This is a genomic window from Serratia sp. HRI (assembly GCF_010119335.3).
In the GTDB taxonomy this organism is placed as follows: domain Bacteria; phylum Pseudomonadota; class Gammaproteobacteria; order Enterobacterales; family Enterobacteriaceae; genus Serratia; species Serratia nevei.
Window position 1 is genome coordinate 911,199 of the sequence record NZ_CP083690.1, and the last position, 461,373, is coordinate 1,372,571.

At 59.2% G+C, this 461,373-nt stretch carries 430 protein-coding genes, 12 tRNA genes, 2 other RNA genes, 2 pseudogenes and 1 riboswitch (2 of these 447 running past the window's edge); of the genes and pseudogenes, 198 read left to right on the plus strand and 248 right to left on the minus strand.

Going from position 1 to position 461,373, the window contains the following annotated elements:
* The 7 genes in view from hisD to hisIE are tightly spaced (at most 5 nt apart) and all read left to right on the plus strand, a layout consistent with a single transcriptional unit that may run on beyond the window.
* Positions 1-539: the 3' portion of a histidinol dehydrogenase gene (hisD, locus tag GF111_RS04475; RefSeq protein ID WP_147191499.1), read on the plus strand. Its footprint begins 769 nt before the window's first position; 539 of the gene's 1,308 nt are visible here — the last part of the coding sequence; its start codon lies off the left edge, out of view; it ends in the stop codon at positions 537-539.
* Positions 536-1,624 (plus strand): histidinol-phosphate transaminase, encoded by a 1,089-nt coding sequence (hisC, locus tag GF111_RS04480; RefSeq protein ID WP_147191497.1) that lies wholly within the window; start codon positions 536-538, stop codon positions 1,622-1,624. The genes hisD and hisC overlap by 4 nt, the downstream gene beginning before the upstream one ends.
* A complete protein-coding gene (hisB, locus tag GF111_RS04485; protein ID WP_033637767.1) occupies positions 1,621-2,688 on the plus strand; it encodes a bifunctional histidinol-phosphatase/imidazoleglycerol-phosphate dehydratase HisB in 1,068 nt (355 codons plus the stop codon). The genes hisC and hisB overlap by 4 nt, the downstream gene beginning before the upstream one ends.
* Positions 2,688-3,278, plus strand: a complete 591-nt coding sequence (gene hisH / locus GF111_RS04490; RefSeq protein ID WP_033637766.1) for an imidazole glycerol phosphate synthase subunit HisH — start codon at positions 2,688-2,690, stop codon at positions 3,276-3,278. Before hisB ends, hisH begins: the two co-directional genes overlap by 1 nt.
* 5 nt (positions 3,279-3,283) lie before the next feature.
* Positions 3,284-4,021 carry a 1-(5-phosphoribosyl)-5-[(5-phosphoribosylamino)methylideneamino]imidazole-4-carboxamide isomerase gene (hisA, locus tag GF111_RS04495; RefSeq protein WP_047728071.1) on the plus strand — a complete coding sequence of 246 codons (738 nt, stop codon included), beginning with the start codon at positions 3,284-3,286 and terminating at the stop codon, positions 4,019-4,021.
* Entirely contained in the window at positions 4,003-4,779 is a 777-nt protein-coding gene (hisF, locus tag GF111_RS04500) for an imidazole glycerol phosphate synthase subunit HisF (protein ID WP_033637764.1), read from the plus strand. The genes hisA and hisF overlap by 19 nt, the downstream gene beginning before the upstream one ends.
* Positions 4,773-5,387 carry a bifunctional phosphoribosyl-AMP cyclohydrolase/phosphoribosyl-ATP diphosphatase HisIE gene (hisIE, locus tag GF111_RS04505; RefSeq protein ID WP_038881080.1) on the plus strand — a complete coding sequence of 205 codons (615 nt, stop codon included), beginning with the start codon at positions 4,773-4,775 and terminating at the stop codon, positions 5,385-5,387. The genes hisF and hisIE overlap by 7 nt, the downstream gene beginning before the upstream one ends.
* A gap of 31 nt (positions 5,388-5,418) precedes the next feature.
* Here the strand turns inward: hisIE and GF111_RS04510 are convergent, their stop codons facing one another.
* From GF111_RS04510 to gndA, 3 genes are all read right to left on the minus strand, one after another.
* The gene (locus GF111_RS04510; RefSeq protein ID WP_047728075.1) at positions 5,419-6,792 is read right to left on the minus strand and encodes a phosphomannomutase/phosphoglucomutase; all 1,374 of its coding nucleotides are present in this window, start codon (positions 6,790-6,792) and stop codon (positions 5,419-5,421) included.
* A 161-nt stretch (positions 6,793-6,953) separates the two neighbouring features.
* Positions 6,954-8,030: a mannose-1-phosphate guanylyltransferase/mannose-6-phosphate isomerase gene (locus GF111_RS04515; protein ID WP_053056823.1), complete on the minus strand. Its 1,077-nt coding sequence runs from the start codon at positions 8,028-8,030 to the stop codon at positions 6,954-6,956.
* A gap of 526 nt (positions 8,031-8,556) precedes the next feature.
* On the minus strand, positions 8,557-9,963 hold the full coding sequence (gene gndA / locus GF111_RS04520) for an NADP-dependent phosphogluconate dehydrogenase (RefSeq protein ID WP_004938815.1): 1,407 nt from the start codon (positions 9,961-9,963) through the stop codon (positions 8,557-8,559).
* Positions 9,964-10,343: 380 nt separating this feature from the next.
* On the opposite strand from gndA, the gene GF111_RS04525 reads away from it, so the two are divergent.
* Genes GF111_RS04525 through GF111_RS04540 form a run of 4 tightly spaced genes read left to right on the plus strand, consistent with a single transcriptional unit; the run spans position 10,344 to position 14,835 of the window.
* The gene (locus GF111_RS04525; RefSeq protein ID WP_049193286.1) at positions 10,344-11,276 is read left to right on the plus strand and encodes a glycosyltransferase family 2 protein; all 933 of its coding nucleotides are present in this window, start codon (positions 10,344-10,346) and stop codon (positions 11,274-11,276) included.
* On the plus strand, positions 11,273-12,127 hold the full coding sequence (locus GF111_RS04530; RefSeq protein ID WP_047728082.1) for a glycosyltransferase: 855 nt from the start codon (positions 11,273-11,275) through the stop codon (positions 12,125-12,127). Before GF111_RS04525 ends, GF111_RS04530 begins: the two co-directional genes overlap by 4 nt.
* Positions 12,120-13,586, plus strand: a complete 1,467-nt coding sequence (locus tag GF111_RS04535; RefSeq protein WP_047728083.1) for an O-antigen polymerase — start codon at positions 12,120-12,122, stop codon at positions 13,584-13,586. The genes GF111_RS04530 and GF111_RS04535 overlap by 8 nt, the downstream gene beginning before the upstream one ends.
* Positions 13,579-14,835, plus strand: coding sequence for an oligosaccharide flippase family protein (locus tag GF111_RS04540; RefSeq protein WP_047728086.1), 1,257 nt, complete (start codon positions 13,579-13,581; stop codon positions 14,833-14,835). The genes GF111_RS04535 and GF111_RS04540 overlap by 8 nt, the downstream gene beginning before the upstream one ends.
* Before the next feature lie 70 nt (positions 14,836-14,905).
* On the opposite strand, the gene rfbD is transcribed toward GF111_RS04540, so the two are convergent.
* The 28 genes from rfbD to galU all read right to left on the minus strand — a co-directional run bounded on the left by rfbD (position 14,906) and on the right by galU (position 53,570).
* Complete coding sequence (gene rfbD, locus GF111_RS04545) at positions 14,906-15,769, minus strand: dTDP-4-dehydrorhamnose reductase (RefSeq protein ID WP_038881066.1); 864 nt, start codon at positions 15,767-15,769, stop codon at positions 14,906-14,908.
* A complete protein-coding gene (gene rfbC, locus GF111_RS04550) occupies positions 15,766-16,302 on the minus strand; it encodes a dTDP-4-dehydrorhamnose 3,5-epimerase (RefSeq protein ID WP_038881063.1) in 537 nt (178 codons plus the stop codon). The genes rfbD and rfbC overlap by 4 nt, the downstream gene beginning before the upstream one ends.
* A gap of 2 nt (positions 16,303-16,304) precedes the next feature.
* Positions 16,305-17,174, minus strand: a complete 870-nt coding sequence (gene rfbA / locus GF111_RS04555) for a glucose-1-phosphate thymidylyltransferase RfbA (protein ID WP_038881061.1) — start codon at positions 17,172-17,174, stop codon at positions 16,305-16,307.
* Between the two features lie 19 nt (positions 17,175-17,193).
* Entirely contained in the window at positions 17,194-18,258 is a 1,065-nt protein-coding gene (rffG, locus tag GF111_RS04560) for a dTDP-glucose 4,6-dehydratase (protein ID WP_038881058.1), read from the minus strand.
* Positions 18,259-18,816: 558 nt separating this feature from the next.
* A complete protein-coding gene (galE, locus tag GF111_RS04565; protein WP_038881055.1) occupies positions 18,817-19,830 on the minus strand; it encodes a UDP-glucose 4-epimerase GalE in 1,014 nt (337 codons plus the stop codon).
* Positions 19,831-20,681: 851 nt separating this feature from the next.
* Positions 20,682-22,058: a TolC family outer membrane protein gene (locus tag GF111_RS04570; RefSeq protein ID WP_224217816.1), complete on the minus strand. Its 1,377-nt coding sequence runs from the start codon at positions 22,056-22,058 to the stop codon at positions 20,682-20,684.
* 2 nt (positions 22,059-22,060) lie between these two features.
* Positions 22,061-23,392 (minus strand): HlyD family type I secretion periplasmic adaptor subunit, encoded by a 1,332-nt coding sequence (locus tag GF111_RS04575; RefSeq protein WP_038881050.1) that lies wholly within the window; start codon positions 23,390-23,392, stop codon positions 22,061-22,063.
* Positions 23,393-23,446: 54 nt separating this feature from the next.
* Positions 23,447-25,213: a type I secretion system permease/ATPase gene (locus GF111_RS04580; protein WP_047728091.1), complete on the minus strand. Its 1,767-nt coding sequence runs from the start codon at positions 25,211-25,213 to the stop codon at positions 23,447-23,449.
* Between the two features lie 390 nt (positions 25,214-25,603).
* Positions 25,604-28,609, minus strand: coding sequence for a DUF4214 domain-containing protein (locus GF111_RS04585; RefSeq protein WP_162420162.1), 3,006 nt, complete (start codon positions 28,607-28,609; stop codon positions 25,604-25,606).
* 651 nt (positions 28,610-29,260) lie between these two features.
* Complete coding sequence (locus GF111_RS04590; RefSeq protein WP_047728095.1) at positions 29,261-30,154, minus strand: glycosyltransferase family 2 protein; 894 nt, start codon at positions 30,152-30,154, stop codon at positions 29,261-29,263.
* A 557-nt stretch (positions 30,155-30,711) separates the two neighbouring features.
* On the minus strand, positions 30,712-32,145 hold the full coding sequence (wbaP, locus tag GF111_RS04595; RefSeq protein WP_047728097.1) for an undecaprenyl-phosphate galactose phosphotransferase WbaP: 1,434 nt from the start codon (positions 32,143-32,145) through the stop codon (positions 30,712-30,714).
* Between the two features lie 154 nt (positions 32,146-32,299).
* The gene (locus GF111_RS04600) at positions 32,300-33,457 is read right to left on the minus strand and encodes a glycosyltransferase family 4 protein (RefSeq protein ID WP_038881037.1); all 1,158 of its coding nucleotides are present in this window, start codon (positions 33,455-33,457) and stop codon (positions 32,300-32,302) included.
* A 74-nt stretch (positions 33,458-33,531) separates the two neighbouring features.
* Positions 33,532-34,575 (minus strand): glycosyltransferase family 1 protein, encoded by a 1,044-nt coding sequence (locus GF111_RS04605; RefSeq protein WP_071845281.1) that lies wholly within the window; start codon positions 34,573-34,575, stop codon positions 33,532-33,534.
* A 46-nt stretch (positions 34,576-34,621) separates the two neighbouring features.
* Positions 34,622-35,530 carry an ATP-grasp fold amidoligase family protein gene (locus tag GF111_RS04610; RefSeq protein ID WP_053056824.1) on the minus strand — a complete coding sequence of 303 codons (909 nt, stop codon included), beginning with the start codon at positions 35,528-35,530 and terminating at the stop codon, positions 34,622-34,624.
* Positions 35,520-36,980, minus strand: coding sequence for a hypothetical protein (locus tag GF111_RS04615; RefSeq protein ID WP_047728098.1), 1,461 nt, complete (start codon positions 36,978-36,980; stop codon positions 35,520-35,522). Before GF111_RS04615 ends, GF111_RS04610 begins: the two co-directional genes overlap by 11 nt.
* A complete protein-coding gene (locus GF111_RS04620) occupies positions 36,946-38,097 on the minus strand; it encodes a glycosyltransferase (protein ID WP_224217845.1) in 1,152 nt (383 codons plus the stop codon). The genes GF111_RS04615 and GF111_RS04620 overlap by 35 nt, the downstream gene beginning before the upstream one ends.
* Positions 38,098-38,186: 89 nt before the next feature.
* The gene (gene wzc / locus GF111_RS04625; RefSeq protein ID WP_047728101.1) at positions 38,187-40,358 is read right to left on the minus strand and encodes a tyrosine-protein kinase Wzc; all 2,172 of its coding nucleotides are present in this window, start codon (positions 40,356-40,358) and stop codon (positions 38,187-38,189) included.
* Between the two features lie 11 nt (positions 40,359-40,369).
* Entirely contained in the window at positions 40,370-40,804 is a 435-nt protein-coding gene (locus GF111_RS04630) for a protein-tyrosine-phosphatase (protein ID WP_055313701.1), read from the minus strand.
* Between the two features lie 378 nt (positions 40,805-41,182).
* Positions 41,183-42,334 carry a UDP-galactopyranose mutase gene (gene glf, locus GF111_RS04635; RefSeq protein WP_047728102.1) on the minus strand — a complete coding sequence of 384 codons (1,152 nt, stop codon included), beginning with the start codon at positions 42,332-42,334 and terminating at the stop codon, positions 41,183-41,185.
* Positions 42,335-42,388: 54 nt separating this feature from the next.
* The gene (locus GF111_RS04640; protein ID WP_047728103.1) at positions 42,389-43,528 is read right to left on the minus strand and encodes a hypothetical protein; all 1,140 of its coding nucleotides are present in this window, start codon (positions 43,526-43,528) and stop codon (positions 42,389-42,391) included.
* A gap of 23 nt (positions 43,529-43,551) precedes the next feature.
* Positions 43,552-44,640 (minus strand): glycosyltransferase, encoded by a 1,089-nt coding sequence (locus GF111_RS04645; RefSeq protein ID WP_162420243.1) that lies wholly within the window; start codon positions 44,638-44,640, stop codon positions 43,552-43,554.
* 195 nt (positions 44,641-44,835) lie between these two features.
* On the minus strand, positions 44,836-45,585 hold the full coding sequence (locus GF111_RS04650; RefSeq protein ID WP_047728105.1) for a DUF4422 domain-containing protein: 750 nt from the start codon (positions 45,583-45,585) through the stop codon (positions 44,836-44,838).
* A gap of 18 nt (positions 45,586-45,603) precedes the next feature.
* Positions 45,604-46,611 (minus strand): glycosyltransferase family 2 protein, encoded by a 1,008-nt coding sequence (locus GF111_RS04655; RefSeq protein ID WP_053056826.1) that lies wholly within the window; start codon positions 46,609-46,611, stop codon positions 45,604-45,606.
* 25 nt (positions 46,612-46,636) lie between these two features.
* Positions 46,637-47,875 carry an EpsG family protein gene (locus tag GF111_RS04660; RefSeq protein ID WP_047728107.1) on the minus strand — a complete coding sequence of 413 codons (1,239 nt, stop codon included), beginning with the start codon at positions 47,873-47,875 and terminating at the stop codon, positions 46,637-46,639.
* 40 nt (positions 47,876-47,915) lie between these two features.
* Positions 47,916-50,078, minus strand: coding sequence for a polysaccharide biosynthesis tyrosine autokinase (locus GF111_RS04665; RefSeq protein WP_047728110.1), 2,163 nt, complete (start codon positions 50,076-50,078; stop codon positions 47,916-47,918).
* A gap of 258 nt (positions 50,079-50,336) precedes the next feature.
* Positions 50,337-51,473 carry a polysaccharide export protein gene (locus GF111_RS04670; protein ID WP_047728112.1) on the minus strand — a complete coding sequence of 379 codons (1,137 nt, stop codon included), beginning with the start codon at positions 51,471-51,473 and terminating at the stop codon, positions 50,337-50,339.
* Between the two features lie 264 nt (positions 51,474-51,737).
* Positions 51,738-52,631 carry a sugar phosphate nucleotidyltransferase gene (locus tag GF111_RS04675; RefSeq protein ID WP_055312448.1) on the minus strand — a complete coding sequence of 298 codons (894 nt, stop codon included), beginning with the start codon at positions 52,629-52,631 and terminating at the stop codon, positions 51,738-51,740.
* Positions 52,632-52,670: 39 nt separating this feature from the next.
* Positions 52,671-53,570 (minus strand): UTP--glucose-1-phosphate uridylyltransferase GalU, encoded by a 900-nt coding sequence (gene galU / locus GF111_RS04680; RefSeq protein ID WP_038881014.1) that lies wholly within the window; start codon positions 53,568-53,570, stop codon positions 52,671-52,673.
* A gap of 631 nt (positions 53,571-54,201) precedes the next feature.
* Between galU and GF111_RS04685 the strand changes: the two genes are divergently transcribed.
* Positions 54,202-55,785: a TerC family protein gene (locus GF111_RS04685; protein WP_038881010.1), complete on the plus strand. Its 1,584-nt coding sequence runs from the start codon at positions 54,202-54,204 to the stop codon at positions 55,783-55,785.
* A 31-nt stretch (positions 55,786-55,816) separates the two neighbouring features.
* On the opposite strand, the gene dcuC is transcribed toward GF111_RS04685, so the two are convergent.
* The 4 genes from dcuC to udk form a co-directional block, all read right to left on the minus strand.
* Positions 55,817-57,169 carry an anaerobic C4-dicarboxylate transporter DcuC gene (gene dcuC, locus GF111_RS04690; protein ID WP_038881007.1) on the minus strand — a complete coding sequence of 451 codons (1,353 nt, stop codon included), beginning with the start codon at positions 57,167-57,169 and terminating at the stop codon, positions 55,817-55,819.
* Between the two features lie 175 nt (positions 57,170-57,344).
* The gene (asmA, locus tag GF111_RS04695; protein ID WP_047728121.1) at positions 57,345-59,177 is read right to left on the minus strand and encodes an outer membrane assembly protein AsmA; all 1,833 of its coding nucleotides are present in this window, start codon (positions 59,175-59,177) and stop codon (positions 57,345-57,347) included.
* Positions 59,178-59,221: 44 nt separating this feature from the next.
* On the minus strand, positions 59,222-59,803 hold the full coding sequence (dcd, locus tag GF111_RS04700; RefSeq protein WP_019454407.1) for a dCTP deaminase: 582 nt from the start codon (positions 59,801-59,803) through the stop codon (positions 59,222-59,224).
* 125 nt (positions 59,804-59,928) lie between these two features.
* On the minus strand, positions 59,929-60,570 hold the full coding sequence (gene udk / locus GF111_RS04705) for a uridine kinase (protein WP_004938922.1): 642 nt from the start codon (positions 60,568-60,570) through the stop codon (positions 59,929-59,931).
* 292 nt (positions 60,571-60,862) lie between these two features.
* On the opposite strand from udk, the gene GF111_RS04710 reads away from it, so the two are divergent.
* Entirely contained in the window at positions 60,863-61,519 is a 657-nt protein-coding gene (locus tag GF111_RS04710; RefSeq protein WP_038881001.1) for a phosphatase PAP2 family protein, read from the plus strand.
* Between the two features lie 44 nt (positions 61,520-61,563).
* Here the strand turns inward: GF111_RS04710 and apbC are convergent, their stop codons facing one another.
* Complete coding sequence (gene apbC, locus GF111_RS04715) at positions 61,564-62,676, minus strand: iron-sulfur cluster carrier protein ApbC (RefSeq protein ID WP_038880999.1); 1,113 nt, start codon at positions 62,674-62,676, stop codon at positions 61,564-61,566.
* A gap of 159 nt (positions 62,677-62,835) precedes the next feature.
* Here apbC and metG point away from each other — a divergent pair, with 159 nt between their 5' ends.
* The 8 genes from metG (at position 62,836) to sanA (ending at position 72,587) form a co-directional block, all read left to right on the plus strand.
* Positions 62,836-64,863 (plus strand): methionine--tRNA ligase, encoded by a 2,028-nt coding sequence (gene metG / locus GF111_RS04720; RefSeq protein WP_033637732.1) that lies wholly within the window; start codon positions 62,836-62,838, stop codon positions 64,861-64,863.
* 221 nt (positions 64,864-65,084) lie between these two features.
* Positions 65,085-66,152, plus strand: a complete 1,068-nt coding sequence (locus GF111_RS04725) for a sugar ABC transporter substrate-binding protein (RefSeq protein ID WP_048233149.1) — start codon at positions 65,085-65,087, stop codon at positions 66,150-66,152.
* Between the two features lie 131 nt (positions 66,153-66,283).
* Entirely contained in the window at positions 66,284-67,495 is a 1,212-nt protein-coding gene (locus GF111_RS04730) for an MFS transporter (RefSeq protein WP_147191250.1), read from the plus strand.
* Positions 67,496-67,633: 138 nt separating this feature from the next.
* Positions 67,634-68,041, plus strand: a complete 408-nt coding sequence (locus GF111_RS04735; protein ID WP_038880991.1) for a CidA/LrgA family protein — start codon at positions 67,634-67,636, stop codon at positions 68,039-68,041.
* Complete coding sequence (locus tag GF111_RS04740) at positions 68,038-68,733, plus strand: CidB/LrgB family autolysis modulator (protein WP_019454415.1); 696 nt, start codon at positions 68,038-68,040, stop codon at positions 68,731-68,733. Before GF111_RS04735 ends, GF111_RS04740 begins: the two co-directional genes overlap by 4 nt.
* A 137-nt stretch (positions 68,734-68,870) precedes the next feature.
* The gene (gene cdd, locus GF111_RS04745) at positions 68,871-69,755 is read left to right on the plus strand and encodes a cytidine deaminase (RefSeq protein WP_038880984.1); all 885 of its coding nucleotides are present in this window, start codon (positions 68,871-68,873) and stop codon (positions 69,753-69,755) included.
* A gap of 221 nt (positions 69,756-69,976) precedes the next feature.
* Positions 69,977-71,674 carry an NAD-dependent malic enzyme gene (locus GF111_RS04750; RefSeq protein ID WP_055313557.1) on the plus strand — a complete coding sequence of 566 codons (1,698 nt, stop codon included), beginning with the start codon at positions 69,977-69,979 and terminating at the stop codon, positions 71,672-71,674.
* 169 nt (positions 71,675-71,843) lie between these two features.
* A complete protein-coding gene (gene sanA / locus GF111_RS04755) occupies positions 71,844-72,587 on the plus strand; it encodes an outer membrane permeability protein SanA (RefSeq protein WP_004938948.1) in 744 nt (247 codons plus the stop codon).
* A 64-nt stretch (positions 72,588-72,651) separates the two neighbouring features.
* Here sanA and mglC read toward each other — a convergent pair whose 3' ends face one another.
* The 7 genes from mglC to GF111_RS04790 form a co-directional block, all read right to left on the minus strand.
* Positions 72,652-73,662 (minus strand): galactose/methyl galactoside ABC transporter permease MglC, encoded by a 1,011-nt coding sequence (gene mglC / locus GF111_RS04760; protein ID WP_004938953.1) that lies wholly within the window; start codon positions 73,660-73,662, stop codon positions 72,652-72,654.
* Between the two features lie 11 nt (positions 73,663-73,673).
* On the minus strand, positions 73,674-75,182 hold the full coding sequence (gene mglA, locus GF111_RS04765; protein ID WP_033637724.1) for a galactose/methyl galactoside ABC transporter ATP-binding protein MglA: 1,509 nt from the start codon (positions 75,180-75,182) through the stop codon (positions 73,674-73,676).
* 99 nt (positions 75,183-75,281) lie between these two features.
* Entirely contained in the window at positions 75,282-76,274 is a 993-nt protein-coding gene (gene mglB, locus GF111_RS04770; protein ID WP_038880978.1) for a galactose/glucose ABC transporter substrate-binding protein MglB, read from the minus strand.
* 264 nt (positions 76,275-76,538) lie between these two features.
* Positions 76,539-77,576 carry an HTH-type transcriptional regulator GalS gene (gene galS / locus GF111_RS04775; protein ID WP_047728135.1) on the minus strand — a complete coding sequence of 346 codons (1,038 nt, stop codon included), beginning with the start codon at positions 77,574-77,576 and terminating at the stop codon, positions 76,539-76,541.
* Positions 77,577-77,702: 126 nt separating this feature from the next.
* Entirely contained in the window at positions 77,703-78,875 is a 1,173-nt protein-coding gene (yeiB, locus tag GF111_RS04780; protein ID WP_055312406.1) for a DUF418 domain-containing protein YeiB, read from the minus strand.
* Positions 78,876-78,954: 79 nt separating this feature from the next.
* Positions 78,955-79,620, minus strand: coding sequence for a GTP cyclohydrolase I FolE (gene folE / locus GF111_RS04785; RefSeq protein ID WP_004938969.1), 666 nt, complete (start codon positions 79,618-79,620; stop codon positions 78,955-78,957).
* Between the two features lie 244 nt (positions 79,621-79,864).
* Positions 79,865-81,022 carry a YbfB/YjiJ family MFS transporter gene (locus tag GF111_RS04790; RefSeq protein ID WP_047728141.1) on the minus strand — a complete coding sequence of 386 codons (1,158 nt, stop codon included), beginning with the start codon at positions 81,020-81,022 and terminating at the stop codon, positions 79,865-79,867.
* A gap of 105 nt (positions 81,023-81,127) precedes the next feature.
* On the opposite strand from GF111_RS04790, the gene GF111_RS04795 reads away from it, so the two are divergent.
* The 3 genes from GF111_RS04795 to fghA are packed head-to-tail and all read left to right on the plus strand — an operon-like array spanning position 81,128 to position 84,060.
* Entirely contained in the window at positions 81,128-82,048 is a 921-nt protein-coding gene (locus GF111_RS04795) for a LysR family transcriptional regulator (protein WP_038880964.1), read from the plus strand.
* A gap of 30 nt (positions 82,049-82,078) precedes the next feature.
* Positions 82,079-83,203 carry an S-(hydroxymethyl)glutathione dehydrogenase/class III alcohol dehydrogenase gene (locus GF111_RS04800; protein ID WP_038880962.1) on the plus strand — a complete coding sequence of 375 codons (1,125 nt, stop codon included), beginning with the start codon at positions 82,079-82,081 and terminating at the stop codon, positions 83,201-83,203.
* A gap of 14 nt (positions 83,204-83,217) precedes the next feature.
* The gene (gene fghA, locus GF111_RS04805) at positions 83,218-84,060 is read left to right on the plus strand and encodes an S-formylglutathione hydrolase (protein WP_047728144.1); all 843 of its coding nucleotides are present in this window, start codon (positions 83,218-83,220) and stop codon (positions 84,058-84,060) included.
* A 36-nt stretch (positions 84,061-84,096) separates the two neighbouring features.
* On the opposite strand, the gene GF111_RS04810 is transcribed toward fghA, so the two are convergent.
* The 8 genes from GF111_RS04810 to GF111_RS04845 all read right to left on the minus strand — a co-directional run bounded on the left by GF111_RS04810 (position 84,097) and on the right by GF111_RS04845 (position 91,926).
* Positions 84,097-84,405 carry a CcdB family protein gene (locus GF111_RS04810; protein WP_047728145.1) on the minus strand — a complete coding sequence of 103 codons (309 nt, stop codon included), beginning with the start codon at positions 84,403-84,405 and terminating at the stop codon, positions 84,097-84,099.
* 2 nt (positions 84,406-84,407) lie between these two features.
* Positions 84,408-84,650: a type II toxin-antitoxin system CcdA family antitoxin gene (locus GF111_RS04815; protein WP_078061989.1), complete on the minus strand. Its 243-nt coding sequence runs from the start codon at positions 84,648-84,650 to the stop codon at positions 84,408-84,410.
* 81 nt (positions 84,651-84,731) lie between these two features.
* On the minus strand, positions 84,732-85,640 hold the full coding sequence (gene gsiD, locus GF111_RS04820; protein ID WP_171887866.1) for a glutathione ABC transporter permease GsiD: 909 nt from the start codon (positions 85,638-85,640) through the stop codon (positions 84,732-84,734).
* 9 nt (positions 85,641-85,649) lie between these two features.
* A complete protein-coding gene (gene gsiC / locus GF111_RS04825; protein ID WP_038880960.1) occupies positions 85,650-86,570 on the minus strand; it encodes a glutathione ABC transporter permease GsiC in 921 nt (306 codons plus the stop codon).
* Positions 86,571-86,622: 52 nt separating this feature from the next.
* Positions 86,623-88,158 carry a glutathione ABC transporter substrate-binding protein GsiB gene (gsiB, locus tag GF111_RS04830; protein WP_055312408.1) on the minus strand — a complete coding sequence of 512 codons (1,536 nt, stop codon included), beginning with the start codon at positions 88,156-88,158 and terminating at the stop codon, positions 86,623-86,625.
* A gap of 23 nt (positions 88,159-88,181) precedes the next feature.
* On the minus strand, positions 88,182-90,056 hold the full coding sequence (locus tag GF111_RS04835) for a dipeptide ABC transporter ATP-binding protein (protein WP_055317577.1): 1,875 nt from the start codon (positions 90,054-90,056) through the stop codon (positions 88,182-88,184).
* Between the two features lie 19 nt (positions 90,057-90,075).
* Positions 90,076-91,032, minus strand: coding sequence for an isoaspartyl peptidase/L-asparaginase family protein (locus GF111_RS04840; protein WP_047728152.1), 957 nt, complete (start codon positions 91,030-91,032; stop codon positions 90,076-90,078).
* A gap of 357 nt (positions 91,033-91,389) precedes the next feature.
* Positions 91,390-91,926: a DUF924 family protein gene (locus GF111_RS04845; protein WP_055312409.1), complete on the minus strand. Its 537-nt coding sequence runs from the start codon at positions 91,924-91,926 to the stop codon at positions 91,390-91,392.
* Positions 91,927-92,083: 157 nt separating this feature from the next.
* Here GF111_RS04845 and moeA point away from each other — a divergent pair, with 157 nt between their 5' ends.
* Together moeA and moeB are read left to right on the plus strand one after the other, a co-directional pair.
* Complete coding sequence (gene moeA / locus GF111_RS04850; RefSeq protein ID WP_048233132.1) at positions 92,084-93,322, plus strand: molybdopterin molybdotransferase MoeA; 1,239 nt, start codon at positions 92,084-92,086, stop codon at positions 93,320-93,322.
* A gap of 2 nt (positions 93,323-93,324) precedes the next feature.
* The gene (moeB, locus tag GF111_RS04855) at positions 93,325-94,080 is read left to right on the plus strand and encodes a molybdopterin-synthase adenylyltransferase MoeB (protein ID WP_047728158.1); all 756 of its coding nucleotides are present in this window, start codon (positions 93,325-93,327) and stop codon (positions 94,078-94,080) included.
* 51 nt (positions 94,081-94,131) lie between these two features.
* On the opposite strand, the gene GF111_RS04860 is transcribed toward moeB, so the two are convergent.
* On the minus strand, positions 94,132-95,724 hold the full coding sequence (locus tag GF111_RS04860) for an ABC-F family ATPase (RefSeq protein ID WP_033637709.1): 1,593 nt from the start codon (positions 95,722-95,724) through the stop codon (positions 94,132-94,134).
* Positions 95,725-95,904: 180 nt separating this feature from the next.
* Between GF111_RS04860 and GF111_RS04865 the strand changes: the two genes are divergently transcribed.
* Positions 95,905-96,549, plus strand: coding sequence for a hypothetical protein (locus GF111_RS04865; RefSeq protein WP_073969881.1), 645 nt, complete (start codon positions 95,905-95,907; stop codon positions 96,547-96,549).
* A gap of 1,329 nt (positions 96,550-97,878) precedes the next feature.
* Positions 97,879-99,183, plus strand: a complete 1,305-nt coding sequence (locus GF111_RS04870; protein ID WP_061872160.1) for an MFS transporter — start codon at positions 97,879-97,881, stop codon at positions 99,181-99,183.
* Positions 99,184-99,272: 89 nt separating this feature from the next.
* On the opposite strand, the gene GF111_RS04875 is transcribed toward GF111_RS04870, so the two are convergent.
* Positions 99,273-99,512 (minus strand): 4-oxalocrotonate tautomerase family protein, encoded by a 240-nt coding sequence (locus GF111_RS04875; protein WP_038880946.1) that lies wholly within the window; start codon positions 99,510-99,512, stop codon positions 99,273-99,275.
* Between the two features lie 63 nt (positions 99,513-99,575).
* Between GF111_RS04875 and GF111_RS04880 the strand changes: the two genes are divergently transcribed.
* Positions 99,576-100,043 carry a helix-turn-helix domain-containing protein gene (locus tag GF111_RS04880; protein ID WP_038880943.1) on the plus strand — a complete coding sequence of 156 codons (468 nt, stop codon included), beginning with the start codon at positions 99,576-99,578 and terminating at the stop codon, positions 100,041-100,043.
* Positions 100,044-100,101: 58 nt separating this feature from the next.
* Entirely contained in the window at positions 100,102-100,533 is a 432-nt protein-coding gene (locus GF111_RS04885; RefSeq protein WP_033637706.1) for a hypothetical protein, read from the plus strand.
* On the opposite strand, the gene cynR is transcribed toward GF111_RS04885, so the two are convergent.
* Positions 100,457-101,407: a transcriptional regulator CynR gene (cynR, locus tag GF111_RS04890; RefSeq protein WP_038880940.1), complete on the minus strand. Its 951-nt coding sequence runs from the start codon at positions 101,405-101,407 to the stop codon at positions 100,457-100,459. The two genes, GF111_RS04885 and cynR, sit on opposite strands and share 77 nt — an antisense overlap.
* A 114-nt stretch (positions 101,408-101,521) precedes the next feature.
* Here cynR and GF111_RS04895 point away from each other — a divergent pair, with 114 nt between their 5' ends.
* The 4 genes from GF111_RS04895 to GF111_RS04910 all read left to right on the plus strand — a co-directional run bounded on the left by GF111_RS04895 (position 101,522) and on the right by GF111_RS04910 (position 103,725).
* Complete coding sequence (locus tag GF111_RS04895) at positions 101,522-102,175, plus strand: carbonic anhydrase (RefSeq protein WP_048233124.1); 654 nt, start codon at positions 101,522-101,524, stop codon at positions 102,173-102,175.
* Between the two features lie 19 nt (positions 102,176-102,194).
* Positions 102,195-102,665: a cyanase gene (gene cynS, locus GF111_RS04900; RefSeq protein ID WP_038880935.1), complete on the plus strand. Its 471-nt coding sequence runs from the start codon at positions 102,195-102,197 to the stop codon at positions 102,663-102,665.
* Positions 102,666-102,898: 233 nt separating this feature from the next.
* The gene (locus GF111_RS04905) at positions 102,899-103,156 is read left to right on the plus strand and encodes a YjhX family toxin (protein WP_004939031.1); all 258 of its coding nucleotides are present in this window, start codon (positions 102,899-102,901) and stop codon (positions 103,154-103,156) included.
* 62 nt (positions 103,157-103,218) lie between these two features.
* On the plus strand, positions 103,219-103,725 hold the full coding sequence (locus GF111_RS04910; protein WP_147191354.1) for a GNAT family N-acetyltransferase: 507 nt from the start codon (positions 103,219-103,221) through the stop codon (positions 103,723-103,725).
* Between the two features lie 32 nt (positions 103,726-103,757).
* On the opposite strand, the gene GF111_RS04915 is transcribed toward GF111_RS04910, so the two are convergent.
* Positions 103,758-104,255: an ATP-binding protein gene (locus GF111_RS04915; RefSeq protein WP_110593351.1), complete on the minus strand. Its 498-nt coding sequence runs from the start codon at positions 104,253-104,255 to the stop codon at positions 103,758-103,760.
* 170 nt (positions 104,256-104,425) lie between these two features.
* Positions 104,426-105,322: a LysR family transcriptional regulator gene (locus GF111_RS04920; RefSeq protein WP_038880925.1), complete on the minus strand. Its 897-nt coding sequence runs from the start codon at positions 105,320-105,322 to the stop codon at positions 104,426-104,428.
* A gap of 132 nt (positions 105,323-105,454) precedes the next feature.
* Between GF111_RS04920 and GF111_RS04925 the strand changes: the two genes are divergently transcribed.
* A complete protein-coding gene (locus GF111_RS04925; RefSeq protein ID WP_038880922.1) occupies positions 105,455-106,186 on the plus strand; it encodes an isochorismatase family protein in 732 nt (243 codons plus the stop codon).
* A 34-nt stretch (positions 106,187-106,220) separates the two neighbouring features.
* On the opposite strand, the gene GF111_RS04930 is transcribed toward GF111_RS04925, so the two are convergent.
* Together GF111_RS04930 and GF111_RS04935 are read right to left on the minus strand one after the other, a co-directional pair.
* Complete coding sequence (locus GF111_RS04930) at positions 106,221-106,568, minus strand: antibiotic biosynthesis monooxygenase (protein WP_033646818.1); 348 nt, start codon at positions 106,566-106,568, stop codon at positions 106,221-106,223.
* A 12-nt stretch (positions 106,569-106,580) separates the two neighbouring features.
* Positions 106,581-107,600, minus strand: coding sequence for a cytochrome P450 (locus tag GF111_RS04935; RefSeq protein ID WP_055317659.1), 1,020 nt, complete (start codon positions 107,598-107,600; stop codon positions 106,581-106,583).
* An 80-nt stretch (positions 107,601-107,680) separates the two neighbouring features.
* Here GF111_RS04935 and GF111_RS04940 point away from each other — a divergent pair, with 80 nt between their 5' ends.
* From GF111_RS04940 to GF111_RS04960, 5 genes are all read left to right on the plus strand, one after another.
* Positions 107,681-108,364, plus strand: coding sequence for a helix-turn-helix transcriptional regulator (locus tag GF111_RS04940; protein WP_147191356.1), 684 nt, complete (start codon positions 107,681-107,683; stop codon positions 108,362-108,364).
* A 74-nt stretch (positions 108,365-108,438) separates the two neighbouring features.
* Positions 108,439-109,146 carry a glutathione S-transferase N-terminal domain-containing protein gene (locus GF111_RS04945; RefSeq protein ID WP_004939065.1) on the plus strand — a complete coding sequence of 236 codons (708 nt, stop codon included), beginning with the start codon at positions 108,439-108,441 and terminating at the stop codon, positions 109,144-109,146.
* 130 nt (positions 109,147-109,276) lie between these two features.
* Complete coding sequence (gene phoA / locus GF111_RS04950; RefSeq protein ID WP_060442906.1) at positions 109,277-110,704, plus strand: alkaline phosphatase; 1,428 nt, start codon at positions 109,277-109,279, stop codon at positions 110,702-110,704.
* Positions 110,705-111,165: 461 nt separating this feature from the next.
* Positions 111,166-112,746 (plus strand): malate:quinone oxidoreductase, encoded by a 1,581-nt coding sequence (locus GF111_RS04955; RefSeq protein WP_038880911.1) that lies wholly within the window; start codon positions 111,166-111,168, stop codon positions 112,744-112,746.
* Positions 112,747-112,952: 206 nt separating this feature from the next.
* On the plus strand, positions 112,953-113,411 hold the full coding sequence (locus GF111_RS04960; RefSeq protein ID WP_047728191.1) for a helix-turn-helix domain-containing protein: 459 nt from the start codon (positions 112,953-112,955) through the stop codon (positions 113,409-113,411).
* Positions 113,412-113,485: 74 nt separating this feature from the next.
* On the opposite strand, the gene GF111_RS04965 is transcribed toward GF111_RS04960, so the two are convergent.
* The 4 genes from GF111_RS04965 to GF111_RS04980 are packed head-to-tail and all read right to left on the minus strand — an operon-like array spanning position 113,486 to position 118,449.
* A complete protein-coding gene (locus GF111_RS04965) occupies positions 113,486-114,553 on the minus strand; it encodes a fimbrial protein (RefSeq protein WP_038881187.1) in 1,068 nt (355 codons plus the stop codon).
* Between the two features lie 14 nt (positions 114,554-114,567).
* Positions 114,568-117,162 carry a fimbria/pilus outer membrane usher protein gene (locus GF111_RS04970; RefSeq protein ID WP_038880906.1) on the minus strand — a complete coding sequence of 865 codons (2,595 nt, stop codon included), beginning with the start codon at positions 117,160-117,162 and terminating at the stop codon, positions 114,568-114,570.
* 12 nt (positions 117,163-117,174) lie between these two features.
* Complete coding sequence (locus GF111_RS04975) at positions 117,175-117,861, minus strand: molecular chaperone (protein ID WP_038880905.1); 687 nt, start codon at positions 117,859-117,861, stop codon at positions 117,175-117,177.
* A gap of 48 nt (positions 117,862-117,909) precedes the next feature.
* A complete protein-coding gene (locus GF111_RS04980; protein WP_038880902.1) occupies positions 117,910-118,449 on the minus strand; it encodes a fimbrial protein in 540 nt (179 codons plus the stop codon).
* Between the two features lie 514 nt (positions 118,450-118,963).
* On the opposite strand from GF111_RS04980, the gene GF111_RS04985 reads away from it, so the two are divergent.
* The 3 genes from GF111_RS04985 to GF111_RS04995 all read left to right on the plus strand — a co-directional run bounded on the left by GF111_RS04985 (position 118,964) and on the right by GF111_RS04995 (position 122,103).
* Positions 118,964-119,680, plus strand: a complete 717-nt coding sequence (locus tag GF111_RS04985) for an EAL domain-containing protein (protein ID WP_033637688.1) — start codon at positions 118,964-118,966, stop codon at positions 119,678-119,680.
* Positions 119,681-119,701: 21 nt separating this feature from the next.
* Positions 119,702-120,292, plus strand: a complete 591-nt coding sequence (locus GF111_RS04990) for a LuxR family transcriptional regulator (protein WP_004939094.1) — start codon at positions 119,702-119,704, stop codon at positions 120,290-120,292.
* Positions 120,293-120,477: 185 nt separating this feature from the next.
* Positions 120,478-122,103 carry an FMN-binding glutamate synthase family protein gene (locus GF111_RS04995; RefSeq protein WP_049198958.1) on the plus strand — a complete coding sequence of 542 codons (1,626 nt, stop codon included), beginning with the start codon at positions 120,478-120,480 and terminating at the stop codon, positions 122,101-122,103.
* Positions 122,104-122,211: 108 nt separating this feature from the next.
* Here the strand turns inward: GF111_RS04995 and betA are convergent, their stop codons facing one another.
* The 3 genes from betA to betI form a co-directional block, all read right to left on the minus strand.
* Positions 122,212-123,879, minus strand: coding sequence for a choline dehydrogenase (betA, locus tag GF111_RS05000; RefSeq protein WP_038880900.1), 1,668 nt, complete (start codon positions 123,877-123,879; stop codon positions 122,212-122,214).
* A 137-nt stretch (positions 123,880-124,016) separates the two neighbouring features.
* Positions 124,017-125,489: a betaine-aldehyde dehydrogenase gene (gene betB / locus GF111_RS05005; protein WP_038880899.1), complete on the minus strand. Its 1,473-nt coding sequence runs from the start codon at positions 125,487-125,489 to the stop codon at positions 124,017-124,019.
* 14 nt (positions 125,490-125,503) lie between these two features.
* Positions 125,504-126,106: a transcriptional regulator BetI gene (betI, locus tag GF111_RS05010; protein ID WP_038880897.1), complete on the minus strand. Its 603-nt coding sequence runs from the start codon at positions 126,104-126,106 to the stop codon at positions 125,504-125,506.
* Positions 126,107-126,504: 398 nt separating this feature from the next.
* On the opposite strand from betI, the gene GF111_RS05015 reads away from it, so the two are divergent.
* The gene (locus tag GF111_RS05015) at positions 126,505-128,544 is read left to right on the plus strand and encodes a choline transporter (RefSeq protein ID WP_038881184.1); all 2,040 of its coding nucleotides are present in this window, start codon (positions 126,505-126,507) and stop codon (positions 128,542-128,544) included.
* A gap of 78 nt (positions 128,545-128,622) precedes the next feature.
* Here GF111_RS05015 and tnpA read toward each other — a convergent pair whose 3' ends face one another.
* From tnpA to GF111_RS05040, 5 genes are all read right to left on the minus strand, one after another.
* Positions 128,623-129,060 (minus strand): IS200/IS605 family transposase, encoded by a 438-nt coding sequence (gene tnpA / locus GF111_RS05020; protein WP_038874510.1) that lies wholly within the window; start codon positions 129,058-129,060, stop codon positions 128,623-128,625.
* A gap of 151 nt (positions 129,061-129,211) precedes the next feature.
* Positions 129,212-129,682 (minus strand): YkgB family protein, encoded by a 471-nt coding sequence (locus GF111_RS05025; RefSeq protein WP_033637683.1) that lies wholly within the window; start codon positions 129,680-129,682, stop codon positions 129,212-129,214.
* Positions 129,683-129,747: 65 nt separating this feature from the next.
* On the minus strand, positions 129,748-130,038 hold the full coding sequence (locus GF111_RS05030) for a pentapeptide MXKDX repeat protein (protein WP_038880896.1): 291 nt from the start codon (positions 130,036-130,038) through the stop codon (positions 129,748-129,750).
* Positions 130,039-130,097: 59 nt separating this feature from the next.
* Complete coding sequence (locus GF111_RS05035; RefSeq protein ID WP_038880894.1) at positions 130,098-130,874, minus strand: molybdopterin-dependent oxidoreductase; 777 nt, start codon at positions 130,872-130,874, stop codon at positions 130,098-130,100.
* Positions 130,875-130,884: 10 nt separating this feature from the next.
* A complete protein-coding gene (locus tag GF111_RS05040) occupies positions 130,885-131,496 on the minus strand; it encodes a cytochrome b/b6 domain-containing protein (protein ID WP_038880891.1) in 612 nt (203 codons plus the stop codon).
* Between the two features lie 150 nt (positions 131,497-131,646).
* On the opposite strand from GF111_RS05040, the gene GF111_RS05045 reads away from it, so the two are divergent.
* Positions 131,647-132,360: a response regulator transcription factor gene (locus GF111_RS05045; RefSeq protein WP_047728196.1), complete on the plus strand. Its 714-nt coding sequence runs from the start codon at positions 131,647-131,649 to the stop codon at positions 132,358-132,360.
* A 3-nt stretch (positions 132,361-132,363) separates the two neighbouring features.
* Positions 132,364-133,830 carry an ATP-binding protein gene (locus GF111_RS05050; protein ID WP_048233085.1) on the plus strand — a complete coding sequence of 489 codons (1,467 nt, stop codon included), beginning with the start codon at positions 132,364-132,366 and terminating at the stop codon, positions 133,828-133,830.
* Here GF111_RS05050 and GF111_RS05055 read toward each other — a convergent pair.
* From GF111_RS05055 to GF111_RS05090, 8 genes and pseudogenes are all read right to left on the minus strand, one after another.
* Positions 133,827-134,486, minus strand: coding sequence for a fimbria/pilus periplasmic chaperone (locus GF111_RS05055; protein WP_094300710.1), 660 nt, complete (start codon positions 134,484-134,486; stop codon positions 133,827-133,829). The genes GF111_RS05050 and GF111_RS05055 overlap by 4 nt on opposite strands.
* An 18-nt stretch (positions 134,487-134,504) precedes the next feature.
* On the minus strand, positions 134,505-136,145 hold the full coding sequence (locus tag GF111_RS05060) for a hypothetical protein (RefSeq protein ID WP_047728198.1): 1,641 nt from the start codon (positions 136,143-136,145) through the stop codon (positions 134,505-134,507).
* Positions 136,135-138,600 carry a CS1-pili formation C-terminal domain-containing protein gene (locus GF111_RS05065; protein WP_224217846.1) on the minus strand — a complete coding sequence of 822 codons (2,466 nt, stop codon included), beginning with the start codon at positions 138,598-138,600 and terminating at the stop codon, positions 136,135-136,137. Before GF111_RS05065 ends, GF111_RS05060 begins: the two co-directional genes overlap by 11 nt.
* Positions 138,601-138,704: 104 nt before the next feature.
* A complete protein-coding gene (locus GF111_RS05070; RefSeq protein WP_038880871.1) occupies positions 138,705-139,373 on the minus strand; it encodes a hypothetical protein in 669 nt (222 codons plus the stop codon).
* A gap of 77 nt (positions 139,374-139,450) precedes the next feature.
* Positions 139,451-140,038, minus strand: coding sequence for a common pilus major fimbrillin subunit EcpA (locus GF111_RS05075; protein ID WP_004939148.1), 588 nt, complete (start codon positions 140,036-140,038; stop codon positions 139,451-139,453).
* Positions 140,039-140,465: 427 nt separating this feature from the next.
* Positions 140,466-141,095 carry a LuxR C-terminal-related transcriptional regulator gene (locus tag GF111_RS05080; protein WP_080490853.1) on the minus strand — a complete coding sequence of 210 codons (630 nt, stop codon included), beginning with the start codon at positions 141,093-141,095 and terminating at the stop codon, positions 140,466-140,468.
* A 165-nt stretch (positions 141,096-141,260) separates the two neighbouring features.
* A complete protein-coding gene (locus tag GF111_RS05085; RefSeq protein WP_080490852.1) occupies positions 141,261-142,100 on the minus strand; it encodes a winged helix-turn-helix domain-containing protein in 840 nt (279 codons plus the stop codon).
* A 528-nt stretch (positions 142,101-142,628) separates the two neighbouring features.
* Positions 142,629-143,105: pseudogene (locus GF111_RS05090) on the minus strand (ATP-binding protein); the annotation flags it as partial.
* 59 nt (positions 143,106-143,164) lie between these two features.
* On the opposite strand from GF111_RS05090, the gene GF111_RS05095 reads away from it, so the two are divergent.
* Positions 143,165-143,554 (plus strand): hypothetical protein, encoded by a 390-nt coding sequence (locus GF111_RS05095; RefSeq protein WP_224217817.1) that lies wholly within the window; start codon positions 143,165-143,167, stop codon positions 143,552-143,554.
* A 101-nt stretch (positions 143,555-143,655) separates the two neighbouring features.
* Here GF111_RS05095 and ygbI read toward each other — a convergent pair whose 3' ends face one another.
* Entirely contained in the window at positions 143,656-144,426 is a 771-nt protein-coding gene (gene ygbI / locus GF111_RS05100) for a DNA-binding transcriptional repressor YgbI (protein WP_038880856.1), read from the minus strand.
* A 284-nt stretch (positions 144,427-144,710) separates the two neighbouring features.
* Here ygbI and ltnD point away from each other — a divergent pair, with 284 nt between their 5' ends.
* From ltnD to GF111_RS05130, 6 genes are all read left to right on the plus strand, one after another.
* Positions 144,711-145,625: an L-threonate dehydrogenase gene (gene ltnD, locus GF111_RS05105; protein ID WP_038880852.1), complete on the plus strand. Its 915-nt coding sequence runs from the start codon at positions 144,711-144,713 to the stop codon at positions 145,623-145,625.
* Positions 145,625-146,884, plus strand: a complete 1,260-nt coding sequence (gene otnK, locus GF111_RS05110; protein WP_080346877.1) for a 3-oxo-tetronate kinase — start codon at positions 145,625-145,627, stop codon at positions 146,882-146,884. The genes ltnD and otnK overlap by 1 nt, the downstream gene beginning before the upstream one ends.
* Positions 146,881-147,513, plus strand: a complete 633-nt coding sequence (locus GF111_RS05115) for an aldolase (RefSeq protein ID WP_370633539.1) — start codon at positions 146,881-146,883, stop codon at positions 147,511-147,513. Before otnK ends, GF111_RS05115 begins: the two co-directional genes overlap by 4 nt.
* 3 nt (positions 147,514-147,516) lie before the next feature.
* Positions 147,517-148,293: a 2-oxo-tetronate isomerase gene (otnI, locus tag GF111_RS05120; RefSeq protein WP_047728208.1), complete on the plus strand. Its 777-nt coding sequence runs from the start codon at positions 147,517-147,519 to the stop codon at positions 148,291-148,293.
* A gap of 105 nt (positions 148,294-148,398) precedes the next feature.
* A complete protein-coding gene (locus GF111_RS05125; RefSeq protein WP_038880843.1) occupies positions 148,399-149,769 on the plus strand; it encodes a GntP family transporter in 1,371 nt (456 codons plus the stop codon).
* Positions 149,770-149,832: 63 nt separating this feature from the next.
* The gene (locus GF111_RS05130) at positions 149,833-150,363 is read left to right on the plus strand and encodes a GNAT family N-acetyltransferase (RefSeq protein ID WP_055316054.1); all 531 of its coding nucleotides are present in this window, start codon (positions 149,833-149,835) and stop codon (positions 150,361-150,363) included.
* Between the two features lie 4 nt (positions 150,364-150,367).
* On the opposite strand, the gene GF111_RS05135 is transcribed toward GF111_RS05130, so the two are convergent.
* On the minus strand, positions 150,368-151,240 hold the full coding sequence (locus GF111_RS05135; RefSeq protein ID WP_147191360.1) for a LysR family transcriptional regulator: 873 nt from the start codon (positions 151,238-151,240) through the stop codon (positions 150,368-150,370).
* Between the two features lie 91 nt (positions 151,241-151,331).
* Here GF111_RS05135 and GF111_RS05140 point away from each other — a divergent pair, with 91 nt between their 5' ends.
* On the plus strand, positions 151,332-152,315 hold the full coding sequence (locus tag GF111_RS05140) for a nitrilase family protein (RefSeq protein ID WP_047728214.1): 984 nt from the start codon (positions 151,332-151,334) through the stop codon (positions 152,313-152,315).
* An 87-nt stretch (positions 152,316-152,402) separates the two neighbouring features.
* Here GF111_RS05140 and ompX read toward each other — a convergent pair whose 3' ends face one another.
* The gene (gene ompX, locus GF111_RS05145; RefSeq protein WP_038880485.1) at positions 152,403-152,921 is read right to left on the minus strand and encodes an outer membrane protein OmpX; all 519 of its coding nucleotides are present in this window, start codon (positions 152,919-152,921) and stop codon (positions 152,403-152,405) included.
* A gap of 399 nt (positions 152,922-153,320) precedes the next feature.
* Here ompX and rhtA point away from each other — a divergent pair, with 399 nt between their 5' ends.
* A complete protein-coding gene (gene rhtA, locus GF111_RS05150; protein ID WP_147191362.1) occupies positions 153,321-154,208 on the plus strand; it encodes a threonine/homoserine exporter RhtA in 888 nt (295 codons plus the stop codon).
* 131 nt (positions 154,209-154,339) lie between these two features.
* The gene (gene nanQ / locus GF111_RS05155; RefSeq protein WP_047728217.1) at positions 154,340-154,807 is read left to right on the plus strand and encodes an N-acetylneuraminate anomerase; all 468 of its coding nucleotides are present in this window, start codon (positions 154,340-154,342) and stop codon (positions 154,805-154,807) included.
* Here the strand turns inward: nanQ and GF111_RS05160 are convergent.
* A complete protein-coding gene (locus GF111_RS05160; protein ID WP_038880492.1) occupies positions 154,789-155,334 on the minus strand; it encodes a shikimate kinase in 546 nt (181 codons plus the stop codon). The two genes, nanQ and GF111_RS05160, sit on opposite strands and share 19 nt — an antisense overlap.
* 367 nt (positions 155,335-155,701) lie before the next feature.
* Here GF111_RS05160 and dps point away from each other — a divergent pair, with 367 nt between their 5' ends.
* From dps to ybiO, 6 genes are all read left to right on the plus strand, one after another.
* The gene (gene dps, locus GF111_RS05165) at positions 155,702-156,205 is read left to right on the plus strand and encodes a DNA starvation/stationary phase protection protein Dps (protein ID WP_004939215.1); all 504 of its coding nucleotides are present in this window, start codon (positions 155,702-155,704) and stop codon (positions 156,203-156,205) included.
* 139 nt (positions 156,206-156,344) lie between these two features.
* A complete protein-coding gene (locus tag GF111_RS05170) occupies positions 156,345-156,611 on the plus strand; it encodes a DksA/TraR family C4-type zinc finger protein (RefSeq protein ID WP_038880495.1) in 267 nt (88 codons plus the stop codon).
* 338 nt (positions 156,612-156,949) lie between these two features.
* Positions 156,950-157,693, plus strand: a complete 744-nt coding sequence (gene glnH / locus GF111_RS05175; protein ID WP_038880498.1) for a glutamine ABC transporter substrate-binding protein GlnH — start codon at positions 156,950-156,952, stop codon at positions 157,691-157,693.
* A 103-nt stretch (positions 157,694-157,796) separates the two neighbouring features.
* On the plus strand, positions 157,797-158,456 hold the full coding sequence (glnP, locus tag GF111_RS05180) for a glutamine ABC transporter permease GlnP (protein WP_019454487.1): 660 nt from the start codon (positions 157,797-157,799) through the stop codon (positions 158,454-158,456).
* The gene (gene glnQ, locus GF111_RS05185; protein ID WP_004939230.1) at positions 158,453-159,175 is read left to right on the plus strand and encodes a glutamine ABC transporter ATP-binding protein GlnQ; all 723 of its coding nucleotides are present in this window, start codon (positions 158,453-158,455) and stop codon (positions 159,173-159,175) included. The genes glnP and glnQ overlap by 4 nt, the downstream gene beginning before the upstream one ends.
* A 154-nt stretch (positions 159,176-159,329) precedes the next feature.
* Positions 159,330-161,555, plus strand: coding sequence for a mechanosensitive channel protein (gene ybiO, locus GF111_RS05190; protein WP_147191305.1), 2,226 nt, complete (start codon positions 159,330-159,332; stop codon positions 161,553-161,555).
* On the opposite strand, the gene GF111_RS05195 is transcribed toward ybiO, so the two are convergent.
* The 5 genes from GF111_RS05195 to rlmF form a co-directional block, all read right to left on the minus strand.
* The gene (locus GF111_RS05195) at positions 161,552-162,562 is read right to left on the minus strand and encodes a S9 family peptidase (protein ID WP_055312676.1); all 1,011 of its coding nucleotides are present in this window, start codon (positions 162,560-162,562) and stop codon (positions 161,552-161,554) included. The genes ybiO and GF111_RS05195 overlap by 4 nt on opposite strands.
* Positions 162,550-163,188 (minus strand): GNAT family N-acetyltransferase, encoded by a 639-nt coding sequence (locus tag GF111_RS05200; protein WP_147191303.1) that lies wholly within the window; start codon positions 163,186-163,188, stop codon positions 162,550-162,552. The genes GF111_RS05195 and GF111_RS05200 overlap by 13 nt, the downstream gene beginning before the upstream one ends.
* 11 nt (positions 163,189-163,199) lie before the next feature.
* A complete protein-coding gene (locus GF111_RS05205) occupies positions 163,200-163,769 on the minus strand; it encodes a TetR/AcrR family transcriptional regulator (protein WP_038880511.1) in 570 nt (189 codons plus the stop codon).
* Positions 163,770-163,957: 188 nt separating this feature from the next.
* Positions 163,958-165,262, minus strand: coding sequence for a PAS domain-containing methyl-accepting chemotaxis protein (locus GF111_RS05210; protein WP_047728222.1), 1,305 nt, complete (start codon positions 165,260-165,262; stop codon positions 163,958-163,960).
* A gap of 295 nt (positions 165,263-165,557) precedes the next feature.
* Entirely contained in the window at positions 165,558-166,523 is a 966-nt protein-coding gene (gene rlmF / locus GF111_RS05215; RefSeq protein ID WP_168653910.1) for a 23S rRNA (adenine(1618)-N(6))-methyltransferase RlmF, read from the minus strand.
* 118 nt (positions 166,524-166,641) lie between these two features.
* Between rlmF and GF111_RS05220 the strand changes: the two genes are divergently transcribed.
* Together GF111_RS05220 and GF111_RS05225 are read left to right on the plus strand one after the other, a co-directional pair.
* Complete coding sequence (locus GF111_RS05220; RefSeq protein ID WP_038880516.1) at positions 166,642-167,271, plus strand: flavin reductase family protein; 630 nt, start codon at positions 166,642-166,644, stop codon at positions 167,269-167,271.
* Positions 167,272-167,438: 167 nt separating this feature from the next.
* A complete protein-coding gene (locus tag GF111_RS05225; protein ID WP_015377148.1) occupies positions 167,439-167,699 on the plus strand; it encodes a YdgH/BhsA/McbA-like domain containing protein in 261 nt (86 codons plus the stop codon).
* A gap of 72 nt (positions 167,700-167,771) precedes the next feature.
* Here GF111_RS05225 and GF111_RS05230 read toward each other — a convergent pair whose 3' ends face one another.
* Positions 167,772-168,272 carry a hypothetical protein gene (locus GF111_RS05230; protein ID WP_224217818.1) on the minus strand — a complete coding sequence of 167 codons (501 nt, stop codon included), beginning with the start codon at positions 168,270-168,272 and terminating at the stop codon, positions 167,772-167,774.
* Between the two features lie 220 nt (positions 168,273-168,492).
* On the opposite strand from GF111_RS05230, the gene GF111_RS05235 reads away from it, so the two are divergent.
* Complete coding sequence (locus GF111_RS05235) at positions 168,493-169,128, plus strand: carbonic anhydrase (RefSeq protein ID WP_004939270.1); 636 nt, start codon at positions 168,493-168,495, stop codon at positions 169,126-169,128.
* Between the two features lie 63 nt (positions 169,129-169,191).
* Here GF111_RS05235 and GF111_RS05240 read toward each other — a convergent pair whose 3' ends face one another.
* The 4 genes from GF111_RS05240 to GF111_RS05255 are packed head-to-tail and all read right to left on the minus strand — an operon-like array spanning position 169,192 to position 174,203.
* Positions 169,192-171,048, minus strand: coding sequence for a M3 family metallopeptidase (locus GF111_RS05240; protein WP_147191301.1), 1,857 nt, complete (start codon positions 171,046-171,048; stop codon positions 169,192-169,194).
* A gap of 46 nt (positions 171,049-171,094) precedes the next feature.
* Positions 171,095-172,054: a DNA-binding protein YbiB gene (ybiB, locus tag GF111_RS05245; protein WP_047728231.1), complete on the minus strand. Its 960-nt coding sequence runs from the start codon at positions 172,052-172,054 to the stop codon at positions 171,095-171,097.
* A gap of 38 nt (positions 172,055-172,092) precedes the next feature.
* Entirely contained in the window at positions 172,093-172,722 is a 630-nt protein-coding gene (locus GF111_RS05250; protein WP_048233070.1) for an FMN-binding negative transcriptional regulator, read from the minus strand.
* A gap of 56 nt (positions 172,723-172,778) precedes the next feature.
* Complete coding sequence (locus tag GF111_RS05255) at positions 172,779-174,203, minus strand: MFS transporter (protein ID WP_038880530.1); 1,425 nt, start codon at positions 174,201-174,203, stop codon at positions 172,779-172,781.
* 99 nt (positions 174,204-174,302) lie between these two features.
* On the opposite strand from GF111_RS05255, the gene GF111_RS05260 reads away from it, so the two are divergent.
* A complete protein-coding gene (locus GF111_RS05260) occupies positions 174,303-175,142 on the plus strand; it encodes a helix-turn-helix transcriptional regulator (RefSeq protein ID WP_055316062.1) in 840 nt (279 codons plus the stop codon).
* On the opposite strand, the gene GF111_RS05265 is transcribed toward GF111_RS05260, so the two are convergent.
* From GF111_RS05265 to prpB, 4 genes are all read right to left on the minus strand, one after another.
* A complete protein-coding gene (locus tag GF111_RS05265) occupies positions 175,139-175,768 on the minus strand; it encodes a LysE family translocator (protein WP_147191634.1) in 630 nt (209 codons plus the stop codon). The two genes, GF111_RS05260 and GF111_RS05265, sit on opposite strands and share 4 nt — an antisense overlap.
* Before the next feature lie 79 nt (positions 175,769-175,847).
* Complete coding sequence (locus tag GF111_RS05270; RefSeq protein ID WP_147191638.1) at positions 175,848-177,299, minus strand: bifunctional 2-methylcitrate dehydratase/aconitate hydratase; 1,452 nt, start codon at positions 177,297-177,299, stop codon at positions 175,848-175,850.
* A 50-nt stretch (positions 177,300-177,349) separates the two neighbouring features.
* Complete coding sequence (gene prpC / locus GF111_RS05275; protein ID WP_038880540.1) at positions 177,350-178,513, minus strand: 2-methylcitrate synthase; 1,164 nt, start codon at positions 178,511-178,513, stop codon at positions 177,350-177,352.
* A gap of 33 nt (positions 178,514-178,546) precedes the next feature.
* Positions 178,547-179,437, minus strand: coding sequence for a methylisocitrate lyase (gene prpB, locus GF111_RS05280; RefSeq protein ID WP_016928535.1), 891 nt, complete (start codon positions 179,435-179,437; stop codon positions 178,547-178,549).
* A 370-nt stretch (positions 179,438-179,807) separates the two neighbouring features.
* On the opposite strand from prpB, the gene prpR reads away from it, so the two are divergent.
* Positions 179,808-181,409, plus strand: a complete 1,602-nt coding sequence (gene prpR, locus GF111_RS05285) for a propionate catabolism operon regulatory protein PrpR (RefSeq protein ID WP_080491359.1) — start codon at positions 179,808-179,810, stop codon at positions 181,407-181,409.
* A gap of 3 nt (positions 181,410-181,412) precedes the next feature.
* On the opposite strand, the gene GF111_RS05290 is transcribed toward prpR, so the two are convergent.
* Positions 181,413-182,321 (minus strand): DMT family transporter, encoded by a 909-nt coding sequence (locus GF111_RS05290; RefSeq protein ID WP_094460440.1) that lies wholly within the window; start codon positions 182,319-182,321, stop codon positions 181,413-181,415.
* Positions 182,322-182,457: 136 nt separating this feature from the next.
* Between GF111_RS05290 and GF111_RS05295 the strand changes: the two genes are divergently transcribed.
* Positions 182,458-182,892, plus strand: coding sequence for an Lrp/AsnC family transcriptional regulator (locus GF111_RS05295; protein WP_038880548.1), 435 nt, complete (start codon positions 182,458-182,460; stop codon positions 182,890-182,892).
* On the opposite strand, the gene dinG is transcribed toward GF111_RS05295, so the two are convergent.
* The 4 genes from dinG to GF111_RS05315 form a co-directional block, all read right to left on the minus strand.
* Positions 182,893-185,091, minus strand: coding sequence for an ATP-dependent DNA helicase DinG (dinG, locus tag GF111_RS05300; RefSeq protein WP_048233054.1), 2,199 nt, complete (start codon positions 185,089-185,091; stop codon positions 182,893-182,895). It abuts the gene before it with no gap.
* A 66-nt stretch (positions 185,092-185,157) separates the two neighbouring features.
* Positions 185,158-185,550 (minus strand): tautomerase family protein, encoded by a 393-nt coding sequence (locus GF111_RS05305; protein ID WP_102779346.1) that lies wholly within the window; start codon positions 185,548-185,550, stop codon positions 185,158-185,160.
* Positions 185,540-185,872: a carboxymuconolactone decarboxylase family protein gene (locus GF111_RS05310; protein WP_038880557.1), complete on the minus strand. Its 333-nt coding sequence runs from the start codon at positions 185,870-185,872 to the stop codon at positions 185,540-185,542. Before GF111_RS05310 ends, GF111_RS05305 begins: the two co-directional genes overlap by 11 nt.
* Positions 185,873-185,996: 124 nt before the next feature.
* Complete coding sequence (locus GF111_RS05315) at positions 185,997-186,653, minus strand: glutathione S-transferase family protein (protein WP_038880560.1); 657 nt, start codon at positions 186,651-186,653, stop codon at positions 185,997-185,999.
* Positions 186,654-186,894: 241 nt separating this feature from the next.
* Between GF111_RS05315 and ompC the strand changes: the two genes are divergently transcribed.
* The 3 genes from ompC to GF111_RS05330 all read left to right on the plus strand — a co-directional run bounded on the left by ompC (position 186,895) and on the right by GF111_RS05330 (position 189,872).
* Entirely contained in the window at positions 186,895-187,992 is a 1,098-nt protein-coding gene (gene ompC / locus GF111_RS05320) for a porin OmpC (protein ID WP_110593370.1), read from the plus strand.
* A gap of 179 nt (positions 187,993-188,171) precedes the next feature.
* A complete protein-coding gene (locus GF111_RS05325) occupies positions 188,172-189,026 on the plus strand; it encodes a GNAT family N-acetyltransferase (RefSeq protein WP_055313096.1) in 855 nt (284 codons plus the stop codon).
* Between the two features lie 15 nt (positions 189,027-189,041).
* Positions 189,042-189,872: a 5'-nucleotidase, lipoprotein e(P4) family gene (locus tag GF111_RS05330; protein ID WP_147190509.1), complete on the plus strand. Its 831-nt coding sequence runs from the start codon at positions 189,042-189,044 to the stop codon at positions 189,870-189,872.
* Between the two features lie 3 nt (positions 189,873-189,875).
* Here GF111_RS05330 and GF111_RS05335 read toward each other — a convergent pair whose 3' ends face one another.
* The 6 genes from GF111_RS05335 to GF111_RS05360 all read right to left on the minus strand — a co-directional run bounded on the left by GF111_RS05335 (position 189,876) and on the right by GF111_RS05360 (position 194,459).
* Complete coding sequence (locus GF111_RS05335) at positions 189,876-190,394, minus strand: GNAT family N-acetyltransferase (RefSeq protein ID WP_038880570.1); 519 nt, start codon at positions 190,392-190,394, stop codon at positions 189,876-189,878.
* Between the two features lie 2 nt (positions 190,395-190,396).
* A complete protein-coding gene (locus GF111_RS05340; RefSeq protein ID WP_147190507.1) occupies positions 190,397-190,966 on the minus strand; it encodes a helix-turn-helix domain-containing protein in 570 nt (189 codons plus the stop codon).
* A gap of 69 nt (positions 190,967-191,035) precedes the next feature.
* Positions 191,036-191,347 (minus strand): AzlD domain-containing protein, encoded by a 312-nt coding sequence (locus GF111_RS05345; protein WP_038880577.1) that lies wholly within the window; start codon positions 191,345-191,347, stop codon positions 191,036-191,038.
* Positions 191,344-192,054 carry an AzlC family ABC transporter permease gene (locus tag GF111_RS05350; RefSeq protein WP_047728251.1) on the minus strand — a complete coding sequence of 237 codons (711 nt, stop codon included), beginning with the start codon at positions 192,052-192,054 and terminating at the stop codon, positions 191,344-191,346. Before GF111_RS05350 ends, GF111_RS05345 begins: the two co-directional genes overlap by 4 nt.
* A 71-nt stretch (positions 192,055-192,125) precedes the next feature.
* Positions 192,126-192,974: an AraC family transcriptional regulator gene (locus tag GF111_RS05355; protein ID WP_094460435.1), complete on the minus strand. Its 849-nt coding sequence runs from the start codon at positions 192,972-192,974 to the stop codon at positions 192,126-192,128.
* A 30-nt stretch (positions 192,975-193,004) separates the two neighbouring features.
* Positions 193,005-194,459: an MFS transporter gene (locus GF111_RS05360; protein WP_047728255.1), complete on the minus strand. Its 1,455-nt coding sequence runs from the start codon at positions 194,457-194,459 to the stop codon at positions 193,005-193,007.
* Positions 194,460-194,562: 103 nt separating this feature from the next.
* On the opposite strand from GF111_RS05360, the gene GF111_RS05365 reads away from it, so the two are divergent.
* The 4 genes from GF111_RS05365 (at position 194,563) to GF111_RS05380 (ending at position 197,202) form a co-directional block, all read left to right on the plus strand.
* Positions 194,563-195,216 (plus strand): metalloregulator ArsR/SmtB family transcription factor, encoded by a 654-nt coding sequence (locus GF111_RS05365; RefSeq protein WP_047728257.1) that lies wholly within the window; start codon positions 194,563-194,565, stop codon positions 195,214-195,216.
* A gap of 178 nt (positions 195,217-195,394) precedes the next feature.
* Positions 195,395-195,889 (plus strand): DUF2878 domain-containing protein, encoded by a 495-nt coding sequence (locus tag GF111_RS05370; protein WP_055312506.1) that lies wholly within the window; start codon positions 195,395-195,397, stop codon positions 195,887-195,889.
* Between the two features lie 109 nt (positions 195,890-195,998).
* Entirely contained in the window at positions 195,999-196,919 is a 921-nt protein-coding gene (yedA, locus tag GF111_RS05375) for a drug/metabolite exporter YedA (RefSeq protein ID WP_147190505.1), read from the plus strand.
* 106 nt (positions 196,920-197,025) lie between these two features.
* Complete coding sequence (locus GF111_RS05380; protein WP_168166337.1) at positions 197,026-197,202, plus strand: hypothetical protein; 177 nt, start codon at positions 197,026-197,028, stop codon at positions 197,200-197,202.
* Here GF111_RS05380 and GF111_RS05385 read toward each other — a convergent pair.
* Positions 197,190-198,014: a LysR family transcriptional regulator gene (locus GF111_RS05385; RefSeq protein WP_147190503.1), complete on the minus strand. Its 825-nt coding sequence runs from the start codon at positions 198,012-198,014 to the stop codon at positions 197,190-197,192. The genes GF111_RS05380 and GF111_RS05385 overlap by 13 nt on opposite strands.
* Before the next feature lie 98 nt (positions 198,015-198,112).
* Between GF111_RS05385 and GF111_RS05390 the strand changes: the two genes are divergently transcribed.
* From GF111_RS05390 to GF111_RS05400, 3 genes are all read left to right on the plus strand, one after another.
* Positions 198,113-198,478 carry a hypothetical protein gene (locus GF111_RS05390; protein WP_110593372.1) on the plus strand — a complete coding sequence of 122 codons (366 nt, stop codon included), beginning with the start codon at positions 198,113-198,115 and terminating at the stop codon, positions 198,476-198,478.
* Positions 198,478-198,858 (plus strand): MarR family transcriptional regulator, encoded by a 381-nt coding sequence (locus GF111_RS05395; RefSeq protein ID WP_110593373.1) that lies wholly within the window; start codon positions 198,478-198,480, stop codon positions 198,856-198,858. The genes GF111_RS05390 and GF111_RS05395 overlap by 1 nt, the downstream gene beginning before the upstream one ends.
* A gap of 106 nt (positions 198,859-198,964) precedes the next feature.
* Complete coding sequence (locus tag GF111_RS05400; RefSeq protein WP_055316043.1) at positions 198,965-199,684, plus strand: SDR family oxidoreductase; 720 nt, start codon at positions 198,965-198,967, stop codon at positions 199,682-199,684.
* Positions 199,685-199,690: 6 nt separating this feature from the next.
* Here the strand turns inward: GF111_RS05400 and GF111_RS05405 are convergent, their stop codons facing one another.
* From GF111_RS05405 to GF111_RS05440, 8 genes are all read right to left on the minus strand, one after another.
* On the minus strand, positions 199,691-200,452 hold the full coding sequence (locus GF111_RS05405; protein WP_077791553.1) for a phosphate/phosphite/phosphonate ABC transporter substrate-binding protein: 762 nt from the start codon (positions 200,450-200,452) through the stop codon (positions 199,691-199,693).
* A gap of 28 nt (positions 200,453-200,480) precedes the next feature.
* Complete coding sequence (locus GF111_RS05410; protein ID WP_033637624.1) at positions 200,481-201,254, minus strand: ABC transporter permease; 774 nt, start codon at positions 201,252-201,254, stop codon at positions 200,481-200,483.
* A complete protein-coding gene (locus tag GF111_RS05415) occupies positions 201,251-202,186 on the minus strand; it encodes an ABC transporter ATP-binding protein (RefSeq protein ID WP_033637623.1) in 936 nt (311 codons plus the stop codon). The genes GF111_RS05410 and GF111_RS05415 overlap by 4 nt, the downstream gene beginning before the upstream one ends.
* Positions 202,183-203,337 carry an ABC transporter permease gene (locus tag GF111_RS05420; protein ID WP_277313162.1) on the minus strand — a complete coding sequence of 385 codons (1,155 nt, stop codon included), beginning with the start codon at positions 203,335-203,337 and terminating at the stop codon, positions 202,183-202,185. Before GF111_RS05420 ends, GF111_RS05415 begins: the two co-directional genes overlap by 4 nt.
* Positions 203,338-203,404: 67 nt before the next feature.
* Positions 203,405-204,334 carry an ABC transporter substrate-binding protein gene (locus GF111_RS05425; protein ID WP_047728273.1) on the minus strand — a complete coding sequence of 310 codons (930 nt, stop codon included), beginning with the start codon at positions 204,332-204,334 and terminating at the stop codon, positions 203,405-203,407.
* A gap of 40 nt (positions 204,335-204,374) precedes the next feature.
* Positions 204,375-205,406 (minus strand): fatty acid desaturase, encoded by a 1,032-nt coding sequence (locus tag GF111_RS05430; RefSeq protein ID WP_147190499.1) that lies wholly within the window; start codon positions 205,404-205,406, stop codon positions 204,375-204,377.
* Positions 205,407-206,346: 940 nt separating this feature from the next.
* Positions 206,347-206,715: a cell envelope integrity TolA C-terminal domain-containing protein gene (locus GF111_RS05435; RefSeq protein WP_110611125.1), complete on the minus strand. Its 369-nt coding sequence runs from the start codon at positions 206,713-206,715 to the stop codon at positions 206,347-206,349.
* A gap of 44 nt (positions 206,716-206,759) precedes the next feature.
* Positions 206,760-207,671: a LysR substrate-binding domain-containing protein gene (locus GF111_RS05440; protein WP_033646934.1), complete on the minus strand. Its 912-nt coding sequence runs from the start codon at positions 207,669-207,671 to the stop codon at positions 206,760-206,762.
* Between the two features lie 140 nt (positions 207,672-207,811).
* On the opposite strand from GF111_RS05440, the gene GF111_RS05445 reads away from it, so the two are divergent.
* Genes GF111_RS05445 through GF111_RS05455 form a run of 3 tightly spaced genes read left to right on the plus strand, consistent with a single transcriptional unit; the run spans position 207,812 to position 210,942 of the window.
* Complete coding sequence (locus GF111_RS05445) at positions 207,812-208,456, plus strand: hydrolase (protein ID WP_004939390.1); 645 nt, start codon at positions 207,812-207,814, stop codon at positions 208,454-208,456.
* A gap of 47 nt (positions 208,457-208,503) precedes the next feature.
* The gene (locus GF111_RS05450) at positions 208,504-209,049 is read left to right on the plus strand and encodes an antibiotic biosynthesis monooxygenase (protein WP_147190497.1); all 546 of its coding nucleotides are present in this window, start codon (positions 208,504-208,506) and stop codon (positions 209,047-209,049) included.
* A 21-nt stretch (positions 209,050-209,070) separates the two neighbouring features.
* On the plus strand, positions 209,071-210,942 hold the full coding sequence (locus GF111_RS05455; RefSeq protein ID WP_147190495.1) for an amidohydrolase: 1,872 nt from the start codon (positions 209,071-209,073) through the stop codon (positions 210,940-210,942).
* 102 nt (positions 210,943-211,044) lie between these two features.
* On the opposite strand, the gene GF111_RS05460 is transcribed toward GF111_RS05455, so the two are convergent.
* The 3 genes from GF111_RS05460 to GF111_RS05470 all read right to left on the minus strand — a co-directional run bounded on the left by GF111_RS05460 (position 211,045) and on the right by GF111_RS05470 (position 213,218).
* Positions 211,045-212,175, minus strand: coding sequence for a Gfo/Idh/MocA family protein (locus tag GF111_RS05460; protein ID WP_047728281.1), 1,131 nt, complete (start codon positions 212,173-212,175; stop codon positions 211,045-211,047).
* Between the two features lie 227 nt (positions 212,176-212,402).
* Positions 212,403-213,026 (minus strand): glutathione S-transferase family protein, encoded by a 624-nt coding sequence (locus GF111_RS05465; protein WP_055316041.1) that lies wholly within the window; start codon positions 213,024-213,026, stop codon positions 212,403-212,405.
* 9 nt (positions 213,027-213,035) lie between these two features.
* A complete protein-coding gene (locus tag GF111_RS05470; protein WP_038880126.1) occupies positions 213,036-213,218 on the minus strand; it encodes a DUF1127 domain-containing protein in 183 nt (60 codons plus the stop codon).
* A gap of 180 nt (positions 213,219-213,398) precedes the next feature.
* On the opposite strand from GF111_RS05470, the gene GF111_RS05475 reads away from it, so the two are divergent.
* Positions 213,399-214,838: a PLP-dependent aminotransferase family protein gene (locus tag GF111_RS05475; RefSeq protein WP_055316040.1), complete on the plus strand. Its 1,440-nt coding sequence runs from the start codon at positions 213,399-213,401 to the stop codon at positions 214,836-214,838.
* On the opposite strand, the gene GF111_RS05480 is transcribed toward GF111_RS05475, so the two are convergent.
* Positions 214,826-215,248: an NUDIX hydrolase gene (locus GF111_RS05480; protein ID WP_060434429.1), complete on the minus strand. Its 423-nt coding sequence runs from the start codon at positions 215,246-215,248 to the stop codon at positions 214,826-214,828. The genes GF111_RS05475 and GF111_RS05480 overlap by 13 nt on opposite strands.
* A 106-nt stretch (positions 215,249-215,354) precedes the next feature.
* Here GF111_RS05480 and sseA point away from each other — a divergent pair, with 106 nt between their 5' ends.
* Positions 215,355-216,200 carry a 3-mercaptopyruvate sulfurtransferase gene (gene sseA / locus GF111_RS05485; RefSeq protein WP_038880118.1) on the plus strand — a complete coding sequence of 282 codons (846 nt, stop codon included), beginning with the start codon at positions 215,355-215,357 and terminating at the stop codon, positions 216,198-216,200.
* On the opposite strand, the gene GF111_RS05490 is transcribed toward sseA, so the two are convergent.
* Positions 216,190-217,065 (minus strand): LysR substrate-binding domain-containing protein, encoded by an 876-nt coding sequence (locus GF111_RS05490; RefSeq protein WP_038880116.1) that lies wholly within the window; start codon positions 217,063-217,065, stop codon positions 216,190-216,192. The genes sseA and GF111_RS05490 overlap by 11 nt on opposite strands.
* Positions 217,066-217,170: 105 nt before the next feature.
* On the opposite strand from GF111_RS05490, the gene GF111_RS05495 reads away from it, so the two are divergent.
* From GF111_RS05495 to GF111_RS05505, 3 genes are all read left to right on the plus strand, one after another.
* Complete coding sequence (locus GF111_RS05495) at positions 217,171-217,740, plus strand: DUF4865 family protein (protein ID WP_038880113.1); 570 nt, start codon at positions 217,171-217,173, stop codon at positions 217,738-217,740.
* Positions 217,741-217,816: 76 nt separating this feature from the next.
* Positions 217,817-219,034 carry an FAD-dependent oxidoreductase gene (locus GF111_RS05500; protein WP_047728286.1) on the plus strand — a complete coding sequence of 406 codons (1,218 nt, stop codon included), beginning with the start codon at positions 217,817-217,819 and terminating at the stop codon, positions 219,032-219,034.
* Between the two features lie 41 nt (positions 219,035-219,075).
* Positions 219,076-219,588 (plus strand): GNAT family N-acetyltransferase, encoded by a 513-nt coding sequence (locus GF111_RS05505; protein WP_038880108.1) that lies wholly within the window; start codon positions 219,076-219,078, stop codon positions 219,586-219,588.
* A gap of 22 nt (positions 219,589-219,610) precedes the next feature.
* On the opposite strand, the gene GF111_RS05510 is transcribed toward GF111_RS05505, so the two are convergent.
* The 16 genes from GF111_RS05510 to trpS all read right to left on the minus strand — a co-directional run bounded on the left by GF111_RS05510 (position 219,611) and on the right by trpS (position 241,000).
* A complete protein-coding gene (locus GF111_RS05510; protein ID WP_038880105.1) occupies positions 219,611-220,123 on the minus strand; it encodes a DUF2165 family protein in 513 nt (170 codons plus the stop codon).
* A 118-nt stretch (positions 220,124-220,241) separates the two neighbouring features.
* Entirely contained in the window at positions 220,242-220,940 is a 699-nt protein-coding gene (gene urtE / locus GF111_RS05515) for an urea ABC transporter ATP-binding subunit UrtE (protein WP_038880102.1), read from the minus strand.
* Between the two features lie 12 nt (positions 220,941-220,952).
* The gene (gene urtD / locus GF111_RS05520; protein ID WP_033637599.1) at positions 220,953-221,759 is read right to left on the minus strand and encodes an urea ABC transporter ATP-binding protein UrtD; all 807 of its coding nucleotides are present in this window, start codon (positions 221,757-221,759) and stop codon (positions 220,953-220,955) included.
* Entirely contained in the window at positions 221,756-222,832 is a 1,077-nt protein-coding gene (urtC, locus tag GF111_RS05525; protein ID WP_147191328.1) for an urea ABC transporter permease subunit UrtC, read from the minus strand. Before urtC ends, urtD begins: the two co-directional genes overlap by 4 nt.
* Positions 222,832-224,412: an urea ABC transporter permease subunit UrtB gene (urtB, locus tag GF111_RS05530; protein WP_038880099.1), complete on the minus strand. Its 1,581-nt coding sequence runs from the start codon at positions 224,410-224,412 to the stop codon at positions 222,832-222,834. Before urtB ends, urtC begins: the two co-directional genes overlap by 1 nt.
* A gap of 56 nt (positions 224,413-224,468) precedes the next feature.
* Positions 224,469-225,737 carry an urea ABC transporter substrate-binding protein gene (gene urtA / locus GF111_RS05535; RefSeq protein WP_147191330.1) on the minus strand — a complete coding sequence of 423 codons (1,269 nt, stop codon included), beginning with the start codon at positions 225,735-225,737 and terminating at the stop codon, positions 224,469-224,471.
* 26 nt (positions 225,738-225,763) lie between these two features.
* Positions 225,764-226,483 carry a GntR family transcriptional regulator gene (locus tag GF111_RS05540; protein WP_038880441.1) on the minus strand — a complete coding sequence of 240 codons (720 nt, stop codon included), beginning with the start codon at positions 226,481-226,483 and terminating at the stop codon, positions 225,764-225,766.
* Positions 226,484-226,497: 14 nt separating this feature from the next.
* A complete protein-coding gene (gene uca, locus GF111_RS05545) occupies positions 226,498-230,118 on the minus strand; it encodes an urea carboxylase (protein WP_147191332.1) in 3,621 nt (1,206 codons plus the stop codon).
* The gene (atzF, locus tag GF111_RS05550) at positions 230,111-231,949 is read right to left on the minus strand and encodes an allophanate hydrolase (RefSeq protein ID WP_147191334.1); all 1,839 of its coding nucleotides are present in this window, start codon (positions 231,947-231,949) and stop codon (positions 230,111-230,113) included. The genes uca and atzF overlap by 8 nt, the downstream gene beginning before the upstream one ends.
* Positions 231,950-232,202: 253 nt before the next feature.
* A complete protein-coding gene (locus tag GF111_RS05555; protein WP_038880090.1) occupies positions 232,203-235,346 on the minus strand; it encodes a right-handed parallel beta-helix repeat-containing protein in 3,144 nt (1,047 codons plus the stop codon).
* Positions 235,347-235,533: 187 nt separating this feature from the next.
* On the minus strand, positions 235,534-235,998 hold the full coding sequence (locus GF111_RS05560) for a DUF1456 family protein (RefSeq protein ID WP_004939471.1): 465 nt from the start codon (positions 235,996-235,998) through the stop codon (positions 235,534-235,536).
* Positions 235,999-236,229: 231 nt separating this feature from the next.
* Positions 236,230-237,129, minus strand: a complete 900-nt coding sequence (gene phnE, locus GF111_RS05565; RefSeq protein WP_038880087.1) for a phosphonate ABC transporter, permease protein PhnE — start codon at positions 237,127-237,129, stop codon at positions 236,230-236,232.
* Entirely contained in the window at positions 237,126-237,989 is an 864-nt protein-coding gene (gene phnE / locus GF111_RS05570; RefSeq protein WP_047728296.1) for a phosphonate ABC transporter, permease protein PhnE, read from the minus strand. Before phnE (GF111_RS05570) ends, phnE (GF111_RS05565) begins: the two co-directional genes overlap by 4 nt.
* 78 nt (positions 237,990-238,067) lie before the next feature.
* On the minus strand, positions 238,068-239,000 hold the full coding sequence (gene phnD / locus GF111_RS05575; RefSeq protein ID WP_019454696.1) for a phosphonate ABC transporter substrate-binding protein: 933 nt from the start codon (positions 238,998-239,000) through the stop codon (positions 238,068-238,070).
* Positions 239,001-239,041: 41 nt separating this feature from the next.
* Complete coding sequence (gene phnC, locus GF111_RS05580) at positions 239,042-239,875, minus strand: phosphonate ABC transporter ATP-binding protein (RefSeq protein ID WP_038880081.1); 834 nt, start codon at positions 239,873-239,875, stop codon at positions 239,042-239,044.
* A 117-nt stretch (positions 239,876-239,992) separates the two neighbouring features.
* Positions 239,993-241,000 carry a tryptophan--tRNA ligase gene (gene trpS, locus GF111_RS05585; protein ID WP_148940265.1) on the minus strand — a complete coding sequence of 336 codons (1,008 nt, stop codon included), beginning with the start codon at positions 240,998-241,000 and terminating at the stop codon, positions 239,993-239,995.
* A gap of 290 nt (positions 241,001-241,290) precedes the next feature.
* Here trpS and GF111_RS05590 point away from each other — a divergent pair, with 290 nt between their 5' ends.
* Complete coding sequence (locus tag GF111_RS05590) at positions 241,291-242,166, plus strand: NAD(P)-dependent oxidoreductase (RefSeq protein WP_038880075.1); 876 nt, start codon at positions 241,291-241,293, stop codon at positions 242,164-242,166.
* A gap of 137 nt (positions 242,167-242,303) precedes the next feature.
* Here GF111_RS05590 and GF111_RS05595 read toward each other — a convergent pair whose 3' ends face one another.
* Together GF111_RS05595 and GF111_RS05600 are read right to left on the minus strand one after the other, a co-directional pair.
* A complete protein-coding gene (locus tag GF111_RS05595) occupies positions 242,304-243,407 on the minus strand; it encodes a suppressor of fused domain protein (RefSeq protein WP_055315534.1) in 1,104 nt (367 codons plus the stop codon).
* A gap of 168 nt (positions 243,408-243,575) precedes the next feature.
* Positions 243,576-244,448: an oxygenase MpaB family protein gene (locus tag GF111_RS05600; protein ID WP_038880069.1), complete on the minus strand. Its 873-nt coding sequence runs from the start codon at positions 244,446-244,448 to the stop codon at positions 243,576-243,578.
* A 241-nt stretch (positions 244,449-244,689) separates the two neighbouring features.
* On the opposite strand from GF111_RS05600, the gene GF111_RS05605 reads away from it, so the two are divergent.
* The 4 genes from GF111_RS05605 to GF111_RS05620 all read left to right on the plus strand — a co-directional run bounded on the left by GF111_RS05605 (position 244,690) and on the right by GF111_RS05620 (position 247,922).
* Positions 244,690-245,133, plus strand: a complete 444-nt coding sequence (locus GF111_RS05605; RefSeq protein WP_094460423.1) for an acetyltransferase — start codon at positions 244,690-244,692, stop codon at positions 245,131-245,133.
* Between the two features lie 264 nt (positions 245,134-245,397).
* Positions 245,398-246,423: a methionine ABC transporter ATP-binding protein gene (locus tag GF111_RS05610; protein WP_147191210.1), complete on the plus strand. Its 1,026-nt coding sequence runs from the start codon at positions 245,398-245,400 to the stop codon at positions 246,421-246,423.
* A complete protein-coding gene (locus tag GF111_RS05615) occupies positions 246,416-247,084 on the plus strand; it encodes a methionine ABC transporter permease (RefSeq protein WP_147191208.1) in 669 nt (222 codons plus the stop codon). The genes GF111_RS05610 and GF111_RS05615 overlap by 8 nt, the downstream gene beginning before the upstream one ends.
* A gap of 19 nt (positions 247,085-247,103) precedes the next feature.
* Positions 247,104-247,922, plus strand: coding sequence for a MetQ/NlpA family ABC transporter substrate-binding protein (locus GF111_RS05620; protein ID WP_047728309.1), 819 nt, complete (start codon positions 247,104-247,106; stop codon positions 247,920-247,922).
* Positions 247,923-248,204: 282 nt separating this feature from the next.
* Here GF111_RS05620 and GF111_RS05625 read toward each other — a convergent pair whose 3' ends face one another.
* On the minus strand, positions 248,205-248,849 hold the full coding sequence (locus GF111_RS05625; protein WP_038880012.1) for a TetR/AcrR family transcriptional regulator: 645 nt from the start codon (positions 248,847-248,849) through the stop codon (positions 248,205-248,207).
* A gap of 175 nt (positions 248,850-249,024) precedes the next feature.
* Here GF111_RS05625 and GF111_RS05630 point away from each other — a divergent pair, with 175 nt between their 5' ends.
* Together GF111_RS05630 and GF111_RS05635 are read left to right on the plus strand one after the other, a co-directional pair.
* Positions 249,025-249,282: a DUF1471 domain-containing protein gene (locus GF111_RS05630; RefSeq protein WP_094460419.1), complete on the plus strand. Its 258-nt coding sequence runs from the start codon at positions 249,025-249,027 to the stop codon at positions 249,280-249,282.
* A 190-nt stretch (positions 249,283-249,472) separates the two neighbouring features.
* On the plus strand, positions 249,473-249,730 hold the full coding sequence (locus tag GF111_RS05635; RefSeq protein ID WP_004939517.1) for a YdgH/BhsA/McbA-like domain containing protein: 258 nt from the start codon (positions 249,473-249,475) through the stop codon (positions 249,728-249,730).
* 77 nt (positions 249,731-249,807) lie between these two features.
* On the opposite strand, the gene GF111_RS05640 is transcribed toward GF111_RS05635, so the two are convergent.
* Entirely contained in the window at positions 249,808-251,106 is a 1,299-nt protein-coding gene (locus GF111_RS05640) for an SLC13 family permease (protein WP_038880007.1), read from the minus strand.
* 84 nt (positions 251,107-251,190) lie between these two features.
* Positions 251,191-252,096 (minus strand): helix-turn-helix domain-containing GNAT family N-acetyltransferase, encoded by a 906-nt coding sequence (locus GF111_RS05645; RefSeq protein WP_038880004.1) that lies wholly within the window; start codon positions 252,094-252,096, stop codon positions 251,191-251,193.
* Positions 252,097-252,596: 500 nt separating this feature from the next.
* On the opposite strand from GF111_RS05645, the gene amyA reads away from it, so the two are divergent.
* Positions 252,597-254,087 carry an alpha-amylase gene (amyA, locus tag GF111_RS05650; RefSeq protein ID WP_038879997.1) on the plus strand — a complete coding sequence of 497 codons (1,491 nt, stop codon included), beginning with the start codon at positions 252,597-252,599 and terminating at the stop codon, positions 254,085-254,087.
* Between the two features lie 120 nt (positions 254,088-254,207).
* Complete coding sequence (locus GF111_RS05655; protein WP_033637570.1) at positions 254,208-255,056, plus strand: PA4780 family RIO1-like protein kinase; 849 nt, start codon at positions 254,208-254,210, stop codon at positions 255,054-255,056.
* Between the two features lie 9 nt (positions 255,057-255,065).
* Here GF111_RS05655 and GF111_RS05660 read toward each other — a convergent pair whose 3' ends face one another.
* Positions 255,066-255,284: a hypothetical protein gene (locus tag GF111_RS05660; RefSeq protein ID WP_038879994.1), complete on the minus strand. Its 219-nt coding sequence runs from the start codon at positions 255,282-255,284 to the stop codon at positions 255,066-255,068.
* Between the two features lie 69 nt (positions 255,285-255,353).
* Here GF111_RS05660 and GF111_RS05665 point away from each other — a divergent pair, with 69 nt between their 5' ends.
* Positions 255,354-256,181: an AraC family transcriptional regulator gene (locus tag GF111_RS05665; RefSeq protein WP_055313785.1), complete on the plus strand. Its 828-nt coding sequence runs from the start codon at positions 255,354-255,356 to the stop codon at positions 256,179-256,181.
* On the opposite strand, the gene GF111_RS05670 is transcribed toward GF111_RS05665, so the two are convergent.
* From GF111_RS05670 to lsrG, 3 genes are all read right to left on the minus strand, one after another.
* The gene (locus GF111_RS05670) at positions 256,157-256,747 is read right to left on the minus strand and encodes a LysE family translocator (RefSeq protein ID WP_147190082.1); all 591 of its coding nucleotides are present in this window, start codon (positions 256,745-256,747) and stop codon (positions 256,157-256,159) included. The genes GF111_RS05665 and GF111_RS05670 overlap by 25 nt on opposite strands.
* An 83-nt stretch (positions 256,748-256,830) precedes the next feature.
* Positions 256,831-257,736, minus strand: coding sequence for an EamA family transporter (locus tag GF111_RS05675; protein WP_147190084.1), 906 nt, complete (start codon positions 257,734-257,736; stop codon positions 256,831-256,833).
* An 87-nt stretch (positions 257,737-257,823) separates the two neighbouring features.
* Positions 257,824-258,117 carry a (4S)-4-hydroxy-5-phosphonooxypentane-2,3-dione isomerase gene (gene lsrG, locus GF111_RS05680; RefSeq protein ID WP_004939559.1) on the minus strand — a complete coding sequence of 98 codons (294 nt, stop codon included), beginning with the start codon at positions 258,115-258,117 and terminating at the stop codon, positions 257,824-257,826.
* 192 nt (positions 258,118-258,309) lie between these two features.
* Here lsrG and lsrK point away from each other — a divergent pair, with 192 nt between their 5' ends.
* From lsrK to GF111_RS05710, 6 genes are all read left to right on the plus strand, one after another.
* Positions 258,310-259,875 (plus strand): autoinducer-2 kinase, encoded by a 1,566-nt coding sequence (lsrK, locus tag GF111_RS05685; protein ID WP_055316033.1) that lies wholly within the window; start codon positions 258,310-258,312, stop codon positions 259,873-259,875.
* Between the two features lie 221 nt (positions 259,876-260,096).
* The gene (locus GF111_RS05690; RefSeq protein ID WP_147190086.1) at positions 260,097-261,281 is read left to right on the plus strand and encodes an MFS transporter; all 1,185 of its coding nucleotides are present in this window, start codon (positions 260,097-260,099) and stop codon (positions 261,279-261,281) included.
* Positions 261,282-261,340: 59 nt separating this feature from the next.
* Positions 261,341-262,234, plus strand: coding sequence for a LysR family transcriptional regulator (locus GF111_RS05695; protein WP_055316032.1), 894 nt, complete (start codon positions 261,341-261,343; stop codon positions 262,232-262,234).
* Positions 262,235-262,313: 79 nt separating this feature from the next.
* Positions 262,314-262,655 carry an HNH nuclease YajD gene (gene yajD / locus GF111_RS05700; protein WP_016928619.1) on the plus strand — a complete coding sequence of 114 codons (342 nt, stop codon included), beginning with the start codon at positions 262,314-262,316 and terminating at the stop codon, positions 262,653-262,655.
* A gap of 271 nt (positions 262,656-262,926) precedes the next feature.
* Entirely contained in the window at positions 262,927-263,562 is a 636-nt protein-coding gene (locus GF111_RS05705) for an AAA family ATPase (protein ID WP_038879975.1), read from the plus strand.
* Positions 263,559-263,861 (plus strand): hypothetical protein, encoded by a 303-nt coding sequence (locus GF111_RS05710; RefSeq protein WP_038879971.1) that lies wholly within the window; start codon positions 263,559-263,561, stop codon positions 263,859-263,861. Before GF111_RS05705 ends, GF111_RS05710 begins: the two co-directional genes overlap by 4 nt.
* 47 nt (positions 263,862-263,908) lie before the next feature.
* Here the strand turns inward: GF111_RS05710 and GF111_RS05715 are convergent, their stop codons facing one another.
* Positions 263,909-264,664 (minus strand): CDP-diacylglycerol diphosphatase, encoded by a 756-nt coding sequence (locus GF111_RS05715; protein WP_038879967.1) that lies wholly within the window; start codon positions 264,662-264,664, stop codon positions 263,909-263,911.
* A gap of 236 nt (positions 264,665-264,900) precedes the next feature.
* Here GF111_RS05715 and GF111_RS05720 point away from each other — a divergent pair, with 236 nt between their 5' ends.
* Positions 264,901-265,701, plus strand: coding sequence for an alpha/beta fold hydrolase (locus GF111_RS05720; protein ID WP_047728330.1), 801 nt, complete (start codon positions 264,901-264,903; stop codon positions 265,699-265,701).
* 43 nt (positions 265,702-265,744) lie between these two features.
* On the opposite strand, the gene GF111_RS05725 is transcribed toward GF111_RS05720, so the two are convergent.
* Entirely contained in the window at positions 265,745-266,137 is a 393-nt protein-coding gene (locus GF111_RS05725) for a hypothetical protein (RefSeq protein ID WP_038879962.1), read from the minus strand.
* 355 nt (positions 266,138-266,492) lie between these two features.
* Here GF111_RS05725 and GF111_RS05730 point away from each other — a divergent pair, with 355 nt between their 5' ends.
* A complete protein-coding gene (locus GF111_RS05730; RefSeq protein WP_047728332.1) occupies positions 266,493-267,521 on the plus strand; it encodes a methyltransferase in 1,029 nt (342 codons plus the stop codon).
* Here the strand turns inward: GF111_RS05730 and GF111_RS05735 are convergent.
* The 3 genes from GF111_RS05735 to GF111_RS05745 all read right to left on the minus strand — a co-directional run bounded on the left by GF111_RS05735 (position 267,518) and on the right by GF111_RS05745 (position 271,843).
* Positions 267,518-268,441: a PEP phosphonomutase gene (locus GF111_RS05735; RefSeq protein WP_038879955.1), complete on the minus strand. Its 924-nt coding sequence runs from the start codon at positions 268,439-268,441 to the stop codon at positions 267,518-267,520. The genes GF111_RS05730 and GF111_RS05735 overlap by 4 nt on opposite strands.
* A gap of 71 nt (positions 268,442-268,512) precedes the next feature.
* Positions 268,513-270,810, minus strand: a complete 2,298-nt coding sequence (gene bglX, locus GF111_RS05740; RefSeq protein WP_057523640.1) for a beta-glucosidase BglX — start codon at positions 270,808-270,810, stop codon at positions 268,513-268,515.
* A gap of 112 nt (positions 270,811-270,922) precedes the next feature.
* A complete protein-coding gene (locus tag GF111_RS05745) occupies positions 270,923-271,843 on the minus strand; it encodes a LysR substrate-binding domain-containing protein (protein ID WP_080490875.1) in 921 nt (306 codons plus the stop codon).
* 118 nt (positions 271,844-271,961) lie between these two features.
* Between GF111_RS05745 and GF111_RS05750 the strand changes: the two genes are divergently transcribed.
* Entirely contained in the window at positions 271,962-273,116 is a 1,155-nt protein-coding gene (locus GF111_RS05750; RefSeq protein WP_038879947.1) for a pyridoxal phosphate-dependent aminotransferase, read from the plus strand.
* A 34-nt stretch (positions 273,117-273,150) separates the two neighbouring features.
* Positions 273,151-273,930 carry an ABC transporter substrate-binding protein gene (locus GF111_RS05755; RefSeq protein ID WP_147190088.1) on the plus strand — a complete coding sequence of 260 codons (780 nt, stop codon included), beginning with the start codon at positions 273,151-273,153 and terminating at the stop codon, positions 273,928-273,930.
* Positions 273,931-273,964: 34 nt separating this feature from the next.
* Here GF111_RS05755 and ddlA read toward each other — a convergent pair whose 3' ends face one another.
* Positions 273,965-275,068 carry a D-alanine--D-alanine ligase gene (ddlA, locus tag GF111_RS05760; protein ID WP_147190090.1) on the minus strand — a complete coding sequence of 368 codons (1,104 nt, stop codon included), beginning with the start codon at positions 275,066-275,068 and terminating at the stop codon, positions 273,965-273,967.
* 168 nt (positions 275,069-275,236) lie between these two features.
* Here ddlA and GF111_RS05765 point away from each other — a divergent pair, with 168 nt between their 5' ends.
* From GF111_RS05765 to dld, 3 genes are all read left to right on the plus strand, one after another.
* The gene (locus GF111_RS05765; protein ID WP_006324220.1) at positions 275,237-275,440 is read left to right on the plus strand and encodes a ParD-like family protein; all 204 of its coding nucleotides are present in this window, start codon (positions 275,237-275,239) and stop codon (positions 275,438-275,440) included.
* On the plus strand, positions 275,437-276,231 hold the full coding sequence (map, locus tag GF111_RS05770; RefSeq protein ID WP_038879936.1) for a type I methionyl aminopeptidase: 795 nt from the start codon (positions 275,437-275,439) through the stop codon (positions 276,229-276,231). Before GF111_RS05765 ends, map begins: the two co-directional genes overlap by 4 nt.
* A gap of 125 nt (positions 276,232-276,356) precedes the next feature.
* Positions 276,357-278,063 (plus strand): D-lactate dehydrogenase, encoded by a 1,707-nt coding sequence (gene dld / locus GF111_RS05775; RefSeq protein ID WP_147190091.1) that lies wholly within the window; start codon positions 276,357-276,359, stop codon positions 278,061-278,063.
* Positions 278,064-278,137: 74 nt separating this feature from the next.
* Here the strand turns inward: dld and GF111_RS05780 are convergent, their stop codons facing one another.
* The 3 genes from GF111_RS05780 to GF111_RS05790 are packed head-to-tail and all read right to left on the minus strand — an operon-like array spanning position 278,138 to position 280,831.
* A complete protein-coding gene (locus tag GF111_RS05780; RefSeq protein WP_147190093.1) occupies positions 278,138-279,145 on the minus strand; it encodes an iron ABC transporter permease in 1,008 nt (335 codons plus the stop codon).
* Entirely contained in the window at positions 279,142-280,098 is a 957-nt protein-coding gene (locus tag GF111_RS05785) for an ABC transporter substrate-binding protein (protein ID WP_038879927.1), read from the minus strand. Before GF111_RS05785 ends, GF111_RS05780 begins: the two co-directional genes overlap by 4 nt.
* Positions 280,099-280,114: 16 nt before the next feature.
* Positions 280,115-280,831: an ABC transporter ATP-binding protein gene (locus GF111_RS05790; RefSeq protein WP_060442266.1), complete on the minus strand. Its 717-nt coding sequence runs from the start codon at positions 280,829-280,831 to the stop codon at positions 280,115-280,117.
* Positions 280,832-281,428: 597 nt separating this feature from the next.
* On the opposite strand from GF111_RS05790, the gene GF111_RS05795 reads away from it, so the two are divergent.
* Complete coding sequence (locus GF111_RS05795; RefSeq protein ID WP_038879922.1) at positions 281,429-282,280, plus strand: DMT family transporter; 852 nt, start codon at positions 281,429-281,431, stop codon at positions 282,278-282,280.
* A gap of 56 nt (positions 282,281-282,336) precedes the next feature.
* On the opposite strand, the gene GF111_RS05800 is transcribed toward GF111_RS05795, so the two are convergent.
* A complete protein-coding gene (locus GF111_RS05800) occupies positions 282,337-282,927 on the minus strand; it encodes a Yip1 family protein (RefSeq protein WP_004939641.1) in 591 nt (196 codons plus the stop codon).
* 203 nt (positions 282,928-283,130) lie between these two features.
* On the opposite strand from GF111_RS05800, the gene GF111_RS05805 reads away from it, so the two are divergent.
* The 7 genes from GF111_RS05805 to GF111_RS05835 all read left to right on the plus strand — a co-directional run bounded on the left by GF111_RS05805 (position 283,131) and on the right by GF111_RS05835 (position 287,688).
* Complete coding sequence (locus GF111_RS05805; protein ID WP_047728343.1) at positions 283,131-283,598, plus strand: acyltransferase; 468 nt, start codon at positions 283,131-283,133, stop codon at positions 283,596-283,598.
* Positions 283,598-284,140 (plus strand): GNAT family N-acetyltransferase, encoded by a 543-nt coding sequence (locus GF111_RS05810; RefSeq protein ID WP_033652386.1) that lies wholly within the window; start codon positions 283,598-283,600, stop codon positions 284,138-284,140. Before GF111_RS05805 ends, GF111_RS05810 begins: the two co-directional genes overlap by 1 nt.
* A gap of 104 nt (positions 284,141-284,244) precedes the next feature.
* Entirely contained in the window at positions 284,245-285,096 is an 852-nt protein-coding gene (locus tag GF111_RS05815) for a DUF1460 domain-containing protein (RefSeq protein WP_147190095.1), read from the plus strand.
* Between the two features lie 130 nt (positions 285,097-285,226).
* The gene (locus GF111_RS05820) at positions 285,227-286,039 is read left to right on the plus strand and encodes a MetQ/NlpA family lipoprotein (RefSeq protein ID WP_038879912.1); all 813 of its coding nucleotides are present in this window, start codon (positions 285,227-285,229) and stop codon (positions 286,037-286,039) included.
* Positions 286,040-286,191: 152 nt separating this feature from the next.
* The gene (locus tag GF111_RS05825; RefSeq protein WP_047728349.1) at positions 286,192-286,641 is read left to right on the plus strand and encodes a type II toxin-antitoxin system PemK/MazF family toxin; all 450 of its coding nucleotides are present in this window, start codon (positions 286,192-286,194) and stop codon (positions 286,639-286,641) included.
* 239 nt (positions 286,642-286,880) lie between these two features.
* The gene (locus GF111_RS05830; RefSeq protein ID WP_224217819.1) at positions 286,881-287,036 is read left to right on the plus strand and encodes a hypothetical protein; all 156 of its coding nucleotides are present in this window, start codon (positions 286,881-286,883) and stop codon (positions 287,034-287,036) included.
* A gap of 112 nt (positions 287,037-287,148) precedes the next feature.
* Positions 287,149-287,688 (plus strand): GNAT family N-acetyltransferase, encoded by a 540-nt coding sequence (locus tag GF111_RS05835; protein ID WP_038879907.1) that lies wholly within the window; start codon positions 287,149-287,151, stop codon positions 287,686-287,688.
* A gap of 229 nt (positions 287,689-287,917) precedes the next feature.
* Here the strand turns inward: GF111_RS05835 and GF111_RS05840 are convergent, their stop codons facing one another.
* From GF111_RS05840 to GF111_RS05860, 5 genes are all read right to left on the minus strand, one after another.
* Positions 287,918-288,838, minus strand: coding sequence for a DUF808 domain-containing protein (locus GF111_RS05840; protein ID WP_033647067.1), 921 nt, complete (start codon positions 288,836-288,838; stop codon positions 287,918-287,920).
* A gap of 122 nt (positions 288,839-288,960) precedes the next feature.
* Positions 288,961-289,878, minus strand: coding sequence for an AEC family transporter (locus GF111_RS05845; protein ID WP_025301959.1), 918 nt, complete (start codon positions 289,876-289,878; stop codon positions 288,961-288,963).
* Between the two features lie 11 nt (positions 289,879-289,889).
* Complete coding sequence (locus tag GF111_RS05850) at positions 289,890-290,675, minus strand: TauD/TfdA family dioxygenase (RefSeq protein ID WP_204275824.1); 786 nt, start codon at positions 290,673-290,675, stop codon at positions 289,890-289,892.
* 373 nt (positions 290,676-291,048) lie between these two features.
* Positions 291,049-292,074, minus strand: coding sequence for an alpha/beta fold hydrolase (locus GF111_RS05855; protein WP_224217820.1), 1,026 nt, complete (start codon positions 292,072-292,074; stop codon positions 291,049-291,051).
* A gap of 25 nt (positions 292,075-292,099) precedes the next feature.
* The gene (locus GF111_RS05860) at positions 292,100-292,504 is read right to left on the minus strand and encodes a VOC family protein (protein WP_047728359.1); all 405 of its coding nucleotides are present in this window, start codon (positions 292,502-292,504) and stop codon (positions 292,100-292,102) included.
* A gap of 76 nt (positions 292,505-292,580) precedes the next feature.
* Between GF111_RS05860 and GF111_RS05865 the strand changes: the two genes are divergently transcribed.
* Complete coding sequence (locus GF111_RS05865) at positions 292,581-293,036, plus strand: GNAT family N-acetyltransferase (protein WP_047728360.1); 456 nt, start codon at positions 292,581-292,583, stop codon at positions 293,034-293,036.
* A 34-nt stretch (positions 293,037-293,070) separates the two neighbouring features.
* Here the strand turns inward: GF111_RS05865 and pbpG are convergent, their stop codons facing one another.
* The 3 genes from pbpG to GF111_RS05880 form a co-directional block, all read right to left on the minus strand.
* A complete protein-coding gene (pbpG, locus tag GF111_RS05870; protein WP_038879897.1) occupies positions 293,071-294,000 on the minus strand; it encodes a D-alanyl-D-alanine endopeptidase in 930 nt (309 codons plus the stop codon).
* Positions 294,001-294,151: 151 nt separating this feature from the next.
* Complete coding sequence (locus tag GF111_RS05875; RefSeq protein ID WP_147190097.1) at positions 294,152-295,255, minus strand: adenosylhomocysteinase; 1,104 nt, start codon at positions 295,253-295,255, stop codon at positions 294,152-294,154.
* Positions 295,256-295,300: 45 nt separating this feature from the next.
* Positions 295,301-296,245: a GlxA family transcriptional regulator gene (locus GF111_RS05880; RefSeq protein ID WP_038879891.1), complete on the minus strand. Its 945-nt coding sequence runs from the start codon at positions 296,243-296,245 to the stop codon at positions 295,301-295,303.
* A 91-nt stretch (positions 296,246-296,336) separates the two neighbouring features.
* Between GF111_RS05880 and GF111_RS05885 the strand changes: the two genes are divergently transcribed.
* Complete coding sequence (locus GF111_RS05885; protein WP_038879888.1) at positions 296,337-297,014, plus strand: DJ-1/PfpI family protein; 678 nt, start codon at positions 296,337-296,339, stop codon at positions 297,012-297,014.
* 50 nt (positions 297,015-297,064) lie between these two features.
* Positions 297,065-297,583, plus strand: a complete 519-nt coding sequence (locus GF111_RS05890) for a DedA family protein (protein WP_224217821.1) — start codon at positions 297,065-297,067, stop codon at positions 297,581-297,583.
* Here the strand turns inward: GF111_RS05890 and GF111_RS05895 are convergent.
* Positions 297,573-298,199 (minus strand): LysE family translocator, encoded by a 627-nt coding sequence (locus tag GF111_RS05895; RefSeq protein WP_147190099.1) that lies wholly within the window; start codon positions 298,197-298,199, stop codon positions 297,573-297,575. The two genes, GF111_RS05890 and GF111_RS05895, sit on opposite strands and share 11 nt — an antisense overlap.
* Positions 298,200-298,268: 69 nt before the next feature.
* Positions 298,269-299,162: a LysR family transcriptional regulator gene (locus tag GF111_RS05900; RefSeq protein ID WP_048232992.1), complete on the minus strand. Its 894-nt coding sequence runs from the start codon at positions 299,160-299,162 to the stop codon at positions 298,269-298,271.
* A gap of 112 nt (positions 299,163-299,274) precedes the next feature.
* Between GF111_RS05900 and GF111_RS05905 the strand changes: the two genes are divergently transcribed.
* Positions 299,275-299,712, plus strand: coding sequence for a PACE efflux transporter (locus tag GF111_RS05905; RefSeq protein WP_047728368.1), 438 nt, complete (start codon positions 299,275-299,277; stop codon positions 299,710-299,712).
* Positions 299,713-300,147: 435 nt separating this feature from the next.
* The gene (gene ansP, locus GF111_RS05910) at positions 300,148-301,614 is read left to right on the plus strand and encodes an L-asparagine permease (RefSeq protein WP_038879875.1); all 1,467 of its coding nucleotides are present in this window, start codon (positions 300,148-300,150) and stop codon (positions 301,612-301,614) included.
* 37 nt (positions 301,615-301,651) lie between these two features.
* Here ansP and GF111_RS05915 read toward each other — a convergent pair whose 3' ends face one another.
* Positions 301,652-302,431 (minus strand): 2OG-Fe(II) oxygenase, encoded by a 780-nt coding sequence (locus GF111_RS05915; RefSeq protein ID WP_048232990.1) that lies wholly within the window; start codon positions 302,429-302,431, stop codon positions 301,652-301,654.
* Positions 302,432-302,547: 116 nt separating this feature from the next.
* Here GF111_RS05915 and GF111_RS05920 point away from each other — a divergent pair, with 116 nt between their 5' ends.
* Together GF111_RS05920 and GF111_RS05925 are read left to right on the plus strand one after the other, a co-directional pair.
* Positions 302,548-303,447, plus strand: coding sequence for a LysR substrate-binding domain-containing protein (locus GF111_RS05920; protein WP_055312101.1), 900 nt, complete (start codon positions 302,548-302,550; stop codon positions 303,445-303,447).
* Positions 303,448-303,644: 197 nt separating this feature from the next.
* On the plus strand, positions 303,645-305,465 hold the full coding sequence (locus GF111_RS05925; RefSeq protein WP_048232987.1) for a hypothetical protein: 1,821 nt from the start codon (positions 303,645-303,647) through the stop codon (positions 305,463-305,465).
* A 32-nt stretch (positions 305,466-305,497) separates the two neighbouring features.
* Here the strand turns inward: GF111_RS05925 and GF111_RS05930 are convergent, their stop codons facing one another.
* A complete protein-coding gene (locus GF111_RS05930; protein WP_055312102.1) occupies positions 305,498-306,250 on the minus strand; it encodes an SDR family NAD(P)-dependent oxidoreductase in 753 nt (250 codons plus the stop codon).
* Positions 306,251-306,401: 151 nt separating this feature from the next.
* On the opposite strand from GF111_RS05930, the gene GF111_RS05935 reads away from it, so the two are divergent.
* The 8 genes from GF111_RS05935 (at position 306,402) to GF111_RS05970 (ending at position 315,592) form a co-directional block, all read left to right on the plus strand.
* Entirely contained in the window at positions 306,402-307,166 is a 765-nt protein-coding gene (locus tag GF111_RS05935) for an arylamine N-acetyltransferase (RefSeq protein ID WP_038879863.1), read from the plus strand.
* 123 nt (positions 307,167-307,289) lie between these two features.
* Positions 307,290-307,919, plus strand: a complete 630-nt coding sequence (locus GF111_RS05940; RefSeq protein ID WP_038879860.1) for a response regulator transcription factor — start codon at positions 307,290-307,292, stop codon at positions 307,917-307,919.
* A complete protein-coding gene (locus GF111_RS05945; RefSeq protein ID WP_047728377.1) occupies positions 307,919-309,460 on the plus strand; it encodes an MASE1 domain-containing protein in 1,542 nt (513 codons plus the stop codon). Before GF111_RS05940 ends, GF111_RS05945 begins: the two co-directional genes overlap by 1 nt.
* Positions 309,461-309,520: 60 nt before the next feature.
* Positions 309,521-310,849: an MFS transporter family glucose-6-phosphate receptor UhpC gene (gene uhpC / locus GF111_RS05950; protein WP_224217847.1), complete on the plus strand. Its 1,329-nt coding sequence runs from the start codon at positions 309,521-309,523 to the stop codon at positions 310,847-310,849.
* Positions 310,846-311,877 carry an ABC transporter substrate-binding protein gene (locus tag GF111_RS05955; RefSeq protein ID WP_038879851.1) on the plus strand — a complete coding sequence of 344 codons (1,032 nt, stop codon included), beginning with the start codon at positions 310,846-310,848 and terminating at the stop codon, positions 311,875-311,877. Before uhpC ends, GF111_RS05955 begins: the two co-directional genes overlap by 4 nt.
* A 67-nt stretch (positions 311,878-311,944) precedes the next feature.
* Positions 311,945-314,023 (plus strand): iron ABC transporter permease, encoded by a 2,079-nt coding sequence (locus GF111_RS05960; protein WP_060434255.1) that lies wholly within the window; start codon positions 311,945-311,947, stop codon positions 314,021-314,023.
* A gap of 11 nt (positions 314,024-314,034) precedes the next feature.
* Positions 314,035-315,081, plus strand: a complete 1,047-nt coding sequence (gene fbpC / locus GF111_RS05965) for a ferric ABC transporter ATP-binding protein (protein WP_038879845.1) — start codon at positions 314,035-314,037, stop codon at positions 315,079-315,081.
* Between the two features lie 244 nt (positions 315,082-315,325).
* Positions 315,326-315,592 carry a hypothetical protein gene (locus GF111_RS05970; protein WP_049201133.1) on the plus strand — a complete coding sequence of 89 codons (267 nt, stop codon included), beginning with the start codon at positions 315,326-315,328 and terminating at the stop codon, positions 315,590-315,592.
* A 41-nt stretch (positions 315,593-315,633) separates the two neighbouring features.
* On the opposite strand, the gene dusC is transcribed toward GF111_RS05970, so the two are convergent.
* The 4 genes from dusC to rhlE all read right to left on the minus strand — a co-directional run bounded on the left by dusC (position 315,634) and on the right by rhlE (position 320,410).
* A complete protein-coding gene (gene dusC, locus GF111_RS05975) occupies positions 315,634-316,566 on the minus strand; it encodes a tRNA dihydrouridine(16) synthase DusC (RefSeq protein WP_162420084.1) in 933 nt (310 codons plus the stop codon).
* Between the two features lie 84 nt (positions 316,567-316,650).
* Positions 316,651-317,610, minus strand: a complete 960-nt coding sequence (locus GF111_RS05980) for a D-2-hydroxyacid dehydrogenase family protein (RefSeq protein WP_147191890.1) — start codon at positions 317,608-317,610, stop codon at positions 316,651-316,653.
* A 78-nt stretch (positions 317,611-317,688) separates the two neighbouring features.
* A complete protein-coding gene (locus GF111_RS05985; protein WP_151523149.1) occupies positions 317,689-318,894 on the minus strand; it encodes an ISL3 family transposase in 1,206 nt (401 codons plus the stop codon).
* Between the two features lie 148 nt (positions 318,895-319,042).
* Positions 319,043-320,410: an ATP-dependent RNA helicase RhlE gene (gene rhlE / locus GF111_RS05990; RefSeq protein ID WP_102779937.1), complete on the minus strand. Its 1,368-nt coding sequence runs from the start codon at positions 320,408-320,410 to the stop codon at positions 319,043-319,045.
* Between the two features lie 297 nt (positions 320,411-320,707).
* Here rhlE and cecR point away from each other — a divergent pair, with 297 nt between their 5' ends.
* From cecR to GF111_RS06015, 5 genes are read left to right on the plus strand one after another with little or no spacing between them, the layout of a single operon-like run.
* Complete coding sequence (gene cecR, locus GF111_RS05995; protein WP_110593403.1) at positions 320,708-321,406, plus strand: transcriptional regulator CecR; 699 nt, start codon at positions 320,708-320,710, stop codon at positions 321,404-321,406.
* Between the two features lie 18 nt (positions 321,407-321,424).
* Entirely contained in the window at positions 321,425-322,411 is a 987-nt protein-coding gene (gene hlyD, locus GF111_RS06000) for a secretion protein HlyD (RefSeq protein ID WP_055312576.1), read from the plus strand.
* An 8-nt stretch (positions 322,412-322,419) separates the two neighbouring features.
* Positions 322,420-324,156, plus strand: a complete 1,737-nt coding sequence (locus GF111_RS06005) for an ATP-binding cassette domain-containing protein (RefSeq protein ID WP_147191264.1) — start codon at positions 322,420-322,422, stop codon at positions 324,154-324,156.
* Positions 324,153-325,307, plus strand: coding sequence for an ABC transporter permease (locus tag GF111_RS06010; RefSeq protein WP_048232980.1), 1,155 nt, complete (start codon positions 324,153-324,155; stop codon positions 325,305-325,307). Before GF111_RS06005 ends, GF111_RS06010 begins: the two co-directional genes overlap by 4 nt.
* Positions 325,308-325,319: 12 nt before the next feature.
* Complete coding sequence (locus GF111_RS06015; protein ID WP_047568816.1) at positions 325,320-326,426, plus strand: ABC transporter permease; 1,107 nt, start codon at positions 325,320-325,322, stop codon at positions 326,424-326,426.
* Between the two features lie 75 nt (positions 326,427-326,501).
* Here the strand turns inward: GF111_RS06015 and GF111_RS06020 are convergent, their stop codons facing one another.
* The 6 genes from GF111_RS06020 to moaA all read right to left on the minus strand — a co-directional run bounded on the left by GF111_RS06020 (position 326,502) and on the right by moaA (position 330,187).
* Positions 326,502-327,212 (minus strand): Bax inhibitor-1/YccA family protein, encoded by a 711-nt coding sequence (locus GF111_RS06020; protein WP_033637508.1) that lies wholly within the window; start codon positions 327,210-327,212, stop codon positions 326,502-326,504.
* Positions 327,213-327,342: 130 nt separating this feature from the next.
* Positions 327,343-327,810 (minus strand): molybdopterin synthase catalytic subunit MoaE, encoded by a 468-nt coding sequence (gene moaE, locus GF111_RS06025; RefSeq protein ID WP_048232979.1) that lies wholly within the window; start codon positions 327,808-327,810, stop codon positions 327,343-327,345.
* A 2-nt stretch (positions 327,811-327,812) separates the two neighbouring features.
* A complete protein-coding gene (gene moaD / locus GF111_RS06030; protein ID WP_019453985.1) occupies positions 327,813-328,058 on the minus strand; it encodes a molybdopterin synthase sulfur carrier subunit in 246 nt (81 codons plus the stop codon).
* Positions 328,055-328,534, minus strand: a complete 480-nt coding sequence (gene moaC / locus GF111_RS06035) for a cyclic pyranopterin monophosphate synthase MoaC (protein WP_038870915.1) — start codon at positions 328,532-328,534, stop codon at positions 328,055-328,057. Before moaC ends, moaD begins: the two co-directional genes overlap by 4 nt.
* 3 nt (positions 328,535-328,537) lie before the next feature.
* Complete coding sequence (gene moaB, locus GF111_RS06040) at positions 328,538-329,053, minus strand: molybdenum cofactor biosynthesis protein B (protein WP_047728404.1); 516 nt, start codon at positions 329,051-329,053, stop codon at positions 328,538-328,540.
* Positions 329,054-329,200: 147 nt separating this feature from the next.
* On the minus strand, positions 329,201-330,187 hold the full coding sequence (moaA, locus tag GF111_RS06045; RefSeq protein ID WP_047728407.1) for a GTP 3',8-cyclase MoaA: 987 nt from the start codon (positions 330,185-330,187) through the stop codon (positions 329,201-329,203).
* A riboswitch (molybdenum cofactor riboswitch) is annotated at positions 330,174-330,318 on the minus strand. (Overlaps the previous gene by 14 nt.)
* 259 nt (positions 330,319-330,577) lie before the next feature.
* Here moaA and yvcK point away from each other — a divergent pair.
* The gene (gene yvcK, locus GF111_RS06050) at positions 330,578-331,495 is read left to right on the plus strand and encodes a uridine diphosphate-N-acetylglucosamine-binding protein YvcK (RefSeq protein ID WP_110597301.1); all 918 of its coding nucleotides are present in this window, start codon (positions 330,578-330,580) and stop codon (positions 331,493-331,495) included.
* 6 nt (positions 331,496-331,501) lie between these two features.
* Here the strand turns inward: yvcK and GF111_RS06055 are convergent, their stop codons facing one another.
* Positions 331,502-331,768 carry a VF530 family DNA-binding protein gene (locus GF111_RS06055; RefSeq protein ID WP_004939783.1) on the minus strand — a complete coding sequence of 89 codons (267 nt, stop codon included), beginning with the start codon at positions 331,766-331,768 and terminating at the stop codon, positions 331,502-331,504.
* A gap of 100 nt (positions 331,769-331,868) precedes the next feature.
* Positions 331,869-333,875 (minus strand): excinuclease ABC subunit UvrB, encoded by a 2,007-nt coding sequence (uvrB, locus tag GF111_RS06060; RefSeq protein ID WP_080490949.1) that lies wholly within the window; start codon positions 333,873-333,875, stop codon positions 331,869-331,871.
* Positions 333,876-334,982: 1,107 nt separating this feature from the next.
* On the opposite strand from uvrB, the gene GF111_RS06065 reads away from it, so the two are divergent.
* Together GF111_RS06065 and GF111_RS06070 are read left to right on the plus strand one after the other, a co-directional pair.
* Positions 334,983-335,693, plus strand: coding sequence for an ATP-binding cassette domain-containing protein (locus tag GF111_RS06065; RefSeq protein WP_041033958.1), 711 nt, complete (start codon positions 334,983-334,985; stop codon positions 335,691-335,693).
* Positions 335,694-335,822: 129 nt separating this feature from the next.
* Positions 335,823-337,457, plus strand: coding sequence for a hypothetical protein (locus GF111_RS06070; protein ID WP_055316121.1), 1,635 nt, complete (start codon positions 335,823-335,825; stop codon positions 337,455-337,457).
* A 53-nt stretch (positions 337,458-337,510) separates the two neighbouring features.
* On the opposite strand, the gene bioD is transcribed toward GF111_RS06070, so the two are convergent.
* The 4 genes from bioD to bioB are packed head-to-tail and all read right to left on the minus strand — an operon-like array spanning position 337,511 to position 341,123.
* Positions 337,511-338,191: a dethiobiotin synthase gene (gene bioD, locus GF111_RS06075; RefSeq protein ID WP_080490948.1), complete on the minus strand. Its 681-nt coding sequence runs from the start codon at positions 338,189-338,191 to the stop codon at positions 337,511-337,513.
* The gene (gene bioC / locus GF111_RS06080) at positions 338,184-338,951 is read right to left on the minus strand and encodes a malonyl-ACP O-methyltransferase BioC (protein WP_055313601.1); all 768 of its coding nucleotides are present in this window, start codon (positions 338,949-338,951) and stop codon (positions 338,184-338,186) included. The genes bioD and bioC overlap by 8 nt, the downstream gene beginning before the upstream one ends.
* Positions 338,935-340,086 (minus strand): 8-amino-7-oxononanoate synthase, encoded by a 1,152-nt coding sequence (bioF, locus tag GF111_RS06085; RefSeq protein ID WP_048232974.1) that lies wholly within the window; start codon positions 340,084-340,086, stop codon positions 338,935-338,937. Before bioF ends, bioC begins: the two co-directional genes overlap by 17 nt.
* Complete coding sequence (bioB, locus tag GF111_RS06090) at positions 340,086-341,123, minus strand: biotin synthase BioB (protein WP_038870977.1); 1,038 nt, start codon at positions 341,121-341,123, stop codon at positions 340,086-340,088. Before bioB ends, bioF begins: the two co-directional genes overlap by 1 nt.
* 88 nt (positions 341,124-341,211) lie before the next feature.
* On the opposite strand from bioB, the gene bioA reads away from it, so the two are divergent.
* Complete coding sequence (gene bioA, locus GF111_RS06095) at positions 341,212-342,486, plus strand: adenosylmethionine--8-amino-7-oxononanoate transaminase (protein WP_047728422.1); 1,275 nt, start codon at positions 341,212-341,214, stop codon at positions 342,484-342,486.
* Positions 342,487-342,490: 4 nt separating this feature from the next.
* On the opposite strand, the gene GF111_RS06100 is transcribed toward bioA, so the two are convergent.
* Together GF111_RS06100 and GF111_RS06105 are read right to left on the minus strand one after the other, a co-directional pair.
* Entirely contained in the window at positions 342,491-342,892 is a 402-nt protein-coding gene (locus GF111_RS06100) for a YkvA family protein (protein WP_038870940.1), read from the minus strand.
* Between the two features lie 2 nt (positions 342,893-342,894).
* On the minus strand, positions 342,895-343,170 hold the full coding sequence (locus GF111_RS06105) for a metal/formaldehyde-sensitive transcriptional repressor (protein ID WP_047728423.1): 276 nt from the start codon (positions 343,168-343,170) through the stop codon (positions 342,895-342,897).
* A 78-nt stretch (positions 343,171-343,248) separates the two neighbouring features.
* Here GF111_RS06105 and dmeF point away from each other — a divergent pair, with 78 nt between their 5' ends.
* From dmeF to GF111_RS06120, 3 genes are all read left to right on the plus strand, one after another.
* A complete protein-coding gene (gene dmeF / locus GF111_RS06110; RefSeq protein ID WP_071890428.1) occupies positions 343,249-344,217 on the plus strand; it encodes a CDF family Co(II)/Ni(II) efflux transporter DmeF in 969 nt (322 codons plus the stop codon).
* 32 nt (positions 344,218-344,249) lie between these two features.
* A complete protein-coding gene (locus GF111_RS06115; protein ID WP_047728429.1) occupies positions 344,250-344,732 on the plus strand; it encodes a kinase inhibitor in 483 nt (160 codons plus the stop codon).
* A gap of 119 nt (positions 344,733-344,851) precedes the next feature.
* The gene (locus GF111_RS06120) at positions 344,852-346,057 is read left to right on the plus strand and encodes an ISL3 family transposase (RefSeq protein ID WP_047728432.1); all 1,206 of its coding nucleotides are present in this window, start codon (positions 344,852-344,854) and stop codon (positions 346,055-346,057) included.
* A gap of 60 nt (positions 346,058-346,117) precedes the next feature.
* On the opposite strand, the gene pgl is transcribed toward GF111_RS06120, so the two are convergent.
* Positions 346,118-347,113 carry a 6-phosphogluconolactonase gene (gene pgl / locus GF111_RS06125; protein ID WP_038870945.1) on the minus strand — a complete coding sequence of 332 codons (996 nt, stop codon included), beginning with the start codon at positions 347,111-347,113 and terminating at the stop codon, positions 346,118-346,120.
* 178 nt (positions 347,114-347,291) lie between these two features.
* On the opposite strand from pgl, the gene GF111_RS06130 reads away from it, so the two are divergent.
* Positions 347,292-348,110 carry a pyridoxal phosphatase gene (locus GF111_RS06130; protein WP_038870947.1) on the plus strand — a complete coding sequence of 273 codons (819 nt, stop codon included), beginning with the start codon at positions 347,292-347,294 and terminating at the stop codon, positions 348,108-348,110.
* 31 nt (positions 348,111-348,141) lie between these two features.
* Here GF111_RS06130 and modC read toward each other — a convergent pair whose 3' ends face one another.
* From modC to GF111_RS06150, 4 genes are all read right to left on the minus strand, one after another.
* Positions 348,142-349,209 carry a molybdenum ABC transporter ATP-binding protein ModC gene (gene modC, locus GF111_RS06135; RefSeq protein WP_047728437.1) on the minus strand — a complete coding sequence of 356 codons (1,068 nt, stop codon included), beginning with the start codon at positions 349,207-349,209 and terminating at the stop codon, positions 348,142-348,144.
* Positions 349,210-349,899 (minus strand): molybdate ABC transporter permease subunit, encoded by a 690-nt coding sequence (modB, locus tag GF111_RS06140; RefSeq protein WP_015377003.1) that lies wholly within the window; start codon positions 349,897-349,899, stop codon positions 349,210-349,212. It abuts the gene before it with no gap.
* Complete coding sequence (gene modA, locus GF111_RS06145) at positions 349,896-350,669, minus strand: molybdate ABC transporter substrate-binding protein (protein ID WP_048232964.1); 774 nt, start codon at positions 350,667-350,669, stop codon at positions 349,896-349,898. The genes modB and modA overlap by 4 nt, the downstream gene beginning before the upstream one ends.
* 158 nt (positions 350,670-350,827) lie before the next feature.
* A complete protein-coding gene (locus GF111_RS06150; RefSeq protein WP_004939813.1) occupies positions 350,828-350,977 on the minus strand; it encodes an AcrZ family multidrug efflux pump-associated protein in 150 nt (49 codons plus the stop codon).
* 193 nt (positions 350,978-351,170) lie between these two features.
* Here GF111_RS06150 and modE point away from each other — a divergent pair, with 193 nt between their 5' ends.
* From modE to GF111_RS06200, 10 genes are all read left to right on the plus strand, one after another.
* On the plus strand, positions 351,171-351,962 hold the full coding sequence (gene modE, locus GF111_RS06155; protein WP_038870958.1) for a molybdenum-dependent transcriptional regulator: 792 nt from the start codon (positions 351,171-351,173) through the stop codon (positions 351,960-351,962).
* 90 nt (positions 351,963-352,052) lie between these two features.
* Complete coding sequence (gene modF, locus GF111_RS06160) at positions 352,053-353,540, plus strand: molybdate ABC transporter ATP-binding protein ModF (protein ID WP_060434284.1); 1,488 nt, start codon at positions 352,053-352,055, stop codon at positions 353,538-353,540.
* A gap of 95 nt (positions 353,541-353,635) precedes the next feature.
* The gene (locus GF111_RS06165; protein ID WP_038870961.1) at positions 353,636-354,208 is read left to right on the plus strand and encodes a cysteine hydrolase family protein; all 573 of its coding nucleotides are present in this window, start codon (positions 353,636-353,638) and stop codon (positions 354,206-354,208) included.
* A 167-nt stretch (positions 354,209-354,375) separates the two neighbouring features.
* A complete protein-coding gene (locus tag GF111_RS06170; protein ID WP_038870964.1) occupies positions 354,376-355,197 on the plus strand; it encodes a CPBP family intramembrane glutamic endopeptidase in 822 nt (273 codons plus the stop codon).
* A gap of 284 nt (positions 355,198-355,481) precedes the next feature.
* Positions 355,482-356,534 carry a galactose-1-phosphate uridylyltransferase gene (gene galT / locus GF111_RS06175; RefSeq protein WP_038870967.1) on the plus strand — a complete coding sequence of 351 codons (1,053 nt, stop codon included), beginning with the start codon at positions 355,482-355,484 and terminating at the stop codon, positions 356,532-356,534.
* Complete coding sequence (gene galK / locus GF111_RS06180; protein ID WP_047728448.1) at positions 356,531-357,682, plus strand: galactokinase; 1,152 nt, start codon at positions 356,531-356,533, stop codon at positions 357,680-357,682. Before galT ends, galK begins: the two co-directional genes overlap by 4 nt.
* A complete protein-coding gene (gene galM, locus GF111_RS06185; RefSeq protein WP_055317478.1) occupies positions 357,676-358,719 on the plus strand; it encodes a galactose-1-epimerase in 1,044 nt (347 codons plus the stop codon). Before galK ends, galM begins: the two co-directional genes overlap by 7 nt.
* A gap of 197 nt (positions 358,720-358,916) precedes the next feature.
* Complete coding sequence (locus GF111_RS06190; protein ID WP_033642211.1) at positions 358,917-359,264, plus strand: PsiF family protein; 348 nt, start codon at positions 358,917-358,919, stop codon at positions 359,262-359,264.
* Positions 359,265-359,479: 215 nt separating this feature from the next.
* On the plus strand, positions 359,480-360,232 hold the full coding sequence (gene gpmA, locus GF111_RS06195) for a 2,3-diphosphoglycerate-dependent phosphoglycerate mutase (RefSeq protein WP_004939834.1): 753 nt from the start codon (positions 359,480-359,482) through the stop codon (positions 360,230-360,232).
* Between the two features lie 151 nt (positions 360,233-360,383).
* Positions 360,384-361,589 carry an ISL3 family transposase gene (locus tag GF111_RS06200; RefSeq protein ID WP_047730547.1) on the plus strand — a complete coding sequence of 402 codons (1,206 nt, stop codon included), beginning with the start codon at positions 360,384-360,386 and terminating at the stop codon, positions 361,587-361,589.
* Positions 361,590-361,611: 22 nt separating this feature from the next.
* Here the strand turns inward: GF111_RS06200 and GF111_RS06205 are convergent, their stop codons facing one another.
* The 4 genes from GF111_RS06205 to aroG all read right to left on the minus strand — a co-directional run bounded on the left by GF111_RS06205 (position 361,612) and on the right by aroG (position 366,459).
* Positions 361,612-362,643 carry a M48 family metallopeptidase gene (locus GF111_RS06205; protein ID WP_224217822.1) on the minus strand — a complete coding sequence of 344 codons (1,032 nt, stop codon included), beginning with the start codon at positions 362,641-362,643 and terminating at the stop codon, positions 361,612-361,614.
* 7 nt (positions 362,644-362,650) lie between these two features.
* Positions 362,651-363,841 (minus strand): YjgN family protein, encoded by a 1,191-nt coding sequence (locus GF111_RS06210; RefSeq protein WP_055317483.1) that lies wholly within the window; start codon positions 363,839-363,841, stop codon positions 362,651-362,653.
* Between the two features lie 248 nt (positions 363,842-364,089).
* Positions 364,090-365,309 (minus strand): IS3 family transposase gene (locus GF111_RS06215; protein ID WP_370633540.1). Its coding sequence is split into 2 segments (ribosomal slippage): positions 364,090-364,967 and positions 364,967-365,309, totalling 1,221 coding nucleotides; the frame shifts between segments, so codons are not numbered across the junction.
* A 97-nt stretch (positions 365,310-365,406) separates the two neighbouring features.
* Positions 365,407-366,459: a 3-deoxy-7-phosphoheptulonate synthase AroG gene (gene aroG / locus GF111_RS06220; RefSeq protein WP_047728463.1), complete on the minus strand. Its 1,053-nt coding sequence runs from the start codon at positions 366,457-366,459 to the stop codon at positions 365,407-365,409.
* 212 nt (positions 366,460-366,671) lie between these two features.
* On the opposite strand from aroG, the gene GF111_RS06225 reads away from it, so the two are divergent.
* From GF111_RS06225 to zitB, 3 genes are read left to right on the plus strand one after another with little or no spacing between them, the layout of a single operon-like run.
* Positions 366,672-367,277, plus strand: a complete 606-nt coding sequence (locus tag GF111_RS06225; RefSeq protein ID WP_038877570.1) for a response regulator transcription factor — start codon at positions 366,672-366,674, stop codon at positions 367,275-367,277.
* Positions 367,274-370,474, plus strand: coding sequence for a transporter substrate-binding domain-containing protein (locus tag GF111_RS06230; RefSeq protein WP_147190590.1), 3,201 nt, complete (start codon positions 367,274-367,276; stop codon positions 370,472-370,474). Before GF111_RS06225 ends, GF111_RS06230 begins: the two co-directional genes overlap by 4 nt.
* Complete coding sequence (zitB, locus tag GF111_RS06235) at positions 370,474-371,436, plus strand: CDF family zinc transporter ZitB (protein ID WP_055317475.1); 963 nt, start codon at positions 370,474-370,476, stop codon at positions 371,434-371,436. Before GF111_RS06230 ends, zitB begins: the two co-directional genes overlap by 1 nt.
* Positions 371,437-371,472: 36 nt before the next feature.
* Here zitB and pnuC read toward each other — a convergent pair whose 3' ends face one another.
* The 21 genes from pnuC to cydA all read right to left on the minus strand — a co-directional run bounded on the left by pnuC (position 371,473) and on the right by cydA (position 383,672).
* Positions 371,473-372,198 (minus strand): nicotinamide riboside transporter PnuC, encoded by a 726-nt coding sequence (gene pnuC, locus GF111_RS06240; RefSeq protein WP_038877544.1) that lies wholly within the window; start codon positions 372,196-372,198, stop codon positions 371,473-371,475.
* A gap of 20 nt (positions 372,199-372,218) precedes the next feature.
* Complete coding sequence (gene nadA, locus GF111_RS06245) at positions 372,219-373,280, minus strand: quinolinate synthase NadA (protein WP_015376982.1); 1,062 nt, start codon at positions 373,278-373,280, stop codon at positions 372,219-372,221.
* Between the two features lie 352 nt (positions 373,281-373,632).
* A tRNA-Lys gene (locus GF111_RS06250) sits at positions 373,633-373,708 on the minus strand.
* Positions 373,709-373,714: 6 nt separating this feature from the next.
* Positions 373,715-373,790: transfer RNA gene (locus GF111_RS06255), tRNA-Val, on the minus strand.
* A 36-nt stretch (positions 373,791-373,826) separates the two neighbouring features.
* Positions 373,827-373,949: non-coding RNA, RtT sRNA (locus tag GF111_RS06260), on the minus strand.
* A gap of 13 nt (positions 373,950-373,962) precedes the next feature.
* A tRNA-Lys gene (locus tag GF111_RS06265) sits at positions 373,963-374,038 on the minus strand.
* 152 nt (positions 374,039-374,190) lie between these two features.
* Positions 374,191-374,315: non-coding RNA, RtT sRNA (locus GF111_RS06270), on the minus strand.
* A 15-nt stretch (positions 374,316-374,330) separates the two neighbouring features.
* A tRNA-Lys gene (locus GF111_RS06275) sits at positions 374,331-374,406 on the minus strand.
* A 7-nt stretch (positions 374,407-374,413) separates the two neighbouring features.
* Positions 374,414-374,489: transfer RNA gene (locus GF111_RS06280), tRNA-Val, on the minus strand.
* A gap of 29 nt (positions 374,490-374,518) precedes the next feature.
* Positions 374,519-374,594: transfer RNA gene (locus tag GF111_RS06285), tRNA-Lys, on the minus strand.
* A 178-nt stretch (positions 374,595-374,772) separates the two neighbouring features.
* Complete coding sequence (cpoB, locus tag GF111_RS06290; protein WP_033647153.1) at positions 374,773-375,567, minus strand: cell division protein CpoB; 795 nt, start codon at positions 375,565-375,567, stop codon at positions 374,773-374,775.
* Positions 375,568-375,576: 9 nt separating this feature from the next.
* Complete coding sequence (pal, locus tag GF111_RS06295) at positions 375,577-376,086, minus strand: peptidoglycan-associated lipoprotein Pal (RefSeq protein WP_025160033.1); 510 nt, start codon at positions 376,084-376,086, stop codon at positions 375,577-375,579.
* 44 nt (positions 376,087-376,130) lie between these two features.
* Positions 376,131-377,423 carry a Tol-Pal system beta propeller repeat protein TolB gene (gene tolB, locus GF111_RS06300; RefSeq protein ID WP_004939856.1) on the minus strand — a complete coding sequence of 431 codons (1,293 nt, stop codon included), beginning with the start codon at positions 377,421-377,423 and terminating at the stop codon, positions 376,131-376,133.
* A gap of 132 nt (positions 377,424-377,555) precedes the next feature.
* On the minus strand, positions 377,556-378,785 hold the full coding sequence (gene tolA, locus GF111_RS06305) for a cell envelope integrity protein TolA (RefSeq protein WP_049273956.1): 1,230 nt from the start codon (positions 378,783-378,785) through the stop codon (positions 377,556-377,558).
* Between the two features lie 81 nt (positions 378,786-378,866).
* Entirely contained in the window at positions 378,867-379,295 is a 429-nt protein-coding gene (gene tolR / locus GF111_RS06310) for a colicin uptake protein TolR (protein ID WP_147190588.1), read from the minus strand.
* Between the two features lie 12 nt (positions 379,296-379,307).
* Complete coding sequence (gene tolQ, locus GF111_RS06315) at positions 379,308-379,991, minus strand: Tol-Pal system protein TolQ (protein WP_004939862.1); 684 nt, start codon at positions 379,989-379,991, stop codon at positions 379,308-379,310.
* A complete protein-coding gene (ybgC, locus tag GF111_RS06320) occupies positions 379,988-380,392 on the minus strand; it encodes a tol-pal system-associated acyl-CoA thioesterase (RefSeq protein WP_025160034.1) in 405 nt (134 codons plus the stop codon). The genes tolQ and ybgC overlap by 4 nt, the downstream gene beginning before the upstream one ends.
* Before the next feature lie 130 nt (positions 380,393-380,522).
* Positions 380,523-380,819, minus strand: coding sequence for a cyd operon protein YbgE (gene ybgE, locus GF111_RS06325; protein WP_038877538.1), 297 nt, complete (start codon positions 380,817-380,819; stop codon positions 380,523-380,525).
* On the minus strand, positions 380,819-380,932 hold the full coding sequence (gene cydX / locus GF111_RS06330) for a cytochrome bd-I oxidase subunit CydX (RefSeq protein WP_004939868.1): 114 nt from the start codon (positions 380,930-380,932) through the stop codon (positions 380,819-380,821). The genes ybgE and cydX overlap by 1 nt, the downstream gene beginning before the upstream one ends.
* Positions 380,933-380,949: 17 nt before the next feature.
* Positions 380,950-382,089, minus strand: a complete 1,140-nt coding sequence (cydB, locus tag GF111_RS06335; RefSeq protein ID WP_019454033.1) for a cytochrome d ubiquinol oxidase subunit II — start codon at positions 382,087-382,089, stop codon at positions 380,950-380,952.
* A 14-nt stretch (positions 382,090-382,103) separates the two neighbouring features.
* On the minus strand, positions 382,104-383,672 hold the full coding sequence (gene cydA, locus GF111_RS06340; RefSeq protein WP_019454034.1) for a cytochrome ubiquinol oxidase subunit I: 1,569 nt from the start codon (positions 383,670-383,672) through the stop codon (positions 382,104-382,106).
* A 683-nt stretch (positions 383,673-384,355) separates the two neighbouring features.
* On the opposite strand from cydA, the gene GF111_RS06345 reads away from it, so the two are divergent.
* On the plus strand, positions 384,356-386,254 hold the full coding sequence (locus tag GF111_RS06345; RefSeq protein WP_147190586.1) for a bifunctional UDP-sugar hydrolase/5'-nucleotidase: 1,899 nt from the start codon (positions 384,356-384,358) through the stop codon (positions 386,252-386,254).
* Positions 386,255-386,372: 118 nt separating this feature from the next.
* Entirely contained in the window at positions 386,373-387,578 is a 1,206-nt protein-coding gene (locus GF111_RS06350; RefSeq protein ID WP_047729874.1) for an ISL3 family transposase, read from the plus strand.
* 66 nt (positions 387,579-387,644) lie between these two features.
* Here the strand turns inward: GF111_RS06350 and sucD are convergent, their stop codons facing one another.
* The 8 genes from sucD to sdhC all read right to left on the minus strand — a co-directional run bounded on the left by sucD (position 387,645) and on the right by sdhC (position 397,401).
* Positions 387,645-388,517, minus strand: a complete 873-nt coding sequence (sucD, locus tag GF111_RS06355; protein WP_004939878.1) for a succinate--CoA ligase subunit alpha — start codon at positions 388,515-388,517, stop codon at positions 387,645-387,647.
* Positions 388,517-389,683, minus strand: coding sequence for an ADP-forming succinate--CoA ligase subunit beta (gene sucC, locus GF111_RS06360; protein ID WP_025301883.1), 1,167 nt, complete (start codon positions 389,681-389,683; stop codon positions 388,517-388,519). The genes sucD and sucC overlap by 1 nt, the downstream gene beginning before the upstream one ends.
* A gap of 122 nt (positions 389,684-389,805) precedes the next feature.
* The gene (odhB, locus tag GF111_RS06365) at positions 389,806-391,023 is read right to left on the minus strand and encodes a 2-oxoglutarate dehydrogenase complex dihydrolipoyllysine-residue succinyltransferase (protein ID WP_033637469.1); all 1,218 of its coding nucleotides are present in this window, start codon (positions 391,021-391,023) and stop codon (positions 389,806-389,808) included.
* Positions 391,024-391,087: 64 nt separating this feature from the next.
* A complete protein-coding gene (sucA, locus tag GF111_RS06370) occupies positions 391,088-393,895 on the minus strand; it encodes a 2-oxoglutarate dehydrogenase E1 component (protein ID WP_004939884.1) in 2,808 nt (935 codons plus the stop codon).
* Between the two features lie 275 nt (positions 393,896-394,170).
* Positions 394,171-394,887, minus strand: coding sequence for a succinate dehydrogenase iron-sulfur subunit (locus tag GF111_RS06375; RefSeq protein ID WP_004939885.1), 717 nt, complete (start codon positions 394,885-394,887; stop codon positions 394,171-394,173).
* Positions 394,888-394,903: 16 nt separating this feature from the next.
* Positions 394,904-396,670, minus strand: a complete 1,767-nt coding sequence (gene sdhA, locus GF111_RS06380; RefSeq protein ID WP_015376974.1) for a succinate dehydrogenase flavoprotein subunit — start codon at positions 396,668-396,670, stop codon at positions 394,904-394,906.
* Complete coding sequence (gene sdhD, locus GF111_RS06385; protein ID WP_004939891.1) at positions 396,671-397,018, minus strand: succinate dehydrogenase membrane anchor subunit; 348 nt, start codon at positions 397,016-397,018, stop codon at positions 396,671-396,673.
* Entirely contained in the window at positions 397,012-397,401 is a 390-nt protein-coding gene (sdhC, locus tag GF111_RS06390; protein ID WP_004939893.1) for a succinate dehydrogenase cytochrome b556 subunit, read from the minus strand. The genes sdhD and sdhC overlap by 7 nt, the downstream gene beginning before the upstream one ends.
* A 730-nt stretch (positions 397,402-398,131) precedes the next feature.
* Between sdhC and GF111_RS06395 the strand changes: the two genes are divergently transcribed.
* Positions 398,132-399,424, plus strand: a complete 1,293-nt coding sequence (locus GF111_RS06395) for a citrate synthase (protein WP_016928730.1) — start codon at positions 398,132-398,134, stop codon at positions 399,422-399,424.
* Positions 399,425-399,481: 57 nt separating this feature from the next.
* Here GF111_RS06395 and nei read toward each other — a convergent pair whose 3' ends face one another.
* From nei to GF111_RS06455, 12 genes and pseudogenes are all read right to left on the minus strand, one after another.
* On the minus strand, positions 399,482-400,273 hold the full coding sequence (gene nei, locus GF111_RS06400; RefSeq protein WP_038877530.1) for an endonuclease VIII: 792 nt from the start codon (positions 400,271-400,273) through the stop codon (positions 399,482-399,484).
* 53 nt (positions 400,274-400,326) lie between these two features.
* Positions 400,327-400,971, minus strand: coding sequence for a pyroglutamyl-peptidase I (gene pcp / locus GF111_RS06405; RefSeq protein WP_047728481.1), 645 nt, complete (start codon positions 400,969-400,971; stop codon positions 400,327-400,329).
* An 8-nt stretch (positions 400,972-400,979) separates the two neighbouring features.
* Positions 400,980-402,000: pseudogene (locus tag GF111_RS06410) on the minus strand (DUF979 domain-containing protein).
* A complete protein-coding gene (locus tag GF111_RS06415; RefSeq protein WP_038877524.1) occupies positions 401,997-402,728 on the minus strand; it encodes a DUF969 domain-containing protein in 732 nt (243 codons plus the stop codon). Before GF111_RS06415 ends, GF111_RS06410 begins: the two are co-directional and overlap by 4 nt.
* A gap of 94 nt (positions 402,729-402,822) precedes the next feature.
* Positions 402,823-403,563 (minus strand): 5-oxoprolinase subunit PxpA, encoded by a 741-nt coding sequence (pxpA, locus tag GF111_RS06420; RefSeq protein WP_038877521.1) that lies wholly within the window; start codon positions 403,561-403,563, stop codon positions 402,823-402,825.
* Entirely contained in the window at positions 403,553-404,485 is a 933-nt protein-coding gene (pxpC, locus tag GF111_RS06425) for a 5-oxoprolinase subunit PxpC (protein ID WP_038877519.1), read from the minus strand. Before pxpC ends, pxpA begins: the two co-directional genes overlap by 11 nt.
* Complete coding sequence (pxpB, locus tag GF111_RS06430) at positions 404,479-405,135, minus strand: 5-oxoprolinase subunit PxpB (protein WP_147191174.1); 657 nt, start codon at positions 405,133-405,135, stop codon at positions 404,479-404,481. The genes pxpC and pxpB overlap by 7 nt, the downstream gene beginning before the upstream one ends.
* A 159-nt stretch (positions 405,136-405,294) precedes the next feature.
* Entirely contained in the window at positions 405,295-406,038 is a 744-nt protein-coding gene (locus tag GF111_RS06435; protein WP_038877518.1) for a type 2 GTP cyclohydrolase I, read from the minus strand.
* Between the two features lie 18 nt (positions 406,039-406,056).
* Positions 406,057-407,037 (minus strand): MBL fold metallo-hydrolase, encoded by a 981-nt coding sequence (locus GF111_RS06440; RefSeq protein WP_038877517.1) that lies wholly within the window; start codon positions 407,035-407,037, stop codon positions 406,057-406,059.
* A 22-nt stretch (positions 407,038-407,059) separates the two neighbouring features.
* Positions 407,060-408,490 carry a deoxyribodipyrimidine photo-lyase gene (gene phrB, locus GF111_RS06445; protein ID WP_147191176.1) on the minus strand — a complete coding sequence of 477 codons (1,431 nt, stop codon included), beginning with the start codon at positions 408,488-408,490 and terminating at the stop codon, positions 407,060-407,062.
* 15 nt (positions 408,491-408,505) lie between these two features.
* Positions 408,506-409,462, minus strand: a complete 957-nt coding sequence (locus tag GF111_RS06450) for a DUF523 and DUF1722 domain-containing protein (RefSeq protein WP_147191178.1) — start codon at positions 409,460-409,462, stop codon at positions 408,506-408,508.
* Positions 409,463-409,603: 141 nt separating this feature from the next.
* Positions 409,604-409,813 carry a YbfA family protein gene (locus GF111_RS06455; protein WP_004939916.1) on the minus strand — a complete coding sequence of 70 codons (210 nt, stop codon included), beginning with the start codon at positions 409,811-409,813 and terminating at the stop codon, positions 409,604-409,606.
* A 441-nt stretch (positions 409,814-410,254) separates the two neighbouring features.
* On the opposite strand from GF111_RS06455, the gene GF111_RS06460 reads away from it, so the two are divergent.
* The 6 genes from GF111_RS06460 (at position 410,255) to kdpE (ending at position 418,192) form a co-directional block, all read left to right on the plus strand.
* Positions 410,255-410,344 carry a K(+)-transporting ATPase subunit F gene (locus GF111_RS06460; RefSeq protein ID WP_016928742.1) on the plus strand — a complete coding sequence of 30 codons (90 nt, stop codon included), beginning with the start codon at positions 410,255-410,257 and terminating at the stop codon, positions 410,342-410,344.
* Positions 410,344-412,032, plus strand: a complete 1,689-nt coding sequence (gene kdpA, locus GF111_RS06465; protein ID WP_038877511.1) for a potassium-transporting ATPase subunit KdpA — start codon at positions 410,344-410,346, stop codon at positions 412,030-412,032. Before GF111_RS06460 ends, kdpA begins: the two co-directional genes overlap by 1 nt.
* 26 nt (positions 412,033-412,058) lie before the next feature.
* A complete protein-coding gene (gene kdpB / locus GF111_RS06470; protein ID WP_047728494.1) occupies positions 412,059-414,128 on the plus strand; it encodes a potassium-transporting ATPase subunit KdpB in 2,070 nt (689 codons plus the stop codon).
* A gap of 18 nt (positions 414,129-414,146) precedes the next feature.
* Entirely contained in the window at positions 414,147-414,716 is a 570-nt protein-coding gene (gene kdpC / locus GF111_RS06475; protein WP_055311935.1) for a potassium-transporting ATPase subunit KdpC, read from the plus strand.
* A gap of 73 nt (positions 414,717-414,789) precedes the next feature.
* Positions 414,790-417,486 carry a two-component system sensor histidine kinase KdpD gene (kdpD, locus tag GF111_RS06480; protein ID WP_047728496.1) on the plus strand — a complete coding sequence of 899 codons (2,697 nt, stop codon included), beginning with the start codon at positions 414,790-414,792 and terminating at the stop codon, positions 417,484-417,486.
* A gap of 16 nt (positions 417,487-417,502) precedes the next feature.
* Positions 417,503-418,192: a two-component system response regulator KdpE gene (gene kdpE, locus GF111_RS06485; RefSeq protein ID WP_047728498.1), complete on the plus strand. Its 690-nt coding sequence runs from the start codon at positions 417,503-417,505 to the stop codon at positions 418,190-418,192.
* 27 nt (positions 418,193-418,219) lie between these two features.
* Here kdpE and GF111_RS06490 read toward each other — a convergent pair whose 3' ends face one another.
* The 4 genes from GF111_RS06490 to seqA form a co-directional block, all read right to left on the minus strand.
* Positions 418,220-418,519, minus strand: coding sequence for a DUF3861 domain-containing protein (locus GF111_RS06490; protein WP_047728501.1), 300 nt, complete (start codon positions 418,517-418,519; stop codon positions 418,220-418,222).
* Positions 418,519-419,160 carry a PadR family transcriptional regulator gene (locus GF111_RS06495; RefSeq protein WP_047728503.1) on the minus strand — a complete coding sequence of 214 codons (642 nt, stop codon included), beginning with the start codon at positions 419,158-419,160 and terminating at the stop codon, positions 418,519-418,521. The genes GF111_RS06490 and GF111_RS06495 overlap by 1 nt, the downstream gene beginning before the upstream one ends.
* 191 nt (positions 419,161-419,351) lie before the next feature.
* Entirely contained in the window at positions 419,352-420,995 is a 1,644-nt protein-coding gene (pgm, locus tag GF111_RS06500) for a phosphoglucomutase (alpha-D-glucose-1,6-bisphosphate-dependent) (protein WP_060442703.1), read from the minus strand.
* Between the two features lie 77 nt (positions 420,996-421,072).
* Positions 421,073-421,615, minus strand: a complete 543-nt coding sequence (gene seqA, locus GF111_RS06505; RefSeq protein WP_047728505.1) for a replication initiation negative regulator SeqA — start codon at positions 421,613-421,615, stop codon at positions 421,073-421,075.
* A gap of 224 nt (positions 421,616-421,839) precedes the next feature.
* On the opposite strand from seqA, the gene ybfF reads away from it, so the two are divergent.
* The 4 genes from ybfF (at position 421,840) to fur (ending at position 424,737) form a co-directional block, all read left to right on the plus strand.
* A complete protein-coding gene (gene ybfF / locus GF111_RS06510; protein WP_080346880.1) occupies positions 421,840-422,613 on the plus strand; it encodes an esterase in 774 nt (257 codons plus the stop codon).
* Positions 422,614-422,869: 256 nt separating this feature from the next.
* Positions 422,870-423,157: a LexA regulated protein gene (gene ybfE, locus GF111_RS06515; protein WP_004939936.1), complete on the plus strand. Its 288-nt coding sequence runs from the start codon at positions 422,870-422,872 to the stop codon at positions 423,155-423,157.
* A gap of 264 nt (positions 423,158-423,421) precedes the next feature.
* Positions 423,422-423,961, plus strand: coding sequence for a flavodoxin FldA (gene fldA, locus GF111_RS06520; protein ID WP_004939938.1), 540 nt, complete (start codon positions 423,422-423,424; stop codon positions 423,959-423,961).
* Positions 423,962-424,290: 329 nt separating this feature from the next.
* The gene (gene fur / locus GF111_RS06525; protein ID WP_019454058.1) at positions 424,291-424,737 is read left to right on the plus strand and encodes a ferric iron uptake transcriptional regulator; all 447 of its coding nucleotides are present in this window, start codon (positions 424,291-424,293) and stop codon (positions 424,735-424,737) included.
* 244 nt (positions 424,738-424,981) lie between these two features.
* Here fur and GF111_RS06530 read toward each other — a convergent pair whose 3' ends face one another.
* The 6 genes from GF111_RS06530 to nagE form a co-directional block, all read right to left on the minus strand.
* On the minus strand, positions 424,982-427,639 hold the full coding sequence (locus GF111_RS06530) for a beta-N-acetylhexosaminidase (RefSeq protein WP_055311934.1): 2,658 nt from the start codon (positions 427,637-427,639) through the stop codon (positions 424,982-424,984).
* Between the two features lie 13 nt (positions 427,640-427,652).
* Entirely contained in the window at positions 427,653-427,979 is a 327-nt protein-coding gene (gene chiQ / locus GF111_RS06535) for a ChiQ/YbfN family lipoprotein (RefSeq protein WP_038877493.1), read from the minus strand.
* Positions 427,980-428,025: 46 nt separating this feature from the next.
* Positions 428,026-429,429: an OprD family outer membrane porin gene (locus tag GF111_RS06540; protein ID WP_038877490.1), complete on the minus strand. Its 1,404-nt coding sequence runs from the start codon at positions 429,427-429,429 to the stop codon at positions 428,026-428,028.
* A gap of 578 nt (positions 429,430-430,007) precedes the next feature.
* Positions 430,008-431,672 carry a glutamine--tRNA ligase gene (gene glnS, locus GF111_RS06545; protein ID WP_038877487.1) on the minus strand — a complete coding sequence of 555 codons (1,665 nt, stop codon included), beginning with the start codon at positions 431,670-431,672 and terminating at the stop codon, positions 430,008-430,010.
* Between the two features lies 1 nt (position 431,673).
* Complete coding sequence (locus GF111_RS06550; protein ID WP_224217823.1) at positions 431,674-432,693, minus strand: ISL3 family transposase; 1,020 nt, start codon at positions 432,691-432,693, stop codon at positions 431,674-431,676.
* Between the two features lie 200 nt (positions 432,694-432,893).
* Complete coding sequence (gene nagE, locus GF111_RS06555; RefSeq protein WP_047728512.1) at positions 432,894-434,930, minus strand: N-acetylglucosamine-specific PTS transporter subunit IIBC; 2,037 nt, start codon at positions 434,928-434,930, stop codon at positions 432,894-432,896.
* Positions 434,931-435,264: 334 nt separating this feature from the next.
* Between nagE and nagB the strand changes: the two genes are divergently transcribed.
* From nagB to GF111_RS06615, 12 genes are all read left to right on the plus strand, one after another.
* Entirely contained in the window at positions 435,265-436,065 is an 801-nt protein-coding gene (nagB, locus tag GF111_RS06560; RefSeq protein ID WP_038877482.1) for a glucosamine-6-phosphate deaminase, read from the plus strand.
* 18 nt (positions 436,066-436,083) lie between these two features.
* Positions 436,084-437,223, plus strand: a complete 1,140-nt coding sequence (gene nagA, locus GF111_RS06565; RefSeq protein WP_038877480.1) for an N-acetylglucosamine-6-phosphate deacetylase — start codon at positions 436,084-436,086, stop codon at positions 437,221-437,223.
* A 27-nt stretch (positions 437,224-437,250) separates the two neighbouring features.
* Positions 437,251-438,471 (plus strand): N-acetylglucosamine repressor, encoded by a 1,221-nt coding sequence (locus GF111_RS06570; RefSeq protein WP_004939956.1) that lies wholly within the window; start codon positions 437,251-437,253, stop codon positions 438,469-438,471.
* Between the two features lie 67 nt (positions 438,472-438,538).
* Positions 438,539-439,291 (plus strand): HAD-IIA family hydrolase, encoded by a 753-nt coding sequence (locus GF111_RS06575; RefSeq protein WP_004939957.1) that lies wholly within the window; start codon positions 438,539-438,541, stop codon positions 439,289-439,291.
* A 189-nt stretch (positions 439,292-439,480) separates the two neighbouring features.
* A complete protein-coding gene (locus GF111_RS06580) occupies positions 439,481-440,920 on the plus strand; it encodes a glycosyl hydrolase family 18 protein (protein WP_094460396.1) in 1,440 nt (479 codons plus the stop codon).
* Positions 440,921-441,204: 284 nt separating this feature from the next.
* Positions 441,205-442,869, plus strand: a complete 1,665-nt coding sequence (gene asnB, locus GF111_RS06585; protein WP_004939961.1) for an asparagine synthase B — start codon at positions 441,205-441,207, stop codon at positions 442,867-442,869.
* 218 nt (positions 442,870-443,087) lie between these two features.
* Positions 443,088-443,164 (plus strand) — tRNA-Met (locus tag GF111_RS06590).
* Positions 443,165-443,179: 15 nt separating this feature from the next.
* A tRNA-Leu gene (locus tag GF111_RS06595) sits at positions 443,180-443,264 on the plus strand.
* Positions 443,265-443,294: 30 nt separating this feature from the next.
* A tRNA-Gln gene (locus tag GF111_RS06600) sits at positions 443,295-443,369 on the plus strand.
* 44 nt (positions 443,370-443,413) lie between these two features.
* Positions 443,414-443,488, plus strand: a tRNA-Gln gene (locus tag GF111_RS06605).
* A gap of 41 nt (positions 443,489-443,529) precedes the next feature.
* Positions 443,530-443,606: transfer RNA gene (locus GF111_RS06610), tRNA-Met, on the plus strand.
* 4 nt (positions 443,607-443,610) lie between these two features.
* A tRNA-Gln gene (locus GF111_RS06615) sits at positions 443,611-443,685 on the plus strand.
* Positions 443,686-443,772: 87 nt separating this feature from the next.
* Here the strand turns inward: GF111_RS06615 and ubiF are convergent.
* Complete coding sequence (ubiF, locus tag GF111_RS06620; RefSeq protein WP_055316092.1) at positions 443,773-444,954, minus strand: 3-demethoxyubiquinol 3-hydroxylase; 1,182 nt, start codon at positions 444,952-444,954, stop codon at positions 443,773-443,775.
* Positions 444,955-445,151: 197 nt separating this feature from the next.
* On the opposite strand from ubiF, the gene miaB reads away from it, so the two are divergent.
* From miaB to GF111_RS06685, 13 genes are all read left to right on the plus strand, one after another.
* Positions 445,152-446,576, plus strand: coding sequence for a tRNA (N6-isopentenyl adenosine(37)-C2)-methylthiotransferase MiaB (miaB, locus tag GF111_RS06625; protein ID WP_038877474.1), 1,425 nt, complete (start codon positions 445,152-445,154; stop codon positions 446,574-446,576).
* Positions 446,577-446,694: 118 nt separating this feature from the next.
* Positions 446,695-447,030 carry a zinc ribbon domain-containing protein YjdM gene (locus GF111_RS06630; protein WP_038877472.1) on the plus strand — a complete coding sequence of 112 codons (336 nt, stop codon included), beginning with the start codon at positions 446,695-446,697 and terminating at the stop codon, positions 447,028-447,030.
* A 234-nt stretch (positions 447,031-447,264) separates the two neighbouring features.
* Positions 447,265-448,320: a PhoH family protein gene (locus GF111_RS06635; RefSeq protein WP_025301852.1), complete on the plus strand. Its 1,056-nt coding sequence runs from the start codon at positions 447,265-447,267 to the stop codon at positions 448,318-448,320.
* On the plus strand, positions 448,317-448,790 hold the full coding sequence (ybeY, locus tag GF111_RS06640; RefSeq protein WP_033637441.1) for an rRNA maturation RNase YbeY: 474 nt from the start codon (positions 448,317-448,319) through the stop codon (positions 448,788-448,790). The genes GF111_RS06635 and ybeY overlap by 4 nt, the downstream gene beginning before the upstream one ends.
* Before the next feature lie 84 nt (positions 448,791-448,874).
* Positions 448,875-449,753, plus strand: coding sequence for a CNNM family magnesium/cobalt transport protein CorC (gene corC / locus GF111_RS06645; RefSeq protein WP_004939973.1), 879 nt, complete (start codon positions 448,875-448,877; stop codon positions 449,751-449,753).
* A gap of 7 nt (positions 449,754-449,760) precedes the next feature.
* A complete protein-coding gene (gene lnt / locus GF111_RS06650; RefSeq protein WP_147190417.1) occupies positions 449,761-451,290 on the plus strand; it encodes an apolipoprotein N-acyltransferase in 1,530 nt (509 codons plus the stop codon).
* 392 nt (positions 451,291-451,682) lie between these two features.
* Complete coding sequence (locus tag GF111_RS06655) at positions 451,683-452,579, plus strand: amino acid ABC transporter substrate-binding protein (protein ID WP_038877465.1); 897 nt, start codon at positions 451,683-451,685, stop codon at positions 452,577-452,579.
* A 212-nt stretch (positions 452,580-452,791) separates the two neighbouring features.
* Positions 452,792-453,532 carry an amino acid ABC transporter permease gene (locus GF111_RS06660; protein WP_038877462.1) on the plus strand — a complete coding sequence of 247 codons (741 nt, stop codon included), beginning with the start codon at positions 452,792-452,794 and terminating at the stop codon, positions 453,530-453,532.
* Complete coding sequence (gene gltK / locus GF111_RS06665; RefSeq protein WP_004939982.1) at positions 453,532-454,206, plus strand: glutamate/aspartate ABC transporter permease GltK; 675 nt, start codon at positions 453,532-453,534, stop codon at positions 454,204-454,206. Before GF111_RS06660 ends, gltK begins: the two co-directional genes overlap by 1 nt.
* The gene (locus GF111_RS06670; protein WP_162420110.1) at positions 454,206-454,931 is read left to right on the plus strand and encodes an amino acid ABC transporter ATP-binding protein; all 726 of its coding nucleotides are present in this window, start codon (positions 454,206-454,208) and stop codon (positions 454,929-454,931) included. Before gltK ends, GF111_RS06670 begins: the two co-directional genes overlap by 1 nt.
* 194 nt (positions 454,932-455,125) lie before the next feature.
* Positions 455,126-455,587 (plus strand): hypothetical protein, encoded by a 462-nt coding sequence (locus GF111_RS06675; RefSeq protein ID WP_038877460.1) that lies wholly within the window; start codon positions 455,126-455,128, stop codon positions 455,585-455,587.
* A gap of 99 nt (positions 455,588-455,686) precedes the next feature.
* Positions 455,687-456,619 carry a pyrimidine-specific ribonucleoside hydrolase RihA gene (gene rihA / locus GF111_RS06680; RefSeq protein ID WP_038877458.1) on the plus strand — a complete coding sequence of 311 codons (933 nt, stop codon included), beginning with the start codon at positions 455,687-455,689 and terminating at the stop codon, positions 456,617-456,619.
* A 146-nt stretch (positions 456,620-456,765) separates the two neighbouring features.
* Complete coding sequence (locus GF111_RS06685; protein ID WP_047728532.1) at positions 456,766-457,470, plus strand: FMN-dependent NADH-azoreductase; 705 nt, start codon at positions 456,766-456,768, stop codon at positions 457,468-457,470.
* A 40-nt stretch (positions 457,471-457,510) separates the two neighbouring features.
* On the opposite strand, the gene GF111_RS06690 is transcribed toward GF111_RS06685, so the two are convergent.
* Positions 457,511-457,993, minus strand: coding sequence for a zinc ribbon-containing protein (locus tag GF111_RS06690; RefSeq protein ID WP_025301844.1), 483 nt, complete (start codon positions 457,991-457,993; stop codon positions 457,511-457,513).
* Positions 457,994-458,278: 285 nt separating this feature from the next.
* Between GF111_RS06690 and leuS the strand changes: the two genes are divergently transcribed.
* Both leuS and lptE read left to right on the plus strand, forming a co-directional pair.
* The gene (leuS, locus tag GF111_RS06695) at positions 458,279-460,861 is read left to right on the plus strand and encodes a leucine--tRNA ligase (RefSeq protein WP_038877455.1); all 2,583 of its coding nucleotides are present in this window, start codon (positions 458,279-458,281) and stop codon (positions 460,859-460,861) included.
* Between the two features lie 14 nt (positions 460,862-460,875).
* Positions 460,876-461,373: the 5' portion of an LPS assembly lipoprotein LptE gene (gene lptE, locus GF111_RS06700; RefSeq protein WP_038877452.1), read on the plus strand. 63 nt of this gene lie beyond the right edge of the window; the window shows 498 of its 561 coding nt (coding positions 1-498); the start codon lies at positions 460,876-460,878; its stop codon lies beyond the right edge, outside the window.

A 461,373-nucleotide genomic window follows, 5' to 3' on the forward strand; every position in this document is an offset into this window, starting at 1 on the left:
TGCTGTCGCAGGCCGAACACGGCCCGGATTCGCAGGTGATCCTGCTGACGCCGGACGCGGCAATGGCGCAGGCAGTGGCCGAAGCGGTGGAAAGCCAGCTGGCCGAGCTGCCGCGCGCCGAGACCGCCCGCCAGGCGCTGGCGAGCAGCCGCCTGATCGTAGCGCGCGATCTGCCTGAGTGCATGGCCATCAGCAACCGCTACGGCCCGGAGCACCTGATCATTCAGACCCGCAATGCGCGCGAGCTGGTAGACGGCATCACCAGCGCCGGTTCGGTGTTCCTCGGCGACTGGTCGCCGGAGTCCGCCGGCGATTACGCCTCCGGCACCAACCACGTGCTGCCGACCTACGGCTACACCGCCACCTGCTCCAGCCTGGGGCTGGCCGATTTCCAAAAACGCATGACGGTGCAGGAGCTGACGCCGCAGGGCTTCAGCAACCTGGCCGCCACCATCGAGACCCTGGCTGCCGCCGAGCAGCTGATCGCCCACAAGAACGCCGTGACCCTGCGCGTCGCCGCCCTGAAGGAGCAAGCATGAGCATCGAAAAACTGGCGCGCGCCAACGTTCGCGAGCTGACCCCTTATCAATCGGCGCGCCGCCTCGGCGGTAAGGGCGACGTGTGGCTCAACGCCAACGAATACCCGATCGCGCCCGAGTTCCAGCTGACCGCGCAGACCTTCAACCGCTATCCGGAGTGCCAGCCGGCGTTGGTGATCGAACGCTACGCCGCCTACGCCGGGGTGAAGAAAGAGCAGGTGTTGGTCAGCCGCGGCGCCGATGAAGGCATCGAGCTGCTGCTCCGCGCCTTCTGCGAGCCGGGCAAAGACGCCATTCTGTTCTGCCCGCCGACCTACGGCATGTACGCCGTCAGCGCCGAAACCTTCGGCGTGGAGCGCCGCACCGTAGCCGCCAAAGAGGACTGGCAGCTGGATCTGCCGGCCATCGCAGACAGCATGGACAACGTGAAGCTGATCTACGTCTGCAGCCCGAACAACCCGACCGGCAACCTGATCGATCCGGACTCTCTGCGCAGCCTGCTGGAGCTTGCCAAAGGCAAGGCGATCGTCGCGGTGGACGAAGCCTATATCGAGTTTTGCCCGCAGGCCTCCGTGGCCGGGTGGCTGAGCGACTATCCGCACCTGGCTATCCTGCGCACGCTGTCGAAGGCCTTCGCGCTGGCCGGCCTGCGCTGCGGCTTTACGCTCGCCAATGAAGATCTGATCGCCCTGCTGCTGAAAGTGATCGCGCCTTACCCGCTTTCGACGCCGGTGGCGGATATCGCCGCACAGGCGCTGAGCGAAGAAGGTATCCGCACCATGCGCCAGCGCGTCACCGACATTGCCGCCACCCGCAGCTGGCTGCAGCAACAGCTGGAAAAATGCGCCTGCGTCGAGCAGGTTTTCGCCAGCGACAGCAATTACCTGCTGGCCCGCTTCACCGCCTCAAGTAATGTGTTTAAAAGCTTGTGGGATCAGGGCATTATCTTACGAGACCAAAACAAACAGCCCGGGTTGTCCGGCTGCCTGCGCATCACCATAGGCACCCGCGACGAATGTCAACGCGTGGTGGACGCCTTGTCCGCCCTGCCCGGCGCCAACCAGACTCGCCAGGAGCCAATGTGAGCCAAAAAATCCTCTTTATCGATCGTGACGGCACGCTGATCGCCGAGCCACCGGAAGATTTCCAGGTTGACCGCCTGGACAAGCTGGCGCTCGAGCCGGACGTGATCCCTTCCCTGCTGGCGCTGCAACAGGCGGGGTATCAGCTGGTGATGATCACCAATCAGGATGGGCTCGGCACCGCCAGTTTCCCGCAGGAAACCTTCGATCCGCCGCACAACCTGATGATGCAGATCCTCAGCTCGCAGGGCATTCAGTTCGCCGATGTGCTGATCTGCCCGCACCTGCCGGCGGACAACTGCGACTGCCGCAAGCCGAAAACCGCGCTGGTGAAGGGTTACCTCGAACCCGGCGTGCTGAATGCCGCCCACAGCTACGTGATCGGCGATCGGCCGACCGACGTGCAGCTGGCAGAAAACATGGGCATCCAGGGGCTGCGCTACCAGCGCGGCGTGCTGGGCTGGAAAGAGATCGTGCGCCAGCTGACCCTGCGCGATCGCCACGCGCGGGTTAATCGCGTGACCAAAGAGACGCAGATCGACGTCAACGTCTGGCTGGATCGAGAAGGCGGCAGCAAGATCAAAACCGGCGTCGGCTTCTTCGATCACATGCTGGATCAGATCGCCACCCACGGCGGCTTCCGCATGGAGATCGACGTCAAAGGCGATCTGTATATCGACGATCACCACACGGTGGAAGACACCGGCCTGGCGCTGGGTGAAGCGCTGAACAAGGCGCTGGGCGACAAGCGCGGCATCGCCCGCTTCGGCTTCGTGTTGCCGATGGACGAATGCCTGGCGCGCTGCGCGCTGGATATCTCCGGCCGCCCGCACCTGGAGTACAAGGCCGAGTTCAACTATCAGCGCGTCGGCGATCTCAGCACCGAAATGGTCGAGCACTTCTTCCGTTCGCTCTCCTATACCATGGGCTGCACGCTGCACCTGAAGACCAAGGGCAAAAACGACCACCACCGGGTCGAGAGCCTGTTCAAAGTGTTTGGCCGCACGCTGCGCCAGGCGATCCGCGTCGAGGGCAATACCCTGCCGAGCTCGAAAGGAGTGCTGTGATGAACGTGGTGATTTTGGATACCGGCTGCGCCAACCTGGCCTCCGTCACCTACGCGGTGCGGCGCCTGGGCTATCAGCCGGAGGTGAGCCGCGATCCGGAGATCGTGCTGCGCGCCGACAAGCTGTTCCTGCCGGGCGTCGGCACCGCACAGGCGGCGATGGATCAACTGCGCGAGCGCGATCTGATCGAACTGATCAAGGCCTGCACGCAGCCGGTGCTGGGCATCTGCCTCGGCATGCAGCTGCTGGCGGCCAGCAGCGAAGAGAACGGCGGCGTGACCACGCTCGGCCTCATCGATACGCCGGTCAAGCAGATGACCGACTTCGGCCTGCCGCTGCCGCACATGGGCTGGAACCAGGTGTCCGCGCAGGCGGGCCACCATCTGTTCCGCGGCATCGATGACGGCGCCTACTTCTATTTCGTTCACAGCTATGCGATGCCGATATGCCCCAGCACCATCGCCCAGGCGAACTACGGCGAGCCCTTCACCGCCGCCGTGCAAAAAGACAACTTCTTCGGCGTGCAGTTTCATCCAGAACGTTCTGGAGCGGCCGGCGCGCAACTGTTGAAAAACTTTCTGGAGATGTAGGCAGCATGATTATTCCGGCTTTGGATTTGATCGACGGCAACGTGGTGCGTTTGCATCAGGGCGATTACGGCCAACAGCGCGACTACGGCAACGATCCGCTGTTACGCCTGCAGGATTATCAACGGCAAGGTGCACAGGTGCTGCACCTGGTCGATTTGACCGGCGCCAAGGATCCGGCGGCGCGCCAGATCCCGCTGCTGCGCAAGCTGCTGGCGGGGGTTGACGTGCCGGTGCAGGTCGGCGGCGGCATCCGCAACGAGCAGGACGTCAGCGCCCTGCTGGAGGCCGGCGCCACGCGCGTGGTGATCGGCTCCACCGCGGTGAAACAGCCGCAGTTGGTGCAGAGCTGGTTCGAGCGCTACGGCGCCGACGCGCTGGTGCTGGCGCTGGACGTGCGCATCGACGCGCAGGGCGTGAAACGCGTGGCCATCAGCGGCTGGCAGGAGGATTCCGACGCCACGCTGGAACAGGTGGTGGAGCAGTTCCTGCCCTACGGGCTGAAGCACGTGCTGTGCACCGACATTTCGCGCGACGGTACGCTGGCCGGGTCCAACGTGGCGCTGTATCAGGCGATCGGCCGCCGTTATCCGCAGGTGGCCTTTCAGGCCTCGGGCGGCATCGGCAATCTGGACGACATCGCCCAGCTGCGCGGCAGCGGCGTTGCCGGCGTGATCGTGGGGCGCGCCCTGCTGGAAGGTAAATTTAGCGTTGAGGAGGCGATCGCATGCTGGCAAAACGGATAATCCCGTGCCTGGATGTTAAAGACGGGCAAGTGGTAAAAGGCGTGCAGTTCCGCAACCACGAAATCATCGGCGACATCGTGCCGCTAGCGCAGCGCTATGCGCAAGAAGGTGCGGACGAGCTGGTGTTTTACGATATCACCGCCTCGAGCGACGGCCGGGTGGTGGACAAAAGCTGGGTATCGCGCGTGGCGGAGGTGATTGATATTCCGTTCTGCGTCGCCGGCGGCATTAAAAGCGCCGAGGACGCCAGCCAGATCCTGTCTTTCGGCGCCGACAAGATTTCAATCAACTCGCCGGCGCTGGCCGATCCTGAGCTGATTAGCCGCCTGGCGGAGCGCTTTGGCGTGCAGTGCATCGTGGTAGGCATCGACACCTGGTTCGACAGTGAAACCGGCAAGTATCACGTCAACCAATATACCGGCGATGAAAGCCGCACCCGCATCACCCAGTGGGAAACCCTCGACTGGGTACAGGAAGTGCAGCGCCGCGGCGCCGGTGAGATCGTGCTGAACATGATGAACCAGGACGGCGTGCGCAACGGTTACGATCTGCAGCAGCTGCGCCGGGTGCGCGAGGCCTGCAAGGTGCCGCTGATCGCCTCCGGCGGCGCGGGCACCATGGAGCACTTCCTGGAAGCGTTCCGCGATGCGGACGTCGACGGCGCGCTGGCGGCGTCAGTGTTCCACAAACAAATCATCAATATCGGCGAACTGAAAAGGTTCCTGGTTGAACAAGGCGTGGAGATTCGCGTGTGCTGACAGAACAACAGAGCAACCAGCTGGACTGGGAAAAAACCGACGGCCTGATGCCGGCCATCGTGCAGCACGCCGTTTCCGGCGAAGTGCTGATGCTGGGTTACATGACGCCGGAAGCGCTGGCTACCACCGAGCAGAGCGGTAACGTCACCTTTTTCTCACGCACCAAGCAGCGCCTGTGGACCAAGGGTGAAAGCTCCGGCCACTTCCTCAAAGTGGTCAGCATCACGCCGGACTGCGATAACGACACGCTGCTGGTATTGGCCAACCCGATCGGCCCGACCTGCCACCTCGGCAACAGCAGTTGCTTCCACCCGGCCGCCAGCGACTGGACGTTCCTCTATCAGCTGGAGCAGCTGTTGGCGGAGCGCAAGCACGCCAGCCCGGACAGCTCGTACACCGCCAGCCTGTACGCCAGCGGCACCAAGCGCATCGCGCAGAAGGTCGGGGAGGAAGGCGTGGAAACCGCGCTGGCCGCCACGGTCAACGATCGCGAAGAGCTGACCAACGAAGCTTCTGACCTGATCTATCACCTGCTGGTGCTGCTGCAGGACCAGGAGCTGGATCTGAGCGCGGTGATCGGCCGGCTGCGCGAGCGGCATCAGAAATAATGCACACAGGCTTCCCTGATAATGGGAAGCCTTATATTCGGCTGTTTACTAGCGCGAGAATTTCCTCTGTTTTTCGCTCCATTAAGTCGCGGTTACCCCGCGATTCAACGTTGAGACGGAGCAAAGGTTCCGTGTTTGACGCTCGCAAATTGAACCGCCAGTCGGTAAAGATCATGCTGATCCCATCCGTCTTATCAACCTCTAAGGCCTGATCTCGATAATGGCGCTCGATCATATCGAGTGCGGGTGTCGCAGGAACTCGGACGATGTTAATCTCACCGGAAGAAGGATAGGCGCGGATACGTTCCGCAACCAACTGTTCCAACGAGCGATCTTTCAGAGACATGATCTCGGCGACCATTAACCAGGGGATCATACCGCTATCACAGTAATAGAAGTCGCGGAAATAGTGGTGGGCACTCATCTCGCCACCATAGATCGCATCTTCAGCTCGCATTCGTTCTTTGATGAAAGCGTGCCCGGTTTTCGACATCACAGGAATACCGCCAGCTTTCTCAACGATCTCAACGGTATTCCAACTCAATCGCGGATCGTGAACGACCTTCTCTCCTGTCCGCTTGGCTAGAAACGCCTCAGCCAACAAACCGACTATATAGTAGCCTTCGATAAAATGGCCTTTACTATCAAACAGAAAACAGCGATCAGCATCGCCATCGAAGGCGATCCCCATATCCGCGCCATGGTGCAATATCGCCTCCATCGTGTCTTGACGGCGCTCGGGTAAAAGCGGATTAGGAACCCCTCGCGGAAAATTGCCATCGGGCTCATGTTGAATCTTGATGAATTCCAACGGTACCTTATGCTGCTGAAAACGGAGTTCAATAGCGTCTATGACCCGCCCGGCAGTACCATGCCCCGAGTTCACCAACAGCTTCAGCGGTTTGAAATGCGCCAAGTCAACAAAAGATAAAATATGGTCGACATAACTGTCCAGAGTATCGGTTTGTCGATAGCTACCGCGAGAATGCTCAACGTGCGTAAACGTTTCTTTTTCCGCTAACGCCTTGATTTCCTTAAGCCCTGAATCACTGCTGATCGGCCGTGCATCTTTGCACACCAATTTCATACCGTTATAATCTTCAGGATTATGGCTGCCCGTGACTTCTATACCACCATCGGCGGCCAAAAAAGCGGTAGCAAAATAGAGTTCCTCAGCCCCACTCACTCCGATGTCAATCACGTTGGCTCCAGCGTCCCGCAAGCCTTTAGCCAAGGATTGTTTGAGGCTTTCACTGCTCAAACGGGCATCATTGCCCAAAACTACGGCTTTAGGATGCAAATATTCACCAAAGGCCCTGCCAATTCGATAAGCGATTTCATCATTCAGCTCATCCCCCAATTGGCCACGAATGTCGTAAGCCTTAAAACAAGTCAACTCAGTCATGTCACATTCTTCTGTTATTTGTACCTTTACACTCTGTTGTCTTCCTAGAGCTTAATGCGATGGGGTCGCAATTACTGGTACGGCCTTCCTTACATTTATCACTATCTCGCTTATGTGGGAATCTTTGGTATGGGTTCGTGCCCGAAATTTTTACACACGTATCAAAACGGCAGTTTTCGCGCCTTCAGCTCACCTACCAGCTGTTTGACGTCTTGCACTGCTTCACGAGCAGCAACCAATAGCGCATCGTCAGTTTGTATTATAACCAGGTTGTTTATTCCTAGCGTGGCGACCAGTTTATTACCTGAGGAAACATAGTTATTCAATGAGTTAATCGCGATAACATTGCCACGATGGACATTACCTTGAGCATCTTTTTCGGTCAAATCCCATAGAGTTCCCCAAGAGCCAACATCACTCCAACCTATATCAACCGGCATCACAACTGCATCAGCAGTATTCTCCATCACTGCATAATCGATAGACTCACAGGGGCAACGGAGAAACGTTTCTTCGTCAATGTGGATGAAGTTGAGTTCAAGTCGACTGGTTTGCATCGCAAAAAGTGACTTTTGAAAAATATCCGGACGAAATCGGTTCAGTTCACACAAATACTTCTTAGCTGTAAACATAAACATGCCGCTATTCCAGCAGTAATCGCCACTTTCTAGGTATGCTTGCGCTTTCTGATAGCCCGGTTTCTCGACAAAACGCTCGACGTTAAAACAGTAAGAGGAGAGCGGCGTTCCACGCTTGATGTATCCGTAGCCCGTTTCGGGGTGCTGGGGAATGATACCAAAAGTCACCAGACGGTCGCACAGTGAAAACTCGATAGCCTTGTTCAATGCATCATGAAAAGCGCCCAATTGGGTAATCAGGTGATCGGCAGCCAACACCAACAACATACCATCCGGTTCGTTTTGTAGAACATGCTGAGCAGCCAAAGCGACCGCGGGTGCCGTATTACGCCCGGCTGGCTCCAAAATGATGCGCGAGTCCAAACAATCGATCTCTTGCAGTTGTTCCGCCACCAAAAAACGGTGCTCTTCATTGCAAATGACAATCGGTGCCGCGATCTTAACCCCTTGTAACCCATCTAAGCGCAACAGCGTTTGCTGCAGCAGGCTATGCTTGCTACCGTCAAGCGTAAGAAATTGCTTGGGGAATGCTTCTCTTGATAAAGGCCATAGGCGGCTGCCGTTCCCACCGGCCAGAATGACAGGGATTAAGTTCACCATAAACCAGGATTACCCCAGAAACAGATGCATTGCGCATAGTAATCAGGCTAAGCACCCCAATACCTATTGCTAGCTGATTGCCGAAAATTAAGATTTTCCTTATCCTTTACAATGAAAATCAGACCCCATTATGGACTTAATAGCCCATAAAAATTTAGCGACCTATGTTTAAAACACCACCCCGAGCCTCCCATATTTACAAACAATCAAAAAGACAAAAAACCAAATAAATCAAAGCAAAGCGATTAGCAAAAGCACGGCTGAAATGGGTTAAAAAAGTGAGAAAACATGACTAGGAATTATATTAGCAAAGATAAGTATTTCGGCAAGCTCAATCAAAAAAAACACCTTCACCAACTCAAATAATACGATACAGCTCTTATTATGAAAAAATAAAAATTAAGAATAGTGCCAGATTAGGGGTAAGGGATCGTGCATACCAGCGTAGAGAAGGCGTTATGCATATTTTTCGATGTTTTGGCAAAAAAAAGCCGCCTGGCGGCGGCTTTTCAGAAACGAGAAGGGATTACTCCATCCATTCGGTATGGAACACGCCTTCCTTGTCGATACGTTTATAGGTGTGCGCACCGAAGTAATCGCGCTGCGCCTGGATCAGGTTCGCCGGCAGCACCGCGGAGCGGTAGCTGTCGTAGTAGGCGATCGCAGCAGAGAAGGTCGGCGTTGGGATACCGTTCTGCACGGCATAAGCCACCACGTCACGCAGCGCCTGCTGGTATTCGTCGGCGATTTGCTTGAAGTACGGCGCCAGCAGCAGGTTGGCGATATCGGCGTCCGCCGCATACGCGTCGGTGATCTTCTGCAGGAACTGGGCGCGGATGATGCAGCCGGCGCGGAAGATCTTGGCGATTTCGCCATAGTGCAGATCCCAGTTATTTTCTTTAGACGCAGCTTTCAGCTGAGAGAAGCCCTGCGCGTAGGACACGATCTTGCCCAGATACAGCGCGCGACGCACTTTCTCGATGAATTCGGCTTTGTCGCCGGTGAACGGCGCCACTTTCGGGCCGGTCAGCACTTTAGAGGCGGCAACGCGCTGATCTTTCAGCGAGGACAGGTAGCGTGCAAACACCGATTCGGTGATCAGCGACAGCGGTTCGCCCAGATCCAGCGAGCTCTGGCTGGTCCACTTGCCGGTGCCTTTGTTGGCGGCTTCGTCCAGGATCACATCGACCAGGTATTTACCCTCTTCGTCTTTCTTGGTGAAGATGTCTTTGGTGATGTCGATCAGGTAGCTGTTCAGCTCACCCTTGTTCCACTCGGCGAAGGTTTCGGCCAGCTGCTCGTTGCTCAGGTTCAGCGCCTGCTTCAGCAGAGAATAGGCTTCGGCAATCAGCTGCATGTCGCCGTATTCGATGCCGTTGTGCACCATCTTCACATAGTGGCCGGCACCGTCAGCGCCGATGTAGGTCACGCAAGGCTCACCCTCCGCAACCGCAGCGATTTTCTCCAGGATCGGCGCCACCAGCTCGTAAGCTTCTTTCTGGCCGCCAGGCATGATGGAAGGCCCTTTCAGCGCGCCCTCTTCACCGCCGGAAACGCCGGTGCCGATGAAGTTGAAGCCCTGGTCGGACAGTTCGCGGTTACGACGGATGGTGTCCTGATAGTAGGTGTTGCCGCCGTCGATCAGGATATCGCCCTTGTCCAGGTGCGGAGTCAGCGAGGCAATGGTTTTATCCGTCGCTTCGCCCGCTTTCACCATCAGCAGGATGCGGCGCGGTTTTTCCAGCGATTCAACAAACTCTTCAACGGTGTAATACGGCGCCAGATTTTTGCCCGGGTTCTCAGCGATCACTTCGTCAGTCTTGTCGCCAGAACGGTTGAAAATGGAAACGGTGTAACCACGGCTCTCGATGTTAAGCGCGAGGTTGCGGCCCATTACCGCCATGCCGACAACGCCGATTTGTTGCTTGGACATTTAGGAACTCCTGTCTGAGGATGACCCTGTTGGCAACGTGGACCAACAGGTTTTGTGATGTGGCACACATGTTAACTCAGGATTGAGCCGGGTGGGTAGTGATTGGTGCGATAGACAAACCGCGGGAACGCTTCTTCACCACTTTATGAGAGAATCCCCCCCAACTCCTCTCTGGATTATCCAATAAAATTCAGTTAACCCTTTTATTTCAATGTATTAATACCTTACACCATAAAAGTAAGATTTATCGACAATTTAGGTTTTCCTGATTGCGCGATTTCCCATGACTGCTAAAATTGACGGCTTAATTAATGCAATGCGCTTCTGTCCAAGGGGCGAGGACATGCCAGCATTGATATTGTATTGAATTGGAGAATGTAGTGTCCGAGCATCAAGCCATTAACCATACTCCTGCGACCGTCGATGAGCATGTTAACAGTCAGAAAATCGCAGCAGTAATAGTCTCTTATCATCCGGAATTGGGTAACCTCACTACCTTAATCAAAGAACTTAAGCGTCAACAGGTTTCCAGCGTTCTCGTTGATAATGGTTCACTAGAAGCATCCGCCGTCGAATCGCTTTCCGAGCTCGCCACCGTCGTGCGTTTGCCGGAAAACGTCGGTATCGCCAAAGCGCAGAATATCGGCATTGAGTACGCTCGCGAGAAACATTGTGCCCAACTGATCGTTTTTTTCGATCAAGACAGCCACATTGACGAACACTTTATGACCGGGTTGCTCAAAGATTATGCCCAGATCTCAGCCACCGAGAGGCTCGCGGCTATAGGTCCGATCTTTACCGATTCGCGCTACGGTTTCCACTATCCATTGATCCGCGTGAACAAACTAGGCTGGCGCAGCAAAGTACGCCCGCAATTCCAAGACGCGCCTTTTGAAGTCAGCATGATCATCTCTTCTGGCTCATTGATCCCCGTCGCGGTCTTGAGTGATGTGGGGGATATGGATGAGTCGTTGTTCATTGACTACGTGGATACCGAATGGTGCCTGCGCGCCATCGCCAAAGGTTACAAAGTTTATGCGGCGACCTCGGCCAAGATGTCGCACGCTATCGGTGACAAGGCAATCAAAGTACTGGCTTGGCATGTGCCGGTGCACTCGGCTTTCCGCAGATACTACCGATTGCGCAACGGGCTGTTGCTGGCAAGGATGAAACACATCCCACCATTGATAAAAGTACGTGAAAACGTTTTTAATGCCATCCATCAAGTATTGTTGATTGCTACGCAACCGAATAAAAAAACGCATCTGGCAACCTGGTGCCGTGCGGTTAAAGACGGAATTAGCTCAAAATGAGTGCAGTTGAACATAAAGTGCCCGTTGTCGCGTCCATAGTACTGTACCAACACAAGCAAGAGGACATTCAACCCACTATCGACTCTCTGTTAGCCGAGCCGCTGGTAGAAACCATCGTGTTAGTTGACAATGCAGGTAGCGAATGGGCGAGCCAGTTAAACAATCCGAGAATTGCTTATATCAAGTCGGATTTCAATGGCGGTTATGGCCATGGACACAATCAAGCCATGAGTAAGTATCTGAGCAAATGCAAATATTTTATTATCTGCAATCCAGATATCGAGTTTAGTGCAGGCACGGTGAAAAATTTGTATAACTTTGCGGAAAGCGGCAATCACCGATTCATCGCGCCCAAGATTGTTTACCCGAACGGCGAAGCTCAGCGCGTCTGCCGTTTATTGCCGACTCCCGCTCATCTGTTCTTGCGCAGATTCATGCCTTTTTTATCCAAGTATCTCGATGAGAACTATGAGTTGCAAGATGCCGATTACAACAAGAACTTCTTTGCACCGACAATTTCCGGCTGCTTTATGTTCGTAGAGTCGCGTTTGTTGCAGCAATTACAGGGTTTTGATTCACGTTACTTTATGTATCTTGAAGATGTCGACCTCTGCCGTAAAGTGCTTCAATATGAAAAACCTATGTTTTGTTCCGAAGCGACGGTGACACATGCCTTTGCCAAAGGCTCATACAAGAACCTGAAGTTAATGGGCTACCACATTCGATCGGCAATTACGTATTTCAATAAATGGGGTTGGTTTTTTGACGCAGAACGCAGAGGCGTAAATAAAACATGCATGAAACAACTGCCACGGCTGGGAAAACAGGTGAGGGAGAATAAAAATGGGTAATAATGGAATACTGAGGCACTTACCACTCGCCGGTTTCGGTATTGTTTGCCTGATATGCATTATTTTGCTTCCCGTGAATGGGGTAAGTAAAAGCTTTGCCATTGCTGCGGTTGCAAACTTTGTCTTCTTCACCTATTTCTTCAAAAATATTTACAATCCGGCTTCGATCTTCATGAGTATGTTCTTATTCATGATTGGTTGCAGCCAGGCGAAATTGACACTGATTGAGCAAGACGATTTCAGTCACTCAACATGGATGGCTTTGTTCGCCGTTATCGCCTGTTTTTACATGGTGGTTGCCACCTTTGTGCTGCGACGAGGACGCATCACGCTTAATCGTGAAACAAACGTTCGCTCTGGAATCGCCGCGCGTACCCTCTTCTGGTCCAATGTCATCTGCATCGTGACCGAAGTGTTTATTTATTGGTATGCTATCCATAAAATTGGCGGCATTCCTTTATTTGACGACAATATTCGCGCGAACATTATGCCCAAAGTAATCAGCAATTATTTGATGACGCTGATGGTCCTTCCCACTTTCTTTATCATTTTCAATACCATTTACGTTACTGAATCGAGAAAATACGGATATCTTATTTTCAGTTGCGCATACTTAAGCCTACTGATGTTGTTAGGGGGAAGAATAAATATCTTCATCCCTGTCATTACCAGTTTATTCTATGTACTCATTCAATATTATGTTGCAAAAGAAAATAAATCAGCGCTATTGATTACCGGCATAGTCACGTTGTTCTCCGTCGTTCTGTTGATGGTGAGTATGCCATTGGTTCGCACCCAAATATATGTACAGAACCATCAGTCGTCGACAGAGGAAAAGGCACAGACCGGCACGCATTATTATGAGGCCATTTATAACAGCCCAAATACAAACACTCAGGAACATAGAGAGGAAAAAGATTTTAAACCTACGATGAAGCTGCCTCCGCAGATGATGTCAATCTGGATTAACCTGAGTACCGAGATGCATGCATTCAACAAAATGGTCATTTATTTGGATAAAACCCATGACTTCAGAGATGGGCGCATGTTGATGACCGGGACTTTCCGTTTCGCGACCAAAAGTTTCATGCCGGATGAAACGCTGGATTTGGTAAAAATGGGAGGATATGACTGGATAAACATCATGACATTTATGCAGAAACCATACATGGACTTTGGCGTCTATGGCATTGGTGGTTTTATTCTGATATTCACCTGGATCGGGATGACACTGTATCAACGGGTGCAGCAGAGAAAAACCCTCATTAATACCCTGCTCTACAGTTACTTCTGCATGGCCATGCTATTCATGATTTTTGATAACCATTTCTATTATTCAACCGTTATCGTCAACATTATCCTGTTGTTATTGTTCAAAGCCTTTATGAGCCGGGATTGGTTGGCAAAACTCAAACTAACTAAACAATCTACTGAGCTAAAGGCCGCGGTTCATGATTAAATATCTGAACCAACCGTTAGTTAAAAACTATGTTTCACTGCTGTTAGTACAGGGGGGGAATTTTATATTCCCTCTACTGGTATTTCCTCTTGTGGGTCGGAACATCGGTGTCAGTGAGTTTGGCAACATTCTATTCTGCTATATGGTTGCCTTCTATTTTTCCATTTTTGTCGATTACGGCTTTAACTTTTCGGCGGTCCGAAGAGTCTCAAAAATGGAAGATCACCACGGCATAGGTGAAAGCTTCTATAGCATTACGTGCTCCAAAATTATGCTGGCCACCTGCTCACTCGTCGTGATGACGTTGATGACTCTAAGCTGGGATAAACTGAATCCTCTCAGCGACTATATGCTACTTTCGTCTTTGTTAATCGTAGCATCTATGTTGTCCCCTTATTGGCTATTGCAGGGTGTAGGGAAAACGGCCGCGGGCGCGCTGATCACCTTATTCGCCCGAATTTTCACTTTGGTGGTCTTCCTCTGCTTCCCCATCACGCCCTATAGCGCCGTTCTGCTATTAGTACTGCCCAACTGTCTAGCTGCGCTTATTATGTTGCTTTGGGTTTTCTCACGGTATCACATTGGCCAACCGCGATTTTCTTTGCCCAATGTTACAGCGAATCTAAAAGAAGGCTGGCCGGTATTTGTCGCCAACTCAATCACCATGGTGTATTCAGCCAGTAATACGATTCTTTTAGGCATCATTTCCGGGCCGCTAGCCGCCGGGCTATATGGCGCAGCGGAGAGGTTGGTTCGCTCCGGTCTGGCCGTCATGGCGCCACTATGTCAGGCTGCCTACCCTATCATTTGCAGCTGTCGTGCTGAGCAAACAGCTAAACGAAATAAGATCATTAAGCTAGTTTTAGCCGCCAGCTTCGTACTCGGTATTAGCGCCTTCTCGATACTGAATCTGTTTTCTACATCGATTATCACCTTGCTTTTTGGTGAAAAATTCGTTTCCGCTGCCCCCATACTGGCGGTGTTGTCCATTATGTTATTGGTCATTCCACCTGCCATCGTATTGGCTCAACTGTACTTGTTGGCGAACAACCACGATAAAGTATTGCAGAGAATTTATATTTTCTGTTCAGCAACCCACTGCTTGCATATCTATTTCACGACAACGCTGTTTGGTGCACTGGGCGCTTCTTACTCATTAGTCTTCACCGAGCTCTTGGCCACGCTCTTGATTCTTTATATGAGCATGAGAATATTCAAAAGAGAAAATTTGATCGGCTGCGTTTCTTGATAGACAAGCTAGAAAAAAGGCGAACATTCTTTAGATGCTCGCCTTTTTCTTTATCCAGTAGGGAAAAAAACTACCTTTCCCCTAGCACCGGCATAATATTTTTCAACGCTTGTTGCCAATCTGAAGGCTGGATGCCCAAGCTTTCAATTTTCCCGCAGTCCAAACTCGAGTATGCAGGACGCTTAGCCGGCGTAGGGTACTGATCGGTTGTGATGTCGTTCACCTGCGGCAACCTCGTCAACGTACCCTGCCCTAGCGCCGCCGCAAAAATCGCCCCGGCGAACTCGCTCCAACTCACTTCTTTGTTACCGCAGAAGTGATACACCCCCCCCGCCGCCTCACGTTTCAGCAGCTCAATGATCGCCTGCGCAATATCGCCCGCGTACGTCGGGCAGCCCCGCTGATCCCCGACAATGCCCAGTACGTCACGCTCTTTCGCAAGACGCAGCATGGTTTTCACAAAATTATTCCCATACTCACTGAACACCCAGGCGGTGCGCAGGACTATCGCTCCCGGAAGCACCCCGGCCACCGCACGCTCCCCATCGAGCTTGGTGCTGCCGTAAACCCCCAGCGGGTTGGTCGCGTCATCCTCACGGTAGGGCCGGCTCGCCCGACCATCAAAAACATAATCGGTTGAGACGTGGATCAGCCGACAGCCGTGCGCCGCCGCTGCCAATGCCAGATAGCTCGGCCCCTGTTCATTGATCCGCGCCGCCAGCTCCCCGTCGCTTTCCGCCTTGTCCACCGCCGTATACGCCGCTGCGTTCACTATCACATCCGGACGGTAATCCGCGACGACCTGCTTCACTCTGGCCAGATCGCTGATGTCCAGGCTTTCACTGTCCGTCGCCAATAGGTCCCACCCGGATGGCAAACGATCACGAAAACAACTGCCCAGCTGCCCTTTAGAACCGGTTAACAACACTTTCATCCTGCCAGCTCCCCAAGCAGTTTACCCACCTTGTCTTTCTCAGACAGCTGCGGGTTGGCTATCGGCCAATCAATCCCGATCGCAGGATCGTTCCATAGCAGGCATCCCTCATGGGCCGGGTTATAATAATCCGTGCACTTGTATTCGAAATCGGCGACCTCCGACAGCACCACAAAACCGTGGGCCAACCCCGGCGGCACCCAAAACTGCGTCTTGTTTTCTTCCGACAGGATAACCCCTTCCCATGCGCCGTAGGTCGGCGAGTCCGGCCGAATGTCGACAGCAACATCGAAGACTTCACCACGCACCACCCGCACCAGCTTGCCCTGCGGATTGATCTTCTGAAAATGCAAACCGCGCAACACCCCACGCGATGAACGCGAATGGTTGTCCTGAACGAAGTTCAAATCGATGCCCAGCATTTCCCGGTAGCGCTTCTCCTCAAAGGTTTCCAGGAAAAAACCGCGGGCGTCCCCAAACACCTTCGGTTGAATAATTTTCACGCCCGCAATTTTGGTATCCGTTACCTGCATGCTTATTTCTCCACGATCAGTTGCGACAGATACTGGCCATACAGCGTCTTGCCGAGCAGCCGCGCTTCTTCAGCCACCTGTTCTCGACTCAGCCACCCCTTGCGGTACGCGATTTCCTCCAGGCAGGCCACCTTGAAGCCCTGGCGCTTTTCAATCGTATGAATGAACTGCGAAGCCTCAATCAGGCTGTCGTGCGTACCAGTATCCAGCCAGGCGAAACCCCGGCCGAGCAGCTCAACATTGAGCGCGCCCTTGTCCAAGTACATCTGGTTCAGTGTGGTGATTTCCAGCTCGCCGCGCGCCGACGGTTTCACTTGCTTCGCCATCTCGACCACGTCGCGGTCATAGAAGTACAGCCCGGTTACCGCCCAGTTCGACTTAGGAGCTGCAGGCTTCTCTTCCAGCGACAGCGCGCGGAAATTATCGTCGAACTCCACCACCCCGAATCGCTCCGGATCCATCACCTGGTAACCAAAGACCGTCGCACCCTGATTACGCTCAACCACGGATTCCAGTTTTTTACCGAAGCTCTGGCCAAAGTAGATATTATCTCCCAGCACCAGCGCGCAGCTGTCGCCGTTGATGAACTCTTCGCCGATAATGAACGCCTGTGCAAGACCGTCCGGACTCGGCTGAACCGCGTAGCTCAGCGATACGCCGAAACGGCTGCCGTCCCCCAGTAGCCGCTGGAAAGACGGCAAGTCTTCCGGTGTGCTGATGATCAAAATGTCACGGATACCAGCCAGCATCAGCACCGATAGCGGGTAATACACCATCGGTTTGTCGTAAATCGGCAACAGCTGCTTGGATACGCCACGGGTGATCGGGTACAGGCGTGTGCCTGAACCACCGGCTAAAACAATACCTTTCATTTTTATACCTTAGAAATAATTAACGTGTCAGACCCAGACGTTCGCCGGCATAAGAGCCGTCCTTCACGCGGCTCCACCAGGCTTCGTTGGCCAGGTACCACTCAACGGTCTTGCGGATACCGCTTTCGAACGTTTCCTGCGGCTTCCAGCCCAGTTCCGCGTCAATTTTTGAGGCGTCGATCGCATAGCGCATATCATGGCCCGGCCGATCAGTCACGAACGTGATCAGCTCTTCGTACCGGCTCAGCTTACCTGGCTTGTTCGGCACCAACTCATCCAACAGGCGGCAAATGGTACGCACCACGTCGATATTTTTGCGTTCGTTATGGCCGCCGATATTGTAGGTTTCCCCTACTGCCCCTTCGGTCACGACCTTATACAGCGCACGAGCATGATCTTCGACATACAGCCAGTCACGCACCTGCGCGCCGTTACCGTATACCGGCAGCGCCTTGCCATCCAGCGCATTCAGAATAGTCAGCGGGATCAGCTTCTCCGGGAAGTGGTAAGGGCCGTAGTTGTTCGAGCAGTTGGTGACGAGAGTCGGCAGACCGTAGGTACGCAGCCAGGCGCGCACCAGATGATCGCTGGAGGCCTTGGAGGCGGAGTACGGGCTGCTTGGTGCGTAGGGAGTCGTTTCTGTGAACAGATCGTCAGTGCCGTGCAGGTCGCCGTAGACTTCATCGGTCGAAATATGGTGGAAGCGGAACGTCTGTTTTTTCGTTTCATCCAGGGTCTGCCAATAGTGGCGAGCCGCTTCCAGCAACGTATAGGTGCCAACAATGTTGGTCTCGATAAAGGCTGCAGGGCCGTCAATGGAGCGATCGACGTGGCTCTCCGCTGCCAGGTGCATCACGGCGTCCGGTTTAAACGCGGCGAACACACGATCCAGCGCCGGGCGCTCGCAAATGTCGACCAGCTCAAACGCGTAGCGGTCGCTGTCGGCGATCGGCGCCAACGACTCCAGATTACCTGCGTAGGTCAGGCTGTCCAGCACCAGAACGTGGTCGCTGGTATCATTAATGATATGTCGGGCAACCGCCGACCCAATGAAGCCTGCACCACCGGTAACGATAATTTTCATAAAATCCTCTAAAACAATGCCTAACTTTGTGGGAAAATTTTCGCATCAATTATGACTTGCCTGCAGAGTAATCTGTGGCCGAATGCAATAACGCACAAACCGGCAAGATAATAGTCTTTTCCACAGTGAATGGTCAGTGCCGCACATCATACTAGGGATGAGCATCCCTCGCTACATCCCCCTTTCCCCCGCGAAAATGCACATCGTTTCTTACACGAAAACCTTTATCGCAGCGCCGTAAGCCCCCCCTAAACCGCACACCTTAACCACCACCAGCCGCCGCTAGCGTTGGGATAAAACAGGAAAAACGGGCTAGTGTGACCAACACGGAAAGAGAGACATCGAATTCGCTAAAAAGCGTCTGGCTTTATGGGATAACTCCCCTAGCAATCATGCTCAAACCAACATAAAAATTTGCCGTTTATCACGAAACCACATCTTTAATGAAAATAGTAGCAACGCGCCCAGCGAACCTGCCGGGGCATAGCAGCGCTTTCTTATTCAATCCTCTTTCTTCATTAACGGGCCCAGCTACAACGAGCCCAGCTACATTGGCGATCAGCGGTATCCTTGCGGGTTCTTTTGCTGCCAGTTCCAGGTATCGCGCATCATTGCATCAATGCCGCGCTGAACCTCCCAACCCAGCTCTTGCTTAGCCAAACGCGCATCTGCCCAGAACGCGGGAAGGTCGCCATCGCGACGCGGTAAAATTTGGTAAGGAACGGCGACGCCAGAGGCTTTTTCAAAGGCCTGCACCATCTCTAAGACGGAATACCCGACGCCGGCTCCCAAATTGTAAGCCTTGAACCCTTCGATGTTTCCCAAGTGTGCCATCGCCATCAGGTGGCCTTCCGCCAGATCCATCACATGGATATAATCGCGTACGCCAGTACCGTCTTTTGTCGGATAGTCTCCGCCGAACACGCCCAGCTTCTCCAGTTTACCGATCGCCACCTGAGAGATATAAGGCAAAAGATTATTGGGGATCCCATTCGGATCTTCACCAATCATGCCGGATTCATGCGCGCCAACCGGGTTGAAATAGCGTAAGGCGATAATGGAAAATTGCGGCTCCGCTCTGGCGAAATCCTGCAACACTTGCTCAACCATCAGCTTGGACGTGCCGTATGGGCTCGTCGTGCCGCCAATCGGCGTCGTTTCAACATAAGGAACCGGTGAGTGGGCGCCGTAAACCGTCGCCGATGAACTGAAGATAAATTGGTGCACGCCGGCGCGACGCATCTCTTCCAGCAGCACGAGGGTGCCGGCGACATTATTTTGATAATACTCAAGCGGTTTGCGGGTAGACTCCCCTACGGCTTTCAATCCCGCAAAATGGATAACGGCGTTAATCTGCTGCTCCTCAAAAATACGCCCGAGGCATTCCCGATCCAGAATGTCCCCGCGATAAAATACCGCAGCTTTGCCGGTCAACTGCTCAACGCGATGCAATGACTCTTCGGAAGCGTTGCAAAGGTTGTCCAACACGACCACCTCCTCCCCGCGCTCTAACAAGGTCAGAACTGTATGTGACCCGATATAACCCGCACCGCCCGTAACCAAAATAGCCATAACCACTCCTCTGATGCTTCGCGTTATACATTAGACATGCCCGCATCGCCCCGCATCTGCTGTTGTACTGTCTATTTGAAGCAAACGAGTTGGCTAAAAAACGGCCTTTCAGCCACCAGGCCGAGCTCAGGCGGGCAGTTTGGAGGCATACGATAACGCATCTGAAGCAACAATTCAGAAGTTAAGCCACATTTCAGAATTATTCTTAAGGCAGCGACAGCATGCTCTCGCCACAGCCGCGCATTTCGTCTGGCGACAGGAAAAAAATCCATAGAAAATAAATGGCTTTTGTCTAACTATGGGCGAGGCACGATATAATACGACGAGGTTCCCGGCACCGATCGGTACGGCCTCCTTGCCAATCAATAATGTGGTTTCCACTCTACTTTGGTTGGGGCGATTTGAATCGCAACCCATCGTATTTGACACTGAAGATAGAAACCCTCAGCTCCTATCCTCAGCCAAAGGTTCCTGCGTCTTCATCGCGGGGAATACCAAGGTCTTTATAGAAATTCCATTACCACCCAATACTGAAGAGCTGCAGAATGCCTTGATCATTGACGCTTTGTTCAAAAATACTGACTCCAACCATGAGTTCTGCTCCACCTGGCCAACTTTGCATGGAATAAATGCGACGCTAAAAAACGCCCCCCTCCCCCCAATAATGACAGCAGCGCTCGATGCGGATCGCATAACGTTGAGTTACACGCAAAATGCATGAGTCAATAAGAAAGTGAAGACCCATGATCTGCGTCCCTGTGCCTTGAATATGACACCAACTGACACATGTAATAACGATGTCGGGGTGAGCATTAACAGTCCCCCCGACATCCTCAGCAGTATTTCTACGCCTAACGCTGCCTTGCGAAATACTGCGCCACGCGCAGCACATCCTTCTCGTCCAACGTGCCGGAGTCGCTCAGCAGGGTAATCCAGGACTTAATGTAGTTGTACTTGGCAGAGGCCAGATCGCGCTGGGCGCTATAGAGCTGCTGTTCGGCGTTGAGCACATCGACGTTGACGCGCTGCCCCGCCAAAACACTCTGCCGGGTCGCCGTCACCTGCGTAGTCGCCGACTTCACCGCCAGCTCGTAGGCCGCCAGCTTGGCGCGGCTGCTGATGCACAGATTGAACTGTTTGCGCAGATCGTTCAGCGTCGTGCCAACCTGCGTGTCCATCTCGGCCATCGCCTGGCCGTAGCGTGCCGCCGCCTGCCGCGTTGAGGCCGCCACGCCGCCGCCGGAGTAAATCGGCAAACTCACCTGCACCCCGATACTGTCGGTGCGATATTTCTGGTTAACCGTGTTGTCGCTGCTGGAATCGTTCTCCGAATGCGAAGCATAGAGTTGCACACTCGGCATAAAGCCGGCGCGGTTTCTCTCTACCTCGTATTTTGCCGCATCGACGCCGTGGCGCGAGGCGGCCAGCACCGGGTTATTCTCCAGGGCGATCTTTTGCCACTCTTCGAACTTCGACGGGATCAGCGGTGCCACCTGGAACTTGCCTGGCCGTAAGACCTGCAGCTCATCCAGTTGATTTAACGGCACGCCGATGATCACCTCTAGCTCGCGCTGCGCGGCATCCAGCGCGTCGCGCGCCTCGATCACCTGCGCCTCGGCCAGGCTGTAGCGCGCCTGTGTTTCGGAAACGTCGGTCAACGTTCCCTCCCCCGCGCTCATCAGCCGATCGTTCAACGCCAGCTGCTCTTTATAGGCCGCTTTTTGCGCCTCTGCCAGGGCGATTTGATCTTTGGAATAGGCCACTTCGACATAGGCGCTGATCACCCTCACCGCCAGATCGAGCAGTTTGCCGCGGTAGCGTTCATCCGACATCATCGTCTGCGCCACGCCGCCTTTGTAACGCGCATAGGCCTCATAATCGAACAGCGGCTGCGTCAACGTCACCGAGCTGGAGTAGCTGCGGTACTGCTGACGACGCGTCGCTTCCGTAATGTTGCCAGAGAAATCGCTTTGCGGGTACTTCTGCGTTTGCCAGTTGCGCGGCGAATTCTGGTAGTTCAGCGATACCTTCGGCAGCAGCCCCGCCCTGCCGATATTTTCGTTCTCATCTCCCGCTTCTTTTTCTTTTATAGCCGCCCGGAAGGTCGGGTCCTTTTCTAATGCCAGCGAATATGCGTCTAAAATCCCTATCGAATAAACCGGCGCAGACATCGCAAACAAAAGGGTGCCGATAACCAGACCGGCAGCCTGTCGTTTTGAATGAATCAAAATTATTCCTCGGTTAATGAAGTATGAGCGCGATCCAAAATAGGTTTAAACAGATAGCTCAGCAGCGAGCGTGACCCCGTTTTCACGAACACTTCCACCGGCATCCCCGGCTTGATGTCCTCGCCACTGAGCATTTTCATGCCCTCCGGCGAGACCGTGACCTGCATCTGGTAGTAAGGTTCGCCATTGGTTTTGTCGACCAAACGATCGGCGGAAACCAGCGTGACCGTTCCCGGAATTTTCGGGGTTTTGTTTTGGTTGAAGGCGGTAAACATCAGATCCACCGGCAACCCGTTGTACACCTTATCGATCAAGTCGACTTTGAGGCGAGAATCCACCACCAATGTCGCCTGGCTGGGTACCACGTCCATCAGGTGGTCACCCGCTCCCACGACGCCCCCCTGAGTGAAGATATTCAATCCGACCACGGTGCCGTCCACCGGTGAGGTGATAGCGGTGTTGCCCAGATCGAAATCGGCCATTTGCAGCTTGTTGCGGAACTCGCTGGCGTCCATTTGGGTTTGCGCCAGCTGCGTTCTGACCTCGCGCTGATAGTCGGCAAAGCGCTGATCGATGCGTTGCTGAGATTCCTGCAGCTGCTTTTGCAGTTGGCCAATCCGCCCGACGGTTTCATCGATGCTGCTGTTCACCTCGGCGAACTGGCGCTGAATTTCCAGATAGCGGTTGCGCGGCAGGTAACCGTCCGCCGCCAGCTGTTTCATGCTGTTCATCTGCTCACGCAGGCTGGAGAGTTGGATCTGTTTGTTGGCGCGTGAGTCCTGCAGGCCTTTCAATTGGAAACGGATCCCGTCCATCGACTGCTTATAACCGTCAATTTCACTTTGCAACCCTTGGCGGCGGGAGGCGAACAGCTGCGTCTGCAGCGCAATGATCTCCGCGACACGCGGCTGATCCTTAACCTGAGCGAAAACAGGGGAAAAAGTGACCTTGCTCAGACCGTCCCGTTCAGCCAGCAAGCGCCCTTCGGTCGCCAGCGTGGTGTAATACTGATCGCGCAGCGAATCGACCTGCGCCTGTGCCTGCACCTGGCTCAGCTGTACCAGGACTTCGCCGGCTTTCACCTTGTCGCCGTCTTTCACCACGATATTTTTGATGATGCCGCTGGCCGGTGCCTGCACCGTTTTACGGTTGCCGGAAACGGTTACCGATCCCGGAGACGCGACCCCTTTGTCCAAAGGTGCAAACGCCGCCCAGGCCAAGAAACCGAACACGCCCACACCCAGCGCCAACCACCCGAGACGGGTATAACGGCGCTCATCCAGCGGGATCTGTTCTGAGTACGAGTCATTCGGCTCGCCAATATGCGTAGACATACCAACTCCTTTGACTGCCGGCGACGCAACGGCGCCGCCAGGCCAGTTCACGGCTTAATTAATTTGAGTTTTAGGAACATCGCCTTCATCCGGCTCGGAGTTCACCGCACGCACCGCCTGCGTAGGCACCTGCGCTTTTTGCGCATTCGCCAAGGCCTGCAGCACCTGCTGCGTTGGGCCAAACGCATTGACGTTCCCGTTAACCAGCAGCAGCAGCTTGTTGGTCATCGCCAGCAGATTGGTGCGGTGCGTAATCAGGATCACCGTCTTATTTCGCTGTTTAAGGAACGTAATGGCCTGGTTCAACGCCCGCTCGCCGGCATCGTCCAGATTGGAGTTGGGTTCATCCAGCACGATAAGAGAGGGATCGCCATACAGCGCGCGCGCCAAACCGATACGCTGTTTCTGTCCGCCGGAAAGCCCGGCGCCTCCGCTGCCAATAACCGAATCATAGCCATTGGGGAAGCGCAGAATCAGCTCATGTACCCCGGCCAACTTGGCGGCCTCGATCACTTTCTCCGAGTCCAGCTCGTTGAAGCGGGCAATGTTCTCCGCGATGCTGCCGGCGAACAGCTCAATATCCTGCGGCAGATAGCCGATGTAAGGCCCCAGCTCGTCCTTGTTCCACTGGTAGATGTCGGCGTTGTCCAGCCGCACGATGCCTTCGCTGACTGGCCAGATGCCGACCAGCAGGCGCGCCAACGTCGACTTGCCGGACGCACTTGGCCCGATAATCCCCAGCACGTCTCCCGGCTGAATGGCGAAGCTGACGTTATGCAACACCGCGCTCCCCTTCGAGCCGGGCGGCGTCGCGGTCACCCCTTCAACGGAAATCACCCCTTCCGGGCGCGGCAGCGACATGGCGGTACCGCGCGGCGGATGCTGCTCCAACAAACGCACCAGGCGCTGGTAAGCCAGCTTGGCGGAGCTCCAGCTTTTCCAAACGTTGATCACCTGCTCGATAGGCGCCAACGTGCGCCCCATCAAAATGGAACCGGCGATCATCATGCCCGGCGTGATGTGCCCATCGATCGCCAGCCAGCCCCCCAGGCCCAAAACCAGCGACTGGAGCGACAGACGCACAAATTTCGTGATCGACGTGACCCGTGATGCCCGCTCGCTGGCGATACGTTGGCTGTTCAGGAAGCGCTGATGCAAACTGAACCAGCGCCCCTTCAGGTTGGGTAACATCCCCAACGCTTCAATCACTTCGGCATTACGCAAGTTGGTGCTGGCCAGATTGCCCGACATGATTGAAAGCCGGCTGGCATCCGCCAACGGTTTCTTCGACACCACTTCGTTGATCACCGCCAGGGCGATCAACAGCAAGGAGCCCACCAGTGCGAACAACCCCAGCCAAGGGTTAAACAGGAAAATCACCAGCAGATAAATAGGGAACCACGGCGCATCGAAGAAGGCGAACAGCGCACTGCCGGTCAGGAATTGACGCACGTTGGTCAGATCGCTCAGCATCTGGCCGGCATCGGAAGAGCCGTTTTTTAAATTCGCCTCGTAAGCCGCAGTATAAATGCGCGTATTGAGCCGCATATCCAGCTGGCTGCCGATACGGATCACCACCATGCTGCGCACGTATTCCAGCAAGGACATCATGCCGAACATACCCAGCATGATCAGCGTCAGCATTAACAGCGTGATTTCATTGCGCGAAGGCAGCACCCGGTCGTAAACCTGGAGCATATAGATAGAAGGAACTAGCATTAATAAATTAATAAATGCGGTAAATATGCCAACGGTCCAGAAAACCTTGCTGCGAGTCCGTATAACATCCGCAATTTCGTTGCGCGGGATAAATTGATTCACGTTCTACCCTTACATCATGTGCACTGTCAGTCAAAATCCGCATTGGACTCTTATAAGGAAAATCCTAAAAAGGGAAAAATAAAATAAATCCTAAAGAACCCCCACCCCAGACATGCTCGAGACTGCAGATACTTTTTCTAACTATAGGTAGAGAAAGTGGATATCAGCAAGGCCGTAAGCAAAAAAAATCGCCTCACGAACCACAGAAAAAAACAAATAAAAACAGCGGGGTAAATAACAGACAGGGCAAAGCGAGCTTAGTGCGAAAGGGAATAAATTAGAGATAATGACGTAGTTCACAATTTTCAAAGAATACGGGGTGTTTACACACCCCGTATTCTTTATTGACTAACAGTTTCAATGGGAATTATACCCCACAGGAACGCATACTTAGGCGTAGTGCAGAGTATCCACCAATTGCTGGTGGTTTTGCCCAGTCAGGTATACCACGGTATCGTTGAGGTCCAGCGTGTGGTTATCGTTGTTGTCGATAATCACATAGGAGCTGGCGGTATTGCCGCCACCGCTGAATACAACGGATGCCACACCCACTTTCGCCGTCAGGGAGTTGCTGCTATTCAGACCGAGAATGCCGCCCAGCAGGCCGATAACGCCATTGGTCAAACCGCCGACCAGTGTCCCCAACAACGCATCCAACGTGTCGGCAGAGCGCGTACCGTAGTTCGCTACCGCGGTGCCGCTGGCGTTATCGGAGATAGTCAGGCCGCCATGGTTGACGTCGACAATCGAGTCCTTGAGGCTATTAAAGTCCTTGATGGTCACACCCGACTGCGTGTTACTCGCCTTGATGTTATAGGTGTTGGCACCTGCGCCACCGGTCAGCGTGGTGTTGCCAATAACGCCCAGGGTATCGGCAGCACTGGAGCCTTCTACGGTCATCTGGTAACCGTTCAGGCCCAACGCCGTCAACACCGGTGCCAACAGGTTGGTGGTAATGACGCTCAGCGGCAGAATGTTCAGCAATTGAACGATGATACCATCACCGGTACCGCCATGGCTGGAGTCGAGATTCAGACCCGCGGTGTTGGTGGACGCATTGATATCACGAACGTTGCTGAAGCCGCTGCCCAACGTCAAGTTCAGCGCATGGTCACCGGTCACGTTGACGGTCTGAACCTGTGCATTGGTGCCAGCCAGGGACAGAATGTTGTTGAACGTGCCGGTACCGCCGGAAGCCACGTTCACCGTCGTCAGCGCGGTGCCCAGCAGCGCACTGCTGCTGCTGTTCAGGCTGATGGCGCCGGCATTCACGTTCGCCGAGCTTACCGCGTCGAAGTTGATGTTGAAGTGGTCGGTGGCGTTTTGGACGAAGGTGAAGTTCAGCGTACTGGCGGAGGTCGCGTCCCCTTTCACTTCCAGCTGTGCGGCGTTACCGCCGGCAGCGTTGATGACGTTGACGTTAGCCAGGCCGGAGATCACGAACCCTTGCGCCCCCAGGTTGGTCGCCGCTGCGTTCTGGGTGACCGTACCGCCCGTAGTCCCTTCTACCGTAGACGTGCCGTTGGTCAGGCCAAAGTCGAAGGTGTGGGTTGGCGTAGTGACGCTGGTGGTGGTCGGTGAACCAATCAGCGGTGTCGTAATCAGCGTACCGACAGACTTACCGATATAGCCGGTCAGGTCGATCTTCTCGAAGTTCGAGAAGTTGTTGGCGTTGCTGGTCACGGTGCTGGTGCGAATGCCCAGGGCGTTCTGGTTGGTCACGACGGTTTTGGTGATGAAGTTGGCAGAGATGGAGTCCGTGCCGGTACCGCCGTCAGCCTTGACGGTATTGGCAACGGTATTCGCACCGCCGGAAACCGCGTTACCCGCCCAGTGCAGGCTGTCGTTGCCGGCGCCGAGGTTAAACTGTGCGGTACCGGTCGCGATGTTAGCCGTCGAAGTCACGACCACGTTGTCTGAACCGGAGCTGGCGTTCAGAATGACGTTGCCGTTGTTGACAGTCACCGCCACGCCAGGGTTGACGCCGTCAGTCGACAGCGAAACTACTGAAGCCGCCGTACCATTAATCGTCAAATTGGCCAAGTGATCGGCAAACGCCAAGTTCACCGTAGCTGCTGCGTTAGCATTAAGTTGCACATTGGTCAGAACGGCCGTTTCAGCATTGCTTAACACATGGCTGCTGTTGGTATTCACAGTACCTGTTGCGTTACCGCCAGCCGCAGTTGTTGTCAAGCTGGCAGCCGTTTTATAAACCAAACTGGAACCGATGTCATATTCAAACGCGTGCTGTTGAGCAACAGTTGTGTTGTCCGTAGCAGTTGAATTACGCAGGTCGTTAATAATGGCTGTCGTGATCGCGGCCTTATCGGTTAAGCCGCTGTACAGGGCGATTTGCGCCGGTGTAGCAGCAACACCATGAACGCCAGTATATACATGCTGAATGAAATCCGTTCCGGTCAATTGAGCGCCTTTCTTCTGGAACTCCACAGAGGTCAGTAGTTTTGTGGTCAGCGAAGTGAAAGTGTTCCCGTGCTTGCCCAGATAATTACTCCAATCATCCAGGCCTTGCGCATCTACATCACGCAGAGGCACAGCAAGATAGATTGAGGCAACCTGTTCACGGGCAGCCAAACCGGCCAGTTGACCTGCACTGTCAGGCTGAGTCTCATTCAAGAAGAATTGTTGCGCTGCAGTATCACCGGAACCTACAGTACCGCGCAATCCATTAATGATATTGATCAATACATCGCCTTTAGTGCCACCGCCGCTGAGAATTGCATTCAGAGCAGAGAACTCACTACTGCTTGGCGCACGTTCGTAGGCTTCATTAAACACCTTGTTAATAAAATCGGTGTTTGAAAGCGAATTCAGCGCAGCGCGATCGGTCACAAATTTATTGGCAACTTGTGAGAAGGTCTGCGCTGAGGTATTGATCTGCGTCCCCAGCGTGATAACCGTGCTGGTAACCGGATCGATACCAGCCAGGTAATAGAGCGCCAATGCATCCGACACACCAGGACCAGAGCCAGCGGCGCTGGTACCCGGGAATAACACGTTGTTGAGTTGCGCATCGAAATTGCTCTGAGATGTCAGCGTACCTGTATCAAAACCGCTGTGGTTCAGCAAAGAATTAACGGCACTAGATATGGCATCATTCAAGGTGCTGCCGGCCAGAATCGCCTGCAGTTGTGCTGTAGTCGGAGAGCTGCCATAGACTGATGTATAGATACTCTGCAGTATTTCAACGTCTGTTTTTGATGCATAAAGCGCTTGCCCGGCACTGGAGGATAACAGACTCGAGATGTATGCCTGGGCCGTAGTCTGCCCTTTCTCTATTTGATTACCGACAGTGTCAAACACGCTTGGTGATGCATTTTGCCCAAGCACAGCTAAAAGAAGCGCCGCCGCCTCTTTTTGGTACACGAGAGAAGCCATAATCGTATCCTTAAACAAAATGGTTTTAGCTAGGCAAAATCAAATCTGATTTTAAAACCTGGCGTTAGCTATAAAAGTGTTACCGCACAGTTTGAATCCCGCGCGAAGAAACCCCCTTCCTTCGCATATAAAGAAAAGTTCAAAAAACGCAAGCTGTCAAGGAGATAGGATTTTTATTAACCAAAATCAAAATAAAAATAAAAACTAGAAAAAACAACAAATTAAAACCACTAAAGTGAATTGCGTTAACATTAGATAGCAAATAATTAGCAACAAGCTAAAACCCTTTGCTCAATGTGATTTTTAACACAAACATTTGAAAAAATAAAAAACACAATAAAAGCAAACAATTAAAAGTGTGCATTTAAAATAACACACAATGAATTTAGGCTATTGGGTCATTTAACATTCGAATCTAAAAATCCAAAAAGCATTACCATTCAAATGGTTAATTTTATGACATAGAGAAAGGGCGATAGGAAACAGTTTTTTGTTAGGAATTTAAAGAGTAAAGAAGAAATAAAGATAAGGGCAGTGAATGTATCGGAAGTCAGAAATGAGGAGGGTTTTCAAAAAGCAGGGCAGTTAAGCAGAAAGGAAGAAGTGACGGCGCAGCATTTCGTACTGCGCGTTAAAAGTAATATGGTCAGCTTATTTTTTCTCAGTGGTGATATATGGCTTACATCTTGGATGGTAACCTTTGACAAAAGTAGAGATAATATGAACAACCAATGAAAAATCAAGACGAAGACTAGCGTGAACGAGTGACTTGATAAGACCTTTAATATAGGATTTATCGGGGTAGTGCCGTGCCGACAGTATAATGTCATACAAGCGTTCCCTTTTTGTATGCTCGCTCAATGTTCCTTTTTGCAAACGGGACAAAGAATGAGTTATAGAAGAAAAGCTCGTAAAGGTAAAAGGAACTCCTTTAGCTAAAAGTTTTCGTACGTTTCTGAACAAACTATAGTCTACGCCATACAACGCGTAGTGGTTATCAAACACAGGCACACAAGCAGTTCGGAATTTTTCAATAAATTTATGGGTCAGGACTAAACCTGAACCTATGGAGAAAACTGTGCCCGCATTAACAGTTCTGATTTCTACGACAGGAACGCCATCTTCGACCGGATACTGAACGCTTCCCGACTCAAGAGAGCCATCGGTTGCAACGATCTTAGGTACTTCAACGTCAAATGAAGCTCCAGTGTCAGCCAGACGGTATATAAAACTTTCCGTCACCTCAGTGTCATCATCGAGGAAAACATATTTTTGTGCATTGGAGTGCGAATCGATAAAGCTGTTATATGCAATACTAAGTGGCATGTTCTCAGTCTTGTTCAGCAACTCAAAAGAGCGAAAACTCGCGCTAAGATCATGATAAAAAAAATCACGATCACTTAAAGCCTCTGGCCCATTATTTATGACAACCAGGTCAAATAAAGAGCAATCAAATTTTAATAACGAAGACAGTGTAGTTGAGTCAACCAGCTCTTTTCCATAGATTATCACTAAAATGCAAACTTTTTCCGCGACAACACTCATTATTACCTCTCCAGAGAGAACCTATGTCCCTACCTTCTATTAGAATTAAATTGTTTCAAAACCATTAAAAATTTAACTTATTGATTGACAGGAAAAAAAATGAAAAATGAGATTGAATTAAATAGAGTTTCTGAACTTATCCTTGTACTCAACCATACTCTCAATAACACACTCATGGCCAGGCCAACAAGCTAACAGAGCGACGCCAATGAAGTTTACGCCCTCATACCCCTCTTCATACGAGTTATATTAAGAGGGGGAAATCTGAAAGTTTTGACAGTCTCAATGCACCATATTTTCGAGTTACACTCTTAGATAGAAAACAATATCTATATTTCTTACTGCAATTTTATTGCAGCCAGAGATAGGCACAACAGCGATATCTATGTATTTAATCCGAGCAAGTGATCTATGCATTAAAAAATTCTATCGGAATATCAATACCTGGCATTAGCAGCCCCCCCCCCACGAAGCCCATATTTTTTGACGCATAATTTAAGCAGTAAAGAACCAAAAGTTAATTATTTAAAAATCACACTTCTCTAATCATATTATATTTAGTAGGCGCCATCTCGTTTTAAAACAACATTTATTGTCTTAAATAAAATAGCTATATCATTCCACAGCGCCCAGTTCTTCACATACCATGCATCAAAATACACACGAGTATCATAATCGATATCATTACGACCACTCACTTGCCATAACCCCGTCATGCCAGGTTTTGCCATATAGTAATAATCAACATCGCCCGCATAGCGCTCAAGCTCAGCTTCAATAATAGGACGCGGACCAACCAAACTCATTTCACCTCTGAAAACATTCCATAATTGAGGTAACTCATCAAGGCTAGTTTTACGGATAAAACTTCCGATTTTAGTAATTCGAGGATCGTTTTTTAATTTAAAATCCTTATCCCATTCGGCCTTTGCAGCAGGATCTGTTCGTAATAAGTCATCTAACACTTCTTGTGAGTTCATTACCATGGAACGAAACTTAAGACACTTAAATCTTTTCCCATTATGGCCAACACGTTCATGTCCATAAATAGCCTTGCCGCCATCACGTGAAACTCTGTATGCCAAAAATAGTAATACGGGTGACAATACCAACATGATAGAAGCTGAGCCAACAATATCAAAAATACGCTTAATCAACCGTGACGAACGCTTGGCTAAATTATTACCCACTCGCAATATCATGACCTCATGGCTAAATATGAACGACATATCAGTGCCATACAAAGGAACACCGCGCAGTGTCGGTATAACTGAAACAGAACGGCAATTATGTTTCGCAAGATTCTTTAACCACCAGTCACGTAATGCATGTTCTTCGAACTCTAGCGCGACAATAAACTGTGTACTCTCAACATCGGCGATCCTCCACAGCGCCTCCTCAGAATCAAGCACAGGGATATCGGTGATAACTTCCTCACAAGGTGAACTTGTGCAAACAAAGGCAATCACATTAAAACCAAGTACTTCCTCACTCTGTAAAGCCGCATAGGCTTCTTTTGCATTTTTTCCGGAACCGATAACAATAGTATCTTTTTTCCACAGATGAAGCTTATTCAATATTCGCTTTGTAATCGCTCGCCCCAATGGAATGAGTATCAAAATGAGAACCCACGTAACTAACCAAACCCAGCGAGAAAAGTTCCACTTTGAGAAAGCAACCAGCGACAGGTCTAAAACAGCAAAAATCAGTAATGTTCTAACAACCTCTTTCAACTCAAACCAAAAAGGCTTTCTATACGTATAATGCCTCAACCTTGACAGAAACCAAGTGATACAAACAACAGATAGAATTAAATGAGCAAAAATCCTTGCGGTGTAAGTTCCATCCTCGGGTAGAACAAGACTATTGCCAGTAGAGTGAAAAACAATAAAGTAGGCAAGAAAAAGAGAGGTGTTAAAAAATAAAAAATCTGACACAATCAGGGAAACCTTAGGTACAATTGTTTTTAGCACATTTTTATTTTTTAACATTGCGCTTTCCATCCATAATAATAATACACATATTTACTCCCCATAAATGGCTTATAAAAACACCAATTAAATCCTATACCAAGACTAGCAACACAAAGGGTAAGTCACATAAATTCAAAGAGAAGTCAGTAATGCGAGCATTCCCTTTACGATATCAGTATGTGACCTTTTTTAACTCTTGAAAATTTATCCATTTATCTTTTAAGTAAGCGCTAAATTCTTCACGGAATCGATGAGCAGAAAAACGCAATGCATTACTGCGACAGTTCTCAGGTGACAAATCATCTTGAATAGACTCAAATTTTTCAACGGCAGACATAATATCTTCAGGCGTTTGTTCATGAAAAAAAACGCCCGTTGCATTCTGCGAACCATAAGGTCTTACTGTTTCTAACGCACCACCACGTCCATAGGCAATGATAGGAGTACCGCAAGCCTGCGCCTCCACAACCACGATCCCAAAGTCTTCTTCAGCGGCAAAAACAAATGCCTTAGCTCTTCCCATCAAGTCTTGCAATACATCATTGGGTTGATATCCAAGTACACTTATATTTTCTGATGCGTGGCGAATAACTTTCTTCATATCAGGACCAGCACCAATAACAATAAGCTTTTTATCCGGCATTCTTCTAAAAGCTTCAACAATGAGGTCAACCCTCTTATAAGGAACTAATCTAGATGCCGTAATGTAGAAATCTTCCTTATGAGTATTCAAAGCAAAGCGTTCGACATGCACCGGAGGATAAATAACGTCAGCATCGCGACCATACACCTTCTTTATCCGACGTGCAATGAAATGAGAATTCGCCACCATGTGGTCTACACCATGGGCAGTTCGGTAGTCCCAAATGCGTATTTTATGCAGAAGCCATTTTACAATCAGTCCTTTCAAACCTTTGCTGAGACCAGTTTCTTTTAGATATTGATGCTGAAGATCCCACGCATAACGCATAGGGGAATGCACATAACTTATATGCAATTGATCGGGTCCAGTAAGAACACCTTTAGAAACTGCGTGACTACTAGAAATAATCACATTATGAGAGCTAACGTCAATTTGCTCAACAGCAAAAGGCATCAAAGGCAGAAAAATTTGATAGTTTTTCTTAACAAAAGGAAGCTTTTGGATAAATGTCGTTTTAGCCTTCTTTCCAGAATAGTCATTACGTTCCTCCTCAGAGATAAAATCTATCAACGAAAACAACTCGGAAGATGGGTATATATTGATCAATTCTTTGACGACGCTCTCAGAGCCGGCTGATGTAACAAGCCAATCGGCAACTATTCCAACACTAAAATCACTACCCAACATTATATGCCTCAAGATATTTCTCTTCTAAATTTACTCGCAGACAAGTCTGTAGCAAAGCAGTAAGCTTATCAAACTTATACGCTGTCGATAACACAGCTTAGTTGTCTTGCAGAGAGTAGCCAAGAAAATCGTTCAATATTTTCAGTGCCTGCTGCGATAAGAGACTCTCTGAGTTTTGGGTCAAGAACCAGCTTCTCCATAGCTTCAGTTAATGCATCATCGTTTAATGGATCGACAAGAATTGCACTTTCGCCAAGAACTTCAGGCATCGCAGCGGCATTAGATGCAATCACGGGACAACCACAGGCTTGAGCTTCTAGCGGTGGCAAACCAAAACCTTCATATAAGGATGGGAAAAGAAAGCAGAATGCATTGCGATACAGATCCACAAGCTCCTCATCAGAAACTCGCCCGACAAAACTGACTTTATTACCGAGGTTTTTGTCAAATTCTAGGGGCTGATAGTTAGGATGCGTGCTCCCTGCAACAATCATATGCATTTCATACTTTTCAGGTAATTTATTGAATGCAGCGAGTAACCCATGAAAATTTTTGTGGTAATGATGCGAGGATACGGCAAGAAAATACCCCCTCCTAAGCCCAGTTTCATGAGACACAGTGAACTTTTCACTTACAGCATTATGAATAATATGTATCTTCTCTCTAGAAAATCCATACTGCGAACATATTTCATCTCTCGAGAAACCACTAACAGTTAATAACTTCTTACATGTTCCCAATAGAAGTGGTATAAAAAACTTATAGCAGTACCGGAAACCCCATGAGTATGTTTTAGGATATCGCAGATAAGATATATCATGTAATGTGATTACTTTGTTCAGATAGAGTAATGGAGCGGTATTTCCTAAATTAACAAGCAATGGGCATCCATTTTTTCGCAAAAAAAAAGGAAGGTCCCACTGTTCCCAGAGGTGCCCCGAACGACTACCTACTACTTTAACATTTAGACGTGATGCGATATCCACTTGTTTAATATCTCGTGGCGATAAAAATATAACATCATCTCTTAGCCGCGCCAGTTGTAGACAAAGCTCTGCGGCGAAACGCTGAACTCCCGTCATATCTTGAGTTAAAAACCGGGCGTTGATGTATATCATACACTTTCTCGATATCAGTAGTTATATGCTGGCTCAATGTCAGTATCTATACCCAAAACTCCCCCATCAATCTATCTAGGTGAGGGCCATAGCCAATGCCAAATCCTGCAGCAGGCGTAAACGTAAGCTCACTAAAATAAATGCAGCCATCATGAATATACCAGTCAACACGTACATAATCGAAATCAGCGGCCAGCAAACAACTCAATCTCAATGCCTCTGATGCCAACCTTTTGTCAATATCGTAAAAAGACTTTTCTTCACCATTTCCTTTATTATTTATTCCAGTTTCAAATGGTTTATCAAATCCATTTACATAAAAAATACGCGACAAGCTGCCAGTAAATCTTTCATTTATGACTTGAAGAACATAATTAATCTTACCTGCCAAACCACGGAATATATGGAATTTATAATCAGTTGGAGCAATAACACCATCGCCTAACAACTTTTCCATCAATATTCTCTTAGGAATATTTCTGTACTGAATTTCTCTTTGAACATGTGAAAAGTCGATTCTCATCCATTCGTTACATAGTTTAACTATATCCTCTATTTCAGAATTATAATTTGAAGCCTTTACAATTCTGTACATCCCCGCCCCATGGTTAGGTTTCAAAATCACATCACAGTGGGGAACATAATCAAATAACTGCTCTGGAGAGTCGGTACAAAACATTAATGGGACGAAGTATTGGTCTCCGATTTTGTCTCGCACATAATCACGCACTAAATATTTATCTGATAGAAAAACAAAATTGTCACCGCTCATTTTATTTTGCTTTCTAAACAATATCTTTTCGTTGAAGGTTCTTGCATTTTTCAAATTAGGGAAATAGCCTAGCTTCAATAAAAAAACGAACCTATCCTGAAGGGACCAGGGTAAGAACTTAGAAAATAATTTGATATATACACGCCCCTTCCCTCTCCATTTTCTTATCCATTCAGTTAGCATTTCTATGCAACCCCATTCGCAACTTGTCTGCACTTAATATCAAAAAAAGAAGCAATAGTAGTTTCACAAAAGCAAGCGAAGGCATCGGATATGGTTGTAATAAAATACTGGTACTTCCAACCAACCAAATGATATTAAAACAAATCGCATTACTGAAGATGTGTTCAGCCAATTTTAAATTAACTTTTATCATTCTCATGGTGACAATGACTGCGACAGTCAGCATAAAAATAACACCAAGCAACCCGCTATTTTTTAACTGCGTCAGAAACGGCGTCTGTATGCTTCTTTTATAATGTGCATCTAACTCCATAAGGTCAATTTTTTTTGTCTCTCCTTTATCACCAATACCGGAAGGTGAATAATATAGCCCTCCATAGCCAATACCTATCAGACTTGCGGGGAAATACTGCCCCGTGTATTTCCAATAATCTGTCATTTGACTTGAGCGAGTATTCATCGATTTACTGGAGTACAAATTCATCATAGCAGGCAGCGCTATAATGCAGATGAGAAAAGTTATCGTTATTTTTAACTTTGGTATTTTATTATTAAGTGTGCTAATGATGATATCATACAATATAAAAAGAAAGGCAAAGGCGAATAAAAACTTGTACATATTAAAATACATCACAGCACCAATAACGATTGTTGCCAAACAGATCGTAAATCTTTGCGGCAATCTGGAAAAGAATAAAGCAAAAATCATCAAGGAGTAAATAGTGAAATAGTTGTATATCTTATCTTGATCTATTATGGTGATCTTTACTCCATATCTCTCCCATAGAAAGTCATAATATATATTACTAGCCGCTATACTGGATGTGAAGTTTATTAAGTCAAAGACACAAAAGAAAGTCAATACTTTATAGAACCCCAATGAAGAAAGCTGTTTCGTGCAATTAAAGAAAAGATAAATTAGCACGCTAAAATAAATAACACCGCGAAAATAAACAATTTGCCTTTTAATCTGACCAAGGCCACCTTGCATAACGTGATTGAAAAACGCCGAAGTTGAAATAATACCGATTACGCACCCTTGAATAATGACCGCTACAGTTAGAAAGATGGCAACCTTATACTCCCTCTGCCGAAATTTAAACCAGCCAGAATGAAAAGTGAAGTGTGTGAGCAAAGCAAAAAAAATAATTATAAAAACAATGTCGATAACCGATATAAAACCAAATATTTTATAATGGTAAATAATATTTCTAGCTATAGCAATATTATAATCATGGATTGGCATAACCATGATGTTATATGATGAATATGAACAGAGCACATATAAAGAAAACAGTGTCACCGAATAAAAATTTAAGTGGAACCTTGCTGCAATACGATATAAATAGGCAAAAGCAAGGAAAAGACCAAGAAAAAAAACAATGCTATCGTAAATTATCAACAAATTATTAAGTTCAGTGATAATGGGTAGTTTCTCTGGCTCGATCATAATTCGATATATACTCATCTGTTATGTTGGTAATATCAAAAAGCTTTATAGTATCGGGCTCAATAGTAACTTCTGTAGTAGAGTTTAAGGCCCATGCAAGATTATTTTCCGTTATCTCTCTGACAGACGGGATTAACTCTAGCAATTCTTTTGCCCCACCAACTGGATTAATTAACACGCGTTTGTTGGCTAATGCACTTTCAACAACAACTCTACCAAATGGTTCGCGCCATTGAAAAGGAAAAATGACAACATCAACTTTATCTAAGAAATGTTCGGTATTAACGCGCCCCATATGAACAATATTAGCTGAACGCAACATAACACGAAAATCATCATTGTCATCAAAACAATCGCCTGCAGCGAAAGCCTGTATATTATAACCGGCATTACGTAATTGAACAATCAAGCGACAAAATACGTCAAACCCCTTTTCTTTTGTCAACCGCCCGATAAATCCGATCCGAATATGATCTGAGGAAGATGAACACCCATAATAAACAGACACCGGATTGTAAGTGTAATCACTTAATGCATTCTTGAAAAATTTATTCTTTATATGAAAATCCATGATAAAAAAACTAATGCCAATATAACAATTGACTTTTTTACTATAAATTCTCTTCAAAAAGGACCAAAGAAAAACTGAGAGTGCATGCGGTTCAGTATTTTTACCTTTGTAATACATCGTCGTGTTTGGATGCATTAGATAGTAATCACGTGAAGTATGGACTAATGTAATCCCCATAGCGTTAACAACACCCCAAACTGCGACCGAAAAACCAGATAAATTATTTGTGTTTACTATATCCGGTTGAAACTCGGCCACTTCCTTCCTAAACGGAGTTTTCATTAACAGGTTATAATTATCAATAACGTGCCATAAAAAGCGTAGCAAAATATTCCGCCTCCTGCCACTGAAAGGCCAATATATATTTCTAAGTGGTATGTATACCACCTCGACGCCATTGATTATAGAGAACGACCTTAAAGGTTTATCACATAGCGTAATTACCCTAACTTGATGACCTCTTCTAACTAGTTCCTCGCTTAGCAATTGAAGAGATATCTCCGCACCGCCCATTTTATATGGTGTATATAACGAGCTAACCATCATAATTTTCACGATGACCATCCTGGGTAAAGGGATACATCATTACTATTAACAGCAGCCCAAAATGGGCTGCTATCATTACATATCTAAATTTACTTCTTCGTTGACTCGTATTCATAATGGTAGTAACCATAACCACCATAATAACTACTCGCTTTCTTTTCAACAGCGTTAAGAATAACGCCTTTGATATTGGTACCATTCTGTTCAAAGCGACGAATACTGACTTCAACTTCTTTCACTGTATTAACACCAAAACGCGCGATCATCAACGCAGTACCTGCATGGTGGCCAATAATAGCAGCATCAGTAACAGCCAGAATTGGAGGCGTATCAACCAATACCATATCATAGTTTTGGCTAGCCCAATCAATCAATTCACCAAGCCCACGCGTCATCAATAGCTCCGAGGGGTTAGGCGGAACTTGGCCACGAACAATAATGTCCATACCCTCAACATTGGTTTTCTTGATTGCATTTTCAATTGAAACTTGCTGTGCTAAAACATCAGACAAACCATTGCCACCATCAATACCAAGTAGCGAGTGAAGATACCCCTTACGCATATCCGCATCAATCACCAGTACTTTTTGTCCTGATTGTGCAATAACTGCTGCCAAGTTGATACTCACAAATGTCTTACCGATATTCGGACTAGCCCCGGAAATCATCAGTACATTATTCTTCGCCTCCATCATGGCAAAGTGGAGACTAGTACGTAAGCTACGAATAGCTTCGATAGCTAAATCAGCCGGGTTACCATTAGCTAGTAAGCTATCCGAATCAGCATTGACTTTGCGTCTTGATGCTAGGCGAACCTGGAGGTCTTTCTTTTGTTGCCATTCAGAGAGAGGAATACTTGCATAGACATTAAATCCTTCCTGTTCGAGCTCATCGGGTGATTCTATACCTCTATGCAAACGCATTTTTATAACAACGAAAGCAACGGAAAGCAAACCACCGAGGAAAATTGCTACTAGAACGATTAAAGTCTTTCTTGGTTTAACGGGTCGTGGCTGCGCAACCGCATCATCAACTATGCGAACATTACCGACCGTACTGGCTTTAGTAATGCTCAATTCTTGTTGCTTATTGAGCAACTGCATATAGATGACCTTACCCGCATCAACATCCCGTGTTAATCGTAAAATCTCTTGTTGTGTCTGCGGCATTGTAGCGACGCGCTTGTTTAACTTCGCCCGTTCTTTCTCTAAGGTAGACCTCTTCTCCATCAAAGCACGATAGGCTGGGTGTTCTTTCGTAAACAGTTTCGAAATCTCAGCCTCTTTAAATGTGAGCTCGTTAAGTTGCGACTCTACGGCAACGATACTATCCAACACCGATTTCGCTTCCAATGATAAATCAACAGAATCGTTCTTCTTCCGATAACTGTTAAGCTTATCTTCGGCATCATCTAGTGATGATCTTACGGCCGGCAGCTGTTCTTTAAGAAACTCCAGACTTTTTTCTGCTTCTTCAGACTTACGGGCTACGTTCTGCAGAACGTAGTTTTCGTCAATGCTGTTCAGTGTTTTTTGTACCAACGCCTTGCTTTCCCCGGTTAGAGTCAGCTCCAAAACGCCAGTTTTCTTACCTCGGTCAGTCACCAGCAGCGACTTTAAAACACTATTTATCGCAGCTAGACGCGTTTTTTTAGTGATGTAGTAAGTAGTTCCTGCTTTTGCCGAGATATTATTAACAACGATTGTTACACCTTGACCAAACGACAAATCACCAAACTTTCCTTTTAATATTTCACCATCATCATCGTTAAGAGAGAATGATTGCTCATCTAAGACGGTCAGTGTGAGTTCTTCACCAAACAATATCTCAGGCACCAACAGCCGCGGCACCTCGATTTCTTGCGGTTTACTTCCCGTCAACCGCGCCCAACCTTTTCCAAAAACAGGGAAGAATTTTCTTTCAACGGAAACATCGAGCCCCAGATCATCAACAGCTTTGCCTATGATCATCCGAGACTTAATTAACTCAATTTCTGTTGATGATTCTGCCTGGGAGTTTGGAATCATTTGCGAAAGATTATCAAGCAAAGACCCACCAGGTTTTTTCTCAACTTGTACGAGAGAATCAGCCTGGTAGACAGGCGTTGTGAACAACGAATAAATGATGCCGAAAACTGCAAATAATGTAACAACACCAATGATAAGCCATCTATGGTCGAGCAGTGCCCCTAGCACTTGGGCAATGTTAAAATCATTGCCTTTCGCGTTGGCGGCGCTTTTCTTTGTGGTTATGTCTGTCATTGTGATCTCTATTAAGGATTCAGTGCTTTAACCCATTTCTGAGCCGAATCAGCAAGTAAACGGTAAACAAACTCAAAGGCTTCATGGCTTTTGCCATATGGATCAGGGATGTCTTTTTGATTCATCCAGTGTCCAAATAGCATTGTCTTTCCCCTAACCTCTGGTGCTAACCGAGTGACAGCCTCAATATGGCTCTTTTCCATAACTAAAATCAGCGAGTACTTCCTACACAAATCACGAGTTAACTGTTTGGCAATATGTTCGTCAAGTGATAAACCATGCGCTTGCGCAACGACACAGGCTGTCGAGTCAGCAGCGCTTCCAACTACGGCCCCCAAACCAGCGGATTCAATGTTTTTAGAAGGTAAAAGCTGCTTGAGCAGTCGCTCACCAGTCGGAGAGCGGCATATATTGCCAACGCAAACAACTAAGATAGAATCAAACATATTCGTATCCCTGAGGCTTAGTATTAGTACTTGTACAAGGTTTCACTTTGGCTTGGACCATTCATATCATTGATAAGCTTACTATATCAAAATCGCCATTCCCATGCACAAGCTTTCAGAACCTGCTATCGGCAGCACACCCAATGTTAGAACGGACGATTACATCTCATCGCCAGTAAGCTCACACATGACGACCTGCACCTACTCTCTCTTCGCCAAGGCCAAGCTCACTTTATAGTACACAAGCTTCGTGCCTACATATCTATGATTAAAATTAATATAATCAAAGTGTATCTTCAAATGAAAAAGAGTAGTCCCCTATTGCTATGTGGCAGCCAAGGAGGAACAGTTCGCTATTTTAACAACTCTAACCAATATTCACTTTACGGTAAATACAGGCATATCAGAACCATTAGCAATGCTATTTAAGTAAACCTCTGCAGTGTGAAGTGCTTCATGAATAGTAACATCCATATCTAGGTAGCGATATGTTCCCAGACGGCCAACAAAAGTAATATTCTTTTCTTTCTGAGCCAAAGAAATGTAGCCTTCCAACATCTGCATTTCCCCAACCTGCCTGATCGGATAATAAGGAATATCATCTTCCGTGCAATAGCGACTATATTCCTTGTAGCAAACCGAACCTTGATGAGATTCCCATGGGGAAAAATGTTTATGTTCAGTAATACGCGTATAAGGTACATCTTCGCTGCCATAATTCATTACAGCGCAGCCTTGATAATCTCCATCGAATTTAAATTTATCAAAATCTAACGTTCTATATCCCAATCTACCAAGGCTGTACTCATAAAAGGCATCGAGCGGACCACTATAAAAGATGTGGTCATAATCTCCGATGCAGTTTTTATCAAAAGGAGTACTCAATTTAACAGTAATATTGTCGTGCTCCGCGATCTTTTTTATCATCGCCGTATAGCCATCTTTTGGCATGCCTTGATACTTATGGTTAAAATAATTGTCATCGTAATTGAAACGAATCGGCAAGCGTTTCAGTATTGAGGCTGGCAACTCGGATGGCGACATCCCCCACTGCTTGACCGTATAGCCTTTAAAAAAGGCCTCATATAATTCTTGACCAACAAAGCGCAACGCTTGCTCTTCAAAAGTTTTAGGTTCAACAATTGAACTATCACCTTTACTCTGAATAAGTTCCTTTGCTTCTGAGGGAGAGCAAGTTTTATTGAAGAACTGATTTATTGTGTGTAAATTTATCGGAAGCGAAAAAACCTGCCCATTAACTGTTGATTTTACTCTATTGACATATGGCATCATCACTGCATATCTAGTGACATAATTCCAGACTGTTTCATTGTCTGTATGGAATATATGGGGGCCATAGGTGTGTACCATTACCCCTGTTTCTGCATCTCGCTCATCAAAACAGTTCCCCCCGATATGAGGGCGCTGATCTATAATAGTGACTCTTAATCCCTTCTCAGCCAATTGGCGCCCAATAATCACACCGGATAGGCCAGCACCAACAAGTAGCACATTTTTTTTCACTGTCATAAATCACCTTCATTATAAATGCAACGTATTGAATAAAAATAAAAAACCAATGTGTTACGGTAGTGCTGATATAACCCTTTCCATTTGTACTTCCCAGACTAGTTTATTCTCTACAAAAGAGCGCATGTCATTGGGATCAAAATCCCCTCGCTCATACCAATTTAATAACGCTCTGATATCGATAGCTGATTCATCCGGTGGAGCTTGGTAAAAATAGTTTGTGCCTTCAAAGGCGTCATCTTTGTGACTTTTAACAAACGGTAGGCCCCGGGCACAATATTCTTTTGACTTCAAAGAGCAATTATATTCATTTTTACTACGATGACGACCTAATGAGTCAATGGCGATGTTCGAGGATTCGAAAATTTTAGTTAATGCATCACCATCCTGTGGTCCATGAAAAACAACATACTTTCTTAAATTAAGTTTATCAACCAAAACCTTGAGTTCCGATTCCGCTCCCCCGAAGTCAGAACTCCCAACAATATCAAAGTATACAGCCTTGCTACTCGAGCTATTTTTGTAATACTCGGCCATGCCTGTAATTATTCGATCATAGCCATGCCAAAAAGCCAGCTGTGCAACACCAATTAGTCTGATAGGTTTATCATGAAGCGTTTTAGAAAGACAACTTCTGGTCATTGGATTTTGAGAGATGTCCACTGAATTGAAAATCCTTAGAGCCTTTACGCCCCAGATTTCTTTAGTGAGAGCCCCCATATACACAATTAAATCAATATTTTTTTTCGAAGTGGAGAATTGCCATCTAAATATAAAGTTGTAAAACTTTGCTTTGAGGCCTTTTGATTCATTAAGAAATGGGTACGTCGGCATTTCTAAGATGACTTTTTTAGCCTTTAGTTTTATTTTTTTTATAAAACGACTAAAGCAAACACTTCTTATTGTAGGGAATGGTTGTCGAAGATATACCATGTGGTAATCATCGTCACTGCCGCTTAGATAATTAATGACCTCGTTGTAAAATAAAATATTCCGTCGTTTGTTTAATTTTTCTTCATAACTCTCACCTGTGATGAGGTTGGTTTTCATCAAGCCATAGCTAGTCATGGAGAAAATATCCACATCGTATCCCAGGTTAATAAATGCTTTACATTGTGCAAATATTTTTTTGTTTACCCCATTGCTCTTGGCACTCGTGTCCAATAATGTTATGTATGCAATTTTCTTCATCATTAGCCTATACTGGATAACACTTCTTAATTGAACACCTTGAGCAAGCGCTCCTCATATCTATCCTCATAGAAGAAATCGATGCTCTTCGCTATTATTTCTGGTGATGGATTTATATCGCCATCAACAACACGCTGCATAAGATTTGCCAAACTATCTACATCGCCTACAGGGAACAGATAGCCATTTTCCTCATCCTCGATAAAATCTCTCGGACCAGTTTTACAATCAGAGCTGATGCAGACAATGCCTCTAGACATCGCCTCACCAATTACTGTGGGCAATCCTTCGAAAGCAGATGCTAATAGCAAGGCATTCGGATTACCTGCGAGTCCCCAAGGATCATTAACCCATCCACGTAACAGCTCGAATTTTTTATTGGCTGGGCTGTTCTCTATATACTTCTCGATCAGTTCCGCATCTTCGCCATCGCCAATGATTTTTACGCAAAAATCTCCATTTACTTTTCCTGCTGCGTCGATTATGTCTCTAATCCTCTTCTGCCCATCAATCAGTAACCTGCCAATGAAGACAAAGGTTGTAATATCATTTTTTCTTTTAATTATATCCATCCGAGAGAAGGGATTTGGGAAATAAATAACCTTCTCAGGTGCAACGCCGGATTTTATAAACTCATCATTTATCTCTTTACTTATCCCTAGACAGTAATCTGCCTGTGTAGAATATTTTATATTTCCAAACCCTGACGCTATGGAAAAATGGGGCCATGACAGCACTTTATATTTGAGACCAAAGAGGTTACGAATCTTATTCGCATAGACAAGCTGACCAAAACCAGTGCAGACAACATAATCGGGCCTATATCGAATGAGAACAAAAAATATATATGTGGCGTGAAGAATAAAGTCAAGGTGTTTTATTCCACTCCGAAATGGGAAACGCGAACCGTTTATATTACTTATCCATGACTCTTTCCCTGTATAGAAAAACTTTGTTTTTCCATTCATTAAATTACTCTGACCGCCACTGAGAGAAATAATACGTGTTGTGTATTTTTTGTTTTTAGATAAAATCGTATTAGTTCGCTCAATAACCTTTTCCACCCCCCCCATACCTGAAACGAATGAAGTCAATATTAATATTTTTTTTCCCATATCCACGAGCCTCTTCGCGCATCCGTTATGTATCAACTCATCGAGTTAGCATTCCTGTTCAGCACCAAAAATCCTGTATATGCTTGGCTACCGACGTAATTGACACTATGCAGTAAATACATTCACTGCTAAATAAAAAAACAACAATGTACGCTTTTTATTTCCTTGCAGGAAAATTCAGTTTAACCACTCACTTCATAGGTATTGTCTCTTAATAAGCCCAAAGCCTTTTTTTAAAACGTTCTCACCTTCAATATTGGCGACAGCCATTTCTTTTACTTTTAATCTGTGAGCATTCGCCCTTATCCAGACATTAAAGAGCCGCTCTGACATGAAACCAAAAACACGTCTTTGATAGGTATCATAAGTTTCGTACGGAATCTTATCTTTTAAGGAAAAAAGAATCCCGAATAACCATTCGCAGTATTCATCGATAATCTCCTTCCTGGAAATGAACATATTGTAAAGGCTTATTTTTTTACTCTTCATTACCGCATCAAAACTCTCAATATATGCTGGTTCATTCTTTTCAACCTCAGCCCTTAGTAGTTCAAAATCATTTTCCCCATGAGCTTTAATGTAGTGATCCTTTATTTTAACAATGTAATAGTTTCTTGGCTTTGACACGATCAGATCGAATCCACTTAGTACGGAGTCGATCTCTTCACGGCTTAATATTCCGCGGCCGTTTATTTGAACAGAATTGCTCCCAGATGAAAAATATCTGCGGTAGTGGACCAAGCCAACAACATCTTCTCTCGCGTTTTTCCATATCCAATAAAGGGCTGTAAGTTCGCAGAAATAAGGATTCAATGAGCTGATATTTTCGCCGCTTGCATCAGTTAATATATCAGAATTCAACTTTCCAGAACCAACTTTAATTGGCTTGTAAACATTATCTGTCGGAAACTGATAATCCTTATGGGTGACCACATATATGAGCATTTTGCACCTTTTTAATTCTTAATCACTAAAACGAGAGTTGCGCTTAGCATCTATTCTGCTAACTAGCTTACCGAGTCCCCATGACACTGGTATTGCTAATTTTTTTGCCTTTATAATAACAAAGATCAGTTTTTCTAGATGAGTGGCATAACTGCGCAAGCCGTCAATCAAAGGAAGTTCCTGATAGCTTTGCCACATCATTTGCCTTCCCGCAATAAATTTCTCTCTATCTTTGATACGATAAACGCTCATGAATGCAGAACGTGAAAGGTTGACAACAGCAGAATTATAATAAACTTCTGCTATATTGTTCTTTCTGCATTCAATCTTCAAATACTGTATTGTTTCAAACATTACCAGTTGCTTAAGTGCCGACTCTGACATCAAAGAATTTGGCCGTTTTCTATAGCCATAAAGTGCATTCTTTATGTGATAAGGTTTTTGGCACAAAGCATTCAAAATAGTTGTACTAACAATATCCTCATAGATAAGCCCGAGTGGATAAACAATATTTTCATAGAGACTTCTCTTTGCGGCTCTAGCCCAGGGATAATTAGGCTTGGATGCTAGCTCTTGCTTAGACATTTCGCTACATATGAATTTCAAATCGTCGCTTAAAACATTGCTTTCTTCTGTTGACTCTCCGCGTAATACTTCGAAATCATAGTACACTAAATCAGCGTCGTGCTCTTCAATAGCTTTACTCAGAAAATACAGTAAATTTGGCGATATGATGTCATCTGCATCTATAAAAACAATGTATTCCCCAGAGGCTTTTTCTAAGCCGAAATTCCTAGTCTCTGACACACCACCATTCTTCTTTTCATAATAATAGAAGTTTTTCACCTTCTCATTGATTATAAACGACTCTGCAATATCCCCGGTATTATCTGTCGATCCGTCATTAATGATAATGCATTCGAATGACTTACAGCCTTCTTGCTTGACTATAGAAGCAAGACAGTTTGATAAGTACTCAGAAACATTATATGCAGGTATAATTATGCTGAAAATTACAGGTCCCATTTATTGTCCTAATATATCAACCAGTTTAAAATACGCCGATTTTATTTAGAATAGTAGGCAAATCATCACTGATAATAGAGACCAGATCCCCATAATAGAAAAACTGGTTACTAACAATATTGATGTATACATACATTAATAATAACAGAGCCACCAAAGAAAGATAAATTATACATTTTAGCATGTAATCTTTTATTCCACCCACCAATAAAATGGCATAGGTAAACGCAAAGATCATTAAATTAAATGCATATCGCGTCGAAATTTCTTCGAACGAAGTACATAGAAAAAATATTAATGCACCATAAATAAAGAAGCCACGTATATCTTCTAATGTTCTCTTTCTAGACTCATCTAACTCTAAAAAATATTTTTGGAAAAGGTTCCCCCCTTCTATAATCATGATAAAGAAAACTATCGCTCCCAATTTCCGGCCAAAGTCACTACCTTCAAACGTTGCATCATTGTCATATACTGCCGCTTTCTCTGAGAATAGACTCCCTGTCGGAAAAAAAGCCACCAATATTGAAAAAAAGTATTTCCCAACAACATAAGTGGCCCCAAATGCAGCGAGTGCTAGAGGTGTTGAAACTTTTTGGAAGAAGCGTCTTAAAAAGATATAAGGGCCGTACATTATAAATGAGAAGTGGCTCATTGCCGCCAGTATTATTAATGCCATTCCGTTTCGTATAGTTTTACAAGAGAGTGCGCAAACTAAAAAGGATAAGGCTAAAGACTGCCTAAGAATATTCCCGTACAACCCTTGAAAAGTATACTGACAACAGAACATAAACAAGATAATTGCAAAACTGTTTCCGGTAATTCTATAAAGACCCACAACGAGTAACGTAAAACTAACAAAATAAAAGAAGGCAAATGCCTCGTTGTTCACTCCGAATAAGTATGCGGAAATATACAGAAACAAATAAGAAATGAAATCCGATCCCTGGAAATCGGCAACCCACTGAACGATATTTAGGCCATTACCTTCTAGCATAGATAGTCGGTAATTGACCTTGTCATTCATAATTGCATCAAGCGTCTTTGTGGAGATAACAATGCAAGTTATCAATGTCATCGCAATAAAGAAAAAAAAGTATGCCAAGTAATTTTTTTCTCTATCACTAGCAATGATATAAAAAGCCATTATTCCGGAAAAGCCAACCATCGTAAGATAGGGGGCAACAAAGAAACTGCCCATAGCAATCAGCACCAATAAGCAAAGGACCATATTCCTTTTGTTCAGCACTTCCGTTAACTCCATATTTTCACCTTTATTTTAAATGGCTCTTTTACTTCTTTGCTTATCGGTATTTATATCCGTAATTGTAATATGAGCCTTCAGAGTAAATCTCTGTTGCTTTTTTAACGTACCCATTTACAATTAACCCACTGATACTAACTCCCGACTTTTCAAATCGAGATATTGATATTTCAACTTCTTTCACAGTATTTTTCGCGAATCCAACTACCAGCATCGTTGTTCCAGCGTGCCTCCCAATAATAGAAGGATCGGTAACGGCCATAATAGGAGGTGTGTCAATGATGACAAAATCATACATATTACTTAATGTTGATACTAAAAACTTGAAGCGAGCAGTCATCAATAACTCTGAAGGATTAGGCGGTATCTTACCTCTAGGAATTATATCCAATCCTGTGCGCTCGTCATGCTGGATGTATTTACTAATATCGACCTCAGATGACGTAAGGAAGGAGGATAATCCCAACTCATTTTTCAAAGAAAATAACTCATGGATATACCCCTTTCTCAAATCGGCATCAAGCAAAAGCACTCGTTTCCCAGACATCGTGATTAAACTTGAGAAATTGGCGCTAATGAATGTTTTACCGCACCCTGGACTTACACCAGAGATCATTAGCACGTTATTATTAGACTCAACCATTGCAAAATGTAGTGAAGTGCGTAATCCACGCAGTGCTTCGATTGCTAAATCGCTAGGGTCAAAATCAGCCAGTGTAGTGTGCTGGAGAATTTTTTTACTCTCGCCTTTTTTTTCTTTTCTTATGATTTCACCTTGTATCGAGGAAAATGGTATTGTAGCTAGTACGCTCACTCCCAGTTGACCTAATTCTTCGATTTTTTCAACTCGTTTATAAAGGATTGTTTTCAACAATACCAATATAAACGCAAATATGAAGCCAAGATAAAGAGAGACGAAAATAATCACCTTGCTATTCAGACTCGCGACTCCAGTCTTCAACTCTGCGTAATCAACGATTCTTACATCACCGATAATACTCGCCTTAGTGACTCGTAACTCTTGTTCTTTTTGCAAAAGCAAAACATAGACAGCCTGCCCTACCAGAACATCACGACTCAGGCGAATTAGTTGTTGTTGACTCTCTGGTAAGTTGGCAATACTTGAGTTAATTTTTGAACGTTCTTCTTCTATAGTTTTTTTCTTATCCAGAAGGGCTTTGTACGATGGGTATTCCTTCGTGTAAGCTTGCGATATATCAACCTCTTGTATCGTAAGCGCATTTAGCTGGGTGTCTAATGCAACCCCTCGTTTTAATAATTGCTGAGCCTCTAAACTCATATCAAGAGAGTTGCTATTTCTTCTATACATATTTAGCGCATCTTCAGCATGGATTAGATCATTTTTTTTAATAGTTAGCTGCTTAGACAAAAAATCAAGCCCTTTCTCCGCTTGCGCTGATTTATCCTTTATATTCTGATTAAGGTAATTTTTAGCAATTTCATTCAGAGTTGACACTACTTTTTCAGGATCTTTCCCTTGATAGAATACTCTAAAAACACCATTATCACGTGCGTTACTCACGAAACTGAGGTTAGCTATAACAGAGTTAATTGCGGTTATTTTAGATTTTTTTACTAACTCAAAAGTGTCCCCCACAGTAGAATTTCCTTTATTGATCAAAATGGACATACCACCTTCCAAAGTAGGTTTATTAAACTCTCCTGTTATAACATCACCCTGCCCAGTCATAATTTTATATTTTTTTTGAGAGATAATATCTAATTGAAGAGTTTTATCCTGAAGGTTCTCTGGAACGTCTAAAACGTCGACGATGATATATTTTTTATCCCCGGTAATTCTTGAGATTAGCGTGCCAATTACAGGTAAAACCTTTTCTTTAGCATCAATATCAAGTTTTAGCGTCGATACAGCCTCACCAATGACACGTCGAGAAAAAAGTAAAGCCATTTCAGCAGCATCTTTTACTTCCTGATCTTGCGCGAAAGCATCAGAAACATTCGACACTAAACTGTCGGCGGCATTTTTTTCAACCTGTATTAACACATCGGCGCGATACATGGGCGTTGCTAGCCACGTGTAACCAATACTCATACCCGCAAATAAGAATACCAGCCCGAGAATAAACTTATGATGTTCAAGCAGCACACCAACTAAATGATGTAAATTGCTGTTAATTTGGCCACTGTCGCACGGTTCAGTTACGTGTTTTTTTTCAGACATAGTGTTTCCAGTCATTGGCTTCGGTACTTCTGACATATTAAGCGCGCCATGGTTCTAGAGTACTAAATGTGACTCATCGCGGAGAATTAATATCATGAATGGGAGTAATTATTTTATCTCGACTTCACTTCATGTGGCTAATTTTAGGATAATTCAGTAGTCAGTTACGTTTAGCCTATTAATGTACTTAGTGGCCATCTTTATAATTACGAAGATGGCCACCACTTACTTACACGCGAGAGCCACGACTCTCATATGTTACGGCCAATTACGAATACGCAGTGAGCCCTCGCTCAGGTTGTTAAATCCAACAATAGTTGGTAACAGCTGATTAATTACGCGGTTCCAACGGGCCAAAGGAGCCGTAGTTACATAAACAATATCGTAGGGTTGCAAGTGGAACTCTGTTCCCATGACCATTGCCGTCGCATCCGATGCATTCAACTGATAGATACTCGCCAGTTTCTGACCTTCCGTACCGCGTAGAGGCCTAATGACAAATACACCTGTTGCATCAGATACAGCCTGATCCATCCCTTCAGCGTTACCAAGTGCCTCCGTCAACGTCATTCCGCTGCGGTCCATTTTCAATGTGGTTTGCTTTTTCACTTCTCCCATAACGAAAACTTTTAAGTCATCGTTGCGTGGTACGTAGAGGATATCACCAGGATAAAGTAAACGGTTTTGCGTCAAATCGCCACGCTGCATCAGTGCCTGCAAGGAAATGCGCTGTTCTTGCCCATTATGAGTCAACACTACATTGCGCCAATCAGCGTTCTCAGCTAAACCACCGGCGGCATTAATAGCATCCATAACTGTCAAAGGAACGTTCGTGATTGCTTGCTTTCCTGATGTTGCTACCTCACCTGTAACATAAACCTTTTGTGAACGGAAGGCGGCGATGCTGACGTCCACTTGCGGGCTTTCGATATATTGCGCAAGCCTACCGGCAATATCATTGCGAACCTGACTCATGGTTCTACCGGCGACTTTTACCTTGCCAATGTAAGGATAGAAAATAGTACCGTCAGAATTGACCCAGTTCCCTGTATCGCTGGCGCTCCGATATTGGCCTGCCGGAGTGGTCAGTTCAGGATGATCCCACACGGTTACCATCAAGACATCACCAATACCGATACGGTATTCATAGTTCTGTAGTTCACGTTCTAAAGAGGAGTTGGGTTGTGCAACAACTGGCTTAGGTCGCATTTTCTCGACCAAGCTTGGCGTGAGCGGATAAACATTAACCAGTTTATCGATGTCAAAATCATTATCTTGTTGTTTGACGACCTCTTTGCCACTGGTTGAAAGATGAGAGCCCGGTACGATAGTACAGCCGCTAACCACACCGATAGATACCAAAAGTGGTATCAGTTTCCATTGTTTTTTTGCCATCGAGTTATCATCACTTTCAAAGTAAATATATCTGCAAGCTACGTTAGCTGGTCAACCTGGGCTACATCGTCGTATGTGCGTCATAAGCACTGTCATATCTCAGATATTTTGACGGAAAACCATGCTCGTATTGAGCCAGCGTTGAGAATCAGGGCCGTATGATTATGGAGTATTTCCACAGCTGAGTCCAACGTAGTGAGGAGCACTGAGCGTTCCCCTCCATATCAAAACGCAGGGTGTACAATGCGGTCAAATCGAGCGACCTTACAACGACAGTTGCTTAGCCCAAGTCCTAAAGGCTTCCCCCTGACTTGGATGTCGCAAACCATAGGTCACAAAGGCACGAAGGTAACCCATTTTCTCGCCGCAATTGAATGAATCTCCCACCAGCTCCATCGCTTCCACCGTGTTGTGTTGCAACAGCTCGGCAATTGCGTCAGTCAGCTGAATTCGGCCCCAGGCGCCAGGTTCGGTTCTTTCCAAAATGGGCCAAATTTCGGCAGAAAGGACATAGCGTCCGACAGCAGAATAATTGGAGTTTAACTGAAGTTCACGGCTAGGTTTCTCGACGATTGATGTCATTCTGGCGCTTTCGCCCGGATGCAAAGTATCCACCTCGCACTCAACGACAGAATAATCGTAGAGAACATGTTCATCGGCCTTCTGAACCAGCACCTGGCTCGAACCATTCTGCTCAAAACGCGCAATCATATGCGCTAAATTATCTTTCTGGGGTGCAGCTTTGCCTTCGTCCAACAAAATGTCGGGCAATACAACCACAAAAGGCTCTTCACCAATCAATGGCTTAGCACATAACACCGCATGCCCTAACCCCTTAGGTTGCCCTTGACGAATATGCATCAGGGTCACCCCTTTTGGGATGATGGATTTTACTTCATCCAGTAATTGGCGCTTTACACGCGCCTCCAACATAGCTTCCAGTTCAAACGACGTGTCAAAGTGGTTTTCTATCGCATTTTTGGAGGAATGCGTAACCAAAATAATGTCTTTTATCCCAGCGGATACGCATTCATTAACGATATATTGAATCAGCGGCTTATCTACAATCGGCAACATCTCTTTAGGAATCGCCTTCGTCGCCGGCAACATATGCATACCTAATCCAGCAACAGGAATGACGGCCTTTAACTTAGTCATGATAATCCTCTTCAAAATTGTGATTGTATGCCCGTTGCATTATTTATCGTGCAAAACCTGCTTTAACCAGTGTGTGAATGCGGCACCTTCCTTTTGATGACGCAAACCATATTGGACGAACGCCTTCATATAACCCAGCTTATCCCCACAGTCATGCGACTTGCCACTCATATGGAAAGCTTCAACGGTATTATTCTCCATCAGCATGGCGATAGCATCAGTGAGCTGAATTTCATCACCGGCACCTGGTGGTGTTTTTTCCAGCAACGACCAAATATCTGCAGCCAATACATAGCGTCCGACGACAGCAAGGTTCGAAGGTGCGTCTTCACGCGCAGGCTTTTCCACCACGGCCGTCATAACCGTGCTCTCGCCCCCCTCCAGCACCACACCGCCGCAATCCACTACGCCATATTTGGATACATCTTCCTCAGGCACAGGCTCAACCATGATTTGACTGTGGCCAGTCTCATCGAAACGCTGCAGCATTTTGGCCAGGTTCTCTTTATGCAGATCCGCCGTAGCATCGTCCAATAAAACATCGGGTAGTAGCACCACAAACGGTTCATCACCTACCATCGGCCTAGCACATAACACCGCATGTCCCAATCCCTTAGCCTGCCCTTGTCGCACTTGCATCACGGTGACATCTGGAGGGCAAATACCTTTGACTTCTTCCAGTAGCTGACGCTTGACGCGCGATTCCAGTACCGCCTCAAGTTCGAATGACGTGTCAAAGTGGTTCTCAATCGCATTCTTCGAGGAGTGTGTAACCAGTACGATATCCTTAATCCCGGCAGCTACGCATTCATTTACGATGTATTGAATTAAGGGTTTATCGACAACCGGTAACATTTCTTTAGGAATTGCTTTAGTTGCTGGCAACATCCGCGTCCCCAGTCCAGCAACCGGAATTACAGCCTTAAGTCTCTTTTGCATGTTTTTTATCCACAATCACATTATTCTGTAAAATACGCTAATCCATTGCCCGCTGCTTAGCGGCCAATAGCAGACACGCTACCGCCCTTGGCTTCCAGCTACCAATGCGCTGCTTGCAGTGGTTGAAAGAGAGAAAACCAATTAACACACTGATTTATTTGTATTTTTTCACGCGCAATGGCTACCAGTGGCGTTTGGTTCGTCATACTATGTAAAGAGGTATTTTTATAACCAAAAGCAGACGATTTAGGCCGTTTATATGGCTAAGATTCTTATACTATTAATCTTTGGACACAAGCCTTAGATACCCTAGTTGTCTCGTTTTCAGAATAAGACTACTAGGACCGTCCAATTCATAATATAAAAACTGACGAATCAAATCATAACATCATGATATTTAATAAAATACTGCATTCTGGTTATTTTACAGCCAAATGACAAGTGCGCTATTTCTCCCAGCTCACTGCATAGCCATTTAATTTATTGATGCCCCCTATTTTTCCTTAGATCTTAACCCGATACTCATCTTCACTCACTATTACATCTTCGAATTAAAGTTGAATTTTGCCGCCTCAGCGCCCATCATTCCCGTGCGGCATAAGCCGTAGAACTTACAGGTGAAATTGGGCGTATGGAATGGATCGCTGATCCAACAATTTGGGCCGGCCTGGCCACATTGGTCGTGCTGGAAATCGTTCTGGGTATAGACAACCTTGTCTTCATCGCCATTCTGGCGGACAAACTACCAAAACAACAAAGAGATAAGGCTCGTGTCGTCGGTCTGTTGCTGGCGCTGGTCATGCGCCTGGCGCTGCTCGCCTCCATCTCGTGGCTGGCGACGCTGACCAAACCGATGTTCATCGTCGCAGAGCACCCCTTCAGCGGCCGCGATCTGATCATGCTGGTCGGCGGGATATTCCTGCTGTTCAAGGCCACCATGGAGCTGAACGAACGGCTGGAGGGCAAGGATGAAGAGCAGCACGGCGCACGCAAAGGCGCGCGTTTCTGGCCGGTGGTGGCGCAGATCGTGGTGCTGGACGCCGTTTTCTCGCTCGACTCGGTGATCACCGCAGTCGGCATGGTCGACCACCTGGCGGTGATGATGATCGCGGTGTGTATCGCCATCGGCCTGATGCTGCTGGCCAGCAAGCCGCTGACGCGCTTCGTCAACGCTCACCCGACTATCGTTATCCTGTGCCTGAGCTTCCTGTTAATGATCGGCTTCAGCCTGGTGGCGGAGGGCTTCGGCTATCATATTCCGAAAGGATACCTCTACGCGGCGATCGGTTTCTCGGTGATGATCGAGGCCTTGAACCAACTGGCCCAGTTCAACCGCCGGCGCTTCCTGTCGAAGGTGCGGCCACTGCGCGAGCGCACCGCCGAGGCGGTACTGCGCATGCTGAGTGGTAAACACGAAGAAGCGGAGGTCGACAGCCACTCCGCAAACCTGCTGGCAGACAGCGACAGCGAAAACGGCGAGATCTTCAATCAGCAAGAGCGGCGCATGATCGAACGCGTGCTGGGCATGGCGCAGCGCACGGTCAGCAGCATCATGACTTCGCGTCACGACGTCGAATACCTCGAGCTGAACGATCCGCAGGAGAAACTGACGCAATTGCTGGAGCGTAATCAGCACACGCGCATCGTGGTGGTGGAAAGCAGCGCCAGCGACGAACCGCTGGGCGTTATCCATACTATCGACGTCCTCAAACAGCAGTTGGCACAGGCGCCGCTGGATCTGCGCGCGTTGATACGCCAACCGCTGATCTTCCCGGAACAGCTCACGCTGTTAAGCGCCCTGGAGCAGTTCCGCCAGGCACAGACGCACTTTGCCTTTGTGGTCGACGAGTTCGGTTCCGTCGAAGGTATCGTCACCCTGACGGACGTGATGGAAACCATCGCCGGCAATCTGCCGGAGGCCGGCGAAGAGGTGGACGCACGCCATGATATTCAGCAAAACGAAGACGGCAGCTGGATTGCCAACGGCTATATGCCGCTGGAAGATCTGGTGCTGTACCTGCCGATGCCGCTGGAAGACAAGCGCGAATACCACACGCTGGCGGGGCTGCTGATGGAACACAGCCAGCGTGTGCCGCAAGAAGGCGAGCAAATCAAGATCGGTGACTATCTGTTCGAACCGCTGGAGGTCAACAGCCACCGCATCCTGAAAGTGAAGATCACCCCGCCTCCCCCACCGGAGGACTACGAGGTTTAGCATTGAGGCCGGGCATCGCCCGGCCTTTCTTTTACTGGGGAACCAGCAGCTCGGTCGCCACGATCACCACCACCAACCCGACAATTACCGGCACCGAAGTGCGTTTCACCACCTCGAACGGCGAGATTTTCGCCATGCCGGAAACCGCCACCACCACGCCGGAGACCGGCGACAGCGTGCGGCCGAGGTTAGACGCCTGCAGCATCGGGATCACCAGATAGGCCGGATTCACGCCCATCTGCGCCGCCAGTTTCGGGATCAGTTCAACAAACGCATAGAACGGCGCATTGCCGGAACCGGTGGTCATGGCCGCCAGCATGGTGATCACCACCAGCACCAACATCATGATCAAACCGCCGGTGCCGAACGACTGCGCCAGCCCGATCAAGCCGCTGATAAAGCCGACGGTGCTCAGCCCCTGCGCGAACACACCCGCGGCCACCAGCAGCATCACCACGCTGGCGAAAGCGTCCGCCATGCCGCGATAGGCCACTTCCAGGCCGCTGAATACCAGTTTGGCGCTGAAGCTGCGCACAAACTCGATCACGGCCGCCAACAGTATGCACCCGACCAGTACGGTAATGATATGCAGCTCCGGCCCCCATTTTCCGTCGAAAATCAGCACGCCGAGGATCGGCGTAAACGGCAAAATCGCATAAAACCCCGGCGCGTGGGTGTTGATTTCGCTGACGTCCATGATGTGATGCTGTTCATTGTTCTTTTTGTCGAGATAGCGCTGCCAGAAAAAGTGCGCCACGGCCATGCAGACGATGGCGGCAATCGAGATCGGCAGCGTGGTTTTGAACGCGAAGTCCACCAGCGGCATCTCCGCCGCCTTGGCCGCCAACACCACGTCGCCAGAGGTCGGCGCCAGAATAATAGCCGCCGGCGAAGCGCAAATGGCCGCCGCCGCCCCGCGGCTGATGCCAACGTTCACCATCAACGGGAACAGCGTCGCCATCAGCAATACGCCGAGGCCGGTGGCGGAAGAGACCGCCAATGACATCAGGCAAGCGACAAAATAGGCCGCCACCATCAGCAGATAAGGCGAGTTGATCATCTGCAACGGGCGCGAGGCCAGCTTGACGACCACGTCGTTGGCGCCGATATGCGTCATGTAAGCGGCGAAACCGCACAGCATCATGATCATCATGCCCAGATCGCCGCCGCGGCTCATCAACAGAATCTTGACGTATTCGATCATGTCGGTCGCGCGCCAGCCGGTAGACGCCGCGCCGGACGGCAACAGCGTTTTCCCCATCAGGGCGCTGATACCTAGCAGCAGTAACCCGCCCACCATCAGAACGCCGGTGGCGGAATACCCCTTGATGATGTAACGGCCCACGCCCGCCGCCACTACGGCGCCAATAAGAAGCTCTATCATGTTTCCTCAACTCGTCATGTTTTCGCGCTCAGGCGCATAGTCATAGCAGAACAGCCCCTTACTCTGCACAATCTGCGCGCGAGTCTTCATGACCTTCATCAAGGTAACGGAGAGAAATTATCGCGGGAAACATCGAGATTGACGCGGGCCACAATGCGGCCCGCGTCAGAGGAGATTACAGCTTGTCGAGCAGCTTCTTCAGATCCTGGCCTTCGCGCGAATCCTTGTTCTTTTCAGCCCATTTGTTCAACGCATCCTTGGCCCGATCCTGCAGCGTTTTACGCAGCACTTGATCGACCTGCAGTTGATAATTCAGCTGTTGCCAAGGCCCATAGACCCGCAGCGGGATCGGCGTTTTTTGCAGTTGCTCAATCAGCTCGCCGCGCCCTTGCCAACCGCCGGTGACGCGCACGTTGAGCGCCATGTCGCACTGTTTGCCCGGCATATCGATGCTGCCGGCGCCGGTCAGCGCCAGCAAAGGTGAATCCGCCGTCAGGCCGCTGAGTTTGACCGTGCCCTGATTCAGGCTGGCCTGCGCCGAGACACTTTTGACTTCGGTATAGCGCTGATAGCTGTCTTGCCCACGTACGCTGTTATCATTACGCGCCACCGCCTGCTGAATCAGCTGCTGAATATTCAGGCCGTGCAGCTGCGCATCCTGCATCGCCAGCTGCGCCGTACCGCGCCAGCGGCGCTCAAATGCCTGTAAAGAGAGGCGATCGCCGGTCAGATCCCCTTTCATGCTGAACTTGCCGGTGAGCATCTGCGGCATATCGAATGCCTTGAGCACCGTGCCGAGCTCAACCTGATTCAGCACCGGTTGCACGCTTATCACCGGTTTATTGCCGCGCGCGTCGAGCGTTCCCGGCAAGGAAAAATCTCCGCCGGCCAACTGCCCGGCAAGCTTGTGCAACGTCAGCAGGCCGCGTTGGTTGTCCGCCGTAACGGCCAACTGGGTAACGTTCATACCGCGATAGGTTACCTGTGCCGCCTGCAGGTTCAACTGTGCAGTGAAATCGCGCAGCGCCTCCAGGTTTTGCTGCCTATCGTCAACCTGGCTGGCGATCACCGGCGCGGAAGTCACGGCGGGCTGCTCGGCGGTCGTGGTGCTGGATTGCCAGCCGGAAAGCGCGTCGAGATCGAGGTTTGCCGAATTGAGGTTCACCACATAGCCGGGCACTGCCCCCAGCGTGGCGCTGATATTGCCGGTCAACTGACTGTTATTGGCGCTGACGTTCAGCTGGCTGACGGCAATCTGCGCCGGCGTCTGCTGATAGACCACCTGCGCATTACCCTCTCCCTGAATACCGCCGTTCAGAATATCCGCGCCCGCCAGTTGGTAATTGAACTGGGTCACTTTGGCGCCAATCTGACGTGGGAACTGCTGCAGATCGACATCGGCCGCCATGCTGAAGATCAGGTCACGCTGATCGCGGTTGACCCGGCTGGAAAGTTCCAGCTGCGCCCGGCGTTTTTCCGTTTGTTGCAGGGTGAGATTGATATCCCGGACATTGATTTGTTCGTTATCGGCACGCTGCCAAATCAGCAGGCTGTCCACCACCCGAAGGTTATCGATATCGAACTTCCAGGCCGCGTCTGCCGCGTCAGTAGCGCTACCGGCGGGTGCGATTGGGGCATCCACCTGCGAGTGCTCTTCGCTGTCGGGCGTGAGGCGGATAACCGCGTTTTTCAACATCACCTGCTTCACAAACAGCTGATGCGACAGCAGCGGCAACAGTTTGACATCGAGGCGCATGTTTTCCGCACTCACCACCGGCGCTTTGGCACCCGGTGCGGTTAGCGTCATGCGGCCGGCCAAAATGCTGAGCTGCGGCCAGATGTGCCACCGCAGATCGCCTTCGAGCGTCAGCTGGTAGCCGCTCTTCTGCTCGACCTTTTTGACCATGTAGCCGCGAAAATCATTCGGATTGACCAGCAGTACCAGCGCGGACATCCCCGCCACCACGACCACCAGTAAAATCGCCAATGTCGTCAGTAATCTTCTCATGCCACCCTCTTGTCAGCGCCACACCGACGGTGCATCCCGCGCCGTTAATCCTTGTCGATTCGACTGGCTACTGCGCCCTGCTGATCGCGATATTTTGCGTCCTGGCGGCTGTTGTATGGCCGGGCCGCCGGGCCGGACAACGGCTCAAAGCTCAAGGCCCCGATCAGCATCCCCGGCCGCAGCGCCAGCGGCAGCTTGCCGGAGTTGTAGAACTCCAGCACGATGCGCCCATGCCAGCCCGGATCGATACGGTGCGCGGTCACGTGCACCATCAGCCCCAGGCGCGCCAAAGAAGAACGGCCGTCGAGCCAACCCACCAGATCGTCCGGCAGCGTCACGGATTCGAACGTCACCGCCAGGGCCAGCTCGCCGGGATGGAGGAAGAACGCCTCGCCTTCCGGCAGGACAATCTCGTCGCTCATCACACGATCCAGCGCGGCACTAACTTCATCTTTCGGCCCGCTAAGATCGATAAAAGGCGCGGTATGGCCACTGAACACGCGAAACTGATTGCCCAAACGGACATCTACTGTGGCTCCGTTGATGCGTTCGAGCGGCGGGCGCGGGGAAATCACCAGTTTCTCGCTATCCAGCCAGGCTTCTATATCGCGGTCGCACAGTCTCATGTCTTTCTTCTCCATCAAAACGCGTCACTAAACAAAAATTGCCACACAACGGGCGAAAGGTCTACGCCGGGGTGCAAATAGTTGGCCGCCGGCCGGAAATGCACATTTCCGGCCATTAAGCGGCATTATTCAAAGAATTGGCTGATTTTGGCTTTCAGAATATCGATCGCGATGCGGTTCTTGCCACCGCGCGGGACGATGATATCGGCGTATTGTTTGGAAGGTTCGATAAACTGCAGGAACATCGGGCGCACGGTCTTCTGGTATTGCGCCATCACCGAATCCATCGAGCGGCCCCGCTCGTTGACGTCGCGCTTCATGCGGCGCATCAGGCAGATATCCAGCGGCGTGTCGACAAAGATCGAGAAGTTCATCTCCTGGCGCAGGCGGATATCCGTCAGCAGCAAGATCCCTTCCAGAATAATCACTTTTTTAGGTTCGAGATGGACGGTTTCTTTCTTGCGCGTGTGTTCGGTGTAGCTGTACAGCGGCAGTTCGATCGCCTTGCCGGCCTTCAGCATCTGCAGATGCTGGAACAGCAGGTTGTGATCCATGGCGCTCGGGTGGTCATAGTTGGTTTTGACCCGTTCTTCCATGGTCAGGTGAGTCTGGTCTTTATAGTAACTGTCTTCTGGAATAACGCCGATGTGCTCATCGCCGACCTGCTCGCGGAGTTCGCGGTACAACGTGCTGGCAATAAGGCTTTTTCCGGAGGCAGATGCGCCAGCTATACCAATAATGACGCACTGATGCGGATTGTCAGTCATAAAATTAAAGACCTGATTTCGTAATGTGAAGGGGGGAACTAAAACGCGACAATTATAGGGAGTCGTCGGGGTTTGCGCCAGCCTTTAACAATGCCTAAACGCCATCTTTTCCCGTTCTTTTTTAGTCGATACCGAATATCAAACATTGCTTTTCAGAACTTTTACTCTACTTATTTTTTACCGCTCGGAGTACTATCCCGCGCTTCCTGCTTAGAAGATCGTTTATCTATAAGGTCTTGAAGGCAACCTTGAATACATCACCGCGCGTTGTTCTCATGAAGGTTTTTCCGTAATGGATTGGTATTCCCTGACTTTTTTCGGCGACAGCATGTTACTGCTGCCTTCCGGAATCATTGTTTTCGCTATCCTGATGTTTGTCTGTCGGGATTGGAAGCAGACGGCCCAATGGGCGCTGCTGTTCGGTGGCGTAGGCGCCATCGTGTGCGCCTCCAAACTGGCTTTTATGGGTTGGGGAATCGGCATTCGTGAACTGGATTTCACCGGTTTTAGCGGGCACTCCGCACTTTCCGCCAGTATTTGGCCAGTGATGATGTGGCTACTGACCGGCCGCTTCTCCACTGCCGTGCGCAAAACGGCCGTGCTGAGCGGTTATGCCCTGGCGTTGTTGATAGGCTACTCTCGCCTGGCCATCCACGTACACTCCGTTTCGGAAGTCATCAGCGGCCTCGCATTGGGGGGGGCCGCCAGCAGCGCATTTTTATGGCTGCAGCGCAATATTGCACCGCCAGCCCTGTCATACCGAAAAATCGCTGCCGCCTTACTGCTTCCTCTGTTGTTGATCAACAACGGCACGATAGCCCCGACCCAGGGACTGCTGGAGTTTATCGCCGTCAGCATCGCGCCGATAGATAAACCTTTCACACGTGAAGATATGCACGCCAACGTACCCGTTGCTTATAACACCCTCAACTCACGCTCCGCCCAATAAAAAAATCCCGGGAGCCCGGGATTTTTCCATGTGCCTCTTGCCGATTACAGCGCGCGGAAAGCAATCTCCGTCGGGATCGCCTCGCCCTGCCAATACATCTGCGCGGCCACGCGGCCGGCGAGCTGACGATACATCTCGGCGAATTCGCTGTCCGGGCGGCTGATCACCGTCGGCGTACCGCGATCCAGGTCTTCGCGCAGCGAGATATGCAGCGGCATCTGCCCCAGCAGACGGCTGTGGTATTTCTGCACCAGCTTCTCGGCGCCGCCGGTGCCGAAGATCGGCTCATGGTGACCGCAGTTGCTGCAGATGTGCACGCTCATGTTCTCCACGATGCCCAGCACCGGCACATGCACTTTCTCGAACATCACGATGCCCTTGGCGGCATCCAGCAAGGCGATATCCTGTGGCGTGGTGACCACCAGCGCGCCGGTCACCGGAATGTTCTGCGACAGCGTCAGCTGGATGTCACCGGTGCCCGGCGGCATGTCCAGCACCAGGTAATCCAGATCCGGCCACAGCGTATCCTGCAGCAGCTGCATCAGCGCCTTGCTGGCCATCGGGCCACGCCACACCATGGCGTTATCGTCGGTCACCAGGTAACCGATGGAGTTGGTCGCCAGGCCGTGCGCCACGATCGGTGCCATATGCTGACCGTCCGGCGAGGTCGGCCGCTCATGTTCGGTACCCAGCATGTTGGGGATCGACGGGCCGTAAATGTCGGCGTCCAGAATACCGACTTTGGCCCCTTCGGCGGCCAGCGCCAGCGCCAGGTTGACGGCAGTGCTGGATTTCCCCACCCCGCCTTTGCCGGAGCTGACGGCGACGATGTTGCGCACGCCTTTGATGCCGGCCTGGCCGTTGGCGCGTTTCAGCGTTGTGATGTCGTGTTTCAGCTTCCAGTCGATGGCGGAAGCGCCGGTCACGCGCAACAGCTCGGGGCCGACGCTCGCCTGCAGCGCCTCAAAACCGCTCTGCCAAGCAAACGGCATCGTCAGTTCGATATGCAGCACATCGTCCAGCAACGCGCAGTGATGAATAGCCTTCAATGCGGTCAGATTGTTTTTCAACGTCGGGTGTTCAAAGGCGGCCAGTACACCGGTCACCAGGGCGCGCAGAACTTCGGGGTTGGTCTGCTCAGGGGATTTTGCGTTCATCCCGGCTCCTTGATTTTGAATGGGTAGCTTCCGGCTAAGCATATCAGAACTGCCCGTCGGCTGGCGCGTATAACCTGTAAGAAACCGCCCTAGCAGCGAAGGGCGCGATCGGTTAACATCGAAGGCCCTTTTATTCATTACAGAAAGCAAGTTCTCACTATGGCTCAAGTCGCGAAAAAATTATTGGTGACGTGCGCGCTACCGTACGCAAATGGTTCCATCCATCTCGGCCACATGCTCGAGCACATCCAGGCGGATATCTGGGTGCGTTACCAACGAATGCGCGGCCACGAAGTGCATTTCATCTGCGCGGACGACGCGCACGGCACGCCGATCATGCTGAAAGCGCAGCAACTGGGCGTGAAACCGGAAGAAATGATCGCGGAGATGAGCCAGGAGCACCAACAGGATTTCGCCGGCTTTGGCATCAGCTATGACAACTACCATTCGACCCATAGCGATGAAAACCGTGAGCTGTCCACCCTGATTTACAGCCGCCTGAAAGAAAACGGTTTTATCAAGAACCGCACCATTTCTCAGCTGTACGATCCGGAGAAAGGCATGTTCCTGCCGGATCGTTTCGTGAAGGGCACCTGCCCGAAATGCAAATCGCCGGATCAATACGGCGATAACTGCGAAGTGTGCGGCGCCACCTACAGCCCGACGGAACTGATCGATCCGAAGTCCGTGGTTTCCGGCGCGACGCCGGTGATGCGCGACTCCGAGCACTTCTTCTTCGACCTGCCGGCCTTCAGCGAAATGCTGCAGGCGTGGACGCGCTCCGGCGCGCTGCAAGAGCAAGTGGCGAACAAGATGCAGGAGTGGTTCGAATCCGGCCTGCAGCAGTGGGACATCTCCCGCGATGCGCCTTACTTCGGCTTCGAGATCCCGGATGCGCCGGGCAAATACTTCTACGTCTGGCTGGACGCGCCGATCGGCTACATGGGCTCCTTCAAGAACCTGTGCGACAAGCGCGGCGATCTGGACTTCGACGAGTTCTGGCGTAAAGACTCCACCACCGAGCTGTATCACTTTATCGGCAAGGACATCGTCTACTTCCACAGCCTGTTCTGGCCGGCGATGCTGGAAGGTAGCAACTTCCGCAAACCGACCAACCTGTTCGTGCACGGCTACGTGACGGTGAACGGCGCCAAAATGTCCAAGTCGCGCGGCACCTTCATCAAGGCCGGCACCTACCTGCAGCATCTGGACGCCGACTGCCTGCGCTATTACTACGCCGCCAAGCTCTCTTCACGCATTGATGACATCGATCTCAATCTGGAAGACTTCGTGCAGCGCGTAAACGCCGATATCGTCAACAAGGTGGTGAACCTGGCGTCGCGCAACGCCGGCTTTATCAACAAGCGCTTCGGCGGCAAGCTGGCCGACAGCCTGGCCGATCCGGCACTGTACCAGACCTTCGTCGACGCGGCGCAGAGCATCGCCGAAGCTTACGCCGGCCGCGAGTTCAGCCGCGCGATCCGCGAAATCATGGCGCTGGCCGATCTGGCCAACCGTTACGTGGATGAGCAGGCACCTTGGGTGGTGGCGAAGGAAGAAGGCCGCGACGCCGATCTGCAGGCCATCTGCTCGATGGGCATCAACCTGTTCCGCGTGCTGATGACTTACCTGAAGCCGGTGCTGCCTTCGCTGACCGAACGCGCCGAAGCGTTCCTCAACGCCGAGCTGAGCTGGGACGCAATCCCGCAGCCGCTGCTGGGCCACCAGGTGAACGCATTCAAAGCGCTGTTCAACCGCATCGATCTGGACAAGGTCAGCGAAATGGTCAACGCCTCGAAAGAAGACATGGCCGCCGCCAAGCCGGTGACCGGTCCATTGGCCGATGATCCTATTCAGGAAACCATCACCTTCGACGACTTCGCCAAGGTGGACATGCGCATCGCCCTGATCAAGAGCGCCGACTTTGTCGAAGGCTCCGACAAACTGCTGAAGCTGCAGTTGGATCTGGGTGGCGAATCGCGCCAGATCTTCTCCGGCATTCGCTCCGCCTACCCGGATCCGAAAGCGCTGGAAGGCCGCCTGACCATCATGGTCGCCAACCTGGCGCCGCGCAAAATGCGCTTCGGCGTTTCGGAAGGCATGGTGATGGCGGCAGGCCCCGGCGGGAAAGAGATCTTCCTGCTGAGCCCGGACAGCGGCGCGCAGCCTGGCATGCAGGTCAAGTAACCGCGCCGGCGCGTTACATCAAGGGTCGAGCTTGCTCGGCCCTTTTTAATGCCTCAAACCCAACGTTATAAACAGTAAGAAAAAGTCATAACCGCTCTGATTCCCTCGCCCGCCGCATCTCGCTATGATGCTTCGCAACAACAAATAGACGTCCAGACAGAAAGACTGCTATAACAGACCTTCACCGGGACCGTTTACCCGCTTTTTTGGAGCCTATAATAATGAAAATTCTCAAGACTTCGCTGCTCGCCCTCAGCCTGCTGGCCGCCCTGCCGCTGCAGGCGGCGGAAAACGCCGCCGTGCCGGCCGCCATCGCTCAGCATCAGGGGCCGGTGCGCATCGCGGTGATCCGCAACCTCGGATCCGACGACAACACCACGCAATTTTTGGCGGGCGCTATTCAGGAAGGACGCAAGCTGGGCTTCAAGGTGGACACCTTCCTCAGCAACGGCGACGACGCACGCTTCCAGGACTTCGTCAACCAGGCTATCAGCCAGAAATATGACGGCATCATTCTCTCGCAGGGGCGAGCCCCCTATTCCACCGAGTTGGTCAAACGCATCGCGGCGGCCGGCATCGCCGTCGCGGCTTTCGATACCGACGTCAACGGCAGCGTTCCCGGCGTCACCGTCTCGCAGCAGGACGACGCTTCGCTGGCCAACGCCTCCTTCGGCCAGCTGGTGAAGGATTTCAACGGCCAGGCCAACATCATCAAACTCTGGGTAGCCGGCTTCCCGCCGATGGAACGCCGCCAGGCCGCCTATCAGCAGCTGCTGAAACAGCATCCGGGCATTCACGAGCTGGAATCGATCGGCGCGGTCTCCTCCGACGTACAGGGCGATACCGCCAATAAAGTGGGCGCGGTGCTGGCGAAATACCCGAAAGGCAAGATCGACGCCATCTGGGGCACCTGGGACGCCTTCACCCAGGGCGCTTACAAAGCATTGAAAGAGAACGGCCGCACCGAGATCAAGCTGTACAGCATCGATATCTCCAACCAGGACTTGCAACTGATGCGCGAAGCCGGCAGCCCGTGGCAGGTCAGCGTAGCGGTGGATCCGAAACTTATCGGCGCAGTCAACCTGCGCCTGGTGGCCAACAAGATCGCCGGGGAAAGCACGCCGGACAGCTATCAGTTCAAAGCGACGGTCATTCCGCAGGCACTGTTGCTGGCGCAGCCGGGGCCGGTCAACGTCGCCGGGCTGGCGAAGATCATCCCCGGCTGGGGCAGCAGCAGCGACTTCGTGCAGCCGTGGTTCGCCACGCTGCAGGCCGAACACGGTAAATAATGCTGTTTTTGACGAGGCTGCCGACGCAGCCTCTGTTTTTAAACTAATTTTCGGCTTTCCCCTTCCGTCCTCGCCAAAATACGCTATGTTATCTGCATTGCCCAATAACTGTATGCATACACAGGCCTCGAATGAAGGGATTCCCCTCGCTGATTAACATGCTGCTGGCCAGTTCGCTGGTGTTGACCATCGGCCGCGGCGTGACGCTGCCGTTCATTACCATCTACCTCACCGAGCATTTCCATCTGCTGCCGAAGAGCGTGGGCGTGATCCTGGGCGTCAGCCTGACCCTCGGCATCCTTGCCAGCCTGTACGGCGGCTATCTGGTGGACAAATTCAGCAAGAACCGCCTGATCCTGCTGTCGATTTTATTGTTTGCGCTGAGCTTCTTCGCCCTTCCCTGGATCCCTCGCCCCGGCGGCGTGATCGTGGTGCTGGCGATCCTGCATACCTGTTATTCGGTGCTGAGCATCACCATTAAGGCCTGCTTCGCCGACTGGCTGCCGGTCGAGCAGCGCATCAAGGCTTTTTCAATCAACTACACGCTGGTCAACGTCGGCTGGGCGATCGGTTCTGCGCTCGGCGTTCTGGTGGCCGGGCTTAGCCCGCTGCTGCCGTTTTACCTGTCGGGCGGGTTGGCGCTGGCGACGATGGCGACGCTAAGCCTGCGCTTGCGCGGTCGGGAACAGCGTGCAACGCCAGCCGCCGCCCCCGCGGCGCTCCCCAACTTCCGCCAGACGGTGACTATCCTGCGCAGCGATCGGCGGCTGATCTACTTCACTCTCGGCAGTACCCTGGGTGCCGTCGTGTTCGGTCAGTTCACCGGCTATCTGTCGCAGTACCTGATCACCGTCTCCAGCGCCGAGTTCGCCTACAGAATCATCGGGCTGGTGATGATCGTCAACGCCAGCATCGTCATCGCCCTGCAATACCTGCTCAGCCGCGGCATGCGTCAGGAAAACATGCTGCGCTGGCTGGCGCTGGGCACGCTGTTTTTCATCGTCGGGCTGCTCGGCTTTATGATGGCCGGCCAGATGGTCTGGCTGTGGCTGGCGGCGATGGCGGTGTTCACCCTCGGCGAAATCATCGTTATCCCGGTGGAATACATGTTCATCGACTTTATCGCGCCGCCGCACCTGAAAGGCAGCTACTATGGGGTACAGAACCTCAGCGCGCTGGGCGGCGCCATCAACCCGGTGCTGTGCGGGGTGCTGCTCAGCTATGCCACGCCGCCGTTGATGTTCGTGATGCTGATCGTCGCCGCGCTGCTCAGCCTGCTGTTTTTCTTCCTTGGCCACCGGCTGGCGGAACACGCGGCGGCAACCGCCGAAGACGCGCGCTGATCCCGCCAGCAGCGGTCATTGTGGGCTGTCAACCCGCCGATCGGGCATGGCATCCATAGCGAGAATTCATGGTGCGTTCTGTGGCATGGCTCACAGTTTAATTGTATGATGAATACGTCAGTTAAACGGGAAAAGACAATGGCCAACGTGCTCACACTGTGCTGGAAATACCTGAGAGCCCTGCTCCTCATCTACCTTTGTCTGTTCGTCGGCAATGCGCTGGCGGCGCTGCTGCCGTTCGCCATTCCCGGCAGCATCCTCGGCATGCTGCTGCTGTTCGCCCTGCTCTCTACCCAGATCCTGCCGGCCAAATGGGTTAAACCCGGCTGCCATTTGCTGATCCGCTACATGGTGCTGCTGTTCGTGCCGATCGGCGTCGGGGTGATGAAATACTATGACCAGATCGTCGCGCATCTGGGCCCGCTGGTTATCTCTTGCCTCATCAGCACGCTGATGGTGCTGGTGGTGGTCGGCTATACCTCACACTATTTTCACCGCGAGCGCCGCATCGCCGGTAAACCCGACGACACGGAGGGCAACCCATGATCCATGAAATCTGGTGGTCGCTGCCGCTGACGCTGGCGGTCTATTTCGCCGCGCGCTGGCTGGCGCGCAAGCTGAACATGCCGCTGCTCAACCCGCTGCTGGTTTCCATGGCGGTGATCATCCCGCTGCTGCTGCTCACCGGCATCCCCTATGAGCGCTACTTTCAGGGCAGCAAAATCCTCAACGATCTGCTGCAGCCGGCGGTTGTCGCGCTGGCCTTCCCGCTGTATGAACAACTGCACCAGATCCGCGCGCGCTGGAAGTCGATTATCGCGGTGTGCTTCATCGGCAGCCTGACCGCCATGATCAGCGGCGGCGCCATCGCCCTGTGGCTGGGCGCCACGCCGGAAATCGCCGCCTCTATCCTGCCGAAATCGGTCACTACGCCGATCGCCATGGCCGTCGCGGACTCGCTCGGCGGCATTCCGGCGATCAGCGCGGTCTGCGTCATTTTCGTCGGTATCCTCGGCGCCGTGTTCGGCCATACGCTGTTCAACCTGTTGAAAATCACCACCCACTCGGCGCGCGGTCTGGCGATGGGTACCGCATCCCACGCGCTGGGCACCGCACGCTGCGCGGAGATGGACTACCAGGAAGGCGCTTTCGGCTCGCTGGCGCTGGTAATCTGCGGCATCATCACCTCGCTGCTGGCACCATTCCTGTTCCCGGTGCTGCTGCACCTGTTCGGTTGAACAGGATGAAACTTGCGATACATCTCGCATTTATGTATCTCATTGCATTAATTTCATCAATTAAGAGACATTAATCACACTTTAATGTCTCTGGCCTGCCTAGAATGTTATCCCGTTAACCTGTAGAGAGACTTTCTATGCATCCGCGTTTTCACACCGCGTTCAGCGCACTGCCTGCGACACTGCAATCCGCCCTGCGGCCCTATCTGGACGTGCCTGACTTTCCGGCGATGTTCACGGCCGAGCAAGCGGCGGCGATCCGCACAGGCTGCGGGTTGGACGATGACGCGCTGGCATTCGCGCTGCTGCCGTTGGCGGCGGCCTGCTCGTTAACCCCGATATCGCACTTCCACGTCGGCGCCATCGCGCGCGGGCAAAGTGGCAACCTCTATTTCGGCGCCAATATGGAATTCAGCGGCGCACCGCTGCAGCAAACCGTGCATGCGGAACAGTGCGCGGTTACCCATGCCTGGCTGCGCGGCGAGCCGGCGCTGGCCTCGGTCACCGTCAACTACACGCCGTGCGGCCACTGCCGTCAGTTTATGAATGAACTGAACAGCGGCGGCGAACTGCAGATCCGTCTGCCGGGCCGCGCGCCGGCCACGCTGGCGGACTATCTGCCGGACGCCTTCGGCCCGAAAGATCTGGATATCGCTTCGCTGCTGATGGACAAGGTCGATCACGGCCATCGGCTGGCGCTGGACGATGCGCTGACGCAGGCGGCGCTGGCGGCGGCCAATCAGAGCCACGCACCGTACAGCAACGCCCACAGCGGCGTGGCGCTGGAAACGCAGGACGGTAACCTCTACGCCGGCCGCTATGCAGAAAACGCCGCCTTCAACCCAAGCCTGCCGCCGCTGCAGGCCGCGCTGATCCTGCTGAACCTCTCCGGCGGCGATTGCCTGAACATCCGCCGCGCCGTGCTGGTCGAACCGCAAGAGGCGATCCTCAGCCAGTGGGACGCCACCCGCGCCACGCTGGCGGCACTGGGCTGCCAAAACGTCAGCCGCGCCGCGTTCTAAGCGCACCACGGCGGAGCCATCCGGTTCCGCCGCTAACAGCCCCGCCCGCCAAATACAATGCCCCAACGCCACCAGAGAGACTTTCTTTAGTTAAAAAATCATTTGATTGTCGATAATTACGCCAACCTGGTTCATCATCTGGCAACAAATGCTGTACATCTTCTCTTTATCTCTTAGGATCGTCGGCAATAAAGTTATCTGATACGTGAAGAGTAAAACTGATGGAACTAGAATACGAAAGCAAACGCCCGCTCTACATCCCTTACGCCGGCCCGATTCTGCTGGAATTTCCGCTGCTGAACAAAGGCAGCGCTTTCACCGAGGAAGAACGTAGCCACTTCAACCTGCATGGCCTGCTGCCGGAAGCGGTGGAAACCATCGAAGAACAGGTGGAACGCGCCTACCGTCAGTACCAGGATTTCAAGAACGATAACGACAAGCACATCTATCTGCGCAACATCCAGGACACCAACGAAACCTTGTTCTACCGGCTGCTGGACTCGCACCTGAGCGAGATGATGCCGATCATCTACACCCCGACCGTCGGCGAGGCCTGCGAACACTTCTCCGATATCTATCGCCGCGCGCGCGGGCTGTTCATCTCCTACCCGAACCGCGATCGCATCGATGACATGCTGCAAAACGCCACCAAGCAGAACGTCAAGGTGATCGTGGTCACCGACGGCGAGCGTATCCTCGGCCTGGGCGACCAGGGCATCGGCGGCATGGGCATCCCCATCGGCAAGCTGTCGCTGTACACCGCCTGCGGCGGCATCAGCCCGGCCTACACGCTGCCGGTGGTGCTGGACGTCGGCACCAACAACCCGCAGCGCCTCAACGATCCGCTGTACATGGGCTGGCGCCATCCGCGCATCTCCGGCGAGGAGTACCACGCCTTCGTCGAAGAGTTTATTCAGGCGGTCAAACGCCGCTGGCCGAACGTGCTGCTGCAGTTCGAAGACTTCGCGCAGAACAACGCCACTCCGCTGTTGAACCGCTATCGCGACGAGATCTGCTGCTTCAACGATGACATCCAGGGCACCGCCGCGGTCACCCTCGGCAGCCTGATCGCCGCCAGCCGCGCCGCCGGCAGCCAGCTGCGCGATCAGACCGTCACCTTCCTCGGCGCCGGTTCCGCCGGCTGCGGCATCGCCGAGCAAATCATCGCGCAGATGAAGTCCGAAGGCTTGAGCGAAGACGAAGCGCGCGCCCGCGTATTCATGGTCGACCGCTTCGGCCTGCTGACCGACAAACTGCCGAACCTGCTCGATTTCCAGAGCAAGCTGGTACAGAAGAGCGACAACCTGGCCGGTTGGGAAACCGCCAGCGACGCCATCTCGCTGCTGGACGTGGTGCGCAACGCCAAGCCGACCATTCTGATCGGGGTGTCCGGCCAGCCGGGGCTGTTTACCGAAGAGCTGATCCGCGAAATGCACAAGCACTGCGAACGCCCTATCGTGATGCCGCTGTCCAACCCGACCTCGCGCGTGGAAGCCCGTCCGGAAGACGTCATCAACTGGACCGACGGCGCCGCCCTGGTGGCAACCGGTAGCCCGTTCGCGCCGGTGAGCTATAAAGAACAGCTGTACCCGATCGCCCAGTGCAACAACTCCTACATCTTCCCGGGGATTGGCCTCGGCGTGCTGGCCTCCGGCGCCACCCGCGTCACCGACGCCATGCTGATGGCCGCCAGCCGCGCACTGGCGGACTGTTCGCCGCTGGCCACCGACGGCCACGGCGCACTGCTGCCGAATATCGACGATATTCAGGGCGTGTCGAAGTGCATCGCCATGGAAGTGGGTAAAGCGGCGCAGCTGCAGGGCGTGGCGATCGTCACCTCCGAAGACGCGCTGTCGAAAGCCATCGAGCACAACTTCTGGCGGCCGCAGTACCGCAGCTACAAGCGCACCTCGTTCTAACTGGCGCGCTAAATTGACCCAGCCCGGCACCGCCGGGCTTTTTTGTGCGACAAAACCGCCTAAAAATGCGGCGTTGCGCGTGCTTCAGGCGGTTCGCGTCTTGCGTCGTTCGGTCAGGTAAAGTAGCCTTGATCCATCTTTTTCAGCCCGGCGCGCGTAAGGCAACAACATGTGGAAACGCCTGATCATCAGCCTGTTCATCATCATTGCGGTGTTGATGGGTTCGGCTATTGCGCTGGATCGCTGGATCAGCTGGAAAACCGCGCCTTACGTCTACGACGAACTGCAGGAATTGCCGCACCGCCAGGTCGGCGTGGTGCTCGGCACCGCCAAGTATTACCGCACCGGGGTGATCAACCAGTACTACCGTTACCGCATTCAGGGGGCGATCAACGCCTATAACAGCGGCAAGGTGAAATACCTGCTGCTGAGCGGCGACAACGCCCAGCAAAGCTATAACGAGCCGATGACCATGCGTCGCGATCTGATCGCCGCCGGCGTGGCGCCGAGCGATATCGTGCTGGACTACGCCGGTTTCCGTACCCTGGACTCCATCGTGCGCACCCGCAAGGTGTTCGACACCAACGATTTCATCATCATCACCCAGCGTTTCCACTGCGAGCGCGCGCTGTTCATCGCCCTGCACATGGGCATTCAGGCGCAGTGCTACGCGGTGCCGTCGCCGAAAGACATGATGACGGTGCGCGCCCGCGAGATCTTCGCTCGCCTGGGCGCGCTGACCGATCTGTACATCCTCAAGCGCGAACCGCGCTTCCTTGGCCCGCTGATCCCGATCTCCGCCATGCACACTGTGCCGGAAGACGCCCAGGGCTATCCCGCCGTTTCGCCGGAACAGTTGGTGGAGCTGGAGCACAAGCTGAAAGAAGAGAAGCAGAAAGCCAAACAGCCCTGACGCGGCAAACGCCCAAAAGAAAGGCCGGCAATAGGCCGGCCTTGTTGTCTGTGCTGCGGCAAATCTACTTCTTCTTGGCGTATTTCAACGAGTCCAGCGCCACGGCGAAGATGATGATGCTGCCCTTGATAATGTACTGCCAGTACGGGTTGATGCCGATATAGGTCAGGCCGTAGTTGATGACGGTGAAGATGATCACCCCGGTCACCACGCCCCACACCGTACCCACCCCGCCGGCGAAGGAGACGCCCCCCACCACGCAGGCGGCGATGGCATCCAGCTCGTACATAAAGCCGAGGTTATTGGTGGCGCTGCCGATGCGCCCCGCTTCCAGCAGGCCGCCGAAGGCGTAGAACACGCCGGACAACGCATAGATCATGATCAGGTTCAACGGCACGTTGACCCCGGACACCTTGGCCGCTTCCGGGTTGCCGCCGATGGCGAAGATGTTCTTGCCGAAGCGGGTCTTGGTCCACAGGATCCAGACGAATATGATGGCGATCAGCGCATAGAAGGTAATGTACGACAGCTTAAAGTCACCGAAGCGCAAGAAGCCCTGGGCAAAGGTGGAAAACTTCGGATCGAAGCCCGCGACCGGCGAAGCACCGACCGAATCGTAATACAGCGAGTTGATGCCGTAGACGATGATCATGGTACCCAGCGTAGTGATGAACGGCGTCACGTTGAGATAGGCGATAATCAGGCCGTTAACCAGGCCGATCACCGCGCCGACCGCACACACCAGCAGGATAACCAGGGGAATCGACCAGGTTTCCATGTGCGGGAACACCTTGTTGACGTTATCCATCGACTGCAGCAGCGTGGCCGCCACCACCGCCGCCAGCCCCACCTGCCGCCCGGCGGACAGGTCGGTGCCCTGGGTCACGATCAGCCCCGCCACGCCCAGCGCGATGATGATGCGCACCGAAGACTGCGTCAGGATGTTGCTCAGGTTCATCAGGCTGAGGAAAGTCGGATCCTGAATGATGATGATGGCCAATAGCACCAGCAACACCACGTAAATGCCGCCTTCCTTGAAATAGGTAAATAAGGTTTTTTTATTTAGCGCGTTCATAATTCCGATCCTTAAAGGTGCAGGGAGGCGAGACGTAAGATTTCATTTTGCGAGGTCTGTTTGGTGTTAACGATGCCCGCAACCTGACCATTGCTCATCACCAAAATGCGGTCGGTGATCCCCAAAAGCTCCGGCATTTCGGACGAGACGATAATGATCCCCTTGCCCTTCTTCGCCAGTTCGGTCATCAGCTGATAAATCTCGAACTTGGCGCCCACGTCGATGCCGCGCGTCGGTTCATCCAGCATCAGGATCTCCGGCTGCGTCAGCAGCCAACGGCCGATGATCACCTTCTGCTGATTGCCGCCGGACAGCGAGCCGATATGGGTGTGATGCCCCGGCGTTTTCACCCGCATGGCGTCGATCACCCACTGGGTGTCGCTCTTCATCCGCGCATTATCCAGCAGGCCGAGCTTGTTTTTATAATTGCGGATATTGGAGATCAGCGAGTTGAAACCCACGTCGAGGTAGGCATAAATCCCGGTGGATCGGCGTTCTTCGGTCACCAGCGCAAAACCGTGGTTGATGGCTTCGTTGGCGCTGTGGTTGTCAATCGCCTTGCCGTGCAGCTTGATGGTGCCCGCCACCTTTTCGCGAATGCCGAACAGCGTCTCGACGATATCGGTGCGCTTGGCGCCCACCAGCCCGGCGATGCCGAGGATCTCGCCTTGGTGCAGATCGAAGGACACATCGCGGATCGAGGGCTGACGCAGCGACGTCAGGTTCTTCACCTCAAGGATCACCTCACCCGGCGTGTTCTGCCTGTCGGGGAAGCGCTGGCTGAGCGAACGGCCGACCATCATGGCGATGATCTTGTCCATATCCAGCCCTTCCAGCGGCTGGGTAGCGATCCACTGGCCGTCGCGCAGCACCGTTATCTCATCGCAAAGCTGAAAGATCTCTTCCATCTTGTGCGAGATATAAACAATGCCGCAGCCGCGCTCTTTCAGCTTGCGGATGATGGTGAACAGGTGATTGACCTCTTTCTCCGTCAGCGAGGAGGTCGGTTCATCCATGATGACGATTTTGGCGTCGTAGGAGAACGCCTTGGCGATCTCGATCATCTGCATCTGCGATACCGACAGGTTGCCCACCTTTTCGCGCGGGTTGATGTCGATATCCAGCTCGTCGAAGATCGCCTGGGTGTCTTTGAGCATTTTTTCCTGATCGACGAACAGGCCTTTGGTCGGATAGCGCCCCAGCCACATGTTGTCCATCACGGTGCGCTGCAGCACCAGGTTCAGCTCCTGGTGCACCATGGAAACGCCGTGCTCCAGCGCTTCTTTCGAACTCTTGAAATCGATCTCCCGGCCCTGAAACACAATGCTGCCGCTGTCTTTTTTGTAAATGCCGAACAGGCATTTCAGCAACGTCGATTTACCCGCGCCGTTCTCCCCCATCAGGGCGTGAATCGAGTGCGGGCGGACGCGTAAATTGACATTGTCCAAGGCTTTGACGCCGGGAAATGACTTACAGATATCCGTCATTTCCAGCAGAAATTCGCGTGAGCTATCGGCCATAAATACACCTGGCTTAACGATCTTGCAGTCGTAAACATCCCCGCCGGCGGTATTCCTGGTGTTGGCGCCGCCGGCGGGGTCTTAGCGGGATCTCAATTCTTATTTAACAAACTGAGACAGGTTGTCTTTATCTACGCCGACGTAAGGAATACGCACGACTTTATTTTCGATTTTATATTGGGTGCCTTCGGTGGCCGGTTTGCCCGCCGCCAGGTTTTTCGCCAGCTCGAAGGTGGCTTTCGCCTGGTTGTCGGCGTCGTTCAGCACCGTGCCCGCCATCGCGCCGGATTTCACCAGCGCCAGCGCTTCAGGTAAGGCATCGACGCCAAACACCGGGATACTGGTCTTGTTGTGCGCTTTCAGCGCTTCTACCGCGCCCATTGCCATGGCGTCGTTGTTGGCGATCACCACTTCGATCTTGTTGGCGTTCGGGCCGGAGAGCCAGGCGTCCATCTTGTCTTTCGCCTGCGCGGTATCCCACATCGCGGTATCCATCTGGAGCTGCTGGGTCTTGATGCCTTTTTCGTTCAGCGTTTTCACCACGTAGGTGGTGCGCGCTTCGGCATCCGGGTGGCCCGGTTCGCCCTTCAGCAGCACATACTGGATCTGGCCGTCTTTGTTCAGATCCCAGGCCGGGTTGGCTTTCCAGTGTTTGGCGATCAGCTCGCCTTGGATCACGCCGGATTCTTTGGAATCGGTGCCGACGTAATACGCCTTGTCGTAGCTGTCCAGCGCCTTGCGGGAAGGTTCTTTGTTGTAGAACACCACCGGGATATCGTTTGCGCGCGCCTTATCGATAACCACCGGCGCCGCAGCCGGGTCGACCAGGTTGATCGCCAGCGCTTTCACGCCCTTGGCCAGCAGCACGTCGATCTGATCGTTCTGCTTGGACTGGTCGTTCTGCGAGTCATTCATCAGCAGGGTGACGTCCGGTGAAGCCTTGGCGTCTTTCTCAATAGCCTTACGCACCACCGACATGAAGTTGTCGTCGTACTTGTAAATCGTGACGCCAATACGGGTGTCAGCATGGGCTGCGGCGCCAAACATCATGGCTGCGGCCATGGCGGCCAGGGTGAAAACCTTCTTATTCATTGTCAGTCTCCGGTTCTGTGTAGGGTATTACTCGTCTTTGAGCCAATGGTCACCGGCAGTGCGCACACCCCAGGCCAGGCGATTTCCACTCAACACCTGTCGTCCGTGGATCTTGTTATTTCCGAGAAATGCTGTGTCAGCGCGAGGTAAAGGTTGCAGCGGCAAGGGCCTTTGCGCCGGAAAACGCCTAGAGCATAGACGGCGCGATGTTAATATTCTGTGAATTTTCTCACAGATTGAAAACGGTTACACAAGATTAAATCGTCAGAGAGTGACCGTCGCCTCACTTTGCCAGGGGGCGACAGAATGGCGCCGCACCAGCGTCGGCATGAACAGATGAGCGGCCTGCGGCTCCGCCAGGCCCGCTGCGCCCTGCAACGCCAGCTCGGTGGCCAGCGTGGCCATCGAGACGATCGGATAGCGCACCGTGGTGAGTTTGGGGCTGGTGTAACGCGCGATGGGGATGTCGTCGAAGCCGATCAGCGAGAAATGCTGCGGCACTGTGATACCGTTTTCTTTCAGCACCGCCATGGCGCCGGCGGCCATGGCGTCGTTGTAGGCGAACACCGCGCTCAGCTGTAGGTTACGCCCCAGCAGCTCCACCATCGCTGCCTCGCCGCCCTGCAAATCCGGCGAACCGTAGGCGCGCCAGTTGTCGGGCGTGGCCAGCCCGGCGGCGGCCATCGCCTGCGCATAGCCCTGCTGGCGCAGCGGCCCGTCTTCGATCGGGTGATTGGAGCCTAGATAGCCGATGCGTCGATGGCCCTGCGACAGCAAAAGACGCATCGCCATTTCCGCGCCGCAGACGTTATCCAGCCCGACGCAGCGCGGCTCATAGCCGGGGATAATCCGGTTGATCAGCACCATGCCCGGTACCTGCTCCAGAAAGCCGATCAGCTCGGCGTCGCTCAGGGCTTTGGCATGAACAATCAGGGCATTACAGCGCTGGCGGATCAGCACTTCGATCGCGTGGCGCTCTTTGTCCGCCTGATGATAACTGTTGCCGATCAGCAGGTATTTGTGGTGTTTCTGCGCCACCGTGTCTACCGCTTTCACCAGCGCGCCGAAGAACGGGTCGGAGACGTCCATCACCACCACGCCCAGGGTATCGCTGCTTTGAGTCGCCAACGCCTGCGCGTTGGCGTTGGGGCGATAGCCCAGCTCCGCCACCGCCTGCAGCACCTGCTCGCGCGTCTCCTTGCTGGTCAGCGCGCTGTGGTTCAGCACGCGGGAGACGGTCGCCACGGAGACCCCGGCGCGTTTCGCCACGTCGCGAATGGTGATCGGATGAACTGAAGGCATGTGGGATCCTGAAATCAGGGTAGTGGCCGGTGGCGCTATCCTACCCCGATTGGTCCGCTGCTCGCGTGAATTACGTCACAGGAAAGAAAACGTTTACATACATTTTTTTAACCTGTCGGCAGACGCTCACTTCAGCGCTTTGGGTTCCGCTGCGCCGGCGGCCAGCTGCGTCAGCTTGCGCCACAGCCACTCCATCGGCCCCTGAGCGAAGTAACGCAGCCACAGTGCGGAAAACGCCAGGTTGGCCAACCAGACCAGCGGCACGAACGCCAACAGCTGCAGCCGGTCGAACTGCTCATAGAGGCCGAAGCGATAAAACAGCGTGGTGCAGATCAGCGTTTGCAGCAGGTAGTTGCTCAGCGCCATGCGTCCCACCAGGGTCAGCCAGTGGGCGATGCGCATGCGCGACAGCGCGGGCCAGAAACCGTAGCACAGCGCCAGATAGCCCATCGCCTGCAGCGGGGCGCCCAGCTCGCGCGGCACCTGCAGCAGGAAACCGCTCCAGCGATAGTCCCAGTGGACCTGCCATTGCAGCGCCACCGCCGGCAGCTGGATCAGCACCGAAAGCGGCAGCAGCCACGCCGCCTGCCGCAGGTAATAACCGGAGGAATAACTGCCGCGCAGCCAGCCGCTGCGCATCAGCCCGGCGCCGAACAGCATCAGCCCCGCCAGCTCCCAGCCATACTGCGCACCGATGGCCAGCAGGCTGGACGAGAGCAGATCGGCGCGGCTGCGCCAGGCTTCGAAACCGCCCTGCAGCTTCCAGAACTTCTCGTACTGCAGCTCCGCCACGCCCGGCTGCCAGAAATTGCCCGGTTCACCGTGCGAAACGAAGCCGAGCAGCAGCAGCACCGCTACGCCGATCAGATACAACACCACGCCGGTTTTCAGCAGCTGGAAGGTTTCTTTGGCTTCGCGGATCATGCGCCAGCACACCAGGCCGATCAGCCCGTAGGCCAGCAGAATATCGCCGTCCCACAGGAAGATGGCGTGTGCGAGGCCGAACAGCACCAGCCACGACAGCCGCGCGCGGATCCAGCTTTTGCCGCGCCGCAGCAGCATTTGCAGCCCGGCACCGAACAACAGCGCGAACATCGCCAGAAACTTGGCCTGGGCGAAGAGATCGAGCAGCGCCCAGGTCCAGGCGTCGCGCGACGACGGCATGCCCAGATAGGCCGGGTTGAGATAGGCGGCCTTCGGCAAGCCGAAGGCGCTGATGTTCAGCAATAAAATGCCGAGAATGGCGATGCCGCGCACGCAGTCCAGCGTGGCGATGCGCGGCAGAGGGTGACTGTTCATTTTTTATCGCTGTCTTCCGCTCATGAAAAAGGCGCCCGCAGGCGCCTGTTGTCGTCGTGCGGGTCGCCCCGCAACGCCATCACCCCTGGTGATGACGCACCGCGCGCAGGAACTCCTGGCGGGTATTCTGGCTGGACTTGAACAGCCCCCCCAACGAGGTGGTGGTGGTGGCGCTGGTCGCGTCGCGGATGCCGCGCGCCTTGACACAATAATGGACCGCATCGATCGATACCGCCACGTTATTGGTGCCGAGCAGAGTCTGCAGCGCCACCAGGATCTGTTGGGTCAGGCGCTCTTGCACCTGCGGACGCTGGGAGAAGAACTGCACGATGCGGTTGATCTTCGACAGGCCGATCACCGAGTCTTTCGGGATATAGGCCACGGTGGCCTTGCCGTCGATGGTCACGAAGTGGTGCTCGCAGGTGCTGGTCAGCGTGATATCGCGCACCGTCACCATCTCATCCACCTTCATTTTGTTCTCGATGACGGTGATTTTCGGGAAGTTGGCGTAGTCCAGCCCGGAGAAGATCTCGTCGACATACATTTTGGCGATGCGATGCGGCGTCTCCGCCAGGCTGTCGTCGGACAGATCGAGATTCAGCAGCTGCATGATTTCGGTCATGTGCTCTTTGATGCGGCGCTTGCGCGTTTCGCGATCCAGCACTTCCCCGCGCAGCGGCGTCTCCAGACCACGCTCTTCCAGCGCCGCATGCACCAGCGCGGCTTCTTTACTTAATGATGTCATGTACTTGTTCTCCTGCGGACGAAACCCGCCGGCGGCCTGGTAGGGCGTGCGGCCGGCGAATTGCTTGCTCTCGTGACGGCAGAGTTTTCGTGATGGATAACGTGAACCCGGTCAAGATTTTGCCCCCACTGTAGATGAGAGCGCGGCGATTATCCAGTGATAGTGCTTCATCCGCAGGTGAAATATTCGCATTTAGCACAATCAGGCCGGCTGCGGGATTCCACGTTTTTTGTATGGATTTTAATCAGCTCATCGCCGTTTTTTGCGCCAGCCGCCGCGCCGGGGTATTCACCACCAGCGCACCAGCCACCAACAGCGCCGCCACCGCCACATACAACGCCGGCTCCAGCCGATGGGTCATGGCGGTCGACAGCGCCGACAACATCGGCCCGACCAGTTGGCCGATCGCATAACCGGTGGTCAGCAACCCGGCCATATAGCGCGCATGGCGCGGCGCCAGTTCACGGCCGTGCTGAAGGGCGAGCTGCACCACGCAGAGAAAACCGCCGCCGGTCAGCAACGCCCCCAACGCCAGGCCGGCCACGCCCGGCACCACTTCGGCGCTCAGCACGCCCAGCGCCTGTATCCACAGCGTGATCGCCAGCCGGCTCTGGGTGGTCAGCCTGTGGCGAGTCAAAATGCCGATAACGATCCCCAGCACCGCCGCGCCGCCGAACACCGGCCAGACGAACTGCGCGAACAGGCTACCGGGAAAACGTGCCGCCGCCATCTGCGACAAGAACGTCGCCGGCAGGATGTAGCCGAACCCGGCCAGGCTGTAACTCCACACCAGGCGTTTAAGCGCCGGCGTCAGCAGCAGCGGCTCCGGGGCCACGTCCGGGCGATGCAGCTCGCCGCTGCGCGGCAGAAAGGCGCTAATTCCTCCGACCAACACCAGCGCCAGCCCGCCATACACCAGCCAGGCCTGCGCTGCCGTCAGCCCCAGCGTGTTGATGCCCACCGCCAGCATGCCGCTGAGGAAGATACCGGCGCCCGGCCCGGCGAACACCGCCGCGCTCAGCGCCGGCCGGCCGTAGTGCGCCAACCGCTCGTTGGTCCAGGCCGCCACCAGCACCATCGCCCAGCCGCTGGCCCAGCCGATGACGAAGCGCAGCGCGCCGTGGGTCCATTCATCCTGCGCCAGCGCCGACAGCAGCGTCAGCGCCATCGCGCCCCATACGCCCAGCCACAGACGCCGCTCGACGTGGCGCGTGGCGCGCATCGCGTCGTAGGCACCGCACAGGTAGCCCAAATAGTTGATCGCCGCCACCAGCCCGGCGCCGGTCAGGCTGAACTGGTGTTCCGCGATCATCAGCGGCACCTGGGGAGTGAAAGCGAAGCGGCCAATGCCCATCGCGACGATCAGTGCGGCAAAACCGCTCAAGGCAATACGTAAAGCCATACCGGTATCCAAAAGGTTAAAAGAAAGTTGCCAGTATCATGCCGCAGTATTAAACTCACAAAAACTGAATAATAGTTATCAAGTTAATCACGAAACGAGAATATTATGGATCTGACCCAGCTTCGCATGTTCTGCTGCGTGGCGGAAACCGGCTCGGTCGCCCGCGCCGCCGAGCAGCTGCACCGCGTGCCGTCGAATTTGACCACCCGGCTGCGCCAGCTCGAACAGGAGCTGGGCGCCGATCTGTTTATCCGCGAAAAACAGCGCCTGCGCCTGTCGCCGATGGGCCATAACTTTCTGTGCTACGCCAACCGCATCCTGGCGTTGAGCGACGAGGCGATGAGCATCACCCACGCCGGCGAACCGGCGGGCAACTTCGCCCTCGGCTCGATGGAAAGCACCGCCGCTACCCGCCTGCCCTCGCTGCTGGCGGCTTACCACCAGCGCTTCTCGCAGGTTTCGCTGTCGCTGACCACCGGTACCTCCGGCGAAATCGCCGATCGAGTGCGCGCCGGCACGCTGGCCGCGGCGCTGGTCGACGGGCCGGTACCCTATGACGAGCTGAACGGCTGCATCGCCTATCCTGAACATATGGTGGTGATCTCCTGTCTCGATCACGCGCCGATCCACAGCGCCAAAGACGCCAATGGCGAGACGCTGTTCGCCTTTCGCGCCAGCTGCTCCTACCGCCTGCGGCTGGAGGCCTGGTTCAAGCGCGAAGGCGCGCGGCCGGGGCAAATTATGGAGATCCAGTCCTATCACGCCATGCTGGCCTGCGTCGCCAGCGGCGCCGGGCTGGCGATGATCCCGCATTCGGTGCTGAGCCTGCTGCCGGGCCATGAGCGGGTTCGGGTTCACACCCTGCCGCCGGACGTGGCCGACACCGCCACTTGGTTGCTGTGGCGCCGCGACGCGTTCGGGCCGAACGTGCGCGCGCTGAAAGAGTTGATTATTGAACAGACGGAAACCGCCGCTGTTGATGAAAGCACCCCCAACGATTTATCAGGCGTTGTCGATATCGCCTGATTTAAAAAGAAAACCACTGAGGAGACTATGATGGAGATGATCAAAACCCGCGCCGCCGTTGCCTGGGGCCCGAACCAGCCGCTGAAGATCGAAGAAGTCGAGCTGATGCCACCGCAAAAAGGCGAAGTGCTGGTGCGGATCGTCGCCACCGGCGTTTGTCACACCGATGCCTACACCCTGTCCGGCAAAGATCCGGAAGGCGTGTTCCCGGCGATCCTCGGCCACGAGGGCGGCGGCGTGGTGGAAGCGGTCGGTGAAGGCGTCACCAGCGTGGCGGTCGGCGATCACGTGATCCCGCTCTACACCCCGGAGTGCGGCGAGTGCAAATTCTGTAAATCCGGCAAGACCAACCTGTGCCAGGCGATCCGCGCCACCCAGGGCAAAGGGCTGATGCCGGACGGCACCACCCGCTTCTTCAAGGACGGCAAGCCGATCTTCCACTACATGGGCACGTCCACCTTCTCCGAGTACACCGTGGTGCCGGAAATCTCACTGGCGAAAATCAACAAGGAAGCGCCGCTGGAAGAAGTGTGCCTGCTGGGCTGCGGCGTGACCACCGGCATGGGCGCGGTGATGAACACCGCCAAAGTGCAACCGGGCGACACCGTGGCGATCTTCGGCCTGGGCGGCATCGGCCTGTCGGCGATCATCGGCGCGCAGATGGCCGGCGCGGGCCGCATCATCGGCATCGACATCAACACCAGCAAGTTCGATCTGGCCCGCAAGCTGGGCGCCACCGATCTGATCAACCCGAAAGACTATGACAAGCCGATTCAGGAAGTGATCGTCGAGCTGACCGACGGCGGCGTCGATTTCTCCTTCGAGTGCATCGGCAACGTCAACGTGATGCGTTCCGCGCTGGAGTGCTGCCACAAGGGCTGGGGCGAATCGGTGATCATCGGCGTCGCAGGCGCGGGCGAAGAGATCTCGACCCGTCCGTTCCAACTGGTCACCGGCCGCGTCTGGCGTGGTTCGGCGTTCGGCGGCGTCAAGGGCCGTTCGCAGCTGCCGGGCATCGTCGAGCGCTATCTGGACGGCGAATTCGCACTGAACGACTTTATCACCCACACCATGGGGCTGGAGCAGATCAACGAAGCGTTCGATTTGATGCACGAAGGCAAATCGATCCGTTCCGTCATCCACTTCGACCAATAAGCCAGGAGGCAGAGATGACGTTGTCATTGGAACTTCTCGAAGAGCACCGCATGTTCGGCGGCTGGCAGCAGCGCTATCGCCACGCGGCGCAGAGCCTGAATTGCAACATGACATTCAGCATCTACCTGCCGCCGCCGCGCGATGACAACCCGCCGCCGGTGCTGTACTGGCTGTCGGGGCTGACCTGCAACGACGAGAACTTCACGTTGAAAGCCGGCGCGCAGCGCATCGCCGCCGAGCTGGGTCTGGTGCTGGTGATGCCGGACACCAGCCCGCGTGGCGACGAAGTGCCGAACGACGAAGGCTACGATCTGGGCCAGGGCGCCGGGTTCTACCTGAACGCCACCCAGGCGCCGTGGGATCGCCATTTCCGCATGTACGACTACATCAGCGCCGAACTGCCGGCGCTGATCGAACAGCACTTCAGCGTCAGCGATCGTCAGTCGATCTTCGGCCACTCGATGGGCGGCCACGGCGCGCTGATCATGGCGTTTCGCAATCCGCAGCGCTTCCGCTCGGTATCGGCCTTCGCGCCGATCGTTAACCCGTGCCAGGTGCCGTGGGGCCGCAAGGCGTTCACCGCCTATCTGGGCAGCGACGAAAGCCAGTGGCTGCAGTACGACAGCTGCCATCTGCTGGCCAGCGGCGCGGAAAAAATGCCGGTCCTTATCGACCAGGGCGACGACGACCAGTTCCTGGCCGACCAGCTGCAACCGGCGCGGTTGGCGGAGCTGGCGCGCCAGCACGACTGGCCGCTGACGCTGCGCATTCAGCCGGGGTACGATCACAGCTACTTCACCATCGCCACCTTCGTGGAAGATCACCTGCGCTTCCACGCCGAGCACCTGTTCCGCTGATAAAAAAATCCGGGCGGTTTAACCGCCCGGATTTTTTCAAAAGCCATCAATCAGAAAATCGATAGCGGCTTTAATTTGATTCCTGTGCTCATTGACATTACCAACGGCCTTCCCAATCTGCGAAATACGTACGGCAGCCATCTCATGCGTCATAACAAGAAACTTTTCGCCGTTGACCTCAATTTCCGGGCATAAACGTGCAGAAATTTTAACCCTGACGTTATCCAAAGCATAAAGAGGGATCACTAACCGGGTCGAGAGGACATCAATAAGATCGCTTTGAACGTCCAGTAAGTAGGGATAGGCTGATGCCGGATACGTATTGTCATATACGGTAAATTGCATATTTAAAATGTCCGATATTCATCAGACAACAAACCATTTTCTTCAGTGATACGATTAAGTTCTTCTAACGCCGCGCGATTTTGCTCGCGCCACTGTTGAATCTCAATATCCCTGACGCGGACGCTCAATGCGTCCGTCAATACGGATGACACATTGACGCCCAGGGATTTTGCGCGCTGGAAAAGATCGCGATCGATGGTTACGTTGACTGTCTTTTTCGTCACATTGTTATTTGCCATATCCATTCCCCATCCCTGTAATATACACGGGTTAAATTTTCATCAATTATACTCGTAAAACAGGGGTATGCCAATTCAGCGATGCCCTCACCCCTTCAGTTTCGGATCCAACGCGTCGCGCAATCCGTCGCCCAACAGGTTGAAGGCCAGCACGGTGATGAATATCGCCAGGCTGGGGAAGATCGCCACGTGCGGCGCGATCACCATATCGGCGCGCGCCTCGTTGAGCATCGCCCCCCACTCCGGCGTCGGCGGCTGGGCGCCCAGGCCCAGAAACGACAGGCTGGCGGCGGTGATGATCGAGGTGCCGATACGCAGGGTGAAATAGACCACGATCGAAGACAGGGTGCCCGGCAGAATGTGCCGCAGGATGATGGTCCAGTCCGAGGCGCCGATGCTGCGCGCCGATTCGATATAGGTCAGGTGCTTCAGCACCAGCGTATTGCCGCGCACCAGGCGGGCGAAGGCCGGAATGCTGAAGATCGCCACCGCGACGATCACGTTGGCCATGCCGCTGCCCATGATCGCCACCACGCCGATCGCCAGCAGAATGCCGGGAAACGCGAACAGCACGTCGCAGACGCGCATGGTGAGACGATCCCACCAGCCCTCATAGTAGCCGGCCAGCAGCCCCAGCAGGGTGCCGATCGCCCCGCCCGCCAGCACAGAGAACACCCCGGCCGCCAGCGAAATGCGCGTGCCCATCAGGATGCGGCTGAAGATATCGCGCCCGAGGGAATCGACGCCCAGCCAGTGCATCAGCGAAGGCCCTTCGTTCAGCCGGTCGTAATCGAAATAGTTTTCCGCATCGAACGGTGCCAGATAAGGCGCCAGCAGCGCCGCCGCAATCAGCAGCAGCACCAACAGGCCGGCGACCAGCGCCGCCCGCTGGCGACGAAAGCGCCGCCAAAACTCGCTCCACGGCGTGCGTACCGCGTTGGAGTCGATAAGCGGCATCGCCTTCAGTGCGGCGTTGCGCCGCCAATGCTTAATCATGCCGCGCCCTCATTGATAACGAATCGCCGGGTTGATCGCCGCGTACAGCATATCCACCAGCAGGTTGATCAGAATGAACTCCAGCGAGAACAGCAGCACCTCGGCCTGGATCACCGGGTAATCGCGCATCTCCACCGAGTCCACCAGCAACCGCCCCAGCCCCGGCCAGTTGAACACCTTCTCCACCACGATCGAACCGCCGAGCAGGAAGCCGAACTGCAGCCCCATCATGGTCACCACCGGGATCATCGCGTTGCGCAGGCCGTGTTTCATCACCACCACGCTTTCCCGCACGCCCTTGGCGCGCGCGGTGCGCATGTAGTCCTCCTGCAGCACCTCGACGAACGAAGCGCGGGTGAAGCGCGCCATCACCGCCGCCACCGCCGCCCCCAGGGTGATAGAAGGCAGAATGTAGTGACGCCAGCTGTCGGCGCCCACCGTCGGCAGCCACCCCAGTTCGACCGAGAACACCTGCATCAGCAGCATGCCGAGCGCAAAGGCCGGGAACGAGATCCCCGACACCGCCAGCGTCATGCCGAGGCGATCCGGCCAGCGGTTGCGCCACACCGCCGACACCACGCCGATCGCCAGGCCGAACGCCACCGCCCACAGCATGCTGGTGACGGTCAGCCAGAAGGTCGGCATAAAGCGCGAGGCGATCTCTTCGCTCACCGGGCGTTTGGACACCATCGAGATGCCGAAGTCGCCCCGCAGCGCGTTGACGAAGAAGTGCGCGAACTGCTGCGGCAGCGGCTTATCCAGCCCCAAATCCTTGCGCACCAGCTGCACCACCGCCTCGTCGGCCTCCGGCCCCGCCGCCAGCCGCGCCGGATCGCCCGGCAGCAGGTGGACGAACAGGAACACCAGCACCGCCACGATCAGCAGCGTCGGGATCAGGCCCAGCAGTCGTTTCAGAAAATAATTGAGCATCTCATTCCTTCCCCCGCCCGCCGCCGTCTGGCCGCAGGCGGGGATGGGCGCCTTATTTCAGATCGGCGTTATCAAAGTTGAACGAGGTATCCGGCATCACGTAGAAGCCGCTCAGCTGTTTGCTGTTGGCCGACAACAGACGTTCGGTCGCCAGGAAGATCCAGGGCGCGTCGGCCCAGATGCGATCCTGCGCGTCCTGATACAGTTTCTGCTTCTCGGCGCGATCGGTGGTCGCCAGCGCGTCGGTCAGATCCTTGTCCACCTGCGGGTTGCTGTAGAACGCGGTGTTGAACTGCTTCGGCGGCGCCGCCTGGGTAGAGAACAGCGGCGACAGCGCCCAGTCCGCTTCCCCGGTCGAGGCCGACCAGCCGGTGTAGAACAGCCGCACCCCGGTGTCCTTCACCCCGACGCTCTCCACCTGCGCCGCACGCTGCCCGGCATCCATCGCCGTCACCGTCACTTTCACCCCCACCTGCGCCAGCTGCTGCTGGGTGAACTGCAGCACCTTCTGCGCGGTGCTGTGGTTGTGGGACGACCACAGCGTAGTGGTGAAACCGTTCGGGTAGCCGGCCTCTTTCAGCAGCTCGCGTGCCTTGGCCGGATCGTACGGCCAAGGCTTATAGCGGGCGGCGAAGTCGATGGCCGGCGGCACCGGGCCCTCCGCCGGCACCGCGTAACCGGCGAACGCCACCTTGATCAGCGCGTCCTTATTGATGGCGTAGTTCAGCGCCTGGCGCACCTTCGGGTTGTCGAACGGCTTTTGGGTGACGTTCATGCTGATGTAACGCTGCAGGATCGACGGCGCGGCCACCACGTCCAGCTTGGCGTTGCCCTCCAGCACCTTGGCCTGCTCGTAAGGGATCGGGAAGGCGAAGGTCGCCTCGCCGGTCTGCAGCATCGCCGCGCGGGTGTTGTTATCCACCACCGGGCGCCAGGTGATGCTGTCGAGCTTCGGCAGCCCCGGCTGCCAGTAGCCGTCGAACTTCTTCACCTTGACGAAATCGGTCTGGTTCCAGGTCACGAACTGATACGGCCCGGTACCGACCGGGTGGAAACCGATCTCCTTGCCGTATTGCTTCAGCGCCGCCGGCGAGATGATCGCCGCCGCCGGGTGCGCCAGGTTGTTGACGAACGCCGAGAACGGCGCCTTCAGCACGATCTTCACCGTATTGGCGTCCACCGCTTCGGTTTTGTCGATCATCTTGAACAGGTTGTAGCGCTTGAGGTGGCTGTCCGGGTTGCTGGCGCGATCGAGGTTGATCTTCACCGCCTCGGCGTTGAGCGCGGTGCCGTCGTGGAATTTAATCCCCTGGCGCAGTTTGACCGTGTAGGTCAGGCCATCTTTGCTGACCTCATAGCTGTCCGCCAGCACGTTCACCAGCTTCATGTCCTTATCGAAGCCGAACAGCCCCTGATAGAAAGACTTGGCCACCGCCTGCGACAGCGTGTCGTTGGCGTCGTAAGGATCGAGGGTGGTGAAGTTGGAGGCCACGGCGATCACCGCGTCCTTCGCCGCCCAGACCGGGCCGGTTCCCGCCGCCAGCAGTACGGCGGCCAACAGCGCATTGCGTTTGAATGTGTGCTTCATGTCGCTTGTCTCTCCTGAGGTCTTTAAAAAGCACCGGCGATCGGGTGGCGGGCGACAAAGTGCCCGGCGCCAACCTGCACCAGCGGTGCGGTAACGGGTTCATCGCCCAGCGCGCGCACTGGGCTCGGGATCTCATCGGCCGGCAGCGGCTGCCGTTTGTGGGCATGAGCGGGATCGGCCACCGGCACCGCCGCCATCAGCTTGCGGGTATAGGGGTGCTGCGGATTGTCGAACACCGCCTGCCGTGGGCCGATCTCGACGATCTGCCCGAGGTACATCACCGCCACCCGGTGACTGATGCGCTCCACCACCGCCATGTCGTGTGAAATAAACAGAAAAGCGATGCCGAACTCGCGCTGCAGATCGAGCAACAGATTGACGATCTGCGCCTGAATCGACACGTCCAGCGCCGAGACCGCCTCGTCGGCGATCACCACTTTCGGGTTCAGCGCCAGCGCGCGCGCGATGCAGATGCGCTGGCGCTGGCCGCCGGAGAATTCGTGCGGGTAGCGGCGCGCATGCTCCGGCAGCAGGCCGACGCGCTCCAGCAGCCAGGCCACCCGTTGCTCCGCCTCCCGGCCGCGCATCACGTTGTGCACCAGCAGCGGCTCCATGATGGAAAAACCGACCGTCAGGCGCGGATCGAGCGAGGCGTAAGGATCTTGAAAGATGAACTGAATATCGCGCCGCAGATGCTGCAGCGCCGGCCCCTTCAACTGATCGATTCGCCGCCCGGCGAAGGTGATGGTGCCGCTTTGGCTGTCCACCAGCTTCAGCAGAGAGCGCCCGGTGGTGGACTTGCCGCAGCCGGACTCGCCCACCAGCCCCAGCGTCTCGCCGGGGTAAAGATCGAAACTGACGTTTTCCACCGCGTGCACCCGGCGAGTGACCCGATTGAACAATCCGCCGCGCAGATCAAAGCGCGTAACCAGATGCTCCACCCGCAGGATCGGCGCGGCGCCTGGCGGCACGGTATCCTGCGGCGCCGTATCCCCCTCGCCGCCCGGCAGCGGAAACTTCGCCGGCAGCGGCCGATCGGCCATCGCCCCCAGCTTCGGCACCGCCGCCAGCAGCGCCCGGGTATAGGCCTGTTGCGGCGCGGCGAACAGCTCGCGCACCCGATTTTGCTCCACCTGCTCACCGCGGCGCATCACCAGCACCCGGTCGGCGATCTCCGCCACCACGCCCATGTCGTGAGTGATGAAGATCACCCCCATCTGCATTTCCCGTTGCAGCACGCGGATCAGCTGCAGGATCTGCGCCTGGATGGTGACGTCGAGGGCGGTAGTGGGCTCATCGGCGATCAGCAACGCTGGCCTGCAGGAGAGCGCCATGGCGATCATCACGCGCTGGCGCATGCCGCCGGAAAGCTGGTGCGGGTAGCGCCCCAGCACCTCTTTGGCCTCCGGAATGCGCACCAGGTCGAGCATGCGCAGCGCCTCCTGGCGCGCGCTGCGGCGATCCATGCCCTGATGCAGGCGCAGCGATTCGGCGATCTGCTCGCCGACCGGAAACACCGGGTTGAGCGAGGTCATCGGCTCCTGGAAGATCATCGCCATGTCGGCACCACGCACCGTGCGCAGCGTACTCTGCGAGGCCTGAGCGAGATCGAGCAACGCGCCGTCACGTCGGCGCAGCGTCATGGCACCGCTGACGATGCGCCCGCCGCCCTGCTCCACCAACCGCATCAGCCCCAGCGAAGTCACCGATTTACCGGAGCCGGACTCACCGACGATCGCCAGCGTCTCGCCGCGCTCGAGATCGAACGACAGGTTACGCACCGCTGCCACGGCGCCGTCCGGTTGAGGAAAGCTGATGCTCAGATCGCGCACCGTCAGCACCCGCTGCGGCGGCAATGACAACCCGCTGCCGGCGGGTCGAAGTGAAACGTCGGTCATGCACCCTCCCGGTGAACGCTTAGCGGTAAATCCCGACGGACGGCGCATCGCCGACATAGCCAAAACCGCGATACATCCCCTCGCAGTTGAACGGCAGCGCGATATTGCCGTGGCGATCGACGGCGATCATGCCGCCGCTGCCACCGAGCGCCGGCAGCTTCTCCATCACCACCCGATCGCTGGCGGCCTGCAGGCTGAGGCCACCGTATTCGATCAGGGCGGAGACGTCATAGGCCGCCACGCCGCGCATGAAGATTTCGCCGGTGCCGGTGCTGGAGACCGCCACCGTGGCGTTGTTGGCATAGCAGCCGGCGCCGATGATCGGCGTGTCGCCTACCCGCCCGGCCTGCTTGTTGGTCATGCCGCCGGTCGAAGTCGCGGCGGCAAGGTTGCCCAGCGCATCCAGCGCCACCGCGCCGACGGTGCCGAATTTACGATCGGGGTCGAGCGGCTCGCCGGCCTGCGCCGCACCGTCGTGATCGAGCAATACCCGGCCCTGCTCCGCCTGGGCCCGGTGCAGCTGATCGAAACGTTCCTGGGTAAAGAAGAAATCGGGGGCGACCATTTCCAGGCCGTGGGCCGCGGCAAACTGCTCGGCGCCTTCGGTGGCAAACAGCACGTGTTCGCTGTTTTCCAGCACCGCGCGCGCCGCCAGCACCGGGTTGCGGATGCGGCTGACGCCGGCGACGGCGCCAGCATCGCAGGTGCGGCCGTCCATCACGCAGGCATCAAGCTCGTGGGTGCCCTGATGAGTGAACACCGATCCTTTACCGGCGTTGAACAGCGGGCACTCTTCGAGCAGCCGCACCGCTTCGGTCACCGCGTCCAGCGCGCTGCCGCCCTGCGCCAGTATCGCCTGCCCGGCGGCCACGATCTCGGACAGTGCCTGGATATACAGCCGTTCTTTTTCCGCACTCAGCGCCGCCCGGGTAATTGCGCCCGCGCCGCCATGAATGGCAATCACTGGTTTGCTCATTTGCCTGACACCCTGTGTTAATCCCGCCGTTGCACAGCGAATAAGCTGAGCGCGGTATCATTATTATTCAGTCTTTTTCGACTCTATTTAGTCCTACAGTGGAAGTACAGCATAACGTCCACGTCCCGCTTTTAGCGTAGTCCGCTTAGACCGTTTCGCACCTTGAAATAGCTTATTGGAATAAAAACAGCAGGTTATAAAAAACGGCAAACCGCCGATCCTGCGGCTGAGATTATTGGTAATTTCGCGTGCGGAAATAGCGGCATGGCGTAAGGAAATAAACGTTCGCACTGAATAACGCTTATTGCGGCGCCCGGCCTGCTGTTTTTTTCCGGCCGGGCGCAGATGATCCAACGATTAAAAACCCGATCCAGGCTGTTGTAAAAAGGCCTCTTCTTCCGGCGTGCTGGTGCGCCCCAATATCGCATTGCGATGCGGGTAGCGGCCGAAACGATCGATGATCGCCTTATGCCGCAGCTCGAACTCCAGCTGGTCGCCGTTGTTGAGCTCGGTGTACAACGCCAGCGCCTGCTGATGGATCAGCGGCGATTCCGAATGCATGAACGGCAGATAGAGGAAGCCGCGCTGCTCACGGCTCAGCCGTTCGCACTCGCCGCTGCGGATCGCCTCCTGCGCCAGGATCAGCGCCATGCCGTCGCAGGCGAACGACTGCGGCGTGCTGCGGAACAGGTTGCGGCTGAACTGATCGAGCACGATTACCTCCGCCAGGCGTCCTTCGATGGTATCGCGCCAGTGCGCCAGCTCCCCCGCCGCCGCTGCCCGCCAAATTTCGCCGAAACGGCTGTGCAGCAGACGATCGAAATCGTCGTCCTTTTTAAACCACATGATCGGTTCGATCTCGTCGAACCAGAACTCGATAACCTGTTTATGCATCATGATTCTCCTCTGTTTTGCGCAGTTTATACCCGTTCGCCCCGGCGCCGCAGTACGAAAGATGGCAAGCATAACCCGTTCTCCCCCCCGGCGTTCTCTGCCATAATACCCGCACTTTGTCGCTAATTTAGCGCACCCTGATTACGGAGTTCCCTTTATGGATCATTGCCATACTTCCGATCTCATTTCCCTGGAGCAAGCGCTGGAAAAAATGCTCGGGCAGATCGCCCCGCTGCAGCAGACCGAATCCGTTGCCCTGACCGCCGCCGCCGGCCGCATCACCGCCGCGCCGGTGGTCTCGCCGCTCGACGTGCCGCCGTTCGCCAACTCGGCGATGGACGGCTATGCGCTGCGCCTCGCCGATCTGGCGGCCAATGCGCCGCTGCCGGTCGCCGGTAAGGCCTTCGCCGGTGCGCCGTTCGACGGCCAATGGCCGGCCAACAGCTGCGTGCGCATCATGACCGGCGCCCCGATCCCGGCCGGGGCGGACGCGGTGGTCATGCAGGAGCAGGCCGAGGTGAGCGACCAGGGCGTGCGTTTTACCGCGCCGGTTGAAGCCGGCCAGAATATCCGTCTGGCGGGTGAAGACATTCGCCGGGGCGCGAGCGTGTTGCCGGCCGGCGTGAAGCTGGGCGCCGCGCAGCTGCCGCTGCTGGCTTCGCTTGGCGTCGCCGAAGTGCAGGTAATGCGTAAGCTGAAGGTGGCGGTGTTCTCCACCGGCGACGAACTGCAGCCGGTCGGCCAGCCGCTGCAGGCGGGCCAGATCTACGACACCAACCGTTTCGCGGTGCGCCTGATGCTGGAACAGCTGGGCTGCGAGGTGCTCGATCTCGGCATTATCCGCGACGATCGCGATGCGCTGCGCGCCGCTTTCGAACGGGCGGACAGTCAGGCCGACGTGGTCATCAGCAGCGGCGGCGTCTCGGTCGGCGAGGCCGACTACACCAAACAGATGCTCGACGAACTGGGCCAGGTCAGCTTCTGGAAGCTGGCGATCAAACCCGGCAAACCCTTCGCCTTCGGCAAACTGCGCCACGCCTGGTTCTGCGGCCTGCCGGGCAACCCGGTTTCCGCCGCCCTGACCTTCTACCAGCTGGTGCAGCCGCTGCTGGCGAAGCTGGCCGGCCACAGCGACTGGCGCCTGCCGCCGCGCCTGCGGGCGCGCGCATTGACGCCGCTGAAGAAATCGCCGGGCCGCCTCGATTTCCAGCGCGGCGTGTTCAGCAGCAACGCCGCGGGCGAACTGGAGGTCAGCACCACCGGCCACCAGGGCTCGCACGTTTTCAGCTCCTACAGCCAGGGCAACTGTTTCATCGTGCTGGAGCGCGAACGCGGTTCGGTGGCGGTAGGCGAAACGGTGGAGATCGAGCCGTTCAACGCCCTGCTGAGGAGCTGAGCATGCTGCCGGAATTGACCGACGCCGAAGCGCTGCGCTACAACCGCCAGATCGTGCTGCGCGGCTTTGACTTCGACGGCCAGGAGAAGCTGAAGGCCGCCCGCGTGCTGATCGCCGGGCTGGGCGGGCTGGGCTGCGCCGCCGCGCCTTACCTGGCGGCGGCCGGCGTCGGCCATCTGGTACTGGTGGATTTCGACACCGTCTCGCTCTCCAACCTGCAGCGCCAGATCCTGCACCGCGACGATCGCATCGGCCAGAGCAAAGTCGCCTCCGCCAGGCAGGAACTGAGCGCCATCAACCCGCATATCCGCATCGACGCGATCGACGGCCGTTTGGAAGATGAGGCGGTTGCGGCAGAGATCGCCGCCTGCGATCTGGTGCTGGACTGCACCGACAACGTGGCGGCGCGCGACGCCCTGAACCGCCTGTGCCACGCGCAGCAAAGGCCGCTGGTTTCCGGCGCGGCGATCCGCATGGAAGGCCAGCTCAGCGTGTTCACCTATCAACCGGGCGAGCCCTGCTACCGCTGCCTGAGCCGGCTGTTCGGCGACAGCGCTCTCACCTGCGTCGAAGCGGGCGTGATGGCCCCGCTGGTCGGCACTATCGGTACCCTGCAGGCGATGGAAGCCATTAAGCTGCTGGCCGACTATGGTCAGCCGCTGCGCGGTAAGCTGTTGATGTTCGATGCGATGAGCATGCAGTTCCGCGAGATGAAACTGCCGAAGGATCCGCACTGCGAAGTGTGCGGCGGGGAGTGACGGATAAAAAAAGGGCGGGATAATTCCCGCCCTGATGCGTTGCCGCGAGGGTTACACGATGCCCTGGCTGCGCAGATAGTCTTCGTAGTTGCCGGTAAAGTCGATCACCTTGTTCGGGGTGATTTCCAGAATGCGCGTCGCCAGCGAGCTGACGAACTCACGGTCGTGGGAGACGAAGATCAGCGTGCCTTCGTACATCTCCAGCGCCATGTTCAGCGATTCGATGGATTCCATATCCAGGTGGTTGGTCGGTTCGTCCATCACCAGAATATTCGGGCGCTGCATCATCAGCTTGCCGAACAGCATGCGGCCCTTCTCACCACCGGACAGCACCTTCACTTTCTTCTTGATGTCGTCCTGGCTGAACAGCAAACGGCCCAGCACGCTGCGCACCGCCTGCTCGTCGTCTTTTTCCTGCTTCCACTGGCTCATCCAGTCGAACACGGTCAGGGTATCGTCGAACTCGTATTCGTGATCCTGCGCGTAGTAACCGATGCGGGCGTTTTCCGACCACTTCACGGTGCCGCTGTCCGGCTGTGCGTCGCCCACCAGCGTTTTCAGCAGGGTGGTTTTACCGATGCCGTTAGCGCCCAGCACCGCAACCTTCTCACCCACTTCCACCATCAGGTTCAGCTTGCTGAACAGCGGGCCATTGTCGAAGCCCTTGGTAAGCGCTTCCACTTCCAGCGCGTTACGGAACAGCTTCTTGTCCTGATCGAAACGGATGAACGGGTTCTGGCGGCTGGAGGCCTTCACTTCTTCCAGCTGGATCTTGTCGATCTGGCGGGCGCGCGAGGTGGCCTGCTTGGATTTGGAGGCGTTGGCGCTGAAGCGGCTGACGAACGATTGCAGCTCGTTGATCTGCGCCTTCTTCTTGGCGTTGTCGGCCAGCAGACGTTCACGCGCCTGGGTGGCGGCGGTCATGTATTCGTCGTAGTTGCCCGGATAAACGCGCAGTTCGCCGTAGTCCAGATCCGCCATGTGGGTGCAGACCATGTTCAGGAAGTGACGGTCGTGCGAAATGATGATCATGGTGCTGTTGCGTTCGTTCAGCACCTGCTCCAGCCAGCGAATGGTATCGATGTCCAGGTTGTTCGTCGGTTCGTCGAGCAGCAGAATTTCCGGATCGGAGAACAGCGCCTGCGCCAGCAATACGCGCAGCTTCCAGCCCGGCGCGATTTCGCTCATCGGGCCGTAGTGCTGTTCCACCGGAATGCCGACGCCAAGCAGCAGTTCGCCGGCGCGCGCTTCGGCGGTGTAACCGTCCATCTCGCCGTAGGCGACTTCCAGATCGGCCACTTTATAGCCGTCTTCTTCGCTCATCTCCGCCATAGCGTAGATGCGGTCGCGCTCTTCCTTCACCGCCCACAGCTCGGTGTGGCCCATGATCACGGTGTCCAGCACGCTGTATTGTTCGAAGGCGAACTGATCCTGGCGCAGTTTACCCAGACGCTCATTCGGATCGAGGAACACGTTGCCGCCGGTCGGCGCCAAATCGCCGCCGAGGATTTTCATAAAGGTGGACTTGCCGCAGCCGTTGGCGCCGATCAGGCCGTAACGGTTGCCGCCGCCGAATTTGACAGAGATGTTTTCAAACAACGGCTTGCTGCCGAACTGCATGGTGATGTTGTTGGTGCTTAACACAGCGCTCGCTCTTTATACATAGGGAATGTGATTTGGCGCGCATTATGCCACAACGGGGTTCAGAGATCGCGGGAAGTTTTGGTGACATTTTGAGCGGTGGGTTCACACCGTTTGCCGGTGGGCATTGGCTTGCGTACAAGAAGTCTGCTAGATTCGCGCTTCATATTGAAAAGGATTTCTATGAAAAGCGCAAAGCAGATAGCCAACGACATGGCGGATGCCATAAACATTGACAGCAATTTAGTACGCGGGTTTGCACAAGGTTTTATCAGTGTACCGGTCGATTTCTACTACCTGGGCTACGACTATATTGATACTGAAAACCGATGGTTAAACTCGCAAGATAAAGAGCGATTTATCAGACTCATCAAGTCAGGCCTGGCCAATAAAGCGAGCATCGAGAAAGTGGCTCATATCTTCATCGAAAACTTCGCCAGCAAAGTCAAATTTGAAGATGTTAAGGACATGACCATAAGAACATCAGGCAAACTCATCGGCAAATTCGCATTTAATCAGTTAGCCACCGCAAACATGGGATATATATTCTCTAAACAAATCATTCCACGACTTGTCTCGGGTGTTACCGTTGGCTCAATTCTCACCGCTGGGGCAAGCATATCGCGCTCTGTCTATACATCACGCGACTTGAGGGCAAGAAACTCGCGGATGTATGATCAACTCAGACGCCTGGGAAACCTCGATCTGCTGTACTTTCTGTTAGAAAACAAAGTCCGACCATTCGAGGATGCCGTCTCAGTTTGGGAAAGAGATCGAAAGAAATTCAACCAAATTTGTCAGTACTTTTTTGCAAAGGTTAACATATGAAGAACTTTATGCTAGCGGCTTTATCCAGAATTATTCAGGGCATAGGGTGTGGAGTGATAGCCCTCTCGCTATTGGCCATTGCCTGGTTCGTATTTTACTCCGACGACCATTTGAAGTATCTGTGGGTTGCGACCTCCATAGCTGGAGTTTTCTTAGGGTATTTCATTTTCAGGTTTGCGGTTAAAAAAGTGTACGATGAAAGTCCTGAGTGAACGGTGTAATTTAAATTAAATAAAGACAGTTATCATATTGCTTTCAATGCTAATTACTGACTCTCTAGCCGATGAGCTGTAATTAACTCAGCTACATTCTGCACGCAGACTACTATCATCTATGGCTTGATATTAATGCACCAACATACAATAAGATTAATATACCCGTCATACTTCAAGCTGCTTGAGTGTTGGCTCTCCTCGTTCACCCCAGTCACTTACTGGTGTAAGCTCCCGGGGACTCACTACGTTGCAGCCTCCAAGCAACTGGAATTATTTTGGGTATATATTACCAATTCATGTCGTATTCTCGCGTATATGAAATTTATAAAGGTAATTCTCTAAGACTGATACTTAGCAGATATTTTATACATATAAAAATTTTACATATGAAACAACACTGTGATGTTGTTGGTGCTTAACACAGCGCTCGCTCTTTATACATAGGGAATGTGATTTGGCGCGCATTATGCCACAACGGGGTTCAGAGATCGCGGGAAGTTTTGGTGACATTTTGAGCGTTACCGACGGATGAGTCATACCTGCATTTAATAATGCCGATGAAAATCACGGGGAGGCTTCGCACAGCAAGCTGTACAATAGCTGAAACAAATTCACCAAACATATTAATTAGCGGTATTAATTAAAATAAAAAATTAAATTTATTCTCTCCAGATACCGCACCAGGTGCGAATAAATCGCACTGAATACCTCTTGGGAATCATTGATACAGTCAATACGCCTCTATTTAATTCTATTTCTTGCCGACTATCGCCGCATATTCTGCTATACGCGACATTTTGTGACCCTCCTCTTAAATGCCAGGATTTTTTCGATGATTAATGCGCTCCAGCTCACTAAATCGGCACTAAACCACCTCACTGCTACACGTCATAAATCCAAAAAAAACATATAAATACAAAATCTTAAGAAAAATCAAACCAGCGTTATCCCGTTAACCACCCTCATGTTGCATAGAATTGTACATACAAGTATATGTAAAGGAGACGTTGCCATTCTGTTGCCGCTTCGTGTGGCGGTTATCGCCGTCCCGGATAATGCCATCACGGCCAGAACATAATAACAACACACCGTCCACCTATCGCGAGAGATAACGATGAACACTGCTGAAAAAACCTTGCCCAAAAGCCAAACGGCAGAGAAAGGCGCGGTAAATTACAAAGTCATTGTCGGCGCCAGCCTGGGCAACGGCCTGGAGATTTTCGACTTCACCGTATACAGCTTCTTTGCCGCCATCATCGGCAAACTCTATTTTCCCAGCGACAGCGCCTACGGCTCTTTGTTGATGTCGGTGGCGGTGTTCGGCGTCGGCTTTATCATGCGCCCGCTGGGCAGCATGGTGCTGGGCGCCTATGCCGACCGGGTCGGCCGCAAGGCCGCCATGCTGATGACTATCGTCTTGATGGGCATCGGCACCGCCCTGATCGCCTTCGCACCGACCTATGCGCAAATCGGCGTTCTGGCGCCGGTGCTGATCGTGGTCGGCCGTTTGATTCAGGGCTTCGCCGCCGGCGGTGAAGTCGGCTCTGCCACCACGCTGCTGCTGGAGTCCGCCGGGGCCAATCAGCGCGGCTTTTTCGTCAGCTGGCAGGCCATCAGCCAGGGCGTCAGCGCCCTGCTCGGCGCCTCTTGCGGGTTGGCACTCACCTATTTTCTGCCGGAAGAGGCGCTGTATGCCTGGGGCTGGCGCGTGCCGTTCATCATCGGCCTGCTGATCATTCCCGTCGGCGTCTATATCCGTAAGCACCTGGAAGAGACCTACAGCGGCGAACAGCCGGATCGTGCGCGGGTACCGCTGAATCCGGTATGGGATCTGGTGAGCAACCACGCCAAGGATCTGTTGCTGGGGGTGCTGGTCATCATGTCCGGCACCGTGATGGTTTACGTAGTCTTGCTGTACATGCCGACCTACATGATGCAGACCTACCACATCGCCGGTCCGACCGCCTACCTGTTCAGCTGTATCGCCTCCGTGGTGCAGATCGTGGCGGTCTATTACGCCGGGCGCTATGTCGATCGGATACAGAATTACAAAAGGCCGCTGCTGTTCTCCATCTTTGCGGCGCTGATCCTGATTTACCCAACCTTCTGGTTCCTCAGCGCCACGCAAACCCTGTGGCTGGCGATCGTTTTCCGCATCCTGCTGATCGGCGCGCTGGGCATCAACATGCTGGCCAGCACCATGCTGATCGTCTCGGCACTGCCGCGCCACGTGCGCGCCACCGGCACCTCGATGATTTACGCCTTCGGCGTGACGCTGTTTGGCGGCTCGGCGCAGCTGATCGTCACCTGGCTGCTTGAGACCAGCGGCAACCCGCTGGCGCCGGCGTGGTACGTGACCGGCATGCTGACCGTCAGTCTGATTGCCACTTTGCTGTTCCGGGAGCGTCACACCGAATAAAGTGCCGTCAATACCGATTCTGCCGCAGGCGGTAAACGCCTCTGGAGCGAGAAGACATTCCCGCCTGCGGACACGCGCTCAGACTGGCGTCATTTCGCGCACTCGCGCGGCGGAAATTTAGCGGCAATCATCGCCGCCGTGGGCTGCAAACCGCCGAGGCTCCATTGTTCTGGCGCATGTTCATCGATTCTGACCCAAACCGACGGCCTGAACGCCGGATCGCCGCGCCCTTCTATCTCCACCAGCAAATCGGTAATACGCGCCAGCAATTCACGTTTTTGTCCGTCATCCAGCATGCCTTTTACGGTTTGCACATTAACAAATGGCATTATAATCTCCTTGAACATAGATAAGTCTAAAAACAAGACTTAGGTTAGCGAAGGAAAATGCCCATGTCAAAATCTCCCGATCTCCCCACCGTTTCACTTGCCCTGTGCGGGCTGGCGCAGGCGGCTGATCTGCTTGGCGATCGTTGGACGTTGCTGATCCTGCGCGAGGCATTCTACGGCGGCCGCCGTTTTGAAGAACTGCGTGAAAATATCGGCGCGTCGCGTCAGGCGTTGAGCAACCGTCTGAACGCCATGGTAGAACAGGAGCTGTTGGCCAAACGCGCTTACCGGGAACCGGGCGAGCGCGAGCGACATGAATATGTCTTGACGGACAAGGGGCGCAGCCTGGGGCCCATTCTGGTTGCTCTGATGGCGTGGGGTCACCGGCATATTCTGCATGACAACCCCCACGTTCAACTGGTGGATAAACGCAGCGGGCTGCCGGTACAGCTGGCATTGCTCGATGCGCAGGGCCGCGTGGTGCCTGAAGACGCGTTGCAAATGTCGGCCGTTGAGCTCCCCCCAGCCTGACTTACCCATTCTGGTCTACGCTTGATACCAGACTGATTTAGGACAAGGATGCTGAACCATGCCGCACCTCTATAACACCGCGCTGCTGATCGGCGCCGCGCTGAGCGCCATCGCCGCGCTGCTGCATATCTGGGTGATCGCCGCCGGGCCGCGCGGCTACCGGCTATGCGGCGCCGGCGATCGCTTCATTAAGGCGGCGGAAGCGGGTAAAAAGTTCCCGGCCGTTGTCACCGCCGGTATCGCGCTGGTGCTGTTTATTTGGTCGCTGTATGCGCTTTCCGGCGCGGGCCTGATCGCGCCGCTGCCGCTGCTGCGGCCCGCGCTGTTTATCATTACCTTCATCTACCTGCTGCGCGGCGTCGCCGGCCCCTTCGCCCTGCGCGATACCGGCCGCAGCCAGCGCTTTATCGTCGTCAGCTCGCTGATTTGCCTCGGCTTCGGGCTGGTGCATCTGCTGGGGATGACGCAGCGCTGGGGGGCGTTGGCGTAACGCCCTGTTCCTGCAAGACGGCAATAAACGCCTGCGCGGCGGCGCTGCGGTAAGCGCCTTTGCGCTGCAGCCACACCGCCTGCCGCACCGGCATGGCGTTGGCCAATGCCACTTTTTTCAACTGCCGATTCTCACGCGCAATGGCGGCCGGCAGCAGCGTGGCGAGCTGCCCGCGCCGCACGATCTCGACGATGGCGCCCAGCGCGTTGGCCTCCACCGCCACCTGCGGCCGAAATCCCAGCTGCGTGCAGTAGCGATCGATAAACTGGCGCGTGGCGAAGTCGCCGCTCAGCAAAGCCAGCGGCAGATGTTGCCACTCCGCCAGCGTCAGCGGCCGATGCCGCGCCGCCAGGGGATGCCCGGCACCGACCATCAGCTCCAGCGTCTCGCTGAACAACGCCGCCGCTTCCACCTCCGCCGACTGCGCCATCTCGAAGGCGATCCCCAGATCCAGCCGATCCTGCGCCAGCAGCGCCTCAATTCGCTCTTGCGCCATCTCCTCAATACTCAGGGTAATCCCCGGGTAGCGGCGGTAGAACGCATCGATCGCCGGCCCCACCAGATAGGCGGTGAAGGTCGGCGTCATCGCCAGCCGCAAATGGCCACGCTCGAGCGTCGCCACGTCATGGATCGCCCGCGCGCCGGCGTCCAGATCCTGCAGCGCCAAGCGCGCATAGCGCATCCACGCCTCACCGGCGTCGGTCAGGCGCACGGCTCTGCCGCTGCGATCGAACAGCGGCGCCCCCAGTGTGTCTTCCAACTGCTTGATCTGTTGAGACAGCGTCGGTTGCGAGACGTGCAGCGCTTCGGCGGCGCGGGTGAAGTTACCCTGTTCGGCAACGGCCAGAAAATAACGGATGTGTCGCAGCAGCATAGCGCCCCAGCTATTAGTAAAACCTATAGCCAGCATTATAAATGGGTCTTAGACCCTATAGCCAGAAGCGTTCATCATGCCGCCATCGCATAACGACACCCAATGGAGAAACGGATGAAAGAGGTGATTGAAGGCTTCCTGAAGTTCCAGCGCGAAGCCTTTGTTGAACGCACGGCGCTGTTTCAGCAGTTGGCGACCCGCCAAAACCCGCGCACCCTGTTTATCTCATGTTCCGACAGCCGCCTGGTGCCGGAGCTGGTCACCCAGCGCGAGCCGGGGGATCTGTTCGTGATCCGCAACGCCGGTAACATCGTGCCTTCTTTCGGCCCCGAACCCGGCGGGGTTACCGCCTCGGTCGAGTACGCCGTCGCCGCGCTGGGCGTGGAGGATATCGTGATCTGCGGCCATTCCGACTGCGGCGCGATGACCGCCATCGCCACCTGCCAGTGTCTGGAACACCTGCCGACGGTCGCCGGCTGGCTGCGTTACGCCGATTCCGCCAAGGCGGTCAATCAGGCTTATCCGCACGCCTCCGACGAGGCCCGGGTCGCGTCGATGGTGCGCGAAAACGTCATCGCCCAGCTCAACAACATCAAAACGCACCCTTCCGTCGCCCTGGCGCTGGATCAGGGCCGCCTGACGCTGCACGGCTGGGTCTATGACATCGCCAGCGGCGCTATCGAGGCGCTGGACGGCGAAACCCGCCGCTTCGTGCCGCTCGCCACCCATCCCGACGTAACCGCCACCCCGGCGATCGCCCGTTTTTAAGCCAACAAAAGGAGCTAACATGACACACTCTCTGCACAACGCCGCCCCGCGCGAAGCGCTCACCGACACCATCATGGCCGCCAAGATCCGCCATAACCTGACTTTCGACGCGCTGGCCGAGGGCACCGGTCTCAGCCTGGCGTTCGTCACCGCCGCGCTGCTGGGGCAGCATGCGCTGCCGGAACCGGCGGCGCGCACGGTAGCGGCCAAGCTGGGGCTGGACGAAGAGGCGGTGCTGCTGCTGCAAACCATCCCGCTGCGCGGCAGCATTCCCGGCGGCGTGCCGACCGATCCGACCATTTATCGCTTCTATGAAATGCTGCAGGTTTACGGCTCCACGCTGAAAGCGCTGGTGCACGAGCAGTTCGGCGACGGCATCATCAGCGCCATCAACTTCAAGCTGGATATCAAAAAGGTCGCCGATCCGGACGGCGGCGAACGCGCAGTGATCACCCTGGACGGCAAGTACCTGCCGACCAAGCCTTTCTGATTGGCCTTGCGCCGGCGGCCCGCGCCGCCGGCAAATTGACAGCCAACCGGCCATTGGCTACATTAACTGCGCTGAAACGCCGCCCTGGCGTTTTTCACTGCCCGAGGCCTGTATGTTGGAGATTGTAACCACCCGATAGTCGCTTCCTTGCCGTATGGCGAGGGACTCTGACGTATCCGACGCGCGTTTGCGCGGGGATGCGCGTATCTGGGGTTATTACAGGATCTCCCAACATGAACATTTCCAAAGCGGAACAACGCGTGCTGCACGTGTTGGCCAAAGGCGGCTATATCGCCTTCACCCGCAACGACGCCGGTCGCGTCACCCACGTCGAATGCTACACCCGCGAAGGGCTCGGCCTGGCCGACTGCTCGCTGGCCGTCTTCACCAAACTCAAAACCAAACGCCTGATCCTCTCTCGCCAGGGGCGCCCTTATCGCGTCACCTTCGCCGGGCTCAAGGCCGTGCGGGCGCAGCTGGATAACCGTTAATCATCGATATCGGCCGGGCAGGCAGCCCGGTCGGCTCAGCCTTATTTAATCAGGATACAACCATGGACATCACTTTACGCCACGAAACGCCAGCCGACGTCGGCGCCATCGCCACCCTGACCGCCGCCGCGTTCCTGCATGCCGAACACAGCAGCCACACCGAGCAGTTTATCGTCAACACGCTGCGCGCGGCAGGCGCCCTCACCCTGTCGCTGGTCGCGGAGCACAATGGCACACCGATCGGGCACGCGTCCGTCTCGCCGGTCATACTCAGCAACGGCGCCGCCGGTTGGTACGGGCTGGCACCGGTGTCGGTGCTGCCGGCCAGTCAGAACCGGGGGATCGGCAGCCGGCTGATCCGCCAGCTATTGGCCGAACTGCAGGAACGGCACGCCGCAGGCTGCGTGGTGCTGGGCGATCCGAACTATTACGGCCGTTTCGGCTTCCAGGCGCAGACCGCGCTGACCCTGCCGGGCGTGCCGCAAGACTACTTCCGCGCCATCGCCTTCCAGGGCGCGCTGCCGTGTGCGGAAGTCGCCTTCCACAACGCGTTTAACGCCGAAGCCTAACCCTGTTGCCGGGGCCGTCATGGAGCCGGTTTTCAGTCCTGTTCGCTATAATGCAAGACGGTCATCCCTTCCTCTTCCGCCGGGGGAACAAAGTACTGCGCCAGGTGCTCAAACTCCGCTTCGCTCAGTGTAAACGGGTGCTCGCCGCGCGCGTTTCTCAGCGTTATCCGGCTCAGGCACTGCGCATGGCTGACGTCGAGAAAATGCAGGCAGTGCGCGACGCCGGCCTCCTCCGCCAATGCTTTGGCCCAACGCCGCCTGTCCGGCGTATTCATCGGGAAATCGAGCGCCACGGACCAGCCGCCGCGCAGCAGCTGAAAGAGGTGCCCGCCCAGCGCCCGCCGTAACCGTTCGGAACAGCGCGCATAGTCTTGCAGGCTGGCCATCTCCTGTTCATACAGCGTCGCCAGCCACGCATCTTCGACCAGCAACAGCGTTTGCGGTTGCTGCGCCAAACGCTGCGCCAGCGTCGATTTGCCTGCGCCGGCCTTGCCGCACATCAGGTGTAAAACTGCAGGGTAGGTTTTCATGCCGTTCTCCGGTCGTTGCCGGAAGGGGATAAAAAAACCCGCCTTGCCGGCGGGTTTTTTATTGGCGACACACGCGCTATCCCACCACACGAAGCATGGTGATAATAATTTGCGCGAATGGGCGATAGGATCTTTTCATAACTAAGGAATATGACAACCGTGCGCCGTTGTCAATTCGCCGTCATCAATCCCTGTTCTCGCACAAACTCGGTGAATAAACTCACTTTCTGCTGCACATGCCGGCGCGTCGGGTAAACCGCGAAGACCTGATGCGCTTCGGCAATCTGTTCAGGGAACAGCCGCACCAGTCTGCCGGCGGCGATTTCGGGATCCGCCACGAACGACGGCAGCGAACCGATGCCCAGTCCCGCCACCAGCATGTCCCGCAGCATCAGGCTGTTGTTGGCGATCAACCGGGGAGCGAACGTCACGCTCAGGCTCTCCTCGCCGGCGGTGAACTGCCACTGCCCCGGCCTTTCCGCCAGGGAATAGGCCAGACAGCTGTGCCGCGGCAAGTCATTCGGCGTTTGCGGCACGCCGTGCTGTGCCAAATAGTCGGGCGCGGCGCAAATTCGCTGGTGCACTTCACCCAGTGCCCGGGCGCTGAGGGAAGAATCCGGCAGCCGTCGGCGAATGCGCAAGGAAATATCGAAACCGGCCGCCACCACGTCCAATACCCTGTCGTCCAGCGTCAGTTCCACCTGCAGCTGCGGGTAGCGTTGCATAAACGGCGGCAGCAGCGGCGACAGCACCGTGAGGCCGAACGAGAGCGGCGCATTGACCCGCAGCGTGCCGGAGACCTGCTGCGCGCTGGCGGCAACCGTCTGCTCCAGCGCGTCGAACTCGCCGAGCAGACGACAGGCTTCCTGGTAATAGAGCAGCCCGGCTTCGGTCAGGCTCATGCTGCGGGTGGTACGCACCAGCAACAATGTACCCAACCGGTTCTCCAACTGCTTAATCTGCTTGCTCAACGCCGCCGGCGTGATCGCCAGATCCTCCGCCGCCTTATAAAAACTGTTGCGCTCAACCACGCGGCGAAAGGCGCGCATCGTCAGTAGCACGTCCACATTATGTCCTATTGGTTAATTATAAATTCAATAAAACACAGATTATTAACCTCAACAACCTCAGTAGACTTTATTCAACCGCTTCCCTGAATGGGAAGTGAATTTAATCTACTGATAATCATGGAGTTAATAATGAAAAAGACCCTGTTTGCCCTGATGCTCGGCCTGAGCGCCGCCGCCGCCCCCGTCGCCGCGCTGGCGCAATCCCCCGCCGCCGACAGCCGCCAGACGGGTTATGTGCAGCCGCTGACCGCCGAGAACAGTCTGCTGCTGCTGGTCGATCTGCAGGACATGTTCGGCATGACCATTTCCTCTATCGACCAAACCAATCTGGTGAATAACGCCGCCGGCATCGCCAAGGCCGCCAAGGTGTTCAACGTGCCGACCATTCTGGCCTCGGCCAACGCCAAAAGCTTCGCCGGGCCGGTATTCCAGCAGGTGACGCAGGCACGCTCGGACCTGCAGGTGTACGATCGCACCGCCATCAACGTCTGGCAGGATCGGCGCGTGGTGGACCTGATCAAACAATCCGGCCGCAAGAAAATCATCATCGGCGGGCTGTGGACCGCCAGCTGCGTGATGCTGCCGGCGCTGTCCGCCCTGGGCGAGGGATATGAGGTTTATATTCTGTCGGACGTCACCGGCGACATTACGCCAGACAGCCAAAACAACGCCATGCAGCGCCTGATACAGGCGGGCGCCACGCCCATCAACTGGGTGGCGTTGATGCTGGAATGGCAGCAGGACTGGAGCCGCAAAGCCACGGCGGGAAGCGTATTGCAGATCGCCCGCGACCACGGCGCCGCCTGGGGGATGGGCGCCAGCTACGCCGGGGCGATGAAGGTGGGCAGCGAAGCGAAATAACGGGCGAAGAAAGCCCGCCGCCGGCGGGCTTTCTTCAAGTGCGGTGATAACAACGGCTATCCTGCGGCGCCTGTTCGCGTCTCTCCAGCCCGTAGTCCCGCACCACTTCCGCCACCCGCAGCCGATACTGCGCCAGCACCTCGCCACGGCCGCGCGCCTGCGCCGCCCGGTGCTGCTCGAGATTGCGCCACTGCTGCACCGCCGCCTCGTCGCGCCAGAAGGAGAGCGACAGCAGGCGCGCAGGATCGGCCAGGCTTTGAAAGCGCTCGATGGAAATGAATCCGTCGATCTGCGCCAGCAGCGGCTTCAGCTCAGCCGCCAGCGCCAGATAGGTATCACGCTGCCCGTCAGCGGCCTGCAGTTCAAAAATCACGGCGATCATTATCGTTTCCTCTCAACGGTAAAATTCAGGTACGCGCGCATTGTAGGAATGGCGCCACCGCACCGATTCCAACGCCCGCTCATCAATATCCAGCGAACACAGATGCGCCACGCCGCAGCGCGCGATAATTCTCGCCCAGCGTTCGCCCGGGCAGCGGTGTGCCCCTGCGCCGAAGGCCAGTTCACCGTCGGCGCCGAGCAACAGCAAGACGGTCTGCCCCACGCGCAGCGTACAACCGGCAAGCTGCGTTTCGCGTAAGACGAAACGGCGCGTGTTTTGAATAGGTGGCGTCAGCGCCCGCACCCGATCCAGCGCGGTGTCCACTTCACCGTTCTGCCGTGCCAGCAAATACGCCAGTCCGATCCAGCCCGCCGTCGCCTCACAGGCCTGAAACAGCAGGCCGAGCGCATTGGCCGACACAAGCCGGGCGTCACCGATCTCCCGCACCAGGGCCTGGCGCAGCACGCCATTCCCCGTCGCCAGCCGGGCACAGAGCCGCTGTGCCGCCGCAATGCCGCGTGCCAGCTGCTGCGGCGTGCCGCCGGGGGCGATACAGCGGACAAAGTCCAGGCTGTCGTCGATAAGATGTTGCCACTGCGCTTCGGGTACGCCCAACAATGCGCCGAGGGTGCAGACCGGCAACCCGTAGTTAAAGCGGGTGATCGCCGCCGCCTCGGCGGCCTTTGGCGCTAACCGCGCCGCGCACTGCGCCGCGGTTTGCTGAATCAGAGTATCGTCGCAGGAAGCTAACGCCCGCTGCAGCGCCGCCTTAAGCGTGCGATGCTCCTCGCCGTCGCGCATCCGCGCCAGCCCGGCGAACAGCGGCGCCATCGGCGTCTCCAGCAAGGCCGTCGGCACCGGCTCATCGGCCGGCCGCACGCCGAGATCGGCATTGAGCAGCGCTTCCCTCACCCACTGCGGCGTAGCGGCCACCCAACATTGCCATGCGCTATCCCAGCTCAAGGGCGGCAAGGTGCGATAGTGCATCTGCGGCTCGGCGGCGAGCGCGGCGGCATAAGGACATTCGGACATGGTTTTCTCCCTCGGTACCAGATGGCGATAACCACAGGCTAGCGCTGGACGCGCAGTCATACTTCGCCTAACCTCGAAGTATGCATAGCATCGACATAGAAGATCGTTTAGCGGCGCTGAGCGCCGCCATCGCCGACCGCACCCGGGCACGCATGCTGTGCCTGTTGATGGATGGGCGCGCCTACACCGCTACCGAGCTCAGCGCGGCGGTCGAGGTCGCCCCGTCCACCGCCAGCGCACATCTGGCGAAACTGCTGGAGCAGCGGCTGATCGCCTGCGTCAAACAGGGGCGCTACCGCTATTTTCGGCTGGCCGGTCAGCCGGTGGCCGAAGCGCTGGAAGGCCTGATGGCGCTGGCGGGCGTACCGCGCCCGTCGGCGAAAAGCAGCACGCCCACCACGCTGCAATATGCGCGCACCTGCTACGACCACATGGCGGGCGAGGTGGCGGTGAAGCTGCACGATCGGCTGCATGCGCTGAACTGGCTGAGCGGTGTGGAAGACTACCGGTTAAGCGACGTCGGTCAGGCCTCGCTGGCGCGGCTGGGCGTCGATTGCTCCCCCGCCCCCACCCGCCGCCGCTTCGCCTGCGGCTGCCTGGACTGGAGCGAACGCCGCTCTCACCTCGGTGGCGCACTGGGCGCCGCGCTGTTGGCCGCCTTTATTCAACGCGGCTGGATAGTCCGCCGGCTCGACAGCCGCGAGCTGCAGCTGACCCCCGCCGGTAAAAAAGCGCTGGCCGCACATTTTGAGCTCACGGTGTAACCCGGCGGCGGGGTAGTTTTACTGCAATACTCAAGGGGTACGCTTAAGTGACCCCGCCAACCCGAGGAGTTTCCATGCTCGATTCCACCCAATTCCCGATCGTCAAACGCTGGCCGGCTCAGCACCCGGAACGGTTGCAGCTCTATTCTCTGCCGACGCCGAACGGCGTCAAAGTGTCCATCATGCTGGAAGAGATCGGCCTGCCTTATGAAGCGCACCTGATCGACATCGGCAACAACGAAACCTGGACGCCGGAATTTCTGGCGCTGAACCCGAACGGCAAGATCCCGGCGATCATCGATCCCGATGGCCCCGGCGGCCGACCGCTGCCGCTGTTCGAATCCGGCGCCATTCTGCTCTACCTGGCGGAAAAGAGCGGCCGTTTCCTGCCGCAGGATCCGGCGCAGCGTTATGAAACCATTCAGTGGGTGTTCTTCCAGATGGCCGCCGTCGGCCCGATGTTCGGCCAGCTCGGTTTCTTCCACAAATTCGCCGGGCGCGAGTATGAAGACAAACGGCCGCTGGAGCGCTACAAGAACGAATCGAAACGCCTGCTCGGCGTATTGGAAACGCGCCTTGAAGGCCGCGACTGGATCATGGGCGCGGACTACACCATCGCCGATATCTCACTGCTGGGCTGGGTGCGTAACCTGATCGGCTTTTATGAGGCGCGCGAGCTGGTGGCGTTCGACAGTTTCCCGCGCGTCGCGCAGTGGCTGGAGCGCGGTCTGGCGCGGCCGGCGGTGCAGCGTGGGCTGGCTATTCCGGCGCGCGCGGCCTGACGCCAAACGGGGTGGCCGCCGGGCCATCCCGTCTTTCTCTGTCATAAAATTGTCATCCCTCTGCTCTACTCTCCTTACGTAACAATTTGATGTTATTTACATTGTTGTATTACGACAAGGAGCTTACCCCATGCAACCTGCTGTATCCCTGATCGCCGGCGCCGTGCTGTCCGCCCTGCTCTGCTCCTCCGCCATCGCGGCGGAAACCTCGGCCAATGCCGATAGCCTGACCGAGCGCGCCGCGCGCGGCACCCTCACCGAGCCGGGCGGCGCCCGTCGTCTGGCCGGCGATCAGACCGCCGCGCTGAAGGCGTCGCTGTCGGACAAAACGGTGAAAAACGTGATCCTGCTGATCGGCGACGGCATGGGGGATTCCGAGATCACCGCCGCGCGTAACTACGCCGAAGGCGCAGGCGGTTACTTCAAGGGCATCGACGCTCTGCCGCTGACCGGGCAATACACCCACTACTCGCTGGATAAGAAAACCCACAAACCGGATTACGTAACCGACTCCGCCGCCTCCGCCACCGCCTGGGCCACCGGGGTGAAAACCTATAACGGCGCGCTCGGCGTGGACGTGAACGGCAAAGACCAGCCAACGCTGCTGGAGATCGCCAAAGCGGCCGGCAAGGCCACCGGCAACGTCTCCACCGCCGAACTGCAGGACGCCACGCCGGCGGCGCTGGTGTCGCACGTCACCTCGCGCAAATGCTACGGCCCGGAGGAAACCAGCGAGAAATGCGCTGCTAACGCGCTGGAAAACGGCGGCCGCGGCTCCATCACCGAGCAGCTGCTGAAAACCCGCGCCGACGTCACGCTGGGCGGCGGCGCGAAGTCCTTCAACCAACTGGCGAAAAGCGGCGAATGGCAAGGAAAATCGCTGAAGGACCAGGCGGCAGCCCAGGGTTACCAGTGGGTGAGCAATGCGGATGAACTGCAGGCCGTTACCTTGGCCAATCAGCAAAAACCGCTGCTGGGCCTGTTCGCCGACGGTAACATGCCGGTGCGCTGGCTGGGGCCGAAAGCCAGCTATCACGGCAACCTCGACAAGCCGGCGGTAACCTGCGAAAACAACCCGGCGCGCACCGCGGCCACGCCAACGCTGGCGGCGATGACCGAAAAAGCGATCTCGCTGCTGAAAGACAACCCGAACGGTTTCTTCCTGCAGGTAGAGGGCGCGTCGATCGATAAGCAGGATCACGCCGCCAACCCGTGCGGGCAGATTGGTGAAACCGTCGATCTGGACGAAGCGGTACAAAAAGCGCTGGCCTTCGCCCGCGCCGACGGCAACACGCTGGTGATCGTCACCGCCGACCACGCGCACTCCAGCCAGATCGTCGCCGCCGACGCCAAAGCGCCGGGCCTGACCCAGACACTGACCACCAAAGACGGCGCGCCGATGACCCTCAGCTACGGCAACTCGGAAGAGGAATCGCAGGGGCACACCGGCACCCAGCTGCGCGTCGCGGCCTATGGCCCGCACGCCGCCAACGTGGTGGGGTTGACCGATCAGACCGATCTGTTCTTCACCATGCGCGATGCGATGGGCATCAAGTAACCGCCTTGTGAATCCTGGCCGCCCGCAACGGCGGCCATTTATTATTGGTTACCGATGCGTATTTGCAATTTAACCGCAATTATTGTGTGATAACGAAATAACGTTTAATTGCGCGACAATTAAACCCTGTAAATAACGTGGCTATACGGCCTTTCTCCCCTCTCTGTTTATTCCTGCGACAGCAACCGGCCGTTTTTTGCTTATATTCATTTTTTTTAGTTACAAAAGTAGTTTTTAACATTCTCGCAAACAATAATACCCCACCAGTAACGTGAACCGATCAATTTGCATCCGGACGGCCTGCAATAGTTCACTTTTCGTTAAAAACCCTATTAACAAAAAGGCATTATCGCTGCCTATCGGCTCACGCCGGGCGATCGGCTTCATTATTTTCCAGGGTAACTCCCGCTAAATTCTTTCACCTGCAATGAGTAGAATTTACACACAAGAGATTTAATTCAATGAGAAAATTACTCGTCCTGATTTTCAGTCTCAGCCTGTTTAGCGTTACGCAGCAGGCAGCGGCTGAAGAGAAGAATAAAACCGTCGACGTGGTGTTGATCGGCGGTGGCATCATGAGCGCGACCTTGGGTACCTATCTGCATGAGCTGGAGCCGACCTGGACCATCGACATGTACGAGCGCATGAACGGCGTGGCGGAAGAAAGCTCCAACGGCTGGAACAACGCCGGTACCGGCCACTCCGCCTTCAGCGAAATGAACTACACGCCGGAAAAAGCCGATGGCACCATCGACATCAGCAAGGCGGTGAAGGTCAACGAGTCTTTCGAAATCTCCCGCCAGTTCTGGTCTTATCAGGTGAAGAACGCTGTCCTGAAAGATCCGAAATCCTTCATTAACAGCGTGCCACACATGAGCTTCGTGTGGGGTGACGACAACGTCAACTTCCTGCGTAAACGCTACGCGGCGCTGCAGCACAGCACCCTGTTCCGCGGCATGGAATACTCCGAAGATCCTGCGCAAATCAAACAGTGGGCGCCGCTGGTGATGAACGGCCGCGATCCGGCACAGAAAATCGCCGCGACCCGCATGCCGCTGGGTACCGACGTTAACTTCGGCGTGATCACCCACCAGCTGGTTGACGCACTGAGCACCAGCGACAAGTTCAAGCTGAACCTGAGCCACGAAGTGCGCGACATCAAGCGCAACGCCGACCAGACCTGGAGCGTGACCGTTGCCGATCTGAACCGCGACGGTAAAGAAACCACCGTTAACGCCAAGTTCGTGTTCATCGGCGCCGGCGGCGCGTCCCTGACCCTGCTGCAAAAATCCGGCATCCCAGAAGCCGACGGCTACGGCGGCTTCCCGGTCGGCGGCCAGTTCCTGGTCACCACCAACCCGGCGATCGCCAACCAGCACCTGGCCAAAGTGTATGGCCTGGCCAGCGTAGGTTCGCCGCCGATGTCCGTGCCGCACCTGGATACCCGCATGCTGGACGGCAAGCGCGTGCTGCTGTTCGGGCCGTTCGCCACCTTCTCCAGTAAGTTCCTGAAGAACGGTTCGCTGTTCGATCTGATGCACTCGCTGAGCACCTCGAACCTGATGCCGATGACTCACGTTGGTCTGGATAACTTCGATCTGGTGAAATACCTGGTCGGCCAACTGATGATGAACGACGACGATCGCTTCGCCGCGCTGAAAGAGTACTTCCCGGACGCCAAGCAGGAAGACTGGAAACTGTGGACCGCAGGCCAGCGCGTACAGATCATCAAGAAAGACGCAGATAAAGGCGGCGTGCTGCAGTTCGGCACCGAAGTCGTCAGCTCTGAAGACGGCAGCATCGCCGCTCTGCTGGGCGCTTCACCGGGCGCTTCCACCGCTGCGCCAATCATGCTGCACCTGATGGAAACCGTGTTCAAAGACAAAGTGGCGACGCCGGAATGGCAGAGCAAGCTGAAAGAGATCATCCCGTCCTACGGCCACAAGCTGAACGGCGATATCGAGATGACCAACAAGATCCGCAGCTACACCAGCAGCGTACTGGGTCTGAACTACATTGAAGTGAAGCCGGAAACTAACTGATTTTCCACTCATTTCCTGCTGAAAAGGCCGCTTTATGCGGCCTTTCTTTTATCCCCCTGCCGTTCAAAGAGCATTTTTGGCCACCTTTTTACCCCCGGTTTACCCTTGCGTAACGGCGTACTCACGCCTATTATCAAAGCATATTCTTGGATAATTAAGCTAAGTCACTGTGACCTGAATGTCGTTTTTGCGGGAGAACTAAAACCATGGATCGCGTCAATATCATTCACGATTTACTAGACTGGATTGAAACTCATCTGGACCAGCCGCTGCTGCTGGATAACGTCGCCGCCAAGTCGGGCTACTCCAAATGGCACCTGCAGCGCATGTTCCGCAGCACCACCGGCCACGCGCTCGGCAGCTATATCCGCGAGAGGCGTCTTTCGCAGGCGGCGCAGGCGCTGCGTTCCAGCCCACGTCCGATCCTGGATATCGCCCTGCAATACCATTTCGACTCTCAGCCTTCGTTCTCACGCGCCTTCAAGAAACAGTTTGGCAAAACCCCGGCGGTCTATCGCCGCACCACCCGCTGGGACGTCTCGGAATGGCCGGCGCAGCCGGTAGAGGCGGAGGCCGAACCGCGCCACGATGGTCCTACGCTGCCTCGTTGGTATGCGGGCAAGCCGTCGGAAGGCGTCTGCACCAGCTGGATGGGGCTGCGTTAATCAGCACGGCATCAGGCACAAAAAAGGGGTCAGTTCGCGAGAACTGACCCCTTTTTTATTGAAGCGACACCGGATTATTTGAAGGTGACGTCGACGTTGGCGGTGGCGTTGAACACCCCGGTCTTCGGCGTATTGGTCAACCACTTCAGGTTCGCGATAAAGGTCTCTTTCACCTCGTTCTGCTTATCCTGCAGCACGCCGCCGAAATCCACGTTGGTTTGCAGTGGGATCGGTTTTTTATTGGTATCACGCTGCTGAGTCAGGAAGATCGCTACGCCCGGCTTGGTGGTCGGCAGGATCTGCGTGTTGTCTGACGGATCGGCGTTGGTGCTGCTGAAGCTGGCCTGCAGAGACTGGCCGGCACATTCGCCGCCGCTCAAGGTCGCCTTGATATCAAACGGCACCTGCTTGGCGATAGTGCCGGTTTTGGCGCTGGAAGTCGTCAGCACGCCGAAATCAACGCTGGCGCCGTTGTTGGCCAACACGGTGATCTGCGGGTTGCACTGGATCACGCGGATCTTGTCCAGCCCCTTGATATAGGCGTTAAAGTTGCTGTCTTTGGTAGCGTTTAGCCCCTTCACACCATCGATTTGGAACAGCGATGCGCGCGCCAACGGCGGGAAATTACCCGCCGGCGGTTTCGCCCCGGTGGCTTTGATATACACCGAATAGGTGGCGGTCACCGCCTGAGGATCGGCTTTCCTACTGTTACGGCCCGGTTTGGTACCCGGCCCCAAATTTGGACCGGTCGGTGTTTTGCCGCTTTGCAGCAGGTTGACCGAATCATAGTCGATGCCATTAATAGACACCCCAATAGACAACGACTTATCCAGCGCCCCGAACGAGTTTTGCGGGTTCCAGTAAATGTAGGCGTTTTCCCCCTGCGGGTATTTATCGGTATCCCAACAGGTAAAGGTGGAGGTAAAGTTCTGCGAACGCCAAATCAGGTTGCCCGCCACAAAGTCGCTGGCGGCCAGCACGATCGGGCGGCCGACGTCGATATCCTGCGTCACGCTGCCAACCGGCTCTTTTGAACCCGTCGAGTTGCCGAAGCGGCACTGCATCGCCGACGCCTGTTGCGCCATCGCCAACCCCGCCAGCCCCACCACCGACAGAAGTGTGTTACGTGCTAATTTGCTCAAGTTCATGGTGTACCTTACAGTTTTTGGCATTGCAGGGTCAGTTCCTGATATCCCATGGCCACTTGTTTGTCGCCCACGTTCGCCGGGATCGGCAGTACACATTGCTGATCGGCTTTCGGGCCCCATTTGATCGTCAGTTTCTCACCCGCTTGCACGCCGGAAACATAGGTCGCGCCGTTCAGGCCCACGGTGCCGCTGTTGCGGCCGGCCGCGTTGAACACGCCGGCACCGATGGCCGGATAACCGTTATCACCCAGACGAGCGTGAATCAGCAGGCTGACGCCCTTGAAGGTATCGAAGCTCACCTTCACCACCGATTTCTCGGTCGGTACCACTTGTTTACTGGCCACCGGCACATCCAGGCCCGGGCCGAAGTCTTCGGTACGCAGCGCGACATAGTTGTAGCGGTAAGCGGTAGCCGACGGCACCACTGCATAACCGAAGCGGTCGATGGTCACGCCCGGCTGGTTTTCCAGACGCACGCCTTTGGCATCTTTCGCTTCCACCAGCAAGATGGTGTTCTGCAACGGCTGCGTCAGGGTCGCGCCGCCGGAGTGCACCAGCAGGCCACCGGAGAGGCCCAGCCCTTGCTGGCGGTATTTCGAGCTATAGGCATAACTACCGTCGATGTTACCGATGCTGCTGCTGTAGCCCAGGTTCAGGTTGCTGCTCTGACCGGAGGACTGCGTATGCCCGGTGGAGACCGAGTAGTTCATGCGACGGTCGTCCAGCATGGTGCCGCTGATACCGGTCGAGTAGCTGTCGCCGCTCTGCTTGCTGTGCGCCGCGCTGAAGTTGGCTGTGGTCGAGTTGTTGTTCTGTCCCCAATCCAGCGGGATCGACATCGTGAAGTTCACGCTGCGATCGGAATAACCGTACTGGCCGCGCGTATCCTGCAGATAAACGCCGTAGGAAATGCGCTTGAAGCCATCGTTGTAGCCCAGCTGAATCGTGCGATCGTTGCCGGACACGCCCCAGTAGTTCTGGTGGCTCACGTTGGCGTACAGGCTGGCGCCCGCCCACAGCTGCTGGCTGAGCGACAGCTCGACGCGTTCGCGTTTGTTGCCGTAGCGCGCAGTGTATCGGGTACGTTTCTGGTTGTTGCTCCAGGAAGGCTGCCCCGGCTGCAGATCGTTCGGATCCCAGTAATCGTTGGCATAAAAGCCGTTGCGCCAGCGGTTGCGCTCCTGGACCGCATCGCTGAGATCATAATAACCGGAAGTCGCATAGCGATAGCCCGCCAACTGGAAGTTGGTGCCCATCTGGTTGAGCGACTTGGAGTACAGGAAACGGAAGCTCTGCCCCTGTTTGCGATCGCCGTTCGCCAGCTCGGTATCGGAGATCGAACCGTCCACGGAGATGGCCCCCCACGATCCCAGGCTCTTACCGATACCCACGGCGGCGGAACGGTAGTGTTCGGCGATGATGGCACCGCCGAACGGCGTCAGGCCATAGTTCATGCCGTATGCCGCGGTGCCCTGGATCAGCTTCGGCTGATAGCCGTCGCCGCCAGTGTGGTATTTACCGGCGGTCAGCTGGAAGTTCCAAATGCCTTCTCGCAGCATGTTGGCCACGGAAGAGTAGGCGACGCTGAACGTTTTATGCGAACCGTCGGCCTCGTTCACGGTGACCTGCAGGTCACCGTTGTTGGTATGCGGATAGACGTCGTGGATCTCGAAAGGACCCGGCGCGACGTTGGTGCTGTAGATGACGTAACCGTTCTGGCGAATTTCGACGCGGGCGTTGGTTGCCGCCACGCCGCGCACCACCGGCGCATAACCGCGCAGGCTGTCCGGCAGCATGTCGTCAACGCTGGAGAGTTGCACCCCGCGGAACTGGAAGCTGTTGAACACGCTGTTGTTGGTGCTCGCCTGCCCCATCACCAAACGGCTGCGCCATGGCACGATGTCGGTCTCGGCCCAGGAAGAGACGTTAGTCCAGCTGCTGCTGCTGCCGCTCTGTTTGTCCCAGGTGGAGTTGTTGCGCAGGCGCCATCTGCCCAGGTTGAGGCCGCTGTTCAACGCGAGGAACATGTACTCGCTGTCGTCGGCATCATCTCGGCGATAGCTGTTCTTGTTGTAGTTGAAGTTATAGTTGGCGAACAGCGCGTTGATGCCTTCATCGTACATGCTTGGCGGGATCGCGCCGATAGCGCTCAGATCCATCATGGTCTGAGGCACGGAAATGTTGATCTGCTGCACCGCCGCGTCATAGCTGACGGTGGCATCTTTAATCAACGCAGGCAGATCAACGCAGCTGCCGGCCTGCAGCGTTTCCGGCAGTTTGATGCCGTAGTTGCGCAGGTCTTCAACTTTCAGGCAGGGTTGAGACGCGGCCTGGCCTTTAGCCTGACGAAAAGTAACATCCTTATGATCGACCTGAGTCAGGTTGACGTAGATGTCGAATGGGTAAACGCCCGGTTGCAAAGCATCGCCCTGGGCGACCGCTTCCGCGTTGCTCAGGTTTTCATCGCCGTGAATAAACGACATGTTAAACTCTGCCAGCGCCGCTTCACTCCATAACATCGGCGCACTGGCGGCAATGATTGCAATTCGGATCAGCTGTGTCAGCCGCGTCGTTCCGCCTGCTACTTTTCGTTGATTTGCCATTCCCTGTCTCTCTTATTGTACTGGAACGTCCTTGACTTCCGTTCTACCGCCAAAATCGTTGATATAACTGAAAGCAATCTTGTTGCCGACGCTGACGCCCGCCGGGATGTTGATCGATAAGCGATCTTTCGGGTTCACCATATTGGCGTCCACATCCACGGTCTTACCCGCGCTGTTTTTCAAATGCAGCGCCCCAAAGGTGATATGCAGCGGACCATCGTTAATCACTTGCAGACGTGAACCTTCACGCTGCCAACGCAAGTTTTGTACTTGCTCGTCCAGCGTCGTTTTCAACGCCACCGGCCGGTAAAAAAGTTTGATTCGGGTACGCACCGCAACCTGAAGCACGTTTTCCTGCTTCGGTGCCGGTGGAATTTCCTGCACGTTAATCCACAGCAGAGTTTCTTTATCCTGAGGTAAACCCGTACCGGAATAGATAAAGCGCAGAACTGCAGTTTTAGCGGCGTCCAATTTCAGAATCGGTGGAACGACAACGACAGGCAGATTTTTCGGCACTTGATTTCTGTCACCGGTGTCCAGCCAGGTCTGCACCATATAAGCTTCTGAAGCATCGTTATGGATTGGCAGCGAGGCGGATTTGTCATCGCCTTTATAAATCACGCGAGTGGCATCTACCTGGATACCGGCGTAGCTGTTAAAGGCGCCCAGCATCAGCAGAGCAGCAAAGAACTTTTTCATCGGTTTCCTCTACGGGCCATCCTTGGCCGTGTGTGTCCTGAAAGACGATTATTTGTATTCGATGGTGAACGGGCTGGTGGCGTTAGCCAGACCCGCGGTCACTGCAGCGAATGAACGGTAACGAGCCTGCAGGTTGAAGGTCGCTTTACCGTCAGCAGCGATGGTGACTTTCGCTACGTCGTCTTTGATGTTGGAACCGTCGCCGATAGCGAATGGCTTGCCGTTGTTGTCAGTGATTTCGATACCCACGCCGGTAGCTGCAGTGCCGGTGCCACCCACGTTGCTTACGGACAGCAGGTCTGGGTTGCCGGCAACGGTGTTACCGTCGAAGCGCAGGCTGTAATTGCCGGCATCACATTTTTCCAGAGAGATCTGGAAAGCTTTAGATGCAGATTTGTCACCCACGTTTTGGAAAGCAGAAGTTGGGTAAGTACCCAGGTAAACTTCTTTATTCTGAGTATCGCTAGTTACCTGGCAGGTAGACTGTTTGATTTCACCGGTGAATTTAACAGTGCCGCTTGCTGCCATTGCGTTGGAAGCAGTTGCAGACAATACCAGGGCAGCCAAAGGCAATAATACTTTTTTCATTTCCAGCTCCATAGAACAATAAAATAATCGATTCAGTGGCGGGCTTATATATATATTGCCGCCACTGAGCATACACTCAGCGATAGCACTCCCTTGCTGAAAAGGAGCGTTGCCTCGATGAACTCATTGCCGGACGAAATATAGACTAAGCATATTCTTAATGTTAAATCGTTTAAAACATTCATAAGGCCCCCCTTGATAGGAATAAACTATCGGCGGATACCTATCGATCGATGTTGACGATTCATATGAATAGGAATAATCTGTGTTTGGGAAAGCTGCAGAGTTCAAGATTTTGCATTAAGGCCTGAGAATCAGAATATTATCCCAAATATTTACATTTAGTAACAGATTGCGACGTTTGGACTTTGGCACGAATTACGCGTTAAATGGTCTGCCGACACGCTTCGGCCATCCTGACGTTTTAAATAAGAAATTTACCAATAAACCCGGAGTAACTTTCTTTTTAATCATTTAAAATCAACAAGTTAAATATCAATCCAAGGATTGGGAAATGAGCGGTTCTTTCAGAGAGAAAAATAACGGCATTAATTATGTTTTTCAGCCAATGTTCGCGAAATCGGGACAATTGCTGGCCGTTGAATGTCTGTCTCGCTTTACGTTTAATAGCGAATATGCCCATTTTTCTCCTGAACAGTTCTTTCGCCACGCCGACAGTGCCACTCGGATTGAGATTTTGATGGATCAGATCAATCTGATCGATAAATACAAACACTGGTTTCATGAAAACCAAGTGATAGCCACTTTGAATGTTGACGATTATTCCCTGCAATCGCTGGCGAATACTCACTTTGCCGAAAGAATTAACGCTATGCGCTGTATTCATTTCGAGATCAGCGAGAATTCAACCCGGCTGGTGAAAGATCGCGTGCACGGCGATCCGTCATTGAATAGTTATTCATTTTGGCTCGATGATTTTGGTTCTGGCTATGCGGGTTTTTCCGCGTTGTACAACAGCCAGTTCCGCTTCGTTAAGCTCGACCGTTTTCTGCTTTGGGACTTCATGAAAAAGTCCGGCGGTGAGGGCTTGATGCGCGCGTTACTGCGCTTCTTTTACCTTAATCATTACAAGGTAATTATCGAAGGAGTTGAAACTCCCGAACACAAGAAATGGCTGGACGAAATGCCATATTACGCACTGCAGGGAAAGCTGTGGAAGGAATCCAGCATCAAGGATTTGAACTCGCTTCTTACAGCTGAATACTTTTAACTCGGTATTGGTGTTTGCCCTATGTCTAAAAACAACGTTCTTGTGATTAGTGAGTGTAAGTACAGCTATGTTGGCCTGTCGGTGCTGCTGAAGAAACACTACGGCGCGTACGATATCCGCCTGTTTTCCGATTTCATGCACGGCGGCGCCAAAGCAGAGAAGATCACCAAGCACGATATCGCGCTGATTTTCACCTCGCAAAACCTCGAACAGAGCGTCAACGTGATCGAAAGCCTGGTGTCCCTGCACCAGCAGTACAACAGCAAAACGCGCCTCTTGGTGTTCTATGACGACGAGCGCGTGGTGAAACTGCTGTCGATCCTGGGGATTTCCGTCGAGTTGGTCTCCACCCGTATTCCGCTTTATTCGCTGCAGGAAAAAATCCAGCGGCTGCTGGAAAGCAAAGAACCGGGCGGCATCAGAGTGCAGAAAACCCGCGAGCTCAGCCCGGCGGAAAGTGACGTGATCTTCAATCTGCTGCGCGGCGACAGCCTGCTGCACATTGCGGAAAAGCGCGGTACGCACCCAAAAACCATCTTCTCGCAGAAATACAGCGCGATGAAAAAGCTGCGGCTGCGCAGCATGAGCACCATCTTCGTCGCCGGCAAATAACCTGCCCTGGCTTGTTGCGCGGTACGCCGCGCGGCAACCGGCCCTCCCCCGCCCAGTTAAATTAATGTAACAACCGGCGACAAAGCAGCAACAGACACACAACATCCTCTCCTGTTGGCTACGATTTGCACACGGATTATCCGTGAGTCATGTCGTGTAGATTAAAATAAACATCAGGAGATGTTATGAAGTCGTCCTTATTCAGCCGCTACACCTGCTTTGTGCTGAGCATCTTGCTTACCCTGGTTTTCTTAATCATGATGCGCAACCATCCGTGGTTCTGGCTGCCGGCCCTGGCCTGCGGTGGCTTGATGGTGCTGGGTATCTACGATCTCACGCAACAGCGCCACGCCATCTGCCGCAACTACCCGATCATCGGCCGCCTGCGCTTCTTCTTCGAATTCATCCGTCCGGAACTGCGCCAGTATTTCCTCGAGCAGGATAATGAAGAGATCCCGTTTTCGCGTACCCAGCGCACGCTGGTGTATCGCCGGGCGAAAAACGAGATGGGCGACAAGCCGTTCGGCACCCTGCTGGATGTCTACCAAACCGGCTATGAGTGCATCGGCCACTCCATGCGGCCGGTGGAAGCCGCCGACCCGACCAGTTTCCGCATCACCATCGGCGGCGCCGACTGCCGCCAGCCCTACTCCGCGTCGATCTTTAACATTTCGGCTATGAGCTTCGGCGCGCTCTCCGCCAATGCCATCCGCGCGCTCAACCTCGGTGCGGCCAAGGGCAATTTCTACCACGACACCGGTGAGGGCAGCATCAGCCGCTATCACCGGGAAAACAACGGCGATCTGGTGTGGGAGCTGGGCAGCGGCTATTTCGGCTGCCGCACCGCCGACGGCCATTTCGACCCGCGGCGCTTTGCCGAACAGGCGCAAAGCCCGCAGGTGAAAATGATTGAAATCAAGCTCAGCCAGGGCGCCAAACCCGGCCACGGCGGCATTCTGCCTGCGAAGAAGGTGGATGCGGAAATCGCCGCCACCCGCGGCGTGCCGGAAGGGGTCGATTGCATCTCGCCGGCCTCGCACAGCGCCTTCACCACTCCGCTGGAAATGATGCATTTCATCCAACAGCTGCGCGAGCTGTCAGGCGGCAAGCCGGTCGGTTTCAAGCTGTGCATCGGCCACCCGTGGGAGTTCGTCGCCATCGTCAAGGCGATGCTGCACACCCGCATCCTGCCGGATTTCATCGTGGTGGACGGCAAGGAAGGCGGCACCGGCGCCGCGCCGCTCGAACTCTCCAACTACATGGGCATGCCGCTGCGCGAAGGGCTGCTGTTCGTGCATAACACGCTGGTAGGCTGCGGCCTGCGCGACCAGATCAAGATAGGCGCCAGCGGCAAGATCATCAGCGCCTTCGACATCGCCAGCGTGCTGGTGCTCGGCGCCGACTGGGTGAACTCGGCGCGCGGCTTTATGTTCGCCGTCGGCTGCATCCAGTCGCAAAGCTGCCATACCAACCACTGCCCGACCGGCGTGGCGACGCAAGATCCGCTGCGGCAAAAGGCGCTGGTGGTGCCGAACAAGGCGGAACGCGTCTACCACTTCCACCAAAATACGGTGAAAGCGCTGGCGGACATGCTGGCGGCGGCCGGCGTCAGCCGCCCGGAGCAGCTGACCTCGCACCATATGCTGCGCCGCATCACGCCGACCGAGATCAAGGTGTACGCCGATATCTATTACTACCTGGAGCCGGGCGCGCTGCTGCAGCCGGAGATCAAAAGCGAGTTCTATGCCCGCATGTGGCGTATGGCGACGCCCACCAGTTTCGATCAGGCGATCTCGCTGCCGGCGGCATGATGGGATAAGGAATAAAAGGGAGTTGCCCCCTCGCCTTGGGGAAGAGCATATGGAGAGGGGTTGCTTGCTACGGCGGCCCTCCCCCTCAACGGCGAGAGGGCGTATCGGTTACAGCTTGCGCACCGGCGCATCGCCGGCGACGTAATAGTCGGCGGTGCTGCGCGGCAGCGGCGCGCGCTGGCGAATGCGATCGGCTAACTTCTCGGCGATCATGATGGTCGTGGCGTTCAGGTTGCCGGTGATGATCAGCGGCATGATCGACGCATCCACCACCCGCAATCCTTCCATGCCGTGCACCCGGCCCTGACCATCGACCACCGCCATCTCATCCTCGCCCATCTTGCACGAGCAGGACGGGTGGAAGGCGGTTTCGGCGTGCTCGCGCACGAAAGCGTCCAGCTGCTCGTCCGTCTGCACCTCCGGCCCCGGGCTTATCTCGCGGCCGCGGTACTCGTCCAGCGCCGGCTGCGCCATGATCTCGCGCGTGATGCGAATAGCATCGCGGAATTCCTGCCAGTCCTGCTCGGTCGCCATGTAGTTGAACAGAATGCTCGGGTGCTGGCGCGGATCTTTCGATTTCACCTGTACCCGGCCGCGGCTCGGCGAACGCATCGAGCCGACGTGCGCCTGGAAGCCGTGCTCCTTCACCGCGTTGCTGCCGTTGTAGTTAATCGCCACCGGCAGGAAGTGATACTGAATATTCGGCCAGGCGAACTCTGCGCGGCTGCGGATGAAACCGCCGGCCTCGAACTGGTTGCTGGCGCCGATGCCGGTGCCGTTGAACAGCCATTCCGCGCCGATCTTCGGCTGGTTGAACCATTGCAGCGCCGGGTACAGCGACACCGGTTTCTTACAGGCATACTGCAGGTACATCTCCAGGTGATCCTGCAGGTTTTCCCCGACGCCCGGCAGATCGTGCACCACGTTGATATCCAGACTTTTCAGCAGCGCCGCCGGGCCGACGCCCGAACGCTGCAGGATCTGTGGCGAGGCGATGGCACCGGCGCACAGCAACACTTCGCGCCGCGCTTTGGCGTGGGTCAGCTGATTGCTGTCGCCCTGCAAATAGTTGACGCCCACCGCACGCTTGCCGTCGAACACGATATGGTCGGTCAGCGCATGGGTGACGATTTTCAGGTTCGGCCGCGAACGTGCCTGATCCAGATAACCGCGGGCGGTGCTGGCGCGGCGCCCTTTCGGCGTCACGGTGCGATCCATCGGGCCGAAGCCTTCTTGCTGGTAGCCGTTCAGATCGTCGGTGCGCGGGTAACCCGCCTGCACGCCGGCTTCCACCATGGCGTGGAACAGTTCGTTGTTGCCGGCTTTCGGCGTGGTGACGCTCACCGGGCCCTCGCCGCCGTGGTAATCGTTCGGGCCGATATCGCGCGTTTCCGCCTTGCGGAAATACGGCAGGCAGTCCAGGTAGGTCCAGTCTTCCAGACCCGGCGCCTTGGCCCAGTTATCGAAGTCCATCGCGTTGCCGCGAATGTAACACATACCGTTGATCAGGGACGAACCGCCCAGCCCTTTGCCGCGGCCGCATTCCATCCGGCGATTGTTCATGTGCGGCTCAGGATCGGTCTCATACGCCCAGTTATAGCGGCGGCCCTGCAGCGGAAACGCCAGCGCGGCCGGCATCTGGGTACGGAAATCCATCCGGTAATCCGGGCCGCCGGCTTCCAGCAGCAGGACGCTGACATCGGCGTCCTCGGTCAATCGGGTGGCTAACACGTTGCCGGCGGAACCGGCACCGATAATGATGTAGTCAAATTCCATTCATTATCTCCTTACTTTATAGAGGCCTGGTCAGGCAAAGACGCGAAGCGCGGCTCGGCAACAGGCTGTGTATTTTGGCTCTCTAGAGATTGTCGGCCGCAGCCAACGCGGCTGCGGCTCGAAAGACGGCGGGAAGATCAGAATACCGAGGCGTATTCGCCCAGCTCAACCTGCACCGATTTGATCTGGGTGTAGTGTTCCAGCGTCGTCAGGCCGTTCTCGCGGCCAACGCCGGACTGCTTGTAGCCGCCGACCGGCATTTCCGCCGCCGACTCGCCCCAGGTGTTGATCCAGCAAATGCCGGCTTCCAGCTGGTGGATCACGCGGTGCGCGCGAGCCAGATCGTTGGTCACCACGCCCGCAGCCAGACCGAAGGTGGTGTCATTGGCGCGGCGCACCACTTCCTCTTCGCTCTGATAGCTGAGAATGCTCATCACCGGCCCGAAGATCTCCTCGCGCACGATTTCCATGTCGTCGCGGCAGTCGCTGAATACCGTCGGCGCCACATAAGCGCCCTTGCCGAATTCGCCGTGGGTAACGCGTTCGCCGCCGCACAGCAGGCGCGCGCCGCTGTTCTTGCCGCTCTCGATAAAGCGCAGCACCGACTCCATATGCGCGAAGCTAACCAGCGGCCCGAAGTTGGTCTGCGGATCGGTCGGATCGCCGAGGCGAATGCGCTTCACGCGCTCGAGGATTTTCGCCTCAAACTGCGCCTGCAGCGCCGCCGGCACGAAGACGCGGGTGCCGTTGGTGCATACCTGGCCGGAGCTGTAGAAGTTGGCCATCATGGCGATATCGGCGGCGCGATCCAGATCGGCGTCGTCGAAAATAATCAGCGGCGACTTGCCGCCCAGTTCCATGGTGACGTCCTTCAGCGTCGATCCCGACGCGTTGGCCATCACCTTCTTGCCGGTTTTCACCCCGCCGGTGAAAGAGACTTTGGCGATGCCCGGATGGTCGGTCAGGTACTGCCCCACCTCCGCCCCGCTGCCGGTCACCACGTTGAACACGCCGTCCGGCAGGCCGGCTTCGGTGTAAATTTCCGCCAGCTTCAGCGCCGTCAACGAGGTGACTTCACTCGGTTTGAAGATCATCGCGTTGCCCGCCGCCAGCGCCGGCGCGGACTTCCACAGCGCGATTTGAATCGGGTAGTTCCAGGCGCCGATGCCGGCCACCACGCCCAGCGGTTCGCGGCGGGTGTAGACGAAGGAGGTTTCGCGCAGCGGGATCTGTTCGCCTTCAATGGCCGGGATCAGGCCGGCATAGTACTCCAGCACGTCGGCGCCGGTGACGATGTCCACCGCGGTGGTTTCCGACATCGCTTTGCCGGTATCCAGCGTTTCCAGCGCCGCCAGCTCATCGTTGCGCTCGCGCAGAATATCCACCGCGCGACGCAGGATGCGTGAACGCGCCATCGCCGTCATCGCCGCCCACACCTTCTGCCCGCTGGCCGCGCTGGCCACCGCACGATCGACGTCTTCAGCGCCGGCGGACTGGACTTCAGCCAGAACTTCGCCGTTCGCCGGGTTAATGGCGTTGAAGGTTTTTCCAGCGGTGCTGTCTACATAGGCGCCATGAATATAGAGCTTCTGCAAGCCAAAACGGGACATAGGATCTCCTTGGGTTATCCTCCGGGCGGCGTCTGCCCCCGGAGTTGGAACGTGATGTATTCGGTCGTGAGCGCCAGCGCCTGTGACTGATTGAACGCCGAGCCGCGCAGCGCGCTGCGCAACCACAGTCCGTCGATCAGCGCCGCCAGCCCCTTGGCCGCCAACCGCGCCTGCGGCTGCGGCATGACGCGGCGAAACTCGGCGCACAGGTTGGAATAGAGCCGGCGGCCGTTCACCTGCTGCAGCCGGTTGAGCTGCGGTTGGTGCAGACTGCTGGCCCAAAAGGCCAGCCAGGTCTTCATCGCCGCGCTGTTAATCTGGCTGTCGTCGAAGTTGCCGGCGACGATCGCCTGCAGCCGCGCCGCCGGGCTGTTATCGGTCAGCGCCTGCAAGCGCAGCTTCACCGCCTCGCCCAGATGGCTGATCAGATAGCGCATCGTGGCTTCCAGCAGGCCGTTCTTGTCCTTGAAATAATGGCTGATGATGCCGTTGGAAACGCCGGCCCGCCGCGCGATCTGCGCGATGGTGGCGTCATGCATTCCCACTTCGTTTACCGCGGCGAGCGTGGCATCAATCAACTGCTGCCTTCTGATTGGCTGCATTCCTACCTTTGGCATATTTCGACTCTCACAAAACCGACTTCGGCCTTATCTCAGCGGGCAAATTTCACTGCCGTTTCGCCCGTGATTCAGGTCATCATGAGGACTATTAAACTTTTTTTTGATTGAACGTTCAATAAAAATTGCATATATTTTATTGCCGCCTGGTTAAAAATTTGTACTATCTGGTTGTGGAACTGGCTGATTTTTGTGAGGTAATTAACGAATCTGACAAAAATCAGTGGCTGTAAGCGGTTCCCGCCGCGAAGCGCGCCGGCGCTTCATTCACAGGCGAAAGCGGCATCATTCAGGCCCTCCTCTACGGAGACGGCCGCCGCCTTCATTCGCCCGTTTTTCAGAGGCCAACGCGCCCTGGAATACGGAGCGGCACGATTTTCTCAGTTCAGAGGATGACGATGACAACCCACGAAACCTCCTCCAAATCGCAGCAGGACCGCCTCAACCCTGTGGTTTTCTTCACCTCGGCGGGGCTGATCCTGGCCTTCTCGCTGATGACCATCTTTTTCACCGACTTCTCCGGGCAGTGGATCACCCGCACGCTGAATTGGGTGTCGGCCACCTTCGGTTGGTACTACCTGCTGGCGGCGACGCTGTACATCGTGTTCGTGGTGTTTATCGCCGCTTCGCGCTTCGGTTCGATCAAGCTCGGGCCGGAGCAGTCCAAGCCGGAATTCAGCCTGATGAGCTGGGCGGCGATGCTGTTCGCCGCCGGCATCGGCATCGACCTGATGTTCTTCTCGGTCGCCGAGCCGGTGACCCAGTACATGATGCCGCCGGAAGGTGACGCGCAAACGCTGGAAGCCGCGCGCCAGGCGATGGTCTGGACGCTCTTCCACTACGGCCTGACCGGCTGGTCGATGTATGCGCTGATGGGCATCGCCCTCGGCTACTTCAGCTATCGCTACAATCTGCCGTTGACCATCCGCTCGGCGCTGTACCCGATCTTCGGTAAGCGCATCAACGGCCCGATCGGCCACAGCGTGGACATCGCCGCGGTGCTCGGCACCATCTTCGGCATCGCCACCACGCTGGGCATCGGCGTGGTGCAGCTCAACTACGGCCTCAAGGTGCTGTTCGAGATCCCGGAAAACCTGACGGTGCAGGGCTCGCTGATCCTGCTGTCGGTGATCATGGCCACCATCTCGGTCACCTCGGGCGTCAACAAGGGCATCCGCATCCTGTCCGAGCTGAACGTGCTGCTGGCGCTGGGCCTGATCCTGTTTGTGCTGTTCTTCGGCGACACCGAGTTCCTGCTCAACGCGCTGGTGCTCAACGTCGGCGATTACGTCAATCGCTTTATGGGCATGACGCTCAACAGCTTCGCCTTCGATCGGCCGGTGGAGTGGATGAACAACTGGACGCTGTTCTTCTGGGCCTGGTGGGTGGCGTGGTCGCCGTTTGTCGGCCTGTTCCTGGCGCGCATCTCGCGCGGGCGCACCATTCGCCAGTTCGTGGTCGGCACGCTGATCATACCATTCGTGTTCACCCTGCTGTGGCTGTCTATCTTCGGCAACAGCGCGCTGTACCAGATCATTCACGGTAACGCCGAGTTTGCGCAGGAAGTGATGCAGTTCCCGGAGCGCGGCTTCTACAGCCTGCTGGCGCAATACCCCGGCTTCACCTTCAGCGCCTCGGTGGCCACCATCACCGGCCTGCTGTTCTACGTCACCTCGGCGGACTCCGGCTCGCTGGTGCTGGGCAACTTCACCTCGCGCCTGGCCGACATCAATAATGATGCGCCGAACTGGCTGCGGATTTTCTGGTCGGTGGCCATCGGCCTGCTGACCATCGGCATGCTGATGACCGACGGCGTGCCGGCGTTGCAGAAAACCACGGTAATCATGGGCCTGCCGTTCAGCTTCGTGATCTTCTTCGTGATGGCCGGGCTGTATAAATCGCTGCGGGTGGAAGACTACCGTAAGGCCAGTGCGCTCAGCACCCTGGCGCCGGTGCCGGTCTCCAGCCACGACGTGCTCAACTGGAAACAGCGTCTGTCGCGGGTGATGAACTACCCGGGCACCCAGTACACGCAGAAAATGTTGGATAAGGTTTGCCGTCCGGCGATGCAGGACGTGGCGCGCGAGCTGGAGCTGCGCGGCGCGAAAGTGGAGTTCAGCGAAGTGCCGCCGACCGAAGACGAGCGTCTGAACCACCTGGAGCTGCTGGTGCGCCTGGGCGAGGAACAGAACTTTATCTATCAGATCTGGCCGATGCGCTACTCGGTGCCGGGCTTCACCTACCGCGCCCGCTCCGGCAAGTCGCACTACTACCGGCTGGAAACCTTCCTGATGGAAGGCACCCAGGGCAACGACCTGATGGACTACAGCAAGGAACAGGTGATTGGCGATATCCTCGACCAGTACGAGAAGCACCTGAACTTCCTGCACATTCATCGCGAAGCGCCGGGGGGCACCCTGACCTTCCCGGATATGTGACGGTCGATAAATAGTAAAAGACCACCTCCTGAGGAGGTGGCTTTACACGACGCCCCCTAAAAGGGGGCCATTTTCGAGTTAATCCTGCAACAACTCCATCTGCTGTTCGATCTCTTGGTCCTTCTTATCCTGATGCCTCACGTATCGCCTGATAATTTCTTCGTTTACTCCTACCGTATCGACAAAGTATCCCCTTGCCCAAAAATGATTGCCCCACAACTTCTTTCGTATATGTGGAAAACGATTGTAAAGCCGGATTGCACTGCGTCCTTTCAGGACGCCCATCAACGTCGAAATCGATAGCTTCGGGGGGACTATCACGACCAGATGCACATGATCTGGCTGAATATTTAGCTCAAGGACTTCACAGTCCTTCATGTTGCAGAGGATATAAATTGTTCGGTAGAGCTCTTTACCCACCTTGTCGCGGAGGATTTTAAATCGATACTTCGGCGTCCACACCAGGTGGTATTTGCAACGCCAGAACACATGTGATGAACTCCTGTATAAACCCATGTTGGTGATTTCCTTCTTACTTGTGGTGAGTAAGCTGGAATATTCCGGCATGGGTTTCCTTCAGGCTAGAGCCTCACAGGTTCAATCACCACCTCCTTAGGAGGTGGTTTAAGGCTTACAACGAAAGGGCGTAGCCAGGCTACGCCCTTTTTTATGCCTGCTCGGCCGGCAAGTCGGCTTTCAGCAGCACCAGGGAACCGGCCAGCAACACCAGATCCTTGATTAAAAAGCTGGTGGCGCCGGCCATGGCCGGAAAACCGCCGGCGGAAGGCTCCCAGGCCCCCGGCGTGGAAAAGATCAGCGTTAGCGTAGTCAGGTAGGTCACCGTCGAACCGATCGCCCCCAGCAACCCCAGCCGCCGCGACCAGAATCCCGCCAGCAGCAGCAAGCCGAAGCTCCACTCAGCGACGCCCAGCGCATAGCTGGCGCCGCGGATGCCGAACGCTTGATGCATCCAGCTCAGCAGCGGGCTGTTGCCGATCAGCGGTACCAGCCCCTGCGCCTCGTAATCAAACCACTTGGCGTAACCGAAGGCGGCGAAGATCACCACCAGCGCCGCGCGCATAAAGATAACGTCCCCGTTCGAGCGCTGAAAGCGCCGCAGCCATGTCGCCAGCATCATCCTCTCTCCTTATGTTGTCCACGGCCGCCGCGGATCGCCCGCTTGCGGCCGCGGGGTGCGGCAGCTTAGTGCCCCATCGCGTCCTTCTTCATTTCGTCTTTCTTCATGCCGTCTTTGGCCATACCGTCTTTCGCCATGCCATCCTTTTTCATGGCGTCTTTGCCCATCTTGTCTTTCTTCATGCAGTCCTTGCCCATGCACTCTTTCTTCATGCCGTCTTTGGCCATGCCGTCGTGCGACATCTGGCTCATGCCGTCCTTTTTCATCGCGTCTTTACTCATGCCATCGGCGGCGTTGGCGCCGGCCACGCCCAGCATCAGCACGCTGCACATCATCATTGCGAATAACTTTTTCATGGTATTTCCTTTCGTCATGTCAAAGGCACCGGGGTGCCGGAGAATGGCCGGCGGCCGCCTCAGCTGCCGCCAAACCAGTTGTAACCCTGGTCTTCCCAGTAACCGCCCGGGAAGCGGTTGGTGACCTCGATCACCTGAATGTGTTTCGGGTTCTTGTAGCCCAGCTTGGTCGGCATGCGCAGCTTCATCGGGTAGCCGTACTTGCGCGGCAAGATCTGGCCGTCATAGGTCAGCGCAATAATCGTCTGCGGGTGCAGCGCGGTGGCCATGTCGATGCTGGTGTAGTAATCGTCGGCGCATTTGAAGCTGACGTAGCGGGCGCTCAGATCCGCGCCGATCGCCTTGAGAAAGGTCGCGAACGGCACGCCGCCCCACTTGCCGATGGCGCTCCAGCCCTCGACGCAAATATGGCGCGTCACCTGGCTGACCTGCGCCATCCGGTGCAGCTGCGGCAGGCTCCAGGCGCGTTTGTCCTGCACCCGTCCGGCCACCTCCAGCCGGTAGTCGTCGCCGTTGATGTCCGGCGCGTCCTCCTCGGCGTAGAAAGCGTTGAACGGGAACGGCCGGGTGATCATCGATTCCGGGTAGACCGGCGCCAGGCGATCGCCATTGAACAGCCAGCCCTGTACCCGATCGTTGAAGCGCGAGATGCGGCTCAGCGCCTGTTCGACGTTGGCGTTATCGCTGAGATCGCAGCCGGTGAGCATGGCGATGCCGCCCAGCGTCAGGCCGTTGCGCAGAAAGCGGCGGCGCGAAGGCGCGCTCAACAGCCGCTGCGCTTCTTTGACGATCGCCTGCCCTTCAATGATCGTCATGATCTGTTTATCCTTTTCCATCATTCACTCCTTAGCGTCCGCGCAGCATGGCCAGCAGCGTCCGCGGCACCAGCGCCACCATCACCAGGTGAATCGCGACGAAGGCCACCAGCGCCGACATGGCAAAAAAGTGGATATAGCGCGCCGCCTCATAACCGCCGAGCAGCGTGCGCAGCAGCGGAAACTGCACCGATTTCCACAGCACCAGCCCGGACAGCGCGCTCATCACGCCGAGGATCATCACCGACAGATAGGCCACGCGTTGCACCATGTTGTAGTGGCGCAGGTCGGCGTGTTGCAGCCTGCCGCGCAGCGCGGCGCCTGCATCGGCGAGAAACTGCCGTGGGCTGAGCGGCCAATACTTGCGTTTAAAACGCCCGCTGGCCAGGTTGATCAGCAGGTAGCACAGCCCGTTGACGCCGAACAGCCACATGCCGGCGAAGTGCCACTGCAGCGCGCCACCCAGCCAGCCGCCGAGCGTCAGCTCATTGAGAAAGCTGAAGTTGAACAGCGGCGAGGCGTTGTAGATGCGCCAGCCGCTGGTCACCATGATCAGCATCGCCAGCGCATTCAGCCAGTGCGTCAACCGCAGCCACAGCGGATGCACCGTCTGTCGTTGTTCCGGGGTGAGAGTGAGGCTCATGCGAACTCCTGGCGACCAATGAGGCGATGAGCCGAGTATTCCCCGGATTTGTTCCCCAAGACCTCACGCAAAGTTAAATAAAATGTGATAACTCCGCCGGTGGGGGTTGTGTAGACTTCAGAGAGAAACGGGCAATCAGCGGTAATGAGAATGGACAAGCCAAAACGAATTTTGATCGTCGAGGACGACGGCGACATCGCCGAACTGCTGCAGCTGCATCTGCGCGACGAAGGTTACGCCATCAGCCACGCCGCCGACGGCAACCGGGGCATGGCGATGCTGGAACAGGGCGGCTGGGACGCCCTCATCCTCGATCTGATGCTGCCGGGCGTGGACGGATTGGAGATTTGCCGCCGGGCGCGCACCATGACGCGTTACACGCCGATCATCATCACCAGCGCGCGCTCCAGCGAGGTGCACCGCGTGCTGGGGCTGGAGCTGGGCGCCGACGACTATCTGGCCAAGCCCTTCTCCATGCTGGAGCTGGTGGCGCGGGTCAAGGCGCTGTTTCGCCGCCAGGAAGCGATGAGCCGCAACCTGCGCATGGACGCCGGCGTGCTCAGCTTCAACGATCTGACCATCGATCCCATTGCCCGCGAAGTGCACCTGCATCAGCAACCGGTCGAGCTGACGCCGCGCGAATTCGACCTGCTGTACTTTTTCGCCCGCCACCCGGGCCAGGTGTTCTCACGCCTGAGCCTGTTGAATCAGGTCTGGGGCTATCAGCACGAAGGGTATGAGCACACCGTCAACACCCATATCAACCGGCTGCGCATCAAGATCGAGCGCAACCCGGCGGAACCCGAGCGCATCCTCACGGTGTGGGGCATGGGCTATAAATTCGCGGCCGCGCCGCAAGAGTGAGCCATGAAAAACCTTACGTTAGCGCAACGCCTCACGCTGATCTTCGCGCTGCTGATCGTCATCGGCTGCGCCTTTTCCGGCTGGATGCAGGTGCGCAGCAGCACCCAGTACAGCCAGGCGGTGATCCAGCGCCTGTCCGGCAACCTGGCGCAGCATATTGCCGACAGCAACCCGCTGCTGGGGGTGAACGGGCCGGATCCACAGGCGGTGCATACCCTGTTCGATCAGCTGATGGCGGTGAATCCCAGCGTTGAGGTTTACCTGCTCGACAAACAGGGCGCGATTATCGGCAACGCCGCGCCGGCCGGGCATCTGAAGCGGCAGCGGGTCGCGTTGCCGCCGCTGCAGGCGCTGCTCGGTGGCGCGCCGATGCCGGTGTATGGCGACGATCCGCGCAGCGCGGACGGGCGCAAGGTGTTCAGCGTCGCGCCGCTTAAGGTCGATGGCCGGATCGAAGGCTATCTGTACGTGGTGCTGCTCGGCGAAGAGTACACGGCGCTGGCCAGCAACGCCCAGTTCAACTCGGCGGTCAGGATGGCGCTGTGGACCTCCGGGCTGATGGTGCTGTTCAGCCTGCTGGCCGGCGGTTTCGCGTTTTATTGGGTGACGCGCCCTATCCGTCGCCTGACCCGGCAGGTCAGCGCGCTGGACAGCGGCGGCATCGAGGCGGTGCAGGCCTACGCGGCGCTGCCGGCGGTACGGGCCGGGCGCGACGAAGTCAGCCAGCTGCAGCAGGCTTTCCACCGCATGGCGCAGCGCCTTGCCGAACAGTGGCAAACGCTGGCGCAGCAGGATCGGCTGCGGCGTGAGTTCATCGCCAACGTCTCGCACGATCTGCGCACCCCGCTCACCTCGCTGCACGGCTATCTGGAGACGCTGTCGGTCAAGGCCGCCACCCTGAGCGAAGCCGATCGGCGGCGCTATCTGGAGATCGCGCTGGCGCAGAGCCGCAAGGTGGGCAAGCTGGCGCAGGAGCTGTTCGAGCTGGCGCGGCTGGAGTACGGCGTGGTGAAACCGCAGAAAGAGCCTTTTTCCCTCAGCGAGCTGTTGCAGGACGTGTTCCAAAAGTTCGAGCTGGCGGCGGAGGCGCGCAACCAGCGGCTGCATGCCGACATTCCCCCCGGCATTCCGCCGGTGTTCGCCGATCTCAGCATGATTGAGCGGGTGCTGACCAACCTGTTGGACAACGCCATTCGCCATACGCCGCCCGGCGGCGACATCGGCGTGCGGCTGTGGCGGCAGGACGATCGGGTGATGGTGCAGGTCAGCGACAGCGGCCCCGGCATTCCGCAGACGCTGCGCGCCGATCTGTTCGTGCGCCCGTCTGTCCTGAGCGGCGCCCGGCGCCCTTCCGGCGGACTGGGCCTGATGATCGTGCGACGCATTCTGCAGCTGCACGACAGCGATATTCAGCTGATCGAACAAGCGCAAAGCGGCGCCTGCTTCCGCTTTGCCATTCCGCCGCGTTAATCGAGGCAGCTGCGATCGACGCTGATAAATTTGTCGTTATAGATAATGAATTTCTGCCCCTTCAGCCGAATACCGGCATGGGTCAGCGTATCGCCGGGGCGCAGGTATTCGGTGACGCCCTCTTCATCGGTGCTGTTACAGCCCGGCTTGAGCAGGAACTTGAAGTAGGTGTTGCCGGTGTTGGTGAGCGTACCGCGCTGGGTATCGAGCCGATAGGCAAAGTTTACCTGACGCGGGCGCACCACCAGAATGGTGTCCATCACCACGATCGGCTCCAGGTTGACGCCGGCGCCCCGACGCGGCCCCGGCTCGAACAATCGGGTCGGCACTTCGCGAAATGACACCCGGTAATAACGCTCGCGATTATCCTGCGGCCCGCGGTAGAAAAACTTGTAGTACTCCGCCTGCCCGGCCTGCAGCGTCAGCTGGCGCGGCGCAAACAGCAGCTCGCCGTCCGCCGGCCGGCTGCGCACCTCGCGCTCTCCCGGCCGATCGATGGCGCGAATGCTCACCTGATACAGGCGCGCGCCGCGGTTGTTATTCAACACCCGCTTGGCGGTGAATGAGCGATCCTGATCCATGGCAAACGTCAGGGTACCGACATTGATCGCGGCGGCGGTAAAGGGGAAGGACAAACCCAGCAACCCTATCAGCACAAGTTTCACGCCCTGCCCTCAATTGATGTTACGCCAGGTGGCTTCGACATGAATTTCACCGGCGGCGCTGACGTCACCATACCAACCGTTGCCGTCGACGGTTCTCAGCGAGATCGGATTGTTCATCGGAATGCTAAAGGTCACGCGGGTCTTGTTCAGCACCCCCACTTCACCGGAGATATCATTCCACGGCGTGCTGCTCCAGAGCGCATTGGTCATGTCGTGCCACTGGCCATCGCAGCCGGCGGCGAAGCTCTGCTGACCGTTGGTGCTGGTGGTGATGCCGAGGGTGGCGGGGAACGGCACCTGGGTACTGTTATCCGCAGAAGAAAAGAGGCAATAGTTCACCCCGTTGATCGCCTGAGTCGGCCCGGTCGCCATCACCCTCACCTGATCGGCGGCGGTTTTGCCGCTGGTGGTCACGAAGTAGCCGAACTCCAGCGCCGGCTCCGCCGGACCGACATAACCTTCACGGTGTGGGCTGTTGTCGTAATCATCGGAAATAATGCTGATGCTGAAATCGCGCGGCTTGATAATCAGCTGGTTTGAAGTGGAAAACTCATACCATCCCGACTCCGGCGAAGTGGTGTTCTGAAAACGGAAATTGATCAGATCGCGGGTGCCGCTGTCGGAAATCCCCAGCGCGACCATCTGTTTGAAGAAGTTACTGGAGAAGAACACATAGACGGCGTTGCTGCTCTTCAGCTCGTTAAACGTATAGTAGCTGCCGGTGCCCGACGTGTTTTTCCAGGTATTGCCGTTCAGACTGAACTGCAGATCGGCGGCGTTCACCGCTGAGGACAGCGCCGCATGGTTAATCGCCGGGAAAATATGAATCGAGGTATTGCTCACGCTGCCGTCGGTCTGCAAATCGTAGCTGACCATCTTGCACATGATGCCTGAGCGGGCGCCGATGGTCTGGTTCTTGCAATCGGCATTGCCCTCGCCGATGATCGGCACCCCATCGCTGTTGACGAACACCTCCGATACGGCGTTGGTATTGATAAAGCGCAGGTGGGCCGCCTTGCTGTGCGTGACGGTGCGCTTGTACCAGCTGCCGCTGGCCTGATCCCGACAGCGGCCGCCGGCCGCGGCGTCGTAAGCCACCGACGTTTGGCAGCCGTTGATCTGCATGCTGAAAGCTTCACCCGCTGCCATCTGCTTCAGATACTGATAGAAGCTCGGCGACATCATGCCGTGCATCCATTTTGCGCCGCCGGGCGTGACCACGGTGCCGTAAAATCCCTTTTCGTCGGTGGTCTGCGGCAGAATCAAGCTGGTATCCATATTGCAACCGGCATACCAGTTGATGCAGCGCAGGCCAAGGAACGGATTCTTTATCGGCGCATTTTCCAGCCACATGTCATAGCGCCAGTTGGCATTCAGCCCCGTGTTGTAACCATTATCCACGTACCCCAGGCTCTGCTGATAGACAGTGCCGGAACCGCCGTATTTCAGCCCGGTCCACTTATTGGCGCCGGTCATGCGCGGATCCAGCCCGCCGGCCGGCGTGACGAAAAAGTTGTCGTCGGCGTTGTTCTCCACGAAGACAAATTTCATTACCGCCGCATCCGGCCAGTTGGTCTGGCTGACCGCCGCCTGCAGCGCGGGGGCGACCAGCGCCAACAAGAACAACAACAGCGCAACGTTAGCTCTCATGGTCAGACTCCCCGGATGACATATTGCCTGCATAGGTTTTCAGCCCGGTGCAGATCACGTCGCCGACCCACACGGCGCCTTGCGCCTTGCTGAGATCCAAATCTACCTCGCATGTCTGATTGCCGCCGTGGGTAAAATCGATAACCGGGAATTTCTTGTCGACATCCATGATAAATTCGCCTTTCTCATCGGTGCGGGTGCGGCCGATATGGTTCTTGATATAGGCGTTGGCCAGCAGCGTGCCGTCCTCCGCTTTGATGCGGCCAAACACCGTCACCATCTGTTTTATCTCCGGCGAGATCACCGCCACGTTGCCCGGATACAGGGTGAGCTTGCTCTTGCGCCTGGTGACGATGTCGAAGCTCTCCGCCGAGTTTTTGTTGTTCATCAGCTCAACGTCGTACTGACCGTACGGCGACAACGGCAGGTAATTCTTATTGCCGCTCAGCTTCACCATCCGGCCGTCAACCCGTGCGGTCAGCAGGCCGTCGTTTTCAATGCCGGTATTGAAGATAATCCCGGCGTTGCCTTCGTTGCGGCCGCTGATGGCAATATCACGCCCTTGCCAACCCATGCTGCCGCTCGCGGTCAGGCTGCTGTTAACGTAGCCGTCGGCGGAGCTGCTGACGTTGAGCGTGCCGGCCGAATACTTGGTGTCGAAGCGCGCATAGCCACCACCGTTGAAGCGGTTGTCGCCGCGGGTATCACCGGAAATCGCCCGCGACAGGTTGGCCCCCAGGGTGCGGATCGGCCCGTCCTTGATGTCCTTGCGCGCCGCCAGGTTGGCGGTGGTGTAACCGTTTTGATTGGAAACGCCGGCGCTGAGCCAGTTACCCATCGGCAGTGAAAAATCGAGCGCGATGTACTTGCCGGTATTGGCGTTGCTGCTGCCGTTGTTGTAGCGCTGCACGCCCGCCCGTACGCCCAGCGTGCCGAAGCGGCCGGTAAAGATGTTCTGGTAATAGTCGGCGTTGTAATAGTGACTGTCGTTCTTCTTATCGTCGTTGTAGCTGGCGCTCAGGGTGCCCAACGGAGACCACAGCGCCCCCAGATTAAGGCTGCCGCCAACGGCGCGGTTATAGGCGTCATTTTGCAACAGACGATCGCCAATCTGCGTTTTCTCCTGATTGATCCATACGCTGCTGAAGCCGCCGGGCAACGCGGCGCTGACGCTGTTGACCAAACTCCAGGAGCGATCGGATGCCGCCATATTTTGCAGGTTGATCTGAATCGACTCGGTCACCGGCAGGCTGACGCGGCTCTCGCCGACGGCGTTGCCGTCAAACGAATACCCCGACAGCGCCCAATTAAGCGTTTGCAGATTGCCGGTAGCCGAAGCGCCAAGCAAATAAGAATCCTTTGCCGGGCGGTGGCGTTCCCGTTCGCCGCGCCAGTCGTCCATGCGCAGCATCCCGCCCCAGAATTGCCAGGCCAGCGGCGCATTCGCACCGCGATTGGGGCTGAACAATTTATTCACTCGCTGCATGCGTTTATCGACCACTTTGCCGTTGACCACGACCTCCACCTCTACGTCATAGATACCGTAGGGCAAACTGCCGGTGTCCACTTCATGATTGCCCATCGTGAAGTTTTGTACGCTGAGCAGCCGCCCGTCGCGCGACAGATGCACCTCGCCGGCCGAGGGGAAAAAAACCACGATCGGCGTCAGCGATTGGGAATTATCGAATACCGTCGAGTTGGCGCGGTTACCGTAGGACAGACCATAAATCTTGCTCGAGTTGATGGTCGTGACCGGCCCCAGCGACTGCAGATTCCAGCTGTCCAGCATGCCGGCAGCGAAACGGCGGCCGGCGAAATCACGCTCGTACATCGCTTTGTACAGCGTGGCGTTTTCATCGCCGCTGCCGATACCGTAGATGGAACCGTTCAACTCCACGTGGTGTTCACGCAACGCCGTGACGCTGTTGAGCGATAAATAACTGGAGGTGTTGCCTTCGCTGGCGCGGGCCCGGTTATCGTAGACCCCGAGGTTATAATCCAGCGTGCTGCTTACGGCATCTACGCTGGACGCGCCGATGTCGCTGGAGCGGGCGCGCAGCACCGTCCCCAACGCGGATTCTTTCACCACCAGCTGCAGGTTGAGCTGCCGGAAATCCAGCGCGAGCCAGGCGTCGTCCGCGATCCGGATATGCTGCTGCCGATCGAATAGCGCATCCTGCAAAGCCTGCAGCTGGCCGGCAATCGCCGCCGTCAGCCGGGCGCCGTCGTCGTTATCCTCCAGCGTCACCCGACGAATCTTTAGCCGGTCCTGATCCAGGTAGAGAAAGGCATGGCCGATGCGGCTGTCGTCTTTGACGCCATCGCTCTTTTCATAATGCAACAACAGCGGAATACTCATCCCCTCGCGCAACGCCAGGCTGAAAGTGTGCGGGATCAGCACGCCGTTAATCTGCATCAAACCGGCCGCCATCGCCATACGGCCAGGCAACAGCATCGGGAGCGCCAGCGCACCGGCAGCCAAAAGCGTTCTCAACAGCACAGCGTTCACATGCCACTCCTTGCGTGATTGTTTTGCATCCATCGTGGATAACGCGCGCATTACTTCACCGGGATAAACTGTTCGCCGTGCCACAGCGCGACGCGTCCTTTTTTATCGTTGACGTCAACCTTGCTGAAGGCGCGATCCTTCCCCGGCATCACGAAATAGTTTTCCTTGCAGTCGCTGCCGTCTTGCTTGTTCCTGCAATTGCCGTAGGCCACCACTTTGAACGTGGCGTTGCCGGTGTTTTTGATCCGTCCGTTGGCGAACTGATAGGCGAAGCGATCCTGCCGAGGCGCCACCACCAAAATGGTGCCGATGCGCGCCGACGTGGTGGCCACGGCATTACGCCGAGCCGAATTTTGCCCCGCCTCGCTCAACGCCTGATCGAACCAAACGATGCGGTAGTAACGCTCCTGGGCATCATTCGGCCCCTTGTAGTAAAAGCGGATCACATCGCTGGCGTTGGCCGGCAAGATCAGGCTGGCGGGCGACAGCAGCATTTCATCCCGACTGCTCATCGGGATCACCGTACCGGAGGCCAGGGGACTGGAAATGCGTTCGATCTTGATGGTCACCAGCCGGCCGCTGTCGGTGGTGTTTTTGATTTCCTTGCTCAGGCGCGCGCTGTCGCCAGGCATGAAGGCGCTGATCTCACCCACATCGAGCGCCAAAGCCGGCCGCAGCAGCATTAACATCAGGGTGACGGCGAGAGAAAAGCGTGTCATTGCGGTATTCCACTGGCGTTGATGAGCGATAAATAGCAGGAGGTCTCCCCCCTGCCAGATGCAGATCGTTCGGGGGATTAGGAAGTCCAGGTCGCGTTGAACTCGACGCTGACGTCGCCGCTCCAGATACCTTCCGGCAGCGTGCTGAAATCCGTGACGGCGGTGGTGCCGTTTGACGTCGCGCCGATGATGCTGAAAGTGAACTGATCCTGCGCGCTGGTGCGGCCGGCCTGGTTGTAGGCGTTGGACAGGGCGCTCAGATTGCCGCCCAAAATGCCGGCGGTGGTGTCGATCATGGTGGTTTCAGCCGTTTTCCCGACCACCGCACCGTTATAGTTCACCCCGACTTCCAGCGTAGAACCGGAAGTATCCAGCTGAGTCAGCGTATTGGAGACCAGTTTTGAGGTCAGTTTGAAAGCGGTGGCCGTGGTATCGCCTTCCACGGTGACGTCAAACAGGCCTTTCTGGCTGTTGAAACCCTTAATGCCTTCTGCATAGTTGAAGGCCAGGCTGCCAATCGGCGTCACAACCAGTTTGCTGGTGGTGTCTTTCTTGGCGGTCGCAGACCAGGTTGCCAGCGCCTGAGCGGTAACGTCGGCGGCTTGAGCAGTGCTGACCGCTGCAAAGGCGGAAACGATCGCCAGAGCCAGTGTCATTTTCTTCATGGTATAACTCCCTTCAATGTTGAATATGTTTTCTTTCTTTCGTCCATTCTCAGCCAGCCGTTTGCATCACTGCGTTTAGCCAGTCTGCTTGACGCCACAAGAATATCCCCGGCCGATCAAAAAAGAATCATTAACTGTTAAAGTTCAAATATTTAGATTTAAATACTGCCATTAATGTTTTAACCCCCGTCAATCACATTAAAAAACGGGTTAAACCTTTGATGAAAGCACAATCACATTGTGGTTTAACCCCTGCGGGGCGGTTATTGTTTAACCACAAATACGCTCTGTTCGCCCTTCCCATGGCCGTGTGAAATTTCAGCGCCGGCGTTGTTCGGTGAGGGAAAAGATTGATTGGATTTGCGCAGGAGCAGCAGCCAATCCAGATCGGCCGCTGTAGAGAAAAAGGGGGGCTTCTCGCCCTGTGTCAGGAAGGGTATCGGGTTCTCAGGGAAAGAATAAGCCGCATAAAACCGGCCTGATTGAGGCCCAGTTTTCGCATAATATTCAGTTTATGGGAGCTTATGGTTTTGTAACTTCTCCGGGTCACGTTGGCGATGCTGTCTGGAGATGCACCGGCAACCATCATGGCCAAAACTCGCCATTCACTGTCAGATAATGCGGCTGCCGAATGCACCAGCCGGGCGCGAATATGCGGGGAACGATAGCCGGAGAACTTGCCCGCAGCCGCAATGGCGTCACTCAGGCAGTGCAATGGCTCCCCCTTTGCCACTATAGCTATGCGCGCATCTGCCGCCAACAACGCTAATATACCAGGGTGTTCTACCGCGGTGAAAATCACCAAGGGTATTTCCGGCCAGACATTTTTTGCCGTCAGAACGAACCGTAATACATCATACAAATATTCTCTCTGATGATATAACTCCATAATAAGCGCGCGAGGCTTTCCCTCTTTCAATACCCCCTCCAGCGCCCTCAAGGTGTCGATAAAATAGCTGTCACTTGATTGGGTAACGAGAAATGCTTCCATTCCTCTTCTCACTAAATAGCTGGGTTCAAAAAATAGCAGCGCATCACCGAAATCGGCTTTAACCATACATAATCACCATAATGAGGTAGAAAGCGGTAGAGAAAGGGAAATACCTCTCGTAAGCGCCACACGGCAACCCGCCAAATGAAAGTCGAACGTTTTATTTCAACACTGTAATATTTTTGTCATATCCACCGTCCTTCAATCGCGTTGGGCAGCGGCTATCAATGGTCAATTAATAAATTCAGCACTGTCGCTTTCCAAGCCTGAACAGATCTCCATTTTATGTTCACGCAAGATCTTGCAGCGCAGCAGGAATAAGCGGGAAATACCGGAAATGTAAGCCCTGACCTGATTGCTGCGCACCACCAGCAAAAACTCATCGCCGCTGCATTCTCCCGTTTGGTGCGCGGCGTAAGCCAGAATATCCCGATTCAGGCTGGCGTTGACCGTCGCCGAGGCATCAGGCAACGACATGAAAACCTTACAGTTGCCTGACTTTCCCAGGTAGCTCTCCTGCCGGGCTCCCGAGCCGCTGAAATAGGCCGTGACAGCAATAGCCATGAGGATCCCCCCCAGAACCATCGCGCTGAACATCAGCCACCCACGGCGGGAATAACCAAGATGAGAAGAGGCCCCGCCGATGACGGTGTCGGACGCCGGATTGGCCGCCGCTGCGGGCGCAGATCCCGGCACCGCCGCGGCAGGCTCCGCGTCGTGAATATCTTCCGCGTCCTCATAAGACTCGATGGTAATCTCATCACGCAACATAAAACCCACTTTAGGAACCGTAACAATGACCTCATCCTCGACGCCAAGGTTTTTAATCACCCGACGCAATTTGCTGACGCACTGATTGAGATTATTATTGCTGGACACCATGCCGTAATCGTCCCAGACCTTCTTGAATATCAGTTCACGCCCTACGGCCTCGCCATGGTGGGCAATCAACAGCAGCAACAACCGTTTGGAAGGACTGGATATGGATATGGGATCGTCAGAAAAATCTGTTGGGCTAAGGGTTCTGGTGTCTGCGTCAAAGAGAATATGGTCATTAAATCTATATTTCATTTTATTCACATGTTTTCACTATAGCGATCATTTATAGTTTGGCGTCAAATGTTAATGAAATATTAAATAAATATTTAATCAGGTAATTCGCGAAAATACCCAAGCACAGGCAAGAAAAACCACTCAATTAACGCCACGAAATACGCTTTGTCACCTCACCACCGTTTATATAGGATTTTTCTTGCAAACCATAACCAAAGGTTAACCAATCACCTCATTCATTGATATATTGACGCGACAAAAACCACAAAGTTAGTTTTTTGTGTCGCAAATTATCAATTTTAAGGAAAATCATCTCAAAAGAAGACCGCAGAACTAAATTTTAATAAAAAAATAATAACACGTGAATGTTGAGCGTAATCACAGACCGCAGTCCATCCGTATTAGCCCGACGAATTAACGCGTTTGCCGCGTCGCAAATGTTAAATTTTAGGTTCAGCCAAGGCGATGGGAAACAATAATGAAAGGAAAAACTTACGAATGACGCCTGTCGCGTTTTCCGCAACAGGCGAAAACATTCGCGGTAGCTCATTGAACTGATGAGGGGAATATCAGGCTAAAGGTCAAGCAAGCAGAACCTCGGCCATCGGAACACTGCGCGCGAACCTCACCGTCGTGCAGCGTCATGATGGCGCGCACGATAGACAGCCCCAGCCCACTGGCATGATTGCCGGCGCTGCGCGCGGGATCGGCGCGATAGAAGCGATCGAACAGCTTTTCCAGCTGTGCCGGCGCGATCGGCGGCCCCTGATTGATAACCTGTACCCACCAGGCATCGGCGCGCCGTTCAGCCCGCAGGACGATCCGGCTGTTTTCGTCGGCATAACGCACTGCGTTAGCCACCAGGTTGCTCAACGCGCGCTGGAACAGCATCGCGTCCGCCTTCAGCGTTCCCTCACCTGCGCAGCTCAGCGCGATGCCGCGTTCTTCCGCCAGCCCCTCGAAGTAATCCGCCACCCGCCGCAGCTCCAGCGCCACATCCAGCCGACTGTAGTTCAGCAAGGATGCGTCAATGGCTTATTGGGGCTTATCCTGCCTCGGAAATATTGGACAATGCTTACGTCATGGAACTGTACGATGTAAGGGCGTTGGAAACCCGCGCCGAATTAACCAAATCCTTATTTGATACCTATACCAGGATGGCGTACACCCGATATGAACGAGAACAGCTAATCATTAATGGTATCGGCCTGGCGATCGTCACTTTTGTGGCGCAATACCAAGCGAGATTGGTTTTCAGCGTACCGCTCAGGCCAGCGTTAGCCAGAATTTATGACTCGCTCTTGAAAAAACATGCGCATTGCGTACATTATTTGTACAACCAAGAGCTTGTTGAGGAAGGATTACATGTCATCGAAATACCGCCTCTTAACGGCAGAATCCCACCCAACTCCTATGAGCATAAAGGAACGGCACCAAAGAGAAATGCAAGCCTTCCACGAAGAATGGGCTGAACAAAGACGCCGCGAATGGCGCGAACGCGGCGGTGCTGAAGCAAGTGAACTGCCCGCCAGTGGCATCGATACCGAACTTTCATCCTAATTCCGGTTCTTTCTTACTCTTCTTCCCCTGCCGTCAACAACGCAAGCCCCGCCTGCTCGATGGCCTCCCGCGCAGCGGCGGGCAACCCCTCGTCGGTAATGACGGCGTCAAAGGCGGCGATCGGCAGCGCCAGATAGGTCGCGATCTTGCCGTATTTCGAGGTGTCGCTGAGCAGAATGCAGCGGCGGCTGGCCTCGACGATGGCCTTCTTTACCATCACCTTGTCTTCGTTCGGCGTCGACAGACCGCGCATGCTCCACGAAGAGGCGGAGATAAACGCCAGATCGATAAACAGACCACGCAGCGCCTGCGCCGCCGCTTCGCCGACGCAAGAGCGATTCTCCCGGCACACGGTACCACCGGTGTGGATGATTCTGCACTGGCTGTTTTCAATCAGAAAGCCGGCGATGACAAAGTCGTTGGTCACCACCGTCAAATCGTCACGTTCACCGATCTGTTTCGCCAGCGCCAGCGTGGTGGTACCGGCATCCAGATAAATACAGCTATTGGCGGGAATTTGCCGCGCCGCCAGCCGGCCGATGGCGATTTTCTGCCGGCTGAACATCCCTTCTTTGGCCTGGTGCGAAGGTTCGCTCGCCACCCGCTCAGGCGCCTGCACGCCGCCCGAGACCGACTGCACCGCGCCCTGTTCCTCCAGCTTTTGCAAATCGCGGCGGATCGTCATGTGCGACACCCCCAGCCGTTCGGTCAGCTCGGCAATGCTAACGACGCCGCGTTCGGATACCAGCGCAAGAATTTGTTGATGGCGTTCTACAGGTATCACGGTTCCCTCTCGTTGCTGCGGTGATAATAATTGTGATTTTACGTCAATTTTCGTTCGCCGATAGCCCTAATTTTTCACGGCGTGACGGCGCGTGCAATGACGCCAGAAAAGCATGAACTTATTTAAAAAACATAATATTAACACTGAGTAAGGCCATAAAACGCACAAAAAACCCGTCTCACCCGTTGTTAATTATTGTGATAAAGCTCGCGGACAAACGGCCGACAAGCGCTTATATTTAACACAACAAAACAAATTATCACTAAAATTAACAGGAGTGCTGTATGACACACCCAGGGAAATATGCCGTCTGCATCATTGGGCTGGGCGCGATGGGCATGGGCGCGGCGCGCTCGTGCCTCCGCGCCGGATTGACCACCTACGGGGCGGACCTGAATCCGCAGGCACTGGCGGTGCTGCAACAAGCCGGCGCGAAACAAACGGCGCCCAGCGCGCGCGACTTCGCGACCGAGCTAGACGCCGTGCTGTTGCTGGTGGTGAACGCCGCCCAAGTGAAGCAGATCCTGTTCGGTGAACAAGGCCTGGCGCCAAAGCTCAGGCCAGGCACCGCGGTGATGGTCTCTTCGACCATTTCCGCCGATGACGCCAAGCAGATCCAGCAACGGCTGCTGGACTACGGGCTACCGATGCTGGATGCGCCGGTTTCCGGCGGAGCGGCCAAGGCGGAGGAAGGCCAGATGACGGTGATGGCCGCCGGCACCGACGCCACCTTCGAGCGCCTGCAACCCGTGCTGGACGCCATCGCCGGCAAGGTGTACCGCATCGGCGAGACGATCGGCCTGGGCGCGACGGTAAAAATCATCCACCAGCTGTTGGCTGGCGTGCACATCGCCGCCGGCGCGGAAGCGATGGCGCTGGCCGCCCGCGCTGGCATCCCGCTGGACGTGATGTATGACGTGGTCACCCACGCCGCCGGCAACTCCTGGATGTTCGAAAACCGCATGCGTCACGTGGTCGACGGCGACTATGCGCCCAAGTCAGCTGTGGATATCTTCGTCAAGGATCTGGGGCTGGTGGCGGATACCGCCAAGGCGTTGCACTTCCCGCTGCCGCTGGCCTCCACCGCTTTCACCATGTTTACCGCCGCCAGCAACGCCGGTTACGGTAAAGAAGACGACAGTGCGGTGATCAAAATCTTTGCCGGCATCGATCTGCCGCAGAAAAAGGAGGCGCTCTGATGCTGCTTGGCGTAATCGCGGATGATTTTACCGGCGCGACCGACATCGCCAGTTTTCTGGTGCAAAACGGCCTGCCGACGGTGCAGCTGAACGGCGTGCCGCAAGACGAAACGCAGATAAACGCACAGGCGGCGGTCATTAGCCTGAAATCGCGTTCCTGCCCGGCAGAGCAGGCGGTCGAACAGTCGTTGCAGGCGCTGGTCTGGTTGCAAAAACAGGGCTGCCGCCAGTTCTACTTCAAGTACTGCTCCACCTTCGACAGCACCGCACGGGGCAATATCGGCCCGGTGACCGACGCCCTGCTCGCCGCACTGGGAGAGAATTTCACGGTTGTCTCACCGGCGTTGCCGGTAAACGGCCGCACGGTCTATCAGGGCCACCTGTTCGTCGGGGAGCAGCTGCTGTCTGAATCCGGTATGCGTCATCACCCGGTCACGCCGATGACCGACAGCAACCTGCTGCGCCTGATGGAGTCCCAGGCCGCCGGACGCTGTGGGCTGGTGACGGCGGCGGAAATGGATCGCGGCGCCGAGGCAGTCAGCGAGAAGCTGCGGCAATTGGCGCAGGACGGCGTGCGCTACGCGGTGCTGGATACGCTCAACGAACGGCATCTGCTTACCCAGGGTGAAGCGTTGAAAACGATGAAGCTGGTGACCGGCGGTTCGGGCCTGGCGATCGGTCTGGCGCGGCAATGGGCGCAGAACGGCGATCGCGCGGCAGAAGCGGCCGGCGCGCCGCAGGGGGAAAAGGCGGCGGTGCTGTCTGGCTCCTGCTCCGTCATGACTAACCGGCAGGTGGCGCACTATCGCGAACGCGCTTCGGCGCAGGCCATCGATATCAGCCGCTGCCTCGAGCCACAGGCGCGCACCGCCTACGCCGCCGAGTTGGCGCATTGGGCGCAGCGCCACGCCGGGGAGGCGCTTGCCCCGCTGATCTACGCCACCGCAGCGCCGGAAGCGCTGCAGCAAACGCAACGGCAGTACGGTAGCGCCGCCAGCGAGGCGGTGGAGGCCTTGTTCGCCGAGCTGGTGGTGCAGCTGTACCAGTTGGGATTCAGCCGCTTTATTGTCGCCGGCGGCGAAACCGCCGGCGTGGTCACGCAGGCGCTGGGCATTCGCGGCTTCCATATCGGCCCCAGCATTTCCCCCGGCGTTCCCTGGGTGCGCGCCAACGACCGGGCCATTTCACTGGCATTGAAGTCAGGCAATTTTGGCGATGAAGCCTTCTTCACGCGCGCGCAAACGGAGTTTCCAGTATGACCATGACCATCGAGCAGCAGGCGCGTGAAGAGATGGTGCGCCTGGGCGCTTCGTTTTTCCAACGCGGTTACGCCACCGGCTCTGCCGGCAACCTCTCGCTGTTGCTGCCGGACGGCGCGCTGTTGGCGACGCCGACCGGCTCCTGTCTCGGCGAGCTGCAGGCCGATCGCCTGTCTAAAGTGAGCCTGAACGGCGACTGGCTCTCCGGCGACAAGCCGTCGAAAGAGATCAGCTTTCACCGAGCACTGTATCTGAACAATCCGGAATGCAAAGCGGTGGTGCACTTGCATTGCACCTACCTCACGGCGCTCTCTTGCCTGCAGGGGCTGGACGTCGACAACGCTATCAAACCGTTCACCCCCTATGTGGTGATGCGCGTCGGCAAGGTGCCGGTGGTGCCTTACTACCGGCCCGGCGACGAAAGGCTGGCGCAGGATCTGGCCCGCCTGGCGCCGACCCACCGCGCCTTTTTGCTGGCCAACCACGGGCCGGTGGTGACGGGTAAAGACCTGCGAGCGGCGGCGGACAATACCGAAGAGATGGAAGATGCGGCGCGGCTGATCTTCACCCTCGGCGATCGTCCGATCCGCTATTTAACCGATGATGAAATTGCCGAATTACGGAGCTGAACCATGCCTAAATTTGCCGCCAATTTATCGATGATGTTTAACGAAGTGCCGTTCCTCGAGCGCTTCGCCGCCGCTGCCGCACAGGGCTTCAGCGCGGTGGAATTCCTGTTCCCTTACGACTATCCCGCCGAGCTGTTGGCCGAAAAGCTGCGCGAACACGGCCTGCAACAGGTGCTGTTCAACACCGCGCCCGGCGATGCCGCCGCCGGCGAATGGGGACTGGCGGCACTGCCGGGCCGAGAGCAGGACGCGCGCGCCGATATCGACCGCGCGCTGGCCTACGCCATCGCCCTTTCCTGCCCCAGCGTGCACCTGATGGCCGGCGTGGTGCCCGCAGGCGCGGATCGGCGGCATTATCTCGACACCTTTATCGCCAATGCGCGCTATGCCGCCGACGCCTTCGCCCCGCACGGCGTCAAGGTGCTGATCGAAGCGCTCAGCCCGCCGGTCAAACCCAACTACCTGTTTGCCAGTCAACACCAAGTGGCGGAAGCAGTGGCGGCGATCGAGAGACCGAACGTGTTCATTCAGTTCGACTTTTTCCACGCGCAGTTAGTGGACGGCAATATCAGCAGGCTGCTGGAGACGCTGGCCGGACGCTACGCGCATATCCAGATAGCCTCAGTGCCGGATCGCCATGAGCCGGACGAGGGCGAACTGAATTATCCATGGCTGTTCGACAGGCTGGATGCGCTCGGCTATCCGGGTTGGATAGGTTGCGAATACCGGCCGCGCGGCGACACCGCCGCCGGGCTCGGGTGGCTGAAGCCTTACCGCTAACGCTGCCGCCAACACCAGGAAATCGATTTTATAACAATGAAACGCACCCGTATCGCCACGCGGCGATCGCGGTGCCCAACGCTTACCCAACGAAAGGCTTTTTTCATGTCTACCTCTCTGCTGTTGCTGATTGCCGTACTCGGCGTGGTGCTGCTGTTACTGATGGTCATCAAGGCGAAGGTACAGCCCTTCGTCGCGCTGTTGGTGGTCAGTCTGCTGGTGGCGTTGGCCAGCGGTATTCCAACCGGCGAAGTGATGAAAGTGATGACCGCCGGGATGGGCGGCGTACTTGGTTCGGTGACCATTATCATCGGTCTGGGCGCGATGCTTGGCCGCATGATCGAACACTCGGGCGGCGCCGAGTCGCTGGCACAACGCTTCAGCCAGGGGCTGGGGCCGAAACATACCGTCGCCGCACTGACCCTCGCCGCATTCATTCTCGGCGTTCCTGTGTTCTTCGACGTCGGTTTTATCATTCTGGCGCCGATTATCTATGGCTTCGCCAAGGTCGCCAAAGTGTCGCCGTTGAAGTTCGGCCTGCCGATGGCCGGCGTGATGTTGACGGTACACGTCGCGCTGCCGCCGCACCCCGGCCCGGTCGCCGCCGCCGGTTTGCTCAACGCCGACATCGGTTGGCTGACCATCATCGGCCTCGCAATCTGTATTCCGGTCGGCGCGATCGGCTATTTCGCCGCCAACTACCTCAACCGCAAAAACTATCCGTTATCGATAGAGGTGCTGGAACAACTGCAGCTGGCGGCGCCGGAGCCGCGTCCGGAAGGGCAAGCGCCGCTCAGCGATCGCATCAACCCGCCCGGCGCCGGCCTGGTGGCGGCGCTAATCGTCATCCCAATCGCCATCATCATGCTCGGCACCGTCTCCGCTACGCTGTTGCCGGCCGGCTCGGCGCTGCGCGATACGCTGTCGCTGCTGGGCTCACCGGCGGTGGCGCTGATGATCGCCCTGCTGCTGGCCTTCTATTTCCTGGCGCTGCGCCGCGGCTGGAGCCTGCAGCACGCCAGCGACGTGATGGGCGCCGCGCTGCCGACCGCCGCAGTGGTGATCCTGGTGACCGGCGCGGGCGGCGTGTTCGGCAAGGTGCTGGTGGAATCCGGCGTCGGCAAAGCGCTGGCTGAAGTACTGACGGCCATCGGCCTGCCGCTGGTGCCCGCCGCCTTTATCATTTCGCTGGCGCTTCGCGCTTCGCAGGGGTCCGCCACCGTGGCTATCCTGACCACCGGCGGCCTGTTGTCGGAAGCGGTCAGCGGCTTAAATCAGCTACAGCTGGTGCTGGTGACGCTGGCGACCTGTTTCGGCGGACTGGGGCTTTCCCACGTCAACGACTCCGGTTTTTGGATCGTCACGCGCTATCTGGGACTGTCAGTGGCCGATGGCCTGAAGACCTGGACGGTGCTGACCACCTTGCTCGGCCTGAGCGGCTTTCTGTTCACCTGGCTGTTGTGGCTGGCGGTGTGATTTCTCTGGCATACTGAACGCCGTTGTTTTTCATCGCCTTTCACCCTGTGCAGGAGCAGCAACATGACCGTAATCAACACCGCGCCAACGCTTATCACCGAACGTCTGCGGCTGGACGCGCACACGCTGGACGACTTCGAATCGCTGGCCGCATTGTGGGCCGATCCGCAGGTGGTGCGCTACATCGGCGGCACGCCGCGCGACCGGGAGGACTCCTGGGGGCGCCTGATGCGCTACGTCGGCCACTGGGCGTTGTTGGGATACGGGTATTGGGCGGTGCGTGACAAACTGAGCGGCGAGTACCTCGGCAGCATCGGCTTTTCCAACTTCCTGCGCGACATTACCCCGGCGCTCGATGCGCCGGAAATGGGCTGGGCGCTGGTGAGCTCGGCGCACGGCAAAGGCTACGCCACCGAGGCACTGCGGGCAGCGCTGGCCTGGGGTAAAACGCACCTGCCGGGCGAGAAAACCGTCTGCATCATCTCGCCGGAAAACCAGGCTTCGCTGGCGCTGGCGAAAAAGGTCGGTTTCTGCGAAAGCCACCGCAGCGAGTATCACCAGAGCCCGATCGTCGTGATGCACTGCCCGCTTTGAATGCCTAAGCGCGTTGCACCGCCAACGCCGTCTGAATGAAGTTGTCCCGCAGCGCGTCCGCGCGCTGCGGATCCCAGGCGATACCGACCTGCCACTCCGTCTCTTCGCCGCTCAGCGGCAGAATGTCGATGCCGGCCGGCGCGATGTGCGTGATGCTGTGCGGCAGCAACGCGACGCCAACGCCGGCGGCGACCAGCGCCAGCAGCGTCTGGATATCGCCGGCCTGCTGCACCACATTCGGCGTCAACCGGTGAGCGGCGATAAACCGCAGCGACTGATCGCTCAGCCCGCGCCCGCGTTTCGGCGTCAGCTGCAACAGCGGCAGCTGATTGAAACGCGCCATCAGGTCGTCGGCCCGCAGCGCCAGCGCGCCCGGCGCGGCCAGCACCAGCCGGTCGCTCAGCAATGCCGCGCCGCACAGCGGCGTCGTGACCGGTAAGCGCACGAACCCCGCCTGCAACTCGCCCTGCAGCAACAGCTGATACTGCCGCTCCGACGGCATGTCCTCCAGCCCAATGGCCACCTCGGGAAAACGCCGGCGAAAGGCGGCCACCAGCTGCGGCGCCAGATGAAAACTGGAGAGGCCAAATCCCAGCGCCAGCCGCCCCGCTTCCCCGAGCGCTACCCGCCGGGCGCGCCGCTGAAACTGCTGGTACTGTTCCACCAGCGCCTGCGCCTCCGGGTAGAGCCGCTGCCCACCGGCGGTGAGCACCGCCCCCTGTCGGCCACGCTCGAACAGCCGAACGCCGAGCTGGGTTTCCAGCGCTTGAATCTGCTTGCTCAGCGCCGGTTGGCTGATGCACAGCAGGCTCGCCGCCTGCCGATAGTTGCCCTGTTCGGCCAGCGCCACCAGGGCGCGCAGTTGTTTTATATCCATTCCATCAGGTTATCGAATAGGGAATTTAATTGATTATACAGTAATCAATCCACCTGCTGTAATCAACGCAGACCCCAACCGGAGAGACACCATGACCCCTTCACTGCGCGCCGCCACGGTGCAATTCCAGCACCGCGCCAACGATAAGAATTACAACCTGTCGACCATGGAACGCTTTATCACGGAGGCGGCCGAGCAACAGATACAGCTGCTGGCCTTCCCGGAAATGTGCATCACCGGCTATTGGCACGTGCGCCATCTGTCCGACGCCGAGGTGCGCGCGCTGGCGGAGCCGATTGCGAGCAGCCCTTCTCTGGCGCGCATTCGCCCGCTGGCGGAGCGTTACAACATGGCGATCGGCGTCGGGCTGATCGAGCTGGGCGACGACGGCCGTTGCTACAACGCCTATGCCGTTTGTCTGCCGGACGGCGAGCTGCATGTGCACCGTAAACTGCACGCCTTCGAACACCCGGCTATCGCCAGCGGCGACCGCTACACGGTGTTCGATACCCCCTGGGGCGTGCGCGTGGGCGTCTTGATCTGCTGGGACAACAATCTGGTGGAGAATGTGCGCGCCACGGCGCTGCTGGGCGCGGAGGTGTTGATCGCCCCGCACCAGACCGGCGGCACCCATTCGCGCAGCCCGCACGGCATGAAGCCGATCCCGCAGGCGCTGTGGCAACGGCGTGCGGAAGATCCGCAGGCAATAGAGGCCGCCTTTCGCGGCGAACACGGCCGCGGCTGGCTGATGCGCTGGCTACCGTCGCGCGCTCACGACAACGGGCTGTTCTTGCTGTTCAGCAACGGCGTGGGCCGCGATGACGATGAGATACGCACCGGCAACGCGATGATCCTCGATCCTTACGGCCGCATCGTGGCAGAGACCTGGGCGGCGGAAGACCGGATGGTCAGCGCCGAACTCGATCTGACGCTGATCCCGCTCAGCACCGGCCGCCGCTGGATTTACGGACGCCGCCCCGAGCTGTACGGGCTATTGACCGAACCACAAGGCTATGAGCGCGATGCCCGCAGCGCACGCTTTTCAACGCAGCCGACGGGGCGCGGCGGCCGATAACAGATAAAAAAAAATCCGCCCGGAGGCGGATTTTTTATCGGTGCGGCAAAATCTGCCGCAGGTTCATGCCCTCAGGCATGAACACACTTAGAAGCGGTAGCCTACGCCAACGTTCCAGGTGCCAACGTCAACGCTACGAATGCGGTTCTGCTCGTAACCGACATCCAGGGCAACGTTCTCGATTGGGTTGAACTGCAGACCGGCACCGTAGGTGAAGCCGTAGTCAGCGGTGTCGTGACGAGAAGTACCGTTCTGAGCGTTGGTAGTGAATTTACCGTAACCCAGACCAACCAGACCATAGATGCTCGCCCAGTCATTGATGCGGTATGCTGGACCGGCAGAGATAGAGTTGTACTGAGCTTTGTTGTAGAAACCGCCCTGAGAACCGTCCTTTTCCAGGTGGGTAAAGGAACCGATTACGCCCAGTGGGTTGTTGTCGAACTCGTAACGGTATTTCAGGTTGAAACCGTCGGCTTTGTTAGCAACGCCTTGGAAATCACCCTGCGCATAGCCAGCGGATACGGTGCTCTGACCAGCGAATGCGGTACCTGCGCTAACTGCTAATACGCAAGCTGCTACTGCGGAAAGACATGCAATTTTTTTCATAACCACCTCAAACGCGTTTTATTATTAAGTACATCCATTTGTTCATGCTTTGAAAATATAACAAAAATTAGCGTGAAACTCTGCCTTGAAATGAGTGTCTAATGCTTTAAATCGTGTAACAGAAGATTTCAAGAACAGTGTATCTTCTTCTTTTCGCTCTATTTTCGGCCGTATTCTACGGCTTTCTGTGACAAAAATCACCTATTTAATATCCAGATAATTCTTAATAAAAAGCGCACTTTTTGACCAAATCCGCCACATCTCATCCGAGGTTCGGCGGATTTCACCGCGATGCGCGCTTTTCTCAGACAGATTTTCGCATTTCATTTACACTGCTCGCATCCCCGTTTCGACCGTTTTCTCAAGGCTGAGGAACGGCGCATAAAAGGCCCGTTAAGGATGTCGTTACCTACTTCCGGCAGAGCGCCCTCCGCGCTGCTGCCTATCTGTCTGTTAATCATCGCCATGGTGTCTATCCAGAGCGGTGCCTCGTTGGCCAAAAGCCTGTTCCCGATCGTGGGTGCGGAAGGCATCACCACGCTGCGCCTTTTCATCGGCACCCTGATTTTGTTCATCATCTTCCGCCCGTGGCGCATGCGCCTCGCCGCCGGCAGCCGCTTGCCACTGCTGATTTACGGCCTGTCGCTCGGCGCGATGAACTACCTGTTCTACCTGTCGCTGCGCACCGTGCCGCTCGGCATCGCCGTGGCGCTGGAGTTTACCGGCCCGCTGGCGGTGGCCATGTTCTCCTCGCGGCGGCCCATCGACTTCCTCTGGGTGGCATTGGCGATTGCCGGGCTGTGGTTCCTGCTGCCGCTCGGCCACGGCGTGGGGGGGATCGATCCGTTCGGTGCCGCCTGCGCGCTCGGCGCCGGCGCCTGCTGGGCGGTCTATATCATCTTCGGCCAGAAGGCCGGCGGCGATCACGGCCCCGGCACGGTGGCGCTCGGTTCGCTGATCGCCGCGCTGGTGTTCTGCCCGATCGGCGCCTGGCAAACCGGCAGCGTGCTGTTCAACCTCGATATTCTGCCGGTGGCGCTGGCGGTGGCGATCCTCTCCACCGCGCTGCCTTATTCGCTGGAGATCATCGCGCTGCCCAAAATCCCGGCGCGCACCTTCGGCACCTTAATGAGCCTGGAACCGGCAATGGCGGCGCTGTCCGGCATGCTGTTCCTCGGCGAACACCTGAGCGACGTGCAATGGCTGGCGCTGGCGGCCATCATCGCCGCGTCTATGGGCTCCGCCCTGACCATCCGCCCTAAACCGCGCCTCGAAAGCCTTTCCTGATCGCTAACCCGCCTGCCGACCGCAACGCCGGAATGCAGGCGGGTTAACTGTTTTCCTCGTGACAAGTCGGCATACTTCCCCTTAGCCTGTACCGCAGGCACTTTGGACTTTCGCTCACATGGAGAATAACAGTGATTCACAACAGCCTGTTCAACCCACGCTTCGGCCGCGGACTCGCGCCGGCGCTGGTTTCAACCCTGACCGAGTTGCGTCGATGCGACCTGCCCGAACTGGCCCCGGGCCATCACCCGATCGACGGCGACAACATCTTTATGGATGTCATGACGCTGACCACTACGCCTGCGGCGCAGAAGCGCGCCGAGATGCATCAGGAGTACATCGCGCTCCATCTGCTGATCAGCGGTGAAGAGCGCATCGAATACGGTCTGGCGGGCGACGGGCATCGCGAGCAGCCCCACGCAGAAAATAGCGACCTTCTGCTGCTGGACATCAAACGCCACCCGCAAACGCTGCACATGACGCACGGCATGTTCGCGATCTTTTTCCAAATGGAGCCGCACAAAACCGGCTGCCTGTGGCAGCGGCCGCAGCACATCAAGAAAGCGGTGGTGAGGATCCATCACCGCCTGCTGCTGTGACCCTGCGGCAACGCCCGTAAAAAATCGGCGGCCTGGCGGGGAGAACGCAAGCGTATGAAGCAGCGCCCGGCGCCGGCCATTTCCGCCAGGTATTTTCGCCGATTTTTGGCGTAGGTGCGGACCGTCCACAGTACGATCGACTCGCGGCTGAAGAAAGAACGGCGAAAACTTTCCCGGTTGCCGGTGCCCGGCCACAGCTCACGTTTGCTGGCCGCGCGTCGGCACGCGCGGCGTACGGCTTGCCACAGCGTGCGCCCGAAACCGTAGTCCAGCCACAGGATATAGTCGACCTCGCGCCACTTGATCGGCTGCGTGCGGCTGTAGTTGCCGTCCAGCACCCAGCCTTCGCCCGCTTCGGCCAGCGCCTGCTCAAGCCGCGCCAGGAATGCATCATCGGGCGTTCCCTGCCACTCGGGCCGCCAATAGAGCCTGTCCATCTCGATATAGGGCACGTCAAGCCGTTCTGCCAGTTGACGCGCCAAGGTGCTTTTACCGCTGCCGCTGGTGCCGACGACGTTAATTTTCATCACTCGCCACTCATAGAGAGGGGATAATCTCCCTACTGTAACTGCATCAATTACGGCTATCAATCTGAATAGGCTTAAAATTAACACCGCGATAACAAAGTGGATATTCTTCTGGGGCCGGCATGCTCAATGAAAATAAAATAACAGGGATAAACCGTCACTGCGGTAAATAATAAACCTGCAACAAAAAATAAAAAAACCAATAAAAATCAATTTCATTAATCAAAAACAAAAGCCACATTAAAATATTGCCATTAGGCTAATCCTATTTGTGCAATAGCCATTTTCGTACGGCAAAAATAAATACCCCTGCTATAATTGATCCCGTAACGAAATAGGACAACGACTAATCAAGAGGATATCTGATATGAGTACCGCTAAACTGGTGAAAACGAAATCTTCTGATCTGCTGTATACCCGTAACGATCTGGACGAAAAAGTCAAACTGGCCGCCATCAAGGCGCTGAACCATCAGGTCGTGCAATTTATCGATCTTTCGCTGATCACCAAACAAGCGCACTGGAACATGCGCGGCGCGAACTTCATCGCGGTCCATGAAATGCTGGACGGCTTCCGCACCGCCATCATCGAGCATCAGGACACCTTCGCCGAGCGCGTGGTGCAGTTGGGCGGCGTCGCACTGGGCACCGTACAGGTGGTCAACGATCGCACGCCGCTGAAAAGCTATCCGACCAATATCCACAGCGTGCAGGAGCACCTGAAAGCGCTGGCCGATCGCTACGGCGCGGTAGCGAATGACATCCGCAAGGCGATTACCGAAGTGGAAGACGAAGACACCGCCGACATGTTCACCGCCGCCTCGCGCGATCTGGACAAGTTCCTGTGGTTCATCGAATCCAATATCGAATAACGCGAAAGCGTTGCAGAGCGCCCGTCGTTCCGGGCAGAACAGGCTGGGCTTTGCCCGGCCTGTTTTCTTTTGCGCGACCGTTGCATTGTACAAAAAACGGCCCATATTAACGGTAAGGTTCCCTTGTCAGGAGGTAATGATGGCCAGCGGCTGGGCGGCGGACGGCGCCGTACAAGATCAGATTGATTCCACCGTCGACGATGCGGTGCAGCGCGCGCGTGAAGCGCTCGGGCACGGCGAGAGCGAACGCTATTGCCAGGAATGCGGAGAGGCGATCCCCGAGGCGCGCCGCAAGGCGTTAACGGGCGTGCGTTTTTGCCTCGCCTGCCAGACCGAACAAGACAAAAAACACGCGGCCGCCAGCCTGTACAACCGGCGCGGCAGCAAAGACAGCCAGTTGCGCTAGCATTATCTGCTCCCCCTTTTGCGCCCTCGCGGCCCCGCTTGCACCGTCAGTGCATCATGAAAGTTAGAGTTAGTTATCAATATTGAAGCAAAAACGTTAAAGAACGGTTGTTTCACAGCCAAAATTTGGTTAATGATAGCCCCGTGCACCAAGATAATTCTTACGCACCATTTTGGTGCTTCACCTTGGTGCACAACCATAACAATTCGCCTTTCCGGCACAACATCACGCACTAACTCTTTGTTTTTATAGTAGTTGAAAACATGGCACGATTTTTTCATGGCACCAACTGCAATATAAAAAATGGGTAATCCGCAACCTGTACAGGAATTCCTCTCATGAAGTCGATTTTTAAAGTCTCCCTGGCCGCACTCTCTCTGGCCTTTGCCGTAAGTTCCCACGCAGCAGACAAACTGGTGGTCGCCACCGACACCGCTTTCGTTCCTTTTGAGTTCAAACAAGGCGACAAATACGTCGGCTTCGACATCGACCTGTGGGCCGCCGTCGCCAAAGAGCTGAAGCTGGACTACACCCTGAAACCGATGGACTTCGGCGGCATCATTCCGGCGCTGCAGACCAAAAACGTCGATCTGGCGCTGGCCGGCATCACCATCACCGATGAGCGCAAAAAAGCCATCGACTTCTCCGACGGCTACTACAAGAGCGGCCTGCTGGTGATGGTCAACGCCGACAACAACAGCGTGAAAAGCATCGACGATCTGAACGGCAAAGTGGTGGCGGTGAAGAGCGGCACCGGCTCGGTGGATTACGCCAAGCAGCACATCAAAACCAAGGATCTGCGCCAGTTCCCTAACATCGACAACGCCTACATGGAACTGGGCACCAAGCGCGCCGATGCGGTGCTGCACGACACGCCAAACATCCTATACTTCATTAAGACGGCCGGCGCCGGCAAGTTCAAAACCGTAGGCGATTCGCTGGAAGCACAGCAGTATGGCATCGCCTTCCCTAAAGGCAGCGACGAGCTGCGCGAGAAGGTGAACGGCGCGCTGAAAACCCTGCGCGCGAACGGCACCTATAACGAGATCTACAAGAAGTGGTTCGGCACCGAACCTAAGTAAGCTGTGAATTTGGCAAGCTGTTAACTTAAGCACAGGGGGTCGCTTAACCCCCTGCGCTTCGTTGTATCTGATACCCACGTTTGGGATCACCGGGAGAAATATCATGCAGTTCGACTGGAGCGCCATCTGGCCCGCCATTCCTATCTTGTTAGAGGGCGCCAAAATGACCCTGTGGATTTCGGTCCTCGGTCTGATTGGCGGCCTGATCATCGGCCTCGTCGCCGGCTTTGCCCGCACCTACGGCGGTTGGATCGCCAACCACATCGCGTTGGTGTTTATCGAAGTAATTCGCGGCACGCCGATCGTGGTACAGGTGATGTTCATCTACTTCGCCCTGCCGATGGCATTTAGCGACTTGCGCATCGATCCGTTCACCGCGGCGGTGGTGACCATCATGATTAACTCCGGCGCCTACATCGCGGAAATCACCCGCGGCGCGGTGCTGTCGATTCATAACGGTTTCCGCGAGGCCGGCCTGGCGCTCGGCCTGTCGCGCCGCGAAACCATCCGCTACGTCATTATGCCGCTGGCGCTGCGCCGCATGCTGCCGCCGCTGGGCAACCAGTGGATCATCAGCATCAAAGACACCTCGCTGTTCATCGTGATCGGCGTGGCGGAGCTGACCCGTCAGGGTCAGGAAATTATTGCCGGTAACTTCCGCGCGCTGGAAATCTGGAGCGCCGTGGCGGTTATCTATCTGATTATTACCCTGGTGCTGAGCTTCGTGCTGCGTCGTCTGGAAAGAAGGATGAAAATCCTGTGATTGAATTTAAAAACGTCTCCAAGCATTTTGGCCAAACCCAGGTGCTGCACAACATCGATTTGAAGATCGACAAAGGCGAAGTGGTGGTGATCATCGGGCCGTCGGGCTCGGGCAAATCCACCCTGCTGCGCTGCATCAACAAGCTGGAGGAAGTCACCAGCGGCGATCTGATCGTCGACGGCCTGAAAGCCAACGATCCGAAAGTGGACGATCGGTTGATCCGCCAGGAAGCCGGCATGGTGTTCCAGCAGTTCTACCTGTTCCCGCACCTGACGGCGCTGGAAAACGTCGCCTTTGGCCCGATCCGCGTGCGCGGCGCGAAGAAGTCCGATGCGGAAAAGCTGGCGCGCGAGCTGCTGGCCAAGGTCGGTCTGGCGGAGCGTGCCCACCACTACCCGTCCGAACTGTCGGGCGGCCAGCAGCAGCGCGTGGCGATTGCGCGCGCGCTGGCGGTGAAGCCGAAAATGATGCTGTTCGACGAGCCGACCTCCGCGCTCGATCCGGAGCTGCGCCATGAAGTGCTGAAGGTCATGCAGGATCTGGCCGAAGAAGGCATGACGATGGTCATCGTCACCCACGAAGTCGGCTTTGCCGAAAAAGTGGCGTCGCGCCTGATCTTTATCGATAAGGGCCGGATTGCCGAAGACGGCAACCCGCACGATCTGATCAACCATCCGCCAAGCCCGCGTCTGCAGGAGTTCCTGCAGCACGTGTCCTGATCCCGGCGGTTTAACGGCGGGCGCGCCACGCGCCCGCCGCTTTCATTCCGCACGCTCTCCCACGCCCCAGCGCGCCATCTTTCCTACTATATTGATTGTTTTTCATCGTATTGCTTTTACATCCGCCGATCACAGAACGCCAAAGAGAGGAACAATGCCGCCAAACGCAGACTCCCGACGAGGTTCTCATCTGCGAGAACACCTGCTTTTCCTGCTGCTGTTGCTGACCCTGAACGTCTTCGCACCACCGGCCCTGGCGCAAAACGCGCCGCCCGCGCCCGCCGACAAGAGCGAGCAGCAGAAAGCCGCCTACGCCGCGCTGGCCGATCTGCTGCAAGACGACAAAGCGCGCGCGGAACTCATCAACCACCTGAAACAGGCCGCCGACGATACCCCCACCGCCGTCCCGACAACGCCGGAGGAATCAACGCCGGCGACGCTGAGCGACAGCCTGAACGCGCTGGCGCAGGAAGGCATCGGCACCTTTAACCAGAAGCTCGGCGCGCTGCAAAAGCTGATCGATTCCGGCCCGAAGCGCGTTTTCAATCCCGCCGGCTTTTTCCGCGCGCTGGGCTACTTTCTGCTGACGGTGGCGGTCACCTTTGCGCTGTTCCACCTGATCCGGCGGCTGATCGCGCCGCTGTACAAGCGCATGGGCAGTTGGGGGCACAACGCCCGGCTGCAGCGCGGCCCGTGGTATAAACGCCCCGCCGCCATTCTCGGCGCTTTCGCCGTCGATCTGCTGGTGCTGCTGCTGGCGCTGGCGGCGGGCAACCTGTTCGCCCGCCACGTCCACGCCGACAGCGCCACCATTCTGCGGCTGCAGACCCTGTTTCTCAGCGCCTTCGCGGTGATTGAGTTCTTCAAGGCGGTGCTGCGGCTGATTTTCGCCCCCAACTTCGACTACCTGCGCCCCTTCCCCTTCAGCGACCCGAGCGCGCGCTACTGGAACACGCGCCTCGCCTGGCTCAGCGGGCTGATCGGCTACGGCCTGATGGTGGTGGTGCCGGTGGTGGCGGTGCAAATCAGCTACCCGGCCGCCGCCGCCGTCAACCTGGTGGTGATGCTGGCGCTGACGCTGTATGCCATCTGGCTGATCCTGCACAACCGCAAGCCGATACAGCAACAGATCAACCTGCTGGCCGAACGGTCGATGGCGTTTTTCAGCGTGATCCTGCGCGGCCTGGGACATATCTGGCACCTGCTGGCGATCGCCTATTTTCTGGTGTTGTTCGTGCTGTCCCAGTTCGACATCGGCAACAGCCTGCGCTTTATGATGAGCGCCACGGTGAAAAGCCTGCTGGTGGTCGGCGTCGGCGCTCTGCTGTCCGGCATGCTGACCCGCTGGATTTTCCGCCGCATTTCGCTGCCGACCGACGTCAATCTGCGCTATCCGATGCTTGAGCGGCGCATTAACTCCTACATCCCCAACGGGTTGAAGATACTGCGGGTGATGGTGGTGCTGGCGGTGACGCTGTTCCTGCTTGACGCCTGGCACCTGATTAATCTGTACCAGTGGGCAGGCAGCGAAAATGGCCAGCGGACGCTCGGCGGGCTGGTGCATATCCTGCTGATCCTGCTGATCGCCGTCTTCAGCTGGACGCTGATGGCCAGCATCATCGAGCACCGCCTGGCGTTGGAGCTCAGCAACGGCGTGCGGCCGAGCGCGCGCGAACGCACGCTGCTGACGCTGTTTCGCAACGTGCTGGCTATCGTTATCAGCACCATTACCGTGATGATCGTGCTGTCGCAGGTCGGGCTGAACATCGCGCCGCTGCTGGCGGGCGCCGGCGCGCTGGGGCTGGCTATCAGCTTCGGCGCCCAGACGCTGGTGAAAGACGTGATTACCGGCGTATTCATCCAGTTCGAAAACGGCATGAACACCGGCGAATACGTCACCGTCAGCGGCATCACCGGCACCGTGGAGCGCATGACCATTCGCTCGATCGGCCTGCGCGACGACTACGGCGTCTACCACATCGTGCCGTACTCCTCGATCACTACGCTGGCCAACTATGCGCGTGAGTTCGGGGTGTATCGCGCCAACTACACCGTCAGCCGCGACGAGGATATTGATCGGGTCAATGAGGTGCTGCATCAGGCCGTCGCGGCGCTGAAGCAAGATGAACAGGTGAAGCATTTCCTGATTGGCGAGCCGGTTTTCAACGGCGTGGTGGCGCTGGGCGACCGCTCGTTCACCACCCGCGTGACGGTGCGCACACAGGCGCTGAAACAGTGGGTGGTGCAATACGCCCTCGATCGGCTGGTGAAAATCCATTTCGATCGGGCCGGCATCGGCATGCCTCAGCAGGCGATGCAAATCTCCCGCGCGCCGCAGCCGCACGAAGAACAGGCACCGCCCGCGGCTCCCGGCAGTTAGCGCCCGCGCCCGCAGGGCTGAGCGGCCAAGAAGGCCGCCACGTCCTGTCGGTAGGCGTCGTATTGCACCGAGCGCGGCGCAAACAGGCCCACCACGTTGATCAGCCACGGATGGCGGGCGAACAGCGGTTTGATCATCACGTGGTCGGCTTCGTCGATGCGCGTCACCGTCAGCAGCGAGGCCGGGATCGTTTGCCGATACACGCGCTCGGTTTCGTCCGCGTCCACGTTGACGTCGCGCCCGCCCAGGATCAGGTGCACCGGCGTGTTGAAATGCCGCAATCCCGCCGTCGCATCGCTGGCCATGTTGGCGCGGATAAAGCGCCAGCGGTCGGCGTTCAATGCGGCGGCGGCACCATACTCGTGGCGGTAATGCGCGTAGCCGTCCGGCTGTTCGAGCAGCGTCTGAATGTGGCGCCAATGCGCCTCGCGCGCCTGGATTTGTGCTTCATCATCCCCCGCGGCCGCCATCGCCGCCCGGGTGTTATAGCGCCCCTGCCGCAGCCAGTTAATCGCCGGCGCCAGCGCCAGCGTGAAGGCGATGTCGGGGCGTAAACGCGCCACCTCCGGCATCACCCACCCCGCCTGGCTGGTGCCCCATAGCCCCACGCAGCGCGCATCGAAGCGCCCGTCTCGCCGGGCCCAGTCGATGATATCGGCGGTTTCCCGCGCACGATCCGCCATGGTCTGATGCAGCCAGTTGCCGCCCGAGCCGCCAACGCCCGGCTTATCGAAGGATAAAACCGCGTAGCCCTGCTGCGCCATCGCCTCCCAAATGCCGAAATAGCCTTCGTCGCGGCTGGCGTTAGCCGGCCCATCGCCGTGCACGAACACCACGACGCCGGGCTTGACCGGCGCATGCTGCGGCAACACCAGCGTGCCGGTCAGCCGGTTGCCGCCGGCGGTCACCGTGACCGGTTCGGTGACGAAGCGAAAGTCGTTGACGAAAATGACCCACCCGAGCGCCAGCAGAAACAGCACCACGCTGCACAGTCCTATTTTGCGCACGTCGCCTCCCCACAGCGTCTCTCCATCAACACCCAGTCGGCCTGACCGAACAGCCATCCCAACGAAGCATAATGATCTTCTCGCCGCACCTGAAAACCGCAGTGCCGATACAGGCGCAGCGCATCCACGTTGCGCCGGCTGACGTGCAGGCTCAGGCGCCGGCCCGCGCCTTGCCCGGCAGCGTAGTCGTTCATCCATTGCAGCAGCCGCTTGCCCACCCCTTTGCCGCGCTGATTCTCGGCCACCGCCAGGTAAGAGAGATACAGTTCATCGGCCGCCGGGGTGTGCCGCAACACCGCCATTTGCAGATACATGCGCCAAACGTTCAGCCAACCATAGCGGCGGCACAGCCGCCAAATCGGCAAGGCATGCGGACGCCGCCCGGCGTTGTTCTCGCCAGCGGCCGCATTGAGGGCAAAGGCCGCCACCACCTGTTCATCCTGCTTCACCACGAAGCTGCGCTCCCGGCTGCCGCCTTGCTTCCAACTCCACAGCCGATAGAACAGACGCCACTGAAGGCGGGGGCTCAGACGGCGCGCGCGCTGGAACTTGTCGCAGAACGCGGCGTAGATCAGCGCCGCCGTTTGCAGGCGGTCAGCATCGCGGTACGGCTCAATGTGCAGCATATCCACCTCGACTAGGGATGCCGGTAGAGCAGCTGTTCCAACAGCCGCACCGGCGTGGTCTCCTCCGGCGCAGACGACGCAAAGATCGCCTGCCGCCAGGCCTGACTTTCGATCACGTCCAGCACCAGCTGCGCGAGCGGTAACGGCGCTATCGCCGGTGCAATCTCACCGGTTTGCTGAGCCTCGGCGATAACCGTCGCCAGCGCCTCAATCAGCTGCCGCTGGTTAGCGCCGAACGGCTCGGCCAACGCCGGGGTGCGTGCCACCTCCGCCACGATCTCAGCCGACAGCTGCACATTGGCCGGCTCGGCGACAAAAGCGTGATAGGCGGTAAAAAATGCCGACAGCGCCTGCTTCGGCCGCTTTCTGTCGGCCCGCAATCCGGCGGCAAACTCGGTGAATACGCCGTTTTCCAGCAGCGCAATCTCGCCGATCAACGCCTCCTTGCCGGTAAAGTGGTTATAGAGGTTGCCGACGCTGACGCCCGCCGCCTGCGCGATATCCCGCATGCTGGTCTGGTGAAATCCCTTCTGGGTAAAGCTGTGCAGCGCGGCCTCGACAATCTTTTCTCGGTTTCCCATCGGCAACTCCCGAAACGGTGAAGGGGGGCGCCTGGCGCCATCGAATGAACATGAACTAATGAACGAACGTTCGTTCATATTTAAGGATAGCATAGGCCGGTAAAATTGAACCGCGGCTCAACGGCGTACGAATCGGCGGGAAGATAAAAAACGCCGCCCCCGTTTTTGGCGGGCGGCGTGATGAAAACTCAGTGCAGCGCGTCGCTCTGCTTCACCGACGTAAACGCCTGCATCAGTTTCACGACGTCGTGCATGCCGATGTTGACCTGGTTGATCACTTCCCCGGCATCATGGGTCAGCGCCACGCCGCCGCCGGCCTGCTCTACGCAGGTTGCCATGCCGGCAATCGCCGCCGCCACGCCTTGCTGGATAGATTTGGTCATGCGTTCGATCTCGGTCGCCGCCTTGCGCGACTGTTCCGCCAGCGTGCGCACTTCGTTGGCCACCACGGCAAAACCGCGCCCGTGCTCACCGGCATGGGCGGCTTCGATCGAGGCGTTAATCGCCAGCAGGTTGGTTTGGGAGGCGATTTTACGAATGGCTTCGACGATGGTGCCGATCTGCTGAGAACACTTGCCCAGCTCGGTGACCACGTCCGAGGTTTCGCGCGCCGCCGCTTCAACCTGCTGCATGCCTTTCACTGCCTGCTGCACGATGATCGCGCCCTGCGCCGCCTGCCGATCGGTATCGAGCGACAGATGATGCGCGTTGCGTACCATCTCTTCTTCATGCTGCTGCTGTTGCATCAGCCGGGTGATGTCCTGAGCAATCTTTACCACCTTCACCACCTGGCCTTCGCTGTCGAGGATCGGGTTGTAGCTGGCCTCCAGCCATACCCGTTCGCCGCGCCGGTTGAGGCGCTCAAAACGCCCGGTAATGAACTCGCCGCGCGCCAGGCGCTGCCAATGCCGCCGATAATCGTCGGAAGCGGCGAACTCCGGCGGGCACAGCACCGCATGCGACTGCCCGCACGCCTCTTCCAGCCGATAGCCCATCAGCGCCAGCATATTGTCGTTGGCGCTGACAATGGTGCCCTGCGGCGTGAAAGCGATCATCGCCATCGAGCGATTCAGCGCCGCCAGCAGGCTGCGGTGTTCCTGCGCCTGGGTCACTCGCTCGGTCACTTCGCTGGCGATCTTGACGATTTCCACCACCTTACCCTGTTTATTCAGCACCGGTGCATAGGTGCCCTGCAGCCATACCGCCTCGCCGTTTTTCGCGATGCGTTTTATGGTGTCCGTGATGGGTTGGCCCTTATTCAGCGTCTCCCAATGCTTGCGATATAACGGGCTGGCGACATAGTTCGGATCGCAGAAAATACGGTGATGTCGGCCAATCACGTCATCGCGTTGAAATCCCAGCGTGCTGAGGAAAAGATCGTTGGCGCGCAATACCGTGCCGTCGGGTGAGAATACGATCATCGGAACGGCGTGTTCTATCGCGCTCAGTTCGGCGCCTTTGTGGGTAGTTAACTGACTGAATCGTAACAGCATAAGGTGTAGTCCTTGTGGCAGATGATGGCGCTTTTCTTATTTTTGCCTGGCCACATGCCGCGCCCACACGCAGACGTGCCATCGCGGAAGGAACGGGCAGCGTCGTTCCTTCTGGTTATTGCTATTAACCGGATTAAATTTATTTATTCAGTAAAGTAATTATTAGAATTTAAATAAACCAATAGCCTAAGATTTTTATTATTAAACCCGTATTGAGAATAACGTAAGTGATGAAAATTGAAAGGTAAAATGCGGATTTTTGTCGGCGCCGTCAGGATAACCGGCGCCGGAAGGGTTAGCGCCAGCGTTCGGCTGCCCAGGCGGCCTGTTGCTCGGCGTCGTGGAAGGTCCAGGCGACGAAGCGGCTGATCTTTTGCCCCTGCGCCATCTCGATGGTGCGTACCTCGGCCGCGCCCGCCACGTTCAGCGCATGGTAAATGGCCGGCAGCGTGGTGTTTTTCGAGATGAGTGAGGTAAACCACAGGCAGTTGTTGGCCTTGCCGACGCTCTCTTCCACCATCTTGCGCACGAAGGCCTCTTCGCCGCCTTCGCACCACAGCTCGTTGTTCTTGCCGCCGAAGTTTTGCACCGGCTTGGCGGCCACTTCCCCTTTGCCCAATTTATGCAGCTTGCGGCGGGTGCTGGCGCGCGCTTCCTGCTCGGACGCATGAAACGGCGGGTTGCATAGGGTGGCGTCGAATTTCTCGGCCGCGCCGATGATGCCGCTAAAAATCAGCTCAGGCTGTTTTTGCAGCCGCAGACGCACGCTGTTACGCAGCGTCGGGTTCATCTCGACGATCATCTTGGCCGAGTTGAGCGACACCGGATCGATTTCAGACCCGGTGAAACGCCAGCCGTATTCGCGCAGGCCGACGATCGGGTAGATGCAGTTGGCGCCGACGCCGACGTCGAGGATCGCCACGCCCTTGCCGCGCGGGATCTCGCCGCCGTTGCTGGTCGCCAGCAGATCCGCCAGGTGGTGCAGATAGTCGGCGCGGCCGGGGATCGGCGGGCACAGGTAGTCCGCCGGAATATCCCAGTGCTCAATGCCGTAAAAGTGTTGCAGCAACGCACGGTTGAGCATTTTCACCGCCGCCGGATCGGCGAAGTCCACCGAGACATCGCCCCAGGCGTTCGGCTTCACGAACGGTGCCAGCGCCGGGCAGCTGGCGATCAGCGCCGGGAAGTCGTAGCGCGAACGATGACGGTTGCGCGGATGCAGGCCGCTTTTCTGCTGCGGGAAGGTTTTCTTTTTTTCCACCGTGACGGGCTCTCTTGAAGGTATTTCCGATGCGTAAGATAACACATCCCGCCCGCAATGGCGCAGCGGCGGGAAACCCGGCACAATGAAAGCTTCATCGATTGCCACAGGGTCCCCCATGAGCCGTGAATCTCGTTATTATTATGAACCCGCCGCCGGCCACGGCCTGCCGCACGATCCGCTGAACGCCATCGTCGGCCCGCGCCCCATCGGCTGGATCTCTTCCCGCAGCGCCGCCGGCTTGCGCAATCTGGCGCCCTACAGCTTTTTCAACTGCTTCAACTATCGCCCGCCCATCATCGGTTTCGCCAGCACCGGCTGGAAAGACAGCGTGGCGAATATCGTGGAAACCGGTGAGTTCGTTTGGAACCTGGCGACGCGCCCGCTGGCGGAAGCGATGAACAACAGTTCCATCACCCTGCCGCGCGGTGAGGACGAATTCGCCTTCGCCGGCGTTACGCCGCTGCCCGGGCGCCGGGTCAAAGCCGAGCGCGTGGCCGAAAGCCCGGTGAACTTCGAATGCCGGTTGACCCAGTGCATTCAGCTGCAAACCGCTGCCGGGGAACAGGTGGAAACCTGGCTGATATTGGGCGAAGTGGTGGCGGTGCACCTCGATCCGGCGCTGCTGGACGAACACGGCGTCTACCAGACCGCCGCCGCCGAACCGATCCTGCGCGCCGGCGGCCCGACCGCCTACTATGGCATTTCCGAACAGCACCGTTTCGATCTGGCGCGCCCGACGCGCTGATCGTCTCTCCCCGTTTAGGCAGAAGATGAACGGGGAATAAATAATCAAAAAATCTGAACAAAACTATCAACACTCTCCGATTTCATCCCGCCTGTCACTGCGCAATAATCTTCCCATCGAAAGGCAACCCCCTTTCTCCCTAATTCACTTTGACAGGAATGACGAACATGAAAACCATCAAAACTTTTGCTGCTGCTATCGCCCTGGCCACCGTTTCTTTCACCACTTTCGCCGCTGAGCACGTCAGCGCCCAGGATGCCGCCCAATTCGAAAAAGCCGGCGTGATCGTCGCCAGCGGCGCAACCGACCTGAGCAGCCTGAAGTCTCAACTGGCCGCCAAAGCCGATGCGGCAGGCGCCAAGGCCTTCACCATCACCTCCACCAGCGGTAACAACCTGATGCACGCCACCGCGGTTATCTACAAATAATCACCGCCCCAGACGTCAAAAAGCCCGCCGGCTATCACCCCGGCGGGCTTTTTTATTTTATGTTCAAGTGCATTAGCGCTGAATGGGTACGACAGCGAGTTTCTTACCTGGCCCTTCCAAGCCAGCCATCCGTTTGTTACGACGCCACTCTTCTCGACTAAAACGAATAAGTAAAAAGTAGTCGGCAAGGATGGAGGCCTGCTGCTCCATTCCGTAATCAGCGAGAGTGTTATAGTTGGGAAGAGAGTATTCATAAGTTGCCGCCCAGCTCATGGTGCCTCTGAGCAACACATTCATCTTCATTTGATACTGCCAAACATGCGCCATTTCATGGATAAACCAATGTTGAAAACCCGCGCTCTCTCTTGAATAATCTTCACGAAAATTCTTTGGAGTGAAATAAATTTCGCCGTTCGGTGTAACGGCCGTATTGTCATTTTGCAAACCAAAAGGGAAATAACCCGCGTTATGCACACTCACCCTCGAGTAATCGATAGCATTCTTAAAAATGATCTGGGCAACTCCTATCTCACCCACGGTGAGCTTTCGCGCCATTCCTTTAGCCGTAATCATATCGTCAGCTCCATTGACAAGTGAAAAAACACCCTTCCGCTTCGTCAGCCCCCCCCGACACGTAAACGAACCGGACAATGCTGCCGAAAACGGGTAGAAACCCCGTATTTAATGGGGTTTGCAGGAGGGATGAGCACACATTTTTTTACCACCCCATTGCTGGACTAACGGGAGAGGATGATTATCATGTTACGCAGACTACAGATGCAGAGAGCGTTGTATGCAACATATCATTGAAGGTTTCCTCAGTTTCCAGAAAGAGATTTTCCCGCAGCGTAAGGAACTCTTTCGCAGCCTGGCCTCCAGCCAAAATCCTAAAGCGCTGTTTATCTCCTGTTCTGACAGCCGCCTGGTGCCCGAGTTGGTGACGCAGCAAGAGCCTGGGCAACTGTTCGTTATCCGCAACGCCGGTAACATCGTCCCTTCCTTTGGCCCGGAGCCGGGTGGGGTTTCTGCGACTATCGAATACGCGGTGGTGGCGCTGGGCGTGACTGATATTGTGATTTGTGGCCACTCGAACTGTGGCGCCATGAAGGCTATCGCGTCCTGCCAATGCCTCGACCCTATGCCTGCCGTTGCCCACTGGCTGCACTACGCGGATGCGGCCAAAGCGGTGGTCGAGAAGAAAACCTGGAATAGCGAAACAGACAAAGTTAACGCTATGGTGGAAGAGAACGTTATCGCCCAGCTAAATAATATCAAAACCCACCCTTCTGTTGCGGTGGGTCTGCGCAACAGCGGGCTGCGCCTGCACGGCTGGGTGTACGACATCGAAAGCGGCGAAATTCGTACGCTGGACAGAAACACCAAGAGCTTCGTTTCCCTGGCCGATAATCCCGACGTCTATTTCGAATAAAATAACGCCCGGTTTTAACCATTAAATAAAATCCACGCTGCCGCGTGGATTTTATCGTCAGCCTTAAACCAAACGCGCCTCTATCGCCGCGGCGAAGTCGCGGCACATCCGTTCGTCACCGTCGGCGTTATCCGCCAATACCGTCTCGCCGTCCACCACCCGAATGTGCGCCTCCAAATCGAAATCCGCCGGCGGCTGCGGGCGCGCGGCGGCGGCGGCCATCGTCTGCTGCGCCTCGCGCCACGCCTGCGCCACCGTCTGGTTACAGGCCTGCGCCAGAGAGTCCGGGTTGAACCCTTCGCCGGTCAGGCTGCGCAGCGTGTCGTCATGGCTGACGCTGTTGCCCGGCAACCAGTAGTGTTGCGCCAGATCCGGGCCAATGGCCGGGTTGTCCGTCAGGTAACCGTCGCGCTGCAGGAAGAACTGGCGGGTTTGTTCCACCGCCATCATCGCCAGCAGATAGCCCTGGTAAGAGCAGGCGGACTCCAGCGACAGCAGATGCGGGATCGCCAGCGTCGGGCGCGGGCTGCCGCTGATGCCGAGGATCTTTTGCTCGACCTCGCGCGCCAGCGCGGTGATGGCTTCCGGCGTGCGCTGCTCGTCATCCCACTGATACAGCGCCCACTCGAAGTACGGCACCAGCAGGATATGGCGTTCGTTGAACGCGCGCATCGGCTGGCGCGCCGCGATGCCGGCTTCGATCAGCGCATCGGGCACCGCTTCGCCGGCGGCGTTTTTCGCATAGCATTTCAACCAGTCGGCGTCGTCCAGCAGGCTGTCGCAGAACATCGACTGGGTTTCGGCATAGGCCATTGAAGTCGGCGGGAACTCCTGCGAGAAGCACGGCGCATTCTGGCGAATGTTGGCGAAATGCGCCGCGTGGCCGCCTTCGTGGAACAGGGTGTTGAGCCCGTAAGCGCCGCTGCCCACCTGCCCCGGCTGCGCCAGGCTGGTGAAGTTGATGCGCGCCGGCACCCATTCCCCCTGGCGCACAAACGGCGGCACCGGGCCGTGCATAAAGCCGTTCTCATACTTGCCTTTGCGCACCAGCAGATCGAGGTTCATCTCGGCGCCGCCAAAGCCGATGTGCAGGCGTTTGAAGCTGTCGACCCAGCGTTCCAGCGAACGCGAGAACGGGAAGTAAGGATCCAGTTGGCGGGTGACGTCGCCGGCGCTGGCGAAGCGCACGTTCCACGGCTCCAGCGCCTGGCTGCCCTTGTCGGCCGCCAGCTGCTGCAGGCTGCGCGCGTTGGCCTCGCGGGTTTCCCGCTCGAAACGATCCAGAATGGCGAACAGCTGCTCCGGCGTCATGCGCTCGGTTTTGTTCACCTTGTAGTCGAAATAGTTGCGATAGCCCATCTGGCGCGCAAAGCGGTTGCGTAAGCCAATCAGCGCCGGCAGGCCGTTATGCAGCAGCCATTGCTCCAGATCGCGCAGCGCCTGCTGCGAGCTGCGGCGATAGTCTTCGTTCGGGTTGGTCGCCTGGTTGGTCAACAGCTCGCCGAGCGAGGCAGCCACCCGCTGGCCCTCGGCGTTCAGGTGCGTGACCTGGTAGCCCTTGCGGCGCGAGTAGAGATCGGATTCGGCGTGGATGATCTGATCCAACAGCGCCTGCGCCTGCGGATCTTCAATGGTGTTACAGTCGAAGAAACGCAGCCAGCCTTGCAGGCCGTGGATCAGCGCATCGCGCTGCGCCTCCTGCGGCAGCGTTTCCAATCCGGCCAGCAGATGGCGGATCTCCGCCAGCCGGCGCGGTTCGGCGATAAAGCGCTTATAGGCGCTTTCCGCGGCGGAAAAGCGCGCCGACACGTCTTCACCGCCGGTGCCCATGTAGTTTTGCCAGAACAGATCTTCTTTGGCGCGGTGTACGTCGAGGTAATCCTGGTTCAATTGATTGAAGTAATCGAGAGCCTGTTGCATAACCGTCCTTCTCAGCCGATGAGGAAATATCCCAGTATAGTCGCACTCAGGCCTGATGTAGGCGCTGCAGCCCCTGTTCCAGCGTCTCGCTCTCGCCGGCGGCCACCAGGCAACAGGCGATCTGCCGCTGGATGGCCTGCGGGATCGCCACCTCGCCCGCCAGGCAGCGCTCGGTCCAGCGCGCGGTGGTTTCCGCGTTTTTCGCCGCCGGCAACGTCGGCGTTTCATCCTGCAAGGTGCGCTCCAGCAACACGCGCTGTTCGCCGCCGGCAATATAGTGAATCTGCGGGCAGCGCAGCGGGTTGGCGTAGGCTTCGCCTTCCGTGCCGTGCATCAACAGCCCGCGAGCGCCGATCTGGCGGAAAAACGACGCCACCCGGCCGACATACTCCGGGTGCGAGACGCTGGCGAGGCGCAGCGCATCCTGTTCGCCGAACGGCGTCGCCAGCTTGGCCAGCGTATGGGCGCTGTTGCGCACCCCCATGCGCCAACGCAGCCCGAGCTGACGCGCCAGCGGCGCCGACAGCGCGGAAACCGGCATGAATACCGCTTCGCCGTTATCGAGACGCTGCTGGGCGTGAGCGGCCTGCTCCGACCACGGCAGCCCCAGGGCGCGAAAAATCTCGGCGCTGGTCACGCGGGTACTGTCGTCCAGCACGCCGTGCACCACCACCGGCAGGCCCACTTTCGCGAGCAGCAGCGCCAGCAGCGGCGTCAGGTTGGCCTGCTTGCGCGCGCCGTTGTAGCTCGGCAGCACCACCGGCAGCGGCCGCCCCTGCGGCGCCTGCAGCGGCAACACCTGCTGCTGCATCGCCTGGTAGAAGCCCAGCATCTCCTCTTCGGCCTCCCCCTTGATGCGCAGCGCGATCAGAATGCCGCCCAGCTCCAGCTCGGGGACCGCCCCGGCCAGCATCGCCTGATACAGCTCAAAAGCGGTCTGCCGGTCCAGGTCGCGCGCATGATTTTTGCCGCGGCCTATTTCTTTGATAATTTTGGTGTAATCCATCCGAAGGTTCCCCTTGCTCACTCTTCGGTTAGCATACCCTATCCGCGCCGCCGCTCAACCTCCGCCGCCAGCCGCCGCTGCGTTTCATCGCCATCGCTCAGCCCGGCGATCACCCCATCGGCATCGTCGGCGCTGCGGTTTTGGCTCATCTTCCATTTGCCTTCGCGCCGGGTGACGGCGATCTCGATACCGACGATGCCTTTAAGCTGCGCGGCGATGTAGTTGGCCGGCGCGTCGTCGAGCCGCCAGGGCGCCGGGCGGCGCCCTTCCTGTTGCGCCGTCAGGTCGATCAGCTGGCGGCGCAGCCAGGCCGGGTCGTCCATCACCGTCGGCACGCCATACAGCTGCACCACGCTGTAATTCCAGGTCGGCACCACTTTGCCGGTCTGGCGCTTGCTCGGGTACCAGCCGGGCGACACATAACCTTCCGCGCCCTGAAAAATCACCAGGCATTCCGCCGCGTACTGCAGCCGCCGCCAGTGCTCGTTGGCGCGCGACAGGTGCGCCCGCAACCGGATCTGCCCCTGTTCGACATCGGCCAGAAACGGCAGCGGATCGGCCGTCAATCCCTGCTCGCCGTGGCTGACCAATAGCCCCAGCGGGTGGGCGCGCACCAGCGCCAGTTGGGCATCCAAATCGTCTTCGCGAAATGCGGCGGGTTGAAACATCAGTGTGGCTCCTTACGCTCTCTCATCATGACGACAGTAAAGCACCCGCCGGCGGCCTACTTAAGATCCGCTTTCTGACTATTTCGAGTGATCCGGTTTAACAAGATCAGGGCAATGCCCATCGCCAACAGATTAAATACCATAGCGCCGGCAAAGGCCTGCGCATAGCGTTCCGCCGCGCCGCCGTTCGCCAGCAGCGGCACGAAGCCGACGCCGCTGACCACGATGCCGAGCGCGCCTCCCACCTGCTGCACGGTGGCAACCAGGCCCGCCGCCATGCCCGCCTGCCGCTCCTGCGCCAAACCGAGCACCAGATTCAGCAGCGGCGTCATGCTCAGCGCCTGGCCGAATCCCAGCACCACCAACCCCGGCAGCAGCCGCAGCGGATGCGCCAGCGCTGCGCCCCACAGCGCCTGGGCCATCAACAGCGCCAACCCGGCGGCGTAAATCGCTACGCCCACGCTCAGTACGCCGTTGCCCCAACGCAGCGCCAACCGAGGCGCCAGCATCGACGCCAGCATAAAGGCCGCGCTGGCCGGGGCGAACAGGCTGCCCGCCTGAAAAGGCGTCAGCCCCGCCCCCGCCTGCAGCAGCAGCGCGAAGCACAAGAAAAACGAGGAAGCGGTGGCATAAATCGCCAGCACCACCGCCATACCCGGCGCGAAGCCTGCCTGGCGTAACAGCGCCGGATCGAGTACCGCATCACCACCGCGCCGCGCCAGACGGCGCTCCCAACGCAGGAAGCCCCACAGCGTCACCATCGCCAACGCCAGCATCGGCGCTATCCACCACGGCCAGCCGCGCGCCGGCCCCTCCAGCAGCGGCAGCAGCAACAGCGACAGGCCGGTCGCCGCCAGCCACAGGCCAACGCCGTCCAGCCGCTGCGCCTGCGCCACCCGCGATTCGGGAATGCGCCGCGCCGCCCACAACGCCAGCGCGCCGATCGGCAAATTGATCAGAAAGATCATGCGCCAACCGCTGCCGAACAGGTTGGCCTCGATGATAAATCCGCCGAGGATCTGGCCGAAGATCGCCGCCAATCCCAGCGTCATGCCCAGCCAGGCGAAGGCGCGCCGCCGCTGTTGCGGCACGTACAACACCCGCATCAAGGCATAGATCTGCGGGAACAGCAGCGCCGCCGCCGCCCCCTGCAGGATACGCGCCGCGATCAGCAGGTTGAGCGATCCCGCCAGCCCGCACAGCAGAGAGCTCAGCGTAAATCCCAACATGCCGAGGCTGAACAGACGCCGGCGCCCGAAGCGATCCCCCAGGCGCCCACCGGCGATCAGCAGCACCCCGAACGCCAGTTCATAGCCGGCGACGATCAAACCGACACCGGCGAAATCGGCGGCGAACTGCCGCTGGATCACCGGCGCCGCCACGTTGACCACAAACAGATCAAACACCGTGACGAAGCCGCCCAACAGCAGTACCGGCAGGCCGGGCAATGCCCGCCGTTCACGAGATAATGAATGTTCCATACCACCTCCAGCGATTATGATGGCCGCAGTATGGAACAGGGTTTAAACTGTTACTATATAGCCAGTTATACTATTACTAACAGCAACAGGACGGCCGCCATGCCCCCACGTACCCTCGAGCGCACCCGCCACGAACTGGCGGATTTTCTACGTCAAAAGCGAGAACAGCTGTCGCCGGAAGCGGTCGGTTTGCCGAGCGGTAGCCGCCGCCGCACGCCGGGATTGCGGCGCGAGGAGGTCGCGGCGCTGGCCGGCGTCGGCCTCACCTGGTACACCTGGCTGGAACAAGGCAGGGAAATCAATGCGTCGGTGGCATTTTTGGAAAACCTGGCGCGAGTGCTACAGCTCGACGCCGCCGGCCGCTACCACCTGTTTTTATTGGCGCATCAGCGCCCGCCGGTACCGGTCGGCCATCAGTGGTGCCAGGTCTCGCCGCTGGTACGGCGGCTGCTGGACGACCTGCCGCTGCGGCCGGCCTACGTCATGAACCTGAGTTGGGATATCATCGCCTGGAACCCGGCGGCGCAGCGGCTGTTCGCCATCGGTGAACGCCCGGCGCAAGAGCGCAACATGTTGTGGATGCTGTTTGCCGATCCGCAGCTCAATGAACGCCTGTTGGAGTGGGAGGCGCAGGCGCCGCAAATCCTGGCCAGCTTCCGCCGCGACTACGCCCGCGCGCCGGAGGATGAGGTAATGCGCCAACGGGTACAGGCACTGGAGCGGGTATCGCCGCCGTTCCGCCGGCTCTGGCGGCAGCACGATATCCACGGACGCTGCCAGGGGCGGCGCAGCTTCACCCTCCCGGAAATCGGCCCGGTCACCTTTGACCACGCCTCTTTCATCGTCGACGAAGAGAATCACCTGCGGCTGGTGATGTACAGCGCGCTGCCGGACGATCCGGCCAGCGCGGCGTTTGAAGCGCTGCTGCGCGAGGGTTAGCGACGGCTGTCGAAAATGAGCTTGCAGGCCAGCCCGGCGAACACCCCGCTCAGCAGGTAGTTCGGCCAGCGGGCGCTGAAGCGGCGGCCGGCGAAGCGGCTTTTCATGCCGCTGACCGCCAGGATCACCCCGCCGTTAATCAGCAACCCCACCAGATTCAGCACCGTCGCCAGCGCCAGCATCTGCACCACCACCGAGCCTGAACGCGGATCGATAAACTGCGGGAACAGCGCCAGCACGAACAGCGCCATTTTCGGGTTGAGCATGTTGGTGAACAGCTCCTGGCGGAAAATGCGCGCCGTCGGCACCGCTTGCAACCCGGAGGAAGCCTGCAAACTGCTGCCGGATCGCAGCGTTTTCCACGCCAGATAGAGCAGATAGGCGGCGCCCAGCATTCTTACCGCGTCGTAGGCCAGCGGCACGGCGACGAACAGTTGCGACAACCCCAGCGCCGCCGCCAACGCGTGGCAATACGTGCCGAGCTGAATGCCCGCCAGCGAAGCGAAACCGGCGCGCCGCCCCTGGCTGACGCTGCGCGAAGCGATCAACAGCATATCCGGGCCTGGGGTCAGCGCCAGCGCCACGCAGGCACCGGAAAACAACAACAGCGTTGCGGCGTCAATCATGAATCACCTGATAAGAAGATGGACGGGAATGGAGCGTCCATCATAGCGACGCCGACGTGGCTTGTCAGCGTCGCTCGCGTCAGATCACCCACAGATCGAGATACTCGTTGACCGGCATCTGCGCCAGCCGCTGCCGGTCCAGCGACACCTCGAGAATGCGCTGCTGCTGCAGGGCCGGGAACTGGCGCGCCAGGTTGGTTTTGAACTTCTCGATCAGCAGAGGGATGCCCTCTTCGCGCCGCCGGGCATGTCCGATAGGGTACTCCACCGCCACCTCATCCAGGCGGCTGCCGTCGGCGAACTCCACCGTCAGCGCATTGGCGATCGAGCGTTTTTCCGGATCGTGATAATCGCGGGTGAAGGCGGGATCTTCATGGCAGCGGATCTTGCCGCGCAACGCGTCGATGCGCGGATCCTCGGCCACCCGATCCTCATAATCCGCCGCCGTCAGCCGGCCGAACAGCAGCGGGATCGCCACCATATACTGAATGCAGTGATCGCGATCCGCCGGGTTATCCAATGGCCCCTGCTTGTCGATAATACGCAGGCAGGCCTCGTGCGTGCGGATGCTCACCCTGGCGATGTCGGCGGCGGTTTTACCGGCGGCCTGCATCTGGCGGTGCAACGTCATGGCCGCCTCCACGGCGGTCTGGGCATGGAACTCCGCCGGGAACGAAATTTTAAACAGCACGTTCTCCATCACGTACGCGCCGTACGGCCGCTGGAAGCGGAAAGGCTTGCCGTTGAAAGAGACGTCGTAGAACCCCCAGGTCGGCGCCGTCAGCGCCGAGGGGTAGCCCATCTCGCCGGTGGCGGCCATCAGCGCCAGCCGCACCGCGCGGGCGGTCGCATCCCCCGCCGCCCAGGATTTGCGGGTGCCGGCGTTCGGCGCGTGGCGATAGGTACGCAGCGACTGCCCGTCCACCCACGCCAGCGACACCGCGTTCAGGATCTCCGCCCGGCTCAGGCCGAGCAGCTGCGCCACCACCGCGGTGGACGCTACCTTCACCAGCAGCACGTGATCCAACCCCACCCGGTTGAAGGCGTTTTCCAGCGCCAGACAGCCCTGGATCTCATGCGCCTTGATCATGGCGATCAACACCTGCCGCATGGTCAGCGGCGCCTTGCCCACCGCCACCGCCTGGCGCGAGAGCCAGTCGGCCACCGCCAGGATCCCGCCCAGGTTGTCCGACGGGTGGCCCCACTCCGCCGCCAGCCAGGTGTCGTTGAAGTCGAGCCAGCGGATCATGGCGCCGATATTGAACGCCGCCTGCACCGGATCCAGCTGGAAGCGGGTGCCCGGCACCCGGGTGCCGTTCAGCACCTCGGCACCCGGCACCACCGGCCCCATCAGTTTCTTGCAGGCCGGATAGCTCAGCGCCTCCAGCCCGCAGCCGAGGGTATCGAGCAGGCAATAGTGGGCGGTGCGGTACGCCGCCGGGGTATCGACGGCCTCTTTCATCACATAATCGACGATATCGACCATTTCGCGATCGAACGGCGGACGGCGGGTATTGGCAGACTCAAGCATCATGATTCCCAAAGGCTCCATAGTGAAAACGACACGATAACGATCGGCGCTCAGCGCTGATCCAGCGGTACGAACGCCCGCGCTTCCGGCCCGGTATAGTTGGCGGACGGGCGAATGATTTTGTTGTCCTGCCGTTGCTCGATGATGTGCGCCGACCAGCCGCTCACCCGCGCCATGACAAACAGCGGCGTGAACATTTCGGTGGGCACCCCCAGCTGGTGATAAGACACCGCCGAGAACCAGTCGAGGTTGGGGAACATCTTTTTGGTGTCGCGCATCACGCTTTCCAGCCGATCGGCGATGTCATACAGCTTCATCGCCCCCGCTTCCTGCGACAGGCGCAGCGCGATCTCTTTGATCACCTGATGGCGCGGATCGGAGACGGTGTACACTGGGTGCCCGAAGCCAATCACCACCTCTTTGTTGTCGATGCGGCGGCGAATGTCGGCTTCCGCTTCTTCCGGCGTTTCATAGCGTTGCTGGATCTCCAGCGACACCTCGTTGGCGCCGCCGTGCTTCGGCCCTCGCAGCGCGCCAATGGCGCCGACGATCGCCGAATAGACGTCGGAGCCGGTGCCGGCGATCACTCGGCCGGCGAAGGTCGAGGCGTTGAACTCATGCTCGGCGTACAGGATCAAGGAAGCGTGCATCGCCTGTTCCCAGCTGGCGGAAGGCGCTTCGCCGTGCAGCAGGTGCAGGAAGTGGCCGCCGATGGAATCGTCGTCGGTCTCCGGCTGAATGCGCTCGCCGTTGTGGCTGTAGTGATACCAATACAGCAGCATCGATCCCAGCGAGGCCAGCAGCCGGTCGGCGATGTCGCGCGCGCCGGCCGCGCCATGCTGCTCTTTTTCCGGCAGCGTGCAGCCAAGGGCCGAGACGCCGGTGCGCATTACGTCCATCGGGTGAGACGCCGCAGGCAACGCCTCAAGCACCGTGCGCACGCTGGCGGGCAGGCCGCGCAGCGCTTTGAGACGGTGTTTGTAGGCCTGCAGCTCGTCGCGGTTGGGCAATTTGCCGTGGATCAGCAGGTGGGCAACCTCTTCAAACTCGCAGTGGCGCGCGAGATCGAGAATGTCGTAACCGCGGTAGTGCAGATCGTTGCCGCTGCGCCCTACGGAGCACAGCGCGGTATTTCCGGCGGGCACGCCGGATAACGCCACGGATTTTTTCGGCTTATCGCCAGTCGGGCTTTGCGCGGGGATCGCTTGGCTCATACTGTCCTCATTTGGCTTCTGCGTGAATGGCGCTTATTCGTCGCGCTGGCGAGCGAACAGAGCGTCGAGTTTCTCTTCGAACAAATAGTAGTTGATGCTTTCGTACAGCTCGTTGCGGGTCTGCATGGTGTCGATGACGCTTTTCTGCGTGCCCTCTTCGCGCAGGGCACGGTATACCCGCTCCGCCGCGCGGTTCATCGCCCGGAAGGCCGACAGCGGATACAGCGCCATATCCACCCGGGCGCTGCGCAGCTCGTCGGTGGTAAACAGCGGCGTCGCGCCGAATTCGGTGATGTTGGCGAGGATCGGCACCTGCGTCGCCTCGGCAAAGCGGCGGTACATGCCCAGTTCGGTGATCGCTTCCGGGAACAGCATGTCGGCCCCGGCCGCCACGTAAGCCTGAGCGCGCTCGATGGCCGCCTCCAGCCCCTCCACCGCCAGCGCGTCGGTGCGCGCCATGATCACGAAGTCCGGATCGCTGCGCGCATCCACCGCCGCCTTGATGCGATCCACCATCTCTTCGGTGGAGACGATGGCCTTATTGGGGCGATGGCCGCAGCGCTTGGCGCCGACCTGATCTTCGATATGCAGCGCCGCCGCCCCGGCCTTGCTCACCGATCGCACCGTGCGGGCGACGTTGAACGCCGAAGCGCCGAAACCGCTGTCCACATCCACCAGCAGCGGCAGCGGGCAAACGTCGGTGATGCGGCGAATGTCGGTCAGCACATCGTCCAGGGTCGAAATACCCAGATCCGGCAGCCCCAGCGAACCGGCCGCCACGCCGCCGCCGGAAAGGTAGATGGCCTGGAATCCGGCCCGCTGGGCCAACAGCGCATGGTTGGCGTTGATCGCGCCGGCGATTTGCAGGGGTTTTTCTTTACTCAGGGCCTGACGAAAGGCGAGCCCGGGTGAGCGCAGCGTCATGACGTTTTCTCCGATTAGCCAGATGAAACAGACAGAGCAAGGGGCGGGCCAGGTTGTACTTCGGTGAGGGAAAAAATTAAACGCGATAAAAATAAGTGAGTTACAACCTATTCAGCGCCATTTTCCTGGCAAAGGGGTAAAAAACGTTTCAGTTAACGTTTCAATCGCTGTTTCACGCAGTAAATTTGAAACATAACTGAAACCGGGCTACACCTATACCCTAAATAGTTGAAGTTGCATCAAGGCGGCAAGCCTGTAAGTCCCCAGGAACATAGACAACTATGTGACTGGGGCGCACAGGCGCAGCCAACAAAGAGGCAGCTTCAAGTATGACGGGTATAATGCAGCCTCTTCCATTCGGTAACCCACCATGAGCGATCACGTCACGCCGCCCCGCACGCCGGACAAACCGGTGATCTGGACCGTCTCCATCACCCGCCTGTTCGATCTGTTCCGGGACATCAGCCTCGAATTCGACCATCTGGCAACCATCATCCCGATCCGCCTCGGCTTTGAGGAGGCGGTGCAGCACATCCGCGCCCGCCTGGCGACCGAGCCTTGCGACGCCATCATCGCCGCCGGCTCCAACGGCGCCTACCTGAAAAGCCGCCTGTCGGTGCCGGTCATCCTGGTCAAGCCCGGCGGTTTCGATCTGCTGCAGGCGCTGAGCAAGGCGCGCAGAACCGCCGATCGGATCGGCGTCATCACCTATAAAACCCCTCTGCCCGCGCTGATGGAGTTCCAGCAAACCTTCGATCTGCCGCTGGAGCAGCGCAGCTACGTCACCGAAGAGGATGCGCGCGGCCAGATCGCCGAGCTGAAAGCCACCGGCATTCAGGCCGTGGTCGGCGCCGGCCTCATCAGCGATCTGGCGGAAGAGGCCGGGCTCACCGCCATTTTTCTCTATTCCGCCGCCACCCTGCGCGCCGCCTTCAGCGATGCGCTGGACGTGACGCGCCTGATGCTGGGCGGCGGCAAACGCGGCGGCGATTACGCCGCGCGCAATACCCTGCAGCCGCGCTATGGGCTGGGCGATTTGCAGGGCGAGTCCCCGCAGATGGAGCAAACGCGGCGCACCATCATGCTGTACGCCCGCTCGCCGGCGGCGGTATTAATTGAAGGAGAAACCGGCACCGGCAAGGAGCTGGCGGCGCAGGCGCTCCACCGGGAATACTTTTCCCGGCGCGGCGCACCGGCCAGAGGCGCGACGCCGCCGTTCGTCGCCATCAACTGCGGCGCCATCGCCGAATCGTTGCTGGAGGCGGAGCTGTTCGGCTATGAGGAAGGCGCCTTTACCGGCTCACGGCGCGGCGGCCGACGCGGGCTGCTGGAAACCGCCAACGGTGGCACCCTGTTTCTGGATGAGATCGGCGAAATGCCGCTGCACCTGCAAACCCGGCTGCTGCGCGCGCTGGAAGAGAAGGCCGTCACCCGGGTCGGCGGGCAGCAGCCGGTGGCGGTCGACTTTCGCGTCATCAGCGCCACCCACAACCACCTGGAGCAGGCGATTCAACGGGGCGACTTTCGCGCCGATCTGTTCTACCGCCTGAGCGCCCTGCGGCTGCAGCTGCCGCCGCTGCGGGCGCGCGGCGACGATATCGCGATGCTGGCGGAACACTTTCTGAAACGGTCACTGGCGGCGCTCGACGTGCCGCTGACGGAGCCGCTGCGCGCCGCCCTGGCCGGCTGTTACGCCGCGCTGAATCATTACGCCTGGCCCGGCAACCTGCGCGAACTGCGCAACATGATGGAGCGGGTGGCACTGATGCTGAGCACCGGCGCCGCACCGAGCGGCGAGACGCTGCGGTGGCTGCTGCCGGAGCTGGCGGCGGGCACGCCGCCCGAGACGCCGCCAGCGCCCGTCTCCGCCCACGAAGCGCTGGCGCGATGTGGGGGCGACCACGCCGCCGCCGCCCGGTTGCTCGGGATCAGCCGCACCACCTTATGGCGCCGGTTGAAACACCCGGCCTGAGCATCAGCCGGCGCGCCGGCCGTCCGAGGCCGGCAGCAGCCGCGCTCGCCGCTCGCCCAGCAGGTTCATGCCCGCCGCCGCCAGCAGAATGATCGCCGCGCCCAGCAGCTGCCACGCCGACAGGCGGTGGCCAAACGCCAGGCGATCCACCAGCATGGCGGCAACCGGGTAGATGAACGACAGCGAGCCGATCAGGTTGGTCGGCAGCTTCTGCAGGGCACCGTACATCAACACATACATCAGGCCGGTGTGCAGCACGCCGAGCGTCGCCAGCATTCCCCACTGCCCAACGCTGGCCGAAACGTGGAAATCCACCAGCGGCAACAGCATCACCGCCCCCACCGCCACCTGGATCAGCGCAATAAGATGCGGCGGCGTGCCCTTCAGCCGCTTGGCCGCCAGCGCCATCAGGGCGTAGAAAAACGCCGCCCCGAGCGCCAGCGCGATGCCCGCCAAATAATGACTCTGTCCCCCCGCCTGCCGCGGCTGCGCCAGCACCACCAGCATCATGCCGCCGAACGCCAACCCCAGCCACAACAGCTTGCGGGCGGTCAGCCGTTCCCCCAGAAACAGCGCCCCCAGCCCCACCAGCATAAACGGCTGGGTGTTGTACACCGCCGTGGCGATGGAGATAGAGGCATAGGAATAGGCGGCAAACAGCAGCAGCCAGTTGATCACCAGCGCGACGCCGCCGGCGATCGCCAGCAGCAACGTGGCGCGCGTCAGCGCATCGCGCCGCAGCTGCCCCAGCGCGCCGCACACCGCCAGCAGCACCAGCGCCCCCACCGCGCAGCGCCAAAACACCACATTGACCACCGGCTGGCCGGACATCAGCACAAACCAGCCGATGGAGCCGGAAATCAGCATCGCCGCCGTCATCTCCAGCGAGCCGCGTTTTATCTCTGCATTCATGCTGCGTTCCTCCAAACTTGCCCAGAGGCATAGCTTGCGGCTTCGCGGGGCGGCTTTCCATAGCATAAAAAAGGCAGATATGCTTAACTGCCTTTTTCTCGTAGCTAGAATAAAGAAAATACCTAACGGAGGCGTTATGGATGATATCGATCGCCAGATCCTGACTCTTTTGGCGCAGGACGCGCGTGCGTCGTTGAAGACGCTGAGCGCGCAGGTGGGGCTGTCATCGCCGAGCACATCGGAAAGGCTGCGGCGGCTGGAGGAAAGCGGCGTGATCCAGGGCTATACCCTGAACGTCAATCTGCAGGCGGTGGGCTACGCCTTCGAGTCACTGGTGCGCATCAAGCCGCTGCCGGGCATGCTGAAGAAGGTCGAGCAGCTGATTCAGGCGATCCCGGAAGTGGTCGAGTGCGATAAGGTGACCGGCGAAGACTGCTTTATCGTGCGGCTGGTGGCGCACTCGATGGAGCAGCTCGACCACACCCTCGATCGGCTGGCCGAGCATGCGCAGAGCAACACCTCGATCGTGAAAACCACGCCGGTCAAACGCCGCCTGCCGCCGCTGCTCTGATTAACGCCGCCGCTTGCGGGAAAACGGGTTGCCGCGCTTCTTCTCTTTTTTGGCCGCGTCGGCGGCGGATTTCAGCGCCGCCAGATGCGCCTTGTCGGCCTCCGGCACCGCGCGCTGTTCGATCGGGAACACCGGCAGCGACGCCAACAGCCGCGAACCGTAGTTTTTGGTCAGCAGCCGGCGATCGTAGATCACGATCTCGCCGTAGCATTGGTTGCTGCGGATCAGACGGCCGACCTGCTGGATCAGGTTGAACGAGGCGCTCGGCAGGCTCTGCACTTCGAACGGATAGCGCTTCAGCGATTTCAACCACTCGCCTTCGGTAATGATCACCGGGCTGTCGATCGGCGGGAACGCAATTTTGTGAATGTGTACCTGGGTCAGCAGCTCGCCTTTCAGATCCAACCCTTCGGCGAACGATTGCAGCCCCACCAGCACGCTGGCGACGCCCTTCTCCACCCGCTTGCGGTGCTCTTCCACCAGCCGGTAGCGCGGCTGGTCGCCCTGCACCAGCAGCATCAGCCGCAGATCGGTCACGTAGCTGAGGAAGGTCTGCATCGCCCGGTGGCTGCTGAACAGGATCAGCATGCCTTTGTGTTTACCGCTCGCCTGCTCGGCGCGGAAACATCGCGCCATCTCCTCAAGGTGTTCCGCCTCGTTGGCGAGCGCCGGTTCATAGCGCATCTGCGGAATGACAATCTTGCCCTGTTCAACATGATTGAACGGCGAAGAGAGCGTTTCGAAGCGATCGCCGGCCTTCTCGCTCAACCCGCTCATCTCCTGCAAACGCGCGAAGCTGTTCAGCGAACGCAGCGTGGCCGAGGTGACCACCACGTGCGGTACCTTGCGCCACAGCAGCTTCTCCAGCTGGTCGCTGACGCGGATGCCGACGCAGTGCAGGTAAAGATGGGTGACGTTATCGCGCAGCTCGCGCGTGACCCATTTGGAGATCGGCGCGTTGGACGATTTGTCGAGCGCCGCCAGCCGCCACAGCTTGCTCATCGCCTCCAGATAGCCCAGCGTGCGGCTCATCTGAATGATCGACCGGTGCAGGCGCACGATGTCATGCTTGCCGGTCTGCTCGGTGAGATCGTTAAGCACGAACTCCGCCAGCCCGCGCAGCGCATCGGTCAGTTTGAACAGCCGCGCGCAGCTCTCCACCATCTCCGCCGGCAGCTCGCCCATCTCGAAACGGTGCTCGGCCGCCACGCTGTCGCCGGGCAGATAGGCACTGACCTGATGCTCGAAGATCTGCACCAGCTCGCGCAGCTCCTCGCAATGGTTCTTCAGCCGCTCGCTGTTGGCCAGCCCCGGCGGATTCTTCGGCCGGTATTGGGTCATGCACTGCTCGACCTGGCGCACGATCATGTCCAGCTGCAGGTTGGTCGACAGTGCGGTGATTTCCCCGTCGATCTCCAGCGCATCGCGCGCCACCTCCGGCAAATGGTGGCCTTCGTCCAGCACCAGCAGCAGCTCTTTCGGGTTCGGCAGCACCGATTCCGTCTCCAGCGCCGCCATCACCAGGGCGTGGTTGGCCACCACCACGTCGGCGCTCTCGATCTCTTTGCGGGCGATGTAGAACGGACATTCGCGAATATAGTGGCAGTTGCGCCCCAGGCAGTTGGCCTTGTCGGTGCTCAGCTTGGCCCACAGCGGATCGTCGATGCTCTGCTGATAATGATCGCGCAGCCCATCCCACTCAAAACGGGCCAGCGCCTTGGTCAACTTCTGGCACAGCGCCTGCTCTTCGCCGCTGGACGGCGCCAGCTCGTCGTCGAGGAACAGCGTCAGGTCGCCCTGTTGGCTGACGTCGGTGCTCATCGCCGCCAGGTTGCGCGGGCACACGTAGCGCCCGCGGCCAAAGGCGCCGGTAAATTTCAGATCGGGGATAATCTTCTTCAGCAGCGGCAAATCCTTGCTGTAGATCTGATCCTGCAGCGCCACGTTGGCGGTGCTGACCACCAGCGGTTTGCTCTCCGCCCGCCCGACGGCGATGCCCGGGATCAGGTAAGACAGCGTTTTGCCGACGCCGGTCGGCGCCTCGATCGCCAGATGGCGCGGGTAGTCACCGGCCAGGGTCTTCGCCACCTCGGCGATCATCTGGCGCTGGGGCGCGCGGGAAATAAAATCCGGTATTTGCTGCTGCAGGGCTTTGTACCACTGGCCAATCTGATCTTTAACTGCGGAGGAGAGCGCCATTCAACTCTTATCTAAACGAAATGATGGCGCTATTGTCCCACAGACCGCCGGCGGCGTCAGCCCGAGTTACGTCTGCGGATCGATCATCGAGGCACGCCCGGCGCTGAATGACCACTCGTCTAACTGGGAGGTGGTGATCACCACCATTACATCCTCGGGGCGCAGCCGCAGGTTCTCCGCCAGCAGCGCCGCCAGCCGCCCGTAGAAGCGCCGCTTGGTATCGGTGTCGCGCGGCCGCCCGGCGGTGATGTAAAACAGCACGAAATCCGCGCTGCGCGGCCCGCCGAGATAGTCGCGATCGTAGATAAGCTCACCGGGGCGGTATTGATCGATCACCTGAAATTTATCCGTCGGCGGCACCTCAAAGGCCTCCACCAGCGCTTGATGCAGGCTGTCGGACAGGGTTTGCAGATAGTCGGCGGACTTGCCCTGATGCAGGGCGATACGGCTAAACGGCATGATTGGCCTCCTGTTCCAGATCGCGCAGGCGCGCCACGGCCGACGCCGCCGCGGGCCAGCCGGCGTAGAACGCCAGATGGGTGATGAGCTCGGCCAGCTGCTGACGCGTCACGCCGTTGCGCTGCGCCAGCTGCAGGTGAAACGGCAGCTGTTCCACGCGGTTGAGCGCCACCAGCGCGGCGACGGTGATCAGGCTGCGCTCGCGCGGGTTCAGCGCCGGCCGCTGCCAAATATCGTCAAACAACACTCGGTCGCTGAGCTGCGCCAGCTTGGGGGCAATATCGCCGAACGCCTGTTGCCCGGCCTGGGATTCTGATGGCATCACACTCTCCTGTCAGTTGCGGATAGCCTTACGCTACCCGCCGCCGCCGCGAGTGAAAATCGGGATTTTCGGCAGTCTCGGTTCAGAAAAACGGGAGGGTTCCCCGCCGGGCGGCGGGGAGGATTCAGGATTCCAGCGGGGCAACGCCGTCGAACTGAGCGCTCAGCAGCGCATTCAGCTCCGGCCGCTGTTCCACCCGTTCAGCGATGGCGTACAGCCGCGGACAGTGTTGCCGGAACCACGCGCGGCCCGGCCGCCAGTGGCACATTACCGCCACGTACAGATCCAACGCGCTGAAGCTCTTGCCGAGAAACCACGGGCCCGCTGCGCCGGCGGCGGCGTTCAGCTGCTGCAATAAACGCTCACGATAAGCCATTACCGCGTTTTTCAGCTGTTCCGCCCCCGCCGCCTGCGGCTGCCAGCGCTGCGGATGGTCGGCATAGGTGAAGGTGGGGTAAATCTCCGCGTTGATGAACAGCAGCCAGCGCAGAAAACGCGGCAACAGCGGCGAACCGCCGGGCGGCGCCAGTTCGGCGTGCGGTGCGCGATCGTGCAGCAGCAGGATGATCGCCGCACTCTCCGTCATCACTTCGTCATTGGGCAATACCAAGGTGGGCACCTGACCCAGCGGGTTCAGCGCCAGCAGGCGATCGCGCTCCGGGCCGTCCTGCGTGTAGTCCACTTCCTCATAGCCCCAGGGGAAAGCCGTCAACGCCAACGCGGCGGCCACGATCGTCGAGCCGCAGCCCTGCGTACCGAACAATGTATAAGTATCGTGCATGATTCCTCCCGCAGCGGAACAAGGTATCGGTAACTGTAGACCAGCCGCCGACCGTCGGCTGAAGAAAAAATTCACCCTTTGCGCGACTTTTTTAATCGTTCGACATGAAAATGAATTTTTTGTCATAAATAGATCACATTACTACGGTAAAAATTCTCCGCCGCAAACAATCGGGCGGCACAGTAAAACAGCAATGCAACTGATGATAAGCGTCTTTCAATCGAATAAAGCAGGGTAACCCATGAAACGTAATCTTCTGGCCGTTATTATTCCGGCACTTTTACTTGCGCAAGCGGCACAGGCAGCAGAAATCTACAATAAAGACGGCAACAAACTCGATTTTTACGGCCGTGTGAAAGCCCTGCATTATTTCTCCGATGATGCCGGCAACGATGGCGATAAAACCTACGTCCGTATCGGCTTTAAAGGCGCGACCCAGATTAATGACATGCTGACCGGTTACGGCCAGTGGGAATATCAGATCGCCGCCAACCATTCTGAATCCGATGGCACCAAAGACACTAAAACACGTCTGGGCTTCGCCGGTCTGAAATATAAAGACTTCGGCTCTTTCGATTACGGTCGCAACTACGGCATTATTTACGACGTCGGCGCCTGGACGGATATGCTGCCTGAATTCGGCGACGATGCTTACGTCAAGACCGACAACTTCATGAACGGCCGCACCAACGGCGTTGCCACCTACCGTAATAACAACTTCTTCGGTCTGGTTGACGGCCTGAAATTCGCCGTGCAGTACCAGGGCAAGAACGAAAACGACGGCCGCTCCGCCAGCAAGGCGAACGGCGACGGTTGGGGCCTTTCCTCCAGCTATGAAATTATCGACGGCCTGAGCGTGGGCGCCGCCTATGCCTCTTCCAACCGTACCGCCAGCCAGAAAGCGGGCACCTTCGGCAAAGGCGACAAGGCCGATATCTGGGCCGCCGGTATGAAATACGACAACAACGATGTCTACCTGGCTGCCACCTACTCGGAAAGCCGCAACATCGCGCCTATTTCCGGCACCGCCATCATCAATAACCGTTCCACCTCCGTCAGCGGCTTCGCCAATAAAGCGGAAGGCCTGGAACTGGTTGCGCAATATCAGTTCGATTTCGGTCTGCGCCCATCGCTGGGCTACGTTCAGCAGAAAGGCAAAGATATTGAAGGCATCGGCGATGCCGACCTGGTGAAATATATCGATGTCGGCGCGTACTACTATTTCAACAAGAACATGTCGACCTATGTCGATTATAAAATCAACCAGCTCGACAGCAATAACAAGCTGGGTCTGAAAGACGACAATGTGATTGCCGTCGCCCTGACCTACCAGTTCTGATGTGATGAATGAATAACCACCACTGCAAACTTTAGCGTCACTTGATACCCAGAGTTTTATTTCGCCGGGCGGCTGCGTCCGGCTTTTTTGTTTTTATTTTCCCACCAACGAATGCCCCCGCTTGCCTTGCAAAACAAACGGGTCTACATGTATAGCTTTCCCCCCGAGCGGAATCAGCCATGCATAACGACGGACGCTTCGACTACCACAACGCCCTACGCTACAGCAGCGACGAACTGGCGAAAATCCTCAGCCACTGTTTTGAAAACTACATCGTGCGCTTCGTGCTCGACGGGCCGACCTTCGCCGCCCGCTTCGGCGCTGAGGATCTCAGCCTGAACGACAGCCTGATCGTCACCCACCGCCATGAACCGGTGGCGGTGGCGCTGATCGCCCGCCGCGGCCGGCACAGCCGGGTTGCGGCCTTTTCCGTGCGCCCGGAGATGCGCGGCCAGGGGCTGGGCAAGGCGCTGATGCAGCGGCTGGTGGCGGATGCCCGCCAGCGCGGCGACCGACGGCTGTCGCTGGAAGTGATCGAAGGCAACGAAGCCGCGCTGGCGCTGTATCATCGCGCCGGGCTGCGCATCGTGCGTACCCTGACCGGCCATCAGGCGCCGGCGGAAGCGCCGCCAGGCACGACGGCGGGGCTGCAGGCGGTCGATCCGCTGACCGTCAGCCATCGCCTGACGGCGGAAGGCGCCACCGACCTGCCCTGGCTGATCGCCCCCGAATCGCTGTTCAAGCTGCCGGGCAAACCGCAGGCCTATACGCTCAATCGTCAAGCCTACGCCGTGGTGATGCCCGGCGCCGAGCACTGCTGGCTGCGCCTGATCTACGTGCCGCCGCAGCACCGCGGCCAGGGGCATGCGCGCGCCTTGCTGGCCGCCCTGCAAACGCGGTTCGCCCCTTTGCCGCTGACCGCCAACGTCTTTGTGCCCGAGGTGGCGGCCCCCTTCTTTACGCATCTTGGCTGGCGGCAGGATCCCCTGCGCCAGTTCGAGATGGATATGCTGCTGGACAGCCCACAAGAATAAAACCGAGAGATAACGATGGCAGGAAAACAGGCAAGGAAATTCACCCTCGGCGCGGCGGTTGGCGCCGCGCTGCTGATGTTGGCCGGTTGCGCGCAGCCGCCGCACACCGACGCCCAGGCCCAGCAACGGCTGGCGGATCAGTCGGTGCTGGCGGTGAATTGGTTCCAACAGTCCGGCGAATACCGGGCGTTGGCGCATCAGGCGTTCAACAGCGCGCAACGCGCCTTCGATCAGGCCAAGGCCGCGCCGGGCCGTAAAAAGGCGGTGGTGGTCGATCTGGATGAAACCATGCTGGACAACAGCGCCTACTCCGGCTGGCAGGCGCTGCAGGGCCAGCCGTACGACGGCGCCACCTGGGCCCAATGGACGCAGGCCGAACAGGCCGGCGCGGTGCCGGGCGCGGTGTCGTTTGCCCGTTACGTTAACACCCATCAGGGCACGATGTTCTATGTGTCGAACCGCAAGCAGAGCGAATACGCCGCCACGGTGGCCAACATGCAGAAGCTCGGTTTCACCGGCATGTCGGAAAAGACCGTGCTGCTCAGCACCGACACCTCCAATAAGCAGGCGCGCTTCGACGCCATCAAACGGGCCGGCTATGACATCGTGGTGTACGCGGGCGACAACCTGAACGACTTCGGCGCCGCGACTTACCACCAGGACAATGCGCAGCGCCGGGCGTTCGTCAGCGAGAACCAGGGCAAGTTCGGCACCGAATTCATCGTGCTGCCCAACCCGATGTACGGCGATTGGGAAAGCGGACTGGCCCGCGACTACAACAAGCTGACGCCGCAGCAGAAGCTGCAGGTGCGCCAACAGGCGATCAAAGCCTGGCGCGGGCGCTAAGCCTCACAGCAGTTTGTACATATAGCAGGTGGCTTCCAACGCTCCGCCGTCGCTGGCGCGGGCGTATTGCGGGATGTCACCTGCCGCTTCGAACCCCAATTGGCGGTACAACCCCTGCGCCGCGCTGCCGCTCAGGGTATCCAGCACCAACAGGCTGCGGCGATGACGCGCCGCCAGCGCCTGCACTTCCTGCATCAACAGCCGCGCAATGCCCTGCCGCCGCGCCTGCGGGTGCACCATCAGCTTGACCACTTCCGCCCGGTGGCGGCCGTTGTCCGGCATCGCCAACAGCAGCTGCACGGTGCCGACCGGCCGACCGTTCGCGAGCGCCACCAGCATCGCGCGCTCTCCCCGCGCCAGGGCCGGCAGCAGCCCCTGCCAAAATGCCCGCGCCTGTTCCAGCGTAAAAGGCATGACAAAACCGATGCTGGCGCCGTGCGCCACGCTGGCGTGCAGCATCTCGGCCAGGTCGGCCATGGCGTTTTGCGCCGCGTCGGCGTCCCACTGTTGCAATTCAATCATGGCTATGGCCTGCAGATAACGAGCGTGTAATGGGCCGGCTCATCGCCGGGGACATGGAAACGGGAAGCGCCGAACAGGCGGTAGCGCAGACAATCGCCGGGCGACAGCCGGAAAACGCGCCCTTCCAGCGTCAGCTCCAGCTGCCCGGACAGCAGCCAGAGGTGATGCTCCAGCGCCGGAATCGACGGCAGGTCGTAATCGATCTGCGCGCCGGCATCGAGCCGGGCTTCGATAAATTCGGCCTTATACAGCGCGGCAGGCGGGGAAACGGAGCGACGGTGAAAACCGCTGGCGCGATCGACCCATACCGGCTGTTGCGGCGGCCGCAGCAGCTCCGGCGGTTCGTCTTCGATTTCGCTCAGCAGGCGCGACATGGTCAACCCGTAGGCGGCGCACAGCCGGTTCAGCAGCGACGCCGTCGGGCTGGTTTCGGCGCGCTCCACCCGCGAGAGCGTCGCCCGGCTAAGGCCGGTGCGCTGCGCCAGCGCCTCCAGCGACCACCCCTGCCCCTGGCGCAAATCCGCCAACCGCTGCGCCAACCTCTGGTCGGCCGTCTCCAAACCGTTATCCATCGCTCACACTCCGCCATAAAATCCCATATAAGAGAAATAATCTCAAATTAGAGATATAGCAAGCGAATTTTAAAAAATGCCGCGCAGCGCGATGAATATCAGCAAGCTCAGCAACACCACCGCCAGCATGTTGCGCAGAAAGAACGCCAATATCACCGCAAACACCGCCCCCCACAGGTAAGGGTTATCCGGCGCGGCGCGCAGCTGGTCGCCGCTGAAGGCGACAATCGGCCCGCAAATTGCCGTCAGCACCGCCGGCACGGAAAAGCTCAGCAGGGTTTTGACGCGCGGCGATAACCGCAGCGGCAATCCCGGCGCCAAAAAGCAGTAGCGGTTGAAGAATACCACCAGCCCCATCAAGACTATCGTCAGCCAGATCATCGGCGCCCCCCGCTGCACAGCAGCCCGGCCAGCATCGCCGCCACGGTGGCGATCACCAGTGCGCCCGGCGTCTGGAAATGGTGCAGCACGATGGAAAGCAGCAGCGCGGTCAGCACACAGGCCAACACCGGCAGGCTGCGCACCAGCGGCACCACGATGGCGATAAAGGTGGCGGCGATGGAAAAATCCAGCCCATAACCGTCCAGATCCCCGGCGCTGCCGGCGGCTACGATGCCGAGCAGCGTGGAGAGAAACCAGCACAGGTAAAAGGTCAGCCCGGCGCCCAGCGCATACCAGCGGTCGAAACGCGCCGGCGCCTGTTCGCCGATCAGCGCGAACAGTTCATCGGTAAGCAAGAATCCCAGGGTCAGCCGCCAGCGTAACGGCAGCGGCGCAATGCGCTCCCGCAGCCGCAGCGCATAGAGAAAATGCTGGGCGGTGACGAAAAAGATCGACAGCAGGATCGCCAGCAGCCCGGCGCCGCCCTTGATCATGCCCATCGCCACCAGCTGCGCCGCCCCGGCGAACACGATGGCCGACATGCCCAACCCCTGCGCCGGCGTCAGGCCGTTTTGCAGGGCCATCGAGCCCGCCAGTATGCCCCACGGCACCACCGCCAGGCACAGCGGCAAGATCGCCACTCCCCCCTGCAGCGCGGAGCGCAGGCGGGCAGACGGCGGCGTGATGAGGGGGATTGAATCAGTCATGGGCTTCTCCTTCGGTTGAAGAAGCCAGCTTACGGCGCAGGCGCACACGGGTATTGCACCCGATTGCCCGACTATTTCAGCGATTTGACGTAGTCGCCCGGCGTGATGCCCATCGACTTGCGAAAATGGCGATGGAAATGGCTTTGATCGTGAAAACCGCAGCTCAGCGCGCTGTCCAGCACGCTGCTGCCGGCCTTCAGCATGCCGCGCGCTTTACGCAGCCGCGCCTGAATTTGATAGGCGTGCGGCGGCAGACCGGTGGCCTGCTGAAACTGCCGCAGCAGGTAATAAGGGCTGAGCGCCACTCGCTCCGCCAGCTCCAGCAGCGAAATGTCCGCCTCGGGGAAATCGTCGAGAAAGGCTTTAACCCGCGCCACCTGGCTTTGCGCCCGGCTCTGCGGCGTGGGATCGATGCGGCTTTTGCCGTGCCGCAGCATCAGCCAGGTCAGCGCCGAGAACACCATGGTCTCTTTCATCAGCCGGTTCTCATCGCTGCGCAGCAGGCTGAACGCCATCCGCAGCTGGCCGGCCAGGCCGACGTCGTGCACCACCGGGTTGGGGAAATAAGGCGTCGCGCCGGCGCCGGTTTTCAGATCGCGCGACAGAAACGCCAGCAGCTCCGGCGTCGGGTACATCGCCTGATACGACCAGCCCTCTTCGGTGGCGGAGCTGCCGGTGTGGATGTCGTCGGCATTCACCAGAATGATGCTGCCCAGCGGCGCCACGTGTTCGCCGCCGGTGCGGTAGAAGCGCTGGGCGCCGTCGTCGATGACGCCCACGCAGAAGCCTTCATGGCTGTGGCGCGAGAAGGTTTGGCGGCGGTAGGTGGCCTGCAGCACTTCCAGCCCGCCGAGATCGTCGACGTGCATGAAATGGGCCTGTTCCCGGGATGCTTGGCGCGCTGCGCCTTCCACCTTCATCTTGCCTACCTCCGCTGAATGAGCGCCATTCTAGCACTCGCGCGAGGGCGGGGTTTGTACAAAATTGCCCGTCTCGGCGCCCGGCGGCGCGATCGCCGCGCAGCGCCAGGCGCTGAATACCGCCAGCAACGGCGCCAGCGCGAACGCCAGGAACAGCCAACGCGCCGCCGACGCCGCGCCCACCGCCCCGCCCGGATCGTTCAGCCCCGCCAGATTGGCCGTCATCCCGGCCAGCGCTGCCCCGAACGCGGTGGCGAACAGCTGCACCGTGGTAATGGAAGCGCCGGCGATGTCTTTGTCCGCCTCAGGCGCCACCTGCAAAATGCGCGTCAGCAGGTGCGGCCAGCCGAAGCCGATGCCGAACCCCACCAGCAACAGCGCAATGACGATCGGCGCCAGCGCCTGCCAGTGGCCGCCGGACGGCACCGGCATCAGGATCGCCAGCGCCAGCAGCCCCACCAGCACAAACAGCGGCCCACTGACGATCGCCCGGCGAATACCCGCCCCGCGCCAGCCGGAGCTGAGGATCTCGGACAGCGTCCAGCCGGCGGCCATGGCGGCGGCGATATAGCCGGAGATCAGCGGCGACTGGCCGTGCAGCAGCTGCAGGAAATAAGGCACGAAGATCTCGCTGGTCATGCCGATCACCAGCAACGCGGTCGTGATGTAGAGCGCCGCCAACGATGAACCGCGCCGCAGTGCGCCGCGCGGTAACAGGCGGGCTCTCGAGTGCGCTTCACGCTTCAGCAGCCAGGCCATCAGCAGCAGCGAGAGTGCGATGCCCGCCAGGTTGATCCAGGCGCTGTGCGCCAGGCTGCCGGCGGACACCACCAGCACCGCCACGGTCAACAGCAGAAGCTGGGCGGCCGGCAACGGCGCGGCCGCCTGCTGCGCTTTGCCCTTGGGCAGGATCAGGAAGGTAAACGCGGCATACAGCGCCATGATCGGCAGCAGAATGCCGAAGGCCCAACGCCAGGCGTGCAGTTCAGCGAAAATGCCGCCCACCGCCGGCCCCACCAGGGTGGCGATGCCCCACATCGCCGAGATGAGCGCCATGGCGCGCGGCCACAATCGCTGCTCGAATACCAGGTTGATCATCGCGTAGGAGAGCGCAAAGATCAGCCCGCCGCCGAAGCCCTGCACCGTGCGGCCAGCCAGCATCACCGGCATGCTCGGCGCCAGCGCGCACAGCGCCGCCCCGGCGATGAAGAACAGCGAAGCCACCAGATAGGCGCTGCGCGCGCCGTAGCCGCCGAGCAGCCGGGCCGACAGCGCGGAACCGAGGATCGACGCCACCACGAACAGTGTGGTGTTCCAGGCGTAGAGATCCAGCCCGCCGATATCCTGCACCACCGAGGGCAGAATGGTGGTGGCGACCAAAATATTGATGGCATGCAGCGCTACGCCGAGCGAAAGCGCGATCGCACTGGCCGCATTTTTGCCGGAGAAAAGGTCGCTCCAGCGGCTATCGTCATGGGTTATCACGGTTGTCGTCCTGTTTTCAGAGGAATGGCATTGAGTTGGTCATGAGATTGCGTTAAATTTAACAAGAGTTATCTTGGAATAAGTTAGGGCGAGGCGGAGAAATATGTCAAGAATAAACTTGGAAAATAGCGACAGCACCGCACAATCGGTCAGTGACCGCTTGCTGACGCTATTGAAAACCCGCGGCCCGCAGCAAGCTTCTGACGCAGGAAAGGTGCTCGGCACCACCGGTGAGGCGGCCCGCCAGCAGTTCGTCAAGCTGGCGAAAGAGGGGCTGGTCGAAGCGGTGGCGGAAACGCGCGGCGTGGGCCGCCCGGTGCAGCTGTGGCATTTGACCTCCGCCGGCAACGCGCGCTTTCCCGACACCCATGCGGATCTGACGGTGCAGCTGCTGCGCACCGTGCGCGACAAGCTGGGCGAACAGGCGCTCGACGTGCTGATCGAGACCCGCGAGCAGGAAAACCGCATCAACTACAAGCAGGCGATGATCGGCGCCGCCGATCTGCAGGAGCGCGTGGCGCGCCTGACCGAGATCCGCTGCCGCGAAGGCTATATGGCCGAATGGCGTCAGGAAGAGGACGGTACCTATCTGCTGGTGGAAAATCACTGCCCGATCTGCGCCGCCGCCACCGTCTGCCAGGGCTTCTGCCGGGCGGAGTTGAGTATCTTCACCGAAGTGCTGCAGGCGCAGGTAGAGCGTGCCGAACACATTCTGGCCGGCTCGCGGCGCTGCGCCTACCGCATTTCGCTCCTGTAACACCGGTTTTTGCCCACGTTTTCAACCGGTACAGATTATTCTGCTTGTGCACCCCGCACCTTCCCTTCTAAGGTTGAATTAACGAACATTCAGGCAAACAGCGGGCCTCGCGCCCGCCCTGAGAAATCCGCTGGCGCCTGGCGCGCTAGCGGCAGAGTAACCCCACGGGAGTTGAACGATGAAGAAGCCGCATGCCGGATTCTGGCTGGCGACGCTGGGACTGGGCGTCTGCTGGCTGCTGGCGCTGCTGACTCGCGATCGGCTCAACGGCATACTGCTGGCCGGCGCGGCGCTGGCGCTGATTTTTACCCCCGCCGCCCGCCGCAAAGGCGCGGCCCTGGCTGCCTTGGGTGGCATCGGCATGGATGGGCTTTGGAGCTACAGCGGCGTGCTGCACTACAGCGGGCAACACGGCCTGCCGCTCTGGGCCATCGCGCTTTGGATCGGCTTCGGCTGCTGGTGGTATTGGCTGCTGGACGTGGTCAGAGCGGCCCCCTGGCCGCTGGCGGTGCTGGGCGCCGCCGTCGGCCCCTTCGCCTACGCCGTGTCCTGGAAGCTGGACGCCTTGCTGCCCGACGTGCCACCGGAGTTCATGCTGCTGCTGCTGGCGGTCGGCTGGTCGATTTATCTGCCCGCCGTCAGCTGGCTGCAGTGGAAACAACGGGACAGCTGAACGGCGGGCAGCGGCCGGGAAAAATAATGCCGCAGGCCATTGCTTATCGGTTGCCCGATCGGGTTTACTGAGCGTTCTAATAATAATCATCCCTGCAAAATACAATCCTATGCTTAGCCAACCAAGCCGTAGCGTCCTGCCGTTGATCGGGGCGTTGTTCACGTTATATATCGTTTGGGGTTCCACCTATTTCGTCATTCGCCTCGGCGTCGCGCAGTGGCCGCCGCTGATGATGGCCGGCATTCGCTTTCTGACCGCCGGCATCGTGCTGTTCAGCTTCCTGGCCTGGCGCGGCCACGCACTGCCGACGCCGAAGCAGTGGCTGGCCGCCGGCGTCATCGGCATTCTGCTGCTGGCGGTGGGCAACGGCCTGGTGACGGTGGCGGAGCACCAACACGTGCCGTCCGGCATCGCCGCGGTGATGGTGGCGACGGTGCCGCTGTTCACCCTCTGCTTCAGCCTGCTGTGGGGCATGCGCAACACCAAACTGGAATGGGCGGGCATCGCGCTCGGGCTGGTGGGCATCGTGCTGCTCAACACCGGCAACAACCTGGTGGGCAACCCGACCGGCGCGCTGCTCATTTTGCTGGCGTCGGCCAGCTGGGCCTTCGGCTCGGTATTGGGATCGCGCATCTCGCTGCCGGTCGGGCCGATGGCCGGCACGGCGGAGATGCTGGTCGCCGGCGTGGTGTTATTGGTCGCCAGCCGGCTGAGCGGCGAACACCTGACTCAGTTGCCGAGCACCAGCGGCTTTCTGGCGCTGGGGTACCTGATCGTCTTCGGTTCGATGCTGGCGATCAGCGCCTATATGTTTTTGTTGAAGAACGTGCGCCCGGCGGTCGCCACCAGCTACGCCTACGTCAACCCGGTGGTGGCGGTGCTGCTCGGCATCGGCTTTGCCGGCGAATCGCTGGCGCCGCGCGAGTGGCTGGCGCTGGCGATCATCGTGGCGGCGGTGGTGCTGGTGACGCTGGGGAAATACCTGTTGGCCCGCCCGGCCCGCGTGCAGGCCATCGACAGCGAACGGTAGCGATCGCAAAAGGCGGTCTGTGGGCCGCCGTTAAAAACGATTCTTGTTTCACCCGGTGAAGGGGCTATAATTCCCGCTGTTCCAAGCAACCTGCGAAATTATTCCTATGCTGAAAAAAGCGTTCGTCATCGTCATCGCCCTGTGCGCCTTCGGTTCTTTGGGCGGCGTATTTCTCGCCGGGCTGAACATCTACACCCGTTCTACTACCCCGCACGAAGAAAGCGCGCCTGCCGGGAATGCCGCCGCCACGCCGGCGCAAACCGAAACCCTTCAGGCCAAGTGATCGTCCATCCAACGCTGGCAGCGCTGCTGTAAAAAGCGCTGCAGCTGCCTGACGCGTTCCGACACCTGCGAGCGATGCGGGCAGACCAGATTGATCGGCACCGCGTCGCTGCGCCATTCCGGCAGCAGTTGCACCAGCCGCCCGGCGCGAATATCCGCCACCACGTCGATCGCCGACTTGCGCACCACCCCGTGGCCGGCCAGCGCCCAGCGCCGCGCGATCTCGCCGTCATCGGTAAAATAGCTGCCGTTCAGCGGCACTTCGACCAGCTCCTCACCGCGCCATAGCCGCCATTCCACCTGCCGTTTGCCGCTGGGCTGATACACCAGAATGCTGTGCAGGGCCAGATCGGCCGGCGTTTGCGGCGAGCCATGCCGCCGCAGGTAATCCGGGCTGGCGCAGATCAACCGCCGGTGCTGCGGCAAGATAGGCAGCGCCACCAGCGAAGAGTCGGCCAGCGGCCCGAAACGCAACGCCACGTCTACCGGTTCGCGGAACAGATCGGCCTGCCGATCGTTGATCAGGAGCTGCAGCTGAATATGCGGATGCTGTTGCCGGAACTCGTCCAGCCAGCCCAAGAGCAGATTACGGCCGAAATCCGACGGCGCGGAAATCTGCAGCACCCCAGACAGCCCCTGGTGCTTTTCGCGGATCGCCTGCTCCCCTTCAGCCAACGCGCCCAGCTGCTGTTCCAGCCTTTTCACCGCGATGCTGGCCGCCGCCGGCGTCATATCCAGCGCGCGCGCCGCGGCGGAAAAACTGCCGCCGTCCACCGTGCGGACAAACACCTCGAGATCGACAAATGAGGTCATGCGTTTCCCTTCTAGGAGAGCCGGTTTCACGGCGTAACGGGTTGACGATAAAACGCTCAATAGTTATGACTAGATCATAATAAATGAAGCTTTGATCAATGGATGAACACAATGGACCGGACTACATCCTTAGCCTGCACGGCACGCGGGTCAATCGTGAGGATGGCTATTGGTGGAAAATCGAGGCTTGGACGGTGACCCAAACGGCCTTTATCCCTCACGGCATCCGTTACAATTTGACCTTGCATGATAACCACAATACCCGGTTTTTTAGCATAGATAACGCGCATGCCATTAAAACCCCTCGCAAAGGTAAATTTTCAGGCCGCGTCGTTTACGATCGCCAACATGACACCCCGACGGACAAAGGCTCACCCTACGAGTTTCATTCCGCCTGTCAGTGGGTGGAAGATTTTTTTACCCGGATAGACGAAGTCATACGCAAGAGAGAAAACCGAGGTTGATGATGAAAGCACTGATTGGTGTGATGCCTGAAGAACTGATTCGCAAGCGCATACCGGCGATCGCGAAAGGGGAATACCAGCCGCAGGAACGTGAACCCAAAGTCTGGTTCACGTCGATGATTACGCTGGCCCAGGTGCTCAGCAACGAGAATATCGCCCTGCTGCGTCTTATCGACACCGCCCGCCCCGAGACCATCAGCCAACTGGCCGAACTGTCCGGCCGGCAGGTCAGCAACCTGTCAACCACGCTGAAAACGCTGAGCGGGCACGGCCTGGTGGCACTGGAAAAACAGGGGCGCTCGGTAAAGCCCCGAGCGCTGTTTACCGATTTCGAAATTATCGTGGATCAGAAGTTAAATGCCCGCTTTAGCGCTGCGTGATATTTAAAAGATATTAATAAGTGTTTGTCAGCAAGGCCGATTGTTAGGTCATTTTCAATCAGGAAAGATAGATCCCGTTGAAACTTACCTTAAAAGAGGCCTTAACATGACGATTCCCGACTCCCCCCTGAAACGACAAAAACTGGTGATCCTGGGCGGTACCAGCGGCATTGGCGCCGCGGTGGCCTACGCGGCGGCGGCGCGCGGCGCTGAAGTGGTGCTGGCTTCGCGCCGCCTGCCCCACGCCGGGGAGCAGAACGACGCGCTGCGCCTGATGCAGGCCGACCTGACCGATGAAGCGTCGCTGCGCGCGCTGTTTACCGCCGTCGGTGCCTTCGACCATTTGGTGATCACCGCCGGGCCGCTGGTGGAGGCCAAGCCGCTGGCTGAAACGGCCATCCAACAGGCGCAGGCCGACTTTAACGTCAAATTCTGGGGCAGTTTGCGCGCGGTGCAGGCGGCGCTGCCGACGCTGGCACCGCAGGGCTCCATCACCCTGACTTCAGGCCAGCTGTCGCGTAAATACCTCGGCGGTCAGCTGGTCAAAACCGCCATCAACGCCGCGCTGGAAGCGGCCGGCAAACAGCTGGCGAAGGAGCTGGCGCCGCGGCGGGTGAACGTGGTCAGCCCCGGCATCACCGCCACCGAAGCCTACGACGGCATGGGCGCCGCGCAGCGTCAGGCGCTGTTCGAACGGGTTGGCGACAGCCTGCCGGTCGGCAGAGTCGGCCAGGCGGCCGACGTCGCGGCAGGTTACCTGCTGGCGATGGAGAACGGCTTCGTGACCGGCAGCGTGATCGACATCGACGGCGGCGGCCTGTTGTAACGGCGGCTAGAGCGCCGTCACGCCCTGCGCGGCGGCCTGCTGTTCCAGCACGGTGATAATCTGGTAGGCCGAACGCGGCACCAGGCTGAAATCGCCGATCAGCAGGCGGTCGCTGACCGCCTCATCCAGCATCGCCCGGGCGCCGGCGCGCAGGATTTCCACCTGTTCCGGCGGCGTACCCGCCGCGGTGATCAGCGGCAGGCCGGGCACCGCCGCCGTGCGGCCGATGATTTTCAGCCCCTCCAGCGCCTGCGGCTGCGCGCGACGCAGCAGTTCCATGCTGATCGAATCGATGGCGGCGATATCCGCCTGCCCGCTGCGGATCAGCTTCAGCGACTGGTAATGTGCGCCGGAGGCAATCGCCGCACCAAAGAATTTCCCGTCCTGCGCCAGCGGTGCGATCAGCGCGCGCAGGCCGTTGTAGCCGGACTGGGAATCGGTGCTGTTATAGGCCACCGTCCGGCCGCGAAAGTCCGCCAGCCGTTCGCCGGGGTCACCCGCGCGCACCACCAACCAACTGCGGTAATTCGGCCCGTCGCACCCTTCAACCCGGTAATGGTAAGTGCCGATCAGCTGCACCTGCGACAGGGTGCTGACCAACGGATAACCGCAGGTTTGGCTGAGCAGCAGATCGTCGCGCCGCCAGTGCTGCGCCAGATCGTCCGGCCAGCTGAGCCGCTCCGGCGCTGCCGGCAGCCCCAGCCGCAGCAGCTTGTCGCGCAATACCTGCCAGAAGGATTCGGCCTGCTCCCGGCCAACGCCGTACATCGGTAGAGACACCTGCATCATTTCCCCCTTACCCCGCCGGAGTGGTCGCCAGCGTCTGCTGACGCCAGGCGGTGAGATAACGCACCCAACGTTCGAACAGCATATCGGTGATAATAGCCAACAACGCCACCACCGCCGCGCCCTGGATCACATAGGCGGTGTTAAACCCGCTCAGACCGATAATGATCGGCGAGCCGAGGGTTTTGGTGCCGACGGTGGAAGCGATGGCCGCCGTGCCGATGTTAATGATCACCGACGTGCGGATCCCGGCGACGATCACCGGCGCCGCCAGCGGCAATTCGACCCGCCACAGAATTTGCCAGGCGCTCATCCCCACGCCGCGGGCAATCTCGCGCGTGGCGGGCGGCACCGATTCGATGCCCGCCAGCGTGCCCTGCAGGATCGGCAGCAGGCCGTACAATACCAGCGCAATGATCGCCGGCTGTTCGCTGAAGCCCATCACCGGCACCGCTACCGCCAGCACCGCCACCGGCGGGAAGGTCTGCCCCACCGCCACCACCGTTTCCACCAGCGAACGAAACTCCCGGCCGCTGCGCCGGGTCACGGCCACGCCGGCCGCCACGCCGAGAGCCACCGCGATCAGGCTGGAGATCGCCACCAGCGACAGGTGCGCCCCCACCAGCGCGATAAAGCTGTCCTGCTGATAAATGGGCCGCTCCAGATCGGGGAACCAGGCGGCGAACAGGCCGCGCAGATGATCCATGCCGAACACCAGCGCCAACAGCAGCGCCAGCGTCCAGGGCAGCGGATCGCGCAGCAGGCGCCAGATGCGCCCGCTCATGACAGCGCCTGCCCGGCGATCAGATCGTTGAAGTGCAACACCCCCAACGCTTCGCCCCGTTCATCCACCACCGGCAGGCAGTCGCTGCCGCGCGCCACAAACACCGACAGCGCCTCGCGCAGGCTCATGGCGGCGGCGATCGGTTCGCCCTCGGCGGCGCCGGGCCGCACCCGCTCCGCCACCGTTCCCAGCGACAGCAGCTTGATGCCGCGATCGCTGCGCCCGAAGAAATCCCGCACGAAGTCGTTGGCCGGCGCGGTCAGCAGCGCCAGCGGCGTGCCCTGTTGCACCACCCGCCCCTGATCGAGCAGCACCAGGCGATCCGCCAAGCCCAGCGCTTCATCGATGTCGTGCGTCACCAGCACGATGGTGCGGCCGGAGAGCTGATGGATGCGCGCGATCTCCGCCTGCAGCGCCGCACGGGTGACCGGATCCAGCGCGCCGAACGGTTCGTCCATCAGCAACACCTCGGGATCGGCGGCCAGCGCGCGCGCCACCCCCACCCGCTGCTGCTGCCCGCCGGACAGCTGATGCGGGTAGCGGCGGCGAAACAGATCCGGCTCCAGATGCAACAGCTCCAGCAGTTCGGTCACCCGATCGCGAATGCGCGCGCGCGGCCATTTCAGCAGCTGCGGCACGGTGGCGATGTTCTCCTCCACCGTCCAGTGCGGGAACAGGCCGATCGACTGGATCGCATAGCCCATGCGCCGCCGCAGATCCTGCGGTTTGAACGACTGGATCTCTTCGCCGGCAAAGAGAATCTTGCCCCGATCGTGTTCGATCAGGCGATTGATCATTTTTAACGTCGTGGACTTGCCGGAACCCGAGGTGCCGATCAACACGGTGAATTCGCCCTCGGCGATGTGCAGCGTGAGATCGTCGACCGCCGGCTTGCCCTGAAAAATTTTGCTGACTTGCTCAAAGTGAATCATCGGCGCGATACGTCCAGGATTGAAACCCAAAATTTAAACAGCGAATCGACGATGACCGCCATCATGACCACCGGGATCACCCCCAGCAAAACCAGATCCAGCGCGCTGCTGAGCAGCCCCTGGAACACGATGGCGCCAAAGCCGCCGGCGCCGATCAGCGCCGCCACCACCGCCATGCCGACGGTTTGCACCGCCAGGATGCGCACGCCGGTCAGGAACAGCGGCAGCGCCAACGGCAGCTGCACGCGCAGGAAGATCTGCCCGCGCGTCAGCCCCATGCCGGTGGCGGATTCGATCACCCCGGCCGGCACGCTTTGCAGCCCCGCCACCACGCTGCGCACCAGCGGCAACAGCGCGTACAGCACCAGCGCCACGATCGCCGGCGCCATGCCGATGCCGCTGACGCCGTGTTCCGCAAGCCAAGGCACCGCCGTCGCCAGCCCCGCCAATGGCGCGATCAGCAGGCCGAACAGCGCGATGGACGGCACGGTCTGGATAATGTTCAGCGCGGAGAAAATCGGCCGCTGCCAGCGTTCGGAGCGAAAACACAGCACCCCGAGCGGCACGCCGATCGCCAGCGCCGGTGCCATCGTCGCCAGCAGAATGGTCAGGTGCTGCAGCAGCGCGGCGTCAAACACCTCCTGGCGATTGTGGTACTCCTTCAGCAGCGACAGCTGATCGAGCTGATGCCCGAACAGCAGCAGCACCGGCGGCACCAGCACCAGCGCGTTGCCCAGCATGCGCCACAGGTGCGACGCGGTGATGCGCGCCATGGCGTCGGCGGCGATCAGCAGGCTCAGCGCCATCGTCAGCCAGCATCCGCTGCCCCAGGAGGTGCGCGCCAGGCGCAATCCCTCCTGCGCCAGGCGTTCGGCGGCCTGCCCGCTAATCCATAAGGCCAGCGTCAGCACCCCGCAGGCGGCCAGCGCCGCCAGCAGCGCCCGCCCCCGCGTCGGCGGCAACAGGCTGAGGATCGCCAATGCCGCCAGCGGCAACAGCAGCCACAGCGCCGGGCCGTGCAGCAGGGAGAACAAGGAGAGGCTTTTGCCCGACAACAGGCGATTGGGGGCATAACTGAGGAACGGCAGGCCGAAAGCGGCCAGCAGCAACAGCATGAACAGCGTCAACAAGACGCGATGTTTTACGGCGATAGTCAAAGAAACGCTCCGGCTCCCTCGGTTTACCCCCTCTCCCGACGGCAGAGGGGGCACCTCGGCATTATCCCTTAACAAACCCTTTCTCTTTCAGGTAAGCGGCCGCCACCTGTTTGGCGTCCTGGCCTTCCACGGCGATCTGCGCGTTGAGTTTTTGCAGCGTCGGCCCGTCCAGCGAGGCGAACACCGGCTTGAGCAGCTCTGGCAGATTGGCGTGCGCCTTCAGCGCCGCTTCGCGCACGATCGGCGCCGGTGCGTAGATCGGCTGTACGCCTTTCGGGTCCGCCAGGGTTTGCAGCCCCAGCGCCGCCACCGGGCCATCGGTGCCGTAGGCCATCGCCGCGTTGACGCCGGAGGTCTGCTCCGCCGCCGCCTTGATGGTCACCGCCGTGTCACCGCCGGCCAGGGACAGCAGCTGATCCTGATTCAGTTTGAAACCGTAGGCGTTCTGGAACGCCGGCAGCGCATCCGGCCGCTCGATGAATTCCGCCGAGGCCGCCAGCTTGAACTTGCCGCCGCCGTTGATCCACTTGCCGAGATCCGACAGCGTCTTCAGATGGTTGGCCTCCGCCACGTCCTGACGAATGGCGATGGTCCAGGTGTTGTTGGCCGGCGCCGCATCCAGCCAGACGATTTTGTTTTTGTCGTAGTCGAGCTGCTTCACCTTCTCGAAGCCGGCCTGGGCGTTCTTCCATGCCGGATCTTTCTCATCGGAAAAGAAAAACGCGCCGTTGCCGGTGTATTCCGGATAGATGTCGATCTCGCCGGACGTAATGGCGCCGCGCAGCACCTTGGTGGTGCCGAGCTGCAGCTTGTTGGTGGTCTTGATGCCGTTGGCTTCCAGCACCTGCACGATGAGGTTGCCGAGCAGCGAACCTTCGGTATCGATCTTGGAGCCGACGCGCACCGAGTCGGCCGCCTGCGCCAGACCGCCGGTGGCCAGCAGGGCCAGCGCGACGGCAAAGGAACGTCCGCGTGATAAGGTGATTGCCATACTTTTCCTCTGGTTATACGTTTTCCGGCTCATGGGCCGGTTAGGTTGGAAAATCCTGAGAAACGCGCTTCCAGCGCGCAATAAATTTTTTCGTCGGCAGGGCATCGCCTTCTCCCTGCGGTTCATCGGCGCGCAACGGATGCACGCCAACGTCGATCGGCGTCAGGGCGTAATCGCGCAGCCACTCGCCGTAGCCTTGCGCGACAAATCCCTGGCTGCGCCGCTGATACGCCTCACGCTCCGCCAGATAGACGTCACGCAAACCATACCAAGGCAGGCCGGGCAAATCGTGATGCACTAAATGGTAGTTCAGATTGAGAAACAGCAGCCGCCACGGCCAGCCCGCCTCATTAATAATAGAACGTGCCTGCGGTGCGTCCACGGCGCGATGCTCAAAAAACGATCTTACCTTGGTCAGCGCCAGCGCCGGGTAGCTGATGGCCAGCAGGTAAAACGCCGCGCCGATACCCTGCGCCTGCAGCCAGTTCAGCAACATCGCCAACAGCGACAGGTGCACTCCCCACATCCCCCAGGTGCGCCACTCCCCAGAGGCAAGCGCTTTCACCGCCCCGGCCAGGGTCGCGGCGATATCCAGCGCCGGGCCGAGGAGCACCCGGCCGATCAGCGTATTGCGCACGGCGGCCAGCAGCGGCAGCAGGCGGGGATAGCGCCGCCACTGCGCGGCGCTGAAGTAATAACTTTCGGGATCTTCGTGCGGATCGGTCAGGTGGTCGTTGCGGTGATGGCGCAGATGCGAATCGCGATACAACCCGTAGGGATACCACACCGCCAGCGGCAACAGGCCGAACAGCTGATTGACGCGCGGCCAGCGCGTCGGATGGCCGTGGATCAGCTCGTGTTGCAACGACATGTACCAGGCGGTCAGGAGGATCAACAGCGGCGCGCCAAGCCACGGGCCCAGCGTTTGCCACCCCAGCGCTACGCCGAACCAGCCGCCGTATACCGCCGCCATGATCCCCCAGGTGGGCAATTCCATTCGCCAATGCCGGCGCCGATAAAGCTGCCTGATTCGTTCGCGCTGTTCGGGGTGCAAATAGTGGGCGTGGGACATGCTGCGGCTCGCGGTGAGAGATGTTCTCCCAGTATCCGTGAGCCGTAGCGACGTTCAAAATAACGAAAATGGCAAAGCTAAGTGAAAATTCAGCGGGTTGCGTACGCGTAAAAGCGAAAAAACGGGCCGCGCAGGCGGTAATATCAGTCAGTTAAACCTGACAGGCATTTTTTATCCCATCTTTGTGTGTTTCGTGTAGCCTGAATTGCCGTAAATGTTCCGCATTTCTCTGTTACTGCAATGAACGGCAATTGGAGGGGCCGAAGGCGCGGCCCCTCCACCCGCGCCTTCGCTTAACACCGTCTGTCCGCTGTGCGGATACCCTCGCCGCGTCTGCATTGTCGGGCGGGTCGGCTGCGACAAACGTCCCTGTTAGTCTCGCCTCAACCGGCCTTCCCTGGCCGGTTGCCCCTGACAACGCCGTCTTGCTCGGCAGCCGGTGATGCGCGCCAAAGGTCAACCCCCGTGCTGGCAGCTACCGGGCAACCCGTGCTTTATGAGGTTATAGCAGAGAAGAGAAATCGGAGATGAGCACGGTATTGGATGCCCTTGAAGACGCCGAACGCAGGCATAGCGCATTAGGAGAAACCGCCATGGACGGCGGTTTCAGGTGAGACAGGCAGGGACGCCTGTCGCAACCGGCCTCAATGCGGTATGGCGGAGAGAGGACAAATCTGCCTGGAGCAGATTTGAACGCTGCTTGCAGCGGCCCCGAAGGGGCGAGGCCCAGGGATGGGCTGAGTAACGTTGGCAAAGCCAACCGTCTGATAGGGCAAAGGCGCGGGTTGCCAGGGGCCGCGCCTTCGGCCCCTGGCTCGGTCGAGGTGCAGAAGCTTCATGATGCACCTCTCATTTATCGACCGAAAACGTCACGAGTACTTCAAAAAAAACGCTAACTGACAAGCATTAATCGCGCAGGCGGCCCGTCCGTTACCGCCCTTCAAGGAACGAAATCGAGCACCACGGCGTTGAACAGCGCGTACTCGGTGGCGGTGGCCATCGGCGGAAACTGCGCGTGCTGCACCGCCGCGTTCGCCGCTGCGCACAGGGGCGCGTCGCCTCTTACGATCTTGCTGCTCGCCAGCTTGCCGTCCGGCCGCAGCCGAATGCTGATGGTGCAGCGTTGGCCGCGCGCGCGCTCAGGCAAACGCAGCTCGCGGCTCACCGCGTTATGCACCCGCACCGGATAGCTGAGCGGCGCCGTGGCCTGCGCCTCGGCCTGCGGCTCCGGCAACGGGATGCCGGCCTGACGCCCGGCGCCGCAGCCGCTCAGCAGCAACAGCGCCAACAGGCTTAGTGTCTTTTTCATTCCCTATGTCCTTATTGGGGGGATTTATCCTTATCGCGCGGCCCTCACTGCGCCGCCGGGTAAGCCTCGCCGTCATCCGCGTAACGCTGCAGCCGCTCGCGCCACCACTTGGCCGCCAGACCGCTGGCGCTTTCCCGCCAGCCGAAATAGGCAACGTCGCTGCAACGCTCAGATTCAACGCGTTTCGCCACCAGTTCGCCGCTGTTAAGGTAAGGTTCCGCCAGAGAACGCGGCAGATAGCCGCAGCCCAACCCGGCCAACTGCGCCTGCAGCTTGGCGTCGAAGCCGAAGACCGTCAGCGTATCCTGCTCTTCGAGCAGGTTCAGGCTCTGCGGCGCGTTGACCCGCGAGGTATCGCGCACCACCACCGCCCGGTGCTGACGGATTTCGTCCTTCGGCAACGGTTCCGGCAGCGCCGCCAACGGATGCTGCGGCGCGACGGCGAACACGTAATCCAGCTGCCCCAGCCGGCTGAACGCATAGCCCACCCGCGACGGCGGCTCGCAGATGGCGCCGATAATAATGTCGGCGCAGCCATAAACCAGCGATTCCCAGGAGCCGGCCAGCACCTCGTGGCTGAAACGCAGCCGGGTATGATGATGTTGCCGATAGAACTCGTCGATCAGTGGCAACAGGCGGGCGAACGGGAATGAGGCGTCGATCCCGAGCGTGATCTCGCTTTCCCAGCCGTTCTCCACGTAGCGCGCCTGCTGCTCCAGATCCTGCGCCGCCCGCAGCAGCACCCGGCCTTTTTCCAGCATCAGCTTGCCGGTATCGGTGAACTTCGCCCGGTGGCCGGAGCGGTCCAGCAGGGTGATGTCGAGATCGTTCTCCAGCTTTTGCACCATATAGCTGAGTGCCGAAGGGGTTTTAAACAGTGCGGCGGCTGCGGCGGCGAAAGATCCGTGCCGGTCCAGCGCGTCCAAAATCAGCAGCGCTTCCAGGTTTAATCTCATGCTTTCTCCCGTGTATAAAAAAACTCAACAAGTCGGCAAAAATTCTGCGGTATCTTTGAAATCGCCCTCTGCCTACCATGCGTTTTATCGGCGTTACACTCATCAGATGTTCAACCGAAATATCACTGGGAAGGTAAATTATGTCCAAGTTTCAACTGCTTGATAAAGACAACTCCGCACTGATTTTTATCGACCATCAACCGCAAATGGCCTTCGGCGTGGCTAATATTGATCGTCAGCAACTGAAAAACAACGTTGTTGGTTTGGCGAAGGCGGGCAAGATTTTCAACGTGCCAACCCTTTTCACCTCGGTAGAAACCGAAAGCTTCAGCGGCTATATCTGGCCGGAACTGCTGGCGGTACACCCTGAAATCACCCCGATTGAACGCACCTCGATGAACTCCTGGGAAGACGCGGCCTTCGTTAAAGCCGTGGAAGCCACCGGCCGCAAAAAGCTGGTGATCTCCGCGCTGTGGACCGAAGTGTGTCTAACCTTCCCGGCGCTGATGGCGCTGGAAGCCGGCTATGAAGTGTATGTGGTGACCGACACCTCCGGCGGCACCTCCGTCGATGCGCACGAGCGTTCAATCGACCGCATGGTGCAGGCCGGCGCCGTGCCGGTGACCTGGCAGCAGGTGCTGCTGGAGTACCAGCGCGACTGGGCGCGCAAAGATACCTACGACGCGGTGATGGCGCTGGTGCGCGAACACAGCGGCGCGTACGGCATGGGCGTCGACTACGCTTACACCATGGTGCACCACGCACCGGCTCGCACGGTGAAATAATCCCCTTGCCCCGGCCCTGCGCCGGGGTATTTTCAGGAGTCGGTTTTATGGCCCATCCGCAGCATGTCACGCTGGTGATCACCCACCGTTTGGCGCCGGGGAACGAGCAGGCCTATGAGGCCTGGCTGAACCGCATCATGCCCGACGCCGCGGGCTTCACCGGCCATTTGGGCGTCAACGTCATCCGCCCTGCCGGCGACGAACAGGCCTATACGGTGTTGGTCCGCTTCGACAACCTCGACAACCTGTACCGCTGGATCCACTCGCCGCTGCGCAAGCAATACATCGAAGAAGTCACCCCGCTGCTGCTGGAGAGCGACCATATCGAGATCCGCCCCGGCGCGGAGTTCTGGTTTACCCCGCCCAACCCCGGCGTGCGCCAGCCGCCCCAGTGGAAGCAGTTCATCATCACCCTGCTGGTGATCTTCCCTTCCACCAATCTGGTGCCCTGGTTTTGGGGGTTGGTGCTGCCGCAGCTGGACGGCACGCTGCTCGGCCATTTTCTCAATGACGCCACCGTGGTCGCCCTGGTGGTGTACCTGTGGATGCCTATCGTGACTCGCGTTTTTCATCAATGGCTGATCCGCCGCTAGGCGGTTCGCCGGGAGAATGTTATGAACCACCACGCTTCATTGATCATCACCAACGGCAAGTTTCACACCGTCGATCGCCAAAATCCCACCGCACAGGCGGTCGCCATCCGCGACGGCAAGTTTCTGGCGGTCGGCAGCGAAAGCGAAGTCATGCAGCACGCTGGGCCGGAAACCCAGGTGATCGATCTGCACGGTCACACCGCCATTCCGGGCCTGAACGACTCGCACCTGCACCTGATCCGCGGCGGCCTGAACTATAACCTGGAGCTGCGCTGGGAAGGCGTGCCTTCGCTGGCCGACGCCCTGCGCATGTTGAAAGAACAGGCGCTGCGCACGCCGAACCCGCAGTGGGTGCGGGTGGTCGGCGGCTGGACCGAATTCCAGTTCGCCGAGCGCCGCATGCCGACGCTGGACGAAATCAACCAGGCGGCGCCGGACACGCCGGTGTTCATTCTGCACCTCTACGATCGCGCGCTGCTCAACCGCGCGGCGCTGAAGGTGGTCGGCTACACCAAAGACACGCCGAACCCGCCGGGTGGCGAGATCCAGCGCGACGCCAACGGCAACCCGACCGGCATGCTGATCGCCAAGCCCAACGCCATGATCCTGTACGCCACGCTGGCGAAAGGGCCGAAGCTGCCGCTGGAACAGCAGATTAATTCCACCCGCCAGTTTATGCGCGAGCTGAACCGTCTGGGCCTCACCAGCGCCATCGACGCCGGCGGTGGCTTCCAGAACTATCCGGAGGATTATCAGGTGATCGCCGAGCTGCACGAGAAAAAGCAGCTGACCATCCGCATCGCCTATAACCTGTTCACCCAGCGGCCGAAGCAGGAGCTGGAAGACTTCGAGCTGTGGACCGACATGCTCAAGCCGGGTCAGGGCACCGACTTCTATCGCCACAACGGCGCCGGCGAGATGCTGGTGTTTTCCGCCGCCGACTTCGAAGACTTCCTGCAGCCGCGCCCGGATCTGCCGCCGGGTACCGAAGACGAGCTGGAGCGGGTGGTGCGCCATTTGGTCGAGCACCGCTGGCCGTTCCGCCTGCACGCTACCTATGACGAATCCATCAGCCGCATGCTGGACGTGTTCGAGAAGGTGAACCGCGACATTCCGTTCAACGGGCTGCACTGGCTGTTCGACCACGCCGAAACCATTACCGAGCGCAATATCGAGCGGGTCAAGGCATTGGGCGGCGGCATTGCGGTGCAGCACCGCATGGCGTTCCAGGGCGAATATTTCGCCGACCGCTACGGCATCGAAGCCACCAAACATACGCCGCCGGTAGCGAAAATGCTGGCGGCTGAGCTGCCGGTCGGACTGGGCACCGACGCCACCCGCGTCGCCAGCTACAACCCGTGGACGGCGCTGTACTGGCTGGTTTCCGGCCGCACCGTCGGCGGCATGGCGATGTACGACGACAGCGCCCGGCTGGATCGCGAAACGGCGCTGATGCTGTGGACGCAAGGCAGCGCCTGGTTCTCCACCGAACAAGGCAAGAAAGGCCAGATCAAGGTCGGCCAGCTGGCGGATGTGGCGGTGCTGTCGCAGGACTATTTCAGCGTGCCGGAAGAGCAGATCAAAGGCATCGAGTCGGTAATGACGGTGGTGGACGGCAAGGTGGTCTACGCCGCCGGCAGCTTCTCGCCGCTGGCGCCGCCGCCGCTGCCGGTGCTGCCGGAGTGGTCGCCGGTCACCCAGGTGCCGGGCCACTACCGCTCCGCGCCGCCGTCGGCGGCGGCCAAAGTCGGCGTGCTGAGCCAGGCGCACCAATGCTGTGGCCCGTGTGGCGTACACGCGCATCAGCATGACATTGCGCGCCGCTCCAGCATCCCGGTGTCGGACGAGAATGCCTTCTGGGGCGCGTTCGGCTGTTCGTGCTTCTCGTTCTAAGTTGCCAGGTCAGCAACTTATTATGCAACTAGCTTAATAAGATATTAAGTTAGTAACATAGCAACCTAATGGCGCTGTCCACGAGAGAGCGCCATTTCATTTTCAATCGCGGTTGATCTCCAGCCAGCGCCGCTGCTCGGCGGAGGCGGCTATCGCATCCAGCACGCACGACACCTTCCAGCCTTCTTCAAAGTCCGGCCACATGCGATCGCCCGCGGCGATGCCGTTGACCAGATCGCGGATCTCCACCGTCTTCTGATCGTTAAAGCCGATGCCGTGCCCGGCGCTGATGCAGAACGCCGCGTAGTCCGGGTGTTTCGGCCCTACCAACAGCGTTTTGAACCCCTGCCGCTCCGCCGGCTCATCGTGCCGATACAGCTTCAGCTCCGCCATCCGTTCCTGGGTATAGCTCAGCGTGCCTTTAGTGCCGGTGACCACATAGGTCAGCCCCATCTTACGCCCGCAGGCGATGCGCGAGGTTTCGAGAGTGCCCATCGCCCCGCCGGCGAAACGCAGCAGCGCGCTGGCCTGATCTTCGTTTTCCACCGGCAGCAGGCGCGCCGGGTCTTGCGGATCCGGGCGCTGTTTGATCACGGTCTGCATATCGCCGGAGACCGCCACGATATCGCCCACCAGGTAGTGGGCCATATTGACGATATGCGCCGCCAGATCTCCCAGCGCACCCAGCCCGGCGCTGGCGCGGCGGCAGTGCCAGTCAATCGGCGTGCGCGGGTCGGCCAGATAATCCTCATTGTGGGTGCCGTAAAAATGCACCACCTCACCGATTTCGCCATTGGCGATGATCTCGCGCGCCAGCTGGCTGGTCGGGTTCTTCATGTAGTTGAAACCGACCAGCGTTTTCACGCCCTTGGCGCGGGCGGCCTGCACCATCTCCGCCGCGTCGGCGGCGCCCAGCGCCAGCGGCTTTTCCGAATACACGTGCTTGCCGTGGCGAATCGCCTCCAACGCCATCTCTTTGTGCAAGAAGTTGGGCGCGCAGATGTCCACCACGTCGATCGCCGGATCGGCCACCAGCTGCCGCCAATCGCCGGTCGAACGCGCGAAACCGAACTCGGTGGCGCGCTGCGCCGCCAGCTCGGGCGTCACTTCCGCCAACATCTCCAGCACCAGCTCCCCTTTCAGAGGAAAGACCGTGGGGGCCTGCGCATAGGCAATAGCGTGACAACGCCCGATATAACCGGTGCCGATTAACCCAACGCGTACCTGTTTCATCATTTTCTCCCGTGATCGAAATCCTGCGTAGAACCAGGCGCCGCTCAATGAAACGCGCCGTCTGATAACGGGTTTATATGGAATGTAAATTTCAATAACAAGCGCACGGGAAAATAAAATTCATATTCGTGATGCCGTTCCTGAAACGTTGACGGGAGGATGCAACGCAGAAAGCCCAGACACGGCTTGCCGTATCCGGTGAGATAAAATGAACCGTTTATTTCATATCACGGTAAACCGTTAGCGCCGTGCTGCACGTAGCCGGGGCGTTGCAGCAGGCGCTGCTGATAGGCCGCCAGCGCCGCATAATTCGGCCGCTCGAACGGCGTCATCAACCAGCGATTCAACGACAGCCCCAGCACCACGTCCGCCAACGTGAAGGCGTCGCCGGCGGCATAAGGGCCGTGCTGCGCCAAATGCTTGTCCAGCAACCCCATCAGCCGGTTCCACTCACGCTCGGCGGCGGCCAGGCTGGCGGCATCCTGATAATCCGCATGCCCACGCACCCGCGACATGAACACATAGCGCCAGGCGCCGTTCAGATCGGTGGCCTGCCAGTCCATCCACATCTCCACCGCCGCACGCGCACCGGGTTCCTGCGGCAGCAGATCGCGGCACCCTTCCCGCCCCGCCAGATAGCGGCAGATGGTGTTCGACTCCCACAGCGCCCGCTCGCCGTCGATCAGCACCGGCACCAGGCCGTTCGGGTTCAGCGCCAGAAACGCCGGCTCCTGCGTGGAGCGAAAGCCGCTGCCCCAGTCCTCCCGCACCAGCGGCAGCCCCAGCTCCTGGCAGGTCCACAGCACCTTGCGCACGTTGATCGATGAAGCCTTGCCCAATAGTTTCAGCATTCGCTTTCCTTATTCTCTCCAGAACGGTTTATAGCCTTCACGCCGGGCTTCCACCTGCGTCAGGCCGATGTCCGCCAGCTGCCTGTCGTTCAACAATAACAGCTCCTTTCTCGTTCTGTGCCGCAGCAGATAGAGACGCCAGCGTGACCAACCTACCGAGCGCCGCAGCGGCATACCAGCAAAAAGAGCCATGTTGTTATTCTCCCTGATGTTTTCGCGTTGCAGTCATCATGCTCGCCGGGAGAAAAACAATACAGATTCACGCTGGCGCTATTTTTTTCATACAGATGCGCCAATAAAATCGCTGAATGGTTTACTTTGAAAGAATCTGTACCGGTTTTTTAATCATTCATCCCGATAAGAGGCCTCTGTATGACACGCTACGCCACCCTGGCCGCCATTCTCAGCCAACGTATTCAGCAAGGGCTGTATCCGGCCGGCCACCGCCTGCCTTCGGTGCGCACGCTGAGCCAGGAGCACGGCGTCAGCATCAGTACGGTACAGCAAGCCTACCGGCTGCTGGAGGAACAGCGCCTGGTGGAAGCGCGGCCGAAGTCGGGCTACTTCGTGCATACGCAGCGCGCGCAGGCCGAGCTGCCTGCCATGACGGCGCCGGTGCAGCGGCCGGTAGACATTTCGCAATGGGAGCAGGTGCTGGAGCTGGTGCGCAGCCGGCCGCACGAGGGCCTGATCCAGCTGGGGCGCGGCATGCCGGATATCGCCGAGCCGACGATGAAACCGCTGATCGTCGCCCTGCGCAACGCCGCCCGCCACGGCGACCTGCGCAGCCTGTATTACGACAGCATTCAGGGCGTGGCCGCGCTGCGCGAACAGGTTGCCCGCCTGCTGCTGGATTCCGGCTGCCAAATCGGCCCCGACCAGTTGCTGATCACCACCGGCTGCCAGGAAGCGATTTCCGCCGGGCTGCGCGCCGTTTGCCAACCCGGCGACATCGTGGCGGTCGACTCGCCCTGCTTCCACGGCACCATGCAGACGCTGAAGGGCCTGGGTATCAAGGCGCTGGAAATCCCCACCGACCCGCTCACCGGCGTCAGCCTGGCGGCGCTGGAGATGGCGCTGGAACAGTGGCCGGTCAAGGCCATCCTGCTGACGCCCAACTGCAACAATCCGCTGGGCTACATCATGCCCGACGCCCACAAACAGCGGTTGCTGACGCTGGCGCAGCGCCACGACGCGGCGATCATCGAGGACGACGTCTACGGCGACATCGCCTATCACTACCCGCGGCCGCGCACCATCAAGTCGTTCGACGAAGACGGCCGCGTGCTGCTGTGCAGCTCGTTTTCCAAAACGCTGGCGCCGGGGCTGCGGGTGGGCTGGATCGCGCCCGGCCGCTACCTGGAGCGGGTGCTGCACATGAAGTTTATCGGCTCCGGCGCCACCGCCACCCAGCCGCAGCTGGCGATCGCCGAATTTATCCGCAGCGGGCACTATCTGCAGCACCTGCGGCGCATGCGCGCCCGCTACCAGCAGAACCGCGACCGCATGACCGACCTTATCCTGAAGTACTTCCCGGCCGGCACCCGCGTCAGCCGGCCGCGCGGCGGCTTTATGCTGTGGATCGAACTGGACGAGGCGTTCGACACCCTGCGGCTGAACCGCCATCTTGAGCCGCAGGGCGTGCAGATCGCCGTCGGCAGCATCTTTTCCGCCGCCGGCAAATACCGCAACTGCCTGCGCATCAACTATGCGCCTAAGCTGACGGCGGAGATCGAACAGGCGGTGCAGCGGGTCGGCGCCACCATCCAGCGGCTGATGCCGAGCAGCGTGCTGCAACCTCAGACGGACTGAAGCAAAAACTCCGCCACCCGGCGGCGCAGATGTTCGATGCCCTGCGGATGGTGAATAAACTGCGCCACCGGCATCATCTGCCAGCGCTGGCCTTCATCGCCGAAGCGAATGGCGGCGATCTGCGCCGGGGCGATCTCGCCGGCCATAAACCAGGTCGGCGGGGAGCCCGGCAGGATGCCGTCGTAGCGCCGCCGCCAGGCCACCTGGCATTCGGCGATCGCCACGCCGAATTCTTCCTGCGTCTCCCGCTGCACGCACTGCAGCGGCGTTTCGCCGTTTTCCCGCCCGCCGCCGGGCAGATCCCACAGGCCGGGCCACGGAATGCCCGGTTTGTCGTCCCGTTGGTAAACCAGCAAGCGATCGTCGCACAGCAGCGCGATTTTGGCCCCGCCAAACGCCTGATCCGTCATGGTTTCTCCGCTCCCCGCCCATCCTCTTTGACTGAACATCATACTTCATCCCCGCACGGCCTGGTGTATAGTGAAAATCCGTTTTCACAACAGGCGAACAATGACGATGAACTCTCCGTTTCTGGTGACTCCCCAATGGCTTGCGCAGCATATCAACGATGAAAATCTGGTGGTGATCGACGTCCGGATGTCGCCGGTCGGGCTGACGCCGAAGAAAGACATGCTTGCCGAGTTCGAACGCGGCCATATCCCTGGCGCGGTCTATTTCGATATCGACGAGGTGGCGGACAAAAACACCGCGCTGCCGCACATGCTGCCGACGGCGGCGGAGTTTGGCGTGGCGGTGGGCAAGTTGGGTATCAGCGAGCGCGACACCCTGGTGATTTACGATGAGGGCAACCAGTTCTCCGCGCCGCGCGGCTGGTGGACCTTCCGCAATTTCGGCGCCCGGCACGTTTACGTGTTGGACGAAGGGCTGAACGGCTGGGCAGCGCTGGGCCAGGCGCTGGAGACCGGCCCGGCGCAGCCTGAGCCGCAGACGTTCAACGCTCGGTTCAACGCCGACGCGGTGGTGAATATGCGGCAAGTGGAACAGGCGTTGGGCACGCCGGTGCAAATTCTCGACGCGCGCGCCGCGCCGCGCTTTTATGCCGAAGCGCCGGAGCCGCGCCCCGGCCTGCACCGCGGTCATATTCCCGGCAGCATCAACATTCCGTACGGCGAGCTGCTGGAGAACGGCCGCTTCAAATCGCTGGAAGCGCTGCGCCAAACCTTCAGCGACAAGGGCGTGGACATCAACGGGCCGATCATCACCAGCTGCGGCTCCGGCGTGACGGCGGCGGTACTGGCGTTCGGCCTGCTGTCGCTCGGCGCGCCGCAGGTCAAGCTGTATGACGGCGCCTGGAGCGAATGGGGCCAGCTGAGCGGCAAGCAGCCTATCGCTAAAGATTAGTGCCGATCCGCTCGACCACGATCTGCGCCAGCCGCTGCACGGCGGCGGAAGGCTGATCCTCGGCGCGGTGCAGCACCACGCCGAGCTGGCCGAGAGCGGGCAGCAGTTCGGGCGCCAGCGGCGCCAGGCCGGGCGGCAAACCCGCCGCCGTGCGCACCGTAACGCCCAACCCGGCGTTCACCGCCGCCCAAACGCCGTTCAGGCTGCGGCTGGTAAAGGCAATGCGCCAGGGAATACCGGCGCGATCCAGCGCCTGCGTCGCCGCGCTGCGCATCAGGCAAGGCGCGTCGAACATCACCAGCGAAAGCGGCTCATCCCCTTCTCGCCAGGGCGCCAGCGCGAAGCCGGGCGAGGCGATCCAGTGCAGCTGCCGCTGCCCCAGCGCCTGATGAAACGGCGTGCTCAAACCGCCATCCCACGCCAGCGACAGATCCAGCTGGCCTTTCAGCACCCAGTCGATCAGCTCGGCATTGCGGGCGATGCGCGCCTCGATGCGCACCTTCGGATTGGCGCGCGCGAAGCTGCCCAATACCTGCGGCAAAAACGTCTCGCCGAAATCCTCCTGCAGCCCCAGCCGCACCGTGCCCTGCAGATCCAACCCGCGCACCGCGGCGGCGGCTTCGTCATTGAGCTCCAGCAGACGGCGCGCGTAGCCGAGCAAGGTTTCCCCCGCCTCGGTCATCACCATGCCGCGCCCGGCCTTGCGCAGGATCGGCGCGCCAACCTGCTGTTCCAGCTTTTTCAGGTGGGCGCTGACCGCTGAAGTCGAGCGCCCTAACCGTTCAGCGGCCTTGGCAAAGCTGCCCAGTTCGACGCCGGTAACAAAGCTGCGCAAATCCTCGAGATCGAACGTTATTCGCCCCATGCTGACCATCCTGATTTTCTGAACCATCAATCAAAATAATACCGATTTTACTGATAAAGATGGCGTGTCACGCTCTCCCGGTCAATGTCTTTGCGGAGAATCCTTGTGCTCGCGATGCAATACCGTTTCACCCTGCCCGCCGATTACGACATGGCCATCGTCCGCCGCCGCATCGCCAATTTCGGCCACCGGCTCGACGCCTGCCCGCAGCTGATCGTCAAAGCCTATCTGTACGCGCAGCGCAGCGAAGGCAGCGCCGAGAACCTCTACGCTCCCTTCTACCTGTGGAACAGCAGCGCCGGCATGAGCGACTTCCTGACCGACGAGGGTTTCAGGGGGCTCAGCCAGGCGTTCGGCTGGCCGCGTGTCAATCATTGGCTGCCGTGGCTGGCGCATTTCGATCGCCCTCATCTGGCCGGGGCCGCCTGGGCGACCTGTCAGGAGCAGATTATCGCCCCCTACAGCGATCTGCCTGCGCTGCGTCGGCAACAGCAGGCGGCCCCCGGCGCGCTGGCCTCCATCGTGGCGTTCGATCCCGCCGACTGGCGATTAGTGCGGCTGGATTTATGGCGTGAACCGCCGCAGTCCCCCGTGCAAAACGGCCAGCTGTTCCGCGTCGGCCATCTGTCCGCCCCCTTTGACCACACTGCGCCGCGGGTTGACAGCCAAACCTGATATTGATAATCATTATCAACACTAAACATTCATTTGCGGTTCGCGGGATGCGGGCCGCTCTCTGGGGTCAAGCGCCATGCCGTCATCACCGATCACACCTTACGCCACCACCTGCTGCATCGTGGGAGGCGGCCCCGCCGGGCTAATGCTCGGCTATCTGCTGGCGCGGGCGGGGATCGACGTGACGGTGCTGGAGAAGCACGCCGACTTCCTGCGCGATTTTCGCGGTGACACCATTCATCCGTCGACGCTGGAAGTCATGCACCAGCTGGGCCTGCTCGACGAACTGCTGACGCTGCCACACCAGCGCGCCGAATCCCTGCACGCCGAAGTCGCCGGGCGCGACATTAAGCTGGCGGATTTCACCCGCCTGCCGACGCGCTGCAAATTTATCGCCTTTATGCCGCAGTGGGAGTTCCTCAACTTTTTGGCGCAGCAGGCCGCCGCGTTCCCCCATTTCAGGCTGCTTACCTCAACGCAGGTTCATCAGCTACTCAACGACCGCGGCCAGGTATGCGGCGTGCTGGCCGACACGCCGGAAGGCCCGATCCGCGTGCGCAGCCAGCTGGTGATCGGCACCGACGGCCGCAACTCGGTGGTGCGCGAGCAGGCGGCGCTCAGCAGCCGCTCCTTCGGTGCCCCGCGCGACGTATTGTGGATGAAGCTCAGCAAGCAGCCGGGCGATCCGGCCTGGTCGATGGGCCATACCGGGCCGAAGCAGAACTTCATCATGATCGACCGCGGCGACTACTGGCAGTGCGGCTACTCGATCGATAAAGGCAGCTTCGACGCGATCCGCCGCAGCGGCCTGGAGAAATTTTTGCTGCACCTCGCCGAGGTGGCGCCATTCCAGGACGATCGCCTGCAGGAGATCGTCGAGTGGGATCAGGTGAAGCTGCTGAGCATCCGCATCGATCGTCTGGATCGCTGGGCCAAACCGGGGGTGCTGTGCATCGGCGACGCCGCGCACGCCATGTCACCGATCGGCGGCGTGGGCGTCAACCTGGCGATTCAGGACGCGGTGGCCGCCGCCAACGCCCTGATCCCGCCGCTGCGCCAGCATCGGCTGCAGCTGAAGCATCTGCTGAGCGTGCAGCGCCGGCGCGAATTCCCCACCCGGGCCATCCAGTTTTTGCAGATCAAAATGAGCCAGCGCAAGCCGGGCGAACGCCGCGCGGCGGGCGGTTCGCGCCTGATCGCCCGCGTCGGCAACAGCCGCTGGCTGCCGCGCCTGTTCGGCCGCATCATCGGCCTGGGTTTTCGTCGTGAAACGCCGCGACATCTTGAAAATTAACTCGCTATACTCATCGGTTCCCGCTTCGATGAGGTTCATTCATGTTCACCGTCCGTCAGGCATTGCTGGAAGATTTAACGCAGGTGCGCGATATCGGCATCCGCACCTATCGCGCGCACTTCGGTGAGCTGTGGCGCTACCCGCACGAGCTCGAGGCCTTTCTCGCCGAGGATTTTTCCGTCTCCGCGCTGGAACGGACGCTGCGCGATCCCGACGTGTGCTGGCTGTTGGCCTATGAGGATGACGCCCTGGTCGGCTATGCGCGGCTCAACGTCGACAGCCTGTTGGCGCCAACGCAAACCCGCGGCGCAGAGCTGCAGAAAATCTATTTCCTGCCGGGCCATGCCGGCAACGGCTATGGCCAGCGCCTGTTCGAACAGGTGCAACAGCGGGCCATCGAGCGCCGGCAGAAGACGCTGTGGCTGGAAGTGCTGCAACGTAACACCGGCGCCCAACGCTTTTATCAGCGCCAGGGATTGAGCATTTGTGGCGAGACCTGCTACACCAGCGCCCAGGGCTCGATAGGCATCTGGTATATGAGCAAGGCGCTGTAACCGCGCCCCGCTCCGCCGTCGTTTAGCGCGGCTCCCGCTGCAGCATCAGGAACAGTAAGGCAAACGCATTGGGCGCCAGGTAGATCAGCGCCCCCAGCTGCACCGCCAGCGGATCCTTCTTGGCCTGCCAGGCCATGAACCAGTCGCCGGCGAGCACCATAAAGCCGACGCCCCACACCGCAATTGCGCAAATCGCCCCCAGCATGGCCCAGGCTTTGCCCTTGGCGAAAGCGGCGTAAGGGCCTCTCAATCGCCCGATCATCAGCACCACGCCTGCGGCCGCGAATAGGCCCGCCAGCGTTTCCAGCGTGGTGATGACAGCCAACCCCAACATGCAGGCCCAGTCGGCGCTGATCGCGCGCCACATCAACCCCGGCGTCTGATAGGTATCTTGCATGGCGAGCAGCGGGCCCACCGCATTGCGCGCGGTGCCGGTGAAATCCGCCGTATTGTTCAACAGGCTGAACAGCCCCCACAGGGCCGGAAACAGGGACAGGACGATGCAACCGAGGCGTGACACAGTGATTTCGTTCATGATGATGTTAGCTATCCATGGCAAGGGATTAATAAAAAACGCCTTTTAGATTAGTCCATAACATCCGTAAGGAGAAACAGCTGCACGACTTTCAGACATGCGGCTCCCTTTGCCTCGTTCAAATCGCCACCAGCCCGCGTACACCGTCCTGTTCCATATTGCTGCCGGCGCCGCGCTGCACGATGCTGCCGCGCGACATCACCAGATAGCTGTCCGCCAGATCGGCGGCAAAGTCATAGAACTGTTCCACCAGCAGGATCGCCATATCGCCCTTCGCCGCCAGCTGCTTGATCACCGCGCCGATCTCCTTGATCACCGAAGGCTGGATCCCTTCCGTCGGCTCGTCGAGGATCAGCAGCTGCGGCCGGCAGGCCAGCGCCCGGCCGATCGCCAGCTGCTGCTGCTGCCCGCCGGAGAGATCGCCGCCGCGCCGATCCTTCATTTGCCGCAGCACCGGAAACAAGTCATAGATCGGATCCGGCGCCGTGCGCGCAGCGGCGCCGGAAAAGCGCGCCAGCCCCATCAGCAGATTTTCCTCCACCGTCAGGCGCGGGAAAATCTCCCGCCCCTGCGGCACATAGGCGATGCCCGCCTGCACCCGCTGATGCGGTTTTTTACCGGTGATGGTTTCGCCCTGCCAGCGGACGCTGCCGCTGCGCGCCGGGACCAGCCCCATCAGGCATTTCAGCAGCGTGGTCTTGCCCACACCGTTGCGCCCCAGCAGGCAGGTCACCTCGCCGATGCGCGCCTCAAACGACAGGCCGCGCAGAATGTGGCTGCCGCCGTAATATTGATTCAATTCCTCTACCTGCAGCATCGTTACGCCTCCTCAGCGCCCCAGATATACCTCAATCACCCGTTCATCGGCCTGCACCTGCGCCAGCGATCCTTCCGCCAGCACCTGCCCCTGGTGCAGCACCGTCACGCGATCGGCAATGGTTTCCACAAACCCCATATCGTGTTCCACCACCATCAGCGAATGCTTGCCCGCCAGCTCGCGGAACAGTTCGGCGGTGTAGTCGGTTTCGGCGTCGGTCATGCCGGCCGCAGGTTCGTCGAGCAGCAGCAGGTGCGGTTCCTGCACCAGCAGCATGCCGATCTCGAGAAACTGTTTCTGCCCGTGGGACAACAGCCCGGCGGGCCGGTGGCGTTCATGCCCCAGCCGCAGGATCTTCAGCATCTCGTCGATGCGGTCGCGCTGTTCGCTGCTCAGGCGAGCGCGCAGGCAGGCCCACACCGATTTGCGGGTTTTCTGCGCGATCTCCAGATTTTCGAACACCGTCAGCGCCTCGAACACCGTCGGTTTTTGAAACTTGCGGCCGATGCCGGCGTGGGCGATCTGCATCGGCGCCAGCCGGGTCAGATCGACGGTCTGATCGTAAAACACCCTGCCGCTGTCCGGCCGGGTCTTGCCGGTGATCACATCCATCAACGTGGTCTTGCCGGCGCCGTTGGGGCCGATCACGCAGCGCAGTTCGCCGACGCCAATGCGCAGCGACAGATCGGTCAGCGCGCGAAAACCGTCGAAGCTGACGTTGACGTTGTCGAGCTGCAGCACCGGATCGGTTTGCTGCCGGTATTTATCCGCCGGCAACGGGTGGGTAAACAGCTCGTCGGTCACTTGCATCGCTTTCATGAGGTTTTCCTCCGGCGCAGTAGGCCGATCACCCCTTTGGGCAGAAACAGCGTGACGACGATAAACATCAGGCCGAGGAAGAACTGCCAGTATTCGGGAATGGCCATGGTGAACCAGCTCTTGGCGCCGTTGACGATGCCGGCGCCGAGCAGCGGCCCCACCAGCGTGCCGCGCCCGCCGAGCGCCACCCAGATGGCGGCCTCGATCGAGTTGGTCGGCGACATTTCGCCGGGGTTAATGATGCCGACCTGCGGCACATAGAGCGCGCCGGCCAGCCCGCACAGCACCGCCGACAGCGTCCAGACGAACAGCTTGAAACCCTTCGGATCGTAGCCGCAGAAGGTCAGCCGGTTTTCCGCATCGCGCACCGCGGTCAGCACCCGGCCGAATTTGCTGCGCGCCAGCGCAAAGCCGATGGCCAGGCTGGCGGCCAGCAGCAGCAGCGTCGCCAGGAACAGCGCTACCCGCGTGCCGGCGGCGGTGATGGGAAAGCCGAGCAGCGTGGTGAAACCGGTAAAGCCGTTATTGCCGCCGAAGCCGGTTTCGTTGCGAAAGAACAGCAGCATGCCGGCATAGGTCAGCGCCTGGGTCATGATCGAGAAATACACCCCTTTGATTTTCGAGCGAAAGGCGAAGTAGCCGAACAGGAAGGCCAGCAGGCCCGGCACCAGCACGATCAGGCACAGCGCCCAGGCGAAATGCTGGGTGCCGCTCCAGAACCACGGCAGCTCATTCCAGGAGAGGAACGCCATAAACGCCGGCAGCCCGTCGCCCGCCGCCTGTCGCATCAGGTACATGCCCATGGCGTAGCCGCCGAGCGCGAAGAACAGCCCGTGGCCGAGCGACAGCAGCCCGGCATAGCCCCACACCAGATCGAGCGCCACCGCCACCACCGCGTAGCACAGGATCTTGCCCGCCAGCGTCAGGGTATAGGTGGACACCGCCAGCGGATGATCCGCCGGCAACAGCGTCATGAACGGCATCACCAGCAGTGCCAGCAACGCCAGCCCGCCGATGCTCAACGCCAGCCGGGGCGCTTTCTGCACGCCGGTTACGGTCAATGGTTGGCTCATCAGTCAATCACCCTGCCCTTGAGGGCGAACAGCCCCTGCGGGCGCTTTTGAATAAACAGAACGATCAGCACCAGGATCAGGATCTTGCCCAACACGGCGCCGATCTGCGGCTCGAGGATCTTGTTGACGATGCCGAGGCCGAAAGCCGCCGCCACCGTCCCCGCCAGCTGACCGACGCCGCCGAGCACCACCACCAGGAACGAATCGATGATGTAACCTTGCCCCAGCTCCGGCCCGACGTTCCCCAACTGCGACAGCGCCACCCCACCGAGCCCGGCGATGCCGGATCCCAGCCCGAAGGCCAGCATGTCCACCCGCCCGGTGGGCACGCCGCAGCAGGCCGCCATCGCGCGGTTTTGCGTCACCGCGCGCACGTTCATGCCGAGCCGGGTCTTGTTCAGCAGCAGCCAGGTCATCGCCAGCACCAAGAGCACGAACGCGATCACCGCGATGCGGTTCCACGGCAGCACCAGGTTCGGCAACAGCTGCACGCCGCCCGACAGCCACGCCGGGTTGGCGACCTCGACGTTCTGCGCCCCGAACAGCACCCGCACCAGCTGGATCAGCACCAGGCTGATGCCCCAGGTGGCCAGCAGGGTTTCCAGCGGCCGGCCGTACAGGTGGCGGATCACCGTGCGCTCAAGCAGCATGCCGATCCCGGCGGTGATGGCGAACGCCACCGGCAGCGCCGCCAGCGGGTAGAGCGCCAGCCACTGCGGCGCAAACTGCTGAAACAGCCCCTGCACCAGGTAGGCGGAATAGGCGCCGAGCATCAGCATTTCGCCGTGCGCCATATTGATGACGCCGAGCAGGCCGTAGGTGATCGCCAGCCCGAGCGCCGCCAGCAGCAGGATCGAACCGAGCGACAGGCCGCTGAACGCCTGGCCGAGCAGATCGCCGATCATCAGGCGGTGCTGCACCTGCTGCAGGCTGCGTTGCGCCTCGGCGCGCACCGCGGCGTCCGGCTCGTGGGCGGCGTCGGTCAACGCTTGCAGTCGGGCGCGGGTTTCCGGCTCGCCCGATTCGCCCAACAGCCGCACCGCATTGAAACGCACCTGCGGATTGCCGTCGGTCAGCTGCAGGTTAGCCAGCGCCAGGCTCAGCGCCTGATGCACCTGCGGGTCTGTTTCCCGCGCCAGCTGCCGAGCCAACAGCGGCAGCTGCTCGCCGTTCGCTTCGCGCTGCAGCGCGCTCGCCGCCTGCAGCCGCACCGCCGCGTCCGCGCTGACCAGCCGCTGCGCCGACAATGCGTTGGCAATCAGAATGCGCAGCCGGTTGTTCAGCCACACCTTCTTCAGTTCGCCAACCGGGGCCGCCTCGCCCTCGAGCGGCAGATAGCGATCGCCCTGGCGGATAAAGGCGCGCTTCGCCCCGTCGATCGCCACGGTTTCCTGCTGCAGCCCCTGCAGCAGCGGCAGGCGCGCGGCGTCCGGCTCGGCCGCCCAGGCCTGCAGCAGTTTGGCCTGCTGCGCACGGTTGGCCGCCGCAAACTCATCGGCCGGCCCGGCCTGCACCAGCAGGGGCCAGGCGCACAGCAGCCACAGCCCGACGCGCAGAGAAGATAAAAACGGAGATTGCATCAGCTGCCTCTTCTGTTGGGCCGGCGGGCGTTGGGCCGCGCCGGCGCTGAGTGACGTTACTTGCCGCCCTTCACCGGGTAATCCGGCTTCTTGTCGTTGCCGGCGATATACGGGCTCCACGGCTGCGCGCGCACCGGCGCTTCGGTCTGCCACACCACGTTGAACTGGCCGTTGCCTTCGATCTCGCCAATCATCACCGGCTTGTGCAGATGGTGGTTGGTCTGGTCCATGGTCAGCGTGAAGCCCGACGGCGCGGCGAAGGTTTGCCCGGCCATCGCGGCGCGCACCTTATCGACGTCGGTGGTGCCGGCCTTTTCCACCGCCTGCGCCCACATGTGGAGGCCGACGTAGGTCGCCTCCATCGGATCGTTGGTCACCGCGGTGGCGTAATTCGGCAGGTTGTGCGCCTTGGTGTAGGCTTTCCACTGGCTGACAAACTGCTTGTTGGTCGGATTATCCAGCGATTCGAAGTAGTTCCAGGCCGCCAGGTTGCCCACCAGCGGTTGGGTGTCGATGCCGCGCAGCTCTTCCTCGCCGACCGAGAAGGCGATCACCGGCACGTCGGTGGCCTTGACGCCCTGGTTGGCGAGTTCTTTGTAAAACGGCACGTTGGAGTCGCCGTTGATGGTGGAGATCACCGCCGTGTTGCCGCCGGCGGCAAACTTCTTGATGTTGGCGACGATGGTCTGGTAATCGCTGTAGCCGAACGGCGTATAGACCTCTTCGATATCCTTGTCCTGTACGCCTTTGCTGTGCAGGAAGGCGCGCAGGATCTTGTTGGTGGTGCGCGGATAGACGTAATCGGTGCCCAGCAGGAAGAAGCGCTTGGCGCCGCCGCCGTCCTCGCTCAGCAGGTATTCCACCGCCGGGATCGCCTGCTGGTTCGGTGCCGCACCGGTATAGAACACGTTCGGCGACATCTCTTCGCCTTCGTATTGCACCGGGTAGAACAGCAGCCCGTTCAGCTCCTCAAACACCGGCAGCACCGACTTGCGCGACACCGAGGTCCAGCAGCCGAACACCGCCGCCACCTTATCCTGGCTCAGCAGCTGGCGCGCCTTCTCGGCGAACAGCGGCCAGTTGGAGGCCGGATCCACCACCACCGGCTCCAGCTTTTTGCCGAGCACCCCGCCTTTGGCGTTGATCTCGTCGATGGTCATCAGCGCCACATCCTTCAGCGGCGTCTCGGAAATCGCCATGGTGCCGGAGAGCGAACTCAGAATGCCGACCTTGATGGTGTCGGCGGCCTGCGCGCTCCAGGCCAGGCCCAGGCCGATAGCGGCGGCGGACAGCGCAAAAGCTTTGATAAAACGACGACGTTGCATAGTTCAAACTCCTGATGTGTGTGAAATCAAAATCGTTGCGCCGAGCGCGCGGGCTGCTGGGCCCGCGCCTGATGCAACATGTGCAGCGTTATTTTTCGTACCTCTGCCTTGCTGACGGCGATATGCTCGCCGAGCAGCGCTTGCGCCGCCCCGCTTTGCCGCTGCAGGATCGCCTGCAAAATGGCGGCGTGTTCGCGGTAGGTGGCGTCCACCCGCGCCTGCTGGGTGAAATCCAGCCGGCGAATGATGCGGATCTTTTCGGTCAGCTCGCGGTGAATGCGCGCCATCTCGCCGTTGCCCGCTGCGGCCACCAACGCCTGATGAAACTGCTCATCGTGCTGCGACACCGCCTGGCCGTCCGCCAGACGCGGCGCTTCTGTCCAAAAACGGTTCAGCGCCGCCAGCGCGGCCGGCGTTTCCCCGGCCGGCCATTCGCACAGCCGTTTCACCGCCTCTTGTTCCAGCACGATGCGCAGGTCGTACAGCTCTTCGAAGTAGGCGAAGTCGAACGGCCGCACCTGCCAGCCGCTGCGAAACAGCACCTCGACATAGCCTTCGCGCTCCAGCCGAAACAGCGCCTGACGCACCGGCGTGCGGCTGGCCGCCATACGCTGCGCCACGTCGCTTTCGCTGAAGCGATCGCCCGGCAGCAGGCGAAACTCGAAGATGTCGGCCTTGAGCTGCAGATAAATGCGCTCCGCCAGCCCCTCAGGCCGCGCCTTGTGCTCCCCGTTGGTGATTTGCATCATCGCCCCTCCGTTCAGACCGCTTTTTCCAGCCACAGCAGGGCGTCGCCCGGCCCGACCGGCCGCCCCTGCCGGCAGCTGATGCGTTTGACGATCCCGGCGCGCGGCGCGGTGACCGCCAATTCCATCTTCATCGCCTCGACCACGATCAGCGGCTGCCCGGCCGCCACCGCCTGCCCCGGCTCCACCAGGATCTTCCACACGCTGCCGTTCAGATCGGCGCTGACCAGATCGCCGTCGATGGCGTCTTCTTCCTCCGGCGGCAACAGCTGCGCCTCGGCCTCGTCGTCATCGCTGCGCCAGCGCGCCACTTCGGCGCTGAACGCCTGCTGCCGGCGATGCTGGAAGTCGGCGATCGCCTCCGCGTTGTCGGCCAGGAAATCGGTGTAGGCAGCGAAGTCGAATTCGCTCTCTTCGATGCGCACCTGCATGCGCCCTTCACGGAACGCTTCGCGCTGTTCGTCCAACTCTTGCTCACTGACCGGGTAGAAGCGCACCTGATCGAAGAAGCGCAGCAGCCAGGGCTCACCGGCGGTGAACTGCGGGTTTTTGAGGAATTTGTTCCAGATCGGCAGCGTGCGCCCCACCAGCTGGTAACCGCCCGGCGAATCCATGCCGTAGATGCACATGTACATGCCGCCGATGCCGACCGTCCCTTCGGCGGTGTGGGTGCGCGCCGGGTTATATTTGGAGCTCAGCAGGCGATGGCGCGGATCGAGCGGCACCGCGCAGGGCGCGCCGAGGTAGACGTCCCCCAGCCCGAGGATCAGATAGCTGGCGTCGAACAGAATGTCGCGTACCTGTTCGCGTCGGCTCAGGCCGTTGATGCGCTGGATGAAATCGACATTGTTCGGCAGCCAGGGCGCCGAAGCGCGCACCGTCTGCTGATAGCGATCCACCGCGCCCAGCGTGGCCGAATCCTCGAACGCCATCGGCAGCCAGACGGTGCGCGTCGGCACCTTCAGGCGGCTGACGTCCCCCAGCGCCCGTTCGCGCGCCAGCAGGCGCTGCAACAGGTCGGCCTGGCTTATCAGCCGGCTGTCGTAGCGGATCTGCAGCGAACGCACGCCCGGCGCCAGCTCCGCCACGCCCGGTATCGCCTCCTGCCGCAGCGACTGCATCAGCAGATGGATGCGCAGCCGCAGCGCCAGATCGAGCACGTTGTCGCCGTACTCCATCAGGATGTAACCGTCCCCCGCCTGGCGATACGCCACCGCCGGGCGCCCTTCCGCCGCCGGCAGCGCCGCCAGCACCGCGGCGGAAACGGTCTCCGCCGGGGCCAGATCCGGCGGCGGCAGGGTGATGGCCTTCACTGCCGCCAGCGCTTCGATGCTGCCAAGCTGTGCCTGCTCCAGCGACTGCGCCTGGCGAAAGCCGATCGGATGGAACCGGATGCGGTCGCCCGGCTTCACCTGCCCCACTTTCCACAGCTCGGCCTTGGCGATGGTCACCGGGCAGACGAAGCCGCCGAGGCTGGGCCCGTCGCGGGTCAGGATCACCGGGAAGTCGCCGGTGAAATTGATCGCGCCGATGGCGTACTCGCAGTCGTGCACGTTGGAAGGATGCAAACCGGCTTCGCCGCCGTCCTCTCTCGCCCATTCGGGCTTCGGCCCCGCCAGGCGCACGCCGAGACGGTTGGAGTTGTAATGCACCTGCCAGTCGGTGGCGAAGAAGGCCTCTATCGATTCGGCGGTGAAAAAGTCCGGCGCGCCGTGCGGCCCGTACAGCACGCCGATGTGCCACTGGTCGCCGTAGTGCGGGATCAGGCTGTCGTCCATCGCCTGCGGCGCGGCGATCGGCGCCGGCGTGGTGCTGGCGGCCAGCGCCGGTTGGGCGAGCGCCAGCATGTCCGCCACGCGCAAGGTGCGCCCGGCGTGGCCGCCAAACTGCCCGAGCGCAAAGGTGGAGCGGCTGCCGAGATACACCGGCACGTCAAAGCCGTTGCGTACCGCCAGATAGGTGCGGCAGCCGTGCGTGGCGCGCCCCAGCGTCAGCACCTGCCCGGCCCGCACCGCGATCGGCCGCCAGTAAGCGACCGCTTCGCCGTCCAAATCGGCCGGGCAGCTGGCACCCGTCAGCGCGATGGTGGCGTCGCAGTGAAAGCGCAGCGTCGGCCCCTGCAGGGTAAACTCGAGCCCGGCGGCCGCCGGGTGGTTGCCGACGATGCGGTTGGCCAGCCGGAACGCGAAGTCGTCCATCGGCCCGGATGGCGGCACGCCGATGTCCCAATAGCCGAGACGGCCGGGATAATCCTGCACGCTGCTGTAGGTGCCGGGTTGCAGCACTTCGAGGCAGTGCGGCTGGAAACCCACATCGTCCAGCAGGCGCGTCCAGACCTCGCCGCGCTGAAATTGCGGCGTGGCGATCACCTGCCGCAGATAGTCGAGGTTGGTGGCGATGCCGTGCAAACGGGTCGCCGCCAGCGCCACGCGCAGTTTTTCCAGCGCCTGCTCCCGATCCGCGCCGTGCACGATCAGCTTGGCGATCATCGGGTCGTAAAACGCCGAGACTTCGCTGCCGGTCGCCACCCAACCGTCGAGGCGCACGTCGGCGGGGAAATGCACCTCGGTCAGCACGCCGGGGCTGGGCTGGAAGTTCTTCAGCGGGTCTTCGGCGTAGAGGCGCACTTCAATCGCCACACCCTGCGGCGCGCGTTGCAACGCCGCCCAATCCAGCGCGTCGCCCGCCGCCACCTGCAGCATGCCTTCGATCAGATCCAGGCCGGTGACCATCTCAGTGATCGGATGCTCGACCTGTAAGCGGGTGTTCACTTCCAGGAAGTAAAACTCGTCGCGCGCGGCATCGTAAATGAATTCCACGGTGCCGGCGCTGCGGTAATTCACCGACTCGCCCAGCGCCACCGCCGCCCGATGCAGCGCCTGGCGGGTCGCCGCCGGCAGGTGTGGCGCCGGGGTTTCTTCCACCACCTTTTGGTTGCGGCGCTGCAGCGAGCAATCGCGCTCGCCGAGCGCTACCACCCGCCCCTGGCCGTCGCCGAAAATCTGTACCTCGACGTGGCGCGCCCGATCGACGAAACGTTCGATAAAGGCGCCGGCGTCGCGGAAGAACTGTTCTCCCAGCCGTTTGACGCTGTCGTAGGCGTCGCGCAGCGCCGCCTCGTCGTCACAGCGCGTCAGGCCGATGCCGCCACCGCCGGCGGTGCTTTTCAGCATCACCGGGTAGCCGATGCGCCCGGCGGCGGTAACCGCCTGCTCAACGCTCTCCAGCAAGCCGGTGCCCGGCGTCATCGGCACCCCGGCCAACGCCGCCAGCTCGCGCGCCCGGTGCTTGAGGCCGAACTCGCGGATCTGCGCCGCCGTCGGGCCGATAAAGGCGATGCCCGCCGCCTCGCAGGCTTCGGCAAACTCGGCGCTCTCGGACAAAAAACCGTAGCCGGGGTAGATCGCCTGCGCGCCGGTGGCAGCGGCGGCCGCAAGGATCTTGTCGATGCGCAGGTAGCTGTCGGCGGCCTTGTCGCCGCCGAGCGCCACCGCCTTATCGGCTTCGGTGACGTGCGGCGCATTGCGGTCGGCGTCGGAATAAACCGCCACGCTGGTGACGCCCAGGCGTTTCAGGGTACGAATGGCGCGGCAGGCAATTTCGCCGCGGTTAGCAATCAGTACGGTATTAAACATGTTCGTGCCCCTTAAGGCTGGCGACATAAGGCTGCCAGCCGCCAAACTCAGTGATATCCGTGGCGCCTTCCAGCGCCCAGGCTTCGCAGATAAACCCCTTCACCCGCCGGCCGTCCGCCAGCAGCAGCGTGCCGATGCCCAAGGGCGCCGGGATTTCCGCCACAAACTCGCCGAAACGGGCCAGCGGGATGTCCCACAGCTCAAGACGGATCGCCGCTCCCTGCGCCACGCGCGCCAGCCCCGGCTTCGGCGGCTCGGTATCAGCCAGCGCGTAGAGGCGGTAACAGGGGGCGGTGACGGTTTGCTCCACCCGCACCGCGTCGCGCTGCGTCAGCTGGACGTTGAGCGGCATACCGCTGAGGTGAGCGCCCACTACCGCCAGACGCACGTGTCCCGAAGACGGCGCCGGCGCGGGCTGCGGCGGCAGTGCCCGGCCGGTAGCCCCGAGCGGTAAGGCGCTTTGCCGTTGCCAGCGCAGGCCAAACGCCGCCAGCGCCCGGTCATGCCAGGCGGGCGCAATCAGGGTGATGCCCGCCGGCAGACCGTCTTCGCGCAGCGGCCCCGGCAACGCCAGCGCGCTCAGATCGGCCAGGTTGGTGAAATTGGTGTAAGTGCCGAACTGCGAATTGAACAGCACCGGCTCCTGCGCCATCTCCGCCAGGGTGCGGATAGTGGGCGCGGTCGGCACCACCAGTGCGTCGAACGGTGCCAGCCGCTGGGCGATTTGCCGCGCCAGCTCGGCGCGCAGGTATTCCGCCTTGTAGGCGTCGCAGGCGCTGTAGCCCAGGCCGTTGCCGACGATGCCGCGCACCACCGGGTCGATAGCCTGCGGGCTCGCTTCCAGCACCTGCTCAATCGCCACCGTGCGCTCCGCCACCCAAGGGCCGTAATACAGCTGCTCCGCCAGGGTGCGAAACGGCGCGAAATCGAGGGGTTCCAGCGTGGCGCCGCCCGCCTGCAGCTGCGCCAGCGCACGGTGAAACGCCCGCTCGGCCTGAACGTCACCGAAAAACTCCAGCTGGGCGGGGATGGCGAAACGCGGCGCGGCGGGAATATCCGCCGGCGCGGTATGCGGATCGAGGCGGGAATACGGATCTGCTTCGTCAAAGCCGCTCGCCAGTTCCGCCACCTGCGCCGCATCGGCCACCGTCAGCGCGAAGACCGACACCGTATCGTTCAACCGGCAGGCCGGCACCACGCCGCGGTTGGACAACCGGCCCTTGGTCGGCTTCAGCCCGACGATGTTGTTGAACCCGGCGGGCACGCGCCCCGATCCGGCGGTGTCGGTGCCCAGCGCGAACGGCACCAGGCCGCGCGCCACCACCGAGGCGGAGCCGGAGCTGGAACCACCGCTGACGTAGCGGCTGTCGAAGCTGTTGACCACCGCGCCATAAGGTGAGCGGGTGCCCACCAACCCGGTAGCGAACTGGTCGAGGTTGGTTTTACCGAGGGCGATCGCTCCGGCGGCGCGCAGGTTGGCGACCACGGTGGCGTCCGCCGCAGCCTGATAGGTGAACGCCGGGCAGGCGGCGCTGGTTGGCCAGCCGCCGACGTCAATATTGTCTTTGATGGCGAAGGGCACGCCGAACAGCGGCAGGCGACTGAGATCGCCGTCGACCGCCGCCAGCAACTGCGCGAGCTGCCGATACTGCTGCTCGCGCTGCGCTGGCGTGGCGAGATACAGCCAGGCGTTATCGTCCGGGTTCTGCCCGGCGATCAGCGTTTCGATCGTCGCGCTGACGCAGGCGAGGCGCTCGCCCGCCGGACGGGTTTGATAATGGTGCTGCCATTCACTGAGGGTAAAACCGCACGCTTCAACAGGGTCGCTCATCGGCTGAATTCCATCTGGTACACAAGATGGGATTCAACAGAGCAACCGGCGTGCCAATTTTTAATCTCATGATTTCAATAAACTATAATTAAAACTTATGACAGCGACGGCGAGCGGCCTGCACCAGCGGCGCGCAGCGGGAGAACAAAAAGAGTGCAATGGCGGGATGACACAGAGGGAAAACCGGGGCGACGACACTCGCCGCCCCAGAGGCCGATGGGGATCAATACGTAATATGTTGCGGGCCAGGTTGCTACCAATTTTCTAACGCGATCCTTCTCCAGGTATTGGCCGCCGTACAAACATAAAAGAATGCGGAATCTGCCGACCATTGGCCGACTTTACCGGGGGCGGTGGCCGAAGCGGGGACGGCGACTCTGACACCTATGGGATCTCCGTTCACGTTTGCTGAATCATAAATATTCAACACTTTTATGTGGCCAGAGGAGAATTGGTTATTCGGCCCGCCAATAGGGTAAGCGCCGTTGCCGGCCGGGTAAATGCCATTATCCGCAACCGTTAACTGCTTAGTGTACAACCCGCTCCATTTAAATGAAGGTTGTCCTAAGGCGGTCGCGATATCCTTTTGCGGCGAAAAATCCGCAGGGGAGATGGATACGCCACTGCTGGTCGTATTGTTATTAGCGCCGAGCGTAAACTTAGGTGCAAAACTAATTAAAGAAGCCCCGTCCTGAGCCAACCTGATGCCTGGTTCAAATCCCTGAAGGTTATTGCCTGGAGAAATGCCGCCAAAGTAATGGTAGTTGGTATTCCCCCCTCTGGCGGCATAGAACAGGTTATCGGATTCACCCTTGATGCCATGAAAAATGGCTGGATAAGCGCCATTGCTGGCTCTGTCCGCCAAGGACCACGGAAGCTGCCTCGGAACCATATCGGCGATTGCCGCGTTGGCGAATCTTGTCGTATTGCTCATCATGTTATCAAATACAAATGCCGCCGCGATGCCGTTTACCGGCTCTGCCGCCACATTGTAAGTGGTATTACTCACATTATAGAAACCGCCTCGGCATTCAAAAGTGCTTCCATCACTCTGAAGAATAGCTTCACCTTCGCAAGTAAACTGCCCCAAGATGTTATCGGTGTCGGTTCGGGTGAGTTTAATAGCCGTAGCGCCGACGCCGCCGAACAGGTGGATATAGCAGAAACCGTTGTACCACCGCACCCTGTTGGCGTTTCCTCTCAGCTCCAGCCCTACGCCGGCATCCGTATTTGTGCCACCATCGCCCGGATTGCCGGAGACTTTTATCTGACATTGAATTTCGTGGAACCCCACGCCGTGGAAGGAGCTATCCCCGCCATTACTCTCCATCAATATATTGGACAGGCCGCGGTGGAACCGGCAAGAGTGAAAACTGACGAACTCGGTAAACGCACCGGTATAGCCGTTCAACAGATGTAGGTTCACAAAAAACTTCATAATCAGCAGTCTTTCATGCCGCATGAAGCAGGAACCATTTATCCGATAGCCGGTGCCCGTATATAACGCGCCCTTGGCCGGCGTAATCGTCACGTCGCTGATATATCTGTTGGTATGGATCCCGGAACCGCCTTTCGACTCAAAACACGCATGATCATTAGACGTCGGCTTAAAGAAGAATTTCGTGCTAATCCAATTTTCACCCTCTATCGCAATGCCTTTATCTCCGGTGTAGTTTTCCCCCCCTAAATTTAACGTATCCGTAATGTAATAGTTGCCGGCAGGAACATAGAGCTTCTTGTAGCCTTGATTAATCGCATAGGCGATAGCCTGTTTAAACGCCTGCGTATCATCCGTCCCAACGCCAGCTGTATCATTCCAATCGCCTTTCGCACCGAACATCTGAGGGGTAATGTGACCCACGCCTTCATTCGGGAAGGAATATTGAATAAGTCGATTGCCCGTTACCCCAGCAATCGTAGAGAGAATCGGTTTAAAAGCGCAATCCCAGACGTTCTTGCCAATGAGGGTCGTTTCGTCAAATGCCCCGCCTAACTCCAGTGCCCGAGCAGGCGCAGCAAGCTTAATCACATTCCCTTCGATAATAGCGTTTTTCCCATTCAAAAAGCGGATATAACCAAAATCAGAGTCCGTTACCCGATTGCCGGAAAACACCGTGCGGTCGCCATAGAGCTTGATCCACACCTGGCTACTGGTCCATCCGGAGTGGGTTATTTTGTTACCGGTCATCACGCAGCTATTGGCGAACAGGGCGACCTTACAGTTATTGATAATATTGCCTGAAAGGGTTGCCTCCGTTGCGGCAATGCCATTGAAGGCCGACGCCGTGGAGGTACCACAGAAATTTAAAAAGTTATCTGCGATAACAGACTCCGCGACAGAAATATCGTTATTGCCGTGATAATCGATGCCATTCTCAACGGTATCTTCAACGTGATTCCCAATAATCCGTGAATTATTCGTAGGAATTTGGGTGGGGTTATTTACTAAGGAATAGTCTATCTGAATGCCGAACCTTTCGATCCTTTTGATGTAGTTATTAGAGATATTAATGTCACTGATTCCACCCAGTGCGATGCCATAGCTGGTATTAACAATATGGTTATTGGCAACGGTCAGGTTAGTGAATGAATGAGGCGTGCCGGTCACCTCGTTATTGAGCGTCACCCCGCCCCCTCTTTGCGTGTGCCCTGCCCCTGCCGGTTTCGCAGGCTTGTGCCCATCGTGAATATGATTGTTCACGATTAAGATGTCATAAGCCTCTCTGTTCACGCCCGTTTTCAGCAGGATCCCGTCGCCCTGGTGATTCGTCAGCTCGTTATTCTGGATCGTGATATGGCGGCCGCCACGAACCGCGATAGGTTCCTCTCCCAGATCTTTAAGTAAATTGTTCTCAAGAGTAACGGACGTACAGTCAGAAAGGCCCAAAGCATCAGTATGCATACTGATGACGCAATTTCTCACGGTGAAGTTTTCACAACGGGTGAAAGCCATGCCGGTACACGCGCGAGTGGCGTACCACCAAATAGGATCTGCATCTTTCTGAGTCGCCTTTCTCGTGATCCTCAGATCTTCTACGATAAAATTCGACTGTTCAACGGTATTAAAAATGTTGATTTGAGGCGTATCGTCATCCAGGTGAATTTCACCACCGCCATAAACATGGCAGTTGCTGGGGATCTGCAAAGGCTGCCAAGCCGTACCCAGCGTCAATCTATAAACATTCGCCATTCTGACCTGGCGTTTTTTTATCGATTTAGCAGCGTCAATAGCCACTTTAGCGAACATAGCGCTGACAGCCTCTCGATCATCAGCCAGGCCATCGCCTACGGCGCCAAACTGTTCAGGGGTATATTCAACCAATTCACCGCCACGATTGACCTCATCGGCGGCTTTTCCTGCGTTGAACTGCAGATCTTCTTTTAACATTTGAGCCATTGAATTACTCCTCTGGATTTACGTTTCAATCAACATTGAACGAACCCTAAAAAAGTAACCGGAGGGGCGGCCCGCCCTCCATCGATGGCGGATGGCTGAGGGCCTGTACAACAACGATGGGCGGGAGAGCGGCAATAAAAAAGGCGCAACCTTGCGATTGCGCCCGATGTTCGGTGAACGCTGTGCGTTACTCGCCGCGAACGCGCTGCGCCAGCCCTTTGAGGAAGTAGCGCAGCATCTGATCGCCGCACGGGCGGTAGTTCTTGGTGCCTTCTTTGCGGAACAGCGCGCTCAGCTCCGGCTTGGAGATGCGGAAGTCCACCGCGGTGAAGATCTGGTGCATGTCGGTGTCTTTCAGCTCGAACGCCACGCGCAGCTTTTTCAGCACCAGGTTATTGGTGATCGGCAGCTCAACCGCCGGCGCCGGGAACTTGTCGTCCTTGCCGCGCTTGAAGAACACCAGGCCGTTGAGGAAGTGTGCCATCACTTCGTCCGGGCACTTCTCGTAGCCCGGTTCGCCTTCTTTGATCACGTAAGCGTCCATCGCCGACACCGCCACCTCGAAATCGTCCAGTTTGATAATCTCGACCATTTTGGCGTTGTTAATGCTCAGCATATAGCGCACGCTGCGCAGCACGTCGTTGTTCATCATGGGATTGCATTGCCTTTACTTGTCTAACGGGGACGTGCGCATTGTAAAAAAATGCCCCATACCCAAAATAATTGGAGTTGCATCGCGGCGGCAAATTTGTAAGCCCCCGGAGCATAGTTAACTATGTGACCGGGGCGCACAAATGCAGCCAACAAAGAGGCAGCTCCAAGTATGACGGGTATGGCCGCACACCTTGAATGTGCGGCAGTATAGGGATCGGCAAGGGGTTTCTCAATCGATTTGACTTTTTTGCTGATACAGCGGGATATCTTCGCCGATGATGTACTTGTTGCGCAGCATCGACGAGACCTTATCCATGATCATCACCACCACCACCAGGATCAGGGTGATGAACATCACCACGTCCCAGTTCCACAGCCGCATGTTTTCCGCGTACACCAGGCCGATGCCGCCGGCGCCGACGAAGCCCAGCACCGCCGCAGAGCGGGTGTTGGACTCGATCTGGTACAGGCTGAGCGCCAGGAAGGTGGGGAACGATTGGGTGAAGATGCCGTAGCGGTGCTTCTGCAACCCGTTGGCGCCTACCGCCGTCAGGCCGCGGCTGGGGGATTTGTCCACCGCCTCGTGCCCTTCGGCGTAAAGTTTGCCCAGCAGCCCGACGTCCTGCATCACGATCGCCAACACCCCGGCCAGCGGCCCCATGCCGACGGCGCGCACGAAGATCAGCCCCCAGATTGCCATGTCGATACCGCGCAGTACGTCCAGCAAGCGGCGCACCAGCACGGAGATCGGCCGCAGCAGCGGCGTCGACATCACGTTGCGCGCGGCAAAGAACGACAGCGGCAGCGCGATCAGCGACGCGGTGATGGTGCCGGCGAACACGATGGCGATGGTGATGCCGATCTGCTGGAAGTAGTACATGAACGGCCAGTTGACGAAGTCGTGCCAGACGAACATGCGCAGGAAATAGCGCCCCAGCTGCTGGCAGCCGTTGATAAACTGCGGCCAGCTAATGCCGAAGACCAGGAAGAAGAACACGTAATACAGTACGATCGCCAGCGCGATCAGGCCGACGGTGCGCAGGTAGCGCCCCTGCTGCGCGAAGATCGCCGGATGCTGTTGTTTCAACTGGCGCAGCGTTTCCGCCGACGCCGGAGTGCCCGCTGTCATTTTGCCCCCTCCACCACGCGCTTGCGCAGCTCGCCCGACACGTAGTCGAGCACGGAAACCACCACGATGATCAACAGCAGCGTCATGCTGACCTGATCGTAGCGGTCGAGTTTAATGTTGGTCATCAGCTCCTGGCCGATGCCGCCCGCGCCCACCAGCCCCAAAATGGTCGACTGACGGAAGTTGATCTCCAGCCGCATGAAGCTGTAGGAGAGAAACACCGGCTTCACCTGCGGCCACAGGCCGAAACGCATGCGCTGCAGCGGCGTGGCGCCGCAGGCCGCCAGCCCGCGCACCGGTTTGTTGGAGGCGGTTTCGATCGATTCGTAGAACAGCTTGGTCAGGCTGCCGATGGTGTGCAGCGCCAGCGCCAGGAAGCCGGGAATGGCGCCGATGCCGAACGCCATCACGAACATCACCGCCCACGCCAGCTCCGGCATGGTGCGCAAAAACGCCACCAGCGTGCGGATCGCCAGCCGCACCGAGGCCGGGGTATAGGTATTGCCGGCCGCCAGAAACGCCAGCACGGTCGCCACCAGCACCGAGAAAATGGTCGCCGCCAGCGCCAGCTGCAGGGTCTCCCAGATCAGCGGCAGCTGGATATTCAGACGGTAACCCCAGTAGGCCAGCGAGCCCTCGGTGCGCCCGTCGGCGAACAGCAGAGGCCAATGCAGCGTCGGAATGGTTTCGGCCAGGTAGTCGAAGAAGTGCGGAATAGACACCCAGACGGTGTGCAGGTTGAACTCGGCGAGGTTGCCGGCGCCCAGGTACAGCACCACCAGCCCGAGCGACCACAGCAGCGCTTCGCGCTTTTGCTTGCTGCGGATCCGTTGGTAATAGTGTGCGAAATCGGTATTCAAAAGAGGTCTTCCATCTTTATGGAACAAGGGGTTCAGCACGCTGAACCCCTTCATTCGGACGGCCGAGGCAGCCGGGAATTAACGGTCGCCTTTGGTCAGCTCGCGCTTCATATCGATGATGTTCTGGTATTCCGCCAGGGTGGTGTCACCGATGTGCTGTTTGCCGCCCATCGCTTTGATAAAGCACTGGTGATCGTCTTTATCCAGCTTCTTGATGGCGGTGACCACTTTGGCCTTGAAGTCGGCCGGCAGCGAGTTGCTCACCAGGATCGGGCCGTTCGGGATCAGCGGCGACTGCCAGATGATGCGGATCTGTTTCATCAGGTCCGGGTGATCCATGCGGATCATGCGGGTGAACGCGCCGCTGGTGTAGCCGGTGTTGTAGTCGCCGATCATCGACGCCCAGGTCACCGCGCCTTCGAACTGACCGTTCAGCACGCCGAGGATGTCCTGCTCGTGGCCGCCGGAGAAGGTGACGCTGGAGAAGGTGTTGTTGTATTTGTTGTCGACCGTGCCGCCGAACAGCTTTTTAAACGCCTGGTTCGGGATCAGGAAGCCGGAGGTGGAATCCGGATCGGCGAAGCCGATGGCCTTACCTTTCAGGTCTTCCAGTTTCTGGTACGGACTACCGGCCTTCACCACCACCACCGAGTGGTAGCCGCGCGACTGGTCGACGTCGTCGACCGCGATGCCGACGATGTCCACCGCTTTCGGATCCTTGATGTAGACCGAAGCGAACGACGACGGCGACATGCTCAGCACCAGGTCAATCTTGCCGCCCAGCAGGCCCTGGATCACGCCGGAATAGTCGGACGAGTTGCGCAGCTTGGTATCGACGTTCAGCTCTTTATCCAGGAACTGCTTCACGCACTGGTTATCGCCGATCTGCTGGGTGGCGTTCTGGCCACCGAGAATGCCCAGGTTCAGCTCTTTCGGCGCATCCGCTGCGGCAGCATTAAATACCATCATCGCGCCGGCCATCAGGGTGGTCAGACTCAATACTTTTTTCATTAGGTGTGCCTTGTGTGTAAAGGGTAAAGGTCAAAAGTGCTTCAATGGATCTGATTGGCTTCTTCGCCATACAGCTGGTGCAGGATCCGTTCGTTCAGTTGCGAAGGATGCCCGTCAAACACGATCTTCCCGTGGGCGATGCCGATCACCCGCGAGCAATACTCTTTCACCAGTTCGACCGAGTGCAGGTTCACCATCACCGCGATGCCGTCTTCGCTGATTTTTTGCAGCGCGTCCATGATGCGGCGGGTGTTTTTCGGATCGAGCGACGCGACCGGCTCATCGGCCAGCAGGATTTGCGGGTTTTGCATCAGCGCGCGGCAGATGGCGACGCGCTGCATTTGGCCGCCGGAGAGGTTCTCGGCGCGCTGCAGCGCGTGCGGCAGCATGTTGAGCCACTGCAACAGCTCGATGGCGCGAGCGCGGTCGGCGTCATCGAACAGTTTGAAGAAGGATTTCAGCGTGGAAGTGTGGCTCAGACGGCCCAGCAGCACGTTGGTCATCACGTCCAGCCGCGGCACCAGGCAGAAGTCCTGGAAGATCATGCCGCAGCGCGCGCGCCACTGGCGCATCTGGCGGCCGGCCAGCTGAGCGATATCCTGCGCCGCGCCATCGTCTTCGAAGTGCAGCATCTCGCCGCAGCTGGAAGGAATGGTGCCGTTCAGGGTGTGCAGCAGCGTGGACTTGCCCGCGCCGGAACGGCCGATCACCGCCACGAATTCGCCGGCGTGCAGATCGAAATTGATGTCATCCAGCACGCGCTGCTGCGCTTTGTAGGCCTTGCCGAGTCCCTTTACCGATAATACTTTGCGGGATGCGGCGGCGTGCTGCCCTGGAAAGTCGTGCTGTGCCAATTTTAACAGTGCCTGAGCCATATGATTTCTCTGGTTTCAGTGGCTAATCATTATGGGCACCTATTAACGGATAAGTTTATGACAGTGGGATGATCGTTTTATGGCCGGGGCGTGACGCGTGCCGCCCCGGCGTTCGCCTCACGCCAGGGTGAAGAAGTCCAGCCCCAGCGCCGTCTTGACCTGCTGCAGCGTCTGTTGGCTGACCTGATGCGCGCGGCGGGTGCCGTGCTGCAGGATGCGCGTCAGCTCGCCTTTATCGGCGATGAATTCGGCGCGGCGGGTGCGGATCGGCTCAAGCAGGCTTTGCAGACAATCCTCCAGCAGCCGTTTGATTTTCACGTCCCCCAACCCGCCGCGCCGATAGTGCGCCTTCAGATCCGCCACCAGCGCGGCGTCTTCGCAGAAGGCGTCCAGGTAGGTGAACACCATGTTGCCCTCCACCCGGCCGGGATCGCTGACGTTGAGATGGCCGGGGTCGGTGAACATGCTCATCACCGCCTTGTGCACCTCGTCGGCGCCGGCGCCAAGCTGGATAGCGTTGCCGCGCGATTTCGACATCTTGCCCTGCCCATCCAGCCCCGGCAGACGCCCGACGTTGCTCAACAACGGCTGGCACTCCGTTAATATCGGTTGGCCGACGATGTGGTTGAAACGCCGCACGATCTCATTGGTTTGCTCCAGCATCGGCAGCTGATCCTCGCCGACCGGCACGTGGGTGGCGCTAAAGGCGGTGATGTCCGCCGCCTGGCTGACCGGATAAATCAAAAAACCGGCCGGCAGGCGGCGGGCGAAATCCTTCTCGGCGATTTCGTTTTTCACCGTCGGGTTGCGTTCCAGCCGCGCCACGCTGACCAGATTGAGGTAGTACATCGTCAGCTCGGCCAACGCCGGCAGCGCCGACTGCAGGCAGATCGTGGTCTTGTGCGGATCGATGCCCACCGCCAGATAGTCGGCCACTACATTGAGCACGTTGGCGCTGATTTTTTGCGGGTTGTTGCCGTTGTCGGTCAGGCCCTGCAGATCCGCCACCATCACCGTTTGGTTATGCTGGTGCTGCAGTTCGACGCGCTGGCGCAGCGAGCCGACGAAGTGGCCTAAATGCAGTGGGCCGGTGGCGCGATCGCCGGTAAGAATGGTGTAGCTCATGACAGTGCTCCTGAAGGTCTGTAGACCGCCGGATCAACGCCACAAAAAATAATGCCGCCAAACCGGCGGCATTAAAAAGAGATGTGAATACTCGTGCCGCCTCAGAAGAGGCGCCACCATGACTGATTGTGGGTGGAGTGCATCGATATATTCATGCCATCAAGGTATACCCGCAGCGACAGCGCGTCAATAGCCCGCCGCCAGCGCGTAAGACGGCGTTACACTCCGGCATTTGCGTTCCTGGCCTGACGCGTTAGGGTAAAATCTTCAACCTGAAAAAGGAGCGCATGATGAAGATCGGATTTGCCGGACTGGGTGGGATGGGCAGCGCCATGGCGGCCAACCTGTTGCAGGCGGGCTTCGCCTTAACGGTATGGAACCGCTCGCCGCAGGCGGCGCAGCCGCTGGTGAGCGCCGGCGCGCAGCAGGCCGAACGGCCGGAACAGCTGGCCGATGCCGACGTGCTGATCACCATGCTGGCCGACGATGCCGCCACGCAACAGGTGGTGGTCGACAGCGGGTTGCTGCAACGGATGAAACCGGGTGCGCTGCATATTAACATGGCGACCATCTCAGTCGAACTCGCCAAGCGTTTGACGGCGCTGCATGCAGAACACGGCATCGGCTATCTCGCCGCGCCGGTGCTGGGGCGGGTCGACGTGGCCGCCGCCGGCAAGCTGAATATTCTGGCGGCCGGCGATAGCGAGCTACTGAAGCAAGCGCAGCCGCTGTTCGATGCCCTCGGCCAGAAAACCTGGCACTTCGGCGCCGATCCGGCGCAGGCCAACGTCGTCAAAATCGCCACCAACTTTACGCTGGCCAGCGCCATTGAAGCGATGGCGGAAGGCAGCGCGCTGGTGCGCAACTACGGCGTGTCCGGGGCCGACTACCTGCAGATGCTGAGTAGCACCGTCTTCGCCGCCCCGGCCTATCAGGGCTATGGCGCGCTGATCGCCGCCGAGAAGTATTCCCCCGCCGGATTCCGGCTGGCGCTGGGGCTGAAGGACGTCGGGCTGGCGCTGGCCGCCGGGGCCGACAGCCATACGCCGATGCCGTTCGCCGGGGTGCTGAAAGACAACTTCCTCGACGCGATGGCGCAGGGGGATGCGGATCTGGACTGGGCCGCGCTGGCCAAGGTGGCGGCGCGGCGGGCGGGCCTCAAATAACGAACGGGGGCCTCGGCCCCCGTTTTTCCGTTCTCAGAACACGATGTCCGCCGGCGGCGGCGTAAACAATCCTTCCTGCACATCGATAATCAACAGCGTGGTGGGCATGGCGGCTCCCGAAGAGAAGATAAGTGGCGTCAGCACACCGGCTGGCGCGGGCGGAAAATATGGTCGACGCCCTGCTCACGCAGCCGGTTCACCAGATCGTGCCCGCCGTTCGGCGTGGCGTGCGCCAGCTGCCGCTCGGCGGTAAACACCGGGCTGGCCCAGAACAGGTTCACCGGATCGCCGTACTGCTGCGGCAGAGCCAGGTGCGCGCTATGCGGGTAGAAGGACGACGATAAAATATAACCCTCGTAGCCCAGCGGCGCCACGTCCGACTCCAGCGTATGCCCTTCGCCGATCCAGGTCAGCCGCGCCCACGGCGCGTGCGCGAAACCGGCCAGCGCGCTGGCCATCTGCACCGCGTTGTCTTCGGTCATGTATTGACTGTCGATGGCGATCGCCATCTCCATGCGGCGATAGCGCGAAGCCTCGTCGTTGAACAGGATCTCCACCCACGGCATCGGCCGGATGCTCACCCCCATGGTGAGGAAGTAATAGATGCCGTCGCGCTCGTGCTGGGTGATGGCCATCGGTGGCCACTTGCCCTGATCGATGGCGTAGTACTTCACCGAAGGGCCAAAATGCAGCTCATAGCGCGCCTGAAAATCGCGCTGCATCTTCGGCCACGGATTGCCCTCTTCACGCTGCCAGCTGCGCCAGAACTGGCGGGTGCTCTCCGCCTGCGCATACTGGGTGTTGGTCGAGGCCGAGCCGAGCGGATAAGCCAACGGGCTCTCCTTGATACAGCTGGCGGAATAGCACACCGAATGGTCGATATACAGGCTCCAGCCGGGGATCACCGCCAGCAGTTGGCCGTAATACCACAGGGCCGCGCCGTCGTCGCTTTCGCTCCACACCACCATCAGCCCTTCCGGGTTGAGCGGCGCTTCGCCTTCCAGGTTGCGGCAATACTCCGCCGCCAGCATCGGCGGCTGCCCTTGTTCCAGCGCGGCGCGATCTTCCTGCAGCGGCGCGGCGGCCAGGTTGCGCAGCCAGCAGGCGCGAACCTGATAGCGATCGCTGTAGGCTTCGGCGGGATAAATGTAAAAATAGGCTGCCCGGTGATCTTGCTGAACCACCGCAACCAGCGTCTGGTTCTCATTGCTGACTTCAGCAAGTACGTATGACTCGTTCATATCACCTCAATAGGGTCAGGGCGCGGCAGAATCGGCTGCGCGCCAAAAATGGAATGTGGCTTTGCCCCCAAGTGTAAAACGCATTACTGGCCGGATCACCCGTAAAAGTCTCAAAAGCGGCCGTAAACGAAGATAAACAAAGACTAATTATAGCATAGCGGCTGTGGCTCATGACGGCTGAGTGATGCGCCGCACCGCGCGCTGATAGGAGCCGTTGCGCATCGACGCCCCCAGCACCTTGCCGAGGCCTGCGGCGCCCGTTCGCACCAGCCGCCGCCGCAGCGCGCCCGGATGAAAACCGAACTGCCGCTGCGCCCAATCGGGTAACAGATCGATGCCCGCCTGCATCACCACCCCACCGAGCGGGCGCGCCAATGCGCTCGGCGCCGGCGCCTTCAGCAGAATGCGCGCCACCTCTTGCGTGCGTTCATCGCAGACCAGCTGCGGCCGCATCGCCTGCAGGTACTCTTCGACCTCCGCGCAGGACTGAGGAATTGCGGTCGCCCCCAGCGCGGCGGCCACGCGCGCCGCTTCGCGGTAGTATTGATCCTGCAAATCGCGGGAAAGATGGGGGTTGCGGTAGCGCAGGTGGCTGGCCAGAAAACGGCTGCTCTCCGCGACGTGTACCCAGGTCAGCAGCGCCGGATCGCTGGCGGCATAAGGCGTGCCGTCGCTGCCGACGCCGGTCACCCGCAGATGGATGGCTTTGACTTTGGCGATCAGCCGCTCCGCCTCGGCGGTCGGGCCGAAGGTGGTGACCGACACGAACTGGCTGGTACGGCGCAGGCGGCCAATCATATCTTCGCGGAAGTTGGAGTGATCCCACACCCCGGCCAGCGCCAGCGGGTGCAGCATCTGCAGCAGCAAGGCGCTGACGCCGCCGCACAGCATCGAGGTGAAATCGCGGTGTACCTGCCAGATGATCGACCGCGGGCCGAACAAGCCCGGGTCGCCCGGCGGGTTCTCAAAATCGACGCCGCCGAGCGCCAGCCCGGTCAGGCTGAGCACCTGTTTTTCTATCGCTGCGCGTACCGCTTCCATCCTGCTGCCCTCTCGCTCATTCAACGGCCAGTGTATCACGCGGCGAACGCCCCATTGCGCCCTGCGGCGGTTGAAAGCATTAACTTACTGAATTACAGTTGTTATACCGCTGGCAGAAAGGCGGGCCTATTCGATCCACTGCAGAGGCGCTTTGCAGGGCGTTAACCCACGTTAATTCGGCACTAACCCCACAAAACCTCTATCTAGTTTTTTTCCTCCAACTTAGATAGCAGAGAGTTCGATGATTACCATCAGAGCACGCGCGGCGGAAGACAACGCGCAATTGGCAGATATCTGGCTGCGTTCGGTGCGCACCACTCACCATTTTTTAACCGAAGACAACATCGCACAGCTGTTCCCGCTGGTGCTGAACGACTACCTGCCGGCGGTTAACGTCTGGGTGGCCGAAGAGCGGCCTGGGCATCCCTGCGGCTTTATCGGCCTGAACGGCAACAAGGTGGAGATGCTGTTTATCGACGCCGATCAGCGCGGCAAAGGGGTGGGCAAAGCGCTGCTGACCCACGCGGAAACGCTGCACGATGAACTGCAGCTGGACGTGAACGAGCAAAATCCGCAGGCCAGCGGCTTCTACCGCCACTACGGGTTTGCCATCACCGGCCGCTCACCGCTCGACGGCCAGGGCAACCCGTTCCCGCTGCTGCACATGAAGCTGGACAAACGCTAGCCCTCCCGCCGGCCGCCCGGCGGCCGGTTTTCTCCCCCCTGTTTCACCCGCCGCTTTATATATCAAATCAGAATAAGTAATAGAATTTACATTCTTCCTGTCACTATAAACCCTCGGTAGGATTGCCCGGTATTCACCCGCAACAGAGGTTCCGTCCGCCACTCCCCGCCGGGTTGTGCCCCGCCGAAAAGCCGAACGATCCCTGTCCGGCGTACCGCGCTCTGGACGGAATGCTGTGATGTATCGATAAGGATCCGCTTCGCTATGATCGTTCTTTCGAACGTTTGCAAAACTTTTGACAGCACACAGGGCCGCGTCGTGGCGGTAGACAACGTCAGTCTGGCGGTAGAGGCCGGGCAAATTTACGGCATCATCGGCTACAGCGGCGCCGGCAAAAGCACGCTCATCCGCCTGCTTAACGGCCTGGAGACGCCCACCAGCGGCCGCATTGACGTAGGCGGCTTCGATATCGCCCGCGCCAAAGGCAGCCACCTGCGCCAGGCGCGCCTGAAAATCGGCATGGTGTTTCAGCACTTCAACCTGCTGTGGTCGCGCACCGTCAGCCAAAACATCGCTTTTTCCATGCAGATCGCCAGCGTGCCCAAGGCGCAGATTGCGCCGCGCGTGGCGGAACTGATCGCGCTGGTCGGCCTGCAGGGGCGCGAAGACGCCTACCCGTCGCAGCTCAGCGGCGGCCAGAAACAGCGCGTCGGCATCGCCCGCGCGCTGGCCAATAACCCGAGCGTGCTGCTGTGCGACGAGGCCACCTCGGCGCTCGATCCGCAGACCACCGACGCCATTCTCGACCTGCTGCTGGACATCAACCGCCAGCTGAAATTGACCATCGTGCTGATCACCCACGAGATGCACGTGGTGCGCAAAATCTGCCACCGCGTAGCGGTGATGGAAAACGGCCGCATCGTCGAAGAAGGCCCGGTGCTCGACGTGTTCACCCGGCCACAGCAACCGATCACCCGGCAGTTCGTCAAACAAGTGTCGCAGTATGCGGATACCGAAGAGAGCTTCAACCCGCTGCTCACCGCCCATCTGCCGGGGGCGATTTTCAAGCTGACCTTCGTGGGCGTGCAAACTCACCAGGCGGTGATCGCCGAAGTGATCCGGCGCTACGCCCTGACCATCAACATTCTGCACGGCAAGATCAGCCACACCCTCAACGGTTCGTTCGGCGAACTGTACATCCACGCCGAAGGCAGCGAACAACAAGTCGCCGACATGCTCAACCTGCTGCACGAAAGAAACATCGTCGTCGAGGTTATCCAACATGATTGAATCCCTGTTCCCCCACCTGCGTCTGGATCATCTGTGGGACGCCACCTGGGAAACGCTGTACATGACCGGCTTCGCCGGCTTGGCCACGCTGGTGCTGGGCATCGTGCTCGGCGTGCTGCTGTTTTTAACCTCGAAGGGCCAGCTGTGGCAGAACCGGGCGGTCTACTCGCTGATCTCCGTACTGGTCAACGTCTTCCGCTCCATTCCGTTCATCATTCTGATCGTGCTGCTGATCCCGTTCACCAAATCGCTGATCGGCACCATTCTCGGCGCGGACGCGGCCCTGCCGGCGCTGATCGTCGGCGCGGCGCCGTTCTACGCCCGGCTGGTGGAGATCGCGCTGCGCGAGGTCGACAAAGGGGTGATCGAAGCGGCGCGCTCGATGGGCGCCAAAAACCGCACCCTGATTTTCCGCGTATTGCTGCCGGAGAGCTCGCCGGCGCTGGTTTCCGGCATCACCGTCACCCTGATCGCGCTGGTGAGCTACACCGCGATGGCCGGGGTGATCGGCGCCGGCGGCCTGGGCAACCTGGCCTATCTGGAAGGGTTCCAACGCAACCACAGTGACGTGACGCTGGTGGCGACGCTGACGATTCTGCTGATCGTTTTCGTCATTCAGTTCATCGGCGACACCCTGACAAGAACGCTCGATAAACGTTAATTAACCAAGGAAAACGATGATGAAAAAGCACCTACTGATGTTGGCTTTCGCCTCCGTCGCCACCCTCGCCTCTTTTGGCGCCACGGCAGCGACCAAGCTGGTGGTCGGCGCCTCCAACGTGCCGCACGCCGAGATCCTCGAACAGGCCAAGCCGATACTGGCGAAGGAAGGCATCGATCTGCAGATCAAGCGCTTTCAGGACTACATCCTGCCGAACACCGCGCTGGCCAGCCACGACATCGACGCCAACTACTTCCAGCACGTGCCTTACCTGAACTCGGTGCTGAAAGACCACGCCGACGACAAGAGCTACGACTTCGTCAGCGCCGGCGCGATCCATATTGAGCCTATCGGCATCTACTCGAAGAAGTACAAGAGCCTGAAGGATTTGCCGGAAAACGGCAAAATCATCATGCGCGACGCGGTGGCAGAAGAAGGCCGCATCCTGTCTATTTTTGAGCGGGAAGGCGTGATCACGCTGAAGCCGGGGGTGAGCAAGGTGGACGCGCGCATCAGCGACGTGGTGGAAAACCCGAAACACCTGAAGTTCCAGGCCAACGTTGAGGGCGCGCTGCTGCCGCAAATGTACAACAATGACGAAGGCGACGCGGTGGTGATCAACGCCAACTACGCCATCGACGCCGGGCTGAATCCGACCAAAGATCCGATCGCGGTCGAAAGCGGCGAAAACAACCCGTACGCCAACATCATCACCGTGCACAAGGCCGACGTGAACAAACCGGAGATTGTGGCGCTGGTCAAGGTACTGCACTCCAAACCGATTCAGGACTTTATCCGCGAGAAATACCAGGGCGCGGTGATCCCGGTCAATCAGTAATGGGTTACACGGCCCGGTAAAAGCCGTAATGCTGGTCAGTTAGCGTTTTTATGCAGGCGTTCGTGAAATTTTCGGTCGATAAAAGTGAGATGCTCTATGTGGCTCACGCACCTCGACCGAGCCAGGGGCCGCGCCTTCGGCCCCTCCAATTGCCGTTCATGTTGGCCACAGAGAAATGCAGGACATTTACGGCAATTCCCCTGCACAGAACGCCCAGAGGCTGGATAAAAAATGCCACTCAGGATTAACTGAGCGGCATTACGGTAAAAGCCGGGCCGGTTGTTACACCTTATTGCCAATCTGGCTGAGCCGCGGCCACACCAGCATCAACGCCTCCAGCAACCGCAGCAGATCGCTCCGGCTTGCCCCTTCGCGCGCCTGCACCGACATGCCTTCAATGGTGCAAATCACGTACTTCGCCAGCAGCGCGGTGTCGGTTTTCGCCAGCAGTTCGCCCTGCTGCACCTTGCGATCGAAGCAGCCCTTCAGCGCCGCTTCCTGCGCATGATGCTTCCTGCGCAGCATCTGGGCGACGTCATCGGATGCCGACGACAGCGCGGCGGAGGCGCACACCATAAAGCAGCCTGACGGCGTGTCGGGGTCGGTAAATACCTCGGCGGAAGAACGCACGTAGGCTTCGACGATCTCGGCCACCGGCAGATCCTGCTCCAGCATTTGGTTGGCGCAAACCGTATATTTCTGCAGATAGCGCTCCACCGCCGCGCGGAACATCCCTTCTTTGTTGCCGAATTCCGCATACAGCGTTGGCGCCTTGGCGCCGGTCACTTCCACCAGATCGGCCAGCGAGGTAGCTTCATAACCGTGCCGCCAGAACAGATCGAGCGCGCTTTCCAGCGCCCGCTCGCGATCAAATTGTTTCGGTCTGCCACGGCTTTTTTTGCCGCAGACCGTTTCATTGATGCTCATCGTCCTCTCCTCTCCCGCTCCACAGCAGGGTTAGCACAAATAACTTAACGATCATTATAAAAAAATATTGCGCCCTCGTCGAGAACCTATTAGCATTTAGTTATCGATCGTTAAGATAAGTTAACGAAGCGGATTAAAACCCTCTATTCACCGTTATCGGAAAGGAAATAACATTATGAAAAACTTAAAATTAACCTTAGCAGCTCTCACTCTGGCCAGCCTTTCCTTCGGCAGCTTCGCCGCCGATTTAGTCCAGAGCCAACCGGGTGACCAGCAGAAAGTGGGCGTCATCACCGTCAGCGGCGCATCCGATCTGACCTCGCTGGAAAGCAGTCTGGCAGCCAAAGCCGATCAGGCCGGTGCAAAAACCTTCCGCATCATCGGCGCTGGCGGTAACAACCAGCTGCACGGCACTGCAGAAATCTATCAATAACAACGTATTAAGCCAACAGATTGCCTGTTCATTTGCTCACAACGCCAGGGCGTAAAAAAATTAATTAACGAGCATTAAAAAATACTTGCAATCTGTCAAACCGGCATCTAACATTAAATTATCGATCGTTAATTAATTTAACGACCTTACCAAACAAACATTGTAAAGAACACAGATAGGAAATAAGACTATGAAAAACCTGAAAATGACCATCGCCGCCATCGCACTGGCTTCCGTCTCCTTCGGCAGCTTCGCCGCCGAACTGGTCAACGCTCAACCGGCCGATCTGCAAAAAGCCGGCGTCGTCACCGTCAGCGGTGCGTCCGACCTGAGCAGCCTGGAAAACAAACTGGCGGCCAAAGCCGACGCAGCCGGCGCCAAATCCTTCCAGATCATCGCAACCACCGGCGACAACAAACTGCACGGTACCGCGATCATCTACAATTAATTGCCACACCGGCAATCGCGCAAAAGGGCGGCTCAGGCCGCCTTTTGTTTTATCTGCCCGCCAACGCGCCGGTCGGTTTACGGGATCCACCCCAGCAGTCTGAACCACAGATAATCCAACGGCACCAGCAGCGCAAAGCTGAGCGCGGCCAACAGCAGGCACAGCTTCAACCCTTCTCGCGCCGGCACTTTGCCCATCCCCATCGCCACCACGATCGGCGAAGCCTGATACGGCAGCAGCGGCGTGGCGTAACCAATCACCTGCGTCATCAGCACCGTCAGCAGCGGCAGGCCGCTGCCCGCAGACAACGCCTGCGCCAGCGGGGTAAACAGCGCCGGCACGCCGTTGGCGGTCACCACGAAATTCAGCAATGCGGTGATCCCCACCAGCGACCCGAATGCGGTGAATGGTTTGCCGTGCAGATCCGGCATCATCGCCAGCAGCGCACCGCCCAGCCGATCGCCAAGCCCTGAGTGGCTGACCAGCGCGGTCAACCCCAGGATCCCCGCCACGTAGATGCAGGTGCGCACGTTAACCCCGGCGGCGAACTGCTCGCCGTTGAGAAACCCGATACGCGGCAACAGGCAGAAGCAGGCCGCCGCCAACCCTATCCAGGCGGGAGCGATGCCGTGCCAGCTGTCGGTCATCCACAGCAACACCGTGGCGCCCAACAGCGCGATCAGCCGCCATTCAGCGGCGCTGAGCGGAGTTTGCGCCGCCTCGGCCGCCACCGGCTGCGGCCGCGCACGGAACAGGCCGCAGATGCACAGCGTCAGCAGCGCGCCTTTGGCGAACCCGAGCACCGGGGCGTGCAACAGCAGGTAAGAAAGATAGGCGAAGTGGCTGCCGTAGGCGCTTTCCGCCGCGCCGCTCATCACCAGGTTGGGCACGTTGGCCGGCAGGATGCTGGCGGAGAGCTGGAAGGTGCCGAACCCCACCGCCAGTGCCAAACCGATGCGGCCGCGCGTGCCCTCAGCCAGACCGGCGCGATCGGCCAACGCCATGACGATCGGCATCAGCAGCGTAATGCGCCCCATGTTGGAAGGCATGACAAACGCCAGCGCGTAGCTTATCGCCACCACCCCGCCCACCAGGCGGAGCCAGGAGCCGGCCAGGTGCGGCAAGAGCCGGTTGGCCAGGCGATCCGCCAAGCCGGTGCTGCGGATGGCGGTGCCCAGCACGAAACCGCTGAGCACCAGCCAGAATGCGGAAGACGCGAAACCGGAAAAGGTCACCGCGGCGGGCGCCAGCTGCAACACCATCACCGCCGCGAAGAACAGCAGCGCAACCAAATACTCCGGCAAGCGGGCGCTGGCCCATAGCGTGATGACCACCAGCGTGACCAGCGCGGGCAGCGCCATCGGATCCCCCAACATAGTTTCCTCCCTGATAAAACGTTGTGATTGTTATCAAACGGTTAACAGGGTGGCACAAGGCGCGGGCGCTAACCTTGAAACCGCTCACATATCGTCGTTCTTCAGATTTTTCAGCATGCACACGTTACAGCCGTGATGGCCGGTGTTGCCGCGCCGTTCCGTCAGCAGCGTGAATCCCAGCGCGTAGTACAACCCGATCGCCTCTTTCAACTGTTCGGTGGTTTCCAGGTAGCAGTAGCGATACCCCGCCGCCCGCGCCGCCTTCAGCGCCTGCACCACCATATAGCGCGCCATGCCCAGCCCACGCGCGCCGGGTTTGAAGAACAGCTTTTGCAGCTCGCAATAGCCGGGCTCTTCGCCCGCCAGCGGCGCCATGCCGACGCCCCCCACCACCTGCCCGTCACGCTCCAGCACCCAGTAGTGGCCGCCGTTGTCGCGATACAGACCGGTCAGACGATCGAGATCCGGATCGTGCAGGCTGACGCCTTCCATCTTGTCCATGCCGTACTCACGAAACACGTCGCGAACGATCGCCGCCATCGCCGCATCGTCGCGCGCGGCAATCGGCCGCACCCGCAGGTTAGCGTCGCGCTGTTTGCGCGCGCTGCGCAGCGCCGCAGTCATCTTTTTCATCGCCGCGGTGGTGCTCGCCAGCTCATCGTCGTCCAACTGCGCCAGCGCCGCCTGCATAAAACCGTCGGCGTCGCTCTCGATGCCGGCCAGCGCCTTGCCGCCCTTTTTACTCAGCCGATGCAGGTTGTGCCGCTTGTCATCCGGATGATCCACCGTTTCTATCACACCGGCGGCAACCAGGCTGCGCAGCGCCCGGCTGGCGCTGGCTTTGTCGATGCAAAGCCGGGCCGCCAGCTCGGTGACGCCCAGCGGCTGCTCGCTGACTTCAATCATCAGATGGATCTGCAGCGGCGAAAAGCGCGAGCCGTTGCTCTGCTTGTTCAACATGCCGAATTCTCTGACCAAACTGCGCGCCAATGCTCTGAAATCCCTGATGTTCACGACGTTATGTTCCCCTGTTCTTCCACCTTCACGCTAGGTTGGATGGATTATTGGTTGATAGTGTTACCTAATTTCGAGCATAACGATAACGCATAAACAATCGCGAATGAATAACCAACGGGATATCTGAATATGTCAAAATATTTCATTAACTAGAATTTAAAACCAATTAATTAGTTATTTAAAAAACTAAAATCCAAACTTACATTTAAAATTAAAATAAAAAACCAATAATAATGAGAGTAAAAACATAAAAATTTGACAAATAAAAAAATAAAACAAATATCTATTTGAAAAATAAGATATAAAAATTAAAATGTGAAAACTTGATATCAACAACTTAACCGCTATCTGGTCAACGTCGGTTACATATTTACGCCTGCCTTCCCGCGCCTCCCTGCGCCATTGTCCCTTTTGGCAAAAGTAGCCCATGCTTTAACGGCTCCTCTCCTTCTTGCTAACCGGGACGCTGGCTCATGACGAAAAAAACCACCCTGCTGCAATTCTTCCACTGGTACTACCCCGACGGCGGCAAACTGTGGCAGGAGGCCGCCGAGCGCGCCCCGCACCTGGCCGAACTGGGCATTACCGACCTGTGGCTGCCGCCTGCCTACAAGGGCGCTTCCGGCGGCTACTCCGTCGGCTACGATACATACGATCTGTTCGATCTCGGCGAATTTGACCAGAAAGGCAGCGTGGCCACCAAATACGGCGACAAGGCGGCGCTCGAACATGCCGCCACTACGCTGCGCGAACACGGCGTGGGGGTGCTCTACGACGTGGTGTTCAACCACAAGCTCGGCGCAGACGAGAAAGAACAGGTACACGTGTTCAAGGTGGACGCCAACAACCGCAACGACATCGACGACCAAGGCTTCGACGCGCTGGCCTACACCCGCTTCACCTTTCCCGGCCGCCAGGGCGTGCATTCCGAGTTCATCTGGGATTACACATGCTTCAGCGGCGTCGATTACGTTGAGCAGCCGGACGACAAGGGGGTGTTCAAAATCGCCAACGACTATGGCGACGACGGCTGGAACGATCAGGTCGACGACGAAAAAGGCAACTACGACTATCTGATGGGGGCCGACGTGGAGTTTCGCAATGCCGCCGTGACGGAGGAGCTCAAATACTGGGCGCGCTGGCTGTTGGAAAGCCTGCCGTGCGACGGCTTCCGCCTGGACGCCGCCAAACACATTCCCGCCTGGTTCTTCAAAGAGTGGGCGGATCACGTGCGCGGCAGCGCGCAGCGCGACCTGTTTATCGTCGCCGAATACTGGTCGCACGACCTGAGCGCGCTGCAACAATACATCGAGCTGGTGGACGGCAAGGTGATGCTGTTCGACGTGGCGCTGCACCTGAAGTTTCATCAGGCGTCGAAACAGGGCGACGGCTTCGACATGGCGCAAATCTTCACCGATACCCTGACCGCCGCCGATCCGGCCCACGCGGTGACGCTGGTCGCCAACCACGACACCCAACCGCTGCAATCGCTGGAAGCGCCGGTAGAACCCTGGTTCAAGCCGCTGGCCTACGCGCTGATCCTGCTGCGCGAACAGGGCGTGCCCTGCGTGTTTTACCCCGACCTGTATGGCGCCAGCTACCGCGACAAGGGGCGCGACGGCGGCGAGTACCAGATTGACATGCCGGCGATCCCGGAGCTGGAGAAGCTGATCGCCGCCCGCCAGCGTTTCGCCAACGGCCCGCAAACCGACTACTTCGACGACAGCCACTGCGTGGCCTTCAGCCGCGCCGGCACCGCCGAGGCCCCCGGCTGCGTGGTGGTGCTGACCAACGGCGGCGAGAGCGGCAAGACCGTCGCACTGGGCACCGATTTGGCGCACACCGCCTGGCGCGATTTCCTCGGCAACCGTCAGGAGGAAATCACCACCGACGACCAGGGCAGCGCCCATTTCCCGGTCAACGCCGGCAGCGTCAGCGTCTGGGTGCCGGCCGCCAGCCTGTGAGCGCCCGCCGCCGCGTAATGATGACGCGGCGGCAAAACTAATGTTTGCCTTTCGGGTCTAACTTACGCTATCAACTGCGCAAGCCATTCACACCGGAGCCTAAATAGGGTACAAGGCTGCATGAAAATTCCAAAACGACTCCAGCCGCTGGTTGATGACGGGTTAATCGACGACGTCATCCGCCGGTTGAAAAGCGGCAAAGAAGCCGATGTGTTTATCGTGCGCTGCGGCGATGAGATCCGCTGCGCCAAAGTGTACAAAGAGGCCGAGAAGCGCAACTTCAAACAGGCCGTTCACTATCAGGAAGGGCGTAAGGTGCGCAACAGCCGCGACGCGCGCGCCATGAGCAAAGGCTCCAAATTCGGCCGTCAGCAGCAGGAAGAAGCCTGGCAAAACACCGAAGTGGACGCGCTGTATCTGCTGGCCAAGGCCGGGGTGCGGGTGCCGCAGCCGGATATCTGCCTGGACGGCGTGCTGCTGATGGAGCTGATCACCGACGAAGAAGGCCTGGTGGCGCCGCGCCTAAGCGATGTCATCCTGACGCCAGAACAGGCGCGCGCCGATCACGCCCTGATGATGAACTACGCGGTGCGCATGCTGTGCGCCGGGCTGGTGCACGGCGATCTGTCGGAATTCAACGTGCTGATGGATAAAGACGGGCCGGTGATCATCGATCTGCCGCAGGTGGTGGACGCCGCCGCCAACAACCACGCCAAAAGCATGTTCGAGCGCGATATCGGCAATCTGGCCGAGTATTACGGCCAGTTCGCGCCGGAGCTGCGCGACAGCCAATACGCCAAAGAGATTTGGGCGCTGTATCAGGAAGGCAACCTGACGCCGGACAGCGTCCTCAGCGGCCGGTTCAGCGAAACCCTGAAACGCGCCGACGTCGGCTCGGTGCTGGAAGAGATCCAGGCCGCCGGCGAGGAACATCAACGCCGCATGATGGCGCGCAACGCGGAAGAATAACGCGCCGCGCTATTCGACGCGAAACACGTCCGGCCGCTGCGGCGTCGCCGCCTCGTGATAGATATCCCCCAGATAGCCGGCGATCTCCTCTTCACGCAGATCGGCCGGCAGCACGATATCGTAGCTGGGGGCATATTTGCGCTCCGGCAGCGTCACGCGGAACAGCCGCCATTCGTCCCCGATGCGCTTCACGCCCAGCAGACGGCCGAACACGTTAAAAATCATCATCCGCCATTCCCCCTCTCGTCGCTTTCAGGCTATAACACTGTGATGCCGCCGCAGTAAAAAGGAAAGCGTATGAGTGAAAAAACGCCGCAGTTCTGGCGCGATCCGCAGTTGCCGTTCGTCGAAGCCCGCGCCATCGCGGATGGCCGCCAGGTGTGCTACAGCCTGCACAGCCACGAATTCTTTTCCATCGGCGCCATCACCGGCGGCGTCAGCACCTATGTCAACGGCGAGCGGCGCATGCAGGTCAGCGCCGGCGATCTGGTTGTCATCAACCCGCAGCAGGCGCATGCCTGCAACCCCATCGCCGATCGCCGTTGGTCGTACATCATGTTCTATCTCGATCTCGCCTGGCTCGGCGCGCTGCAGCAGGAGCTGCTCGGCGGCGACGGTGACCGTTTTGTTCCGTTCAGCCAGCCGCTCAGCCGCGATCCGGCGCTGTTCCACGGCCTGAACCGGCTTTATGCGCTGCTGACGGATCCGCTGTGCTGCGCGCTGGAAAAACAGATCGCCATGGTGGAGTATTTCAGCGCCCTGCAGCTCGGGCTGGGCGATGCCCGCCAGCCGGAGACACCGGCGCATACCCGACTGGAAGCGGCGGCGGCGTTTATCGACGCGCACTGTACCCGGCCGCTGACGCTGGACGACATTTGCCGCGCCGCCGCGCTGTCCCCTTCTTACCTGATCCGCGCCTTCCGCCAGCGCTACGGCATGACGCCGCACGCCTATCTGGTCAATCGCCGCGTGCAGCACGGCCATCGGCTGTTGAAGAGCGGCCTGCCGATCGCCGCGGCCGCCAGCGAAAGCGGCTTTGCCGATCAGGCGCACTTCCAGCGCACCTTCAAGCAGCTGCTGGCCGCCACGCCGGGGCAGTATCAAAAACCCTCCGCCAGCAGATAGCAGGCGCTGGCCGCCAACAGCAGCGCCATCGTCCGGTTGAAACGCCGCACGTTGCGCGCCTGCCTGAGGAGGCCGCGCAGCATCGCGCCGACATAGGCCCAGCAGGCCACCGAGGTATAGCAAATCACGAAGTAGAGCCCGGCGAACTGCCACAGCAGCCGGATGTCGCCGTCGCCGACAAAGGCGCCGAGGCTGGCCACCGACGCCAGCCACGCCTTGGGGTTCAGCCATTGCATCAGTGCGCCGTACCAACAGGAAGGCGCCCGCGCCGCGCCGTTGCCCAATCTGCCGTCGTCAAACGTCAGCCGATAGGCCATAAACAGCAGGAAGGCCACGCCGGCCCACTGAATCAAGCGGGTCAGCGCCGGCCACAGGGTCAGCAGCTGGTGCATGCCCAATCCCAGCAGCACCAGCAACAGGGTAAACCCCAGCGTAGCGCCGAACACGTGGCGCTGGGTCGCGCCAAAGCCGAATTGCGCCCCGGCGCTCAATGCGACGATGTTGACCGGGCCGGGGGTGATGGAGGCCGCCAGCGCAAACGCGGCCATGGAAAGGTAGATATTCATGATGGGCACCTGAGAAAGAATTCACAGGCGCCAGAATGCCGACCGCCGCCGACAACGTATTGAACAGAATTGCCCTGTTCGGTTTAACGCGCGATCGCCGCCCGGCGGCGCGGCAGCCCGAAGGTGTTGACCGCCATGCCGGCCAGCACCAGCAATGCGCCGCCGAACTGCGCCGGCGACAGCGCTTCGTCCAGCAGCAGCCAGGCGGCGAACAGCCCGACCAGCGGTACCAGCAGCGTCAGCGGCGCAACCCGCCAGGTTTCATAGCGCCCCAGCAGGCTGCCCCACACTGAATAACCGAACAGCGTGGCGGCGAACGCCAGGTAGGCAACCGCCAGCCAGGTGCCGACCTGCACATGGCTCAGGCTGCTCAGCACCGCCTGCGGGCCGTCGAACAGCCAGCTGCAGGCCAGGAACGGCACGACCGGGATCGGCGCGCTCCACACCACCAGCGATAAAATATTACGCTGCGGGAAACCGGCCAGGATCTTCTTGTTGGTCAGGTTGCCCAGCGCCCAGGAAAACGCCGCCGCCAGCGTCAGCAGCAGGCCCGCCAGGGGGACCGCGCCGCTGCCCGCCTTATGCAGGCTGGCCTGCATAAGCACCAGCATGCCGCCGCTGGCGATAGCGATGCCGACAAAATGGTTGACGCGCAGCTTTTCGCCCATCAGCACGACACCCAACAGCAGGGTGAAGAACACCTGCGCCTGCAGCACCAGCGAAGCCAGCCCCGCCGGCATGCCCACCTTGATGGCGACGAACAGAAACGCGAACTGCGCGAAGCTCATGGTCATGCCGTACAGCAGCAACCATTTCCACGGGATCGTCGGGCGCGGGATAAAGAAGATCGCCGGCAACGCCACCAGCAAGAAACGCATCCCGGCCAGCAGAAACGGTGGCATGCCCTGTAAACCGAACTTGATCACGACGAAATTCACGCCCCAGATCACCACCACCAACAGCGCCAACAGCCGATCGCGCAATGTCATCCTCGCCCCGCTTATCCCATTGAAAATTCGCTTTAGCTTGCAGGTTACAGCCAAACCGGGCGCATGGACACCGGCAAACGCCGGCGATTATTCCGGCATCAGGCCGATAAAGGTGGTCTTCTTGCGCGGGCCGGTCATCAGCGCTTCCAGCTTCTCCACGCACTGCAGGTAGTGCGGGGTCTGCTTGTGCGCCGCCACCGCCTGCTCGTCGCGATAGGCTTCGTAGATGTAAAACCGCGTCGGAATCTGTTCGTCCTGCAGCACGTCGAAGCGCAGGTTGCCCGGCTCTTCGATTGCCCCCAGGTGATTGGCGCGGAAAACATCGATAAATTCGTCGATTTTGTCTTGTTTAACGTTGATCTCAACCAATGTGACGTGCATGGCAACTCCTTGTTTAAACGGCGTACCGCAAAATGACTCTTTCCAACCATAGGTTTATTCCCGTCGATTGCCCGCCGCAACGGCAATTTTGCCGCCTGGCTCACAAATCGCATCGGCGACGCCCACTCCTCCCCCGGCGGGGTAAGGCGGCGGCATCTATAGTTAACACTCCTCCCCCTGAGAGCATAGGCTATGGATAACTACTTGATGGCGCTGGACGCAGGAACGGGCAGCATTCGCGCGGTGATCTTCGATGTGGCGGGCAACCAGATAGCGCACGGCCAGGCGGAGTGGCAACACCTGGCGGTGCCGGGCGTGCCCGGCTCGATGGAGTTTGACCTCAGCCACAACTGGCAGCTGGCCTGCCAGTGCATTCGCCAGGCGATGCAACGTGCAGGCTTGAGCGCTCAGGCGATCCGCGCGGTGGCCTGCTGTTCGATGCGTGAAGGCATCGTGCTGTACGACCGCAACGGCGTGCCGATCTGGGCCTGCGCCAACGTCGATGCGCGCGCCAGCCACGAAGTCAGCGAGCTGAAAGAGCTGCACAACCACGGCTTCGAACGCGAGGTGTATCAATACTCCGGCCAGACGCTGGCGCTGAGCGCCATGCCGCGCCTGCTGTGGCTGGCGCACCATCGGCCGGACATCTACCGCCAGGCGGCGACGCTGACCATGATCAGCGACTGGCTGGCCAACATGCTCAGCGGCGAGCTGGCGGTCGATCCTTCCAACGCCGGCACCACCGGCATGCTGGATCTGACCAGCCGCGACTGGTGCCCGGCGCTGCTCGACATGGCCGGGCTGCGCGCCGATATTCTGTCGCCGGTGAAAGAGACCGGCAGCGTGCTGGGGCGCGTCACCGAACAGGCGGCGCAGGAGAGCGGGCTGCTACGCGGCACCCCGGTGGTGATGGGCGGCGGCGACGTGCAGCTCGGCAGCCTGGGGCTCGGCATCGTGCGCGCCGGGCAGACGGCGGTGCTCGGCGGCACCTTCTGGCAGCAGATCGTCAACCTGCCGGAGCCGGCCATCGATCCGGAGATGAACATTCGCATCAACCCCCACGTCATTCCCGGCATGGCGCAGGCGGAATCCATCAGCTTCTTTACCGGCCTGACCATGCGCTGGTTCCGCGATGCCTTCTGCGCGGAGGAAAAATTGCTGGCGGAGCGGCTGGGGGTCGATGCCTACAGCCTGCTGGAAGAGATGGCGGCCAGGGTGCCGCCGGGCGCCTACGGCGTGATGCCGATCTTTTCCGACGCCATGCATTTCAAAACCTGGTACCACGCGGCGCCATCGTTCATCAATATGTCGATCGACCCGGAGCGCTGCAACAAACAGACGCTGTTCCGCGCGCTGGAAGAGAACGCTGCCATCGTCTCCGCCTGCAACCTGGAGCAGATCGCCGCCTTCTCCGGCGTACAGGCGCGCTCGCTGGTGTTCGCCGGCGGCGGGGCCAAGGGTAAGCTGTGGAGCCAGATCCTCAGCGACGTCACCGGTTTGACGGTGCGGGTGCCGGTGGTGAAAGAGGCCACCGCGCTGGGCTGTGCGATCGCCGCCGGCGTCGGCGCCGGGCTGTACGAGTCGCTGGCCGAAACCGGCGAGCGCCTGGTGCGCTGGGAACGCGAACACCAGCCGGACATGGCCCACCACGCGCTGTATCAGGAACAGAAAGAAACCTGGCGGCAGGTTTACGCCGATCAGCTGACGCTGGTGGATAACGGCCTGACCACTTCGCTGTGGAAAGCGCCGGGGCTGTGAACGCCACGCGGCATTCGGTCATAACCTTATGCCGTTTTATTCCTTTCCCCTCAGCGCGGCGCAAGCCGCGTTTTCACCCGCCGCCGGCGATTGTTTCCCCTCAGAAACAGTGTAACCACCGCAAACGGATTTATCCGCGGCTTCGGCCTGCCGTAGATTGTGACTTCGGTCACACCGCGCCCCGAGCGCGGCCTGCGCATTCACCCAAGACGAGCGGCATTATGCTGAATAATAAAGATAAACCTGCATCATCCCCGTGGCCGGCGATCTTCTCGCTGACGGTCGCCTGTTTTGTCATGGTCACCACCGAGTTTCTGCCGATCGGCCTGCTGACCAACATCGCCCCTTCGCTCGGCGTCAGCACCGGCACCGCCGGGCTGATGGTCACCATGCCCGGCATCGTAGCGGCGGTGGCCGCCCCCGCATTAAGCCTGATTTCCGGCCGCCTGGACCGGCGTTTACTGATGCTGGGACTGTCGCTGCTGCTGATCGTCTCCAACCTGGTGGCGGCGCTGGCCGTCAACTTCCCGATGATGCTGCTGGGCCGCGTACTGCTGGGCATCTGCGTCGGCGGCTTCTGGTCGTTCGCCGCCAACTACGGCCGCCATCTGGTGCCGGAAGCCAACCAGGGCCGCGCCACCGCGCTGATCCTCAGCGGCATCTCGGTCGGCGCGGTGTGCGGCGTGCCGGCGGGGGCGCTGATCGGCGATCTGTTCGGCTGGCGCGCCGCCTTCTTCGGCGGTGCGGCATTGGCGGTCGGCGTACTGCTGGCGCAGCTGCGTTTGCTGACCTCGGTGCCGCCTTCCCGGCCGGTCACGCCGCGCGATCTGGTGCTGCCGCTGCGCCTGCCGATGGCGCGCATCGGCCTGATCGCTATCGTGCTGCTGTTCATCGGCCACTTCGCCGCCTACACCTATCTGCGGCCCCTGCTGCAACAGGTGTTCGTCCTTAGCCCGTCGGCAATCTCGCTGCAGCTGTTGGCCTATGGCGCCATCGGCCTGCTGGGCACCTTCCTCGGCGAGCGTCTGGGGGAATACAGCCTGCGCGCCACCTTCATCCTGATCGCCGCCATGCTGGCAGCCATCCTCATCGTCTCGCCGCTGCTCAGCGGCCTTGGCGGCGCCACACTGATGGTGATGGTCTGGGGGCTGGCCTTCGGCGCGGTGCCGGTATGCGCCACCAACTGGATGTTCGCCGCGGTGCCGCAGGCGCCGGAAGCCGGCCAGGCGCTGCTGGTATGCGTGGTGCAGATCGCACTGGCCTCCGGCGCACTGCTGGGCGGCGAGGTGGTGGACTGGCAGGGCGTCAGCAGCGCCATGCTGTTCGGCGGCGCACTGATCCTCTCCGCCGCGTTGGTGTTCGGCCTCAGCTTGCGCTCCGGCGTGATTGGCGCTAAACAGTGTTAATCCTTATTTATCCGCAGAAACGCGCCCCGGCCGCCGCCGGGGCGTTGCGCTGAGAGCCTATGGACCATCATCTACTCGCCATCCGGGTGTTTAACCGCGTGGTGGAAACCGGCGGCTTTACCCGCGCCGCCGATTCGCTGGGCATGCCGAAAGCCACGGTGACCAAGCTGATCCAGAGCCTGGAAGATCACCTGCAGACCAAGCTGTTTCAGCGCACCACCCGCAGCGTGTCGGTCACCCGCGAAGGCGAATGCTATTACCAGAATACGGTGAAATGGCTGGCGGATTTGGAGCAGATGGAAGGCTGCCTGACCGAATCGCAAAGCTCACCGCAAGGCGTATTGCGCATCGACACCGGCGGCGGCACCGCGCGCCGGCTGCTGCTGCCCGCGCTGCCCGATTTTCTGGCGCGCTACCCGCAGATACAGATCGATCTGAGCGTCGGCGACCGCGTTATCGATCTCATTAGCGACAGCACCGACTGCGTGATCCGCAGCGGCCCGCTGGCCGATTCCAGCCTGATCGCCCGCCGCCTGTTCGATCTGGACTGGGTGAGCTGCGCCACCCCGGCCTACCTGGCGCGCCACGGCACGCCGCGCCACCCGTGCGATCTGGAGCAGGGTTTCCCGATGGTGCACTATCGCCATCCGGTCAACGACCGCATCCATCCGCAACGCTATGTCGAGCGCGGCAAAGAGATCGCCATCCAGCAACGCTATCCGGTCAGCATCAACGAAGGCAACGCGCTGCTGGCGGCGAGCCTGGCCGGATTGGGCATCATCCAGACCTATCGCTTTATGGCGCAGCCGCACCTCGACAGCGGTGAGCTGGTCAGCCTGCTGCACGACTGGCAGCCGCCGCCGGAGCAGATGTACGTGGTCTACCCGTCCAACCGCCACCTCAGCGGCAAACTGCGGGCGTTTATCGACTGGGCGGTGGAGACGTTTCGCTAGCGGCAGGATGAGCCGCACGTTGTAGCCGCACGCAATGTGGTATTATTTGCCGCATAGTGATTCACGACGGACGACCACCATGGCCTATATCCCCAAAAACTATGCGAAGCTGGAAACCGGCTACCGCGAAAAAGCGCTGAAACTGTTCCCCTGGGTGTGCGGGCGCTGCTCGCGCGAGTTCGTTTATTCCAACCTGCGCGAACTGACGGTGCACCACATCGATCACGATCACAGCAACAACCCCGAAGACGGCAGCAATTGGGAAATGCTGTGCCTGTATTGCCACGACCACGAGCACTCGAAATACACCGAAGCCGATCAATACGGTTCGACGGTGGTGGCCGGTGAAGACGCACAGAAAGATGTCGGCGTCGCCACCCACAACCCGTTCGCCAACCTGAAGGCGATGATGAAGAAATAATGTCGACAACAGCTTAATGGGTCACTAACTTATTAAGCTGTTAAATTAACAAAACCCGCCTCCGCATCGCCACTTCCCAGAGAATTCCTACTTACCCATCCGGGCCATCCAGCGCAAAATAAGCTGCGCAGTTAACGACATACTGGCTTGGCAAGCCGCCGCAGTTGGTGCATATTGTTCGCGAGTTGTTCTTGTTAACCTGTTTGATTATCAACCTAATAAGCACATTAACTTAATAAGTTATCAGCTTAATAACTTGAGAGATGGCAGCATGATTGTCCTGATTGGCTCGCAAAAAGGCGGCGTCGGCAAATCGACGAAAGCGGTGAATATCGCCGGGTATCTGATTCTTAAGCAAGGCAAGACGGCGATCATCGTCGATGCCGACGACCAGAAATCGATCATGACCTGGTACAACGACCGCCAGAACGTCGAAGGGCTGCCGCACATTCCGGTGGTGGCAGCGTCGGGCAAAATCAAGGAAACGCTGCTGGAACTGGATCGCCATTACGACTACGTGATCGTCGACACCGCCGGCCGCGACAGCGCCGAACTGCGCTCCGGGCTGCTGGCCGCCGATCTGTTCCTCTCGCCGCTGCGCCCTTCGCAGATGGATCTCGACACCGTCGGCTATCTGTCGGAGATGTTCTCCACCGCGCAGGAGTACAACGAAAAGGTCAAAGGCTACATCGTGCTGAACATGTGCCCGACCAATATCTTCATCAACGAAGCCAACGAAGCGGCGCAGGTGCTGAGCGAATACCCGGAGTTCACGCTGGTGAGCCACCGCCTGTGCGACCGCAAGATTTATCGCGATGCCTGGGGCGAAGCCATCACCGTGCATGAGGCAAACAACGAAAAGGCGCAGAGCGAAATTGAATGCCTGGTGAAAGAGGTGATCCTGTGAAGAAGCGCACCCCCACCCACCGCATGTCGGAAGACGAATTCATCAACAGCGCCACCTCGCACACGCTGCCGGTCGCGGTGCCCGCGCCGGAAGCCAAACCGGCCGGCCGCAAGCGCACCTACAAGGCGATCTCCGTCAGCCTGACGGACAACCACATTGAAGCCATCGATGAGGTGATCGTCCAGGCGGCGCGCAGCGGCATCGTGCGCATCACCCGCTCCGACATCATCAAGCTGGCGATCGACGGGCTGGCGGAGAAAAGCGAAGCGCAGCTGCTGGAACTGCTGAAGAAGCTCTGACCGCACGGCAGCCGGCGGCTAATGCAGCCGGCGGGTTGTCATCATCTTCAGTTGCCCGCCACCGCGCACTGATAGTCCTGGATTTCACCGGCCGACCCCAGATTCAGATCGGTCAGCTTCAGACGGTTCGCCAACAGCAGCATCTCGCCCTGTGGGCTGACCGCCAGCGCCAGGCCATAATTGCCGATGCTGTCGCCCTGCTTGACCACATAGTTGTGCAGTAAACGGAAAGGATCTTCCTGGGTTAAATCGGTGCCCGCCAATTTTCTGGCCAGATATTGATGGCCGACCAATTTCACCGCCAGCGGGCGCCACTGTTGATCTAATTGCTCCGCCTGCTGCCCCAGCGCGTTATAGACATCCTGACGCAGGCAGGCAACGTGAATATGCAGCTGATTCTGAGAGCGACCATATTTCGAATTGACCGCCAGAGAAAGCCATGCATCTTTTAGCGGTTTACCCAGCTCGCCGGATATATGTTCACGGTTATTCCAGGCCTGGGCGAAATAAGGCGGCGCGTGCTCCGTCTGCAATGCCGGGCTCTCGATGCCGCTGACCTTTTCGGTTGGCATCACCAGATCGTGATAGGGGCCTTTACTGTCCTTAAACAGCACATAACCCTCGGTTAAATCAACCTTTAAGCAGGGCGCCGGATCGTTGTTCTGCTGCTGATTGGGCACGCACTGTTGGCTGACGATTTGCCACAGCGCATTCGGATTACCACGCCCGAAGAACCACCACAGCACCGCCGCCAGCAGCAAAATGACAAGCAAAATAATTAATAGTCTGAAAAGTCTTTTCATCGTGACTCCCTGTTTACTTATTCCATCTTGAAAGGAGCGCCAGCATAAACCAAGGCTCTTATCGTCACCAGAATATTATCCTTAGCATCACCTTTCATTGACGTCTTGTTATCAAGAGAAATTAAAAATAAGGGTTTACCTAAGTAATTTAAGGTAAATTAATACCGCAGGTTGAATATGAGTGTGATATAAGCAGCCGGACTCTCTTTATATAAGGAACCGATAAGATGCCAACGATGGGCAAATCCCTGCATTATCTCGACGTGGGCTCAGGCTTTCCGTTGCTGTTGGGCCACAGCTATCTGTTCGATCTGAACATGTGGGCGCCGCAGTTCGAAGCGCTGGCGAAACGCTATCGCCTGATCGTGCCGGATCTCTGGGGCCACGGCGACTCACCGGCGCTGCCGGCCGGGCGTAACAGCCTGTCGGATATCGCCGCCGACCATCTGGCGCTGATGGATCATTTGGATATTGAAGAGTTCGGCATCGTCGGCCTGTCCGTCGGCGGCATGTGGGGCGCCGAACTGGCGGCGCTGGCGCCGGAACGGGTCAAGGTGCTGGCGCTGATGGACAGCTACCTGGGCGACGAAACGCCGGAGGCGCGGCAGCGCTATATGGGCATGCTGGCCGCCGTTGAACAGGCCGGCACCATCACTTCGCCGCTGCTGGAATATATCGCCGCGCAGTTTTATTCCGACGAGGTGCCCGATGCGTTGTCGCAGCCACTGCTGGCCCATCTGCAAAGCCTGCCCGCCGATCGCCTGCGCGAGAGCATCGTGCCACTGGGCCGGATGATCTTCGGTCGCCCCGACAAGCTGCCGCTGCTGGAAAACATCACCGCCGCCAGCATCGTCATCACCGGCGCGCAGGATAAACCGCGCCCGCAGGCGGAAGGCCAGCGCATGGCCGATCTTCTCGGCTGTCAACATGTGCTGATCCCCAACGCCGGGCATATCAGCAACAAGGAAAATCCGGCGGCGGTCAACGAAACCCTGCTGGCGTTTCTGGCTGAAAACACCACCCCGCTGTTCTGGTAAGATTCCCCGGGCCGCCTGGCCCGGAGATTCTCTTCACCGGCGCTTATTGACCGATAGACGTCAGCCCCTGGCGGATCCCTTCGTCAGCCTGCTGGCACCATGCCTGCAGCCCCTGCGGCGCTTCTTTTTCCAACGCAACCACTTTGCCGTCGTCGTTCAGCACATTGCCTTCACGGCCCATCGCTTCGCGCTTGTCGCCGTCGCGGGTGTCGACGCCGCCGGGAATAGCCGCCACGTAGGCCACCATTTTCTTGGCGTTGTCGATGCTGTCGGCTTTCAGGAAGCCTTTATCGACGCAGTAAGACATCAGCCCGGCGGTATTGCGCGTGATGTCATAAACGTTTTTTAATGCGGCAGGATCCATCCCTTCAGCGTTAGCGGTGTTGAACAGGCCCAGAGTCGCGGCAATCATGCCGGTCAGAATGCTTTTTTTCATTGTTAACTCGTTTTAATAATGAAATAGTTAAGTTTTAATTATTCACAAAAAGAATGTGAACACCGCTACGGTATAACGGCGGCCTAGATTAGCACAACCCTAACGCGTTAATAACTGTGATTAAGTTAACCCCCAATAAAATAAAAACGCACGATAGGGTAATGACCTCCGCCCGGTATCATTTTTTCACGCTCGATATTGGCCGCGCTCAATTCACATTAAAAATAATCTCACCCAGGAATTATTTGCAACGGAAGCGTTGGCCTGCGGTCAATCGCGCTCCCACCCTTTGCTAAAATCACAGGCGTGACATAGCCTGTTAAGACGCGCCATGCCTTAGTGGGAGGGGATTCACATGAACCATTCCGTCCGGCCGCCGCAATGCGACGACAAAACCATTCTCGATATCACGATGAATTTATATCTCTATCCGGCGGTGCTTATCGCGCATCGCCTGGGCATCTTTGAATTTATTGCTTTGCACCCCCGTAACCTGACCGATATATGCACTCAGGCCAATGTGGAAAGACGCCCGGCGGAAACGTTGGTCATGGCGTTATTGGCATTGAAATTGATAGACAGAGACGGTGAAACATTCTCTCTCACGCCGGAAGCGGAAACCTTTTTGTTAAAAAACAACCCGCATTATTTCGGCTACTTCTGGGATTTGATGATTGAAAACAGCGAAATTTTCTCGCTGAAAAACCTGGAAAACGCCATCAGAAAAAATACCTCGCAGGCGTACGGCGAGCAGGAGCTGTTTGAAACCCATACGCTCGACGCCGATAGAATGCGGCGGTTTACCCACGCCATGCACAGCCTGAGCATGGGCTCGGCCAGCGTTTGGCCGGCGCTGTTACCCCTCGGCGCCTGCCGCGCGGCGCTGGATATCGGCGGCGCCTCCGGCGCCCATGCCATCAGCCTGGCGGCCCACTGGCCGACGTTGACCTGCACCGTGTTCGATCTGCCGGAGGTGTGCCCGCTCGCCGCCGACTACGCGCGCCATTACGGTCTCAGCCAGCGCATCGGCACCCACAGCGGCGATATGTGGCGCGATCCCTACCCGGCTGCGGATCTGCACCTGTACTCCAATATTTTCCACGACTGGCCGATGGACAAGAACCGCTTCCTGGCGCAAAAGAGCTATGCGGCCCTCCCGCCCGGGGGCAGGATCGTGATCCACGAAGTGCTGTACAACGATGACGGCGACGGGCCGCCTGCCGCCGCGGGGTACAGCCTGATGATGATGGGATGGACGCAGGGCCGCCAATACTCCGGCAGGGAAATCCGCGACCTGCTGCACGACGTCGGCTTCGGGCCTGCTCAGGTGCTGCCGTCGCTCGGCTATTTCAGCATCGTGACGGCGCAAAAACCCCAGGCTTAGCGGTTCACCGAGCGCGCCATGCGGCTGTAGGTGTGGCGCACGCCGCGAATCGCCACGCTGTAAGCGAAGATGTTTTCCGGCAGCGCCAGCCCCAGATAGCCGGTATCGCCGATATGGTGCAGATCCGCCCCGGCCATTTTGCTCATCAGCGCAATCTGCCGCACGGTCTGCACGTCGGCCCCCTCTTGCGAGGTGCCGATCGCCGTCATCGCCAGCGCACCTTGCCGCTGGGCAAAATTGATCAGTGCCGCCACTTTCTCCTGCGACATGCCGGGAATGGTGCCCGGCGCCGGCAACAGCACGATGTCCGCACCGTTCTCCACGAACAGCGCGATGTCCTGCTCACCGATCAGCTGGCTGCCGCTTTCGCGCACGATACCGGCCCCGTGCATCTTGCCGGTCACCAGCACCATCTCGTCGCCCACTTCATCGCGAATCGCTTTCAGCGCGACGGCGATCGCCTGATTGCTGACGCCGTTGTTCGGGTTGCCGGTCAGCACCAGCATGCGCGCGCCGAGCTGATACAGCTTGCGGGCATTCTCGGCGGTGGCGGCGCGCCCCGCCGTCATCTGCCAGAAATCGTTATGTTCGGTGGCGAAGGCCGGATCGACGGCCTCCAGATTCACCCCGATCACCCGCCCGGTCAGGCGCTGCAGCGTGCGCAGCGCCTCCTGAGGCGGCACGTCGGCGGGCAGGCCCGCGATGTGCGGATGGTCAACGTCGAACAGGTTCAGCAGCAGCAGGTCGGCGCCCTGGCTGGCCGCCAGTTCGGCGTTGGTGACGTTATTGAGCAGCGGCTGAGTGACCGCGATGGTTTCGCTGACCAAGATGCGCCCTTCGCTGGCGCGGATGGCATAGAGCAGGTCGGCTTTGCCGATATCGGCCAGATCGCTGGCGCTGCAGTCCAGATAGCGTTTCATGAGGCAAGCTCCGATGACGTTAGCGGGAATGGATACCCCCTCGCTCAGCGCGGCGAACGAGGGGGACAGGGTTACTTCAGCGTAAAACTGTGCGCCTGCACGTTGTCGGAGTCCAGGCCGACGAACACGTTGAATTTGCCCGGCTCCGCCCCCCATTTCAGGCTGGCGTTGTAGAACTTCAGATCGTCTTCGCTAATCGGCAGCTCAACCTGCTGCGACTGGCCGGCCTTCAGCGTCACTTTCTTGAAGTTGCGCAGCTCTTTTACCGGCCGGCTGACCGAGGCGGTCACGTCCTGCAGATACAGCTGCACCACCGTGGCGCCGTCGTACTTGCCGGTATTTTTCAGCGTGACGCTGGCGGTTAGCTTGCCGTTGCGCGCCATCGTCGGGCTGGACAGCTTCAGATCCGACAGGCTGAAGGTGGTATAGCTCAGGCCGTAACCGAACGGATACAGCGGGCCGTTCGGCGAATCGAAGTAGCGCGAGGTGTACTTGCCCGGATTCTCCTTGCCGAACGGGCGGCCGGTGTTCAGGTGGTTGTAGTACATCGGGATCTGGCCGACCGAGCGCGGGAAGGTCATCGGCAGCTTGCCCGACGGGTTGTAGTCGCCGAACAACACGTCCGCCACTGCGTTGCCGCCCTCGGTGCCGCTGTACCAGGTTTCCAGCATCGCGTCCGCCTGCTCGCTCTCCCAGCTCAGCGCCAACGGCCGGCCGTTCATCAGCACCAGCACCAGCGGCTTGCCGGTGGCTTTCAGCGCGGCGATCAGATCGCGCTGGCTCTGCGGGATCGTGATGTCAGCGCGGCTGGAGGCCTCATGCGCCATGCCCTGCGATTCCCCCACCACCGCCACGACCACGTCGGCCTTGTTCGCCGCCTGTACCGCTTCGTCGATCATCTGCTGCGGCGAACGGGTGTCGAACGCCACCGCCGGCTCGTACTCGTTCAGGTAGTCGATAATGCCTTTATCCTGCGTGACGTTGGCGCCCTTGGCGTAAAGAATGCGCGCCTTGTCGCCCACCGCCCGCTCCAACCCTTCGCGCAGGGTCACCGACTGCTTGACCACTCCGGCGGCCGACCAGCTGCCCATCACGTCGCGCTGGCTGTCGGCCATCGGCCCGACCAGCGCGATGGTCGCCTGCTTGCTCAGCGGCAGCGTCTGCTTATCGTTCTTCAGCAACACCATCGTTTTGCGTGCCACCACCCGCGCCTCGGCGCGGTGCAGGCGGCTTTCGGCGTTGGTGTCCTGCGGGTCGGAACCCGCCGGGCCCAGATGCACATACGGATCGGTGAACAGCCCCATGTCGTACTTGGTGTTCAGCACGTCGCGGCAGGCGCGATCGATATCGCTTTCAGGCACCAGCCCGTCTTTCACCAGACCCGGCAGGTATTTGTCGTAAAACTCGTCGCTCATGCTCATGTCGACGCCGGAGGTGATTGCCAGGCGTACCGCGTCGCGCGCGTCGGCGGCCACGCCGTGTTTAATCAGCTCTTTGATCGCCCCATGGTCGCTGATGGTGATGCCTTTAAAGCCCCACTGATCGCGCAGCAGATCTTTCAGCAGCCACGGGTTGGCGGTGGCCGGCACGCCGTTCACCGAGTTGAGCGACACCATCACCCCGCCGCTGCCGGCATCCACCGCCGCTTTGTAAGGCGGCAGGTAGTCCTGATACATGCGCAGCGGACTCATGTCGACGGTGTTGTAATCGCGGCCGCCTTCGACGGCGCCGTACAACGCAAAGTGCTTAACGCTGGCCATCACCGAACCGGGCTTGGCCGGGTCGCCGTTTTGATAACCGTCGACCATCACTTTGGCGATTTTCGACACCAGCCAGGTGTCTTCGCCGAAGCCTTCGGAGACCCGGCCCCAGCGCGGATCGCGGGTGATATCGACCATCGGCGCGAAGGTCATGTTGAGGCCGTCATCGCTGGCCTCCTGCGCCGCCACGCGGGCGCTGAGCGCAATGGCCTCCAGATCGAAGCTGGCCGCCAGCCCCAGGCTGATCGGGAACACGGTGCGCTGGCCGTGCACCACGTCATAGGCGAAGAACAACGGAATTTTGAGGCGGCTGAGCTGCATCGCCTGATCCTGCATCACCCGAATGTCCGGGCGGGTGACGGTATTGAAAATGGCGCCGATCTGCCCTTTGCGGATGCCCTCGCGGATCGCTTCTTTCGGGTTATCCGGCCCGACGCTGATCAGCCGCAGCTGGCCGATCTTCTCTTCCAGCGTCATCTGCTTCATCAAATGGGACACGAAGGCGTCGCGCTGCTGTGCGTGAATGCCCTGCATTATCGGCGTTTCCTGCGCAAAAGCCGGGCTGAGGGCCAGACCGGACAACATACTCACCACACAAAGCCATTTCATCTTGTTTTATCTCAGGCGTGTTTCCGCTGCCAACGCCGCGGGGTTTAATCGGAGTGAAGAAACAGTTTGCCACACTCTGTTTCATCGCCAAGGGAATTCGCATCGGCAATGTTTACAAAGCATTACAGGTTATCGGCAGGTAATTCTGCAGCCGGGCGCGGCTGTCGGCGGCCTCCGCCGTCAGAAAATCGATCAGCGGCGCCAACGCCGGCGGCGGCGCCCCGCGTTCAGGATAGACCAGATAATAGGCCGCGCCGCTGCTGACGCAGAGCGGGAACGGCGTGACGACGCGCCGCGCCTGAATATCCTCCTCCAGCAGGCACAGATCGCCGATGGCGATGCCGAACCCCTGCAGCGCGGCGCTCATCGCCAGATCGAGAGTATCGAAATGCTGAGCCTTGCCGGACGGCAGCGCATCGGCCCCCGCCGCCTTCAGCCAGCGCAGCCAGTCGCGGCGATCGCGCGTCGGATGCAGCAGGGTTTTGTCCGTCAAATCCGCCAGCCGGGGTGCCGGCGGCAGAAACGTCGGCGTGCAGACCGGCGTGAGGATTTCGTCGAACAGCAGGTGCGCGGTCAGCTTTTTACCCGGTGGCCGGCCGAATACCACCGCGGCGTCAAACTGCTCGGTGCTGAAATCCAGACCGTGCGACACCGAGGCGGTCAGCTCGATATGCATGTCCGGCCGTTCATTCTGCAGGCGAATCACACGCGGCAGCACCCAGCGCATCGCGCAGGTCGGGCATTTGACGCGCAGCGCCCCCGGCGGGGCGGCGGCCCGCGTCAGCGCCTCGTCCAGCTGCCCCAGCGCCTGCTGCACCGGCGCCAGCAGCTGCGCGCCCTGCGGCGTCAGCGCCAAACCGCGCGGCTGGCGGCTGAACAGCGGATAACCCAGGCGCTGCTCCAGCCCGAGAATTTGCCGGCTGACCGCCCCCTGCGTCAGGTGCAGCTCCCGGGCGGCATGGGTAAAGTTGAGGCGTTGCGCCACCACCACGAAGGTTTTCAACACGTCGAGCGACGGCAGGGATATCGGCATAGCAGGCCTCGATTAGGTATGATCACAGTGCATGGCAAGTATGACAAACTTTCCCTTGTCCGCCTACGCCGGCTGATGCTTAATCGCTCAACACTTCCCTGTTTGCCTGGAGCCCATCATGCAGAGCGCCTGTTCATCCCGCTCGAAGCTGCCGGACGTCGGCACCACCATTTTCACCGTCATTGGCCAACTCAGCGCCGAACATCAGGCCCTCAATCTGTCGCAGGGCGCGCCCAACTTCGCCGGCGACCCGCAGCTGATCGAGGCAACGGCGCAAGCCATGCGCGCAGGTCATAACCAATACGCGCCGATGAGCGGCGTGGCGGCGTTACGTGCTGCTCTGGCGGAAAAAGCTGAACGATTGTATGGCGCACGCTATGACGCCGACGAAGAAATCACGGTGATCGCCAGCGCCAGCGAAGGGCTGTACTCGGCGATCAGCGCGCTGGTGCATCCCGGCGACGAGGTGATCTATTTCGAACCGGCGTTCGACAGCTATGCGCCGATCGTGCGCCTGCAGGGCGCCACGCCGGTGGCGATCAAACTGTCGCTGCAGGATTTTCGCGTCGACTGGGACGAAGTGGCCGCCGCCATCAACGGCAAAACGCGCATGATCATCGTCAACACGCCGCACAACCCGACCGGCGCGGTGTTTGACGAGCACGACATCGAACGCCTGACCGCCCTGACCCGCGACACCGACATCGTGATCCTGTCCGACGAGGTCTACGAACACGTGGTGTTCGACGGCGAAATTCACCACAGCATGGCGCGCTATCCGCAGCTGGCGGAACGCAGCGTGATCGTGTCGTCGTTCGGTAAAACCTACCACGTCACCGGCTGGCGCGTCGGCTACTGTCTGGCGCCGGCGGCGCTGATGGACGAGATCCGCAAGGTGCACCAATTTATGGTGTTCTCCGCCGATACGCCGATGCAACACGCCTTCGCCGCCGCGCTCGCCAACCCGCAGAGCTACCTGGGGCTGGCGGCGTTTTACCAACAAAAGCGCGATCTGCTGGCCAGCGCCTTGCAGGATTCGCGCTTTGAGCTGCTGCCCAGCCGCGGCAGCTTCTTCATGCTGGCCCGCTTTAGCGGCTTCAGTCACGAAAGCGACAATGATTTCGCCGTACGCTTGATCCGCGAAGCGAAGGTGGCGACGATCCCGCTGTCGGCGTTCTACAGCGACGGCACCAATACCGGCCTAATCCGGCTGAGTTTTTCCAAAGATAACGAGACCCTGCTGGAAGGCGCGCGCCGCCTGAGCCAGGCGTAATTTTTTGTCCGACCATGGGAAAGGGGCACTGCCTATGAAAGCACTGAAAACGCTGTTCGCCGCCGGATGCCTGCTGGCCGCCGGCACTTCGCTGGCGGCGGAAAACAGCCTGCGCTTCGGCCTGGAAGCGCTGTATCCGCCGTTCGAATCCAAATCCGCCAGCGGCAAACTGGAAGGGTTCGACATCGAACTGGGCGACGCGGTGTGCGCCGCCGCGCAGTTGAAATGCAGCTGGGTGGAAACCTCGTTCGACAGCCTGATCCCGGCGCTGCAGGCGCGCAAGTTCGACGCCATCAACTCGGCGATGAACGTGACCGAACAGCGGCGTCAGGCGATCGCCTTTACCGACGCCATCTATCAGGTGCCGAACCGCCTGATCGCCAAGGCCGACAGCGGCCTGCTGCCGGACACCAAATCGCTGGCGGGCAAACACGTGGGCGTGCTGCAAGGATCGATTCAGGAGATTTACGCCAAAACCCATTGGGCGCCGGCGGGCGTGGACGTGGTGTCTTACCAGGATCAGAATCAGGTTTATCTGGATCTGGCGGCCGGTCGGCTCGACGCCACGCTGGTGATGGCGCCGTCGGGGCAAAGCGGCTTCCTGTCGCAGCCGGATGGCAAAGGCTTCGCCTTCGTCGGCGAGGCGGTGCGCGACGACAAGATCCTCGGTGAAGGCATCGCCTTCGGCCTGCGCAAAGGGGATGAGGCGCTGAAGAAGAAACTGGATGCCGCCATCGCCAAAGTGAAACAGCAAGGCACGGTGACGGCGCTGTCGAAGAAGTATTTCGGCGATATCGACGTGACGGTGAAGTGATGGACGGGGGCGGCACCGCCGCCCCCTCCCGCGTTTAGCGATCGAATACCGAACTGTTCAGCGCACGATCCTGCTGGTGGCGTTCCAGCGCCAATTCGATCAGGCGCGTGATCAGCGCCTGATAGCTGACGCCGCTGGCGGCCCACAGCTTGGGATACATGCTGATATTGGTGAAGCCCGGCAGCGTGTTAATTTCGTTGATCACCACCTGGTTGTCCGGCGTCAGGAACACATCCACCCGCGCCAGCCCGAAGCACTCCAGCGCGCGGAACGCCTTCAGCGCCACCTCACGGATGTGGTCACTCACTTCCGGCGCGATTGCCGCCGGCACCACCACCTGAGCGCCCTGCTCATTGATGTATTTGGTGTCGTAAGAATAGAAGGCGTCGCTTAGCACGATCTCGCCGCACACGCTGGCCTGCGGATCGTCGTTGCCCAGCACCGCGCACTCGATCTCGCGGCCAACGATCGCTGACTCCACCAGCACCTTGTGATCGAAGCTGAAGGCCAGCAATACCGCCGCGTCGAACTCGGCGCGGTTTTCCACCTTGCTGACCCCGACCGAGGAGCCCTGGTTGGCCGGCTTGACGAACAGCGGCAGGCCGAGGCGCTCGCTCAATTGCTCAAACGTAAATCCGGCGCGGTTGGCGCGCGTCAGGGTGACGAACGGCGCCACCGCAAGCCCGGCATCGCGCAGCAGGCGCTTGGTCACGTCTTTATCCATGCTGACCGCCGAGCCGAGCACGCCTGCGCCGACGAACGGCATATTGGCCATGCGCAGCAGCCCCTGCAGCGAGCCGTCCTCCCCCAGCGTGCCGTGCACGATCGGGAAAATAACGTCCAGTTGGCCCAGCGCGCCGGCGCTGCCCGCTTCGATCAGCTGCTGTTTTTCCTGGCCCGGGATCAGCGCCACGTTCTTGTTCGAGCGGTTCAGCGCGATCAGCGCCGGGTTCTCGGCGTTGAGCAGGTAGTTGGAGGCGTCGTTGATGTGCCACTGCCCCTGTTTGTCGATCCCCAGCAGCGTGACGTCAAACTTCTCTTTGTCGATTGCATCCACAATGTTTTTGGCCGACTGCAGCGACACCTCATGCTCCGCCGATTTACCGCCAAAAATCACCCCAACACGTAGTTTAGTCACGCCTTAAATCCTTCTGAAAAATCATGGCAAAAAAGTCGTTCATCACAATAAACGCATTGTCTGGCGGCGGCAATCGTTGTTGCCAGAATCTTCTTACGCCACAGAATGCCACATCGCCACCATCCTAAACGTATACACTTCGTATATCGTTCACTTAGGGAGACGCCGATGGGCATCGTAAAAATTTCAGACGCGCTGCATGACGATCTGCGCCTCGCCAGCCTGACCATGACGCGTTCGATCAACGCGCAGGCCGAATACTGGATCAAGATCGGTATGCTGGCGGAGTTCCATCCGGAACTGACCTACCCGCAGCTGGTAAAAAAGATGATGAAAGATAACGCGCTGACGCTGAAGGAGATTGTCGGGTGAAACAGATTGTGATTAAAACGCCGGAAGAGATTGCCAAAATGCGCCATTCCGGCGCCCTGCTGGCGAAAGTGTTTGCTATGCTCGATGAGGTCATCGTCGAAGGCATCTCCACCATGGAGATCAACGACCGCGCCGAGGCGTTTATCGTCGAAGAGCTGAAGTCGCGCCCGGCCAGCAAAGGGCAGTATGATTTCCCCTATGTGCTCAACACCTCAATCGACGATGTGGTGTGCCACGGGGTGCCGTCGGCCAGCAAAATCCTGCGTTCCGGCATGATTATCAACGTAGACATCACGCTGGAAAACGGCGGCTATATCGCCGACTCCAGCAAGATGTACTGCGTCGGCCAGGTGACGCCGCTGGCCAAACGGCTGGTGAACAACGTCTATGAATCGATGTGGCAGGGCATTCGCGCGGTAAAACCGGGTGCCACCCTGGGCGATATCGGCCATGCCGTCCAGCGGCACGCCGAGCAGGCCGGCTACAGCATCGTGCGGGAGTATTGCGGCCACGGCATCGGCCGCGATATGCATGAAGAGCCGGCGGTATTGCACTACGGTCAACCCGGCAGCGGTATGGTGCTGCAGGAAGGCATGGTGTTCACCATCGAGCCGATGATCAACCAGGGCGACCGCCGCATCAAGCAGAAGAAAGACGGCTGGACGGTGGTGACGCGCGACAAAAAACTGTCGGCACAGTGGGAACACACCGTGGCGGTCACCGCCGACGGCGTGGAGATCCTGACGCTGCGCGACGAAGAGCGCCGGGCCGGCTACGCCGAACGCTACTAAACCCGCAAGCCATTAGCCTGGCAAGCTGATAGCTTAATAAGTTATTTAATTGATAGCCTCTTAGCTTATATGTGGCACTCCGGCGCCGCGGTTAAAGCAACGGGGATGACAGGGAGACAGGCAGCATGCAGTCAGGCAATCAGGCATTTATCAACCAGCTTAAAGACATCGTCGGCGGCCCGCAGCTGTTGACCGGCGATCGCAACACCGAGCGGTATCGCAAGGGGTTCCGCTCCGGCGAAGGCCAGGCGCTGGCGGTGGCGTTTCCCACCAGCCTGCTGCAGCTGTGGCGCATTTTGCAGGCCTGCGTGGCCGCCGACAAAATCGTCATCATGCAGGCCGCCAATACCGGCCTGACCGAAGGATCGACCCCCAGCGGCAACGACTATGACCGCGAGATCGTCATCGTCAGCACCCTGCGCCTCGACCATATTCAGGTGCTGGACAACGGCAAGCAGGTGGTCGGCTTCCCCGGCAGCACCCTGCACCACCTCGAGAAATTGCTCAAGCCCTACGGCCGCGAACCGCATTCGGTGATCGGTTCCTCCTGCATCGGCGCCTCGGTGATCGGCGGCGTGTGCAACAACTCCGGCGGCTCGCTGGTGAAACGCGGCCCGGCCTACACCGAAATGGCGCTGTACGCCCAGCTAGGGGAAGACGGCCAGCTGCGCCTGGTGAACCATTTGGGCATCCGCCTCGGCGACACGCCGGAAGAGATCCTCACCCGGCTGGAAAAAGGCGACTATCGCCCGACAGACGTCGAATACGGCGAGCTGCGCGCCTCGGATAACGAGTACGCCAGCCGGGTGCGCGACGTCGATGCCGACACCCCTTCCCGCTTCAACGCCGACAAACGCCGCCTGTACGAGGCCTCCGGCTGCGCCGGCAAGCTGGCGGTGTTCGCGGTGCGGCTCGACACCTTCGAGAAAGAAGGCAAAGAGCAGGTGTTCTATATCGGCACCAACGACACCGCGGTGCTGACCGAACTGCGCCGCCACATGCTGAGCCAGTTCGAAAACCTGCCGGTGGCCGGTGAGTACATGCACCGCGATATCTTCGACATCGCCGAGGTGTACGGCAAAGACACCTTCATGATGATCGACAAGCTCGGCACCGATCAGATGCCGCGCTTCTTCACCCTGAAAGGCCGTATGGACGCCAGCCTCAACAAGCTGCCGCTGCTGCCACACAACCTGACCGATCGGCTGATGCAGGGCCTGAGCCATCTGGCGCCGAGCCACCTGCCGAAGCGCATGAAGGAATACCGCGAACGTTTCGAACATCACCTGCTGCTGAAGATGGCCGGCCCCGGCGTAGACGAAGCGCAGCGCTACCTGACCGAGTACTTCGCCCAGGCCGAAGGCGCTTTCTTCGCCTGCACGCCTGACGAAGGCAAAAAGGCCTTCCTGCACCGCTTCGCCGCCGCCGGCGCCGCCGTGCGCTACCATGCGGTGCACGCCGACAAGGTGGAGGATATTCTGGCGCTGGATATCGCCCTGCGCCGCAACGACACCGACTGGTTCGAAACCCTGCCGCCGGAGATTGACAGCCAACTGGTGCATAAGCTGTATTACGGCCACTTTATGTGCCACGTCTTCCATCAGGACTACGTGGTGAAAAAGGGCGTCGACAGCCATGCGCTGAAGGAAAAGATGCTCGAGATCCTTAACCGGCGCGGCGCCGAGTATCCCGCGGAGCATAACGTCGGCCACCTGTATCACGCCAAGGCGGATCTGCAGGCGTTCTACCGCACCGCCGATCCGACCAACAGCTTCAACCCCGGCATCGGCAAAACCAGCAAACGTAAAGGCTGGGCCGAAGACCCCCGCTAAGACCGCCCGATTGGCCCGCCGCCGCACCCGGCGCGGGCTTTTGATAGACGACTTTATCTTCGCAGGGTGCGCGTTCATCGTTCCGCGCGCAGCAGCAAGGACACGATGAACGCGCCCCCCAGCCCCGCCGTAATGATGCCGATGGGCAGCTCCTGATTGGGGATCAGACTGCGGCTGAGCATGTCGCCGCCGGTCAGCAGCGTCGCCCCCAGCAGGCCGCACATCGGCACGGCCAAACGGTGGCGCACGCCCACCAGGCGCCGGGCCAGATAGGGCACCATCAGCCCGACAAAGCCGATCACGCCCGTCAGCGAAACGAGAAACGCCGTGGACAGTGCGCAGCACAGAAAGGTCTCGGTGCGCAGGCGCGCCACGTTGACCCCCATCGAATGGGCGGTTTGCTCGCCCGCCAGCAGCGCGTCCAACGCCCGCCAACGCAGCGCCGTAAACCCGGCCAGCAGCACGAAACTCGCCAGCGGAATGGACAGATTATCCCAACGCGCCAGCCCCAGCCCGCCGAGCGACCAGAACAACACCGAACCGGCCGCCCGCTGATCGCCGGAAAACACCAGGTAGCTGGTGAGCGCGCTGAACAAAAACGAGACCGCCAGGCCGCAGACGATCAGCTGCTCGGCGCGCCTGACCCGGCCGACGCGAAACAGGATCATCACCGCCAAGGCAGACAAAACGCCGCCGGCGAAGGCGGACAGCGGCAACGTCAGCGCGCCCAGCGCGTCGCCGAAGCGCGTGATGACCAGCACCGCGCCGGCGGAGGCGCCGGAGGAGAGACCAAACAAAAAAGGATCGGCCAGCTCATTGCGCGTGGTGGTCTGCAGCAGCGCGCCGGTCATCGCCAGCCCGGCGCCGGTCAAGGCCGCCAGCAAGGCTCTGGGCACCCGCATTTGCACGACAATAGTGTCCAGCATGCCGGAGAGGGGCGCCGATGAAAGCCCCAATGCCGCCATCGTCTGCCGCCATGACAGCACGACGCTGCCCAACTGCAGGCTCCAGACCATTAACCCGCACAATACCGACAGCGCCAACGGCGCGAGCAGCATAAACCGCCGGGTCGGCGAGTTCATTCAGCCTCCGGCGCGTACAGCGCCCGCGCCAGCTTTTCCACCGCGCCGATGTTGGCCGGCCCCGGCGTCAGTTCCGCATACTGCAGTTTCAGATAGCGGTGGTGCCGTACGGCAGGCGTTAATTTCATCAACGGGTGGGACTCGAGGAAGCGCCGCAGCGCATCGGCACCCGATCCGGTCTGGTAATCCAGCAGAATAATGAAGTCGGGCTCGGCCGCCGCTACCGCCTCCCAGGACGCCGTCGTCCAGCTCGCCGGCAAGCCGTCCATCACGTTGCGGCCGCCCGCCGCTTCGACGATCGCCGTCGGCATAGCGTATTTGCCGCTGGTGAAAGGCTTCTCCTCCCCCGAGTCATAGACGAACACCTTGAGCGGCGCCTGGCCCGCCGGCCTGGCTGGAAGCGCAGCCAACCGGCGCTTCCAGCCCTCAACCAGCGCGGTGGCCTCTTGCCGCTTGCCGAAAATCTTGCCGAGCTTCAGCTCATCGTCATACAGCAGATTCATATCGGCCTTCTGCGGCCGCCCGCCGGCCTGTACGCAGCTCTCGCTCAGCACCAGCGTTTTGATGCCGAACGGGGCGAGCTTCTCCGGCGTGACGTCGCCGCCGATCTTCATGCCGTAATTCCAGCCGGCGAAAAAGAAATCCGGCTGGACCGCCAGCAGCGTTTCCAAAGCGGGATATTTCGGCGCCAGTTCGGGAATGGCGCCCATCGCGGCCTTGAAGTCGGGCGTCAGTTTGTACCAGCCGGTGATGCCGGTCAGCCCGACAATGCGATCCTGCAAATGCAGTGCAAAGGCCATCTCGGCCATGTTGATGTCGTTGATGACGGCGCGCTGCGGCGCCTGGTTGAAGGTGACCGGCACACCGCAGCTTTCTACGGTGACGGGAAAATGTTCGGCCGCCGCCGACCTGGCGGCCAGCAACAGAAGCAGGATGAATACGCGTGCGTTCATGTTTCTCTCTGGTTGATCAAGCGCAATGGGGAACGTCAAAAATGCGCAGCGTTTTCCCGCTGACGGGATGCGCCACCTTGAAACTGTTCATGCCGAACACCGGCAAAATCACCGAAGTCTGTAACACCGCCTCGGGCGTACCACAGGCTACCTGGCGGCTTTCGTTCAGCACCAGGATCCGATCGGCAAACGCCTCTGCCACGGGCAAATCGTGCAGCACCGCAATCACGGCAATGTCTTTATTTTTCACTAACGACAGCAGCGCCGCGCGCCCAGGCGGATCGAGGTGATTGGTCGGTTCATCCAGCAACAACAGATCGGGAGACTGCGCCAACGCCCGGGCCAGCGCGGCGCGCTGACGCTGGCCGCCCGAGAGCCGCCCTAGCGGATGGTGCCTGAGCGGCGCCAGCCCGGTTTCCCCGATGGCTTCGTCAACGATGCGTTTTCCCGCCGCAGAGCGTGCGCCATGCGGTAAACGGCCCAACGCCACGTAGTCCTCAACCGACAGCCGCAAATCCGGCGAATCGTTTTGCGCCAGAAAGGCGATGCTTTTGGCGCGTTCCGCCGTCGGCCACTCGGACAAGGCCCGCCCTCGCCAGTGAATGCCGCCGCTGTCCGGCCGCGTTTCGCCGATCAGGGCACGCAGCAGGCTGGACTTGCCGCTGCCGTTAGGACCGATCACCGCCAGCTTCTCACCGGCGCGCAGCGCGAAATGGATGTTGTCGAGTATCAATGCCCCGCCGTGGCCGGTCAGGCTAACTCCATCAACGTGGAGGATGTTGCGAACTGAATTCATCACGCATCAATTGTTATATTATAACATATCAATATTTTTACCACGATTACGCGCCTTCTGCAAAAGCGAATCGCAACGTCTTTTGCCGCACGCGTTGCGTGAACCGAGGAGGGACCAAGCCGCGCCCCTGCATCAACACTGCGCGGCCAAAACAACATAGCACACCCTTCAATTAATGATAATGATTTTCATTATCATTAAAATCATGATGATTTCCGATTGCACGCCCCGCTGAACTTGGTTATGTTTGAAGCGATTAGTTTCATTCCCTGTTTTCAGGAACTCACATGACCTACCTGGCGCACAGTACAGATCCGACAGACGCGACCGTTCCGGCCGTCGTTTTGCTGTGTGCTTCCTCCGCCCCACCCGCCGTTTCCTCTGTCGTTTCAGCGGTTGCCGCTTACCCACCACGCATTGTGGTTGTGCGCTAAGCCAAACCGACTTTTACCTCCGGCTTATTGATCTGTTGCGTTCAGGCGTAGACCGCCGCGCGCGCCGGAGCCTGTAATTTTCACGACAGGTGAAATTGATATGCGATTACCTTCTCTCTGGGCCAATGCCGGCCTGGCTACGCTGTTCGTCCTGCTTTGGAGCAGCGGCGCGATCTTCTCCCGTTGGGGGTTGGAGCACGCTTCCGCCTTCGCTTTCCTGTTCTTCCGCTGCGCCATCGCACTGGCGGTGCTGTTGGCCATCGGCCTGTGGCAGCGCCAGTGCCTGCCCGCTCCCGGCACCCGCCGGCGCGTCGCGCTGATTGGCGTGTTGATGATCGGCAGCTATCAAATCTGCTATCTGCTGGCGCTGGAACAGGGTATTACGCCCGGCGTGCTGGCGACGCTGCTCGGCGTACAGCCGATCCTCACCCAGTTCATCACCGAACGGCGCTGCACCGGGCTGCGGGCGCTCGGCCTGGCGCTGGCAATGGTCGGGCTGACGCTGGTAGTGTACCAAAGCCTGATGGTGGCCCACTTCTCGCTGAGCGGCATGCTGTTCGCCTTTATCGCGCTGGGCTGCATGACCGCCGGCACCCTGCTGCAAAAAGGCATGACGCAGCCGCCGCTGGCGGTCTTGCCGCTGCAGTATGCCGTCGGGTTGCTGATGTGTACGCTGGCGCTGCCGTTTGAGCCGCTGCGGGTCGAATGGGGGCCGGCGTTCGTGCTGCCGCTGCTGTGGATGGCGGTGGTGATCTCGGTGCTGGCGACCTTCTTGCTGTATCGCCTGATCCAGCGCGGTAACCTGGTGCAGGTCACCAGCCTGTTCTATCTGATCCCGGCGGTGACCACCCTGCTGGACTACCTGTTGCTCGGCCACGCGCTGGCGGCGCTGAGCCTGCTGGGCATGGCGGGCATCGTGCTCGGCGTGATGCTGGTTTTCCGCCGCGTATAAAGCAAAAGCCCCCGCGCCGTTCCACCGGCGCGGGGGCGATAACAACAGCCGTTAACTCAGAACAACCAGGAACCGTACCCCCACAGCAGCACCGTCACCCCAAGCAGCAGCTCGAGCAACAGGATACCGATAGCGAAGGTCGAGCTGGAGAAGATGAACCCTTCCTTACTGTCGATATTCAGGAAGTGCGGGATCCCCAGATTCAGCAGATAGCCCGAATAGCACAGGCCGATAATGCCGACAAACAGACACAGCCAGACGACCGGATAGAGCGCCACAATCCCGCTGAGGAACATCGGGGTCGCCACGTAGCCGGCGAACACCATGCAGCGGTGCAGGCTGGGGCGCGATTCATAGCGCCGCGCCATCCAGTGAATGACTTTCCCCATGGCCGCTACGCCCGCCAGCATGAGCAGGTAAAACGCCACGGCGGTATAAAGCGCGGTAAACATGTCGAGCCTGATGGCATGTCCCTCGCCGGAGAGCCAGCCCAACTGGGTGGTGCCGATAAAGGCGCAGACCACCGGGATTGCTGCCAAGAGCAACACGTGATGGGTGTATAGGTGCGAGACGCTTTCATTCTCGCTTTTGATCTGTTCGAACTCGGCGCTGGGATGCGCCAGAAGTCCCCAAACATGACTGACCATGAGACACCTCCTATCTCGCCGTAGGCCGCGATCGGCGAACGAATTTCACACCTCTGACGGACAGCTACCCGTGCGAGGATTGCGGCCACGGGGCTCTCTCCCCTGTACTAATTATAGTCTTTCGGCGAAAAAACGTGCGGAAAGCGAAAGGCGCGGCGCTTTGTCTTATACTCCCCCATTAAACCCAAGCTGTGAGGAAGGTTATGTCATCCGCTATCATCACCCGCCAGGCGGGGATCGTCGACGTCGACGCCGGGCGCAACGTCACCGTGGTAGAACCCTGCAATCTTTACGGCTGCCGGCTCGGCGACGATGTCTTCGTCGGCCCGTTCGTGGAGATCCAGCGCCACGTCAGCATCGGCGCGCGCAGTAAAATTCAGTCGCACAGCTTTATCTGCGAATACGTCACCCTCGGCGAAGCGTGTTTTGTCGGCCACGGCGTCACCTTCGCCAACGATCTGTTCAAAGACGGCGCGCCCAATGCCGATCCGGCCAGCTGGGGGCGCACCTGCATCGGCGATCGGGTGTCCATCGGTTCCGGCGCCACGATCCTGGCGGTGGAGATCTGCAGCGACGCGGTGATCGGCGCCGGGGCGGTCGTGACCCGCGACATCACCCGCAAGGGGATCTACGCCGGCAACCCGGCGCGTCTGCTGCGGGAGCTGCCGTAATGAACCCGGCCATCCGCATCGCGGCCATTGAGACGTTGCCCGACGATTATCTGGCCCGCGGCGATTTCAGCTTCACCATCGCCTGTTATGCCCTGCCGCAGTTCGACAGCCCGGTGGACAGCTGGCCAACTCGCCCGGTGGCGCCGTTTCGCAAACGCTATCCCCTGGCGCCGTTCGCCAACGAAGACAGCGTGACCTTCCTGGCTTATCGCCAGAACGACGCCGTTGGCCACATCACGCTGAGCAAAAACTGGAACGGCTACACCCTGATCGACGAGATCGCCGTCAGCGCTGACGCGCGCCGCCAAGGCATCGCCGGGGCGCTGCTGGACTGCGCCAAACAGTGGGCGCGGCAGCAGGAAACCTCAGGTATGATGCTCGAAACGCAGAACAACAACCTGGCGGCCTGCCGCTGCTACCAGCACTATGGGTTTATCCTCGGCGGCATCGATCGCTTGCTGTATCGCGCCGAACCGGAGATCGCCGATCATGAAATCGCGCTGTTCTGGTATTTGCCGTTCAATAGCGAAATCGGTTACTGATTTATCGATTGCCATTGAGGTTATGTTTACTTTTTAACCCCTACCATCGGATGAGAACTGTTATCACTTACTCTGATAAACCAGCGACACCCATGGAGGGCCGTATGAACAAGAACAAGGCTGTTTTACTGATGTTAGCTATCGCCATGAGCGGATGCGCCGATCGCCCCACCGCCGTCACCCCCGCAACGCCGCCGACCGACGCCGCCGTTTCTCCGACGGGCGTGCAGCCGGAGATGGACGCCAGCACCCGCAGCAAGCTGCGTGAGATCCTCGCGCTGCGCGCCGGTTGGCCCGCCGCACAGCCGCATGGCCGCACCGTCGATTTGATTTCGCGCGAGTTTCTCGGCACGCCCTATCTCGCCAACCGCCTGATCGGCTCGCAGAGCACGCCCGAGCAGTTGGTGATCGACTTCCGCGGGCTGGATTGCTTCACCTACATCGATTATGTGGAAGCGCTCAGCACTGCCCGCAGCGAAGGCGAGTTTGTACAACATCTGGTAGACATTCGCTACGTCGACGGCAAAATCGCCTTCCCGCAGCGCAAACACTTCTTCACCGACTGGGCGCAGCGGCCGCACCAGGTGGCCGAAGACATCACCGCGCAGCTCAGCCCGCACGCCGTTACCCTCGTGAAAACCCTCAACCGCAAGGCGGACGGCAGCAGCTACCTGCCCGGCTTGCCCGTCGTGCAGCGCAGCGTGACCTATATCCCCAGCGACAACGTCGACAACAAGGTGCTGGCCCAGCTGCGCACGGGCGATTACATCGGTATTTACACCAACCTGGACGGGCTGGACGTGACCCACACCGGCATCTTCGTGATGACCGACAGCGGCCCGGTGCTGCGCAACGCCTCTTCACGCAAGGCCAACATGCGGGTGGTCGATTCGCCCTTTATGGATTACGTGATGGCTACGCCGGGCATCGTGGTGCTGCGTTCGCTCAGCCGATAACCCCCCGTCGCATAACGGCTATAAGCTATAGCCGTTTATGCTGAACGAGCGTTTGACTTCATCGGCGGTTCAGGCTTAGCTGTAAGGACAAAAAACAACTGATTTTATTGTTCTTTTCAGGGAGACTTCGATGACCTTACGCTGGCGTATCACCCCTCTGGCGGCGGCCTTCGCCGCCGTATTGGCGCTTCAGGGCTGCGATCAAAAAACCGATCAGAATCATATCAAGGTCGGCGTCATCAACGGCGCGGAACAGGACGTGGCAGAAGTCGCCAGACAGGTGGCGAAAGAGAAATACGGGCTGGACGTCGAGCTGGTCGGCTTTAGCGGTTCACTGCTGCCGAACGACGCTACCGACAAGGGCGAACTGGACGCCAACGTGTTCCAGCACCGCCCGTTCCTCGAACAGCAAAACAAAGATCACGGCTATAAGCTGGTGGCGGTCGGCAATACCTTTGTCTTCCCGATGGCCGGCTACTCCAAAAAGATAAAATCGCTCAAAGAGCTGCCGGACGGCGCGGTGATCGCCATCCCGCTCGATCCGACCAACCTGGGGCGCGCCCTGCTGCTGCTGGAAAAAACCGGATTGATTACGCTGAAACAAGGCAAGGGGTTGTTGCCCACCGCCCTGGACATCAGCGCCAACCCGCACCATTACCAAATCATGGAGCTGGAAGGCGCGCAGCTGCCGCACGTGCTGGACGATCCAAAGGTCACCGTTGCCGTCATCAGCACCACCTACATCAACCAGACCGGTCTGACGCCGACCAAAGACGGCATCTTCATCGAGGATAAGGACTCGCCGTACACCAACATCATCGTCACCCGCGAAGACAACAAGGACGCGCCGAACGTGCAGAACTTCATCAAGGCCTATGAGTCTGACGAAGTGGCCAAGGCCGCCGAGAAAATCTTCAACGGCGGCGCGGTGAAAGGCTGGTAAATTCGGCCACCATCAAGGCGGATTCTGCGTACGAATCCGCAATATTTCACTTTCATTCCCCGTTTCCTTACGCCACACCTTTCTCTATAAGCAAAACGCCCGCATGCTCATTCCTCCATAACACGGATTGTTCACAACAAAGGAGTGTCTCGATGCCGATCAAATTTGCCCCCAAGGTCGGGGAAATTCTCGAGTGCAACTATGGCAACTATCCCCTATCAGTCTGCCAACCGCATGAAACCGGCTTTTATGATGGCCACATTCCACCAGAAATGGTGAAGAACCGTTTAGTTGTTGTGTTGAACGGCAAAATTAACGGCAACGCCTGCATTATCGTACCGCTGTCGACCACCAGAGATTCGAACAAGATCGAACGGGGATTGCACATCGAAATTACGCGTGAACTCATCGAAGATATGAGATTCTTTCATCCGCAAACGCGCTGGGCAAAGGGCGATCTGGTGCAGCAAGTCAGCCGCCAACGGCTGAACAGAGCCCGTAAAGAGAGAGGCTTTCTTACCCAGTGTCTGTCGCGCGAGCTTGTTGCTGACATACAACGCGCCGTCATTAAGTCGATCAATGCCAAAAATATGCTGTTCTGACCAGTACGCTGTTGTTGACAAAACAGACAAATCAGGTGAAATTGTCGCCGTAGCCGATACAGGCCCTTATGCTATACCCTCCCTTTCAGGGACCTGCGAAGCCCAGCCATCCAGCTGGGCTTTTGCCTCTCTGGCGCCCACCGATTTTTAAAACGTCATCTTTTCTTCCCGCTCTTGTCCCTTACGTGGCGTCAGGCTGTAGTATCCCGTCACGCACAAGGGAGGCGCTAGATCGGTTATTGAAAGTCGGCGAACTGGCGCGCCGGATGGGCGTTTCACTGGCGGAAGCCGGGGCAATTCTGGCGCGTTCAGGGCCGGCGCTTCCGGCGGTGATTGAGCAGCAGCTCGCCATGTTGGACCCGCAATTGGCACAGAGCGCCGCATTGTGCGGCTGACAACCCCATAGGGTTCTCTTATCTCACCATAAGAAAACCCGATTTACCCCGGCGGCGAGCGGCGCGCATAATGGCGTTTATCCGCTGATTTCCAAGGTAAACAGGCATTACCATGACGCTCTCCGCTCCCGTACTCAGCCTCCTCGATGCCACGCCGGACGATATGGCCGCCGTGCTGCGCATTTACACCCACCACGTGCTGTACGGTGCCGCCTCTTTTGAAGAACAGCCGCCGACCTTGGCGGAAATGCAGCTGCGGCTGGGTAAGGTGCGGAAAGCCGGGCTGCCCTGGCTGGTGGCGAAAAGCGAAGGCCGTATTGTGGGCTACTGCTATGCCACGCCGTATCGCCCCCGGCCGGCCTATCGTTTTACCGTGGAGGACTCGGTGTATATCGCCGAGGGGCAACAGGGCAAAGGCGTCGGCAAGGCTCTGCTGAGCGCGCTGATCGCCCGCTGTGAGCAAGGCCCCTGGCGCCAGATGCTGGCGATCGTCGGCGATTCCGCCGCCAACCGCGGTTCGCTGGCGCTGCACCAGTCGCTCGGTTTTACCAGCGTCGGGACGTTAAAGGCAGTGGGGTTCAAACTGGGGGAATGGCGCGACACCCACATCATGCAGCGCGCGCTGGGCGCGGGCGACAATCGGCATCCCTGAATGCATGGCGACGCACGATAGGAAGTTAGCGTCTATAGTGAAGAGTGATTTCATTGAGTTAGCGCCAGTTGTGCGCCACATTTAACGGGTAAGGGAGAATCAAATGAAAATTATTCTGTGGATTGTCGCCATCATCTTTATCGTGGGTTTGTTGACGATTACCGGCGTTCTCAAACTGATATTTTAAAGCGTCTGCACCGTCCCGCCCCTCTCGGGGCGAGATTTTTCATCATGCCTTGAAACGCGCGCGTACCGCGCCCAGCGCCGACACCACCGCCAGCACCACGCCGCCGGCCACCAGCCCGAACGCCACGTTCAGCAGAGCCGGAACCACCCCCTGCAAGATATGGCCAAACGTCGGCACCACCGTGGTGTACGAGGCCCAGTCTTCGAAAAGGTGATGCACCGGCGGCAGACCGTGGGTCAGGATGCCACCGCCGACCATAAACATGGCGACCGTGCCGACGATCGACAGCGTTTTCATCAAATAAGGCGCGGCACGCACGATGCCGCCGCCGAGGGAGCGCGCTAACGCGCTGCTTTTGCGGCTCAGATACAGCCCCAGATCGTCCAGCCGGACGATGCCGGCGACGATGCCATACACGCCGAGCGTCATCACGACGGCGATGCCGCACAAGACGATCACCTGCTGGCTGAAGGTGGCGCCGGCAACGGTGCCCAGCGTGATGGCGATAATCTCGGCGGAGAGCACGAAATCGGTGCGTATCGCCCCTTTCACCTTGCGTTTCTCATAGGCCGCGGCGTCCTCATTGGCGCCGGGCCCGTCCGATTTTTCCTCCTGCGCCGCCTTGCCGTGGCTCAGGCTGTGAAACACCTTTTCGAACCCTTCGTAACACAGGTAGGCGCCGCCCACCATCAGCAGCGGCGTAATCGCCCAGGGTGCAAAAGCGCTGATCAGCAGCGCCAGCGGCACCAGGATCGCCTTGTTGATCAACGAACCTTTGGCGACGCTCCACACCACCGGCAGTTCGCGATCGGCTTTAACGCCGGTGACCTGCTGCGCGTTGAGCGCCAGATCGTCTCCCAGCACCCCGGCGGTTTTTTTTGCCGCCATTTTGCTCATTAACGAGACGTCGTCCAACAACGAGGCGATGTCGTCGATGAGGGTAAGTAAGCTACTTCCTGCCAAAATGATTCATCCTTTTCATATTCACGGGCCATTCTATGTTTAGCATAGCGGTAAAGCGTCATGAAAGGATATGGGAGGATCGCGGAAAACGCCGGGCGGGCGAATGCCGCCCGGCGCCGGCGTTAGAGCGCTACGCTGCCCAGGATGAACGTCACGGTAATCACCGACAGCAGCGTCGTCCAGGTGATAATGGAGGCCATCGCTTCATGATCGCCCCCCATTTGCCGCGCCAGAATATAGGCGTTGCCGGCACAAGGCACGGCGGAGTAGAGAATGGCGATGCTGGCCGGCACGCCGGTGGCGCCGAAATAGTGCACCAGCGCAATGGTAATCAGCGGCATGGCCACCAGCTTCAGCACGGTCGCATAAGAGATGGAAACCAGCTTGCGGATATGCATGCTGACGATCAACCCTGCGCCGACCGACATCAGGCTCAGCGGCGTGGCGGCGTTGGAGAGATAAACGAACAGCTGTTTAAGCGCGCCGGTGATGTGCAGGTTGCACAGGTTCATCAGCACCCCGAACAACGCGCCGATGATCAGCGGGTTTTTCGTCAGCGCCAGCAGCGCGCCGCTCAGGCTTTTCTTGCTGCCGGTGCCGTAGTGGTTCATCACCAACACGCTCATGATGTTGGTCAGAATGATCATGTACGCCACGAAGAAACCGGACAGCGCCACCCCCTCGCTGCCAAACAGCGATTGCGACAGCGCGATGAATACATAAGAGTTGTATCTGACTCCGCCCTGAAAAATGGAGGTAAACAGATCGGCCGACGTATTGAAGAACAGTTTGCCAACGAAAATAATCAACGCGATGGCCAGCGTGGAAACAATCGTCGCCACTACGGGATAAAAGCTGTCAGCGCCGCTAAAATCCGCCTCACTGATATCCAATATCAACAGTGCCGGAAAAAAAAGGTAATAAACGAATTTGTCTGAGAAGCCCCAAAATACGGCGACATCTTTAACATAGAGTTTTGACAAATAGCCCAGCACGATTAACAAAAAAATCGGCAATATAGAAAGAAAAACGTTCAGCATGAATAATAACCTTAAATCGAGAAAATGCGCTCTTCAACCTGATTGAGGTTGCGGTGATTCCATAAGCTTGCCGAAATGAAGACGCGTTGCACCCAGCGCAACGGCGTATCTCTTTCATCGAAAGAAGGCGTGAATTTATCGCGCGAATGCAGCGCAAAGCGGTTATCGATATACACCAAATCGCCTGGGCAAATATCGATACCGATGGCGTTTTCTTTCACCAGCCCGTAGAAACGCTCCAGCGCGGCTTCCGCTCGCGGCGTGCTGGCCGCAATCATGCCGGGATAGAAGACGGCGCTCACATCCGGCAATACGTGATTTTGCGAAATCAGCGGCACCAGCGCGGTTTCTTCCCGCCCGGCCTGCGTGGATTGGCGCCAACGGTAAGGCAGTTTGATGCTGTACAGCGGGCTGGCGAGCGTTTCGACGTCCTCGCGGCTCAGCTGAGCGATCGCCAGACGCGAATCGGAGATGCGCGTCATCGGGCTGTGCGGATCGCGGCGCACGCCGGCCAGCAGCAGGCCCATCGGCGAGACGTTGAACTGCTCCAGGTGTTTCAGCGCCGCATTTTCAATATGGAAGTCCAGTTCAACATCGAACCCCAGACCGGTATACTCTTTTTTGGCTTCGCGTTTGGGGATCAGATTATTAATCAGCTCCTTCCCCTCGAAATACATCGAATAGGGCTCGCCGATTAACGAAGAAATACCCACCAACAGGTTTTCACTGATATTCCCGGATTTGGCCGAAGGCGTGTATTGGTTCGGGCAAGGGGAAAAGAAAACTTCTTTATCCACCGGCACATTTTTTAAAATAAGATAAGGCCGTGGTTTGATTGACGCCTTTTGCTGGCTTAATGCAGCGCTTAATCTGTGGGGCAAATGGGTAATCATGGCCGATCGTATAGCATGAATATACGCATCACCGCCGGCGGGATCGTAAGCAATTTTATCTAATGCCGAAAATAACTCGTTTCGTTCCTGATCCGTCAATTGAAAGACGTTTTGGTAATCCATCCTGAGCATTCCTTGACAATAAGAATATCATTAGCAAGCCTAATGAAAGCGGCAGGATATTAACACTTTGCAATCAAATTCATAAAGATTTATTAACTAATTTCGTGATCTTAATCACCACTCCTCCGTCCAGTTAATGGCGGAGAAGAAGTGATTAAAAAACAAACAGATACGCAGTTACGTCTCTATCAGACGCACCAGCGAATACGCGCGAGAGGTAGCGCAGAACATGATCGTGGGCCTCAAAGACGCACGATAAATGCGTACTGCCCTCAAGCAAGCCAAAGGCAACATGCACGCTGCCATGCTGTTCGACGAAACGCTGCAAGGATTGCGCGCTGAACAACTCATCCTGCGCCGCCGCCAGCAGCAAGGTCGGCAATCGCAGCGCCGCCAGTTGCTTGGCCGGGGTACGTGGTGTCAAGGCGTTAGCCATATTAACGCTGTATTGGCAGACAAAATCGGGGGCGGCGGCCAGCACGGCCGGGGGAAAATTCAGGCTGACCGCCCGAGATTGCCCAAACCACCGCCCGCCGCTGAGCGCATTGGCCACAAAAGGCCATTGCCGCACCTGGGCAAAACGGGCCGCCGCCGGCAGATCGCGGGCCATCCCGGAAAATGGCCCCAGCTCGGGCGCCAGCAGGGTCAGGCTGTCCACCTGCTGTTCGCAAGGATAACGGGTCAGGTAGTTGAGCAACATCCCGGCACCGCTGGAATGGCCAAGCAGGTGCCTGCGCGCCAACGGAAAACGCAGGCGCATTTCCGCCAGGATGACATCGACATCGCGCCAAATACGCTCAGGCCGCTCAACCGTCCCCCGCTCTCCCGTGGAATCGCCATGCCCGCGAATATCGACCAGGCACACCGCGAGCGTTGGCTCGGCGGCCAGCTGGCGCGCAAGAATGTCATACCCGGCGGCGCTGTTAACCCCGCCGCCGTGATAAACCACGATCACGTCTTCACTCTCGACAGTTTGCCGATACAGACGGTAGCTCAATCCCTCAATGCGGCCGGACGACGTGCCCACCTGTGCCCCCGGCCACTCACCGAAAGACTTCGCTTGCTCAACATAGCGGTCAAAATCAATCAATTCGCACCTTTCCATGATGTTGTCGGAATTCCCCACGGCAGAGCCGCTGCCCCGGCGATAAGCATATGAAACAACAGCAGGAACTGCCATGCCTTTTGCGCGCTCCCCCTTAGCCTCAGGGCAGATCCCCCGCCGGCACATTGAGCTGCCAGGAGAGCCCAAAGCGATCGTTGAGCCAGCCGAAGCGGGCGCTGAAGCCGTAGTCGTCGAGCGGCATCAGCACCTTGCCGCCTTCCGCCAGGCGGTGGAAAGCCTGCTCCAGCGCCTCTTCGTTAGGCAGGTTGATGAACAGCGACACCGCCGGGGTGAAGCTGAAATCATGGCTGATCGGGCTGTCGATAAACACCAGGTTCTGCCGGTCGAAATCGATGGCGGCATGCTTGATCAATCGCCGGCCGTCCGGCGTCGGGTCGTAATGCTGCACCTGCATGAGACGAAAGCGCGCAAACACCTGGCTGTAGAGGTCGATCGCCTGCTGCGCCTCCCCCTGGAACATGACAAAGGTCGAAACCTGACTCATAACATCCTCTCCGGCAATCGTTGTAGTATTAATGGAGGATAGCGGATTACCGTTGAAGCGGCGGAAAGGAGCAACCATGAGCATCATTCATCGCCTGGCGCAGCCGGACGATCTCAACGGCCTGTTGGCTCTGTATCGCGAGCTGCGCCCACAGGATGCGCCGCTGCGCACCGACGACGCACGCCGCACCCTGCAGCGCCTGCTGGACGATCCGGCGATCCGTCTGGTGGTGGCGGCGGACGAGGAACAGCCGATCGCCACCTGCATGCTGGCGCTGATCCCGGGGCTGGCGCACCAGGCGCAGCCGTTCGGCATCATCGAGCACGTGGTGACGGCAGAGCCCTATCGCGGCCACGGCGTGGCGCTCGCGATGATCGAATACGCGCTGCAGCTGGCCTGGCGCAAGGGCTGTTACAAGGTGATGCTGCTGTCGGGGCAGCAACGCACCGGCGCGCACCAGCTTTACCTCAAAGCGGGTTTCGACGGCGATCGCGAGCGGGGATTTGTCATCAGGCGGCCCGAGGGCCGATAGCGGCCTGCTGCAAACGAGCAGGCCGCCAGGCGGGTCATTCGGTGGCGTTTTTCGCCAGGCTGGCGTCTTTTTGCCGACGATAGTCACGGGCGGCGGCCGGGATCGGCGTCACCTTGCCGGTTTCAATCCAGCTGCGCAGCCGGTTGGCATCGGCGAAGTGGGTATATTTGCCGAAGGCGTCCAGCACCACCAGCGACACCGAGCGGTTACCGATCACCGTACGCATCGCCAGGCAGTGGCCCGCCTGGTTGGTGAAGCCGGTCTTGGTCAGCTGGATGTTCCATTTCGGGTTATACACCAGATGGTTGGTATTGCGGAACGGCAGCGTATAGTTCGGATCTTTGAAGCTGGCCATGCGCTCGGTGGTGGTGCTGAGCTGGCCAATCAACGGGTATTGCTTGGTGGCGATCAACAGCTTGGTCAGATCGCGCGCCGTCGACACGTTATGGATAGAGAGCCCGGTCGGTTCCACATAATGGGTATTGGTCATGCCCAGCGCCTTGGCCTTGGCGTTCATCGCTTTGATGAAGGCGTTGTAGCCCCCCGGATAGTGGTGCGCCAGGCTGGCGGCGGCGCGGTTTTCCGACGACATCAGCGCCAGCAGCAACATATCCTTGCGGCTGATTTCGCTGTTCAGCCGCACCCGCGAATACACCCCTTTCATCTCCGGCGTCTGGTGGATATCCACCGCCAGCATCTCGTCGAGCGGCAGGTGCGCGTCCAGCGTGACCATGGCGGTCATCAACTTGGTGATCGAGGCGATCGGCACCACCTCATCCGGGTTGCGCGCATACATCACCTTATGGGTTTGCATATCGACGACCATCGCACTGCCGGAGGCCAGCTCCGGCTGGGTGGCGTGCAGGGCGGCGGCGTTGTCGCTGGCCAGCGCACGCGGCGCAAAGCCTGCGCCCGCCTGCAAAGCGAGCAGGGTCAGAACCAAAACACGTATTTTCACAGGCATTACTCTGAAATGGGGGCTTGAACTCAGCGAATTATATGTGAGGGTTCGGCGCTTGGCACTGGGATTATAGGGCGGATTTGTGACAAATTCTGTCGGCCGAAAAACGACGCAGCCCGCGGGCGCTCTGGGATGAACGCCCGCGTAGAAAAAGTTACAGCGCCGGCTGCCAGGCCGACTGCGGCAGCAGGTACAACCCCGGCGTTTGCCGCGCCCCCGCGCCGACGATATGGCCGATGCCGGCCGCCATCACCGCCAGCGTCACGTCGAAGGCATTGAGGCTGTCACCGTAGCCGGCGGTCAGGTTGAACATCGAACCGTTGGCCAGCAAATAGACCGTCTTCTCATTGAGTTGGTAAGCGTTCACATAAGGCATCGGCTCGTGGTGCGACCGGCCCTTGAGGAAGCCGACGTCGATCTCTTCCGCCACGTGGCCGACGTTGAGGATAAACACGCCGTCCTGCGCCTGTTGCAGATGCTGCGCCGAGAGCACGTTTTTCGCGCCGGTCGCGGTAGCGATCACGTCCGCCTGCGCGACGGCGCTCGCCAGATCCACCACCTGCCAGCCGTCATAACGCGCCTGCAGCGCACGCGCCGGATCGATTTCCGCCACCATCACCTGGCCGCCGTAAGCCCTGGCCGCCGCCGCCGTCCCCTGCCCGACCAGGCCGTAGCCGATCACCAGCACGCGCTTTTCGTGCAGCGTCAGATGGGTGGTCTGGAAGAAGGTGTGCCAGGCGGTCAACCCAACCATATGCCGATTGTGCAGCCCCTCTTTCACCGGCAGATCGTCCCAGTTGAAGATCGGGTAGCGCGGCGCCACGCCGTTCAAACGGCTGATGCCCGATCCGGTGGCTTCCAGCCCGGCGACGATCTGCGGGCCGTTCGGCGATTGGTGCAAGCGGGTGGTCAAATCCGCCCCCATTTCGCACAGGTGAGTCGGCTGCCAGGCCAACGCGCGGTCGAAAGATTCCGACCACTCGCCGGCGCTCATGTCACGCCAGGCGTAAGCCTGCGCGCCCCGTCGTTCCAGCCAGGCCACCACGTCGTTCTGCACCGTGGTGGGATTGCAGGTGGTCAGAAAGATCGCCGCGCCCTTGTCCAGCAAACCGGCTACCAGCGGCGCCATTTTCAGATCCAGGTGCATATTGCACGCCAGCCGCACCCCGTGCAGGTCCGGCAACGCCGCCACCGCCGCCCGGGTGCGCGGCATATGGCGCATCGCCCAGTTCAATTCGTTCTCGAAATCCTGATACATCCGTTGCTCCTCTGGTGTGCCCCGCCGCCAGGCGTGGCAAAAAAGTTACCCCGCGCGGCCGAGCCGGCGGATCGCCTGCGGCGACAGGCCAAATACCCGGATAAACGCCCGCCTCATGCGCTCCGGATCGCTGAATCCCACCGAACGGGCGATCGCCTCCAGCGGCTCGGTGCTCTCTTCGATGCGCCCCCTGGCCGCCTCCACCCGCAGCTGTTCGATCACCTTGGCCGGCGTCTGCCCGGTTTCGGCGCGGAACAGCCGACCGAACTGGCGCTCGCTCAGGCAGGCAGCGTCGGCCAGATCCGCCACCGACAGCGGCAGGTGCAAGTGCTCGCGCGCGAACGACAGCGCGGCGCGCATGCGATCCGACGACGGGTTCAACGCCAGCAGCAGCGAGTACTGCGACTGCCCGCCGGGGCGCCGGTGGTAGACCACCAGCTGCCGCGCCACGCCCGCCGCCATCGTGGCGCCAAGGTCGTCTTCTATCAACGCCAGCGCCAGATCGATACCGGCGCTGATGCCGGCCGAGGTCCAGATATCGCCGTCGCGAATGAAGATACGGTTGCTGTCGACGCGGATGCGCGGATAACTCTGCTGCAGCCGCGCCGCATGATACCAGTGGGTGGTGGCGCGCTTGCCGTCCAGCAAACCGCAGGCCGCCAGAATAAACGCGCCGGTGCACACGCTGGCGATGCGCCGCGCTCGCCGGCTGTGGCTCGTCAGAAACGCCACCAGCGCCGGCGACTGCGCCGCCATCACGTTGCCGCTGCCGCCGGCCACCACCAGCGTATCGAAACGCTCGTCGCCGCACGGCTGCGTGGCGATCTCCACCCCCGCCGAGCTGGCGACCATCCCGCCCTGCGGCGAGATCGCCACGCAGCGGTAGGCCGGCGGGTCGGTAAATTGGCTGACGTTATCGAACGCCGCCAGCGGGCCGGCAAAGTCCAGCAGGTTGAAACCGGGAAAAACCACAAAACCGATCGTTTTCATGATGGCGCTTTTTGAGGGTTATCTGTCATATCAGCCAAAAACAGGGCGGCTATTATGGCCCAGGTCCAACGATAAAAATGAGGCGAATGTCATGTCTGAACCACTCGTGATTGTATTTCCCATCTATCAAGGCGTCACCCAACTCGACTTCACCGGCCCACTGCAGTTTCTGCGCCACATGCCGGGCGCGGAAATCATCGTCGCTTCGGTAGACGGCGCGGATGTCGAATCGGAAGGCCTGCACTTCACCCAGCTGCGCCCGCTGCCGGAGATCGCGCGCTGCGACGTGCTGTGCGTGCCGGGCGGCAGCGGCTGCACCCAGGCGCTGCAGGATGAAGCGTTCATGCGGCAAATCCGACGGCTGGGCGCCGATGCCCGCTATCTGACCTCGGTGTGCACCGGTTCGCTGATCCTGGCCGCCGCCGGCTTGCTGCCGGGCAAACGCGCCGCCTGCCACTGGTCGATGCGCGACAGCCTGAAGCTGTTCGGCGCCATACCCAGCGCTGCACGCGTAGAGCGCGACGGCAACGTGATCAGCGGCGGCGGCGTCACCGCCGGCATCGACTTTGCGCTGGCGCTGATCGCCGAACTGCACGGCGAAGACACCGCCCAAACGATCCAACTCTATCTGGAGTACGCCCCGGCTCCGCCGTTCACGGGCGGCACACCGGAACTGGCCCCGCCGCACATTTACGCCAAGGTGCAGGCACAAATGGCGGAAAGTCTGGCGCGGCGCAGAGCCTTGGTGGCCCAGATCGCCCAAAGCTAGCGATCGCGCGTATACTTGCCCTTATGCGTCAGTCACATAAGGAGTAAGGAATGACCGATTTGGCCCACTACATTACGGACTACGGCTACTGGGCGTTGTTTATCGGCTGCCTGGCTGAGGGAGAAACCATCACGCTGCTGGGCGGCATCGCCGCCCACGAAGGGCTGCTGCACTGGCCGTGGGTGATAGCCGTGGTGGCGCTCGGCGGCACGCTGGGGGATCAGCTGCTGTACTTCATCGGCCGCCGGTTCGAAGGCCGGGTCATCTCGCGGCTCAAAGGGCAGGAAAAGCGCATCGCGCGCGCCAGAAGGCTGATCGCCCGCCACCCGATGCTGTTCGTTATCGGGGTGCGCTTTATGTACGGCTTCCGCATCATCGGCCCGGTGCTGATCGGCGCCAGCCGGCTGCCGCCGTCGCGCTTTGTGCCGCTCAACATCCTCGGCGCCATTCTCTGGGCGACGATCTTCGTCATGCTCGGCTATTTTGGCGGCCAGGCGATCGAAAGCTTCTTTACCGGCTTCAATAAAAAACTGGCGCAAACGCCACGCGGAGTGAAACTCAGCGACTAAGCATCAGTTTGATGCCCAACAGCGCCAGCACGCCGCCGCTCAAGCGATCGAACCAAGCCTTGAAGCGCAGATAAATCCGGCGCGGACGCGGCGAAGAGAGCACGAAGGCGACAAAGGCGTACCACGCCACATCGACCGCCAGCGCGATCAAGGGTAGCGCCACATACATCCACGGCGCGATCGCGTGGCTGAGCAACGCGGCGAACACGCTGGCAAAGACGATGGCCGTATTCGGGTTGCCCAATTGAGTCAGCAGGCCGGTGGTGAAGGCTTTACGCCATCCCAGCGGCTGCCCGCCCACTCCATCCACGTTCAGCTGCCGGTTGGCGCCGCGCAACATGTTGAACGCCAGATAGATAAGATAGGCGCCGCCCAACAGCTTCAACGTCCCGTAAAGCCATGGCAGCGCCAGCAACAGCGACTGCAGCCCAAGCAGGGCCAACAGTGCAAAGACAAAGCATCCGACGCCCATTCCCAGCGCGACCACCATGCCGTCGCCACGTGAGGAAGCCACCGCCGTACGCGCCACCAGAATAAAGCTTTGCCCCGGGCTCATCGCCCCCAGCGCAATCGCGCCGGTAATGCTTATTATTGACAGCGCCGTCTCGCTCAACATGCCCACTCTCCCGTTGTCATTTTTTATTCAAACTAGCGCAGAGGTGAAAACAAAAGCAATAACGGTGCGTCAAGATCCCTGCGGCGCCGCGCGCATCAGCTCGACCAGCTCGCGCGCCGCCTTGTCCAGCGGGCGGCTCTTCAGCCAGATCAGATGCATCGGCAATCGCAGCTCGTTCTTGGTGTTTTTGAATTTCAGCCGCATCAGCCGCCCCTGCGCCAGCAGCGGCTCGGCCAGCGACAGCGGGAAATTGCCCCACCCCAGGCCCGCTTCCACCATGTTCAGCGCCATCGGCAGGCTGTCGGTGCGCCAGTAGGCCTCCGCCACCTGCGGGCGCAGATCGCCGATCGGCAGATCGCGGCTGGCCACCATGATCTGCCGCACGTTGATCAGATCCTCGAGAAACAGCTCGCCCGCCGCGCCCTCCAGCGCCGGATGCTGCGGCGATACCATCGCCACCAGCGACTCCGCGCCGACGGCGTGGAACTGCTCCGCGCTGTTGATGTTCAGCCCGCCGAACGCGAGGCAGACGCCAATGCGCCCCTGATGCAGCATATGCAGCACGTCGTCCTGCGGCGCGCTGAGCACTTCGATGTTCAGCAGCGGATAACGTTGCGACAGCGTTTTCACCGCCACCAGCAGGCCGGCGCCGTTGATGTCCGACGCCACGCCGATCGAAAGCGTGCTTTCCAGCCCCTGCGAAAGTTCGATGGCGTGCACCTGCAGCTGCTTGAGCTGCCCGGCGATCAGGCGGGCGTGCGGCGCCAGGGCCAACGCCAGCGCGGTCGGCGTCGGTTCGCGGTGCGAGCGATCGAACAATGCGAAACCGAGTTCCGCCTCCATGTTGGCGATACCCATGCTGACGGCGGACGGTACGCGCCGCAGCGCGCGGGCGGCGGCGGAAAACGAACCGCGATCGAGCACCGCCAGAAACAGTTCGATATTGTCGCTGGAAAAGTTCATCGTTTAACCTGTCAGTAAAACTGACAGCTCCTGACTTTTTCTATCAATGTGATTGACGCTATCTTAGCCGCCGCCGCCACAGAGGCAACTAAAAACAGATCGGGAGAAAACAATGCAAGGCGTCAAACGCAAACTGGTGTATGTCACCGCTTATGAACTTATCGGCATGACGATCTCGGCGCTGGGGCTGGCGCTGCTGTCGGGCCACGCGCCGAGCAGCACCGGGCCGCTGGCGGTGGTGATCACCACCCTCGCGGTCAGCTGGAACTTCATTTACAACTACCTGTTCGAGTGGTGGGAAAGCCGCCAGGCGTCGCGCACCCGCACCCTCAAGCGCCGCATTTTGCACGCAGTGGGCTTTCAGCTGACGCTGGTAGTGTATCTGATCCCGCTGATCGCCTGGTGGATGGGCATCACGCTGTGGCAGGCGCTGCTGCTGGACATGGCGCTGATCGTCATCATTCCTTGCTACACCTTCCTGTTTAACTGGGCGTTCGACAAGCTGTTCGGCCTGCCGGCTTCGGCTCTGCCGGCCGGTGAATCCGCCTAAAAACCCCCTCGTCCCATTCGCCTGCGCACGCCCATCGCCGCGCAGGCGCCATCGCTTTATTTTCCGCCCGCCTTTACCCCGACGCGAAATAACCTTCAAATCCCTTTAGTTTGCACGGTAATTATTATTCTGTGATTTCAATCACTTTTATCGTTCGATATTTCCGTGTTGATAATGAGACTCATCTTACTGAATAATATGCGCTTTTGTTTTCAGTTTAAAAAATACACACAATTGCTCACGCTTTGCGCACAGGTTTTTTTGCCACATTTATCGGGAAACGGTAGCATGCCACGCCGTTATTTAACGGCAGCTGTATACACAATAAACAGCGGAATGATGCTACGACCTCATTCTCATTACGATTGCTGATGGCAATCGTTTGCCCTGCCGCTCAGGGCGGAGTTCATCATAGACAGGTAAACAGGACGGATAATGCACTCACAAAAAAAGTCGGCGGACGATAAACACGCCGCCAGACGACGCTGGCTAGACTCCCATGAATCCGGTTATCACAAAAGCATGGGTAACCGGCAGATCCAAATGATCGCCATCGGCGGTTCGATCGGCACCGGCTTGTTCCTCGGTACCGGCGGCCGCCTCGAACTGGCCGGGCCGGCGCTGGCGCTGGTCTATCTGGTGTGCGGGATCTTCTCTTTCTTCATCCTGCGCGCGCTGGGCGAACTGGTGCTGCATCGCCCTTCCAGCGGCAGCTTCGTTTCTTATGCCCGCGAATTTCTCGGTGAGAAAGCCTCTTACGTCGCCGGCTGGATGTATTTCCTCAACTGGGCGATGACCGGCATCGTCGACATCACCGCGGTAGCGCTGTACATGCACTACTGGGGCACCTTCGCCGACGTGCCGCAGTGGCTGTTCGCCCTCGGCGCGCTCGGCATCGTCGCCACCATGAACATGATCGGCGTGAAATGGTTCGCCGAAATGGAATTCTGGTTCGCGCTGATCAAGGTCGCCGCCATCGCGCTGTTCCTGATTGTCGGCGTGGTGTTCCTCGGCACCGGCACCCCGGTCGCCGGCCACACCACCGGCATGCACCTGATCACCGAAAACGGCGGCATGTTCCCGCACGGCCTGCTGCCGGCGCTGGTGCTGGTGCAAGGGGTGATCTTCGCCTTCGCCGGCATCGAGCTTATCGGCACCGCCGCCGGCGAGTGTAAAGATCCGGCCAAAATGATGCCCAAAGCGATCAACAGCGTGATCTGGCGTATCGGCCTGTTCTACGTCGGCTCCGTGGTGCTGTTGGTGCTGCTGCTGCCGTGGAACGCCTATCAGGCCGGCCAAAGCCCGTTCGTCACCTTCTTCAGCAAGCTGGGCGTGCCTTATATCGGCACCATCATGAACATCGTGGTGTTGACCGCCGCGCTGTCCAGCCTCAACTCTGGCCTCTACTCTACCGGCCGCATCCTGCGCTCGCTGGCAATGGGCGGCTCCGCGCCGAAGCTGATGGCCAAAATGAGCAGCCAGCAGGTGCCTTACGCCGGCATCCTGGTCACCTGCGGCATCTACGTGATCGGCGTGGTGCTCAACTATCTGGTGCCGTCGCAGGTATTCGAGATCGTGTTGAACATCGCTTCGCTCGGCATCATCGCCTCTTGGGCATTTATCATCGTTTGCCAGATGCGCCTGCGCAAAGCCGTGCACGAAGGCCGCGCGCAGCCGGTCTCGTTCAGAATGCCGGGCGCGCCGTTCACCTCCTGGCTGACGCTGGCGTTCCTGCTGATCGTGGTGGTGATGATGGCGTTCGACTACCCGAACGGCACCTGGACCATCGCCACCATCCCGGTGCTGGCAGTGCTGCTGACGCTGGGCTGGTTCGGCCTGCGCAAGCGCGCGCAGGAAGTGAAATTGGAACAGCAGGCTCACGAAGAACAAAACCCGCACTGATTCGACAAACCGCCCTCCGGGGCGGTTTTTTTATCCGCTATAACCGGCCGTAGAACGTCATTCTGGCGCTTTCAGACAGCATCACGTCCGGCTGCGCATTGTAGGCCAGCACCACCAGCATGCGCGTGATGTCGCCTTCGGTCGGCGTCACCCGGTGCATGGCGTTGCGCCCGCGAAACAGCACCAAATCCCCCTCCTCCATCGCCAGCCGTTTGGCCACCCGCTCCCCGTCCAGCACCTGCGTGACCCCGGCATAGTTCATCTCGCCGCGATCGGCGTCGCGCAGGTTCTCCACGTACTCGAAACGCCCGCCCGCCGCCGGTTTCTGGATCAGCAGAGTGATGGCGAACGACGAATTGTCGAAGTGCCAGCCCAGCTCCTGGCCGGTGTGGGCGTAATGCAGGTTGATCGACGACAGCCGATCGGCGTAGGGATACAGCTGCGCCTCATCCAGCACCGCGCAGAGGAACGCACGAAACGCCGGAGCATCGTACAGCGCACGCAGCGGCGACTGCGGCGGAATATCTTCGTCGGTAATGCAGCCTTTGGACGACACCACCAGCCGGTTGCGCGCGTGATCGGCCGGCAGCGCGTCGTCCTGCGGCCGCAGATACACGTTGTGTTTGCTGGTGGCATAAAACGCCGCGTGGTGCTGTTCGGCGCCTTCCAACCGCACCGTCGCCAGCGCGGCGGCGCGCAGAAATCCCGGCAGTACTAACGCACCGCTGCGCTCCAGCGTTTGCCGGCAACGGGCGCGGAACTCGGCGTCGTCGATGGGATGGGCGGACAGATCGATAATATCGGCAAGTTGCGGCATGACGTTCCCCTCGTGTGCGATAGCCGGATGCCTCTCACTGTAGCGAATGGCGCATTGCCGCCATAACAAAAATACGTTATGGATAAGCTAACCAATTCTTAGCGATAGCCCTGCCCATGCACTCACCGTCCCGCGCGCGCTTGCCCAAGCTGAGCGCCATTCTGGCGTTCGAAACCGCCGCCCGCACCGGCAGCCTGGCCCGCGCGGCGGATACGCTGGCGCTGACCGCCGCCGCCGTCAGCCAGCAGATCCGCCAGCTGGAGCAACACCTGGGGATCACGCTGTTCATCCGCGCCAAAAGCGGCGTCACGCTGACCGAACAGGGCGCGGACTACCTGGCCTACGTGCAGGAGGCGTTCGAAACGCTGCGCGTGGCGCAGCAGCACGTCGAGCGCCAGCGCGGCAAACAGGCGCTGACGGTGTTCGCCCTGCCGGCGTTGGCCTCCAAGTGGCTGAACCCGGCGCTGGGCGACTGGCTGGCGCAGTGCCCCGACGGCGATCTGCGGCTGCACGCCACCCATGCGGCGGTCGATTTCGCCCATTCGGCGGCAGACTTCGCCCTGTGCTTCGGCGATCAGGACTATCCGCTGCTGGAAAAGATGCAACTGTTTCAGGATCGGGTGCAGCCGGTGTGCAGCCCGGCGCTGCGCGATCGCGGCGACTGGACGCAGCTGCCGCTGATCCATGTCGATTGGGGCAAGGAGAGCCAGTTTCTGCCGGGCTGGCACGAGTGGTTCACCGCCGCCGATCGGTCACCGCCGGCGCGGCGCGGGCTGACCTATAACCTGACTTCGTTGGCTATCGACGCCGCCGTGCAAGGGCGCGGGGTGCTGCTCGGCCAGCGGCGGCTGATCGCCCGTGAACTGGCGGAAGGCCAGCTGGTCACCCTGGCCGAACCGGCGCTGCCGCTCAGCAAACCCTACTACGTAGTTTACCCACCGCGCACGCTGGAAAAACCCGGCGCAGCGGCGTTTCTGGCCTGGTTGCAAACCCTCGCATCTACAGGCCAAACCTGAACCCCGGCGGCGATGTTTGCTGGCGTCAGGCACAACCCTGAACGCTTAAGCCTCTCACCTCAGCCTGTTAATTTATCTCTGCCGACCGGGACCGCGAACCGATTCGCCCTTCGGCCACAATGCCATTTCCCTATGCCGCCGCCCCTGCAATCGCCATATTGCATCGGCCTCTTATTGTCCAAAACGAGGGCTATTCCATGATTTCATTAAATGATTACGCCAACCTGCGCAGCTATGCCGGTAGCGAAACCGCGGTGATGCTCGAAAACCGCTACCATCACGGCGTATTTACCCGAGACGATGCGGATACCACCAGCCAGGACAACGGCGTTACCCTGATCGTCGATGCGCAAAACCGCCGCTGGAAGCGCATCATCAATGACGGCGATTACAGCATCGATTGGTGGCACCTGCCGGGCGATGAGCTGGATTACTCGCTGACCATTACCCGCGCGTGCAACTTCTTGCAGGTCAAAGGCGAAGAGTGGTGGCAGTTGCCTATCCCAACTACCCCGGCGGGGATTACCCTGGTTGGCCCCGGCGGCGTTCGCCCTTGTAAAACCACTGCCAACCTAAAGCTGTGGAAAAACGCCGTCGATTTTAAGGGCACCATTCTGGACTTCAGCGGCGCCACCAACATCGAGTGCGTACGCGTGCAATATTCGCTGGGAGCGCCGGCGATTTATAACCTGCGCATCGTGGGTGCCCCTGGCGCGGCGGCTAACCTGCGCGGCCTGTGCGTCTACAGCGATGCCTCTAACATGCACGGCTTGCCGGCCTGTCAGCTGCTGGTGCAAAACGTCTGGCTAACCAACCTGTACAAAGGCATCGTCTTCGGCAATAACGCCTATATCCAGAGCTGGCACAGCATCATGGTGCGCGGCTGTTTCTGGCCGATCTGGTCTGAAACCACCGCCAACGCCGGCGAAAAAATCGTCTTCTACAAATGCCTGTTCGGCGACAGCAGAAACTATTATCAGGGGGTGCACGCCCTGGCCTTCCGCGATTGTTCGTTCGACTACAGCGGCTTTAGCAATGAAACCGAACAGTTGGCCAATACCGACTATGGCTTGTTCGACCTTAAAGGCGGCACGCTGGACTTTAAAAATTGCCACTTCGAATGGGGTAACGCCAATTGCCGCAACTACCGGCCGGTCTTTACCAGCAACAACGGCGGTACGGTAAAAATCAAAGACAGCCAATGGCACAGCGTGATGACCAACAACACCGATGCCGGCAGCAGCGTGCCCTACCAATACGTCGAGTATTTCTTCTTCGATAAGTCCAGCGATCTGAGCGGAAAATGTTATATCGACGGTTTCGATCTGGTGAACGCCGACATTAAAAAAGGCTGGTCCAACAACCACATCGAGATGAAAAAGATCGTCGCACCCGGCTACGTCAACATGTGGCGCCTGCTCTATCTGGGTGATGGCGTCAACCATCTGCCGGAGCCGAGCTGGAAAGAAAGCGGCGCGCTGGCGTTGAATAACGTCTACGCCTTCGGCGGCGCACGTCTCTCGCAAACGGCGACCGCCGATCTGGCGGTAACGCTGCAAAACGGCGTGCTGACCGCCACCACCAAAACGGCAACGACGGCGGACAAACGCGTCGAGATCTACTTCCCGATCGCGAAAAACGATCTGGTGCTGTGGCGCGCCACGCTGGCCAACCTGAAAGGTCAGAGCAGCCTTGATGTCATCATCGGCACCTACCAAGGCAAGTATGTCCTGAACGGCGATGCCGGCGTCACCACCGTGCTGGAAAAAGCCTGCCAGTGGGGCCGTACCGGTACGGTAACGCCGACCACTTCGGCAACGATGACCTCGGATCGCATTACCGCACTCGACGTCGCCGAGTATTTGCCGCTGCCTGAGGGCTACGTCAATTACGCCCGTATCGCCATCGTGCTGAAAAACTTTACCGGCAGCGCCGCTCAGCCCACCTCGGTGGACCTGACCCAACTGCTGTGTCAAAAGATCGACATCGTCTCACGCAACCCACATAAATCCTGGTAACCGCACAGGCCCCGCAAGGGGCCTGTTTTCCATTAACGCGCGGTATAACCGCCGTCGATGCTGTAAAACGCGCCGGTGGTGAAACTGCTGTCGTCCGAGAGCAGGAAAACCACCGTTTTCGCCACCTCTTCCCGCGTCGCCATTCTCCCCATCGGGTGCGAAGCGGCCATCTGCGCCCGCACCGGCGCCGGCAGCGCCCCCATCGCCGGCGTATCCACATAGCCCGGCCCCACGGCGTTGATGCGCACCCCGCGCGTGGCGAACTCCAGCGCCGCCGAGCGCGTCAGGCCCAGCACGCCATGCTTGGCGGCGGTATAAGGCGCAATCCCGGCAATGCCCACCACGCCGTTGGCGGAAGAGAGGTTCACTACCGCCCCGCCGCCGCCGGCGACGATCGCCGGCAGGCCGTACTTCATGCCGAAAAACGTGCCGCTCAGGCAGGTGGCGATCACCTCTTGCCAGTCTTCGACCGCATACCGATCGATGTCCACCTCGTGCGGGCCGGTGATCCCGGCGTTGTTGACCAGCAGATGCAGCGCGCCGCAGCGCCGCACCGTCTCTTCAATGCCCTGCTGCACCGACGGCGCATCGCGCACGTCCATCCGCAACGTCATCACCCGTCGGCCCTCGGGATCGAGCCGCGCGGCGGCGGCGGCGAGAGGCGCGGCGTGGCGGCCGGTCATCACCACCGTGGCGCCGCGCCGAAACAGCTCGGCGGCGATCGCTTCGCCGATGCCGGTGGAAGCGCCGGTCACCAGCGCCACCCGATGTTTGAAATCTTGCATAGCCGTTCTCCTGCAACGTTGAACTCAGGGGAACAGGCTAGCGCCGACCAGTGACAGTTTGCGGCAGCAGCAACAGAGCAGCACGTAATGCGCTCACAAACGCCGCAAAGCCCGCTATTTTATGCCTACTTTTTCTCATGCGAGACACCCTGTGGATACCCAACGCTACCTGCAGCACATCGGCTTTACCGGCGCCGCCCGCCCTGACCTCCCCACGTTGCAACAGCTGCACCATCGCCACATGCTGAGCGTCCCGTTCGAGAACCTGAGCATTATTTATCATCAGGGCATCCGGCTGGCGCCGGAGGCGCTGTTTAGCAAGGTGGTCGAGCGCAACCGCGGCGGTTTCTGTTATGAGCTGAACACGCTGTTTGCTCTGCTGCTGCGCGAGATCGGTTTCAGGGTGAGCTTCATCTCCGGCGAGATCCGCGCGCGCGACGGCCATTTCGGCCCGCCCTACGACCATCTGGCGCTGCGGGTGGATCTGGAAGACCAAGCATGGCTGGTGGACGTCGGTTTCGGCGATTCCTTCCTGACGCCGCTAAAGATCGTCGTCGCCGAGCCGCAACCGCAGGCCAGCGGCACCTTCCACCTGGAACAGGAAGGCGAGTATTACCTGCTGGAGCGCCGCAACGGCGACCAACGCTCGCATGCCAAAACCCTGTATCGCTTTACCGTTCAACCGCGCGAGTTGCATGAGTTCGACGAGATGTGCCGCTTCCACAGCACCTCGCCGCAGTCGCATTTCACCCAGCGCCTGGTGTGTTCACGGCCAACGGACCACGGCCGGGTGACCCTCAGCGACATGAAGCTGATCGTAACCGAAGATCACCAGCGCCACGAAACGACGTTGCATTCGGAAGAGGAACGCCGCGCCGCGCTGTGGCAACATTTCGCCATCGATTTGGATCGTTGACGGCGCCGGCGTCGCCCTTTTATTACGATTCTGTTACACCGATTGCATAACCGCGCTTGGCTGATTGCCAGCACCGCGGCGGCAGGCATCATAGGGCCATGATTCGGCAACAGAGTGCGAAAAATGATCCGTGTGATACTGGTGGATGACCATGTGGTGGTGCGCTCCGGCTTTGCGCAGTTGCTCAACCTCGAGGACGATCTCGACGTGGTGGGGCAATACAGCAGCGCGGCGGCGGCCTGGCCGGCATTGCTGCGCGGCGACGTCAACGTCGCGGTGATGGACATCGCCATGCCGGATGAAAACGGCCTCAGCCTGTTGAAACGCCTGCGGGCGCAGAAGCCGCAGTTCCGCGCGATCATCCTCAGCATCTATGACTCCCCCACCTTCGTGCAGAGCGCGCTGGACGCCGGCGCCAGCGGCTATCTGACCAAACGCTGCGGGCCGGAAGAGCTGGTGCAGGCGGTGCGTTCCGTCGATATGGGCGGCCATTACCTGTGCGCCGACGCGCTGCGGGCGCTGCGCGGCGGCGAGCGGCCGGCCACGGCGCTGGAAGTGCTGACCCCGCGCGAGCGTGAAATCTTCGATCTGCTGGTCAAAGGTGACAGCGTAAAGGAGATCGCTTTCAAGCTCGATCTCAGCCATAAAACGGTGCACGTGCATCGCGCCAACGTCCTGGGCAAGCTGCAGTGCAACAGCACCATCGAGCTGGTGCATTTCGCCCTCGATCATCAGCTGCTGGCGGGGCATTGATGTCGCCCCGCTTCCGGCCCTGGGTTATCTCGCTGTTTATCCTGTTGGCCTGGGGCAGCGGCTGGCTGATGCTGTGGACGCTCGGTTTCTATCTGACCCGCAACGGCAACCAGGCGGCGCTGTTTCTGCCGCACGGCGTCTATCTCGCGCTGCTGATCCTGCTGGCGCGTCGCTATTGGCCCGCCTTGATCGTACCGCCGATCCTGCTGCTGTTATGGCTGCACGGCGAACGCCTGCTGAGCGGCTACGGCCTGCTGGCCGCGCCGTTTATCACCCTGTTTCCGGCCGCGGTCGCGCAACGACTCTGGCACCGTTTTCCGCTCTACTGGCAGCGGCTGACGCTGCTGCTGGCTGCGGTGACCGCCGCCTCGCTGCTCAACACCGCCCTGCTTTCGCCGTTTGTGCCAAGCCCGGCGATGCTGCTTGGCCTGGCGTCGTTTACCGGCGGCGTCTTGCTGACCCCGTTCGTCTATCTGATCTTTGAATTTCTGCGCCAGCAGCACCGTTACCACCTGCTGGGGCTGGACACCCCCAACCCGCCGCTGCGCGCATCTTTGATCATCTGGTGCAGCCTGTTTTTCGTTATCGGCATCGGCACGCAGATGGTGCTGTCGCCGGAAATCGAGCGCCTGTTGCTGATCGTGGTGTTTCTGCCGAACGTGGTGATGGCGTGGAAGTTCGGCTGGCAGGGCGGCGTGCTGTCCGGCCTGCTCGGCAGCATGATGATCACCCTCGCCCGGCAGGTCGGCGTGGGGTTCGGCAATCTGGTCGAGCTGGAGATCTTTCTGGCGACGCAGGCGCTGCTCGGCATCTGCCTGGGCATCGCCATCAGCCGCCAGCAGCACCTGGCGCAAAACCTGCACCACTATCAGCGTCGCCTGGAAGAAGAGCTGGCGGCGCGGCGGGCGCTGACCGAAAAACTGATCCACACCGAAGAAGACACGCGGAAAAACCTGGCGCGCGAGCTGCACGATGAAATCGGCCAGAACATCACCGCGATTCAAATCCAGTCGCAGCTGGTCAAACGGGCGCGCGATCCGGCGCAAACCCAGGCCGCCGCGCACCAGATAGGCGAGCTCGCCCGGCGCATTCATCACTCCACGCGCCAGCTGCTGCGCCAGCTTCGGCCGCCCGCGCTGGACGAACTGGCGTTCAAAGAGGCGCTTCACCACCTGCTGAGCGAATTCGCCTTTGCCGAACGGGGCATCCACTGCCGTTTCGATTACCGGCTGAGCGACACGCCCGCCGGCGAAACTGTGCGCTTCACCCTCTACCGCCTGCTGCAAGAGCTGCTCAACAACGTGTGCAAACACGCCGAGGCCAGCGAAGTCGCCATCGTCTTGTATCAACAGGGGCCGCTTTTGCACCTCGAGGTGCGGGACAACGGCATCGGCATCCGTGCGGACAAGGTGCCCGGCCTCGGCATTCAGGGGATGCGCGAGCGGGTCAGCGCGCTGGGCGGCGAGCTGACGCTGGAAACGCATTGCGGCACGCGGGTAATTGTTAACCTGCCCACAAATTTGCAACAAACCGCCGACTAACTAAGAAAAAGTCTTAGCCACTGCGGACTTTATCTCATCCCCTTTCCCTTTCACCTTCTTATAGTCACCACCAGGGAGGCGGCTATGCAGGCACGCTCGGCATCTGAAATCGATCATCGTTACCGCGCGCTGCGCCCGCGACTGCTGCTGTACATGGTCATCGGGTACGCCGCCTTTTACCTGACGCGCAAAAGCGTGAATTACGTGCTGCCGGCGCTGCAAACGGATTTGGGCCTGGATAAAGGGGACATCGGCCTGCTCGGCTCGCTGTTTTACCTGAGCTACGGCCTGTCGAAATTCGCCGCCGGGCTGTGGCACGACGGCCACGGGCAGCGCAGGTTTATGGGGATCGGCCTGTTCGCCACCGGCTTGCTGAACGTGGCGTTCGCCTTCGGCGAATCGCTGACGCTGCTGCTGGCGGTCTGGGCGCTGAACGGCTTCTTTCAGGGCTGGGGCTGGCCGCCCTGCGCGCGGCTGCTGACCCACTGGTATTCGCGCAACGAGCGCGGCTTCTGGTGGGGCTGCTGGAATATGTCGATCAACCTCGGCGGCGCGATCGTGCCGCTGATCAGCGCCTTCGCCGCCCAGCGCTGGGGTTGGCAGGCGGCGATGCTGATCCCGGGCGCCGTCAGCATGGTGTTGGGCCTCTGGCTCACGCGGCAGCTGACAGGCACGCCGCAGGAAGAAGGCCTGCCGTCGGTCGGCCAGTGGCGCCACGATCCGCTGGAGCTGCGCCAGGAACAGCAAAGCCCGCCGATGGGGCTGTGGCAGATGTTGCGCACCACGATGCTGAAGAACCCGATGATCTGGCTGCTCGGCGTCTCTTACGTGCTGGTCTACCTGATCCGCATCGCGTTAAACGACTGGGGCAATCTCTGGCTGACCGAAAGCCACGGCGTCAACCTGCTCAGCGCCAACGCCACGGTGATGCTGTTCGAGATAGGCGGCCTGCTCGGCGCGCTGTTCGCCGGCTGGGGTTCGGATGTGCTGTTCGGCGGGCAGCGCGCGCCGATGATTTTGCTGTTCACGCTCGGGCTGATGGTTTCCGTCGCCGCGCTGTGGCTGGCGCCGGTGCATCACTACGCGCTGCTGGCGGGCTGTTTCTTTACGGTGGGCTTTTTTGTCTTCGGCCCACAAATGCTGATTGGCCTCGCCGCCGTGGAATGCGGGCACAAAGGCGCAGCGGGCTCCATCACCGGTTTTCTCAGCCTGTTCGCCTACCTGGGGGCAGCGCTGGCGGGGTGGCCGCTGTCGCAGGTCATCGAAGGCTACGGCTGGTCAGGCATGTTCAGTTTGCTGTCGATCGCCGCCGTTCTTATGGGTTTATTGCTGATGCCGCTGCTGATGGCGAGCGTCACCACCTCTACCGAGAGAAGGATAAAACAATGAAAAAAATGTGGGTCACTACCCTGATAGCTTCCGGCATCGCGCTGGCCACGCTGAGCGGCGCCGCGCACGCCAAGGGCCGCCTGGTGGTTTACTGCAGCGCCACCAATGAAATGTGCGAAGCGGAGACCAAAGCCTTCGGCGAGAAATATGACGTGAAAACCTCGTTCATCCGCAACGGCTCCGGCAGCACGCTGGCAAAAGTGGACGCCGAGAAGAAAAACCCGCAGGCGGACGTCTGGTACGGCGGCACGCTCGATCCGCAATCCCAGGCCGGTGAAATGGGGCTGCTGCAGCCGTACACATCGCCGAACCTCGAACAGGTGATGCAACAATTCCGCGACCCGGCGAAGCTGAAAGGCAACTACTCCTCGGCGGTCTACGTCGGCATCCTCGGCTTCGGCGTCAATACCCAGCGCCTCAAAGAGAAAAACCTGCCGGTGCCCCAGTGCTGGAAAGACCTGACCAAACCGGAATACAAAGGCGAGATTCAAATCGCCGATCCGCAGAGCTCCGGCACCGCCTACACTGCGCTGGCGACCTTTGCCCAGCTGTGGGGAGACGACCAGGCCTTCGATTACCTCAAGCAGTTGAACGCCAACGTCTCGCAGTACACCAAGTCCGGCATTGCCCCGGCGCGCAACGCCGCCCGCGGTGAAACGGCGATCGGCATCGGTTTCCTGCATGACTACTCACTCGAAAAAGAACAGGGCGCGCCGCTTGAGCTGATCTCGCCTTGTGAAGGCACCGGCTACGAAATCGGCGGCGTCAGCATCCTCAAAGGCGCACGTAACCTCGACAACGCCAAGCTGTTTGTGGATTGGGTGCTATCGAAAGAGGCGCAGGAACTGGCATGGCAGAAAGGCAAGTCCTATCAGATCCTGACCAACACCACCGCCGCTACCTCGCCGAACTCGCTGAAGCTCGACGATCTGAAGCTGATCAACTACGACATGGACAAGTACGGCTCGACCGAGGTCCGCAAGGCGCTGATCAATAAATGGGTCAGCGAAGTCAAGATGGGTAAATAAGCCCACATTCTGCGCCTGTTGCCGGGTAAGCCTCACGCCTTACCCGGCCTGAACATCCGGGAAACTTATGTCACATACACATGCACTCCATCTCGTGAAAAAACGAGATGCGATATTCCTTTGGGTCTTGCTTGGCTGGCTGGCGTTCGCCCTGCTGCCGAGCTGGAGCCTGGATTACGGCCTGCTGGAGTCCACCGGCGATGAAATCCTCGCGGCCTACGGCTGGTCACACCGCAATGTCAGCTGGCTATGGTGCCTGTTGCCGAGCCTGCTGCTGCTTCGCCCTTACGCCCCGGCGGGCGGTGAACGGCGGCGGCGCCACGCGTTCGATGCCGGCTGGGCGCTGCTGTGCATGGCCTTTATCGTCGTCAGCGCCACGGTGGCGGGGCGCGGTTTAGGCTACGCCACCCTGGTGCAGTTGACCGCGCTGGGCGCCATCATGACGCTGGCGCTGACCCGCCTCGAATGGCTGGGCGGCGACCGTTTCGTTATCGGTGCGCTGGTCACCATCGTGGCGCTGATCGGCGTCTTCATCGTCTGGCCGAGCATCGCGATTTTCATCCCGATGTTCACCGACCAGGCGGGGGCATTCGCGCCGCTGGCGTTTATGAACGTGCTGTCGCAGGCGCATATCGTTCAGGTGATCCTCAACTCCATCGCCCTGTCGATCGCGGTGGGCGCCGGCTGCACCTTCTTCGGCCTGGTGCTGGCGATTTACACCACCCGCATCGCCAAACGCAGCGCCATTATCGGCCGCATTTTCTCCATCCTGCCCATCGTCACGCCGCCGTTCGTCGTCGGCCTGGGCGTCACGCTGATGATGGGGCGCTCCGGCTACGTCACCGAGTGGATGGTGGCCTGGTTCGGCCTGACCAACACCAACTGGCTGTACGGCTTTACCGGCATCTGGCTGGCGCAGGTGCTGGCGTTCACACCGATGGCGTTCATGATCCTCGACGGCGCGATCAAGACCATTCATCCTTCGTTGGAAGAGGCCTCCTACACCCTGCGCGCCAGCCGTTGGCAAACCTTTAACGGCGTGTTCGTGCCGCTGCTGAAACCGGCGCTGGCCAACGCGTTTCTGATCGTGGTGGTGCAATCGCTGGCCGACTTCAGCAACCCGCTGGTGCTCGGCGGCAACTTCGACGTGCTGGCGACGCAAATCTATTTCTACATCACCGGCTCGCAGCTCGACTATCAGGCCGCCAGCACCCTCGGCGCCTTCCTGCTGCTGTTCTCGCTGCTGGTGTTCTGCATCCAGTACCTGTGGATCGGCAAGCGTTCCTACGTCACCGTGTCCGGCAAATCCTATCGCGGCGACGTACAGCCGCTGCCGGTCACGCTGGTGTGGAGCGTGATCGCGTTGCTGGCGGTGTGGGTAGCCTTTAACGCCCTGCTCTACGGCAGCATTTTCTACGGCAGCTTCACCGTCAACTGGGGGGTGGATTACACGCTGACGCTGGATAACTTCATCAAGCTGTTCGGCCAGGGCATGAGCGACGGTGCGTGGCCTTCGCTGCTCGACACGCTGCTGTACGCCGGGATCGCCGCGCCGATCACCGCCGCCTTCGGCCTGCTGATCGCCTGGATCGTGGTGCGCCAGCAGTTCAGGGGCAAAAAGACCATCGAGTTCACCACCATGCTGTGCTTTGCGGTGCCGGGCACCGTGGCGGGCGTCTCTTACATTCTCGCCTTCAACAGCGCGCCGGTGTACCTCACCGGGACGGCCGCCATCGTGATTATCTCGATGGTGATGCGCAACGTGCCGGTGGGCATTCGCGCCGGGATCGCCGGGCTGGGCCAGATAGACAAATCGCTGGACGAAGCCTCGCTCAGCCTGCGCGCCGGCTCGCTGCGCACCATCACGCACATCCTGCTGCCGCTGCTGCGCCCGGCGATCCTGTCGGCGCTGATCTACAGCTTCGTGCGCGCCATCACCACCGTCAGCGCCATCGTTTTCCTGGTGACGCCCGATACCCGCGTGGCCACCGCCTACATCCTCAACCGCGTGGAAGACGGCGAATACGGGGTGGCGATCGCCTACGGTTCAATTCTGATCGTGGTGATGCTGGCGATTATTTTCCTCTTTGACTGGCTGATCGGCGAGGCACGCATCTCCCGTTCAAAAGCCAAAAACCAGGCGTAATGGAGCCCATGATGAGCCAGAAAAATTTCGTTGAACTGCGCAACGTCTCCAAACGGTTCGGCAGCAACACGGTGATCGACAACATCACGCTCACCATCCCTCGGGGGCAGATGGTGACGCTGCTCGGCCCTTCCGGCTGCGGCAAGACCACCATTTTGCGCCTGGTCGCCGGGCTGGAGAAACCGAGCGACGGGCAGATATTCATTGATGGTGAAGACGTTACCCATCGTTCCATCCAGCAGCGGGACATCTGCATGGTGTTTCAGTCTTATGCCCTGTTCCCGCATATGTCGCTGGGGGAAAACGTCGGCTATGGGCTGAAGATGCTCGGCATTCCGCGCGCCGAAGTGAAAGCGCGCGTGCAGGAAGCGCTGGCGATGGTGGATCTGGCGGGGTTCGACGATCGCTATGTCGATCAGATCTCCGGCGGCCAACAGCAGCGCGTGGCGCTGGCGCGCGCGCTAATCCTCAAGCCGAAAGTGCTGCTGTTCGACGAGCCGCTGAGCAACCTCGACGCCAACCTGCGCCGCAGCATGCGCGAAAAGATCCGCGAGCTGCAAAAGCAGTTTGATATCACGTCGCTGTACGTCACCCACGATCAGAGCGAGGCTTTCGCGGTCTCAGACACGGTGCTGGTGATGAACAAGGGGCATATCATGCAGATAGGCTCGCCGCAGGATCTCTATCGGCAGCCGGCGTCGCGCTTTATGGCGAGCTTTATGGGGGACGCCAACCTGTTCCCGGCCGGCTTCAGCGCGGACTATGTCGATATCAGCGGCTATCGCCTGCCGCGCCCCGCGCACTTTGCCACCGAAGGCGCCGGCACGGTGGGCGTGCGGCCGGAAGCGATCACGCTGAGCGAGCACGGCGAGGAAAGCCAGCGCTGCGTGATCCAGCATGTCGCCTACATGGGGCCGCAGTACGAAGTGACGGTGGCGTGGCATGGGCAGCAGATTTTACTGCAGGTTAACGCCACCCGCCTGCAGCCCAACGTCGGCGAACACTATTATCTGGAAATTCACCCCTACGGCATGTTTATGCTGGCGGACGCGGCATAATAAGCATCACTCTTAAGCGTTAGAATAACGGTCATTCCGCATGGAATGGCCGTAAATAAACGCAAAAAACCATATTTATCTATTTTTACAATTCCTTCCAAGTCCTTGTTCAGCCGAGAAATAAATATATCCGCATTCATTTAAAAATAACATCTAAGGCAACCAAGGGTGATATTTTTATTTAGATGGGGTAAGCTTAATCCCGCAGTCGAAATTATTTAACGGCCAACTCAAGGAGAAATTCATGAGCAACAATGCAAACGCACAGGCGCAGCTGGATAATTTACGCAACGTCGCTTCCCAGCTGAAGGAAATGCGCCACTATGCGCAGTCGAACACCGAAACGCTCTCCGCACACTGGCTGGCCTTCGATCAGGGGGAGTGCAAAAATAAGGCATTCGCCGAAGCCATTAACGACCTATTGAATAAGCAGGGAGCCTGCCTGGAAGGGCTGGAAAAAACCATTCAGGATATCGAGATAGAATTGAACCGTCTCGACAAAGCCGCCTGATAATACCGATTTAAATAAACCCGCCGCGTGCGGGTTTATTTTTAGCTACGGCAGATGACGCGCGCAATATCTCCCGAGTTCGTCAGCGCGCGTATTTCGCCAAACAGTTCGGTGGCTTCATCATATTCTTTTCGCAAATAGCCCAGCCACTGTTTGATACGCGCCACGTGATACAGACCGGTGTCGCCCTGCTTTTCCAGATGGACGTATTTTTGCAGCAGTTCAACCACCTGCGGCCAGGGCATGCGCGGTTCGTTGTACTTCACCACCCGGCTCAGGTTCGGCACGTTGAGCGCGCCGCGCCCCAGCATGATGGCGTCACAGCCGGTCGCCTGCAGGCAATCCTGCGCGCTCTGGTAATCCCAGATCTCGCCGTTGGCGATCACCGGGATGCTCAGCCGTTGACGGATCTCGCCGATCGCCGCCCAGTTGATGCGATCCGCCTTGTAGCCGTCCTCTTTGGTGCGGCCATGCACCGTCAGCTCGCTGGCGCCCGCCTGCTGCACCGCATCGGCGATTTCAAAGCTGCGGCTGGAGGAGTCCCAGCCCAGGCGCACCTTCACCGTGACCGGCAGATGGGCCGGCACCGCCGCGCGCATCGCTTTGGCGCCCTGGTAGATCAACTCCGGATCTTTGAGCAGCGTCGCCCCGCCGCCGCTGCCGTTCACCAGCTTGGACGGGCAGCCGCAGTTGAGATCGACGCCGTAAGAACCCAGTTCCACCGCGCGCGCGGCGTTCTCCGCCAGCCACTGCGGGTACTGCCCCAGCAGCTGTACGCGCACCAGCGTGCCCGACGGTGTGCGGCTGGCGTGGCGCAGTTCCGGGCACAGCCGGTAGAACGATTTGGCCGGCAGCAGCTGATCGACCACGCGCAAAAATTCGGTGATGCACAGATCGTAGTCGTTCACGTCGGTGAGCAACTCACGCACCAAAGAATCGAGAACGCCCTCCATCGGAGCCAATAATACGCGCATGACCAATCCCAGCTAAAAAAAGACCCGCAATGATACGGGTGAATGCCCGCGCCAGACAAGCCTCTGCGGGCATTAAAAGCGCCGTCAGCCCAGCCGGCGGATCGGTTGGCCGGCGAGGAACGCCGCAATGTCCTCGACCGCCTCGGTGAAGTAGGCGCGGTAGTTGTCGTCCGCCACGTAACCCACATGCGGCGTCGCCAGCACGTTGGGCAGTTGACGAAACGCATCGTCGGCCGGCAGCGGCTCCGTCTCGAACACGTCCAGACCGGCGCCGGCGATCTTCCGCTGTTGCAGCACGTCCACCAACGCCGCCCGATCAACGATCGCCGCACGCGAGGTGTTGAGCAGGTAAGCGGTGGGCTTCATCGCCGTCAACTCGTCGCGCCCCACCAACCCGCGGCTGCGATCGCTCAGCACCAGGTGGATGGAGACAAAGTCGCTCTGCTCGAACAGCGCCCGCTTGGACGGCGCCAACAGGGCTCCCTCCTGCGCCGCCCGTTCCGCCGTCAGGTTCTGGCTCCAGGCCAGCACCCGCATGCCGAACGCCTGCGCCACCCGGGCCATCTGGCCGCCGATCTTGCCCAGCCCCAACAGCCCCAGCGTTTTTCCCTGCAGGGTAACGCCGAGATCCCGCTGCCACGGGCCGTTGTTTTGCAGCCCGACGCTTTCCGGCACGATATGCTTCGCCAACCCGAGCAGCAGCGCCCAGGTCAGCTCCATCGGCGCCGCCGACCCGCTGCTGGTGCCGCACACCACGACGCCGCGCTCGGCGGCGGCGGCCAAATCGATAGAAGCGTTGCGCATGCCGGAGGTGATCAGCAGCTTCAGCTTCGGCAGCCGCGCCAGCAGCGAGGCGGTCATCGGCGTGCGCTCGCGCATGATGACCAGAATGTCGCACTCCTGCAGATGCACCGCCAGCTCCGTTTCATCGGTAAAGTGCGCGCTGATGGTGGACACCTCCACCCGATCGGCCAGCGCCGACCAGTCCGCCATCTTGAGCGCCACCTGCTGGTAATCATCGAGAATTGCGCACTTCAATTTCATCTCCGTCTCCTGGAATGTAGGGTTAGCCACCGTCCAGCCTAGTACGAAAATGCCGTTCCGCCAGGCAAAAAAAAAGGTTCATCGCGCTTTACCGGGGAACGCTGCTTTGATTTTCAGGAAGAAGTAAGCGTTATCCCGGTATCCATAGGCCATCCGCTTCATCACTTTTATCTTATTGTTCATCCCTTCCAGCACGCTGGTATTCAACCTGTGTCTGGCACTCGCGATGATGCCACCGGCATACCCTTTCAGTTTCTCGGCGAAGTGTTGCAACGCCTTGATTCCGCTTTCCTGAGACTGCCTGTACCAGCTTGTCCAGCGTCTCTGCGCCTCTTGTTCACTCGGGGCGTACCACAGTTCTTTCAGCGTCGTTTTCATCAGCCAGACCACATTCAACGGCTGATTCGCCTCCAGCAACTCCGTGAGCTTTACCTCATGCCCTTCGGGCAGGTTTTCTGGGTTGCGCAGCAGCAGCCAGCGGCTGCGTTTGATGACCTGACGCGATTTTGGGTTATCACGGAGTTGATTGGCCTGGTCGACGCGGACCCGGTCGATAACCTCCCGGCCATACTTTGCCACCACATGGAACAAGTCATAGACCACTTCCGCCTGCGGGCAGTGATGCCTGACCTCCAGGTCTAACGCCGTATTCATATCCATGGCGACAGACTGGATAGCGGCACAGCCTTCAGCGCCCAGCCAGACGAAGAAGGGGCGGAAGGCCGCTCTGCTGCGGCCTTCGCCCACCCACAACACCTGTTGCGTATCCGCATCCATCACCACGGTGGCATAACGATGTCCTTTGAACAGGGCGAACTCATCCATCACCAGACGGCGGAGGGTATGGCGCTGCGGCTCTGTCCGTTCCCGCAGCAGACGCCGGTAGTCGATATTCTTGACCGTATGCCAGTGCAGGCCGGTGAGTTGTGCAACGTGCTTAATCGGCAGTAAACGGACCAGTGACTCAACCCATACGGATAGCGTCGTGGTATATCTCTGGCGTTCAGGCAACCAGCTGATTTTTTCGGTGGTGACCCCGCAATGGGGGCAACACAGGCGCCGGACGGGGACGTTGAGCCAGACGACCCAATCGAGCAGCTGGCGTTCACGCACTCGGCGGAAGGAAACATCATGCACAACAGGCACCCGCCGCTCACAACGACGACAACAGGGCATGACGGCAGCGTCAGGCTGGAGCTGGATAAGCAGGGAGTTGGCAGAAGGATGCGAGAAGGAATTGACGATAAAGCCTTCCCAGAACAGGGAGCAAAGGTTAGCATTCATAGTGACGGCAGTTTTGAAAGTTTAGGGTGTGTTTTGGCGAATACAAACCTAAACGTTCTGACTGCCGTTTTCTATTGGTTCACGCTAAAGCGCGATGAACCAAAAAAAAGCCGCCCGTATCGGCGGCTTACTCTTTGAGCAATCAGGCTTATTCAGCCGGTTTGCGACTGCGTGGGCGGCGCGAAGCCGGTGCGCCGGAACGGCGCTGGCCATCACCCTGCGGGCGGGCGTTACCGTTGCCGTTGCCGCGGTTTTCACGCTGGCCGCCGTTCGCGTTGCCGCTGCGCTGACCGCCGCCGTTACCGGAACGCTGGCCACCGCCGTTGCCGCGCCCGCCCCCCTGGCGGCCGTTGATGATCGGCTCGGCCTTGATGGTCGGATCCGGATCGTAGCCCGGCAGCGCAATGCGCGGAATTTCACGCTTCAGCAGACGCTCGATGTCGCGCAGCAGCTTGTGCTCATCCACGCACACCAGCGAGATAGCTTCGCCGGTGCGCTCCGCGCGGCCGGTACGGCCGATGCGGTGCACGTAGTCTTCCGGCACGTTAGGCAGCTCGTAGTTCACCACGTGCGGCAGCTGGTCGATATCCAGACCGCGCGCCGCGATGTCGGTCGCCACCAGCACGCGGATGCGGCCGTCTTTGAAGTCGGCCAGCGCACGGGTACGGGCGCCCTGGCTCTTGTTGCCGTGGATCGCCGCTGCGGTGATGCCGTCTTTGTTCAGCTGCTCCGCCAGGTGGTTGGCGCCGTGCTTGGTGCGGGTAAACACCAGCACCTGCTTCCAGTCGCCTTCGCCGATCATCTGCGACAGCAGTTCCCGCTTACGCTTCTTATCGACGAAGTGCACGCTCTGCTCGATCTGCTCAGACGCGGTGTTGCGGCGCGCCACTTCTACCGAAGCCGGGTTGTGCAGCAGCTTGTTGGCCAGCGCCTTGATGTCGTCGGAGAAGGTCGCGGAGAACAGCAGGTTCTGACGCTTGGCCGGCAACTTGGCCAGCACGCGGCGGATGTCGTGGATAAAGCCCATGTCCAGCATGCGGTCCGCTTCGTCCAGCACCAGAATTTCGATTTTGGACAGGTCAACCGCGTTCTGATGTTCCAGATCCAGCAGACGGCCCGGCGTTGCCACCAGGATATCGACGCCGCCCCGCAGCTTCATCATCTGCGGGTTGATGCTCACGCCGCCGAACACCACCAGCGAACGCAGGCGCAGGTGTTTGCTGTAGGCATCGACGTTTTCGCCAATCTGCGCCGCCAGCTCACGGGTTGGCGTCAGGATCAGCGCGCGCACCGGGCGACGGCCCTTGACCGGATGGTCATGCTTGCTCAGCAGCTGCAACAGCGGCAGGGTAAAACCGGCGGTTTTACCGGTGCCGGTCTGGGCGCTGGCCATCAGGTCACGACCTTCCAGCACGACAGGGATAGCCTGACGCTGAATCGGCGTCGGTTCGCGATAGCCCTGTTCTTCAACAGCGCGCACAATTTCAGCACTTAAGCCGAGGGTTTCAAATGACATAAAGAGAAAAACTCCAGATCCCCCCTAACCTAACGGTGTTCGGTGCAGTTTCCTGGGAGGATGATCAGACGGGGCATTAAGCATGACCACGAGGGATTGGCACAAACTGCAGTGCACCAGGCGGCGATTGTAACAGAAGTCGCGCAATAAAAAGCACTTTTACGCACCCAGAGCACAATCTGCCGTAAATTCAGCATTGTCTGAAGCCGATCACATAACTCATTGTGATTAGCGGTTGCGTTTTAAACAATCTGGCATAAAGTTAATCATATGATTGATTAACTTCGAGCGTGACCCATGCCAGCTTCCGTCCCTCATCAGGCCGCCGGCCGAGCGCGCGGCGAGCAAACGCGCCGGCAGCTGCTCGCCGCGGCGACCGAACTGTTCGGCGAATGCGGCCTGCAGGGCGCCACCACCCGCGACATCGCCCAACGGGCCGGCCAGAATATCGCCGCCATCACCTATTACTTCAGCTCCAAAGAGGGGCTGTACCTGGCCGTGGCGCAGTCGCTCGCCGATTTCATCCAGCAGGCGTTCGCCCCGCTGGCCGACGAGGTCGATCGCTTCTGGCAACAGTCCGCCGCGCAGCGCTCACCCGACGCGGCGCTGCGTTTGCTGCAGCGCGGCCTGCTGGCCTTCAGCGAGCTGATGACCCAGCCGCACACGCTGAACCTGAGCAAAATCATGTCGCGCGAACAGCTCGCCCCGACCGAGGCCTACCCGCTGATCCACAGCCAGGTGATCGCGCCGATGCACGAGCGGCTGTGCCGCCTGTTGGCGGCCGCGACCGGCATCGACGACCAGGCGATCCGCCTCGTGCTGCATACCCATGCGCTGATCGGCGAGGTGCTGTCGTTCCGCGTGGCGCGCGAAACCATCCGCCGTCAGGCCGGCTGGCAAGAGATTGGCGAGGACGAAGCGGTGCAAATCGCGGCGGTGCTGAGCGAACATATTGAGATTCTGGTTACCGGGCTGCGCCAACGTCACGGCGCGTAAATTCAGGCAGGGAGTGTTATGAACAAAAAACGCAGTGCCTTGATCGTGTTGTTAATTCTGCTGATCGCGGCCGCCGCTTACGGGGTATGGCATTACCAACAACAGCAGGATAAGCCGCTGACGCTGTACGGCAACGTCGACATCCGCACGGTGAACCTCGGCTTTCGCGTCGATGGCCGCCTGGCGTCGCTGACGGTGGATGAAGGCGATGCCGTTCAGCCGGGCCAGCTGCTCGGCAAACTGGACGATGCGCCCTACCGCAACGCGCTGCAGCAGGCCGAAGCCAACGTCGGCAGCGCGCGCGCCAAGCTGTCGCTGCTGCAGGCCGGCTACCGCACCGAAGAGATCGCCCAGGTACGGTCGGAAATGGCGCAGCGCCAGTCCGCCTTCGCCTACGCCGACAGCTTCCTGAAACGCCAGCAGGGGCTGTGGGCGAAAAACGCCACCTCCGCCGACGCGCTGGAGGATGCGCGCACCGCCCGCAATCAGGCGCAGGCCAACCTGCAGGCGGCGAAAGACAAGCTGTCGCAATACCTCAGCGGCAACCGCCCGCAAGAAATCGAACAGGCCAAGGCCGACGTGGCGCAGAGCGAGGCGGCGCTGGCACAGGCGCAGTTGAACCTGCAAGACGCCACGCTGGTCTCCCCTTCCGCCGGCACGGTGCTGACCCGCGCGGTGGAGCCGGGCACCATGCTCGGCGCCGGCGGCACGGTCTTCACCCTGTCGCTGACCCAGCCGGTGTGGGTGCGCGCCTACGTCAACGAAACCAGCCTGAACCAGGCGGTGCCCGGCACCGAACTGGAGATCTACACCGACGGCCGCCCCGACAAGCCTTACCACGGCAAGATCGGTTTCGTCTCGCCGACCGCGGAATTCACGCCGAAAAGCGTTGAAACGCCGGATCTGCGCACCGATCTGGTGTACCGCCTGCGGGTGATCGTCACCGACGCCGACGACGCGCTGCGCCAGGGCATGCCGGTCACCCTGCGCTTCGCCAAACCCTGAGGCCGGCCATGGAACAGGCGCACACCATTGAGCTGGAAGGGCTGGAGAAGCGCTTCCCGTCGCTTGAGAAACCGGCGGTCGCCAGCCTGACCACCACCCTGCGCAGCGGCGCGGTGATCGGGCTGGTCGGCCCGGACGGCGCCGGCAAAACCACCCTGCTGCGCATGCTGGCCGGGCTGCTGCAGCCCAGCAGCGGCAAACTGCGGGTCGCCGGGCTGGATCCGATCGCGCAGGATCGTCAACTGCACGCGATCCTCGGCTACATGCCGCAGAAGTTCGGGCTGTATGAGGATCTGACGGTGATGGAGAACCTGACGCTGTACGCCGATCTGCGCGGCGTCACCGGCGATCTTCGCCGCCAGACCTTCGAGCGGCTGTTGAAATTCACCGATCTGACCCGCTTCACCGAGCGCCTGGCGGGCAAGCTGTCGGGCGGTATGAAGCAGAAGCTCGGCCTGGCCTGCACGCTGGTGGGCGAACCTCAGGTGCTGTTGCTGGATGAGCCGGGCGTCGGCGTCGATCCGATCTCGCGCCGCGAGCTGTGGCGCATGGTGCACGAGCTGGCCAACGACGGCATGCTGATCCTGTGGAGCACCTCCTATCTCGATGAGGCCGAGCAGTGCCGCGAAGTGCTGCTGCTCAACGAGGGCGAGCTGCTGTTCAGCGGCGCGCCGCAGGAGCTGACCCGCCGTATGGCCGGGCGTACGGTGTTGATCGCCGCGCCCCCCGGCAGCCATCGATCGCTGCTGCAGCGGGCGATCTGCCTGCCGGCGGTCACCGACGGGGTGATCCAGGGCAAGTATCTGCGCCTGATCCTGAAGGAAGGCGAAGATCACCGGCAGCTGTTGCAGGCGCTGGACCTGCCGGACGCCGAACTGGACGAAGCGGATCCGCGCTTCGAGGATGCGTTTATCGATCTGCTCGGCGGCGGCCCCAACCACCGCTCGGCGCTGGCGGAGATCATGCCGACCGTCAACGGAGCAAGCGGTGAAACGGTGATCGAAGCGGTGCAGCTGACCAAAAAATTCGGCGACTTCGCCGCTACCGATCACGTTGATTTTCAGGTGCGGCGCGGCGAAATTTTCGGCCTGCTCGGACCGAACGGCGCCGGCAAGTCCACCACCTTTAAAATGATGTGCGGCCTGCTGATCCCCTCCAGCGGTAAGGCGCTGGTGCTGGGGATGGATCTCAAGACCAGCTCCGGCCAGGCGCGCCAGCGCCTCGGCTACATGGCGCAAAAATTCTCGCTGTACGGCAACCTGACGGTGGCGCAGAACCTGAAGTTCTTCTCCGGCGTCTACGGCCTGAGCGGCAAGGCGCAGCGCGACAAAATCGACGAGATGTCGCGCGCCTTCAACTTCGCGCCGATCCTCGATCAGACGCCGGACGCGCTGCCGCTCGGCTTCAAACAGCGCCTGGCGCTGGCCTGCGCGCTGATGCACGAACCGGATATCCTGTTCCTCGACGAACCGACTTCCGGCGTCGATCCGCTGACGCGGCGCGAGTTCTGGTTGCACATCAACGGCATGGTCGACAAGGGCGTCACGGTGATGGTGACCACCCACTTTATGGACGAAGCGGAGTACTGCGACCGCATCGGCCTGGTGTACCGCGGCAAGATCATCGCCGCCGGCACGCCGGACGATCTCAAACAGCAGGTGGCGCGCGACGACAATCCCAACCCCTCGATGGAGCAGGCGTTTATCGAACTGGTGCAGGGTTACGATGAGGAGGAATCACGGTGAGCGATAACCGAACCCCAATCGACGACGGCGGCTTCTCCTGGCGCCGGCTGCGCGCGCTGTGCCTGAAGGAAACGCGGCAAATACTGCGCGATCCCAGCAGCGGCCTGATCGCCTTCGTCATCCCGCTGATGCTGCTGTTTATCTTCGGCTACGGCATCAACCTGGACTCCAGCAAGCTGCATCTGGGCATTCTGATGGAGCAGCAGAGCGAAGACGCGCGCGATCTGGCCCAGGCGTTCGCCGGCTCGCCCTATATCGAACCAACCATCAGCGACAACCGCCAACAGCTGATCCAGCAGATGCAGGCCGGCACGATCCGCGGCCTGGTGGTGATCCCGGTGGATTTCGACCAGCGCATGGCGCGCCCGCACGACAGCGCCCCTATCCAGATCATCACCGACGGCAGCGAGCCGAACACCGCCAACTTCGTGCAGGGCTATGCCCAGGGCGTATGGCAAATTTGGCAGCAGCAGCGCGCCACCGATCGGGGGAACAGCGACAAACCGCTGATTGACGTACAGATGCGCTACTGGTTCAACCCGGCGGCCATCAGCCGGCACTACATCATTCCCGGCGCCATCACCATCATCATGACGGTGATCGGCGCCATTCTCACCTCGCTGGTGATCGCCCGCGAATGGGAGCGCGGCACCATGGAGGCCCTGCTGTCCACCCAGGTGACGCGCAGCGAGCTGCTGCTTTCCAAGCTGATCCCTTATTACTTCCTCGGCATGGCCGCCATGGCGCTGTGCATGGCGGTGGCGGTGTGGGTGCTCGGCGTGCCCTATCGCGGCTCCCTGCCGATCCTGTTGCTGATCAGCAGCCTGTTCCTCGCCAGCACCCTCGGCATGGGCCTGCTGATCTCCACCGTCACCCGCAATCAGTTCAATGCGGCGATGGTGGCGCTGAACGCTGCCTTCCTGCCTTCGATCATGCTGTCCGGCTTCATCTTCCAGATCGACAGCATGCCGGCCATCGTGCGCGCGGTGACCTACATCATTCCGGCGCGCTACTTCGTCAGCACGCTGCAAACGCTGTTCCTGGCGGGCAACGTCGGCACCGTGCTGCTGATCAATCTGCTGTTCCTGATCGCTTCCGCCGTAGTGTTCATCGGCCTGACGGCCTGGAAAACCCAGCGCCGGCTGGATTGAGGAGAAAGAGCGATGTTTCATCGTCTGTTGACGCTCATCATCAAGGAAATGCAGGCGCTGCTGCGCGATCCGCAAACCCGCGCCATTTTAATCATGCCGGTGATCCTGCAGGTGCTGCTGTTCCCGTTCGCCGCGACGCTGGAAGTCACCAACGCCACCATCGCGGTCTACAGCGAGGACAGCGGCCAAGCCTCAGTGGAGTTGACCCAGCGCTTCGCCAAGGCCAAGGCCTTTCAACACGTGCTGCTGCTGCGCAGCCCGCAGGAAATAAAGACCACCATCGATAACCAGCGGGCGCTGCTGCTGATCCGCTTCCCGGCGCAGTTCTCACGCGATATCGCCGCCGGCAACACCGCGCCGCTGCAGCTGCTGCTCGACGGGCGCAACTCCAACAGCGCACAGATCGCCGCCAACTACGTGCAGCAGATCGTGCAGGAATATCAGAACGAGCTGCTCGGCAACCGCGCCAAACCCAACAACAGCGAGCTGGTGGTGCGCAACTGGTATAACCCGAATCTGGACTACAAATGGTTCGTGGTGCCGTCGCTGATCGCCATGATCACCACCATTGGCGTGCTGATCGTCACCTCGCTGTCGGTGGCGCGCGAACGCGAACAGGGCACGCTGGAACAGCTGCTGGTCTCGCCGCTCACCACCTGGCAGATCTTTATCGGCAAGGCGGTGCCGGCACTGATCGTCGCCAGCTTCCAGGCCAGCATCGTGCTGCTGATCGGCATCTTCCTGTACCAGATCCCGTTTGCCGGATCGCTGCTGCTGTTCTATGCCACCATGCTGATCTACGGGCTGTCACTGGTCGGTTTCGGCCTGCTGATCTCGTCGCTGTGCGCCACTCAGCAGCAGGCGTTCATCGGCGTGTTCGTGTTCATGATGCCGGCGATACTGCTCTCGGGTTACGTCTCGCCGGTGGAGAATATGCCGGTGTGGTTGCAGGATCTGACCTGGGTCAACCCGATACGCCACTTCACCGACATCACCAAGCAGATCTACCTGAAGGACGCCAGCTTCGACATCATCTGGCACAGCCTGTGGCCGCTGCTGGTGATCACCGCCACCACCGGCAGCGCCGCCTACGCGCTGTTCCGCCGCAAAATCGCATAAAAAAGGCTCTGCATGTCACATGCAGAGCCTGGTCAGTCCTGTGGATTTCAAGCTACTGCTTGAAAGGCCACGGATTTAGCGACGGTTGCCGAAGATACGCAGCAACATCAGGAACAGGTTGATGAAGTCGAGATACAGCGTCAACGCGCCGACGATGGCGTACTTGCGGAAGCTGTCTTTATCATCAGCGTTCAGCTGCTCGCCCATCGCCTTGAGTTTTTGCGTGTCGTACGCGGTCAGGCCGACGAACACCACCACTCCGATGTAGGTAATCGCCCACATCAGCGCGGTGCTTTTCAGCCAGATGTTCACCAGCGAGGCCAGCACGATGCCGATCAGCGCCATGAACAGCATGCTGCCGAAGCCGCTCAGATCGCGCTTGGTGGTGTAACCGTACAGGCTCATGGCGCCGAACATGCCGGCGGTGACCACGAAGGTGCTGGCGATCGAGCTGTAGGTGTAGGCGATGAAGATGCTCGACAGCGTCAGCCCGGTCAGCGCCGAGTACAGCATGAACAGCGAAGTGGCCACCGCGCCGCTCAGGCGGTTGACCATGCCGGAAATCACGAACACCAGCGCCAGTTGGGCGATGATCAGGCCAAAGAAGGTGATCTGGCTGGAGAAGATGAAGTTGAGGATCGCGGGCGTGTTGGCCGCATACCAGGAAACGAACGCCGTCAGCAGCAGACCGCAGGTCATCCAGCCGTAAACCTGCGCCATGTAGGCCTGAATGCCGCTGTTGGCACGTTCGACGATTGAACCATTAGAGCGTGGATATCGGTCCATGACGGTTACCTTTTGCGTTGTAAACAAGATTCCGAAGCCCCGCGAACGGGGCTTCGCCTGCTATAAGCGTACCACAGAATATGCCGGGCGAAAGCGGCAAAGGTCTTGATTTGTTTCCGCTGTTGACGCGTTATTTAGCCGCGTCGTGCCAGCGCTGCGCGGCCTCGCGATCGCTGTCGCGGGCGTCTACCCAACGATCGCCCTGGCCGGTGGCTTCGCGCTTCCAGAACGGCGCGCGGGTCTTCAGGTAGTCCATGATGAACTCGCTGGCGGCGAACGCCATGCTGCGGTGCGCGCCGGTCACGCCGACGAACACGATCTCGTCGCCGGGATACAGAGCACCGACGCGGTGGATCACCGTCACCCGCTGCAGCGGCCAACGGCTGCGCGCCTCGACCACGATCTCCGCCAGCGCCTTCTCGGTCATGCCGGGGTAGTGTTCCAGCGTCAGCGCGCTGACGTCGTCACCCAGATTATGGTTGCGCACCTTGCCGGTGAAGGTCACTACCGCGCCATCGGCGTCGCACTGCGCCAGCCACTGGTACTCGTCGCCGACGTTGAACGGCGCCTCGCCCACGCGAATGCGGGTATTTTCCATGCTTATCCCCCGGTGACCGGCGGGAAGAAGGCCACTTCATCGCCGGCGCGCAGCGGATGGTCCGCCGCCACCAGCGACTGATTGACCGCCGCCAACAGCTTGCCGGACTCCAGCGCCAGCGCCCAGCGATCGCCGCGCGCACACAGCGCCTGGCGCAGCGCCTCGACGGTCGGGTAATCCGCCGGCATCGACAGGCCGCCGGTGCCCACCAGTTCGCGCACCTGCGCGAAGAAAAGAATATCGATCATACGTTCACCTTAAAATCGCCGGATTTGCCGCCGCTTTTCGCCAGCAGGCGCACCGGGCCGATCACCATGTCTTTCTGTACCGCTTTGCACATGTCATAGATGGTCAATGCCGCCACCGAGGCGGCGGTCAGCGCCTCCATCTCGACGCCGGTTTTGCCGGTCAGCCGGCAGCAGGTTTCGATGCGCACCCGGCTGTGCTGCGTTTGCGCCTCCAGCTGCACTTCGACCTTGCTCAGCATCAGCGGGTGGCACAGCGGGATCAGCTCCCAGGTGCGTTTGGCCGCCTGAATGCCTGCGATGCGCGCCGTGGCGAACACGTCGCCCTTGTGATGGCTGCCGTCGACGATCATCGCCAGCGTGGCGGGCAGCATCTCGACGAAGGCTTCGGCGCGCGCCTCGCGCACCGTGTCGGCCTTGGCGGACACGTCAACCATATGGGCTTCGCCGGCGGCGTTAATGTGGGTTAGCTGTGTCATGACTCAGGGCTTCTTCAAATGGGGCTGGAAGTTGCACGGGCGATGACGCGCGTCCAACTGCTCTTCGATAATCCGCTCCCAGGCGGTGCGGCAGGCGCGGGTGGAGCCCGGCATGGCGAAGATCACCGTGCGGTTGGCCAGGCCGGCCAGCGCGCGCGACTGGATCGTCGCGGTGCCGATCTCTTCGTACGACACCATGCGGAACAGTTCGCCGAACCCTTCCACCTCTCTGTCGAACAGCGGCAGCAGCGCTTCCGGCGTGTTGTCGCGGGCGGTAAAACCGGTGCCGCCGGTGATCAGCACCGCCTGCACGTTGTCATCGGCGATCCAGGCGGAAACCCGCGCGCGGATCTGGTAAATATCATCTTTGACGATGGCGCGATCCACCACCTGATGGCCGGCTTCCTGCACCGCTTCCTGCAGATATTGGCCGGAGGTGTCTTCCGCCGCACCGCGGCTGTCGGACACGGTCAGGATGGCGATATGCGCCGGAATAAACTCGCTGCTCGCATGGCTCATGGTTCAATAAGCTCCTATTCTGAGATACCCAACAGATTTCAAGTTGCAGCCAGGCGGCCAGTGCGTAAATCCCCAGGAGCTTACTCCGGTAAGTGACTGGGGTGAGCGCACGCAGCCAACAACGCTGCGGTTTGAAATATGTGGGTATCAGCCGCCGATAAACGACAGGTTCTGGGTGATCCCGCTGTTACCCTGATGCAGGAAATGGGTCTGCTTCTTGCTCAGCAGCCCGCTCTGGATGCGCGCCTTCAGCGCGTCGAGCTGGCCGTCCTCTGCCAGCAGATCGCGCAGGGGCACCCCCTGCTCACCGAACAGGCACAGGTGCAGATTGCCGATGGAAGAAACGCGCAGCCGGTTGCAGCTGGCGCAGAAGTCTTTCTCATACGGCATGATAAGCCCCACCTCACCCTGGTAGTCCGGGTGGCTGAACACCTGCGCCGGGCCGTCGCTGCGGCCGCGCGCCTGGCGCTGCCAGCCCTGCTGCTCCAGCTGCCGGCGAATCACTTCGCCGGAAACGTGGTGTTTGCGAAACAGCTCGCCGCCCTCGCCGGTTTCCATCAGTTCGATAAAACGCAGCTGGATCGGCCGGTCTTTGATCCAGGCGAGAAAGGCGCCGAGCTGCTGGTGGTTAACGTCGCGCATCAGCACCGCGTTGACCTTAACCTTGCTGAAACCGGCGCTGAAGGCGGCGTCGATGCCGTCCATCACCTGGCGGAACTTGTCCTGACCGGTGATGGCGTGAAACTGACGGGGATCCAGGCTGTCGACGCTGACGTTAATCGCCGTCAGACCGGCATCACGCCAGGCGGCGACGTCGCGCGCCAGACGGTAGCCGTTGGTGGTGACAGCCAGAGTACGGATGGCCGGGTTTTCCCGCACGGCGGCGATGATCTCGGTAAAATCGCGGCGCAGCGAAGGCTCGCCGCCGGTCAGACGCACCTTTTCGGTGCCCAGTTCGGCGAACGCGCGGCTGACGCGGCGGATTTCATCCAGCGACAGGAAGCTTTTCGGGCTGCCGCTCGGCTTGTAGCCGTCGGGCAGACAATAGGTGCAACGAAAGTTGCACACGTCGGTGATCGACAAGCGCAGGTAATAGAACTTGCGCTCATAAGCATCAATGAGTTGCGGCACCATAACACCTTTCCAAAGTCGGGAGATGCGAGCGTTTCCCCTCTGCACCCTGGTGGCTGACTTCGCCACGGCCCAGGCGCCATATCGTTCCTGATGAACAACGTAGGCGCAGGGGCTAGGAGTTTGATTTCTCTTCCCGCTACCTTGAGTAGCCGGAACGAAACCGTGGTTTTCAGCAGAATTCTAGCGCTAATCGGCAACGATAGCCAACGCGTAAATTCGATATATAATTGTCTATACAGCGTTTTTAGACGCCGCGTATTCTGGTAAACCATGATAAACATCACTTGCGCGGACGAATTGACCGGAATCACGCAAATGACACTCTTATCGCGTTTTTATGCCGGATCCGCTACCTTATGCGGGCAGTTCAGCCCCTTTGTAAGGAAATTTATGCGTAATCGTACCCTGGCCGATCTCGACCGCGTGGTGGCGTTAGGCGGCGGACACGGCCTGGGCCGTGTGATGTCGGCCCTGTCGTCCTTAGGTTCCCGCCTGACCGGCATCGTCACCACCACCGACAACGGCGGTTCCACCGGCCGTATCCGCCGTTCGGAAGGCGGCATTGCCTGGGGCGATACCCGTAACTGTCTCAACCAGCTGATCACCGAACCGAGCGTCGCCTCGGCGATGTTCGAATACCGCTTCAGCGGCAACGGCGAACTGGCCGGCCACAACCTCGGCAACCTGATGCTGAAAGCGCTGGATCACCTGAGCGTGCGCCCGCTGGAAGCGATCAACCTGGTGCGCAGCCTGCTGAAGGTGGACGCGGCGCTGATCCCGATGTCGGAACAGCCGGTGGATTTGATGGCGCACGATCACGAAGGCAATCACGTTTACGGTGAAGTGAATGTCGACCAGCTGGCCCATATGCCCCAGGAACTGATGCTGTCACCGCCGGTCAGCGCCACGCGCGAAGCGCTGGACGCCATCGCGCAGGCCGACGTGATCCTGATCGGGCCGGGCAGTTTCCTCACCAGCCTGATGCCACTGCTGCTGCTGGACGATCTGACCCAGGCACTGCGCCGCAGCAGCGCCAGCATGATCTATATCGGCAACCTCGGTCGCGAGCTGAGCGTGGCCGCCGCGGCGCTGTCGCTACAGGATAAGCTGACGCTGATGGAAGAGAAGATTGGCCGCCGGATGATCGATGCGCTGATCGTCGGCCCGGCGGTGGACGCCAGTGAAGTGCAAGATCGGGTGGTGATTCAACAGCCGCTGGAAGCGAGCGACATCCCCTACAGACACGATCGCCGGCTGCTGCGCCAGGCGCTGGATCGGGCGCTGGTGGCGCTGGCCGATCGCCGCTGATCGAATTTAACCGTCTCGCCCACGCAGCCAGGGATTATCGCTGGCTGGGGCGGGATGGCTGACCATATCGATATACAGGTCTTCCACCTCTTTGCGCGCCCAGGGCGTGCGACGCAAAAACTTCAGGCTGGACTTGATGCTCGGATCGCTGCGGAAGCAGTTGATGCGAATGCGCGCGCCCAGCTCGGACCAACCGTAGTGATCCACCAGTTTATTCAGCAGTTGCTCCAGCGTCACGCCGTGCAGCGGGTCTTTGGACTGGTGTTGGCTCATGTTCGGTACTCTTCGTGGTCAAATCGGGCCGCACACCATAACAGCTTTGGCGCCGCCGACAAGGAATTTTGACGCCCGCAGCGCGGGCGCCATCCAACGGTCAGGAAATCGCGATGAACTGCTCGCGCAGCTGGTGGATCTCGTCGCGCAGCGCAGCGGCCTGTTCGAACTCCAGGTTTTGCGCGTGGGTGTACATTTGCGCCTCCAGATCGCGGATTTTCTGATCCAGCGCTTTCGGCGTGAGGTTCTGAAGCGGCGCGCCGCCGTCCAGCGCCTTGCCTTTGTTCTTGGCGCGGTTGACCGGCTGGCCGATCTGCAGAATATCGCCGATCTTCTTGTTCAGCCCCTGCGGCACGATGCCGTTGGCTTCGTTGTAGGCCTGCTGCTTGGCGCGGCGCCGCTCGGTTTCACCGATCGCCTTGGCCATCGAATCGGTGATGCGATCGCCATACAGGATCGCCTTGCCGTTCAGGTTACGCGCCGCGCGGCCGATGGTCTGGATCAGCGAACGCTCGGAACGCAGGAAGCCTTCCTTGTCGGCGTCCAGAATCGCCACCAGCGACACCTCAGGCATGTCGAGCCCCTCACGCAACAGGTTGATGCCCACCAGCACGTCGAACTCGCCCAGACGCAGGTCACGGATGATTTCGACCCGTTCCACGGTATCGATGTCCGAGTGCAGGTAGCGCACGCGCTCGCCATGCTCCTCCAGGTATTCGGTCAGGTCTTCCGCCATGCGTTTGGTCAGGGTGGTCACCAGCACGCGCTCGTTGATCGCCGCGCGCTTGCGGATCTCGGAGAGCAGATCGTCCACCTGGGTGGCGACCGGCCGCACCTCCACGATCGGATCCAACAGCCCGGTCGGCCGCACCACCTGATCGATCAGATCGCCGCCGGATTTCTCCAGCTCATATTTGCCCGGCGTCGCGGAGACATAAATGGTCTGCGGCGCCAACGCCTCGAACTCCTCGAAGCGCAAGGGGCGGTTATCCAGCGCCGACGGCAGGCGGAAGCCGTACTCCACCAGCGTTTCTTTACGCGCGCGGTCGCCCTTGAACATCGCGCCGATCTGCGGAATGGTGACGTGGGATTCGTCGACCACCAGCAGGCCGTCCGCCGGCAGGTAGTCGAACAGCGTCGGCGGCGGCTCGCCCTCGGCGCGCCCGGACAGGTAGCGCGAGTAGTTTTCGATGCCCGAGCAGTAACCCAGCTCGTTCATCATCTCCAGATCGAACTGGGTACGCTGCGTCAGGCGCTGCTCTTCCAACAGCTTGTTGTTGGCCAACAGCACCTTGCGGCGGTCCGCCAGATCGACCTTGATCTCTTCCATCGCCTGCATGATCCGCTCGCGCGGCGTCACGTAGTGCGATTTCGGGTAGATGGTAAAACGCGGCACCACCTGCTCGATCTGCCCGGTCAGCGGATCGAACAGCGACAGCCGTTCCACTTCGTCGTCGAACAGCTCGACGCGCAGCGCCAGCTCGTCCGACTCCGCCGGGTAAATGTCGATCACCTCGCCGCGCACGCGGAAGGTAGCGCGCTGGAAGGCCTGATCGTTGCGGGAATACTGCAGCTCCGCCAGCCGGCGCAAAATGGATCGTTGATCGATGATCATGCCCTGGGTCAGGTGCAGCATCATCTTCAGGTAAAGATCCGGATCGCCCAGGCCGTAGATCGCCGACACCGACGCCACCACCACCACGTCGCGCCGTTCCAGCAGCGCCTTGGTGGCAGAAAGACGCATCTGCTCGATGTGCTCGTTCACCGAAGCGTCTTTTTCAATGAAGGTGTCGGAGCTGGGCACATAGGCTTCAGGCTGGTAGTAGTCGTAGTAGGAGACGAAATATTCCACCGCATTCTCCGGGAAAAACTCTTTCATCTCGCCGTACAGCTGCGCCGCCAGCGTCTTGTTCGGCGCCAGCACCATGGTCGGCCGATTCAGATCGGCTATCACGTTGGCGATGGTGAATGTCTTGCCCGAACCGGTGACCCCCAGCAGCGTCTGGTGCGCCAGGCCGTCTTCCAGCCCCTCTTCCAGCTTGCGGATGGCTTCAGGCTGATCGCCGGCCGGTTTGAACTCTGAATGCAGTTTGAAAAGTTTACTCATTGCTCGGCTACCCTGTGGAGATGCGCGCGCTCAGGCGGCCAGCCGGCTCTGCGCCGGGCATGGCCCCTAATTATGGAAAGTGTCGGCGATTTGCGCCAGTGCCCATGATACTGGATATAAAACCAGCTTCAAGCGGATTCGTCACCGGGATCGACGCCGCAGCAACGCCGCTGCACCGTGGCGTTACAGCCCGGTGACATTTTTATTGTCAATAACAGATTTATCCCCAGAACTTGCCGCGAATTAACTTATTGATAGCACGGCGTCGAAAAATCATACATAGAGGCCTGATCAATACCCCCGTGTCTTGATTTTAATTAAATTATTGATATTTAATAATATTAATAAAAAGACGAGAATGCGGACAAAGCGAACAGAACCCGCGTCGGCTCTCGCTTTACAGCGTTTTTCTAAATCTAATACACAAGGTTATCCACAGGAATAGTGGATAACTCTCACCGCCCCGCCCGGGGCGGGAGTTACAGAAAGAAAGCTTTTCGCCCTTTACACTCGCCAAAATGCCTTTTTTAGTTATTTTTTCATAAAAATATCGCTTTGTTTATGCCGATTAATACTAAAAATCCCCATTGCCAAAATCGCATTGGCCCCTTTCACGCGGATCGCGCTTGACGGCAGCGCAACGCCTTGCACCATGCCCTGACCAAAGAGCACCACAAGAGTGCAAAAAACGTCCGGGTTAACTTCCCCGCGTATTTTCGGGCCGCCACGGCAGCGCGTGTCAGGCCTGACGTGTGGTTAACAAGGTGATAACAACCCCCGTTTTCACCCGGCGGCAAAACTGGCCTGAGAGTTGCTTTATCTTCCTGCGTATAAACGCGGTGCGGCAACATGATGCGCTGCCTGTCGCGACGCGTAATCTCCGCGGTGCTATCGCCCGTAAAAGCGCAAGAACGACACCAAGTCGTCACAAGCGTCGTTTTTAACGACATATTGACTGTCATTCCGTCCACCGCAGACCTTGCTCTGGCTCATCGGACGGACGGCATTTTGTTCCAGACATTGCCACACTCGGGAAATCCGCCGCGCATGCGGCCTTTGCAGTCCCCCGCCAACGAGTGAAACGGGCGTCTATGAGGAGAATGCCAAATGCTGAGCCTGAGATCGGTCAATCAATTTTACGGGCAGAACCACACCCTGTGGGACATCAACCTGGAGCTGCCGCGCGGCCAGTGCACCGTGCTGCTCGGCCGCAACGGCGTGGGCAAGACCACGCTGGTCAACTGCATTATGGGGCATGTGCCGGTGGTGAGCGGCAGCATGACCTGGCAGCCGGCGGATCAGCCGCCGCAAAACCTGTTGCTGCAGCCGATGGAGCGCCGCGCCGCGCTGGGCATCAGCCACGTGCCCCAGGGGCGGCAGCTCTTCTCGCAGCTGAGCGTGGAGGAGAATCTGCAGGTGGCACAAATGGCCGGGCGCGGCGCCCCTCGCCGCATTCCGCCGCTGATCTACAGCCTGTTTCCCCATTTGCGCCAGATGCGGGCACGCCGCGCCGGCGATCTTTGCGTGGGCGCCCAACGCCAGCTGGCGATTGGTCGGGCGCTGGCCCAGGAGCCGGCGCTGCTGATCCTCGACGAACCGACGGCGGGCGTCCCCCCCTCGATCGCCGCCGATATCGGCAACGTGATCCGCCGACTCAACCGCGAATTGGGCATGACCATTTTACTGGTGGAGCATCAGCTGCCGTTCGTGCGCCGGGTGGCGGACCGTTTTTGCCTGTTGGACAGCGGGCGCACGGTGGCGCACGGCGCGCTGGCGCAGCTGGATGAGGCGTTGATCGGCGCCGGGCTGGCAGAGTGAGCGTTCAGGTTAGCGATTAGGTTGCTGTTGTATCAGTCACGGCCGGTCTGCGCCCAATAGGCATGGGCCCGCCGTCTTTTCATACTCGATAGGGGTCACACCGACACCATAATATCGAGGGATGTAAGCATGACAGACAACAACGCGGCATTTATTCAATACGCGGATTTGCGCAACAAAAACTGGAGCCTGCAGGAACGACTCAATGTCGAAGGTATTTATGTCAGCTCACGTGATGAACTGGTCAGTGCGCAGGATTTCATCATCAACACGTTAAAACGCCCGACGATCGTCAGATTCGCCGCGCCTTTTGCCACCTGGACCGCGCCGAAAACCGATATCAATGTCGGCTTCGTTTATCTTGACGGCAACGGCGTCAGCATCAACGCCATCATCCCCAACGGCACGGAAAGCGACCATAACTATTTCCTGCGTTGCTATACCAGCAGCGGCGCACTGGATAACAACGTTCCTATTCGACCGGCGCCGATCTTAAAAGATTTCACCGTCAAAGGCATTGGCGCCAAAATTAACAAAGGCAAGGATGAAACCCCGACCGAATACAACTACACCGATGGTATCCGTTTCCATTCGCCTGAAGGGCCGCTGGGCAACTTCTCGGTCAATAACGTCTATGTTTCCGGCTTCTACTACGGCCTGTATTATGGCACCAATGCCTATATCGCCCACCACTATGCTTGTGAAGTCATCCGCTGTTTTGAAAGTCTGCATATGCCCTCAACGAGCAGCGGAGCCCAAAACTTCGGTGAAGGTATCAACTTCTTCGGCGGCACCCTCGGCAATTCCCAGGGGTTGGCCGTTCGCAACGCCAACCCCAACGGCGCCTTCCGCCTGTTCGGCACCTCGATCGACTATGCAGGTTCGATAGCCTACGTCGAAGCTGGTAGCATTGAGCTGCATGGCTGCCATATGGAATTCAACAACGGCAATAGCCCGCTCACGGATATCCCCTTCCGCTGCAGCGCCAATCAAAACGCATCGCTGTTGATTCACGGCGGCGAAATCATCGTCGCCGGCGGCCGACTGGCGCAAGCGTCGCTGTTTTATGCCGAGACCGGCAGTAGCGGGATTATCGTCGACAGCGTGAAGTTCTATGGCGTAAGAACCGCCAGCGGTCGCTATTTCAGCGGTACCGGTGACTTTGTCATCGCCAATAGCCGACTGGATGGCGGTGGGGGTGGCGCCGGGATCCAGACGCTGGTCGGCGCCGTGAATAACAAACTCAAAGACGGCGATTTCGCCTTTTTCGCCAAACCGTTCGGCTGGGAAGTGACCGGCGGCACGATCGACGATCCCTTTACCTCAGACGCGGTGACTATCGGTATCGAAGCCGGCGCGGGCATCGGCGGCGGCAACGCCCTGAAAGTGAGCAAATTGGGCAACGCCAATACCAACGCCGGGGTGAGAGTGAGCGTGCCCGTCGCGCAATATGAACAGCTGGGTGCCTGTTTTACCCTGAAAACGGTCAACGGCGGCACCGGCAATCTGTTTGCGACGCTACAGTACGCCTGTATTCAGGAGCATGCGGACAACGGCATCTCGATCGTCGCCAAAGCCGCGCCGGCAGCCTGGGATGCCGTCATGAAAGCCGATGCTTACACCGAGTACGCCGAATATCGTTTCAACGCCAATCGGCGAAAAGTCCCGGTCTGGGCGACCCATGTCATCCTGACGTTCAACCTGTTTGCCCTGGCGAAAAATGGCGTGCTTTATCTCGATAACGCCTGCATTACCGCCATGTAAAAGCCAACGCCGGATCATAAGACCCGGCGTTGTTACCAATCAGCCAAAACCCCTCACTGCGCCAGCAGGCTGATATCCAGATACTGCCCCAGCGGCGCCCGCTCGGCCTGCGGCAGATGCGGGATTTCGCCCAGCAGCGGCGCCGGCAGCATACGGCGCAGCGTGGCCAGGTATTCCTGATGCCGCCGTCCCGGCGGCGTCACGTCGTTGGCAATCCAACCGGCCAGCATCAGCCCCGCCTGTTGTACCGCCTGCGCCGTCAGCACCGCGTGGTTGATACAGCCCAGTTTAATGCCCACCACCAGGATCACCGGCAGCTGCTCCTGCTGCACCCAGTCGGCGAAGGTGTACTGCGCCGACAGCGGGGTAAACCACCCGCCCGCGCCCTCGACCAGCACCCAGTCGGCGCGCTGCTCCAACCGGCGCAGGCCGTCGGACAGCCGCGCCGCCTCGATCGGCCGGCCTTCATCGGCGCTGACGATATGCGGCGAGGTCGGTTCGGCAAAAACGTAAGGGTTCACTTCGTCGTAGCGGAGCGCCACGCCGCTGTTGGCCTGCAGCGCCAGCGCGTCGCCGTTGCGCAGCCCCTCGGTGGTCATCTCGCTGCCGGAAGCTACCGGCTTATAACCGGCGCTGCGGTAGCCCGCCCGGTTGGCGGCCTGCAGCAAGGCGCTGCTGGCGACGGTTTTTCCGACTTCGGTATCGGTGCCGGTCACGAACCAACGTTTAATCACGATAAATCACTCCATAAACCAGATGATAGCTGAGCGGGAATTGCCCCTGCCGGCACGGGTAAGCCGCCTGCAGCGCGGCGAGACGGCCACGCGACATCAGGCCGCCCTCGCGCCCCTGATGCAGGTGCGTGGCCCCGATGCCCTTGAGCGAACGCATCAGCGTCATCACGTCCGGGTAGTTCAGGGTGCGCAGCTCCGTGACCAGCTCGTGCCGATAGTCAGCACAGGCGGCGCGGATCTGCGCCAGCGGCAGGAAAGCGTTCACGTGGCGCTCGCCGTCTACCTGTTGCCAGGCGTCCCCCAGTTCCTGCAGCGATCCCGCCGACAGCGTGGAAAACAGGATCGCGCCGCCGGGGCGGGTCACGCGATACAGCTCCGCCAGCGCGGCGGGCAGATCGCTGCACCACTGCACCACCAGGCTGCTGAAACAGATGTCCATCGCCGCATCGGGCAGCGGCACCTGTTCGATATCACCCAGCAGATAATGGTGCGCCGCCTGCCGTTGGCGGGCGACGTCCAGCATGCCCGGCGCCAGATCGAGCGCGGTCACCTGCTTGCCGCGCTCGCGCCACAGGCGGCTGAAATAGCCGGTGCCGCAGCCGGCATCCAGCAGCCGTTCACCCGGATGGGCACTCCCCATCCCCAGTAAGCGCTCGCCAACGTCTCGCTGCAGCGCGGCGGCGGCGTCGTAGCTGCCGGCGGCGCGGCTGAAGGCCGAAGCGACCGCCTGTTTGTTCACCGCGTCATTGGCTGACGTCATGCAATACCTCCAGCAGGCGATCGATGTCCTGCGGCTGATGCGCCGCCGTCAGGGTGATGCGCAGCCGCGCGCCGCCCGGCGGCACCGTCGGTGGGCGGATGGCGCTCACCCACAGCCCGCGCTCGCGCAGGCGGGTCGCCAGATCGAGCGCGCGTTGATTGTCCCCCACCAGCAGCGGCTGGATGGCGGTGTCGGAATCCGTCAGGGTTAGCGCCAGCGGCGCCGCGCCCTGGCGGAAACGGCAGATGTTGTCCTGCAGCCGGGCGCGCAGTTCATCCCCCTCTCGAATGCAGGCCAGCGCCGCCTGCAGCGCACAGGCCTGCGCCGGCGGCATCGCGGTGCTGTAGATCAGATGGCGGGCGAACTGCAGCAGATACTCGGCGGTCGCCTCATCGCACAGCACCGCCGCGCCGCTGACGCCGAACGCCTTGCCGAAGGTCGCCACCAGCAGTTCAGGGCGCACGCCCTGCTGCCAGCAGCTGCCGCGGCCTTGCTCGCCGCGCACGCCGACGCCGTGGGCATCGTCCACCATCAGCCAGGCGCCCGCCGCGCGGGTTAAGCGATGCAGTTCCACCAACGGTGCGCCGTCGCCGTCCATGCTGAACACCCCTTCGGTCACCGCCAGCCGCTGCCCTTCACAGGGTTTGGCCAGCAGATCCGCCAGCGCCTGCGGCTGATTGTGCTGGAAGCGGCGCAGCTCGGCCGGCGACTGCGCCGCCGCCTCCAGCAGCGAGGCGTGGCTGAGGCGATCGGCTAAAATGCGATCGCCTTTCTGCATCAACGCCGCCAGCACCGCCTGGTTGGCGGCGTAACCGGAGATGAACAGCAGCGCGCGCGGATAGCCGAGCCACTCCGCCAGTTGCTCCTCCAGCGCCTGATGCGCTGCGCAAAAGCCGGTGACGTGGCCCGAACCGCCGCTGCCGACGCCGTAACGCTGCGCGCCCTGCTGCCAGGCGGCGATCACCCGCGCATCCTGGCTCAGCCCCAGGTAGTCGTTGCCGGAGAAGTTCAGGTAGAGACGATCGCCAAGCCGGATCTGGCGGCCGTTGCCGCCCTCGGTGGTCTGTCGCCGACGGTAGGCGGCGTTCAGGCGCCGCTCTGCCAGCGCCTGCTCGATGCGTTGTGGCCAGCTCATCACGGCGCCGCGTTGTAAAACTCGGCGGTATCGGCGTTCAGCAGCTGCTTAGCCAGCGCCTGCTGTTGCTGGTTGTCGCCGTGTTCGGTGGCGGTCTGCTGCGGGTTCAGCCCCAGCTTGCGGAACAGCTGCAGGTCTTTGTCTTCTTCCGGGTTCGGCGTGGTCAGCAGTTTGCAGCCGTAGAAGATCGAGTTGGCGCCGGCCATGAAGCACATCGCCTGCGTTTGTTCGTTCATCTGTTCACGGCCGGCGGAGAGGCGAACATAAGAAGACGGCATCATGATGCGCGCCACCGCGATGGTGCGGATAAAGTCAAACGGATCGACGTCGTCGTTATCCGCCAGCGGCGTGCCTTTTACCTTCACCAACATGTTGATCGGCACGCTCTCCGGCGGCTTCGGCAGGTTGGCCAGCTGCACCAGCAGCCCGGCGCGGTCGCGCACCGTTTCACCCAGCCCGACGATGCCGCCGGAGCATACTTTGATGCCGGCGTCGCGCACTTTGTCGAGCGTATCCAGGCGTTCCTGGTAGCTGCGGGTGGTGATGATGCTGCCGTAAAACTCCGGCGAGGTATCGAGGTTATGGTTGTAATAATCCAGCCCGGCTTCCGCCAGCCGCTCGGCCTGAGTGCCGTCAAGCGTGCCCAGCGTCATGCAGGTTTCCATGCCCATCGCTTTCACGCCCTGCACCATCTGCTGCAGATAAGGCATATCGCGCTCGTGCGGGTTCTTCCACGCCGCGCCCATGCAAAAACGGGTCGAGCCGTTCGCCTTGGCCTTGCGCGCCGATTCCAGCACCTGCTCGACCTGCATCAACCGCTCCGACTCCAGACCGGTCTTGTAGCGCGAGCTTTGCGGGCAGTATTTGCAGTCTTCCGGGCAAGCGCCGGTCTTGATCGACAGCAGCGTGCTGACCTGCACCTGACGCGGGTCAAAGTGCTGGCGGTGTACGGTTTGCGCTTCGAACAGCAGTTCAAGCAGAGGTTTATCAAACAGGGCCTGGGCTTGCCCTACTGTCCAGTGAATGCGATCGGCCATCATGGCGTCTCCAAAACGAAAAAGTGTCGCCAGTTTAAATATTGTGGATATACTGTCAACCAATCTTGATTCAATTTGGTTTACAAGCATGTCTGTCACCGCTTCCGACCTGGCGTTTGACCAACGTCATATCTGGCACCCCTACACCTCCATGAGCCACCCGTTACCCTGTTACCCGATCGAGTCGGCCAGCGGCGTCGAGCTGCAGCTGGCGGACGGCCGGCGTCTGGTGGACGGTATGTCCTCCTGGTGGGCGGCGATCCACGGTTACAACCACCCGCGCCTGAATCAGGCCGCCAGCCGGCAGCTGGAGAAGATGTCGCACGTGATGTTCGGCGGTATTACCCATCCGGCCGCCATCTCGCTGTGCCGCCGGTTAGTGGCGATGACGCCGGAAGCGCTGCAGTGCGTGTTCCTGGCGGATTCCGGTTCGGTGGCGGTGGAAGTGTCGCTGAAGATGGCGCTGCAGTATTGGCAGGCGCGCGGTGAGCGCCGGCAGCGCATCCTGACGCTGCGCCACGGCTATCACGGCGATACCTTCGGCGCGATGTCGGTCTGCGATCCGGACAACTCGATGCACAGCCTCTATCAGGGCTACCTGGCGCCGCACCTGTTCGCCACCGCGCCGCAGTGCCGCTTCGACGAGGAATGGCGCGAAGAGGACATCGCGCCGTTCGCCGCGCTGCTGGAGCAGCACGCCGGTGAAGTGGCGGCGGTGATCCTGGAACCGGTGGTGCAAGGCGCCGGCGGCATGCGTATCTACCACCCGACCTACCTCAAGCGGGTGCGCGAGCTGTGCGATCGCCATCAGGTGCTGCTGATCGCCGACGAGATAGCCACCGGCTTCGGCCGCACCGGCAAGCTGTTCGCCTGCGAGCACGCACAGGTGGTGCCGGACATTCTCTGCCTGGGCAAGGCGCTGACCGGCGGCTACATGACGCTGTCCGCCACCCTGACCACCCGCCATGTGGCGGAGACCATCAGCAACGGCGCGGCCGGCTGCTTTATGCACGGCCCAACCTTTATGGGCAACCCGCTGGCCTGCGCGGTGGCGGACGCCAGCCTGGCGCTGCTGGCGGAAAATCGCTGGCAGGCGCAGGTGAACGCCATCGAAGCCCAGCTGCAACAGGAACTGCTGCCGCTCGCGGCGCTGCCGAAGGTGGCGGACGTGCGGGTGCTGGGCGCGATTGGGGTGGTGGAGATGCGTGAACCGGTGGACGTCGCCGAGCTGCAGCGCGGATTCGTCGAACGCGGGGTGTGGATCCGGCCGTTCGGCAAGCTGATTTACCTGATGCCGCCTTACATCATCGAAGCGGAACAGCTCAGCCGCCTGACCGCCGCCGTCGCCGCCGCCGCGCGTTAATGCCTTACCAATGCTGGTCCAGATAGCGGGCCAGCAATCCCAGACACAGCAGCCAAAGTAAAATGATCATCGCCGCCGCCATGCGGCCGGTGGGGTTATCGACGCGCTTTTGCGCCTTCTCGCGCAGCTCGGCCATCAGCGGCTTGGGGATCAGGCGCACCGCCAGCATGATGCCCAACGGCACGATGATTACGTCATCCAGATAGCCCAGCACCGGAATGAAGTCCGGGATCAGATCGATCGGCGAGATCGCATAGCCGGCCACCAGCAGCGCGATCAGTTTGGCGTACCACGGGGTGCGCTTATCACGGGCGGCCAGCCACAGCGCGTAAATATCGCGCTTGATGCTTTTGGCCCAACGGCGCAGCCAGCCGAACCACGGCGTGCGTTTTTTCAGTGAGATCATGATTACTTCATATAAGAACGTAAAACGGTCATCAATTGCTCGATGTCCTGCTCACGCTGCTGCGGCGTAGCGTCCGCGGCAGCCAGATGTTCGCGCACATGCCCTTCCAGCACCTGCGCCATTAAACCGTTGACCGCGCCGCGCACCGCCGCGATCTGCTGCAGAATAGCAGAACACTCACCGCCGCTTTCCAGCGCGCGCTCCAGCGCTTCGGCCTGCCCTTTAATGCGACGCACCCGCGCCAACAGCTTCTTTTGATCTCTGAGAGTATGGCTCATCATTTCCGCCTGATTGTCATTTACTATACTGGGGTATAGTATATTTCAGCACACTACCTTTTGCTGAGGAACTTCACCATGACTTCTCACGCGCCCGCTTTGCACCGCGAGCACAGCCACGTTTTTGACGATGGTAACCCATTGGCTGAAAGAAACACCAGATGGGCGGTAATACTCACCGCCGGTATGATGGCCATCGAGATAGCCGGTGGCTGGCTGTTTAACTCGATGGCATTGCTGGCCGACGGCTGGCATATGAGCTCGCACGCGCTGGCTCTGGGCTTGTCGGTGCTGGCTTACGGCGCCGCACGACGGCTGGCCAAAGACAGCCGCTTCAGCCTCGGCACCTGGAAGATAGAAGTGCTGGCCGGTTACACCAGCGCGGTGTTGTTGGTGCTGGTGGCAGCGCTGATGCTGTTCCAGTCTGCACAGAGGCTGATGAATCCCAGCCCGATTCATTACAACGAAGCCATCGCCATCGGTACGATTGGGCTGGCCGTCAATCTGCTTTGCGCCTGGCTGTTGCGCGGCGGCGGCCACCACCATCATCACGGGGATGACCACGATGACCATCATCATGACCTCAACCTGCGTTCCGCCTATGTCCATGTCCTCGCCGACGCCGCCACTTCGGTGCTGGCTATCGTCGCACTGTTCGGCGGTAAGCTTTGGGGCGCCGTTTGGCTCGATCCCCTGATGGGCATCGTCGGCGCGATGATGGTGGCCGCCTGGGCCTATAGCCTGATGCGCGATAGCGGAAAGATTTTGCTGGATGCCGAAATGGACGCTCCCGTTGCACAAGAGATTCGTCAAACTCTGGCCACTGCCGGCCACTCGCTCACGCTGACCGATTTGCATTTAGGCCGCATCGGCAAAGGAAAGTATCATTGCGTCATCGCCTTGAGCAGCACCGATCGCGCCCTCACCGCCGATCGGGTGCGCCAACTGTTGGCCGCTCATCCCGAACTGGTGCATGTCACCGTCGAGATCAACCGCCCGCCGCTGGCGCAAGGGGTTGTATTGTTCCACCAAAAAGATCTAGCTTAAGGGCTCTGCTTTTATCGCAACTGGGAGTCACTATGGCTTTTCGTTTGTACAGCAACGACCTGCAGGATGGCGGCAAGCTGCCGCAGGCGCAGGTCTTCAACGGCATGGGCTACCACGGCGATAACCTGTCGCCGCACCTCGCCTGGGACGGCGTGCCGGCCGGCACCAAGAGCTTCGTAATCGCCGTTTACGATCCCGATGCCCCAACCGGCTCCGGCTGGTGGCACTGGATCGTGGCCAACATTCCCGCCGACGTGCGCGAGCTGCCGCAGGGCGCGGGCTCCGGCAAAGCCCCGCTGCCCGCCGGCGCACTGCAGACCCGCACCGACTTCGGCTCGGCCGGCTACGGCGGCGCGGCGCCGCCAGAGGGCGAGAGCCACCGCTACCAGTTCACCGTGCATGCGCTGGACGTGGAACAGATCGAGGTGGATGAGGGATCCAGCGGCGCGCTGGTGGGCTTCAACGTCCATTTCCACAGCCTCGGCAGCGCCACGCTGACGGTAACGTTCAACTGATCCCCCGCCAATAAAAAAGGTTCATCGCGCTTTAGCGTGAACCAATAGAAAACGGCAGTCAGAACGTTTAGGTTTGTATTCGCCAAAACACACCCTAAACCTTCAAAACTGCCGTCACTATGAATGCTAACCTTTGCTCCCTGTTCTGGGAAGGCTTTATCGTCAATTCCTTCTCGCATCCTTCTGCCAACTCCCTGCTTATCCAGCTCCAGCCTGACGCTGCCGTCATGCCCTGTTGTCGTCGTTGTGAGCGGCGGGTGCCTGTTGTGCATGATGTTTCCTTCCGCCGAGTGCGTGAACGCCAGCTGCTTGATTGGGTCGTCTGGCTCAACGTCCCCGTCCGGCGCCTGTGTTGCCCCCATTGCGGGGTCACCACCGAAAAAATCAGCTGGTTGCCTGAACGCCAGAGATATACCACGACGCTATCCGTATGGGTTGAGTCATTGACCCGTTTACTGCCGATTAAGCACGTTGCACAACTCACCGGCCTGCACTGGCATACGGTCAAGAATATCGACTACCGGCGTCTGCTGCGGGAACGGACAGAGCCGCAGCGCCATACCCTCCGCCGTCTGGTGATGGATGAGTTCGCCCTGTTCAAAGGACATCGTTATGCCACCGTGGTGATGGATGCGGATACGCAACAGGTGTTGTGGGTGGGCGAAGGCCGCAGCAGAGCGGCCTTCCGCCCCTTCTTCGTCTGGCTGGGCGCTGAAGGCTGTGCCGCTATCCAGTCTGTCGCCATGGATATGAATACGGCGTTAGACCTGGAGGTCAGGCATCACTGCCCGCAGGCGGAAGTGGTCTATGACTTGTTCCATGTGGTGGCAAAGTATGGCCGGGAGGTTATCGACCGGGTCCGCGTCGACCAGGCCAATCAACTCCGTGATAACCCAAAATCGCGTCAGGTCATCAAACGCAGCCGCTGGCTGCTGCTGCGCAACCCAGAAAACCTGCCCGAAGGGCATGAGGTAAAGCTCACGGCGTTGCTGGAGGCGAATCAGCCGTTGAATGTGGTCTGGCTGATGAAAACAGCGCTGAAAGAACTGTGGTACGCCCCGAGTGAACAAGAGGCGCAGAGACGCTGGGTAAGCTGGTACAGGCAGTCTCAGGAAAGCGGAATCAAGGCGTTGCAACACTTCGCCGAGAAACTGAAAGGGTATGCCGGTGGCATCATCGCGAGTGCCAGACACAGGTTGAATACCAGCGTGCTGGAAGGGATGAACAATAAGATAAAAGTGATGAAGCGGATGGCCTATGGATACCGGGATAACGCTTACTTCTTCCTGAAAATCAAAGCAGCGTTCCCCGGTAAAGCGCGATGAACCATAAAAAAGCGCGATTCAACCGAACCGCGCTTTTTCCATACTCGTCTGACCGCCGAATTACTTCGCCAGCACGCTCACCCACATCGGGCCTTTGCCCACCGGATAACGCGCCAGCGTGGTCAGCTCACCGCTGCGCTGATCAATCTCATGCACCGCGATGTGACCGGATTTCTGGCCGGACGAAATCACGAAGCGGCCGCTGTGATCGATGTTAAAACCGCGCGGCTGCGCTTCGGTCGGATGATAGCCGACCACGCTCAGCGTGCCGCCGTCTTCGGAAACGCTGAAGATGGTCAGAATGCTGGCGGTGCGATCGCTGGTGTACAGGAAGCGGCCGTTCGGCGTGATGTGGATGTCCGCCGCCCAGCGGGTGCCGTCGAAGTCGGCCGGCATGATGTCCAGCGTCTGCGTCACGGTGTAGTGGCCGCCGTTTTCCGAGATGGCCAGCACGTCCACCGTACCGTCCAGCTCATTGACGCAGTAGGCGAACTTGTCGTTGTGGTGGAACGCCATATGACGCGGCCCGGCGCCGGCGGCGGTCGCCACCGCTTCCTGCGCGTGCGGCGTCAGCTGGCCCGCCAGGCTCAGGTTGAACAGGCGGATGCGGTCTTCTTTCAGGCAAGGCACCAGCACCAGCTGGTTGGTCGGATCGATGTTCGCCGAGTGCGGCGCGGTCAGGCCGTCGATCTGCTGAATAGGCGCCGTCACCACGCCGTCGTGGCCGATCGGGCTGATGCTGGCGCAGTTGCCGCTGTAGGAGGCGGAGAACAGGTAACGCCCCTGCAAATCGGTGGAGATATGGGTCGGGCTGCCCGGCAGCGGCGCCATGCCGGCCTGCTGCAGCGTGCCGTCCGCCTCGATGCGGTAGCTGACGATGCCGAACGCCGGGCGTACGCCGACGTACAGGTGGGTCTTGTCCGGATGAAGGGTCATCGGCTGCACCTGGCCCGGCACGTCAACGGTTTGCAGCAGCGCCAGCGCGCCGGCATCGTCCAACTGCCAAACGTGGATCTGCTGGCTCTCCGGGCTGGCGACATAAACGATTTGCTTCATGTGTTCTCCTTGCAAAGGGTAAAAGAGGAACCGGTTTCAGGCCGTTCGATTGCCCCTAGCTTACCGCACATCCGTCGCATGGCAACCCCGCTTAGCACCGGAAGCTCACGCGGTTTTCTCCGTTGGCTATCCGGTGTACCATCGGATTAATTTCATGACTAACGATAACGAGAACCCTATGAGCTACCGCGTCATCGCCCTCGATCTTGACGGCACCCTGCTGGACAACCAAAAACGCATCTTACCGCAATCGCTGGAAGCGCTGGCGCAGGCGCGCGCCGCCGGCATCCAGGTGGTGGTGGTCACCGGCCGCCATCATGTCGCCATCCATCCGTTCTACCAGGCGCTGCAGATAGATACCCCGGCCATCTGCTGCAACGGCACCTATCTGTATGATTTTCAGCAGAAGAAGGTGCTGGCCGCCGATCCGCTGGCGAAAGATCAGGCCAAGCAGGTGTTGCAGATGCTCAAACAGACCGACATTCACGGGCTGATGTACGTCGACGACGCCATGCTCTATCAGGAGCCGAGCGGCCACGTGACCCGCTCGCTGGCCTGGGCCGAAACCCTGCCGGTAGCGCAGCGCCCAACGCTGCTGCAGGTCGGCAGCCTGGCGCAGGCGGCCGACGACGCGCAGGCGATCTGGAAATTCGCCACCTCGCACGCCGATACCCTGGCGCTGCGCGAGTTTGCCGACACGGTGGAGAAAGAGCTGGGGCTGGCGTGCGAATGGTCCTGGCACGATCAGGTGGATATCGCCAAAGGCGGCAACAGCAAAGGCAAGCGCCTGCGCCAATGGGTGGAGTCGCAGGGGCTGAGCATGGATCAGGTGGTGGCGTTCGGCGACAACTACAACGACATCAGCATGCTGGAAGCGGTTGGGTTGGGCGTGGCGATGGGCAACGCCGATGACGCGATCAAGGAACGCGCCGATCTGGTGATCGCCGATAACCTGCAGCCGGGCATCGCCGAGGTGATCCGCACCCTCGTACTCTAGTTTTTTCGCCCTCCCGTCGGGAGGGCCTGTCTTAGCGGCTCTCGCGGCTGATCGACACGCTCTTCACCTGCGCGTACAGCCACTGCCCGGGGCGGATCGCCAGTTCATCGCGCGCCCAAGGCGTGATCCGCGCCCACAGCACGTGTTCCCCGACCGCCAGCTTCACTTCCACCTGCCCGTCCACGTCCAGACACTCGCTTACCTTGGCCGGCAACACGTTGCGAATGCTGCTGTTGACCGGTGGCTGCAGCACCAGTGAGACGTCGGCGGCGTTGATGCGAATGCGCAGCTGGGTGCCCAGTTCGGCGTCGATGCCGCTGACCCACAGCCTTTGATCGCCGAGCGCCAGCGCGGTCATGGCATAGCGTTGATGATGCTCAATCACGCTGACGCGCAGCACGCTGCTCTGATCTTCACGCTGTAGCCACGGCCGCAGCGCGCTGCTGGCCCAGACGGCTTCCAGCCCGCCGAACGCGCGCACCTCGCCGCGATCCAGCACCATCACCCGCTCGGCCAGGCGCAGGATCTCGTCCAGGCTGTGGCTGACGTAGAGGATGGGGATGTTGACGTCCTGCGCCAACCGCTCCAGATACGGCAGCAGCTCGCGTTTGCGCGGCAGATCGAGCGAGGCCAGCGGCTCGTCCATCAGCAGCAGTTCCGGCGCGGTCAGCAGCGCGCGGCCGATCGCCACCCGCTGTTTTTCACCGCCGGAGAGCGTCAGCGGCAGCCGATTGAGCAACGGCCCGATGCCCAGCAGCTCGACGATGGTGTTGAACTGCGCACGCATGCCGGCCGCCATGCCGTACTGCAGGTTGCCGCGCACCCGATAGTGCGGGAACAGCCGTGCATCCTGAAACACGTAGCCGATACGGCGCTTTTCCGGCGGCAGGCAAAGGCCCGCGGCGGTATCCACCAGCGTGCGGCCATTGAGCGCGATGCGCCCCTGCTGCAAACGGGTCAGGCCGCCGATGGCGTTGATCAGGGAAGTTTTGCCCGCGCCGGACAGGCCGAAAATCGCGGTGATGCCCTGCGCCGGCAAATCGGCGCGGACGTTGAGATTAAGGTCGCCCAGCTGCTGCGAGAAATCCAGCTCCAGCATTTACACCCCCATCCGTTTGCGGCCCCAGCGGGCCAGCCATTCGGACACCATCAGCGAAGCCAGCGACAGCACGATGGCGATCACGCACAGCCGCGCGGCGGCGGCTTCCGCCCCCGGCGTTTCGATCAGCGTATACATCGCCAGCGGAATGGTGCGGGTTTCACCGGGAATGTTGGAGACGAAGGTGATGGTGGCGCCGAACTCCCCCAGCGAGCGGGCGAAGGCCAGCACCACGCCGACAATGACGCCGGGCAGCGACAGCGGCAGCGTGATGGTGAAAAACACCCGCCACGGGTTGGCGCCCAACGTGCGCGCCGCCTGCTCCAGCCGGGTATCCACCGCCTCCAGCGCCAGCCGGATGGCGCGCACCATCAGCGGAAACGCCACCACCGCCGATGCCAGCGCGGCGCCGCGCCAGCTAAAGCTGAAGCTGAAGCCGAACCAGTCGTACAGCCACTCGCCGATGACGCCGCGCCGCCCCATGGCGATCAGCAGCAAATAGCCGACCACCACCGGCGGCAGCACCAGGGGCAGGTGAATGACGCCGTCCAGCAGCGCCTTGCCGGGAAAGCGGCAACGCACCAGCACCCAGGCCATCAGAATGCCGAACGGCAGGCTGCAGACCACCGCCAAACCGGAGACTTTCAGGCTCAGCTCAACCGCCTGCCACTCGTACTCACTCAGAATCATTTACGCGGGGTGAATCCATAATGTTCAAAAATAGCGGCCGCTTCCGGGCCCTTCAGATAGGTATAGAAAGCGCTGACCGTCGGATTTTGACGATCTTTCACAATCGCCATCGGATATTCAACCGGTTTGTGGCTGTCTTCCGGGAATACGCCCACCACTTTCACCTTGTCGCTGGCGACCGCGTCGGAGCCGTAGACGATGCCGAGCGGTGCTTCACCGCGCTCCACCAGCGCCATCGCGCTGCGCACGTTGTTGGCGCGCGCCAGTTTCGGCTCCAGCGCGCTCCAGACGCCCAGGTGTTCCAGCGCCTCTTTGGCGTAGATGCCGGCCGGCACGTGATCCGGATCGCCCACCGCCAGACGGCCGCCGTTGAGCAGCTTGGTCCAGTCGGTCTGCTTGTCGATGGCGATCTTATCTTGCTTATCGCTCTTGGCGGCGATCAGCACCAGTTCGTTACCCAGCAGCGTATAGCGGGTGTCTTTCACCATCTGCTGCTTGTCGATGGCGTAATCCATCCACTGTTGATCGGCGGAGATGAACAGATCGGCTGGGGCGCCCTGCTCAATTTGGCGCGCCAGCGTCGAAGAGGACGCAAAGGAGGAAACCACCTGCACATCCTTGCCTTTTTGATACTGGGTGGCGATGTCCTGCAGCGCGTTGGTCAGCGACGCGGCGGCGAACACGGTGATCTTTTCCGCCGCCGAAGCCTGTGCCACCAGGCCCGATGCCAACACGATCCCGCCAACCCATTTGGTCCATTGCTGTTTCATTGTTTTTCTCCGCAAGTTAACGTGCATTATCACTCTTCGTTATATAAAAAATAATATAACGTTGCGCGAAAGCTTGTCATGCGGTTTATCGGCAAAGCGTGAGATAACTTGAGGAATGCCCGCCGGGCGACGCCGGCGGGTATCGGGATGGGGAACGGTCAGTGCTGGGTGCGGTTTTCTTTCGAACGGCCCACTTTGGAGAAGACGTTGAACACTTCGCCAAAACCGTAGATCAGGCCGAGGATCAGCGCCATGACCACCGGCACCATGACCACGGCAAACAACAGACTTTTCAATAATTCCAACATGATAGCCTCGCTTAACTGCCCATTGAGCGGCAAATGCCTTTCACCGCATATCGGGTTATTCTAACCCAAAAAAATCGGTAAAACCGGAGTTATTTTAGCCAGCGGGGCGAAATTGTGATCGGCTAAACGTGCCCTTTGGCGCTTTGCCGCCAAATCGGCGACAATAAGATTTTTGCCGCCGACAGGATGCGCTATGCAGGCCGAAATTCTTCTGACTCTCAAACTCCAGCAAAAGCTGTTCGCCGATCCGCGCCGCATCGCGCTGCTGAAACAGGTGCAGCACACCGGCTCGATCAGCCAGGGCGCCAAACTGGCGGGCATCAGCTATAAAAGCGCCTGGGACGCCATCAATGAAATGAACCAGCTGGCGGAACAAACGGTGGTGGAACGCGCCACCGGCGGTAAAGGCGGCGGCGGCGCGCAGCTGACCCACTATGGCCAGCGGTTGATCCAGCTGTATGACCTGCTGGGCCAGGTGCAGCAAAAAGCTTTCGACGTGTTGCAGCAGGACGATCTGCCGCTCGACAGCCTGCTGGCGGCCATCTCGCGCTTCTCGCTGCAAACCAGCGCGCGCAATCAGTTCTTCGGCACCGTCATCGAACGCGATCATCAGCAGGTGCAGCAGCACCTGGCGATTTTGTTGAACGACGGCACCACTCGCCTGATGGCGGCCGTCACCCAACAAAGCGCCGACCGGCTGCAGCTGACGCCGGGTAAAGAGGTGCTGGCGCTGATCAAGGCGCCCTGGGTGCGGTTAAGCGTCGATACGGCGGAGCATACCGGCGTAGATAACGCGCTGGCGGGCGTGGTGGCCGGCATTCAGCCGGGCGCTGAACACAGCGAGGTGCTGGTGACGCTGGCGGGCGGCGAAACCCTGTGCGCCACCCTGACGACGGCGGAGTTGCAGCGTCTGCAGCTGAGCGTCGGCGCCGCCGTACACGCCCTGTTCAACGCCGATCGCGTGATTGTCGCCACGTTGTGTTAAGCGCAACGTGACGTTGCGTTTTTGTTGATTGACATCCCCCTGCAATGCGCCTATTTCTAAGGCAAGTAATTGCAAAAAAAGGAACAGGTGATGTCGTCGTTGCACATTTCGCAAGGTTCATTCCGCTTAAGCGATACCCGCACCCTGACGCTGGACGCGCTGGAAATCCAGGCCGGCGACAGCTGGGCCTTCGTCGGCGCCAACGGCAGCGGCAAATCCGCCCTGGCGCGCGCGCTGGCCGACGAACTGGTTCTGCTGAGCGGTGAACGCCGCAGCGATTTTCAGCACGCGGTGCGCATCTCCTTCGAACAGCTGCAAAAAATGGTCAGCGACGAGTGGCAACGCAACAACACCGATCTGCTCAGCGCGGACGAGGAGGACACCGGCCGCACCGCGGCGGAAATCATTCAGGAAGAGGTGAAAGACGCCGCGCGCTGCGAGCGGCTGGCCGCGCAGTTCGGCATCACCGCCCTGCTGACGCGCCGCTTCAAATACCTCTCCACCGGCGAAACGCGTAAAACCCTGCTGTGCCGGGCGCTGATGCCCGAGCCTGACCTGCTGATCCTCGACGAGCCCTTCGACGGGCTGGACGTTCACTCGCGCGCGCAGCTCGCCGCGTTGCTGAGCGAGCTTTCCGCCCAGGGTCAAACCGTGGTGCTGGTGCTCAACCGGTTCGACGAAATACCGGATTTTGTGCGGCAGGTGGGCGTGCTGGCGGACTGCACCCTGACCAGCCGCGGGCCGCGCCGCCAGGTGATGGCGGACGCGCTGGTGGCGCAGCTGGCGCACAGCGAAAACCTCAGCGGGCTGGCGCTGCCGGAGACCGAGGATCCGACGCAAAAGGTGACGCTGCCGGCGGATCGGCCGCTGATCGTCCTGCGCGACGGCGTGGTCAGCTATAACGATCGACCGATCCTCAATCATCTCGACTGGCAGGTTAACCCCGGTGAACATTGGCAGATCGTCGGCCCGAACGGCGCCGGCAAATCCACGCTGCTCAGTTTGATCACCGGCGATCATCCGCAGGGCTACAGCAACGATCTGACGCTGTTCGGCCGCCGCCGCGGCAGCGGGGAAACCATCTGGGAGATCAAGCGCCATATCGGCTACGTCAGCAGCAGCCTGCATCTGGACTATCGCGTCAACACCAGCGTGCACAACGTGGTGCTGTCGGGGTTCTTCGATTCGATCGGCATTTATCAGGCGGTGTCGGATCGTCAGCGGCAGCTGACCGAACAATGGCTGGCGCTGCTCGGGCTCGACGGCGCGCGCGGCGATGCCCCGTTCCACAGCCTTTCCTGGGGCCAACAGCGGTTGGCGCTGATCGCCCGCGCGCTGGTGAAACACCCGGCGCTGCTGATCCTCGACGAGCCGCTGCAAGGGCTGGATCCGCTCAATCGCCAGCTGGTGCGTCGCTTCATCGACGTGCTGATCGCCCAGGGCGCCACCCAGCTGCTGTTCGTCTCGCACCATGCCGAAGACGCGCCGCAGTGCATCACTCACCGCCTCAGCTTCGTGCCCGACGGCGAGGGCGGCTACGGCTACCAACAGCAACGGCTGGAGGCGGCCTCCGCCTGAAGCGCGGCGTAAACATATCCGGCAACACTTCACCGCAGCACATCACATTTGGCCTTTTATCATAGAAAGAAAGAAGGCCATTTTCTGGAGACGCCATGTCCGCTGCGTTGATTATTATCGACCTGATCGAGGAGCTGATCGGGCCCAAAGGGCGCGCCAATCACTGCCGCGAACAGGTGGTGGCGACCCACCTGCTCGCCAACGTCAATGCCGCCGCGGCCTACGCCCGAGTGCGAAAAATCCCGGTGATTTGGGTGCGGGTGGGATTCGCCGACGATTATCATGATATTCCCCCCCATTCGCCGCTGTTCAACCATTTAAAACAGATAGGCGCGCTGCGGCTTAACAGCCCGGGCTGCCGCTGGGTGCCCGAACTGCATCAGGAACAGACCGATCTGCTGTTTGAAAAAACGGCGGTAAGCGCCTTCTCCGGTAACAATTTGTTAGCCTGGCTACGGCAGCATCGGTGCCATCATCTGCTGCTGGCGGGCGTCAGCACGCCGCTCGCCATCGAGAGCACCGCGCGTCAGGCGCACGACGCCGGCTTTCAGGTGACCGTGCTGCACGACCTGTGCGCGGCCCCCACGCAGGAGATCCATCAGCAGAGTCTGGACACCCTGCAAAATCTGGCCGAAATCACCCGCTCGCAGGCCTGGATGAAAGGCTGACCCGCGTTGTCGCCGGTCGTATGGGCCGGCATCATGCACAAATCCGTCACTGCCCCGACCTTTAGCGTCATTTGGGTGTGCTACTATCCGCTTTAGCGCTCAATTTCGCCATCATCGCACGCCGCAAAGGCGCTGAGCGCCGTGTACATATTTTAAAGGGACATATTATGTGGGGCGTACTGGCTGCTTCGTTATTTTTCTTGCCGTTTAACCGGCTGATAGCCTGGGTGATCCTGGCCGCCTCGGCGGGCATGGGGCTTTATCATGGGGTACTGACGCCACTCAGCCTGAGTTATCTGCTGGCGATCGTCGCGTTGGCGGGGCTGCGTCACCATTTTCGCGAGCAGCGTAATCTGGCGATCGCGTTCGAAGGGTTGGTGGTCGCCGGCTGCATCGCGCTGTTCTTGCATCTGGTGCCGGGCATCCACAACCCGCTGATGATCGACGGCGACAAAGCCGGCCCGCTCAGCGCGCCGTTCACCATGTATTACAACTTCGACAAGGCGATGGTGCCCTTCCTGCTGTTCGCCTGCTTGCCTACGCTGTTCAGAACCGATAAAGCGGAAAAAAGCGTCGCCTCGGGTTCCTGGATTGCATTGATCATCAGCGTACCGGCGCTGTTGCTGCTGGCCGTGGCGCTGGGCGGTTTAAAAATCGAACTGCATGCGCCCGCCTGGATCCTGCCGTTCGTGATGGCGAACCTGTTCTTCGTCTGCATGGCCGAAGAAGCGCTGTTTCGCGGCTACCTGCAACAGCGCCTCAGCCAATGGCTGGGGGCCTGGCCGGCGCTGATCGTCGCCGCCCTGGTGTTCGGCGCCGCGCATTTGGCCGGCGGCATGCTGATGGTGATCTTCGCGACGCTGGCCGGCGTGATCTACGGCCTGGCATGGATGTGGAGCGGCCGCCTGTGGGTGCCGATTCTGTTCCATTTCGGGCTTAACCTGACCCATCTGCTGTTCTTCACCTACCCGCTGTATCAGCACCCCTGACGGCTGACGCCGGCAGAGAGCCTCTCTCTGCCGGTTGACCAGGTGAAAACGCTATCACCGGCAGCTCACCGCAATCCCCTCAAACACGTAGCCACCGGCTCATCTCTGCCCATCCGGCGCTTTTCAATGAAGTGTAAACGATTCCATTTTTCGCGTTAGATCACCTTTTTATCGCCGCGAGCATGCTATCTTTTTGCGCAATGTACTCTCCCTTTTCAGCAACGGGCGTATCAAGACGGCGGCTGAAAGCGATTACACCTCGTCGACGCCAAGAAAGGAACCGTATGACGGCATTTAACCCTATCGATCATCCACACCGCCGCTACAACCCGCTGAGCGCCCAGTGGGTGCTGGTCTCACCGCACCGCGCTAAGCGCCCCTGGCAGGGCCAACAAGAGGCCGTCCCTACGGAAACGCTGCCGGCGCACGATCCCGACTGTTTCCTGTGCCCGGGCAACGCGCGCGTCACCGGCGATCGCAATCCGGATTATCGCGGCACCTACGTCTTCACCAACGATTTCGCCGCGCTGATGAGCGATACGCCGCCGGCGCCCGACAGCCAGGATCCTTTGATGCGCAGCCAGAGCGCGCGCGGCGTCAGCCGGGTGATCTGCTTCTCTCCCGATCACAGCAAGACCCTGCCCGAATTGCCGCTGCCGGCGCTGGAGCAGGTGGTCGCCGCCTGGCAGGCGCAAACCGATGAGCTGGGCAGTCAGTACCCCTGGGTACAGCTGTTCGAAAACAAAGGCGCGGCGATGGGCTGCTCCAACCCGCACCCGCACGGGCAGGTCTGGGCCAACAGTTTTCTGCCGAACGAGGCCGAGCGCGAAGATCGCCTGCAGCACGAGTATTTTCGGGAACACGCCACCCCGCTGCTGCTGGACTACGCGCAGCGCGAGCTGGCCGCCGGCGAACGCATCGTGGTGAACACCGAACACTGGCTGGCGGTGGTGCCCTACTGGGCCGCCTGGCCGTTTGAAACGCTGCTGCTGCCGAAAGCGGCGGTGCAGCGCATTACCGATCTCAGCGCGGCGCAAAGCCAAGATCTGGCGCTGGCGCTGAAGAAGCTGACCAGCCGCTACGACAACCTGTTCCAGTGCTCCTTCCCCTATTCGATGGGATGGCACGGTGCGCCGTTCAACGGTGCCGACAACCGACACTGGCAGCTGCACGCCCATTTCTACCCGCCGCTGCTGCGTTCAGCCAGCGTGCGCAAATTTATGGTCGGGTACGAGATGCTGGCAGAAACCCAGCGCGACCTGACCGCCGAACAGGCCGCAGAGCGTCTGCGCGCCGTCAGCGATATTCATTACCGTGAAGCCGGAGCCCAAGCATGAGCCTGAAACCGCTTACCCATTCCCTGTTTACCGAACACTTCGGCTACGCGCCGGCGTTGACCATCCAGGCGCCGGGGCGGGTGAACCTGATCGGCGAGCATACCGATTACAACGACGGCTTCGTGCTGCCCTGCGCCATCGATTATCAAACCGTCATCACCTGCGCCAAGCGCGACGACCGCCAGATCCGCGTACTCGCCGCCGATTATCAGAATCAGCAGGATCAATTCTCGCTCGACGATCCGATCGTCAGCCACCCCGATCAGCGCTGGTCCGACTATGTGCGCGGCGTGGTGAAGCACCTCCAGCGCCGCAGCGCCGACTTCGGCGGCGCGGATCTGGTGATCGCCGGTAATGTGCCGCAAGGGGCGGGGCTCAGCTCCTCCGCCGCACTGGAAGTGGCAGTGGGCCAGGCGCTGCAGGCGCTCTATCAGCTGCCGCTGGACGGCGTAGCGCTGGCGCTGAACGGCCAGGAGGCGGAGAACCAATTCGTCGGCTGCAACTGCGGCATCATGGATCAGCTGATCTCCGCGCTCGGCCGGCGCGACAGCGCTCTGCTGATCGACTGCCGCTCGCTGGAAACCCGTGCGGTACCGATGCCGGACAACGTCGCGGTGGTGATCGTCAACTCCAATGTGCAACGCGGGCTGGTGGACAGCGAATACAACACCCGCCGCAAACAGTGCGAGGAAGCGGCGCGGTTCTTCGGCGTCAAGGCGCTGCGCGACGTCAGCCCCGAACAGTTTGAGGCGCGTCAACACCAGCTCGATCCGTTAGTGGCCAAACGCGCGCGCCATGTGATCAGCGAGAACGCCCGCACGCTGGCAGCTGCCGAGGCGCTGGCGGCCGGCGATCTGCAGCGCATGGGCCGGCTGATGGCGGAGTCGCACGCCTCGATGCGCAACGACTTTGAAATCACCGTGCCGCCGATCGATAAGCTGGTCGAGATCGTCAAAGCGACGATCGGCCCACGCGGCGGCGTGCGCATGACCGGCGGCGGCTTTGGCGGCTGCATCGTCGCGCTGATACCGCAAGATCTCGTGGAGACGGTGCGTGCCGCCGTGGCGTACGAGTATCCGCGGCAAACCGGCGGATTGCGGGAAACCTTCTATGTCTGCCAGGCTTCGCAAGGCGCCGGCCTATGCTGACGGCAACGGCGGCACTCGCCCCCGATGGGCAACCTTATCAGCTGACGCAGCTGCAAAACGCCGGCGGCATGACGGTGACGCTGATGGACTGGGGCGCTACCTGGCTGTCCGCCGTCTTGCCGCTCAAATCCGGTGAAAGCCGCGAGCTGTTGCTCGGCTGCCGCAGCCCGGCGGACTACCAACGTCAGGGCGCCTATCTGGGCGCCACCGTCGGCCGCTACGCCAACCGTATCGCCAACGCCAGTCTGCCCATCGACGGTAAACCCCATGCGCTGGCCGCCAATCAGGGCGCCCACCAGCTGCACGGCGGCCCCGACGGTTTCCATGCCCGCCGCTGGCGCCGGGTACAGCACGATGCGCAACAGGTCTGCTATGCGTTGCATTCAGCGGAGGGCGATCAGGGTTTCCCGGGCAATCTCGACGTGCAGGTCTGCTACCGCCTGACCCCCGACAATCGCGTGGAAATCAGCTATCTGGCGCAGGTCGATCGCCCCTGCCCGGTCAACCTGACCAACCACGCCTATTTCAATCTGGACGGTGCCGGCACCGACGCCCGCGCCCAGCGGCTGCAGCTGTTCGCCGAACGCTATCTGCCCGTCGACGCCGAGGGCATTCCCTGTGCCGGGCTGACGCCGGTGGACGGCAGCGGCATGGATTTTCGCCAGCCGAAAACGCTGCTGCAGGATTTTCTGCACGACCGCGACCAGCAGCGGGTAAAAGGCTACGATCACGCTTTTCTGCTGCACCGCACCTGCGGCGCGCTGGAGTGCCCGGCGGCCCATTTATGGTCCGCCGACGGGCAAGTGCAGATGAGCGTGTTCACCGACGCGCCCGCACTGCAACTCTACAGCGGCAATTATCTGGCCGGCACGCCGGCGCGCGACGGCGGCAGCTATGCCAACCACGCCGGCGTGGCGCTGGAGAGCGAGTTTTTGCCGGACAGCCCGCACCATCCCGAATGGCCGCAGCCGGACTGTTGGCTGCAGCCGGGGAGCCGCTACCGCAGCGCCACGCATTATCAGTTTTATCCTATCTGACCCGCCACGCCCCTCGCCATGCGGCCGGGGGCGATTTGTTATAAATGCTTACCTTTTAGCGCTATCCCCCCACCGGCGCCCACCTTCCCTTATTCCAAAGCGCGCACTACACTCAGGCTACCGTGATAAGCACAACGCCTTGTGCAACGTCACAATTTTCGGCCGATGGCGGCCAATCAATAGCTGAAGGAACACCTATGCGTCTGATTACTGCACTTCCATTGCTGGCGGGCTTAATGCTGAGTACCAATCTGATGGCGGCCGACGCGACGACGGCGACAAAAACGCCTTCGCCGGCGCAGGCGGCCCAACAGAAACGCATGACCGATTGCAACCAGCAGGCATCCACCAAGTCGCTGAAAGGCGCGGATCGCTCCACCTTTATGAGCACCTGTCTGAAATCCGAAGGCGCCGCCGCGACGGGCAAAACCCTGACGCCGCAGCAGCAGAAAATGAAAAGCTGCAACGCCGACGCCAAGACCAAGGATCTGAAGGGCGACGCGCGTAAAACCTTCATGAGCAACTGCCTGAAAAAATCGGCCTGACTTTCCCCACGCCACGGCGCGCCCGGAACAATTTCGGCGCGCCGTTTCTCCCTCGCAGCGCCAGCCTGAACGATTCAGCTTTTTCCTTTCGCCAGCCCTTACTTTGCGGCAAGAAATTGGCTATGGTTAGACACTATCGATTGCCGAGCCCCGGCCCGCGGCAATATAATGATTTTCGTTATCATTGAAATGTCAGATTATTAAGGAGTTAAGCTATGGCTGTAACTAAGCTGGTTCTGGTGCGTCACGGCGAAAGCCAGTGGAACCAAGAAAACCGCTTCACCGGTTGGTATGATGTCGATCTGTCCGACAAGGGCCGTACCGAAGCGAAAGCAGCAGGCAAGCTGTTGAAAGAAGAAGGTTTCACTTTCGACTTCGCTTACACCTCCGTACTGAAGCGCGCGATCCACACCCTGTGGAACATCCTCGACGAGCTGGATCAGGCCTGGTTGCCGACCGAAAAATCCTGGAAGCTGAACGAACGTCATTACGGCGCGCTGCAGGGTCTGAACAAAGCGGAAACCGCTGAAAAATACGGCGACGAGCAGGTGAAACAATGGCGTCGAGGCTTCGCGGTGACCCCACCTGAACTGACCAAAGAAGACGAACGTTACCCTGGCCACGATCCGCGCTACGCCTCGCTGACCGAGCAAGAGCTGCCGCTGACCGAAAGCCTGGCACTGACCATCGATCGCGTGATTCCTTACTGGGACGAAGAGATCCTGCCACGCATCAAGAGCGGCGAGCGCGTGATCGTTGCGGCGCACGGCAACTCGCTGCGCGCGCTGGTGAAATACCTGGATAACCTGAGCGAAGACGAAATCCTCGAGCTGAACATCCCAACCGGCGTGCCGTTGGTGTATGAGTTCGACGAGAACTTCAAGCCAACCAAACGTTACTACCTGGGTAACGCCGACGAGATCGCTGCAAAAGCGGCCGCCGTGGCAAACCAGGGTAAAGCGAAGTAATTTCGCCCGTTAACGAAAAAGCCCCTGGTGAAAACCGGGGGCTTTTTTATGGTTCATCGCGCTTTAGCGTGAACCAATAGAAAACGGCAGTCAGAACGTTTAGGTTTGTATTCGCCAAAACACACCCTAAACCTTCAAAACTGCCGTCACTATGAATGCTAACCTTTGCTCCCTGTTCTGGGAAGGCTTTATCGTCAATTCCTTCTCGCATCCTTCTGCCAACACCCTGCTTATCCAGCTCCAGCCTGACGCTGCCGTCATGCCCTGTTGTCGTCGTTGTGAGCGGCGGGTGCCTGTTGTGCATGATGTTTCCTTCCGCCGAGTGCGTGAACGCCAGCTGCTCGATTGGGTCGTCTGGCTCAACGTCCCCGTCCGGCGCCTGTGTTGCCCCCATTGCGGGGTCACCACCGAAAAAATCAGCTGGTTGCCTGAACGCCAGAGATATACCACGACGCTATCCGTATGGGTTGAGTCACTGGTCCGTTTACTGCCGATTAAGCACGTTGCACAACTCACCGGACTGAACTGGCATACGGTCAAGAATATCGACTACCGGCGTCTGCTGCGGGAACGGACAGAGCCGCAGCGCCATACCCTCCGCCGTCTGGTGATGGATGAGTTCGCCCTGTTCAAAGGACATCGTTATGCCACCGTGGTGATGGATGCGGATACGCAACAGGTGTTGTGGGTGGGCGAAGGCCGCAGCAGAGCGGCCTTCCGCCCCTTCTTCGTCTGGCTGGGCGCTGAAGGCTGTGCCGCTATCCAGTCTGTCGCCATGGATATGAATACGGCGTTAGACCTGGAGGTCAGGCATCACTGCCCGCAGGCGGAAGTGGTCTATGACTTGTTCCATGTGGTGGCAAAGTATGGCCGGGAGGTTATCGACCGGGTCCGCGTCGACCAGGCCAATCAACTCCGTGATAACCCAAAATCGCGTCAGGTCATCAAACGCAGCCGCTGGCTGCTGCTGCGCAACCCAGAAAACCTGCCCGAAGGGCATGAGGTAAAGCTCACGGAGTTGCTGGAGGCGAATCAGCCGTTGAATGTGGTCTGGCTGATGAAAACGACGCTGAAAGAACTGTGGTACGCCCCGAGTGAACAAGAGGCGCAGAGACGCTGGACAAGCTGGTACAGGCAGTCTCAGGAAAGCGGAATCAAGGCGTTGCAACACTTCGCCGAGAAACTGAAAGGGTATGCCGGTGGCATCATCGCGAGTGCCAGACACAGGTTGAATACCAGCGTGCTGGAAGGGATGAACAATAAGATAAAAGTGATGAAGCGGATGGCCTATGGATACCGGGATAACGCTTACTTCTTCCTGAAAATCAAAGCAGCGTTCCCCGGTAAAGCGCGATGAACCTTTTTTATTACTGTCGCGGCTACTGCGCCATCGCCTCGTGCACCGCGTCCAGCCGTTCCTGCATTGCCGGATGGGTGCTGAGCCAGGCCGGCGGCGCCCATTCATTGGCCTTTTCTCGTTCAGGGGCCTGCGCCAACGCGCGGTAGATCGCCGCCATTTGCGCCAGCGAACGCCCCTGGCGCTGCATTTCCGCTATCGCGAACGCATCCGCCTCGCGCTCCATCCCGCGGGAAAACTGCATCTCATTCACGAAGGACGCAGACTGCAGCAGCGTATCGCCGATGCCGCTGACGTCGCCGGTCATCCACATCAGCGTCAACGCCACCAGCGACGAACGCACCAACATGCGCATCGGGTGACGATGAGCGTGGTGCCCCATCTCATGTAACATGACTGCCGCCAGCCCATCGTCGTTTTTCGCCAGGGCGACCAGACTATCGCTGAGCACCAGCGTGCCGTCCGGCAACATAAAGGCGTTCGGCGCACCGGGCACCGCCATCAGCTTCAACGACAGCGGCGTACGCTCCTCGCGCATCTCAGCCGGCATCACCTGCCGGAACAGCTGCTGCAACGCCCGCTGCCGCTCGGCCGGGAGTGCAGAGGGCTTGAAGCCGCTCTGGCTTAAAAACGTCTGCGTGTGTTCGCCCAGCGTTTGTTCTACCGAGGTGGGGATGCGCATGGCGATCTCGCTGCTCGCCCACGGCAGCACGACGTAAATGTAGGCCACGACCGCCAGCAGCGTCATCAGCAGCGCCAGAGCGACGCCGCGTTTGTGGCGTTCCAGACGATGCACCCAGCCCGGCGAACGGCGCTGATAGAACCAGCGGCGAAACGCCGCGTCGTCGTCCGGCACAAAGCGTGCGCCGTCCTTAAAGGTCAGCGTCAGCGGAATATTGCCCAGCGCCGCAGAGACGGTGATGTCCGCCAAGGGGATGTAACGTTGCTCATCCTGCCGCTGCAGCGTCACGCCCTCGCCGCTTTCGTTCACCAGCAGGCGGGCCGCCTCACGTGCGGCCCGCCCCGGCAACTGGTAGGCGCCCTCAAGGATCATTGGCGCCTCAGAAGCTGCCGCCCAGATCCAGCGCCTGCACCGCTTCTTCGGCCACCGCGCTGTTGGCGGTTTCCTGATGCGCCGCGATGTCCAGCAATGCCAGATCGCCTTCAACCGCCGTGCACTCAGCCAGATAACGGGCGTGACGCACTTCCGCCACCGGCGCAGCAAAGCCGAGCGAGAACAGCGTGATCAGGGTATTGGTGATCAACAGCCCCATATACGGCAGGGTTTGCATGGAAGAGCGCAGTTTAACGTTGCCGTTCAGCGTCGCTTGGTTATACAGATAGTTGCGTTGGGCGACAATCTGGTAGCTGCCGGCAATCAAGGCGCCAACCAGCAACACCACCATCATCAGCAGCAGGCTGCCAATATTCTCCAACACCAGCAAGTCAGCGGTTTCATCCGTCAGTATGCCCATCAATACCATTTGGTACAGCGACAGCATGAACGACCCCATACACACCAGCGCCGCCAACATAAACGGCAGGAAAATGAGCAGGCCGATCAAGGCAAATTTGATAAAGGCCGACTTTTTCAGCTCGGCAATAAACGGCGTGCGGCCGAAGAACAGATTATTAACGTACAGATCGTGCTGCAGCGCGCTAATAATACCGTTGACGGCGGCGAATGCCGGCACGGCCAGCAGCAACGTCAACACCAGCATCAGGCCGATGGCGTTAATGCTGTCAAAGCTGCTGCCAATACTGAGCAAAATGATTAAGCCGACATAAAGCCCGATAATCAGTAACAGCGGGCAGAACAGTAGCGCCCAATAAGCACGCCCGGTGCGGCAAACATAATTAAAACGTACGCCGCGATAGCTCGACATAATCGCATTGTAGCGCCAGCTGCGAATCACCACCCATGGCAGCAGGGCAAGCAACGCCAATAAGGCCAGCAGCCCCAGCAGCGGCGCCACCGCCAGCAGGATATAAAACACGATGATGCCACCGATCACCAACAGCCGCCCTTTCAGAATTTGCAGCGGCTGCGCATGGTAATCGAAACGATCGCCGTCCAATTCCGTGTTGCCGTAAAAATAGCGGCGACGACGCACCGTCGCCCAGGCGGAATAGATGCCCAGGGTCACGATGGTCAATAATGCATTGACTAACCAAATAGCGAAGTACTCGCCGCCTTTCCCATGGAATTTAATCCGGTGCAGCCCCAGCGGCTGCGAGGTATTGCTTGTCATAATTCTTTCGTCCTGAAAGGAATAAGGTCATACCACTCCCCACTTATTAGGCCTGCGGGGTTTATGGAATAAAAAAGCGTCTTATATAAGCACAATGCCGAGAGCGGTGACAATTATTCTTTTATTAAATAGGAATAATGCGAAGACGGTCGCCTAATGATTTAATAAGCCTATTGACTGTAGGCCTTAAATTGACAGGAGATATAAAATTTTAAGGTATGACTAGTCCTGCTATAGGTTGACACTTTTCAGCCGGATAACGCCCGATGAACCTCATCGGGCGTTTTGTATTTCAGCGACAGGTGCGGCCGCTGTGCGTTGTAGAGGTTCACCGACTCCCTGACCATCTTTTTTGCCTGTACGATGTCTTCTGGCCTGCCGAGCAGGTATTCCGTTTTAAGTATCCCATTTACCCGTTCCGCCAGCGCATTCTGGTAACAGTCATACCCGTCCGTCATCGAGCAGGTGATGCCATATCTCTGATGTAACGCCTGATATTCCTGTGAGCAGTACTGGATACCCCTGTCCGAGTGGTGCACCAGCGGCAACGTCGTGCGTCTGCCGGCCAGCGCCATTTTGAACGCGCAGGCGACGTGCCGGGTATGCAGACTGTCATGTACATGATACCCCACGATTTTTCTCGACCAGGCATCCGTTACCAGGCTGACATACGCCGTTCCCGTTCTCAGCGGCAAGTAGGTGATATCCGCCACCCATACCTGTTCCGGACGGCTGGCGATGACCTGATTGTCCCCCGCCTTCAGCAGGTTGGGATGACGATAAAAACGATGATGGCTCTGCGTCGTCTTGTGATATGCCCGCTTAGGCATCACCAGTAACCGCGCGCAACGCAAGATACTGAACAGCCGGTCGCGCCCCACATGCAACGCCGGTTCGGGGCGTTGCCGCAACAGGTGATGCAGCTTACGTGTCCCCAGTCGGGGCTGGTGCAAGCGGATGGCCGTCACCTGTTCGACGAGATGCCGGGCCTGCTCCTCTTTGCCTGCTTCACGCTGCAGGGACTGATACCACGCTTGTCGGCTGATGCCCATCCATTGGCAGGCCCGCGTTACTATGAGTCCCGGTACTTGTGTTTGCGCGATAAGGCGGTTAGCTGCTTTTTTGTCAGCGTGGCGCCAAAGTCGGTGTTCATCACTTTGACGACAGCTTCGAAGAACTGGGCTTTGACTTCAGATTCAGCCAGTTGCTGCTCAAGTTCTTTAATACGCTGTTCGGGCGTCAGGGGGAGTTTGGGCATGTTGCCTCCGCACTTTTGGGTGGAAGGAGAGGTTCGCCAGTCAAGCTGACCGTATTTGCGCAGCCAGTTCATGACGGTTACGTTGCCTTGGATACCATAACGGTCTGTGGCCTGACGGCAAGTCATTTCGCCTTTTTCGACCTGTTCGACGACGGCCAGTTTAAAGGATAGAGAGTAATCGCGTTGTGTGCGTTTAATATACTGGTTCATCACATTTTCCTCTGTGCGTGAGTAAAATGTGTCAACGCTATTCAGGACGGGTCAGTAAATAGAAAAAGGGCCCGCTGGCGAGCCCCTCTTTACGCGATTAACCGCGGCGCGCTTTCACCGCCGCCGCCAGATCGCGCAGCACGGTTTCGGTATCCTGCCAGCCGATGCAGCCGTCGGTGACGCTCTTGCCGTAAACCAGCGGCTCGCCGCTTTCGAGGCTCTGGTTGCCTTCCACCAGGTGGCTTTCGATCATCACACCGATAATCGCTTTTTCACCGCCGCCAATTTGCCCGCAAACATCGGCGCTCACGTCCATCTGTTTTTTGAACTGTTTGCTGCTGTTGGCATGGCTGAAATCGATCATTACCTGCGCCGGCAGCCCGGCTTTGCTCAGGCCGGCTTTGACGTCCTTCACGTGCGCCGCGCTGTAGTTCGGCTCTTTGCCGCCGCGCAGAATAATGTGACAGTCGCCGTTGCCGCTGGTGTTAACGATCGCCGAGTGGCCCCACTTGGTTACCGACAGGAAACAGTGCGGCGCGCCGGCGGCGTTGATGGCGTCGATCGCCACCTTGATGGTGCCGTCGGTGCCGTTCTTGAAGCCGACCGGGCATGAGAGGCCGGAGGCCAGCTCGCGGTGCACCTGCGATTCCGTGGTGCGCGCGCCGATGGCGCCCCAGCTCATCAGATCCGCCAGGTACTGCGGCGTGATCATGTCGAGGAATTCGCCGGCGGCCGGCAGGCCGCTGTCGTTGATCTCCACCAGCAGCTTGCGCCCCAGGCGCAGACCGTCGTTGATGTTGAAGCTGTTGTCCATCTGCGGATCGTTGATCAGGCCTTTCCAGCCCACGGTGGTGCGCGGTTTTTCGAAGTAAACGCGCATGACCACTTCCAGCTCGCCCTTCAGTTCTTCACGCAGCGCCAGCAGGCGCCCCGCGTACTCTTTGGCGGCTTGGGTATCGTGAATAGAGCAAGGGCCAATCACCACCAGCAGGCGATCGTCGCTGCCGCGGAGGATATTGTGAATTGCGCTGCGGGCCTGGGACACCGTCTTTGCTGCGCGTTCAGTGGCCGGGAATTTCTCCAGCAAAGCCACCGGCGGCAAGAGTTCCTTAATATCATTAATGCGTAAATCGTCGTTTTGGTAATTCATAGCTTTTCCATTCGGTATCGAGGGGTATTTCGCAGTGCGTAACGGTGTAGATCCCAACAATCTAGCCTGTGGGAATGGCGCTGTAAATCACCTTTGCCCCCCTCCGCTGGAACCGCCAAATTAACAGCATATTGTGCTGTTTCATCAGGGGAGCGCAGAGCCTCCTTTTTCGCTATGCTAGCGATCGGAATATAAAGCGACCCGAGTTGAACATGCCCTCTCTGTTATTAGTTGATGACCACCCGGTGGTTCATGTCGCACTGGAAGCGGCGCTAATGAAATCATCCCGCCCTTACCGCCTGCAGGCGGCGCAGGACGACGTCCAGGCGCTGGCCCTGCTGGCCGAGGCCGCTTTCGGCCTGGTGATCCTGGATATCGGCCTGCCGCAGGTCGACGGGCTGCAGCTGTTGAAAAAAATCCGCCGCCGCTACCCGCAGCAGCCGATCTTGATCTATACCGCGCAGGAGGCCGAGGTTTATGCGCGCATGGCCCATGCCGCCGGAGCCAACGGTTTCGTCAATAAAGGCAGCTCGTTGGCAGAGCTGGTACAGGCGATCGAGCAGGTGCTGGACGGTGAAACCCACTTCCCCGCCGCCGCGCTGGCCGAAGAAGCGCCGACGGCAGACGGCGGGCTGCTCACTCCTAAAGAGCTCGAAGTGCTGGGCTTGCTGAGCCAGGGGCTGTCCAACCTGCAGATCGCCGATCGGCTGCACATCAGCAACAAGACCGTCAGCACGCACAAGAAGAACATCCAGCGCAAAACCGGCGCCGGCAACCTGCTGGAGCTGGTGGCGGTGTTTAAAGAGCTGGCGCCATGATGCGCCGCGCTCTGCTGCTGCTGCTCCTGTGGTGCGGTCTGGCGCAGGCGGCGGAGCCGGTACGCTATCAGCTGGTCAGCAACCTCAATACCCCCGAGAACATGCTGATCGTCGGCGAGAAAAACCCCTGGCGCGACCAAACGCTGCGCATCGGCATCATCAGTGAGAACACCAGCCCGTACAACATCATCGTGGACGACGATCTGTACGGGCTGAACGCCGATTACCTCGGCTATATCCAGCAGGTAACCGGCATTCGCTTCGCCATTTACGGCTTTGCCGATCTGACGCAGCTGGAGCAGGCGCTGCACGACGGCAAGATCGATCTGCTGTATGGCATCCCGCAGAGTGAGGCGCTGCACAGCCTGGCGATCTCTCAGCCCTATTACGTCAGCAACCTGCGCGTATTGCGCGATCGCAGCAACGATCGGCCGGTGATGCTCAACTCCGCCAACGCCCGCGTCGCGATCGGCGCGCTGACCGACATGCAGTCCGGCGGCGCTCTGCAGGCCGTGGCGTCGCAGATCCAGCGCTACGACAACAATCTGCAGGCGGTCTACTCGCTGCTCAACGGCAGCAGCGACTACTTTATCGCCGACGAGGCCAGCGCCAGCTTTATCATCGACCAACTGCAGCTCGGCCAGCTCTATCAGATTGAAAGCAACGAGAATCTGGGCAACCTGTCCTTTGTGTTCGCCGCCGCCGACTCACGGCTGATAGACACGCTGGACACCGCCATCGCCGACGCGCCGATGGAGCTGATGAACGCCCTGCAGAGCCGCTGGAGCAAAAAGATCCCCAGCTACCTCGACACCGGCAATGCCGACCTGACGACGATGGAGAAGAATTGGGTGGCGAGCCACCGCGTGGTTTACTACGCCGCCATCGAGAACAACTTCCCGTTCGCCTACCGCGGCTCTGACGGCCAGCCGCGCGGCTACGCCATCGACATTCTCAACATCATCGCGCAAAACACCGGGCTGCGTTTCGCACCGCTGTGGGCGCGCAACGCCGAGCAGGCCGATCAGCTGGTGCAGTCCGGCCAGGCCAGCTTCCGCGCCGCCCTGCCGCTGGCGCGCGGCGTCAAGGCGCGCTACGGCGCCAGCATGCCGATCCACCGTTCGCTGTGGGGCGTTTACGTTGGCCAGCACGCCGACGGCATTTCCACCTGGAGCGATTTGGCCGGCAAGCGCATCGGCGTGCTGCAGGGCGATTTGGCGCAGGGGCTGGTGCCGGAACAGGAGCAGACCGTCAGCTTCGCCGACAGCAAGTCGATGTACGACGCGCTGGCCAACGGCCAGCTGGATGCGCTGGTGGATAACGTCATCTCCGCCAACTTTTTGGCGCTGTCGCGCTATTCCGGCGCCATCAAGCTGGCCTTTGCCGCCAACAACATCCCCTACCCGGTGGCCTTCGGCGTGCGCCGCGATCAACCTCTTCTGTTGGCGATCCTCGATAAGAATCTGATGCAGATCCCGGCGGACACCCTGCAATCGCTGCGCGACGAGTGGATCGTCGACCGCAGCAATCTTATCGACGCAGTGAATGACAACCGTATGCCGCCGCAGACCACCTGGCTGCTGGCGCTGCTGGCCGCCGCCACCGTGCTGCTGCTGGCGCTAACGCTGCGCCGTTTCATGCTGCAGCGCCGTGAAAAACGCGAACGCGAAGAACTCGAGCACGCGCGCCGCCGCGCCGAGGCGGAAAACCGCATGAAGAGCAAATTCCTCGCCACCGTCAGCCACGAGCTGCGCACGCCGATGCACGCCATCCTCGGCCTGCTGGAGCTGGAGCTCAAACGCCAACCCGCGCCGGAAGGCCTGCCGGTGATATACAGCTCGGCCTCTTCGCTGCTCAATCTGCTCAACGACCTGCAGGATCACGCCCGGCTGGAAACCGGTTCGCTGACGCTGGCGCCGAAACCGGTGGCGCTGCACCCCTGGGTAGCGCGCATCGACGCCCTTTACCGGCCGCTGATCGGCGAACGCCCGTTGACGCTGAGCGTGCTGGCGGATCCGGCGCTGCCGGAGGCGGTGATAATTGATGGTGAGCGTTTACTTCAGGTGGCTAACAACTTGATAAACAACGCGATAAAGTTTACACCGCGCGGCACTATTCAGGTCGAGATCGGCTGGCGCGCGCAGGATGAGCGGCAGGGGGAATTGCGATTAACGGTGAACGACAGCGGCTGCGGCATCGCCGCCGATGAGATAGGCAAGCTGTTCCAACCGTTTTACCGCGCGCGCGGCGCGCAACGCATTTCGGTGCAGGGCACCGGTTTGGGACTGTCTATCTGCAAAGAGATCGTCGAACAGATGGGCGGCCGCATCGAGCTGCACTCGCAGCCGGGCGTCGGCACCCGCGTCGAGGTCGCGATACCGGTCGAGCTGAGCGGCGCGGCGCCGGCTGTCGCCCAGGAGGAGCACACCTATGCTCTGCCGTCTTCCGCCTTGCGTACCGCGCTGATCGACGATCACCCCACCAATTTGTTGCTGCTGGAACGCCAGCTGCGCCACTTCGGGCTGCAACCCGCCCGCTTTGAACAAGGCTATGCGCTGTTGAAGGCCCAGCGCCGGCAACCGTTCGATCTGCTGTTTATCGACTATAACATGCCGCGCCCGGACGGGCTGACGCTGGCCAGGCTGATCCGCCGCGACGAACAGCGGCTGCAACGCCCGCCTTGCCGCATCGTGCTTTGCTCGGCAGACGTGCAGGAGTTTACCCGCATCCCGCCGGGGCTGGTGGCGATCGACCACTTCCTGACCAAACCGATTTCACTGGCGGCGATCGGCCAGGTATTGGCTCAGCAACCGCAGGCTCAGGAAGAAAAGTCAGTCCTTACTGACCTGCGACAAACGCTGGCCGAAATGGCAGGTGGCGATCGCGCCATGCTGCAGCGGCTGGCGCAGACGCTCGGCGATACGCTGCGCCAAGACCGGCAGCGGCTCGCGGACGCCGTCGCCGCGAGCGACTGGCCGCGCCTGGAGCAGGCGGCGCACCGCATCAAGGGCAGCCTGCTGATGCTGCAGCTGCCGGAAGCCGCGCAGCTGTGCCAGCAGCTGGTGGATACCGCACGTCGGGGCGAGCTTGCCGCCGCCGCTTATACTAAATTAAAGGCGTTAGTGGCGCAGATAGAAACGGAGCTGGACGCCCTGCTCGCCGCCGCCCCCTCTTTCGCTATGCATAAGGATGAATAATGTCGGACACTCCACACGTACACCTGCCGAAAGACAGTAATAGTAAACGCCTACTGACCGCTTTTTTAGTCACCGCCGTCTTTATGGTGGCCGAGGTAGTCGGTGGCCTGTTGTCCGGCTCGCTGGCGCTGTTGGCCGACGCCGGCCATATGTTGACCGATGCCGCCGCGCTGCTGGTGGCCCTGATGGCGGTGCACTTCTCCCAGCGCAAGCCCAACGCGCGCCACACCTTCGGCTATCTGCGCCTCACCACCCTGGCGGCCTTCCTCAACGCCGCGGCGCTGCTGGTGATCGTGGTATTCATCCTGTGGGAGGCGATACGGCGTTTCTTCGCACCGCAGCCGGTGATGGGTACCCCGATGCTGATCATCGCCGTAGCGGGGCTGCTGGCGAACCTGTTCGCCTTCTGGTTGCTGCATCGCGGCAGCGAAGAGAAAAATATCAACGTGCGCGCCGCCGCGCTGCATGTGCTGGGCGACCTGCTCGGTTCGGTGGGCGCTATCGTCGCCGCCATCGTCATTCTTGCCACCGGCTGGACGCCGATTGACCCGATCCTGTCGGTGCTGGTCTCCTGTCTGGTGCTACGCAGCGCCTGGCGGCTGCTGAAGGAGAGTTTCCACGAGCTGTTGGAAGGCACGCCGCAGGAGGTCGATATCGCCAAGCTGCAAAAAGACCTGTGCCTGAATATCCCGGAAGTGCGCAACATCCATCACGTGCATGTCTGGCAGATCGGCGAACAGAAGCTGATGACGCTGCATGCGCAGGTGATCCCGCCGCATGACCACGATGGGCTGTTGCAACGCATTCAGGCTTATCTGTTGGAACACTACAAGATTGGCCACGTGACCATTCAGATGGAGTACCGGCACTGCGAGACACCGGACTGCGGTATCAACCGGGCGCCGGAGCCGAGTGAACACTCACATGCCGAAGCGCACTCCCATCTGGAACATCGTCACTAAGCCAAGAGGGCGCCACCACGGCGCCCTCTGCTGTTGCTACGGTGCGGACGAGAGCGGGTTGGAACGGTTGCGCCCGGCGCTCTTGATCCACAGCCAGGAGCCATTCAGGGCAATCAGCGTCAGAATGACATACTCCAGCGCCATCGCGTACACCCCCTGGTAGGCGAAGATCGCCACGCTGATGACGTCGATAACCACCCACAGCAGCCAGTTTTCCACGTACTTGCGCGTCATCAGGATCATCGCCACGATGGAGAGCACCATCATCGCCGAATCCCAGAACGGGAACGCGTCCGGCTGCAGCTCGGGCATCTGCACGTTCAGCCCCAGCCCTTGCATCACCGCCACCGCAACCTGCGTCAGCCAGGCGAACACACGGTCGATGTTAAAGGTCATCAGGCCAATGCCGATGACGCAAACCGCCGCCCAGGCCAACGCTTTCGGCAACGGCAGCCAGCGGATCTGCAGCTCAGCCTGATTATCCTGGGTTTGGCGGCTCCAGGCATACCAACCGTATATGTTGGCGCCGAAAAAGAACAGCTGCAACAGCAGGCTGGCGTACAGCTGGATCTGGAAGAAAATCACCGCGAACAGCGTGACGTTGATCAGGCCGAACAGGTAGTTGATGATTTTTTCCTTGCTGGCGTACCAGATGCACAGCAACCCGAACAGCGTGCCGATGGCTTCGATCCACGACAGATCGTAACCGCCCGCGCCAAGCGGAATGTGCACCAGAATATTGCTGGTACTGAAGAAGCTCATGAAGTCATCCTTTTAAACGGTTAAGCGTTGCCTTTAACCTGCATCTTAAGCTGAGCGGCGAAATCCAGCATGCGGTTCAGCGGCACCAGGGCCTTCTCACGCAGCGCGGCGTCCACGTGGATCTCATGCTGCGCGCCCCCCTGCTCCAGCCCTTCGGCAATCGCCTTCAGGCCATTCATCGCCATCCACGGGCAATGCGCGCAGCTGCGACAGGTCGCCCCCTCTCCGGCGGTCGGCGCTTCGAACAGCTCCTTGTCCGGGCAGGCCTGCTGCATCTTGTAAAAGATACCGCGATCGGTGGCGACGATCAGCTGTTGATGCGGCAATGTTTTCGCCGCCTGAATCAGTTGGCTGGTCGATCCCACCGCATCCGCCAACTCAACTACCGCCTGTGGCGATTCGGGATGCACCAGGATGGCCGCCTGCGGATAAAGCGCCTTCATGCGCCGCAGCGCCTGAGTCTTGAACTCGTCATGGACAATGCAGGCACCTTGCCAGCACAGCACGTCGGCGCCGGTCTGCTTCTGCACGTAGCTGCCGAGATGGCGATCCGGCGCCCAGATGATCTTCTCGCCCAGGCTGTCCAGGTGTTCGATCAGCTCAACGGCGATGCTGGAAGTGACCACCCAGTCGGCGCGCGCTTTGACCGCCGCCGAGGTGTTCGCATAGACCACCACGGTACGATCGGGGTGGCTGTCGCAAAACGCATGAAACTCCTCTTCCGGGCAGCCCAGATCCAGCGAACATTCGGCAAACAGCGTCGGCATCAGCACCTGCTTTTCCGGGCTGAGGATCTTGGCGGTTTCCCCCATGAAGCGCACGCCGGCCACCAACAGCGTGGAAGCCGGATGGGCGCTACCGAAGCGCGCCATTTCCAGCGAATCCGCCACGCAGCCGCCGGTTTCTTCCGCCAGCGCCTGGATTTCCGGATCGGTATAATAGTGGGCGACCATCACCGCATTGCGCTGCTTGAGCAGGGTTTTGATCTTCTCGCGATAAAAGGCTTTTTCGGCTACGTCCAGCGGAACCGGTTTAGGCGGGAAGGGATACACCGCCGCATTGACATCAAACATTTCACTCATCGCTGCAATCTCATGCTAGGCTGGGCGCCTGCCGCGTGAATATCGCCTGCCGCAACGCCCTTCGTTTTATATACTAAACAAAATACCTAAAACCGCGCGAAAAGTCCGCTGATATTTTCATATTTGCGCACCTATTGTTTAATGAATTAAAAAACACAGACATTGGCTGCACAGCTCACAGCGGATAATGGCCTGACGAGACCGTATAGCCGTTCAGAGAACAGCGTGATGACGATCGGTGCGGTGTTGAAACGAGAAAGCGCGAATGTAGGTGACGGTGCTGGCGAGAAGATAAGGTCAGGTTTAGATGTTACAGAACGAAAAAAGCGCCAAAAGGCGCTTTTCTCTGAATTGGTGGGTCGTGCAGGATTCGAACCTGCGACCAATTGATTAAAAGTCAACTGCTCTACCAACTGAGCTAACGACCCGCAGTGTGGTGGGTGATGACGGGCTCGAACCGCCGACCCCCTCCGTGTAAAGGAGATGCTCTACCAACTGAGCTAATCACCCACTGCTGTGGTACTGCTATTTTTCACTCTCAAAGAGTGGTGGGTCGTGCAGGATAACTCGGCCTTTGGCCTCGCCCTTCGGGCCATCACCGGAGTGATGTTGTCTCGCGTTGCGAGACTCGAACCTTTACGGTTCTCATCCTGACGATTTAACACCTTGCTCTATCAAAGAGTGGTGGGTCGTGCAGGATTCGAACCTGCGACCAATTGATTAAAAGTCAACTGCTCTACCAACTGAGCTAACGACCCACTGATGTGGTTTACTGCTGATGGCGAATAGGCTATTGAAACCGACTCGCGGAAAACAAGGATGGGGATGTTCAGGACAACTCGACGGGTACTCGACTCGGACCTTTACTTTGCCACATCAAACCGATCCTGAAGCTGCCATTCTTAAAGAACGGTGGATCGTGCAGGATAACTCGGCCTTTGGCCTCGCCCTTGCGGGCCATCACCGGAGTGATGTTGTCTCGCTTCGCGAGACTCGAACCTTTACGGTTCTCATCCTTTACGATTCTCTATCGCAGCCATTCTTAAAGAATGGTGGGTCGTGCAGGATTCGAACCTGCGACCAATTGATTAAAAGTCAACTGCTCTACCAACTGAGCTAACGACCCATAACAGTGGTGGGTGATGACGGGCTCGAACCGCCGACCCCCTCCGTGTAAAGGAGATGCTCTACCAACTGAGCTAATCACCCACTGTTGTGGTTACTGCTACTTCAGAAATTGGTGGGTCGTGCAGGATTCGAACCTGCGACCAATTGATTAAAAGTCAACTGCTCTACCAACTGAGCTAACGACCCAATTTCCCTGCCGCTTTAACATCTTGCAAGATGTCTTGGCAACGGCGGCATATATTACTAATTTATCTTGGCAGCGCAACCTAAATTTTTTACTGATGCGTTCAACTGCTTGTTCTTCACGCGAATGAGCCCAGAAATCGGTCAAATCGACTAACTTCTGGGCTCATTTTTCTGACTGTTAACCGCCTACGCGGCTTTTCGCCTGTTTGGCCGCCGCACTGGTTGGGTACTGTTTAATCACCTGCTGGAACACGGCTTTGGCTTTATCAGCCTGCCCTTTCTCCTGCATGATGATACCCACCTTGTACATGGCGTCCGGCGCCTTCGGTGATTTCGCGTAATTCTTCACCACCACCGCAAAATAGTAGGCCGCGTCGTCTTTTTTACCCTTGTTGTAGAACAACTGGCCCAGCCAATAGTTGGCGTTGGGCTGGTAGGTAGACTTCGGGTACTGTTTTACGAAGGACTGAAAGGCGGAAATCGCCTGGTCATACTGTTTTTTTTCCAGCGCCAGAGAAACAGCGGCGTTGTAGTCGCTGTTCTCATCACCGCCGCTCGGCGTTGCAGAAGCGGCTGCAGGCGCGCTGCCGCCCGCATCGGAAGATGCGCCTGCGGCTGCCCCACCGGCAGCGCCCGCGGCCGCAGAGGCGCTCTGAGCGCCGCCCTGGCTGAGGCTATCCATCTGCTGATAGATTTGCTTCTGGCGTTCAACCACCTGATTCAACTGATACTGACTTTCCTGGATTTGCCCACGGAGAGAATCAATGTCGCGTTGGTTATCAGAGAGTTGTTGCTGGAGTTGGTTTAAAAGCTGGCCTTGAGCATTGCTGATACGCTCAAGCGAGGTGACACGGTCTTCGACCGAGCCGGAGCCGACATTACTGATTGGCGCTTGGGCAGTAGCGGCCCAGGGGGCCGCTACGCCAACCAGTAACGACAGACTCAACAGGTGACGTCTGAAGTTACTGTTCATGCGATTCTCTTAGTAAACCAGAACGGCACGACGGTTTTTAGCATAAGCCGCTTCGTCGTGGCCCAGTACTGCTGGTTTTTCTTTACCGTAAGAAACGATAGAGATCTGGTCAGCGGAAACGCCTTTACCCTGCAGGTACATTTTAACGGCGTTAGCACGGCGCTCACCCAGAGCGATGTTGTATTCCGGCGTGCCGCGTTCGTCAGCGTGGCCTTCAACGGTCACTTTGTAAGACGGGTTGTTACGCAGGAATGCAGCGTGCGCGTCCAGCATCTGAGCGAATTCGGAGCTTACGTCATACTTGTCCAGGCCGAAGTAAACGATGTTGTTCTTCTGCAGTTCTTGCATCTGCAGACGAGCTTGTTCTTCGGAAGACAGGTTGCTGCTGCCGTTTTCCATACCAGTGCCAGCGCCCATACCAGATTGGTCGTTGTTTGCGCTTTTGTTAGAACTACAAGCTGCTACAGCCAGAACTGGCAGTGCCAGCAGAAGCCCTTTCAGCACTTTGTTCAGTTGCATTTCTTTGATCCTTTTATAGTTTGCCATACATATTTACACATGCATCACAGATACGGCGACCAGGCAGGGAATTTGACCTGTCCATCAGTTGCCGGAAGACGCGCTTTGAAACGCCCATCAGTTGACACCAACTGCAACACGGAGCCCATACCTTGCGTGGAGCTATAGATCACCATGGTGCCGTTTGGCGCAATACTAGGCGTTTCATCCAGGAAGGTGCCGGTCAAAACCTGAACGGCGCCCGATCCAAGATCTTGTTTGGCGATGTGTTGTGCACCACTGTTGGTGCTTACCATCACCAGGAATTTACCGTCGGAGCTGACTTCAGAATCCTGGTTCTGAGAGCCTTCCCACGTCAGACGCTGTGCGGCACCGCCGCTGGCGCTGATTTTATAAATCTGCGGACGCCCGCCCTGGTCGGAGGTAAACGCCAGAGACTGGCCATCCGGGAACCAGGTCGGTTCGGTGTTGTTGTTGCGGCCATCGGTCAGCTGCGTGATCTGGCCGGAGCCGAGGTTCATCACGTACAGGTTCAGGCTGCCGCTCTTGGACAGCGCGAAGGCCAGCTTGCTGCCGTCCGGCGAGAACGCCGGCGCACCGTTGTGGCGCGGGAACGAGGCGATCTGGCGGATAGCACCGTTAGCCAGGGTCTGTACCACCAGCGCGGAACGGCCGCTTTCGAAGGTTACGTAAGCCAGTTTGCTGCCGTCCGGCGACCAGGCCGGTGACATCAGCGGCTCAGGCGAACGGTGCACCGTGAATTGGTTGTAACCGTCGTAATCCGCTACGCGCAGCTCATACGGGAATTTCCCGCCGTTGGTCTGCACGACGTAGGCGATACGGGTACGGAACGCGCCCTTGATGCCGGTCAGCTTTTCGAACACTTCGTCGCTGGCGGTATGGGCAGAATAACGCAACCACTGTTTGGTTACTTTATACTGGTTCTGCGCCAGTACGGTGCCCGGCGAACCCGAGGTATCCACCAGCTGGTAGGAGATCAGGTAGCTGCCGTCGGCGCCAGGTTGAACCTGGCCGACAACCACGGCGTCGATGCCCAGCGCAGTCCAGGCCGCCGGCGTCACTTCAGACGCGGAGGTTGGTTGCTGCGGCATGCGCGCCACGTCGATCGGGTTGAATTTGCCGCTGTTGCGCAGATCCGCGCCGACAATCTTGCCGATATCTTCCGGCGGCGTGCCTGGGCCCGCCCATTTAAACGGCACCACGCCAATCGGACGAGCGGAGTCGACCCCTTGGGTGATTTCAATGCGAACTTCCGCGTGCAGCACGGACGCCCACAGAATTAAAAAACCTAGCGCTACTCGAAATGCCTGCTTCATCTCATCTCCCTTATCCAGGCGGGATGCCTGCGATAAATTAGCAGAATTTTAACAAACCAACTTACGTAAAACTACATAATCCCTGTTGGTTACCTTAGTACATCCCTGTGATATCACTCACTCAATCAACCGTTATTGCGGCTTGAATTCAAGGATAGAATTCTTAAAGTGCTGATAAACGGCATCGCTCGGCGGCTTCGGTATATGCGCCAACTTGGCGGCAGACACTGCTGCTTGACACAGGGCAGGATCGCCCCCCGCCGCTTGTACGCTTATCAGCAGGCCGTCCGGCGCCAGCTTGATACGCAGGTCGCAGGTTTTGCCGGCGAACGAACTGGCGTCATAGAACTTGCTCTGAATCGCCCCTTGAATCTGCCCCATATAACCGCTGATATCCGCCCCGCTGGCCCCAGCCGCTTTGGCATTGCCCTGCCCGGCCGGTTTACCGTCGCCTTTCGATTTAGCACCGCCGCCTTTCGGCGCGTTCTTGCCGTCCGCCAGGCCGCCAAACAAATCGCTAACTTCATCCGATTGTTTCGCAGCCTCAGCGGCGGCCTTCTTCTTGGCATCCGCTGCGGCTTTCTTGGCTGCCGCAGCTTTCTCAGCGGCGGCCGCTTTCTTCTCTGCCTCGGCGGCGGCCTTCTTCTCGGCTTCCGCTGCGGCTTTCTTCTCAGCTTCAGCGGCCGCTTTCTTCTCCGCGGCCTCTGCGGCTTTTTGCTCTGCGGCAGCCGCCGCGGCTTTCTTCGCCTCTTCCGCCTGTTTCTTGGCGGCGGCAGCGGCGGCCGCTTCTTTCTTGGCTTCCGCTTCGGCTTTCTTCTGCGCGTCCGCCTGCGCCTTGGCGACCTTTTCCGCTTCGGCCTTCGCCTTGGCGGCGGCGGCTTCGGCGACCTTCTGTTGCTCTTTAGCCTTGGCTGCGGCGGCTTCCGCCGCTTTTTGCTGCTCGGCGGCCTGTTTCTGCTGCTCCGCTGCCTTCTGCTGTTGCTCAGCCTGCGCTTTGGCGTCCTGCGCAGCTTTCTCCTGCGCCGCCAAACGCTCTTTCTCCAGCTCCTTCAGGCGCTGTTGCTGCTCCGCCTGCTTCTGCTGAAGCTCTTCGGCCTGTTGCTCCGCCTTTTTCTGGCGCTGCTTCTCGGCACGCTGCGCATCGTTGCTCTGCTGCTGCTGGCGGTTGTATTGCTCCACCACCGCGCCAGGATCGACCATCACTGCGCCCACCACGGTGCCATCACCGCCACCGCCGGCGCCCATGTCGACCTTTTCCTGCAGCGATCCCCAAATCAGCAGGGCAATCAATATGAAGTGCAGAACGACCGAAACAATAACGGCGCGGTTCAGCTTATCGTTTTGCTCAGTTGCCTTTACCAAAATAGATTCCCAAAAACTGGTGTTGCTTATACGGGGTTCCTGGGCCGCAGCGCAGGAACCGGGTTGCCGTTCGCCTTACGGTCAGATCGGCTGGGTCATCAGCCCCACGGAAGCCACGCCCGCCTGATGGAGAATATTCAATGCCTTGATAATCTCATCGTAAGGGACTTCCTTCGCACCGCCGATCAAAAAGACCGTTTTCGGGCTAGCCGCCAAACGCGACTTGGCTTCGGCCGCGACTTGCTCAGGCGGCAACAGCTCCATACGGTTGTGATCCACCACCAGGGTGTATTGACCTACACCGGAAACCTCGAGGATCACCGGCGGATTGTCATCGCTGGACACCGTTTTGGAATCGGTGGCGTCCGGCAGGTCAACCTCCACGCTCTGCGTGATGATTGGCGCGGTTGCCATAAAGATCAGCAGCAGCACCAGCAACACGTCGAGCAGCGGAACGATGTTAATTTCGGACTTCAGCTCGCGCCGACTACGTCCACGTACTCTCGCCATGCTACCTCCTACTTATTTGCTGTCGCTGGAGAAGGCCTGACGATGCAGAATAGCGGTGAACTCTTCCATAAAGTTGTCGTAATTCTGCTCAAGCTTGTTGACGCGCTGGTTGAGACGGTTATAGGCCATTACCGCCGGGATGGCGGCGAACAGACCGATCGCGGTGGCGATCAGCGCTTCGGCGATACCCGGCGCCACCATCTGCAGCGTGGCTTGCTTCACCGCGCCCAGCGCGATAAAGGCGTGCATGATCCCCCACACGGTGCCGAACAGACCGATATACGGGCTGATCGAACCGACGGTGCCGAGGAACGGAATATGGGTTTCCAGCGTTTCCAGCTCGCGGTTCATCGAAATGCGCATCGCGCGCGACGCCCCTTCGATCACCGACTCCGGCGCATGGTTGTTGGCGCGGTGCAGGCGGGCGAACTCTTTGAACCCGGAATGGAAGATCTGCTCGGAACCGGTCAGGCTATCGCGACGCGCCTGACTTTCCTGGTACAGACGGGAAAGCTCGATACCGGACCAGAATTTGTCTTCAAAGGCTTCGGCGTCACGCGTCGCCGCATTGAGGATGCGGGTGCGCTGAATGATGATCGCCCAAGAGGCTACCGAGAAGCATATCAAAATCAACATGATAAGCTTAACCAGCAGGCTCGCCTTCAAGAATAAATCTAGGATGTTCATGTCAGTCACTGCTTAAACTCCGCGACAATAGACTTAGGAAGCGCTCTTGGCTTCATTTGGTGTGGATCAATACAGGCAATCAGGACATCTGCCTGGCTCAGTAGGGCCCCGTCAGAATTGACAATGCGTTGAGCAAACGTGAGAGAAGCCCCGCGCAGACAGGTGATTTCGCTCTGGACCTCCAGTTGCTCGTCGAGACGAGCCGGAGCCAGATAATCCACCGTCATGCGCCGGACGACAAAAGCGACTTGTTCACTGAGCAGCTGCTGTTGATGAAAGTTGTGCTGACGCAGCATCTCTGTGCGCGCTCTTTCAAAAAAGGCGACGTAGCGGGCGTGATAGACCACACCACTGGCATCGGTATCCTCGTAGTAAACGCGAACCGGCCATCGAAACAACGTATTACTCACTCTACTTCCCAGCAATGCAATTTAACGCTGCTACTATACGCAAGACGGATCGGGTTGGGAATGGGTTACAAGATGGGAATGAAAATAATTATGGGCCGTGAGGGCCCATAACGTGGGGACATCAGGGAGATTATAAAGAAACGTAAAGTAATCCTGCGCACAGGATCACAATTGCGGGAAGTGGCGCGAAAAAGGCGCGCCAGATGCTGCGCTGCGGGCGGAATCCGAAACCGTGGATCACCCCGGCGCACACCGCCCAAATCAGCAACAGCCCTTCCCAAATCTCCAGCGAGCTGGTTTTGGCGGCGAAACGCGTCGGATCCCAGAACACGCACCCCGCCAAAATCAACGCCAGCACCAGGGAAAGGGCCCGGATCGGGCCCTTGTCGGTGACAGCGTACAGCTTGTCAATCACGGACGAGCTCATCACTTACCGTCTTGCTGAGCTTTGGTCGCTTCGCTCTGCTCAAGCGCCAGCGCCGTGATGATGCCGAAGGCGCAGGCAAGAAGCGTTCCGAGAATCCAGGCAAAATACCACATGGTTTAGCTCCTTATCCTTAGTACAGCGAATGCTTGTTGTTTTCGATGTAGTTCTTGTCGAGGCGACCGAACATTTTGTAGTACGACCAGCTGGTGTACGCCAAAACGATAGGCACGAAGATCGCCGCCACGACGGTCATCACTTTCAGCGTCAACAGGCTCGACGTCGCGTCCCACATGGTCAGGCTGACGTTAGGCACGGTGCTGGACGGCATCACGAACGGGAACATGGTGACCCCGGCGGTGAGGATGACGCAGGCGATGGTCAGCGACGAGGTGACGAACGCCAGTGCGCCTTTCTCCAGACGCGAGAACAGGATGGTGAACAACGGCAGCACCACGCCCAGCGCAGGCAACGCCCACAGCAGCGGATACTTGTTGAAGTTGATCAACCAGGCACCGGCCTGATGCGCCACTTCTTTACGCATCGGGTTGGATTCCGCCAGGGTGTCCAGCGCCGACGTCACGACGAAACCGTCGATGCCTTTCACCAGCCATACGCCCGCCAGCAGGAAGCACACCGCCATGATCAGCGTCGCGATCTGCGCCGCAGCGCGTGAACGCAGGTGGATCTCGCCGGTGGTGCGCATTTGCAGGTAGGTCGCCCCCTGGGTAACCAGCATGGTCAGGCTGACCACGCCCGCCAACAGACCGAACGGATTCAGCAGTTGGAAGAAGTTACCGGTGTAGAACAGGCGCATGTACTCGTCCATGTGGAACGGCACGCCCTGCAGCAGGTTGCCGAACGCCACGCCGAATACCACGGCAGGCACGAAGGAGCCGATGAAGATGCCCCAGTCCCACATGTTGCGCCAGCGGCTGCTCTCCAGCTTGGAGCGGTAGTCGAAACCGACCGGGCGGAAGAACAAGGCGGCCAGCACCAGGATCATGGCGACGTAGAAGCCAGAGAAGGCCGCTGCGTAGACCATCGGCCAGGCGGCGAACAGCGCGCCGCCGGCGGTGATCAGCCACACCTGGTTACCGTCCCAGTGCGGGGCGATGGAGTTGATCATCACCCGGCGCTCGGTATCGGTTTTCCCGATGATGCGCACCAGAATGCCGACGCCCATGTCGAAACCGTCGGTGACGGCGAAGCCGATCAGCAGTACGCCAACCAGGACCCACCAAATAAATCGCAGTACTTCATAGTCAAACATACGTGGACTCCTGTTTAGCGCGCTTCCTGCACGGCGGCAGTCGGTTGTTCAAAGTGATAGCGGCCGGTTTTCAGGCTGCTTGGACCCAGACGCGCAAACTTGAACATCAGGTACAATTCAGCCACCAGGAACAGGGTGTACAAGCCGCAGATCAGCCCCATCGAGAACAGAATGTCGCCCGCGGTCAGCGAAGAGTTGGCGACCGCCGTCGGCAGCACCTCACCAATCGCCCACGGTTGACGGCCGTATTCCGCCACGAACCAACCGGACTCGATCGCGATCCAAGGCAGCGGCAAACCGTACAGTGCCGCGCGGTGCAGCCATTTTTTCTGGCCGATGCGGCCGCGGATCACGTTCCAGAACGACAGGCCGATGATCAACAGCATGATCACGCCACAGGCCACCATGATGCGGAAGGCGAAGTACAGAGGCGCCACGCGCGGAATGGAGTCCTTGGTCGCCAGCTGGATCTGCGCTTCCGTCGCGTCGGTGACGTTCGGGGTATAGCGCTTCAGCAGCATGCCGTAGCCCAGGTCTTGCTTGGTTTTGTTGAATTCGGCGCGCACCGCAGGATCGGTGTTGCCGCCGCGCAGCTCTTCCAGCAGCTGGTAGGCTTTCATCCCGTTGCGGATGCGCACTTCATGCTGCGCCATCAGATCTTTCAGGCCGGTGACCTGAGTGTCCGTGGAGCGGGTGGCGATCAGGCCAAGCGCATACGGGATCTGAATAGAGAAGGAGTTTTCCATCTTGTCCTGATCGGGAATGCCGAACAGGGTGAAGGACGCCGGTGCCGGCTGGGTGTCCCATTCCGCTTCGATAGCGGCCAGTTTGGTTTTCTGCACGTCGCCCATTTCGTAGCCGGATTCATCACCCAGAACGATAACGGACAGAATGGCAGCCATACCGAAGCTGGCAGCGATGGCGAAGGAGCGCTTGGCGAAGGCGATGTCGCGGCCTTTCAGCAGGTAGTAGGAGCTGATGCCCAGAACGAACATCGCGCCGCAGGTGTAGCCGGAAGCCACGGTGTGAACGAATTTAACCTGCGCAACCGGGTTGAGCACCAGTTCGGAGAAGCTGACCATCTCCATGCGCATGGTTTCGAAGTTGAAATCCGAAGCGATCGGGTTCTGCATCCAGCCGTTGGCGACCAGGATCCACAGCGCGGACAGGTTGGAGCCGAGGGCCACGAACCAGGTTACCGCCATGTGCTGCACCTTGCTCAGACGATCCCAGCCGAAGAAGAACAGGCCGACCAGCGTCGATTCAAGGAAGAACGCCATCAGACCTTCGATAGCCAGAGGGGCCCCGAAGATATCGCCGACGTAGTGAGAGAAATACGACCAGTTAGTCCCGAACTGGAACTCCATGGTCAAACCGGTGGCCACACCCAGAGCAAAGTTAATCGCAAATAACTTTCCCCAGAATTTGGTCATGTCTTTATAGATTTGTTTGCCAGACAGGACATATACCGTTTCCATAATTGCCAGCAAGAACGCCATACCGAGCGTTAATGGGACAAATAAGAAATGATACATCGCCGTTAAAGCAAACTGTAAGCGCGACAGTTCGACAATATCAAACATCTTGACTCCTTGCTCCTCGCAGGAAGACTCCGACACGCGGTTATCGGCACGCCTCTTTCAAAGCCGCCAGTAACGCCCCGCAGTGAATGCCCTTAAACACAACAAATTTGATCCAGCTTCTCCGCTTTCAACCGCACACTCGGCCAATAGCCCCTCGGGCCGCCGACAAGCACGCCACTGAAAACCGACAACGGGTAACAAATGCAACAAGATCAACCATCCATAATCACAACATGGATGATACTCGCCCAATCCCACACAATAAATAGGTTTTTACGTGACGTGGGTTAGACTTTTGGTTACAGGTCAAATCTTAGCCGAAAGAGGTACTTCGGGCTAATTTGATCTGAGACAATTTAAGCCTATCCGCATCTTATTTCCATATTCATCAGCACATTTCGCATAATTTTCTTAGGGTCATGTTGCGCAATGGTTTAATTGTTTTTTAATGATATTTTTGTGTTAAATAAATGTAATTTAAAAGAGCCGCCATTGTATTATTACGCGCTTATTATGCGACATAATTAACCTTTTATTTCCAATAAGCCGTGACAGTGATAGCAGTCACAAAACAACAAATCTCTCTCCAATATTAGTCTATTTCTCGCGATGGGATCGTAAAGGTTGCGTTTTTGTAGCAAAATGACCACTTATGTTAAAATTGCATTGAGTGACAATAACTTATGAAAAAAATCATCTTTGCCTCTGTCTTGGGACTCTCGGGAAACGCCATGGCCACCGAAACGGTAAATATCACCCTGCTGGGCACCTCCGATCTGCACGGCACCTTCGTGCCCTGGGACTACGCCAGCGACACGGAAAATCTGGCGGGCAGCCTGAGCCAGATAGCTACCCAGGTCAAAAAAGTGCGGGCCGAGCAGCCCAACCTGATCCTGGTGGACGCCGGCGACACCATTCAGGGCAACTTCGTCGAAACCTTCAAGCATGAGGCCATCAGCCCGATGATGCTGGGCCTCAACGCGCTCAATTACGATGTCTGGGTGATGGGCAACCACGAGTTCGACTTCGGCCTGCCGGTGCTGGCCACCCCGCTGAAGCAGTTTAAGGGCGCGGCGCTGGCGGGTAATATCGTCTGGGACAACGGCAACCCCTATCTGCCGGCCTACACCATCGTCGAACGCCAGGGCGTGAAGATCGGCATTATCGGCATGGACACGCCGATGACCGCGGAATTCGCCAAGGGCACCGATCGCATCAAAGGGCTAAACTTCACCGATCCGGTGCAGGCGGTGAAACAGGTCATCAGGCAAATCGACGGCCAGGTCGACGCCATCGTGCTGGTGGCGCATATGGGCATCGACAACGAAAATCAGCGCCCCGGCACCGGCGTGGCCGACATCGCCAACGCCAACCCGGAGCTGGCGGCGATCGTCGCCGGCCATATGCACGTGAAGATCGACAAAGCGGTGGTTAACGGCGTCATCATCACCGAGCCGGATAAATACGGCCGCGCGCTGTCGCGTATCGATCTGCAGTTTGAGCGCCGCGACGGCAAGTTCGCGCTGATCGACAAAAACAGCTACACCTACTCCATCAAAGGGATGACGCCGGACAGCGCCATGCAAGCGCTCTACCAGCCGTACCATGACATTCTGCGCGCCAATGCCAACCGGGTCGTGGCGAAACTGAGCGGTAGCGATCTGGTGCCCGCCGACGAATTCCGCGGCATTCCCCAGGTACACGTGCAGGATACCGGCATCAGCGCGCTGTTCCAGCAGGCCGCCCGCCACTATGCGCCGCTGGCGCAGGTGGTCGCCCTGCAGATCGACAACGATCGCGCCAAGCTGGACGTCGGCGACATCAAGGCCAAGGATATCGCCTTTAACTACCAATACGCCGGCGGCGAGATCACCGTGTATCAGCTCAACGGCAAAGTGCTTAAACGCTACATGGAGTGGTCCGCCGACTATTTCAATCAGCTGCAGCCGGGCGATGTCACCTACAGCTTTAACCCGGCGCGGCGATCGTCCAAATATTCCACCAATGATTTCTTCGACGGCGTCACTTACACCATCGACCTGCGCCAACCTGCCGGTTCGCGCATCGTCGACTTGCGCCTGGCGGACGGCACGCCGGTCACCGACGATATGCCGATCCGCCTGGGCATGAACAGTTACCGCATGGGCCACCTGACGCAAAAGGGTGGCGCGCTGGAGGGGCAATCCTTCCCGGTGCTGTTCGACAGCAAAGCGCAATACGGTGAAGAAGAAGGCACTATCCGCCACCTGACTCTGCGCTACCTGACGGAGGTGAAACACGGCCACTATCAGGGCGTGCCGCCGCAGCGCTGGAAGCTGATCGGCATGGAGGGTTACGAACCACAGCGGGCGATCGTCAAACGGCTGCTCAATGAGGGCATTATCCAGGTACCGACCACCGACGACGGCCGCTACACCAACGTCGCGTCGATCAACGTCAAAGACGCGCTGTTCCGCAACGCCGACGATTACCGCGCCGCCCTCACCGCGCTGGAGCAACAGCGCCAAGCCGCTACGGATCCGGTGCAACAGCGCCGCCTGCAGGATCGGATCGCACTGATCAAGGCGATCAACGACTTCTGATCTGCGCCAATAAAAAAGGTTCATCGCGCTTTAGCGTGAACCAATAGAAAACGGCAGTCAGAACGTTTAGGTTTGTATTCGCCAAAACACACCCTAAACCTTCAAAACTGCCGTCACTATGAATGCTAACCTTTGCTCCCTGTTCTGGGAAGGCTTTGTCGTCAATTCCTTCTCGCATCCTTCTGCCAACTCCCTGCTTATCCAGCTCCAGCCTGACGCTGCCGTCATGCCCTGTTGTCGTCGTTGTGAGCGGCGGGTGCCTGTTGTGCATGATGTTTCCTTCCGCCGAGTGCGTGAACGCCAGCTGCTCGATTGGGTCGTCTGGCTCAACGTCCCCGTCCGGCGCCTGTGTTGCCCCCATTGCGGGGTCACCACCGAAAAAATCAGCTGGTTGCCTGAACGCCAGAGATATACCACGACGCTATCCGTATGGGTTGAGTCACTGACCCGTTTACTGCCGATTAAACATGTTGCACAACTCACCGGACTGCACTGGCATACGGTCAAGAATATCGACTACCGGCGTCTGCTGCGGGAACGAACAGAGCCGCAGCGCCATACCCTCCGCCGTCTGGTGATGGATGAGTTCGCCCTGTTCAAAGGACATCGCTATGCCACCGTGGTGATGGATGCGGATACGCAACAGGTGTTGTGGGTGGGCGAAGGCCGCAGCAGAGCGGCCTTCCGCCCCTTCTTCGTCTGGCTGGGCGCTGAAGGCTGTGCTGCTATCCAGTCTGTCGCCATGGATATGAATACGGCGTTAGACCTGGAGGTCAGGCATCACTGCCCGCAGGCGGAAGTGGTCTATGACTTGTTCCATGTGGTGGCAAAGTATGGCCGGGAGGTTATCGACCGGGTCCGCGTCGACCAGGCCAATCAACTCCGTGATAACCCAAAATCGCGTCAGGTCATCAAACGCAGCCGCTGGCTGCTGCTGCGCAACCCAGAAAACCTGCCCGAAGGGCATGAGGTAAAGCTCACGGAGTTGCTGGAGGCGAATCAGCCGCTGAATGTGGTATGGCTGATGAAAACGACGCTGAAAGAACTGTGGTACGCCCCGAGTGAACAAGAGGCGCAGAGACGCTGGACAAGCTGGTACAGGCAGTCTCAGGAAAGCGGAATCAAGGCGTTGCAACACTTCGCCGAGAAACTGAAAGGGTATGCCGGTGGCATCATCGCGAGTGCCAGACACAGGTTGAATACCAGCGTGCTGGAAGGGATGAACAATAAGATAAAAGTGATGAAGCGGATGGCCTATGGATACCGGGATAACGCTTACTTCTTCCTGAAAATCAAAGCAGCGTTCCCCGGTAAAGCGCGATGAACCATAAAAAAGGCCACCCAATGGGTGGCCAAACATGTCGAGATATTGTTATTTCGTACTAAATTCTTAGCGCTTCAGCACCGCTTTTACCGCGTCGCCGATGTCTGCCAGGCTGCGAACGGTTTTCACGCCCGCGGCTTCCAGCGCAGCAAACTTCTCGTCCGCCGTGCCTTTGCCGCCTGCGATGATGGCGCCCGCGTGGCCCATACGCTTGCCTTTCGGCGCGGTCACGCCGGCGATGTAGCCGACAACCGGTTTGGTGACGTGTTCTTTGATGTAAGCTGCCGCTTCTTCTTCAGCGCTGCCGCCGATCTCACCGATCATCACGATCGCTTCGGTCTGCGGATCCTGCTGAAACATCTTCAGGATATCGATGAAGTTGGAGCCCGGGATCGGGTCGCCGCCGATGCCCACACAGGTGGACTGGCCCAGACCGGCATCGGTGGTTTGTTTCACCGCTTCATAGGTCAGGGTACCGGAGCGGGAAACGATGCCCACTTTGCCCGGCAGGTGGATGTGGCCAGGCATGATGCCGATTTTGCACTCGCCTGGGGTGATCACGCCAGGGCAGTTCGGCCCGATCATGCGCACGCCGGCTTCGTCCAGCTTCACTTTCACGGTCAGCATGTCCAGGGTCGGGATGCCTTCGGTGATGGTGATGATCAGTTTGATGCCGGCATCGATCGCTTCCAGGATGGAGTCTTTGCAGAACGGCGCTGGAACGTAGATGACCGAGGCCGTGGCGCCGGTCGCTTCAACCGCTTCGCGCACGGTGTTGAACACCGGCAGGCCCAGGTGCTGAGTGCCGCCTTTGCCCGGGGTTACGCCGCCAACCATTTTGGTGCCGTAAGCGATAGCTTGTTCGGAGTGGAAAGTCCCCTGGCTACCGGTGAAGCCTTGGCAAATTACTTTGGTGTTCTTATCGATTAAAATGGACATTATTTACCCTCCACTGCTGCAACAACTTGCTGAGCCGCATCAGTCAGGCTGGTCGCAGCAATGATATTCAGGCCGCTGTCCGCCAGTTTCTTGGCGCCCAGTTCGGCGTTGTTCCCTTCCAAGCGCACCACCACCGGGACGTTAACGCCCACTTCGGCCACTGCGCCGATGATGCCGTCGGCGATCAGATCGCAACGTACGATACCACCGAAGATGTTAACCAGAACCGCTTTCACCTTGTCGTCGGACAGGATGATTTTGAACGCTTCGGTCACGCGCTCTTTGGTCGCGCCGCCGCCAACGTCCAGGAAGTTGGCCGGTTCGCCGCCGTGCAGTTTAACGATGTCCATGGTGCCCATCGCCAGACCGGCGCCGTTAACCATGCAGCCGATGTTGCCGTCGAGGGCAACGTAGTTCAGCTCCCACTGAGCCGCACGGGATTCGCGCTCGTCTTCCTGGGAAGGGTCACGCATTTCACGCAGTTCCGGCTGGCGGAACAGGGCGTTGCCGTCGGCGCCCAGTTTGCCGTCCAGGCACACCAGATCGCCCTGCTTGGTGATCACCAGCGGGTTGATCTCAACCATCGCCAGGTCGCGCTCCAGGAACAGCGTCGCCAGGCCCATGAAGATCTTGGCGAACTGGCTGACTTGCTTACCGGTCAGACCCAGTTTGAAGGCCAGCTCACGGCCCTGATAAGGCTGTGGACCCGCCAGCGGATCGATGGTCATTTTGTGGATCAGTTCAGGGGTTTCTTCCGCCACCTTCTCGATTTCCACGCCGCCTTCGGTAGACGCCATGAACACCACGCGACGGGTAGAACGATCCACTACCGCGCCCAGGTACAGCTCTTTATCGATGTCGGTCGCCGCTTCTACCAGGATCTGGTGAACCGGCTGGCCCAGTGCGTCAGTCTGGTAAGTCACCAGACGCTTGCCCAACCAGGCTTCCGCGAAGGCACGGATATCTTCTTTGCTGTTGACGACTTTAACGCCGCCCGCTTTACCGCGGCCGCCAGCATGAACCTGACATTTCACCACCCACGGGCCGGAGCCGATTTTGGATGCGGCTTCTTCTGCTTCACGCGGAGTGGTACAGGCGTAACCGGTTGGTGCCGGCATGCCATACCGAGCAAACAGCTGTTTTGCCTGATATTCGTGTAAATTCATGATGTTCTATCCATTCAGTTCTGAAGGTTTTTAGCCGGACCATTATTACGCGGTAAACCGCATGGTTTTCCGGCCACATAGCACAGAGTGCGGGCGCGGCATGCCGCGCCCGGCAAGGGTTACTAGACGTCCAGCAGCAGACGAGCCGGATCTTCCAGCATCTCTTTGACCGTCACCAGATAACCGACGGATTCTTTACCGTCGATCAGGCGGTGGTCATAAGACAGCGCCAGATACATCATCGGCTGGATCACCACCTGACCATTAACCGCCATTGGGCGATCTTTAATGGCGTGCATGCCCAAGATGGCGCTCTGCGGCGGGTTGATGATCGGGGTAGACATCAGGGAGCCGAATACGCCGCCGTTGGTAATGGTGAAGTTACCGCCGGTCAGCTCTTCCACGGTCAGTTTGCCGTCGCGGCCCTTAACGGCCAGCTCTTTGATTTTCTTCTCGATGTCAGCCATGCTCATGGCGTCTACATCGCGCAGTACCGGCGTCACCAGGCCGCGCGGGGTCGAAACCGCGATGCTGATGTCGAAGTAGTTGTGGTAAACCACGTCGGAACCGTCGATCGACGCGTTCACTTCCGGGAAGCGCTTCAGCGCTTCAACCACCGCCTTGATGTAGAAGGACATGAAGCCCAGACGCACGCCGTGGCGCTTCTCGAAGGCTTCGCCGTACTGCTTGCGCAGGTCCATGATCGGCTGCATGTTGATTTCGTTGAAGGTGGTCAGCATCGCGGTGCTGTTCTTCGCTTCCAACAGACGCTCGGCGACGCGTTTGCGCAGGCGAGTCATCGGCACGCGTTTTTCGCTGCGGCCGGCCAGAGCAGGCTGCGGAGCGGCTTCAGCGGCGGCGGCCGGTTTGGCAGCGGCGCCGCCTTTGGCCAGGTGCGCTTCCACGTCTTCACGCGTGATGCGGCCACCCACGCCGGTGCCTTTGATGGCGCCGGCATCGAGATCGTGTTCGGCGATCAGGCGACGAATCGCCGGGCTGAGCGCGTCATTGCTTTCTTCTTCCAGGCTCGCGGTAGCGCGCTGGGCAGGCGTGGCTTCTTTCTCTTGGCTCTTCTCAGCGGTCGGCTTGCCGGAGCTGTCGCCCGGACGGATGCGGCCGAGCAGCTGGCGAGACAGCACGGTCGCGCCCTCTTCTTCCACGATAGCATCGAGAATGCCCGCTTCACTGGCCGGCACTTCCAACACCACTTTGTCGGTTTCGATTTCAACCAGGACTTCATCACGCTGCACGCTGTCGCCCGGTTTTTTGTGCCAGGTGGCTACGGTCGCATCGGCAACCGATTCAGGAAGGTCAGGAACCAGAATATCTACGCTACTCATTTAGCTTTCCCTTAAGTTTTTTATCATCTGCTTGCCGGCCCCTCGGCCGGCAAGCGAGCGAACATTAGTCAATATTCAGCGCGTCGTTCACCAGAGCCTGCTGCTGCTTCTGGTGTACGGACATATAGCCCACCGCCGGAGAAGCGGAGGCCGGACGTCCTGCGTAACGTAAAGAAGCCCCGAACGGTACCACTTCACGGAAGTTGTGTTGGCTGCAGTACCAGGCGCCCTGGTTCAGCGGCTCTTCCTGACACCAGACGAAATCATGCACGTGCGAGTATTGCTCCAGCACGGCCTGCACGGCCTGATGCGGGAACGGATACAGCTGCTCGATACGCACGATGGCCACATCTTTCTGCTCGTTCTTGCGACGCTGTTCCAGCAGGTCGTAGTAGACCTTACCGGAGCACAGCACGACGCGCTTGACCGCTTTCGGATCCAAGTCGTCGATCTCGCCGATCGCCGGCAGGAAGGTGCCGTTGGCCAGTTCGTCCAGCGAAGAAATCGCCAGCGGGTGACGCAGCAGCGACTTCGGCGACATCACCACCAGCGGACGGCGCATACCGCGCAGCGCCTGACGACGCAGCATATGGTAAACCTGCGCCGGCGTGGACGGGACGCACACCTGCATGTTCTGCTCTGCGCACAGCTGCAGATAGCGTTCCAGACGCGCGGAAGAGTGCTCTGGGCCCTGGCCTTCATAGCCGTGCGGCAGCAGCATCACCAGGCCGCACATACGGCCCCATTTTTGCTCGCCGGAGCTGATGAACTGGTCGATAACGACCTGCGCGCCGTTGGCGAAGTCGCCGAACTGCGCTTCCCAGATGGTCAGCGTGCGCGGTTCCGCCGTCGCGTAGCCGTATTCGAACGCCAGCACCGCTTCTTCGGACAGCACGGAGTCCCAGACCTTGAATTCGCCCTGGCCGCTGTGGATGTTCGCCAGCGGAACGTAGACGGAACCGTTTTTTTGGTTGTGCACCACCGCGTGGCGGTGGAAGAAGGTACCGCGGCCGGCGTCTTCGCCGGAGATGCGGATTGGAATGCCTTCATCCGCCATGGTGGCGTAGGCCAGCGTTTCGGCGGCGCCCCAGTCGAACGGCTTGTTGCCCGCCGCCATCTCGGCGCGGTCCGCGTAGATTTTCGCCACGCGCGACTGCATTTCGATCGCTTCCGGCACGGTGCTGATGCGGCGGCCCAGCTCCTGCAGGCGCTTCATCTCGACCTTGCTCGGGTACTCTTCGTCCCACTCGTGGTTCAGGTACGGAGACCAGGTGAAGGAGTGCAGGTTCATCGGACGCCATTCTTCAACCACGCAATCGCCGCGGTCGAGCGCGTCACGGTACAGGTTGACCATTTCCGTGGCATCTTCCAGGCTGGCCACTTTCTGCTCGGTCAGAACGTCAGCGTAGATTTTGCGCGGCGTAGGGTGTTTCTTGATCTTCTGATACATCACCGGCTGGGTGGCGCTCGGCTCGTCGGCCTCGTTGTGCCCATGGCGACGGTAGCAGACCAGATCGATCATCACGTCACGCTTAAAGGTGTTACGGAAATCCAACGCCAGGCGGGTGACGAAGGCCACGGCCTCCGGATCGTCCGCGTTAACGTGGAAGATCGGCGACTGAACCATTTTGGCGATGTCGGTGCAGTATTCGGTAGAGCGCGCATCCAGCGGGTTGGAGGTGGTGAAACCAACCTGGTTGTTGATGACGATACGCACGGTGCCGCCCACTTCGTAGCCACGAGCCTGAGACATGTTCAGGGTTTCCTGAACCACGCCCTGGCCGGTGATGGCGGCGTCGCCGTGGATGGTGATCGGCAGCACCATGTTGCTGCGCGCTTCGTCCAGACGATCGCGACGGGCACGTACCGAGCCCATGACCACCGGGCTGACGATCTCCAGGTGCGACGGGTTGAACGCCAGCGCCAGGTGAACCATGCCGCCTTCGGTTTCCACGTCGGAAGAGAAGCCCTGGTGATATTTCACGTCACCGGTGCCGAGGTGTTCTTTATGCTTGCCGGCGAATTCGTCGAACAGGTCGGCCGGCTTTTTGCCCAGCACGTTGATCAGCACGTTCAGACGGCCGCGGTGGGCCATGCCCAACACCACTTCGCGCGTGCCGTTCTTACCGGCGTGGCGCACCATCTCTTTCAGCATCGGCACCAGCGCGTCGCCGCCTTCCAGCGAGAAGCGTTTAGCGCCCGGGAATTTGGCGCCCAGGTAACGTTCCAGGCCTTCCGCCGCGGTCAGCTCGTTCAGGAAACGGCGTTTTTCGTCGGCGGTAAAGCTGGCGCGCCCCACCACTGACTCGATGCGCTGTTGGATCCAGCGTTTCTCTTCGGTGTTGGTGATGTGCATATACTCAGCACCGATCGACCCGCAATAGGTCTGCTTCAGCGCGGCGTACAGATCGCCCAGCTTCATGGTTTCTTTGCCGATGGCGAAAGAGCCCACGTTGAAGGTTTCCTGGAAATCGGCTTCGGTCAGGTTGTGGTAAGCGGGATCAAGGTCAGGAACTTGCTCGCGCTGCCACAGGCCGAGCGGATCGAGGTTGGCATGCTGATGCCCGCGGAAGCGGAAGGCGTTGATCAGCTGCAGTACCTTGACCTGTTTGGCGTCGGTTTCCGGATCGGTGATGGTGGTGTTATAGCGCGCGGAGTCTTTCGCCAGGCGGCGGAAGTAATCGCGCGTTTGAGAGTGAAGCTGATCGGGTTTGACACCCGCGGTTGGTAGCTGTTGAAAAATGGAACGCCAGCTATCTTCAACGGAACCCGGATCGGTTAAGAAGTCTTCATAGAGCTGTTCTATGTAAGACTGGTTCGCGCCCGCCAGATAGGAGGAATCCAGCCAGGCCTTCATTGCGCCGTTCTGCATCATGATCCCTTAAGCTTTGAAGCTTTAGTTTTCGCCGTGGTTAACATAATTACCGTGATGAATACGGTTTGCCGTAAAACGGTTCACTCGACGTACTTGCGGCCATGACGGCCCGATACGTTCTGTTATGGACCTTGCGGTCCCTTACAAGGAACCTCTAAAAACCGGCGGAAGAACCAGGCTGCATAGCGCCGCAGCCGCGGGTCAGTTTTTAGAGGTTCCCTCCCCTATGGGATGTGCGCCGGAAAAGAGCCCGGCGCAGCATCTCATTCCGTTTATGCGCCGCGTTGCAGCAGCATGGACTTGATATGCCCGATAGCACGCGTCGGGTTCAAGCCTTTAGGACATACACTGACACAATTCATAATGCTATGGCAGCGGAAAACACTAAAAGCGTCGTCCAGATCATCTAAACGTTCTTGCGTTTCCGTGTCACGGCTGTCGATCAGGAAGCGATATGCCGCCAACAGACCGGCAGGCCCGATGAACTTGTCCGGGTTCCACCAGAACGATGGACAAGAGGTCGAGCAGCAGGCGCACAGAATGCACTCGTACAGACCGTCCAGCTTGGCGCGCTGCTCCGGCGACTGCAGGTGCTCGCGCGCCGGCGGGTTCTTGCCGTCGTTCAGCAGGTATGGCTTGATCTTTTCATACTGGGTATAGAACTGGCCCATATCCACCACCAGATCGCGCACCACCGGCAGGCCCGGCAGCGGACGGATCACGATCTTGCCGTTGCCTTTGCGCAGCGACGAAATCGGGGTGATGCACGCCAGGCCGTTTTTACCGTTCATGTTCAGGCCATCGGAACCGCACACGCCTTCACGGCATGAGCGACGGAACGACAGGGTCGGGTCTTTTTCTTTCAGCTGGATCAACGCATCCAGCAGCATCATGTCGCGACCTTCTTCCGCTTCCAGGGTGTAGTCCTGCATGTGCGGCGCGTCATCGACATCCGGGTTGTAGCGATAAATGGAAAATTCGAGTTTCATCTGTCGATCTCCGCAATTAGTAAGAACGCACTTTCGGCGGGAATGCCGGGCGCAGCTTCGGTTGCATGTTCACTTCACGACGCGTCATGCTTTCCGATTGCGGCAGATACAGCGAATGGCACAGCCAGTTGGCGTCATCGCGTTCCGGGTAGTCGAAGCGGCTGTGTGCGCCACGGCTCTCGGTACGGAAGTTGGCCGACACGGCGGTGGAATACGCGGTCTCCATCAGGTTATCCAACTCCAGGCACTCGATGCGCTGGGTGTTGAACTCGCTGGAGGTATCGTCCAGGCGTGCGTTCTTCAGACGTTCACGGATCACTTTCAGTTCTTCCAGGCCCTTGGCCATCGCATCGCCTTCGCGGAATACCGAGAAGTTGTGCTGCATGCAAGACTGCAGCGCCTTGCGAATTTCGACCGGGTCTTCGCCGGAACGGGTGTTGTTCCAACGGTTCAGACGGTCCAGCGAGGCTTCCACGTCGGAGTCGCTGGCGTCACGGCTCACGCCCTGCTCTTCCAGCGATTCCTGCAGGTGCATGCCGGCGGAACGGCCGAACACCACCAGGTCGAGCAGCGAGTTGCCGCCCAAGCGGTTGGCGCCGTGCACCGATACGCAGGCGATTTCGCCCACCGCGAACAGCCCCGGGATCACCACGTCTTCGCCTTTCTCGTTCACGGTCAACGCCTGGCCGGTCACCTTGGTCGGAATGCCGCCCATCATATAGTGGCAGGTTGGGATAACCGGGATCGGCTCTTTCACCGGATCGACGTGCGCGAAGGTACGGGACAGTTCCAGAATGCCCGGCAGACGGGATTCCAGCACCTCTTTACCCAGGTGATCCAGCTTCAACTTGGCGTGCGGGCCCCAAGGACCGTCGCAGCCGCGGCCTTCGCGAATTTCGATCATGATCGAACGGGCAACCACGTCGCGGCCCGCCAGATCTTTGGCATTCGGCGCATAACGCTCCATGAAGCGCTCGCCGTGTTTGTTCAGCAGGTAACCGCCTTCGCCGCGGCAGCCTTCGGTCACCAGCACGCCCGCGCCGGCGATGCCGGTCGGGTGGAACTGCCACATTTCCATGTCCTGCACCGGCACGCCGGCGCGCAGCGCCATGCCGACACCGTCGCCGGTGTTGATGTGGGCGTTGGTGGTGGACTGGTAAATACGGCCTGCGCCGCCGGTCGCCAGCACGGTGGCCTTGGCTTTGAAGTAAACCACTTCACCGGTTTCGATACAGATAGCCGTGGTGCCGACCACCGCGCCGTCCTGGTTTTTCACCAGATCAAGCGCATACCACTCGGAGAAGATGGTGGTGTGGTTTTTCAGGTTCTGTTGGTACAGGGTGTGCAGCAGCGCGTGGCCGGTACGGTCGGCTGCGGCTGCGGTACGCGCCGCCTGCTCGCCGCCGAAGTTCAGCGACTGGCCGCCGAACGGGCGCTGATAGATGCGGCCGTCGTCCAGACGAGAGAACGGCAGGCCCATGTGTTCCAGTTCCAGAATCGCTTCCGGGCCGGTTTTACACATATATTCGATGGCATCCTGGTCACCGATATAGTCGGAACCTTTCACCGTGTCGTACATATGCCATTCCCAGTTGTCCTCGTGGCTGTTGCCCAGCGCGACGGTGATGCCGCCCTGTGCGGACACGGTATGGGAACGGGTCGGGAAAACTTTGGACAGCAGGGCACAGGTCGAGCCCGCTTGGGAAATTTGCAGCGCGGCACGCATGCCCGCACCGCCGGCGCCGATTACGACGGCATCAAACTCTCTGACTGGCAGTTTCATTTAAGCACCCCACACTACGATTGTTCCGTACAGTAAATAGACCAGCAACGCGACCACGACAGCCAGCTGCAACACCAGGCGAACCGCCAGTGGCTTGACGTAGTCCGTCAGCACCTGCCACAGCCCGATCCAGGCGTGCACCAGAATCGACAGCAAGGTCAGCAGAGTGAACACTTTCGTAATGGAAGTGGCGAAGAAACCGCGCCAGATGTCATAAGTCAGTTCCGGGGCCGTGACGAAGAAGCCCAGGATATACAGGACGTACAGGGTGATGATGATAGCGGAAGCGCGCAGCAGCAGCCAATCGTGCACGCCGTTGCGCCCTAATGCAGAAACGTTGTTTACCATACGAGGACTCCAGCCAGAACTGACAGCACGACGGTCAGACCGATCGCCACCTGGGCGGAACGGGTACCGGCGGCCAAACTCTCTTCGATGTAGCCAAAATCCATTAACAAGTGACGGATGCCACCGCAAATGTGATAGGCCAGCGCCGTGAGGATGCCCCAGAATATGAATTTGACGATGAAGCTATTCATGATGGCGGCCGCCTGCAGGAACCCCTCTTGGGAAGAGAGTGACAGGCCCAGCAGCCAGAGGAGGATACCCACGGCAACGAAGGTAATTACGCCAGAGACTCGGTGTAAGATAGACGCTATCGCAGTTACGGGGAACCGGATCGTTTGCAGATCCAAGTTGACAGGTCGTTGTTTTTTCACGTATTTGCCCACACAGCTCTTATTATTTTCCTTCCTCCGGGCCTGGGCGGGGATCAGACAGCGTTAAGAGCCTAAAACCCTTACACGTCACGCGCTCAAACATCAACATCCTCTGTGCTCAAACGGCGCGCATTTATAACGCTGGGTGCTCCTACTTCAGGGTAATCCGGAGACCTGGCGGCAGTATAGGAGGATCACATTCTGATTACAATTCTCATACAACCGCTTTGATAACATTTCCCCCGAACAGTGATTCAGATCACGGATTTCACAATTAGTGCAAAATTAATTATCTGATTTGACAAGAGATCAACATTTCCATTACATATAGGGGCACAAACGGTCCTATGATGCGCTATGGGTCAGCAGATACACTTCCCCCCGGGTTCGAGTTATGCAACAGTGTATTTGACGAACCTATCCCAATAGCCGTTGTTTCCCGCTCGATTTTGCCGGCGTCAAAAAGCAAATAAAGCAAATAAAAACAGATTATTGGGATAGGTTCACATCTCTTCGAACAGCTCATAGGTAAGATTAACAGACTATAACGAATTACTATGAATCGTTAACAACTGGTCACCCGTCTCGTTCGCCTGGTCAGCACTCTGTACCCTACCCGCGCACAGTTGCGCAGTCGCTCACAGAGTTAGCGTCCGCACCATTTTTTTGCGGGCAACCTGCAGAGATTTAAGGTATTTCAGTTGTTAGTGGTTTTTAAAATAAGGCGCTAAGGAGACAGTAAATGACTGATAAGAAAGCGACGCTAACCATTAACGACAGCGAAGCTCCGATCGAACTGGGCGTATTGACACCGACACTGGGCCCTGATGTCCTCGATGTCCGCGCTCTGGGTTCCAAAGGTTATTTCACATTTGATCCCGGCTTTACCTCCACCGCTTCTTGCGAATCCAAGATTACCTTCATCGACGGCGACAAAGGCGTGCTGCTGCACCGCGGCTTCCCTATCGAGCAGCTGGCGAAAGAATCTTCCTACCTGGAAGTGTGCTACATCCTGCTGTACGGCGAGACCCCAACGCCGGAAGAGTTCGAGACCTTCAAGACCACCGTCACCCGCCACACCATGATTCACGACCAGATCACCCATCTGTTCCGTGGTTTCCGTCGCGACTCGCACCCGATGGCGGTGCTGTGCGGTGTGACCGGCGCGCTGGCGGCGTTCTACCACGATGCGCTGGACGTCAACAACGAGCGTCACCGTGAAATCACCGCGTTCCGTCTGCTGTCCAAGATGCCGACCGTGGCCGCGATGTGCTACAAATATTCCCTGGGCCAGCCGTTCGTTTACCCACGCAACGATCTGTCCTATGCCGGCAACTTCCTGCACATGATGTTCGCCACTCCGTGCGAAGAGTACGTGGTGAACCCGGTGCTGGAACGCGCCATGGACCGCATTCTGATCCTGCACGCCGACCATGAGCAGAACGCCTCTACCTCTACCGTGCGCACCGCCGGCTCTTCCGGCGCCAACCCGTTCGCCTGCATCGCGGCCGGTATCGCCTCCCTGTGGGGACCGGCGCACGGCGGCGCCAACGAAGCGGCGCTGAAAATGCTGGAAGAGATCAAGACCGTCGAGCACATTCCAGAATTCATCAAGCGCGCCAAGGACAAGAACGACTCCTTCCGCCTGATGGGCTTCGGCCACCGCGTGTACAAGAACTACGATCCGCGCGCTACCGTGATGCGCGAAACCTGTCACGAAGTGCTGAAAGAGCTGAACAAGAAGGACGACAACCTGCTGCAGGTCGCGATGGAGCTGGAACACATCGCGCTGAACGACCCGTACTTCATCGAGAAGAAACTGTACCCGAACGTCGACTTCTACTCCGGCATCATCCTGAAGGCGATGGGCATTCCTTCTTCCATGTTCACCGTGATCTTCGCCATCGCGCGCACCATCGGCTGGATCGCCCACTGGAACGAAATGCACGACGAAGGCATCAAAATTGCCCGTCCGCGTCAGCTGTACACCGGCTATGCCGAGCGTGATTTCAAATCCCAGCTGAAAAACAAGTAAGCCGCTTTCCCGGCTGAAACCGCACAGCGCCGCCCCTTCGGGCGGCGTTTTTTTTGGTTATTTCTGGCAGCCCGGGCACCAATAAAACGGCCGCGACGACAGTTCGGTACGCACGATCATCCCACCGCAGCGTTCGCAGGGCTCGCCGCTGCGATGAAATACCTTGAAGCGAAACAGCGCGCCGTGATGCCGGTTGTCATCCGCCTGCCCGCGCGTCTGGTAGGAAAGGCGCGGCACCGCCAGCAATGCCTCCGCCAGGCGGCGCAGCGCCTCTGGCGTCAGATCCTGCGGTTTGTGCTGCGGCGCCAGTTCGGCCTGCCACAGGATTTCGGCGCGCAGATAATTGCCCAATCCGGCAAGAAACGCCTGGTCGAGCAGCATGCCCCCCAGCTGCCTGCGGCGAAAACGCGGCGTCAGCAACCGCTCCTCCACATCGTCTACCGTCAGCGACATGTCCAACACGTCGGGGCCGATGCGTTGCAAAAACGGGTGTTGCTCTATTTCCTCGCGCGGCCCGACGGTAATGTCGGAAGCGCTGTAAAGCAATATCGCGCTGCGGGCGGTTTCCAGCCGCACCCGCAGATCGCGCTTGGTCTCCGGCGTCTCCCCTGCCGCCGCCACTTTCCACACGCCGTACAGCTGGTTATGGCTGTACATTGTCAGCCCATTGGAGAAATGGGTCAGCAGCGCCTTGCCGCGCGGCTCGATGGCGACGATGCGCTCGCCGAGCAGACGCTGGCGATAGTGTTTCAGCTGGGGAAAAGCGAAATCGACGGCGGTCAGCGGCTGATCGATCACTGCCGCCGCCAATTTGTCCGCCGCCCGGCGAATCTCCGGTCCTTCCGGCATAGACCACTCCTTGCGTAGACCCGGCGCAGCCCGATGCGCCGGGGATGACATGATTAATGCGTCGCGCCGCCCACCACTTTCAGATCGTGCTCCACCTGCAAAGCGATGGAAACGGCCAGCTCCAATGCAAACAGCACCGTCGAGGCCGCCATGCTCGGCGCACCCGGGTGTGCCGCCGCCTGTTCCGGCAGGTACGGGATATGGATAAACCCGCCCTTGACCTCGTGCTGGCCGCTCAAACGGTGCAGCAGGCCATACATGACATGGTTGCACACATAGGTGCCGGCGGTCTGCGAAACGGCGGCCGGAATGCCGGCCTCGCGCATCGAACTGACCATCGCTTTAATCGGCAAAGTGCTGAAATAGGCCGCCGGACCGCCGGCGACGATCGGCTCATCCACCGGTTGCTGCCCCTGATTGTCGGGGATACGCGCGTCGTCGACGTTGATCGCCACCCGTTCAATCGTGATGTCGGTACGGCCGCCGGCCTGGCCGATAGCCAGCACCATCACCGGCTGCACCTCGTCGATCGCCGCATTGAGCGCGTCCAACGCCGCGCCGAACACGCACGGCAGCTGGCGCGCCACGATGCGCGTGCCGACCAGCTCCATATCATTGAGCTGCTTCACCACTTCCCAGGAGGGGTTGAGGCGCTCGCCGCCAAACGGCTCAAAGCCGGTAATCAATACTTTTTGCATCCTTACTCCTACAGGAACATCAGGAAATACAGCAGGAACACGTTAACCAACAGCAGCAGCACGCCGGTCGGCACCTGCGCCTTGATCACCGCATTCTTGTCCGGCAGCTCCAGCAACGCCGCCGGCACGATGTTGAAGTTCGCCGCCATCGGCGTCATCAGGGTGCCGCAATAGCCGGAAAACATGCCGATCGCCGCCATCACCGCCGGGTTGCCGCCGTGCTGCAACACCAGGATCGGAATGCCGATGCCGGCGGTAACGATCGGGAAAGCGGCGAAGGCGTTGCCCATCACCATGGTCAGCACCGCCATACCGATAGCGTAGACTGCCACAGCGATAAAGCGGTTATCGACCGCCAGATACTCCTGGGTCAAATGCGAGATCGCGGTGCCGACGCCGGCGACGGTAAACAGCAGCCCCAGCGTGGCGAGGATCTGCGGCAGAATGAACGCCCAGCCGATCGAATCCAGCAAGCGCCGCGCTTCCTGCACCGGCTGCAGCGCCTTCTCGTGGGTCATTTTCACCGCGATCGCCAGGCCAATCAGGCAGCCGACGGTCATCGAGAACAGGGTGATCAACGTCGCATGGTTGCCGCTGCCGAACACCGCGGTTTGCAACGCCGGCACGTTGTTGAACAACAGCACGCCGATCACCGTCACCACCGGGATCGCCAGGGCGGGGATAAACAGCTTGTTGCCCAGGCGCTTGGCGCTGGCCTCGCGCTCCTGCGGCGTCCGCTGGTGATAGCTGCCGAGGCGCACACCGCCAAAGCCGGCAATCAGGGCCATCACCACCACCACCCCGCCAACGATGATATGCAGCATGCGTTTTTCGTTGCTGCCCTCGCCCAGTACGTCGCCCAGCAGGCGGTAAGTCCAGTCGCCGACCAGGAACACCAGGCCGTACAGCCCCCAAAACAGCCCGGTGGTGATGCGGCGCGGGTTGGCGCGATCGCGGAAGGACATCACCGCCACAATCAGCAGCACCGCTGCCGGCCAGCCAGTAGAGATATTGTTGCTGGAAGTTCATCGTGCCTCCCCCTTCGCCTGCAGCGCCGCCTGATTCAGCTGCGCCAGCTCGGCGCTCAGCTGCTTATCCATCCGATACAGCCGCAACGCGTGGATCAGGAAAGCGAAAATCGCGGTCGGAATGCCCCACAGCGCGATATGCAGCGGCTCGGTCTGAATGCCGCCGGACTCCAGCATAAAGTTGTGCATGAAGATGATCGCGCCGAAGGCGACGAAGATATCTTCGCCGAAGAACAGCCCGACGTTGTCGGTCGCGGCCGACATGGCGCGCAGACGGTGGCGGGTGCGCTCCGGCAGCTCGCCGTAGCGGTTTTCCGTCGCTCCTTCCGCCATCGGCGCCAGCAGCGGCCGCACCATCTGCGGATGCCCGCCCAGGCTGGTCAGCCCCATCGCTGCAGTAATCTCGCGCACGAACAGGTATACGATCAGCAAACGGCCGGCGGTGGCGCTTTTGATCTTGGCGATCCACGCCTGCGCACGCTCTTTCAGCCCGTGGCGCTCCAGCAGGCCGATCACCGCCAGCGGCAGCAGCAGGATCAGCGGCAGGTTACGGGTGTTGAGAAAGCCCTCGCCGAGCTTTTCCAGAATGACATCCAGCGGCATCAGCGCCGCCAAACCGGTGATGATGCCGGCGGCGATCACCACCAGCACCGGGTTGAAACGCAATACAAACCCGACCACGATGGCGGCGATGCCAATCAGTGGCCAGAGATTCACGGCCTGTTCCATAGTCTTCCCTCGATATTTTCTAATAGTTTTTTGCTTGTGATGTTGTGTCTTGCTTTATTGCTTTATTGCTTTATTGCTTTACTGCTTTACTGCTTTACTGCTCCGCGCTGACGCGGATGCCCTGCTGAACAAAACTGTCCCGCAGCCTGCGCGCATACGCCAGCGCATGCTCGCCGTCCCCATGCAGGCAGACGGTTTCCGCCTGAACGGCAGTCCAGACGCCATCCACGCTGCGCACCCGGTGATGGCGCACCATCTCCAGCGTTTGCGCCAGCGCCTGTTCGTCATCGTCGATCAACGCCCCCGGCAAACCGCGCGGCACCAGCGTGCCGTCGGCCTGATAGCCGCGATCGGCGAATACCTCCTGCCGGGTGGTCAGACCGAGTTGTTCCCCGGCGCGAATCAGCTCGCTGCCGGCCAGCCCCACCAGCCGCAGCGCCGGATCAACCGCCTGCACCGCCCGGGCGATCGCTTCCGCCAGCGCCGGCTCAACCGCCGCCTGGTTGTACAGCATGCCATGCGGCTTAACGTGCACCATCACTCCGCCCTCGGCGCGGGCGATCGCCGCCAGCGCCCCGAGCTGATACACCACCTGCGCGTAGACCGTTTCCGGCGGCAGCTGCATGCGGGTGCGGCCGAAGTTCTCCCGATCGGGAAAACTCGGGTGAGCGCCGATCGCCACGCCGTACTGCAATGCCCAGCGCACCGACTGACGCATGGTCTGCGCATCGCCGGCGTGGAAGCCGCAGGCGATGTTGGCCGAACTCACCAATTGCAACAGCGCCTGGTCGTTGGCGCAGCCTTCGCCGAGATCGGCGTTTAAATCAACGATCATGTAACCCCCAGGCAATCTGTCGAAGGAAGAGATCCTGCTCGGCTTTGGCGCGCTGCGCCTCGGTCAGTGAGCAGAGAACGAAGTGGATCGGTTCGCCGAGACGGATCTGCGCCAAGTGGTAGAGATCGGCCTCGATCACGCAGGCGATACGCGGGTAACCGCCGGTGGTTTGCGCATCGGCCATCAGCACGATCGGCTGGCCGTTGTGCGGCACCTGCACCACGCCGGGCAGCAGGCCGTGCGACAGCATCTCTCGGTCGGTGGTGCGCTCCAGCGGCGTGCCGCCGTGCAGGCGGTAGCCCATGCGGTTGCTCTGCGGGCTGAGCTGCCAGGCGGTGCGCCAGAACGTGTCCTGCGCCTCTTCGCTGAACTCAGCGTACTCCGGCCCCGGCAGTGCGCGGATGCGGTTGGTGAACAGCAGCTGCTTCACGCCACAGCGGTGTTGCGGCAGCGCGTGGGATTTGCCCAGCGGCAGCCGATCGCCGTCCTTCAGATTACGGCCTTCGTGGCCGCCAAAGGCGGCTTTCATGTCGGTGCTGCACGAGCCCAGCATTTCCGGCACGGCGATGCCGCCCGAGATCGCCAGGTAGCTGCGCATGCCGCGTTTCGGCGTGCCCAGCGCCAGCCGCTGCCCCTTTTTCACCGGGTAGCGCCAGCCGGTCCACAGCGGCTTGCCGTCCAGCTGCGCGTCGCAGCCGGCGCCGGTCAGGGCGATCCAGCCAGGGCGGGTAAACTCGGCGCTGAACTGGCCGAGGGTGATCTCCAGCCCGGCGGCCTCCGGCGCATTGCCCACCAGCAGGTTGGCGATCTTCAACGCCGGTTGATCCAGCGCCCCGCCGGTGCTGATGCCCAGGCGTCGGAATCCCTCGCGGCCCAAATCCTGCACCGTGGTATAGATGCCGGCACGCAGAATAATCAGCATACGCCCTCCTTCTGCGGCACGAAGCGCACGTTATCGCCCGGGCGCAGCAGCGTCGGCGGCATTTCATGCGGATTGAACAGCGCCAGCGGCGTGCGGCCAATCAGCTGCCAGCCGCCGGGCGTCACCAGCGGATAGATGCCGGTCTGGCCGCCGCCGATGCCGACGGAGCCGGCCGCCACCGCCAGACGCGGCTCAGCGCGGCGCGGCGTCGCCAGCTGTTCCGGCATGCCGCCCAAATAGGAGAAACCCGGCTGAAAGCCGAGGAAATAGACCACGTAGGCCGCCGCCGCGTGGCATTCCACCACCTGCCGCGGCGTCATGCCGGTATGGCGCGCCACTTCATCCAGATCGGGGCCTTGCTCCCCGCCGTAGATCACCGGAATATCCACCTGACGCGATTCCGGCGTCAGGCTCTCTTTGCTTTCCCAACCTTGTTGCAACAATGCGAGCATCGCTTCGGCGTCGGCCTGCGGCGTATGCAGCAACAGCGTCAGGTTATTCATCCCCGGCACCACTTCCCGCACGTCGGGGTGGTGATTCAGCTTTTCCGCCAGCGCCCAGATGCGCTGCTGGCTCGGTAAGGTCACCGGCGGCGACAGTTCAAGCACTACCGCTCTTTCACCCAACAGGTAATAACGTGCTTGTTGCACCCTTATTCTCCTTATTATTATCGCGATGAAAAACACACCAGTTATGCGTGACGCGGCCCCGGCTGTCAATAGAACGCAACCATAAGGAAAATAAGGAAATAGCGCGGTAAAAGGATTCAGCCGGCGCACAGGCCGGGCTGGATCCGGGGAAGAAAAAAATCAGGCGGGATTCGGGATATCGATAAAGGTCACATCAAAGCCGTGGTGCTGCGCCAGCCAGTCGCCCAGCGCCTTCACGCCGCCGCGCTCGGTGGCGTGGTGGCCGGCGGCGAAGAAATGCACGCCCATTTCGCGCGCGCTGTGAATGGTCTGCTCAGACACTTCACCGCTGATGAACGCATCGACGCCGAAGCGCGCCGCGCTGTCGATAAAGCCCTGGCCGCCACCGGTGCACCAGGCCACCCGGCGAATGTGCTCAGGCGCGTTATCGCCGCAGTGCAGCACCGCGCGCCCCAGCCGGCTTTCGATTCGCTGCTGCAGCGCTTCGCCGGTCAGCGGCTGTTCAAATTCGCCGTGCGGCACCAGCGGCTCGACTTCGCCAATCACCCGAATGCCCAGCGCCTGCGCCAGCTGCGCGTTGTTGCCCAGCACCGGATGCGCGTCCAGCGGCAGGTGGTAGCCGTACAGGTTGATATCGTGGGTCAGCAGCGTTTTCAGGCGGTTGCGCTTCATGCCGCGCACCGCCGGCGCCTCGTTTTTCCAGAAATAGCCATGGTGCACGATAATCGCGTCGGCCTGATGCGCCACCGCGGCGTCCAGCAGCGCCTGACAGGCGGTGACGCCGGTCACGATACGCTGCACGTGCGGGCAGCCTTCTACCTGCAATCCGTTGGGGGCGTAGTCCTGAAACGCCGCGACGTTCAGTTCCGTGTTGATCAGTTGTTCCAGATCGAGGTTACGCATTCTCTTCTCTCTTCATAGTCAAAATGTCTGCCGGTCGCCCTGCGCCATCAGGATAAATTTCACGCCCAGATCGTTGCCCTGCGCCAGCTGTTGCGCAATGGCGGCGCGCGTGTCTTCGCCCTGTTTCAGGCTGGGCTTGATGTGGCTGATCACCACCGGCAAACCGTTCAGCGAGCCATCGCCGCCGCTGTACTGCGTCAGGTTCTTCAGCTCCTTCAGCAGCCAAGCCGGCGTCAAATGACCGTACAGATGTTTATCCTCCACCCCGTTAGGGTAAGAGGTTTCGATAATCATGCCCTTGAGCTTCTTCTGCTCGACAAGCGGCCCCAGCGCGCGCCAGACGGTATCGAGATCGCGCGACTGCTCCACCTTATCCGGCCCGGTATCGCCGAAGTAGGCGAAGAACTCGTTGCCGTTGGAAATCAGCAGCATCGACGACGGATAGCGATCGTGGCTGAGCGGGTACATCACGCCGGTCAATCCGGTCAGGCCGAGGGTAAACCGCTGCTGCGGCCGCACCGTTTGCAGCCGGTAGGTGCCCAGCCGCGAGCCGTTGCCGGCGTCGGTAAAGTTCGGCCACGCCTTCCAGTTGAAGTAGTGATTACGCAGGGTCAGTACCGTGTCCGCCTGGGCGTAAACGGTTTTTTTATTGTCCTCGGGTGAGCCGACGATCAGCCCCGCCACGTGGTCCAGGTGGCCGTGGCTGATAAAGTAGCTGCCGATCAACTGCCGGAACACATAGCCCTGCGGCGTGTAAGGCGCGGCCAGCTCGGGCGTCACCTGCGGGAAGCTGCCCTTCTCCAGCCCTTTGGCGATGCCCGGCAGCAGCGAACCGGCGTCCAGCGCCACATACCGCGGCTGATTGTCGCTGCGGATCAGGTAGGAGGTCAGATTCCCGTCGCTGACGCCGCCGTCGACGCCGAGCGCCACCACGTCAAAGCCGGCGATCGCCAGCGCCGAATAGCCGCTCAGGCACAGGGCCAGCACCTTTTTCATCATTGCGTCGCTCCTTGCAGTTGCCTCAAGACTCTCCCCGTTTTGCCGCCTCGAACGCCGCCAGCGTCTCCAGCCGGGCTTGCTTATGGTCGACGATCGGCAGCGGGTAGTTCAGCGTGCATCGCTGCTTTTCCGCCCAGCGATGGGGATGATGGATGTCATTGTCGGGCACATCCGCCAGTTCCGGCAACCATTTACGGATAAAAGTGCCTTGTGGATCAAAACGTTCACCCTGAGTCGTCGGGTTGAAGATGCGGAAATACGGCGCGGCGTCGGTGCCGGTGGAGGCCGCCCACTGCCAGCCGCCGTTGTTGGCCGCCAGATCCCCATCCAGCAGTTGCGACATGAAATAGCGCTCCCCGGCGCGCCAGTCGATCAGCAGATCCTTCACCAGAAAACTGGCGCTGATCATGCGCAGCCGGTTGTGCATCCAGCCGGTGGCGTTGAGCTGGCGCATGGCGGCATCGACGATCGGGTAGCCGGTCTCGCCCCGCTGCCAGGCCTGCAGCTTCGCCGCGTCATCGCACCAGCGCACCTTGTCCGTCCAGGCAATAAACGGCTGATGGCGGCACAGATCGGGATAGGCCACCAGCAGATGGCGATAGAACTCGCGCCAAATCAGCTCGTTGAGCCAGGCGAAGGCACCGCTTTCGCGATCTTCCAGCAGCTGCGGGCATTCGGCGCGCAGGCGATTGAAGCACTGGCGCGGCGACAGCACGCCGATCGCCAGATAGGGCGACAGGCTACTGGTGCCGGCGAGGGCCGGCAGATCGCGCTGCCGGAGGTAATCCTGCACCTGCTCGCGGCAAAAGGCGCGCAGCCGCTGCAACGCGGCCTCCTCACCGGCGGGATAGCCTTCCCCGATGTCTGCCACGGGATAATCGAACGCCACCGGCGCTTCAGGCATGGGTAACGCACCACCGGCGCGGATCTTCGGCGCCGGCAGGCAACTCACGTCGGACTCGGTCAGGCGTTGAAGAAAGGCGTTGCGAAACGGCGTATAGACCTTGTACATCTCGCCGCCGCCGGTGAGCACGCTGCCCGGCGGCAACAGCAGGCTGTCATCGAAACCGTGGCACCTCACCCGGCCACTCAACCGCTGTTCCAGCCGCGCATCGCGCCGCCGTTCGTTCAGTTCGTATTGGCGATTGTAAAACAGCGCATCCACCTGCTCCCGCTCACAATAGTCCGACAGCCAATCAATCGACGCGGCAAAGTCCGCACAGGAATGGCAATGCAGCGCAATGCCCTTGTGCGCCAGCGCCTGCTGCACCGCCTGCAGGCTGGCGTGGATCAGCGCCGCCTGCCGCGGCGCCATCTCATGTTGCCGCCACTGCTGCGGCGTGGCGATAAACACCGCCAGCACCCGGGCTTCGGGATCGCTGCAGGCCGCCTGCAGCGCTTTGTTGTCGGTGATACGCAGATCGTTACGCAACCAGACCAGATGCGTGGTCATAAAACTCCTTGTCAATCAATGGCCGTAACGCAAACGCAGCGCCTCCGGATAAGGTTCGAAATAGCGTTGTTCCGCCAGATAGCGATCGGGGTATTCCGCCATGTAATGCTTGAGCAAGGCGATCGGCGCCAACAGCGGCTGCATGCCCTGCCGGTAGCGGTCGATCAGGTGCGCCAACTCCTGGCGCTGCGCCGTACTGAGCTGACGGCGGAAGTAGCCCTGCACGTGCATCAGCACATTGGTGTGGTTGCGGCGCGTTGCCTTGTGCGCCAACAGCGCCATCAGGCGGCTGCGGTATTCCACGGCGAAGGCCTCCAGCGAGTCCCAGCGGTGAATATCGGCGACGAAGCGCCCCAGCTCCCGATACACCGGCTGCGAATGCGCCAGCAGCGACAGCTTATAGCGGCTGTGAAACGCGATCAGCCCGCCGCGGGTCAGCCCCTGACGCCACAGCATGTTCAGCTCGTACAGCGCGTATACCCGTTCAATGAAGTTTTCCCGCAGTGCCGCGTCCTGCAATCGTCCATCCTCTTCCACCGGCAGCCACGGCATCTGGCGCAGCAGTTCGGCGGTAAACAGACCGACGCCGTTTTTACGCGAGTCCTTGCCGTTTTCGCTGTAGACCCGCACCCGCTCCAGGCCGCAGCTCGGTGACTTGGCGCAGACGATATAGCCGCACAGATGCTGCAAGGCCGCCACGCGCTGCGCGGAGAAGCCGCGCATCTCCTCGGTAAGATCCACGCCGGCGTCGTTGCTGTAGCGCATCGCCGGCCACGGCTGCGCCTGCTTCACCAGGCGCAGCGCCGGGCGCGGCGTGGGCAGGCCGATCGCCATTTCCGGGCAAACGGGCTCAAAGCGCACATAGGGTGCCAACTGTTCCACCGCAAAGGCCAGCCGCTTGTGGCCGCCGTCGAAACGCACCGCCTCGCCCAGTAAACAGGCGCTGATACCGATAGGGATCTTGTCGCTCATATCGCTCTCCCGTGTTGTTGGCCGATGAGGAAAGTGTAGAAGAATGGCTTGCCGAATACGACCTTGCGCTTGATAGGGGCGGCTATAGGCATAAAAAAACCCCCGCCGCAGGGCGAGGGTTTTTCGTGAATCGGCAGTGGCTCAGTAGAAATCGCAGGACGCCAGTTCCGCCTGCTGCAGCCAGACCGGCTTATCGCTGGTTTTTGACCAGACGCGGTGCAGGTAGCTGTAAAAACGCCCGCGGTCGCTGCGGAACAGCATCACCGGCAGGGCCAAAATGCCCGCGATAACCACTGCGCTGCGGCGCAGGAGAATCCGATGCAGTGAATAAGCGTGATAGGTAGTAGACATGCGAACCTCCTTAAAAACGCCTGCCGTTGATTTGTCAGGGAAAACGGCGTCGGCGTATCAAATGAACAATCGGTAATTTGGTAACTGGGCAAAATTTTAGCGCACTTGATGAAATTTTACTACTCATCCGACCACTAAATCGCACAAAAAATCGCTAATCGCCGCAGCGATCCGTAATTTTGTTACAGTCAGGTTAATTTTTAACTTACCATTGGTTACATTGTGGTTATTATCCGGGTGGTTATTTCCCGCTTACGCCCGTTCTCCCTCCCCCATCAGGGGCAATCTCGCCACCGGCCTGATGGTTGAAGCGCTGAATTTCCGCTGAAATTTCAGCCATTTTTATACTTTTTTTACACCCACCCGCGCGATTTTTTCATCTTCTTTCTACCCCTCTCCCTACACTGCCTCTATCAAAAACAACACCTCTGGAGGTGTCCCGTGAGTTTCAGCGTTATTGGTGGTGCGCTGTTGGTTCTGCTGCTGTTGGCCTATTTGGTCTACGCCCTGTTTAACGCGGAGGATTTCTGATGGCGGCTTCAGCCTTTTTACTGATCGCCAGCTTCCTGCTGGTGCTTCTGCTGCTGGCCCGGCCGCTGGGCGGCTTTATGGCGCGCCTGATCGAGGGTGAGCCGCTGCCTGCGCTGCGCGGGGTGGAAGCCGGCGTCTGGCGCGCCTGCGGCATTCGCGCTACCGAAATGAACTGGTGGCAGTACGCGCTGGCGATCCTGGCGTTCAACCTGCTCGGCCTGGCGCTACTGTTCGCCCTGCTGATGACGCAGGGCTCGCTGCCGCTCAACCCGCAAGGCTTCCCGGGCCTCTCCTGGGATCTGGCGCTCAACACCGCCGTCAGCTTCGTCACCAACACCAACTGGCAGGCCTACAGCGGCGAAAGCGCCCTCAGCTATTTCAGCCAGATGGCCGGGCTGGCGGTGCAGAACTTCGTCTCCGCCTCCACCGGCATCGCCGTGGCCTTTGCGCTGATCCGCGCCTTTACCCGCCGCGCCGGCAACACCGTCGGCAACGCCTGGGCCGATCTGTTCCGCATCACGCTGTATGTGCTGCTGCCGATCGCGCTGCTGATCGCCCTGTTCTTCGTCAGCCAAGGCACGCTGCAAAACTTCCTGCCTTACCTGCACGTCACCACGCTCGAAGGCGCGCAGCAGACGCTGCCGATGGGGCCGGTCGCCTCGCAGGAAGCGATCAAGATGCTTGGCACCAACGGCGGCGGCTTCTTCGGCGCCAACTCGGCGCACCCGTTCGAGAACCCAACCGTGCTGACCAACTTCGTGCAGATGCTGGCCATCTTCCTGATCCCCTGCGCGCTGTGCTTCTCCTTCGGCCAGTTGGCCGGTGAAAACCGCCAGGGCCATGCACTGATCTGGGCAATGGCGCTGATCTTCGTGGTAGCAGTGGTGGTGGTGATGTACGCCGAACTGGCGGGCAACCCGCACCTGAGCGCGCTGGGCGCCGACAGCAACATCAATATGGAGGGCAAAGAGTCGCGCTTCGGCATTCTTGCCACCAGCCTGTTCTCGGTGGTGACCACCGCCGCGTCCTGCGGGGCGGTTAACGCCATGCACGACTCTTTCACCGCGCTGGGTGGCATGGTGCCGATGTGGCTGATGCAGATCGGTGAGGTGGTGTTCGGCGGCGTCGGCTCCGGCCTGTACGGCATGCTGCTGTTCGTGCTGCTGACGGTGTTTATCGCCGGTCTGATGATCGGCCGCACCCCGGAATATCTGGGCAAGAAAATCGACGTTTACGACATGAAGATGACCGCGCTGGCGATCCTGGTCACGCCGACGCTGGTGTTGCTGGGCAGCGCGCTGGCCATCGGCACCGACGCGGGCCGCGCCGGCATCCTCAACCCGGGCGCCCACGGCTTCAGCGAAGTGCTGTATGCCCTGTCCTCCGCCGCCAACAACAACGGCAGCGCCTTCGCCGGGTTGAGCGTCAATACGCCGTTCTACAACCTGCTGTTGGCCTTCGCCATGTTTGTCGGCCGCTTCGGGGTGATCCTGCCGGTGCTGGCGATCGCCGGTTCGCTGAGCGCCAAACAACGCCAACCGGCGGGCAACGGCACCCTGCCGACCTATGGGCCGCTGTTTATCGGCCTGCTGATCGGCACCGTGTTGCTGGTGGGCGCGCTGACCTTCGTGCCGGCGCTGGCGCTGGGCCCGGTGGCCGAGCATTTGCAGCTTTGGTTGGCAAACTAACAGACGTCACAGAGAGAGAATAAGAGATGACTCGCAAACAACGCGCGCTGTTTGAACCGGCCCTGGTGCGCACCGCGCTGATCGATGCGGTGAAAAAACTGGACCCTCGCGTTCAATGGCGCAACCCGGTGATGTTCGTGGTGTATATCGGCAGCATTCTGACCACCGCCATCTGGCTGGCGATCCTCACCGGCCAAACCGACGGCGCCGCCGCCTTTACCGGCAGCGTCTCCCTGTGGCTGTGGTTCACCGTGCTGTTCGCCAACTTCGCGGAAGCGCTGGCCGAAGGGCGCAGCAAGGCCCAGGCGGAAAGCCTGAAGGGCACCAAGAAAACCAGCTGGGCGAAAAAACTGGCCGGCCCGCGCCGCGACGGCGCCACGGAGAAAGTGGCCGCCGAAAGCCTGCGCAAGGGCGATATCGTGCTGGTGGAAGCCGGCGACACCATCCCGTGCGACGGCGAAGTGCTGGAAGGCGGCGCCTCGGTAGATGAAAGCGCCATCACCGGTGAGTCCGCGCCGGTGATCCGCGAGTCCGGCGGCGACTTCTCCTCGGTCACCGGCGGCACCCGCGTGCTGTCCGACTGGCTGGTGGTGCAGTGCAGCGTCAACCCGGGGGAAACCTTCCTCGATCGCATGATCGCCATGGTGGAAGGCGCCAAACGCCGCAAAACGCCGAATGAGATCGCACTGACTATCCTGCTGGTGGCGCTGACCATCGTGTTCGTCCTGGCCACCGCCACCCTGTTCCCGTTCTCGCAATACAGCGTGGAAGCGGCCGGCAGCGGCAGCGTGGTCACCATCACCGTGCTGGTCGCGCTGCTGGTCTGTCTGATCCCCACCACCATCGGTGGCCTGCTGTCCGCCATCGGCGTGGCCGGGATGAGCCGCATGCTCGGCGCCAACGTGATCGCCACCAGCGGCCGCGCGGTGGAAGCCGCCGGCGACGTGGACGTGCTGCTGCTGGATAAAACCGGCACCATCACGCTGGGCAACCGCCAGGCTTCGGAGTTCCTGCCGGCGCCGGGCGTGAAAGAGCAAGAGCTGGCGGATGCCGCGCAGCTGGCCTCGCTGGCGGACGAAACGCCGGAAGGCCGCAGCATCGTGGTGTTGGCCAAACAGCGATTCAACCTGCGCGAACGCGATCTGCAGGCGCTGAACGCCACCTTCGTGCCCTTCTCCGCCCAGACCCGCATGAGCGGCGTCAACGTGCAGGAGCGCATGATCCGCAAAGGCGCAGTGGATGCCATTCGCCGTCACGTCGAATCCAATCAGGGGCACTTCCCGCGGGCGGTGGACGATCTGGTGGAAAGCGTGGCGCGCACCGGCGGTACACCGCTGGTGGTGGCGGAAGGCGCCCGGGTGCTGGGCGTGGTAGCGCTGAAGGATATCGTCAAGGGCGGCATCAAGGAACGCTTCAATGAGCTGCGCAAGATGGGCATCAAAACGGTGATGATCACCGGCGATAACCCGCTGACCGCGGCGGCGATCGCCGCCGAAGCCGGGGTGGACGACTTCCTGTCGGAAGCCACGCCGGAAGCCAAGCTGGCGCTGATCCGCCAGTACCAGGCGGAAGGCCGCCTGGTGGCGATGACCGGCGACGGCACCAACGACGCCCCGGCGCTGGCGCAGGCCGATGTGGCGGTGGCGATGAACTCCGGCACCCAGGCCGCCAAAGAGGCAGGCAACATGGTCGATCTGGATTCCAACCCGACCAAGCTGATCGAAGTGGTGCACATCGGCAAACAGATGCTGATGACGCGCGGCTCGCTGACCACCTTCAGCATCGCCAACGACGTGGCCAAATACTTTGCCATCATTCCGGCGGCGTTCGCGGCCACCTATCCGCAGCTGAACGCGCTGAACGTGATGCATCTGCATTCCCCGGCCTCCGCCATCATGTCGGCGGTGATCTTCAACGCCCTGGTGATCGTGTTCCTGATCCCGCTGGCGTTGAAAGGGGTGAGCTACAAACCGATGAGCGCCGCGGCCCTGCTGCGCCGCAACCTGTGGCTGTACGGGGTCGGCGGCCTGCTGGTGCCGTTCGTCGGCATCAAACTGATCGACCTGATCCTGGTCGCGCTGCACGTCGCCGGTTAACCATTGAGGGAAATGAACATGACTTATTTACGACCTGCGCTGGTGATGCTGATCCTGCTGACGCTGATCACCGGCATCGCCTATCCCCTGCTGACCACCGGGTTGGCGCAGCTGCTGTTTCCGGGTGCGGCCAACGGTTCGCTGCTGTACCGGGGCGACAAGGCGGTCGGCTCCGCGCTGATCGGCCAGAACTTCACGCGCGCCGACTATTTCTGGGGCCGCCCATCGGCCACCGGCGATTCAGCCTATAATCCACTGGCCTCTGCCGGCAGCAACCTGGCGGCAACCAACCCGGCGTTGGATAAGGCTATCGCCGAGCGCGCAGCACAGCTGCGCCAGGCCAACCCTGCGATGAGCGGCCCGATCCCGGTCGATCTGCTGACCGCCTCCGGCAGCGGATTGGATCCGCAGATCTCGATCGCCGCCGCACAGTATCAGCTGGCACGGGTCGCGGCGGCGCGGCATCTGCCGCCGGAACAGATAGCCAAACTGATCGAAGACAACACCGATCGGGCCACGCCCAACTTCATGGGGGAATCGGTGGTGAACGTACTGAAGCTGAACCTGGCGCTGGATGCGTTGAAGTAACGCGCCGTATTCAGCATAGTGATAGGGTTCGGCATGCCGAACCCCTTTTTGCTTGGTAACACAAGGAATTGTCATGGTCGAAGAAGAGCAGCAGCGCCCCGATCCCGATAGCCTGCTGGCGATGGCCAATGAAAAACCGCGCGGCCGATTGAAGGTATTCTTCGGTGCCTGCGCCGGCGTCGGCAAAACCTACGCCATGCTGCAGGAAGCCCAGCGTTTGCGCGCTCAGGGGCTGGACGTGCTGGTCGGCGTGGTGGAAACCCACGGCCGCAGCGAGACCGCCGCCCTGCTCGACGGCCTGACGCTGCTGCCGCAAAAACGCATCCAGCATCGCGGCCGGCTGGTGCATGAATTCGATCTCGACGCCGCGCTGGCGCGCCACCCGGCGCTGGTGTTGATGGATGAACTGGCGCACAGCAACGCTCACGGTTCGCGCCACCCCAAACGCTGGCAGGATGTGGAAGAGCTGCTGGATGCCGGCATCGACGTGCTGACAACCGTCAACGTACAGCATCTGGAAAGCCTGAACGACGTAGTGGGCGGCGTGACCGGCGTGCGGGTGCGCGAAACGGTGCCCGACCACGTGTTTGACGAGGCCAGCGAAGTGGTGCTGGTCGATCTGCCGCCGGACGATCTGCGCCGGCGGCTGCACGAAGGCAAAGTGTATATTCCCGGCCAGGCCGAGCGCGCCATTGAGCACTTCTTCCGCAAAGGCAACCTGATCGCCCTGCGCGAGCTGGCGCTGCGCCGCACCGCCGATCGGGTCGATGACCAGATGCGCGAGTTTCGCGACACCCAGGGGCGCGAGAAAGTGTGGCACACCCGCGACAGCATTCTGCTGTGCGTCGGCCACAACAGCGGCAACGAAAAGCTGGTGCGCATCGCCGCCCGGCTGGCGGCGCGGCTCGGCTGCCACTGGCATGCGGTCTATGTGGAAACCCCCAAGCTGCACCGGCTGCCGGAAAACCAGCGCCGCGCCATTCTGCGCGCGCTGCGGCTGGCGCAGGAACTGGGAGCAGAAACCGCCACGCTGGCCGATCCTTCCGAAGAGCGCGCGGTGCTGCGCTACGCCCGCGAGCATAACCTCGGCAAAATCATCATCGGCCGCCGCAGCGAGCAGCGCTGGAAGCTGCGCGGCAGCTTCGCCGATCGCCTCGGCCGGCTGGGGCCGGATCTCGATCTGGTGATCGTGGCGCTGGAGAGCGACACCGCACAACCGCCGCCGGGCAAGGAGCACGACGGCCGCAGCTTCAATGATAAATGGCGCATGCAGCTGCGCGGTTGCGCGGTCGCGGTGGCGCTGTGCGCGCTGATTACCCTGCTCTCGCAGTGGCTGCTGCCGGGCTTCGATCAGGCCAACCTGGTGATGGTCTATCTGCTCGGCGTGGCGATCGTCGCGCTGTTCTTCGGCCGCTGGCCGTCGGTGCTGGCGGCGGTGATCAACGTCGCCAGTTTCGATCTGTTCTTCGTCCAGCCCGAATGGTCGTTCGCCGTCAGCGACATGCAGTACCTGTTGACCTTCGGCGTGATGCTCGCCGTCGGCATCATCATCGGTAACCTGACCGCCGGAGTGCGTTATCAGGCCCGGGTGGCGCGCTACCGCGAGCAGCGGGCGCGTCACCTGTACGAAATGTCGCGCGGGCTGAGCCGCGCGCTGACCGTGGCCGACATCGCCAACACCAGCCGCCACTTCCTCTCCAGCAGTTTCCAGGCGAAAACCGTGCTGCTGCTGCCGCAGGAAGACGGCCGCCTGCAACAGATGGTCGGCGAGGAAGGCGGGCTGCTGTCGGTAGACGAGGCTATCGCACGCTGGAGCTTCGACAAAGGCCTGCCGGCCGGCGCCGGCACCGACACCCTGCCCGGCGTGCCTTACCAGCTGCTGCCGCTCAATACCCCCAAGCAGACCTTCGGCCTGCTGGCGATCGAGCCCAATAACCTGCGCCAGCTGATGGTGCCGGAACAGCAGCGGCTGTTGCAGACCTTCGCGGTGCTGATCGCCAGCGCGCTGGAGCGGCTGCACCTGGCGCGCAGCGCCGAAGAAGCCAAGCTGGACGCCGAGCGCGAACAGCTGCGCAACTCGCTGCTGGCGGCGCTGTCGCACGATCTGCGCACGCCGCTGACGGTGCTGTTCGGCCAGGCGGAAATTCTCACGCTGGACCTGGCGGCCGAAGGTTCCAATCACGCCACCCAGGCCAGCCAGATCCGCCAGCAGGTGCTGAGCACCACCCGGCTGGTGAACAACCTGCTGGATATGGCGCGCATCCAGTCCGGCGGTTTCAGCCTGCGCAAAGAGTGGCAGTCGCTGGAAGAGATCGTCGGCGCCTCGCTGCACATGCTGGAGCCGCTGCTCAGCCAGCATCCGATCGTGGTCGAGCTGCCGCCGGAACAGATCCTGGTGAACTGCGACGGCAGCCTGCTGGAGCGGGTGTTCACCAACCTGTTGGAAAACGCCAATAAATACGCCGGCACCGAGGCCACCATCGGCATTCGCGCGCGCACGCTGCCCGAGTGGCTGGAAGTCGAGGTCTGGGATAACGGCCCCGGCATCCCCGCCGATCAGCTGCAGCTGATTTTCGACAAGTTTTCACGCGGCAATAAAGAGTCGGCAATCCCCGGCGTCGGCTTGGGGTTAGCGATTTGCCGTGCCATTATTGAAGTGCATGATGGCCGCATCTGGGCGGAAAACGGCGCCAACGGCGGTGCCAGCTTCCGCTTCGTGCTGCCGCTGGAAAAACCGCCCGAGATCGACGGCGACGCCTTCGATCTGTAATCAACGCAGGGGAAACGTGAGCATAACGCCAACCAACATTCTGATTGTTGAAGATGAAAAAGAGATCCGCCGCTTCGTGCGCACCGCGCTGGAGAGCGAAGGCCTGCGGGTATTTGAAAGTGAAACGCTGCAGCGCGGGTTGATTGAAGCCGGCACGCGCAAACCGGATCTGATCATTCTTGATTTGGGCTTGCCGGACGGCGACGGGCTGAGCTACATCCGCGATCTGCGGCAGTGGAGCGCCATTCCGGTGATCGTGCTGTCGGCGCGCAACGCCGAAGAGGACAAAATCGCCGCGCTGGACGCCGGCGCCGACGACTATCTCAGCAAACCGTTCGGCATCGGCGAGCTGCTGGCGCGGGTGCGGGTCGCACTGCGTCGCCACTCCGGCAGCCAACAGGAAAGCCCGCTGATAAGCTTTTCGGAAATCACCGTCGATCTGGTGAATCGCCGGGTACTGCGCAACGACGAAGATCTGCATCTGACGCCGATCGAGTTTCGCCTGTTGGCGGAGCTGCTGGCCAACGCCGGCAAGGTGATCACCCAACGCCAGCTGTTGAGCCACGTCTGGGGGCCGAACTACGTGGAGCACAGCCACTATCTGCGCATCTACATGGGCCACCTGCGGCAGAAGCTCGAAGCCGATCCGGCCCGGCCCAAACACCTGCTGACCGAAACCGGCGTCGGCTATCGCTTCATGCCTTAACCCCGGCGGGCGCGGTTTGCCGCGCCTTTACGCCGCCGGCCCCTTCTTCAATCCGACCATAAATTCTTTAAACGCATCGCGCAGCGGAGCGAAAACCGGGTGTTTGCGGTTTTCGATCATCACTTCGGAGAACAGCTTCAAGCCTACGGCGAAGGCCGCGCTCTGCTCGGGGCCGAAGTTCAGATCGTCACGCGCCCGGATGCGCTCCACGATATCGAGAATATCGTCGTGGTTGGTCACGTCAAAACTCAGCGGCGCTTTCTCGACGGGATTGCCCTGGCGATCGCTCAGGGCTTCAACGGTAATAGTAAAACGGTGGCCGGGCATCAGTTCTTCTCCTGCTGCGTGGGTTGAATATGCATTTCGCTTTCGATCGCCGCCACGGCGGTCAGCAACGCGGCGTTGATGCGCTCCACCTGCTGCGGCGTAAGATCGGCGCGCATCACGTTGCCGCGCAGCAGGCTGCGCAGGCGGTTCATGGCGTCATAAATGCCTTCCGCCAGATTGCCGTGCCGATGATGCTCGCGGCCGGCGCCCGCCAGGCGCGCCAGAATGACGTCAACCACCTGTTGATGCTTTTGCAGCTCGCCCTCGCCCGCGGCGGTAATGCGGTAGCTTTTGCGGCCGTTGCCGGTGGTGAGCGGCTCAAGGAAATCCTGCTCTTCCAGCAGCGTCAGCGTGGGGTAAATCACCCCCGGGCTCGGCACGTACAGGCCGGATGAAGCCTCCTCAATCGCCTTGATCAGCTCATAGCCGTGGCTGGGCTTGCGCGCCACCAGCGCCAGCAGCACCAGACGCAGATCGCCGTGCTCGAACAGACGGTGGCGCCCGCCCCGGCCACCGCGCCCACCCCGGCCGTGCTCCCCGCCTTCGCCGCCGAAGTGATGGCGCCCACCGCGATGACGGCGACCGTCTTCGCATTCATGATGGTGGTGGTGATGCCGGTGTAAACCTAATCGATGAAACATAGGGTGATACCTCGCTTTAACAGTAAACATCAATACGAGGTTGTTTAGATATATCTAAACAGCATCGATAACGCTAATCTAGATCGATATATCTAAATGCGCAAGCGTGCGCCGATAAAAAGATATATCTAAATTACAGGCATAAAAAAAGCGCTGTAAAAACAGCGCTTTTTATCAATCAAGAAAAGCGATTACTTGGCGGAAGCCAGCACTTCGCTGACGATCTCGACCGCTTCGTGCTCGATCTTCTCGCGGTGTTCCGCCCCGAGGAAGCTCTCGCAGTAGATCTTGTATGCGTCTTCGGTACCGGAAGGACGGGCCGCGAACCAGCCGTTGTCGGTCATCACTTTCAGGCCGCCAATCGACGCGCCGTTGCCCGGTGCCGCAGTCAGACGGGCGGTGATCGGGTCGCCCGCCAGGGTATTGGCCTTGACCATCTCCGGCGACAGCTTGGACAGCGCCGCTTTTTGCGCCGCAGTCGCCGGCGCCTGGATGCGGTTGTAGCTTGGCGCACCGAAGCGCTTGGCCAGATCGTCATAGTGATGCTGCGGGTTTTCACCGGTTACCGCGGTGATTTCAGCCGCCAGCAGGCACATGATGATACCGTCTTTGTCCGTCGACCACGGTTTGCCGTTGAAGCGCAGGAACGAGGCCCCGGCGCTCTCTTCGCCGCCGAAGCCCAGGCTGCCGTCGAACAGGCCGTCCACGAACCACTTGAAGCCGACCGGCACTTCCACCAGCTTGCGGCCCAGGTCGGCCACCACGCGGTCGATCATTGCGCTGGACACCAGCGTTTTACCTACCGCCACATCGGCGCCCCACTGTGGGCGATGCTGGAACAGGTAGTTGATGGCTACCGCCAGATAATGGTTCGGGTTCATCAGGCCCTTCGGCGTGACGATGCCATGGCGGTCGTAATCCGGATCGTTGGCAAACGCCAGATCGAATTTGTCGCGCAGCGCCAGCAGGCCGGCCATCGCCGACTCGGACGAACAGTCCATGCGGATGATGCCGTCGTGGTCCAGGTGCATAAAGCGGAAGGTCTGATCGATGGAATCGTTCACCAGCGTCAGATCCAGCTTGTAGTGCTCCGCCACGCGCTGCCAGTAGGCGATGCCGGAACCGCCAAGCGGATCCACGCCCAATTTCAGGCCGGCACGTTGGATAGCCGGCATGTCGACCACCTCAACCAGGCCTTCGACATAAGGCTGCACCAGGTCTTTGGCGTGCAGGTGGCCGCTGTTCCAGGCCTTGTCCAGCGACTGGCGCTGAACGCCTTTCAACTGTTGCGCCAACAGTTCGTTGGCGCGCTTTTCGATCACCGACGTCAGGTTGGTGTCGGCCGGGCCGCCGTTCGGCGGGTTGTACTTGATGCCGCCGTCTTCCGGTGGGTTATGGGACGGCGTAATGACGATGCCGTCGGCCTGCACGCCGCCGCGGCGGTTGTGGCACAGAATGGCGTGCGATACCGCCGGCGTTGGCGTGAAGCCGTTGTTTTCCTGCACGATCACATCGACGCCGTTGGCGGTCAGCACTTCCAGCACGGAAATGAAGGCCGGCTCGGACAGCGCATGGGTGTCTTTGCCCACGTAGCACGGGCCGGTGGTGCCCTGCTGATGACGAACTTCGGCGATCGCCTGAGCGATGGCGAGGATGTGCGCTTCGTTAAAGCTGTGGCGCTGCGCGCTGCCGCGGTGGCCGGAGGTGCCAAACTTCACCGCATGTGCGGGATTGCCGGCTTCCGGTTGCAGCACATAGTACTGCGACGTCAGCTGGGCTACGTTGATCAGATCGCTTTGGCGGGCGGGCTGCCCGGCACGTGGATTATTCGCCATCGACATATCTCCCTCATCCCTGTCGGTGACCGGGCAAATACGTCGCGCACGGCCATCATGACGGGCTGTTCGCTAAATTAGACGGTACCGCAAACTTTCTCGATCAGTTCCGCCGGGAACTGCATGGCCTGCATGATGTGTTCGATCATGCTGCGTTTGCGGCCGGTATTGGTATTGGTGATCACCCAGTAAGGGGTGCCCGGTACATGCTTTGGCTTGGTATGCGTGCCGTTGGCCAGCAGGGTCTGCTGATCGCCGGCGAAATAGGTGCGGGTACGGCCGGTCAACGCCTCGGTGGCGGCGGCGAAACCGGCGGCATCGAGGGTATACAGCGTGGACAGCACCAGCATGAAACGGTTGACCGCTTTGTTCTGCTCGGCATATTCATCCGACAGCAGCAGCTCGCGCATGGCGCGCACGCGATCGCGCGGACGCTGCGCCGGCGCCGTTTTTTCCAGCTCGCCGGACTGCGGCGCACTGGCGGCAGGCAACGCGCGCACCGGTTGCCCGGCGGTGAATTTCAACATGCGGCGTAAAATATCGGACGCGCTTTCACCGATGTGTTGCGTGTGGCTGGCAATATAACGGTAAAGCTCTTCGTCGACTTCAATAGTTTTCATCTTTATCCAATACTGTTTTTTCTACTTAGAACCTGAAGCCAGATCCTGCATTCAAGCCATGGGATTATAAGGTTAAAAGCGCTGGGGCGAACACAACAATGTGCCTCCGGACGGAAAATGCAGACTAATACCTATAGCCGGCACTGCCAAGCCCGCGCCGCGAAAATTCCGCATGATTCATCGTGCGATTCAATCATGATACCCTAATCTGAATCTCTCTCAGTATGAACTTCGCCATGAAATTACATTATCAACTGCTGGCCGCCGAGTCAGACGCGCTGCCGGTGCTGCTGATCCACGGGCTGTTCGGCAATCTGGACAACCTGGGCGTGCTGGCGCGCGATCTGCATAAACAGCACACGGTGATCAAGGTCGATCTGCGCAACCACGGCCTCTCCCCGCGCGCCGACGACATGAACTACCCCGCCATGGCGCAGGATCTGCTGGCGCTGCTCGACGAACTGCAGTTGGAGAAAGCGATCGTCATCGGTCATTCGATGGGCGGCAAAGCGGCGATGGCGCTGACCGCCATCGCGCCCGAGCGCGTCGCCAGGCTGATCGTCATCGATGTGGCGCCGGTGGATTACCAGACCCGCCGTCACGATGAGATCTTCGCCGCGCTGAAGGCCGTCAGCGCCGCCGGCATCACCCAGCGCCAGGCGGCCGCCCAGCTGATGCGCGACTACCTGCAGGAAGAAGGCGTGATCCAGTTCCTGCTGAAGTCCTTCCACAACGGCGAATGGCGCTTCAACCTGCCGGTGCTGATCGAACGCTACGAAGACATCACCGGCTGGCAGGATGTGCCGGCCTGGCCGCACCCGACCCTGTTCATTCGCGGCGGCCTGTCGCCGTACGTGCAGGACAGCTACCGTGCGGCCATCGCCCGCCAATTCCCTCAGGCCCGCGCACACGTCGTCGCCGGCACCGGCCATTGGGTTCACGCCGAAAAACCGGAAGCGGTGCTGCGCGCCATCCACCGTTTCCTCGACGAAGCCTGAAAAACTCGCTCACCTGGCGAAAAAACGCGCTAAAGATAACGGCTTAGCGCGTTTAGCCCGCAGTTAGGCATTGTCGTCGCTCCATCTGCTGGGGTAATATGGCGCGCTATAATTTTGCCGCCGCGCCAGCGCGTTCGCGAACGCCGGTTCGGGGGTGAATTTGGGTTAGGGTTTATTGGCCCGAAGTGTGTTAACCGATGCCTCCGGAAGCGTGCGAGCGCTTTTTGATGCAAACTCCCTTGCAGTACCGCTACCTATGGCAAAAGAACAAACGGATCGCACGACGCTGGATCTGTTCGCAGATGAACGCCGTCCGGGGCGCCCGAAAACCAACCCGCTTTCCCGCGATGAACAGCTTAGAATCAATAAGCGCAATCAGTTACGGCGCGATAAAGTGCGTGGATTGCGGCGCGTAGAGCTGAAAATCAACGCGGATGCGGTGGACGCCCTGAACAAACTGGCGGAACAGCGCAACATCAGCCGCAGCGAACTCATCGAGCAGATGCTGTTGGCACAACTGGCGGAAGAACAGCCGGAACATTGATCTCTTCGGCCGCACGCGCGGCGCGGCGTTAAGGACAACGCCGGATCGACCACGCTTTTCTTCATTCTCCGGCATCGCATAAATGCGATAAAACCCCGGCGCCACTTTCTGGCATGATACGCATTTACCGGTAAGAGACTGCGCCTGTCGGCGCCCGCCCCGGAGGCGAAAGGCTCTTGCCATGGCATCATTTTAATCGGCGTCAGCGGCGGCAGTGCCGGCGTCGAGTAATGCAATTACTTGAATTTAAAGGTTATACGCGATATGGCTACTGTAGGCATTTTCTTTGGCAGCGACACTGGCAATACCGAAAACATTGCCAAAATGATCCAGAAAATTCTCCAGAAACAGTTTGGCGACGACGTCTCTGAAGTGCATGACATCGCTAAAAGCAGCAAAGAAGACCTGGAAGGGTTCGATATCCTGCTGCTGGGTATCCCGACCTGGTACTACGGTGAAGCGCAGTGTGACTGGGATGATTTCTTCCCGACGCTGGAAGAAGTCGACTTCAACGGCAAACTGGTGGCGCTGTTCGGCTGCGGCGACCAGGAAGACTACGCGGAATACTTCTGTGACGCGATGGGCACCATCCGCGACATTATCGAACCGCGCGGCGCGGCCATCGTCGGCCACTGGCCGACCAAAGGCTACCACTTCGAGGCCTCCAAAGGCCTGGCGGACGACAACCACTTCATCGGTCTGGCGATCGACGAAGACCGTCAGCCTGAGCTGACCAACGAGCGCGTGGACGCCTGGGTCAAACAAATCGTCGAAGAGCTGAGCCTGGCCGATATCGTCGGCTAAGCCCCGGCGCTGGCGAAAGGTTGAACAAAGGCCCTGTAAAGTGCATAGTGTGCCCACAGGGCCGTCATCGGCAGCAGGGATTGCTGCGATAGAAGCTACAGATTTGTAACTTCCCACCCCGTCACGGTAGACTGAGATATCGGTTTATCCCATCCATCAAGGCGTTGCATGCAAAACATGCAATAGTGCAATTATATCTTTGTTAACAACCGGCGGTTTCCATTTAGTACAACCGGTTCTATAATGAGACGCATTAACTCTTTGTGCCGACCGATGCCACAGGCGAGTACGCCTCAACTTGATTAGCATAGTAACAGGACTGAATTCGCATGACCGACAACAACATCGCATTGAAGAAGGCCGGCTTAAAAGTCACGCTTCCGCGACTCAAAATCCTGGAAGTACTGCAAAATCCGGAATGCCATCACGTCAGTGCGGAAGATTTGTACAAAAAACTGATTGATATGGGCGAAGAGATCGGGCTGGCAACGGTTTATCGCGTACTGAACCAGTTTGACGATGCGGGCATTGTGACACGTCACAATTTCGAAGGCGGCAAGTCCGTGTTCGAGCTGACCCAACAGCATCACCACGATCACCTGATTTGCCTGGACTGCGGCAAAGTGATCGAATTCAGCGACGAATCCATCGAAGTGCGCCAGCGTGACATCGCCAAGCAGCACGGCATCAAGCTCACCAACCACAGCCTGTACCTGTACGGCCACTGTGAAACCGGTGACTGTCGCGAAGACGAAACGCTGCACGACAAGAAATAAGCCTGACCGGCTATGAAAAACCGCCTCACGCCGAGGCGGTTTTTTTATGCCCGCCGTGCAACGGGCAAAAAAATCCCCGGACCAGCCGGGGAAAATCATGTCATGAAATATCACAATTGCAGCGGCACAGCGACTCCACGTACTACTCTCACTACAACGTCCGCCCTACGCCGACACGCGCGGGCGAACGCATTCCCCCTTCGTTATACGGCCGCCGCCAGGGCAGCAGGCCGTTGCACCGGGCTTAGACCTTCTCGGCGCGGCTGTAGCGCTTGCCGTCCGGGCTAACCGAACGCACCTGCACCTCACCGGACACAGCAGGCTTGGCCTTGGCGTCATAGCGCTGCCACTGCTTGCCGCCGTCGGTGGAGTACTCGATGCCCAACCCCGGCAGCGCGATATTCGCCTCCAGCTTGCCGCCCGCTACGCGTGCGCCCGGCACCGGCAGACGGTAAGCGACGCCGCCCTTGTCCAGCTTGGCCAGTTCACGCTGCCCCAGGATATTGGCGAAGCGCAGCCAGTCTTTCTCCAGCGTCTTGGTATCGACAAAGTGGGTTTCCCCGCCTTTGTATTCGCGGCCGGCGCGATAGTCCTGCTCCCAACCGGCGCGGTGCCAGGCGCGTTCAGCCACCGACAGCGCGCGTGGGAAGATCATGTATTCCATCTGCGGATCGGTGCGCTGGGTTTCGCTCCACAGCTGAGCGGACAGCCCGTAGGCGCCCGGCCACGGCTTGTCGCTCTTGGCGTTGAAGTGGTTGCCGTCGCGGTCGACCGAAGTTTCCGCGTTCTGCGGCATGTTGTCCGGCGCGAAGCTGAACACCTTGCGCTCGTCGCTGAAGCGGGTGCCCCAGTAGTAACCGCGCTCGTCCGGGTTCACCTCGTAAGGGAAGTCCATGTAGACGTAGTCCGGGTTGGAAACCACCACTTCATACCCTTTATTAGCCCAGTCGTTGACGCTATCGAAACCGCCCCAGTACAGGGTATCCCAGAAGTTGACGCCCACGCGCGAGGTGGCGAACGCCTTCGCGTTCTCGGCGTCTTTCAGGCCGTCTTGCCAGGCCTGCATTCTGTCGATGCCGTGCGCCTTCACCAGCTTGCTGACCTCTTGGCCGAAGTAGCTCGGCAGATGCTCCATGTCGGCCACCTTGCCTTCTTTGATCATCGTCTGGCACACCTGCGACTTGGCCCACGGCTTGTCTTCGTTGCTCTGATCGATGATGCCTTTGCCCGGCTCCGGTTTCGCCTTATCGGTGTAGCCGGCGCCCAGGCGGATGTTTTTCGCTTCGTCGCCGCCAAAGTGCCAGGTCTTAATCGGCTGACCGGCTTCTTTATGCATCTGGGCAATCTCGCCAATCACCTTATCGACAAAGCGTTGGGAAGAATCCAGGCATGGGTTCAGGTAGCTCTGACGGTTAAAGAACTGCACGGAGGTGGTATTGGAGGTATCGGTCGGATCCACCAGGCGGAATTCGTTGGCCTCCTGCTCTTTCCCGGCGGCATGCAGCTTTTTATAGCGCGCTTCCATCGAGACCACCGCGGCGCGGGCGTGTGCCGGCATGTCGATCTCCGGGATCACCTCAATCTGGCGCGCCTGGGCGTATTTGATGATGTCGATATAGTCCTGACGACTGAAGAAGCCGCCGTAGGCGTCCGGCCCCTGGCCATACTGCGGCAGCAGGCAGGTGGTTTCGCTCAGATCATGGCAGCGCTGGCCGCCGACCTCCGTCAGCTCAGGCAAACCGGGGATCTCGATGCGCCAGCCTTCGTCATCGCTCAGGTGGAAGTGGAATTTGTTGAGCTTGTAGGCCGCCATCTGATCCAGCAGGCGCAGCACCGCGTCCTTCTTATGGAAATTGCGCGCCACGTCGAGGAAAATGCCGCGATACTGGAAGCGCGGCGCATCGCTGGCGTCGAGCGTGGCAATCTTGCCGCTGCCGTCGCTCGGCACTAACGATAGGATCGACTGCAGCCCGTAGAACACCCCGGCCTGATCGAAGCCGATCACCCGCGCCTCTTTCTTGCCGATTTTCAGCTCATAGGCGCCCGGCACCGCCATCGCGCCTTTAAACTTGCCCGGCTGGATGTCGGTCTTGATCGGATAGCCGTTGGCCTGAACCGGCACGCCCAGCAGCGCGAAGCGCTGGTTGACGACCTCCGCCGCCGGCTTGACCAGCGTGCTCAGATCCGGCGATACCCCCTTGCGTAAATCGACGTCCTGCGCGTGAACCTTCACCTGCATCGGCGTCGGCACGATCTGGCCGCGCAGCGCGCCGGCAGGCAGCGTCTGCAGATCGGCATTGCTGACAAAGCGCGAAGCCGGCGTCATCAGAATGTTTTTGTCGTCCTTGGTGCGCTTCCACTGGTCGCCGGTGAACGGCGCCACAAACTGGTCCAGGTTTTCGGTGTCGGTATTCGCCAGCATTTTCGGCTTGGCGTCGCCGGACGTGGCATACCAGCGCGGCAGGAAGTCGTTTCTGAACAGCTGCCAATATTCGGCGACCACCGGGATTTCCACCGCCTTACCGGCCGGGAAGCCGCTGAATTTGGCGGTCGGCTCCAGCTTGTACAGATCGCCGGTGAGGTGAGCAATCTTGAACTGGTCGTTGTCTACCCGCAGGGTCTGGCGCGGGCTGTGGAAATAGATGACCCAGTCTTTGCCGTCGATCGCCTGGCCGTCGTTGCTGAGGGTGAACAACACCCGGTTGCAAGAGGCCCAATCGGCGCCCAGCGCCGCGCAATCCACGCCGTTTTCGCCGGCGCGGTTATCCAGCATTTTTACGTTCAGCTTCAGCTGGCTCAGCTGATCCACCAGCTGTTGATCGGCCATGGCGTTTCCCATGCCGCCCAGGAACCCCATCGTTGCCGTCAACGCGGCTAATGCGCTCAGTTTGAATGCGTTCATGTTCTTGTCCTTCTTAATTATTGTTATCGCGAATTTCTTGCCACAGCTTGCCGCACTTGGCGTCGTAAGCCTGACCGTTACCGCTGTGCACCGCCATAATGCAGTTCTGATAATCCATCACCCGCACCGTTTCCTGCGCGGCGAACTGCCGGTGCTGCTTCTCTTGTTTCAGCACGTTCAGCACCGCCTTGCAGGGCTGCAGACGCTCCGGCGAACCTTCGGCGGTGTTGATGCAGGCGCTGTAAGCCTGCTTCAATTTGGCGTCTTCCGGCGGCGCGGCGGGTTGCGCACAGGCGCTCAAGGCCGCGGCGGCCGCCAACATCAGCATGATTTTTTTCATCGTTGAATTCCCTTAACTGCCCCCGGCGGCGAGGCCGGGGAACACATCAGAAGATGGTGAATGGCGCGATGACCATGAACTTGACGTCTTTCTCGTCCTGGAAGATGTTGCCGTAACCGCCGCCCCAGCTCGGGATGTTGGTGTGGTTGTCATACTGGGTGTAGTGCAGCTTGATCAGGGTGCCCTTGGCGCGCCCTTCCTGGATGGTGTACATCGCGTCCAGACTCCAGGCGCTCTCTTTCAGGCGCTGGCTCTGATCGTAGATCGGGTTGGTGCTCGGCTTGGCGTCCCAGGCGTAAACGTAGGAGCCGCCGACCGCCATGCCCGGCAGGTTCCAGTTGCTGAGGTCATACATCACGCCGGCGTACACCGCTTTCTCGCCGTTGGCGTTAAAGTCAGAGCGGTTATCCCACCACACGTCCAGACGACCGTTGGACGAGGCGTAGGTCGGGGTCATGCGCTGCAGGAAGAAGCCCTGGTTGCCTTCCGCCTTGACCATGGTGCCTTCCAGACGCCAGTTGAATTGGCCGGTCGTGTAACCGAAGGTCAGCGCCTGCAGCCAGGCCAGGCCGTCGTAGATGCTGTTCGGATCGTTCTTGTCGCTGATGCGGTCTTCCGCACCGTAGAACTGGTAACTGGTGGTCAGCGGGTTGCCGAGCACATCGAATTTGTAAGACGCCTTGGTGAAGTATTGATTCACATAACCCTGCGCCTGGCCGAAGGCGGCTTCCAGCACCAGATCGTTTTTGAAATCGTACTTGGCGCCCAGCGAGTGCAGGTAGGAGACGCGCGTTTTCTTATCGTTCTGGCGGAAGTCGTCCATCTCGATATGCCACGGCGCCTTGTATTTGTCGGTCCACATGTAGGAGAAGCTCAACGCGCCGGCGTCGCCGTAGTCGAACTTGGCGCCGGCTTCGGCCCCCTGATAGGTGCCCGGCATAAAGCTCCAGTGCGGCGCCAGCAGGGTTTGGCCGCTCGGCTGAATATAGCCGGCGCGCGCCCAGACCGGGCCGTATTTGAATTTGGCGGCGGCTTTGTACAGGCTCACGCCGCCTTTGTCACCGGAATAGTCTTCGTCGTAGGTACGGTTTTTCGAGGAGAACGCGATCTCGTTCGGGTGGCCGCTGGCGCTGGATTCTGCCAGCTCGATGGCGGTAAAGGCACCGACGTCCAGACCAAACATGTCCCAGGCGTAGCCCGAAGCGAAATCCAGGCTCAGGTTGGCGGTGGAGTGCGACAGGTTGGTGGTGTATTGGTTGTAATCCTTGCTGTCCGGATTGAGATCTTTACGGTCGCGCTCACGTTGCCAGTAATAAATGCCGCCGGTCAGCGTGGAATCATCGATAAACCCTGCGGCTTTCGCCTCAGGCGCCATGGCAAACCCTGTTCCCAACAGCGCGCCCGCGACTGCGAGCGCCAGCGTTTTACGCTGAGCACCGTGCGTACCCATATTGAAATTCCTCTTTGACTTAACTTAAAAGTTGCAGCCGCCTGTGTTCACCACTGCCCTGCACGACTGCCAATAAAAAACCCGAACGGGTAAAAAATATTGCCGACGAGATGTTATTCCCACAGCACTAATTGCTACAGACAGACTATTTTTCGCGACGCGAATTATCAAACAAAAAATGCGGGAGATTTGTCAAAGTATGACAAGGAGCACATATCAGTGAGAATTTGTTACGCTGGCAATCATAGAGGCTGTCGAATAAAAAATTCAATTAAATCAGAATAAATTGAGATACCAGGTCAACCAGAGACGATTAATGGTTTCAGCCTGACCAAATTCGTCAGTCAGACGATAAAAATTGAGAGCGCTCTCCAAATGAAATTAATTCGTATCACGAATATATAAGAAAAAATGAAGACTAATAGAGCCAATATAAGAGAACTAATGGGTTAATGCGTCGCCATTAATTAAACGCATCCCGGATAAAATGAGAGAGAAATAGAGCGTGAGCTGAGCGCAGGCATAAAAAAGCGCGGCTTAAAGCCGCGCTGATTCATTAATTTTCGAGGCGAATAAGATTAGCCTTCGATTTTCGCCCAGGTGTCACGCAGGCCGACGGTGCGGTTAAACACCAGATGCTCGGCCGACGAGTGACGGTTGTCGGCGCAGAAGTAACCTTCACGCTCGAACTGATAGGCTTTCTCCGGCTGTGCAGCCGCCAGGCTCGGCTCGACGAAGCCGTGCTTGATGACCAGCGATTCCGGGTTGATGGTGGAGAGGAAATCCTCCGCCGCGCCCGGATTAGGCACGCTGAACAGGCGATCGTACAGGCGAATTTCCGCCGGCAGCGCGTGCGCCGCTGACACCCAGTGGATCACGCCCTTCACCTTGCGGCCGTCGGCAGGATCTTTGCTCAGCGTTTCCGCATCGTAGCTGCAGAAGATGGTGGCGATCTCGCCCGCTTCGTCCTTCTCGACGCGCTCGGCCTTGATCACGTACGCATTGCGCAGACGCACTTCCTTGCCCAGCACCAGACGCTTGTACTGCTTGTTGGCTTCTTCGCGGAAGTCGGCGCGATCGATATAGATCTCGCGGCTGAACGGCACATCGCGGCTGCCCATTTCCGGTTTGTTCGGGTGGTTAGGCATGGTGACCATTTCCACCGCATCGCCCATGTTCTCGATGACGATTTTCACCGGATCCAGCACCGCCATAGCGCGCGGCGCGTTCTCGTTCAGATCGTCGCGGATGCAGGATTCCAGCGCCACCATCTCGACGTTGTTGTCTTGCTTGGTCACGCCGATGCGCAGGCAGAACTCGCGAATCGAGGCGGCGGTATAACCGCGACGGCGCAGACCGGAGACGGTCGGCATACGGGGATCGTCCCAGCCCTCGACGATCTTCTCGGCCACCAGCTGGTGCAGCTTGCGCTTCGACATGATGGCGTATTCGAGGTTGAGACGCGAAAACTCGTACTGACGCGGGTGGCAAGGAATGGTGATGTTATCCAGCACCCAGTCATACAGACGGCGGTTATCCTGGAATTCCAGGGTGCACAGCGAATGGGTGATCCCTTCCAGCGCATCGGAAATGCAGTGGGTGAAATCGTACATCGGATAGATGCACCATTTGTTACCGGTCTGGTGGTGTTCGGCGAACTTGATGCGGTACAGCACCGGATCGCGCATCACGATAAACGGCGAAGCCATATCGATCTTGGCGCGCAGGCAGGCGGCGCCTTCGGCGAACTCGCCGTTGCGCATCTTCTCGAACAGCGCCAGGTTCTCTTCCACGCTGCGGCCGCGGTACGGGCTGTCTTTACCAGGCGCGGTCAGGGTGCCGCGATATTCACGGATCTGCTCCGGCGACAGCTCATCGACGTAGGCCAGGCCCTTGGTGATCAGCTCAACCGCATACTGGTGCAGCTGATCGAAATAGTCTGAGGAGTAACGAACGTTGCCGCTCCACTCAAAGCCCAGCCACTCCACGTCGTGCTTGATTGACTCCACGAACTCGATGTCTTCTTTCACCGGGTTGGTGTCATCGAAACGCAGGTTGCACTGGCCCTGATAGTCCTTGGCGATGCCGAAGTTCAGGCAGATGGACTTGGCGTGGCCGATATGCAGATAGCCGTTAGGCTCCGGTGGGAAGCGGGTATGTACCGACGTGTGTTTCCCCGACGCCAGATCTTCATCGACGATCTGACGGATAAAATTGGTTGGGCGGGCTTCAGCCTCACTCATTTCACTGTTCCTCAATGCAAAGCGCTACACATAACCGCCTATGATCCAACAAGCCACGTCTGGAAACAACCGTTTGTTTCACGAAAATGTGGCGCGTTGCACCGTCGGCGCGCAGCGCACCGCCGTGGGGCGAAACGGAATTCGCCTCCAGCAACTCCGTGAGCTTTACCTCATGCCCTTCGGGCAGGTTTTCTGGGTTGCGCAGCAGCAGCCAGCGGCTGCGTTTGATGACCTGACGCGATTTTGGGTTATCACGGAGTTGATTGGCCTGGTCGACGCGGACCCGGTCGATAACCTCCCGGCCATACTTTGCCACCACATGGAACAAGTCATAGACCACTTCCGCCTGCGGGCAGTGATGCCTGACCTCCAGGTCTAACGCCGTATTCATATCCATGGCGACAGACTGGATAGCGGCACAGCCTTCAGCGCCCAGCCAGACGAAGAAGGGGCGGAAGGCCGCTCTGCTGCGGCCTTCGCCCACCCACAACACCTGTTGCGTATCCGCATCCATCACCACGGTGGCATAACGATGTCCTTTGAACAGGGCGAACTCATCCATCACCAGACGGCGGAGGGTATGGCGCTGCGGCTCTGTCCGTTCCCGCAGCAGACGCCGGTAGTCGATATTCTTGACCGTATGCCAGTTCAGTCCGGTGAGTTGTGCAACGTGCTTAATCGGCAGTAAACGGACCAGTGACTCAACCCATACGGATAGCGTCGTGGTATATCTCTGGCGTTCAGGCAACCAGCTGATTTTTTCGGTGGTGACCCCGCAATGGGGGCAACACAGGCGCCGGACGGGGACGTTGAGCCAGACGACCCAATCGAGCAGCTGGCGTTCACGCACTCGGCGGAAGGAAACATCATGCACAACAGGCACCCGCCGCTCACAACGACGACAACAGGGCATGACGGCAGCGTCAGGCTGGAGCTGGATAAGCAGGGTGTTGGCAGAAGGATGCGAGAAGGAATTGACGATAAAGCCTTCCCAGAACAGGGAGCAAAGGTTAGCATTCATAGTGACGGCAGTTTTGAAGGTTTAGGGTGTGTTTTGGCGAATACAAACCTAAACGTTCTGACTGCCGTTTTCTATTGGTTCACGCTAAAGCGCGATGAACCTAAAAAAAGCGGGAAGAGATCGCTCTCTTCCCGCCAAGTCGGGGCAAACTCCGCCATGATGCGTGGCCGGCCCCCGGTACTACTCAGGTAAAAACGGCCTTACTTTTGGATCTCGTACAGCTTGGTCTGACCGGCGACGACAGAGCCGCTGGCCAGCGCCGCCAGGCCGGCGTAGTCGTCAGAGTTGCTGACCACCACCGGGCTTATCATCGAACGCGCGTTAGCGTTCAGATAATCCAGATCCAGTTCCAGAATCGGTTGACCGGCTTTCACTTCCGCGCCCTCTTCCACCAGGCGTTTGAAGCCCTGGCCTTCCAGCGCGACGGTGTCGATCCCCATGTGCACCACGATCTCGGCGCCCTTGTCGGTTTCCAGGCAGAACGCGTGGTTGGTATTGAAGATTTTCACCACGGTGCCGTCCGCCGGCGCCACGACGATGTTGTCGGTCGGGCGAATCGCCAGGCCGTCACCTACCGCCTTGCTGGCAAAAGCTTCGTCCGGCACCTGATCGAGCGCCACGACTTCACCGGTCACCGGCGCCACCAGCGTTTCAAACGCGGTTTTCGGTGCGTTCGGTACCGCCTGCGGTTTGGCTTCCGCCGCAGGAGCCGCCGCCGGGGCCGCCGCTGCCGCTACCGGGCCGGCGGCAATCACATTGCGCATTGCGCTGGCGATAAGTTCAGCACGGGTGCCGACGATCACTTGCACGCTCTGCTTGTTCAGGCGGATAACGCCGGATGCGCCGAGGCGTTTCGCCAATGCGTCGTTCACCAGCGCGGAATCTTTCACGTTCAAACGCAGGCGGGTAATGCAGGCGTCGATGCCGGTCAGGTTGTCGGAACCGCCAATCGCGCCGACGTAGCGACGGGCCAGCGTGGTAGTTTCGTTCTCGTCTTTACCGGCGTTGCTGTTGACGTTGACGTCATAACCGTCGGTTTCGTCACCGGCAACCGCCAGCTCGCGGCCCGGGGTCATCAGGTTGAACTTATTGATGGTGAAGCGGAACACCACATAGTAGATAACGAAGAACACCAGACCTTGCGGGATCAGCATGTACCAGTGGGTCGCCAACGGGTTGCGCGACGACAGCACCATATCCACCAAACCGGCGCTGAAGCCGAAACCGGCAATCCAGTGCATGCTGGCGGCGATGAAGACGGAAATCCCGGTCAAGATCGCGTGAAGCACATACAGCACCGGCGCCACAAACATGAAGGAGAATTCCAGCGGTTCGGTGATGCCGGTAAAGAAGGCAGCGAATGCCCCCGCCATCATGATCCCCAGCACTTTCGCCTTATTCTCAGGGCGCGCGCAGTGATAGATAGCCAGCGCTGCGCCCGGCAGACCAAACATCATGATCGGGAAGAAGCCCGCCTGATAACGGCCGGTGATGCCGACGACCGCTTTACCGGCTTCGATCGACTGCTGGCCGCCGAGGAAGTTAGGGATATCGTTGATGCCGGCCACGTCGAACCAGAACACCGAGTTCAGTGCGTGGTGCAGGCCGACCGGGATCAGCAGACGGTTGAAGAAGGCATAGATGCCCGCGCCGACGGAGCCCAATTTCTGGATGTGTTCGCCGAAGCTCACCAGAGCGCCGAACACCACTGGCCAGACGAACATCAGGATGTAAGCAACCAGGATCATCAGGAAGGAAATGAGGATCGGCACCAGGCGGCGGCCGCTGAAGAACGACAGCGCCTTAGGCAGCTCGACGCCGCTGAAGCGGTTATACACTTCGGCGGAGATGATCCCCACCAGAATACCGACGAACTGGTTTTCAATTTTGCCGAACGCGGCAGGCACCTGATCGAGGGGGATCTTCTGAATCATCGACACGGCGGCCGGTGAACAGAGGGTGGTCAGCACCAGGAAACCGACGAAGCCGGTCAGTGCGGCAGAGCCGTCCTTGTCTTTGGACATGCCGTAGGCCACACCGATGGCGAACAGCACGGCCATATGATCGATAATGGCTGAACCGGATTTGATAAATAATGCGGCAAGCGCGTTGTCGCCGCCCCAACCAACAGGGTCAATCCAGTACCCGACGCCCATCAAGATGGCGGCGGCAGGCAGCGTGGCCACCGGCACCATCAGCGCCCGTCCCACCTTTTGCAAATAACTAAGAATGTTCACCTTTTCCCCCTATGTTGTCCGCGGACGGACCCTATTAGTAGTTTATTTGGATCTCTCACTACCTTTTTAGAAACAATGCTTGGCACGTATCACTCATGCCGAGTGTAAAAAATTTATTTTGTATCGCAAATTAAAACCTCCCTTTTTGTGATAAATATCACCAAAAAGTAGTCTTTGCCTCCCAGATTGCTGGCCATCACACAAAACTTATTTTATCATTCAAAAAATCAACCGGACGGACGATTCACGCGAGAATCATAAAGCTGGGTTACGCTTACGACTCCCGCAGGCCCGTACAGTATAGCTTTAGTTTACTTATCCCAAGAGGTGTTAGATGAGACTTATCCCACTGAAAGATACCGCACAAGTCGGCAAATGGGCCGCGCGTCATATCGTTCAACGCATCAACGCATTCAAGCCAACCGCAGAGCGCCCGTTTGTCCTCGGCCTGCCCACCGGCGGTACGCCGCTGGAAGCCTACAAACATCTGATTGCGATGCACAAAGCAGGTGAAGTAAGCTTTAAGCATGTTGTGACTTTCAACATGGACGAGTACGTTGGCCTGCCGCAGGAACACCCGGAAAGCTACCACACCTTCATGTACCGCAACTTCTTTGACCACGTTGATATCCCTCGTGAAAATATCAACCTGCTGAACGGCAACGCCGCGGATGTCAACGCCGAGTGCCGCCAGTACGAAGAGAAGATCAAGTCTTACGGCAAAATTAACCTGTTCATGGGGGGCGTGGGCATCGACGGCCATATCGCGTTCAACGAGCCGGCTTCGTCTCTGGGTTCGCGCACCCGCATCAAAACGCTGACCGAAGACACCCGCATCGCCAACTCGCGCTTCTTCGGCGGCGATGTCAGCCTGGTGCCGAAATATGCGCTGACCGTCGGCGTGGGCACGCTGCTGGACGCGGAAGAAGTGATGATCCTGGTAACCGGCCACGCCAAGGCGCAGGCGCTGGAAGCCGCGGTGGAAGGCAACATCAACCACATGTGGACCATCAGCTGCCTGCAGCTGCACGCCAAAGCGGTCGTGGTGTGCGACGAGCCGGCTACTATGGAGCTGAAAGTCAAAACCGTCAAATATTTCCGTGAGTTAGAAGCGGAAAGCGTAAAAAGTCTTTAATCTTTGCAGGGGGCTACGATGTTCGCTTTAACCCACGGCCGGATCTATACCGGCCACGACGTACTTGATGACCATGCAGTCATTATCGCTGATGGGCTGATCGAGAGAGTCTGCCCGGCGGCTGAATTGCCCGCCGGCATCGAAACGCGCGACCTGGGTGGCGCCATCCTGGCCCCCGGGCTTATCGACGTGCAGCTGAACGGCTGCGGCGGCGTCCAGTTCAACGATTCGCTGGAAGCGATTTCGGAAGAAACGCTGGAGATCATGCAGCGCGCCAACGAGAAATCCGGCTGCACCAGCTATCTGCCGACGCTGATCACCAGCAGCGACGAATTCATGAAGCACAGCGTCGACGTGATGCGCGCTTATCTGAAAAAGCACCAAAACCAGGCGCTGGGCCTGCACCTGGAAGGGCCCTACCTCAGCCCGGTGAAAAAAGGCACCCATAACCCGGCGTTCATTCGCAAGCCAACGCAGGACATGATCGATTACCTGTGCGCCAACGCCGACGTGATCACCAAGGTGACGCTGGCGCCGGAAATGGTTGAGCCGCACGTTATCAAGCAGTTGACCGAGGCCGGCATCGTGGTCTCCGCCGGCCACTCGAACGCCACCTACGATCAGGCACGCACCGGCTTCGCCGCCGGCATCAGCTTCGCCACCCACCTGTACAACGCCATGCCGTATATCACCGGCCGCGAACCGGGGCTGATGGGGGCGATCTTCGATACGCCGGAGGTCTATACCGGCATCATCGCCGACGGCCATCACGTGGCCTGGGCGAGTATCCGTAACGCCAAACGCCTGAAAGGTGATAAATTGGTATTGGTCACCGACGCGACCGCACCGGCAGGTGCAGATATTGACCAATTTATTTTCGCCGGTAAAACAATATACTATCGGGATGGGCTGTGCGTGGATGAGAACGGTACCCTGAGCGGTTCCGCGCTGACCATGATCGAAGCGGTGCAAAACAGTGTCGAGCATATCGGCATCGCGCTGGACGAAGCGCTGCGCATGGCGACGCTGTATCCGGCGCGCGCCATCGGCGTCGAGCAGCGTCTGGGCACCATCGAAGCCGGCAAGGTGGCTAACCTGACCGCCTTCACCCGTGATTTCAAGATCACCAAAACGCTCGTTAACGGTAACGAGGTTTAATTCAATGAACAGCGAGTAACATTATTGATGAGCACTGGCGGACAAGCACAAATAGGGAACGTTGACTTAGTCAAACAGCTTAACGGCGCGGCAGTTTACCGCCTGATCGACCAGCAGGGCCCGATCTCGCGCATTCAAATTGCCGAACTCAGCCAGCTTGCTCCCGCCAGCGTCACCAAAATTACTCGCCAGCTGCTGGAGCGCGGGCTGATCAAAGAAGTCGATCAGCAAGCCTCCACCGGCGGCCGCCGCGCGATCTCCATCGTGTCGGAAACCCGTCATTTCCATACCGTCGCGGTGCGTCTCGGCCGCCACGACGCCACCATCACCCTGTATGACATGAGCGGTAAATCGCTCAGCGAAGAACACTATCCGCTGCCGGAACGCACCCAGGAAACGCTGGAAAATGCGCTGTTCGCCGCCATCGCCCAATTCATCGAAGCAAACCAGCGCCGCCTGCGCGAGCTGATCGCCATCGCGGTGATCCTGCCCGGCCTGGTGGATCCGGCGCTGGGCGTGGTGCGCTACATGCCGCACATCAGCGTCAGCAACTGGGCGCTGGTCGACAACCTGCAGCAGCGCTTCAACGTCACCAGCTTCGTCGGCCACGACATCCGCAGCCTGGCGCTGGCGGAGCACTACTTCGGTGCTACCCGCGACTGCGAAGACTCGATTCTGGTGCGCCTGCACCGCGGTACCGGCGCCGGCATCATCGTCAACGGGCAGATTTTTCTCGGCAATAACGGCAACGTCGGCGAAATCGGCCATATCCAGATCGATCCGCTGGGTGAACGCTGCCACTGCGGCAACTTCGGCTGCCTGGAAACCGTAGCCGCCAACGCGGCGATCGAACAGCGCGTGCGCCAGCTGCTGAGCCAGGGCTACCCGAGCAAACTGACGCTGGAAGACTGCGGCATCAACGCCATCTGCAAGGCCGCCAACCGCGGCGATCTGCTGGCCAGCGAAGTGATCGAACACGTCGGCCGCTATCTGGGCAAGGCGGTGGCCATCGCCATCAACCTGTTCAACCCGCAGAAGGTGGTGATCGCCGGTGAGATCACCGAAGCGGACAAGGTGCTGCTGCCGGCGATCCAGAGCTGCATCAATACCCAGGTGCTGAAGGACTTCCGCAAAAATCTGCCGGTGGTGACCTCCGAACTCAATCATCGCTCGGCGATCGGTGCTTTCGCCCTGGCCAAACGCGCGATGCTCAACGGCGTGCTCTTGCAGCGATTGCTGGAAAGCTGATCCGCCGCTTCTGGCAGGTGTGTTATCGTCACCCCTTGCCTGCCGTAATCATGAGAAACAGCGACAAATGAAAATCAAAAACGTTATATGCGATATCGACGGCGTGCTGCTGCATGACAATACGCCGGTGCCCGGCGCCGATCTGTTCCTGGCGCGCATCCAGGAACAAGGCATGCCGCTGGTGGTGCTGACCAACTACCCGTCACAGACCGCGCAGGATCTGGCGAACCGCTTCGCCGCCGCCGGGCTGGAAGTGCCGGAGAGCGCGTTCTATACCTCGGCGATGGCCACCGCCGATTTCCTGCGCCGCCAGGAAGGCAAAAAAGCCTACGTGGTCGGCGAAGGCGCCCTGATCCATGAGCTGTACAAAGCCGGTTTCACCATCACCGACATCAACCCGGATTTCGTGATCGTCGGTGAAACCCGCTCTTACAACTGGGACATGATGCACAAGGCCGCCTACTTCGTCAGTAACGGCGCACGCTTTATCGCCACCAACCCAGATAGCCACGGCCACGGCTTCTCGCCGGCCTGCGGCGCGCTGTGCGCCCCCATCGAGAAGATCACCGGCCGCAAGCCGTTTTACGTCGGCAAGCCCAGCCCGTGGATCATTCGCGCCGCATTGAACAAAATGCAGGCGCACTCGGAAGAGACGGTGATCGTCGGCGACAACCTGCGCACCGACATTCTGGCGGGCTTCCAGGCCGGTCTGGAAACCGTGCTGGTGCTGTCCGGCGTCTCCACGCTGAGCGACATCGAAACCATGCCGTTCCGCCCGAGCTACGTCTACCCTTCCGTTGCCGATATCACCATCTTCTGATGCATTTATGGCGGCTGCCCGGCCGCCATTATTTCTCTCTTCCTGACCGCAGTTTGAATTTAATTCGTTCATGGCCACAAAAGGTTTCAGCCTGCCTGCGCTAAAAATCCTCATTATAACCTTACGCCCCGCCAATAGCTGATATTGCCGGCCAGCGGAAAACCTTTACCCCTAATTAATGAGGCTACCATGAGCACAGATAACATGATCAATGCCGCCGCCGATGACGCAGCCATTATGCCGACTATCGCCAATAAAAAAATCCTGATGGGTTTTTGGCACAACTGGGCCGCCGGCGCCAGTGACGGCTATCAGCAAGGCCAGTTCGCCAATATGAACCTGACCGATATTCCTGCCGAATACAACGTGGTGGCCGTCGCCTTTATGAAAGGCCAGGGCATCCCAACCTTCAAACCTTACAACCTGTCCGACGCCGAGTTCCGCCGCCAGGTGGGCGTGCTGAACAGCCAGGGCCGCGCGGTGCTGATCTCCCTCGGCGGCGCAGACGCGCATATCGAGCTGAAAACCGGCGACGAAGATAAGCTGAAAGACGAGATTATTCGTCTGGTGGAAGTCTATGGCTTCGATGGCCTGGATATCGATTTGGAACAGGCGGCGATCGGCGCCGCCAATAATAAAACCGTTTTGCCTGCGGCATTGAAAAAAGTAAAAGACTATTACGCCGCGCAGGGGAAAAACTTTATTATCAGCATGGCGCCGGAATTCCCGTATTTACGCACCAACGGCACCTACCTGGATTATATCAACGCCCTCGAAGGCTATTATGACTTTATCGCGCCGCAATATTATAACCAGGGTGGCGACGGTATTTGGGTGGACGAGCTCAACGCCTGGATCACACAAAATAACGACGCCATGAAAGAGGACTTCCTCTACTACCTGACGGAAAGCCTGGTCACCGGCACCCGCGGCTATGCAAAGATCCCTGCAGCAAAATTCGTCATCGGTCTGCCGAGCAACAACGATGCCGCCGCCACCGGCTACGTAGTCAACAAACAGGCGGTATATAACGCCTTCTCCCGTCTCGACGCCAAGAACCTGTCGATCAAAGGCCTGATGACCTGGTCAATCAACTGGGACAACGGCAAGAGCAAGGCCGGCGTGGCCTACAACTGGGAATTCAAAACCCGCTACGCGCCGCTGATTCAGGGCGGCGTTACCCCGCCGCCGGGAAAACCTAATGCACCGACGGCGCTGACGGTCGCCGATCTGGGCGCCACCTCGCTGAAGCTGAGCTGGGCCGCCGCCACCGGCGCCTTACCGATCGCCAGTTACACCGTCTACCGCAACGGCACCCCGATCGGCCAGACCGCCGGCCTGTCGCTGGCCGACAGCGGCCTGACCCCGGCCACCCAGTACAGCTACTTCGTTACCGCGACCGACAGCCAGGGCAATACCTCGCTGCCGAGCAGCGCGCTGGCGGTTAAAACCGCCAACGACGGCACGCCGCCCGATCCGGGTGCGCCCGAGTGGCAGAACAACCACAGCTACAAAGCCGGCGACGTGGTGAGTTATAAAGGCAAGAAATACACCTGTATCCAGGCGCACACCTCCAACGCCGGCTGGACGCCGGACGCCGCCTTCACCCTGTGGCAGCTCATCGCCTAATCGCTAATCGATTGCCGGCCAGACCGGCCGGCAATCCCGTCATCACGCTAAAAATTGCATAATCGCCAATTTTTCCCGCCAATAACTGAAAATCCGTTAAAAATCGCAGCTACGAAAACAACTATTTCTCAGCGTATGGCTAAAACGCTTGCATCTCCTGCAGCTTTAGGCGCATTTTCATAACCACAGCGCAGCAAAACCGCTTTATCGCTGATGAATCGGCAATGCTGCCCATAACAGTAAAAAACAACATCACAGTCATGAAAGCCCGTTAGGAGAGTTGTATGTGTTCTATTTTCGGTGTGCTCGATCTGAAGTCCGATCCCGTTGAACTGCGTAAGAAAGCGCTGGAGCTGTCGCGCCTGATGCGCCACCGCGGCCCGGATTGGTCCGGCGTCTACGCCAGCGACAAAGCCATTTTGGCCCACGAACGCCTGTCGATCGTCGACGTCAACAACGGCGCTCAACCGCTGTACAACGCCGCGCACACCCACGTTCTGGCGGTCAACGGCGAAATTTACAACCACCAGGCGCTGCGCCAACAGCTGAGCGACCGCTACGCGTTCCAGACCGGGTCCGACTGTGAAGTGATCCTGGCGCTGTATCAGGAGAAAGGCCCGGACTTTCTCGACGATCTGCAAGGCATGTTCGCCTTCGCCCTGTATGACACCGAAAAAGACGCTTACCTGATCGGCCGCGATCATCTGGGCATCATCCCGCTGTACATGGGCCACGACGAGCACGGCAACCTGTACGTCGCTTCGGAAATGAAAGCGCTGGTGCCGGTGTGCCGCACCATCAAGGAATTCCCGGCCGGCAGCTACCTGTGGAGCCAGGACGGTGAGATCCGCGAATACTATCGCCGCGACTGGTTCGATTACGACAGCGTCAAAGACAACGTGACCGACGCCGCCGCCTTGCGCACCGCGCTGGAAGAGTCGGTGAAAAGCCACCTGATGTCCGACGTGCCTTACGGCGTGCTGCTGTCGGGCGGGCTGGATTCCTCTGTCATCTCGGCGATCACCAAGAAGTACGCCGCGCGCCGCGTGGAAGATCAGGAACGCAGCGAAGCCTGGTGGCCGCAGCTGCACTCCTTCGCCGTCGGCCTGGAAGGCTCGCCGGATCTGCGCGCCGCGCAGGAGGTCGCCAACCATCTGGGCACCGTGCACCATGAGATCCACTTCACCGTGCAGGAAGGCCTGGACGCCATCCGCGACGTGATTTACCACATCGAAACCTATGACGTCACCACCATTCGCGCCTCGACGCCAATGTACCTGATGTCGCGCAAAATCAAGGCGATGGGCATCAAGATGGTGCTCTCCGGCGAAGGTGCGGACGAAGTGTTCGGCGGCTACCTTTACTTCCATAAGGCGCCGGACGCCCGCGAATTCCACGAAGAGACCGTGCGCAAGCTGCTGGCGCTGCATATGTTCGACTGCGCGCGCGCCAACAAGGCGATGTCCGCCTGGGGCGTTGAGGCCCGCGTGCCGTTCCTGGACAAGAAATTCCTCGACGTGGCGATGCGCATCAACCCGAAAGATAAAATGTGCGGCAACGGCAAAATGGAAAAACACATCGTCCGCGAATGTTTCGAGTCCTATTTGCCGGCCAGCGTGGCCTGGCGCCAGAAAGAGCAGTTCTCCGACGGCGTTGGCTACAGCTGGATCGACACGCTAAAAGAGGTCGCTGCGCAGCAAATCAGCGATCAACAGCTCGAAACCGCGCGTTTCCGCTTCCCGTACAACACGCCGACCTCTAAAGAAGGCTACCTGTATCGCGAAATCTTCGAGGAGCTGTTCCCGCTGCCGAGCGCCGCCGAATGCGTGCCGGGCGGCCCGTCCGTCGCCTGCTCGTCCGCCAAGGCCATCGAATGGGACGAATCGTTCAAGAAGATGGACGATCCTTCCGGCCGCGCCGTTGGCGTGCACCAGGCCGCCTATAAATAATCGCGCGGCGTTTTCCCCAAGGCGGGCCTTTTGGCCCGCCTTTTTGTTGCCTTTTCCCCCCGCCAACTGCCTGAATTGCCGATTTTATCGCCATAATGTTCACAACCCAGACAAACGGCGCTTCCCGGCACTTTTTCGGGAAAAAACTTGTTGACGCAAATCGGTCATATACGCATAATGCGCCCCGCAACGCCGATGAAGGCAAAGCAAAAAAAGAGGGCTACGTAGCTCAGCTGGTTAGAGCACATCACTCATAATGATGGGGTCACAGGTTCGAATCCCGTCGTAGCCACCATCTCTTTTTTGCATTGCGGGAGTGGCGAAATTGGTAGACGCACCAGATTTAGGTTCTGGCGCCGCAAGGTGTGCGAGTTCAAGTCTCGCCTCCCGCACCATTTCTCTTCATCGTCGGCGCAGTATGTTGATGGGGTATCGCCAAGCGGTAAGGCACCGGTTTTTGATACCGGCATTCCCTGGTTCGAATCCAGGTACCCCAGCCATATTCTTTCGAGAATGGGGTTTCAACATAAGATTTGTTTGCAGGTGGGGTATCGCCAAGCGGTAAGGCACCGGTTTTTGATACCGGCATTCCCTGGTTCGAATCCAGGTACCCCAGCCATAACAAACTGCTTGCAAATCAAAGAAGTAAAAAGTAACATCGGCTACGTAGCTCAGCTGGTTAGAGCACATCACTCATAATGATGGGGTCACAGGTTCAAATCCCGTCGTAGCCACCATAATTGGGGTGTCGCCAAGCGGTAAGGCTCTGGTTTCTGATACCAGCATACCCAGGTTCGAATCCTGGCACCCCAGCCATATTTAGAAAAGCCCGCTTCGGCGGGCTTTTTGCTGTCCGGCGTTCAGCCAATCCTAACGGGCCCAGCCGCAGCTGAGCCCTGTCGGTTACAATCCCAACGCGTACTTCAACGCATGCTCTTTCAGCTTGCCCGCCCGCTGCGCGGCCATCAGCGCCAGATTGCGCGCCACGTTCAGCGGCGCCAGGTTATTGCTGAAAGCGGTATAGAATAGATCCATGCCGCTCTGCATCAGCAAATTGTCGGTACGGCGGCGGCGCTGATAACGCAGCAGTACCGCCTCGCTGCTCCAGTCCTCTCCCTGCTCCCGCGCATCGCTCAATACGTTCAGCAAGGCATCCACGTCGCGATACCCCAGATTGACGCCCTGCCCCGCCAGCGGATTGATGGTATGCGCCGCATCCCCCAGCAGTGCCAACCCCGGCAGCACGTAACGCTGCGCATGACGCCGCGTCAGCGGGAACGAACCGGCGGCGTGCACCTTGACCGGGCCCAGTCGCGCCGGGAAAGCGGCGGCGATCTCACGCTCCAGCTGCGCTGGCGGCATCGCCTGCAGCTGGCGAATGCGCTGCGGGCTGTCATACCACACCAGCGACGCCCAACTGTCGTACAGCGGCAGGAAGGCACGCGGCCCGGACGGGAAGAAACGCTGCCAGGTCACATCCTGCTGCGGCGCGCCGGTATCGACGGTGATCAACATGCACGCCTGACGATACTGCCAGCCGTTGGTGCCGATCGCCGCCAGCTTGCGCACCTGCGAGTTGGCGCCGTCGGCGCCGACAACCAGGCGCGCCTGCAGCGTCTCGCCGCCGTCCAGCGTCAGCTGCCAGGCATTGTCCGCCCGCTGCAGCGATTGCAGCCTGGCGGGGCACAGCAGCGTCAGGTTGGCGCACTGCGCGAACTGCTGCCACAGCGCCAGCTGCAGAATGCGGTTTTCCACCATAAAGCCCAGCTCGGGCAACCCCAGGGACACCGCGTCGAACGCCACGCGCGACGACGCCCATTCCCAGGTCTCCAGCCGGCGATACGGCGCCGTGCGCATCGCCGTCACGGCCTGCCAGGCGCCGAGCTGTTTCAGCAGCCCCACCGAAGTGCAGCCGATAGCGGAAATGCGCAGATCCGGCGGGCTTTGCGCCTCGAACGCCTGCGGCGCCTGATGTTCCAGCAACGCCACCGACCAGCCCGCCTGTGCCAGCCCCAGGGCCGCCGCCGCGCCGACCATGCCGCCGCCCACCACCACCGCGTCATACCGATTTTGAGATGTCTTCATATTGGCTATGTTTTCTGTATGAATGGTCGCCATCCCACCCGGCATGGCGTTTTACGCAGTGTACCGGATTTTCGCTTCGGCTTCAGGTCGCGTGCCATTTTCCCCCGCGCTGGTCACAACGGCGGCAAATGATTACAATACGCGCCCTGCATGTCGCGTAACGCAACTTTCGCTCCGCACTGAGTAATGGCAAGTCAATGACGAAAAAACTACATATCAAAACCTGGGGCTGCCAGATGAACGAGTATGATTCATCGAAAATGGCCGACCTGTTGAACAGCACGCACGGCTTCGAGTGGACCGAAAATGCCGAAGAGGCGGACGTGCTGCTGCTGAACACCTGCTCAATCCGTGAAAAAGCGCAGGAGAAAGTTTTCGCCATGCTGGGGCGCTGGCGCTTGCTGAAAGAAAAGAATCCGTCGGTGATCATCGGCGTCGGCGGTTGCGTGGCCTCGCAAGAAGGCGAACTGATCCGCAGCCGCGCGCCCTGCGTCGACGTGGTATTCGGCCCGCAGACCCTGCACCGCCTGCCGGAAATGATCAATCACGTTCAGGGCACCCGCAGCCCGGTGGTCGACATCAGCTTCCCGGAGATCGAAAAATTCGACCGTCTGCCGGAACCGCGCGCCGAAGGCCCGACCGCATTCGTGTCGATCATGGAAGGCTGCAACAAATACTGCACCTTCTGCGTGGTGCCTTACACCCGCGGCGAAGAAGTGAGCCGCCCGAGCGACGACGTGCTGTTCGAAATCGCCCAACTGGCGGCGCAGGGCGTGCGCGAGGTCAACCTGCTCGGCCAAAACGTCAACGCTTACCGCGGCGCCACGCATGACGGCGAGATCTGTTCGTTCGCCGAACTGCTGCGCCTGGTCGCGGCCATCGACGGCATCGATCGCATTCGCTTCACCACCAGCCACCCTATCGAGTTCACCGATGACATCATCGCGGTGTACGAAGACACGCCGGAGCTGGTCAGCTTCCTGCATCTGCCGGTGCAGAGCGGTTCGGATCGCATCCTGACCATGATGAAACGTGCGCACACCGCGCTGGAGTACAAGGCGATTATCCGCAAGCTGCGCAAGGCGCGGCCGGCCATTCAGCTCAGCTCCGATTTCATCGTCGGTTTCCCGGGCGAAAGCCAGGCCGACTTCGAACAGACCATGAACCTGATCGCCGACGTCAATTTCGACGTCAGCTTCAGCTTCATCTATTCGTCGCGCCCGGGCACCCCGGCGGCGGACATGGTCGACGACGTCAGCGAAGAAGAGAAAAAACAGCGGCTGTATATTCTGCAGGATCGCATCAACCAGCAGGCGCTGCAGTTCAGCCGCCGCATGCTCGGCACCGTCCAGCGCATTCTGGTGGAGGGCACCTCGCGCAAAAGCGTGATGGAACTGGCCGGGCGCACGGAGTGCAACCGTGTGGTAAACTTCGAGGGCACGCCCGACATGATCGGCCAGTTCGTCGACGTGGAAATTACCGAGGTGCTGACCAACACCCTGCGTGGCGCAGTGGTGCGCACCGAACAGCAGATGGATCTGCGCGTACATGAATCCCCGCAGTCGGTGATCGCCCGTACCCGCAAAGAAAACGCGCTGGGCGTCGGCATTTACCAGCCCTGACGCCGCGGCGGCCGCCTTATCGCCGCCCATTCGCGCTACTCCTTACCGTTTCTCCGCCGGGCGCCCGCGCCCGGTGATTTTCTTTTTTATTTTTTTATTGTTGAAGAGGCGACATAACATGCAACTCCCACACTGCCCGAAGTGCAACTCCGAATACACCTACCAGGACAATGCCCTGTTCATCTGCCCTGAGTGCGCCCACGAGTGGAGTGACAGCACCCCGGCGGAAGATCAGGACGCGCTGATCGTCAAAGACGCCAACGGCAACCTGCTGGCGGACGGCGATGCGGTCACCGTGATCAAAGACCTGAAGGTCAAAGGCAGCTCCTCGATGCTGAAGATCGGCACCAAGGTGAAAAACATTCGCCTGGTCGAAGGCGATCACAACATCGACTGCAAAATCGACGGCTTCGGCCCGATGAAGCTGAAATCCGAGTTCGTGAAAAAGAACTGATTCACGGCGGCCTTGTTCAGTGATGACGCGGCGGGCTTTGCGCCCCGCCGCGTTTTTTCCTTATCTTCCCTTGAATTCCGCCGATGGCGCACAGATAGATCAGCGGTAAACTTGCGCCGTTGCGGCGCACCATGAATAATTCAAGAAAGAGAGTATTCAGGCTCGTCCTGAACGCGCGCGTCCCGAACGCGCTATGTGACATCAACCAGGCCCGATGTGACCTAGAGGAATAGTTTGAACGTCGCAACACAAGAAATTTTGTTAGAGCCCGCAGACAATAAGCGTTTGCTCAGCCTGTGCGGCCCGTTTGATGACAACATCAAGCAACTCGAGCGCCGATTGGGCATTGAAATCAATCGCCGCGACAACCGTTTCAAGCTGGTCGGCAAAAACCTGTGCGTGGTTGCCGCCGCCGATATCCTGCGCCATCTGTACGTGGATACCGCGCCGATTCGCGGCGTGATCCCGGATATCGATCCGGAGCAAATCCACCTGGCTATCAAAGAGAGCCGGGTGTTGGAACAGGTGGCCGACAGCGTGCCGGATTACGGCAAGGCGGTCACCATTAAAACCAAGCGCGGCATGGTGAAACCGCGTACGCCTAACCAGGCGCAGTACATCGCCAACATTCTCGATCACGACATCACCTTCGGTATCGGCCCGGCGGGCACCGGCAAAACCTACCTGGCGGTTGCCGCCGCGGTGGATGCGCTGGAGCGCCAGGAAATTCGCCGCATTTTGCTGACCCGCCCTGCGGTCGAAGCCGGCGAAAAACTGGGCTTCCTGCCCGGCGATCTGAGCCAGAAGGTCGATCCTTACCTGCGCCCGCTGTACGACGCCCTGTTCGAGATGCTGGGCTTCGAGCGCGTGGAGAAGCTCATCGAGCGCAACGTGATCGAAGTCGCGCCGCTGGCCTATATGCGCGGCCGTACGCTGAACGACGCCTTTATCATTCTGGATGAGAGCCAGAACACCACCATCGAACAGATGAAGATGTTCCTGACGCGCATCGGCTTTAACTCGAAGGCGGTCATCACCGGCGACGTCACCCAGATCGACCTGCCGCGCAACCAGAAATCCGGCCTGCGCCACGCGGTGGAAGTGCTGTCGGACGTGGAAGAACTGAGCTTCAACTTCTTCCACAGCGAGGACGTGGTGCGCCACCCGGTGGTGGCCCGCGTAGTCATCGCCTATGAGGCCTGGGAAGCGGCCGAACAGAAACGCAAAGACGCGATTGCCGAACAACGTAAGCGCGAGGCGCTCGCCGCCTCCGAGCAGGAGACACCATGAGCCAGGTGATTTTGGATCTGCAGATTGCCTGTGAAAGCGGCGACGGCCTGCCGGATGAGGCCACCTTCCAGCGCTGGCTGGAAGGCGTGCTGCCGCAATTTCAGGAAGAGGCCGAGGTGACCGTGCGTCTGGTGGACGAAGCGGAAAGCCACGAGCTGAACCTGACCTACCGCGGCAAAGACAAGCCGACCAACGTGCTCTCTTTCCCGTTCGAGGCCCCGCCGGGCATCGAGCTGCCGCTGCTTGGCGACCTGATCATCTGCCGCCAGGTGGTTGAACAGGAAGCGATTGAGCAAGGCAAGGCGCTGGAGGCCCACTGGGCGCATATGGTTGTCCATGGCAGTCTTCATCTGCTAGGGTATGACCACATCGAAGACGATGAAGCCGAAGAAATGGAGTCTTTGGAAACCGAAATCATGCACGGACTGGGTTATCCTGATCCGTACCTGGCGGAAAAAGACCCCGTCTGACGTCAGCCGTTTACCCTACAGCCCCCTGCGGGGCTGTCGCTGACGCCCCTTAACTCTGACATGAGTGACAGTAACGAAAACGCCATGAGCGACGACCATTCACAAAGCAATGACAGCCCCAGTCCCAAGAAGGGGTTCTTTACTCTTATCCTTAACCAGCTGTTCCACGGCGAGCCCAAAAACCGTGGCGATCTGGTCGAGCTGATCCGTGATTCCGAACAAAACGACCTGATCGATCCCGATACCCGCGACATGCTGGAAGGCGTGATGGATATCGCCGAGCAGCGCGTGCGCGACATCATGATCCCCCGCTCCCAGATGGTGACGCTCAAGCGCAATCAGACGCTGGAAGAGTGCCTGGACGTGATTATCGACTCCGCCCACTCGCGCTTCCCGGTGATCAGCGAAGACAAAGATCACATCGAAGGCATCCTGATGGCCAAGGATCTGCTGCCGTTCATGCGCGCAGACTCCGAGCCGTTCAGCATCGACAAGGTGCTGCGCACCGCGGTGGTGGTGCCGGAAAGCAAGCGCGTCGACCGGATGCTGAAAGAGTTCCGCTCCCAGCGCTATCACATGGCGATTGTCATTGACGAATTCGGCGGCGTATCCGGCCTGGTCACCATCGAAGACATTCTGGAACTGATCGTCGGCGAGATCGAAGACGAATACGACGACGAAGACGATCTGGATATCCGCCAGCTCAGCCGCCACATGTACACCGTGCGCGCGCTGGCCCCGATCGAAGACTTCAACGAAGCCTTCGGCACCCATTTCAGCGACGACGAGGTCGATACCATCGGCGGTCTGGTGATGCAGGCCTTCGGTCACCTGCCGGCGCGCGGGGAAACCATTGAAATCGAAGGTTACCTATTTAAAGTTGCCATGGCTGACAGTCGACGTATTATCCAGGTTCATGTAAAAATTCCGGACGATTCTCCACCACCGAAACTGGAAGATTAAATCCAACATGGCTAAAGCCTCATTACTTGAACGCCAGCGGGTTCGCGCCCTGCTGGCGCTGTTGTCAGGTGCCGGCGGGACGCTGGCGTTCTCGCCCTACGACTTCTGGCCCGCGGCCATCGTCTCCCTGTTCGGCCTGCTGGCCGTTACCCTCAATCGCACCACCAAACAGTCTGCCCTACTCGGCTTTGTCTGGGGCTTCGGGCTGTTCGGCAGCGGCATCAACTGGGTGTATGTCAGCATCGCCGATTTCGGCGGCATGCCTTTCGCCGTCAACGTCTTCCTGGTGGTGCTGCTCGCCGCTTACCTGTCGCTGTATACCGGGCTGTTCGCCGGGCTGCTGACGCGCCTGTGGCCGACCACCCGCTGGTGGCGGCTGGCCATCGCCGCGCCGGCGCTGTGGCAGGTGACCGAATTCCTGCGCGGCTGGGTGCTGACCGGCTTCCCGTGGCTGCAGTTCGGCTACAGCCAGATCAACGGCCCGCTGAAGGGCATCGCGCCGCTGCTGGGCGTCGACGCCATCACCTTTGTGCTGATGGCCATCGCCGGCCTGCTGGTGTACGCCGTCAATCAGCGCCGCCTGTCGGCTGCGGTCATCGCCGCCGCGCTGCTGCTGTTGCCGTGGCCGCTGCGCCAGCTGCAGTGGTTTACTCCGCAGCCGGAGAAAGCGGTGAACGTCGCCATGGTGCAAGGCAACATCGCGCAGTCGATGAAATGGGATCCGAAAGCGCTGGTCAGCACGCTGCAAACCTATCTGGACGAAACCCGTCCGTACGTGGGCAAGGCGCCGATCGTCATCTGGCCGGAGTCCGCCATCCCGGATTATGAAGCCAACCAGAACGGCTTCCTGACCATGATGGACGACCTGATGCGGGCGAAGAACAGCAGCCTGATCACCGGCATCGTCGACGTACGCGCCACGCCACAGGGCCAGCGAATCTACAACAGCGCCATCGTGCTCGGCGAACCGACGCCGTACAGCTACCCGGCCAAGGATCGCTACAACAAGCACCACCTGGTGCCGTTCGGCGAGTTCGTGCCGCTGGAAACGCTGCTGCGGCCGCTGGCGCCGTTCTTCGATCTGCCGATGTCCTCCTTCAGCCGCGGCGACTACGTGCAGCCGCAGCTCAGCGTGCGCGGGTACAACCTGACGGCGGCCATCTGCTACGAAATCGTGCTGGGCCAGCAGGTGCGCGATAACTTCCGCCCGGACACCAATTTCCTGCTGACCATCTCCAACGATGCCTGGTTCGGCCACTCCATCGGCCCGTGGCAGCACTTCCAGATGGCGCGCATGCGGGCGCTGGAGCTCGGCCGGCCGCTGCTGCGCAGCACCAACAACGGCGTTACCGCCGCGGTGGATGCGAACGGCGAGGTGATCGCCGAGCTCCCGCAGTTTACCCGTCAGGTGCTCGAAGTGAAGGTCACGCCGACCACCGGCGTCACGCCTTACGCGCGCTTCGGCGCCACGCCGCTGTGGGTGATAACCCTGCTGCTGGGCGGCTGGGCGCTGATGTTGGGCCTGCGCCGCAAATAGTCCTTCTCGCCGGGGCGCGCCCGCCGCGCCCCGCGTTCTCGTCACTGTCCCCTCCTTGGTCAGAAAACGCCGTTAAATCAACGCGGCTGGCACACTCCTTGCTTTAACTCTGGTGACATCGCGCGCCGATTTACTTTTGCTGACGTTTTGTCGCACCTGTGCACATTTTGGGTGCATTGAGCGCACCACGCGGGGGCGTCAGGGTTTCGTTGCATTGATTTGGTGCGCGCGGCGTCTCAAAAAATGAAACATTTTAGTTTCAAGATATTCACAATCGGTTATTTTTTAACGGCTATCCGTTCTAAGACTATCTTTATAACTTGAACAATAAATAGCCGATTTAACCTGACGCTCTTTAGTCAGAGCCACCACAACAGCAAAGGAGTTGGACCATGCAAATGCGTAAATTGGCGTTATCGTTACTGCTGCTCGGTATGGCAGGTAGCGTGGCGCATGCGGAAGACCTGTCCGGTACGCTGAAGAAAATCAAAGACAACGGCGTGATCGTTGTCGGCCACCGCGAATCGTCAGTGCCCTTTTCCTACTACGACAACCAACAAAAAGTTGTGGGCTACTCTCAGGACTACTCCAACCAAATCGTTGAAGCCGTTAAGAAAAAACTGAATGCACCGAATCTGCAGGTGAAAATGCTGCCGATTACCTCGCAGAACCGCATCCCGCTGCTGCAAAACGGCACCTATGACTTCGAGTGCGGCTCCACTACCAATAACCTCGAGCGCCAAAAACAGGCCGCCTTCTCCGACACCATTTTCGTGGTCGGCACCCGTCTGCTGGTGAAAAAAGGCTCCGACATCAAAGACTTTAAAGACCTGGCCGGCAAACCGGTGGTGGTCACCTCCGGCACCACCTCCGAAGTGCTGCTGAACAAGCTGAACGACAGCGACAAAATGAACATGCGCATCATCAGCGCCAAAGACCACGGTGACTCCTTCCGCACCCTGGAAAGCGGCCGCGCAGTGGCCTTCATGATGGACGACGCCCTGCTGGCGGGCGAGCGCGCCAAGGCCAAGAAGCCGGATCAGTGGGAAATCATCGGCACGCCGCAGTCGAAAGAGGCCTACGGCTGCATGCTGCGCAAAGACGATCCTGAGTTCAAAAAGCTGGTCGATGACACCATCGCCCAGGCGCAAACCTCCGGTGAAGCGGCCAAGTGGTTTGACAAATGGTTCAAGCAGCCTATTCCACCGAAAAACCTCAACATGAACTTCGAACTGTCGGACGACATGAAGCAGCTGTTCAAAGAGCCTAACGACAAAGCGTTGAACTAAATAGAACAAGAGCCGGGGCGGCCACAGGCCAAACCGGCCCAGTTGATGACTGGGACAGACAGGAATGAGGGGGGCCGTTCCCCTCCCTCATTTTCCCCAACGCGCGCCACCGACATCCGTACACAACAAGCCAGCCAGACTGGCCGCGCGGCGATCGGCGCTCATCAAGTCATCAATCTTCGGCGCCCTGTGCCCGTTTACCGGAGTTTGTTATGTCAATAGATTGGAACTGGGGTATCTTCCTGCAGCAGGCCCCGTTTGGGAACACCACTTACCTCGGCTGGATCTGGTCCGGCTTTCAGGTCACCGTGGCCCTCTCCGTCTGTGCATGGATTATCGCTTTCTTCGTCGGTTCGCTGTTCGGTATCTTGCGTACCGTGCCCAACCGCTTTCTTTCCACCCTCGGCACCTGTTACGTCGAACTGTTCCGCAACGTGCCGCTGATCGTGCAATTCTTTACCTGGTATCTGGTGATCCCCGAGCTGCTGCCGGCCAATATCGGCACCTGGTTCAAAAGCGAGCTGGATCCCAACGTGCAGTTCTTCGTCTCCTCCATGCTCTGCCTGGGGCTGTTTACCGCCGCCCGCGTTTGTGAGCAGGTGCGCGCCGCCATCCAGTCCCTGCCGCGCGGCCAGAAAGCCGCCGGGCTGGCGATGGGCCTGACGCTGCCGCAAACCTACCGCTACGTGCTGCTGCCGAACGCCTACCGGGTGATCGTGCCGCCGATGACCTCGGAAATGCTCAACCTGGTCAAAAACTCCGCCATCGCCTCCACCATCGGGCTGGTGGACATGGCCGCGCAGGCCGGCAAGCTGTTGGATTACTCCGCACACGCCTATGAATCCTTTACCGCCATCACGCTGGCTTATATCGGCATCAACGCCGTTATCATGCTGTTTATGCGTCTGGTCGAAAAGAAAGTGCAGTTGCCTGGCAACCTGGGGAGTAAATAATGTACGAATTTGACTGGGCGTCGATCGTCCCAAGCTTCCCTTATTTGCTGCAGGGCATGGTGATCACGCTGAAGATCACCGTGACCGCCATCGTGGTCGGCATTCTGTGGGGTACCGTGCTGGCGGTGATGCGCTTGTCGCCGTTCAAACCGATCAGCTGGTTCGCCACCCTGTATGTCAACCTGTTCCGCTCGGTGCCGCTGGTGATGGTGCTGCTGTGGTTCTATCTGGTGGTTCCAAGCTTATTACAACAGGTTCTAGGGTTATCGCCGAAAACCGATATTCGCCTGATCTCGGCTATGGTAGCCTTTTCCCTGTTTGAAGCGGCCTATTACTCGGAAATCATCCGCGCCGGCATTATCAGCATCTCGCGCGGCCAATCTTCCGCCGCGCTGGCGCTGGGCATGACCCATTGGCAATCCATGCGGCTGGTGATCCTGCCGCAGGCATTCCGCGCCATGGTGCCGCTGCTGCTGACCCAGGGCATCGTACTGTTCCAGGATACCTCGCTGGTTTACGTACTGAGCCTGGCCGACTTCTTCCGCACCGCGTCGACCATCGGCGAACGCGACGGCACCCAGGTTGAAATGATCCTGTTCGCCGGCTTTGTCTATTTTGTTATCAGCCTCGCCGCCTCGGCGCTGGTAAGCTATTTGAAGAAAAGGACTGTTTGATGATATCCCTGAAAAATGTTTCTAAGTGGTACGGTCACTTTCAGGTGTTGACCGATTGCACCACCGAAGTGAAAAAAGGCGAAGTGGTCGTCGTCTGCGGTCCTTCAGGTTCCGGCAAGTCCACCCTGATCAAAACCGTCAACGGCCTCGAACCGATCCAGCAGGGCGACATCCTGGTGAACGGCACGCCGGTCAACGACAAGAAAACCAACCTGGCGCAGCTGCGTGCCAAGGTCGGCATGGTGTTCCAACACTTCGAGCTGTTCCCGCACCTGTCTATCATCGACAACCTGACGCTGGCGCAGGTGAAAGTGCTCAAGCGCGATAAGATCGCCTCGCGCGAGAAGGGCCTGAAGCTGTTGGAGCGCGTCGGCCTCTCCGCCCATGCCAACAAGTTCCCCGGTCAGCTGTCCGGTGGCCAGCAGCAGCGCGTCGCCATCGCCCGCGCGCTGTGCATGGATCCTATCGCCATGCTGTTCGATGAACCGACTTCGGCGCTCGATCCGGAAATGATCAACGAAGTGCTGGACGTCATGGTCGAACTGGCGAACGAAGGTATGACCATGATGGTGGTGACCCACGAAATGGGCTTCGCCCGTAAGGTGGTGAATCGGGTGATCTTTATGGACGAAGGCAAAATCGTCGAAGACCGCAACAAAGACGATTTCTTCAACAACCCCGAGTCCGAGCGCGCCAAGGACTTCCTGGCCAAGATCCTGCACTGATCGCGCAGTCCCCTAAACCCAAGCGCCCCAAGGGGCGCTTGTTTTTCGGCGCCCATGCGCCTGAATGCCTCTCATTGCCGCCTCCACAAAGTTAGGATTTATCTTAAACTCCCCGTCGCGATGACCGTAAACAACGCGCGACCCTGCAGGCTGTCCTACCTTTGATGATTAACTCACCCACCAGAGAAGCTGGCATGATTCAACTGGTACAAGCGGAGTACAACATCAAATCCGGTTATCCGATTGTTCGACGCACGTTGGAAGACAAGAAGAAACTGATTGAAAAACCGGGTTTCGGGCCTGAGTCCTGTTGCGCCACCATCGAATACCAGCTGCGCGGCAGCACTCGCTATGCCTTTGGCAATAGCCAGATGAAAATGGAGATGCCGCCGGATATCTACACCCATAACTGGGTCAAGCTACATGCCGAAATGGCCGCGCTGGTTGCGGCGATAAGGCGCATCGAACGCTTTGACGCCGATAAGGAGCAGGTGCCGATCACCAACGTGTATATCGAGCTGCGCCCCTGCGAGGCCAACTGCATGCAGGCACTGCAAAATATCTTGCCCGACGGCACTACCGTCTATTACTCCTTCTTGCACCCAACCGAGGTGGAAGAATGGAAACGCAGCGCTCATGAACTCTGCGGTGTCTGAACGCCTTATCCCGTCGCGCAAACGCCCGGCACTAAAAGCGCTTGTTTCTCCCCGGTTTTGATCCGATGCTCGCTGGATAACAAACAGAGGAGAAAGAACATGCCCCGCCCTATTATCATCGATTGCGATCCCGGCCTCGACGACGCCATCGCGCTGGCTATGGCGCTGCGTTCGCCGGAGCTGGACGTCAAAGCCATCACCACCTCCGCCGGCAACCAGACGCCGGAGAAAACCCTGCATAACGCGCTGGGTCTGTTGACCCTGATGCAGCGCGAGGACATACCGGTCGCCGCCGGCGCCGGCGGCCCGCTAATGCGCGAACTGGTGATCGCCGACTATGTCCACGGCAAAACCGGCATGGGCAACACCCACCTGCCGACGCCGACAATCAAACCCGATCCCCGCGGCGCCGTTGAGCTGATCGCTGACCTGCTGCGCGCCAGCCCGCAGCCGATAACTCTGGTGGTGACCGGTCCAATGACCAACATCGCCCTGCTGTTGGCCCAGCATGCCGAGCTGAAAAGCCGCATCGAGCGCATCGTATTCATGGGCGGCGGCATGAACGCCGGTAATACCACGCCGGTCGCGGAGTTCAACATCTTCGTCGATCCCGAAGCCGCCGAAATGGTGCTGAAATCCGGCGTGCCGCTGACCATGGCCGGGTTGAACGTCACCCATCAGGCGCTGGTGTTACCGCAGGATATCGAGCGCATTCGCCAGATAGACAATCCGGTCGCGCAGGCGGTCGCGGAGATGCTCGATTTTTACCTGCCGCTGTACCTCAGCCATCCGCGCGGCCTGCCCGGCGCGGCGATGCACGATCCCTGCACCATCGCCTGGCTGCTGGCGCCGCAGCTGTTTACCGGCGTAGAGCGCTGGGTGGGGGTGGAAACCAAAGGGGAATACACCGTCGGCATGACGGTGGTGGACTATTTCCAGCAAACCGGCAACGCGGCCAACGTGGAAGTGCTGACCGGCATCAACCGCGAAGGCTTTATCGATCTGCTGGCCGAGCGCGTAGCGCGTTATTGATCCCATCGGGGCGCGCTCGCGCCCTCATTCAACTTTTTTGATTTAACTAAGCGAATTTTTGCGCTATCACTGTTCTTGGCTTGCCTCTACCATGCGTTTACACCGATGACATCGTTACCGATTAGACTTCGCCTGGAGATAAGCCAATGAGCCGCGTACTGGTCCTGAAATCAAGCATTCTGGGTGAATATTCCCAGTCTGGAAAATTAGTCGATTTTTTTGTTGAACAATGGCGTGAAAATCACCCTGAAGACACGTTCACCGTGCGCGATTTGGCCAACCCGACCCTGCCGGAGCTGGATGGCGAAGTGATGGCCGGTTTTACCGCCGGCGACAAGCCGCTGACGCCGCACCAGCAAAGTACCCTGGCGCTGTCCGATGAGCTGATTGCCGAACTGAAGTCGCACGACACGCTGATCATCAGCGCCCCAATGTACAACTTCAACATCCCGACGCAGCTGAAGATCTACTTCGATCTGATCGCCCGCGCCGGCCAGACGTTCCGCTATACCTCCGCCGGCGCCGAAGGGCTGGTGACGGGCAAGAAAGCGATCGTCATCTCCAGCCGCGGCGGCATCCATGCCGACACGCCGACGGACCTGATCACGCCGTACGTGAAGCTGTTCCTGGGTTTTATCGGCATCACCGACGTTGAGTTCGTGCTGGCGGAAGGCTTCGCCTACGGCCCGGAAGCGGCAGAGAAAGCCGCCCAGGACAGCCGCATCGCGGTCGCGCAGAAAATCCCGGCCGGCATCGCCGTAGCGGCCAACGCACCGGCGCAGGCGCAAGCCGCCCCGGCAGCCGTCAGCGGCGGTTTCCTGAGCAACCTGCTGAAGAAACTGCTCCGTTAAATGCCGGCCTTAGCGTTCCCCGCCGCAGCGGGGAACGTCATCAAGGTTCAAACGGCCGGCGCTGGAACTGGTCGTGACCGCATTTCGGGCAGAGCGGCAACACCTCCGGCGTATAGAACGCCAGGTGGTAGTGGCACTGCTCACACACCAGATTGCCCAGCCCCACCACTTCACCGCTGTGGTAAACGCCGTGGTGGCTGACATCCTTGAACACTTCGCGCCACTCCAGCTGGGTTTTGTCGGTGATATCCGCCAGCTCTTGCCACAGGCTCTCTTTGATCACCCGCATAAACACGCTGTCGGTAAACTCATCCCGGCTTTCCTGATAGCTGCGGGCGAACTCTTCCAGATCGCGCCGCACCGCCTGCGTCACCTGCCGCACCTCGTCGCGGGTCAGATCTTCGGCCTCGTTCAACCGCCGCTCCGCGCTGGCCACCAGTTCGTCGATATCGCGTTCACCGTTTTTCAGGCGTTCGGTCAGCGATGCCACCAATTCGCGGTAATACTGAGCAACCTTGTTCATAGACTCTCCTCGATAAACGCTGCGCCGGACTTGGCTATAGGGAACCCCCTAAGCTACTTGTTCTTATTTTAGCCGTAAATGACTGATGTCACTTGGCAAGACGCGGGATCCGCAGGTTGTGAGCCGCGTCATGGCGGCGTTTTTTTTAAATGCGCCGAGTCAGGTGCTTGGAGTTGTTGCCGGGAGGTCTTATCAGCTATGCTATGCGGATCTACGAATACTAAATGTTCATTGCGTTGCCTCTGACCGGGGCAACGGTTTACACCTACAGGACCACCGGCCGCCATGCAAGAGCAATACCGTCCAGAAGACATAGAATCGAACGTACAGCTTCACTGGCAAGAGAAGCAGACTTTCAAAGTTACCGAAGACGACAGCAAGGAAAAGTACTATTGCCTATCCATGCTGCCTTACCCGTCCGGCCGACTGCACATGGGCCACGTTCGTAACTACACTATCGGCGACGTGATCTCGCGCTATCAGCGCATGCTGGGCAAAAACGTACTGCAGCCGATCGGCTGGGATGCGTTCGGCCTGCCGGCGGAAGGCGCGGCGGTGAAAAACAACACCGCACCGGCCCCGTGGACCTACGACAACATCGAATACATGAAGAACCAGCTGAAACTGCTGGGCTTCGGCTACGACTGGGATCGCGAAATCGCCACCTGCCAGCCGGAATACTACCGCTGGGAACAGTGGTTCTTCACCAAGCTGTATGAAAAAGGCCTGGTCTACAAGAAGACCTCGGCGGTGAACTGGTGCCCGCACGATCTGACCGTACTGGCCAACGAACAGGTTATCGACGGCTGCTGCTGGCGCTGCGACACCAAGGTCGAGCGTAAAGAGATCCCGCAGTGGTTCATCAAAATCACCGCCTACGCCGATCAGCTGCTGAACGATCTGGACACGCTTGAAAGCTGGCCAGAGCAGGTGAAAACCATGCAGCGCAACTGGATTGGCCGCTCCGAAGGCGTGGAAATCACCTTCGACGTGGCGGACAGCGAAGAGAAGCTGACGGTTTACACTACCCGTCCCGACACCTTCATGGGCGCCACCTACGTGGCGGTCGCCGCGGGCCACCCGCTGGCGCAACAGGGCGCGCGCAACAACCCGGCGCTGACCGACTTCATCGACGAATGCCGCAACACCAAAGTTGCCGAAGCCGAAATGGCGACGATGGAGAAGAAAGGCATGCCGACCGGCCTGTTCGTTGTCCACCCGCTGAGCGGCGAGAAGCTGCCGGTGTGGGTCGCCAACTTCGTGCTGATGGAATACGGCACCGGCGCCGTGATGGCGGTACCGGCGCACGACCAACGCGACTGGGAATTCGCCACCAAATACGATTTGCCGATCAAGCCGGTGATCCTGAACCTCGACGGCAGCCGGCCTGACGTGAGCGCCGAAGCGATGACCGACAAAGGCGCGCTGTTCAACTCCGGCGAATTCGACGGCCTGGACAATGAAGCGGGCTTCAACGCCATCGCCGACAAACTGGTCGCCAAGGGCGTGGGCCAGCGCAAGGTCAACTACCGTCTGCGCGATTGGGGCGTCTCCCGTCAGCGTTACTGGGGCGCGCCAATCCCGATGGTGACGCTGGAAGACGGCACCGTGATGCCGACGCCGGAAGATCAGCTGCCGGTGATCCTGCCGGAAGACGTGGTCATGGACGGCATCACCAGCCCGATCAAGGCCGATCCTGAGTGGGCGAAGACCACCGTCGACGGCCAGCCGGCGCTGCGTGAAACCGACACCTTCGACACCTTTATGGAGTCTTCCTGGTACTACGCGCGCTACACCTGCCCGCAGTATGACCAGGGTATGCTGGATCCGGCCGCTGCCAACTACTGGCTGCCGGTCGATCAATATATCGGCGGTATCGAACACGCCATCATGCACCTGATGTACTTCCGCTTCTTCCACAAGCTGATGCGCGATGCAGGCCTGGTGGATTCCGACGAGCCGGCCAAGCGCCTGCTGTGTCAGGGCATGGTGCTGGCCGACGCCTTCTACTACACCGGCAACAGCGGCGAGCGCGTCTGGGTATCTCCGGTTGACGCCACCGTCGAGCGCGACGATAAGGGCCGCATCATCAAGGCCACCGATCCGCAAGGCCGTGAACTGGTCTATGCTGGCATGAGCAAAATGTCGAAGTCGAAGAACAACGGCATCGACCCGCAGGAGATGGTGGAAAAATACGGCGCGGACACCGTGCGTCTGTTCATGATGTTCGCTTCACCGGCAGAAATGACGCTGGAGTGGCAGGAATCCGGCGTGGAAGGGGCTAACCGCTTCCTGAAACGCGTGTGGAAACTGGCCTACGATCACGTGGAAAAAGGCGCGGTACAGCCGCTCGACGTAGCGGCGCTGAACGAAGATCAGAAAGCGCTGCGCCGCGATCTGCACAAAACCATCGCCAAGGTAACCGACGATATCGGCCGCCGTCAGACCTTCAACACCGCGATCGCCGCCGTGATGGAGCTGATGAACAAGCTGGCCCGCGCGCCGCAGGAGAGCGAGCAGGATCGCGCGCTGCTGCAGGAAGCGCTGCTGGCCGTGGTTCGCATGCTGTACCCGTTCACCCCGCACGTGTGCTTCACCCTGTGGCAGGCGCTGGGCGGCGAAGGCGACGTGGACACCGCGCCATGGCCGGTTGCCGACGAGCAGGCGATGGTCGAAGACTCCAAGCTGGTGGTGGTGCAGGTGAACGGCAAGGTTCGCGCTAAAATCACCGTATCTGCCGATGCGACCGAAGAGCAGGTGCGTGCGCGCGCTGCCGAAGAGCATCTGGTGGCTAAATATCTGGACGGCGTCACGATTCGCAAAGTGATCTACGTTCCGGGCAAACTGCTTAACCTGGTTGTGGGTTAACACAAGGAGGAGTTGTGCGACAACGTATTCTGACGCTGTTGCTGGGGTTGGCGGTGCTGGTCACCGCCGGCTGCGGTTTTCACCTGCGTGGCACCACGCAGGTGCCGAATGAAATGAAAACGCTGATCCTGGACAGTTCGGATCCTTACGGCCCGTTGACGCGCGCGGTGCGTGAGCAGCTGCGTCTTAACGACGTGACTATCGTCAGCGATCCGAAACGTAAAGACGTGCCTTCCCTACGCATCGTCGGCGCGACGGAAAGCCAGGATACCGCTTCTATCTTCCAGGACGGTAAAACCGCCGAGTACCAGCTGGTGCTGACCGTACAGGCGCAGGTGCTGATCCCGGGCCATGACCTGTATCCGCTGTCGGTGAAAGTGTTCCGTTCCTTCTTCGACAACCCGCTGACCGCGCTGGCCAAGGACTCCGAACAGGAGATCATTCGCCAGGAAATGCGTGAGCAGGCGGCGCAACAGCTGGTGCGCAAACTGCTGACCGTGCATGCGGCGGAA

Coding starts and splice junctions, on each gene's coding strand:
- udk (WP_004938922.1), bottom strand. CDS start 60,570: ATGACTGACAATCCGCATCAGTGCGTCATTATTGGTATAGCTGGCGCA.
- betB (WP_038880899.1), bottom strand. CDS start 125,489: ATGTCCCGTTTTGGCTTGCAGAAGCTCTATATTCATGGCGCCTATGTA.
- GF111_RS05085 (WP_080490852.1), bottom strand. CDS start 142,100: ATGAAATATAGATTTAATGACCATATTCTCTTTGACGCAGACACCAGA.
- glnH (WP_038880498.1), top strand. CDS start 156,950: ATGAAGTCGATTTTTAAAGTCTCCCTGGCCGCACTCTCTCTGGCCTTT.
- moaA (WP_047728407.1), bottom strand. CDS start 330,187: ATGGTGCCGCAACTCATTGATGCTTATGAGCGCAAGTTCTATTACCTG.
- GF111_RS04660 (WP_047728107.1), bottom strand. CDS start 47,875: ATGGAGTTAACGGAAGTGCTGAACAAAAGGAATATGGTCCTTTGCTTA.
- GF111_RS04975 (WP_038880905.1), bottom strand. CDS start 117,861: ATGAAAAAGTTCTTTGCTGCTCTGCTGATGCTGGGCGCCTTTAACAGC.
- GF111_RS05405 (WP_077791553.1), bottom strand. CDS start 200,452: ATGTACGGCGTTGGCCGGGAGCAGGCCGAATCCTTCTGGCAGGTATTG.
- GF111_RS04930 (WP_033646818.1), bottom strand. CDS start 106,568: ATGATCGCCGTGATTTTTGAACTGCAGGCCGCTGACGGGCAGCGTGAT.
- GF111_RS04515 (WP_053056823.1), bottom strand. CDS start 8,030: ATGGTGAACTTAATCCCTGTCATTCTGGCCGGTGGGAACGGCAGCCGC.
- GF111_RS05555 (WP_038880090.1), bottom strand. CDS start 235,346: ATGGCTCAAATGTTAAAAGAAGATCTGCAGTTCAACGCAGGAAAAGCC.
- wbaP (WP_047728097.1), bottom strand. CDS start 32,145: ATGTTAAAAAATAAAAATGTGCTAAAAACAATTGTACCTAAGGTTTCC.
- yeiB (WP_055312406.1), bottom strand. CDS start 78,875: ATGAACAGTCACCCTCTGCCGCGCATCGCCACGCTGGACTGCGTGCGC.
- GF111_RS06005 (WP_147191264.1), top strand. CDS start 322,420: ATGGAACAGGCGCACACCATTGAGCTGGAAGGGCTGGAGAAGCGCTTC.
- GF111_RS05745 (WP_080490875.1), bottom strand. CDS start 271,843: ATGCCGATATCCCTGCCGTCGCTCGACGTGTTGAAAACCTTCGTGGTG.
- GF111_RS05980 (WP_147191890.1), bottom strand. CDS start 317,610: ATGAAATTGAAGTGCGCAATTCTCGATGATTACCAGCAGGTGGCGCTC.
- GF111_RS04585 (WP_162420162.1), bottom strand. CDS start 28,609: ATGGCTTCTCTCGTGTACCAAAAAGAGGCGGCGGCGCTTCTTTTAGCT.
- GF111_RS06070 (WP_055316121.1), top strand. CDS start 335,823: ATGACAGACAACAACGCGGCATTTATTCAATACGCGGATTTGCGCAAC.
- GF111_RS05410 (WP_033637624.1), bottom strand. CDS start 201,254: ATGAGCGGGCGCATCTGGCGCCTGCTGCGCGATCCGCTGCCCTGGACG.
- lsrG (WP_004939559.1), bottom strand. CDS start 258,117: ATGCACGTCACATTGGTTGAGATCAACGTTAAACAAGACAAAATCGAC.
- GF111_RS05690 (WP_147190086.1), top strand. CDS start 260,097: ATGCTGAATAATAAAGATAAACCTGCATCATCCCCGTGGCCGGCGATC.
- GF111_RS05615 (WP_147191208.1), top strand. CDS start 246,416: ATGATTGAATCCCTGTTCCCCCACCTGCGTCTGGATCATCTGTGGGAC.
- GF111_RS05415 (WP_033637623.1), bottom strand. CDS start 202,186: ATGATTCACTTTGAGCAAGTCAGCAAAATTTTTCAGGGCAAGCCGGCG.
- GF111_RS05325 (WP_055313096.1), top strand. CDS start 188,172: ATGCATAACGACGGACGCTTCGACTACCACAACGCCCTACGCTACAGC.
- moaB (WP_047728404.1), bottom strand. CDS start 329,053: ATGAGCCATGCGAGCAGCGAGTTTATTCCGGCGCATATCGCCATCCTG.
- yajD (WP_016928619.1), top strand. CDS start 262,314: ATGGCCTATATCCCCAAAAACTATGCGAAGCTGGAAACCGGCTACCGC.
- GF111_RS04725 (WP_048233149.1), top strand. CDS start 65,085: ATGAAAATTCTCAAGACTTCGCTGCTCGCCCTCAGCCTGCTGGCCGCC.
- galT (WP_038870967.1), top strand. CDS start 355,482: ATGACGGCATTTAACCCTATCGATCATCCACACCGCCGCTACAACCCG.
- GF111_RS05865 (WP_047728360.1), top strand. CDS start 292,581: ATGAGCATCATTCATCGCCTGGCGCAGCCGGACGATCTCAACGGCCTG.
- bioB (WP_038870977.1), bottom strand. CDS start 341,123: ATGGCCGATCGCATTCACTGGACAGTAGGGCAAGCCCAGGCCCTGTTT.
- GF111_RS06550 (WP_224217823.1), bottom strand. CDS start 432,693: ATGAATGCTAACCTTTGCTCCCTGTTCTGGGAAGGCTTTATCGTCAAT.
- betI (WP_038880897.1), bottom strand. CDS start 126,106: ATGCCAAAGGTAGGAATGCAGCCAATCAGAAGGCAGCAGTTGATTGAT.
- GF111_RS06225 (WP_038877570.1), top strand. CDS start 366,672: ATGCCCTCTCTGTTATTAGTTGATGACCACCCGGTGGTTCATGTCGCA.
- trpS (WP_148940265.1), bottom strand. CDS start 241,000: ATGAGCTACACCATTCTTACCGGCGATCGCGCCACCGGCCCACTGCAT.
- seqA (WP_047728505.1), bottom strand. CDS start 421,615: ATGAAAACTATTGAAGTCGACGAAGAGCTTTACCGTTATATTGCCAGC.
- GF111_RS04910 (WP_147191354.1), top strand. CDS start 103,219: ATGGACATCACTTTACGCCACGAAACGCCAGCCGACGTCGGCGCCATC.
- chiQ (WP_038877493.1), bottom strand. CDS start 427,979: ATGAAAAAAATCATGCTGATGTTGGCGGCCGCCGCGGCCTTGAGCGCC.
- kdpD (WP_047728496.1), top strand. CDS start 414,790: ATGGTCGAAGAAGAGCAGCAGCGCCCCGATCCCGATAGCCTGCTGGCG.
- GF111_RS05030 (WP_038880896.1), bottom strand. CDS start 130,038: ATGAAAAAGTTATTCGCAATGATGATGTGCAGCGTGCTGATGCTGGGC.
- gsiB (WP_055312408.1), bottom strand. CDS start 88,158: ATGAAGCACACATTCAAACGCAATGCGCTGTTGGCCGCCGTACTGCTG.
- GF111_RS06105 (WP_047728423.1), bottom strand. CDS start 343,170: ATGAGCCATACTCTCAGAGATCAAAAGAAGCTGTTGGCGCGGGTGCGT.
- GF111_RS05210 (WP_047728222.1), bottom strand. CDS start 165,262: ATGCTGTTACGATTCAGTCAGTTAACTACCCACAAAGGCGCCGAACTG.
- GF111_RS05290 (WP_094460440.1), bottom strand. CDS start 182,321: ATGAATGCAGAGATAAAACGCGGCTCGCTGGAGATGACGGCGGCGATG.
- GF111_RS05470 (WP_038880126.1), bottom strand. CDS start 213,218: ATGGCTCTTTTTGCTGGTATGCCGCTGCGGCGCTCGGTAGGTTGGTCA.
- sucD (WP_004939878.1), bottom strand. CDS start 388,517: ATGTCCATTTTAATCGATAAGAACACCAAAGTAATTTGCCAAGGCTTC.
- dps (WP_004939215.1), top strand. CDS start 155,702: ATGAGTACCGCTAAACTGGTGAAAACGAAATCTTCTGATCTGCTGTAT.
- GF111_RS05305 (WP_102779346.1), bottom strand. CDS start 185,550: ATGCCGTTTAGCCGTATCGCCCTGCATCAGGGCAAGTCCGCCGACTAT.
- rhlE (WP_102779937.1), bottom strand. CDS start 320,410: ATGTCATTTGAAACCCTCGGCTTAAGTGCTGAAATTGTGCGCGCTGTT.
- GF111_RS06200 (WP_047730547.1), top strand. CDS start 360,384: ATGAATGCTAACCTTTGCTCCCTGTTCTGGGAAGGCTTTATCGTCAAT.
- amyA (WP_038879997.1), top strand. CDS start 252,597: ATGACGAAAAAAACCACCCTGCTGCAATTCTTCCACTGGTACTACCCC.
- GF111_RS04790 (WP_047728141.1), bottom strand. CDS start 81,022: ATGGCTTTACGTATTGCCTTGAGCGGTTTTGCCGCACTGATCGTCGCG.
- dcd (WP_019454407.1), bottom strand. CDS start 59,803: ATGAGACTGTGCGACCGCGATATAGAAGCCTGGCTGGATAGCGAGAAA.
- GF111_RS04650 (WP_047728105.1), bottom strand. CDS start 45,585: ATGCTCATATATGTGGTCACCCATAAGGATTATCAGTTTCCGACAGAT.
- gndA (WP_004938815.1), bottom strand. CDS start 9,963: ATGTCCAAGCAACAAATCGGCGTTGTCGGCATGGCGGTAATGGGCCGC.
- GF111_RS04885 (WP_033637706.1), top strand. CDS start 100,102: ATGCCGCACCTCTATAACACCGCGCTGCTGATCGGCGCCGCGCTGAGC.
- GF111_RS05355 (WP_094460435.1), bottom strand. CDS start 192,974: ATGAAGGTGGAAGGCGCAGCGCGCCAAGCATCCCGGGAACAGGCCCAT.
- GF111_RS06205 (WP_224217822.1), bottom strand. CDS start 362,643: ATGATCCTTGAGGGCGCCTACCAGTTGCCGGGGCGGGCCGCACGTGAG.
- GF111_RS05765 (WP_006324220.1), top strand. CDS start 275,237: ATGGGCATCGTAAAAATTTCAGACGCGCTGCATGACGATCTGCGCCTC.
- dcuC (WP_038881007.1), bottom strand. CDS start 57,169: ATGATAGAGCTTCTTATTGGCGCCGTAGTGGCGGCGGGCGTGGGCCGT.
- GF111_RS05610 (WP_147191210.1), top strand. CDS start 245,398: ATGATCGTTCTTTCGAACGTTTGCAAAACTTTTGACAGCACACAGGGC.
- rfbD (WP_038881066.1), bottom strand. CDS start 15,769: ATGAAAGTGTTGTTAACCGGTTCTAAAGGGCAGCTGGGCAGTTGTTTT.
- GF111_RS04925 (WP_038880922.1), top strand. CDS start 105,455: ATGAAAAAGACCCTGTTTGCCCTGATGCTCGGCCTGAGCGCCGCCGCC.
- GF111_RS05390 (WP_110593372.1), top strand. CDS start 198,113: ATGGATGAACACAATGGACCGGACTACATCCTTAGCCTGCACGGCACG.
- GF111_RS05620 (WP_047728309.1), top strand. CDS start 247,104: ATGAAAAAGCACCTACTGATGTTGGCTTTCGCCTCCGTCGCCACCCTC.
- GF111_RS05890 (WP_224217821.1), top strand. CDS start 297,065: ATGACCGATTTGGCCCACTACATTACGGACTACGGCTACTGGGCGTTG.
- lnt (WP_147190417.1), top strand. CDS start 449,761: ATGGCTAAAGCCTCATTACTTGAACGCCAGCGGGTTCGCGCCCTGCTG.
- GF111_RS05425 (WP_047728273.1), bottom strand. CDS start 204,334: ATGGCAATCACCTTATCACGCGGACGTTCCTTTGCCGTCGCGCTGGCC.
- GF111_RS04905 (WP_004939031.1), top strand. CDS start 102,899: ATGAACATTTCCAAAGCGGAACAACGCGTGCTGCACGTGTTGGCCAAA.
- sdhD (WP_004939891.1), bottom strand. CDS start 397,018: ATGGTAAACAACGTTTCTGCATTAGGGCGCAACGGCGTGCACGATTGG.
- GF111_RS05695 (WP_055316032.1), top strand. CDS start 261,341: ATGGACCATCATCTACTCGCCATCCGGGTGTTTAACCGCGTGGTGGAA.
- leuS (WP_038877455.1), top strand. CDS start 458,279: ATGCAAGAGCAATACCGTCCAGAAGACATAGAATCGAACGTACAGCTT.
- galU (WP_038881014.1), bottom strand. CDS start 53,570: ATGCAAAAGAGACTTAAGGCTGTAATTCCGGTTGCTGGACTGGGGACG.
- GF111_RS05800 (WP_004939641.1), bottom strand. CDS start 282,927: ATGGTCAGTCATGTTTGGGGACTTCTGGCGCATCCCAGCGCCGAGTTC.
- moaD (WP_019453985.1), bottom strand. CDS start 328,058: ATGATCGATATTCTTTTCTTCGCGCAGGTGCGCGAACTGGTGGGCACC.
- GF111_RS04510 (WP_047728075.1), bottom strand. CDS start 6,792: ATGACTGAGTTGACTTGTTTTAAGGCTTACGACATTCGTGGCCAATTG.
- GF111_RS06455 (WP_004939916.1), bottom strand. CDS start 409,813: ATGTCTACTACCTATCACGCTTATTCACTGCATCGGATTCTCCTGCGC.
- cynS (WP_038880935.1), top strand. CDS start 102,195: ATGACACACTCTCTGCACAACGCCGCCCCGCGCGAAGCGCTCACCGAC.
- GF111_RS05340 (WP_147190507.1), bottom strand. CDS start 190,966: ATGGATAACGGTTTGGAGACGGCCGACCAGAGGTTGGCGCAGCGGTTG.
- otnK (WP_080346877.1), top strand. CDS start 145,625: ATGCTGCTTGGCGTAATCGCGGATGATTTTACCGGCGCGACCGACATC.
- GF111_RS04795 (WP_038880964.1), top strand. CDS start 81,128: ATGGATCTGACCCAGCTTCGCATGTTCTGCTGCGTGGCGGAAACCGGC.
- GF111_RS06345 (WP_147190586.1), top strand. CDS start 384,356: ATGAAAAAAATCATCTTTGCCTCTGTCTTGGGACTCTCGGGAAACGCC.
- GF111_RS05505 (WP_038880108.1), top strand. CDS start 219,076: ATGTTCACCGTCCGTCAGGCATTGCTGGAAGATTTAACGCAGGTGCGC.
- bioC (WP_055313601.1), bottom strand. CDS start 338,951: ATGACGTCAGCCAATGACGCGGTGAACAAACAGGCGGTCGCTTCGGCC.
- GF111_RS05985 (WP_151523149.1), bottom strand. CDS start 318,894: ATGAATGCTAACCTTTGCTCCCTGTTCTGGGAAGGCTTTATCGTCAAT.
- GF111_RS06165 (WP_038870961.1), top strand. CDS start 353,636: ATGTCCGCTGCGTTGATTATTATCGACCTGATCGAGGAGCTGATCGGG.
- GF111_RS06495 (WP_047728503.1), bottom strand. CDS start 419,160: ATGTTTCATCGATTAGGTTTACACCGGCATCACCACCACCATCATGAA.
- GF111_RS06685 (WP_047728532.1), top strand. CDS start 456,766: ATGAGCCGCGTACTGGTCCTGAAATCAAGCATTCTGGGTGAATATTCC.
- GF111_RS05750 (WP_038879947.1), top strand. CDS start 271,962: ATGCAGAGCGCCTGTTCATCCCGCTCGAAGCTGCCGGACGTCGGCACC.
- ompX (WP_038880485.1), bottom strand. CDS start 152,921: ATGAAAAAAATTGCATGTCTTTCCGCAGTAGCAGCTTGCGTATTAGCA.
- cecR (WP_110593403.1), top strand. CDS start 320,708: ATGCCAGCTTCCGTCCCTCATCAGGCCGCCGGCCGAGCGCGCGGCGAG.
- moeB (WP_047728158.1), top strand. CDS start 93,325: ATGCTGCCGGAATTGACCGACGCCGAAGCGCTGCGCTACAACCGCCAG.
- GF111_RS06440 (WP_038877517.1), bottom strand. CDS start 407,037: ATGATGAAAAAGGTGCTGGCCCTGTGCCTGAGCGGCTATTCGGCGCTG.
- prpC (WP_038880540.1), bottom strand. CDS start 178,513: ATGAGCCAAGCGATCCCCGCGCAAAGCCCGACTGGCGATAAGCCGAAA.
- GF111_RS05595 (WP_055315534.1), bottom strand. CDS start 243,407: ATGAACGAGTCATACGTACTTGCTGAAGTCAGCAATGAGAACCAGACG.
- GF111_RS05440 (WP_033646934.1), bottom strand. CDS start 207,671: ATGAGATTAAACCTGGAAGCGCTGCTGATTTTGGACGCGCTGGACCGG.
- GF111_RS06655 (WP_038877465.1), top strand. CDS start 451,683: ATGCAAATGCGTAAATTGGCGTTATCGTTACTGCTGCTCGGTATGGCA.
- GF111_RS04575 (WP_038881050.1), bottom strand. CDS start 23,392: ATGTCTACGCATATTGGCGAGCCGAATGACTCGTACTCAGAACAGATC.
- GF111_RS04670 (WP_047728112.1), bottom strand. CDS start 51,473: ATGGCAAAAAAACAATGGAAACTGATACCACTTTTGGTATCTATCGGT.
- modE (WP_038870958.1), top strand. CDS start 351,171: ATGCAGGCCGAAATTCTTCTGACTCTCAAACTCCAGCAAAAGCTGTTC.
- nadA (WP_015376982.1), bottom strand. CDS start 373,280: ATGAGTGAAATGTTTGATGTCAATGCGGCGGTGTATCCCTTCCCGCCT.
- pgl (WP_038870945.1), bottom strand. CDS start 347,113: ATGAAGCAAATCGTTTATGTCGCCAGCCCGGAGAGCCAGCAGATCCAC.
- fur (WP_019454058.1), top strand. CDS start 424,291: ATGACCGACAACAACATCGCATTGAAGAAGGCCGGCTTAAAAGTCACG.
- GF111_RS05720 (WP_047728330.1), top strand. CDS start 264,901: ATGGGCAAATCCCTGCATTATCTCGACGTGGGCTCAGGCTTTCCGTTG.
- rihA (WP_038877458.1), top strand. CDS start 455,687: ATGCCCCGCCCTATTATCATCGATTGCGATCCCGGCCTCGACGACGCC.
- GF111_RS05845 (WP_025301959.1), bottom strand. CDS start 289,878: ATGCTGAACGTTTTTCTTTCTATATTGCCGATTTTTTTGTTAATCGTG.
- modF (WP_060434284.1), top strand. CDS start 352,053: ATGTCGTCGTTGCACATTTCGCAAGGTTCATTCCGCTTAAGCGATACC.
- GF111_RS05675 (WP_147190084.1), bottom strand. CDS start 257,736: ATGACATTGCGCGATCGGCTGTTGGCGCTGTTGGTGGTGGTGATCTGG.
- GF111_RS05725 (WP_038879962.1), bottom strand. CDS start 266,137: ATGAAAAAAAGCATTCTGACCGGCATGATTGCCGCGACTCTGGGCCTG.
- GF111_RS05735 (WP_038879955.1), bottom strand. CDS start 268,441: ATGAAACGCTATCTGGACTGCAGCGCCAGCGATCTGGCCGATATCGGC.
- GF111_RS04685 (WP_038881010.1), top strand. CDS start 54,202: ATGGAATGGATCGCTGATCCAACAATTTGGGCCGGCCTGGCCACATTG.
- GF111_RS06530 (WP_055311934.1), bottom strand. CDS start 427,639: ATGAACGCATTCAAACTGAGCGCATTAGCCGCGTTGACGGCAACGATG.
- GF111_RS05370 (WP_055312506.1), top strand. CDS start 195,395: ATGAAGAAGCCGCATGCCGGATTCTGGCTGGCGACGCTGGGACTGGGC.
- fbpC (WP_038879845.1), top strand. CDS start 314,035: ATGAGCCAGAAAAATTTCGTTGAACTGCGCAACGTCTCCAAACGGTTC.
- tolR (WP_147190588.1), bottom strand. CDS start 379,295: ATGGCGAGAGTACGTGGACGTAGTCGGCGCGAGCTGAAGTCCGAAATT.
- hlyD (WP_055312576.1), top strand. CDS start 321,425: ATGAACAAAAAACGCAGTGCCTTGATCGTGTTGTTAATTCTGCTGATC.
- galK (WP_047728448.1), top strand. CDS start 356,531: ATGAGCCTGAAACCGCTTACCCATTCCCTGTTTACCGAACACTTCGGC.
- GF111_RS06130 (WP_038870947.1), top strand. CDS start 347,292: ATGAGCTACCGCGTCATCGCCCTCGATCTTGACGGCACCCTGCTGGAC.
- GF111_RS05560 (WP_004939471.1), bottom strand. CDS start 235,998: ATGATGAACAACGACGTGCTGCGCAGCGTGCGCTATATGCTGAGCATT.
- GF111_RS05075 (WP_004939148.1), bottom strand. CDS start 140,038: ATGAAGAAAATGACACTGGCTCTGGCGATCGTTTCCGCCTTTGCAGCG.
- GF111_RS05810 (WP_033652386.1), top strand. CDS start 283,598: ATGAACCCGGCCATCCGCATCGCGGCCATTGAGACGTTGCCCGACGAT.
- cynR (WP_038880940.1), bottom strand. CDS start 101,407: ATGCTGCTGCGACACATCCGTTATTTTCTGGCCGTTGCCGAACAGGGT.
- GF111_RS05705 (WP_038879975.1), top strand. CDS start 262,927: ATGATTGTCCTGATTGGCTCGCAAAAAGGCGGCGTCGGCAAATCGACG.
- GF111_RS05900 (WP_048232992.1), bottom strand. CDS start 299,162: ATGAACTTTTCCAGCGACAATATCGAACTGTTTCTGGCGGTGCTCGAT.
- GF111_RS05450 (WP_147190497.1), top strand. CDS start 208,504: ATGGCCCATCCGCAGCATGTCACGCTGGTGATCACCCACCGTTTGGCG.
- GF111_RS05050 (WP_048233085.1), top strand. CDS start 132,364: ATGAAAAACCTTACGTTAGCGCAACGCCTCACGCTGATCTTCGCGCTG.
- GF111_RS05230 (WP_224217818.1), bottom strand. CDS start 168,272: ATGATTACGGCTAAAGGAATGGCGCGAAAGCTCACCGTGGGTGAGATA.
- GF111_RS05060 (WP_047728198.1), bottom strand. CDS start 136,145: ATGAGAGCTAACGTTGCGCTGTTGTTGTTCTTGTTGGCGCTGGTCGCC.
- dinG (WP_048233054.1), bottom strand. CDS start 185,091: ATGGCGCTCTCCTCCGCAGTTAAAGATCAGATTGGCCAGTGGTACAAA.
- GF111_RS05670 (WP_147190082.1), bottom strand. CDS start 256,747: ATGAATATCTACCTTTCCATGGCCGCGTTTGCGCTGGCGGCCTCCATC.
- phoA (WP_060442906.1), top strand. CDS start 109,277: ATGCAACCTGCTGTATCCCTGATCGCCGGCGCCGTGCTGTCCGCCCTG.
- GF111_RS05385 (WP_147190503.1), bottom strand. CDS start 198,014: ATGACCTCATTTGTCGATCTCGAGGTGTTTGTCCGCACGGTGGACGGC.
- GF111_RS05715 (WP_038879967.1), bottom strand. CDS start 264,664: ATGAAAAGACTTTTCAGACTATTAATTATTTTGCTTGTCATTTTGCTG.
- hisC (WP_147191497.1), top strand. CDS start 536: ATGAGCATCGAAAAACTGGCGCGCGCCAACGTTCGCGAGCTGACCCCT.
- GF111_RS05855 (WP_224217820.1), bottom strand. CDS start 292,074: ATGGCAGTTCCTGCTGTTGTTTCATATGCTTATCGCCGGGGCAGCGGC.
- glnP (WP_019454487.1), top strand. CDS start 157,797: ATGCAGTTCGACTGGAGCGCCATCTGGCCCGCCATTCCTATCTTGTTA.
- phnE (WP_038880087.1), bottom strand. CDS start 237,129: ATGACAGCGGGCACTCCGGCGTCGGCGGAAACGCTGCGCCAGTTGAAA.
- modB (WP_015377003.1), bottom strand. CDS start 349,899: ATGATTCTGAGTGAGTACGAGTGGCAGGCGGTTGAGCTGAGCCTGAAA.
- GF111_RS05805 (WP_047728343.1), top strand. CDS start 283,131: ATGTCATCCGCTATCATCACCCGCCAGGCGGGGATCGTCGACGTCGAC.
- ybiB (WP_047728231.1), bottom strand. CDS start 172,054: ATGGATTACACCAAAATTATCAAAGAAATAGGCCGCGGCAAAAATCAT.
- GF111_RS05140 (WP_047728214.1), top strand. CDS start 151,332: ATGACCCCTTCACTGCGCGCCGCCACGGTGCAATTCCAGCACCGCGCC.
- GF111_RS05630 (WP_094460419.1), top strand. CDS start 249,025: ATGAAAAACTTAAAATTAACCTTAGCAGCTCTCACTCTGGCCAGCCTT.
- GF111_RS05665 (WP_055313785.1), top strand. CDS start 255,354: ATGAGTGAAAAAACGCCGCAGTTCTGGCGCGATCCGCAGTTGCCGTTC.
- kdpA (WP_038877511.1), top strand. CDS start 410,344: ATGGCGGCTTCAGCCTTTTTACTGATCGCCAGCTTCCTGCTGGTGCTT.
- GF111_RS05400 (WP_055316043.1), top strand. CDS start 198,965: ATGACGATTCCCGACTCCCCCCTGAAACGACAAAAACTGGTGATCCTG.
- GF111_RS05640 (WP_038880007.1), bottom strand. CDS start 251,106: ATGTTGGGGGATCCGATGGCGCTGCCCGCGCTGGTCACGCTGGTGGTC.
- GF111_RS04835 (WP_055317577.1), bottom strand. CDS start 90,056: ATGACCGACGTTTCACTTCGACCCGCCGGCAGCGGGTTGTCATTGCCG.
- urtA (WP_147191330.1), bottom strand. CDS start 225,737: ATGCAACGTCGTCGTTTTATCAAAGCTTTTGCGCTGTCCGCCGCCGCT.
- GF111_RS04730 (WP_147191250.1), top strand. CDS start 66,284: ATGAAGGGATTCCCCTCGCTGATTAACATGCTGCTGGCCAGTTCGCTG.
- GF111_RS04665 (WP_047728110.1), bottom strand. CDS start 50,078: ATGTCTGAAAAAAAACACGTAACTGAACCGTGCGACAGTGGCCAAATT.
- GF111_RS05815 (WP_147190095.1), top strand. CDS start 284,245: ATGAACAAGAACAAGGCTGTTTTACTGATGTTAGCTATCGCCATGAGC.
- GF111_RS05625 (WP_038880012.1), bottom strand. CDS start 248,849: ATGAGCATCAATGAAACGGTCTGCGGCAAAAAAAGCCGTGGCAGACCG.
- GF111_RS06395 (WP_016928730.1), top strand. CDS start 398,132: ATGACTGATAAGAAAGCGACGCTAACCATTAACGACAGCGAAGCTCCG.
- GF111_RS05270 (WP_147191638.1), bottom strand. CDS start 177,299: ATGCTTGAGTCTGCCAATACCCGCCGTCCGCCGTTCGATCGCGAAATG.
- GF111_RS06570 (WP_004939956.1), top strand. CDS start 437,251: ATGAGCACTGGCGGACAAGCACAAATAGGGAACGTTGACTTAGTCAAA.
- GF111_RS06115 (WP_047728429.1), top strand. CDS start 344,250: ATGGCTTTTCGTTTGTACAGCAACGACCTGCAGGATGGCGGCAAGCTG.
- uca (WP_147191332.1), bottom strand. CDS start 230,118: ATGTTTAATACCGTACTGATTGCTAACCGCGGCGAAATTGCCTGCCGC.
- GF111_RS06490 (WP_047728501.1), bottom strand. CDS start 418,519: ATGCCCGGCCACCGTTTTACTATTACCGTTGAAGCCCTGAGCGATCGC.
- GF111_RS05605 (WP_094460423.1), top strand. CDS start 244,690: ATGATTACCATCAGAGCACGCGCGGCGGAAGACAACGCGCAATTGGCA.
- urtE (WP_038880102.1), bottom strand. CDS start 220,940: ATGCTGCAGGTAGAGGAATTGAATCAATATTACGGCGGCAGCCACATT.
- urtB (WP_038880099.1), bottom strand. CDS start 224,412: ATGCAATCTCCGTTTTTATCTTCTCTGCGCGTCGGGCTGTGGCTGCTG.
- hisF (WP_033637764.1), top strand. CDS start 4,003: ATGCTGGCAAAACGGATAATCCCGTGCCTGGATGTTAAAGACGGGCAA.
- GF111_RS04915 (WP_110593351.1), bottom strand. CDS start 104,255: ATGAAAACCTACCCTGCAGTTTTACACCTGATGTGCGGCAAGGCCGGC.
- bioA (WP_047728422.1), top strand. CDS start 341,212: ATGTCTGTCACCGCTTCCGACCTGGCGTTTGACCAACGTCATATCTGG.
- ybeY (WP_033637441.1), top strand. CDS start 448,317: ATGAGCCAGGTGATTTTGGATCTGCAGATTGCCTGTGAAAGCGGCGAC.
- GF111_RS06210 (WP_055317483.1), bottom strand. CDS start 363,841: ATGACAAGCAATACCTCGCAGCCGCTGGGGCTGCACCGGATTAAATTC.
- GF111_RS05365 (WP_047728257.1), top strand. CDS start 194,563: ATGTCAAGAATAAACTTGGAAAATAGCGACAGCACCGCACAATCGGTC.
- tolB (WP_004939856.1), bottom strand. CDS start 377,423: ATGAAGCAGGCATTTCGAGTAGCGCTAGGTTTTTTAATTCTGTGGGCG.
- GF111_RS04880 (WP_038880943.1), top strand. CDS start 99,576: ATGTCAAAATCTCCCGATCTCCCCACCGTTTCACTTGCCCTGTGCGGG.
- GF111_RS06055 (WP_004939783.1), bottom strand. CDS start 331,768: ATGAGCCAACACCAGTCCAAAGACCCGCTGCACGGCGTGACGCTGGAG.
- gsiD (WP_171887866.1), bottom strand. CDS start 85,640: ATGATTAAGCATTGGCGGCGCAACGCCGCACTGAAGGCGATGCCGCTT.
- GF111_RS04600 (WP_038881037.1), bottom strand. CDS start 33,457: ATGTTGGGTAGTGATTTTAGTGTTGGAATAGTTGCCGATTGGCTTGTT.
- fldA (WP_004939938.1), top strand. CDS start 423,422: ATGGCTACTGTAGGCATTTTCTTTGGCAGCGACACTGGCAATACCGAA.
- GF111_RS05730 (WP_047728332.1), top strand. CDS start 266,493: ATGAACCATTCCGTCCGGCCGCCGCAATGCGACGACAAAACCATTCTC.
- urtD (WP_033637599.1), bottom strand. CDS start 221,759: ATGAAAGCGATGCAAGTGACCGACGAGCTGTTTACCCACCCGTTGCCG.
- cdd (WP_038880984.1), top strand. CDS start 68,871: ATGCATCCGCGTTTTCACACCGCGTTCAGCGCACTGCCTGCGACACTG.
- ltnD (WP_038880852.1), top strand. CDS start 144,711: ATGACACACCCAGGGAAATATGCCGTCTGCATCATTGGGCTGGGCGCG.
- GF111_RS04895 (WP_048233124.1), top strand. CDS start 101,522: ATGAAAGAGGTGATTGAAGGCTTCCTGAAGTTCCAGCGCGAAGCCTTT.
- odhB (WP_033637469.1), bottom strand. CDS start 391,023: ATGAGTAGCGTAGATATTCTGGTTCCTGACCTTCCTGAATCGGTTGCC.
- GF111_RS05225 (WP_015377148.1), top strand. CDS start 167,439: ATGAAAACCATCAAAACTTTTGCTGCTGCTATCGCCCTGGCCACCGTT.
- metG (WP_033637732.1), top strand. CDS start 62,836: ATGGCTCAAGTCGCGAAAAAATTATTGGTGACGTGCGCGCTACCGTAC.
- GF111_RS05475 (WP_055316040.1), top strand. CDS start 213,399: ATGACACGCTACGCCACCCTGGCCGCCATTCTCAGCCAACGTATTCAG.
- GF111_RS04640 (WP_047728103.1), bottom strand. CDS start 43,528: ATGATGAAGAAAATTGCATACATAACATTATTGGACACGAGTGCCAAG.
- rhtA (WP_147191362.1), top strand. CDS start 153,321: ATGTCGTTACCTACTTCCGGCAGAGCGCCCTCCGCGCTGCTGCCTATC.
- cpoB (WP_033647153.1), bottom strand. CDS start 375,567: ATGAACAGTAACTTCAGACGTCACCTGTTGAGTCTGTCGTTACTGGTT.
- GF111_RS05265 (WP_147191634.1), bottom strand. CDS start 175,768: ATGATTGACGCCGCAACGCTGTTGTTGTTTTCCGGTGCCTGCGTGGCG.
- rfbC (WP_038881063.1), bottom strand. CDS start 16,302: ATGCAGGTAACGGATACCAAAATTGCGGGCGTGAAAATTATTCAACCG.
- betA (WP_038880900.1), bottom strand. CDS start 123,879: ATGGAATTTGACTACATCATTATCGGTGCCGGTTCCGCCGGCAACGTG.
- GF111_RS05295 (WP_038880548.1), top strand. CDS start 182,458: ATGGATGATATCGATCGCCAGATCCTGACTCTTTTGGCGCAGGACGCG.
- GF111_RS05825 (WP_047728349.1), top strand. CDS start 286,192: ATGCCGATCAAATTTGCCCCCAAGGTCGGGGAAATTCTCGAGTGCAAC.
- GF111_RS05315 (WP_038880560.1), bottom strand. CDS start 186,653: ATGCACGATACTTATACATTGTTCGGTACGCAGGGCTGCGGCTCGACG.
- GF111_RS04990 (WP_004939094.1), top strand. CDS start 119,702: ATGTCTAAAAACAACGTTCTTGTGATTAGTGAGTGTAAGTACAGCTAT.
- sucC (WP_025301883.1), bottom strand. CDS start 389,683: ATGAATTTACACGAATATCAGGCAAAACAGCTGTTTGCTCGGTATGGC.
- GF111_RS04865 (WP_073969881.1), top strand. CDS start 95,905: ATGAAAAGCGCAAAGCAGATAGCCAACGACATGGCGGATGCCATAAAC.
- GF111_RS04815 (WP_078061989.1), bottom strand. CDS start 84,650: ATGGATATGGCAAATAACAATGTGACGAAAAAGACAGTCAACGTAACC.
- moaE (WP_048232979.1), bottom strand. CDS start 327,810: ATGGAAAATACCCGCATTCGCGTGGGCGAGGCGCCGTTCAACGTCGGC.
- GF111_RS05930 (WP_055312102.1), bottom strand. CDS start 306,250: ATGCAAGATTTCAAACATCGGGTGGCGCTGGTGACCGGCGCTTCCACC.
- GF111_RS06575 (WP_004939957.1), top strand. CDS start 438,539: ATGAAAATCAAAAACGTTATATGCGATATCGACGGCGTGCTGCTGCAT.
- ybfE (WP_004939936.1), top strand. CDS start 422,870: ATGGCAAAAGAACAAACGGATCGCACGACGCTGGATCTGTTCGCAGAT.
- GF111_RS05220 (WP_038880516.1), top strand. CDS start 166,642: ATGAGCCGTGAATCTCGTTATTATTATGAACCCGCCGCCGGCCACGGC.
- GF111_RS05310 (WP_038880557.1), bottom strand. CDS start 185,872: ATGCCATCAGAATCCCAGGCCGGGCAACAGGCGTTCGGCGATATTGCC.
- rffG (WP_038881058.1), bottom strand. CDS start 18,258: ATGAAAATTATCGTTACCGGTGGTGCAGGCTTCATTGGGTCGGCGGTT.
- hisA (WP_047728071.1), top strand. CDS start 3,284: ATGATTATTCCGGCTTTGGATTTGATCGACGGCAACGTGGTGCGTTTG.
- GF111_RS04845 (WP_055312409.1), bottom strand. CDS start 91,926: ATGCATAAACAGGTTATCGAGTTCTGGTTCGACGAGATCGAACCGATC.
- cydB (WP_019454033.1), bottom strand. CDS start 382,089: ATGTTTGACTATGAAGTACTGCGATTTATTTGGTGGGTCCTGGTTGGC.
- wzc (WP_047728101.1), bottom strand. CDS start 40,358: ATGACAGACATAACCACAAAGAAAAGCGCCGCCAACGCGAAAGGCAAT.
- GF111_RS06230 (WP_147190590.1), top strand. CDS start 367,274: ATGATGCGCCGCGCTCTGCTGCTGCTGCTCCTGTGGTGCGGTCTGGCG.
- GF111_RS05970 (WP_049201133.1), top strand. CDS start 315,326: ATGAGCAACAATGCAAACGCACAGGCGCAGCTGGATAATTTACGCAAC.
- miaB (WP_038877474.1), top strand. CDS start 445,152: ATGACGAAAAAACTACATATCAAAACCTGGGGCTGCCAGATGAACGAG.
- GF111_RS05835 (WP_038879907.1), top strand. CDS start 287,149: ATGACGCTCTCCGCTCCCGTACTCAGCCTCCTCGATGCCACGCCGGAC.
- GF111_RS04985 (WP_033637688.1), top strand. CDS start 118,964: ATGAGCGGTTCTTTCAGAGAGAAAAATAACGGCATTAATTATGTTTTT.
- GF111_RS05260 (WP_055316062.1), top strand. CDS start 174,303: ATGCCCCCACGTACCCTCGAGCGCACCCGCCACGAACTGGCGGATTTT.
- galM (WP_055317478.1), top strand. CDS start 357,676: ATGCTGACGGCAACGGCGGCACTCGCCCCCGATGGGCAACCTTATCAG.
- ybgE (WP_038877538.1), bottom strand. CDS start 380,819: ATGAGCTCGTCCGTGATTGACAAGCTGTACGCTGTCACCGACAAGGGC.
- GF111_RS05080 (WP_080490853.1), bottom strand. CDS start 141,095: ATGGTTAAAGCCGATTTCGGTGATGCGCTGCTATTTTTTGAACCCAGC.
- ybfF (WP_080346880.1), top strand. CDS start 421,840: ATGAACTTCGCCATGAAATTACATTATCAACTGCTGGCCGCCGAGTCA.
- GF111_RS05255 (WP_038880530.1), bottom strand. CDS start 174,203: ATGGAACATTCATTATCTCGTGAACGGCGGGCATTGCCCGGCCTGCCG.
- GF111_RS05135 (WP_147191360.1), bottom strand. CDS start 151,240: ATGGATATAAAACAACTGCGCGCCCTGGTGGCGCTGGCCGAACAGGGC.
- nagA (WP_038877480.1), top strand. CDS start 436,084: ATGTTCGCTTTAACCCACGGCCGGATCTATACCGGCCACGACGTACTT.
- cydA (WP_019454034.1), bottom strand. CDS start 383,672: ATGTTTGATATTGTCGAACTGTCGCGCTTACAGTTTGCTTTAACGGCG.
- GF111_RS06100 (WP_038870940.1), bottom strand. CDS start 342,892: ATGATCTCACTGAAAAAACGCACGCCGTGGTTCGGCTGGCTGCGCCGT.
- GF111_RS06450 (WP_147191178.1), bottom strand. CDS start 409,462: ATGAGCGACAAGATCCCTATCGGTATCAGCGCCTGTTTACTGGGCGAG.
- GF111_RS05345 (WP_038880577.1), bottom strand. CDS start 191,347: ATGATCTGGCTGACGATAGTCTTGATGGGGCTGGTGGTATTCTTCAAC.
- GF111_RS05380 (WP_168166337.1), top strand. CDS start 197,026: ATGCTGAAAAAAGCGTTCGTCATCGTCATCGCCCTGTGCGCCTTCGGT.
- GF111_RS05655 (WP_033637570.1), top strand. CDS start 254,208: ATGAAAATTCCAAAACGACTCCAGCCGCTGGTTGATGACGGGTTAATC.
- fghA (WP_047728144.1), top strand. CDS start 83,218: ATGACGTTGTCATTGGAACTTCTCGAAGAGCACCGCATGTTCGGCGGC.
- GF111_RS04810 (WP_047728145.1), bottom strand. CDS start 84,405: ATGCAATTTACCGTATATGACAATACGTATCCGGCATCAGCCTATCCC.
- pbpG (WP_038879897.1), bottom strand. CDS start 294,000: ATGCCTGTGAAAATACGTGTTTTGGTTCTGACCCTGCTCGCTTTGCAG.
- GF111_RS05250 (WP_048233070.1), bottom strand. CDS start 172,722: ATGTTTCAACCCGCCGCATTTCGCGAAGACGATTTGGATGCCCAACTG.
- uvrB (WP_080490949.1), bottom strand. CDS start 333,875: ATGAGTAAACTTTTCAAACTGCATTCAGAGTTCAAACCGGCCGGCGAT.
- GF111_RS05510 (WP_038880105.1), bottom strand. CDS start 220,123: ATGAACGAAATCACTGTGTCACGCCTCGGTTGCATCGTCCTGTCCCTG.
- GF111_RS05635 (WP_004939517.1), top strand. CDS start 249,473: ATGAAAAACCTGAAAATGACCATCGCCGCCATCGCACTGGCTTCCGTC.
- cydX (WP_004939868.1), bottom strand. CDS start 380,932: ATGTGGTATTTTGCCTGGATTCTCGGAACGCTTCTTGCCTGCGCCTTC.
- GF111_RS05940 (WP_038879860.1), top strand. CDS start 307,290: ATGATCCGTGTGATACTGGTGGATGACCATGTGGTGGTGCGCTCCGGC.
- GF111_RS05960 (WP_060434255.1), top strand. CDS start 311,945: ATGTCACATACACATGCACTCCATCTCGTGAAAAAACGAGATGCGATA.
- GF111_RS05445 (WP_004939390.1), top strand. CDS start 207,812: ATGTCCAAGTTTCAACTGCTTGATAAAGACAACTCCGCACTGATTTTT.
- nei (WP_038877530.1), bottom strand. CDS start 400,273: ATGCCGGAAGGACCGGAGATTCGCCGGGCGGCGGACAAATTGGCGGCG.
- GF111_RS05915 (WP_048232990.1), bottom strand. CDS start 302,431: ATGCCGCAACTTGCCGATATTATCGATCTGTCCGCCCATCCCATCGAC.
- GF111_RS05925 (WP_048232987.1), top strand. CDS start 303,645: ATGATTTCATTAAATGATTACGCCAACCTGCGCAGCTATGCCGGTAGC.
- GF111_RS06660 (WP_038877462.1), top strand. CDS start 452,792: ATGTCAATAGATTGGAACTGGGGTATCTTCCTGCAGCAGGCCCCGTTT.
- GF111_RS04535 (WP_047728083.1), top strand. CDS start 12,120: ATGGGTAATAATGGAATACTGAGGCACTTACCACTCGCCGGTTTCGGT.
- ompC (WP_110593370.1), top strand. CDS start 186,895: ATGAAACGTAATCTTCTGGCCGTTATTATTCCGGCACTTTTACTTGCG.
- phnD (WP_019454696.1), bottom strand. CDS start 239,000: ATGAAAAAAGTATTGAGTCTGACCACCCTGATGGCCGGCGCGATGATG.
- ubiF (WP_055316092.1), bottom strand. CDS start 444,954: ATGAAGACATCTCAAAATCGGTATGACGCGGTGGTGGTGGGCGGCGGC.
- moeA (WP_048233132.1), top strand. CDS start 92,084: ATGGATCATTGCCATACTTCCGATCTCATTTCCCTGGAGCAAGCGCTG.
- ybiO (WP_147191305.1), top strand. CDS start 159,330: ATGCCGCCAAACGCAGACTCCCGACGAGGTTCTCATCTGCGAGAACAC.
- GF111_RS05920 (WP_055312101.1), top strand. CDS start 302,548: ATGCACTCACCGTCCCGCGCGCGCTTGCCCAAGCTGAGCGCCATTCTG.
- GF111_RS05045 (WP_047728196.1), top strand. CDS start 131,647: ATGGACAAGCCAAAACGAATTTTGATCGTCGAGGACGACGGCGACATC.
- GF111_RS04955 (WP_038880911.1), top strand. CDS start 111,166: ATGAGAAAATTACTCGTCCTGATTTTCAGTCTCAGCCTGTTTAGCGTT.
- GF111_RS05780 (WP_147190093.1), bottom strand. CDS start 279,145: ATGAACTCGCCGACCCGGCGGTTTATGCTGCTCGCGCCGTTGGCGCTG.
- apbC (WP_038880999.1), bottom strand. CDS start 62,676: ATGAACGCAAAATCCCCTGAGCAGACCAACCCCGAAGTTCTGCGCGCC.
- pcp (WP_047728481.1), bottom strand. CDS start 400,971: ATGCAAAAAGTATTGATTACCGGCTTTGAGCCGTTTGGCGGCGAGCGC.
- GF111_RS05395 (WP_110593373.1), top strand. CDS start 198,478: ATGATGAAAGCACTGATTGGTGTGATGCCTGAAGAACTGATTCGCAAG.
- GF111_RS06375 (WP_004939885.1), bottom strand. CDS start 394,887: ATGAAACTCGAATTTTCCATTTATCGCTACAACCCGGATGTCGATGAC.
- GF111_RS05955 (WP_038879851.1), top strand. CDS start 310,846: ATGAAAAAAATGTGGGTCACTACCCTGATAGCTTCCGGCATCGCGCTG.
- gpmA (WP_004939834.1), top strand. CDS start 359,480: ATGGCTGTAACTAAGCTGGTTCTGGTGCGTCACGGCGAAAGCCAGTGG.
- galS (WP_047728135.1), bottom strand. CDS start 77,576: ATGCCTTCAGTTCATCCGATCACCATTCGCGACGTGGCGAAACGCGCC.
- GF111_RS06065 (WP_041033958.1), top strand. CDS start 334,983: ATGCTGAGCCTGAGATCGGTCAATCAATTTTACGGGCAGAACCACACC.
- GF111_RS06415 (WP_038877524.1), bottom strand. CDS start 402,728: ATGGAACAGGCCGTGAATCTCTGGCCACTGATTGGCATCGCCGCCATC.
- GF111_RS04655 (WP_053056826.1), bottom strand. CDS start 46,611: ATGGGACCTGTAATTTTCAGCATAATTATACCTGCATATAATGTTTCT.
- modA (WP_048232964.1), bottom strand. CDS start 350,669: ATGAAACAGCAATGGACCAAATGGGTTGGCGGGATCGTGTTGGCATCG.
- dusC (WP_162420084.1), bottom strand. CDS start 316,566: ATGCGCGTATTATTGGCTCCGATGGAGGGCGTTCTCGATTCTTTGGTG.
- mglA (WP_033637724.1), bottom strand. CDS start 75,182: ATGGCCGATAGCTCACGCGAATTTCTGCTGGAAATGACGGATATCTGT.
- GF111_RS04940 (WP_147191356.1), top strand. CDS start 107,681: ATGCATAGCATCGACATAGAAGATCGTTTAGCGGCGCTGAGCGCCGCC.
- GF111_RS05095 (WP_224217817.1), top strand. CDS start 143,165: ATGGAACTGTACGATGTAAGGGCGTTGGAAACCCGCGCCGAATTAACC.
- GF111_RS04630 (WP_055313701.1), bottom strand. CDS start 40,804: ATGTTTGATTCTATCTTAGTTGTTTGCGTTGGCAATATATGCCGCTCT.
- GF111_RS06015 (WP_047568816.1), top strand. CDS start 325,320: ATGTTTCATCGTCTGTTGACGCTCATCATCAAGGAAATGCAGGCGCTG.
- hisH (WP_033637766.1), top strand. CDS start 2,688: ATGAACGTGGTGATTTTGGATACCGGCTGCGCCAACCTGGCCTCCGTC.
- GF111_RS04935 (WP_055317659.1), bottom strand. CDS start 107,600: ATGTCCGAATGTCCTTATGCCGCCGCGCTCGCCGCCGAGCCGCAGATG.
- GF111_RS05130 (WP_055316054.1), top strand. CDS start 149,833: ATGACCGTAATCAACACCGCGCCAACGCTTATCACCGAACGTCTGCGG.
- prpB (WP_016928535.1), bottom strand. CDS start 179,437: ATGACGCTGCGCTCACCCGGGCTCGCCTTTCGTCAGGCCCTGAGTAAA.
- GF111_RS04995 (WP_049198958.1), top strand. CDS start 120,478: ATGAAGTCGTCCTTATTCAGCCGCTACACCTGCTTTGTGCTGAGCATC.
- mglC (WP_004938953.1), bottom strand. CDS start 73,662: ATGAACGCGCTAAATAAAAAAACCTTATTTACCTATTTCAAGGAAGGC.
- GF111_RS05200 (WP_147191303.1), bottom strand. CDS start 163,188: ATGCTGCACATTGAGCCGTACCGCGATGCTGACCGCCTGCAAACGGCG.
- GF111_RS05860 (WP_047728359.1), bottom strand. CDS start 292,504: ATGAGTCAGGTTTCGACCTTTGTCATGTTCCAGGGGGAGGCGCAGCAG.
- GF111_RS06190 (WP_033642211.1), top strand. CDS start 358,917: ATGCGTCTGATTACTGCACTTCCATTGCTGGCGGGCTTAATGCTGAGT.
- galE (WP_038881055.1), bottom strand. CDS start 19,830: ATGGCTATTTTGGTTACGGGCGGTGCGGGTTATATCGGGTCACATACA.
- GF111_RS05880 (WP_038879891.1), bottom strand. CDS start 296,245: ATGAAAACGATCGGTTTTGTGGTTTTTCCCGGTTTCAACCTGCTGGAC.
- GF111_RS05025 (WP_033637683.1), bottom strand. CDS start 129,682: ATGATGCTGGCGACATGGCTGCGGCGCTTTCAGCGCTCGAACGGGGAC.
- GF111_RS05235 (WP_004939270.1), top strand. CDS start 168,493: ATGCAACATATCATTGAAGGTTTCCTCAGTTTCCAGAAAGAGATTTTC.
- GF111_RS06670 (WP_162420110.1), top strand. CDS start 454,206: ATGATATCCCTGAAAAATGTTTCTAAGTGGTACGGTCACTTTCAGGTG.
- GF111_RS05885 (WP_038879888.1), top strand. CDS start 296,337: ATGTCTGAACCACTCGTGATTGTATTTCCCATCTATCAAGGCGTCACC.
- tnpA (WP_038874510.1), bottom strand. CDS start 129,060: ATGGGTTTATACAGGAGTTCATCACATGTGTTCTGGCGTTGCAAATAC.
- GF111_RS04960 (WP_047728191.1), top strand. CDS start 112,953: ATGGATCGCGTCAATATCATTCACGATTTACTAGACTGGATTGAAACT.
- GF111_RS04980 (WP_038880902.1), bottom strand. CDS start 118,449: ATGAAAAAAGTATTATTGCCTTTGGCTGCCCTGGTATTGTCTGCAACT.
- GF111_RS05660 (WP_038879994.1), bottom strand. CDS start 255,284: ATGATGATTTTTAACGTGTTCGGCCGTCTGCTGGGCGTGAAGCGCATC.
- GF111_RS06350 (WP_047729874.1), top strand. CDS start 386,373: ATGAATGCTAACCTTTGCTCCCTGTTCTGGGAAGGCTTTGTCGTCAAT.
- aroG (WP_047728463.1), bottom strand. CDS start 366,459: ATGAATTACCAAAACGACGATTTACGCATTAATGATATTAAGGAACTC.
- GF111_RS05480 (WP_060434429.1), bottom strand. CDS start 215,248: ATGACGGATCAGGCGTTTGGCGGGGCCAAAATCGCGCTGCTGTGCGAC.
- modC (WP_047728437.1), bottom strand. CDS start 349,209: ATGCTGGAGCTGGATTTCTCGCAGCAGCTGGGCGACCTTAATCTCAAC.
- ansP (WP_038879875.1), top strand. CDS start 300,148: ATGCACTCACAAAAAAAGTCGGCGGACGATAAACACGCCGCCAGACGA.
- glnS (WP_038877487.1), bottom strand. CDS start 431,672: ATGAGTGAGGCTGAAGCCCGCCCAACCAATTTTATCCGTCAGATCGTC.
- GF111_RS05820 (WP_038879912.1), top strand. CDS start 285,227: ATGACCTTACGCTGGCGTATCACCCCTCTGGCGGCGGCCTTCGCCGCC.
- folE (WP_004938969.1), bottom strand. CDS start 79,620: ATGACATCATTAAGTAAAGAAGCCGCGCTGGTGCATGCGGCGCTGGAA.
- GF111_RS05430 (WP_147190499.1), bottom strand. CDS start 205,406: ATGTCCCACGCCCACTATTTGCACCCCGAACAGCGCGAACGAATCAGG.
- GF111_RS05170 (WP_038880495.1), top strand. CDS start 156,345: ATGGCCAGCGGCTGGGCGGCGGACGGCGCCGTACAAGATCAGATTGAT.
- GF111_RS04615 (WP_047728098.1), bottom strand. CDS start 36,980: ATGATCGAGCCAGAGAAACTACCCATTATCACTGAACTTAATAATTTG.
- pxpC (WP_038877519.1), bottom strand. CDS start 404,485: ATGCTGATTATTCTGCGTGCCGGCATCTATACCACGGTGCAGGATTTG.
- GF111_RS05015 (WP_038881184.1), top strand. CDS start 126,505: ATGACAACCCACGAAACCTCCTCCAAATCGCAGCAGGACCGCCTCAAC.
- GF111_RS04590 (WP_047728095.1), bottom strand. CDS start 30,154: ATGAGTGTTGTCGCGGAAAAAGTTTGCATTTTAGTGATAATCTATGGA.
- GF111_RS05945 (WP_047728377.1), top strand. CDS start 307,919: ATGTCGCCCCGCTTCCGGCCCTGGGTTATCTCGCTGTTTATCCTGTTG.
- GF111_RS04750 (WP_055313557.1), top strand. CDS start 69,977: ATGGAACTAGAATACGAAAGCAAACGCCCGCTCTACATCCCTTACGCC.
- GF111_RS04970 (WP_038880906.1), bottom strand. CDS start 117,162: ATGGCAAATCAACGAAAAGTAGCAGGCGGAACGACGCGGCTGACACAG.
- yvcK (WP_110597301.1), top strand. CDS start 330,578: ATGCGTAATCGTACCCTGGCCGATCTCGACCGCGTGGTGGCGTTAGGC.
- glf (WP_047728102.1), bottom strand. CDS start 42,334: ATGACAGTGAAAAAAAATGTGCTACTTGTTGGTGCTGGCCTATCCGGT.
- dld (WP_147190091.1), top strand. CDS start 276,357: ATGCAGTCAGGCAATCAGGCATTTATCAACCAGCTTAAAGACATCGTC.
- GF111_RS05875 (WP_147190097.1), bottom strand. CDS start 295,255: ATGTATCAGGATTTCGAGAACGAATTGAACTGGGCGATGCGCCATATG.
- atzF (WP_147191334.1), bottom strand. CDS start 231,949: ATGAGCGACCCTGTTGAAGCGTGCGGTTTTACCCTCAGTGAATGGCAG.
- GF111_RS04735 (WP_038880991.1), top strand. CDS start 67,634: ATGGCCAACGTGCTCACACTGTGCTGGAAATACCTGAGAGCCCTGCTC.
- asmA (WP_047728121.1), bottom strand. CDS start 59,177: ATGAGAAGATTACTGACGACATTGGCGATTTTACTGGTGGTCGTGGTG.
- GF111_RS04870 (WP_061872160.1), top strand. CDS start 97,879: ATGAACACTGCTGAAAAAACCTTGCCCAAAAGCCAAACGGCAGAGAAA.
- GF111_RS04610 (WP_053056824.1), bottom strand. CDS start 35,530: ATGCTAACTGAATGGATAAGAAAATGGAGAGGGAAGGGGCGTGTATAT.
- GF111_RS05460 (WP_047728281.1), bottom strand. CDS start 212,175: ATGAAACAGGTACGCGTTGGGTTAATCGGCACCGGTTATATCGGGCGT.
- GF111_RS05905 (WP_047728368.1), top strand. CDS start 299,275: ATGCAAGGCGTCAAACGCAAACTGGTGTATGTCACCGCTTATGAACTT.
- mglB (WP_038880978.1), bottom strand. CDS start 76,274: ATGAATAAGAAGGTTTTCACCCTGGCCGCCATGGCCGCAGCCATGATG.
- GF111_RS05600 (WP_038880069.1), bottom strand. CDS start 244,448: ATGGAAGCGGTACGCGCAGCGATAGAAAAACAGGTGCTCAGCCTGACC.
- sanA (WP_004938948.1), top strand. CDS start 71,844: ATGTGGAAACGCCTGATCATCAGCCTGTTCATCATCATTGCGGTGTTG.
- GF111_RS05465 (WP_055316041.1), bottom strand. CDS start 213,026: ATGCTGAAACTATTGGGCAAGGCTTCATCGATCAACGTGCGCAAGGTG.
- GF111_RS06580 (WP_094460396.1), top strand. CDS start 439,481: ATGAGCACAGATAACATGATCAATGCCGCCGCCGATGACGCAGCCATT.
- GF111_RS04605 (WP_071845281.1), bottom strand. CDS start 34,575: ATGATATACATCAACGCCCGGTTTTTAACTCAAGATATGACGGGAGTT.
- GF111_RS04530 (WP_047728082.1), top strand. CDS start 11,273: ATGAGTGCAGTTGAACATAAAGTGCCCGTTGTCGCGTCCATAGTACTG.
- GF111_RS04875 (WP_038880946.1), bottom strand. CDS start 99,512: ATGCCATTTGTTAATGTGCAAACCGTAAAAGGCATGCTGGATGACGGA.
- GF111_RS04710 (WP_038881001.1), top strand. CDS start 60,863: ATGGATTGGTATTCCCTGACTTTTTTCGGCGACAGCATGTTACTGCTG.
- asnB (WP_004939961.1), top strand. CDS start 441,205: ATGTGTTCTATTTTCGGTGTGCTCGATCTGAAGTCCGATCCCGTTGAA.
- GF111_RS04945 (WP_004939065.1), top strand. CDS start 108,439: ATGCTCGATTCCACCCAATTCCCGATCGTCAAACGCTGGCCGGCTCAG.
- GF111_RS06120 (WP_047728432.1), top strand. CDS start 344,852: ATGAATGCTAACCTTTGCTCCCTGTTCTGGGAAGGCTTTATCGTCAAT.
- sucA (WP_004939884.1), bottom strand. CDS start 393,895: ATGCAGAACGGCGCAATGAAGGCCTGGCTGGATTCCTCCTATCTGGCG.
- gltK (WP_004939982.1), top strand. CDS start 453,532: ATGTACGAATTTGACTGGGCGTCGATCGTCCCAAGCTTCCCTTATTTG.
- phnC (WP_038880081.1), bottom strand. CDS start 239,875: ATGGCTCAGGCACTGTTAAAATTGGCACAGCACGACTTTCCAGGGCAG.
- GF111_RS05125 (WP_038880843.1), top strand. CDS start 148,399: ATGTCTACCTCTCTGCTGTTGCTGATTGCCGTACTCGGCGTGGTGCTG.
- corC (WP_004939973.1), top strand. CDS start 448,875: ATGAGCGACGACCATTCACAAAGCAATGACAGCCCCAGTCCCAAGAAG.
- GF111_RS04645 (WP_162420243.1), bottom strand. CDS start 44,640: ATGGGAAAAAAAATATTAATATTGACTTCATTCGTTTCAGGTATGGGG.
- GF111_RS05590 (WP_038880075.1), top strand. CDS start 241,291: ATGAAGATCGGATTTGCCGGACTGGGTGGGATGGGCAGCGCCATGGCG.
- GF111_RS05435 (WP_110611125.1), bottom strand. CDS start 206,715: ATGAAAAAGACACTAAGCCTGTTGGCGCTGTTGCTGCTGAGCGGCTGC.
- GF111_RS06630 (WP_038877472.1), top strand. CDS start 446,695: ATGCAACTCCCACACTGCCCGAAGTGCAACTCCGAATACACCTACCAG.
- GF111_RS05205 (WP_038880511.1), bottom strand. CDS start 163,769: ATGGGAAACCGAGAAAAGATTGTCGAGGCCGCGCTGCACAGCTTTACC.
- otnI (WP_047728208.1), top strand. CDS start 147,517: ATGCCTAAATTTGCCGCCAATTTATCGATGATGTTTAACGAAGTGCCG.
- GF111_RS04620 (WP_224217845.1), bottom strand. CDS start 38,097: ATGATGGTTAGCTCGTTATATACACCATATAAAATGGGCGGTGCGGAG.
- lsrK (WP_055316033.1), top strand. CDS start 258,310: ATGGATAACTACTTGATGGCGCTGGACGCAGGAACGGGCAGCATTCGC.
- GF111_RS05070 (WP_038880871.1), bottom strand. CDS start 139,373: ATGACACGCTTTTCTCTCGCCGTCACCCTGATGTTAATGCTGCTGCGG.
- gsiC (WP_038880960.1), bottom strand. CDS start 86,570: ATGCTCAATTATTTTCTGAAACGACTGCTGGGCCTGATCCCGACGCTG.
- GF111_RS05035 (WP_038880894.1), bottom strand. CDS start 130,874: ATGGAAAAGGATAAACAGATCATGACGATCATTGAAGGGCAGGCGATC.
- GF111_RS06170 (WP_038870964.1), top strand. CDS start 354,376: ATGTGGGGCGTACTGGCTGCTTCGTTATTTTTCTTGCCGTTTAACCGG.
- GF111_RS05160 (WP_038880492.1), bottom strand. CDS start 155,334: ATGAAAATTAACGTCGTCGGCACCAGCGGCAGCGGTAAAAGCACCTTG.
- GF111_RS06675 (WP_038877460.1), top strand. CDS start 455,126: ATGATTCAACTGGTACAAGCGGAGTACAACATCAAATCCGGTTATCCG.
- GF111_RS05350 (WP_047728251.1), bottom strand. CDS start 192,054: ATGACTGATTCAATCCCCCTCATCACGCCGCCGTCTGCCCGCCTGCGC.
- zitB (WP_055317475.1), top strand. CDS start 370,474: ATGTCGGACACTCCACACGTACACCTGCCGAAAGACAGTAATAGTAAA.
- sdhA (WP_015376974.1), bottom strand. CDS start 396,670: ATGAAACTGCCAGTCAGAGAGTTTGATGCCGTCGTAATCGGCGCCGGC.
- GF111_RS04675 (WP_055312448.1), bottom strand. CDS start 52,631: ATGACTAAGTTAAAGGCCGTCATTCCTGTTGCTGGATTAGGTATGCAT.
- GF111_RS05490 (WP_038880116.1), bottom strand. CDS start 217,065: ATGGGGCGAATAACGTTCGATCTCGAGGATTTGCGCAGCTTTGTTACC.
- GF111_RS06435 (WP_038877518.1), bottom strand. CDS start 406,038: ATGCGTAACCTCGATCTGGAACAACTGATCAACACGGAACTGAACGTC.
- dmeF (WP_071890428.1), top strand. CDS start 343,249: ATGACTTCTCACGCGCCCGCTTTGCACCGCGAGCACAGCCACGTTTTT.
- pnuC (WP_038877544.1), bottom strand. CDS start 372,198: ATGAGCTTCTTCAGTACCAGCAATATTCTGGTGCACATTCCGCTTGGC.
- GF111_RS05795 (WP_038879922.1), top strand. CDS start 281,429: ATGCGATTACCTTCTCTCTGGGCCAATGCCGGCCTGGCTACGCTGTTC.
- GF111_RS05755 (WP_147190088.1), top strand. CDS start 273,151: ATGAAAGCACTGAAAACGCTGTTCGCCGCCGGATGCCTGCTGGCCGCC.
- phrB (WP_147191176.1), bottom strand. CDS start 408,490: ATGACCACGCATCTGGTCTGGTTGCGTAACGATCTGCGTATCACCGAC.
- yedA (WP_147190505.1), top strand. CDS start 195,999: ATGCTTAGCCAACCAAGCCGTAGCGTCCTGCCGTTGATCGGGGCGTTG.
- prpR (WP_080491359.1), top strand. CDS start 179,808: ATGAGCGATCACGTCACGCCGCCCCGCACGCCGGACAAACCGGTGATC.
- GF111_RS05330 (WP_147190509.1), top strand. CDS start 189,042: ATGGCAGGAAAACAGGCAAGGAAATTCACCCTCGGCGCGGCGGTTGGC.
- pxpA (WP_038877521.1), bottom strand. CDS start 403,563: ATGATCGTTGATTTAAACGCCGATCTCGGCGAAGGCTGCGCCAACGAC.
- GF111_RS05065 (WP_224217846.1), bottom strand. CDS start 138,600: ATGCTGTTGCCTGGCCGTATGGCGATGGCGGCCGGTTTGATGCAGATT.
- kdpC (WP_055311935.1), top strand. CDS start 414,147: ATGACTTATTTACGACCTGCGCTGGTGATGCTGATCCTGCTGACGCTG.
- GF111_RS05455 (WP_147190495.1), top strand. CDS start 209,071: ATGAACCACCACGCTTCATTGATCATCACCAACGGCAAGTTTCACACC.
- bglX (WP_057523640.1), bottom strand. CDS start 270,810: ATGAAATGGCTTTGTGTGGTGAGTATGTTGTCCGGTCTGGCCCTCAGC.
- GF111_RS05335 (WP_038880570.1), bottom strand. CDS start 190,394: ATGATTGAATTGCAACAGTGGGACGCCGACGCGGCGCAAAACGCCATG.
- pal (WP_025160033.1), bottom strand. CDS start 376,086: ATGCAACTGAACAAAGTGCTGAAAGGGCTTCTGCTGGCACTGCCAGTT.
- sseA (WP_038880118.1), top strand. CDS start 215,355: ATGAACTCTCCGTTTCTGGTGACTCCCCAATGGCTTGCGCAGCATATC.
- GF111_RS06020 (WP_033637508.1), bottom strand. CDS start 327,212: ATGGACCGATATCCACGCTCTAATGGTTCAATCGTCGAACGTGCCAAC.
- GF111_RS05115 (WP_370633539.1), top strand. CDS start 146,881: ATGACCATGACCATCGAGCAGCAGGCGCGTGAAGAGATGGTGCGCCTG.
- GF111_RS06540 (WP_038877490.1), bottom strand. CDS start 429,429: ATGGGTACGCACGGTGCTCAGCGTAAAACGCTGGCGCTCGCAGTCGCG.
- GF111_RS05785 (WP_038879927.1), bottom strand. CDS start 280,098: ATGAACGCACGCGTATTCATCCTGCTTCTGTTGCTGGCCGCCAGGTCG.
- kdpB (WP_047728494.1), top strand. CDS start 412,059: ATGACTCGCAAACAACGCGCGCTGTTTGAACCGGCCCTGGTGCGCACC.
- nagB (WP_038877482.1), top strand. CDS start 435,265: ATGAGACTTATCCCACTGAAAGATACCGCACAAGTCGGCAAATGGGCC.
- GF111_RS05240 (WP_147191301.1), bottom strand. CDS start 171,048: ATGCAACAGGCTCTCGATTACTTCAATCAATTGAACCAGGATTACCTC.
- GF111_RS05895 (WP_147190099.1), bottom strand. CDS start 298,199: ATGTTGAGCGAGACGGCGCTGTCAATAATAAGCATTACCGGCGCGATT.
- GF111_RS04740 (WP_019454415.1), top strand. CDS start 68,038: ATGATCCATGAAATCTGGTGGTCGCTGCCGCTGACGCTGGCGGTCTAT.
- GF111_RS05540 (WP_038880441.1), bottom strand. CDS start 226,483: ATGCAAATCACCAACGGGGAGCACAAGGCGCGGCCTGAGGGGCTGGCG.
- moaC (WP_038870915.1), bottom strand. CDS start 328,534: ATGACACAGCTAACCCACATTAACGCCGCCGGCGAAGCCCATATGGTT.
- pgm (WP_060442703.1), bottom strand. CDS start 420,995: ATGGCGAATAATCCACGTGCCGGGCAGCCCGCCCGCCAAAGCGATCTG.
- GF111_RS05500 (WP_047728286.1), top strand. CDS start 217,817: ATGCCGTCATCACCGATCACACCTTACGCCACCACCTGCTGCATCGTG.
- GF111_RS04540 (WP_047728086.1), top strand. CDS start 13,579: ATGATTAAATATCTGAACCAACCGTTAGTTAAAAACTATGTTTCACTG.
- GF111_RS06690 (WP_025301844.1), bottom strand. CDS start 457,993: ATGAACAAGGTTGCTCAGTATTACCGCGAATTGGTGGCATCGCTGACC.
- urtC (WP_147191328.1), bottom strand. CDS start 222,832: ATGAGCCAACCATTGACCGTAACCGGCGTGCAGAAAGCGCCCCGGCTG.
- GF111_RS04800 (WP_038880962.1), top strand. CDS start 82,079: ATGGAGATGATCAAAACCCGCGCCGCCGTTGCCTGGGGCCCGAACCAG.
- rfbA (WP_038881061.1), bottom strand. CDS start 17,174: ATGAAAGGTATTGTTTTAGCCGGTGGTTCAGGCACACGCCTGTACCCG.
- bioF (WP_048232974.1), bottom strand. CDS start 340,086: ATGAGCTGGCCACAACGCATCGAGCAGGCGCTGGCAGAGCGGCGCCTG.
- GF111_RS05040 (WP_038880891.1), bottom strand. CDS start 131,496: ATGAGCCTCACTCTCACCCCGGAACAACGACAGACGGTGCATCCGCTG.
- GF111_RS06150 (WP_004939813.1), bottom strand. CDS start 350,977: ATGTTGGAATTATTGAAAAGTCTGTTGTTTGCCGTGGTCATGGTGCCG.
- GF111_RS04840 (WP_047728152.1), bottom strand. CDS start 91,032: ATGAGCAAACCAGTGATTGCCATTCATGGCGGCGCGGGCGCAATTACC.